We start from the raw sequence: 461373 nt of genomic DNA, 5'->3' as shown, positions 1-461373 counted from the left end.
GCCCAGGAGGCCGCCCACGGTGCTGCCGAACAGGCCACCGGACGGCCCCACGAGCGCCTGCAAGCCGGCCACCTTGCCCCGCCCCGCCCGCGCGCCGATCCGGGCGATGCGGGTGAGGTTCGCGATCTGGAGGATGCCGAGCCCGAGGCCGAGCAGCAGGCCGCCGGCCCGCAGCGGCATGAGATCGCGCGAGAGGCCGAGCAAGAGGAGCGCGCTCGGGACGAGGACCAGGCTCGCGAGGTAGACGCGCTCGTGCCCCACCCGGCCCACGAGGCCCCCCAGCGCGAACAGCGCGAAGATGAACGTCACGCCCTGCCAGGCCAGGAGCCCCGACGCCTCGGCCGCCGTCAGGTGGGCGACGGTGACGCCGATGGGGATGATGAAGAACATGAAGAACGAGTTGATCGACTGGGCCGCAAACTCGATCAGGCACACGCTGCGCAGCTCGACGTCCTGCGCGAGCAGGGCGAGGTCGGAGCGGACGCCGGAGAGGCGGAGCGCTCGAGGGTGCGCGGACCGCGCCGTGTAAGGGCCGAAGACGATCGGCGACATGAGCACGGTGATCAGGAACGAGAGCCCGATGAGCCGGTACGTGCCCGAGAAGCCGAGCGCCTTCGTGAGGCTGGCCGCGAGCATGGGGCCGAGCAGGAACATGCCGACCATATGCGTGCCGCGGTACCAGCCGGCCTTGCCCTCGCCCACCGTCTCGAGCTGCTGCATGAACACGGTGCTCAGCGAGACGAAGCGCATCGGCATGAAGAAGCTGATCGCCGTCGTGAAGGCCAGCAGGAACACCGGAGACGGGACCGCCGGCAAGGCCATGTAGAGGGACCCGGCCACGAGGCTCCCCAGCACGAACAGCCGTGAGGGCCCGAGGTGATCCACGAGGAGCCCGATGGGGATGCTCATCAGGAGCACCCCGACGCTCTGCGATCCGGAGATCAGCCCGAGCAGCGCCTCGTTCGCCCCGAGCTCCAGCGCATACAGCGTCGTGCTCACCTTGGCCACGCCGACGCTGAGGCCCATGACCGAGGACAGCGCCGCGAAGACCAGCAGGAAGCGGTTCTTGTCGATGAAGGAGCGCAGTTGGACCTCGGTGCACGGCGCGGATCAAGCCTGTTGATCCGCGCCGGCGAACACCCGCGGTCAGCAACCCCCATGCCGCGCCGGAGCGGGCCGGAACGCGGGGCCGAGAGCTTCCTCGCTGCTGCCGTGGCAGCAGCGGGTGGTGATCCGGTGCCCCGGCGCGAGCAGGCGCGCGCTCGAGCGACCACGCAACGTTGGACCGCTACGACGGCGCGACACGATCAACCGACCAACCGACCAACCGACCAACCGACCAACCGGCCAACCGACCAACCGACCAACCGACCAGACACGCGCGCGCCGCCGGTAGCAGGTTTTGCACGGAACCGCCCGCGCTTTGTTGTTGCCCTCGTCATTTCGAGGGTGGTACTGGTGCAAGGCATGAAATTCTCTGCGATTCATGCATTGATCGCCGCGTGTGCGCTCTGTTCCACGGCCGCGTGCTCGTGGCAGCCGTATGGCGAGGTCCGCGTCGTGAGGCGGACGAAGGTCGGCGGCGAGCTCGCGATCCTGGGCGATCGCGAGGTGGCCATGCAGAAGGCGAGCCAGACGATGGCCACGACCTGCGGCGGACCCGAGAGCTACGAGATCGTCGAAGAGGGCGAGACCGTGGTCGGGGAAGAGTCCGTGTCGGAGTCCAGCGAGCGCCGCGAGAAGGATTTCTTCGGGCCGAAGAAGCGGAAGCAGGAGAGCACGCACACGGTGCAGAAGACCGAGTGGCGCGTGAAGTACGAGTGCAAGACGGACGAGCCGGCGGCCGCCGCGGAGGGGTCGCCCGCGGGCGACGCCGCGCCCGCGGAGTCCACCGAAGGCAAGACCGAGGGGCGCCGCGTCCACGAGGTGATCATCCGGTTCTGACGCGCGCGGCGCGCGGCGGCGACCTGTCCGTCGTGGAGCAGCAAAGCCGGCCACCGGGTCGCTCCCGGTCGCGCCGGCTTTGCCATCGTGCTCCTGGCCTGCCCAGTGGTAGATCTGGTGCAGCATGGACGTTCTTGAATTGGTCGAGCGCGCGGCGGCCGCGCCGTCATTGCTGCTCGCGACGGACTTCGACGGGACCATCTCCGAGATCACCGCGGTCTCGGGCGGGGCGGTGGCGGCGCCGGGCGCCCTCGGGGCGCTGGAAGCGCTCTCGCGGGCGCCGGGCACGACCGTGGCGATCGTCACGGGAAGGACGATCCAGGACGTCGCGGCGCGCACCGCGGCGGTCGGCGCGGCGTGGCGCGTGGGCGAGCACGGGGCGGAGATCGCGACGCCGGGCGGGGAGCTCGTGTACCGGGCGGAGTCGCCGACCGAGGCGCTCGACGCGCTGGAGCGCGAGGCGGACGAGGCGGTGCGGCGGGTCCCTGCGCTGTGGGTCGAGCGCAAGCGCTGCTCGATCGCGCTCCACTGGCGGCTCGTCCCGGCGGAGGCCCGGCCGGCGGCGTTCGACGCGCTCGGGGCGTGGGCGGACGCGGCGGCGCGGCGGGGGTTCGTGGTCATGAGGGGGCGCAGCATCCACGAGGCCCGGGACGCCGCGCACGACAAGGGCCGCGCCCTCGCGTTCCTGCTGGCGCGGCTGCCGCCGGGGACGCTGGTGGTCTATGCGGGCGACGACACGACCGACGAGCCGGCGATCGCCCATGCCCGGGCGATCGGCGGCGTGGGCGTCTACATCGCCTCGTCCGAGCGGCCGGACACCGCGGTCGAGCCAGACCTGACGCTCGATGGGCCCGGGGCGTGGATCGCGCTCCTCGAGGCGGTCGCGGCGCGGCGTGGCGGCGTGATCGGCGAGGCGCCGCGCCTGGCCTGAGGGCCGTACTCAAGTTCTCCGTTCTTGTACGTCAGAGAGAAGATCAGGAGAAGCGGTGTTGCGTGCGCGGCGCGCGCGACACGGGTGTACGGCGGGCAGATGCGGTGGGGTGGTGAGCCGGACGGCGGTGACGCGCCTCGAACGGAGCGGAAGCCCAGCTGCGAGCTCCGCCGCCAGCAAACCGAGCGCGCCGTTCGTCCATGGCCGCTCGAAGGAAGAAGTCTGATTAGCGGGTGAGCTGGACCGACAGTAGAGTTCGGCGCATGTGGACATTTCACATCTCAGCACTTCCGCTCCGCCGCACGAGCCGCGTGCAGGCGACATCGGTGCCGCTGTGCCTCGTCGTCGCGCTGGCGGGCTGTTCGCCCAAGGCCCGCAGCTTCCAGGGCTCCGGCGGCGCGGGCGCCGGCAGCGGCGGGGATCACGGGGTCGGGGCGGGTGACCCCGGCGCTGGCTGGGACGGAGAGGCCCCTGCGTGCGCGGCCGAGACGCAGGCGACCGACTGCGACGATGACAATCCATGCACCGCGGACGCGTGCACCGCAGGCGCGTGCGTCAACGTCCCGCTCGACGGCGTGCCGGCCCTGCCGTCCGGGCAGATCGCGGGCGACTGCCAGATCCTCACCTGCGCTGCGGGACAGCCGTATCCTGCGCCGGACGGCGCCGACGCGGAAGACGACGGCGACCCATGCACGAGCGATGGGTGTCAACGCGGGGTCGCCACGCACGTCGTGGCTGCAGGCTCGCCGTGCGGCCAGGGCCGCGCCTGCGACGCAGCGGGCGCGTGCAGGGGCGCGAACGGCCGGGCGTGCGGCGGGCCGAGGGATTGCGCGAGCTGGAAATGCGTCGACGGCGTCTGCTGCGACACCGCTTGCGACGAGACCTGCATGGCCTGCAACGTCGAGCGGTCGATCGGCACGTGCTCGCCCCTCGGCCCCGGAGTCGAGGACGAGCCGGACTGCGAGCTGGAGGACAAGGTCTGCGATGGCGCGGGCGCTTGCAAGCTGGCGCCCGGCCGGCGGTGTCATCGACACGAGAGCTGCGCGAGCGGCGTCTGCCGCGGGAGCGGCCGCTGCGGCGAGTTCACGAACGAATGAACCGCGGGCGACCAGCCCCAGTGCCCCATGGCGTCGCTCATCTGGCCAGGGCCAGCGCCACCGCGTCGGGACCGGCCGGGAAACGGAGCTGCCCTGACGCGTCGTTCGCGGCGCGCCACACCCCTTCGGCCACGTCGGACTCGCTCGTCACCAGGGCCGGCTGCCCGAAGGAGGCGAAGATGCGCTGCGCGAGAGGCGCGTAGGCGTCGGGAATCAGGCCTTCCATGCGGGATCCCCCGTTGCTCGTGAAGCGCGTCGTCGGGCCGTAGCCCGGCTCGACGAGCTTCACGCGCACGCCGAAGGCCTCGAGCTCGAACGCGAGCGACGCGGTGAACCCTTCGATGGCCATCTTGCTCGCGGTGTAGACGGCGACCAGCGGCATCGGCGCGAGCGTCGCGCTCGACGTCACGTTCACCACCACGCCCGATCGCCGCGCGCGGAGCTGGGGCAGCACGGCCTGCGTCATGGCCATCACGCCGAACGTGTTGGTCTCGAACACCTCGCGCACCGTGGTCATCGGCGTGGCCTCGAAGGCGCCCATGAGCCCGATGCCGGCGTTGTTGACGAGAACGTCGATGGGCCCGCTCGCCTCGAGCGCAGCCGCGATGCTCTCGGGCTTCGTCACGTCGAGCGCGACCACGCGCAGCCGGTCCGACCGAGGCAACACGTCCTCGCGCGGCGTTCTCATGGTGGCGACGACGTTCCAGCCCTGCGCGTGGAAGTGGCGCGCGGTTTCGAGTCCATATCCCGAGGAGCAACCCGTGATGAGCACAGTGTTCATGAAGGGAAGATAGCGGCGGCGCGCTGGACTATCTACCATTGGTAGTCCACGTTTCGTTTGCTAGAGTCCGGACATGAACGACCCTCTCTCGGAGGTCATCGCGCTGCTCCAGCCGCGCGCCGTGTTCTCGAAGCGCATCAGCGGCGCCGGTCGCTGGGGGGTCCGCTACGCGGACTTCGGCCAGCCGAGCTTCTGCGCCGTGCTGGAGGGCAGCTGTCGTCTCGCCGTCGACGGCGAGCGCGCCCTGACGCTCGAGGCGGGCGACTTCGTGCTCCTGCCGGCGACGCCGGGGTTCACCATGTCGGGCTTCGAGCCGGTGAGGCCAGAGCGCATCGACCCGAAGGTGACGCCCGCGCCGACGGGTGAAGTCCGCCACGGCACGCGCGGTGGACGCCCGGACGTGCGGCTGCTCGGCGGCTACTTCCTCTTCGACTCGCCTGACGCGGCGCTGTTCGTGTCGCTGCTGCCAGCGCTGCTGCACGTGCGCGGCGTCGAGCGCCTCTCCGTGCTGGTGCGGCTCGTGGGCGACGAATCCAACGAGCAGCGATCGGGGCGCGATCTCGTGCTCACGCGGCTCGTGGAGGTGCTGCTCATCGAAGCGCTGCGGTCGACCTCGGCTGAGGACGCGCCTCCGGGGCTCCTGCGCGGGCTGGCCGATCCGCGGCTCGCGCCGGCGATACGGCAGATGCACGCCCAGCTCGCGCGCTCGTGGACGGTCGCCCAGCTCGCCAAGACCGCGGCCCTTTCGCGCTCGGCGTTCTTCGAGCGCTTCACCCGCACCGTGGGCATGCCGCCCATGGAATACCTGCTCGCCTGGCGCATGGCCGTCGCGAGGGATCTGCTCCGCCGGCACGATCTCGGGATCGCCGAGGTCGCCGAGCGCGTCGGCTACGGTTCGGCGAGCACCTTCAGCACCGCGTTCAGCCGCCACGTGGGCCAGCCTCCGGGTCGCTACGCGCGCGCGGGGTAGTCGGTGAGGGCAGTGAGCTTCGCCGAAGGAATCTGCTGTCACCTCACGGGCCAGAGCGTCCGGGCGATTTCACTTCACGACGAGCTTCCCAGCGGACGTGACACGGGCTCAGGCGGCCGGCGCTGGACCTACCGGGAGTCGCCAGCGAGCTTTATAGGGATAGCGCGGCGGCACGCGCGCGAGCCCATCAAGCGACGCTTGACCTCCCGGAGCCGCTGAGACCACATGGCAAGCCATGATCAACGCCCCGGTCCGGGCCGGCGACGTCGTGGCGGGCAAGTACCGCGTGGAGCGTCTGCTCGGCGCGGGGGCCGTGGGGGTCGTCGTTGCGGCGGTCCACGTCGAGCTCGACCAGCGCGTCGCCGTCAAGTTCATGCGCTCGGCCCACCACGTCTCCGCCGACGCGCGCGCGCGCTTCTTGCGCGAGGCGCGCGCGGCGGTACGGCTGCGCAGCCAGCACGTCGCCCGCGTGTTCGACGTCGGCACGCTCGAAAGCGGCGCGCCGTACATCGTCATGGAATTCCTCGAAGGGCGTGATCTCGCCGCGTTGCTCAAGGAGAGTGGGTGTCTCTCGCTCGACGACGCCGTGGAGTACGTTCTCCAGACGTGTGAAGCCGTCGGCGAGGCGCACGCCGCCGGGATTGTGCACCGCGACCTGAAGCCGGCGAACCTCTTCGTCACGGAGGACGTCAGCGGCGCGCCGTGCATCAAGGTCCTCGACTTCGGGATCTCGAAGATCAGCGGCGCGGAGCTCGCCCTCACAGAAGACGACGAGCAGCTCGGCACCCCCTACTACATGTCGCCCGAGCAGATGAGCTCGCCGAAGGATGTCGACGCGCGCAGCGACCTCTGGGCGCTCGGCGTCCTCTTGTATGAGCTCATCGCCGGGCAGACGCCGTTTCACGCGGAGACCTTGGCGGAGTTCTATGGGCGCATGCTCGCGGCGAAGCCTACGCCGCTCCACGAGCGCCGGAGCGACGTGCCCCCGGAGATCGACGCGGTGATCCAGCGGTGCATGATGCACGAGCGCGAGCAGCGCTGGAACGACGTGGCAGCGTTCGCCGGCGCCCTCGCGCCTCACGCGCCCGCGCGAGCGCGGGGCTATCCGGAGCGGGTTTGGCGGGTGCTCAACATGTCGCGGTCGTCTTCGCCGGGAGCCAAAGACGCGCCGGAGCCGCGCCGCGTGGCGGCCTCCTCGCCGCCGGCCAGCGCCGGGGCAGCAGGGCCGATCGCGCCGCGCCCGCCGGATGCCATGGCGGACACAGCGCCCGCCGCGTCCTGGCGCTATGGCGCCCTATCGGCCTTCGAGGTGCTGCTGTCGAAGCCGCGCTATTGGGCTCCCCTTCTCCTCGGCGGTGCGTTCGTCGCGGGCGCTGCGCTGGCGGTGATCGCCTGGGGGGGGCAGGAGGGGGCGCGATCCCCGGCACCGACTGGCCCGCCGGCGGCCTCCTTCGGGGCGTTGAACGCGGCCACGTCTGCGCCCGTTGAACCTCAAGCTCCCCCCTCCGCGCCCGCCTCTCCCGACGGGAGCGCGAAAGCGCAGGCGGAGCCCACCTCGCCTTCGCCGGCGGCGACGGCCACGCTGAAGGCGACGAAGCCCTCCCTGCGGGCGAAGCCCCCGGCCAAGGACCTTCTCACCCCGAAGCCTGAGCCGGCGTTCTCGTACGACGAGCGTCGCTAACCCTGGGACAACGGCGAGGGGTGCCAATATACTGGGATCGGTGCGTGGCCCAGGACCGATGCGTGTGAAGCGCAGTGTCACCGCTGCGGGTGCGCTGATCCTGTCGTTATCGCTCGCGCCGCGCGTCCTCGCGGACCCGACCGCCGAGGACCGGGCGGCCGCCGATGTGCTCTTCCGCGAGGGGCGTGCGCTCGTCAAGCAGGGCAGCTACGCCCTGGGGTGCTCGAAGCTCGCCGCCAGCCAGAAGCTGGACCCGATGGCCGGGACGCTGCTCGCCCTGGCGGATTGCTACGAGCTCAGTGGCGCGACGGCGAGCGCCTGGGCGACCTTCAACGACGCCGAAGCGATGGCGCGCAAAGCGGGCGACGGGCGGCGCTCGAAGGAAGCGGGGCGGCGGGCCGGCCTCCTCGAGCCGCAGCTCTCGAGGCTCGTCATCGAGGTGGCGCCGGAGGCCCGGGTCGAGGGGCTCGAGGTGCGGCGCAACGCGAAGCCGCTCGATGCGGCGATGTTCGGCTCGGCGATCCCGGTCGATCCGGGCGAGCATGCAATCGCGGCGGTGGCGCCTGGCAAGAAGGCATGGAGCGCGAAGGTGGTCGTCGAGCCGAAGCCAGGGCAGAGGACGGTGCGCGTCCCTCTGCTCGAGGACGCGCCCGCGCCAGGGCGGGGAGCGCCCGCGCCCGCGGCCACGAGCGCCGCGCCCGCGGCGAGCTCGTGGAGCGCGCAGCGGACCGTTGGGCTCGTGCTGGGCGGGGTGAGCTTGGCGGGGATCGCGGTAGGCGCTGTGTTCGGTGTCGAGACGCTCTCGAAGGTGAGCGAGGCGCGCAACCAGCACGGGTGTACCAACCACGACCCTCCCCGTTGTGACGCCGAGGGGGTCAAGCTCCATCAGGACGCCAACACGACCGCCAACATCTCCAACGTGGCGTTCGCGGCGGGAGGCGCGGCGCTCATCACGGGCCTGGTCGTGTTCCTGACCGCGCCGTCGAGCGAGGCCGTGCCGTCGACGGTGCTGGAGGTGCGCCTGGAGCCTCCGGTCCGGGCGGGAGCAGCGGGGCTGTTGTTGCGAGGTAGCTTCTGAGATGCGCCCGATGCGACCATGGAGGCTCGTCATCGTCGGGGGCGCATTGCTCGTCGCCGGCTGCCAGATCATCGCGGGCGTGCGCGCCGACGCGGAGCTGAACCAAGGAGGCGACGGCGGCGAAGCGTGCAGCGTTTCTTCCGAGTGCCCGAGCGGCGTCTGTCAGGACGGCGTCTGCAAGCCGGCCGAGGCGAAGTGCGCGCTCGATCTCGAGCCGTTCGACATCCTCACGCCGGAAGACCTCGGCGGCCATGAGGTCGACACCTCCTCGCTCGTGCTGGCAAGCGGACCCGATCGCGTATTTGTCTCGGTCATCGACAAGGCTGCCAGCCGGCTCGTGATCGGGACGGTGCACGAGATCGGAGAGCCAGCCGGGTCGAAGACGGAGTTCCCCTTCACCGACGGCGCGGCCTTCGTCACCGGCCGCGAATCGGGAGGGCAAGTCATCCTTCAGGGCAGGGTGGGGTACGAGATCGGGCAGCTCGTCTTCCCCACGACCGCCGACGGCGTCTCGTCCGAGGGGACGTTCCAGCGGTTTCCCGCGCTCGCACCGGAGTGCGCGAGCCCCAACGTGGCAACGTCGATGGCGTTCGTCCAGGCGGGCGACAACACCCTTTACGCCGCGACCTGCGCGGCGCCGGGCGGCTCGACGCGAGCGCTCGTCGTCGGTGGATCGGCCGAGCCTGCGCCGACCCTGGTGGCCCAGGGCCCACGTACCGATGCCTCGCTCAACGTTCACTACTACACCGTCACGAACGGCCAGCACCTCCTCTTGTTGGATGACAACGCGACCGGAGAGGCGTTCTTCAGAACGGGCGCCTCGCGCGCCGATCTCGGCGTGGCGCACCAGATCCAGTTCAGCCCGTCTCCTGACGAGGTGGAGTCTTTCTTTGGGGCGTTCCCGCTGCCCGAGGGCGATGGCGTCACGCTCTTGATCGTGCACCTCGTTCCTCCGCCGAGGCTCGCCCTCTCGGCGGAGGTAGGCGTCGTGAAGGACTTCCTGTCGCTCGGACAGGTTCCCCCGCCCGGCTTTACCCCTGTCTTCAAGCTCCAGAATGTAAACCAGTACAACCCCCCGGGCCCCGTCGCGAGCGACGGCGAAAACGTGTATTTGACGTTGGTGCCGCCGCCTGGAAAGAGCGTGAACCTGGGCTGGTTCACGCGAACAGGTGAGAGCGTGCTCCCCCACCAGCTCATCTTCTCCCTTCCGGACGGCAGCAGCGCGCAGATCCTCGGCTCGACCGTCGCGCAGCTCGGCGTCAAGCTGCTCGTCGCCTGGATCGAGCAACGCGACGGTGCCTACTCCGTGCGCGGTCAGCGGCTCATCTGCACGCTGCAATGACGCGCCAACCGGCGCGGCCATCTTGAGCGACCCGTTGGTCGGCGGGAGCTCCTCGGGAGCGCACGTCCTTTCGCGACCCGTCCACGATTCTCACCTGGCTCGCCATCGTCACAGCACGTGGAGGTGCCCAGCCGAGGCTCAGAGCGTCGTTCCGAGCCTCTCCAGGTTGGTGGATACCGCACTGCGTGGCACCGTTTACAGCATCTTGCTTGATCGAGCAAGCCACCATGGTGGCGAGCGCCGCGCGCGGCGCTCGCCTATGCGCCCGGCGCAGGCAATCGCGCGGAGACGGCGGCCCGCAGCCGCAGGCGCGCCGGGCACGGAGACTGCTAATGCCACGAAGAGGCCCACACAGAGGTCTGAGGAGTCAGGTGCCGGCGAGTGAGCGATGGCCCGAGAGACCAGCCCTACCCCGGCGTGCAGACGAATGCAGGAGAGCACCATGTCAAACACGCAAGACATCGAGCTCGAGCCATCGCAGGCAGCGACTGGCCGAGATCACGCCATCGGCGGGGCACCAGGCCCCGAGGACACCGCGCGTGCGACGAAGATCGTGGCAAAGTCGCTCGTTCGCGAGCTGCTCGCTCAAGGACATCAGGCGTCGCGCCTCGTCTTGCTCGCGGCGGCGCTGGTCGAGGCCGTCACGTTGGAGCTGCAGCGCGCCGCGTCCGGCCCGATGGCACCGGACGGCCCGGATGGCACGGCGTCCATGACCGCGCGCCCGTGACCAGGCTGGGCGCCCGGGCGGAGCTCCGGGTGCCCGCGTTCGCCAGCCGGACCGCCCCCGCCTTGCACCCGGGCGTGAACGCCCTCCTCGTTCTCCGTCCCATCCCTGCCTCCTGGTGCCATCAGGGGTGTCCACCGACGCGAAGGAGGACTAGGTAGCGAGCTGGGTGCGTTGTTCTCAGGCGACGTCCGGCGCTCCGACACCGCGGGTGTGACGCCGCGGCCGGCTGCGCGCCAGAGCGACCGGGGAGATCTTCATGGCCGATGTCGTCCTGCCGTTCGAGAAGCCGGTCGCGGAGCTCATCGCCAGGGTCCGGGAGCTGCGCGCGCTCGTCGCGTCCGATCGGAGCCTCGTGGCGGAGCTCGCCGAGCTCGAGGAGAGGATGAACCGGCTCGCGCGCGAGGTCTTCGCTGCGCTGACGCCGATGCAGAAGGTGCAGCTCTCGCGGCACGCGAACCGTCCTCACACGCTCGATTACGTGCAACGGATGTTCACCGATTGGTGCGAGCTGAAGGGGGATCGCCGCTTCGCCGACGACTGCGCGGTCGTCGCCGGGCTCGCGGGGTATCACGGCCGCAGCGTCGTGGTGGTGGGGCACCAGAAAGGGCGCGGCGCGAAGGAGAACGTGAAGCGCAACTTCGGCATGCCGCACCCGGAGGGGTACCGGAAAGCCGTGCGGCTCTACGAGCTGGCGGAGAGGTTCCGGCTGCCGATCCTCACGTTCATCGACACCCCCGGCGCGTACCCGGGCCTCGGCGCCGAGGAGCGCGGGCAGAGCGAGGCGATCGGCGCGGCGCTCGCCGTGATGGCGCGGGTGCAGGTGCCGATCGTGGCGACCATCATCGGCGAAGGAGGCTCCGGCGGCGCGCTGGCGCTCGGGCTCGCCAACCGCGTGCTGGTGCTCGAGTTCGGCTGCTACTCGGTCATCTCGCCCGAGGGCTGCGCGGCGATCCTCTGGCACGACCCCGCGCGCGTCGACGACGCGGCTGCGCAGCTCAAGATCACCGCGCCGGACCTGCTGCGGCTCGGGGTCGTGGACGCGATCGTCGAGGAGCCCACCGGGGGAGCGCATCAGGATTACGACGGCGCCGCGGCGTTGCTCGATCAGGCCCTCTGGACGACGCTCGTTTCGCTCGACGAGTTCGGGACGGAGGCGATCGTCGACGATCGGTACCGGAGGTTCCGCGGGCTCGGGTCGTTCAGCTGACGCGCCAAGCTGGAGTTGTCGACCGCGAGCCCGGCAGGGCGACGAGGGGCCGTGGCGCGACCTCCCTCCCCGCGCGCCCCCGGTCGAGCCACGACCGACCTCCAGCGTCACGAAAGCGAACGTCCTGAAGCGCTCCACGAGTCACGCCTCCGTGCGCGCGCTGCCCGCGACAGGCTTGCTCCCGATCACCAGGACATCGACGAGCGCCGCATTGGATAGCGACAGAACGAACTCGATCGCCCGGCTGACGTCCGTCGTGGCGAGCATCTGCTCCGCCAGGAGGCCCGACCCGGCCGCCATGTCGGTGTCGACCACATCCGGGCACAACGTCGTCACCTTGATCCCCTTGGGCAACAGCTCCCGTGCCAGAGACCGGCCGTAGCCGACCAGCGCGTGTTTGCTGGCCGCATAACCGCCGACGACGGCGAACGGCTCGACGCCCGTGATGGACGCGATGTTGAAGATGTGGGCCGACCCAGCCTCGGCCAGCGAGCCCAGGCAGGCGACGCACAGGTTGTGTACCGCCTTCACGTTGGTCGTCAGCATCGCGTCGAGATCTTCCATCGCCATGCTGCTGGTACCGAAGCGGAATATACCGGCCGAATTCACGAGGACGTCGAGGCGCCCCCAGCGGCTGAGCTCCGCCTGAACGGCGCCGCGCGCGGCGTCGAAATCGCACAGGTCCACCGCGACGGCGCTCACCGTCCTTCCATATTCCCGGCGCAGAGCCTCCGCGCGTTCTGCCAGCGATGCACGTCCACGGGCCACGAGGATGAGATCGAAGCCACGGCTGGCGAACCAGCGCCCGATCTCTCGTCCGATCCCGCGGCTCGCGCCCGTCACGAGCGCCACTTGAGACATGGTCCTCTCCTTGTCGATCACGAGCAACGCAGCCGCCGCGCTGCGGCCTCTGCCACACAGATGGGGGCGGCTGGTCGCATCGAGCCTGACGAGCCGCCAGCCAACACACCGCCAACACACCATTAACCGCGCGGATCACCCATCGAAGCCGATACTTTGGACCTGCGCGCACAGCGAGGGATGGAGCCGATATGTCATCGACCTCTCTCGATGGCGGTCATACGCTCTATCACGCAGAGACTCCTTGAAGTCCTCGGCGCTACGCCATTGCGAGACGTTGAACAGGCGGTACCTGGCCGACGGGGCGGCGGAGCGGAACAGCCGGGCGTTCAGGAAGCCCGGGTGCGCTGCCATGTGGTCCTTGGCCCTGTCCCACATCGCGAGGACGTCCGGGATGTCGGCCTCGCTGATCTCAAAAGGATTGATCAGCCACGCGTGGCCAGGGAGCCCCCGGGACAGCTCCGACAACATGACACCCAGTCGGCACTTCGTGCCTTGGACGAGGCCAGCCGATGCACCGCGGGGCGACACACCACCCAGCGCCGCCTCGCCGACATCGGTGTCATCGAACGCGTAGACGGAGAGCAGCGTGTAATCCACGTCGCGGATCGGCTCGAACACATGGAACAACTCTGCAGTTCGCAGGCCGCACCGCTTCCGCAGGGCCAGCGCGTGGTCCTGCCAGCGCTCGGCGTAGCTCGGCGCGGCCACGGCGTCGACGACGTCTATCCAGTAGATCATGTCCAGACCTCAGCGCGGCGCCGTGTAGAGCGCGACGCGGCGGCTCAGATGGAGAGCAAAATCGCTCTTGAATGGCTCGACGATCGACACGAAGCGGTCGCCGTGGATCCCAGCGAAGAAGCGCTCGGCGCTGTCCCATTCCGCCACGTTGATGAACTTGACCTCGTCAGCCAGGTTCTTGGTCCGGTACAGGCTGGAGTTGACGTACCCGGCGAGCTGGCTCATCGTCTGCGCCGCCTCGGCCCACATGGCGGCATAAGCTGCCATGCGCTCCTCGGACAGGAAAATGAGGTCGACCAGCACCATAGTGCCGGAGGGCGGGCGGAAGCGGTATTCGGAGCCGTCGACGAGATCCATCTTGAAACCGGTGAATTTGGTGCCGGCCGCGCCCAGCACCGAGACGAGCTCTGCGTTCTGTCTCACCGCGGCGCGGGCCCGCTCCCAGTCCTCCGCCGAGCTCCACCGGCAGACGCTCACCATCTCCCAGCCGGTGCGTGGCCTGAGCGTCTGGAAGATCTCGAGCAGCTGCCCCCCCTCAAAGCCTGGTTGCTCGGAGAGGAAGGAGCATACGGCGCGCCATGCATCCGCCGCGACGGGGCGGTTTCTTGTCTCAAGAAGATCGATGACCATAACCATGGATCAAATTCTTTCACTGTGGATGGGTGCCAGCGGCGAGGGCTTCATCCGCCCTTCGCGATTTCATCGACGACGTGTGACAGGCATATCTGAAATGTACCTTCGAACGGGGCAACGAGGTTCTTGTAGTCCTTGCCGGCGAGCTGCTTCATGAACGCGTCTTCGCTCTCCCACTCGGCGCGACTGATGAAGTAGTAGGTGTCGTGCTCCGGGTGGTAGCTCTGAAAGAGCTCTGCGGAGATGAACCCATCCCGTCCGGCCATGAGGGCCTTCGTCGCGCCCCACATCATCGCGTTCTCCGCCGCCTGTGGCTGCCGGATGCGGTAAGGATTGGTGATGACGAGACGCGATTCTCGCGCCGGCTGCTCCACGAATTCGCTCCGATCGACGAGCCCGTAGAGGTTGATGCCGCGATCGGCCTCGAGCGGCCGCTCCAGGCCGGCCGCCCGGGCAGCATAGTGAGCGTTGATGTCGGTCCATCGAACAACGCTGATCAGGTCGTATCCGCGCGCGTTGAAGCGCTTGAAGACGACGTGAAGCTGGGCATTGAGGAACCCGGGGCACCCGGCCAGCTCACGGGCTGCTCCAATCCACGACCGCCGAAGCGCGTCGGTTCTGTCGGTCTCTACGATGTCTATTTGTGCGATCATGTGAATGTCAATCCGGTCAATGATGCGGGCAGGTGGGCTAGCATGATCTGGCTCTTCGGCTGGAAGCCGCCGCTGATGATCGCCTTGAACGCGGGGCTCGCGAACGCAGCCTGGAACGCGGAGACGCTGGTCCAGCGCGCGACGTTCACGAAGCAGCCCGCGCGCTCGCCGGGCACAGCCTCGAACAGGCGGCTCATGACAAACCCTGCCTGGGTTACCATATAGGCAGTCGCGCGGTCGAACTGCCGCAGGAAGCGCGCGCGATCCTGCAGCGTCAGCGCGCACAGCGTGATCAGCAGGACGCCAGCCGACGAGCTCGCTCGGGTGATCGCGATCCCGTCACGACGACCGCGAGCGCGGACAACCGTGCGAGCGTCGAGCCTGAGCGACGGCTGCGGCGACGAGGCGTCCATGGGGTCATCTCGAGAGAGACGATCCGGTGTCGTCGAGACCGTCATGAGAACGTACGGTGCCGTGCCATAGCCATCGCGATCCAGGTCATCTTGCTCGATGGCAACGGAGAAGCCGGCGCGTCCACACCCCCGGCGCAGGAGCTGCTCGCCTGCCCTCGCGGGGTGAGCGCTCGCCGTGGACAGGGTAAAAAAATCGAAACGGGTGACCATGATCCTCACTCCCAGCACTGGCCGGCTGACGGCGGCCTCAGCGCAAACTCGTTTCAGGATGGAACCTCGACGCCCCCAGGAAGCCGGGCGTGGTCGCCCTCCTCTTTATCCATGCCATCCCTGCCTTCCCGCCCCCTCGGGGTTGCCCGCGGAATCGGGGGATCATCCTGCCCACCGCTTCTCGTTCGTCCCGGTGCTCAAAGCCAGGCATCGCTCGATGCCGCCCGGGCGCACCGCTGCTACAATGACGACGCGTGGCAGAGCCGGCCGCGGAGCTCCCACGCCGGCGTGCCGGTTCCAGGCATGCGCCACGAGCACGGAAGCATGTGCGATGGGCGCGGGGAGGGTCATAGGATGGCACGAGCACTCGAGGTCGCTTCCGTTGTGTTCACCAGCGCGTTCGCCGGCGGCAGCCTGCTGGTGTCGACCGCCGTGGCTTCCAGTTTTTCATCCATGCGTCCGAGCGAGTTCCTGGACTGGTTCGCGGTCCATGGACCGCGCATGGGCATGACGCTCTTCCCCTTGAACGTCGGGGGAACGGTGGCGTGTGGATACAATCTGTTCAGCGCCATCAAGCGGAAGCAGCACCCGTTGCCGTGGGGGCTGGCCACCGCGTGCATGGCCGGCACGCTCGTCCTGTTGCCTCTCTACTTCGCACGCGCGAACGAGGCTCTCATCGGGAAGACGATCGACGTCCGGGAGGTGCCCGAGGTCATCGCGTCGTGGTCCAAGTGGCAGTGGGGACGAACGGGCCTCAGCATCATGGCAGCGCTCTTCGCTGGAGTTGGAGCGCGCAGGGCGACCTCCGGGTGACTCCCCGCCAGGTGCGCTCACCTCATCAACACGCCGCCGTTCACGTGGAGGACCTGGCCCGTGATCCATCGGCTGTCGTCGGACGCGATGAAGGCCACGACGTCGGCAACATCCTCGGGCGTCCCGACCCTGCCGAGCGGCGTCATCGAGGCAACCCCCTGGATCCTCTCGTCGGTCATCTGCGTGCGCAGCGCGTCGGTGTCGATGATACCCGGCGCGATCGCGTTCACCGTGATCCCACGCGGCCCGAGCTCCGCGGCGTGGACGCGCGTGAACGCCTCGATCGCCGCCTTGGCACCGGCGTACAGCGACGTCCCCGGCATGGCCATGCACGAGAGATCCGAGGAGATGTTGATGATCCTCCCGGAGTTGCCCATGAGGCGCGCTGCCTCCCCGGAGGCGAAGAGCACCGAGCGCGCGTTCAGATCGAAGATGTTGCTGAACGCAGCCCGGCTCACGTCCTGCAGGGCGCACGCCTCGAACACGGCGGCGTTGTTCACGAGGACGTCCACCCGCTCGAACGCCGCGGCGGCGCGCTCGAAGAGCAGCTTGATCTCCTCGACGCTGGAGACGTCGGCGCGCACCGCGGTCGCGCGCCGTCCCATGCCCCTGATGTCCTCGACCACGCGCGCTGCAGCCACCTCGTTCGCGGTGTAATTGACAATCACGTCCGCGCCGTCGCGCGCGAGCCGTCTCGCAACGGCAGCCCCGATCCCGCGTGACGCCCCCGTCACCACCGCAACCTTGCTCTGTCTCATCGCTCTACACCCGTTCTCTTCACGCCCTCGCGGGCGCGTTACGTTATTCGTCCTGTTGGCTGGTCGGCCATGGTTCCGCTCCGACCGGCGCTACGCGATCGGCTCCACGAAGCCGACGCCCTGCGCGTGACCCGCGTCCTGAGTCCTCTGCTCGACGACCGCTCGGAGCGTGTCCTCGAAATCCTCGCGACGGACGAACGGGACCAGGAGGCCCCGCTCCCTGAGGCTCGCGAGCGAGACGCCCATCGCCGCAAACTTGGACCGGACGAGGACGTTGATGCAATGGACGCGTGGCCTGTTCCGCTTGATCCACATCACCATCCCGGTGCGGTACTCGCGGTCGAAGTCCGTGAGGCGCTCGGCGTCCACGAAGAGGTCCGCCGGGTGGCCGGACGCGGCGAGCGCCTCGAACAGGCTGACCAGCGGGGGGACGAAGGCGGCCTCCCCGTGGCCGCTGCAGCGCACCACGAGCACGCCTGGAGCAGGGTGCTCCAGCCGGACCTCGCCCCGGTCCGTGCTGATCCTGTCGCCGCCGATCTGCGATACAAAAAACGCTGGCATCAACGTCTCCTCTCGCCGGGCATCCCAGGCGTGCTCGCCCTCACCGTCACCGTTCTGCCACGACAGTGGCGACCGCGAAGTTCGCCTGATGGGAAATGGTCAGATGTATCTTCTCGACGCCGAGCTCCCTCGCGATCTTCAGCGACGCGCCGGAGAGCTCGAGCGTCGGCCGTCCGCCCTCGGCGCGGATGACCTCGAGCTCGTGCCATGCCAGCCCCGCCGGCGCGCCGAGGGCCTTGACGCAGGCTTCCTTGGCGGCGAACCGGCCAGCGAAATGCTGAGCAGGGGAGCCCCGCATGCGGCAATAGGCGCGCTCCGTCGCGGTGAACAGCCGCTCCTCGAAGCGGCCCTCGTGCCTCTCGATCGCCGCCGCGATGCGATCGATCACGCAAAAATCAACGCCGACACCGATGATCATCCCGTGAGCCCTCTCCCCCGCTGGGTTCACGAACGCTTCGCGCGGTCGACGGCGCTGTGGATGTCCGCCACCGTCTTGAGCGCCTTCTCCGCGCCGTCCCCGAGCCTGACCTGGAAGGCCCGCTCCACCGCGCACACGATCTCGATCATCTCTGTCGAGTCCACGTCCAGGTCGTCCTGGAGCAAGGCGTCGTCCGAGAGGTCCTTCATGGGTCTACCGAGGAACTCGGCGAGGATCTTCTTCACCTGCATATCGACGGTCTGAGCACTCTGCATCGCTTGCCTCTGCATTGTTAAATCACGTTGTTTGACGTTCTTGTGCGGTTCGAGTTTCGTTATCTCCGGTCCTGGCCGATGATCATCGACGCGTTCATGCCGCCGGAGCCGCGGCTGTTGATCTGGGCGAAGCGAAGCTCGCCGTCCTTGATCGCATCCGTGGTCACCGCGAGGTCGCAGCTCGCGTCGAGCGCGTCGACGTTGGTCGTCGGCGGGACGGTTTGAGAGAAGAGACCCATGGCCGCGAGGGCGGCGTCCATCGCGCCGCCGGCGCCGTACAGGTGTCCAAACATCGATTTAGGCGCCGTCACCTTGACCTTGCTGCCGAGCGCGCCGAACACCTTGTGGATGGCGGCGGCCTCCTGCGCATCTCCGTCGATCGTGGCCATGCCGTCCGCCATGATGAAGGAGACGTCGCTCGGCTCGATCCCGGCTTCGTCGATCGCCTTGCGCATCGCGATGCTCAGGCCGCGCTCCTCCCTCGGCAGCGGCGCGGGGTGGCATGCGTCGCTGGACAGGCCGAAGCCCCTGATTTCACCGTAGATCCTGGCGCGCCGACGGATGGCGTGAGCCCGGTCCTCCAGCACGAGGAACGCCGCCCCCTCGCCCGGGACGAGCCCGTGGCGACCGGCGTCGAACGGGCGATACGCCGCCTCGGGTGGCGTGTCCCAGTCCTGGTTCAGGATGCCTTCCGTGAGGCACGCAGAGTAGGGAAGCGGCGACATGACCGCCTCCGTACCGCCGGCGAGGATGATGTCGCAGTGGCCCTGCGCGATGCTCCGAGCAGCGTATCCGACGCTGGCCAGGCCGCTGGCGCGATCGCACACGATGGTCTTGCTGTGCCCGCGGAGCCCGAACAGGATCGAGACCTGCCCCTGCGGCGCGGCAGGGAACCAGGCGGTGGCCTGGTGGGGGCTCACGTCCCGCACCCCTTTCGTGTACAGGTGCCGCAGCTCGCGATCGGTCACCGTCCAGCCGCCGAAGCAGTTGCCCACGTAAACGCCGAACTGCTGCCTATCGACCTTCTCGAGGTCCACCTCGGCGTCCTTGAGCGCCATCGCGCAGGCGGCGATCGCGTACTGCGTGTACGGGTCCAGCTTGCGGGCCAGGCGGGACGGCATGAAATCGATGGGTTCGAAGCCGGTCACCTCGCCGCCGAAGACGGCCGGGAAGCGGCTGGTGTCGAACTTCGTCACCCTGCGCACGGCGCCGTTCCGGTTCAGCGTGTTGGACCAGACCGTTCGACTACCGACTCCGTTCGGGGCGAGGAGCCCAATTCCGGTGATTACTACCTGACGATTCACTGTTGTGCTCCTGCTCAGCTCGGGGCGCGAAACACCAGCGCGCTGTGGATTCCTGAGAAGCCGCTCGCCGCCTTCAGGACGACGTCCACTCTCCGCTGGATACCTTCGTTGGGGACGTAGTTCAGATCACAGGACATGTCCTTGTTCTCGTAGTTGATGGTGGGGAAGATCTCGGATTTGAGGATGGAGAGGACCGAGGCGACGCTCTCGAGCGCGTTGGCCGCGGCCAGGGGGTGCCCCACCATCGACTTCAGCGAGCTCACCGGCACCTTGTAGGCGTGATCTCCGAGCGTCAGCTTGAGCGCCGCCGTCTCGTTCGTGTCGTTCTGCTTCGTCGAGCTGCCGTGCGCGCACGCATAATCGACCTTGTTCGGCGCGATGTCCGCGTCGAGGAGCGCAAGCCTCATCGCGCGGGACAGATCGATCCCGTCCGAGGACAGGTCGGTCATGTGGTACGCGTTGTTGCACGAAGCGAAGCCGCCCAGCTCGGCGTAGATCGTGGCCCCGCGCCGCAGTGCGTGCTCCCGCTCTTCGAGGATCAGGACCCCGGCGCCCTCGCCCAGCACGAAGCCGTCGCGCTGATCGTCGAACGGCCGCGAGGCGCGCTGCGGGGAGTCGTTGCGCCTGCTCGAGAGGGCACCCAGGATGTCGAACGCGGCCAGCGCGATCGGCGTGATGGGCGCCTCCGACGCGCCGCAGATCATCACGTCTGCATCGCCCGTGCGGATGGTGTCGAGCGCCAGCCCGATGGCGTCCAGGCCGCCCGTGCAACCGGTGCTGAGCGTGCAGCAGGGCCCGCGGGCTCCATAGAGGCCGGCGACCTCCGCCGAGGCCACGTTGAACGTGGACGCCTGATAGAGCGAGCGCTGTACCCACGTCGGATCGTACGGCGCGGTGCCGCGCTCCGTCAGGGCCAGGAACTCCTCTTCCATGAACTTCGTACCGGCGATCGCGTTGCCGATGCAGACGCCGAACCGGTCGGGGTCAGGGACGCCGCCGGCGAAGGCCGCGTCATCCATCGCCATCTTGCTCGCCGCGACGGCGAACTGCGCATATCGGTCCAGCCGCCGAAGCTGATCTTCCCTGAGGCCGTGCGCCCTCGGGTCGAATCCCTGGACCTGACCGGCGATCTTCGATTTGAACCCGTCCACCGGGTAGCTCTCGATCGCGCGGACCCCGGACCGGCCGGCCATCGCGCCAGCCCAGAACTGCTCGACGCCAATGCCGTTGGGAGCGATGATCCCGAGTCCGGTGATGACTGCCCTACGACGATTACCCTTCTGAACGAACTTCACGATATCTAACCCTCTCGCCAGCCATGTGTCTGCCCGACACCGGCCATCATCAATAATTTCCAAGCCCACCGCAGATATTCATCGCCTGTCCGGTGATCCCGCGGGCGCTGTCCGACGCCAGGTAAGCCACCATCTCCGCGACCTCGTCGGGGTCGATGTAGCGACCGATCGGGACGCGCTGCTCGATGCGCCTCTTCGCGTCGTCGACGCTCACGCCCCAGATCTTTGCGTAATTCTCGCGCGCCTTCTCCGCGAGCTCGGTCTCCACGAACCCCGGGCAAACGGCGTTCACCGTGATGCCTTTAGGCGCGAGCTCGAGGGCGAGCGACTTGGTGAAGCCGATGATCCCGTGCTTCGACGCGCTGTACGCCGCGGCGTGGATCACGCCCTGCTTACCGCCGGTCGACGCGACGCTGAGGATCGTCTTCAACGTGCCCTCGGGGGTGTGGTTGAGGATCGATCTGGTGACGTAGAATACGCTGTTCAGGTTCGTGTCGATGATCTCCCGCCACAGCTCGACGTTCATGTCGGCAGTGATCCCTCCGCCGCCCCGTCCCGCGTTGTTGAGCAGGACGCTGATGTGCCCGAGCTCCCGGACGGCAGCCTGGACGGCCGCATCGACCTCCTGCGGCGAGGTGACGTCGCAGATCCCGATCGTCGCAACGCTCCCCGCGGCGCGGACCTCGGCGCTGGTCGCCTCCAGCTGCTGCCTCGAACGCGCGAGGAGAGCGACGCTGAATCCGTCCCTCGCGAGCCTCACGGCCGCCGCCTTGCCGATCCCGCGGCTCGCACCCGTGATGAGAGCGACCTTCCGACCCTGATTCGTCATGACAATCTCCCCTGTGCTTGCTCCGCGGTGCGTTCCTTGATCGCGAGCATCGTCCCGCGGCTGTTGTCGTTGATCGCCTTGGTCACTCGCGCCAAGGCGTCGCCGGGGCTGATATCGCCCCAGACCTGCTTCATCCCGTCCGGCTTCAGCTCGACGGCGTGCCATGACACGACGCGGACCCCGCCTGGCACGCGCTCGATGAGCCATTTCCCGCTGTGTCGGCGCAGCGCCGGCGGCGGCTCCGGCTGGAAGTAACTGATGCTCGCGTGCGGCGTGCAGCATCGGATCGACCGGATGTGCTCCATCTGCCCCTTCACGTCCACGGTCATGATGAACTCCTGGTGCTGACCGTCGTCGTATCGCATCTCGACGTCGTGGCAGTGCGAGAGCACCTGCGGCCAGTCCTGTGCGCGCGCAAGGAGCGAGTACACAGCCTCGGGCGAGGCCGCGATCACCATCTCTTCCTGGAACTCGCCGTAGAGCTCGCTCTGCAGGCCCTGGAACGTCCTCGACTCGAGCGCTTGCTTGATCGCCTGAAGCTCGCGCTTGCTGTTCGTGTCCGTCGATTTCGACATGAAGCTCAGCGCCTCCTCGGGCGTCGACACGCCGTCGACGAGCCCACGAACGTCCGGTTTGATCTCGAACCGGTGCTCCAGGACGATGAGCGTCCCGGTCTGCACCGGGAAGAATCGCCAGCACCCTTCCATGGACCTGAGGAGCGGCGACGGCTGCACCTGGCGGAACGAGATCGCGCGCTGCTCGGGGAGGAGCTCCCTGGTCGAGCGCCAGGTCATGAGCTTGCCATTTGCGAGCGCCGTGATCTCGACGAGCTGCGAGCTATCGGTCCGCTCGATGACCCTCACCCCCTTGCAGGGCGGGAAGATCTGAGGCCACGCCTCCACCTCGGCCGACAGCGCGTAGGCGTCGTTGACATCAGCGGCGACCTCGATCGTGTGCTGGTAGAAGTTCATCTGCAGGTTCCTGTCCCCTGTGTTCATTGACATCAATCCTCGTGTCGCGACTCAGCTCTCTCTGCTGCTCGCCCTGGCAGGGGCCAGGCGGCCGCTCAGCCTGAAGCCGTCGCGCATCATCTTGCTGAGCAAGTAGATGTTCGTCGCCCCAGCCATCAGCTCGGCGGCCTGGAGTCCCACGAACAGCGGCCCGAAATTCCCCCGGCTCGCGAGCCGGTAGAGGACGAAGGCGCACGGCACCAGGACGAGGAGGCCGTTCATGGCGATGAACTTCATGCGCCTCTGCTTGCCGTCCACGATCCTGCCCCTGCGAGAGCGGGCCAGGAAGTTGCCGCTGCCCCCCGCCGCCGCGATGCTCGGGATCAGCAGCGCGAGCCCGTAGAGGATGCCGCGCTTGACCGTGACGATGGTCTCGACGTTCCCCGAGAGCTCCGCGAGCATCGTGGACAGGAAGAAGGCCGAGACGAGGCAGAGCGCGAGTGTCCCAGCGATGCCGTGCACAGTTCTTTTCATATCGCTCTCCGGTGGATAGCCCGCTCGCCGGGAGGTGCGCTCGCGGCGCGGGCGACCGGGTGGAAGCCCAATCACATCCCATGCCACTCCGTCCTCACCCGAACGCGCGCTCCGCGATGCACGGCGCGGAGCGTTCTGCGAGGCCCGTTGTGCCAGGCTCCGCCGGGCCGGCCGGTCATCTCCGTTGCTCGATCGCGCAACAGGATGCTTCCCGGGAGCGACGGCTTGCCCTGCCTGCGCTCGGCGGCTTCGGTCCGCAGCAGGCGCGCTCTACGGCCGGCGCACGGCGACTGCCGGGGTTCGCTGGCAGCGGCGCTGGATGCGGCGCGCTTCATGTCCGCACGCCGGGAAGCGTGCTCGAGGATCAGCGCCGCGCAGCTCGCCGGTCCGGCTGCGCATCCGTTCGAGCGTCAGTGCATGGGCAGAGAGCTTCGGCGATCAGCGCTTTGCGAGCTTCGAGACGCTCGACGGGGACCCATCGTCGAGGGTCCGGTGTCCGGCTTCGCTCGGCGGTCGCTCAGAGCGTCGCTCCGAGCCTCTCCAGCACCTTGGGCCACCCGGGCTTCATGCCTTCGAACGCGCTCCTGCCGCTCGCCGAGTCGAGGTTGAAGCCCTCGTGCGTGAGCGTGAGGAGCGTGCCCGTCCCTTCCGGCGTGAGGCGCCACGTGATGAGGGTGTCGAGCTTGCCGATGGCGAAGCGGTACGAGAGGAGCCGCTCCGCTTCGACGGCGAGCACCTCACAGGCCTGCTTGCCCCAGGACCCCATGTCGAGCTCGAAGCGGTGTCCAACGACGGCTTTGACGTCGCCCGGAGCCCACCAGCGCGCGTGCAGCTCCGGATCCGTGAGCGCCCGCCAGACGGCGGACGGAGGCGCTGAGTAACGATGTTCGAGGTGGATGACTGCAGGGGCGTTCATTTTTTTCCTTCTTCGTTGAGGAGCTCTTCGAGGGCGGCGAGGCGCGTCTTCCAGTACTGAGTGAACGTGTCGAGCCACTCGTCGACCTCGCTCAGCGGGCGCGGATCGAGGTGGTAGTAGCGCTCGCGTCCGCGCGGCTCCTCGCGCACGAGGCGCGCTTTGCGGAGCACCTGGAGGTGCTCGGACACCGCGGGGCGGCCCAGGTCGAAGCTACGCGCGAGGTCGTTCACGGCGCGAGGTCCCATGCGGAGCTGCATCAGGATCTCGCGCCGCACCGGGTTGGCGAGCGCCGAGAACACGTCGACTTCAGCCATGTCCTCAATATGTCGGAAATCTCCGACGCGTCAACAAAATCCGACGCGTCGGCCGGCTGTCACGCTCGCTTCAGCGCGTACGCGATGCCGCCCCGCAGCGTCCCCGCCGTGACCAGGCCCCGCAGGTCGACGTCGAGCTCGATGAGCGTCCGCGCGATCGCCGGCTGGATGCCGGTGAGCACCACCTGGGCGCCGAGCAGCCCGACGGCGCGCGCGGCGTGCACGAGCATCTCGGCGACCTGGACGTCCACCGCCTTGACGCCGGTGATATCGATGATCGCGATGCGGGCCGCGTGCCTCTCCACCCCCTGCAGCAGCGTCTCGATGATCCGGCTCGCCCGCGCGCCGTCGAAGAACCCGATGAGCGGCATCACCAGCACCCCCTCGGCGATCGGCAACAGCGGCGTCACGAGCTCACGTATCGTGTCCTGCTGCGCCGCGATCAGCTCGTCCCGCGCCGCCTCCCGCTCGCGCTCCGCCGCCTTGACCCGCGTGATGTCGACCGAGATACCGGCGATCGCGCCCTCCGGGATGCCCTCGCCGCGGAAGGGGAACTTGATCGAGTAGAACGTCTTCTCGCCTCGGGCGTGAGGGACGGGATCCTCGGCCTCGAACGGGGCGCCGTTCCTGCGCACCAGGTCATCGACGTCATTGTAAATAGACGCAACTTCCGATGGAAAGAAGTCACTGTCGGTCTTTCCAAGCATGCTGCCCGGGGTCGCCCCGACGAGCTCTTCCACCGAGCGGCTCACCAGGAGAAAGGCTCCTTCCCCGTCCTTTGCATACATGAGGACCGGCGCGTGATCACAGAACGTCGCCAGCAGCGCCTCGCTCCTGTGGAGATGCTGCTCGCGGCGCTTTCGCTCTGTCACGTCCTCGGCCGACAGGAAGATCTCGCGCGCGGATCCATCCTCGCTTCGCGCGAAGACCTCCGCGCGCACGGCGAAGATGCGGTCGTCTCCCTCGCGGCCTCGCGCCCGGAGCTCGCCCTCGATCACCTCGCCGTCCTGCGCCCGCTTCAGCCGCTCCGCGCTCGCGGCGAGGCCGGCCATGTCGCCCGGGTGGATCCTCTCCGAGAGCGCCTCGACGCCGCGTGTCGAGAGCTCTTCGCCCGTACAGCCGAGCGAGCGGGCGAGAACGGCGTTATGTGCGATGAGCCGCCGCTCGTCGAGGCCCACGACACACAGGATCGTCGGCGCCGCGTCGAGCATCCTCTGGGTTCGCGCGCTGAGCGCGTCCTGCTGCTCCTTGGCCCTGGTCTCGTTCATCGCGGCAGGCCTCTCCTCATGGCGGCTCCTTCCAGGCCCGGCGGCGGACGCGCGGACCAGAGCTCGACCCATGATAGCCACGGCGCGCGCGCGGCGAAACCGAAGACGCGGCGCCGCCTCGCTGTCGCGGCCGGCCGGCCGGCAGGCCGGCGCGGCGCCGTAGCCTGGCCCACCCGCGCAAGCGACGATCGCGGCGCGCGTCACGCAATGCGGCCTGCCGTGCTGAGCAACGCGAGGCTCAGGGGAGCAAGCTGCACTTCGACAGGGGCGTCCGGTAGTCCATCGCCTGGGTGTTGCGCTCGAACTCCTCCAGGTTATTCGGACAGACGACGTACCAGCCAGCGTCGGTGAAGGCGCTCACTTGACGGTCGGTGGTGGCCAGATCGTACGCGAGCATGACGGTATCGTAGCCCCAGCCGAACAGCTTCTGACCGAGGAGCACATCCACGTACCCCGCGCGCATGCGATCCATGTACTCCGGCAGCGTGTCGAAGGCCACCGAGTGAATGGTCTTCTCCTTCGCTCTCGCGGTGAGAAGCGGCGCGTTCTTCGCGAGGTCGGGCTCGCCGAGGAGCTTGCTGTAGGAGAAGAAGAAGCCCGTGATCTCCGGGTCGTTCTCCAGGGCCTCCTCCGCGGTCCCCGCGCAGAAAGGGATCGCGTAGTCGCAGCACACGCAAGGGAGGCTCACGGCGTTCGTCATGTCCGGGTACTTCTTCAGCGTCTCGGAGAAGCCGGCGAGCCGGTCGATGAACGTCCCCGCGGGCGTGGGGGTGTAGACTCCGTTACCGTCGTCATCCATCATCGTCTGCAAGGCGATCTTGCCGGTCTTCCCGTTGATGGTCGCGAGCGCATCCATGAGGAAGGCGGCGGCGGCCTTGTTGTCCATGCCGTAGTAGGTGTGGCGCTTGCTGGCCGGAGCGTCGCCGCCGTACGTGACGACCTTGATGCCGGCGTCGACCGCCTTGTTGATGAGGTCGTTCTCGCAGACACCGTCGAAGACATCGACGGATATCGCATCCACCTTCAGGTCGATGACCTCTTGCAGCACCTTCATCTGCGGCCGGGAAAGATAGCAGGCGTCGTCGGGGTCCAGCGGCTTGCCGTCTTCCGTGAGCTCCGGACATTCAGGGTCCAGGATCATCACGTTGACCGGCCGTGTGCTCGTCGTCGACAGCTCGCTCTGCGCCTGCGCGGCGCCCGCGCGGCCCAGATCGTGGAACCGATTGCACTTGTTGTGGGTGATGTAAGCGATGGTCAGCGGCGCTTCCGCCGTGCTTTCGCCCGAGCTGCAGGCAAGCGCGCTGGTCGCCAGAAAGATGCCCCCAGAGATGGCGCGATGAACCATGAATCCCCTCCTTTTCTCGATATCGTTCGACCCGTTTCACCGTCCCCTGACGGTTCAGCGCGGCTGTGCGCGCGCCGACATCCGGGACCCCCCTGCGATGGCGCGGGCTACGCGCGCCTCGCTCTCATTCGCGGCGCAAGTGGCGCGGCTCCTGTCCACCGCGAGCTTGCCCGACCGGAACCGCATACGCGATGCCGCTCCGCAGCGTCCCCGCCGTGACCAGGCCCCGCAGATCGACGTCGAGCTCGATGAGCGTCTGCGCGATCGCCGGTTGGATGCCCGTGAGCACCACCTGGGCCCCGAGCAGCCCGGCGGCGCGCGCGGACTGCACGAGCATCTCGGCGACCTGGACGTCCACCGCCTTGACCCCGGTGATATCGATGATCGCGATGCGAGCCGAGTGCCTCTCCACGCCCTCGAGCAGCGTCTCGATGATCCGGCTCGCCCGCGCGCTGTCGAAGAAGCCGATGAGCGGCATCACGAGCACCCCCTCGGCGATCGGCAAGAGCGGCGTCACCAGCTCCCGTATCGTGTCCTGCTGCGCCGCGATCAGCTCGTCCCGCGCCACCTCTCGCTCGCGCTCCGCCGCCTTGACCCGCGTGATGTCGACGGAGATCCCGGCGACCGCGCCCTCCGGGATGCCCTCGCCGCGGAGGGGGAACTTGATCGTGTACAGGGTCCGATCGCCCTCGGCCTGCGGGACGATCTCCTCGGCCTCGAACGGGGCGCCGGTCCTCCGCACCAGGTCATCGACGTCCTTGTAAATAGACGCAACTTCCGCCGGACAGAAGTCGCTGTCGGTCTTTCCGAGCATGTTGCCCGGGGTCGCCCCGACGAGCTCCTCGGTCGAGCGGCTCGCCAGGAGGAAGGCGCCGTCACGGTCTTTCGCGTACATGAAGACAGGGGCGCGGTCGCAGAGCGCCGCGAACACCGCGTCTCTCCTGCGGCCGCCCTGCTCGCGGCGCTTTCGCGCAGTCACGTCCTCTGCGAAGAGGACGACCTCGCGCACGGCGCCGTCGTCCCCTCGCGTGAAGACCTCCGCGCGCACGGCGAAGACGCGCTCGCGCTGCCCTCCCTCGATGCTGCGCGCCCGCAGCTCGCCTTCGACGACCCCGCCGTCGCGCGCCGCGGCGAGCTCGGCCGCGCGCGCGGCGAGGCCGGCGAGATCGTCGGGGTGAATTCGCGCCGAGAGCGCCTCGACGCCCCGCGAAAGGAGCTCTTCTTCCGTGCAGCCGAGCGCCCGGACGAGCGCGGCGTTGTGCCCCGTGAGCCGCGGTCCCGCGAGGTCCAGAACACACACGATCACCGGCAAGGCGTCGAGTATCCGCTGAGCTCGCGAGATCGTCGCGCCCTGCATCCGGCTGGCCTCGGTCTCGTTCATCGCGGGCATCGGGGGGACTTCTCTCGAGAGCTCCCTGCCCGGTCAGGGCAGGAGATCACACTTCGTTTCTCGTGGTACATCGATGAGGACGGCGCTCGCCTTCATGTCGATGGCTCCCTGACGCGCGTCGGCAGGAGAAGACCGCCAGAGAAATTTCGGTCGTGCACGCTCCCCCTTCACGACAGGGACACGGCGGTCCAGCCGAGTTGCATCATTACGACTATGGGAAACATGATCGACTGTCAACGCCTTTTACGTCCTCGTTCCAACGATGCCGACCATGCGAGTTCCAGCCGGAGAGCATGCCAATCGACAGTAGGGTGTCGTCGGAGATGACTCCACGGTGGACGATTCGGCCCCTCATGGGGCGATAGGTTGACGCAATCCACCGTGATGAGGCGATAGCCAGCGCGATCACAGCCCGGCGCCGCCTGCGCCGCCCGAGCCGCCTGAGCCCGCAGAGCCGCCGTCACCGCCTGCGCCGCCCCCGCCATCAGCGCTTCCGCCTGCGCCGCCTCCGCCATCGGCGCTCGCGCCGCCTCCGCCAGCCCCGCCGGCCCCGGTGGTCCCGCTCGCCTGAGAAGAGCTCGCGGAGACGCCCGTGTCGAAGCAGTTCGGGTTGTCGTCCTCGACGAAGCAGCCCACCTCGATGGGGTGGCCGACCTCGACGCAGCCCCCCGCCAGGAGGCCTGTCGTGGCCGACAAGCGGATGAGGAGCGCGGGAAAACGTGTGCTCTTCACGGTGAAGCTCCGTGGCTCGCGCGCCCGACGGTCGCGATGGAGGAGGGCCTGGCCGCCGCGGCCGGGCTGCCTGCGGCGTCGTCGTCGTCGAGGTGAAGCTCGATTCCGGCGAAGAGCGTGAGGCGGTTCCTCAACGCGAAATCCGCGGTGGGGCCGCTCTCGACGAGGTAGCGCGGCTGCCCCTGGTTGGGCCCGACGACGTAGGGCTCATGGGCGGAGAACGCGTACTGCCCGCCGAGCGTGTACCCGGCGCCCTTCACCCCGGGTATCGCGCCCGTCACCGCCGCGCGGAGCTCGAGCTGCGGCGGCACCTCGGGTCGAGGGGCGATGTTCGACGGATCGCCGCCATAGTACGCCTGGTCGGCGATCCGCCGGCCCATGTAGGCGGCCGCCAGGGACACGGCGCCAGAGCCGACCTCGTACGATACGCGGGCGTTGCCGTACACCTGCGGCGCGACCGTGATGGGGACGTCGTCGCCGGTGCCGAACCGCGCGTTCCGGGTGATCTGCTCGGCGGACATGCGGCGTCGCGTCGCGGCGAACGTGGAGTTCACGCCGACGCGCAGCTTCCGCTCGAGGAAGCTCGTCTCGAAGCCGAGGTTCGCGCCGTAGTTCTCGATGCCTGGCACGTTGTTGTACCTCGAGACGCTGGGCGCCTTCGCCCTCAGGAGCTGGAGCTCGATGACGTCCCGCCAGTCCGAGTAGAAGCCGCCGGCCGTGAAGGAGTACGCGCCGCTCCGGAACGACGAGACCGCCTCCAGGGAGGAGACCTTCTCCGGCTTGAGGCCGTCCGGGTTCGGCAGGAGCCTGCCGCTCACGGTGTAGAGCTCGACGAAGCTGGGGGCGCGGAACGCGCTCGAATAGATGAGCTTGAGCGACACGCGCTCGTCCGGCGTGAGGATCAGCGCGGCGCGCGGCGAGATCGCGTTCGCCACGTACTCGAGCGGGATACGCGAGTCGAGGTCGACCCGGATCCCGGCGTTGAGCGAGAGGGGCCGGAACAGGCGGAGCGTCTGCTGCACATAGGCCCCGAGCGCGGCCTCGTCCTCGAGACGGTGTCCGCCGCCGTGCCAGCGCGTGCGCGCCGGGTCGGAGCCATAACTCTTCCCCGTGAGCTCGTCGAACGCGACGAACTCGTAGGCCGACGTGCGGAGGCGCCCATCGAGGCCCGCCATGGTCGTGAAGGCGCCGTCGCCTGCCCAGTCGTACCGCGCCTGGAGCTCCAGCCCGACCCAGCGGGAGAGGAACAGCGCGTCCTTCCGGCAGGGACCGGACGGGCCGCGCGGGCACTGCTCCGGATCGAGCACGTCGATCGGGACGTGCGGCACCAGCGGGTCGTGGCCCACCACGTAGCGCGAGCGCTCGATCCGGCTGAACCCGAAGTAGCCGCGCGCCACGCCCTCGAGCCGCTCGCTCAGACGGGCGCGATAACGCACGCTGGTCAGGACGAGCGTCTGCGTGTTGTCGTTGCGCGCGTCGTCATAAGCCCCGACGCGGTTCTCGTGGAGATCCATGAAGGGCGCGGCCCACGACGAGCGCGTCGCCTGCGCGACGGCGCTCAGGTCGCCGACGTCGAGGCGCACGAAGGCGCCTGCCTTGCGGCGAAACCACTGCTCTTCCACCGGGCCGCCCCAGGAGCCGGGCTCGGCGTGCGAGCCGAGATCCATGACGGACACGCCGTCCGCCAGGACCGGGAGCGGTTGCTTCGGGAAGCTCACCTCGGGCCCCTCGAAGCGGTGCATGTCGACCGCCGCCACCACCCCTGCCGGCTGCCCGAGCAGCGTGAAGCGGCGCCCGAAGCCGAGCGCCGCCGTGCCCTCGCCCCCGACGCCCTCGACCTCCGGCGCCCTGATGTCGCCCGATTCGTCGAGCGGCGGCGACGCCCCGAGCGTCAGGGAGGCGCGGATGCCCTGGTGATCGGCGGCCTTCTTCGTGACGACGTTGATGACCCCCAGCATGGCCTGCGCGCCGTAGAGCACGGAGCCAGGGCCCAGGACCACCTCGATGTGGTCGACGATCTCGATCGGGATATCGTGCAGGAAGACGGCGCCGCCGCCCTGCTCGTTCACGACCATGCCGTCGAGCACGATCAGCACGTGGCTGTTCGAGTCCCGGGTCAGGGCGACCCCGCGCGCGCCGACCTCCGGGACCGACATGCGGTCGTGCGCGAAGACGCCGCTCGCGAGGAAGGTGAGCGCGTCGGCGAGGCGCCGTATGCCGAAGAGCTTGAGCTGCGCGCCCGTGATCACCGACGACATGGCGGGCGCGTCGCTCTCGCGCTCCGCGGAGCGCGAGGCGCCGGACACGACGTTCTCTTCGAGGATCTCGAGGAGCGAGCTGACGTCCTCGGCCCGCGCCTCGCGCGGGGCAGCGGTCGACCACGCGAGCGACGCGGCGCAGAGCAGTGCGAGACGGGTCGAGCTCACTCAGTAAATCCTTGCCAGTTTGAGGATGGGAGCGGGGAAGTCGATGTGCTGGGCCCGGGCCTGCGCGAGGTTGATGCTCATGCGCGGCTTGCCGTCCGCGACGTCGACGCCGAGCACGGCCCCCTGCGAGACATAGGGCTCCACGGCCGCGAAGCTCAGGATGCCCGTGTCCGTGAGCGCGCCGCGTATCGAGGCGACCTCCCTGCCGAGCCCCGAGGAGATGTACACGACGTTGATGTCGCGCGCGCGGCACGTCGCGGCGAGCTCGGACGCGCTCGAGTACTCGGCGCTCTCCACGCGGATCGGCTTGTCACGCACCTTGCCGATGTCGTTCAGCGCCCTCCTCATCTGGAGCGCGGCGCTCAGCGAGTCCGCGTCGCCCGCCCGAGAGAGCAGCAGGAAAGAGACCTGTCCCTTCACCCGCTCTGGAAAGCCCCTGTCGTACGGCAGGATGCGCGTGACGATCTCCGCTTGCACGGCGAAGGGCGCCGTCGCCGGCTCCGCCATGACATGGAATGGGACGAGGGCGGCCGCGACGAAGAGGCCGAGCACGAGGGCGCGCCGGCGAGGCGTCATGTCTTGCGTTCCTTGCCGCGCGACAGGCCGGCGAGCTTGCGGATGCGGAGCGCCGCTTGCACCTGCGGGGTGAGGGCGAGGAGATCGCCTTTCCTGCTGAAGACGCCGTCGAAGCCGAGCTCCGCGTACCGCGATCCGGCCTCGGCGTCCGTGGTGTAGAGGTAGAAGAGCGGCGGCCTCTCGCCCTCGGGCACCGCGGCCTTGAGCGAGCGGAGGACGGCGGCGCCGTCGAGGCCCGGCATGAAGAAGTCGACGATGACGAGATCGCAGCCGCGCAGGTGACGGGCCGTGCCCACGAGCTGCGTCGTCGTGACCACCTCGTAGCCCGCGCTCGACAGCTCGACGCGGATCCGCATCAGCACGATCTCGCTGTCATCGATCACCAGGATGCGTCCGCCGTGTGACATCGAGTCATTCTCCGTTGCTGAGAGGGACAACCTGGGGGCGGATCACGAACGCCGTGCCGGTCTGGCGCGACGCGTCCACCTCGATGAGCCAGCCGACCGAGAGGAGATCGGCGCGGACCGCGGAGAGGCCGATGCCGCGGCCCGCGAGGTCGCTCACGTCGCCCTTCGTGCTCACGCCGGGGGTGAACAGGAGCTCGCGCGTCCGGCGCAGATCCTTCGGATCGACGCCGGCGCTCGTCGCGAGGGCGTCGAAGTCGATGCCCTGACCGTCGTCCTCGACGAGGAGGGTGGGCCGCGACCGGTCCTCGATGCAGCTGGCGCGGATCACGCCGACCTCGGGCTTGCCCATCCGGGTGCGCGCGTCGGGGGGCTCGATTCCATGGGCGATCGCGTTCCGCACGAGGTGGAGGAACACGCCCGGCAGCAAGCGGGCGAGATCCGAAGGAATGGAGGCCTCGCGGCCGTCGATCTCGAGACGGGCGCGCTTGCCCTCCCGCTCGGCCCAGCGGGGGACGCGCTCGAGGAGCGGCGCGAGCACCTCGCCGAACGGCCGGGCCGCGAGGCGGCGGACGATCTCGGCGGCCTCGCCGCCCTGCGGGCCGACGAGCTCGCCGAGCCGGGTGACGTCCGTGCGGCGGACCGTGATCTGGTCGAGGATCGCGCTGCCCACGGGCGAGGCGTCGACGAACGTCTCCTGCGCGCGCGTGAGCTCGTCCGCGACGCGGGTGAGCCGCGAGCGCCACGACGCCGAGTGCCCCTCGACCGAGGGCCTGTCCTCCGAGCGCGCGCGCGCCTGGACCCTGGAGAGCTCGTCCTCGAGCGTCATGATCTCGTCCGCGAGGCGCTCCAGGTCGAACGACCGGGCCTCGCCCTTCATGGTGTGCAGCTGCTGCAAGAGCTCGTCGATGTCGGCGGGGCAGAGCTCCCCGCCGGGCCTCAGGATCTCGCTGCACCGGGCAACTCGCTCGCGCGAGATCTCGATGAAGCGGACGAAGACCTGGCCGCCGCCGGCGATGAGGCGGCGCATGGCGGCGATCTGACGCGCGTGCTCCTCGTCCTTCGTCTTGACGCTCTCCGTGAGGCGCCTGAGCTCGGTCTGGTCGGTCGCGAGCAGCATGATGCGCGCGATCTTCTGGCCGGAGACGATGGGGCAGAACTCGATCCGCAAAAACCTCCGGTCGCCCGGCGCGCGCTCGAACCACACCTCGCGCGGCGCGAGCTCGGCGACCTCCGGGAACGCGTCGACCTCGGCGTCGAACGCCGCGTCGACCCATTGCCGGAGCGCCTGGCTCTCGACGCAGAGCGGCCCGCCGCGGTAGAGGAGCTCCGCGACGTGGTTGCCCTCCGCGGCGCGGTCGCCGAAGATCTGCCTGGCTTCTTTCGAGGCCTCGCTGCCCAGCCGGCCGTCGGGGCCGAAGGCGACGATGGCCTCGCGCATGTTGTCGAAGAGCTCGCGGAGGCTCTCCGTGGCCATCTCGAGCCTGCCCTCGCGCTCGAGGATGGCAGAGCTCATCGCGTTGAAGACGTCGGCGAGCCGGCCGAGCTCGTCGTTCGTGCGGACGTTCACGCGGACGGCGCGGTCCCCTTCCCCGACGCGCCGAGCGGCGTCGACGAGCCTCGAGAGCGGACGCACGATCTGCCACCTTGCGAACGCGAGGAGCAGGAAGGCCGTCATCGCGCCGACGATGCCCGCGAACTCGAGGATGTTGCGGCGGGCCGCGGCGAACGCGGCGTTCTCGGGCTCGAGGGAGAAGACGAGGACGAGCGTCCCGAGGCGCCGCCCGTCGTCGCGCACGATCGGGCGGGCGACGCGTATCTCGCGCTCCAGGACCTGGTTCTCGGCGCCGCGCGCGGTGAACGCCGACAGACCGCCTTCCGGCTGACCGACCTTGGCGACGGGCTCGGCGTCGCTGCCCCACGCGACCGCGGCGATGAGCGCGCGGTTCGACCGGAGCTGGTCGAGATCGCCCTGCGCCGTGTCCCGATCGCCGAAATCGAGCGGCGCGGTCAGGGAGCCCGAGAGCAGGTCCGCCATCATCGACGCGGCGTTCGCCTTCGCCGACACGAGGTCATCTCGTGTCTTCTGGATCACCTGATTGGCGACCAGCACGGTGACGCTGGTGAGGACCACCACGGTCGCTGCGGCGAGCTTGACGCCGATGCCGAGCTGAACGCCGGTGCGCCGCCGGTGAGCCGCTGGGGGCCGGGAGACAGGGGCAGAGACCAACATCACGCGTTCGGCGCGGCAGGCCGTATCCGAGCCAAGAAATGGTCGAATCCAAGAGCGTGCGTCATCCGCGCCCCCCTCCACGGCAGAAGCTTCGCCAGGCGCACCATCGGAAGCACCCGAGGGACGAGGACAGGCGCATGGCGATGCCCTTCCGACCTCGACGGTACGTAGTTCATTTCATTTCTGCAACAGGATTTTCCTCGCGCGCCGCCGACGTGGCTGTCCGCTCGTCGCGTCAACGGCAACGGGTCCATGCGTCAACAGGTCCACGCGTCAACGGGTCCACGCGTCCGCACGCTTACGGGTTCACCGGGTTACCGGTCACCCGACCCCGTCATCGGCCCCGGCGGCCTGGGGTCTCTGGTCTGGATCGCGGCAGAGCGGCCCTAGTAGCCCGCCAGCGCCTCCGCGACCCCAGGCGGCTTCAGCGGCGCGCGGTCGGCGAGCGCCGATATGCGCAGGCGCAGGCCATCACGCGGGCGCAGCGTGAAGAGCGGGTGTGGATCGGCGGCGGCGCCGGGCGCCCGGTCGAAGCGATAGCGCTGGAGCAGCATCGGCAACAGGATCTGCATCTCGACGAGCGCGAGGCGCTCTCCGACGCAGCGCCGGGGGCCGAGCCCGAAGGGCAGGAAAGCATGCCTGGGAATGGCGTCGGCGCGCGAGGGCGCGAAGCGATCCGGGTCGAACCGCTCGGGGTCCGGCCACAGGTCCGCGCGGCGATGGAGCAGGTAGGGCGAGACCACGATCACCGCGCCCCGCGGCAGCCGATGGCCGAGGACCTCGCGCTCCTCTGTGCACTCCCGCTCGAACGCCCAGGCCCCCGGGTAGAGCCGCATCGTCTCTTGCAACACCTGTGTGCAGTACTCGAGCTTGCGAAGATCCGCCGAGGTCGGCGCGCGCCCGCCGAGCACCCGGTCGACCTCGGCCCGCAGGCGCGCCTCGACGTCCGGATGCGCGGCGAGGAGGTGCAGGCACCAGGTGAGCGTGTTCGACGGATTCTCGGGCGCCGCGACGAGGACGCCCATGACCTGGTCGACGACCTGCGCGCGCGAGGCGTCCGGCGCGCTGCCGCGCAGCCGATGGTAAGGGCAGCCCTGAAGCCGCTGCTCGTGGCCGGCAGCCGACGCTCGGACGCGCGCCATGTAGCCGTTGCCCGCCGTGTCGACCGCGTCGCGCGCGAGCCGCGCGGCGATCCCGCGCAGCGCCGCGCTGGCGGAGCGGGCCCTCTGGTTGCCGCGGGTCGGCAGATGACGGAGCGACAGGACGCCGTTCGCGAGGATCTGGAAGACGTCGACCTGCGCGATCCCGAACTGCTCGACGAACTCGCTGGCCTCGCGCTCGTCGGTCTCGACGCCGAAGAACACCCGCGTGGTCACGCGGTAGGTCAGCTTCATCATCTCGACCGAGATCGGCAGGACGGACGAGGCGTCCGCGCGCTCCTGCCACCGCGGCAGCTCGCGCGCCGCGATCTCTGCCGCCGCCTGCGCGTGCCTGTCCTGCATGGCGCCGACGAGCGGCAGCTGCAGCTCCCGTCGGTGCTGCTTCCAGGCCGCGCCGCTCTCGGTCAGCACGCCGCTGCCGATGAACGGCCGCAGCACGTCGGGGCTGCCCGCGCCCCGAACGAAGCTGTCCGATCCGTCGAGCAATACCTGACGCACCCCTTCGGGATCGTTCACCAGGTGCAGGAATCGATGTCCGAGCCGGATCCGCCCTATCGGTCCGAGCGCCGCCAGGCGCGAGAGGACCGTCAGCGGATTGCGGCGAAACTCAGCGTAGTGACCGAGCAGGTTCCCCGACGGCAGCGTTGGAATCGTCCTGCCGGCAGATCGCATCCGGTGGGCCTCGTCAGGCGGTGGACGGCGGTTCGTCGCGCGGAATCCCATTCTTCAGGATACGTTCGCTCCGCGCCCTCGCTCAACGAAAACATCGAGGCGGCGCCAGCGCGCTGAACACGCGTTCCTGCCATCATTCTCGCCAAGCATGAAGGTGATTGTCGCATTCGCCTCCCCTCTGGCGCCCCGCTCGTCCGTATCGGGCGGCTCGCCGCCGCCGCGGCGCCGTGACGTCGTGCGTCACTCCGGCGATGGCGACGCTGCGGGATCGTGTAGGCTCGCGGGCATGCCCATCACGCGACTCACGAAGCCTGATTCGAAGTTTCGCCTCGATGACGTCTCGACCGATCCGCCTCGGGACGCGACGAAGCAGGAGGCAGCGGAGCGGCTCAAGGAGCTCGGCGAAGAGCTGCTCGAGCTGCAGGAGCTCATGTGGGGAGCGAGGACGCACAGCATCCTCATCGTACTTCAGGGCCGCGACGCGGCCGGCAAGGACGGGGCGATCAAGAACGTCGTCGGCGCGCTGAACCCGCGCGGCGTCACGGTGAGCTCGTTCGGCGTGCCCACGAAGGAGGAGCGAGAGCACGACTTCTTGTGGCGTATCCACCGGCAGGCGCCGCGCGCGGGGGAGTTCGCCATCTTCAACCGCTCTCACTACGAGGATGTGCTCGTCGTGCGCGTGCACGACCTCGCGCCCAAGTCGCTGTGGGGGGAGCGCTACGGTCACATCAACGACTTCGAGGAGCTGCTCTCCGAGCACGGGACCATCGTGATCAAGTTCTTCCTGCACATCAGCAAGAAGGAGCAGGAGAAACGGCTGCTGGAGCGCGAGGAGAACCCGTCGACCGCGTGGAAGCTCAACGTGAACGACTGGAAAGAGCGGGAGCACTGGGACGAGTACACCGAGGCTTACGACGAGGTCTTCCGGCGCTGCTCGTCCAAGCACGCGCCCTGGTGCATCGTGCCGGCCGACGCGAAGTGGTACCGCAACCTCGTCGTCGCCGAGACCGTGGCGGAGACGATGCGGGAATACCGCGACGGCTGGCTGAAGACGCTCGAGCGGAACGGGAAGGCAGGCCGCGAGGAGCTCGACGAGTACCGGAGGTCGCGGGGTGGGCGGAACAAGGGGTGAGCGGACAGGAGAGGCGGCGCTGAGCGGCGCGCGCAGGCGGGCGGCAAGCCAGGTCGGGGCGGCCGGCCTCGTGGCATCGCAGCTCCTTGCCTGTCCGTCGTCGCCCGAGCGGGACCGCACGACCGCAGAACCGGCGTCGTCCGCTCCGGCGGCCGCGCCGCCCGCCTCGCCCGCGCGCGCCCCCGCGCCGTCCCAGCCCCTCGCCTCGGCGCTGCCGAAGGTCGAAGCGCCTTCTGCCCCGAGCGCCGAGCCGGGCGCCGCTCCGCAAAGGCGCGGATCGCGCATCGGCGGCGACGGCCGCATCGAGATCGAGCAGGGCGGGAGCGTGCGTCGACTCGAGGGTCCGTGCCAGTTCACCCACGAGGTGGCGGATCCCATGCCCGGGCCCTACGCGGAGGTCCTCGATCCCGACGCGAAGGCGCCGCGGCTCATCCTCGATTCGTGCGGCGCAGGAGGCACGTACTTCGATATCGTCGCCACCGGCCTCAAGCTGCCGGGAGAGCTCGAGGTGATCCGGGTGCGCTTCCTGGATCCGAAGACAGGGTCGGAGTGGACCTCGGACACCGCGAAGCTCAGGGTCACCGAGTTCACGAGCGTCGGAGCGCCGGTGAAGGGCACCTTCGAGGCGACCATGAGCGCGCGCCTGAACCGCCCGGCCGAGCGGATCCGCGGTACCTTCTCGCTCCCCCGGGCGCCCGACCGATATCCGCCCTAGCAGGCGCAGAGCGCAAATCGCACGCTGCGACCTGCGTGAGCCCCTGATGCCATGGCACGGAGTCCACGCGAAGGATTCCGTGGTTGCATGAACAGTCGATTTCCCCCCAGCCGGCGGGGCCGAGCGACGACCTTTGTACTCGTCGACGACTCGACACGTGACTTCACGCGGTGCAGTCAGGAGGTCGTCCACGGTGGCCGCCGGGGGACGGCCCTTGGCTCGCCGACGTGCTCGTCTTTCAGGGAGCCCGTGGCCGGGCGCCGCCGCGCGTGCGCCGTGTGGGGCCGAGCGGCTCGGCCGATTGACGCGCTGCCGCTCGGGTGATGCAATTCCGACGAGGAGGAGGGGGCATGCAGTTCGACGATCCCAGGCACGAGTACAACCCGTACGCCGCACCGACGACCGACGACGCGCGCTCCTATGGCGAGGACGAGCCGGACGAGCACATCCTCGCCGAGCGCGGCACGCGGCTCGGCGCGCGGATCCTCGACAACCTGCTGCTCGTCGGCTCCGTGATCCCCGCCGTGATCCTCCTCGTCGCCACCGGCGCGATGGATGGCGTCGCGACCGACGAGGAGACGCTTTACCCCGAAGGGAAGCTCTACCTGATGATCGGCGTCGGCGCGCTCCTCGGCCCGCTCCCGCTCGTCATCTACCAGTGGTACCTCATCGCCACGCGCGGGCAGACGCTCGGGAAGAAGTGGACGAAGATCAAGATCATCAAGGCGGACGGCTCGCGCGTCGACTTCGTGTCCGGCGTCATCGTCCGCAACTGGCTCATCGCGCTCCCCGGCCTCATCCCAGCCGTCGGCCAGGCGCTCAGCTCGATCGTCAACCTGGTCGACGGCCTCATGATCTTCAGCGATGACCGCCGCTGCCTGCACGATCGCATCGCCGGCACCAAGGTCGTCCTCGCCCCGCCCAGGGCGGGATCCTGATCGCCCTCCTCGCCGCATGATCCACCGCGAGACGCTCCGCGAGCCGCTCGACACGAGCGCCGAGATCGAGACGCCGGAGCACGTGCGGTTCCGCCACCAGATCGCGGGCCCGGCGCGGCGCGCGCTCGCGTACCTCATCGATCTGGTGGTGCGCGGCATCATCGTCTTCGCGGTCGGGATGCTCGCCGCGATCGGCGGCCTCGCCGTGGGGCCAGCGCTGCGCGGCGCGTCGACGGGCTTCGTGCTGCTGGTCCTCTTCGCGATCGAGTGGGGGTATTATGTCTTCTTCGAGACCCTCTGGAGCGGCTGCACGCCCGGCAAGCGCGCCCTCTCGCTGCGCGTCGTCACCGACGGCGGCCAGCCGCTCCGCTTCGGGGACAGCCTGCTGCGCAACCTGCTGCGCGCCGCGGATCTCCTCCCCCCGTTCATCGATCCGCTCTCGTTCCTCGGCACGTACGCGGTCGGCCTCGCCGTCATGGGCCGTGATCCGCGCTTCCGCCGCCTCGGCGATCTCGTGGGCGGCACCCTCGTGATCGTCGAGGCGCGCCACACGGTCGCCGGCCCGCTCGTCCTCCGACCGCCGCCGAGCCCCGCGGAGCTCTCGAGCCTGCCCGCGCGCCTCCCGCTCTCCGGCGAGGAGCTCGACGCCATCGAGCTCTTCCTCCGCCGCCTCGATCGCCTCTCGCCCGCGCGCGCGAGCGAGCTCGCGGAGATGACCGCGCCCGTGTTCGCGCAGCGCATGGGCGTCCGCTACAAGGACGCCACGCGCTTCCTCGGCGTCCTCCACCACCGCGCTCACGCGCACCGCGGCGGCCAGGAGGGGGCCGCGAGCGGCCCCAAGCCCCGCCGCAAGCGCAAGAAGGAGGTGAGCGCGTGATCGGCGCCCGCTCCCAGGACGAGTTCGTCGCGGCCCGCAGGCCGGACTGGCAGGAGCTCGATGGCCTCCTCCTCCACGACAGCGGCTCGCTCGCGAAGAAGGACGGCGCCGCCATCTCGCGCCTAGCCGCGCTCTACCGCTCGCTCTGCACCGATCTGATGCGCGCGCGCGCGGCGCGCTACACGCCCGATCTCACCGCGTACCTCGACGCGCTCGCCGCGCGCGCGCACGCGACGCTCTACGGCGCGGAGCCCTTCCGCCTCCCCGACATCGTCACCTTCTTCACCCGCGATTTCCCGCGCGCATTGCGCGCGAACCGCCGCTTCTTCGCGATCGCCTGCGCGCTCTTCTTCCTCCCCTCGCTCGTCGGCATCGCGGGCGCGCTCGCCTCCGACGAGTTCGCCACCCACGTGCTCCCGAGCCCGGTGCTCCAGGGCATGGCCCAGATGTACAGCGAGGGCCCGAGCGGGCGCGACGCGGGCACCGACACGGGCATGGCGGGGTTCTACGTCTTCAACAACGTCGGCATCGCCTTCCGTTGCTTCGCCACCGGCGCGCTCTTCGGAGCGGGCAGCATCTTCTTCCTCATCTACAACGGCCTCTTCACCGGCACCGTCGTCGGCCATGTGATGAGCGTGGGCTACGGCGGCAACATCTGGACGTTCATGTGCAGCCACGCGCCCTTCGAGCTCACCGCGATCGTGATCGCCGGCGGCGCGGGGCTCGAGATGGGCTACGCGCTCGTCGAGACGCGCGGCCGCACGCGCGTCGGCTCGCTGCGCCGCGCGGCGCCGTCGATCGTGCGCCAGATCCTCGGCGCGGCGGCGATGCTGCTGATCGCCGCGGGGATCGAGGGCTTCTGGTCCCCCTCGGGGCTCCCCCCGCCGGTGAAGTGGGCGGCCTCGGGCGTCTTCTCGCTGCTCATCGTCCTCTACCTGGCGCTCGCGGGTCGCCCCGCGAAGGAGGCCTCGCGATGAACCTCGGCGCCTCCGCGATCGTGCTGCGCCCGCGCCCGCTCTCCGAGATCCTCGATCTCGCCTGCCGCCTCTGCGTGTCGCTCGCGCTCGGCCTCTACGCGCGGCTCTCGGCGATCCTCTTCCTTCCGATGCTCGCCGGCTGCCTCGCGCTGCGGCATGCGGCGGGCTGGTCGTGGCCCGAGGTGTGGGGCGTCGCGATCGCGCTCGGCGGCGTCGCGCAAGGCGTGTTCACCGTCGCGGTGGGGCGCCTGCTCTTCTCGGAGGAGCTCAGCGCGGGCCAGGTGCTCCGCCTGTTCAGGGCGCGCCTCTCGTCGTACCTGTGGATGCTCTTCTTGAGCCGCCTCCTGCTCGCCGCGGCGGCGCTCCCGATGTTCCTCGGCCTCCCCCTCGCCTGGCCGCGCCTCGTCTTCGTGCACGAGGCCAGCTTGCTCGAGGCCGCGCACGCCGGCGACGCCATCCAGCGCAGCAGCCGCTTCGTCACCGGCCGCGTCGCCGCGGTCCTGGGCGCGCTGATTGCGCTGCTCCTCGCGCAGGCCGGCATCGCGCTCACGGTGGAGCTGCTCGGCCAGTCGCTCGTCGACGCGATCCTCCAGCTCGGCAAGCCGTTCGGCGCGCTCCTCGACGACGGCGGCTCGCCCTTCGCGCTCGCGGGCTTCTTCGCCGGCATCCCGTACGTCGCGACAGCGCGCTTCCTCCACTACATCGACGCGCGCACGCGCGCCGACGGCTGGGACATCCAGCTCCGCTTCCTCGCGATCGCCGCGCGCGAAGGCGAGAAGAGGGCCGCCGCGTGAGCCGCCGCGCGCGCCTCTTCGCCGCCCTCTTCGCGCTCTCCGCGGGCGCGCCGCTCGCGCGAGACGCCCGGGCGGAGGACGCGGAAAAGAATGTTCACTGGAGCGTGCGCGACGTCCTCGAGGACGATCGCTACCGCTTCTGCCACGAGGACGACTACCCGCTCACCCCCGAGGAGCACGCGTGGTGCCCGATCATCGCCGGATCGAGCGACGTGTGCCCGGAGCTGCCCGCCGCGTGCAAGCTGCCCCCGGTCGAGCTCTCGCGATCGGCCGTGTCCGGCCGCGGCGGCCGCGGCGGCCGCGACGCGTCCGGCAAACATCGCGCGGGCGGCGCGCCGACCGATCGCGGCCCGAACGAGGACGAGCGCCGCCGCCCCTGGCCCGAGATGCGCGTCGATCTCTCGGGGATGAGCTTCTTCGCGTCGGTGCTCTTCATCGGCCTGCTCGTGGTCTTCTTCGGGGGGGTGATCCACGCGCTGCTGAAGAACCTGCTCCGCGATCGCGCGCCCGCCGACGAGGCCAAGGAGGAGAAGGCGCCCGCGCGCGGCCCCACGCCCGAGGAGACGGCGAGGCGCGAGGTCGAGACCGACGTGCAGCGCCTGCTCGCGCGCGCCCGCAGCCACGCGTCCCGCGGCGACCACGCGCGCGCGATCGACGACGCGTACGCCGCGCTCCTGCGCCGCCTCGACGGGGATGGTCTCATCGAGATCCACCCCTCTCGCACCAACGGCGACTACGTGCGCAGCCTGCGCGAGCGGCCCGATCTCAACGGCGCGATGAGATCGATCGTGCGCGACGTGGAGGGCGTGCAGTTCGGCGTCACGCCGCCCTCCGAGCCGATCTTCCGCGCGGTGATGGACCGCGTCGTCCCGCTCGTCAGCCGGGCTCTCGCGCTCGCATTCGTCGCCTTCGGCCTCTCCGCCGCGCTCTCCTGCATCTCCTGCACGCCGCACGCCGGCGGCGACGAGGGCGGCGGCGATCGGTCGCCCTCGGGCACCCAGGCGGTGCTCGAGGTGCTCGACGAGCAGGGCTTCAAGGCGCGGCGCCGCGGCGAGGCGCTCGCGGCGCCCGATCGCGCGCTCGCGCTGGTGGTGCTGCCGGGCGCGACGATCGACGACGCGACGTGGAAGGACCTGTTCGCGTGGGTGAGCGACAAGGGCGGCACGCTCTTCCTCGCCGGGCTCCCGCGCCTGCCCGACGAGGTCGAGCTCGGCCTGCGCGTGGCCCAGGACGCCGAGACGTCGACGGCGCTCGCCGCGGACTGGTCGCGCGGGCTCCGCGCCTCGCTCCCGCCCGGCAAGCGCCTCGTCGAGGCGAACGGCGACGAGCCCGAAGACCTCTACATGATCCTCCGGGGCGAATCGTCCTCGACCGCGGGCGTCGTCCGCCGCCTCGGCGAGGGCAAGGTCGTCGTCGTCGCGGACGATCGCCTCGTGTCGAACGTCTCGCTCGCGGCCCCCGACAACGCGCAGCTCTTCCTCGATCTGCTCCGGTTCGCGCCGTACGCGACCGAGGTCGAGATCGTCGACGAGTGGACCGGCGTCGGCGCCGAGACGCCCTTCGAGGCCGTGCGCGAGGCGAACCTCTGGCCCGTGATCGCGCAGCTCTTCCTGCTCCTCGCGCTGCTGTACCTCTGGAAGGGCAGCGCCTTCGCGCGCCTCCGCGATCCGCCCGCCGCGGGCCGGCGCGCCTTCGCCGATCACGCCCGCGCGCTCGGCCTCGCCTACCGGCGCGCGCGCGCCTCGCGCCACGCCGCGGGCCTCTACGCGAGCTGGGCGCTCGATCGCCTGCGCGAGCGCGTGCACCGGTCCGGCCGGCGGGGCCTCATCCCGCTCGCCGAGGCGATCGCCGCGCGCACCGGCCGCCCCGAGGCCGAGGTGATGCGCGTGCTGGTCGAGGCCTCCGGCGCCCGCGAGGACGCCGCGCCCGCCTCGTCGCTCCGCGCGCCCGAGAGCGCGCGCGGCGCGCGGCCCTCGCCTCGCTCGCGCGACGGCGCCGCCGCCGATCTCGAGCTCGTGCGCGAGCTCCAGGGCTTCCTCGACGCGACCGGTCAGCGAACCTCCGATCGAAAGACGACATGAACCCGATTGAATTCCGCGATCGCTTCGATCTCCTCCGCCGCGAGGCCGGCAAGGTGCTCCTCGGCCAGGACGATCTCATCCTGCACACGCTCGTCGCCGTCCTCGCCGGCGGTCACGTGCTCATCGAGGGCGTGCCCGGCCTCGGCAAGACGCTGCTCGTGCGCACCCTCGCGCACGTGCTCGGCGCCACCTTCAAGCGCATCCAGTTCACGCCCGATCTGATGCCGAGCGACGTCACCGGCGGCAACGTCTTCAACCAGAAGGAAGACCGCTTCGTCTTCCACGAGGGGCCGATCTTCACGCAGCTCCTCCTCGCCGACGAGATCAACCGCGCGCCCGCCAAGACGCAGAGCGCGCTGCTCGAGGCGATGCAAGATCTCGCGGTCACCTCCGACGGCATCACGCGCGCGCTGCCGGATCCGTTCTTCGTCATCGCCACGCAGAACCCCATCGAGTCGCAGGGCACCTACCCGCTGCCCGAGGCGCAGCTCGACCGCTTCTTGATCCAGGTCAACGTCAAGCACCCCTCGCAGGCGGTCGAGCGGCTGATCCTCAAGAACCACGTCAACGGCTTCCACGCGGCGCGCCTCGATCGCTTCGAGATCCAGCGCGTCGCCACCGCCGCCGAGCTCGTGGAGATGCGCGAGGGGCTCGCGCGGATCCGCGTGGACGACGGCATCATCGAGTACATCGCCGACATCGTCGGCCGGAGCCGCGTGCACCGCTCGGTTTACCTCGGCGCCTCGCCGCGCGCGTCGATCGGCCTGCTCGCGGTCGCGCGCGCCATGGCCGCGAGCGAGGGCCGCGAGTACGTCATCCCCGACGACGTGAAGGCGCTCGCGCCCGCGATCCTGCGCCACCGGCTCATCCTGCACCCCGACGCCGAGATCGAGGGCGTGAGCGCCGACGACTGCGTCGACGACATCCTCCGCGAGGCCAAGGTGCCGAAGACGGCGGCCTGAGCGCGATGATCCCCTCGCGCGCCCTCGTCCTGCTCGCGATCGTGCCCCTCGGGCTCGCGGTGGCGACGCTCGTCGATCGCACGCTGCTCCTGCCCATGCTCGCCGCGGACGCGGGCATCGCGCTCTGGGCCGCGATCGACGCGCTCCTCGCGCGGAAGCCGCTGGTGACGGTGAAGCGCCACGCCCCCGCGGTGCTCTCCATCGGGCGCCCCAACCTGATCACGCTCGAGCTCCGCTCGCTCTCCCGCCGCAAGCTCTCGATCGAGGTCGCCGACGATCTCTTCGATCACGCCGAGAGCGACGACCTGCCGGTGAAGATCGAGCTCCCGCCCAGGGAGCGCGCGACGGCCCGCTACCACGTGCGCCCCACCCGCCGCGGCGCGCACACGATCGGCGATCACCATGTGCGCTACCTCTCCCCGTTCGGCCTCTGGATCCGGCAGGTCACGGTGCCGGCCGAGACGCCGGTCAAGGTGTACCCCGACGTGCAGGCCGTGCGCGCCTTCGAGCTCATGGCGCGCCAGGATCGCGATCCGTCGGCGCTGCGCGCCTCGCGCAAGCGCGGCGGCGAGAGCGAGTTCGAGCGCCTGCGCGAGTACCGCCGCGGCGACGAGTTCCGCTCCATCGACTGGAAGGCGACCGCGCGGCAGAAGAAGATCATCAGCCGCGAGTACCAGCTCGAGAGCAACCAGAACCTCCTCTTCCTCCTCGACGCGGGCCGCCTGATGACCGCGCAGACGCAGGGGCTCTCGCTCTTCGATCACGCGCTCAACGCGAGCTTGATGCTCTCGCACGTCGCCGCGCGCGGCGGCGACCGCGTGGGCCTGCTCGCCTTCGCCGACGGCATCAAGAGCTACGCGCCCCCGGTGAGCGGCGCGGGCGCGGCCAAGCACGTGCTCTCCGCGGGTTATGACCTCTACCCCGAGCTCGTCGAGACCAACTACGGCTCGGCGTTCCAGCACGTGGGCCTGCGCGTGCGCAAGCGGAGCCTGATCGTGCTCTTCACGCAGGTCGTGGACGACGTCGCCGCGAGCGAGCTGCTCCGCCTGATGCGCGGGGTGATGCCGCGCCACCTGCCGCTCATGGTGCTGCTGCGGGACGTGGAGATCGACGCGCTGGTCGAGGGCGGCGACGCCGACCCGTACACGCGCGGCGCCGCCGCCGAGCTCTCGAGCTTCCGCGACCGGCTCGTGCGCGACCTCAAGAACCACGGCGCGCTGGTGCTCGACGTCGCGCCCGGCCAGCTCACCGGGCAGCTCATCAACCGGTATCTCGAGATCAAAGCGCGCCATTTGCTCTGATCTGCGCGGCGGCGCTGGCGCCCATTGCTGCTCCAGCAGCAATCGGTGCTGATCCATTGCTCCTGCACAAGCACACCGGCGCCGGCCCGAGCAACCGATCAGGGCTCAGCGCGTCACGCTCCGCGGGGTGATCGCTTTAAGATGAGCGCATGTCCAGCGAGCAACCCGAGCAGTCCCTTCCCCTGCCCCGCGCCGAGCTCCGCGGGGCGAGCCGCGTCCTCGACGCGCTGGAGCGCGCCGGCAACAGGCTGCCTGATCCGGCGGTGCTCTTCGTCCTGCTGGCCGCGGTGGTCGTGGTCCTCTCCGCGGCGCTCGCGACGCTCACGTTCAGCGAGATCGACCCGCGCACGAAGCAGCCGCTCGTGATCCACAGCCAGCTCTCGGGCAAGGCGATCACGGAGTTCCTCTCGACCATGGTGCAGACCTTCACGAGCTTCCCGCCCCTCGGCGTCGTGCTCGTGGCCCTGCTCGGGGTCGGCATCGCCGAGCGCTCGGGGTTCATCAACGCCGGCCTGAAGAAGGTCCTCGCGGTCACGCCGAGGGTGCTGCTCACGCCGATGCTGATCCTCGTGGCCATCGCGAGCCACACCGCGGCGGACGCGGGGTACGTGCTCGTCATCCCGCTCGGCGGCGTCATCTTCCAGGCCGCCGGCCGGCACCCGCTCGCGGGCATCGCCGCGGCGTTCGCGGGCGTGTCGGGCGGCTTCAGCGCGAACTTCATCCCGTCGAGCCTCGACCCGCTGCTGCAGGGCCTCACGCAGGCCGGCGCGAGCATCCTCGACCCGAAGCGCACCGTGAACCCGCTCTGCAACTGGTTCTTCTGCAGCGCCTCCTGCCTCGTGATCGTCGCGGCCGGCTGGTACATCACCGACCGCGTGATCGAGCCGCGCGTCGCCCGGACCCCCGTGGACGCCGCGCCCGAGGCGGAGCAGCGCATGACGGCGGCGCTCACGCCCCGCGAGGCGCGCGCGCTCTGGCTGGCCCTCGCGTCGATGGCGGCCAGCGTCGCGCTGCTGATCGCGGCGAGCGTCCCGGCCTCGTCGCCGCTGCGCGCCCCGAGCGGGCAGCTCACGGTCAGCGGCGCGCCGCTCATGGGCGCGATCGTGCCGCTCATCTTCCTCTTCTTCCTCGTCCCGGGGCTCGTCTACGGCTACGCGGCCGGCACGTTCACGAGCCACCGCGATGTGATCGACGGCATGAGCAAGACGATGAGCACGATGGCCTATTACCTGGTCATGGCCTTCTTCGCCGCGCAGTTCATCTACCTCTTCAACCGCTCGAACCTCGGCGCGCTCCTCGCGCTGAAGGGCGCCGCGGGGCTGCAGGCATTGGCGCTCCCGAGCTCGGTGACCATCGTGGGCGTCATCCTGCTCACGGCGATCACCGACGTCCTCATCGGGTCCGCATCGGCGAAATGGGCGCTGCTCGCCCCGATCCTCGTGCCCATGCTCATGTCGATCGGCATCTCGCCGGAGCTCACGCAGGCGGCGTACCGGATCGGGGACTCGACGACGAACATCATCTCACCGCTGATGGTGTATTTCCCGCTCGTGGTGGTCTTCTGCCAGAAGTACGTGAAGGGTACGGGGATCGGCACGCTCGTCGCGCTGATGGTCCCTTACTCGGTGACCTTCCTCGTCGCCTGGACGCTGTTCCTTCTCGCGTACTGGCAACTCGGCTTCCCGCTCGGGCTGGACGCGCCCTATGTCTACCCCTGATAATCGACCTCTCCGGGGCGGCCGCGCACGAGCCCGCCCTGGAGCGACGTCCTGTCGTACGGCGCCCGGCGCGACGAGGTGCTGGCCCGGGCGCGGCTCCTGAATGCGGCCAGTCGAAGCGGCGAGGGAGCGCGCTCACGGGCAGCCGCCGCCCGGACAGGTGTTGCAGGTGACGGTGATATCGCCCGAGAAATCGTCGACGCGGCACGCGGGACAGCCCGGGTCCGCACATTCGCAGGTGACAGGGCCAGGCCGCCGATGTGGACATCCGTTCCTATCGAGTGTACACTCGTCCATATGTCGACCCCTCCCGATCTCCGGTCCATGCGCGAGCGGATGCTCGCTGGCGACCTCTACATCGCCGACGATCCCGAGATCGCCGAGCAGAGCGCGGCAGCGCTCGATCTCATGGCGGCCTACAACGCGACGTCGCCACGGCAGCGCCCGCTGCGCCGCCGCTTGCTGGAGCAGCTGCTCGGCGCGATCGGCGAGGGCACCGAGATCCGCCCGCCGTTCTACGTGGACTACGGCTCGCGCATCACCATCGGGGCGCGCTGCTTCGCGAACTTCGGCCTGGTCGCGCTCGACGTCGCGCCGATCACGATCGGCGACGACGTGCAGATCGGCCCGAACGTGCAGCTGCTGACGCCGACCCACCCGGTGGAGCCCGAGCCCCGGCGGCAGAAATGGGAGGCCGCGAAGCCCATCACGATCGGGAACAACGTGTGGCTCGGCGGCGGCGCCATCGTGCTTCCGGGGGTGACCATCGGCGACAACACCGTGGTTGGCGCGGGCTCCGTCGTGACGCGCGACCTGCCGGCCAACGTGGTCGCGGTCGGGAACCCCGCCCGCGTGATCCGCGCCCTCGACGCCGCGGGGGCCGCGCAGGCGCCGGGCGAGGCGCGAGGGTGACGGAGGCGCGATGAGCGCCGCCAGGGCGAGGCGCGCCGCCCCCGCGCGGCGGGCCCGCCGCCACGACCCCGGGCGCCGGGAGCGGCTCCTGGCGACCGCGCTCGACGTGATCGCCGAGCAGGGCGTCGCCGGCGCGTCCCACCGCTCGATCGCCCGGGCCGCCGACGTGCCGCTCGGCTCGACCACGTACCACTTCGCCTCGATCGACGAGCTGCTCGCCGCGGCGTTCACCCGGCACGCGGACGACATGGCCACCCGCTTCGAGGAGCAGATGCGCGCCGCGTGCGACCGCGGGGCCGCGGTCGAGCTCCTCGTCGAGCACCTCACCACGGCCCTGCTCGGCTCGGAGCGCGACCTGGTGCTCAGCGTCGAGCTCTACGTCGCCGCCGCCCGGAGGCCCGCGCTGCGCGCCGTCACCCAGGCCTGGATGCTGCGGAGCCGGCGCGCGCTGGAGCTCCACTTCGACCCGGTGACCGCGCGGGAGCTCGACGCGCTGATCGAGGGCCTCGTGCTGCACAGCGCCCTATCGACGGATCCCATGGCGCCCGAGCAGATCCGGCACGCCATCCGCCGCTTCACCCGCTGAGCTCCCGCAGGAGATTGCCCCTCAGCAGTCCGTGCTGCATACCAGCCGTCCGTCTGGACACGTCACGCCGGGCGTGCTGTCAGCGCCGCAGCTCACCTTGCACTCCGCCGTCTCGGCGCACGTCGCAACGCAATCGACATCGCACTTGAGATCGCAGTGACTCTCGTCCTCACACCGGATCGTGGCGCCAGGGCCCAGGTTGAACTTGCACGTGGCCTGATCTCGACAGACCGCCGTGGATCCGCCGTCCGCCTTCAGGTCGCAGTTCGACTGCTCCGTGCACGTGATCACGCTGCCGTCGCCGCCGTTGCCCTTGCACTCGCTCGTATCGATGCACTGGAGCGTGAGCGCGCCTTCGCTGCTGCCGTTGCACTTGGCGTCCGTCGTGCAGTCGAGCGAGCACGACGTCGAGCCGCACTCGGTCTTGCAATCGGCGCCCGCCACGCACTCACAGTCGAACCCGCTGCACGCACATCCTGCACCCGTGCACGTCGCGCTCCCTGTCTCTCCCCCGTCGCTCCCGCACCCGGCAACCGTGAACATCGCGAGCGCCACCAGCCAAGCTCTTGCCGTCATGGTCATCCCCTCCGAGAGTAGGTCGATCGCTAACCGAACGTAGACGGCGTCGCCAACCTCGTCATGCAGAGCAGAACGCGCGTCGCGCCGCATCCGTTCGGCCGCCTGCGACAGGGGGTGACGAGGGGCGGCGAGCGCTCGCCCGTCACTTCAGCACGACGCGGACGAGCGCGAACTCCGACCCGAACCAGCCGCTCGTCGGCCGCGAGTACGTGATGTACTGCACCCGGCCGCCGTCCTCCTCGTACTCTGCGTGATGAACCGAGTCGTACGGCGCGCGCTCCTCGAGGGCCGTATAGAGGGTGGCCTCGTCCGACCAAGGGCCGGTGAGGTCCGGGGCGGTGCGCGCCACGATCCGGTGGTCGAACGGAAGCGAGTAGACCGCGAGCCACGCCCCGAGGTGCTCACAGTACGAGACGGACATGATGGGCGCGCCGTCGAACAGCTCTGCGGCGTCCCCGGCGTCGTCGCTCCAGCCATCGCCGTCGAAGTAGCGGAAGGCACCCCGGTCGAGGGGCGTCTCGAGCGGCACGCGCGCGAGGCTGCACGGCTTGGACAGACTGCCGTCGCACGCGAAGGTGTACAGGTCGTCGCCGTGGGCGACCAGCGCGGCGCCCCAGCCTGGGTCCCCTTCCCCGAAGAGCAGGTCGGGGTGCTCCGCGCTCGCGTCGACGATCGGCCGCTCCGGCGCCTCGTCGAGGCCCTCCCAGATCGCGAACGACTGGCCCACGCCGCGGAAGTTGAAGTCGCCCGGCTCCGCATAGATGAGGCCATACGGGATCAAAGCGCGGTCGCGCGCCGGATCGAACACCGGCGCCCCGGGCCACACGGCCCAGCGAGCGCCGCACGGCGCCTCGGCGCAGTCATCGCCGGCGTGAGCGTCGTTGAACGCCTGCTCGTCCGCGGTGGGCGCGATGAAGTACCCCGGCGCCCCCACGCCGTCGGCCGGCGAGGAGAAGCCACCGATGCCGTCGGACGCGTCGAGATCGTCCGAGATGTCGAACGAGTTATGGTGCCAGTTCGTCCCGGCCTCGTCAGCCTGCGTGAGAACGGTATCGCCATAGACCCAGACCGACTTGCCCCACGCGACAGCGCTGTCCCCACCGTCGCGCCCTTCGATCCACGCCCCCTTCTCGATGACGCCGATCTCCTCGGCAGACGCGACGCCTGGGCCCGGCTCCCCGCCACACGCCGCGAGGACCAGATGCACGATGACGATGGGGACAGAACGGGTGAGCGCGACGGATCGGCGTACAGAGCTCATGACGCCATCATCCCACGACAGCGGACGGCGCCGCTCGTCGGAGCAGAATTCTGCCTTCGAGGGCTCGACTTTTCTCATACACCGGAGAGCCTCTCGTGAGGCCGAGCGGCGGAGAGGGAGGGGCGGGCTCCGAGCGGGACCGGTCGACGATGCGGAGCAACCTGTCGATCTGGATAGGCTTCTTCAAGGAATCGACGGCTTGTCGAGCAGGTCGACCAGCCTGGCACTCAGCTCGACATCGTCTTCGACGACGGACTTCGTCCTCTCCGGCGCGCGTCGTTTTGCCTGCGAGCGCTTCCGCTGCGGCCGGGTTCGCGTTGCCTCCAGCGGCTCCACCGCGTGCTCGATGGGCAGCTCGACGACGAATGTCGAACCCATGCCGAGCGCGCTCTCGACCCGGATCGAGCCGCCGTGAGCCTCGACGATCTGCCTGGCGATGAAGAGGCCGATGCCCACCCCGGCGTAGTCGCGCGACGAGACAGCGCGCTCGAACCGCTCGAAGATCCGCGCCGTGTTCTCGGGGGCGATGCCGATTCCATGATCGCGCACCGCGATCACGGCCGTGTCCCCGCGCCGCTGTGCGCTGAGCTCGACGGGGGCGTTCGCGCCATACTTCAGCGCATTGGACACGAGGTTCGTCACCACCTGCTCGATCCGCAGCGCGTCCCAGCAACCGAGGATCTCGCGCTCGACGTGCAGACGCAGCGAGCAGCCCGCCTGCATCAGCACCCCCCGGAGGGGCTCGACGGCCTGACGCACCACCTCGACGAGATTGACCCTCTCCGGCTCGAGCTCGAGACGACCCGCCTTGATGCGCGACAGATCGAGCAGCTGATCGACGAGCCGCGTCAGCCGCGCGACCTGTCGAAGGCTCCCCTCCACCGCTCGGGCGGTGGGGTCGTGCCGGAGGGTCGCTGGCTCGTCGCCGCCGAGCCTGCGCTCCAGCGCCTGCAGCGTGAGCTGGAGCGCGGCGATGGGCGTTCTGAGCTCGTGGGACGCGATGGAGAGGAACTCGTCTCTCTCTCGGACGGCAGCCTGGGCGGCCTCCTCACGGAGAGCGAGTCGGCCGCGATCTTCTACGGCCCTCCCCCGATCCCGGTCGATGCATTCCAACGCGGCAGCGCTCTTCCAGATGTGGCGCACGATGAGGACGATGCAGCCGACGACGAGGAGCGACGACTCGAACGCCGAATCGTAGAGGCCGAGCTTCCGCCCCGTCACGATCACCCAGCCGAGGACGAACGGCGCGCCGAACGCGGCGAGAATCAGGCGGCGTGCCATCACGCCGCCTGCCCCCGCGCTCATCAGCAGCTCGACGCCGCTCAGCTCGGGCCGCGCGCACAGGACGCCGGCAGACAGCACCAGAAAGAGCAGCGCCGTATGCAACGCCATCTCGGTCGTCGCTCCGACGCCATAGAGATACCCGACCCCGAGCACGTATCCGAGCACCGCCAGCTGCCCGACCAACGCGATCGGCACGACCATCGCGAAGAAGAGCCGGCGCACGCCCCGCGCCTTCACGTCGAGGAGCCACAGCGCCGAGCCGAGGAGGAGAAGGCAGATGGCCGTCGTGATAGCCATCCTTCCGAGGTGAGGGGTGCCGACGGCGTCCGGCCCCTCCCGGAAGAGGATTTGATCGATATGGAACGGCTGGTTCAGCGCGTATTCCAGGAACGTGAGCAACCCGACGACAGCGACTCCGCCAGCGCACGCCCGCGAAAGCCGGCGCGTCCATGAGCTCGATCCCGCTCGGCAGTGGAGCCACAGCGACGCGGCGGCGGCAAGGAAGGCCAGCGCCGTGTTCGCCTTCATGGTCACGAAGGTCGGATGAACACTCTTGAGAGTCTGAACATCGAGCCACCAGCCCACCAGGACGGCCCCGGCGGTCACGACGGTGATGGCGCACGCGGCTCGTGGGATGATCCCAATCCAGCCGAGCAGAGGTGAACCAAGGCGTTCGCGCGGGCGGCCAGGCCCGTCCAATCCGCTGCTTCGCCCGCCCGCTTTCGACATCATTGATCAGGTAGATTGTCTTCGAACACCGCGATGCGCAACGTGCGCGAAGTCGCGCGCTGCCCTCTCGTCACGCCTCCCAGCGCCGCGCTCCACGAGTTTTTTGGCATCTTCGGGTCTGCGATCGGTACAGGGGCAGCCCAGGCGAAACCGCGGGGTCCATCCGGCCGCGGATGGAACGGCAGAGGTCGCGACCTGCTGTGGCGCGCCGAGCACGCAGAGGGCCGTCGCCACCCGGCCGGACTCCTATCCCCAGCGCCCGCGGGCTCAGGCCATCCGCCGGACCATCTTCGTGTGCGGGATCCCCGCCTCGTCGAAGATCGGCCCCTCCTCGACGAAGCCGAGCTTGCGATAGAACGCCGCTGCAGCGACCTGGGCGTTCAGGACCAGCGCGCGCGCGCCCTCGGCCCCGGCGACGCGGATCGCCTCCTCCATCAGCCGCCGCCCGAGGCCCGCGCCGCGAAGGTCTTTCCTGACGGCGACGCGGCCGACCTTGAGCGCGCCCTCGTACGGCACGATCCGCATCGTCGCGACGACCTCGCCGCCGTCGAGGACCACGAAGTGTTGCGCGACGGCATCGAGCTCGTCGATCTCGATGTCCTCGGGCACGGACTGCTCGACGACGAAGACCTCGCGCCGGAGGCGGAGCGCGGCGGCGTAGAGCGGCGAGTCGCTGCGGATCGGGAGGACGTCGCCGGCCATGCCCGCTTCGTGCGCCGTCTCGGGCGCTGCGTCCACCCGATTCAGCGCGCCTTTTGACTGCTCCGCGCAGACGCCCCGGCCTCGGAGGAGCTAGCCTGATCGGACCGTGAAGATCATGACCTTCAACATCCTCTTCGGCGGCGAGGATCGGTTCGAGGCGATCCTCGCGATCGTCGCCGCCGCGCACCCCGATCTGCTCGTCCTCCAGGAGTGCGTGGGCTGGGAGGACGGCGCCCGGCTCCGGGCCGTCGCCGAGGCGATCGGCGCGCCCGCCGGCGAGCGGCACGCCGTCCTGGGCAACGCCAACCCGCGCCCGAACGGGAGGCGCAACCACGTCGCCGTCGTCAGCCGGGCGCCGCTCGCCGGCGCGCGCGTGCACGCGCCCGAGGCGCTGGCGCACTGCCTCGTCGAGGTCGAGCTCTCGCTGGGCGGCGAGCCGCTCGTGGTGCTCGGCACCCACCTCAACGCCGGAAGCGAGGATCGCCGGCTCACCGAGGCCCGCTGGCTGCTCTCCCTCGTGCCGCCCGCCCGGTTCGCCGCGGGCCTCTGGGCGCTCGCCGGCGACCTCAACGCGCTGTCGCGCCGCGACCCCTACCCCGCGGACCTCGGCACGCGCCTCGCGGCGGCCGGCATCGAGAAGTACGGCAGCCCGCCGCGGTTCGACACGATGGATTCGATCGAGGCGTTCGGCTGGGCCGACGCCCTGCTCCTGAGGCCGCGCTCGTCGCGCTGGTTCACCGCGCTGCGCGGGCGCGACGGCGCGCAGGTGGAGACGCGGACCGACTACGTGCTGCTGTCGCCGCGGCTCGCCGGCCGGCTCGCGCTGGCCGACGTCATCGACGTCGGCGCCGCGTCCGACCACCACGCGGTCATCGCCGAGCTCTCCTGACACCGCGCGCCGCGCGGCGGATCCGTCCACGCCTCTGCAACTGCAACAGCGAAGCACCGTTCGCTCAGCAATCCTCACGGCGAGCGCGGTGGCGGCAGCGCCCGAGCAACGGACGGAGCGCCGGTGTGACCGGGTCGGACCGGGACGACGCCACTGGAACAGCACACGATGCGATGTCTTCGGCTCGCCAGCGGCCGACAACATGATTGAATCGGCGGCATCGCGCGCGACCCGCGCGGGGGGCTCCGGTACGCAAACGCTTCGGTCCGCGCCATGGATTCACCCTACGGCCTGCAAGCTGGCAGCATCATCGGCGGCGACTTCGAGGTCGTGCGCCCGCTCGGCTCGGGCGGCATGGGCAGCGTCTATCTCTGCCGCCAGCACAGCACCGCGCGCCAGCGCGCCGTGAAGGTCATGCACCCGGTGCGCGCCGTCGACCCCGAGGAGCGCCGCCGCTTCGAGCGAGAGGCGCGAGCTCCTGGGCTCATCGGGTCGCCGCACATCGTCGAGGTGCTGATCGCCGGCGTCGACGGCGTGACGGGCCTGCCCTACCTCGCGATGGAGCTCCTCCAGGGCGAGACCCTCTCGGCCTGCGTCGCGCGGGCAGGCCCGCTCCCGCTCGCGGAGGCGCGCCGCGTCCTCGGGCAGCTGGGGCGCGCGCTCGAGGACGCGCACGGCGCGGGCATCGTTCACCGCGATCTCAAGCCCGAGAACGTCTTTCTCGAGGAAGCCGGCGGCGGCGCCGCGCCGCGGGTCAAGCTCCTCGATTTCGGCATCGCCAAGATCATCGCCGACGCGCGCGCCTCGCTGACGGCCGCCGTCGGCACGCCCCTCTGGATGGCCCCCGAGCAAGCGCGCGAGAGCCAGGGGGCGCTCCCCCAGAGCGACGTCTGGGCCTACGGGCTCCTCGCGTTCTTCGTCCTCACGGGCAAGCCCTTCTGGCAGTGCCGAGACGTCCCGTCGCTCCTCCGGGAAATCCTGTTCGAGCCCATCCCCACCGCGAGCCGGCGCGCGGGCGAGCTCGGACTGCCGCCCTTCTTCGCCGGATTCGACGCCTGGTTCTCTCGCTGCGTCGAGCGCGACCCCCTCGCCCGCTTCACCAGCGCGTCCGCGATGTGCCCTGTCCTCGAGCGCCTCCTCGACGGCGCCGCGCGCGTAGCGCCGACCGCGCCGGCATCGACCGCGCCGGCGTCGCGTCGCCGCACCTCGCTCCCGCCGCCGGAGGCGTCGCTCGGCGCCGCGGCGGCGCGTCGCCGCAGCTCGCTCCCTCCGCCCGAGGCCTCCCCGGCCGGCATGGTCACGGCGAGGCCGCCCGCCCCGGTCGCCGCCTGCTTCAACACCACGCTCGCGGCCCCGCCGCTCAGGGATCACGACGATCCCGCGCCGCCCGCGAGCTCGCCGCCGCCGCGCAGCGAGGGGGGAAGCTGGGCGACGAGGCCTTTCCTCCACGCGCTGGATGAAGATCACTGCGTCGCCACCTGGAAGGGCCTCCTCTTCCAGATCTGGCGCCGGCACACCACGGCAGCTGCGGTGAGCGAGGTCCGGAGCATCCTGCGCGAGCGCGGCAGCGAGCTGCAGGCGACGCTGGTCATCCTCGAGGAGAACACCGTCCCGGCGGGGCGGGAGGTCCGGAGCTCGCTCGCGGAGCTCTCCAGGGAGCTCGCGGCCCACGGGATGTGCGCCGCGCTGGTGTTCGAGGGCCACGGCTTCAAGGCGTCGCTCGTGCGCAACGTGGCCATCGAGTTCATCCTGCTGAGCCGCTCGCGGCTTCGTTACGAGGTGTTCAGCACCATGGACGACGCCGTCGCCTGGCTGATGCGCAATCGCCCGACGCGGGACTGGCTCAGGGAGCTGCCGGGGGTCACGGAGGCCCTCCGCCGCGAGGTGGCGGCGCACGCGGCGCGGGCGTCGCACATGCCCTAGCGAGGAGGCCGGGCGCGCCGACCCGGGACGAGCGCGGCAGCTCGCCGGGCGCGCTCCGCGATCCTGCGCGCGCCGCCTTTCGGCTACGCTCGCCGCGCGACCTCTCGCAGGAGGAGGAAGCAGGAGGAGAAGCGAGCGTGGTGGATCTACCGATCATGGACCGTGCGCCCGGGGACGACGCGGCGGCTCGACGCGACCGCCTGCTCGCCGCGCTGCTCCGCGGGCCGGACGCCCTCGTGCTGCTCCGCTGCGACCCGGGCCTGGCGTTCCTCGCGGGCAGGTCGGCGCCCCTCCAGATCGCGCTCGTCACGGCGCCGGGGGACCCGTCGGCCGACGAGCTCCACGCCCTGCTCGAGCCGCTCGTGAAGGCGGTGCAGCCGGGCGGGCCGCCGACGCACGTCGTGCTGGTGGGCGGCGGCGCTGCCCCAGGCCAGGCCGCGCTCGCGAAGGTCGCGCCGTTCGTGCAGCCCGTGCCGATGGGCTTCCACCACCTCGACGCGGCGGGCGGGCTCGCGCGCGTGAAGGGGCAGGCCCTGCCGGCCCTCGAGCGGGCCCACGAGCGCCTCGCCGAGGCGGGCCCTCTCGAGCCTGAGGCGCTCGCCGAGGCGCTCGCCGAGGGGCAGGCGCTGGCGCAGCAGGAGCGCGCGATCGCCGACCGGCTGAGGGGCAGCCGCCGCGTCACGGCGACGCTCATGATCGCGTGCGCCGTGCTCCTCGCCGTGAGCTACGCCTTCGGCTCGGGCACCCACGAGGCGGCGCTGTGGCGCATGGGCGCCAACAGCGGCGAGGCGGTGCGCCATGGGGAGCTCTACCGGCTCCTCGCCTCGGCGTTCCTGCACGCCGACCCGATCCACCTCTTCGTCAACATGCTGGCGCTGTGGTCCTTCGGCCCGATGCTCGAGGCGCTCCTCGGCCCGCGGCGCTTCCTCCTGCTCTACGGGGCCTCGGCGCTCGGCGGGTCGCTCGCGAGCGCGATGCTGGAGGACCGGTGGAGCGTCGGCGCGTCGGGCGCGATCTGGGGCCTCATGACGGCCGGCATCGGCGTCGCGCTCCGTCCGCACGGGCTCCTGCCCCCCGCGATGATCGCGCAGATGCGCAGCCGCGCGTGGCTGCCGCTCGGGCTCAACCTCGTCTACAGCTTTCAGCCCGGCGTCGACCTGCTCGCGCACCTGGGCGGCGGCGTCGTCGGCTTCGCGCTCGTCGTCACGGTCCTCCCCCGGGGCCTCACGCCCGTGGACCGGCGCGAGCGCGCGGCGGACGCCGAGCCGAGGCCGCGCCCCCTCCTCACGGCGGCGGCCGCCCTGACGGCCGCGGCGATGGCGCTGTCCGTGGCGATGGCGTTCGCCGCCGGCCGCCCGTGGGAGCTCCGCGCGCCGCCGGCGCTGACGCGCACCGCGGTCGCGGACACGGGCGTCGCCCTGGACCTGCCGGAGGCGCTCGCGGGCGCCGCATCCGTGGAGGAGCTGTCCGGCGTCCGCTTCCACACGTACGGCCAGCTGCCCCGGACGCCCGTCGTGTTCCAGGTCGCCGTCTTCCCGCTCGAGGGCCCGGTGCCGCCCGATCAGCTGGACGCCCTCCTCGAGCAGGAGCGCAAGGTGCTCGACGAGCAACGGCCGGCGAACACCGTCACGAAGGGCCCGGCAGCGCGCGTCACGCTGGGCGGGCGGCCGGCGGTGAGCGTCAAGAACGGGCTCAAGAACGGCGTGCAGATGGTGAGCTACGTCGTCGTGCTCGGGGACCGCGAGGTGATGCTCCAGGCCTACTCGACGGCGGATCGGCCGGCGACGTGGGAAGGGATCGAGGACAGGGTGGCGGCGACGATCGGGGCGCAGTAACACGCGGCGGGCGGCTCCCGCGGCCGGCGCCGTGAGCAAACCACCTTGTGGAGATAGCGATCCCGTGGAGCACATGAATTCTCTGATGCAGCCGATCGGCCACCCTCTCCCCGGCTGGACGCCGCGGCCGCTGCCGCCGCGCGAGATCCTGCTCGGGCGCACGTGCCGGCTCGAGCCGCTCGACCCCGAGAGGCATGCGGCGGACCTCCATGCGGCCAACCTCGCGGACGCGGAGGGGCGAGGGTGGACCTACCTGCCCTATGGGCCCTTCGCGACCCTGGCGGACTACCGCGCCTGGATGGACGTCACGTGCCTGGGCGACGATCCGCTGTTCCATGCGATCATCGACGCGGCGACCGGACGGGCGGTCGGCGTCGCGGCGTACCTGCGGATCGACCCGAAGAGCGGCGTCATCGAGGTTGGGCACCTCAGGTACTCGCCGCTCCTTCAGAGGACGCCTGCGGCGACGGAGGCGATGTACCTGATGATGCGGCGGGCGTTCGACGAGCTCGGCTACCGGCGCTACGAGTGGAAGTGCGACGCGCTCAACGCGGGCTCGCGGGCGGCGGCGGCGAGGCTCGGGTTCCGCTTCGAAGGCGTGTTCCGGCAAGCCATGGTGATCAAGGGGCGCAACCGCGACACCGCGTGGCACGCGATCATCGACAAGGAGTGGCCGGCGGCGAAGGCGGCGTTCGAGCGCTGGCTCGATCCATCGAACTTCGACGGCGCGGGACGCCAGCGGCAGAGCCTCTCCGCGCTGATGGGCGCGGGGGAGCCGCGGTAAGCGGGGGTGACCGGGCGACGGCGAGGCGGCGCCGCGTCACCCGGGGGGAAGGGCATTCCAGCGTGACGCGCTCATCCCCGCACCCCTTTATCGAGATCGCGTGCGCGCATATCTGCATTTCATCCCCACACCACGCGGTCGAAGTCCGGATCGATCCCCGGTCGGGTCGCGTCGGCCCAGGCGCGACGTTCGTCGATCTCGTACGCGAGAGAATCATCGGCACAGGCCTCCTGGATCTCCTCCCATCGATAGCCCGGGCCCTCCGTCGTCCGCAGGACGTGGGTCTGCGTCCAGTGCGCGACCGCCGCGCGCGCCTCGTCCGATCCGATCCACGAGAGCGCGGCCCGCACGGAGGCCGATTCCTCGAACGTGGCGGCGTCGTCCAGCGCGAGCACGAGCTCTCGAAGGCACCACGCCTGACCGAGCGCCGCGAGCGCCGCGGCGACGTCCGTCCGGACCGCGGGCGTGCTCGATCGCAGCCCCCGGCGGAGCGCGGCGAGCGCGTGCGGAGGTGCGTGTTCGAGGAGCAGCAGGGCAAGCTCGCCGAGGAACGGGTTGCCCAGGTAGCCCGCGACGACCTCGACGCGCGCGAACGCCAGCACCACCTCGACCGCGCGATCGCGCTCGATCCCGCGGCGCAGCAGGTACCGGGCCGCGGCGTGCACGGCGTAGGGATGATGCAGCGCCGGATCCGCGCGGGCGAGCAGCCTGGCTACCGCTGGGCAGACGGGGTAGTCCGGGTGTACGTCGAGCCGTTCGATCGCGTGCCCAGAGGTCGCGTTCACCGACGCGTCGATCAGCCCCGCGCACACATCGACGAACTCCGCCGGCTCGAGCACTGTCTCGAGGGGCTCGATGAACGCGCTTGCCGTCGCCTCGTGCGCGATCCCCGCGCGCAAGTACCGCTTGTAGGCGTCGCGCTGCGCGGCGGCTCGCGCCTGGGTGGCCGCCGAGGGCCGCTCGACGGCGAGCAGCTCGTGATCGCCGAGGTGCTCCGCCCAGCGAGCGCGGAGGGACGCGTCGGAGAAGTCGATCGCGGCGAACGCCCCGGCGTTCTCCTCGATCTCAGGGACGACGCGGAAGACGTGCCGATGCTCGTTGCGGACGAGCAGTCCCTCCCGGGTGAGCTCGCCGATCGCGGCGGCCATGGCGTCAGCGGTCGGAAGGAATGCGAGCAGGCGCCGCTCGGGGAGCGCGGGGTAAGGGAGGCTCAGGATGCGCTGCGTGAAGAACCAAGGATCGATCGTGAGGCCGTTATCGCCGTGATCATCGACGTCGATCGTCTCGCCGTCGGGTGCGGTCAGGCAGAGGCCGATGCCGTGAAAGTAAAACTTCCAGCCCGGCATGCCCGGTACGTCGCCACGGCGGGAGGCATGAGAGAGGCGCTCACGCTGGACCCGTACCAGCCAGCGCTGCCGATCGACCTGCCGCGCGAGCGCCACGAGGAGCCATGCGTGCCACGGGTCAGGAGGCGGACCGGCGGCGACCGGGCCCGCAGCGAGGACGGAGCTAACGGCAATAAGGACGTGATGCACCGGCGTCTTCGTGACGCGGCTGAGCTTGCGGGGCAAGGCGGGGGCGCGGGCGCCGGGGGTGAGCGCCCCCAGGCCGATGATGCGGCGAGCGTTCGGATGGCCACGATGATCCCGCCATACGGATCATGTTAGCTCTCATCACCGAGCGAGCCGTCCATCTTCGAGCAAGATCCAGGGGGATGAAGGTGCATACGCTTCGGTCCCAGCGATGGGCAGGCTTGGCGCATCCACGAGATGATCGAGCCCCGTGTCTCGGATCCGGATCCCACGTTCGGTGAGGCGGTAGACCTTCGAGAGCAGCGGGTATTCAGGCGGCTTCGGGCCAGGAGCGCGCTCCACCGCGGCGCTCACGTCGTGCTTTGCCCACTGGGCGAGACGGTCTCCCAGGAACAGGTCCCCTGTGCAGGAGACGAGATCCCGCAAGTCCACCCCAAGCTGCGATTTATTGCAGATCACCCTCACTGGAGTCTGCCAGTCCTCGACGGACAGGATGGCAAAAATAAGCTCGTCATATCGGCTGAGAGCCAGAGCACCCCCCGTGTTCCTCCGTGGAAAGAAGCAAGAGAGGAGCGCCCACAGCGAAGCGAGCTCTGGAAACCCTTCGACCCCAGCGATGCAGCTTTCGACGAAGGACAATGGGCTCTCGTCCGCGTAGCTTTCCCAGAGACCAATGGCACGTTCGTAACGCTCCACCGGCCAGGGGCGCGCCTTGTCGAGGCGGTCCAGAAGAACCTCGTCGGGGTGGTCGGCAACCGAGCCGGTGCAGTCGAACGGCGGGATCCTTGGCAGTTCGGGAAACCTTTTCATCGTGCCGTAGACACGCTCGAATTCCGCGATGAGGACGTCGCTGCGCTGGATCCCCAGGCTTCGCAAATAGCTACAGATCCTCCAGAGGTTCACCCGTTCGTCGAGGCTCGTCGTTGCCCACAGGACAACGGGCGGGATCCATCGGATATTGGACGAGTAGAGCTGATCCCATTTCTCGCCCGCCTCGTCACTGTCCGAGCATTGTTCACCTGAAGAAAACCACACCTCACGCGTCCGGACATGCTCTGCGGGAATCAGGCGGCTCGGTCCGATGATCAGGTGCTCGTGCGCACGCACGATGTTGGTCACGCCGAGCCGCGCCAGACGCTCTGCGGCTGGCGCGTCGAAGGTGACGTGCGTTGCGCTCAGAAGGACCGGGGGAATCGTCATACTCACTTAAATCCGCACTGAAAACAAATCTCATACGTGTAGGGCTTATCCTGCTGACATTCGTCACGACAAATCTCGCAGTAGGTATATCCATGACTGTTCCTGCGTGTACATCGCCCACCAATATCATGGCATTTTTCGTACATCTCGGTACAGTCGTGAACTGGCGTGCACCCTGCCATCAGCGCGAGCGAGTCGCTCCCTACTTCTTCGCGTTCGTCGTCTTCGCCGTTGCTTGGGAAATCTCCCGCCCCTGCGGATTCTGTCGGGTATCCAGCACCTGCGCTTCCCGGCTCCACCGTGTCGCAGGTGTAGGACAGGTCGCATGCCGACGCGAGCACGATCGTGAGCCCGCCGCACAGCACGAGCGCCCCTGCTTTCTTCAAGCTGTTTCCCATGGCTTCCTCCCTATTCCAGATGCGCGTACCGTTCTCCCACCGGAAAGACGGCGTCAACCGGTAACCGAGGCTGCAATTATGTTCCCATTGTCACCACGCCTACGGCTCGGACCGCGGCACGTGCGTCGACCCGGTGACGATCCGGCTCGCGCCGGCCACCGGCAACGTCGGCGCCGAGGTCGTCGTCAAGGAGCGACGGGGAGGAGGAGGCGTTCGAGATCGTCGCGAACACGGGCCGACAGGTCGAGCAGGCCGGGTCCCCCTACGTCACCTTCCGCCTGGTCAGCGACCGCGCGACGTGGGCCGCGCTCTGACGGGTTTGGAAGCCGGGGACTACGGGCTTGGAAGCCGGAGACCTGGACGAGGAGGCGCCCGAACCCAACGAGGACGAGGAGCGCCCGTCAGAGCTTCCCTCGGCACCGCCTGGAGAACCGGCGGCTCCCGCGCGACCCGTGAGGAGACGCTGGCCGGAGCCACGGCTGGGCTATTTGGTCATCATCGGCTGCGAAAACGCTGGCGAGCCCCGAGGCGGCTCGCTCCGGTGGGCGGCAGTGGGGATCGGAAAATCGGACATGACAAGGACTGGAATCATCCGTCGCTACCACGCCGTCGGCTGACCGACAGATCGCAAGCAATTCATGAGATGACCACGACACGATTCATCGAATCATGAGAACCGTGGACAATGGAACAGATATTATATTCGGATCCTCTGCCGCATCATCATCATTCTGTGTCACCAGAACCCCAAAAGGAGCCCTGTAGGCTAATTTACCCATAAAATGACGCAATCCTTCAGTATGTTCACCCCCACCGGCACGGCGACGGTACTTCACCTCGACAGGAATTCTAACGTCGCCGATCGTGAGAACGAAGTCGACCTCAGGCTCCTTATTCCGAGCGGGAAAGTGATTCACAGTAAGCCCCGGAATTGTGAGCAAATAGGCACCTAACACACTCTCCGCAAGATGACCCGCGAGATCTGCCAGTTCCGGCTTCGCACGTAGTTTCGCGGGAGAGAGAGGAATCTTCTCGCCCAGCCACGCAGCTCTCAGCCCATGGTCTGCCAGACAGAGCTTGTTTGCTCCCTTTGCCTTCTTCAACCGAATCTCAAGAGGTCGGATTGCACGAAGCAACAGTGCGCGCTCTAGGAATTCCAAGTAGTGGCGGATCCTCGCAGGCCCCACGTTTCCCGCTAACGCGTGTTGAACCTCCTCAACGAACGCTCTGATTTGAGGCGCCTGCCCGGCATAGCGACAGCTCATTCTAAAGACTTCCTCCAGAAGGCCTTCGTCGCGCTTCCTACCTTTTGTCTCGCCGACGCGGAGATCGTGCCGGATCACTCTACGTATTACCGTCTCAACCAACTGCGGCGCCATCTCTTCCCACGGAACGTCCATGTGCTCGTGAACAAGCGGATAACCACCTCGCTCTGAAAACGCATCAAATGCCTCATCGCGAAGCTCTCGTTGCTCCAGTCCAACGTTGCGAACTTCGTACCAGAACGACTTGTCCGCAAGTTTGTGGATATCTGCATCAGGCAGCGCTGCCCGCAGCGTGCTACCGAATCGAATCTTTGATATCTCTCGCAGCGTAAGGGTTCCCACCTCGATCGTTTGAATGCGCCCGGCCAAGCTATCCCGCCCGAGCTCAATCCGAAGAGCCGAACTTCCTGTTACAACTGCGTAGACCGTTGAACTATCAACGAGATGCTTTAGCTGCGCCGCCCAGTTGTCAAGGTTTTGCACCTCGTCAAAGAACATAAATGCCGGCTCATGGGCACGAGCAGAAGCATTTAGCTTCTTTCGCAGAATTCTTGCCTCAAACCACTCAACTATAGATTTAATCGGAGACTGCATTTTAAGCAGACCCGCCACATCATCAAACTGAACGCGGAGGATACGGTTTGGGGAAACTCCGTCACTGAGGAGACTCTCAATAACCTGCAGCTGCGCAACGGTCTTCCCGACGCGACGCGGGCCCCTTACAACGACGATCGGCGCCATGTGCGCCTTTAGGCTGCGACGAAGTTGGCCAACGAAGTATCGCTCCTGTGGAGGAAGCTCCTTGCCTGGCTCTGAAGTCCACCAGGGATTATTGTCAAGAAGAATAGACTCAACGCTAGTTGACAGCGTAGATGTAGCCACTACGACAAGTGGCCGGGTTTCGTCGCTCTTTGCCGGCGGTGCCGGGCGCTGAGCGATTAACGACAACTGCGACGATAGAATTTGGGCGCGCCAGGACAAAAGCGTTTGGGCGCGTCGCAGAGCCGTTGCCTGACTCAGTTTTGATTTGCGGCTGATGCTTGCGGCTATATCCAACGCATCCGGCCGAACCCTTGACATTAGGTTGGGAGCAATAGCTTGAATAACGGAGCTTCGAGAGATGGCTTCGCCAAAAATCTCGCGCTCGTCGATACTTTCCTGTGGCGTGGCCATGAGTCTGAGGCCCAACGATGTGGGTTTCCACTCTGGGCCACCTCGGAGGAGTCCAAGGGTGGCAGCAGCATTCAGGGCATAGCTTGTGTGCCTTTGACTTAAACCGGCCAGTTCTGCGCCTGACTGGAGGCCGACCGATGCAAGCGCGGACACTTGCTCGACCACGCGCCGAATTTTATCAAGCCGGTCTGATTGCGGGACATCTGCAGAACTGATGGTGTCGGACACAGCGCTCGTCTTGGTGGTCTTCGGCACTCGCGGATTATAACGAAAACGGCGCGTGTTCGTATACAAATTGACGGCACGAGCGCCGATGTGTGCCGTTAGCGCAACTGTGACCCCTCAGCAGTCGTGGCGAGGAACTTTCTGGCGTCGCTGACGACCACGGTTCAGCAGAGCCAGCTCTCTCTAGCTCCGTGAGATCGGTGTTCGCGAGGACGCGCTCCCACGCCGCCGCGGGCCGTTCGGATCTCCAACCCGAGCCCAGCAGGCGGCGCTGACAGGACCCGGAGGCTTGACGCAACCGGCGGCGCACCAGCGACGACCGCGGGACCATGACCGACCACACCCAGTTCAGCTCCAGGTTCGATTCCCGGCACCTCCACCAAGAAGACACGTCTCGCGCCGTGTTTTCTCTCTGTGTGTGTGTGTTCTGCGTCTGACCTGACAAATATCGACAACGCTGGATCACCGCGCAGCTGAACATCGACCAGACCACAGAACGCCACCGCGAAGGCGACGGCCTCCCACAGGCAGGCGTACCCGCGAGGTCTCGGCTCTCCCCGGCGAGCTCGACCCCTCACCGACCGCCGCGCCGGCACCCCTCCCGCCCGCGACGCACGCCGCCTGGCCGGAGGCGCCGCGGCGCCCTACCTTGACCCCCATGAAGAAGCTCCGTGTCGATGTCTGGTCCGACATCGCGTGCCCGTGGTGCTACGTCGGCAAGCGCCGGCTGGAGGCCGCGCTCGCCAGGTTCCCGCGCCGGGATGCCGTCGAGGTCGTCTGGCGCGCGTTCGAGCTCGACCCCTCGGCGAAGCGCGTGCTCGACACCGAGGTCTCCTACGCCGGGCGCCTCGCGAAGAAGTACGGCGTGCCGGTCGCCAAGGCCGAGGCGATGATCCGGCAGATGACCGAGGTGGGCGCGGCGGACGGCCTCGATCTCCGCTTCGACAAGGTCCGGCCCGGCAACACCTTCGACGCGCACCGCGTGCTCCACCTCGCGGCCGAGCGCGGCGTGCAGGACGCGGTGAAGGAGCGGCTGCTCCGCGGCTACATGACCGAGGGTGAGGCCATCGGCGAGCCGGAGGTGCTCGCGCGCCTCGCCGGCGAGGCGGGGCTCGACCCGGACGAGGTCCGCGCGGCGCTCGCGAGCGACGCCCACGCGCGCGAGGTGCGGGCCGACGAGGCCGAGGCGCGCGCGATCGGCATCACGGGCGTCCCCTTCTTCGCGTTCGGCGGGCGGTACGGCGTCTCCGGCGCGCAGCCGGCCGAGGCCCTCCTCGGCGTGCTCCAGAAGGCGTGGGACGAGGCGGCGGACGCGCCCGAGCAGGCGCTCGCCGAGGGGGCGGCCTGCGGCCCGGACGGGTGCGCGTGAGCCGCCGGGCGTGATAGAGCTCCGCGACGGATGTCGATCCAATGGTATCCAGGCCACATGACCAAGGCTCGGCGCACGATCGCCGAGTCGATGCCGTCGCAGGACGTCGTCATCGAGGTGCTCGACGCCCGCATGCCGCTGGCCAGCGAGAACCCCGTCCTGGCCGAGCTGCGCGGCCAGAAGCCGTGCATCAAGGTCCTGAACAAGAGCGATCTGGCGGACCCGGCCGTCACCACGGCGTGGCTCCGCTACTTCGAGGCGGAGGGCGCCGCGCCGCCTGACGAGGCGGAGCGCGGCGCCTCGCCGGGGGGCCAGGTGCTCGCGATCGCGATCTCCGCGAGCCAGTCGTCCGAGGCGCGGCGCCGGATCCCGGAGCTCTGCAAGCGCCTCGCGCCCCCCAAGAACGGCCCCGGCAAGGTGGTGCGGGCCATGATCGTGGGGATCCCCAACGTCGGCAAATCGACGCTCATCAACCTGCTCATGGAGCGCAAGGTCGCCAAGGTCGGCGACGAGCCCGCGGTCACGAAGAGCCAGCAGCTCGTCACCTTGAAGACCGGCATGGCCATCTCCGACAACCCGGGGATCCTCTGGCCCAAGATCGACGATGAGGCGGCCTCGTTCCGCCTGGCCGTGGGCGGGGCGATCCCCGACACGGCCATCGATTACCAGAGCGTCGCCCTGTTCGCGGCGGGGTACTTCCTGCGGCGCTACCCCGAGCTCCTCGTCGCCCGCTACAAGCTGAAGGAGCTGCCGGAGACGGCCGCCGCGCTGATCGAGGAGATCGGCCGCCGCCGCGGCTGCCTGCGCAGCGGCGGGGCGGTGGACCTGCACAAGGCGTCGGACATCCTGGTCCACGACTTCCGCGCCGGCCGGCTCGGGCGCATCAGCCTGGAAGAGCCGCCGGGGCTGGAGTCGCCGTCGGGGATCGAAGAGAGCGCGTGAGCCGCGGCGCGGCGCCGACGGCCGGGCTGGCCGATCGACGTGGGCGCCCAGGATCTTCGACCCGAAGGCCGCCGACGCCCGCTACCATGCCCACCGCGACGGCTGCGCTGCGGCGCCGCCCGTGACGTTCGCCACGCTCCTACGCTCCTACGCTCCTACGCTCCTACCCCATTCACCCGACGAGGACCTCACTCCATGGCCGGAAGCAGCCTGCTCGCCCTGATCGACGACATCGCCACCGTGCTGGACGACGTTGCCGTGCTGACGAAGGTGGCCGCCAAGAAGACCGCCGGCGTGCTGGGCGACGATCTGGCGCTGAACGCGCAGCAGGTGACGGGCGTCAACGCCGACCGCGAGCTGCCGGTCGTGCTGGCCGTGGCGAAGGGCTCGATGCTCAACAAGGCCATCCTGGTGCCGGCGGCGCTGGCGATCAGCGCCCTCGCGCCCTGGGCCGTCACGCCCCTGCTGATGATCGGCGGCGCCTTCCTCTGTTACGAGGGCTTCGAGAAGGTCGCCCACAAGGTGCTGCACAGCAAGTACGAGGACGAGGCGCACCACGCCGAGCTCGTGCAGGCGCTCTCCGATCCGAAGATCGACCTCGTCGAGTTCGAGAGGGCGAAGATCAAGGGCGCTGTGCGCACCGACTTCATCCTGTCGGCCGAGATCATCGCGATCACGCTGGGCACCGTGGCGGCGTCGCCGTTCGGCACGCAGGTCGCCGTGCTGACCGGCATCGCCCTGCTCATGACCGTGGGCGTCTACGGCCTGGTCGCAGGCATCGTGAAGCTCGACGACGCCGGCCTCTACCTGAGCCGCCAGAGCGGCGGTCTCCAGCAGTCGCTCGGCAGCGGCATCCTGAAGGCGGCGCCGTGGCTGATGAAGGGTCTGTCGGTCGCCGGCACGGCGGCGATGTTCCTCGTCGGCGGCGGCATCCTGACGCACGGCGTGCCGTGGCTTCACCACCACATCGAGGACATGACCCAGGGCGCCGGCGCCGTGCTCGGCGCGGTGGTGCCGTCGCTCGCCAACATGATCGTCGGCGTCGCGGCCGGCGCGGTCGTGCTGGGCGTCGTGACCGCGGTGAAGCAGGCGATGAACCGCGAAAAGGACGGCCACTGACCCTGGAGCGCGGGCTCGCGCCGCGCCGATCAGCCCTGTCCGGACCGCCCTGGCCGCACCAGCGTCGCGAGCAGCCGCTCGAGCGCCGCGGCCGGGTCGGCGCCGAGGCCCGCGTGGACACGCGAGGGCTGGACGACGGTGCTCGCCGGGGACACCACCCAGCCGAAGCGCTCGGCCTGGGGGAGCTCGGCGACGTACCCGCACGCCCGATCGCCGGCGCAGACGCGGCGGATGAAGTCGAGGTGGCCGCGGACCGCCTCCAGGTCGAGGTCGGGCCAGAGGGCGAGCAGGCGCCGCTCGTCGGGCTCGAAGCGCGCGTCGAGGAAGCCCCGGGCGCGGCAGAAGAGGACCACCCCGACGTTGACGCGCTCGCCGCGCTCCACGCGCGGGACCACGCGCAGCACGGCGTAATCGAACGGGTCGGCGGCGGCGGGCGCGCCCGGAGGGCTACCGCCGGTCACGGGCTGCATCGAGCGCCTCCTCGACGAAGCCCCGCGGCGACGCGAGGCGGTGGGTCAGGTAGGCGGCGTACGCCGCGCGCCGCGCCGCGACCGGCGCCGCATCGGGCTGCGGCGCCTCGGCCGCGCCGGGCGAGAACGCGGACCGCCGCTCGCCCGAGGGCCGGGCGCGGGGGTCCTGGTCGGCCAGCCACGCGTCCGGGATCGCGGCGACGATCCCCGCGATGCGCTCGGGCGTGAGCCGGGCGCTCAGCGCGGCGTCGGCCGCGGCGAGATCGCCCGCGAACGGGAGCAGGACATGGCTCTTGACGAGCGGGAAGCGGTCGTCCGCGTCGGCGCGCGGGTCGGTCGCGTCGGTCCAGGCGTGGTGGACATAGAGCGCCGCGCCGTGGTCGATCAGCCAGAGGCGGCGGTGCCACAGGAGCAGGTTGGGGTTCTTGGGCGTCCGGTCCACGTTGCTCATGAAGGCGTCGAACCAGACGACGGCGGCCGCAAGCCCCGGGTCGATCGCCGGGCCGGCGAGCGGCTGGAAGGCGAGCGATCCGGGCAGGTAGTCGAGGGCGAGGTTCAAGCCGGCGCTCGCCGAGAGCAGGTCGGACAGCTCCGGATCCGGCTCGGCGCGCCCGAAGGCGGGGTCGAGCTCCATGAAGACGATCTCCGGCACCGGGAGCCCGAGCGCGCGCCCGATCTCCCCGGCGACGAGCTCCGCGATGAGCGCCTTCGGCCCCTGGCCGGCGCCGCGGAGCTTCAGGACATAGAGCCCGTCGTCATCGGCCTCGACGAGGGCCGGCAGCGACCCGCCCTCGCGGAGCGGGGTGACGTAGCGGGTCGTGTGGACGGTTCGGATCATGCTTCAGCAGCGTGGCGTGTGGCGGGGGAATTCCCCCGCCCCGCCGGAAGGATGAGGCCGCCAAGACGCCATGAGACGCCATAAGACGCCAAGATTTTATGTTTTTCTTGGCGTCTTTGGCGTCCTTGGCGGTTCAAAAGCCCCCACCTTCGGCCAAAATACGCCGCCACACCGCAGTTATGTGAGACGGGGAAGCTGGGTCGGGCTGGAGCGCACCGGGGAGCGCGCCCTCGATGATCGATGAGGCGGCCCGGACGCTCGCTCCGCGCAGCAGCGCGAGAGCGAGCGCCGCAGGCCCTCGTGGATCACTCGCCGAGGGGATCCAGCCTCGAGCCTGGCACGGTCTGGTAATCGCCGAGCAGGAAGTTCTGCAGCCCGTCCGTGAACTCGAACGGACCGATCACATGGACCACCTCGCCGCTCGCGCCGCCGGCGCCGCCCTCGCCGCTCGTGCCGCCGGCGCCGCCCTCACCGGTGGCGCCCGCCGAGCCGCCCTCGCCGCTCGTGCCGCCAGCGCCGCCCTCACCGGTGGCGCCCGCCGAGCCGCCCTCGCCGCTCGTGCCGCCAGCGCCGCCCGAGCCGCCCTCACCGCTCGTGCCACCCGCGCCGCCGGCGCCACCCGCGCCGCCGGCACCGCCCGCGCCGCCCGCTCCGCCCGAACCGCTCGTGCTGGCAGACCTCGTGACGGTGATGGAGTCGATATAGACGATGGTCGGGTTGGCCCAGGGCCCCTCGGCACCTGCGTCGACCTTGACGCCGATGCGCTTCACCTGGTCCTTTTTGAACATCTCGGACGCTGCGGCGGAGGCATCGACGTCGATGGTGAGCTCGGTCCACTCTTTCAGGTCGCTGAAGCTCGTCCACGCCCAGGGGACGCCCGCCCAGCCCTGTGCATTGCCGTTCTGCACGAAGACCTGCAGACCACCGCCGGTGGCGGTTTGAGCCTTCACACGGAACGTGACGGTAGCGCCGGTCAGGTCGACCACCTGAGCGAAGTCGAACTGGAACAGCGTCCCCGTGGAAGCCGTGGTGAGCGGCACAGCAAGCCGGGCGCAACCCGAGCAGCTCTCCTCCGGACCGGGACCGATGTCGGGGGCGCCGCCGCCCGCGCCGCCTTCGCCGCCTTCGCCGCCGGCGCCACCGTCGCTGCCGCCCGCGCCGCCTTCGCCGCCGGCGCCACCATCGCTGCCGCCCGCGCCGCCTTCGCCGCCTTCGCCGCCGCCCGAGCTGGTCGAGCTGCTGCGGGAGGAGCTCGACGTCGTGCTGGAGGTGGTCCCACCGCCCGCACCGCCGCTGCCGGTGGTGTCGTCATCACCGCAACCCGTCATGGCGAATGCGCCGACCAGCATCCCGCACATTGCCAAAGAAAGAACTGATCTCATCCTGACCCTCTCCTGATGTGCACCACGAGGCCACGCAGCCCGGGCCGCCGTTCGCCATGGCGGTTGCCACCGCCCGCTAGCTCCTCCGAGCCAGCCGCGTGGCGCAAGCTACCCTGGGCAGAAATTTTTCTCAACAGGCCAAACGTGTGAGCCCGGCAACCAGATGAGCCCCGTCGAGGCGCGGCGCTCAGCGCCCGCCCGACAAAAGCGCCGCGGCGGGCCCGACGACGGCGTCGCGACGGAATCGTGCGGCACGCCCTCGCCGGGGCGGCCCCTCAGGCCGCGCCCCTGCGCTTCACGTCGTACCGGAGGAGCGAGACGCCGTTCGTGTACGACGTCGCGCCGAGGAGCGCCAGCTCGACCTTCCTGGAGCTGCCGCCGAAGAGCCGGACCCCGTGCCCGAAGACGATGGGATTCACCTTGAGGACGAGCTGATCGATGAGGTCGTTATCGAGGAGGAAGCCGGCGAAGGCGCCGCCCCCGCAGAGATAGATATCGGTTCCGTCGCCCTCCTTCAGCCGCTTCAGGGCCGCGATCTCGTCACGATCCACGACCTCCACCTCGGCGCCCTCGCCGAAGCGGAGGGTCTTCGAGAAGATGTAATGCGCCATGTGCGGGTAGGCTCGCTTCCCCGGGACGAGCCCGAAGGGATAGCCCCACTCGTACGTCCTTCGCCCCATCACGACGGTGTCGTAGCCCTTCAGACGCTCGACGTAATCGGCGACGTGCTCTCCTTGCATCGCGAAGCCGTCCACCGAGCCGTCCTCGTGCGAGATGAAGCCGTCGACCGTCACCGCGATGTCATAGACGACCTTTCTCATTCGAATCCTCCTTGAAACGCTGTCCTGAGCTCGCCGTGGGTCGGTCCATCGAGCGCGCCGGGGCTCGGCGCGTCGAAGCCATTCTCATCGCGCAGCTCGCGCCAGCGCAACCAGAGAAAGCTCGCCGGGGGGCTGTCGAGCCCCTCCGGCTGGCGTTGTCACGAGTTCAGGCTGTTGGATGCTCTGGCGCGCCGTGCGTGCTTCGCTGCGTCCGGCGCAGCGTGCTCCCCGGCTGGCCCGGGATCACTCGGCGATGTGGGTCAGCAACGAGCCGGCCACCGGCATGTAGTTGCCGACCACCATCGGCTCCGCGCCGGTCGTGAACTCGAACGGACCCACCACGTGGATCACCTCTCCACTGGAGCCGCCGCCTTCACCGCCCGCGCCGCCGACACCGGCCGAACCGCCTTCGCCGCCCGCGCCGCCGACACCGGCCGTGCCGCCTTCGCCGCCGACACCGGCCGTGCCGCCTTCGCCACCGGCGCCGCCCACGCCGCTCTCGCCACCGGCGCCGACGTCACCGCTCGTCCCACCGGCGCCGCCCACGCCGCTCTCGCCGCCGGCGCCACCTTCGCCGCTCCACCCGCCGGCGCCACCTTCGCCGCTCCACCCGCCGGCGCCGCCCTCACCGCCGGCGCCGCCCTCGCCGCGCTCGCCGCTCGGTGCGGCGCCTCGCGCGGCGCTCGGAGTGCCGGGTTTCGTGACGGTGATGGAGTCGACGTAGAGGACGGTCGGGTTGGTCCAAGGCCCGGTGCCGCCCGCCGTGAGCTGGAGTCCAATCAACTTCACCAGGGTGCGGTTGAAGTTGGGACGCGATGGGGCCAAGGCGTCGACATCGATCGTGATCTCTTTCCAGTCTGCCAGCCCGGCGATCGGATTCCACGAATAGCCGATGTTCGCGTAGAACAGGTCCGCCCCGTTTTGCACGAACGGCTGCACGCCGCCGCTCGTGCCGGCGTGGGTCTTCACACGGAACGTGACCGTGCTCCCCGTCAGATCGACCGGCGAGGCAAACTCGATGAAGAACTGCGTCGCGGTATTCGCGGTCGTGAACGGCACGGACAGCCGCGCGCAACCGGAGCAACGCTCCTCCGGGACCGAGCCGCCGCCGCCTTCACCCGAGCTGCCGCCGCCTTCGCCCGAGCTGCCGCCGCCGCCAACACCCGGGCTGCTGCCGCCGTCGCCGGAACCACCGCCGCCATCGCTCGAACCACCGCCGCCATCGCTCGAACCACCGCCGCCGTCGCTCGATCCGTTGCCGCCGTCGCCCGCACCCCCGCCGCCATCCGCGTTTGAACCGCCATCACCCGCGCCGCCGCCGCCGTCAGAGCCCGAGCTGGTCGAGCTCGACGACGTGCTGGAGGTGGACGAGCTCCCGCCGCCCGTCCCGCCCGCACCGCCGCTGCCGGTCGACTCGTCGTCACCGCAACCCGTCATGGCGAACGCGCCGACCAGCACCCCGTACACCGCCAAAGAAAGAACTGATCTCATCGTGACCCCTCCTGGATAGGCCCCCGCGAGGCTGCGCAGCCGAAGCCGCCGTTCGCCGGAGCGGCTCTCACCGCACTCGATCGCTCCCGAGCCAGCCCCGCAAGCAGCGACATTATCCTGGACAGACAACTTTCTCAACAGCCCGGACGTGCGAATCCGTCACCAGAACCCAACGCGCTTGGCATCGTTCGGCGCTGGCGCTGCTGCGAGCGCGGCAGCCACATGAGACCACCTGTGGAGTCGAGCCCGAGCGCGGCGCAGCGGCCACATGCGACCACCTACGGAGTCGCGCAAAGCGAGGCGCGGCAGCCACATGAGACCACCTGCGGAGTCGAGCCCGAGCACAGCGCGGCATCCCGAGAGCGCAGATCAGCGCTCTGTCGTGCCAATCGCTTCCTCAGCGACCATCGTCGCCGCGACGACGCCGCCGACAGCGCACCTCGTTCATTCAAGGCACCTCCGGACGCGGCAGCGCGCTCGGCTCGCCGAGCGTGCCGAGCCCCTCGCCGTCGCGTCCGGAATCGTCGTCAGATCGGTGCAGAAGGATGCTTCAACACGTGTCTCGTGGACCTCCCTGACGGGGTACAGGGGGCGCCACGGGATAGCCAGGGGTCACGGGGCGACGTGGGTCACCGTCGAGCCTTCCACGGGCTGGTAGTCGTTGACCACCATCGGCTCCTCGCTCGTCGTGAACTCGTACGGACCCCTCACATGAATCACATCGACGCTGGAGCCGCCGCCTTCGCCGCCTTCGCCGCCTTCGCCGCCTCCGCCGCCTTCGCCGCCTTCGCCGCCTCCGCTGCTCGCGCTGCTGCTGCTGCTCGCGCTGCTGCTGCTGCTCGCGCTGCTGCTGCTGCTGCTCGCGCTGCCGCCGCCTTCGCCGCCTTCACCGCCTTCACCGCCCGCGCCTCCGGCCCCGGCCACCCCACCCGCGCCTCCGGCGCCGCTCATACCCCCCGCGCCGCCATCGCCGCTGGTGCCGCCCGCGCCTCCGGCGCCGCTCATCCCCCCGGCGCCGCCTTCACCCCCGGCGCCGCCTTCGCCGCGCTCCCCGCTAGGGCCAAAGGAGAAGCGCTGGCTGCTCGGAGCCCCTTCGCCTGTGCCGGGTCTCGTGACCGTGACGGAGTCGACATCAACAACCGTCGGATTGGACCAGGGCCCCGTGTTGCCCGCCGTGACCTGAACCCCGATCATCTCCACCACGGTGCGGTTGAAGTTTGGATTTGCCGGAGCCAGCGAATCGACATCGATCTTGAGCTCCGTCCACTGTCCCATGTCGACAAGCGGGTTCCACGAGTAGCCGATGTTCGCATAGCCGAGATCGCCCCCGTTCTGCACGAACGGCTGCAGAGCGCCGCTCGTGCCGGCACGGGTCCTCACGCGGAACGTGACGGTCGCGCCGGTCAGGTCGACCTTCTCGTGGAAGAAGATCATGAACTGTGTGGCCTGCATCGCCCTCGTGAGCGGCACGGAGAGCCGCGCGCAGCCAGGGCAGCCATCGCCCGGATCAACGACGCCTCCACCCACACCGCCGCCGGCACCACCACCTGCGCCGCCATCACCGGTGGTTGCTGCGCCGCTCGAGCTGCTGGTCGCGCCCGTCAAGCCCGACGATGTGCTCGGGGGGAAGGGGAAGCCCCCGCCCGTACCGTCCTGGTTCGCGGGGTTGTCCGTGCAACCCATGACGGCGAACGCGAAAACCAACAACCCACACCCCGCCGTGGAACGAACTGTTCTCATCCTAGCCCCTCCTAGATCCATCCCGCGAGGCCCCGGCCAATGCCGCCGTTCGCCTTCAGCGGCTCCGACCGCGCCCGAGCTCCTCCGAGCCAAACAGCACGGGACGAGACTATCCTGGACAGAGCAACTTCTCAACAACACGGACGTGCGGATCCGTCGTTACAGTTCAGCGCATTTCGCGATCAGCGACGCCGGCGCCAATGCGCGTGAAGAGGCCACATCATGCCACCTGCGAAGTCGCGTCCGGAGCGCGGGCGCCCGCCGGCACCAACAGCTGAGCGTCCCTGGCTGCTCGGCCGTGGTGTGATGTCGAGGCGACGGCGGCGCGCGGTGCCCGTGGCGAGGCCCCATCGGTCATCGGGGCGCAGGGCTCAGCGCCCACCCGGCGACGGGGCCGCAGTGGGGTGGAGTAGCATCATGGCAATGGCGATCACATAAAACGAGAGGCCGACCAGCAGGAACGCGATGGCGACACGGTAGATCGTTGTCTTGCGATCGCGGTAGGCGAGCGAGGCGAAGAGCCAGCCACGCAGGTCGTCGCCCGGTTGCTGGGTGAGCCAGCGGATGTGCTGCACACCCCAGACGATCAGGGTCGCGGAGAGCAGGACGATCGCCACGCCGGCGATGATCAGCCCCTGCGCGTGGGGGCTGGTGCCGGCGATGAGGCGGCCGGAGAAGCCGGTCGTGGTGATGACGATGCCGCACAGACCGATGAGCACCTGAGCGCGGTTGTGGAGCACGGAGAACTGCCGCTCCAGGATCCCGTGGATGACGTCCCAGGACCCGGCGCCCACGAGCTTGATGAGCCGGTCCACCTCGTCCTCTCTCTCGATCTTCTTCATGACAGGCGCCCTAGCACCGCGGCGCCGGCGCCTCATCACGCCGCGCCGCGCGCGCGACGAACAGGCCGAACGCCGCGCTCGTCAGCGCGACGAGGAGCGCGCCCGAGGCCCACAGCACGGGGCGGTGCCCGTAGCGATCGACGCCCATCCCCACGACGGGCCCGAGCAGCACGAAGGCGAGGCGGAAGAGGAAGCTGCGGAGCGAGACGCAGCTCGCGCGATCGCCGTCGGGCGCGAGGCGCTGCTCCTCGTGGTGGAGCAGCGGCATGTGCAGCCCGCGCACGAGCGTGAGCAGGAAATAGAACGCGACCCCGAGCACGTGGCGCGAGAGCGCGAGGCCGAGGTACCCGGCCGCCACCAGGACGACGCACGCGAGCAGCGTCCCCGTCATGCCGAGGCGGCGGCCGGCGCGCTCGCTCAGCATCGAGCCGAGCGCGGTGGTGAAGCTCGCGAGGGCCCACATGGGGCCTATCCACGCGACCGGGGCGCCGGCCTCGGTCGCGTACAGCGCCATGAGCCACGTCGGCAGGTACGACGCGAGCGCGAGCGCGACGCCGAGCAGCAGCACCGCGCGGAAGTCGGCGCGCTCGAACAGCGCGTCGCGCACGATCGCGCGCATGCGGCCCAGGTGGTCCTCGACCTTCGGCTCGGCGCGCCGCGTCTCGCCGAACCGGAGGGCGATCCCCGCCGCGAGCGCCCAGGCCGCGGCCTCCATCGCGAACGGCAGGCGGGACCAGCGCGCATAAAGGAAGCCCGCGGCGAGCGCGGCGCTCCCCGAGGCGATCTGCGCGATCGAGCGCATGCGGCCGTACCAGCGGGCGAACTCGTGCTCTTTGCCCTGCTCTCGCAGCGAGTCGAAGAGGAGCGCGGAGTCTGCCCCCGAGACAAGGGAGAACCCGACGCCGAGCACCAGCTCGGCGAGCAGCACCGACCAGAGCCCGCGCGAGAGCGCGTAGAGGACCCAGCCGGCCAGGATGCAAAAGGAGGCGATCACGAGCGCGCGGCGGTGGCCCAGGCGATCGGCGATGTAGCCCGACGGGAACTCGAAGAGCGCGATGCTCAGGCTGAACGCGCCCTGCACGGTCATCATGGTGGCCACGCTCATGCCGATGTCCTGCGTCCAGAACAGCGGGAAGATGGCCGCCGGGAACATCAGCGATTGAACGCCGTGGTAGACGCAGATGCGCCAGGGGTTCTGCTGGACGGACGACATGGCGGGGAGCCCTGGAGCCCGCGCTGCCGCGGGCGCGCCGGAAGCCTAGAACTCGGTCCCGATCATGTACCTGAGTTGCCCCGTCTTCAGCGAGAACACGTAAAGCGCCGTCCAGCTGGCGAAGAAGACGTCGTTCGCCGAGATCGAGATCCCGGACGAGACCTGCGACTTCTTGTGGACCTGCACGTCCCACAGCCGCTTGCCGGTGCCGGCCTCGAAGCAGGCGAGGCGCGTGCCGTCCTTGTGATCCTTCATGTCATAAGGGACGACCAGGAACCCGCCTTCATAGGCCCCCGCGTCCACCCCCGTGGGCCTCGTGGTCAGCGGGTCGACGCCGGGCACCACCATCTTCCAGAGGACCTTCTTCTTGTCCACCGCGGCCACCATGCCGACCTGGCTGCCCTTGCTCCGGCCGCCGAGCAGGAACCGCGGCCCGGGCCCGCTCGGGATGATCGCGCCGCTCACCGACATGCCCTCGACCTCATGCGACCCGGGCAGCCCGAGCTCGTCGAACTCGTGCCAGCGGGCGAACCGATAACCGGGCGCCTCTTCCTGGATCGAGCTCGGAACCGTCTTGCAGGCCGCGCCCTTCGCGAGCTCGCGCCGGGTCCCGGTCGCCGGATCGAGCCCGTGCTTCACGTCGTCGACCGTCTCGACGACGATGACGCCGTCGCCCTGGCACAGCCGCCTCGCCTTCTCGCCGAGCAACGCCGACCACGACGGCGTCCCGGTGCGCAGATCATAGGCCTGCGCCTTGCCGAGCGCGTCGATCGAGATCAGACGGCCGGAGGCGATCGCGCGCCGCGCCTCGTGGTTGGCCGCGTCCTTGGTGAGCGCCGCCGTCTTCCAGATCGGCTTGCCGTCGCGCCCGTCGTAGGCCGCGATCCACTCCTCGCCGGCGGGGACGTTGCTCTTGCCGATCACGTCCGGCGCGCCGTCGCCGTTCACGTCGGCGAGCATCGGCCGATCGCTGAAGTACGCCTTCGGTCCCAGGCCGGGGAGCGGCGCCGACCGGCCCTTGGACGGCCCCGACGCGCTGAACACGAAGGCGCCGGCGGCCGCGCCGGCCACGACCATGGCCATGACGACCGACATCACGATGACCCCCGCCGCGTTGCTGGACGGCGGGGCGACCCGGACGACGTGCATGCCCTGCGGGATCGGCGCGGTGGTCGGCTTCCTGCCGCGATCGATGAGCGACCGCGCGCCGCAGTACTGGCAGGTGACTGCATCCATCGCCGGCTGAATCGGCAGCGGGGCGCCGCAGCGCGGACACCTGGAATCGACGATACGAGCCATCGTCCCACTCTACACGAGCTCGAGACCGTCTATTTCTTCTTCTCGCGCTCGCCCGGGGCCGCGCGCGACGTCGCGCGGCCCGAGGGCGGGGGTTCCAGCAGCGCCGCGCGGGTGAGCCCCTTCCCACCGAAGCGCTCGGCCACCTCCGCCACGACGCCCTCGAGGCGGCGGCGGCGCTCGGACGCGACCGGGAACAGGCTCAGCGTCGGGCCGCCGGTCTCGCTCGTCAGGTCGCTCGCGGCGACGCCGACGAGCCGCACGGGCCGCGAGAGATCGAAGCGCGACAGCAGCCCCTTCGCGCAGGTGTAGATCGAGTCCGTGTCGCTGACCGGCTCGGACAGCGTCGTCTGGCGCGTCCGCAGCGTGAAATCCGAGTACTTGAGCTTCACCACCACCGCGCGGCAGGACAGGCCCGCCTTGAGCAGGCGCCGCGCCACGCGGCCCGACAGATCGAGCAGCCAATGCTCGATCGGCTCCCTGCCCCGGAGGTCCTCCTCCACGGTCTCCTCCGCGCCGATCGACTCCGCCGCGCGGCCCGGGACGACCGCGCGCTCGTCGACGCCCGCGGCGAGCAGCCGCACGTGCTCGCCCCACGCGGGGCCGAGCAGCTCGTGGAGGCGCGGCGCGGGGCAGCGCGCGAGATCGCCGATGGTCGCGAGCCCCGCCGCGCGCAGCCGCTCGGCCGCGCGCGGGCCCACGCCCCACATGCGCTCGAGCGGCAGCGGCGCGAGGAAGGCGGCGACGTCGCCGGGGACCACGACGAGGCCGTCGGGCTTCCGCAGATCGCTCGCGATCTTCGCGGCGAACTTGCAGGGCGCGACGCCCGCGGAGGCCGTGAGCCCGGTCTCGTCGCGGATCGCGCGCTTGATCTGCGCCGCGATCGCCTCGCCGTCGCCGAAGAGCGCGCGGCTCGCGGTCACGTCGAGGAACGCCTCGTCGAGCGACAGCCCCTCCACGAGCGGCGTGAAGCGGCGGAAGATCGCGAAGACCTGCGCGCTCACCTCGGCGTAGCGGGCGTGCCGCACCGGCACCACGATCGCCTGCGGGCAGCGGCGGAGCGCCTCGACCATCGGCATCGCCGAGCGGGCGCCCGAGGCGCGCGCCTCGTACGACGCGGCCGCGACGACGCCCCGCCGGGAGGCGCCGCCCACCAGGACGGGGCGGCCTCGCAGCGAGGGGTCGTCGAGCTGCTCGACCGACGCGAAGAACGCGTCCATGTCGATGTGGAGGATGTGTCGCATCGGTGCTGCTCTTCTGTACCGCCTCGCCGCCCGCGCGCCGCGGTGAAGCGGGTGAAGCGCCGAAGCGCTGAGCTGAAGGCCGAACGCCCGCGGCGGCGCCGTGCTGCGCGGTGGCGTCGTCGCTCGTTTGCTGCTACGGGTCGACTCTACTTCTTCCTTCGTCAGCCGGACACGTTGGACCGCGTCGCGGATCGTGAGTCATGACGTCGAGCGCCGCACGACCGAACTGCCCCCGTTGCGCCGCGCGCCGGCGCAAGGCGCCCGCGCTGCTCGCGGCGGGGTGGCTCGCGCTGGCGTCGGGCGCGGCCGCGGCGGACGAGCCGCGCGCCCCGGAGCGCGCCGGCGCGGGTGATGCGCCCGCGGCGCAGCGCGCGCTCGTGCTGATCGTCGCCGGGCGCCCGGGCTCGCCGCTCGAGGCGCACGCCGCGGCGCTCGTCGCGGCGCACGTCCGGCCCTCGGGCGTCGGGCTCCACGTGGTCCGGCGCGCGCCGGCGCCCGCGCTCGATCTGCACGAGCGCGTCGCGGCGGCGCGCTCGCTCGTGGAGCAATGGTCCGCGCACGGCGCGCTGTGGATCGAGGCGGGTCCGGGCAACGAGCTCGCCCTGTATCTCTTCCCTCGCGGCGGAGAGCGCGTGTACTCGCGGCGGTTCCCTGCGCCTCCCGGGCGGACGTCCGTGGCCGTCGAGGCGCTCGCGAACGTCGCGGGCTCGGCGGCGGCGGAGGCGCTGGAGGGGCCCATCACCGGGGCCGGGATGGCGAGCGTCGACGTCGGCGGCTCCGAGCAGGCCGCGCCCGCCGCGCTGGCGCCCTCGCCGGCGCAGGCCGCGCCGCCGCCGGACGCGCCCGCGCCCCCCGCGGCCCCTCCTGCCCGGCCACCATCGCGGCCCGCACCAGCGCCGGACGAGCGCCCCGCGCCGCCGCCCTCGACGCTCGAGCACGCCGACGCCGCGTGGTGGCGGCGGTGGTTCCTCTCGGCCGGTTATGCGGGCGGCACGTTCGGAGAGCACGTCCCCTGGCAGAGCGCCGTCTCGCTCTCGCTGTCGTGGGCGCCCACGCCCGATTCGTACGTCGGCGCCGGCTACGACTGGATGGACACACAGCACCTCCAGGTGGAGCGCGCGGGCCTCGATCTGGATCTCGATCGGACACCGCTCTTCGCGAGCGGGGGCCACCGGTTCGACATCGGGAGCGGGCGCTGGGCCTTCCATCTCGGCGGCCGGGCCACCTTCGACGTCGTCTCGCGGAGCGGCGCGTGGCGAGCGCCGCACGCGCCCTGGAGATCGCCGGATCCGCCGGAAGCGTCCTCGCCGGAAGGACCGCATCTTTCGTCCGACAAGCGCGTGACCGACCTGCTGATCAGCGTCGCGCCCACGACGGGGCTGAGCCTCCGGATCTCCGATGAGCTCCGCATCGCCCTCTGGACCAGCCTCGACGTGCCGCTGAACCGGCTCTCGACCCCCGCGCCGCGGGTCGCCGATCTCCAGCCGGATCCCCTGCGCTTCCTCGGTGGGATCGGCCTCGAGCTCGGGCCGGCCGCGCGGAGCGCCCCGCCTCGTACGGTCGCGGGGCGGTGACGACGGGGGCGCGGCGGGCTCTCGCCGCGTCGGGCCACCGTCGCGCCGGGCCACCCTCATAAAAATGACCCGATCGTGCCCGCGGGAGGCACAGGGTCACCGTGATCGTGGATGGACAGGCTCTCCTCATGGGTGTGCGCGTCACGGAGGGGACGCGCGCTCACCAGGCCGAAGGTCCCCTCGTCTCTTCCATCGATCTCGAGCGGACCCGCCGCGCCGGGGCGGGTGATCCCGCGGCCCAGGCGTGGCTCGTGGCCAGGCTCCTCCCGGGCGTCCGGCAGGTCGCGCAGGCGTTCCTGCGGCGCTCGGCCGACGCGGACGACGCGGCGCAGCTGGCGATGCTCGCCATCCTGAGGGCCGTGCCCGCGTACCGGGGCGAGGCCGTCATCGAGGGCTGGGCGCGGCGCATCGCCGTGCGGACCGTGCTGCGGTACCTCCGCGCCCTGCGGCGGCGCGACGCCCCCATCGCAGGCGACCTGTCGGACGCCGAGGAGGTCCCGGCGTCGTCGCGCGGGAGCGCCCAGGAGGCGCTCCCGCGCCACGTGCGCGATTACCTGGGGGAGCTGCCCGAAGCCCAGCGCGAGGCGCTGATCCTGCACCACGCGCTCGAACACACCGTCGATGAGATCGCTGAGATGACCGACGTCAGCCCGGACACCGTGCGCAGCCGCCTGCGCCTCGGGATCGCCGCCCTGCGAAAGCGGGTCCGGCAGGACATCGCCGTCGGCCGGAGAAGATCGCCGTGAAGACCATGATGGCCCATGCCTCGGACGAGGAGCGCTGGATCGCGATCGTCGCGGCCGAAGGTCGCGGGACGCCGATCGGGCCCGAGGACGCCGCGTTCCGCCGCCGCTACGAGGAGGCTCACCCGGAGCTCGCCGGCGAAGCCGCGCTCTGGGCCGACCTCGGCCGGCTCGGCGCGCGGCGCGGCGGGGCTCTCGGCCCCGTGGACGACGACGCCCTCGCTGCGCGGATCCTCGCGCAGGCCGCCGGCGAGGCGGGGGCGCAGCGCGTCCCTGCGCCAGAGGAGCGCCCCAGGCGGCGCGCGATCGTGCGGCGCGGGGTCGCGGGCACCTTCGCCGGCGTCGCGCTCGCGGCGACGTTCCTGGCCGCGCTCGCGGCCGAGCTCCTGATCGACCGCGACGTGGCGCCCCCGCCCCCGCGCGCGCCAGACGCGGCGCCCGCGCAGGCCAGCGCCGGGATCGAGCCGCCGCCGCGCTCCCTCGACGTCCAGCCCGCCGCCACGGCGCCCGCGCCGAAGGAGTCGCCCGACGCGGGCGTGGTGGAGGCCGCCGGCGCGGCGGCCGCTCCGAGGGCAGCGCGCGAGGGCCACCGCGGCGAGGCGCACCCCGGTCCGAGCGCCGACGAGCTGCTGCGCGACGCCCAGCTGGCGCTCGCCGCCGGCCGCGACGCCGATGCGTCGGCCGCGTACCTCGCGCTGCTCGCGCGCCATCCGGGCAGCCCCGAGGCGCGCGTCGCGCTCGTATCGCTCGGCCGGCTCTCGCTCTCCGGCGGAGATCCCGCCACGGCCCTCGGCTATTTCGAGCGTTACCTCGCGGCCGGGCGCGGCGGGCTCGGCGTCGAGGCGCGCTATGGCCGCATCGAGGCCCTGCGTCAGCTCGGGCGCGGAAGCGACGAGCGGGCCGCGATCGACGACTTCCTCTCACGCCACGGCGACAGCGTCTACGCGGCCCGGCTGCGCGCCCGCGCCGAGGGCGCGGCCGAGCATTGATGGATCGTTGATCCTCCTCGCGACACACGGTCAAATTCATTGACCCGCTCTCGCCCCCGGCGGGCACAAGGAGGGCAGGCAGCCGCGCCTGAAGCGCCCCGCTCTACTACTCCAGCCGCACCTGGTCCGAGGCGCGGCTGGAGGCCTGAGGAATACCCTCATTTCGTGGCCCTTTTCAGCGAATTGAACAGGGAGGCTGGGAGACAGGGAGTATTTGAATCTCTCCTCCCCGTCTCCCCGCCTCCCTGTGAATTTTCTAAGAATTTCACGGTCGGCGCCCCAACACCCTTAGAACGAGGAGGCTCGCGTGAGCGCGATCCTGCGATTGAAAGAGCTTGCACTCAGCGATACCGGATTCGTGTTCGATCCCGCGTCGGGCGCGACGTTCACCGTCAATCCCACCGGCCTCTGCGCGCTCAACGCCATGAAAGAGGGGCTCTCGCGCGAGGAGGTCGCCGCCCGGCTCCGCGAGCGATTCGACATCCGCGGGGGCGACCCGGCGCGCGACGTCGGCGAGTTCCTGGAGCTCCTCCGGCAGCACGGCCTCCTCTCCGCGGAGCCGGAGGGAGCCCAGTGAAGACGAGGCCCCGCACCATCGCCGTCACCGGCCTCAACGCGACTGACAACCCCGCTCCCGGCGTGGGCGTCATCCGGGCGCTCCGCGCGGGCGGCGACGCCTCGATTCGCCTCGTCGGCCTCGCGTACGACGCGCTCGATCCCGGCGCGTACGCCGGCGACATCGTGAGCGACGTGTTCATGATCCCCTATCCATCGCAGGGCCTGGAAGCGTTCGTGTCCCGCCTCGAGTACGTCCACCGGCGGGTCGGGCTCGACGTGATCATCCCGACGCTCGACGCCGAGCTGCCCTCGTTCATCGACATCGCGCCGCGGCTCCGCGCGATGGGGATCGGCACCTGCTTGCCCACGCGCGAGCAGCTCGATCTCCGCTCGAAGGCGAGCCTCGCCGCGCTCGGCGCCCGCGCCGGCATCCGGGTCCCGCGCACGGCGGCCCTCTCGGACGCCGACGAGCTCCTGCGCATCCACGAGCGGGTGCCCTACCCCTTCCACGTGAAGGGCGTGTTCTACGGCGCGACGCTGGCGACGACCTTCGATGAGGCGGTGTCGGCCTATTACAAGGTGATAGCCCAGTGGGGCCTCCCGGTCCTCGTCCAGGAGCACGTGACCGGGGAGGAGCTCGATGTGGTGGCGGTCGGCGACGGAGAAGGCGGGCTCGTCGGCGCCGTGCCGATGAAGAAGATGCTCCTCACCGACAAGGGAAAGGGCTGGGCCGGAATCACCGTGCGCGACCCCGAGCTCGTCGGCATCGCGCAGGCCTTCGCGGAGGCGACGCGGTGGCGTGGCCCCTTCGAGGTCGAGGTGATGCGCGACGCGCACGGGCGCTATCACCTCATCGAGGTCAATCCGCGCTTCCCGGCGTGGGTGTACCTGAGCGTGGCGGCCGGGATGAACCTGCCTCGCGCCGTGGTCGATCTCGCCGCAGGCGCGCCGATCGAGCCGCTCCGCGGCTACGAGGTCGGCGCGATGTTCGTCCGCATCTCGATCGACCAGGTCGCGCGGATCAGCGACTTTCAGAGCATGGTGACGACGGGCGAGCTCGTCCGTTCAGGAGGCCTCTCGTGAATAGCCCGGTCTACGAATCGCCCAGCATCGTCCGGCACCAGATGGGGGCGATGAACAAGTTCGGCCGCCTCCAGGGCGTGCGGCCCCTCACCCACATCGACGGAGTCGCCATCGCCGATCTCGTCGCCCAGCACGGATCACCGCTCTTCGTGTTCTCGGAGCGGACGCTCGTGAGCCGCTACCGCGAGCTCCACGGCGCGTTCGCGCGCCGCTGGGCCAAGGTGCGGATCGCCTGGTCGTACAAGACGAACTACCTCGAGGCGATCTGCCGCACGTTCCACCGCGAAGGCGCCTGGGCCGAGGTGGTCTCGCCCTTCGAGTACGACAAGGCGATCCTCGCGGGCGTCCCGGCCGAGCGGATCCACTGGAACGGCCCCTACAAGCCCGACGCGGCGCTCGCGCGCGCGGTCTCCGGCGGCTCGATCATCCACATCGACAACCTCGATGAGCTGGCGCGGATCGAGCGGGTCGCCGAGCGGGTCAAGGCGCGCCCGAAGGTGGCCATCCGGGTCAACATGAACATCGAGGGCCTCGCGCCGTGGAGCCGGTTCGGCCTGAACCTCGAGTCCGGCCAGGCCAGGGAGGCGGTGAGCCGCCTCGTGAGCGGAGATCGCATGGAGCTCACCGGGCTGCACTGCCATATCGGCACGTTCATCCTCGACCCGGGCGCCTACGGCAAGGCGGCGTCCAAGCTGGCGCGCCTCGCCAACGAGATACGCGCCGCGCACGGGATCCGGCTCTCGTTCCTCGACCTCGGCGGCGGCTTCGCCTCGAAGAACACGCTCAAGGCGCAGTACCTGCTCGGCGAGCAGGCGTCTCCGTCGTTCGAGCGCTACGCCGAGGCCATCTGCGACGGCCTCGGAGAGCTCGACTGTCCCGCCCGGGAGCTCCCGACGCTCGTCCTCGAGACGGGCCGCGCGCTGGTGGACGACGCGGGGTACCTCATCGCGACGGTCGAGGCCAAGAAGCGCCTCCCCGACGGGCGCAGCGGCCTCGTGCTCGACGCGGGCGTCAACCTGCTCTTCACCTCGTTCTGGTACAAACACGATGTCGTCCCGGCGCAGGAGTTCAGCGCCATGCAGGAGCCCACCGTGATGTTCGGCCCGCTGTGCATGAACATCGACGTGGTGCGCGACACCATGCAGTTCCCGGCGTCGTCCCCGGGAGATCGGCTCGTGTTCCGCAACGTGGGCGCCTACAACGTGACGCAGTGGCACCAGTTCATCACCCTCCGTCCGGCGGTGGTGATGGTGGGCGAGGGAGGCGCCTCCTGCATCCGCCGCGCGGAGACGCTCGACGATTTCCGCGCCGTCGAGGACGTGCCGGCATGGCTCAGGTGATCCCCGCGCCGACGAGCGACGCGAGCGGCGCGGCGCGCGCGACCGGGACGGCCCGGCGCCGTCGGGTCGCGGCGGCCGTGAGCTCGCGGCTCGCGAGGAGCGGCGTCGTCGAGATGGGGGAGTCGCTCCTCCGGGTCTACGCGCACATCCTGTTCTCGCGCTCGCCGGCGGTGGGGCTGCTCGTGATGCTCGCGACCGCCACCGTGCCTCGCGCCTTCGTGTTCGGCGTCATCGCGGCGTGCGCGGCGAACGGGGCCGCGCTCCTCCTCGACCTCGAGAAGGACGCCGTGAGGGACGGGTCGTACGCGTACAACGCGCTCCTCGTCGGCCTCGGCGTGGCGCAGTCGTTCACCGCGGACGGCCCCGCCGTCGCCGTCGCGCTGCTCGGCGCCGCCGCGTGCGTGGTGGTCACGGCGGCGCTGCGCTCCCTCTCCGGTCCCGGCTCCGGCGGCGCCGCCGGCCTGCCGGTGCTGTCGCTCCCGTTCATCGTCGTCTTCCACCTGACGCTGAGCACCTCGGCGTTCTCCGGGCTCACGCTCGCGGCGCCCGCGCAAGCCCCGCTCGCGTTCGAGGGCCTCCCCGCGCCCATCGCGCTGTTCGCGCGGTGCCTCGGCGGCCTCTTCTTCCTGCCCCGCGCCGACGCGGGCGCGCTGGTGCTCGCGGCGCTCCTCGTCCACAGCCGGATCGCCGCGCTCCTCGCCGCGCTCGCGTTCGCGGCGGCGCTCGGGCTCGCCTCGCGATGGCTCTCGCTCCCAGACGGCGCGCTCGACGTGCTCGGCTACAACGCCGTCCTCACGGCGGTCGGGCTGGGCGGCGTCTGGTTCGTCCCCTCGGCGTCCTCGTTCGCGCTCGGCCTGTCCGGCGCCGTCGCCGCCGCGCTCGTCACCGCCGGCGCGATGGCGCCGCTCGCGCGGCTCGGCGCGGCGCCGCTGATCCTGCCGTTCAACGTCACCGTCGTCGCCGTCCTCCTCGCGATGCGTCGGCGCGCGCGCGACGAGCGGCCCAAGGCGGTGGATTTCCTCCCGGGCACGCCCGAGCAGAACCTCGCGTACCTCCGCACGCGGCGCGCGCGTTTCCAGCAGTCGCCGCACGCCGTGAGCTTCCGGCTCCCGTTCCGCGGCACGTGGACGTGCACGCAGGCGGTCGACGGCGCGTTCACGCACAAGGAGCAATGGCGCCATGCCTTCGATTTCCAGGTGATGGGCGAAGGTGGCCTGGCCTTCCGCGGCGCCGGGAGCGCGCCGCAGGACTTCCACTGCCACCGGCTGCCCGTGGTCGCGGCCGCCGACGGCACCGTGGTGAAGGTCGAGTCGAGCGTGCCCGACAGCGACGTCGGCGCGATGAACCTCGAGCAGAACTGGGGCAACCACGTCATCGTGGCCCACGCGCCCGGCGTGTACTCGATGGTCGCGCACCTCGCGCGCGGGACGCTCAAGGTCGTGGAGGGGCAATGGGTGAAGCGGGGCGACGTCCTCGGGCTCGCGGGCAGCTCGGGTCGATCCCCCGAGCCGCACCTGCACTTCCAGCTGCAGTCGACCCACAAGCTCGGCGCGCCGACGCTCCCGTGCCGGTTCAGCGACGTGGTCACGGTCGGCGAGGAGGCGCGGCTCTGGCCCAGCCTGGAGCCGCGGGAGGGCGACGCCGTGCGCTCCATCGAGGCCGACGAGGACGTGTCCGCGTACTTCGGCTTCACCTGCGCCGACACCTGGGCGTACCGCGTCGGCGCGGACGTCGAGCGCGTCACGTGCGACGTCGACGTCTACGGGCGGCTCCTGATCCGCTCGGAGGACCGCGCCGCGTCTCTCTTCTACGGCAGGAGCGACGACCTGTTCACGAGCTTCGACGCGGTGGGCGACGACGCGTCGGTCGTTCACCTGCTGCGCGCGGCGCTCCCGCGGGTGCCGCTCGAGGGCAGCGCCTCGCTCCGCTGGGCGGACACGCTGCCGGCGCGGCGATTCCGCGCGTTCGCGCTCCGGGTGCTCGCCGACTTCGTCGCCCCCTTCCTGCCAGGCGACGGGATCGAGATGGACCTCAGGATGCGCCGCGAGGGCGACCTCCTCGTGGTCCTCGGCGAGTCGCGGCGGCGCGATCGCCGCGGCGAGCCGCTCGTGCGGACGCGGGCGGAGCTCACGAGGGGCCGAGGGCCGCTCAGGGTCGAGGTCACGGCGCAGGGCCGCACGCGGGTGGCGGAGCGGGTCCAGGGCGCCGGCAGGAAATTCACCGTGTCATTCGGCGAGGAGACGTCATGAGAGCGAGTCGATGGTTCTTCGTGATGCTGGTCGGTTGTGCGTTGAGCGGCGTCCCTTCCGGGGCCGCTGACGCGGAGGGGAGGCCGGCGGACCTGTTCCAGCTGTCCTATGACGCCGAGGCCGCCGGGAAGGCGCAGGACGCGCTCGCCGCGCTCGATCGCCTCCCTGCGCCGCAGAAGGATGGATACGTCGCGGAGCTCCGCCGCGGCTGGCTCTATCACAAGCTCGGGCGCAACAAGGAGGCCGTCGACGCGTACGGCAGGGCGAGCGCGCTCGAGCCGAGATCGGTCGAGTCGCGCGTCGGCGCGCTGCTCCCGCAGATGGCGCTGCGCCGGTGGGCCGACGTGGAAGCGACCGCGCGGAAGGCGCTGCAGCTCGACCCCGCGAACTACCTCGCGAGCCTGCGGCTCGCGTTCGCCCTGTACAACCTGGCGCGCTACCCGGAGGCCGCGACGATCTACGGCCGGCTCGCGGAGATGTACCCGAGCGACGTCGAGGTGCGCTCGGGCCTCGGCTGGTCGCTGCTCAAGATGGGCAAGGGCGGCGACGCCGCGCGGGAGCTCCGGCGGGTCCTCGACATCGCGCCCAAGCACGCGCTCGCCCGGGACGGCCTGCGCGCGGCGGGCGTCTCGAACTGACGTGACCACGCCGCGGAATCGCCCGGGTCGGTCAGCCGCCGGGGGGGCCCAGGATCACCGGCCCTGGCGAGAGGACGTGGGTGCCGTTCATCAACCACACCGCTACCTGGCTCGTCCCCGGGCGTTGCCACACGACATCCGACATCAGATCGGCGTTGACGTCACCGGCGGCGACCGCTGTCCAGCCGTCGCCGATCGGCCCGGGGATCACCGGCCCCGCGTCGAGGAGCTCGACGCCATTCATCAGCCAGATCGCCACGAGGCCCCTCTCCTCGTTGGTCCAGAGCACGTCCGACATGCCGTCAGCATTGAAGTCGGCCGCCCAGAGGATGTCCCATCCCTCGCCGCTCGGCCCGGGGATCACCGGCCCCCGCCCGAGGACCTCCGTGTTGCTCATCAGCCACACCGTCATCAGGTTGTGCACCTGGTCGTTCCAGATCACATCCGCGATGCGATCGAAGTTGAAGTCCGGCGTGGGGCCGATATCCCAGTCGCCGCCCGGCCCCGGGATGAACGGGCCCGGCGCGAGCAGCTGGACGCCATCCAGCAGCCACACCGTCATCAGGTTCTGCTCCTCGCTGTAAAAGAGCACATCCGAGGCGAGGTTGCGGTTGAAGTCGTTCGGCCGGATCACCCAGCCTCCGCCGCGCGGCCCGGGGAGCATCGGGCCCTGCGCGAACGGCCGGCCTCCGTCCGTCAGCCAGATCGTTATCAGGTCCCGCTCATCGTGACGCCAGAGCACGTCCGCCAGGCCGTCGAGGTTGAAGTCGTGCCCTATGGCGATCCAGCCTCTTCCGGCCGGCCCACGGACGATCGGGCCCGGCGTGAGCAGCTGGACTCCGTCCATGAACCATACGGCCATGAGGCTGCGCGCTGCGTCGATCCAGAGCAAATCCTGCTTTCCGTCGAAATTGTAGTCGATCACCTCGATGACCCTCCACCCGTAGGTGCTGGCCCGCTGCTCTGCGACCCCGAGGGTGGGCGTCGCAGCCGCCGCGGATCCGCCCTCATCGGGCAGGTCGACGCCGGCCGCGCAGCCGAGCGCGGCGTGAATCGCAGCGGCGGCACACAGATACTTGGTCACGACCACAGGACTCGTCACGCTCGCCTCTCTTGCGCCGCGTGCGCGGCAAGGCCGCCGATCCTGGGGGGATGCGCGACCTCGCCCGTGGGCACGCCGCTCACGGGCCTCGTGGGACGGCAAGCGGCGGTCCATCCGAGGCCAGCGTTTGCGGGCGGCGCTCTCCGCCGCACTTCAATCCTATCGCAGCGGGCGCTCGGGCCCTCATGCGAGAGCGGTGGTCGCGGCCCTCGCTGGCTCCGTATCACATTCTTCTTCGAGCTCTCGAAGAATCGGAAAGAACGGTACAGAACCGGCTGCGCCTCAGAGCCGGAATTTGCGGCGTTCGCGACATAGCAAACCGTCCACGCAAGCCCGAGTGAGGATTCTGGGTGCCCTGGGCATCTCGTCGCTCGGTGGTGGCCGTTGCAGCCTGGCGAGCTGGGCGCCCGCGCCGGAGCGGGGGGAGTGTGCCTCCAGTGCTCGAGCTCTGCCACGGGTGCAAGCAGTACGTGCTGCCAGGCACGACGAGTTGCCCTCATTGCGGCGGTGACGTCGCCGTGCTGGACTCACGCTACGCAGCCAACCTCGCCGGCGCCCAAGCCGCAGCCGAGCGACTGCGACGGCTCCTCGAGTCGGCCCACCGCACGCCCGCTCCCAAGCGCGAGTAGATCATGCATTTCGTCCTGATTGGCGGGACTCGATTCCTTGGCCCAGCGGTGCTGCGGCGCGCCATGGAGCAACAGCATAGAGTGACCGTGGCGCATCGTGGGACACACGAGATCCCCGACCTGCCCGAGGTGGAGCATCTGCACGGCACGCGGGCGGAGCTGCTCGCGCCCGGAGCAGCGATCGAGCGCGCGCGCCCGGATGTGCTCGTCGATACGTTCGCCGGCGGTGCTACGGCCGAAAAGGCGACGTCACTCGCGGACTGCGCGCGACGCGCAGGAGTGCGGAAGGTCGTCGCGGTGAGCTCGATCGACGTCTACCGCTACCTCGTCCAGGCGGGCATCGGGGACGGTTCAGGACAATCCCTGCTCCCAGATACGCCGCTCCCGCTCACCGAAGACGCGCCCACGCGAACGTCGCCGTATCCAGGAGCGCCGCCGAACCATGATAACGCGGCGATGGAGATGGCTCTCCGTGACAGCGCCGGCGATGTTACCGTGCTGCGGCCCGGAGCCATCTACGGGCCCAACGATCCTCGATCGCGGGCGTGGCCTTTGATCCGGAAGATCCGTTCGGGCATGCGCCGCCTGGAGCTGCCTGACCGCGGCGTCCAGGTATGTCATCAGGTCGCGCTCGATCGCGTGGCCCGGTCCGTCATTGCAGCCGTCGAGCGTGCGCCGCGGGGCTTTTGGGCCTGCAATGTCGTCGACCCTTATACGTGGACATACGCTGGCCTCGCGGCCGTGATCGGACGTATGTTCGACTGGGAATGGGAGCCGGCGGTGGTTCCCTTCGCGGCGGTCGACCACCCCTACAAGGTGTCGAGCCCGGTCCTGATCAGCGATTGCCGGCTGCGCGAGGTGCTCGGCGTGAATGAGCCCGATCCGCTGCAGGCGCTCGAAGAAGCGGTGCGCTGGCTGTGGGAGCACGGCCCCCCCGCAGACGCGACCTTTGCGGGCGACTGACACGAGGCATCTCGATGAATGCAACATTCCTCGACCTCCGATCCCTCCGTGCGCAGCTGCTTGCCTGGCACACGTCCGAGGAGCCGCTGGATGACCCAGCGATTGATCAGCTGCTCGATCTTCGCATAGAGAGCGTGGAAGCTGGCATTGTTCCGCTCAAACGAATCATTCAGTTTCCCGGCGAATGCTCGACTTACGAGGGGGCGTCGTACGCCTCGATTCGACGCTTCTACCGGTGGGCCGCACCGCGACCAGGGGACGTCGTCTACGACCTTGGTGCGGGCTATGGCCGCGTCCTCCTTTATGGCGGATTCATCTGCCAGGCCACGCTCCGGGGCGTTGAACTCATCGCCGCGCGCGTGGAGGAGGCGAACCGCGCCCTGGCGCGTCTCGACCTCGACGCCGTCGAGTTGCGGCTAGCATGCCGCTTTTGCGCTACGGCCTGCGGTTCTTCGTCACGAGAGGCGGCTGAGCTCCCCTCCCACGCACGAAGAGCCCGGATTCCTGGGGAGATCAGGCTCTACGGGCACCGCGAGCTCGGGACCGTGTCAATGTCGCCGTCCGCCTGGTCGAGGGAGCTCCTGACGCGCATGCAGTGCTCAGGCTGGGGCGAGGCGACCCGATCCAGATTGCGGAAGCGTCGCCGCCTGGAGAGCGCCGCCCCTCCTTATGCAGGCGTGATGCCGGTGCGAGCCCTATGCCTGGCAGCAGAACGTCGACGGCTCGGCCGGCAGCAGCTCGCCGAACGGCTCGCCGCCGCTCGGGGCGCAGCCGCCGGGATCCACGGCCACGACCTCCGCCGACTTGCTGCCGAGGGCGACGCCGGGCGGCGTGACCCCGCAGAACGGCGCCATGGAGCTGACGAGGTTCGATGCAACCTGCTCGACGCACGCGCCGTCGCTGTAGACGGAGGCCATGACGATGCACGACGCGCCCTCCGGCTCCCCGCAGCCGCACTCGGAGCAGCCGCGCGTGTCGTCGGCGCCGCCGTAGAAGACATGCCTGTCCACGTACGGCGCCTCGCACGTCACGTCGCCCTCGTGGAAGATGCACGTCAGGAAGCCGCCGGGCGGCGGGACCCCGGGCTGGTCCGGCGAGGGCATGCAGGTGCTCCGGTCGCCCACGCACTCCGTGTAGGCGCCGGGCACGCAGGCGAGCGCCCGGGTCTGCCACGGGTCGAGGAGCGCCGGCGGCGGGGGCTCGTCGACCCTCGGCGTGCAGGCGGCGGTGACCAGCACGGCGGGCGCGTCGATCGAGATCGACTTCACACACGGCTGCCCGCCGCAGTCCTGGCCCGCGGGGATGGCGTTCTCGGCGGTGCAGGCGCCGTCCCAGCCGCCGGGCGCAGCGAAGGGGGTCGCAACGCTGCCGGGGTCGCCGGAACACGTCGTCGAGGTGTGCGCCGACCAGCCCAGCGGAAGCTGGCACAAGGCTGTAGCCGCGCCGGGCGGATCGCACAGGCAGGACGCGCAGGTGAGCGGCGCGGGCGCCAGGTCGGCGAACCCCTCGTAGCCGACGTTCGGCGCGGCGGCGGGGCATGCGGGTACCTGGTCCCGCGGGCCGAACCAGAGGAGCGCCGGTCCGAACCAGCCGAGCGGCGCCGGTGGGACGCAATCGCCGGCGCAGGCGGTCTCGTCGCCGCCGCCGGCCCCGCCGTCGCTGCCACCCGCACCGCCCTCGCCGCCGGCCCCTCCGCCACCTTGCTCGGGCCACGGGCAGCCTGGATGGCCGTATTCCTGAGGCTGACAGGGACCGTGGATGATCGCGTCGCCGGAGCAGCCCACCAAGGAGAACAGTCCCACGAACAACCAGGAGAAGAGGCGCATGCCGGAGAAGCTACCTGACGGGACTTCACGCTGACAACGGAGATTCATGACGACACAGGCGATTGCATGCCACATTGCGGATCTCTTCTAAAAATTGTCATGTTGGATGCGGAAGGTCCCCGGCGTCATTCGAGCTCGTTCAATACATTGCCGTGATACCGAATCCGAGCGCAGCGCCGACCGGGGGTGACGACCAGGTGAGGGGTGAAGGCGGTTCACTTCCATCTTTCTGGCGTCGAAGAACCGCGTCTGCGACGATCCAGACGGCTTCGGCGTAAGCGTGCGCGGACCACCTGTCCGACAAGGGCCACGCGCCGCCGAACCGCGGGCCGACGCCGAGCATCGGCTGGCCGGGTGAGCTGATGGTCCACGGCGCCCGAGGGACGAACCGGACCACGCCGATGGAGGCGACCCCGCAACCGAACAGGGTTTGGCCGCGACGACAGGCCAGTGCAGCCGCCGTGAATGCCCTGGTGCGGACGGGTACCGCTTCCACCTCCTGCGCCAGGGACACGAGCCCGCGTCCCTCCACCGCCATCGACCAGTCGTGCCGGCGAACACCGAAGGAGAGCGTCATCCCGACCGCGGCTCCCGGCGTGATCCCCTGGCCCAGGGTCGCCCCGAGCCCCGCTTCGAGCCGCAGCCGCTCCGGCGGAGCCGGCGCCGTCTCCGGCCGAGACGACGCCTGCGGCGGCTCGGCCGGCCGAGGTGGCTCCGGCCGGGCACGCTGCGCTTGCGGGGGCGACGCCGCGGGCGGCGAGGAGGGCTCCGGCGGCGAGGGCTCGGGCGGCGGCGAGGAGGGCTCGGGCGGCGGGGATGCCGGCTCCGGCGCGCTCACGACGCGCGCCACGATCGCCAGGGCCACGCCGGAGAGCAGCTCCTCGCAGCCGCTCCGGGCGCCGAACCCGTCAGCCCACCGGGTATCGCCCGCGCCGTCGCGCAGCGCCAGCAAGGCGGTGAGCTCCGGCCCCTCCTGCGCGATGCGGACCGTGAGCACCTGCGGCGCGTCGTCCTGGAACGGGTCGGCGCCGAGCCGGCGCGCCACCTCCGCGCGCAGGAACGCGTCGCCGGGGCAGCTCTCGGTGCCCGGGCCTCGCACGACCTCGATCCGCATCGCCGCGCGCGGCGCGTCCGGCGCGGCGCGGGCGTCCCCGGCGCCGAGCAGGACGGTGGCCGCCGCCACGGCGAAGCGCGCCGAGCGCCCCGTGCGCGCCGAGCGCCCCGCGCCCCGGAGCGGTCCGGTGGCGCAGAGGCCGCGGGCCGGTCGCGCGCCGAGCCCCGCTCTCGGTCTCGCCCTGGACCGGCTCATCGCGCCGGCTCTCTTGCTGGCGCGCCCGGCGCCGGATGGGCGAGGCGCGCCCGGGCCGCCGTGCGAAGCTGCTCTCGCACGGACTTCAGCCGGCCTGCGGGGAACCGCGCCTCGTGCGCGGCGAGCTGCCGGAGCGCCCCGGCGGGATCGCCCGTGGAGAGGCGCTCTTGCGCCGCCGCGAGCAGCCGGCGCTCCTCCACGAAGGCGTCCTCCCGCGCGCCCGCCGGCGGCGCCGCCCGCGGCGCGGCCGGGCCGGGCGCGCGGGCGCGTCGGCCGCCGGCGCCGCCGGCCGCGGTTCCGGGGTTTGCTGCGATGGCTGCGGCGGGGGTGCTGCAAGGCCGGCGCTGGTCGTGGGGAGCTCGTAGGCCAGCGCCGCGTCGAAGCGGCGCGCCCAGAGCGGCCGCGACGGGGCGAGGGCGAGCAGCACGGCCGCCGTCGCCGCGCCGCCCGCCGCAGCGGAGCCGAGGGTGCGGCCGAGCCGGGCGAGCCACGATCGCAGGCTCGGGCCGACAGGCGCGTGCGGCACCCCGGCCGGCGCGACGGCGGCGCTCGCGCCGCCGTCGCGCACAAGGAAGTCCGACGCCAGGGGAAACACGAGCCAGCAGGCGCGCAGCGCCTGTCGCCGCTCCGGGCGCAGCCGCTTGACGGCGGCACGGTAGTCCTCGCGGGCAAGGCGCAGCCGGTTGCTGGCGGTGTTGTAGTTGAGGCCGAGCTCGCGCGCGATGTCGACGAACGGCACCTCGTAGGCCTCGTGAAGGACCAGGAGGACCCGCCGCTCGGGCGCGATCGTCAGGAGCACCTCCCTCGCGACCTCCAGCCGCTCTTGCTCCGCGATGCGCTCCTCGCTGAGCGGCGCGGGATCGATGGCCTGGCAGCGCGACGCCGGACGCAGGCCGTCCGGCACCTCGCGGCGGCGGTAGGCGCGGTCCAGGTGGTGGCTGACCTTTCGCCATGCGATCCCGAACACCCAGCGGGCCTCGGGGCTGCTGTGCTGGCGCCGGCGGTCCCGGCGCGGCGGATGGCTGGCGATCCAAGCCTCGCGCTCCGGCGGGGACCAGCCGGGGTCGAACCGATCCAGGCTCTCGTACGCCGCGAGCAGGACGTCTTTGCAAGACGTCGTCGATGTCGGGCTCGGCGACCCCCAGGAGCCGAAGCGCGCGGGGGAGAATTTCCACCGCGGCAGCGTGAACGGAATTCCATGTGTGGTCGCGGGAGGAGCCTTCAACGGGGGAAAGAAGTGCGCTCATATTCTCAAATTGCGCGGAGCTTTCCGGGGCTGTTTGTAAAATGCGCCTCCCGGTGCGCGGGGTTGGAGGCTCGCCCGCGCTGCACGCCGCCCGCGGTGGCAGGCGACCCGCTCCGCCCTCGGCGCACCGGACACGGTCTTCCTGGGGCAGCTCCGCTGCCTCCGGCGCACCGGACACGGTCGTCCCAGGCTAGCTCCGCTGCCTCCGGCGCACCGGACACGGTCGTCCCAGGCTAGCTCCGCTGCCTCCGGCGCACCGGACACGGTCTTCCTGGGGCAGCTCCGCTGCCTCCGGCGCACCGGACGCGGTCTTCCTGGGGCAGCTCCGCTGCCTCCGGCGCACCGGACACGGTCTTCACTGGCTAGCTCCGCTGTCCCCGGCGCACCGGCCGCGGTCTTCCCAGGCTAGCTCCGCTGCCTCCGGCGCACCGGCCGCGGTCGCCGTCGATGCCCTTCGTCGCAGATGGCACAGCCTTCGCTCCAGGTCGATGCAGGCGCGAAAGCCATGGCGCAAGATTACGACTCTGGTGGCACCTCGTTCATGAATTCAGCCGGCACCGTTGACACCCCACGATGCCTAGTTACCCCTGGCCGGAACGTCCGGCGCGCGCCGGACGCTCACATCACGTCCAGCGCGGGGGGTCGGGGAGCATGGCAGTCCATGTTCTCTCGGCGCCCGGCGAAGGACATCAACGAGAGGTGCTCCCCTCATGGCCAAGCCTTCGACTCCGATCAAGAAAAAGCCCGCTCCCAGGAAGCCCGCAGCCCTGCCCCAGGCGGCGGCGTTCGACAGGGCTCTCCCCGAGATCGCGGCGCTGAGCCCGGATCGGCTCGTCGCCATCAACCTCGATATCCCCCGCGCGGTCTCCCAGGTGCTGGGCGTGCTGCCTGGCCTCCTCGCGCTGCGCCCCGCCGTTGCGGAGCAGCTCCAGAAGCACGATCTCGCGCTGCTCGACCGGCTCGAGACCTACGCGCTCGCCGCGTGGCACGCGCACCTCATGTGGCTGTCCAGCAGAGACCCCGAGAGCGCGGTGAAGCCTCTCCTCGCAGAGGCGGTCCCGCTCCGCGAGAACCTGCTGAGCGACGCGGAGGCGCTCGCCCGCCGCGGCCTGCTCGACGCGGAGGCGGTCGCGGAGATCCGCGCGGGACAAGGGCACATCGATACAGCCAACGACCTCGTCGCGCTGTCGGCGCTGTTCAGCGGCAGCTGGTCCGAGATCGCCGGCAGGACGGCGGCGACCGAGGAAGAGGTGAAGCGAGCCGGGGAGATCGGGCCGCAGCTGCTCGCCTCCCTCGGCGTGAGAGAACACGGCGCAGGGCCCGGGCCGACCGAGGCCGCAGACAGGCGAGCGCGCGCGTTCGCGCTGCTCGTGCACGCCTATGACCAGACCCGGCGCGCCGTCGCCTACCTGCGGTGGGACGAGGGGGATGCCGACACGATCGCGCCGTCGCTCTACAAGGGCCGTGGCCGCGCGGCGTCGTCCAGCGACACCGCTGCTGCGCCGGACGACGCCGCGCCGCCCGGCGCTGCACCGGCGGGCACGCCGGCGCCGGCGGCGCCCAGCGCGGCGCCCAACGGCGCACCGCCGCTCAACTAGCCGGCTGACTGGCTACCCTGCGAGCGCCTTCGCACGATCAGGACGAACACCCACGCCACGTCCGATGGCAATTGCCCGCAGGGTGCCTGCTGGTGACCGGTCGACACGCGCCGCGCGCTCCCGGCAATCCCACCCCTACATGCCAGGATCGACTCAAGGGCTCTTGAGCCGGTAGCCCACGCCTGGCTCCGTGATCAGGATCGACGGGCGCGCCGGATCGCGCTCCAGCTTGTGCCGGAGCTGCGCCATGTAGACGCGCAGGTAGTGCGCCTGCCCCGCGTAGGCGGGCCCCCACACCTCGCCGAGGAGCTGGCGATGGGTGAGGACCTTGCCCGCGTGCCGTATCAGCGTCGTGAGCAGCTTGTACTCGATGGGGGTCAGGTGGATCTCCTCGCCCGCCCGCAGCACGACCCGGCGCGCGAGATCGACCTCGATGTCCTGGACCGCGAAGCGGTGGCCCTCCGCCGTCGCCCCGCGCGCCGCGCTGGCGGCGTGGCGCAGCGCCACGCGCAGCCGCGCCTGGAGCTCACCGGCGCTGAAGGGCTTGGTCAGGTAGTCGTCGGCGCCGCCGTCCAGCGCGTCGATCTTGTCCTGCTCCTGACCGCGGGCCGACAGCACGATGATGGGGACGGCGCTCCACTCCCGGAGCCGCCGGGTCACCTCCAGGCCGTCCATGTCCGGGAGCCCCAGATCGAGGAGCACGAGATCCGGATTGCGCGTCGTCGCCTGGGCGATCCCGTCGCTGCCCGTCTCGGCCTCCACGAGCCGGTAGCCGCGGGCCACCAGCATCGCGCGGAGGAACCGGCGCATCTGCGGCTCGTCCTCGATCAGCAGCACGAGGGGGGACGCGTCCGACATTCGCCCAGCCACGTTATCAAGCGCCCGCCGCCGCCGGCAGCTCCGGGCTCGCGAGGTTCGGCGGGCGGCCCTCGATGGGCAGCGTCACGCGGAAGGTCGCGCCCCCGTGAGGCCGGTTCTCCGCCGCGATCCGCCCGCCGTGCGCGGTCACGATGCCACGGCAGATCGTGAGGCCGAGGCCGATGCCCCGCTGCGTGTGGCCACGCCCCCGGTAGAACTTCTCGAAGAGGGTCTCCTCCTCGCCGGGCGGGAGGCCCGGACCGCGATCCTTGATCTCCAGCGTGGCCACGTTCCCCTCGGTGAACCCCCGGATCCCGATCGGGCTGCCGGCGGGCGAGTACTTGAGCGCATTCTCGAGCAGGTTGATGAGCACCTGCTCGATCAGCACACCATCCATCGGGACGAGATCCATCGCACGGTCGAGCTCGATCGAGACCTCCCGGCCTTGAAGGTGCTCCTCGACCCGGTTCAGCGCAGCCCCGACGACCTCCTCCAGCGGCAGCCACTCCTTCTTGACCGCGAGCGCCCCGGACTCGAGCCGCGTCATGTCCAGCAGGTTGCGCACGAGGCGCTCGAGCCGCTGCGCCTCCTCCAGCACCGTCTGCGTCAGATCGCGGCGAGCGGCCGGGTCGAGCGCCGCCCCGTCGTTGCCGTCATCGAGCAGCGCCCCCGCCGCGCCGGTGATGGTGGCGAGCGGCGTGCGCAGATCGTGCGAGACGGAGCTCAGGAGGGCGTTGCGGAGCTCCTCCGCCTGCGCCTTCAGCCGGGCGCGCTGGGCCTGCCTCGCGAGCAGGGCGCGCTCCAGCGCGAGCGCCGTCTGCGTGGCGAAGGCGCCGAGCAGCTCGCGCCGGCTCAGGTCGAGGAACGGCCACGGTCGGCTCGCGCGGACGCTGAGGACGCCGATCGGCCCGGAGGAGCCCTGGAGCGGCAGGTGCATCGCGCCCGCGCTCGGGAGGGTGTCGGTGCCAGCGCCCGCGGCCTTGCCGCGCGCATACGCCCACTCCGCGACCGCCCGCTCCTGCTCCCCCGCGACCAGATCCTCGGCCGTGCCCGCCCGGACGGCGAGGCGGCCGTCGGCGCCGGGCAGGAGGACGACGGCGTCGGCCTCGAAGACCTCGCGCACATGGCGCGCGGCAGCCAGGCTGAGCTTGTCGATCCCGCGCAGGGCGGCCAGCTCCCGGCTCATCGCGTAGAGCGCCGCGGTGCGCTGCTCGCGCTCGCTGGCGCTCTCGGCCTGGCCGCGGATGCGCGCGGTGAGGCTGGCGATGACGAGGCCCACGCCCAGCATGATGGCGAACGTGAGGAGGTAGCGGAGGTCGCTGACCGCGAAGGTCAGGTACGGCCTTACGAAGAAGAAATCGAAGGCGGCGACGCCGAGCACCGACGCGAGCACCGAGGGCCCGGCGCCGAAGCGGCTCGCGACGAAGACGACCCCGAGCAGGTACACCATGATCAGGTTCGCCAGGTCGGAGAACGGGTGCATGAGCCACGAGACCAGCGTGCAGATCACCGCCGCGCACGCGCCCCAGGCGTAGGCCAGCGGCCGGAGCCCGCGCCGCTCCGGCGGCCCGGGCTCCGGCTTCGCCGCCTCCGCCACCCCCTGGATGACGTGGACGTCGATGTCGCCGCTCTGCCGCACGAGATCGTCGAGCAGCGAGCCGTAGATGAAATCCTTCCAGCGGGGGTGGGTCGGCTTGCCGACGACGATCTTGTTGACGTTGTGGCGCCTGGCGTACCGCAGCACCTCCCCGGCGACCTCCGCGCCGTGGAGCTGGACCGTGGTGGCGCCGAGGCGCTCGGCGAGCGCGAGGTTCCGGTCGACCCGCTCGCGATCGGCCTCGGACAGCCGCGCCTGGGCCGGCGTCTGCACATAGACCGCGTGCCACTCCGCCTTCAGGCCGCCGGCCATCCGCCGCGTCGCCCGGATGAGCCGCGCCGACATGGGGCTCGGGCCGACGCAGACGACGATCCGCTCGGCGACGGCCCACGTCTTCTGGATGCCGTGGGCGCGCATGTAGCCGCGCATCTGATCGTCGACGCGCTCGGCGGTGCGCCGCAGGGCGAGCTCGCGCAGGGCGATCAGGTTGCCCTTGCGGAAGAAGTTGGTCGCCGCGCGCTCGATCTGCTCCGAGAGGTACACCTTGCCCTCGCGCAGCCGCTCGAGGAGGTCGTCCGGGGGAAGGTCGATGAGCTCGATCTCGTCGGCGCGCTCGATCATCGAGTCGGGCACCGTCTCCCGGACCACGACGCCGGTCACCTGGGCCACCACGTCGTTCAGGCTCTCGATGTGCTGGACGTTGACGGTGGTGTGGACGTCGATGCCGGCGTCGAGCAGGTCCATGACGTCCTGCCAGCGCTTCGTGTGCCGCAGCCCGGGGGCGTTCGTGTGCGCGAGCTCGTCGACGACGAGGAGCTTCGGACGGCGCTTCAGCGCGGCCTCGAGGTCGAAATCGCGCAGCGTCCTGCCGCGGTGCTCGACCTCGATCGCCGGCAGGCGCGGCAGCGGCGGGGGCTCGTCGAGGAGCGCCTCCGTCTCGGCGCGCCCGTGCGTCTCGACCCACCCGACGACGACGTCGACCGCTTCCTCGCGGAGCGACCGCGCCGCCTCCAGCATCGCATACGTCTTGCCGACCCCGGGCGCGGCGCCGAAGAAGATCTTGAGCTTGCCCTTCTTCCCGCGCTCCTCCTCCTCTCGGGCCGCAGCGAGCAGCGCCTCGGGATCCGGCCGATCGTCGCTTGCGTCCGCCACCTCGCGCTCTCCTCTCAGCGGGCGCCGTCGAGGGCGAGGTTCAGGAGGAGCACGTTCACGTGGGGCTCGCCGAGGAGCCCGAGCAGGCGCCCCTCGGTGTGCCGCGCGACGAGCCGGCGCACCTCGGCTTCTTCCAGGCCGCGCGCGCGCGCCACGCGCCGCACCTGAACCTCCGCTGCCGCGGGGCTGATGTGCGGATCGAGGCCGCTGCCGGAGGCGGTCACCAGGTCGACCGGCACCGGCGCGGTGCTCTCCGGATCGCCGGCGCGGAGCGCGTCGACCCGGGCCTTGACCGCCTCGGCCAGGGCGGGGTTCGCGGGCCCGAGGTTGCTCCCGGCGGAGGCCTGCCCCGCGTAGGGCACAGGGCTCGTCGCCGAGGGGCGTCCCCAGAAATAGCGAGGATCGTCGAACGGCTGGCCGAGCAGGCTCGACCCGACCACGCGGCCGCCCTGGAGCACGAGGCTGCCGTTCGCCTGATGGGGGAACGCGGCCTGCGCGATGGCGGTCGAGAGCAGTGGGTAGGCGAACCCCGTGACGCCAGTGAGGACGAGGAGGAGGACGAGGGTGGGTCGCAGGTGCGCGAGCATGGCGTTCTTTCCTTGAGTGATCAGGCGAGGCCAAGGGCCGAGAGGAGGAGATCGATGATTTTAATCCCCACGAACGGTACGACGAGCCCGCCGAGGCCGTAGAGGAGCAGGTTCCTGCGGAGCATCCGCTCCGCGCCGACGGACCGGTAGCGGATGCCCCGGAGCGCGAGCGGGATGAGCGCGACGATGATCAGCGCGTTGAAGATCACCGCGGAGAGCACCGCGCTCCGCGGCGTGGCGAGCCCCATCACGTTGAGCCGCCCGAGCGCGGGGTAGGTCGAGACGAAGGCCGCCGGGATGATGGCGAAGTACTTCGCGACGTCGTTCGCCAGGCTGAAGGTCGTGAGCGCGCCGCGCGTCATCAGGAGCTGCTTGCCGATCTCGACGATCTCGATGAGCTTGGTGGGGTTCGAGTCGAGATCCACCATGTTCCCGGCCTCCTTCGCGGCCTGGGTGCCCGTGTTCATGGCGACCGCGACGTCCGCCTGCGCCAGGGCGGGGGCGTCGTTCGTCCCGTCGCCGGTCATGGCGACGAGCCGACCGCCCGCCTGGTAATCGCGGATCATCTTCAGCTTCGCCTCGGGCGTGGCCTGCGCCAGGAAGTCGTCGACGCCGGCCTCGGCGGCGATCGCCGCGGCGGTGAGCGGGTTGTCGCCCGTGATCATCACCGTCTTGATCCCCATGCGCCGGAGATCGCCGAAGCGCTCCTGGATGCCGCCCTTCACGATGTCCTTGAGGTGGATGACGCCGAGCACCGCGCTGCCCTCGGCGACCACGAGCGGCGTGCCGCCCTTGCGGGCGATGGCCTCCGTCACCGAGCGGACCGCGGCCGGGACCGCGCCGCCCTTCTCCTTGACGTAGGCCTCGATCGCGTCGAAGGCGCCTTTCCTGACCTCGCGCGCACCGCTGTCGACGCCGCTCATCCGGGTCTGCGCGGTGAAGGGGACGAAGCGGGCGCCGAGGGTCGAGAGATCGCGCTCGCGCAGGCCGTACTTCTCCTTCGCGAGCACGACGACGCTGCGCCCTTCGGGGGTCTCGTCGGCGAGCGACGCGAGCTGCGCGGCGTCGGCAAGCGCCCTGGCCTCGACCCCGTCCGTCGGGATGAGCTCCGTCGCCTGCCGGTTGCCGAGCGTGATCGTGCCGGTCTTGTCGAGCAGCAGCACGTCCACGTCGCCGGCGGCCTCGACCGCGCGGCCTGACATGGCGATGACGTTCGCCTGGATCATGCGGTCCATGCCGGCGATGCCGATCGCCGAGAGCAGCCCGCCGATCGTCGTCGGGATCAGGCACACGAGCAGCGCCGTGAGCACGGTGATGCTGATCGGGGCCCCCTGCCCTGCTGCCCGCACGCCGAAGACCGAGTACGGCAGCAGCGTCACGGTCGCGAGGAGGAACACGATCGTGAGCGCGGCGAGCAGGATGTCGAGCGCGATCTCGTTCGGCGTCTTCTTCCGCTTCGCCCCTTCCACCATCGAGATCATCCGGTCGAGGAACGCCTCGCCGGGGTTCGCGGAGATGCGGAGGATGAGCCAGTCGGACAGGACGCGCGTCCCGCCCGTGACGGCGCTCCGGTCGCCGCCGCTCTCCCGCACCACCGGGGCGCTCTCGCCGGTGACGGCGCTCTCGTCGACCGACGCGACGCCGACGACGATGTCGCCGTCACCGGGGATGATCGCGCCTGCCTCCACGAGCACGAGGTCTCCCTTCCGGAGGCTCGACGCGGACACGGCGACCCGCTCCGCGTCGCGCTCCGGGGCGGAGAGCTTCACGGCCTCCACGTCGCGCCGCGCCTTGCGGAGCGTGTCCGCCTGCGCCTTGCCGCGCCCCTCGGCTACGGCCTCCGCGAAGTTCGCGAAGAGCACGGTGAACCAGAGCCAGAGGGAGATGGCGAGGATGAACCCGGCCGGCTCCTCGCCCTCGCCGACGAGCGCGTGGACGAACAGGGCCGTGGTGAGCGCGCTCCCGGCGAGGACCACGAACATCACCGGGTTGCGCGCCTGGTGGCGTGGGTCGAGCTTGCGGAACGCGGCGACGATCGCCGGCTTGACGATCGCCGGGTCGAGGAGCGGCCTCGCCGCGGTCTTCTTCCCCTCCACGTCGCGGGACGGGTGGCGCGGCCTCGGCGGCGGCGACAGCTCGGGGGGCGGGGGCGCAGGGGGGCCGAGCTTGGCCTTGGCGATCGCCTGGCCGGTGGTGTGAAGGTTCATGGTCATCGCGTCATCTCCAGGTGCTCGACGATCGGGCCCAGCGCGAGCGCGGGGACGAACGTGAGCGCTCCGACGAGCAGCACGGTGCCCGTCAGCAGCCCGACGAACAGCGGCGTGTGCGTGGGCAGCGTGCCCGGACCGACCGGCACGAGCTTCTTCCTCGCGAGCGAGCCCGCGAGCGCGAGCACGGGGACGATCACCGCGTAGCGGCCGACGAGCATCGCGACGCCGATGGCCGTGTTGTAGAAGGGGCTGTTCGCGCCGAGGCCGCCGAAGGCGCTGCCGTTGTTGTTCGCGCCGGACGAGAACGCATAGAGCACCTCGCTGAACCCGTGCGGCCCCGGGTTGAAGACGCCCTTCTGCCCTCCCTCCGTCATCACGGCGATCGCGGTGCCGACGAGGACCGTGATCGCCGGGAAGAGCACGACCAGGGACGCCATCTTCATCTCGAACGCCTCGATCTTCTTGCCCAGGTACTCCGGCGTGCGCCCCACCATCAGGCCGGCCACGAAGACGGCGATGACGACGAACATCAGCATGCCGTAGAGGCCGGAGCCCACCCCGCCGAAGACGACCTCGCCGAGCTGCATGAGCCAGAGGGGCACGAGCCCGCCGAGGGGCGTGAAGGAGTCGTGCATCGCGTTGACGGAGCCGTTCGAGGCCGCCGTGGTGGCGGTCGCCCAGAGGGCGGAGCTGGTGATGCCGAAGCGCGCCTCCTTCCCTTCCATGTTGCCGCCGGCCTGGAGCGCGCTCGCCGCCTGATCGACGCCCAGGGCGGAGAGCGCAGGGTTTCCCGCCTGCTCCGAGGCGACGCAGGCGACGAGGAGGACCGCGAAGATGGCCGTCATCGCGGCGAGGACGGCCCAGCCCTGGCGCCTGTCGCCCACCATCCGGCCGAACGTGTGGCACAGCGCGGCGGGGATGAGGAGCAGCGCGAGCATCTCGAGGAAGTTCGAGAGGGCCGTCGGGTTCTCGAACGGGTGCGCCGAGTTCACGTTGAAGAACCCGCCGCCGTTGGTCCCGAGCTGCTTGATCGCGATCTGCGAGGCCGCTGGCCCGAGCGGGATCACCTGCTCGACGACCACGTTGCCGCCCTGGTCCTTGACGGCCTGGAGCAGCGACGCGCTCTGGTACCCGCCGAAGCCCTGCACGACCCCCTGGGACACGAGGAGGACAGCGAGCAGGAGCGAGAGCGGCAGGAGGACGTAAAGCGTGCTCCGGACGAGATCGACCCAGAAGCTCCCGACGGTGTCCGCCGTCTTCCGCGTGATCCCGCGGATCAGCGCGACGAGCACGGCCATTCCGGTCGCGGCGGAGACGAAGTTCTGCACGGTGAGCCCGGCCATCTGCGTCAGGTAGCTGAGCGTCGACTCGCCGCCGTACGCCTGCCAGTTCGTGTTGGAGGCGAAGCTCGCTGCGGTGTTGAACGCGAGATCGGGCGGAACGGCGGCCATGCCCTCGGGGTTCAGCGGCAGGACGCCCTGGAGCCGCTGGAGGGCATAGAGGAGGAGGAGCCCGGCCAGGTTGAACGCGAGCACCGCGAAGGCGTAGTCCTTCCAGCGCATCTCCTCATCGGGACGCACGCCCGCGGCGCGGTAGACGAGCCGCTCGAGCGGCCCGAGGACGCTGGCCATGAGGCCGCGCTCGCCCTGGTAGACCCGCGCCATGTACGTGCCGAGCGGGACGGAGAGGCCGATGAGGACGGCGAGGTAGAGCGCTAGTTGAAGCGCGCCGATGGCGGTCATGACAGGCGCTCCGGCTTGAGGAGGGCGAAGATCAGGTAAAACAGGAGCCCCAGGGCGAGTGTGCCCGAGATCCAGGTGAACGCGATCATGGCGCTCAGACCCTTTCACAGAGCTGGATGAGCCCTGCAAACAGCAAAAAACAGGTGACTGTCAGTCCCAGGTAGACCATGTCCATGGCGACCTCATCGGGGGCCATCGGACGCCGCGGCGCCCGCGCCGACCGAGCGGGACAGAACGTAGTCCCGCGCGGGTCAAGGGACCGTCAAACTGAGGGGGCGCACCGTCAAGAAAGTATCAAGACGGCGGGATCGCGCCGCTCGGCCTTCCCCCCGCGCCTGCGAGCGGGTTGACGATCTCTTGACGGTGCCCGCCCGCCTCTTGACGGCTTCTTGACGCCGGCGGGCCTAGCTTTGCGCGCGTCATGCAGAACAGACCACCACTCTTCGTCATCCCCACGTACCGGCTGCGCGACGTGGGCGAGACCATCCACCTTTACGACGAGCACTTCTGGCGCAACGGACATGCGATCGCGTTGATCGTCTTCGACGACTCGAACATCCACAACCAGCAGAAGTACTATTCGCTGCTCGAGGAGACGGCTACCTACAACGACCTCTACTACGTCGGCCCGCGCGAGAAGGAGGCGTTCATCGCATACCTGAACCAGAGGCTCCGTGACCGCAAGCTCGAGCCGCTCGTCAGGAACCTGTTCCGCCCGAGCTACGGCGGGAACCGCAACTACACCCTGATGTACACGCTGGGCAGCCGCATGCTGAGCGCCGACGACGACATGCGCCCCTACGCGCTGGTCGAGGACAGCCCGGAGTCCCTGGAGAAGGATGAGATCTGCCGGGGCAAGCTCATCAGGGCGAACGGCAGCGGCTTCACCCGGAAATCGTTCGATATCCTAGCTGCGTTCCTCGACGTACTGGGCAAGCGCGTCACGGACGTCCCGTCGAACCACGTGCGCGGAGAGCTGCTCCGCGACAGCGCCATGGATCTCGAGACCAACGCCACGCAGGGCCTCGCCCGCGAGAACTCGCTTCTCCTCGACTCGGGCGACGTGCCCGAGGACGCGGTGGTCAAGGTCGCGCAGACGTTCCGGTCCGGGACGAACGACATCGACGCGATCGACTACGTGGAGTTGTTCCTCGACGACGAGGGGCAGGTGGAGCTCGACCAGCTGAGCGACGTCTACGTCCTCGTCAACTTCCGCCCCGCCGTCACCAACAAGAACTGGCGCATCGACTGCGGCGTGGCCGGCTATGACAACAGCTTCGGACTGCCGCCGTTCTTCCCGACGCGGCTCCGGTTCGAGGACTACATCTACCGGCTCTGGATCCAGCAGCAAGGCGTGGCCGCCGCCCACGTCGACGCCGCCCAGACGCACGTCAAGAACAACTACATGCGGAGCCCGCTCGCCGCCGAGGTGTTCAACGAGGAGGTGTCGAACCTCCTCAAGCTGAAGATCAAGTCGACCCTCTCGAAGATCGAGGACCTCAGCATCGGCTTCGACTATGGCGGCGAGGTGACCGCGGAGGACTGCGACCGGATCCTCGGGCGGATCACCGCGCTCCACGCGCGGGTGCTCGGCGCGGCAGCGGCGACCGTGAGCCGCGAGCGCGCCGACGCCCTGCGCACCTTCGCCGTGACCCTCGAGAAGACCTTTTACGGGTTCGAGCCTGACTTCTTCCAGCAGAACCTCGTGCGCATCGTCGACGACGTGATCTGCCAGTTCAAGGGCTCGCTCGAGCTGTGGCCGACGCTCGTCGAGATCTGCTACCTCCAGAAGAACCGCGCCGGACTGCCGCAGTCGCGCGTCCAGAACAAGCGGCGGCATTGACCCGCTCCGCCGCCCGCGTAGACGGGCGGCGGAGCCAGGTCACCCGCCGTCGTGGGGACCCAGGATCACTGGGTTCCTACGGGGTGTCCACCGAAGCGGAGAAGGATCACGAGGGCGTGTGATGACCTCGAAGAGGGTGGCTCTTCGCGATGGCGCTTGCGTAGCGCAATGAGGTTCAGATGGCGTTGTCGACTGCGTTACACCATATTCGATGATGTCGTCGTAGCGCACCGCCCGGCACGAGTGGTCGCAGGTGAGAGATGTTTGCATGGCCACCGCGGCGCACAGCGTGCGCCAGGAGTAACGGAACAATCTTCGCGCATTGGCTATTCTGGCAAGCATCGACGGCCTGGAGCCTGTGCACGAACGCAAGAGGAAGGCAGGGGCATGCGACTCGTCATGGTGGCCAATCTCATGAGCACAATTCCTGCAATATGTGCCATGTTCGCCTGCGCGGATGGCGCCGAGCGCGAAGCCAATGGTCTGCGTTCCGAAGGCCAGAGTCCATCGCCCGGCGTGGCGGCGCAGCGGTTGGACGGCAACAGGTGGAAGACCATCTACCCGGCCGATTTCAACCGCGACGGCATGGCGGACGTGCTCTGGAACAATGCCGGACAGAACCTGATGGCCGTGTGGCTGATGAACGACAGCCAGCTCCTGGCGCCGGGTCCGAACATCCCCGGACCGCTCGGCGACGGGTGGGAGGCGATTTCGGCTGGTGATTTCGACTACGACGGCATGGCGGACGTGTTCTGGTACAACAGCCCACAGAACCTGTTGGCCATATGGCTGATGAAAGGCAGCCAGCTCCTTGCACCGGGGCCGGTCATCCCCGGACCGCTCGGCGACAGGTGGGTGGCCGTGACGAGCGCTGCCGACTTCAACTTTGACGGGATGAATGACGTGGTCTTGAACAACCCCCGACAGAATCTGGCGACCGTGTGGCTGATGAACGGCACCCAGCTGCTCGCGCCGGGTCCGAACGTCCCCGGACCGATCGGAGACGGATGGATCGCCTCGACAACGGCCGACTTCAACTCCGACGGTATGGCGGACATACTCTGGAACAATGCCGGACAGAACCTGATGGCTGTATGGCTGATGAACGGCACCGAGCTGCTCGCCCCCGGTCCGAACATCCCCGGACCGATCGGAGACGGATGGGTCACCATCACGGCGCTCGACTTCAACTTCGACGGTATGGCGGACGTGCTGTGGCATAACGCCGCACAGAACCTGATGGCCGTGTGGCTGATGAACGACAGCCAGCTCCTTGCGCCGGGTCCGAACATCCCCGGACCGATCGGTGATGGGTGGGTGCCCGCGTCGGGCGTTGCCGATTTCAACTTCGATGGCATGGCGGACGTGCTATGGGGCAATGCCAAACAGGACCTGATGGCCACGTGGCTGATGAACGGCAGCCAGTTCCTTGCGCCGGGTCGGAACATCCCCGGACCGCTCGCAGGCAACTAGCGCTACTGCGGGAAGTCGGGAGGCGAACCGCCATGACGCCAAGGAACCAGGGAAATAGGAGGGCAAATGCAGGAACAGCCCTTCCCCTCGCCTCTTGGCGGCCTTGGCGGTTTTTCTGCTGATCCGGGGCAACTTCCCGCAGTAATGCTAGGTGCTCTGCGAGGTTACACAAGCAACCGAGCATGTTCCGGTATGGTTCTCAGGGTCAGGCAGTCCGGGCGGTGAACGCATCCACCGTGCTTTGCGCCGGACCTGGGCGCGGCGCCACCTGTGCGCCCACACGGCCAATCCCCGCTTCTTGCATCCATGGTCGTTGGAGATGCATTCGATGCACATCGAGCTGGTCGCGCCCCTGGATCCAGGGTGCTTGCCGCGTTTGCGCGATGGTTTCGGGAGGCCGAGGGAGACCATCGGCTCCTCGGCGCTCTGCACGCCGGCTCGGCTTCGTCTCTTCGCTGCGTTGATTGCAACCCAGGGGAGTGCACATGTTCGTTCCTGACGTGAAGCTCGTGCTCGGTACGGCGATGATGCTCGTTCCATCCATCACTTGCGTGAGCCCGCGCGAGGCGTCCGAGGTACCCGAGCGCGCGGACAGCGGCGTACGAGCCGGAGTCGGCGAGGCCCGGCAGTCCCTGTGTTTCGGTCAGACGATCACGAACGTCCTCGTTCTACCGGAGACGTTCCACTGGGAGGACGCCGCCCACCTGCTCCGCGTGGCGGAGGGATTCGGCCCGCGGACGCTCAGCGTCTCCGTGTCGGCGAGCGTCTCGCCGTCGGTGAGCGTGGTGCACACCATCACCCCCACGAATCCCGAGCCAGCGGCGCGCACGACGGGCAGCCGCGCGCGCAACAACCTCTGGCCCTTCCCGGCACTCTCGGAAGACGACCCGTTCGGGGTCTTCCAGCCCTTCCCGGGCATGCCGGGCGGCGGTGACACCTGGGGCCCTCAGCCGGCGCCGGGAATGCCGAGCGGCACCTGGGGCCCTCAGCCCTCGACGGGAATGCCGGGCAGCGGCGGCACCTGGAGCTATCAGCCCGCGCCAGGCATGCCGGGCGGCGGCACCTGGGGTCCTCAGCCTTCCTCGGCCACGTCGGGCGGCGACACGTCCCCGGGCGCCCAGCCCACACCGGGCCCGCTGGACGATTGCGTGCCGTCGAACGAGCAGATCTCCAAGGCCGTCGGGTTCAACGTGAGCGCGACCGTCGCGCTCGACGCGACCTCGGTCCTGTTCGTGCCCACGGCCGCGCTCGCGCGGGTCTCGGCCTATCCGGTCTACCAGCAATACACCTGGGATATCGTCAGCACCGTCGGCTGGAACTGGGAGAACAATGCAGCAGAGACCGTCGTCGTGGGCTCTGGCATCGCCTACAGGCCAATCGGTGTCTATTTCGATACCGACCTCATCTACGATCTGGCCGCGATCGGCGGCGGCGTGATCGACCCTGGCCCGTACGTGGATCCCGGAAACGGCGCCGGCGGCGCGGACAACGGCTCCATCCCCGGTAACGAGGAGGGCGGCGGCGGCGCGGGAGCCGGCGGTGCCGGGGCTACCGGCGGCGCGGGCGGCGACGGGGCTACCGGCGGCGCGGGCGGCGGCGCCGGCGCCAACGACGGCGCGGGCGGCGCCGGCGGCGCGGGCGGTCCTTGGATCATCGATCCGTAGATCGCTGGCAGCGCCAACGCCTCGGGTAGGGCGGCCGGCACCGGCGGCGCGGGCTCGCAAGGAGCCGATCTCGGCGATCCGACGCGCCACCCAGCGCGCGCCGCCCCTACCGCGCCGCCCGCGCGATCTCGTCGGCCGCCCGCGCCCTCTCCTCCGCCGACTTCGACAGCGGCCCCGTCAGGAGCGCCTGCGCCTCGCGGAAGCGCGCCGCCACGTCGGACCAGTAGCTCGCTTCCGCGCCCTGCGGGGCGGCGATCTGCTTGATGACGGCCGCGTCGTACGCCGCGATGCCCGCGTACGCCGAGGCGGGCTTCGCGCGGGCCACCCAGTCGAGCGCGGCGATATCGCCCAGGCCGAGCCCCGCGAGCGGCGCCCGCCGCATCATGAGCGCCGCGTCCTCGGGGCCGTTGCGCAGGCCGAGCGCGACCGCGAGCAGCGCCGTCGCCTCGGCGGGGCGCGGGGTGTCCTTGGGCCACGCCGCGAGCAGCGCGGTCGCCTGATCGAAGTCCACGGCCCGCCAGTACAGCCGGCCGAGCTCGAGCCGCGCCCTCGCATAGAGGAGCCTCGACTCGGGCGAGAGCTGCGCGGTGCGCAGCGCCGCGCGGTGCTGGAGCGGGACGCCCCGGCCGAGCAGGACGCGCAGGAGCTCGGGCCGCGCCGCCGCCTCGGGCGCGATCAGGCGGCCCGCGTAGTACGTCGGCAGCCGGGCGGCGAGCCGCTCGACGGCCGACGAGGGGGGGCTGCCCGCCGCGAGCGGCGGCAGCTCCAGCGCGTCCAGCGCGTCGACGCGCCGGCCGCCGTAGAGGCGGGAGAGCATCTCGCGCGCGCCGTCGACGCGGGCGTCGCGGAGAACGCCGACCGACGAGAGCTCGCGCAGGCCGACGAGCGCGGCGTCACGGCCGCGGGCCTTCCAGGGATCGAGCAGCTGATCGAGCTCGCCGTAATAGACGTTCGCGAGCTCCGCGTCCTTCCGCATGGCGTCCGGCAGCGGCGCGGACCGGACCGCCTCGACGAGCCGCATGTCGGCCCGCCCGGACTCCACGGCGACGATGCCCTTCGCGTAGAACGGAAGCTCGACGCCGCGCCGCCCGAGATCCTCGATCGCCCGGGCCTGCTCCGTCACCCACGCGAAGAGCGGCCCCTTGGTGAACGCGAGGACGCGCTGGACATCGTAGGGCGGCCGCAGCGTGGGCGGCTCGGTCGCGGTGCGCGCGAGCCGGGCGGAGAGCGTCAGGCCGAGCAGCACCTGGTAGAGGTCGCCCCGGAGCGCGCCGGGCGGCGCTTCGAGGAGCGGCGCGGCGATGGCGTCGCCGCAGGTGATGGGCGCGAGCTCGGCCCGGAGCGCGCGCGCGAGGCCCGCCTCGAGGCCCGCGCACGCCTCGACGCCCGCGAGCCGCGCGTCGCGCTTCGCCGTGTCGTCCTCGGCGAGCGCGGCGTCGAGCGCCTCGATCGCGCCCTGCGCGTCGCCGCAGGGCTGGGCTGGCGCGACGGCGGCGCGCCGCACGAACGCCTCGCAGGCGCGCGGCGCGGCGGGCACGCCGGCCGGCGCCGGGGGGACCAGCGCGGTCTTCGGGTCGAAGGGCGCCGGCTTCAGGATCGGGAGCCACTCGTCCTTGAGCGTGCCGTGGACGGCGAAGGCCTCTTCCTCCGGGAGCGGCGCCGGCGGCGGGGTCGCCGGGCGGCCGTCGCCCGGCGAAACCGGCGCGTTCGGCGCGGGCGGAGGCGCCCCGGCGCAGGCCGCGAGGGAGAGCCCGATCGCGGCGGCGAGGGCGTTGAAGGCGAAGTGCGAGCGAAGGTTGGAGGGCATCACGTCTCCTTGGACACGGGCGGTCCGCAAAGGTTTCGCGGAGGAGCGGCGGGCGTCCATCACAATCCGAGCGGGGGCGCAACCTGGGCGCCGCCCACGGCACGACGCCGCGGCCGGGGCCCCACCCGGGGTCCCTCTCTCTCGGTCACGCTCTGACCACGGCCCGACAGCCGCGTTCTACGTGCATCGATCGCTAAACGCAAACAGCGAACCTTGTGGTGCGCATCGCACCCACGGCCCTTGACAGCTCCGTCCTCAATGCGATGTCATCGTCACGAAGGACAACCATGTACACTGGGATGCCTACCGTTCGGGACTGCCTCCATCGAGCCGGCGCGTGGCTGGGTGCTCGCAGGCGACGCATGCGCTGTATGGAGACCGGGCTGATTGTGGGACTCGCGTCCCTGCTCTCGGCGTCCTGCTCGTCGACGGCGCCCGATGAGCCCGATGAGCCCGAGAACGCCATCAAGATCGGGGCCCTCGTCCCCTTCTCCGGGGGCGAGTCGGCCATCGGCCGCAACCTCGAGCAAGCCATGTTGCTCGCGGTCGAAGACCTGACCGCGGCGGGGGGGCTCGAAGGGAGGCCGTTCGACATCGTGAGCCGAGACAGCCATTCGAGCCAGGTGCGCGGGCTCGACCAGCTGCTCTCGCTGATCTACACGGATGAGGTCCGCTACCTGGTAGGGCCCGAAGAGAACGAGCTCGCCCGCGACATCGCGTTCGAGGTGAAGAAGGAGGACCTCCTCCACATGCTGCCGGGTTATGCCGCGCCCTCCATCGCGCGCCGTGAGGACGTGGGCGGCAGGATGAGGCTCGCCCCTTCCCCGTTCGCCATCGGCTGCGCGCTCGCGAAAACCATCGTTCGCGAGGGCGTCCGCACCGCCAATAGCCTCTCCGCGCGGGACGACTACAACGCCGGCGTCAGCACCGAGTTCACGACCCATTTCGCGGCGCTCCAGGGCAGGATCCTCCCCTCGGTGACGTTCACGTCGGGGCAGCCTACGTACGAGCGCAAGATCGAAGCCGCCTTCAACCTGGACGACCCGGAGCGGGCGCCGGCCGGCCGCACGCTGCTGGCCGCCTATCCCGCCGCCGCCTCGACCATCGTGACCGAATGGACCGTCCACGGGCGTCCGGGCAGGTGGCTCCTCGGGCCTGCGTTGCACACCGAGGTGTTCCTCGCCAACATCCCTCAAGGCACCCTCGATGAGAACTCTTATGGGATCTCGCCCTCGCTCAGCCTGCGGAGCGAGTGCGGCCCCGCCCCCGGCGACTCGACCGGGGAGGCGCTCAGCTGCACGCACTGGAACGCCGACGCCTTCGCCTATCACTTCTCCCGCCGGTGGAACGGCGAGGTGCCGTTTCCCGCAGCGCACTTCTATTACGACGGCGTCGTCCTCATCGCGATGGGCCTCGTGTACGGCTACGCGACCACCGGGCAGATCATCACGTCCGGACATGAGCTGCGGCAGAAGATCCTCGAGCTCAACGACCCCAAGAACGACGTGGCCTTGTGGTGGGATCTGAACACCGCGATGGCCATGCTCCGCGCGGGGACCCCGCTCCGCTACATCGGCGCAGCCGCCGAATACGAGTTCGACTCCTACGGGGCGAGCCAGAATCACATCATGCAAAGGTGGACCATCAAAGGCGACCAGTTCGTCGATGGCGACCCCTTCGACGCCAAGTGTATAGTCCAGCAATGATCTAGAGCGGTTTCCGCCCCCCTCTGCACCATCCAGAGCAGAGCGGCAGCAGAGCGGCGGTCTCCCGCACAGGAGACGGGCCCAGATCGGCGTTTTCGGCGCGCAAGCGCACTCCGGTGCGCTGAGCATCGAAAACGCCGAGGTGGGCCCGTATCCGAAGCGGGTGACCGTCGCTCCAGAGCGGTGCAGCTCAGTAACGGTGTCGTAGCTCGAAGAAGATCTCGCGCGGCGCGAGCGGGTACTCGAAGCCAGAGAACCCGGGATCCGGGCCGAAGGTGCCGAGGATGTTCTTGGCGCGCACGGCCAGGGTCGTCTCGTGCCCCGGGATGATCCACAGGTTGCGCGCGACCAGGCTGGCGTTCCACCTGAGGTACGTGGGCAGCTCGAACGCGCCGCCGGCCTCGAGGGTGCTCGCCTCCGCGGACTGCCGGGGCCCGACGAGGATCCCTTGCGTCGAGAGCTCCAGCGGCACGGAGCTCGGCGACGGCAGCTTCACATAGGCGCCGGCGCGGGCGATCCAGCTCGGGTAGGCGACCATCGACGAGCCGACCAGATCCGCCTGATACCCCACCTGGCCGGAGTCCCGGGTGGAGTGCACGGTCTCGAACGACCCGTAGCCCCCGAAGGCGTCGCCGTGCCGTAGCTCGGCGCGGGTCGCCCAGATCAAGGACTTCTGGCTGGCGATGTTCAGGGCCGTCTGGTTGATGCCCCGCGGGACGAACTCAGCCTTGTCGTTCAAGAGGCTGTACGACACCCCCGTGCTCGCCGAGGCCCAGACAGCAGGCCTCCACGTCAGCTCCGCGTCCACGGTGTGGATGAGCTGAGGCGACAGGCGCTCGTTCCCGATCACGTCTCCCGGCACGAGGGGCTCGGCGAAGAGCAAATACGGGGACGGCGCCTTGAAGGCGCTGCCGTACAGCAGCTTGGCCACGACCGTCTTTCCCAGGTGCGAGGTCGCCCCGAACCGACCGGTCAGCTGATTGCCATACTTGCTGTGGTGATCGTAGCGGAGCCCGCCCGTGACCTTCAGCCACGGATCGAGCACCTTGAGGTTGGCGCTAAGGAGCGCCCCGATGTCGACCAGCTCGGCCGATTGCTGCTCCCGCTCCGGCGAGCCAAAGGACTGCTTCGTTTCCTTGGTGACCCGACGGAAGGACGGCAGGTCCTCCTTGTCGTAGACGGACTCCAGATTCAATATCAGGTTGAATCGGTCCCACGGCATCCACCGGGCCTCGACGCTCGCGTCCACGCCGCGATACGCCATGCGCCGCTCGATGTAGTACCAGCCGCCGGCGACGTCGATGCGGTCGTCCGGCAGGACGCCACCCTGGAAGTACATCCCCTGCACCGCGAACGCGAGCTCCCGGTTCAGCTGGAAGAGCCCGTCGACCGCCACGCGGCGCTGCTGGAGGCTGATCACCGTGCCGGCACGGTTCCCCTCGTCGTCCGTCCCGCCGGTGAGCTGTGCCCATTGCGCAAAATCCCCGCCGCGCCGGAGGCCTGACCAGTACGCGCTGAGCACGAGGTGGTGCCCGCGCTCGGGATGGCGATACCCGAGCCGCGCCCCGACGACCCCCGACATGCGCTCGAGGTTCTGGGCGTCCAGGCGCCCCGCGTTGTAGGGCGGGATGACGGGAGCCGGGGACTGGGTGGGCATCTCCAGGCCACTTCGATCATCGAGCTCCCCCGCGGCCGTCAGCATCATCTCGAAGCGGTCGGTGAACATGCCGCCCACGAGGTCGAAACGGCCGCGCGGGTGGTCCTTCGTCACGCCGACCTGCACCGTGCCGTCGACGAAGGGAATGTCCTCCGGATCGAGGGTGATGATGTTGACGACCCCGAGGAACGCATCGGCGCCATAGAGCGCCGACGCCGGACCACGGACGATCTCGATCTGCTTGATGGCCGACAGCGGGATCAGCTCCGTGCCCAGCCAGTTGCCGCTGGTGGTCCGGAACGCCGCCGATCGCCCGTTGATCATCACCTTGATCCCGCCGCTCTCGGCCCCCAGCCCGCCCGTCATCCCCTGCACGCCGGCGTTCGGCAGGATGTGGTCGTCGATGAGATAGAACCCGACGACGTGCTCCAGCACCTCGCCGACGCTCGTGTATCCCCAGCGCTGGATCTCTTCCGCGGTGATCGCCGTCATGATGGCGGGCGCGTCGTCGAGGGTCTCCAGCGTCTTGGTGGCAGTGGACACCTCGACGTCGAGCAGCCGGAGCAGGTCGACGTCCTCGAGCGCGTCGTTCCGGCGCTCACCCCCCACCGCCTTCGGCGCTCCCGGCGCCGTCGCGGTCGTCGGCTGGGCCCATGCGAGACCGGGGATCGAAGCGATCACCAGCGCAACCATCCACCGGGTTTCGAGTGAGGCAAGCATCATGCGGGTTCAGTGGGCTCCAGACATTCGTCCATCGTCGATTCGGCGCGATCGTCACGTCGCCTTGGCGGTCGCGGCGAGCTCCTCCTTCAGCGCAGCGCTCACGGAGTCGAACTCGTCACGTAGCCGCGCGAGGTCGCCCGCTTGCGGCAGCTCGCCTTGACCCGCGGCGAGCTGCATCTTCTCCGCCAGCTCCGCGACGCGCGCCGCGCCGATCGAGAGCATGCTGCCCTTCAGCTTGTGAGCGTTCGCCTTGATCTCTGCAGCCACGGCGCTCCGGATGACCCCCTCCAGGCCGTCGAGCTGCGCCGGCACGTTCTTGAGGACGAGCTCGATCAGCTTCCGCGAGCGCGGGACCTCCGGGTCGAGCACCGGCGCGCGCGCCGCCTCCAATTCGGGGCCGGAGGGAGACGGCGACGACCCAGGCTCGTCCCGGCTCAGGACCACGTGCCGCCACAAGGTCTTCTGCAGAGATTGAGGGCGTACCGGCTTGGCCAGATAATCGTCCATCCCCGCCGCGAGCACCCGGTCCCGCTCGCCGACGAGCGCGTGCGCCGTCAGCGCGATGATCACCGTGTGGCGATTCCTCGAGCGCTCCCAGGCGCGGATCTCCTGGGTGGCGGTGTACCCGTCCATCACGGGCATCTGGCAATCCATGAGCACGGCGACATACCGATTTCGCTTGACGCACTCGAGGGCTTCCTGGCCGTTGCACGCGGTCTCCACGCGCAGACCCAGCTGCTCGACCTGCTCCATCGCCACGTAGCGGTTGATCTCGTTGTCATCGACGACCAGCACGGGGAGCTTGCTCGCGATCTTACCCGGCTCCACGCCGGGCTTGCTAGGCGGCGGGGTCGAGGCGCCCGTGAGCGCGCTCTGCAGCGTGTTGTACAGCTCGGAGACGCGGAGCGGCTTGGGGAGCTGCGTGACCATGCTGGAGTCCATCCCGCTCAACGTCACGCTCGATCCCATGTGATAGAGCGCCACCACGGGCAACGTCTGCAGCGCCGGGACCGACTGGATGGTCCTGAGGAACTCCTCGAGGCCGAGGTCGTCCATCTGGACACCGACGACGGCGGCGCTGAACGGCCGCTTCTCCAGCACCGCGAGCTCGAGCCGGTTGATCGCGTCCCTCCCGGAGGCCGCGGACTCGGCGTCGAAGCCCCAGGCCACGAGGTGCTCCACCACGACGTCGCGCCAGCTCCTGCTGTTCTCCACCACGAGCGCGCGGCGCCCGCTCGCCCACTCGGCGGAGCGGATCTGCTCGCCTCCGGCCGTGACGCCGACCCTGATCGTGAACCAGAACCGGCTGCCCTGCCCCGGCGTGCTGTCGAGGCCGACCTCGCCGCCCATGACCTCGACGAGGCGCTTGCTGATCGCGAGCCCGAGGCCCGTGCCGCCGTGCTTGCGGACCAGCGAGCCGTCCACCTGCGAGAAGGCGGCGAAGAGCTTCTTCTGGTCGTCGGGCGCGATGCCGGGGCCGGTGTCCACCACGGCGAGCTTGATGAGCGCCGTGGCCTTGTCCTGCTGAGTCTGCTGAGAGATCGAGGCGTCGATCAGCACCTCTCCGCGATCGGTGAACTTGATCGCGTTGCCGACCAGGTTGGTGAGCACCTGGCGGAACCGGTCGGGGTCGCCCACGATGCCGGTGGGGACGCGGCGCTCGACGCGGTACACGAGCTCGAGGCCCTTCTCGTGCGCCTGGCTCGCCATCAGCTCCGCGACCTCCTGGATGACGAGGCGCAGATCGTAGGAGACGTGCTGCGCCACGTACTTGCCGGCCTCGAGCTTCGAGAAGTCGAGCACGTCGTTGATGATCGACATCAACGTGTTGGCGGAGGCGTCGACGGTCTCCACGTAACGCCGCATCTTGCCGTCGAGCGACTGGTTCTGCATGAGCCGGATGACCCCGAGGATCCCGTTCATCGGCGTCCGGATCTCGTGGCTCATGTTGGCGAGGAACTCGCTCTTCATCCGGGACGCCTCGAGCGCCTGCTCGGTCTTCACGCGCAGCTCCTCGAACGCCTGCTCGTTCGCCTCGACCATGCTGTTGAAGGCCGCTCCGAGCAGCTCGAGCTCGTCGCCGCTCGTGATCTGCACGCGCTCCCACTTCTTCCGATCCACGATGGGCGATTCGGTCGGCGGCGCGCTCGAGCGGAGCCCGGTGGCGATGGCCCCCGCCGCCGTGCGCAGCGCGAGCAGCGGCTCGGTGATGTGGACCGCGACCCGCTTGACGAGGAAATAGCTGGCCGCCCCGCTGCCGAGGATCAGCGCCACGATCAGGCCGAGCGTGGTCACGAGCCGGTTCGCGGCGAGGTCCCGGGCCTGGACCATGCGCTCGACGACGCTCCTCGTGCTGATGCCGTAGATCACGGTCCCGGCGTGGGTCCCCTCCGAGATGACCGGGGCCGCGACCTCGAGGACATCCTCCCCGCCCAGGGGGTTCTGCCGCCGCCGCAGCGCGAGCCGTGACGGGTGCACGGTGCTGATCCCGAGGGACTCCAGGTCCGCCGCGGTGAAGTTCGGCGCCGCCGGGCTGGGCGCGTCCTTCGAGGCGGGCACCCGGGCCAGGCCGCTCGCCGCCCAGACCCGGTTCTCCGCGTCGAAGAACAACCCGTAGGCGATGTCGTTGTTCTCCGAGACGGTCTGGTGAATGAGCGCCTTGACATCCCCGAAGAGGTTGTCCGCCACCAGGCTGCGCAGGGCCAGCGCCTGATTGAAGCCGAGCAGGCGCGCCTTCTCTTCCAGACCGCTCAGGAGCTCCTGCTCACGCTTGGCCTGGACCGCACGATCCGTCGAATAGATGAGCGCGCCGCTCGCGAGCAGCGTGGTGCCCCCGAGCAGCAGCAGCGCGCCCAGGATCAGGCGCAGCAGCTTGATGCGGAGCGAGCCGTGGGTGTTCGGGGTTGCCATGCACTCTACTTTGGGCGCCTCATCGAGGGCGGCGGGTTAGAAGAGGACGACGCCGCAGAAGACCCCGCAGACGAAGACGGTGGCGGGCTGGTCTTCCCGGCGCGCGAGGCCACCGCGCGCTCGACCGCCGGCGCCAGCGCGACGTGCAGCTTCGCTTTCGAGACGATGCCGTCGGCGCCGACCTTCTCGCCGATCGCGCTCAGCTTGTCGATATCACAGCTGGAGACGAGGACGATACCCAGGTTCGAGAGCTGCGCGTTGTCGCGGAGCAGCTTCGCCAGCTTGTCGCCGTTGATGGTCGGCATGTTGATGTCGAGCGCGACCACGGAGATCTTGTCTCGCTTGATGACCGCCGTCGCGCCGATGGGCGTGGCGAGCTCGACCACGTCGAAGCCGGCCCTGACCAGGACGGCGCGCATCGCCTCGCGAGCGATCTCGTCGTCATCGATCACGAGCACCCGGATCATGACGGCGCGCTCCAGGGACGGCAGCCATGCGCGCGACGCTCTCCACGCGACGAGCAGATGGCAGGCCTGCCCGGGCGCTCGATGGTTCGAGCTGGCCCGTCGCATCGTGACCATGTGCCCGGTTGGAAAGGTAATCGCACGGCGCCTCCATTCCCCCCGATACGCGCTCACCTACCGATGAGAAAGTCAACCTGGCCGAACTGACTGGAATTCAGGCCGAAGCGCCGTGCGAGCCTCACGTCGACCAGGCGTTTCACCGAGATGGGCAGGCGGACACCCGACGACCGGAGCTTCCAGTCGGCGTCCGCGAGCTCGTAGAGGAGATCCGCCGCTTGCACCGCGAGCGCCTGGGTGTCGGGGATGGCAGCGAACGTCCCGAACTCCGCGTGCTCGTTCACGAGCGAACGCACGGCCACGACCACCGGCGCGCCGAGCCGGTCCACATAGGGCAGCCAGACGTTGGTCAAGAACCTCGGGCTCAGGAGGCCATTGTCGTTCGGCAGCCAGATCGCGTCGACCTTCGCCCGCTGGAGGTTCACGAGCGCGGCGCGGAGGTCCTGCACGCGCGGCTTGTTCGAGAGCTCTTCCTTGACGAAGGCCAGCTTCTCGACGTGCATGAGCGCTTCCTGTCGCGCGATGTGATCCGCGAAGCCCTGGCGGTAGACGACGCCGACCCGATGAGCGTCGAGGCCCAGCGTCCGCAGGCCCACCATGGCCGTGACCGCCGGCACCTCGTAGGAGATGGCGACCGAGTTGGGGACGGTGCGCTGGAGCTCCTCGGCGAAGGACGCCATCAGGATCAACGCGACCGGCGGGGTCGGAACGGTGCGCGCCCACTCGCGATACAGGAGCACGGTCGAGTTGTTGACCAGCACCACCGCCCGCGGGCGATCGCGGGCGACGATCCGCGCCACGAGGTCGGGGCCCGACTCCTCGCTGCGCAGCAGCGAGATGATGACACGGTGTTCCCCGGACAGCTCGACGCGCAGCGATCTCAACATGTCGTCGAGCTGCGGATCCGAGGGGGCGATGACGGAGATGACCGGCCTCGCGTCCGGAGGCGGCGGCTGGAGCGTCGGCGCCGGGTCGCTGGCGACGGGTGTCGCCGGGCCCGACGAACAGCTCAGGGACAGCACGAGCCCCGCGAGGGCGGAGGCCCGCAGCAGCAAGCGCCGAGAGAGGGGACGCGTCGACCTTACTTCCATTCGTCAACCCCCAGATCGGCCAGCACGTGTTTTGGAAGCCTCCGGATCGCGCCCTCCACCGTCTGGCGCTCGCTCAGGAACGTGACCGCCACCAGGCCGACCTTCGCCGTCGAGAGGCTGAGGATCGTGAACGTCATCTTGCTCCTCGACTCGAAGTCAGAACGAAATCGCTCGGGGAGGAGGACCGCATCAGCCGTCTGGAACTGGAGCAGCTGCAAAAGATCTTCGATCTTCGTGACGCGCTGGACCTCAGGCGCGGTGCTCACACCCAGCAGCCCGGCTACGAACTTAGGGAGCGATTTCCGTTCGACCAGATCGACGATCCCGTATCTGAGACCGGAGAGCATCTCCTTGGTCAGCGCCCTCGTCGAGACCAGGAGGTACTGCTCCGCGTCGCTCCCCGCCTTCACGCCCTGGATGTCGGCGGTCCGATTGAGCGAAGCCAGGACCGGCTTTGGCGAGAGGGCCGCGTCGGGCGGCGCCGACTCGAGCGCGGCCTTGAAATCGCTCAACTTTCCGAACACGGTGACATCGACGCCGGGCATCGACTCCTCGATCTTCTGCTCGAGGGCGCGAGCACGGAGCGGTGTCACCGCATACACATAGAGCGTGGCCACGGGCCCAGCCGTGATAGGCGGGCTGAGCAGCAGAAGGCAGCACCCGATGAGCAGAGCCGCCGCGAGCAGTGCCACCGGCGCGCGCGTCGATCGGAGCCCCCGGCGAAGCGGAACTCCGGTCCTGTCGGGCCAAGCGCGCTCGGCGAGGGTGCTGAGGAGTGAGCGAAATCCCCCGTGCCGAACCGGAGGAGCCGCGCGGTTACTTCGTGGCACCCACGATGATGCCCAGCGGGTTGCGATTCGCGCCCGACACGCGAGGTGCCCCACGGCCCGCTCGAGCGCTGACCGCCGTGCCCCCGTGGAGCGCCTGCAGCTCGTTTCCACCAGGCTCATGTCCTCCCGGTCATCATGGGTAGGGAGCGTAGCCGATGGTCAACCCTTTTTGTCAAGCGCCCCCTGGGAGGCGCCCCCGCGGTCCCACCGAGCTTGGCGAAATGGGGACGCCGGAGAGGGTGACGACACCCGACGGCCGCTCCCCCGCCAGCAGCCGGCCAGCACGACCACGCCGGCGCTGCCGAGCACGCCAAATACCGGGGCGAGCGCTTGACACGCTCCTCACGCACCTCGGTCTCAGGGCTCGATCTCGAGTCCCAGGGGCGGCATGTCCCCCGCACCGCGTAAGCAAGAGATGGCGCCTCCGAGAAACCAGCAGATGGCGCCCCGGATTCGCGCGACACATCATGCCTCGTCGACCTACATGGTGAGCGATGGTGCATCGTGATGCTCGGTAATTTTACCTTGTCATGCACAAACAGCGGAATCCATGGGTGCGCCTTCGCTCCCTGCCACCGAGCTCGAAAGCTCGCGCGTCGCGCTCGATCTACGTACCGCTTGCGTACCGCTGGCGCTCTGCTGGTGGCGCTCTGCCGCTGGCGCTCTCCTGCTGGCGCTTGCCGCTGGCGCAGGACGATCGTGGCGTCCAGCTCTCCGGTGCGGCGTCCCGCCAACAATCGCTCCGACAACGGGATTGTAGTCCATCGGGTCGCCACACAGCAACCCTCGCGAACCACGGCCGCAGGGCCGGGGTGTCGCGGATCACAGCGGATGGCGCGCCACAGAGGCGCTGGCGCCGAGCGCCGCGCAGACGTGAGGCAGGGCCCCTGCGACCCGGGTATTTGCAAGGAACTCTCGTGACCTGGGGAACGAAGGTTCCACTCGAAGGGCGCTCAGCCAGCGGACGGGCAAACCGCTGCCCGCCGCTGCCCGGAGCGCCGAGCGAGCGGAGCGGCTCGACCGGCGAGGCGGCGCGCCGCGCTCCGGCGCGCCGTTCGTCTCAGTACCACTCGCTGCCGAGGCCCAGCGTGAAGGTGAATGTCGGCCCCTCTGGCAGGAACACCGGGTGGAGATCCGCGCTGATGGCGAAGCCGCTCCGCCGCGCGCCGCTGCCGGCCAGGCCGCCGAGGATCAGGGCGCCCCGCGCGTGAGCGCCGAAATACCAGGCCGCCGTGCTCTCACAGCCGGCGCTCGGGAGCGGGATGCCGCCCTCCGGGACCTCCGCGCCGCAGGTCGCGACGGCCACGTAATCCATGGAGGGTCCCGCGCCGAGATCGAGGAAGTGGAACAGCGTGAAGCCCGCGAGCACCGAGTTGTAGTCGATGAACCCCGCCTCGAATCCAGCGCTGTTCTCGGTGCTCTCAGGGGTGAGCGTCACCATCGGTGTGTTCTGGTAGTATATCCCGAAATAGTGGTTGACCTGGACACCGAGCCGGCCCGAGAGCGCAAAGACGGCCCCCGCGCCCGTGGGTGACTCGATGATCCCGCCACCGAGCGTCGTACCGAAACGAAAGCGCATCCCGTCCTTCTCGTCGTCCTCGGGCTCCTCCGGTTTCTCCTCGGGAGCGGGCGGAACCGGCGCGGGCGGCTCCGGAGCGGGCGTGTGCGCGGGCGGCGCGGCCCGCGGCGCGGGCGGCGGTGCAGGCGCCGGTGTCGACCGCGGCGCGGGCGGCGGTGCAGGCGCCGGTGTCGACCGCGGCGCGGGCGCGGGCGGCGGTGCAGGCGCCGGTGTCGACCGCGGCGCGGGCGCAGGCCGCGGCACAGGCGGCACCGGCGTGGGAGATGGCGGGGGGAACGGCATGGGAGCGGGCGCAGGCGCAGGCGCGGGCTGCACCGGAATCGGCGCAGGCGCGGGTGCAGGCGCAGGTGCGGGCTGCACCGGTGTCGGCGCGGGCGCAGGCTGCACCGGTGTCGGCGCGGGCGCAGGCTGCACCGGTGTCGGCGCGGGCGCAGGCTGCACCGGTGTCGGCGCGGGCGCAGGCTGCACCGGTGTCGGCGCGGGCGCGGGCGCTGGCGCTGGCGCGGGCGCAGGCTGCACCGGTGTCGGCGCAGGAGATGGCGGCGGTGCTGGCTGCGCGGAGGCAGACGGGAGCGGCTCTGGAGGAGGAGGCGGCGGGAGGGGAGCGTCGCCCTGGGTCAAGGCCGTCGCCGAGACCGCCAATGGAACGGTGAGCGCCGCGAGCGCGGCAAGCCAGCGAGGGGGTGTCATCCGGTCTTCCTCGATGCGCTCCTCGCGGCCGTCAAGCGCGCGGAGGTGCGCGCTGTCGGCCGCGGTGCGCCGCAGCGGATGATCCGCCCGCGAGCCGTGGAGCGCCAGCCCATCGACGACCGCCCGATGAACGTCGCCCCCCGTCCCTCCACTTTCCTTCACGGAACGCGGCGGCTCCGGTAACCAGCCCCTCGATCCATGCGCCGAGCTCGCCAGGCCCTCCTCTGCGGTACCAGCCCCCTGCCCGGGATCCTCTTCTCCGCGGCTTGCGTGGAGGAAACGCTCCCCCCAGAGGCGACCGCGGGCGGCGGCACTGGAAATCTCCATGAGACGAGCGGCGCGGGTGAGGGCGGCGCCGGCCCCGTGGACCCCAGCGGCACCGGCGGCGAAGCGGGGCACGCCGATGAGGAGGAGCGCAGCCCGTGACGGCCCGCGCGGCGGTCGCGCCGTCGACGCCTCCGCCCGCCGGGGCGGTGCCCGCCGTCCCCGCGGCCGGCGTGCAGGCCGCGCCGCTCGATTTCGCCGAGGTGTACGAGGAGATGTTCCCCTTCGTCTGGCGGACCGTGCGCCGGCTCGGCGTGGACGCCTCGGCGCACGAGGACGTGTGCCAGGAGGTGTTCGTCGTCGTGCACCGGCGGCTCCCGGAGTTCCTGGGCCGCTCGTCGCTGAAGACGTGGGTCTTCGGGATCGTCGTGAACGTCGTGCAGACGCACCGGAGATCGCTGCGCCGCAAGAGCCCCGCCCACCGCGGGACAGGAGAGACCGTGGATCCCGAGCTGCTCGCGGGGCCGAGCAACCTCAGCCCCTACGAGGCCATGACGAGGGCGGAGGCCGCGCGCGTCGCGCACGAGCTGCTCTCGTCGCTCGACGAGGAGAAGCGCGTGGTGCTCCTCCTCGCCGAGCTGGAAGAGATGTCGGCGGCGGAGATCGCGCGGGGCATCGGGGTGAACGTCAACACCGTGTATGCGCGGCTGAGGGCCGCTCGACAGGCGTTTTCCGACGCGGTGCACCGCCACCACGCCAGGATCCGAGGAGGCCGCAATGGATGAGCTGGGGACCGGGGAGCGAGCGCTCCTGAACGCCCTTCGTGACGAGGACGAGCCGACCGACGACGACAGACGTCGGACGCGCGCGGCCGTGTGGGCGAGGCTCGGCCTCGCAGGGACGGCGGCCACGGCCACGGCCGTGGCCGTGAGCGCCGAGAGCGCCGGAGCCGCCGGCTCCGCGAGCGCCGGCGCGGCCGCGCACGCGGTCGGCCCCGCCGCCGCGAGCATGGTCGCGAGCGCGAGCACCGCGGTCGCAAAAGGCGCGGCCATCACGCTGCTCGGCGCCCCGATGAAGATCGGGCTGGCGGCGCTGGTCGTGGGCCTCGCGACGGGGGCCGCGCTCTACTTCCCGACACCGGGCGAGGCGCCCGATGCGCAACGCGCGCAGGAGGAGGCGGCGGGCGCGGCCGAGGCGCCCCGCGCGGCGCACGCCGCCGCGCCCTCCAGCGCCCCGAGCGACGGGACGCCTGCGTCCGCCGAGGCGAGCGCCTCCAGCAAGGCCGACGCTCCCGAGGCGTCCGGCGCACCCGCCGAGCCGAGCGCCGCGCCCCTGGCGGCCGCCGCGGCGCGCGCGACGGCGTCGCGCACGCCCCGGCCGGCGGCCGCCGCGAAGCAGGGCTCCGAGGGGCTCGACGCGGAGATCGCGCTGCTCCGCGACGCGCAGCAGGCGCTGCAGGCGGGCCAGTTCGCGCAGGCGCTCTCGAAGCTCGACGAGCACGCCAGCCGGTACCCGAGGGGCGTGCTCTCGACCGAGCGCGAGGCGTCGCGCGCGATCGCGCTCTGCCGCTCCGGCCGCGCGCCGTCCGGCAGGGCGATCGCGGCGAGGCTGCTCGCGAAGAGCCCGGGCTCGCCGCTCGCGACGCGCGTGCGCGCCGCGTGCGGACAGGAGGAGTAGAGTGCGCGGGTGCACGTATCGAGGTGGGCGCACGCGCCGTCGATCCTCCCGGCGCTGATCGCCGCGGCAGGGCTCCTGCCCGCGCGCGCGCTCGCGGCGCCCGCCGAGCCGCGCACCATCGATCTCCGCTGGGAAGCGCCGGCGGGGTGCCCGCCGGTCGACGAGGTCCGGAGCGAGATCGCCCGGCTGCTGGGAACGTCGGAGCAGCGCCAGCCGATCGAGGTCGAGATCGCGATCGCTCGCGAGCGCGACGAGCGCTACCGGCTCGACCTGCGCATCCGCGCGCCGGCGCCGGGCGAGCGGGTGATCCATGGCGACGACTGCGCGTCCATGTCGCGGGCAGCGGCGCTGATCGTCGCGATGTCGATCGATCCCGACGCGGTCGCGCGGAGCGCCGCCGCGCAGCCCGCGCCGCCCCAGGCGATCGCCGCCCCCGCCGCCAGCGCGCCGCGCCCGCCGCCTCCCGCGCCGCGCCGCCCACCTCCCGCGGCAGCGCGGCCGTCCGCTACGACCGAGCGCGACGTGGAGGGAGCGCTCTGGGTGAGCGCGCAGCTCGAGCAGGCGCTCGTCCCGACGATCGGCGTCGGGCTCGCCGCGGGCGGCGGGATCCGCAGCGGCTGGTTCCGCGCGGACGGCGCTGCCGGCGTGGTGCCGTCGAGCTCGAGCCACATCGCGGGGCTGGCTGCAGGCGCCGAGTTCCGGCTCTGGTTCCTCGAGGTCGACGCGTGCGCGCTCCCGCTCGAGCGCCCCATCCGCGTCTACGTCTGCGCGCTCGGCCGCCAGCACTGGCTCCGCTCCAGGGGGCGAAACGTCGATGAGCCCTTCACCCTCACGACGCCGATCTTCGCAGCCGGGCTCGGGACGCTGCTCGAATGGCGCATCGCCGCTCCCGTGAGCGTCGAGGGCGCGCTGCACGCCGTCGTCCCGCTGAGGCGGCCCCGCTTCGTCGTCGAGAACCTCGACGGCATCGTCTACCGCCCGCCGGCCGCGGGCCTCAGCGCGCGCCTCGGTCTCGCGCTGGCCTTCTGAGCCTCAGGGCAACTCCGGGCCGGCGCGCCACGCGGCCTCGATCGCGCAGCCGGCCAGCGCCTCGCGGTAGAGGCGCAGCTCGTCGTAACGCCCTCCGAAATACGGATCCTGATCGAACTGGGATCGCCCGAGCCAGTTGTTCGTGTCCTGGATCGCCGAGAGCGGAAAGCCGACCGGCGTGCTGCCGAGGAGCGCACCGTCGAGGTAAAGCGAAAGGGTCCCCGCCCCGCCGTCGAAGACCGCGGCGAGCTGATGGATCTCGGCGTCATCGAGCGTGGGCGCGGTGGCGACCTGCACCTGGCCCGCGGCGCCGCTGTCGCTCGCGAGCGCGGCGATACCCGGCGGGTCGAAGCCCGTCGACGGGGTGATGACGAGGTAGGACCGCCCAACGCTCGAGTCGCCTTCGACGGGATTCTCACCTGTGCTGCCGATGCCGAAGTCGACGACGCGCAGGTACGCCCCTCCGCCGTTGCGGGCGACCCAGACCATGACGGTGACGTCGCTCAACCCCGTGAGGAGGCCCGCGGGCAGATCGACGTAGTCGTCCTCTCCGTCGAGGGTGAGCACCCCTCCGCCGTCGAGGCTCGCGCCGCCGAAGATCTCACCGTCGGCGCCGCCGACCGTATCGGCGACGACCGCCCCCACCCCGTCGAACGAGTACCGATGAGCGAGCGACGGCAGCGCATCGCAAGGGGCCGCGCCGCCGCCCCCTTCCCCGCCACCGCCCGCCTCGCCGCCGCCCGCCTCACCGCCGCTTCCCGCTTCACCGCCGCTCAGCGCCCCGCCACCACGCCCCCCTTCCCCGCTGCCACGACCACCTTCCCCGCCGCCGCCCACAACCGACGTCGGAGTCATACGGCCCACCGCAATATCCACATCTGCCCCACATCCGGACAAGCCGAGGAGCAGCACCATCATCGTAGTCTTCCGCGCGCACGACACAGGCTGATCCTAGCGCGGGTGTGCGGTCGATTCGATCACGAAAGGCGCGCGCTCCGGCAACGAGGGGGAGAGTGCTGATTCCACACGCGGGAGCCGACCATGATGTGCCGACTTGACCGAGTGTTCGCAAGTCCCTGGCTCGCCGCCGGGGGATGTCTCTTGAGCATCTCGTGCACTGGCATCCTCGGAGGTGATGACGCTCCGGGACCGGGACAGGAACCCGGAGACGACGCCGTCGTCGCGCCAGGCGGGATGCCTTTGCACCACATGACAGCATCGGAGTACAACAACACGGTCGCCCACCTCCTGGGCACGCGCCTGCGGCCGGCGGACGGATTCCCGGCCTCCGGCGCGAAGGGCTTCGACGCGAACGCCAGCGCGCTCTCGAGCCTCTCGCAGGTGCTCGTCCAGGGGTATTACGACGCCGCCAAGAAGCTGGCGGCCGACGCGTTCTCGAACGAGGCGCAGCGCGCCCAGATCCTCGTGTGCGACCCGGCGGAGGGCGCGGGCGACGGGTGCGCGCGCGAGATCATCGAGCGCTTCGGGCTGCGCGCCTTCCGGCGCCCGCTCGAGGCGGCGGAGGTCGACCGGTACGCGGCGCAGTACGACGACGCGCGCACCACCCTCGAGATGTCCCCCGTCGAGGCGGTGCAGCACGTCGTCCGGACGCTGCTGACGTCGCCGAATTTCTTTCTGCGGATCGAGCTCGGCCCCGACTCGAAGCGATCGCCGGGCGCCCTCGGCGGCCATGAGATCGCGTCGCGCCTCTCGTACCTCCTCTGGAGCTCGCTCCCGGACGAGGAGCTCTTCGACGCCGCAGAGAGCGACGAGCTGGCCACCGAGGACGAGCTCCGGGAGCAGGTAGACCGCATGCTGGCCGACCCGAAGAGCGCCGCGTTCTTCCAGAACTTCTTCGGGCAGTGGCTCGGGACCCGCACGCTCCCGAGCCACAGCGTCGACACAGCGCTGTTCCCGGGCTGGAACGACGAGATGAAGGGCGCGATGATCGACCAGGCCAACGCCTATTTCACCGGCTTCACGACCGGCGAGCGGCCGTGGTCCGAGTTCCTCACGGCGCCCCACCCGGAGAGCCCGCTGCTCGCGCCGCTCTACGCGAACGACCCCGAGGCCGGGCGCGGCGGGTTCCTCACGCTCCCCGCGTTCCTCACGCTGTCCTCGCGCGCCGATCGGACCTCCCCCACGTCCCGCGCGAAGACGATCCTGGCGCAGCTCTACTGCGCCGAGCTGGCCCCTCCCGCCGGCGTGGATATCCCGGAGCTCGAGGCAGCGGGAGGCGACACGGGCACCGTCGACAACGTCCGCGAGAAGCTCGAGAAGCACCGCGAGTCGCCCGACTGCGCGGGCTGTCACGATGTCCTCGATCCCATCGGGCTGAGCCTCGAGAACTTCGATGCGATAGGCGCCTACCGGACCGAGTACCCGAACGGCGACGCGGTCGACGCGACAGGCGAGTACGGGGGCGCGGCGTTCCAGGACATCTCGGGCCTCATCCCGGAGCTCCAGAAGGACGCCCAGCTGGGGATCTGCCCCTCCGAGCAGCTCTTCACGTATGCGTTGCGCCGGCGCCCGATCGGCGGCGACAGGGGCACGCTCGAGGCGATCGCCGCGCGCTGGGAGAAGGGGACGATCGCGGATCTGGTGAAGCAGGTGGTGACCAGCGAGGCGTTCCGCCTCCGTCCAGCGAAGGTCGGGGCGAAGTGAGGCCGCAGGCGTTGTTTCCGCACGGAACCAGGCACGAAGGAGCGATGCGCACATGAAACGCGGAATGACACGCAGGAACCTGTTGCGCGGCGCGGGCGTCTGCCTGGCGCTGCCGTTTCTCGAGAGCCTCGCGCCGCGCAGGGCGCGGGCGGGGGAGCCCGGCACGCCGAAGCGCTTCTTGCTCTGCACCTTCCCGAACGGGGCGCCCCACCACTGGTGGGAGACGGCGCCCGCGTTCGGCAAGACGCTGAAGGGCGCCGATTTCAAGCTGCCGAGGGTGCTCGAGCACTTCGCGCCGGTGAAGTCGAAGATGCTCATGATAAGCCGCCTCGGCAACCACACGTGGAGCAAGGAGCAGAACGCGTTCCTCGAGCCGTCCCACTCGCGCTGCATGGCCGCGCTGTCGACCTGCGTGGACGCCGATGAGCTCGGGAGGGCCGCCGGGCAGGACCTCGGCGAGTGGGTGGGCAACGGCGTCTCGGTCGACCAGCTCATCGTCCAGAAGGCAGGCCCGGAGCAGGCGACCCGCATCCCGTCGCTCCAGACCGGGCTCGGGGTGAAGCCCGGCTTCTTCGACGGGCGCAGCTACGCCTACAATCAGGCCGTCTCCTGGAAGAGCCCGCGCGAGCCGCTGAAGCGCTCGGTCAACCCGAAGGCGGTGTTCGACGCGCTCATCAACGCGGGCGCCGCGAGCGCGCCCCCCGTGCCAGGGCAGACCGACGAGCAGGCCAGGATCGAGGCGGAGCGCCGCGCGGCGACCGAGAAGAGCGTCATCGACGCGGTGCTCGGGGACGCGAACTCGCTCATGCGCCGGGTCGGCTCGGACGATCGCAAGATCGTCCAGCAGTACCTGGACGCCCTGCGAGAGACCGAGAAGAACGTGACCCGCGTCCAGTCGACGATGACCCCGTCGAGCCTGGGCTGCAGCCCGATCGGCGAGCCCGGCGTGGTCCCCGAGCCGCCGGGGCAGCAGGAGGGGCTCAACGAGAACGACAGCACGGAAGCCGGCGAGTACAAACACGACGATCACGCGAACGTCATGATCGATCTCATCGTCATGGCCATTCAATGCGACGTGACGCGCGTGATCACCCACATGCTCGACGATGCGCGCTCCGAGTTCGAGTACCGGTGCATCCCGGCCGACGTCCGCGCGAAGGTGGGACTCGAGTACAGGGAGGGCAGCAGCCTCCATTATCACTCCTGCCAGCACGGCCCCGGCAACCTGGGCGCCACGGACGAGGGCGGCCGCTACGCGGTCGTCGAGGAGAGCAACCTCGATTTCGCGGCCATCAACTGCTGGCTCGGCCAGAAGACAGCGCAGCTCGCGCAGCGGCTCGACGCGATCCCCGAGGGGGAAGGAACGGTGCTCGATCACTCGGTGATGGTCTACATGAGCGAGATGCGTACGCACGACCACGACGCGTACGATCTGCCCATCGTCCTCCTGGGCGGCGACGGCGTCTTCCTGAACGACGCGCACGTCGCGTATGGCCCCCTCGGCGAGGATCGCCAGCTCCGCGATCTGTGGTTCACCATCATGAACCAGTACTACAACCTCGGCGTCGCGTCGTTCGGCGAGGATCGCCGCGGCGTGCCGAACGCGCTCCTCGAGGAGATCCTGCGGTAGCTCGGCGGATCACGGTCTCGATGGATGGGCTCACACCGGAGGTCGAAACGCGATGTTCGAAAGCCGCTCACGTCGGTTGGTGTCCGGGGGTCTCCATGTCGTGCTCGGGCTGCTCGCGACCTGCGCAGCAGAGCTCGGGTGCTCGAGCGACCTGTCGCCCGCGTCTCCCCCGCCGGAGTCGCCCCCGCCGGGCGACGGGGGCGGTCCGCCAGGGGCGCCGCCCTGCGAGGAGACGAGCGACGGGCCAGCGCTGCCGCAGGCGTTCGCGCTGAACTGCGGCGGGTGCCATAGCGCCCACGGCAAGCCGACCGGCGGGTTTCCCGATCTGTTCGCCTTCGACGGCACCCTGGAGGCGTTCACGGCGCAGGTGCGCACGGGGAATGCGCGTATGCCGGCCTTCGGCGAGCAGCAGATCGCGACGGCCGACATCGAGGCGATCTACGCTTATTTCTCCACGGGAGCGCCGCCCGCGCCGGCGTGCGACGGCGGCGAGGTCGATCCCGGCGAGTGCTCCGGCGTGGACGGCGACATCTCCCCGCTGTTCCCCTCGGCGGCGGCGGGCAAGCCGATCACCACGACGGCTGCCGATGGGACGATCACGCTCGAGGCCGCAGGGCGCGTGCGCGGGCGCCACGAGAAAGAGGAAGAGTTCAGCCCGTACCAGCCGCGCTATTTCGAGAACCGAAGCTACAAGTTCATCGTCGAGGACACGATCCCGGCGGGCGGAAGCACCATCAAGTTCACATGGCTGCCCAACGCAAACGCATCGAACAACCAGACCATCAATTTCCGCTGCTGGTACTCGGGCGAGGGCAACGTGTTCGACTCGAACAACGGGATGGAGCGCATCACGAGCACCCACTGGGAGTTCGTCGTCGATCGCAACGCCAGGGACAGCAGGGAGATCCGCGCGGGAGATCTGCTGGAGTTCGAGTTCGGGGTGTTCCTTGACGCGGGCACCGTCGAGGGGAGGACGAGCTATTACAGCGACACGTTCCGCTACCGCGTCGGCAGCGGCGAGCTGACGCCGTTCAACGAGCCGAACGATGCGGCCCTGTCGGGCGGCGACGGGACGATACCGTACATCTACGAGGAGCCTCATCTCTATTACGAGCAGATGGCGCTCAACATCCAGGAGAGCTCTATCCAGCCCTTCCTCGAGGGGCGCCGCCTGTTCCATACGGATTTTGCCACCGGCGAGCACAGCGAGGGCGGTAACCCCGTCTTCGACGAGCACGCCGGCAAGGCGGGGCCGCTCTCGAACCAGGCGGCGTGCGTGAGCTGCCATATCAACAACGGTCGCGGCGCCCCGCCCGAGCCCGGCGAGGCGATGGAGACCGCCGTCGTGAAGCTGTTCGGCGCAGGCGCGAACGCGGACGGCGGGCCCACCGCCGACCCGAGCTACGGCCGGCAGCTGCAGGACAAGGCGCGGGGCGGGGGCGAAAGCGAGGGTACGGCCACCGTGGCCTACACCGAGGAGCCCGGGCAGTTCCCCGATGGCACGCCGTACGTCCTGCGAAAGCCCACGTTCCGCTTCGACGGGCTCTCCGCAGGGCCTATCGCGAGCTACTCGGTCCGCGTCGCGCGCCCGCTCGTGGGCATGGGCCTCCTCGAGGCGATCGCAGAGGACGCGGTGCTCGAGCGTGCAGACGGGATGGACTGCAATCAGGACGGTATCTCGGGCCGTCCGAACCTGATCCCGGACCCGGTCTCGGGGGCGCTGCGGATAGGGCGCTTCGGCTGGAAGGCGAGCAAGGTGAGCGTGCCTCACCAGGTCGCCGACGCGCTGGTGGCGGACATGGGCGTGACGACGAGCCTGTTCCCGGTCGAGGAGTGCGGCGAGGCGCAGACGGGTTGTCAGGCCGGCACGCGCGGAGATCCCGAGCTCTCCGACGAGGATCTCGACAGGCTCGCGGTCTACATGCGAATGCTGGGCGTGCCGCCGCGCCGAGACACGGCGGACCCGGCCGTCCAGCGCGGAGAGGCGCTGTTCAGCCAGGCAGGGTGCGCGAGCTGCCATGTCCCCTCGATGAAGACGGGGAGCCGCCACCCGCTCGTCGAGCTGCGGGATCAGCTCATCCAGCCCTTCAGCGATCTGCTCCTGCACGACATGGGCGAAGAGCTCGCGGACACGTCGTCGAGCGACCACCTCGCGGGGCCGCGCGAGTGGCGGACGCCGCCGCTGTGGGGCATCGGGCTGCTCGAGGCCGTGAACGGCCACACCCAGCTGCTGCACGACGGCCGCGCGCGGGACGTCGTCGAGGCGATCCTGTGGCACGGCGGCGAGGCGGACGCCGCGAAGCAGCGCTTCATGGCGCTCCCCGCGGGAGATCGCGACGCGGTGGTCACCTTCCTGCGCTCGCTCTGAGCCCCCGCCTTGCGGAGCTCGCTCCGAGCACCCATCTTGCGGCGCTCGCTCCGAGCGCCTCCTCCCCGCCCCCGCCTTCCCTTCGGCTGCTCGGGTGCTCGACCCGCTCGGTGTTCCCGGCGCGGGGTGGGCGCGCTTCGCTCAGAGCCCGGAGCGGCGCGCCATCCGCTTCGAGATCCAGCGCATGGGGCCGGGCGCCACACGGGCGGCGAGGCTCGCCGTCTTCACGAACAGGCTCGTCTCCAGGACGTCGCGGCCCGCCTCGACGGCGCGCACGATCATCTCGGCGACCTCGTCCGGGCTCTGCTTCTTGTGGCCCGGCGGGCGGTAGCCGACGTTGTCGTCGGTCACCACGGAGTGCTCATGGAATGGGGTCGCGACCGGCCCCGGCCGCACCACGAGCACGCGCACGCCGCGCGACGAGAGCTCCGCGCGGAGCGACATCGCGAGCGCCTCCAGCGCGAACTTCGACGAGGCGTACGGGCCCATCCGCGGCGCGGAGACGAGCCCCGCGATGGAGGAGACCATGACGATGGTGCCCTTCGCGGCCGCGAGGGGCTCGATCGCGAGCTGCGCGAGGCGCACGGGGGCGACGACGTTCAGCCGGTAGATCGCCTCGAGCTCGGCGGGGTCGATCTCGATCGAAGGCGTGTAGTAGCCGCGCCCGGCGTTGTTCACCAGCACGTCCAGCCGGCCGTACGCGCCGAGCGCCCGCTCGCAGAGCGCCTTGCGATCCTCCTCGACGGTCACGTCGCCGGCCACCGCGAGGGCTTCGCCGCCCGCCGCGCGCACCTCCGAGGCGACCCCCTCGAGCGCGTCTCGCCCGCGCGCGCTCAGCACCACGCGCGCGCCGCGCTTCGCCCAGGAGAACGCGAGCGATCGACCGATTCCGCTGGATGCACCGGTGATGACGACGACGGGAGCCATGTCGGCGAGAGTACACGACCTCGACGGCGAGGAGAAACTTGCGGCCGCCGGCCGCGCGGCGATGCGCGGGCAGCCGGCGGCGCGCTCCCTGCCTCCCCGATCTCGGGCGCAGCCGGCCGAAGGCGCGACGCCTGCTCTCGCAGGAGCAGCGATATCCGGCGCTGGCGTTCTACCGTTCCGGCACAGGACCGTCGCAGAGCTGACAGCCGAATCGTTCTCGAATGCACCAGCTCGCCGATCGAGGACAACAGGATCACGCCATCACAGGACACACGTCGGTAATACGTAACACAAACTTCGCGCATTTCGTCTTCGCGCCTACTATAGTCCGCCCCACACGAAGCCGCCGGGGGGCTGGCTGGCCGTCCCCCCCCGCATAGCGAGCTATGACGTGCGGGTCTCGATTGCATCGACGCGCCCGGATCGCGCAAATGCGTGAGCCTTCGAGCGCGTCACCATTGCATTCTGACGCGGGGTGACCAGCAGAGGCAGGAGCGCGGCTCGTCCTCCTTCCGCTGGCTGGCAGCGCCGCGGCGGCCGTTCGCGATCGTGGGGGTGACCCGAATGGGTCCGGCCATCAGCTCCACGAAGCGATGGCCGCTCAACCAACCTGTTTGGCGGGTCCAGCAGGCGCGCGATCTCTGCGTCGCGTTCTCATCGCGCGCGCCTGGCGCCGACACCCCACCGACGCGCTGGAGGCGATTCGCTCCGCGGACACATGGCTCGTCTTACGAGCGAACAGGTACGAATCGACATAGGACGGAATCTGGTTACGGGGAGGGAATGGGGGACGCACCGTGTGTGCACGCAGTTTGCCAGCGCAGTTCCGAACGGGGCGCCGAGCGGGATCGTGACCGACCGCTCACGAGCGTGAGCGCGAAGAGGCAGCGGTCGAGCGCGCGTAGCGCCGCTCTCGACGAGCAACGCCAGCGCGCGGCGCAGCCGCGGCATTCACAGATTCGTGACAGGAGATCTCGCGAGACGCCCTCAACCTCAAACCCTGATAGAGATTGAAATGAAGAAAAAGTCGATTGTTGCCTTGTCGATGATGGTCGGCGCCGCATTGATTGGGCAGGCGGAGCACGCGAGCGCCGGTCATTGCCCGGCGGCGTCCGTGGGTGACATCACGGAGTACGCCATTCCTTCGAACGCCACGCCGGGGAACATCACCTTTGGCCCTGACGGCCGCGTCTGGTTCACCGAAGGCTCCGCCAACAAGATCGCGGCCGCGGATTCCAGCGGCAACGTGACCGAGTACCCGCTCGCGGCCGGATCGAACCCGAGCGGCATCACCCTCGGTCCGGATGGCCGGATCTGGTTCACCGAGCCGGGGACCAACCGGATCGGGGCGATCACGAAGAGCGGCGTCGTGACCGAGTACGACATCCCGACGAGCAACTCGAACCCGCTCGGGATCACGCTGGGATTCGACGGGAATGTGTGGTTCACCGAGCTGCTCGGCAACAAGGTCGGGCGCATCACGCCGGGCGGGGTGATCACCGAGTTCCCGCTGCCGACCGCCAATAGCCAGCCGCGCGGGATCGCGGCCGGAGTCGATGGAAACCTCTGGGTCGCGGAGTCGTTCACGAACAAGCTCGCGCGGATCAGCACGTCTGGAACCGTGACCGAGTACGCGCTGCCGGCCTCGGCCTCGAACCCCAACGCGGTGACGCTCGGGCCCGACCTCAAAATCTGGTTCACCACCGCGAACGAGATCGCGAACATCGACACCAGCGGGACCGTGACGGAGTTCGCGCTCCCCGCGCTGGGCCGCGGCCCCACGTCCATCACCCTCGGGGTGGACGGCAATCTCTGGTTCACGGAGCAGTTCGGGAACAAGATCGGACGCATCACCACGAGCGGCGTCGTCACCGAGTTCGATCTCCCGATCGCCAACTCTCGTCCGCTCGGGATCACGCTGCGCCCGTCGCTCCTGGGGTGCGGCATCCTCGACGTCTGGTTCACCGAGCGGCTGGGGCGGCGCCTCGGCAAGATCCGCACGGTGACCACCCACTGAGCGGCCGCGTCGCGAGAGATAGAGACTTGACCGCCTGACGGCGAGCGCTTCGGCGGCCAGGCGGTTTTCCTTGGATTGTTGGCTCGATCGATGGGCGCCGGTGCACCGAGACGATCGAGGTGCACAGGCGCACCGTCACTCTGAACGATGGAGATGAACATGAAGAAGATGGGCAAATTGGTCCTTTCGGCGCTCTCGGTCCTCGGCCTCGCGGCGTGCGCCGTGGGCAGCACGGACGAGGCATTCATCGGCGAGTCGCAGGAGAAGCTGATCAACGGCACGAGCTTCTACGGGTCGGACACGCTGTACAACGCGACCACGGCCGCGATCGCCGCGTCGGGCGTCACGGGCCTCACCTACCTCGGTACCGGGACGGGCAGAGGCGAGCAGTGCCTGGAAGGCACCGGCTCCGCCCCCTGCAACACGAAGGCGCAGACGATCGCTCCGATGTCCAGGGACCTGAACGGCACCTGTGACAGCGGTCAGAAGAGCAATCGCATCGCGCTCGACGCCGTCTATGTCTGGTCGGATAAGGTTGCGGACCAGAGCGCGACCGGCGCGAACTCGGCGAACGTCAAGGGCGCGTTCTGCGGCGACGGCGACGGGGACGCCACCAGCTGCGCCGCCTTCGACACGTGGGGCGAGTTCACCTCGGGGTCGACGAACTCCTCGGCCCCCCTCGTGATGTATCGCCGCGACGACCTTTCGGGCACGACCGACACCTTCAAGAGCCTCACCGGCTGCACGGCCTTCTGCTCGAACGTGCAGATCGTGGTGGACGACGAAACCGCCGGGCCGCGGCTCTCGACCGACACGCCGGGGACGTCTTCGCTCGTGCCCACGCCCTGCGCGGCGACCGACTCGGCCACCGATTGCATCGGCAAGCTCGTGGGCGCGAACGCCAGCGCGATCGGCTACGCGGGCGGCGACGCGAAGGTCGCCTCGGGCACCTACGAAAACAAGTACCTCTGGGTCAACAGCAAAGAGCCGAGCGTGACCAACATCCGCAAGCTCATCACGGACCCGAGCAACGCGTACCCGTACGCTCGCTTCCTGTACCTCAACGAGGGCAACGGAACTCGCGACATCAAGGAGCAGGACTTCCTGGACTGGGCCTTCGGCGTGAACGATATCAACGACGCTATTGCGTACGAGAACATCCTGATCGCCAACGGCTTCATCGCGTGCACCGATCCGGCCAACTCGCCCCGCACGCCGCTCAATTGCGGTAGCACCGGCACCACGTGCCCCTCCTCCCTGTGAGCTGATAGGCGGATGACGAAGGACGGAGCGCGCCGCGCGATCCATCGCGGTAGGCGCGCTCCGTTCGACGCACATGGCCAGCGCGGCGCGCTCAGGCACGCCCCCTTCTCATCACCCGCTGCGCACCACGAGGGCCGAGCGCCGGCCGATGTCTATGGGGTCGCGGGCGCGGGGGTCCCAGGCGCGGGCGCCGCCGCCGGCGGCGGCCTTGACCCAGCGGTCGTAATCCTTCCCCTTCGTTCGTCGTGGCACGTGACTGGCGAGACGAACGCATCGATGAACTGAGGTCGAGCCGACGAACCATACTGCCGAACTCCGAGCTCGACACCGCGTCCTATGGCGCAATACAACTTTGGCACCGACAGCCCGAGCGGCAGCCCACCCCGCAACACCGCCCGGCGTAGGAGGTCTGGCCGGTGAACGCTTACTCCCCATCGATGGCCGGCGGGAGAGGCGAGCTTGCGGCGCCTCAATCAATGAAAGCGCAATCATCTACGTCGATGGGACCGCAATGGCGTCACGGGTCCGTGACAGCCGGAATTCACGGTTGTTCCAGGAGCTCACCAGTGTCATTTCGGCCGCCGCGACGGTAGGGGGTTCGCCGCTGCGAGCCCGGGGAGCTGACAATGATGGGTCAAGGTCGGCGTTGGGTGACGATGAGGTCGATGGTGCTGTTGCTCGGGGTCGTGTCCGTGGCCGGGTACGGCTGCGGAGGTGACGACACCTCTGAAATCTCGCCCCCGGAGGGCACGAGCGGCGGCGGCGCTACCAGCGGTGGTGACGGCGGCGGCAGCGGCGGTACCGGTGGCAGCGGCGGGGTCGGGGGCCGCGACAACGGCGGAGGCGGCGGCAGCGGCGGTGCCGGCGGCAGCGACAACGGCGGAGGCGGCGGCAGCGGCGGTGCCGGCGGCAGCGACAACGGCGGAGGCGGCGGCAGCGGCGGTGCCGGCGGGGGCACGCAGCCGCGTCTATGCGCCCCGGCCCGATCGCACGAACCGATCCCTCAGCGCCACTCGGCGACAGTCGAAGAGGCCCTCGATACCTTCAGCAACCTTTCGGGGGAGATCGAGATTCAATGCGGCAACTGCCACAAGGCGCCAGCAGAACAAGGAGATTTCTCCTACACGGGCACCCCGGAGAACCTGTGCAACGCGCGCGGCAAGAGCGGCAAGACGCCCGTCGACGTCATGCTCAGCGGGGAGATGCCCTACAAGATCGGCGGGCAAGAGGCGCTCGGCCGGCGGCTCCAGGCGTGGATCGCGCAGGGGTGCCCCTCCGGCACGTACGTCCTCCCGAAGGGTGACATGGAGGTCGGTCCGGACGGAGATTTCGTGACCCCGCGCGAGATCGGCGATGCGCTGACCGAGCTCGGGAGCTGCATCCCCGACGCCGAGATCGTCGGCCGAGACGAGGAGGCGGACGAGCGATTCGCTGCGATGCGATCGTTCGAGGACCTCCCGGTCAAGCTGTCGGAGACCGATTTCGTCTCGCTGGACGCCGAGGTGCTCGCGCGCAGGGGGACGCTCGCCTACGCGCCGACGTACCCTCTCTGGTCGGACGACGCGGCGAAGCTGCGCTTCGTGCACGTCCCGGCGGGGCAGGCCATCACGTACGACCCGGAGGCGAAGAGCCTCCGCATCCCCCCGAACACCCGCTTCTACAAGACGTTCTTCAGGGCCGTGGTCGAGCCCGACGGCGTCACGCGATACCGCAAGATGGAGACGCGCATCATCGTGACGCGCGAGCAGGCCGAGGACGCGATCTTCGGCACGTACGTGTGGAACGCGGAGGAGACGAGCGCGAAGCTCCTCGGGACCGGGCTCGATCCGGCGTCACCGGACAGCAGGGAGCTCTACCTGAACGGAGAGCCGTTTCCCGACTACGTCCGCCCTTACACGGCCGACGAGACCACCGGCACACTGCAGAGCTACGCCGTGCCCGGCGCGACGCGATGCGTGGCGTGCCACTCGGGCTCGGAGAGCGAGAGCTTCATCCTCGGTATCACGCCCTTTCAGCTCCACAAGCGACCCAAAGGGGAAGGCGGCGTCTACACGCCGGACGTGCTCGCCGACGAGCTCAATCAGCTCGAGCGACTCCTCGCGTACGGCGTCGTGCGCGGCACGTCGGCGACGCTCACGCCCGACGACTTCCCCAAGCTGGAGGAGTCTGCGCTGCCCCGCCAGCCGCGCAACGACGACGAGCTGAACATGCAGGCCTACATGGCGGGCAACTGCGCCCATTGCCATAACCCGCGCGGCTATGCGGTGGCGAGCAAGGCGACGCTGCGAGGCCTGGATATGTCGCCTGGCGGGAGCATCTTCGGGTTTCGCATGGATACCGTGGGCTCGGACGGGCTGCCCTACTTTCCTGGTGTGCCCGCGTCCTTCGATGAGCTCGTCATCCAGAACTCCATCCCGGTCGGAGGGATCTACCGTCGCGTCGTCCTGCCCACGGGAGCGTGGACTCCCCGCGCGTTCGGCCTGCCCGTGGACAACGAGGAAGCAAGCGCATTCTTCAGCCTCCACATGCCGATGCACACGGCGTCGGTGGACTGCCGCCTGCCGGTCCTCGTGGCGCGCTGGTGGGCGTCGGTGCCGCGCGATTACGAGCGCGGGGGACGGGAGGCGCCGGAGGATCCGGAGGCGATCGAGCTCGCCATGCGCGCGGCGGACGCCGCGGAGGCGCGCGCCCTTCGCGACTGCGAGGAGCATCGCGAACTCGGGTGGGTGCTCGAGGACACGACCGAGCGCTATCCGTACGTCCCGCGCAACATCGACTGGAAGACGAAGCTCGACGACTGGATCCGCGCGGAGGAGATGACGAGCGAGCACGAGGCGCTGGCGAAGAAGGTTTATGCTCAGGGGTTCTTCGCCCCAGGCTGCGCGTTCCCGGGGGACGCGCCAGAGCCCGAACCGGTGGAGCAGTGGATGATCAATCCGGGGACCGGGAGGCCGCGCCAGCCGTGGAGCGCGATCTACTGGTCCAACCCGGGGGAGCATATCTACGCCGGTATCTGCTCGAATTGCCATGGGATTTACGGAGACGCCCAGACCGGCGCGGCCAGAGCGCTCCGCGCGACCTCCGGGGCGAGGGTGGCGAGCTTCGTGGACGGGCTCTTCGGCCCGCGCTGGGCACCCAACGAGAACCTCGCCACGTTCCATGGGCCCGACGCAGGGGAGAACGACCTCGGGCCCGACGGGGCGGCGAAGTACCTCGTCTGGATGGCGACCGGGGGCACCACCGTATCGTTCGGCCGTACCGCGGAGGAGGAGAGGACCTTCTTCAACGTCTTCGTCAACAATCGGATCGTGGCCGCGGTGCCGATCCCGCTCGATCCGGAGACCGCGAAGGCCGCCTTCAGGCGATCGAGGGCGAACATGCTCGGCGTCGCGCGCGCCGCCTGCGATGAGATCCGCACCGACGCGCATCGGTTCGGAGCCAGTTACGACGCCGCGGCCGCGAGCGGGAATTGGAGTCTCATCCTGAGCAATACGGTGGCGCCGGAGTTCGGCGTGCCCATGTGGAGGGACGTGTGCACGCTCAGAAACCCTCTCACGGACGGCCTCCGCGCCGCGGACGCGAGCTCGCCGGAGGTCGATGCATGGCTCCGGAGAGCGGTCTTCAACGCCGGCGTGATGGCCTACATCTACATGCGTGACGAGCTGACGAAGGGAGTCATCGCGGTTCCGCGTGACGCCTGCGCGCTGAAGTTCCCGAGGTAGTGAATCGTTCTGGCGCGTGCGACGCGCTACACGGAGATGTGTTACGATGAAGATGCGTCAACGATGGCTGATCATAGTGGGTGCGCTGGCCGGGCTTTCGATCTTCACGAGCGCTTGCGGGGACGACGATACCTCATCACAGTCGGGGCAAGGCGGAGGTGGGACCACGAGCGCCAGCGCGAGCACGTCGTCGGGCGGTAGCTCTGACGGCGGCGGCGGCACGGGCGGCAAGGACGGCACGGGCGGCGCCGGCGGCACGGGCGGTGCTGGCGGCACGGGCGGCGGCGACACGGGCGGCGCCGGCGGCACGGGCGGCGCCGGCGGCACGGGCGGTGCTGGCAGCACAAGCGGCGCTAGCGGCACGGGCGGCGGCGACGCCAGCGGCACGGGCGGCGCTGGCGGCACGGGCGGCGGCGGCGACGCGGCCGGCGCCAGCAGCACGGGCGCCAGCAGCACGGGCGCCAGCAGCACGGGCGCCAGCAGCACGGGCGCCAGCGGCACGGGCGGTGCTGGCGGCACGGGCGGCAGCGGCGACGCGGGTGGCGCCGGCGGCACGGGCGGCAGCGGCGATGCGGGCGGCGCTGGCGGCACGGGCGGCGCTGGCGGCGCTGGCGGCACGGGTGGCGCTGGCGGCACGGGCGGCGGCGATCCGGCGGAGTGTGGCCTGCCGCCGGACACCGACCCTGAACCCAAGGTCCGGCTCATCAACGCCCTCTTGCCGAACCGCACGAACACACCGGTGGGGGTCGGCGACCCGCCCGCGCTCCGCCTCTATGCGAACGGGGCGCCGGTACCCGACGCAGAGGCAGTGTCGCCCGGCATGGTCGCCGCGTCCGTCACGAGGTACGCCAAAGTCACGGCGGACGCGATCACCTTCTCGGCACGGAGCGATGATGGAACCGGCGGTGGCGTAGGCGACGCGCTCACGATTTCGGCCGATCCACTGACGGTTGCCCCTGGGACGCGCTACACGATCGTGGCCGTCGGAATCCTGGGCACGACTGGCACGACGACGCCGCGGCTTCTCATCGCAGAAGAGAAGTTCACGACGCCTTCATGCAGCGAGGTCGCCCTGCGCTTCGTGGGCGCCGACTCCAACTCGTGGAATCCGAAATCGTTCTACATCGACCGAAGCGCCGCGGCCGCCGCGGCGCTCGATTGGTTCACCGCCAGCGCTCCAGAAGGCGTGCTCGTGCCCCTGTCGACCCGGTCGATCACGGTCACCGCGTCGAGGAACTTCGGTCCGACGGGTCAGGCGCCGTTCTCGCTCTCTGCGGCATCGCTCGTCGGTGGGCGATCGTACTTCGTCATCGAGACCGGGGAGCCGACCCGCGTCGCCAGCGACGCGCGCGCACATGGCCTGCTCGTCGTCCCGGCAGGGGACGACTCGCCTGCCGTGTTCGTCAAGCGGGACCCGCTCGTCTATTTCTTCCACGCATCGCTGCCGCCCACGCCGTCGTCCCTCGAGGTGTACTCAGGCACGGAGAGGGTCGCCATCAACCTGAGGTATGCGCAGGCGCCGACGTACACCGATCTTCCGCCGGGTGAGTCGACGCTCTCGCTCGTCGCGCCCGGCGCCGGCGAGGGGGGCTCGGGTGACACCGTGGTGGTCGGCGCTCAGCGGACGGGCCCGCTGGAGCCCGGGGCGATCTACCTGGGAGGTTTGCTTGGCGCCACCGGAGAGACGGGCGACAAGGCGCTGCAGCTCAAGCTGTGGCAGGTTCAGCCGGAGCTGCCCGGGACGTTCACCACCCCGCGCGTCATGTTGATCAACGCCTCGGCGACAGCGCCCTCGGTGGATCTCGGCCACTGGTCGGTCAATGCAGACGGGACCCGAGGCGACACCTTTACACCCGTGCTCACGGACGTCGCGTACGCGTCGGCGAGCGCGAGCACCGGCGCCGAGTTCGCGGCGCCGCGCGTCGCCGGCCAGCAGTGGGTGGGCGTTCGACCGGTCGGCTCGGCCGATGCTATCCGGAGCGTCTCGGCAGCCGTGCAGACGTACTGGTTCACCGCCGTCCTCCTGGGAGATTGGGCCTCATCCGACCCTGCGAGCGGCGCGCGGATCATGTTCATAAGGAACTTCGGCGCCACTCCCGCGGGACTCCCGTATCCGCTGCCGAGCCCCTGATCGACGACCGCTGTGCCGGCGCCCCCGATCTCCTGACACCTCATCGCCCGAGATCCTCACGGAACGATTCCGCGACGGCGAACCGTCGCGATCCGTTGCTTACGCCGGAATTTCGGCGGGGCGTGACAACGGATCGCACCCATTCGGAAGGCATGGCCCCAACCCGGGCCCAACCGCCGAGGCTCGGGCCTGGAGAGCTCGCGCCGGCGGACCTGTCGTCTCGGGCCGCCGTGGTTGCCTCGCTCGCCAGCACCCTGAGCCACGCCGTCGCCCTCGGGGATGAGGTGGCGGCCCGGGTCGTTCACGGGGCAACCGGTCAACTGCTGGGCTTGCCGCCAGCAGCGGAGTTGTGAGCAAGCTAGCGCCGATGGTCGAGCCCGCCGTTTGCACCCCGGCTGCCAGCCGAGCCCCGCTGCTTCTCGACACCCGCAGGCCACGATCGAGCCCGAGGCGCTCATCGCCGAATGCAGCCTCCTGCACGTCACGTTGGCCAAATGCGGCGTGCCGGTCCGCGATCGCACGACGTGCTCTGGGAGTTCCTCGTCGGCGCCGCCGGCGGGCACTGATGATGCCCGAGCGTGAGGCGCTCGGGCGTTTGCGTCGAGAAGTGAACGGACCGGCGCTGCGGGGCCTCAGGCGAGGCCCGGCCGCGCGAAGCGGAGCGCGACGGGGCGCAGCCCGAGCGCGACGTGCACGAGCGCCGTGAGCACCGCGCCCGGAAGCAGGTTGAGCGCGATCGTGTGCGTGAGCTCCGGGAGCGCGGCGTCGAGGAGGACGGGCGCATCGAGCGACCAGGCGGATGCAGGGCGGGCGGCGAGCACGAGCGCGACCGAGGCGGAGTGGAGCGCGATCAGACCGACGTGGAGCGCGTATTCACGCGGCGTGAGCCCGCCCAGGTTCTCCCGCGAGCTTCGCTCCTCGAGCACGTCGAGGATGGCGACGACGAAGGAGGCGGCGAAGGCGCCCACGCCAGCCCAGAGGAGGAGACCGGCGCTCGGAGCGAGGTAGAGCGTGCCAATGACGATGGCGAAGAGCGCCGCGTGGATCGTGTGAAGGTGGTGCTCGCGGCGCGAGGCATCATTGGCGAAGAGGCGGTATTTCCAGAGATGAAAATAGATCCCGTCGATCGCGCCGACGGCGGCGTAAACGGCGAGCAGGATGGATGCGATCTCGTTCATGTCGATTACCTCCGCTGAGAAGGACGGGAATCGAGCGACGAGGACGCAGGAAATCGAAGGAGGCCGCAGAGAGTCGAAGGAGATGAAGAGGAACGAGGGGATCGATCGCGGAGGGGGGCGAGGCGACGAGCGCTCTGCCAGCCAGGCAGCAGGGCTTAGGGTGGATCGGCCAGGAGGGCGGGTCGCGCGTCAACCGCAAGAGCAACGGGGCCCGTTGCTCGGAGCGCGCGGCACGCAGTCGATGACGTGCCCGCGCGCGTCGAGGGCCACCTCGCAGCACTGCTCCACGAGCGCCCGCAGCTTCTCCCGCCCGCGCTGGACGCGGGACTTCATCGCGGTGAGCGAGATCCCGAGCATGTCGGCCGCGGCCTTCTGGGAGAGGCCTTCGAGCTCGGTGAGGGTGAGGGCCTCGCGGTAGGGCGACGGGATCATGGCGACGAGCGGACCGACCGCCAGGGCGAGGAGCTCGGCGGCCCCGTCCTCTCCGCCCGAGGGTTCTGCCTCGATCTCGGGGGCGTCGCCCTCGACGAGGACATGCCGCGCGCGGGCCCGGTGGTGCTCGGCGATGGCGCTGCGGGCGACCTGGTAGACCCAGGGGCCGAAGCGCTCGTCATCGCGCAGCCCACCCACGCCCCGCTGCATGCGCAGGAACACGTCCTGCACGACGTCATCGACGTCGGCCGCAGTGGAGACGCGGCGCACGACGAAGGGGCGGAGGCGCGCCTCGAGCTGATGCCAGGCGCCGCGCGCGTCCGCGTCGATCATGCCTGGGCCTCCGGCCGAGCGGGTTTGCTCGCCTCGATCGTCGCGGAGGCGATGTACTGCTCGGCGCCCGAGCCGGGCACCCAGTCACGGATGAATTCGCGGCTCTGGGGCTTCACCCCGATGCGTATGTCCGTGAATCCGGCGTGCTGCAAGAGCTCCTGGAGCTCGTCGGCCCTGATCGCCCCCGCGACGCACCCGGTGAGCGCGGCGACCTGCTCGCGCAGCGCGGCGGGCAGCTCCGCGGTCGCGATGACGTCGGAGATGGCAAGCCGGCCGCCGGGCCGGAGGACGCGATAGGCCTCGCGGAACACGGCGGCCTTGTCCGGGGAGAGATTGATGACGCAGTTGGAGAGGATGACGTCGGCGGTCGCGTCGGCGACCGGCAGGTGCTCGATCTCGCCGAGGCGGAACTCGACGTTGGCCGCGTCGATCTTTCGCGCGTTTTCCCGCGCCTTGGCGATCATTTCCGGGGTCATGTCCACGCCGATCACCCGCCCGTCCGGACCGACCTGGCTGGCGGCGAGGAAGCAGTCGAACCCGCCGCCGCTGCCGAGGTCGAGCACGGTCTCGCCCGGCTGGATGGCGGCGATCGCCTGGGGGTTGCCGCAGCCGAGGCCCATGTCCGCGCCCTCCGGAACAGCGGCGAGGTTTTCGCGCGTATAGCCGAGCTGGAGCGAGGCCGCCTGCGCCGGCGCGCAGCAGCCCGGGGCGCAGCAGCCCGTCCCGGCGATGGCGATTTTTCCGTAATGATCTCGGACAGCTTCGCGGGTCTGGTCGATGGTTCGTTCGGTCATCTCGGTCCTCCTGCCTGGAGGACGGGGATCCGGTCGGATGGACGCAGGAAATCGACCGAGCGCTGGTCCAGCCAGGCGTGCGGCCTGTGCGGCGCAGCGTCATCGTGGGGCATGTGGCTCCTATGTTCGTGAGCGCGCCGACCATCACCTGCCCGCGCGTCGGGTAGGTGGACGGCGCCGGCGCCGAGCCTTGCCGATGCAAGCCTCGACTTCCCGCTCGCGGCGCGGGCGGGAAGCTGCGTCAACGCTAGCGACCCCCGATCCGGTGCGACAGCATCCAGAGTCGAATCCGATGTTGCAGCTCATCGCGTGCGCGTTCGAACGCCCTTCTCACTACAGCTTCGGTTCCCGTCGCTTCTGCTGGATCTTTCACGCTCCAGTGAATCTGCTCGCGATGGGTGGGCAGCGTCGGGCAGCTCTCCTTGGCGCGGTCGCAGACCGTGATCACGAAGTCGAACTGCTGAGCCATGAACTCACCGAGGGGCTTGCTCCGCTGCGTCGAAATGTCGATCCCGATGTCGGCCATCACGCTGACAGCGAGCGGGTGCACCGGCCGCGGAAGCGAGCCAGCACTGTAGCTCTCGACGCGTCGACTGCTGCCGAAACGAGAGAAGGCTTCGGTCGCCTGGCTGTAGCTGTCAACGGGGTCCACCTCCACCAGCCCAACGTGCCAAGCCTTCGGCCATCTGGCTCCTGCACGAGTTGCCGGTGCAGAGGAACAGGACGCGAACCGGATCGAGGCTCATGGTCGGATATCCTCGTCCCTTCGAGCAGCGGCCCACCCCTCGCGAGAGACGAGGTCGGCCACGCGCGCGCGGACCTCGTTGCGGATCTCCCGCACGCGCTCCACCGGCTTGCCCTTGGGATCCTCGAGGGGCCAGTCCTCACGGCGAAGCCCTGGAACGACGGGGCACACCTCCCCGCATCCCATGGTGACGAGCAGCGTCGCTTGGCTCGCCAGCTCGTCGGTGAGCCGCTGCGGTTTCGCGGCCGAGAGGTCGATCCCCACCTCCGTCATCGTGACGAGCACTTCGGGGTGGACCCCCGGACCCGGCTGGGTGCCGGCCGAGATGGCGCGCGCCTTGGAAGGATCGGTCAAGGCATTGAACCAAGCCGCGGCCATCTGGGAGCGGCCCGCGTTGTGAACACAGGCGAAGAGCACGGTCTTCATGGAACATCCTCCGGCAGCGCGCGATCGACCACGCGACCGGCAACCTTGGGCAGGGCGGGAACGAGCCAGCGGAATGCCAGCGTTGCCGCCGCTGCCCCTGCGAGTTGTGCAACGATGAAACCCGGCGCGTCGGCCGGCCGGATGCCGGCGAATGTATCGCTCGCAGCCCTCGCGAGTGTGACGGCTGGGTTGGCAAACGACGTGGACGAGGTGAACCAGTAGGCGGCCGTGATGTACGCACCAACGGCGAACGGAACCGACTCGACCCGCCTCCGGACGCCGCCCCAGATGACGGCGAGCAACCCGAAGGTCGCAACGAACTCACTCACCATCTGGGCAAGCCCTGAGCGCTCGTGCTGCGACGCCGAGAAGAGGGCTTCGCCGAACATGACGTGAGCCACGGCGACGCCCGCGAAGGCGCCGGCGACCTGGGCCAGGATGTACGCCGGCACCTCGCGCCAGGGGAGCCCGCCCTGGCTTGCGTCGGCGAGCGTGACGGCGGGGTTGAAGTGCGCGCCGGAGATGGACCCGAAGGTCAGGATGAGCGCCACGAGGGCGGCCCCCGTCGCGATCGTGTTCGCGAGCAGCGCGATCGCCACGTTCCCGCCGGCGAGGCGCTCGGCCATGATCCCGGACCCGACCACGGTCGCGAGCAGCAGGGCTGTCCCGAGCGCCTCGGCGACGGCCCTCCGGGTGAGATCAGAGCGCGGCGGCATCGTTGAGCTTGGACGGGACACAGCAGCCAGGCGCGCAGCATGCGGCATCGTAGCCGGGGCGACGCTTCGTGGCGCGTACGCCAAAGGCCCTCTCGTAGAACGCAACCGAGGCGTCGATGTTCGAGACGTTGAGTGAGATGTGAGGCTTGAGAACATTCATCGCACACGCTCCTTCCGGAAACATCGAATCAGATGGGCAAAAGAATCAGCAGCTCGCCTGGCCGCGCTGCAGCAGTCCTCCCACAGGTACTCCGTGAGGCGACCCGGCGCTCCGCTTCAGCATCGCCCTTACCAGCCAGCGAGCGCGGGTGGCGGCGATCACGAGGAGGCGGGAACGCACGCTCATCGCCTACTCCGCAGCTGGCGACAGGAGGCCGCCCTGGCGAGCGGCCGATCCGGCCGCGATGAGGTCGAGCCTCGCCTGCGCCTGCGGGAGAGCCCACGGCACCAGCGCAACCCGCGAGGCGAGGTCGCAGACCTCGGCATGGAAGTGCGCTTCGTTGGCGCGCCGTCCAGCAAGGACGGGGTCCGTGACGCTCAGCGGGACGAGGCTCTGGTTGACGACCCAGGCGAACGGACGAATCTCCGCCCGCAAGAGGTCGCGCTGCAGGGCCGCAGCCTCGTGCACGGGCGTCGCCTCGGGCAGCGTGACGAGGAGAATCCTCGTGAACGAGGCGTCGCGCAGGCGCGGCAAGAGCCGGCGCACCTCCTCCGGTGCGGCGCCGGAAGTGCGCAGCACTTCTCGGTGGTACGATTCGGCCGCGTCGAGCAGCAAGAGCGTGTGCCCCGTCGGGGCGGTGTCGATCACGACGAAGCCGCGCTCGCCCTCGTCGACGACGCGTGCGAACGCGCGGAAGACAGCGATCTCCTCGGTGCATGGGCTCCGGAGATCCTCCTCGAGCAGCGCACGCCCCGCGGCGTCCAAGCTGGCTCCCGCCGTGCGCATGACCTCATCGGAATACGCGCGCGTCTCGAGGACGGGGTCGATGCGGCTCACCCGAATCCCGTCCACGGCTGCTCCGAGCGCCTCTGCGACGTGCGCGGCGGGGTCCGTCGTCGTCAGGTGAACCTTGTGTCCACGGCGGGCGAGCTCGACGGCGATATTCACCGCGACGGTCGTCTTGCCGACGCCACCCTTGCCCATCGTCATGATGACGCCGCGCCCACCTGCTTCGAGCGACGGCACGAGCTGGGCGAGTGGTGGAATCGACACCGCGAGCATAGGAGCGAGAGCGGAGTCGACTGCGCTCGGCGCTTGCTCACCGAACAACCTCCGCAACGCGGCCATGCCGACGAGCCCGAACGGGAGCAGCGGCAGCTCGGTGCGCGCCAGCGCGCGGAGGCCCGCAGGCATCTCGGCGAGCGCCTCCTCGCCTCGACGCTGCATGGCCACGGCGACGGCGTCCCGGGTGTCCTGCGCACGGAAAGTGCCGTTGATGACCAGCTCCTGTCGCTCGATGCCGATGGCCGCGAGCTCGCGGCGCGTGCGCTCGGCCTCGCTGAGCGAAGGCCGCTCGGCGCGTGAGACGAGCACGAGCGCGGTGCGCGTCCCATCGACGAGGGCCTTGCGCGACCCGTCGTAGAGCGCCTGCTGCGCCTTCAGACCCGCGAGCGGTCCGAGGCAGGACGTGCCGCCCACGTTCGACTCGAGGAACCCAGTCCACGCCGCCGGCAGCTCGAGGAGCCGCAACGTGTGCCCCGTGGGAGCGGTGTCGAACACGACGTGGTCGAAGTCGGCGGTCGCGCGCTCGTCGCCGAGCAGCTTCGAGAACTCGTCGAACGCAGCGATCTCGACGGTGCACGCGCCCGAGAGCTGCTCCTCGATGCTGCGAACGGCAGCGTCGGGGAGCACCTCGCGGTAGGGCCCGACCATGCGCTCGCGGTACGCGTGCGCCGCCGCCTCCGGATCGATGTTGAGCGCGAACAGCCCCGGCGCGCCGGCGATGGGACGAGGCTCGTCGCCGAGCTTCGTCTGGAGCACCTCGTCGAGGTTCGAGGCCGGATCCGTGCTGACGAGAAGCACGCGTCGCCCGCGCCCCGCGAGCTCTACCGCGGTCGCGCAGGCGACGCTCGTCTTGCCGACGCCGCCTTTGCCCGTGAAGAAGAGGTTTCGCGGAGCGCGCTCGAGGAAGTGCATCGCGGTCTCCCTCAGCAGCAGCTGGTCTTCGACTTGGCGGAGGTGGCCGGTCCGCAGCAGCCGCTCGACGCGGGCGCCATCTCCAGCTTCTTCAGGACGACGCCGGCGAGCGCGGCCAGCGTCTCCCGCGACGGGTACGCCCCCTCGACGGCGATGCGGTCACCGACCAGCACGAGCGGGAGCACCTCGGTCCCGCGCGCGAGCGCCTCCTTCACGGCGGGCGTCCCGGCGAACGCGGACGGCTGCTGAGACAGGTTATAGCGCTCGACGGTGACGCCCTGCTTCTGCAGCCAGTCGACATCGGCGGCGAAGCGGGCCAGCTCGGGATCGACACTCGGCCCGCAGACGCCGGTGGAACAGCACATGACGGGGTCGAACACGCGGATGGTCACGGACATGGGAACTTCCTTTCGTTAATCGTCGATAAACGATAGGCTAGACGTGCGACGGCCATCAGAGCCCCCCGACGAGGGCCTTCAGACGCCGGAGCGCCCGGGGCTCGATGCAGTAACAGACGCGGGGGCCGTCGACGTCGCCGCGGATGAGGCCGGCCTCCTTGAGCACCTTCAGGTGCTGCGAGACCGTCGACTGGGCCAGCGGCAGCTCGTCCACGATGTCGCCGCAGACGCAGGCGTTCTTCCGGATCAGGATACGCACGATCCTCACGCGCGCCGGGTGTCCGAGCGCCTTCGACAGGCTGGCCAGTTCCTCGTCGGCCTCGTCGCCCTCGATCGGCCGGAGGTCTATCTGCTCGCTCGCAGGCGGACAGCAGCGGTCGGTCGCCTCCGGCGTTGGTTTCATCGTTAACTGACGATAGGACATGATGCGCTCTCTGTCAATCGACGGATTTCACGCCCTGGTCCTCGCCGTGAGGCGCGCGGGCGTCGCGTCGACGAGGGGACAGCTCGGCGCTGCGGGGCCTCAGGCGAGGCCCGGCCGGGCGAAGCGGAGCGCGACGGGACGCAGCCTGAGCGCGACGTGCACGAGCGCCGTGAGCACCGCGCCCGGAAGCAGGTTGAGCGCGATGGTGTGCGTGAGCTCCGGGGGCGCGGCGTCGAGATCGCACACGTCGCCCTCTGCGCCAAGATCCTGCGCGCCAGCTCGACGGCGCTGATTTCCGCCGCGCGCCCCCCTACGATGCGCAGCTTGCCTGGCGGCTGCCGCAGCGGCGCCCTCAGGCCGGCGGGCGCCGCTCGCCCGCTACGCCTCACCAAGGTGCACATGAAGAAAGTCGTCGGAGCGCTGTTGATGGGATCATGGCTCCTGACGGCCGCCGCATGCGGCGATAACGGGCCGTCCGAGCCATCCTCGGGCGCGGCAGGAGGCGGCAGCGCGGGAGACGGCGGGAGCGGCGGTTCCGGCAACGGCGGTGTACCCGGGAGCATCCGTTGCCCCGGCTCGGACATCGTGTGTCCCGGAGGCGCGCGGTGTCAGATCGACGCCGAGGGCAAGCCGTCGGGCTGCGCCGCCGCGTGCGACGAGGCGCGCGCCTGCGGCGACGCGGCGTGCTGCAGCCCCGGCGCCGCGTGCGTGCGTGGCGGCTGCGAGGCGGCGGACCTCGTGCTCGGGCCCCCGGAGCGAGGAGAGCCCGTCACGTTCGCCACGGTCCGCGTGGACGAGGACGCGTGCGAGCTGCTGCATGGCTGCTTCGGCGCGAGCGGCCGGCGGGCGCTCATGCGCTTCCACGTCTCGCTCGCGAACGCCGGCGACGTTCCGCTCGACCTCGGCGCGCCCTCGGAGAGCGACGTCTTCGAGCCGAACTTCTGCGAGGACAGCTACGTCGTCCCGCGCTTCTTCCGCGCGCGCCTCAGCCAGGGCGGCGCGGTGGTCGCCGAGGCCGAGCTCGACGCGCGCTGCGTCGCGATGCCAGGCGGCCAGTACGGCTGCGACGCGCAGGGCCTCGGCCCGGGAGAGCACGTGGAGCAGCCCGGCACCGTGGCGTGCAACGCCCTCGACGTGACCGGCGTCCCGGCCGGGCTCTACGAGCTCGAGATCACCGTGAACCCGAACAGGACCCTCGCCGAGGCGCGCTTCGACAACAACACGATCGTCCTCCCGGTCGATTACCCCGCCTGCGACGGCGCGATCTGCGGCGGCGCGTGCTGTCCCAGCGGCCACGCGTGCGAGGCCGGCGTCTGCATCGTGCCCGACCTGCGCCCGGACAGGCAGCGCATCGTCGACACGATCCGGTTCTCGTACCAGACGTTCCCCAGAGACGCCTGCGAGCTCATGGAAAGGTGCATCGGCGGCCCCGGCCGGCGGCATCTCCTCGAGTTCGAGGGGCGCGTCGAGAACGCAGGGCCCGGCCACCTCGACCCAGGCCCCGAGTTCAACAGCCCGCTCTTCGAGTATGCGCAGTGCCACCAGCACTTTCATTTCCTGGACTTCACCGATTACCGGCTGGTGGACGCGGAGGGCGAGGTCGTCTCCCTGGGGCACAAGCAGGCGTTTTGCCTCGTCGACATGGAGCCCCTCGATCCTTCGTCCCCCGCGCCGCGCGGCTACCCGACCTCGGGAGGCATGGGGTGCAACTTCCTGAGCGCGGGGTGGGCCGACACCTACGACGTCGGCACGCCGTGCCAGTGGGTCGACGTGACGGACGTGCCCGAGGGGGACTACACCCTCCGCGTCACCGTCAACCCGATCGGCGCGATCGCCGAGCAAGCGATCGAGAACAACGTGGTCGAGGTGCCCGTCCACGTCCCGGCGTTCGCGCCCTGCGAGCCCGAGCCGGAGATCTGCGGGGACGCGGTGGACCAGGACTGCGATGGGCTCCCCGACGACGGCTGCGAAGGCGAGGGGTGCGCCTCCCCGGTGCCCGAGGTGTGCGGCAACGCGGTCGACGAGAACTGCAACGGCGTCCCGGACGACGGCTGCGCGCCGATCCCGGGCGCCGACAGCTGCGAGACGCCGGGGGAGCTGACGGGCTCGATGGATTACGCGGCGGAGATCACGGCCGGGAACACCTCCGACGTCGCGCTGCCGTGCGGCGGCAGCGGCGGCGAGGTGTTCTTCCGGTTCACGCTCCCGTCCGACGAGGTCGTGTACCTCGGCACCCTGGCGTCGGACGTCGACACGGCGCTCGCGGTGCTCGAGCGCGACGGGTGCGGCGGCCCCCCCGTCGGCTGCGCGGCCAGCAGCTGCGGCGACGCCGCGCCGGGCGCGCACTTCGCGGCCAGGCTCCGGGCCGGGACCTACACGGTGGTGGTCAAGGCCGCGCACCCCGAGGCGCTCGGCACGGTCCGCCTCAGGTTCCAGCGCGCGTCGTGCCTCGGCGAGAGGGCCGGGGTCATCTCGGGCAGCGGCCTCGTCAGCGGCGACACCACCGGGGCGCCGATCCCTCCCAGCTCCGTGTGCGGCGCGAGCAGCCCTGAGCAGACGTTCTATGTCCCGGTCTGCCCGGGGATGTCCACCGTGGTGTCCTCGTGCGGCCTGACCGACTTCCCGATGACGATCAAGACCGCGGACGACGCATGCAATCCCATCAACATCGAGTGCTTCGGCCCGCTCAGCGCATGCGCGGGCGAGAGGGAGGGCGTGAACTCCCGGATTTACGGGGCACGACCGGGAGGGAGCCTCGGCGCCATCACCGTGAAGGGGCGTACTCCGGTGGATTTCGGGCCGTACCAGCTCTTCGTCGCGCCATTCCAGTGACAGGAGCGCAGCGCCGAGCGTGAACCGCGCAGCGCCGCGCCTCCCTTTCCACGAGCGAAGTTTGCGCTCGACCTCGGGCGATCTGCGCTAAAACCGCGCTCATGCGAGCCCACCATCGGTCCGAACGGACGCGCCCCCGGGCGCTCTCGTCCCTGTCCAGCGCGCTCGTCGCCGCGCTCGGCCTGACGTTGCCCGCCTACGCCGCGCCCCCGGCCGCAGCGCCGGCGCAGCCTGCGGCGGCTCAACCTGCGGCCAAGCCCACGCCCGCGGCGGCGCCGGTCGCGACGAAGGCGCAGCCCGCGGCGGCGGCGACCAGCGTGAGCGTCGCCATCCCGGTCGAGAAGTACACGCTGGAGAACGGGCTCGAGGTGGTCCTGCACGAGGATCACCGCACGCCCGTCGTGGCCGTCAACGTCTGGTACCACGTCGGCTCCAAGGACGAGCCGCGGGGGAAGAACGGCTTCGCGCACCTGTTCGAGCACGTCATGTTCCAGGGCTCGAAGCACGTGGGCGAGGACATGTTCTTCAAGTACCTGGAGCGGGCCGGCGCGAGCGATCGCAACGGGACGACGAACACCGACCGCACCAACTACTTCGAGACCGTCCCCGCCAACGAGCTCGCGCTGGTGCTCTGGCTGGAGAGCGACCGGATGGGGTGGCTGCTCGACCACGCGAACGACGCGACCTTCACGAGCCAGCGCAATGTCGTGAAGAACGAGCGCCGCCAGAACTACGAGAACGCTCCCTACGGCCTCGTGCCGCAGTTCCTCCGCGCGGCCCAGTTCCCGGAGAGCCACCCCTACCACCTGCTGACCATCGGCACGCCCGAGGATCTCGACGCGGCGCAGATGGACGACGTGAAGGCCTTCTTCCGGACGTTCTACGTGCCCAACAACGCGACCCTCGTCGTGGCGGGCGACATCGACCGGAGCAAGGCAAAGGAGCTCATCCAGAAGTACTTCGGCCCCATCGCGAAGGGCGCCCCGCCGCCCGTGGCGACGAAGCCCGACCCCGGCGACCTCGCGACCGAGAAGCGCCTCGACATCGAGGCGGACGTCGAGCTGCCCCGCGTGACGATCAGCTGGGTGACGCCGCCGAGCTTCGCGCCCGGCGACGCCGAGCTCGACCTCGTCGCGAACGTCCTCGCCTCGGGCAAGACGAGCCGCCTCTACAAGAAGCTCGTGTACGACCTCCAGATCGCGCAGGACGTCTTCGCGTTCCAGCAATCGAGCCAGCTCGCCAGCACCTTCCAGATCACGGCCACGCTGAAGAAGGGCAAGTCGCCCGAGCAGGCCCTGAAGCTCATCGACGCCGAGCTCGATCGGCTGCGCAAGGCGCCGCCGACGCAGGACGAGCACGACCGGGCCCAGGCCAAGGTGCTCTCGGAGCTGGTCTTCAGCATGGAGCAGGTGACGGCCCGCGCGAACGCGATCAACAACTACAACCAGCTCACCGGCGATCCGGGGTACTTCCCGAAGGACGTGGCCAGGTACGAGAAGGCCACCGCCGCCGACCTGCAGAAGGCGACCGCGGATCTCCTGCCCCAGGGCAGGCGCGTGATCGCCCTCGTCACGCCGAAGCCGGGCGCTCCGAAGGCCGGGCGCCTCGTGAAGCAGACCGGGGCGGCGACGCCCGCGGCGGCGGGCGCGAAGCCCACCACCGCGGCGCCGTCGGCAGCGGCGAGCGTGAAGCCCGCGGTCGCGGCGCCCGCAGCCACGCCGGCGGGCGCGAAGCCCGCGGCCGCGCCGGCGGGCGCGAAGCCCGCGGCCGCGCCGGCGACCGACAAGCCGGCGGCCGCGCCGGCCATCATGAAGCCCGCTGGCGACAAGCCCGCGGTCGACAAGCCTGCGGCCGGCCCGGCCGCGCCGAAGGGGGGTTGAGCCCATGCGCATGAAACGAACCGTCTCCGCCTCGCTCGCAGCCGTGGCGCTCGCCGCCTGCGCTCCGGTCACGTCGACGCCGCCCCCCGCGCCCCCCGGCGCGCAGGCCCCCGCCGCGGCGCCGCCCGCCGCCGCGTCGGCGGACGACTTCCGCAAATCGCCGCCTCCCCCGGGGCCGGAGGTGGTCTTCCAGCCGCCGCGGATCGAGGAGGCGAAGCTCGCGAACGGGATCCGCGTCCTCGTCGTGGAGCGGCACGAGCTGCCGATCGTGGCCGTGGACGTGACCACCATCCGCGGCGCCGACCAGGCCGAGCCGGGCGTCGGCGCGTTCGCGGGCGCGATGCTCATGCAGGGCACCAGGACCCGCAGCGCGCTCGCGCTCAGCGACGCGCTCGGCAAGCTCGGCGCGAGCTTCTCGTCCGCGGTCGGCTTCGACGGCGGCGGCGTGCAGGGCCAGAGCGTGACGCCGCGGTTCGGGGAGATGCTCACGCTGCTCGGCGATGCGTACATGAACCCGGCCTTCGCGCCGGCGGAGATCGAGCGCGAGCGGTCGCGCCGCATCACCCAGCTCGCCGAGATGAACGATCGCCCCGCGTCGCTCCTCTCCATCGCCCAGGCCCAGGTCCTTTACCCCGAGGGCCACCCGTACAACGCGCCGCTGATCGGCACCGAGGCGGCGCTGAAGAAGATCACGGCGGGCGCCCTGGCGAAGTTCCACGCCGCGCAGTTCCGGCCGGAGCTGACGACCGTCGCCATCGCCGGGGACATCACCAAGGCCGACGCGGTGAAGGAGGTGGAGCGGGTCTTCGGCGCCTGGAAGGGCCTGGCCTCCGCGCCGCCCGCCCCCGCCAAGGCGGCGATCCCCGCCGATCCGCCGGCGATCGCCGCGGGCGCGCCGCGCGTCGTGGTCGTCGACAGGCCAGGGCTCACGCAGTCGACCGTGACGGTGGCGCTTCCGGGCGTGCCGCGCGCGACGGCGGACTACGACGCGCTGCTCGTGATGAACACCCTCCTCGGCGGGCAGTTCTCGAGCCGGCTCAACCTGAACCTGCGCGAGAAGCACGCCTACACCTACGGCGCGCGCTCCGGCTTCGACATGCGCCACGGAGCGGGCCCCTTCTCCGCGGGCGGCGCCATCGTGCGCGAGAACACGGGCCCCGCCGTGAGGGAGATCTTCGCGGAGATCGACCGGATGCGGCGGGAGCCCGTCACGAACGAGGAGCTCGCGGACGCCAAGGCGAACCTCATCCGCCAGCTGCCGGCGCGCTTCGAGACGGCGGACGCGACCGCGTCGACGATCGCGGGCCTCGCGGTCTACGATCTGCCGCTCGACGAGTACGCGACGCGACCGGCGAGGCTCCAGCGGATCACGCCCGCGGACGTGCAGCGGGTCGCGCAGAAGTACCTCGTGCCCGAGCAGCTCCGGGTCGTCCTGGTGGGCGACGCCAGCGCTGTCGGAGAGCAGCTCTCGGCGTTGCAGCTCGGTGAGGTCATCGTGCAGAAGGCCCCAGGCGTGACGGCCGGACCGGCGGCGGCGGCCAGCAAGCCGGCGGCGCCCGCAGCGCCCCAGGCTGCAAAGCCCGCGGCGGCCGCGCAGCCTGCCGCGCCCCAGACCACAAAGCCTGCAGCGCCCCCCGCAGCGAAGAAGCCGTGAGGTACGCCGCGCCGCTCGCCTGCGTGTGCGCGCTGGCGTGGAGCGCGCCCGCCGCCGCGCAGGCGGGGCCGGCGGCCCCGGACTGGGCGTTCGGCACGCCGGGCGGCGAGGCGGCCCTCGCCGCGGCCTGCACCGCGTCGCTCGCGACGTACCTGCTCCCGCAGCGGCGCTCCGGGTGGGGCGCCGCCACCAGCGAGGAGCGCAACGACGCGGTCGGCCTCGCCAGCGATATCACCGGCGCGGCGGCGGGCACGCTGCTCCTCCTCGGCAGCGGGTACGCCCTCGAGGGCAGCTACCTCGCGGGCGCCGGCGTCCCCCGCCCCTACTCGCGGGCGCTCAGGACATCGCTCATCGAGGTCGAGGCGGTGGCGCTGTCGACCGGCCTCTCGAACGTGATCAAGCGCCTGTCGGGCCGGTGCCGTCCGCGCTCGTGGCGGACCGATCGGTGCGGCGAGACCGACCTCGATTTCGACGCCTTCCCCTCGGGTCACACGACCCCGGTGGCCGCCATCGCGGGCGCGCGCCTGAACCTCGCGCTGCGCACGACCGGCGACGCCGCGCCGCGCCTCGGCGCGCTCGCCCTCGCCGAGGCGGCCACGGTGGTGACGATGGCGCTGCGGATCGGCGCCGGCGCGCACTCGTGGCAGGACGTCGGCGCCGGCATGATCCTGGGCCACGTGACGGGCTTCGCGATCGCGGCGGTCCACCCGATCCAGCCGAGCGAGACCAGGTACGCGGCCGGCGTGATGCCCGGCCCGCCCCCCGAGCCCGCCGCGGTCACCTGGTCGTGGGCGTTCTGATGCCACGTCGAGAGGCCGCCGGGGGCTCGGCGGCCGCGGTTGCGCCCCGCTCCCCCGCCGCCCCGCCTCAGAGGCCCATGCAGCTCGCGTAGTACGTCACGGTGGCTGGCCAGTCGGAGAAGACGCCGCGGACGCCCACGTCGCGCGCGAGCACGTCGAGCATCACCATCGTGTCGCCGTCGTTGTCGATGCTGTCCGCGACCGACTGGTAATAGTAGCCGCCGCCGCTCGCCAGCGGGCCCGAGCGCTCGAGCGTCCACGTGATGATGTCGAGGCCGGCCGCCTTGGCGGCCTCGGCGTAGTCCGAGGGCACGATCCCTCCTTTGCCGTCGAGCGTCACGAGCGCGAACATCGGCGGCGCGACGATCTTCACGCCCTGATCCGCGAGGCGCTGCATCCCGGAGACCGCCTCCTCGTACCCCTCGGGCGTGTCGACGCGTTCGTCGAGGTACACGGCCTGCGCGCCGAACTGCGGCTCTCTCTCGAGCCAGTAGAGCACGTCGTCGAGGCGGAACGACTGCGCGAACACCTGCTTCGGGTCGATGTCGGCCGCCTTGTACTCGTCGATCATCTGCTGCGCGAAGTCCTGTTGCTCGTACTCGCCCTCGTACGGCATCTCCACCTCCGGGACCTTGAGCTCCGGGGTGAACTTGACGCCCAGGCTCGAGAAGAGCTCGATGCTCTCGGCGTGCGTGAGCAGCGTGCCGCACGTGGCGTAGAGGTCCGTGCGGAACGTGGGCGTCGCGGCCATGTACTCCAGGGCTGTGGCGGCGTCCGGGTTCGCGGAGTCCATCTTGCCGCAGAGCCGCTTGAACTCGGCGAGGGTGATGTCGCTCGTGCAGCACTTCGCCGAGGCGGGCGTTCCGGCCTCGGCGTCGGCCGGCACGAACGGCTCCGAGCACTTCTCGGCGAGCTCCGGGATCGCGAGGATGTTCGTCGTCGTGTGGAGATCGCACTGGGCGTGACGGCACACGAGCTTTCGGTCCCTGGTGAAGGTCACGTCGCACTCCACGATGCCGGCGCCCATGCGGGCGGCCGCCTCGTACGACTCCCTCGTGTGCTCGGGGAACTGCATGCAAGCGCCGCGATGGCCGATGGAGAAATCGGTGCGCTCGAAGGGCCCCTCGGAGCACGAGAGGAGCGTCTCCTTCAGCTCGCCTTCTTCCATGTCCGCGACGAGGTAATACGGCCGCGGGCCGAGCTGCACGCCGTGCTGCGCGGCATCATCCTCGGCCGGCGGGGCCGGCAGCGGCGCGGGTTGCACCGACTCGTCGCCGCTGGAGCACGCGCTCAGCGCAGCGACAGGCAGCGCGACAAGCGCCGTGGCCGTGCTCATTCTGGCGCTCTTCCTGATCATGAGACGCTCTCCTCTGGGTGGATTGAAGTTCGGACGGTACTCGCGTGCTCCTGTGAGAATATGTCGTCGGTGAAACAACCAAGCGACATCCCCTCTCCGGCGTGCTGTCGCCAGGAGCGGCGGTGATGCGCGTGCGCTCCTCGAAGAGGGGCGTGATGCGATCCATGCTCGCGCATGCCCACCTTCGAGAAGCGCACGCGCATCGCCGCGCCCCCCGAGCGGGTCTTCGCCTTCCACGAGGAGCCTGACGCCCTCGAGCGCCTCACGCCCCCCTGGGAGCACGCGCGCGTGCTGGAGAAGACGGGCGGCATCCTCGTCGGCGCGCGCGTGGTCGTGGAGACGCGCGTCGGCCCCGTCCTCTTGCGCTGGGTCGCGGAGCACACGCAGTACGAGCGGGGCCGGATGTTCCAGGACACGCAGCGCAGCGGGCCGTTCAAGCGCTGGGTGCACACGCACCGCATGGACCCCGACGGCTCGGGCGGCTGCTACCTCACGGACCGCGTGGAGTACGAGCTCCCGCTCGGCGCGATCGGCCGGCTCGGCGGCGGCCTCTTCGTCCGGCGCAAGCTGGAGCGGATGTTCGACTACCGCCACGAGGTGACGCGACGGGCCTGCGAAGCCCAGCCGCGGTAGCCCGCTCGCCGACCGCCGCGTCCGCCGCACGGCGCGCACGCCCCCTGGTTGCCAAGGCGTACGCCGGACCCAAGTTGCTCGCAATGCCGCGGCACGCGGCGACGGCAAGGAGAAGGAGCATGGCGTTCTACCGTTGCGGCCGTTGCGGCTCGATCAACCGGGTTGCGGACCAGAGGGTCAAGGATCGGCCGGTCTGTGGCCGCTGCAAGGCTCACCTCGACACGACGGGCGCTCCGCAGCCGGTGGACGGGGCCGCGCTCGAACAGGCGATTGCGAGCTCTCCTGTCCCCGTCCTTGTCGACTACTGGGCCACCTGGTGCGGCCCGTGCCGTGTCGTCGCGCCGGCCCTCGACGAGCTCGGCCGCAGGAATGCGGGCCGGGTGCTGGTCCTCAAGCTCGACACCGACGCCGATCCGGCGGAGGCCGGGCGCCGGCGCATCCAGGGGGTGCCCACCTTCGTGCTCTTCAACGGAGGGCGAGAGCTCGATCGCCGCAGCGGCGTGACCTCGCGCGCCGATCTGGAGCGCTGGATCGAGACCAAGGCCGGGCAGCCCTCCACGGGCGCGAGCCACACTTGAGCCCGCGCTGCGGGCCCTGCCTGCAGGAAGCGGAGCTGGGGAGCTGGGAGCCGGGAAGAGCGGGTGACGCGACGCGCCTGGTCGACGTCACCAGCGCGTCTTCAATCAAGCGTTGCGCGTCCGGCGAGGCAGGCGTGGCGTTGAAGAATCACAGCCGAGCTGACGCGCTGGCTCCGCGTTCGCTCAGGTCGTCCCCGGGGCGCGCGGCGCGGGGCTCGCCTCCCCTCGCCCGAACGCGGCGGCCGCCGTCCCGCCGCGCGACGCCCGGTAGCGCGCCAGCTCCCCGAACTGCGCGAGCCGCGCGCGCACGATGTTCCTGCTGATGCCGAGCAGCCTGGCCGTCTGGAGCTGGTTGCGATCGCAGTAGCGGTACGCCGTCCGGATGATCGTCTCCTCGATCTGCTCGTGCAGGTTCGGCAGGTTCTGCTCGAACATCGCGAGCAGCGCGCCCTCCAGCGCCGTCGCCTGCGGCGTCGGCCTGACCTGGGACACGGCGTCCGTCGCCCCCTGCTCCGGCGGAGGAATGCTGGCCCCGGCCTTCGGCTGGAGCGCCGTGAGGCGCAGGTCCGCCGGGGTGACCTCCTGGCCTTTGCAGACCAGGAGCGCGTGGTGCATCGCGTTCTCGAGCTCCCGGATGTTCCCGGGCCACGGGTGCCCGAGGAGCCGCGCTGTCGCCTCCGCCGTGAGCACGGCCGGCCCCGAGCCGAGCCGGTGCGTGTAGAGCTCGAGGAAGTAGCGCGCCAGCGGGAGGATGTCGCCCGGCCGCTCGCGCAGCGGCGGGAGCGCCAGCGTCGCCACGTTGAGCCGGTAGAAGAGATCCTCGCGGAACTTCCGCGCGATCACCGCCTCCTCCAGGTTCACGTTGGTCGCCGCGATGAGCCGCACGTCGATCGGGATCGGCTGGCGCGAGCCGAGCCGCACCACCTCGCGCTCCTGCAGCACGCGGAGCAGCTTGACCTGGAGCGGCAGCGACAGATCCCCGATCTCGTCGAGGAACAGCGTCCCGCCGTCCGCCGCCTCGAACCACCCGGCCTTCGAGGTCGTCGCCCCCGTGAAGGCGCCCTTCTCGTGGCCGAACAGCTCGCTCTCGACGAGGGACTCCGACCAGGCGCCGCAATTCACCGCCACGAAGGGCCGCCCCCGCCGGTGGCTCAACGTGTGGATGTGACGGGCCACGATCTCCTTGCCCGTGCCGGTCTCCCCCGTCACGAGCAACGTCGCGTCGCTCGGCGAGAGCTGCCGGATCCGCTCGAGGATCGCCTGCGAGCGTGGATCCTCGAAGACAAGCGCCTTGGCGCGCACAGAAAGGGCCAACGAGCTCGTGTTGGGAAGCGTGAGCAAGGGCATCGTCATCGGGCTTCACTCACCATAATAGCGGATGGTTCGTCCATTATAACGGATGACCCTGCCATGCGCCAGAGATCTTTCTCTGGCGCGGCCCCACCGGTTGTCCCAGATGGCTTCGGGCCTCCCGTCACGCTGCGCCTCGAGCCGTCGCGCTAGGCCTCGAGGAGGTAGCCGCGCACCTCGTCGACGAGGGCCTTGATCTCGTGATCGGTGCGGGACCTCGGTCGCGGCGCGCTGACGGGGACGACGCGCTTGATCCTCCCGGGCCGCGGCTCGAGCACGACGACGCGATCGCCGAGGAACACCGCCTCCTCGACGTCGTGCGTGACGAGGATCATGGTGATCTGCTCCTCCTGCCAGATGCGCTGGAGCTCCTGCTGCAGCTTCGCGCGGGTCAGCGCGTCGAGCGCGCCGAACGGCTCGTCGAGCAGCAGGATGCCCGGCCGGTTGACCAGCCCTCGCGCGATCGCCGCCCGCTGGGCCATCCCGCCGGAGAGCTGGTGCGGGTACGCCCGCTTGAACCCGGACAGGCCCACGAGCTCGAGGTGCTCGTCGACCGCGCGGGTCTTCTCCGCGTGCGTCCACGCCGAGCTCTCGAGCCCGAGCGCGACGTTCTGCTCGATGGTGAGCCAGGGGAAGAGCCGGTGCTCCTGGAAGACGATGCCCCGATCGAGGCTCGTCCCCTGGACGCGCGCGCCGCCGACGAGGATATCGCCCTCGTAGTCGCCGTCCAGCCCGACGAGGAGCCGGAGGAGCGTCGACTTGCCGCAACCGCTCGTGCCCACGACGCTGATGAACTCGCCGGGGTGAATGGTCAGGCCGATCCCCCGGAGGACCTCCAGGGGCTTGTCCTTGACCACGTACTTCTTGCTGACATCGCGAATGTTGATGACTCCAGGCGAGCCCATGAGTTCCTCCTCGAAGCAGACGAAGCAGACGAAGCAGACGGAATCAGACGTTGACGACGTTGACGACGTTGACGACGTTGACGACGCTCACACGCCGTGGACGCGCCACCGCAACAGGCGGTCTTCCGCGGCCTTGGCCAGCGCGTTCAGGCCGAAGCCCACGAGGCCGGACACGATCAGCCCGACCAGCACGACATCCATGGCGAAGCGCTCGCGCCCGTCCACCATCAGGCTGCCGATCCCGGGGGCGGGCTCGAGCAGGTACTCGGCCCCGAGCGTGCCGAGCCACGCGTAGATGAGCCCCTGGTGCACGCCCGCGAAGAGCGACGGCGCGGCGGACGGCAGGATGACCTTGCGGAGGATCTGCCACCGCGAGAGGCGGAGCACCCGCGCCACCTCGATGTGCTCGACACCGACGCTGCGCACGCCTTCATAGGTGTTCACGACGACCGGGTAGAAGGCGGAGAGCGCGATGAAGGCGATCTTCGCCTGCTCGCCCACGCCGAGCCACACCGACATGAGCGGGATCCACGCGAACAGCGCGACCTGCTTCGCCGCGTGGAAGCTCGGTGAGAACAGCTTGTCGGCGGTGCGCGAGACGGCGAGCAGGCCGCCGACGGCGCCGCCCGCGAGGATCCCGAGCGCGAGCCCAAGGAGATCCCGGACAAGGCTGGCGCGCAGGTGTGCCCAGAGATCGCCGCTCTCGTGCAGCGCGCTCGCGGCCTTCCAGACCGCGAGCGGCGGGACCAGGATGCGGGTGTTGGCGAGCTCGTAGCGGCAGACCACGAGCCACGCGACGAACAGCAGGACGGGCAGGACCAGGCCGCGCCGCAGCCGCGGCTGGATCAGAGCATGGGTGATGGCGCTCATCGTGTGTGATCTTCGGTGAGGTGTACCAGGGCGTCTTCGGTGAGGTGTTACAGGGCGGCGCGCCGCCAGCGGAGGAGGCGGGCCTCGATCGCCTCGAGCCCCTTGTCGAGCGCGAGCCCGACGATCCCCACGACGAGGATCGCCGCGAGCACCACGTCGAGCTGGAACAGCTGGCGGCCCCAGACGATCAGGAACCCGACGCCCTCGGACGAGGCCAGGAGCTCGACCGTGACGAGCGACAGCCACGCCTGCGTCAGGCCGTAACGGATGCCGACGGCGATGGACGGCACCGCGGCGGGGAGCACGACCCTCCGGAGCAGCTGAGCATGGCTGAAGCGGAAGACCCGGGCCACCTCGATGTACGATCTCGGCACGTTCTTGATGCCCTCGAACGTGTTGATCGCCACGGGGATGAGGCTCGCCTGCGCGATGAGGATCAGCTTGAGCGACTCGCCGATCCCCGCCACCATCATGACCAGCGGCAGCCACGCGAGCGCGGGGACCTGCGCGAGCGCCTTGAAGAGCGGGTGGACGTGCTCCTCGATCCGCCGCGAGAGCCCCATGGCGATGCCGAGCGCGAGGCCCGCCGCGCCGCCCGCGGCGAAGCCGCCGAGGACGCGACCGAGGCTGATGGCGATGTTCGTGTGCAGATCGCCCGAGCTCGCGAGCTCGGTCAGCGTCTGCACGACGAGCCCTGGCGCGGGCAGGATCTGCGCCGGGATCAGCTCGCGCTGCGAGGCGTAGCTCCACGCGAGGAGGAGCGCCGCCGGGAAGACGAGCCCCACGGCGACGTTGCCCACCTTCCGCGACAGGAGCCGGGAGGCGCCGCCCGCGGGCAGCGCCACGTCGGGCGCCGCGAGCTTGTAGCCGGCCTGGGTCTGGCTTTCTTGAATTCCCTGCTGCGTCATCTTGGTTGCCTTTCTCTCGTGGCGTTCCGCCCTGCGCTAGGCCCCTTCGCCGCGCGCTCTCCTCTCATGACCTCCCGGGGTGCTTGACCTTCCCGTTCACGTCGAACTCGGGCCAGTAGCCCTCGAGGTTCAGCTCCTTCAGCGCCGCGTTCAGGAACCGCAGATCGATCCAGGAGTCGACGTCGAACGTGTTCCTGATCAGGCCGAACCGCTTCGCGTCGGCGGCGGCCGCCTTGTAGCGGGAGATCAGGTATTCATCGAACAGGGGGCTCGCGCGCACCTTGAGCGAGTCGCCCGTCTGGTCCGCCTTGAAGTTCGAGTACGGCACCCCCGACTTGGACCAGAGCTGGTAGATCGCCGCCGGGTTGGCCTCGTTCTGCGCGATCCAGTGGGCGGCCTGCACGACGACCTTGACGACGCGCCTCGTGATGTCGGGATATTTGTTCGCGAAGTCCTCGGTGACGATCAGGTGGGCGTGCCGCAGGTAGGCCGGCGAGTCGTTCTTCGTCGAGTAGACGATCTTGGCGACCCCCTGATCCTGGAGCGTGAGCAGGTCGTACCCGCCGAAGGCGGCGTCGATGTCCCTCGTCGCCAGCGCCGCCTTCGCGGTCGCGCTGTCCATGTTGAGGATCCGGAGATCGCGCTCCGACAGCCCGCTGCCCGCGAGGATCTTGTTGACGGCGAGCTGCAGATTCGTGCCCTTGAAGAGGGCGACCTTCTTCCCCTTGAGGTCCGCGAGCGACGCGATCGACGAGTCCGCCGGGACGGCGAGGTAGGTATGCTGCCTCGTCGACACCCCCGCGAGGAGCTTCGTCTTGAGCCCTCCCGCCCTGCCGATGCTCGACGGCAGGTCTCCCTGGAGCGCGAAGTCGAGCAGCCGGTTCGCGTACGCCTCGTTGACCGCGGGCCCGGCCCCCTTGAAGAAGGACCACTCGATCTTGATATTGTCCTTCTTGAACTCCTCCTCCAGGAGCCCCCGCGCGTGCACCACGCTCAAGCTGCTACCGCCGACGAACGGCCGGTTCCCGATCCCCACCCCCGCAAATGCCACCCGGATAACGCCAGGCGCCTCCGCCCGCGCCACATGCGCCGTCAACGTCAAAATCGCCGCGACCAGTATCTGCACCAACATCAAAGCTCGTCTCATAAACTTCCTCTCTGAACTCATTGCCACACACCGCCACCAGAGGGGGGCTCACCCGCACAGGAGACGGGCCCAGATCGGCGTTTTCGGCGCGCAGGCGTACTCACGTACGCCGAGCACCGAAAACGTCGAGGTGGGCCCGTATCCGAAGCGGGTGAGCCCCCCTCTAGAAGGAGCCTTGGAGCTGGGCTAGGACCTCGTGTTTGGCCCCCTCGGTGCTCGTGCGGTCGTCTCGACGGTTGACGTTGAGCTGGAACTTCGTCGTCTCCGCGAAGAAGACGTTGAAGCCGAGCGTGTAGACGTCGACCCGGTTCTCTTTCACCTCGGTGCTGGGGTCGAAGAGGTCGACGCGGAGGAACGGCTGGTAGGTCTTCGGCCACCAGTCGTCGTAGCGGCCCTGGTTGCGGTAGCCCCTCAGGAACTGCTCGCCCCAGTTGTAGAAGAAGGTCGCCACGTGCGACAGGCTGGTTTGCCTCGTCTTCCGGGGGTCCTCCGCCGTCGTCCCGAGCGTCACGTCGTCCTGGCCGTAGATGAACTCGTAGGTGACGCCGATCGGATAGTGGTTGTAGTAGATGTCGCCGCCGAAGCGACGCTTGACGCCCTTGCCGGACAGCGTCTTCTTCTCGTCCTTGAGAAACGTGTTCTGCCAGCCGATGTACGCGCTCCCGCCGAGCGTGATCTGGCGGAGGATGGAGTTGTAGTCGGACGGCACGGTGAACGCGAGGCGGCCGATGATGTCCTTCTCGCTGTTGTCGTCGGGCGTGTTCGGCCCGCTCCCGTTGATGATGCCGATCGCGTAGGCGAGGAGGGGCGCCCGGTAGTTGTAGCCGTAGTCCACCTGCGGCAGCACGTCGCCGCGGACGATGAGCCCGAGGTCGCGCCGGTTCAGCCCGAGCTTCGTCGTGAACTGCGCGTTGGTGATCACCGGCTTCAGCTCCTCGCTCGCGGGGACCTCCAGCCCGAAGGGCAGGAGCTGCTGGCCCAGGGTGACCTGCAGGACCCAGTCCTCGGGGGCGAGGGTGGGGAGCACGGAGTACGCCAGCTGGGCGTCCAGCAGGTTGAGGAAGCTGTTGTTGCTCGCCTGCTGGGGCGAGGCGCCGAAGCGCACCGAGTAGGTCAGGTTGCGGCCTTCCTCGTAGTCCTTGTAGAGGATGCCATTGAACGTGAGGGTCGCGGCGCCCGTGTCGAACGTCACCTTGCGATCGTTCGAGGTCGCCGTGTTCACCGGCTGCTCCGTCCATCCGATGCGCGCCTGGATGACGCCGCCGACGAGGAGGGAGCGGGTCGAGAGGGCGGTGTGGAGATCGCGCTCTCGCTGCCACTGGAACTTGAAGTTCTCGAGGTCGGTGACGAGCCCTTGCAGGTCGTCCCGCGTGACGGCGTTGGGATCCGGCTCGACGAAGGCCTCCGCGGCTGCGTCGCCCGCGGGCGGGGCGCCGGGGTCCGGCGCGCCGGGGGTGGCGCCGGGAGCAGCCGGGGCGGCGGTCGCGGCGCCCGGCGCGGCGGGGGCTGCGCCAGCAGGCGCCGCAGCCGCACCGGCAGGCGCAGGGGCCGCGCCGGCAGGCGCCTGAGCCGCACCGGCAGGCGCAGGGGCCGCGCCGGCAGGCGCAGGCGCAGGCGCGGGACGCTCGCCCTGGGCTCTGCCGGGCGGGTTCTGCGCGCTCGCCTGCGTCACGCAAAGGACGAGGGTCGTCGCGAGGATCGATGAAATGGCGGTTCTTGAGCGGTCGAGCAAACGCATGAATGGATCCAGAGGGGTTCGTTGATTCACAGCTACGGTCGGGCGGGGCTGCTTCCGTCGCCCCGCCCGACGCTCCACGTCAGGCCGCCTTGCTCTTCCGCAGCTTCTGCTCGACCGCGGTCCCGGCGAAGAAGCCGGGGTTCTTGCCGGCAAAGAAGTTGTAGGGGTGGGTGAACACGAGATCGCGGAAGTTCGCCTCCGTGAGCGCCCCGCGCTCGACGAGGCTCCAGGTGTCCGCGAGGACCTCGGTCAGATCCGGCACGTCCCAGTGGCCGCTGTCCGACGCCCAGAACGCGTTGAGCTGGACGCCGAGCGGGTTGACCTTCGTGTTGAACGCGTACGCGATCGTGGGGTCGTCCGCCTCGGAGCCAAAGTAGAAGTTCGGCACGTACCGGTCGCGGATGTCCTCGATCCGCTCGATGCCCGCCGCCGCGAAGTCGTCGAGCGCGCCCGGGTCCTGCGGCTGCCTCCGCGAGTTGTTCGAGACGCCGAGCGCCCCGCCGAGGACAGCGTGGATATCGCCGAGCCGCGCCCCGACCTCCTCGCCGCCGTACTGCTGGTACAGCGCGTACAGCAGCTTCGCGTCGATCAGATCAGGGTTGTAGTTCTGGACGGCCCTGCCGTTGCGCTTCTCCCAGTGCCCCACCAGATCCGCGAACAGCGTCGCGCCCCACGCCGCCCCTCCCTCGAGGAAGCCGACGCGGAGATCGGGGAACCGGCGGGTCACGCCGCTGAAGAAGAGCGACTTCGCGAGCGCCTCGGAGGCGGAGGCGAAGTGGCCGATGTGGTTGTACATGTAGCTCGAGACCGAGCTGCGGCTGGTCCACCCCATCCCGGCGGAGTGGGTGGTCAGCACCGTCCTGAGCTCGACCGCCTTGGCCCAGAACGGGTCGTAGTTGTGCTCGCTGTCCACGCCGAACGTGTCGAGCCAGTTCGCGTGCCGCGCGACGTCCGGGTGGTGCCGCGACGGGTACTTCTCGGCCACCGACCGGATCGGCCGCCGGAGGTTGCCCGGGATGAGGGCGACCTTGAGGCCGAGCTCGCGCACGGCGAACTCGAGCTCTTCGACGCCCTCCTCCGGCGTGTGCAGCGGGATGGCCGCGACAGGCGTGAGGCGGTCGGCGTACGGCCGGTACACGTCGGCGTGATAGGCATTGACCGCGCGGATGAGCACCCGGCGCAGGTCCTCCTTGCCGACGTGGGTGGCGAACGTGGAGACGTTCGGGAAAAGAACCGCGTAGTCCGTCCCCGACTCGCCGAGCCGCTCGTGCAGCAGCCTGGGCAGCGACACCGTGGCGAGATCGAGGGTGTTCTTGGTCGGCAGCGCCCACCACGGCGGGCGGACCGAGCGCTGCGCCGCGCGCTGCTCGGGCGTGAGCTCGTACCACTCGTTGCTCAGGTAACCGAAACCCCGGTTGATCGCGTCGCGGAACTCGTCGACGGACTTCGCGCCGCCGTACTTCGCGATGTAATCCTCGAGGATCGGCGCGAACTCGATCGTGTGCAGATCGGTGTCGATCACCGGATAATCGAGCTTGTCGCGCACCACCCGCGAGCGAGAGGTCTTCTTGCCGTCTTTCAGCGAGAGGTGAGAGGATGAGACGCTCATGACGATGACTCCATGGCGCGATCGCGCGGTCGCGCGGCGGCCATCGGCGCCGGGCAGCCACGCCCAGGGCGCACGAGGCCGCGCGCCGACCAGGCGCCCGCTCCTGTGCTGATAATGTGAGAGGCCTTCGAGCTAGAGCGCCGCGAGCGCGGCGCCCCTACAGCGCGTGGCGGTCCATCGCTCGACGTCAGCGCCGATCCGGCGGGGCGCGAGCCGCTGCGAGCGCCGGGGGAGCGCGGGAGAGCGCCTCTCTGCCGGCGCGCCACAGGCGGCGCGGCTTCGCCCGACAGTCGGCACGCCCGCGCGGGCGTTCGGCATGGTCGAGCTGGCGAGGACAGGTGAGATCGCGCCGCGCACGATCGCTGGGTTCTTCATAGCTGCCTTCAGGTGAGCTTTCGCCCTGACGCGTTGCATTGCGCGGACCAAACCTTCGCCGTTGCCAGCAAGGCAGGCCGGGCGGAAGCTCTGCTGGTGCGCTCCGCGAGCAGCGGCGCCCGCTCTTTCCAGAGCGCCGTCCCGGGGGAGAGACGGAGAGGCCTCGAAGGACCCGGCACCTCCCGGCGGCGAAGGAAGATCAACGGATCGCAGCACGCGCCGCGCACCATGTCAGGAGAGCCAATCGGCGAACGTTGCTCCGCCTCCTTTGTGCCTTTATGCATATACATGAGACGTGCCAGACTTATGTCCGCCGTAGAAGACGAAAGTCCGCTATATCGGACACCGCCCTGCTGCTCCAGAAGCAGGGCGTGCTTCGCGGGTGTTGCTGGAGCAACAGTGGGGACCGGCTGGGACCACGTCGATGCTGCGCAGACGTTGCTGCTTCGAAGGGAGCGGGAGCGAGGCGGTGAGCATGACGCCCCGCCCGGCGCGGACCTCGAACGCGAGTTCCGGGGCGGCTCGGTCGGAACGCTCGTTCCTCCACCCCTCGCAGCGCTCGAACACGCAGCGTGGGTGTGGCGCAGCGGTTGTCCGCAGCTTCACCGGATCCCATCACGCCGCGATGAGGACGGAGAATCCCGGCCTGCTCGATGGCGCTCTGCCACGCAGGAGCGCCGCTTCGGAGCGATGTCCCGAGTCCTGACCAGGGTTCGAGGGCGCAAAGAACGGAAGCGCTCGATCTTCGCTCGGAGCAATGTTCGCAGAATTTACCTACGGCCTGGACGCCGGCCATGAGTCCCGGCCGCAACGAACGTGTCTTGGCGAAAACGCTCTGCTCTGGTTGCTCATTTTCTGCGAGGCAGCAACTACACAGGCTCCCAAAGGCACACGGCCTGCTCCACAGTAACCTCAGAGGTCCGCGGCATGGCCGTCATCGGACGTTGAGGGGGGACATATGCTGTCAGTGCACAAACAGGTAGTTTGGCTCGGGATAATTTTCGCGGCGCTCACGACAGGCTGCGTGATCGAGCCGGAGTCGATGAGCGACCTCGATCAGGACGAGGTCGATCTCGAGGAAGCGGACGCCGAGACGATCGGCACCACCTCGGACGAGCTCGAGCAGGTGCAGGGCGGCTCCTCAGATTCGGGCCAGCTCGCGCAGACGGCCAGCAAGGGCTTGCCGTCAAGCTACGCATTCTCGGGTCAGGTCGCGCAGGGCGCCAGCGGGCAGCAAACGCCCGCTGTCCAGCTGTTTCCGAGCGGCGAACAAGGGACGGTAGTGCTACCGACATCAGGAGGTCAGATCAATCTGCCGATCATCGCGTCCGGTTCTAACTATGCGATCATCGTGTACATCATCGACAACAGCGGAGACTACTCCAGCAATGGCGGGAATCGGGCGCCGCACATCAACCCCTAGCGCGGGCGCCCCGCTCCCCGAGGCCGATGCAGCCCCATTTGCCCCGGCTCGACCCAGACGGTCGCATTCACCGACGCTTTCGGAGCGCGCGTGCACCGGCGCTGTCATCGGCTGGCGCCAGGACGCGCCCCCCTCACCCCGGTCGTCCTCGGCGTGTCGCTGGGCGCGTCATGCACGATGCACGTTCGAAGAACGCACAACGCCGAGCGGGGACGCAACGTCTTCCCGTCATGGCTGGGACGCCGACGCGGGCGCCAAGCTCATCCCGGTCGCGAACGAGATCGCGCTCTGCAGGTCGCGGCGGGTCACGATGCCGGCAAGATCGATGTCGAGGCTGACGATGGCCTGGGACACCTCCGGCCGGATGCCTGTCAGGACGACCTGCGCCCCGAGCAGCCGGACCGCCCGCGCCACCTGCAGGAGGGCGCTCGCCGAGGCCGTGTCGATGAGCGGCACGCCGGTGACGTCGATGATCGCCACCCGCGCCTGCCGCTCGACCACCTTGCTCAGCAGGTTCTCCATCATCTGCTGCGCCCGCGCCGCGTCTAGCACGCCCACCAGCGGCAGCACGAGGACACCCTGGCTGATGGGCACGATGGGCGTCGACAGCTCCAGGAGCGTCTTCGCCTGCAGCCGGAGCTTATCCTCGAGCCGCTTCCGATCGGTGATCACCTCCGTGAACAGCATGATCCCGCCGATCTCGCCGCTCGACTTGTACCAAGGAAAGATCTTCCAGCGCACCCAGTCGACGCTCCCGTCGGCCCGCGGGAAGGGCTCCTCATCGTTCGATTCCGTGGCGCCTGCGATGCAGCGCCGGTGGATCTCCCTCCAGTGCTCGGGGATCTCGGGGAAGAGATCGTAATGGCATCGGCCGATGATGTCCTGCTCCTTCATGCCGAAATCTTCCCGCCAGCGGTGACTGACCAGGATGTAGCGCATGTCCTTATCGAACATGGCCACGGCAGCCGGGCTGTAGGTGACAAAGACGCGCGCATGCTCCTCGCTCTGGCGCAGCGCCGCTTGGAGGCGATCCCGCGCCTCCTCGGCCTCCTCCAGCTCCCGGATGCGCTGCCTCAGCTGCTGGTTCTCCGCAACGACAGCCATGTAATCCGCGTCACAGTTCATCCGTACCCTCGGTTCCGTCCTGGTCTGTATACCAAGAAAGCGCGGAGCATGGCGCTCGACCGGCACACGCGTGCGCTACCGAGGGGCGGAACAAGGCTGCAGCCGCCGAGACCGGCGGCTCGCGTTCACGCGGGAGGATCGGCAGGCGCCCACAGCGGGGCGCCCTGCGCCGGCGTTCAGCGCGCTTCATGCGCGGCCTTGAGGCCGGCGATGTCCAGCTCCCCCATCTCGAGCATCACCTCGGGGAGCCGGGCCGCCACCTCCGCCTCTTTCGCGTACCAGAGGTGCGGCGTGATCTTGTTGACCTTGGTGCTCGCCTAGCGCTCCTCTCCGCTCGAGTCGAAGAGGACAGCGAACCCGCCCGAGATCAAGCGCTTGGGGTCGAACGGCGGGTTCTCTGTCATCTGCATGCGCGGGTCGTCCCTCATCTTCGCGCCCGCCTGGTCGCGCACCTCCTTCGATGGCCACACGATCCAGGAGAACACGATGGTCTCGCCTGCCTCGGCCTTCACCGCGCCCTTGAAGTCGGTGATCTTGCCGTCGGGGACGTCGTCGCCCCAGCACTCGACGACCCGCGTCGCACCATACTCCAGGAAGACCTCCGCGGCCTTCACGCAGACCTCGCGATAAGCTGCCTTTTTGCCCGTGGGCACCGGAGTGACAAATCCGTCGATGTAGCTCATGGGCGCGATTATGCGGATCTGCCGCTCACGGCGTCAAGCGCGGCTCTCCACGCGAATGGCGGACTCTGCCATTCACGCGAAGCCCGTCGGCCCCGGGCAGGCCCAGCAAATCGCGGCAAACAGGCCCTGGCGCGGGCAATGATTCGGAGAGAGAGAAATCGAGATACGTACTCGCAATGCGCCCTGCGCGTCGTCGAGGACGGCGACCGCCGCGCCTGCCATGCGGGCTTTCGGGCGCACCGGATCACGGCGTGCGCCCCGATCCATACATCGCTAGCGGTAGGGCCCGCCCCCGGGGCCACGCAGGAGGTTGCGCTCGATCCTTGCGCGCACCTCGTCGAGCGTGTCGATGGCCCACACCATCGTGTCCGGCGCGATCGACGGGGCGATCGGTCCCACGGTCACGCCGCGATCGTCGATGGTAACGGGGCCAGCGCGCTCGTCGAGGGCGAGGAGGGCCACACGGGCGCCAGGGTCGAGCAGCGCCGGGGTTCGGTCGGTCTGCCGCGGATCCACGCGCACGTGGAAGCGGCGATCGAACGCCTCGTCCTCGACGACGATGTCCTGCCCGCCCAGCATCGTGACGAGGCCGTCGAGGAGTCGTTCGCGCCGGACGGCGAGGCCAAGGCCGAGCTCGGTCTCGAAGCTCGCGCGCGCGGTGATCCGGTGGCGGCCGCGCGCCGCGCGCGCCGAGCCGACCTCGATGGGGCCCCCCTCGATCCGGCCCGTGACCGAGAGCGGCACGCTCGCGAAGGCGAGGCCGCGCGCCGAGGCGAGCGCGCGGAGCGCCTCGGCGTGTGCAGCGAGCGACGCGGCGGCGCGGAGGCCAACGCGCGCATCGTCGAGGAGCTCGATGGTCTGCGCGGCGCTGTGGGCGGCGCGCACGATCCACGCCTCATCGGTGGAGCCGTACGGCTCGGAGAGCGTGCAGCCGCCGTCGTGGACGCGGAGCTCGTAGGGCGTGCGGTGCAGCGCGACGAGGTGCTCGCGGAGCGCCACGGTGAAGAGATCCCCTGTCCGGGAGGGGTCATCCGCTGCGATCGAGAACTCGCTGTCGAGGTCGTCGCTGCCGGTCACGACCGCGTTCACGAAGCCCAGGGTCGTCTGCCGGCGGTCCATCTCGAGGCCCAGATCGAGGGGTGGCCGGAGCCAGCCATGGACGAAGACGTACGTATGGTCTTGTATCTCGCTGAGCTCCACGGAGACGCGGCGCCCCGCGACGAGGCCCTCCGCCTCGCCGCCCCGCGCGGCGAGGCCGAGCGTCGCGGCCGCGGCCTGGACTTGCTGCTCCCAGCTCCTCATGCACCCACGCTATCCGCGCGATGCACCGGGCGCAATCATCGCAATCCCACGCGCCGCCGCCCAATGGACCTTGCCTCGCTGAAGCCCTGGTCTTCGTGAACGGAGAAGCGTCATTGTTCCTTCGGCGCCAGAGCGCCTTCCTGTGGCGCGCACCTCGAGCTCAGGCCGTTCGAGCGCGCTTCACCCGAGGAGAGGGCAAGGAGTCCCCACGAGGGGACTCCGCGTCTCCCTGAATGTACTGCTGTCGCGCTGCGTGCGCGTGCGGCGCGCTCACACGCTCGAGCTCGACGACCGTGCGCACGACCTCGGCTAGCAGGCCCGCTCCTGCGAGCGCGGCGCACTGCGCGTCGAGGGAGCGGGCGCCCCTGGAACGCAGCCTCGAGCGCGGCGGTGAGGTCCGGGTGCAGCTCCGGGGCGCTCATGCCCACCCTCGCATCGAGGCGAGCCGCTTTGCGTAGAGGCGGCTCCGCGCGGCGAGATCGGCAGGCCGTGCCCAGTCCCACCCGATCGCCTGCCAGTCCGGGTCGTCGGGATCGAGCCCGAGCGACGCGACGAACGCGCGATCGGCGACGAAGAAGTGGTGTTTGTACCCGAGGAGATAGCCGCGCGACGCCTCTGGCAGCGCCTCGACGTGGGCGCGCGCCTCCTCGTAGGTCGCGAACCAGTGGTGCAGCACGCCGCCATCCCGGCCGTAGAGCAGCGCCCCGAGCTCGGGCGCGCCGGGCTCTCCCGCGAGGGCAATGCGCGCGCTCTCCCAGCTCGAGAAGCCGCACTCGCGCGCGACCACCGCGAGGCAGTGCTTCCGGCGGATGCCGGCGACGGCCGCGGCGAGCGCGGCCTCGTCGGCGCGCCCGAGCTCGGGCAGCGCGCGCAGGCGCAAGAGCGCCTTGGTGTCGTTCGACGCGAGCTGCTTGTGCAGCAGCTCAGCGCGGGTCTTCAGCTCGCGAACGGGATCCATCATGGACGTCTCCTCTCGAATCGGCCGCTACCCGCTCCCTCGGCCCGAGGATGTCGACGTGGTCATGACGGTGCGAGGTGACTCGCGGTCGTCGCGTCGCAGGGTGAAAGGCTTCTTTCCGGCGGGGAGGGCGCCCCTGCGCACCCTGGCCAGACGCTAGCGCTTCGCGTCGGGGCGCGCCAGACCGAACCCAGGAGCGTGCGGGCGCTGAACGCGCGAACGGGCGAACGGGCGAACGGGCGTCGGTGCTCCACCTTCTCCACCTCTTCCGAGCCGAAGGTGTGAGTGCACCCTCGCGGCCTCACGCGGGCCCGCACCAGGACGCGAGCGCGCTCCTCAGATCGGCGAGGCGGGTCGCCCGTCGGGCAGCGTCGCTCGCCCACGCGACGTGCCCGTCCGGCCTCACCAGGACCGCGTCGAGGGCGGCGAGATCGCTCTCCGGCGCGGCCGTCGCGCGGACGACGTCGACGCGATCACCCCACGCCGCGCCTGCCTCCCGGAGATCGACCGCGCCGGCGAGGTCGAGCAGGACGAACCGGGCCGTGTGGAGCAGCTCGTACAGCCGCGAAGCGCCGGAGTCCGTCACGAGCGCGCGATCGGGCGCCCGCCTACCGACCCAGGGGTGCGCCTCCGCTGCCCCGCCGGTCGGATATGCGACGTCGAGCGCGCTGATCATCTCGGAGATCCGCCGATTGACGGGATCCATGGCGAGCAGCTCGCTCATCATCTGGCGGAGTGCCAGCCCCGCTTCCGAGAAATCGCCGAGCTTGGTCTGGATCTCCGTGTTGCGCCCCAGGGCCACGCCCACGGGGTGGCGCTCGGCATGATAGCTGTCCAGGAGGTGGGGCGGCGCCCAACCGTTCACCTCGGCCGCGAGCTTCCAGCCGAGATTCATCGCGTCTTGCAGCCCGACGTTGAGCCCTTGGCCGCCGGCGGGAAAGTGGATGTGCGCCGCGTCGCCCGCGAGGAGGACCCGCCCGCGCCGGTACCGCTCGGCGACCCGCGTCGCATTGCCAAAGCGCGACAGCCACCGTGGATTGCGCATCCGGAAGTCCCTTCCGACGATCCGCGCGACGCCGCTCTGCAGCTCCTCGAGCGTGACCGGCTCGGACGTGCTCACGTGCGCCCGTTGCGGATCGAACACGACGAAGCGATAGACGCCCTCGTGATCGCCGGGCGGAAGCGGGGCCGCCAGCACGGAGCCGCGCGCGCACGTATGCCTGAACGGCCTGGGCGGGGGCTCGTCGAGCTCCACGTCGCCCAGGATGGCCGTCACCGTCGTCTCCGTGCCCGGAAACCCGACGCCGATCGAGCGTCGTACGACGCTCCTCGCCCCGTCGCACCCCACCACGTAACGCGCGCGCTCCTCGGCCTGCCCCGCGGGGCCTTCGACCCGCAGCGCGACCTCGCCTCCCCTCTCCGCTACCTCGACGACCGAGCGACCACGCTGGATCTCGACGCCCAGCTCGCGAGCCCGCTCCTCCAGGAGCCCCTCTGTCTGCGCCTGGGCCAGCCACAGCGTGTACGGGTGCCGCGTATCGAGGCGCGAGAAATCGAGCGGCGTGTCGAGCCACGCGAAATGCCCTGCCGGCATCGACACGCCCCGGCGATGGAAGCGGTCCACGATCCCGCGCTGATCGAGGATTTCCAGGGTCCTCGGGTGCACCGTGAGCGCGCGCGATTGCTCGGTGCGCGTCCGCCGCTGCTCCAGCACACGGACCCGGACCTTCGCGAGCGCGAGCTCCGAGGCCAGCAACATCCCTACGGGGCCACCGCCAACCACCACAACATCATTTTGCACCGACATTGAAACCTCCACACCCCAAACTCTAACAACGTTAGAGTAAATTGAACGGTGTTAGAGTCAAGGCCGTGCTTCGACTTCCGGGCGCGAACGAGGGAAGGGCCGGCGATGCGACTACGACGTGAGCAGGTCGTCGCGACGGCGCTGCGCCTCCTGAACGACGTCGGGCTCGACGCGCTGACGATGCGCCGGCTCGGGCAGGAGCTGGATGTCCAGGCGGCGACGCTCTACTGGCACATCAAGAACAAGGAGGAGCTGCTCGACGCGATGGCGGAGGCCATGCTGGCGGGCTGCGCGGAGAGCGTGCCGGCAGCGCTCTCGGGGATGGAGCTCGCGGCGGACATGGCCGAGCGGCTCCGCAGGGCGCTCCTCGCGCACCGCGATGGGGCGCGGGTGTTCGCGGGGACCTACGTTGCGCAGGACAACACGCTGCGGGTCTCGGAGGTGCTGCTCGGCGCCTTGAGCGGCGCCGGTCTCTCCCCGCGCGCCGCGGCGTGGGGGTGCTGGTCGATCGTGTACTACGTGATCGGCTTCACCCTCGAGGAGCAGGCCCTCGTGGTCCGCCCGGGAGCGGACCCTGGCAAGGCGGATCCAGCGCTCTTCCGCGAGGCGGTGGAGCGAGGAGCTTACCCGCACCTCGCGGCGGCGCTCCCGCACCTCCTGAGCACCGACACGGACGCGCGGTTCCGGTACGGACTGGAGCTAGTCCTCAAGGGACTTGAGGCGGAGCTCGAGGGGGCGCCGCGACCGAGGGAGGCCAGGAGCTCGCACGCCGGAGCCAAGAAGCGGGCGCCCCGCCGGAGCGGCTGACCGCCGCCCGCGCGGATGGCCGAGCCGCTCGGGTCGACGGTCGCTCCCGACCTGGGCCGCGCCGCTGCGGCTGCTGTGCGGCGGCTGCGCCTACCTGGATCGAATCGCTGCGATCACGCGCGCGGAGAACCATCGTCCCGCGGAGCTCACGACGTGCGGAGCGGCTCCGCGAGCCAGCGCACCAGCGCGTCGGCCTCCAGATCGAGCAAGGCATCCTCGACCTCTCCCGGACCGATCGCGCGGGCTCGCTCGATGATCGAGCGCTCTTCTTCGGCCGTCGGACGCCGCCCGAGCCGCCGGGCGAAGAGCCGGCCGAGCAGCTCCGCGATCGCCTGCCGCTCGCCGCGCTCCCGTCCTCGTCGTTCCCTCCGCTCCTGCCCGCGTTGCTCTCCCGCGCGCGACGTCAGGATCGATGCCCCGGGCGCGAGGCCGGTGACAGAATCATCTCCGGCGGCCGGTCGCATGGCCGGCCAGGAGGGGCTCGATGCGAACGTTGATCACGACGATACTCGTGCTCGCCGCGGTCTCGGCGGGCTGCGCGGCGGAGCAGGCGGGAGCGCGGGGCAACACCCCAAGAGGCGCTGGCGCGAGCGAGATCCGCCTGCCCGAGGGCGCGCGGCTCGTCGACCTGACCTATCCCTTCGACGACAAGACCATCTACTGGCCCACGGCAACGACGGGATTCACCCACGGTACGGTGCACCACGGCAAGACCGAGGGCGGCTATTTCTACTCGGCGTACACGCTCTGCGCGCCTGAGCATGGCGGCACGCACCTCGACGCGCCCATCCACTTCGCCGAGGGCAAATCGACCGCGGACGCCGTGCCCCTGTCCCGCCTCGTGGGCGCCGCGGTGGTGGTGGACGTGTCGGCCGCCGCGGCCAGGGACAGCGACTACCTCGTGACCCCGGCGGACATCGAGGCGTTCGAGCGGGCGCACGGCGCCATCGAGCCGCTCACCATCGTGATGATCCGGACGGGCTGGGGCGCGCGCTGGCCTGACAAGAAGCGTTACCTCGGCGACGATCGACCTGGCCACGCCGATGCGCTGCATTTTCCGGGTATCGGCGAGGACGCCGCGCGGGCGCTCATCGAGCGGAACGTGGGGGCGGTGGGCATCGACACGGCGAGCATCGATCACGGCCCATCGAGGAGCTTCATGGCGCATCGGGCGCTGCTCGGGGCGGATATCCCGGCGTTCGAGAACGTCGCCTCGATGGAGTCGCTGCCCCCGCGAGGCGCGCTCGTCATCGCGCTTCCGATGAAGATTCGCGCCGGCTCCGGCGGGCCGCTGCGCATCGTGGCCGTGCTGCCGCGCTGATCGCCAGAGCCGCGCCGGCGCCCGGCCCGCGAGCGCCCGGACGCTAGAGGTTGATCTTGTAGTTCAGCTTGACCTCGTCGCCGTGCATCCCGCGAAACCCCCAGTCGTGGGCGGGCGACTCCGAGATACAGATCTCGACGTCCTGGTGGTCGATCCCGACCTCGTCCCGGATCTTGTCGAACAGGAGCCGCACGAGCTTCTTCTTCGTCTCCACGCTGCGCCCGGTGATCATCGAGATCTCGATGATCGTATAGGCGTCGGTGCGCCCGCCCGGCGCCAGCATGTCCTCGCGCTCCATCGGGAAGAAGCGATGCGCCCGCTTGTCCTGCGGCATCTGCAGCGCCTCCATGACGCAGGCGTGGATCACCCTCGACAGGGCCTCCTTCACCGGATTGAGCTTCTCCTTGATTCCGTAAATCTTCACCTGAGCCATGGGGAGTTCTCCTGGAACCACGTCAATTCGTTTCAGTCGTCCGCGTCCTCGCCCTTCGGCCCGGACTGCCCCGCGGCGGCCTCCTCGCCCTCGTCCTCGGGGAGCCCCGCGTCCGCCGCGCCCGGCGCCTCCGCCGCGAGCGCCATCCGCTCGGCGAGGGGCCGCTCGGGCAGCGTGAGCAGCGGGCCGTCGCCGAGCTCGCCGATCATGTTGAGGTACGCGTTCATCGCGTGGCACACCGAGTCGGTGCGCACATAACGATCCCTGACGCTCCAGAACACCCCGCCGGCGGCCGCCTGCGGGTTCTTCACCACGAAAGAGCTCTCCGGACCGTAAGTGTACTGCAAGAGCAACCGGATCGCGGCGACCACCGCGTCCTTGTACCGATCGCAGCCCTCCATGCCCTTCTTCCGGCAGTGGTGGTACACCTCCGACATCACCTCGGCGAGCCAGCCGCTCCCGCTGCTCGACAGCGACCGCTGCCAGCGGCCGTAGCGGTAGGCGTCCTCGGGCCTGCGCCACTGCCGCTTCACGAGGTCGTCGGCGCAGCGGAAGACGGTCTGCTCGACGCGCTGGTCGCCGCCGGCCTTCGCGAAGTCGAGCAGCGATTGGACCGCCCACGAGCTCGAGATCGGGTTGGGCTTCCTGTAATCGTCGCCGAGGAAACACCCCTTCTCCGCGATCCTGGCGAGCAGGTAGTCCGCGGTCCGGGCCGCGGCGTCGAGGTACTTCTTGTTGTTCGTGGCCCGGTAGGTGCGCGACAGGGCGGAGAGGACCTGCCCCGTGTAGAGCGTCGAGTCCTTGCCCTGGACCTTCCACGCCCCGCCCTCCTGCCCGGTCAGGGCCGAGCGCACGCTGCCATCCGGCCGCTGCATCGAGATCAGCCACTCGGCCGCGAGCACGGCGGACTCGAGGTACCTCTTGTCCTTCGTGACGCCGTGGAGCTCGAGGAGCGTGAAGATCGACTTCGACGCCGTGCCGACGACCAGCCGGCGCTCGGGCCGCTCGCGCTCCAGGTCGAACGCATAGAAGAAGCCGCCGGCCGTGCGATCGCGCGCCTCGCGGCTCTGCATGCCCATCATGAAGCCGGCGGCCTCCGTCGCCAGCCGCAGCAGGCGCTCGTCGGGCTTGTAGGCGTGCAGCTTCAGCAGCGTCAGCGCCGTGGACGCGGTGTAGATCGTGTGCAGCTCGCGCTCGAACCGGTCCGCGGGGGCGTGGTAGTACTTGTGAACCCCCTTGTGCCGCGGATCGATGACGCGCAGGAGATAGCCTTTGCCATCCTCGATGCGCCGCGCGAGGAGGGGCTTGTCGAGGACGCGCACCGGCACGAGCCCCTCGACGAGCTCGACGCCCTTCCCCGGGCGCTCGACGCTCTCCACCATCGACTCGTGATGATCCGGAAGCTCCACGACCAGCCGCGCGCCCGCGAGCGCCTCGCGCGCGCCGCCCGCCGCGGCCACGGCCCTGCGCGCGGCCTCCTTCAGCGCGACGCAGAGCCCCGCGTCCGACGCCTCCCCGCGGGCGATCTGCTTCCCCTCCTGAAAGCCCATCACGACAGCGCGGAAGGGGCGTTTGGACGAGAGGGCGAGATCGCACGTCACCTTGTCACCGCCCGCTGCCACCTGGCGGACGAAGGCGATGGCGCGATCGCGGAAGGTGCCATTGTCGAGCTCGGCGCCCGCGCTCCCGCCCTTCGGGGCCTGGATCGCCGGATCGGGCACCCGGGGTAGGTTCGCCGCGATCTGGGCCGCGAAGCGGTCGTCGCCGGCGGGCAGGGCGCGCGGTCTACCTTCCGCATCTTCCGCACCTTCCGCACCTTCCGCACCTTCCGCACGTTCCGCGGCGCTGGCCGTCGCGGAAGCCGCGGCGGCGGGCTTCCCGGCCGCAGGGTCCTCGCTCGGCTTGCAGCCGTCACAACCGCTCGTGACCCCACACGACAGAGCGGCAAAGATCGCCAGGGTTGCGATGGAGAGCGCGCGAGCAGACGGCATGAACAAGGACCCCGGAAGCAGCGGTTTCGACGCGTATCAAGAACCCAGAGGTCCCGCAAGGCCGAACGGGGTAGCCGCGCCCATCGCGATTCGCCCGCACCCGCGCCTCGCGATTCGCCCGCATGCGCCCATCGCTGTTCGCCTGCGTGCGCCCCGCGCTATTCTGCCCGGATGGGACCCGCGCAGATCAAGGGCAAGAACGTGGACATCAAGCTGTGGACCCGGCCGGACGAGGTCGAGGGGATCGCGCTGGAGCAGCTGCGGAACATCAGCGCCCTGCCCTGGGTGTTCCACCACGTCGCCGCCATGCCCGACGTCCACTTCGGCAAGGGCGCGACCGTCGGCTCGGTCATCGCGATGCGGGACGCGGTCGCGCCGGCCGCCGTCGGCGTCGACATCGGCTGCGGGATGGGCGCGCTCCGCACGAACCTGACCGCGGCCGATCTGCCCGACGACCTCCGGCGGATCCGCAGCGACCTCGAGCGGGCGATCCCCGTCGGGTTCGCCGCCCACGACGCCCCGCCGGATGGGTTCGAGCGCCTCGCGCTCTGGGACGAGTTCGCGAGCCTGAGCCCGAAGGTCCAGGGGCTGTTCACGCGGGCGCGCTGTCAGCTCGGCACGCTGGGAGGCGGCAACCACTTCATCGAGCTCTGCCTCGACACGGACGGCGGCGTGTGGCTGATGCTCCACTCCGGCTCTCGCAACATCGGCAAGGAGCTCGCCGAGATCCACATCGCCACGGCGAAGAAGCTCGCCCACAACCGCGACCTGCCCGATCGCGATCTCGCGGTGTTCCTCGCCGGCACCCCGGAGATGAAGGCCTACCGGCACGACCTCTTCTGGGCGCAGCGGTACGCGCGGACGAACCGGGAGGCCATGTTCCACCTCGCCGAGGGCGTGCTCCGCCGGCACTTCCCCGAGCTCGCGATCCAGGAAGCCATCACTTGCCATCACAACTACGTGGCAGAAGAGTGTCATTTCGGTGAAGACGTGCTGGTGACGCGCAAGGGCGCGATCCGGGCGGGCAAGGGCGAGCTTGGCATCATCCCCGGCTCGATGGGCACGCGCTCGTACATCGTCCGCGGCCTCGGCAACCCCGAGGCGTTCGAGAGCGCCTCGCATGGCGCGGGGCGCAAGATGAGCCGCGGCGAGGCGAAGCGGCGCTTCACGGTCGACGACCTGGCCGCGCAGACGGCCGGGGTCGAGTGCCGCAAGGATGGCGGTGTCCTCGACGAGATCCCCTCCGCCTACAAGCCGATCGAGCGCGTCATGGAAGACCAGCGGGATCTCGTGGAGGTCGTCGCCGAGCTGCGGCAGGTCCTCTGCGTGAAGGGGTGAACGAGCGGCGCGGGTCCGGACAGGGAACTTTTCGCGGCGGCCCCGTTCGTGGCCCCTCCCCGCCCCGCTCTCGGCTACGATGCGCGTCGCTCTCATGACGCGCGCCGCGTACCCGCGGCGGCGCGCGCCGCCGCGCGGAGAAGCCATGAAGTCGGACTGGATCGATCTGGGCCCCCTCTCCGAATTTCCGGCGGAGGTGCCCGTGCTGCGCAAGGACGACACGGGGCGGCGCTTCGCCTGCGTCCTCCGTGGCGGCGAGGTCCACGCGCTCGACGATCGCTGCCCGCACCAGGGTTACCCGCTCTCGCAGGGCGCGCTGCGCGGCGGCGTGCTGACCTGCGCGTGGCACAACTGGAAGTTCGAGCTCGCCTCGGGCGCCTGCACGTTCGGCGGCGAGCCCGTGCGGCGCTACGCCACCCGCATCGACGGCGGGCGCGTGCAGCTCAACCGGGCCGTCGACACAGCGGCCGAGGTGCGGCGCCTCGTCGCCGGCCTGCGCGAGGCGATCCTGCGCGACGAGCCGGCGCGCGCGCTGCGCGAGGGCCTCCGGCTGGGCGCGCTCGGGCTCCACCGGGGGGAGACCGGCCTGGGCAGCCTGCACCTCGCGTTCGAGGTGCTCACCAGGGACGGGGCGGAGCGCGCCGAGTACGGCTTCGACCACGGCCTCGCCCTGCTCGCGGACCTCTGCGCCTGGGTCGAGCGCGGCAGGATCCCGGCCGAGGAGGCGTTCGTGGTCGCCGCCCACGCGATCGGCGAGGCGTCGGCCCGGCTGGGCCCCCGCGGCAAGGGCCCCGGCAAGGTGGGGGCGCGCTCGCCCCTCGCGCGCATCGCCGACTTCGAGCTCGACGAGCCGGCGAAGGTGAGCGAGGCGCTCGCGGCGGAGCGCCGCGACGAGGCCGAGGCGCGGATGCGCGAGCTCGTCGAGATCCGCGGCACGGCCGGCGCGCGCCGCGCGCTCATGCCCTTCGTCGCGCAGCACCTGTACGACTACGGGCACGGCGCCATCTTCCTCTCGAAGGCGCTCGAGCTGGCCGAGCGGTTCTCGTCCGCCGCCGACGAGGTCCTCGCCGCCTCCACGGTGCAGCTCGCCTGGGCGACCGCCGACACCAGCCTGCCCCCCTTCACCGCCACGCGCGCCGCGCTCGCGCGCCTCGCCGATCTGCCCCTGCCCGGCCCCGACAGCGCCGCGGCGGCCACGCGCCCGGACGCCGCGCCGCTCGAGGGCGCGGAGCGCGCCGCCTTCGAGGCCGAGGTGCTCGCAGGAGAGCAGCCGGCCGTCGAGGCGACCGTGCGCTGGCTCGCGCGCGGCGCCGGGCCGCTCGCGCTGCTCGGCGCGATCGGCCACGCCGCCGCCGTCCGCCTCGCGCGCTTCGACTCGGCCTGGGAAGCGCGCCTCGACGCCGAGGTCGGGGTGCTCGACGTCACCCACGCCGTCACCTTCGCGGAGGCGGCGGCGGCGCTCGGGCGCGAGGCCCTCCCGCGCGAGGCCGCGCAGCTCGCGGTGCTCGCGGCCGGCTTCGTCGGCAAGCTCCGCAAGGCGGACGCCGCCGCGCCGCACGCGTCCGCTACGACGGCGGCTACCCGCGCGCGAGGCGGCGGGCTGCTCCAGGCGGTGGAGGCGCGCGACGTCGGCGCGGCGCTCGCGATCGCGCGGGAGCTCGACGCCGCGGGTCGCCGGCGCGCGTTCGCCGAGCTCGCCCCCTTCGCCGCGTTCGACGCCGCGGTGAGGCCCATCTTCACGGCGCACGCCGTGAAGACGCTCGAGGCGCTGGAGCGGCTCGAGTCGTCCGATCCTCAGCCCGACGGCGCGTACCTCGCGGCGCTGCTCACCCACGTCGTCCCCGTCCGGCCGGAGCTCTCCGCGCGCCGGATCGCGGCTGTGGCCAAGAAGTTCATGTCCGATGGGCGACCACCCGATGGGCTGTATTGAGCCGGCCGCCCGCCCGGTGGACAGAGACCAGAGAGACGTGCACTGGTGCGAGCATCATTCATACTGACTGTCTATGCGGCTTGAGCCTGGATCCCACGTAGCGCCGCACCTGACGCTCGACACCCTCCTCCGGATGGGAGGCGTCGGCAGCATCTGGACGGCGCATCACCTCGGGCTCGGCAAGGAGGTCGCCGTCAAGTTCATCTCTGCGTCGCTCGCGACCGATGCGACCGCGGTCGCCCGGTTCCACCGCGAAGGCGCGCTCATGGCGAGGATTAAGAGCCCTCACGTGGCCGAGGTGTACGAGCACGGCGTCGCCGCCAACGGCCTCTCGTACATCGTGATGGAGCTGCTGCGGGGCGAGGAGCTGTCCGACCGGCTAGCGCGCGCCGGGCGACTCCCCCTGGAGGAGACGCTCGCGCTCGTCTCGCAGCTCTGCACGGGGCTCACCGCGGCGCACAAGCTCGGCGTCATTCACCGGGACATCACGCCAGAGCACGTCTTCCTCGCCGACACCGGCGGAGGCACCTGCGTCAAGCTGCTCGATTTCGGGGTGGCCAGGGGGGATGTCGACCCGGATGGGACCACGCTGACGAACACGGGCGCGGTGGTCGGCAGCCTCGTTTATATGAGCCCGGAGCAGTTCTTCAACCCGAAGCTGGTCGACGGCCGCTCGGATCTCTGGTCCGTGGGCATCATGGCGTACCACGCGCTCACCGGCGCGCCGCCGTTCGAGCAGAAGGGGATCGAGGCCCTCCTCGGCGCCATCCGGCTCGGCACCTTCTCGCCTCCGAGCCAGCGTTGCGCCGAGATCACGCCCGCCCTCGACGCGTGGTTCGTCAAGGCGCTTGCCCGTGAGCCGTCCGGCCGCTTCGGATCGGCCGAGGAGATGTCCGAAGCGCTTCACCGGGCCGCCGCAGGGCCGCCGGGCCCAGGGAGCGCGCCTCCCAGGGTAGATTGACCGGCATGGCGCGCACCCGCACCCCGAGCCGTTCCAACCATGAGCTCGTGTTTCGCAGCGCCCGCAAGGGCGAGGAGGGCACCCTCGCGACGGTCGCCTACCGCGCGTTCCAGGCGGGTGATCCAGAGGCGTGGCTGCGGTATTTCACCGAGCACGCGCACCTCGCCCTCGACAACGTGATCGTCGCGGAGACCGACGGCCAGCTCGTCGGGTACGTCGCCTCGCTCGACCTGACGATGAGCTTCGCGGGCGCGGACGTGCCGTTCCAGGGCCTCTCGTCCGTCGCGGTGCTGCCGGAGTTCCGCCGCCGGGGCATCGCGGATCGGCTCGTCCGCGAGAGCCTCCGCCGCATGCGCCGCCGGGGCGAGGCGCTCACGCTGCTTCACCCTTTCCGTCTCTCGTTCTACCGGCGGTTCGGCTTCGGCGTCTGCGAGCTCCGGGACGTCGTGCGCACCTCCCCCGATCGGCTCCCGGACTCGGTGCTGCGCCGCCACGTGCGGGCCTTCTCCCGCCCGCGGGACGAGCCGCTCATCAAGCAGGCCTACGACGTCGCGCGGGCCGAGACGACCGGGCAGCTGAAGCGGAGCGACTACTGGTGGGACGTGCGCGTCTTCAAGCGCTCTCCGAGCGGCGCCGTCTACGTGGATCCGGGCTCCAAGGCGATCGCCGGCTACCTGTTCTTCGACGTCCCGGAGGGCGGCGCCTACGGCGCGCAGCAGCTGCTCGTCCGCGAGCTCCACGCGCCGACGCCGGGCGCTTACCGCGGGCTCATCGGCTTCCTCGGCGCGCTCGGCGATCAGTACGAGGTCGTGGAGCTGGCGCTCCCGCGCGGCCAGGGCGCGCCGCTGCTCGACGAGCCCGGCATCCGCGACGAGCCGATCGTGTACGAGACGGCGGCCCGGCACCCCGGCCTGTGCCCGCCCGCGCACACGGCGCAGCGCCGCAGCGTCCTCGGCCTGACGGCGGCGGGCGCGATGGGGCGCATCGTCGACGTCGCCGCCGCGCTCGCGCTCCACCCGTCGCCGCGGAAGCACGGCGTCCGGGGCGCCATCGGCGTCGACGTCGAGGACCCGGTGTTCACGGACGCGCCGCGCGCCTTCGACGTCACCTTCGCGGCGCGCGGCGTCCAGACGGCGCCCGGCAGCACCGCGGGCGATCGCCTCTCGCTCTCCATCGAGCGCCTCACGCAGATCTATTTCGGCGCCTCCTCGGCGCGCGATCTCCTGAGCCAGGGCTTCGTGGTGGGCAGCGCCAAGGCGGCCGCCCTCCTCGACGCCGCGTTCGCCGGCCCCCCGCTCTTCCTCGGCGCCTTCAACGCGTTCTGAGCGCCCCGCACTAGGAGCTGCGACGGCTCCGGAGGAAGAGCTTGAGCGAGCGCGACGCCAGCGCCGTCTCTTCCCCGCCTTTCCGCGTCTCGACGGCGGCGTCGTCCTGGGTGTCCACGAGGAGCTGCCACGGCCTGGGCTCATCGGCGAAGGGCAGGAGGAAGCCCAGGTCGCACGGCGACGCGTTGAGCAGCAGGACGAAGTCGTCGTCGATCAGCCGATCGCCCTCCTCGTCCACGTCGTCGAGCCCCTCCCCTGACAGGAACACGCCGAGGCACTGCGTGCACGGGTTCGACCAGTCCTCGTCGGACATGAGCTCTCCGTCCGGGCGATACCACTGGATATCGTAGGTCTTGCCGCCGCGGATCGGGCGCCCCTTGAAGAAGATCGAGCGCCTGAGCGCCGGGTGCTCGTGCCGGATGCGGAGGCATTTGCGCGTGAACTCCAGGAGCGCCCGCGACGGCTCGTCCCAGTCCCACGGCTGCCACGTGAGCGGGCTGTCCTGGCAGTACCCGTTGTTGTTCCCCTGCTGCGTGCGCCCCCGCTCGTCCCCGTGGAGGAGCATCGGAGTCCCCTGCGAGAACAGGAGCGACGCCATGATGTTCCGCGCCTGCCGCGCCCGCAGCTTCAGGATCTCGGGGTCGTCGGTCGGCCCCTCGACGCCGCAGTTCCACGAGCGGTTGTCGTCGGCGCCGTCGCAGCCCCCCTCCCCGTTCGCCTCGTTGTGCTTTTCGTTGTACGAGACGAGATCCGCCAGGGTGAAGCCGTCGTGGGCCGTGACGAAGTTGATGCTCGTGTACGGCTTTCGCCCGCTGTTCTCGTAGAGGTCGCTGCTCCCCGTGAGCCGGAACCCGAGATCGGAGGCGATGCCGCCCGAGCCGCGCCAGAAATCGCGCAGCGTGTCCCGATAACGACCGTTCCACTCGGCCCAGCGCACCGGGAAATTGCCCACCTGGTAGCCGCCGGGGCCCACGTCCCAGGGCTCGGCGATGAGCTTCACCTGGCTGAGCACCGGGTCCTGGTGGATGATCGTGAAGAAGCTCGAGAGCTGGTCTACGTCGTGGAGGCCGCGCGCCAGCGCCGCCGCGAGGTCGAAGCGGAACCCGTCCACGTGCATCTCGAGGACCCAGTACCGCAAGGAGTCCATGATCAGCTGGAGCGTCTGCGGGTGACGCACGTTGAGGGTGTTCCCCGTGCCCGTGTAGTCGAAATAGTAGCGCTCGTTGCCAGGGACGAGGCGGTAGTAGGTCGGGTTGTCGATGCCGCGCAGGCTCAGCGTCGGGCCCAGGTGGTTGCCCTCCGCCGTGTGGTTGTAGACGACATCGAGGATGACCTCGATGCCGGCGGCGTGGAGCGCCTTCACCATCTCCTTGAACTGCCGCACCTCCGACGCCACCTCGGCGCCGGCGCGGTACCCGACGTCCGGCGCGAAGAAGCCTATCGAGTGGTATCCCCAGTAGTTCCGTAGCCCCTTGTCGAGCAGGAATTTCTCGTGAACGAACGCGTGCACGGGCAGGAGCTCGATGGCCGTGATGCCGAGATACCGCAGGTATCCGATGATGGCCGGGTGGGCGATGCCAAGGTAGGTCCCGCGGAGATCCTCCGGGATCTCCGGGTGCTGCATCGTCATGCCGCGGACGTGCGCCTCGTAGATGACGCTGCGGTGGAACGGCACGTACGGGCGCCGGTCTCCGCCCCAGTCGAAGGACGGGTCGATGACGACGCCGAGCGGGGCGCCGAGCGCCTCCCCCTCGGCCATGGCGAGGTCGCCGTCGGGCTCACCGCTCCGGTGGGCGAACGCGCCCGCGTCCCACTGGACCTGCGAGGCGAGCGCCTTCGCGTACGGATCGAGCAGGCGCACCCGCGGGTTGAAGCGCAACCCCCGCTCCGGCGCCCACGGGCCGTGCACGCGATACGCGTATTTCTGCCCCGGCCCGACCTCCGGCACGTAGACGTGCCAGACGAGGGAGGTGCGGTGACGGACCGGCAGGCGTTGCTCGTTCCCCTCGTCGTCGACGAGGCACAGGTCCACCGCCTCGGCGTTCTCCGAGAAGAGGGCGAACTGCGTTCCAGCGCCGTCCCATGTCGCGCCGAGCGGGTATGGATCCCCGGGGCGCATTCCTTTGCGCTTGTAGCTCATGCTGGTCTCGGTTTCGGGATCCACGATCGAGGCGCGGCGCCCCCTCGGGCCTCGTCGCCCCGGCCGGCGTATTTGCGGGCTAGGCGGCGTGAGCGCGCCGGCTGCCCATGACGTCGGTCACGACATCCGCAACGCTCCGTGCCATCCCCTCCGCGATGCGGAGCGCCTGGGCCTGATCGCCCTCCGGGGTGCACATCCTGAGGCGCTCGATCATGTCCGCGAGCCGCCGGGCTAGCTCGCACGCCTCGGTCATCGAAGCTGGTGACTCCAGGGAGGCCCTCCGCGGGAGGGAAACCATCTCTTCGCTCGGCGTCATCGCGGTTGACATCATGCCTGGCTCCTTATCGGTGATGGCTGCGGTCCGCACCCCCCAGAGCAGGCATCGTGCCAGCGCGGCTCCCGTTGGGATGCTCACCGCAGACACAACGGTAGGTGGTCAGCCGACAGGCTGGGCGGCACAAATCGCCACAGGTGGGGCGATTTGTCCCCCTCACAGCCATCCTCGCTCGGCAAAGCGGCGCGGCTCACTGAACAGCCAGGCGCCAAAATTGAAGACACGATGCATGCCGCAAGGGTTCGCTGTACGGTGGCTGTTCGGGACGGCCGTTCGGGCTCTGCTGGGGTGTGCTTGAGCTTCCATGGCCTCTGCGCACCCCTTGCCGTGGCGGGCGGGCCGCGTGCGCTCGCTGCTTGCGGGGCCGAGGACGGCGTCGCGCGCGCCTCGCGGGGGGCGAACGCGGCGAGCACGATCACGACGCACGCCCCGTCGCGCGCGCCGTCCGGGGGGCAGGTGGGCCGCGCTCCGCGCTACGTCGCCTGAGACCGCGAGGTGATCTTGATCGCTGCGCGGCCCCGAGGCGGCTATGGCTACGCCCGGGGGGGCCAGGTTAGTATCCGTTCCGCCGCGGCGGCCGCCGGTCCAACGCGTCGCGGTCGAGAGAGCTCATGATCGGAACACTCCAGGCGAAGATCCAGTATCTCAAGAACAAGAACCTTCACAACTGGCTCGGCGGCTACGCCCGGCAGAGGATCGAGAACGCCCGTGCTCCGCGTCCGCTCGGCCCGCGGCACCTGCTCTTCGCGGTCTGCGATCACTGGGAGCCAGGGTGGGAGAACCCCACACCGGAGGTCGGCGACGCGCGGGTGAGGGCGTGGTCGAAGGGGTATCCCGAGATGGCCGGCGCGTACCGCGACGCGGACGGCCGGAACCCGCGTCACAGCTTCTTCTTTCCGGGGGAGCAGTACACGCCCGGGTGGCTCGACGCGCTGGCGGACCTCACGCGCCGCGGCTTCGGCGAGGTGGAGCTGCACCTGCACCACCACAACGACACGGAGGAGAACCTGCGCGCGGACATCCTCAGGTACCTGGACATCCTGGGGAAGCACGGGCATTTCTCGCGCGACCCGGACGGGCGCATGCGTTACGGGTTCATCCACGGCAACTGGTGTCTGGCGAACTCCGGGCGGGACTCGCGGAACTGCGGAGTCGACGCGGAGCTCCCGCTCCTCTTCGAGACGGGCTGCTATGCCGACTACACGTTCCCGTCGGCCCCTGACGAGTCGCAGCACTCCATCGTGAACCAGATCTACTGGCCGACGGGCAACCTGGCGCGCCGGAGTGCCCACGCCGTGGGCGCGCGAGCCAAGGTCGGCGAGGTGCTGGAGGACCGGATCCTGATGATCGAGGGCCCGCTCGCGCTCGCGCTGACGCGCCGGGGAAGCCGGGTGCGGATGCGGATGGAGTACGGCGCGCTCCAGGCGATCGACCCGCCGACGCCGGATCGGGTGAAGACGTGGGTCGATCAGAACATCCATATCGAGGGGAGGCCCGAGTGGGTGTTCGTCAAGGTCTACACGCACGGCGCGCCCGAGGAGCAGGCGGCGTCGCTGCTCGGCGCCGGGGGCCACGAGCTGCACCGGGAGCTCACCACCCGTTACAACGATGGCAAGGAGTGGGTGCTCCACTACGTGACCGCGCGGGAGATGTACAATATCGCGATCGCCGCGCTCGAGGGGAAGACGGGCAATCCCGGTGACTACAGGGATCACCGCCTGAAGCCGCCGCCCTGCGCGAGCTGACGCAACCACTCCCCCCCTCCGACAACACCGCAGGCCCGGCGCATAGGCGTTAACCAAGCTTCGCGCCGCGTTCTCCTACCTCCGAACGTTTACGTGGTCGTGGTCGTGGTCGTGGTCGTGGTCGTCAACGGTAGGCCGTGAACGACCACGACCACGACCACGTAAACGTTCACGTTTACGTTCACGTTGGCGTGTCCGTCGCGCGAGCCGGACAGCTCGCCTCAGCCCGGCCCGCGACCGCGCTGCTCGCCGAGGACCTCCTTCAGGAGCGCGTGATAGCGCTCCCCCACGACGTCCCATGACAGCGCCCCCACGCTGCCCCGCAGCGCCTCCGGCTCCCATGCCGTATCCAGCGCTCGCGCCAACGCGGCCCCGAGCGCCCCGGGATCGCCGGGGGGGACGAGGAGGCCATTGCCCCCATGCCCTTCGCGGACGAGCTCCGGCACGCCGCCGACCCGGGTTCCGACGACGGGGCGGCCCGAGGCGAGCGCCTCCAGGACGACGTTCGGACAGCCCTCGCGGCGGCTCGGCAGGCAGAACACGTCGCACGCGGCCATGTAGTCCGGGATCTCCACGGGCAGCGCCCAGCCGAACAGCCGCACGCGATCGCCCAGGCCGAGCGCGCTCACCTTCGCGCGCAGCGGCTCGAGCAGCTCGCCACCGCCCACCATCATCAGGTGAATGTCGCGGCGGCCCGCCCGGTCGAGGTGCGCCATCGCCTCCACGAGGACGTCCACGCCCTTCTCGGGCACGTGATAACCGGCGTACAGCACCACCTTCGCGTCCGCCGGGACGCCGAAGCGCCGCCGCGGCTCGGCCCGATCCCGGATCGCGAACCGCGCGCCGTCGACCGCGTTGAGCTGCACCACGACGCGCTCCCGCGGCACCCCGAGCTCCACCAGGCGCTCCCCGAGCGCCCCGCTCACCGCGACCACACGGGCGCAGCGCTGGAGCGCCGGCGCGATCTGCGCCCGCAGCGCGGGGTTCCTCGGCTGCTCGTTGATGTCGCTGCCGAGCACCGTCGTGACGACCGGCACCCCCGCCTCCCGCGCGAACGCCTCCGCGGCGACGGTATCGGGATAGGCCCACGCGGCCAGGATCGCGTCGTACGGAAACTCGCGCCGCAGCCCCGCCATCGTGCGCCCGAGCGATGCACGGAGCGCCCGCGCGTGCAGGCTCGGCAGCCCCGGGACCGACCAGTACGTGGGGAACAGCGCGTCGATGCCGGTGTGCGCCTCGCGCGTGCCGCCGAAGAGCTCCCGTGACGCCCCGCGCGCGCGCGTCCACCAGGGGATCGGGGCCACGAGCCGGAGCTCGCAGCGGCGCGCGAGCGCCCTGTACGTGTGATAGCTGTACGGCGCCATCGTCGGCAGCCGCGTGGAAGGGTAATGATGGGTGAAGACGAGTACCTTCATCGCGCGCTCGCCTGTCACGTGAGGCGGAAATAGAGTTGCTCGTATTTGCGCGTCATCTTCTCGAACGAGAAGTCGTCGCGCACCCGCGCGTGCCCCGCCTCGCCAAGCCGCCGCCTCAGCGCCGGATCGCTCGCGAGCCGCTCGATCGCGTCCGCGAGCGCGTCGTGCCCGTCCACCGGGACGATCAGGCCGTGCTCCTCGTGCCGCACCACCTCCGGGACCCCGCCGACCGGCGTCACCACGACAGGCAGGCTGCGCGCCATGGCCTCGAGGACGGCGAGCGGCAGCCCCTCGTCGCGCGAGGGCAGCGTGAAGAAATCGGCGGCGACGAGCAGATCGGGCACGTCCTTGCGGAAGCCGAGGAAGCGCGCCTCGGCGCCGTGGACCCCGAGCTCCCTCGCGAGCCCATGGATGCGATCGCGCTCGTCGCCGTCGCCGACGACGAGCACCGCGACCGCGACGCCCCGCTCCCGGAGCCGCGCAAGCGCCCGCAGCAGCACGTCGTGCGCCTTCACCGGGTGGAACGCGGCGGGCATGATGCCAAGAAACACGTCCGGGCCGAGCCCGAGCTCGGCGCGCACCTCGTCGCGCGTCCGCTTGGCCGGGGTGATGTCGATCCCGTTGTGGATGACAGAGATGTTGCTGGCCACGCCGACCGCGCCGCTCTTGTCGGCCGTGTCCTGCGAGCAGCCGACGACAGCGTCCGTTTCACGCCACTCGAAGCGCGACGGAACGCGGATGATCCCGCGCGTCTGGGCGTGATCGGTGAAGACGAGCCGCGCGTGCGTAAGGAGCTTACCGATCGTGGCGTAATGGAGCGCAGTGGGGTTGTGCGCGTGGACGACGTGCGGGCGGGAGCGCGCGAAGGAGAGGGCCGCGTGCGCGAGCCGCGTGGGGAGGCGCCCGCCCAGCACCGTGGTCGGCAGCGTCCGCTGCCGCGCCAGCTCCGCCAGCGGCCCGCCGCGCAGCGCGAGGATCGAGGCGTCGTGGCCGTGGCGCCGCTGCGCCTCGGCGAGGCGCAGTACGAAATGCTCCATACCTCCGCCATTGAGGCTGCTCACGACATGGACGATCCGCAGCGTCGAATTCCCCATGAAGGCTTGCTACCCGAATCGGGTCCCCTGTTGAAGCGCAAACCGCACCCAGCATCACCACACGCGCTGCCAAACGCCCACCCGGCACGCCGGCGGTCGTGGCCTCTGGCGCGCGTCGGCGTTCGTCGGCGTTCGTCGGCGTTCGTCGACGTTCGTCCACGCTCGTTGGCGCGCGTCGCCGCCCGCCGACGCGCGCGCCCAAGATCGATGGATCAGCGTACCACCTCGCCTCGCCGTCACCTCACCTTTTGATTTGCCGAACGGAAGCGGCTACTAGACGGGCATGAACCCTGAGCTTCGGCGCGCCCTTGACGAAGGCATGCGCCGCGTGCCCGGCATGGACGCCGCGACGAGGCTGCTCGCCGTGCGGCTCGAGACGGTCAGAGCGCTCCTTGCGCGCCGGCTCGCAGAGAACCCGCTCCCCGTGCCCGACGCCGTGACCCCGAGCGAGATCCCATCGGTCGCCGAGCTCGGCCCGGGGGACAGGGTGCTCGCGGAGCTCGATCAGGACGGCTTCGCCTTCGCGGTCCACCCGGCCGACGTCGCCTTCTTCAACCGGCGGAGCCAGAAGATGCCGCGCCTGCGCTACCGGCTGCACGTCGTGCTGCGCAACGGCTACGTCTGCGTCCGCAAGCGCTTCGTCGGACAGCCGCAGAACGCGCCGCTCCAGGCGCACCTCTTCGCCCTGCTCGGTCTCTTCTTCTACAACGAAGCAGCCGCGCTCTTCCGCCTGCGCGACCTCCCCAGCGTCCCGAGGATTCGCGATCTCAGCCTCGCCACGCGCACCCTTTACCTCGACTACGTGCGCGGACGGACGCTGCAACATCAGGTCGCCGAGCGCGGGGAGAAGGTGCTCGACATCGACCTCGCGCCGCTCGGGCAGCTGTTCGATCCAGACCGCGACCGGCGAGAGATCGAGGCGTTCGCGAGCGGCGGCGGCGCGACCTACCGCGGCCGGATCGAGGAGATCGTCCGGGCGATGAACGCGCGCGGCGTCGCGCCGCTCGACGTCAAGCTCGGCAACGTGCTCATCGGCGAGAAGACGGGCGCCCTGTACTGGATCGATTTCGAGCGAGCCGCGCTCGAGGGCACCCCCCGCTACCGCGATCGCCTCGACGAGCACCATGACCTCGTGAACCGGTGGTTCGGGCTCACGCTCTCCGGCGACGGCGGGGCGTGAGGCGCGCGGCGCGACGCGGCGCGCTGCAATGCGCTGCGGTGGGCTCGATGAACGGCTCCCGCGATCGAGGGTGCGATCGATGACGAGAGATGAAGACGCGGCGCCGCGGAGCGCCATCGAGCGGATCGGCGAGAAGGCGGGGCGATCGTGGTCGAGCATCGAGGCGGCCGCGCGGCTCTCGACGGAGACCCGGGCGCGGCTCGCGGCGCTGCTCCGCGAGCAGATCCCCTGCGACACGAGCGTCGTGGTCTTCGGCTCTCTGGCGCGGGGCGAGTACACGACCGGCAGCGATCTCGACTGGACGCTGCTCATCGACGGTCAGGCCGACGAGGGGCATTTCAGCCAGGTCCAGGCCATCACGAGGATCCTGAGGGAAGCGAAGTTCCATGAGCCGGGCCCGACGGGCGTGTTCGGCAACGTGGCCTTCAGCCACCCGATCCTCCACCAGATCGGCGGGCAGGAGGACACGAACAAGAACACGACCCAGCGCATCCTGCTGCTCCTGGAGTCGCTCGCGATCGGCCAGCCGGACGCCCACGAGCGGGTGCTCAGGCTCGTGCTCTCGCGGTACGTCGAGGACGACCGCGGGCTGCGCTACGGCAGCAAGCGCGAGATCCTCCCGATGTTCCTCCTGAACGACATCGTCCGGTACTGGCGCACGGTCGCCGTCGATTTCGTCTACAAGCAGCGGGAGCGCAGCTCGGGCTGGGCGCTCCGCAACGCGAAGCTCAGGATGTCGCGGAAGCTCATCTTCGTGAGCGGGCTCCTCACCTGCTTCGGCTTCGAGCTGTTCTGCAAGGATCGGGCGACGTTGACCGACGACGGCGAGCGGCTCTCGACGCCCGCGCTCGTGCGCTTCCTGCGAGAGCGCATCCGGGTGACGCCCCTGGAGAGCCTGGCCGAGGTGCTGCTCCGGCCCTCGATCTCCGCGGAGACGGCGCGCACGCTGTTCGACAGCTACGACGCGTTCCTCGCGCTCCTCTCGAACGAAGAGGAGCGCGGCCGGCTGAAGCAGCTGCCGCTGGACGATCAGCTGGGCAGCGACCCGACCTTCAAGCGGGTGCGGGACATCGCGCGTGAGTTCCAGGGCGGGCTCGACCGGCTCTTCTTCAAGGAAGACGACGAGCTCCGCAAGCTCCTCCAGACCTATGGGGTGTTCTGATGCTCCTCCAGACCTATGGGGTGTTCTGATGCGACCCGTGGGCTACTCGACAGGGGCGCTCGCCCTCAGCGACGTCGAGCGAGCGCTCTCGATGCTCGAAGGGAGCTCGGCGACCGCCGTGGAGCTCTCCGCGCTGCGGATCTCGGAGCTCAAGCCGCTGCTCCGGCTCCTCGGCTCGCTCGACCTGTCGCGGTACGGCTACGTCTCGTTCCACGCTCCGAGTCGCTTCGACGCGGCGGAGGAGCGCGCCGTCGCCGACGCCATGGCGGAGGTGGCCGCGCTCGGATGGCTCATCGTCCTCCACCCCGACACGCTCCGTGATCTCGGCGCCTTCCGGCAGCTCGGCGGCCTCCTCGCCATCGAGAACATGGATAAGAGAAAGCGGACAGGCCGCACCGTGGAGGAGCTCGGGCCCTTCTTCGACGCGCTGCCGGACGCGTCGTTCTGCTTCGATATCGGCCATGCGCACCAGGTCGATCGCACGATGACCGAGGCCCATTTCCTCGTACGGGAGCACAGGACGCGGCTGAAGCAGCTCCACGTGAGCGAGGTGAACGCGGGGAGCCGCCACGGCGCCCTGAGCCAGAGCGCGGCGCACGCGTTCCAGCGGATCGCCGCCCACCTCCCTGACGACGCGGCGCTGATCCTGGAGACCCCGGCGTCGCCCGCGGAGCTCGAGCGGCAGATGGCCATTGCGCGGGCGGCGCTGTCGAACCCGAAGGGCCTGGAAAACACGCACGCCTGAGGCCGCGCGCAGCGCAGCCTCGACGGGAGCCGCGCCGCTCCCGCAGCGCCCGGGCTCGGCCGCCTCCCCGGCGGCTCCGGGAGCTCCGGATTGCCCGGCGGACGGGCCGCGCGCGCTCGAGGCGCTACGCTTCCGCTCGTTCCCGGCGCGACCTGGGCCGGAACCGGGGGACGACGATGAAGCTGAAGACGCTCGCGGCGGCGAGCACCGCATGGCTCGCCGCCCTCGCGCTGCTGACGGCGAGCGGGTTCACGCTCAGCGCCACGTACATGACCCGCGAGGTCACGTGCCTCTTCAACATCGTCCGGGAGGTGCGGTCCATCACGCAGCTGGAGGTCCACCTCCTCTCCCACGAGCGCGAGAGCGCCCGCGTGGCGCTGACCCAGCTCCCCGAGCACGTCGGCGCGCGCGATACCGCCAGGCGCGAGCTCTCCCGGTGGCTCGAGGACGCCCGCGCGCAGCCGGTCACCGCGGAGAGCGCCAGCGTCTTCGAGGAGGCCGAGCGGGAGATCGAGCGCTACCTCGCCACGCACACGCACACGCAGGAGCACCGGGAGGCCGGGGCGTCCCACGATGAGGTCGACCGTACGTTCGCCGCGCTCGAGCGGCTGCTCGCCACCAGGCTCGCCGAGGCGCGGATCGCCCGGCAGCGCGTCGACGAGGTGCACAGGCTCTCGGAGATCGTGAGCCTCGGGGCCGCCGGGATGCTGCTGGCCGGCGTCCTGCTCGCGCTCTGGCAGCTGCGCAGGTGCGTCTATCGCCCGCTCCTCTCGATCCGCGCCGCGATCGACCGCTACGGGGCCGGCTCGCACGACGCCCGCGCGCCGCAGGGCGGGCTCGACGAGCTGCGCGAGATCGCCGTCGCGTTCAACGAGATGGCCGCCGCGCTGGCCGAGCAGCGCAAGAGGCAGCTCGGGATCCTCGCGAGCGTCGCGCACGACCTGCGCAACCCGCTCGCCGCGCTGAAGCTCACGGTCGACAGCCTCCGGCCGGATCGGCCTCTCCCCCACGAGGAGCGGCTCCGGTCGATGCTCACCCGCATCGGGAAGGAGGCCGCGCGCTGCGACCGGATGCTCACGGACCTCATGGACATCGCGCGGCTCGAGGGCGGTGAGCTCGAGCTGCGCCGCGAGACCCGGGACGCGCGCGAGCTCGCCCGCGACGTCGTGGAGCTCTACCGCCCGACCGCGACCGCGCACGAGCTCAGGCTGTCGCTCCCCGAGGAGCCCGTCCCGCTGTGCTGCGACCCGATCCGGGTCGAGCAGGTGCTCAACAACCTGGTCGCGAACGCCATCAAGTACTCGCCTGCGGGCGGCGCCGTGCAGGTGACCGTCGCGCGGGTAGGCGCCGAGGTCTCCATCGCGGTCTCGGACCGCGGCGTGGGGATCGCGGCCGACGATCAGCGACGGCTGTTCGAGCGCTACTTCCGCGCCCCGTCGTCGAGCGGCGTGGCCCCGGGCGTCGGCCTCGGCCTGTGGGCCGCGCTCCGCATCGCCGAGGCGCACGGCGGGCGCATCGAGGTGACGAGCACCGCAGGCAGGGGCTCGACCTTCACCCTCCGCCTGCCGTCATGAGCGCATCGTCCCGCAAGGAGCGGCTCGTCCGCTCGTCCGGCTACGGGAACAGGCTCCCGGGCTCGTCGGGATCGAGCTCCCAGCCGAAGAGCCCCGGGGTGCGGGCGCGGTGCCCGCCGAGCGCGTCGCCGGGCAGCCGGGGGCCGTCGGCGGCCCAGCGGGTGGCGAAGGCGTCGCGCAGCACGAGCTCCGCGAGCTTGCCCCTCGGCGAGAAGCCCCACTCGGCCTCCTGCGAGACGTCGTCTGGATCGGCGTAGAGCCGCCAGACGAAGAAGCCGGCGCACGTGCGCGCGTCGAGGAACGGCGCGATCACCGCGGCGTAGGCCTCGGCCTGCGAGCGCTGGTCGACCACCACGCCCTTCATGCGATCGGGCCACTCCCACGGGCGCACGGCGGGATCGCGCCGCGTGGTGTAGCCGATCTCCGTCAGCAGGATCGGCTTGCCCCACGCGCGCGCCACGGCGTCCACCCCGGCCGCCACCTTGCGCCCGCCGCGCAGGAGCTCCTCGAACGACGCGCCCTCGCGCTCCGCCAGCGGGTAGAACGCGTTGATGCCGATGAGGTCGAGCGCGTCGAAGATCAGCGTGTGCTCGACGTCGTCCCAGTTCGCCGAGTAGGTGAGCAGCCCCGGGTACACGCGGCGCACCGCCTCGATGATCGGCAGGAAGCTCGCCGCCCGCGGCGTCGTCACCCAGCTCCGCAGCTCGACGCCCACGCTGAGCATCTCCGCGCCTCCCTCGCGCGCGACCGCGGCCCACGTGAGCAGGAACCGGCGGTACGACTCGGCCCAGCGCGCCCAGCCGGCGTCGTCCCCGGGATCGATCTGGGCCCGCCACTCGCCGCTCTCGACCCAGAGGTGCGGGACGAGCAGCACCTTGAGCCCGCGCGCGTGCGCCTGCGCGATCGCCGCGAGCACGTTGCGCCGGTTCTCCTCGAACGGCGCCTCGAAGACGAGATCGACGCCCGTGCCCTTGCCGTCCCACACGCGGCCGAACGGCGTCAGGCTGACCCACGTCGCGCCCATGGCGACCGCCTCATCCATCGCCCGCCCGCTCGCCGCGGTGCCGTAGCCGCGGCCCGGGTGACGCAGGTTCTCGATCGGCCCGATCGTCACGCCGCGCACGCCGCCCCAGCCCGACACGGCCCACCCCGCCGCGCCGTACGGCAGGTGCTCCGGCGCGACCCGCGGCGCCTGCTGCGCGGCCTGCGGCGCGGCGCTCGCAGGGCGCACAGGAGCGCCGACCGCCGCCGCCGACACGGCGAGCGCGGCGCCCGCCGCGCGGGCGAGCGCGTAACCTCCTCGACTCATCCCTGGCACGGGCCGCCTTATACCAGGCAGGCGGACCGCCGGGCCGCGGACGTCACCCGCCGTCGCTCGCCTGAGGTCGCTGCGCGCCGTCGCTCTCCGCGGGTTGCTGCGGCGCGCGCGCGCCCTCGGCGGGCTGCGCCGGCCCAACCGCGCCCTCCTCGGGCCGCGGCGGCTCGCGCCGGGACGCGTCGCGCTCTTGCCGCGCACGGGTGGTCGCCTCACGCCACGCCCGCTCGCGCTCGAGCTTCTCGCGCCGCCGCCGCCGCTCGCGCTCGACCTCGTCGTAGATGACCTCGGGGCGCCGCGCGTCGAGACGGGCCCCTCGCGCTTGCGCCACACGCGGCGCCTCGCTCTCGGGACCCGCGGCGCTCGCGGGAACCAGCTCGGCCGCCGGGGGCTCGACCGCCGTGGGCTCGGGCGAGGGCTCCGGCGCGGCAGGGACGGCCGCGCTCGATCGCCTCGCCACCACCGACGAGCGCGCCTCCTGAGCCGCGCGCTTCGCCAGCCCCTTCGCCGCAGGCAGCGCGCTCCCGCCTCCGTCGAGCGTGCGCATCTGCACGAGCCACACGCCGCCGATCCCCGCGAGCATCCCGAACAGCGCGAAGGCGATCGCGAACCGCCGGGGCCACGGCGACGGCCCCCGGCGCACCACCGTGAGGCGCTCCGCATCGGCCTCGGCCAGGACACGCGCCGTGAGCGCCGGCGTGACGCGAGGCGCCGCGCCGTCGCTGACGCGGTGCACGACCTTGCGGCCGAGCGGAACGGGCGTGTCCTCGGCGGTCGGCGGCTGCCCTGGCCCGCCCGCCTGGGGATCGGAGCGGCGCTCCGGCGGGCTCACCGTCAGGACCGGCGGGGGCGGAGTCCGGCTCGCCCGGAGGTGATCGCCGCCGTCCCACGCCGCTCCCGCGTGCGACACCAGCGTGGCGTCGGACAGACGGCCTGCGGGAGATTCCCACTTGGCCGTCGTCTCGAGGTCGCTCATGAGATCGTCGGGCGACATCCTCGGCAGGTCCGCCAGCGTGTCGGCCTCCCACTCGTCCGCGGCGACCGGAGCAGGCGTCGCCATGCGGACGGTCTCGTCCGCCCGGAGCGCCTCCCACACGCGCTCGGCCGCGTCCTCCGCGCCCTCGCCCCCGAAGCGCGCGAGCGCGAACGCGAGCTTCGCGACGTCCGAGGGGCGCGCCTCCGGGTCCTTGGCGAGGCAGCGCAGCAGGAGGGCCCGCAGCTCCGGGGGCTCGACGCCCGCCGGAAAGGGCGCGGGCGGCTCGGTCAGGACCTTGGTGCAGATCTCGAGCTCGGTCGGCGCATCGAACGGGCTCGCCCCGCAGAGCAGCGCATAGGCGACCGCGCCGATCGACCAGATGTCGGCGCGCTCGTCGATGCCGCCCGCCGACCGCATCTGCTCCGGCGCCATGAAGAGCAGCGACGTCCGCATGGCGCCCGAGGCGGCGTTCGGCCCCTCGCTCTCGACACCGCAGGCGACGGCCGACACCCCGAAGTCGAGGACCTTCACGCTCGGGGCGCCGTCGCCGAAGCTGAGAAAGAGGTTCTCGGGCTTGATATCCCGGTGAAGGATCCCGATGCCATGCGCCTCGGCGACCGCCTCGCAGATCTGCAGGAGGTACTTCACCGCCTCCCTGACCCGGATCGGCCCGCGGCGCCGCAGGTAGCTCGTGACGTCGGAGCCCTCCAGGTACTCGCTGACCACGAACGGCGCGCCACCTTCGACCCCGACGTCGAGGATCCGCGCGACGTACCTGCCCTTGAGCGCGCGCGCGGCGCGGGCGCCCCGGAGCAGCCGATCGACGGCGTGCCTGTTCTCGACGAGCCTCGGATCGACGCGCTTGAGCGCGACGCGCTGGCCCGACAGGCGATCGGTGGCGAGCTGGACGACGCCCACGCCGCCGGCGCCGATCCGGGTCTCCACCGCGTACCTGCCGGCGACGATCTCTTGCCACCTCGGGCCGCCCTCGGCCGCCCGCGGCGCACGTTCAGCGTCGGTCCGCTCCCGTGCGGCCGCGCGATCCTCTGCTCTGGGCTTCAGCGACGTCAACGCACTGCCTCGGTGTGTGTCCGCGAGCTCCGCGGACAGAGTCAAAGCCTGTCCCCTGAATAACAGATTCAGAGTGCTGCTATCGCGTCCATGACGTGTCGTCTAGTGACACTCGGACACGAAAATGTCCGTTCTTCACGCATTTTGGCGCAGCTGGCTGGCCGGCCAGCTGGCCGGCCGGCCGGCCTGCAGCCATCTCCATCAGCGGCATCCGCGGCTACTGTCATGGGCCATCGAGCCATCGACACCGCTTCCATGCGTTCCGCGTGCCATCCACGCGACTCACGGCGGGAGCCCCAATGCGAGCGCGACCAGATAATCGACGCCGCTCAGGATCAGGACGAGCGCTGCGGCGGACGCCGCGCCGAGCCCGAGCGCCTTCAGCGCGCGGAAGCGCGCTGTTCCCCGTGTTCCACGCGCCCCCGGCCGCCCGTGCTGGACGCCGCGCGTGACCCAGCACCACCCGAGCATGGACAGCGGGCCGAACGCATAGAGGGCCGCGCCCCAGGTCGCTCCGTTCCAGCAAGCGCCGCGCTGCTCGGGCGTGAGCCGCCGTCGGTCCCAGCGCTGCAGCGCGAACGGTAGCGCGATACCGAGGACCATCTGGAGCGCGAGGCGGAGAGTGCTCATTTCGTGCGCCGAGCTCCCGGGCGAGCGCTCCACTCAGGCAGCGCCGGACAAGCGCAAATCGCCAGAGCACGCCGCAGCGCGTCGCGGCAGAGCTCGGGTGAGCGACTCGCTGCCCGGCTTCGCTGACCTCCTGCCTCGAGGAAAGCTCCGCAAAAATCGCGTGCCGGCCTTCTCGATCTCGACGGGGATTGGTACGAACGAGGGATGACAACGACTGAGGCAGGGGACATCAGGAACGTTGCAATCATCGGACACAAGGGGGCTGGGAAGACATCGCTCGCCGAGGCCATGCTGTACGTCGCCAAGGCGACGGCCAAGCTCGGCAAGGTGGACGACAAGTCGAGTGTCCTCGACGAAACCGCCGAGGAAAAAGAGCACGTTTGCTCGTTCGAGGCGAGCGTCGCGCACCTCGCCTGGGCGGGGAAGAAGGTCAACCTCGTCGACACGCCGGGCGAGGGGAGCTTCCTCGCCGAGACGCGGCTCGCCCTCGCGGCGGTCGACGCGGCCATCCTCGTCGTGAGCGGCAAGGACGGCGTGCAGCCGATCACGGAGCGCGTATTCGGCTGGGTGAGGGACGCAAAGCTACCGTGCATGATCGTCGTCACGAAGGTCGACGCCGAGAACGCCCGCCCCGACGAGGTGCTCGCCGAGATCCGCGCGCGCCTCAAGGCGCCGCTCGCGGTGATGGAGGAGCGCGTCGGCGAGGGGCTCCAGCACCGGGGGGTCGTCGCCATCCGGACGAAGAAGGCCTGGCTCGACAAACCCGAGGCGCCCGCCACGGCCGCGGGCTCTCCCGTGCCGGCCGACGCCGCGGGCGCCGTCGAGAAGGCCCGGGGGAAGCTCGTCGACGACGTCGCCGGCAGCGACGACGAGCTCACCGAGCGGTACCTGACCGAGGGCGATCTCACGCAGGAGGAGCTCGAGCAGGGGCTCCGCGCCGCGGTCCGCCAGGGGGCGCTGATCCCGGTCTACTTCGCCTCCGGGGTCCGCCCGAGCGGCGTCGCCGCGCTGCTCGACGGCATCGTCGAGCTCGTGCCGCCGCCGACCGAGCACCCGGCCTGGAGCGGCGTCGTCCCGAGCGGCAAGCCCGGCGCCGCGCCGCAGGCCGCGGAGCGGCCGTCGGCGGCGGAGGCCCCGGCCGCGGCGTTCGTCTTCAAGACCTCGATCGATCCGCACGCCGGCCGCACCTCGTTCGTGCGCGTGCTCTCCGGCGTGCTCCGGCCCGACGCCACGATGCTCAACGCGAGCACGGGCGGCACGGAGCGGCTCGGGAAGATCCACGGCGTGGTCGGCAAGGACCACAAGCAGGTGGACGAGGCGCGCGCCGGGGACATCGTCGCGCTGCACAAGCTGAAGGCCACGCTGAGCGGGCACACGCTCTCGGACGAGAAGCACGCGTTCTTGCTCTCCGCGCCGGAGCTGCCGCCGGCCCTCTTCTCGCGCGGCGTGCGGTTCGACGCCAAGGGCGGCGAGGACAAGGTCGGCAACGCGCTCTACCGGCTGACCGAGGAGGACCCGGGGCTCAGCGTGCACCAGGACGCGTCGACCCGCGAGCTCGTCGTCTCGGGGCTCGGCGCCCTGCACCTCGAGATCACGGTGGAGCGCATCCGCCGGCGCGTCGGGGTCGACTGTCGGCTCGGCCCGCCGCACATCGCCTACAAGGAGACGATCTCGAAGAAGGCCACGAACATCGAGGGCAAGCACAAGAAGCAGACGGGCGGACATGGCCAGTTCGGCGTCTGCTACATCGACATGGAGCCTTTGCCGCGCGGCGGCGGCTTCGTCTTCGAGGACGCGGTCGTGGGCGGCGCCGTGCCGCGGCAGTTCATCCCCTCGGTCGAGAAGGGCATCGTCAAGTCGATGTCGAAGGGCGTCCTGGCGGGCTACCCGATGATCGACGTCAAGGTCCGGCTCTTCGACGGCAAGTACCACGACGTCGACTCCTCGGACGCGGCGTTCCAGATGGCGGGCAGCAAGGCGTTCAAGGCCGCCGCCGCGCAGTGCGCGCCGGTGCTGCTCGAGCCCATCGTGCGGCTCTCGGTGACGGTGCCGAGCGTCGCGATGGGCGACATCATCGGCGACATCAACAGCCGCCGCGGGAGGATCATCGGCACGGACTCGGTCGAGAGCCAGACGATCGTGAACGCGTTCGTCCCGCTCGCCGAGGTGCTCGAGTACGAGTCGAAGCTGAAGAGCATGACCCAGGGCAAAGGCACGTTCACGATGAACGTCGAGCACCTGGAGGTCTGCCCGCCGATGGTGCAGGACAAGGTGATCAAGGAGAGCGGCTTCAAGGCCGAGGCCGACGAGGACTGACCCCCGCCGCTCCGCTCTAGGGATGGATGTGGACGATGGTCCCTTCCCCCGTGGCCTTCCCCGCGCTGACCCCGTGCCATCCGTCGGGCACGGGGGGATCGGTCCAGAGGAACACCCGGCGCGCGTCGATCGGCGACAGGTTGATGCACCCGTGGCTGCGCGGCTTGCCGTAGTCGTCGTGCCACGGCGCCGCGTGGATCGCGTAGCCGGCCTCGAAGTACTGCACCCACGGCACGTCGCGGAGCTCGAACTTGTTGTCGACCTCGTGCGCGTCCATGGTCGTCGTGACGTGTTTGTCGCGGATCCGGAACGTCCCGCGCACGGTCGAGAAGGTCTTCTTGGGGTCGCCGAGCCCGTCGCGGCCCGTCGCCGCCGCGGTGGCGTAGACGGGCTTCCTGCCCTCGTAGAGGATGAGCGTCTGGCTCAGGATCGAGATGTCGATCCACTTCACGGTCCCCTGCGCGAACGACGGCAGCTCCGAGGGCTTCACCGCGATGGCGACGTCGGAGTCGCGCACCCACGTCCCGTCCTTCGCCTCGACGAGGCGGACGCCGCCGACCTTCTTCGAGCGCCCCGTGAGCTGCACGGCGGTGTGCCAGGGCAGCTCGCCCGCCTTCTCCATCTCGCCGCCGGAGATGTCGTAGCGCTTCGCGTCCTGCCGGTGTACGAACGCGAGCGGCAGCTCCCACCCCTTGGTCATGTCGACGCCGTGGAACGTGGAGCCGCGGGCGGGCTTGAGCTTCGAGGTGGGCACGAGCCGCGCGTCGGTGGTCAGGGCGAAGCGCCGCCCGCCGTCGCCCATGAAGGTGTCGATGAGGGCGAGCCCTGCCTTGCGCGCGATCCGGTTGGTGATGATCGCGTAGCCCGGGACCTTGAACGACGAGATGTTCGGGAGCTGCCGGCCGCCCTTGAAGAACCAGGGGATCTCGTCGCTGCCGTTGCCGCCGAAGAGCTCGCTGTCGCCGAGGTCGGGCGGCTCCGCGGGCGGGTCGGCGACGGCGTTGCCCGCGGGGTCGAGCGGCACGTCGTTGGCGCCGACCTTGACCTCGTCCCACTTCTTCTTGAGCTTCTTGTAGCTGCGGAGGTGCCGCTCCAGGCTCATCTCGTACTGGAGCTGCTCCTTCGTGGACGGCATCCGGTAGTAGTTCGGCGCGATGGCCCGGACGAAGGCGTACGGGTACGGCATCGGCTTGGACAGGTCGGGCCGCCGCGTGAGCGCCCGGACGATCGGGTGCTGCGTGTCGATCGTGGCGTCGCCGTCCGCGCACATGAACCCGGCCGGCAGCACGCGGTAGTAGCCGCCCTGGCAGTCGTCGAACGCGGCGGGCTTCTCCCCGCGGGGCGCCGTCCCGCCCGCGCGGAGGTAGCCGAGCTTGGCCGAGCGCCGGTCCGCCTTCTCGTAGATGGGCGCGACCATCTGCACGGCGCCGATGCGGGGCCCGTCCGGGCGCGGCAGGGTGGCGGGGTCGTTCTCGGCGGCGTTCTGGGCCGCGCCCGCGGAGAGGCTGATGATGCCCTCGGGCGTGGCGTTCTCCCCGCCGGTGCAGGCCGACAGGGCCGGCAGGGAGAGGGCGGCGACGGCCAGGGCGAGCGGGAGGGGTCCGCGCGCCGGGGCCGGGAGCGCGGAGCTTCGCTGTCGGGCATCCATGCCCCGGGAATGCCGGACAGACGGGCCGGTGGCCAAATTTTGGCGGATGGCGCGCGGCCGGCCAGGAGCCCCCCACGGACGCCGCTGCGAGGTCCGCCTTCCGGAGGGTTGCTGCCGGCGGTGCGCGAAGATGCTGGAATGGGGTTGCGCTTGAGCCCAGCCTTGGGTAGGTTCGGGGCCCTCGCGAAACCCCGCGAGAATGCGCCACTAGCTCAGCTGGATAGAGCGTCGGCCTCCGGAGCCGAAGGCCAGTGGTTCGAATCCACTGTGGCGCGCAGGGTTTTCAGATTTCATACGCCGCTGCTGTTCGCCTGGTTCGCGGCGTCGGTGAAGTGTGCATCGCTGGCGCTGTCGCGAGCCGGCTCGACCGTTGCACTGGCTGGTTCGAGGGCAGACGACGCGCTCGTGAGCATGCACTGCGTTCCGAGGTGATGCAGTGGCAGAGGCGTACTCCATCCGCGAGGTCTCTCCTGTCTGGCGGACTGGAGAGGAGCCCATGGGCACCAAGCGCAAGTTCTGGTGTCACGCCGATGACCACCGTCGCTACCTCTTCAAGTACGCCCGCGCCAGTACTGGGGAAGACTGGGCGGAAAAAATCGCCGCCGAGGTCGCGGGCGCCCTCGGCGTTCCACATGCGGAGGTGGATCTCGCCGTCTACGAGGGGCAACCCGGGACGCTTACGCTTGCCATCACCGACGACGAGCATGCTCTAGCGCATGGGAACGAACTGTTGCAGGAGCGCCGTCCGGAGTACCCCGTGCACGCTGCCTACAGCGCGTCCGAGCACACCGTTACCTTTGTGCTCGACGCGCTCAGCCAGAGCTTCATTCGTGCACCCGAAGGTACAGCTTCGGCCGATCTCGCGACGGCAGTGGATTGGTTCCTCGGCTACCTCATGCTCGACGCGTTGATCGGCAACACCGATCGGCACCACGAGAACTGGGCCGTGCTCGTGCGCGTCGGACAGGCAGAGCGCTATGCGGCACTCGCGCCCAGCTATGACCACGCATCGAGCTTGGGCCGGGAGCTCAAGGACGAAGAGCGGCGCGCACGCCTCGAAGGCCGGGACCGGCGGCGCTCCGTCGATGCGTATTGCAAGAAGGCGCGCTCGGCCCTTTACCGGAACGCCCAGGATCCAGCGCCAATGAGCCCGCTCGATGCCTTCGCGGAGGCGATGCGGCACGCGCAGCTGGCCGGCAGGCACTGGCTCGAGCGACTCGGCGCAACCGATCATGCTACGGTATCCTCCATCGTGGACCGCATCCCTGCCCATCGAATCAGTGAGCCGGCTCGCCAGTTCGCCCTTGCGGTGATGTCGACCAACCGCCGCGCGTTGCTCTCACTGCTGGAAACGCATCCATGACGGCCGGCCGAACCCTCTTCGTCACATGGTACGACTCGAACCATAGCGCGATCATTCCGGTCGCCCGGCTCGTTCATCACGGCGGAACGGACGGCGATCTCTACGAATTCCAGTACATTCAGGGTGCGCTGGAGGCGATGGAGCGGGGCTTCCAGCCGTTCATTGCGTTCCCCGAACTTTACAAGGTCTATCGCAGCCCGTCGCTGTTCCCCTTCTTCTCAAATCGGGTGATGCCTACGACCCGCCCGGATTACCTGGCGTATCTGCAAGTGCTGGGTCTTAACCCCGCGGAGGCGGACTCGGTCGAGATCCTGGCGCGGAGCGGGGGCAGGCGGGAGACGGATCGCATCGAAGTGGTACCTGCGCCGGAGCAGGACGAGACAGGCGGCTACACAACTCGCTTCCTCCTCCGCGGCGTCCGGTACATCCCAGGCGCAGAAGAACGCATCGCACGCCTCGTGTCCGGAGAACGGCTGTTCTGGATGCTCGATGCGCAGAACGAGGCGAACCCCAACGCCGTCGCGCTCCGCAGCGCAGACAAGTGCTTGCTAGGCTACATTCCAGACTACCTCGTGCCGGACATCGCGAAGCTCATCGACTACCGCGTGTCGATGGATGTGTTCGTCGATAGGGTGAACCTGCCGCCCGCGCCGCTGCACCATCGTGTGCTGGGTCGGCTCGAAGCGCGCTGGCCAGACGGGTTCGTCCCGTTTCAAGGCGAGCAGTTCCAACCGCTGAGCTCGCTCACCGTGCCGCCCACCCAGGCAGACCACGCGATCCAGTAATGCCCCCAGCGTCGTGCGGGTGTGCGCCCCCCGCGCGACGAGCCACGCTCCCCTCACCCCCTGGCGAAGACCATCTCCGTCGACGTGAACGGCCGCGGCGGCAGCGCCGCGCGGTCACGGAAACCGAACCGCGCGTAGAACGAGTGCGCGTCCTGGGTGCCCAGGTGGACGTGGCTCGCGCCGCGGACCGCGGGGTGCCCGAGCAGCAGCCGCACCACCGCCTCGCCCACGCCGCGGCCCCGCAGCGAGGGCGCGACCATCACGTCGTACATCCACGCGCGCCTGCTCCCGTCGCTGATCGCCCGCGCCGTCGCCACGAGCCGGCCCGCCGCGTCGCGCGCGCCCACCCACGCCGACGAGCCGAGCAGCGCCCGCGCGATCGCCTCGCGCGACACGCCCTGGTTCCAGTAGCCGCCCTCCAGCAGATCGACGGCCGCCGCCACGTCGCGCGGGCCCAGCGCGCACGCGAGCACGCAGCCCGCCGGCGCCTGCAGGAACTCGGGCACCGGCGTGTCCAGGCAAGCGCCGCGGAGCAGCTCGATCGCCGCGGCATCGCCCGGCGCACCCCGCTCCCAGAGCTTCGTGAGGATCCGCGCCCGCTCCTCGGGCGTCCGGTTCTGCGCGAGCTTCGCCTTGCCGTCGAGCCGCGACAGCGGGACCGCGAGCACGAGGATCCCAGCGATCGCCTTGCGGTAGAGCGGGCTCGACGCGTCGAGCGGCGTGTACCCGCCCTCGGGCTGGTACTTCTGCATCAGCGCCTCCAGCACCTCGGCCTTGTGATCCGGATCGTCCACGCGCTCGATCACCCCGTGGACCTGCGCGCTCCGGTAGAGCGTCGTCGCCGGGCACGCCCGCTCCGGATCGGTGAAGTAGCTCGGGATCGACGCGACGACCTGCTCGCACGACACCACCGCGGGCCGGCCGACGGCCTCGGTCTTCTCGCCCACGGGCGCGCCGTGGAACGCGATCGCGCCCCGGACCACGACGCCGTGCACCGTCCTCAGCACCGGCTCGCCCTCGGCCGTCGTCGACGCCAGGTGGATCACCTCCGCGAGCCCGAGGAGCGCCTCGGCCTCCGCCCTCTCCATGCGAAAAATCTCCCTGCGCATGGACCGAGGTTGGCGCGCACCTGGTACTCTCGAAAGATCCGGTTCGCCGATTTCTGCTAGACCAGCTGGCATGCCCTGGGAGCTCGCCCTCGCGGTCGATCCCGCCGCACAGCAGCCGATCTTCCTTCAGATCGCGCGCGCCCTCGCCGACGACATCCGCCGCGGCCGGCTCCGCGCCGGCGCCGAGCTGCCGGGCAGCCGCGCGCTCGCGCGGTCCCTGTCGGTCCATCGCAACACCGTCCTCGCCGCGTACCGCGAGCTCGCCGCCGAGGGCTGGATCGAGGCCAGCGCCGCGCGCGGCACCTTCGTCTCGGCGGAGCTGCCGGCGCCGGCGCCCCGCGGCTTCGCCCGGCGCGCGGCCGCGCGGGCGGAGGTGCCGGCGCGGCTCGGCTTCGATCTCGGCGCGACCTCGCTCCGGCACGTGCCCATCATCCCGCCCGGCACGCTCCGCATGAGCGGCGGCCTCCCCGACATGCGCCTCGTCCCGACCGCGGCGCTCGCGCGCGCCTACCGCCGCGCGCTGCACGCCGGGTCGAAGCAGCTGCTCGACTACGCCGATCCGCGCGGCGACGAGCGCCTCCGCGCCGCCCTCGCCGCGATGCTCTCGGCGGTGCGCGGCCTCGCCGCCGGGCCGGAGTCGGTCCTCGTCACGCGCGGCAGCCAGATGGCGCTCGACCTCGTCGCCCGCGCCCTGATCGCGCCGGGCGACGCGGTCGCCGTCGAGTCCTACGGTTACCGCCCCGCGTGGGAGGCGCTCCGCCTCGCCGGCGCGCGGCTCCTCCCGCTGCCGGTCGACGCCGCGGGCCTCTCCGTCGACGCGCTCTCGGAGCTCGCCGAGCGGGAGCGCCTGCGCGCCGTCTACGTCACCCCGCACCACCAGTACCCCACGACCGCGGTGCTCGCGCCCGGCAGGCGCATCGCGCTCCTCGAGCTCTGCCGGGCCCGCCGGATCGCGGTCCTCGAGGACGACTACGATCACGAGTTCCACTACGACGGCCGCCCGGTGCTGCCGCTCGCCAGCGCGGACACGGCCGGCGTCGTCGTCTACATCGGCACCCTGTCCAAGATCCTCGCCCCCGGGCTCCGGATCGGCTTCGTGGTCGCTCCCGGACCGCTGATCGAGCGCCTCTCCCTCCATCGCACCTTCGTCGACCGGCAGGGCGACCACGCCGTGGAGCGCGCTGTCGCCGAGCTCCTCGAGGACGGCGAGGTGCAGCGCCACGCGCAGCGCGCGCGCCGCGCCTACCGGGCGCGGCGCGATCTGCTCGTCGCGTCGCTGCGCGCGCGGCTCCCCGACGCGCTCGACTTCGCCGTGCCAGCCGGCGGTATGGCCCTGTGGGCCAAGGTGGACGCCGCGATCGACGCGGACGCCTGGGCCGAGCGCGCGCTCGCGCGAAAGGTGGCGTTCTCCGCGGGGCGGCGGTTCGCGTTCGACGGCAAGAAGCGCCCCTTCCTGCGGCTCGGGTTCGCGGCGCTGGACGAGCGGGAGATCAGCGATGCGGTGGAGAGGATGGTCGAGGCGGTGTGAGCGCCCAGGCGGGCGGACCAGCTGAGCGCCGCGGCCCTCCCGAAGGTGGACGCCGCACGTGGAAGCGTGGAGGCGTCGACAAAACATCCCTATCTCCCTGTCTCTCCGGATACGCCTCCCCTATGCACCTCGGGCGAACCGAAGGGATACGACAGAACAGATGACGCCAGCAGCAGTGACCACGCTCGGGCTCGTCGCGGCGACCCTCACCACGATCTCCTTTCTTCCACAGGTGCTGCGCACCCTGCGCACGCGCGACACACGCTCGATCTCCGTCGGCATGTACGCGGCGTTCGTCACCGGCGTGGGCCTGTGGCTCGTTTACGGCCTGCTCACGCAGGACGTGCCCATCGTCGTCGCGAACGCGGTCACCCTCGTGCTCTCGGGCGCCGTGTTCCTCCTCAAGCTCCGATACGGCTGAACTCTCCTTCTCCCCCGCGGGCGCTGTCTCCGACAGACCTCGATCGTCCCGCGGCCCCGCCGCCGTCGAAGCGCGCTGCGCCCGCGGTGGATGGATGATGGATCCGACGCGGCGAAAGCCCCGCTGGCTTGACCTCGCTCGCGCCCCCTCTCACGATGCGAAGTAAGGGGTGATACAATGAATGGCGCGGTGCTCTACGACCTCGCGATGCGGCTGCCGCTCGCCGTCCTCATGCTCTATAACGCCCTGTTCGTCGGGCGCGAACTCTATGCTCACCTGTTTCTCTGGAGCGGGCCCAGGGGGCTCACGTACGGGACGACGGTGGCCTCGCTCGTGGCCACCGAGGCCTACCTGCTGCTCGTCGCGGCGTTCACGCTCGTTCGCCTCCGCCCTGTACGCAAGCTGAGCGGCATCGTACCTCGCATCACCGCGCTCGCCGCCGGCCTGCTGCCGGCGAGCATCGCGTGGCTGCCCAAGGCCCCGCCGATGCCCGGCCGTCAGGTGGTTGGCACGCTGTTCATCATCGGTGGAATGGCGCTCGCCGTGGTCAGCATCGGGTGGCTGGGCAAGTCGTTCAGCGTCATGCCCGAGGCGCGACGCCTCATCACCAATGGCCCCTACCGGCTCGTGCGCCACCCGGTCTATCTCGCCACCCTGATCCAGGGGACGGGGATCATCTTGATCTATCCGTCCATCGCCGCGGTCCTGATCTACACGGTCGAGATGATCCTGCAGGTCATCCGCATGGGATACGAGGAGCGCGTGCTGCGCGACACCTTTCCGGAATACGACGACTACGCGCGCCGGACGTCCGCGCGGCTCGTCCCCCGCCTCTATTGAGGAGGGCGCGCGCCCTCCTCAATAGAGGCGGGCACGCGGCGCCATGGGACAGGATGCAACGCCTGTCGCAGGATGCCTCGCTCGTCCGGACCCGGCGCTCTTACCTGGACGGGTCGGCCACGCGGCCGACGAACAGGATCGCGCTCGTCGCGCGATCGCGGATGACGAAGAGGAACGGGCGATCGAAGCGGATGGTGGCGGGCTCGGGCGCCGACGTCTCGCTGATCACCACCGCCGTCGCCGCCGCCGCCTCGGTGCCCGCCTCGTTCACGGAGACGAACGCTTCGTGGAGCACATCGGTGATGAACAGGCCGCCCTGGCCGTCGATCCCCGAGAAATCCGCGCGATCGGAGAAGGCGGCGGGCATCCCCAGATCCTCGAGCGGCGGGGCGAGATCCAGGGTCGAGGCGATCTTGAACCGCGGCAGCGCCATCGTGACGCTCCGCGACCCGAGGGAGGCGAGGACGCCCTCCAGCCGCTCCCGATCGAGCCCCGCCTCGAAGCCCCCGAGCTCCGACGGGAGCACGAGCACCATCGACAGCTCGCCGCCGTCGTAGGGCAGCTCCAGCGCCTCGTAGCCGTCGCCCTCGCCATAGCGGACCTGCGCGTGGTTGGTCATCATCGGAACGGACACCGTGGAGCCGTCCGCCAGCGTGAAGCTCCCCGGAGTCGTCTCCTCCTCCTCGAACGGAAACTGCCAGGCAGCGTTGAAGTAGATGGCGTTCGTCAGCACGAGCCGGGTCGAGGGCCCGAGGGCGCCTTCAGGCAGGATGTCCTTGATGCGGTCCTCGGTGCGCTCGGCCACCCAGCCATTGATGATCTTCCGCGCCTCGTCGGGCGCCTGGACGAAGTCGACGACGTGCAGCCCGGCCCCGTAGCTCTCCGCCAGCACGTCGAGGAACGACGGCACGAACGCGGAGCCGACCTGCCCCCAGATCGCGTTGGCCACGTGGAGCCGGAACCCCTTGCCGTCCTGCCCCTCGGCGCCCTCGCCGCGGCGCGCGAGCGCCAGATCGAGCGCGTTGAACGCCGGGTGGAGCCGCGCTTGCGGCAGCGTGAAGCGCAGCGCGCGCGCCATCTGCTCCGCCGTTTCCCCGCGCGCGCCGGCGGTTGTCATCGCCAGCGCGCTCGACACGCTGTACGGCGAACAGAAGAGGTTGCCCGGCGCGGCGCCGATCCGGCGGTAGAGCTCGAGCGCGAACGCCGTGTTGCCGAGGGCGAGCTCCCTGGCGTCGGCCTCCGGCACCCGAGGCGCGCGGGCCCGTTGCCTGTCCGAGGCGACGACGCAGCCCGCGGTGCCCGGATCGGCGCACCCGGACGGCGAGGGCCGCGGCTCCGGCTCGGCGCCGGCAGCGGAGCAACCGGCGCAGAGCAGGGAAAATGGCAACAGGACCACAGGGATCAGAGGCCTACGCATGCGCCCGGCGCAGCAGGGGGCGTGCCGAACCGCCCATGATAGGATGGCTCCCACCATGCGAAGAGCGCGAGAGACAGCCCTCGGAGAGGCGCGGCGCCCGTGATCGTGCTCGTGATGGGCGTGAGCGGCGCCGGGAAGACGACGGTCGGAGCGCGCCTTGCGCGCGAGCTCGGATGGGAGCTCGTCGACGCCGACGATTTCCACCCCGCCGCCAACATCGAGAAGATGCGCGCCGGCAAGCCGCTCGACGATCGGGATCGCGCGCCGTGGATCGCGGCGCTCACCGCGCGCATCCGCCAGCTCCTCGGCGAGGGGCGCGGCGCCGTGATCGCCTGCTCGGCGCTCAAGGCGGCGCACCGCGCGCAGCTGCTCGTCGACCCCGCGCGGATGCGCCTCGTGCACCTGACCGGCGATCCAGCGCTGATCGCCGCGCGCCTCTCGGCGCGCAAGGATCACTTCATGCCCCCCGGCCTCCTGTCGACGCAGCTCGCCGCGCTGGAGCCGCCCGAGGACGCGATCCGCGTCGACGTCGGCGGCACCCCCGAGGAGATCGTCGCCGCCGTCCGCCGCGCGCTCGGCGTGTGAGCCGGGCCCGCGCCGCGCCGTCTGCCGACGCCGGGCGCTTTCCAGGCGATCTCTCCGGGAGAACCCGAGCGCCCCCGCGCGGTCAGCCCGGGTCCGGCAAGCGGGTCAGGAAGAGCGCGCCCTGGTCGCTGGAGAGGCGTTCGCCCCCGAGCGCCATCGTGCCGTGGAAGGACCCGGCCAGCATCGGGCTCTCCCACGGGTCCATCTCCAGCCCGGAGACGTGGACGTCCGCGCCGATGCGCCGGGTCCACTGCTCCTCTCCGCTGGAGCTGAGCCCGGCCGCCCACGCGCTGCACGACGCCGGCTCATCCGCCGACTCGCACAGCGCATCGCCGGCAAGCACCACGCGCTCGCCGCTCGCCGTGATGCGGCGGGGGCTCCGCGCGTCGAAGCGCTTCACCCAGATCACACGGCCATCCGGGCCGATCTTGGCGACGAACGGCCGCGGGCCGCCCGGCAGATCGGGCTCGCCGAAGACGCCGCTGCCGGAGAGCAGCGCGGCGCCTTCTGGATCCACGGCGAGGTCGTACGCCTCCTCGAGCTGATCCGACGAGCCACGGAACCGCTTGTGCCACACGAGCTCTCCGTTCCGGTCCAGCTTGGTCACGAACGTCGCCGTGCCCCGCCCGTCCTGGCTCGCGAGGATCGCGTTCCCGTCGCGATCGACCTCGATGCCGATCTCGTCGCTGTCGGAGCCGCTCGGCGGCAGGCTGACCCACGCGAAGCGACCCGAGGCGTCGAGCCGGACGACGAAGGCGCCGATGGCCCGCCGCTCGATCCGCGCGCCGGCGACCTTCGCGGCCCCCTCCAGCCTGCCGAGCACGAGCGCGCCGCCGCGGCCATCGGCGGCGAGCGCCGTACCGCTCAGGATCGCGTCCTCCTCCGCGGAGATCTGCGCCGCCCAGCTCGCCGCGCCGCGCGGGCCGAGCTTCGCGAGGAACAGGTCCGCGCCCGAGGGCGACGCCGCCGTGAGCCGGTGGGCGCCGAAGCGGACCGTGCCGGAGAAATCGCCGAGCACGAGCGACTGACCCCCGCCGCTCGCGGCCACGTCGATGGCGCTCTGCGCCGTGCCGTCGCCGAACTGCTTGCTCCAGAGCGGAGCGCCGCACGCGTCGAGCTCGGCCACGAAGGCGTCCGTCGCGCCCGCGCTCCGCAGCCGGGTGCTGCCGAAGGTCAGCTCCCCTTCGAAGGAGCCGGCGAGCAGCGCGCGGCCGGCGCCGTCGATCGTGAAGCCGCGCAGCGTCGCGCCCTTGCCAGGATACTGCCGGCTGAACGATCTCTGCCGGCACGCCCGCTCGGCCCGCTCGCCGTCGCCGAGCCCGGCCGCGCCGGCCAACCGCCCGCCGGGTGCGACCGCGGCACCCAGACACACGCCTCCGGGATCGACTGCCCCCATCTCGCACATCCCGGGAGGCGAGGCGTGCTCCGCGTTCGCCCGCGCCGCACCGCCGCTGTCGCCTCCCGGTTCGCCCTCCGCCACAATGTCCGCAGCCTCCGAGGACATACACCCGGCGCCACAGCAGATGACGCCGCAGAGGGCGCTCCGTGCTCTCAAGACAGACCACATACTGCATCTCCTCTCCCGCCTCGACGCGGGCACACTGGAAACACTGCAGGATGCGGACCATGGCCCGCGCCTTTCAAGCTTCTCGCGAAGTTGAAAAATCCAAACTTTTCTCGCTGGATGCGGGCTCATCCGGGGCAGGAGGATGCGTTCGTTCAGCGCCGCTTCATGTCCTCTTCACACCGTCGCTCCCGGGCGCACCGGCCATTCGACCCCGGTCGCGCGCTCGATCGACTCACGCACTGGGAGGCGCGCGTCGACAGAGATGGATAGGGCATCTCTCGCGCTGGACACCGCCTGTTCCGGATCCAGATCATCGATGGTCGAGATCTGGCCGAGTCGCTCGCCGCTGCCGTCGAGGCGCGGGCGACTGGCATCTTGAACGCCGCCTGGCCCGGCGAGGCGCAGGCGATGGGGCGGGTTGCTCGCGCGCAAGGCCCTGACGCCGGGGCGGCCCTGACGCCGGGGCGGGCGTCGGGAGCCGGGAGCCGCGAGCCGCGGGCGGGGCGCTCGCGCGGACCCCGAGGCCGCCCTCCCCCGGCTCCCCGGGTGGCCGGCCGCGCGGGCAGGCCGAGAAGACGGGCGCCTACCACCGTAGCGCACCCACGCCCACTTAAGGTAGGATGCTGTCACACGACTCCGGCGGACGTATTCCCGCTGGAGGAGCCCGCGACCGCGGGCGCCGGCCGCTCCATGACCCCCTACCCATCTACGATCACGACGGAGCTCCCTGCGAGCGAAGGCGCGACTGCGCGGCCCCCCGCGCCAGCCCCGCCCTCGCCGCCGGCGCCCCCCGCGATCGCCTCGGAGATGGCGATGAAGTTGCTCTGCAAGCCCGCTGACGAGCGCACCGCGCGTGCGCAGGTGCTGAAGGTCGACATCGACGCCTACGCCGCCCTCCCTGACGCGGAGCGGCGCGCGGTCCACCTGCGCCTTGGGCGCATGGCCGAGGCGCGATCGCAGCGCGAGCGCTCGGACGAGGCGCTCTTCGAGGCCGCGCACCACCTGAACCTCGGCGCGCCCTTGATCGTCGAGCCGCGCGAGCGGGCGGCGCTCGCCGCGATGAACCTCGCCGCGGGCCGCAAGGCGAGGGAGCGGGGCGCGACCCCGGCGGCCGCCGATCTCTTCGAGGCCGGGATCGCGGCGCTGCCAGACGGGAGCTTCAAGCGAGACCACGAGATCGCCTTCTCGCTGCACGCGGAGGCGGCCGAGTGCGCGCACCTCGGCGGCCGGCTCGATCGCGCGGAGGCGCTGCTCGACGTGCTCGCGGCGGAGGCGCGCTCGGATCTCGAGCGGGCCAGGGCGCACGAGCTGCGCATCGCCGTGTACACAACCCAGGGCCGGCTCGACGAGGCGGTGGCGCTCGGAAAGACGGCCCTCGCGATGCTCGGCGTCCCCCTCCCCGAGGACGGGCCGGGGCGGAAGGCGGCGGCAGACGCCGAGCTCGCGGCCGCGCGCGCCGCGCTCGGCACGCGCCGGCTCAAGGATCTGCTCGACGAGCCCGAGGCGTCGGACGCCCGGACCCGCGCGGCGCTCCGGCTCCTCATGGCCCTCATGCTCCCCGCCGCGACGGTGAACCCGCCGCTCTGCACGTTCATCGCGGCCAGGCAGGTCAACCTGTCGCTGGAGCGCGGCCACGGCGGAGTTTCCCCGTACGGCTTCATGGCCTACGCCTGGGTCGCCGCGCGGGTGCTCCGCCGCTACGACGAGGCCTACGAGCTCGGCCAGCTCGCGCTCGAGATGAACGAGCGGTCCGGACAGCCCGAGCTCTCCTGCCGGCTGCGCGTCGTGCTCGGAGCCCACGTCAGCGTCTTCACCGATCACCTCCTTTCCAGCCTCGATCTCTTCCAGGCCGCGCTCGAGGCGGGGCACAGGACGGGCGATCTCACCTACCTGTCCCAGGCGTGCGTCCACACCGCGCTCGTTCGATTCGGGCTCGGCGACGAGTGCGAGGCGGTGCGGGCCGAGGTCGACGGGTTCCTCTCGCTGGTGCGGCGCGCGCGGGAGGAGCTCGCCGCCCTCGCGCTGACCGGGGTGCGCCGCGCGCTCGACGACCTGATGGACGCGACGCGCGCCGGCGCGTCACGCCCGCCCAGCCACGGCGATCTCGACGACGCAGGGGATGAAGCGAAGCTCTCGGCGCCGGCGCACGGCGCCGCCGCGCGCGTCCACTACGCGCTGCGGCAGCAGATCTGCTTCCTCAACGAGGACTACGAGGGGGCGCTGCGGATGGGCTCGCTGGCCGAGGCGAGGATGCAGGGCGGCGTCGACGATCACCTCGCGACCGAGGTGTTCTTCTACACCTGCCTGACGCTGCTCTCGCCCGCGCTGGCGCGCGGCCGGCAGCTGACCACCGTCTCGGTGGCGAGCTACCGGGATCGGTTCTCGGAGTGGGCCGAGCGGTGCCCGGACAACTACCGTCACAAGCACCTCCTCCTCCGCGCGGAGTCCGCGCGCGCCGCCGGCGAGGAGCTCGCGGCGATGAAGCTCTACGATCAGGCGATCGAGTCGGCGAAGGTGAACGGTTTCGTCCGGGACGAGGCGCTCGCCAGCGAGCTCTGCGCGAAGTTCCACCTGGCGAGCGGCAGGGAGAGGATCGCCCACGTCTACATGGCCGACGCCCACGAGGGCTATCTGAGGTGGGGCGCGCAGGCCAAAGCGCGACAGCTGTCGCGAAAGTACCCGCACCTCGTGGCGCGCGCCGCGCTCGTCGGGCAGCAGAGCCGTCCGCCGGAGTCTGCGCTCCCGGCGAGCACGGAGCGCCCCACGTCGCTCGACGCGTTCGCCCTCCTCCGCGTCTCGCGCGCGATCTGCGGGGAGCTCGTCCTGGAGCGCCTCTTCGAGCGGCTCCTCCGGGCCCTGAGCGAGAGCGCGGGGGCGCAGCGCGCGGTGCTGCTCCTCGCGCGCGACGGCGCGCTGACCATCGAGGCCGAGCTCGACGGCGACCGCGGAGGGGTCCGCCTCGGACCTGCGACGCCGCTCGAGTCCACCGCCGATCTCGCCGCGAGCGTCGTCCAGCACGTCGCCCAGACACAGCAGCCGATCGCCCTCACCAGCGCGGCCATGGACGAGCGGTTCGCGGACGACCCTTACCTGCTCGAGGGCGGCCTTCGATCGATCCTGTGCCTCGCCATGACGCATCAGGGCCGCCTCACCGGCGTGCTCTACGCGGAGAACGGCGCGACCGCTGGCGCGTTCCGCGCCGGCCAGGTCGAGCTCTGCGGCCTCCTCGCATCGCAGGCGGCGGTGGCCGTGCACAACGCGTTGCGCCACCGCGACGCGCAGAGCACCTCGCGCGAGCTCCGTCGCTGCAACGAGGCCCTCGTCGACGAGGTCGCTCGCCTCACCGAGGAGCTCCGCGCGTGCAACCGCGACGCTAGCCCCACGAGCGAGCTTCGGCGCTGCAACGAGGCGCGCTAGCCCCGCTACAGCGGGGTGCGTCCGGGGGTCCATCCCGCCCGACAGGATTCCCCGCCAGGAAGGAGAGAGCTTCAGCGAGGCTTCGCGGGGCGCCGTGGGCAAAGCTCACATCGCGGAGGGGACATCCCCTCTGGAAAATCCATGACGCCGGCACCAGAGGGGCCGCAAAACATGCATAGCGTGGGCGCGTCCGCGCGCCATGGCTCCGTCCGAGATGCGTGCAAGCGCGAAGGGGAACGCAGTCGTGCGAACAAGATACGCCACAGCGCGAAAGACACGTGGCAGCGCGGTAGAGCGCGCGGCAGCAGCGCAGACGCTGTCCTGCACACAGCCCTCGAGGCCGGCGCTGACAGGCACATGTTCTGAAATCAAAATGCTCGGGACACCACGGGACGGAAGGGAAGACACAAAGCACCTGCCGTCTCCCAGCCTGCCCGTGATTCCCGAGCCTACAGCGCGGCGCAACTTCGTGCGCTACGGGCTCATCCGCGTCGTTCGGCTCGCTTCAGCGCACGTTCGCACGCCTAACGCGCTGTCCTGGCGGTCGAGCTAGCATCCCACGAACCTGCACATCGCGATAGAGCGCCGAACAAAGCCAACCGACCCATGCAGCCGCGAAGGCGCATGGGGACGGGAGGTGATGAGTGGCGCTCCACAGCCTATCCCCCGCCCGCCGTACCGCGGGCTCGGCGGGGGATGGCCGCTATCGACGCGCTCGTCTCAGGCGCCGCCCGCGCCGCCCGCGCCGCCGGCGCCGCCCGCGCCGCCCGCGCCACCGGTGCCGCCGCCCTCGCCCGCGCCACCCTCGCCACCCGCGCCGCCGGTGCCGCCGCCCTCGCCCGCGCCACCCTCGCCGCCGGTGCCGCCGCCCTCGCCCGCGCCACCCTCGCCACCGGCGCCGCCTTCGCCGCCCGTGCCCGTCGTCGCCGAGCTCGTCGTCGTGGAGGAGGAGGTGGTGGTCCCCTCGTCATCGCCGCATCCGGCGCCGATCATCATCATGGTCGCGCCTAGCAGCAGCGCGCTTGCAAAGATGCTCTTCGAAGCGTTCATGGTTCGTTCTCTCCGTTGGGTTGTCCCCCCCAAAGAATGACTCGGCAGAACCCCGCGCCGATCACCGCTCCACACCGCCAAGCGACTCAATCCACGCAAATTCGCGCAAAATGTGCGCCCTAAAAAGCGCTATGAGCACGCTGCGTTCGATGGGCCGGTGTCAACTCCGTGGTGATTCCGTTATGGTGGACGATAGGCCACCATACTGGATTACGCAAGCTTTTTGTCTCACTGCATCATCGTTGCATGTGGGTGCCCCCCCCGTGAGCGCCCACCGGTCAAGCACATTCGCCTACATCGGCGCAGGCGAACATGACGCGTGAAGAGCGACTGTGCCTGACAGCTCATCCGCCATAACGGATTGACCTCCAGAGGTGAGGGCCCCATGAGCCAAAGCCTCCTCGCGTGAGCGACCTGGAGGAGCGGCGCCGGCGCCGCGCAACACGCGAACAGAGCCCGACTGCAGCGCGGACGCGCCTCGTCTGGCCCCCGATGGGTCGGCTCCCGGTCTGGTCATGAGGACACGTTCGCGTCATGAATTGCAAGTCTCAGGCCCAATGCTCATCGGCCATGGTCCTCGTCCCTGCTCATGAGCGCAGGCACGCTGGGGAGAGACCCGATATCGCCGGCGGGTCGGGCAAGGTAGCGGGCGAGCTCAGGTTGGATGTGCGAGCGACAGAGAACGCGGAGGCGCGCCGCTATGGAGCGCCCGCGGTCCCTCGTCTCCGCGCGATCTTCACGGGTTGATCTCCTCGCTCGACCCTCGCTCCCGGGCGCAGGGGAGGTCGCCTGCGCGGGCCCGGGCCGCGAGGCTGGCCACGGCGGCCACGAGGGCGGCGGGCTCGATCGGCTTCGTGGCGTGCATGTGGAAGCCGGCTTCGAGCGCGCGCTTCTGGTCTTCCTTGCGAGCATAGGCCGTCAGGGCCAGCGCGGGCAGATCACCGCCGGCCTGCGGCGGGCGCTGGCGGATGGCGCGGATGAGCTCGTAGCCGTCCTCGCCCGGCATGGCAATATCGCTCACGAGCACGTGCGGGAGATCCGCGCAGAACGCCGCGAGCGCCTCGTGGGCCGAAGCCACGGCCGTCACCTCGGCGTGGTGCTGCGACAGCACCTCCTGAAGGAGCTCCCTGGCGTCCGCGTCGTCCTCGACGAGCAGGACGCGGAGCCCGCCGAGGTTGGACGCGGACTCCGAGCAAGCGAGCGAGCGCGACCTCCCCTCCCTCATGAGCGCCGGGAGCGAGCTGCGCTCGACCCCGAGGAGCGGGAGCCGGACCACGAACGTGGACCCCTTGTGCAACCCAGGGCTGTCGGCAACGACCGAGCCGCCGTGGATCTCGACGAGTTGGCGCACAAGGGACAGCCCGATGCCGAGGCCCGCGTGCGTCCTGCGGCTCGTGCTGTCGGCCTGGCGAAAGCGCTCGAAGACGAGCGGGAGGAAATCCGGCGCGATCCCCTCCCCCGTGTCGCGCACCGTGAGCTCCGCCGTCGCGCCGGCCCGCCGGAGGGAGACGAGGATATGGTCCCCGGGACGCGTGAACTTGAGCGCGTTGGACGTGAGGTTCGAGACGACCTGCTGCAGCCGATCCGCGTCGCCGTTCACCTCGATGTCCGGGTCGAGCGAGACGTCGATCGTGAGGCCCTTTGCCTCGGCGGCGGGGCGGATCGCGTCGATGGCGGTCTCCACGACGGGCGCGAGCGCCATCGGCGCGGCGCTGATGCTCAGCTTGCCCGTCGTGACCCGCGAGACGTCGAGGAGATCCTCGATGAGCTTCGTCTGCGCGGCCACGTTGCGCTCGATCACCTCGAGCCCGTGGGACACCCGCTGCTCATCGAACGGCTCGGACCGCAGGAGGTGCGTCCAGCCGAGAATCGCGTTCAGCGGGCTGCGCAGCTCGTGGGAGAGCGTGGCGAGGAACTCGTCCTTCATGCGGTTCGCCTCGCGCGCCTCCGCGTGCACGCAGTTCTGGATGGCGATGGAAGCGAGCTGCGCGAGCTGCACGAGGACGGTCTCGTCGTCGTCGGAGAACTCGCCGTCGTTCCGATCCGAGAGCTGGATGGTCCCGATGTTCTGGCCGTCGGCGGCGGTGAGGGGCGCCGCGAGGTACCCCCGCGGCGGCGGCCTCTGCCCGCCGTTGTCCAGCCACTCCGGGTGCAGCGAGAGCTCTCGCTGGGTCAGCCGGAGAGGCCTGTTCCTGGCGCAGACGAGCGCGCACAGCTTGCCGGCGATGGGGGGAGGCGCCTCCTTCTGGAACGTCGTGTACCGCTCCGAGAGCGACACCGCGGTCCGCGCCCGCTCACCGGGCCGCTCCAGCTTCACGAGGGTCATCGCCTGATGGGCGCCGCCGACGTCGCGGGCCGCCTCCGTGATCGCCGCGACCATGGCGTCGAGCGACAGGGCCGAGTTGATCGTGAGCGCGGCGCGGTTGAGCCGCTGGAGCTGCTCCGCGTGCGCGCGCAGCGACTCCGCCTGGAGCTTGATCTTCTGTGTCTTCTTGAAGAGATCGACGAAGACTGACACCTTGGTGCGGAGGACCTCGGGGGCGAACGGGGTCATGATGTAATCGACCGCCCCGAGCGAATAGCTGCGCTCGACATAGACGCGCTCGGTGTGCGCCGTCAGGAAGATGATCGGCGTGTGCAGCGTGCTCCGCCGCTTGCGGATGAGCGTCGCCGTCTCGAACCCATCTATCTCAGGCATCTTGATGTCGAGGAGGATGACCGCGAACTCCTCCTGAAGGAGATGGCGAAGCGCTTCCCTCCCGGACGCCGCCTTGACGATGTTCTCGCCGAGCGGCGCGAGGACTGCCTCCAGGGAGAGGAGCTGCTCAGGCCTGTCGTCAACGATCAGGATGTTGACTCTGCCTACTTCTGCCCTCATCCCGCGTCTCCTTGCCCCCCTTGCTCCGTTGTCAGCGCCGCGGCCAGCCTCGCAGCATCCTCAGGAATGGGGCGGTGTCCACCGCTTTCGGGCGGCGTCTGCCGCGTCCGCTCCAGCCCGCTCCAGCGCTCCGTGCGAGGAGGCTCGGGGAAACCACGTCGCCGCAGCGACGCAGCGCGCGCCCGCGGCGGAGGGTGAGCGCGCCCGCCCGCCTGCCGGAGCGCCCCCCCGGGCGCCGGAGGGCCTTCCCGGAGGCGGCCCTGCGCGGGTGCGCCGGCGCGCGGAGCGCACGCCGGCCACGCTCAGCCCCGGAACGCTCGACCCGCCCGGCATGGCCGCTCCGCAGATCCATCCAGCCCCTCCCGTGCGCTGCGCTGCGCCGACGAGCTCGTATCGTAATCGAGGCGCTGTCTTACCTGCGACCCAGGTCTCGCCTGCAGTATCCACAAGGGGGCGCCTGACGCCGGTGCATGATCCCCGCACGCAGACCCTACACCGGAGCACGCCAGGGTGGAAAGAGGAATTCGTGCGCCACCGAGGCTCCCCCTCGAAGAGGCCATGAGAGCAGCGCGAGAATCGGAGAGAACACGAAAAAAACCGACGCAAGTGGCGTGGACAGCGATGCATCGACGCTCTCCTGACCCTCTGTCGATACCCGCTCGACGCGCTCGGTGTGCCTCGTGTTTCGGTGGTGAGGAGCCCGTCGCCTGCGCCGCGCGCTAGACGGCGGAGCGCCGCTCCTGGAGCGAGCGCGAGTGCCGGAGGATCACCTCGAAGACCTCGGCGACGCCGTCGGGGTCGAGGCCGAGCTCGACGGCGCAGCGGCGGCGCGACTCCATCAGCCGCGCCTCGCGCACCGGATCCCGGACCGCCGCCCCGATCGTGGCCTTGGCGCGCCCGGCGCGCTGGACGAGCTCGGCCCTCCGCGCGAGCAGGCCGACGAGCTCCAGATCCAGGTCGTCGATGAGCTCCCGCGTCTCGCGGAGCTCGGGAGAGAGCGCGCCGAGATCGGGGATCGCGAGCGCGGCGAGGACCTCGGGCGCGGCGTCCTTGGTCGGGACGTCGAGGCTTCGATCGACGGCGACGAGCGCGTCGATGAGGCGGCGGCGCGCCTCGCCCGCGAAGGGGTTCTCGCGGTGCAGCGCGGCGAACAGGTGCCCCGCGTCCACGCGCACCGTCTCGATCGTGTGCGCGATGCCCTGAAACGAGGGCGGCGCGTAGGGCGCGCCGGCGGGTACGCCCGCGTCCATCATGCCCTTCGCGATGAAGAACGCGAGCGCGTGCGTGAAGGCCATGACGCGGTCGTGCTCCTCCGGCGCCTGCTCCAGCACCTGACAGCCGATCCGCTCGAACAGCGCGATGACGCGGCGCACCGCGTCCGGGTGCGCAGGGTTCGGACAGACGACGACGCGCAGCGGGCGCTCGCCGCGAGCGAGGCTCGCCGGACCGAACAGCGGGTGCGTCGCCACCCAGGGCCGGCCTTCGCCGAGCACCTCGGCCATGGCGCTCGCCGGCACGCTCTTCACGCTGCCCACGTCGGCCACCAGCTGCCCCGGCGCAAGGTGCGGCCGCAGCGACAGGAGGGCCTCGCGCACCGCCGGCACCGGGACGGCGACGATGACGAGATCCGCGCCGTCCACGAGCTCCGGGAGCGAGGCGGCCCGCGCGGCGCCGCGGATCTCCGCGGAAGGGTCGAACGCGCGCACCGAGATCCCCGCATCGTGGAGCAACGACCCGAGCGCCGCACCGAAGCGGCCATACCCGAGGAATGCGACCTTGCCGATGCGCACGGGCGGAGCGAGACCGCCCCCGGAATGCGGGAGAGAATGCGGCATGCGGCGGATACTACGACAGCCGGTCTACGCGGATGTCACGTTTTCTCGGCATAGCCGCGAGGATCTGCGACCGCGTCCGTGGGAGACAGGACGGCTCTCCGGCTTCTCCACGCCTGCCGCGCTCGCGGCGACGATGCCCCTCCGGCGAGGGCCGGAGGCGGCGCTCCTGCGCCCGCGGCGGCTCGGCCGGCGCCGGCTCACCTGAGCTGCGTCGCGGCCACGCCGAGGATCGCGAGCAGCGACGCGACGGCGGCGATCAGCGCGATGCGCGCCCTGTTGCGCCCCGTGTCCTGCGCGCCGTACCGCTGGGTCACCGGGCCCGCCTCCGAGCTCGGTCCGGCGCTCTCGGGCGGACGGGGCCTCGCGCTGAGCCCGAGCCCGATCGTCGGGAGCGAGGCGCGGGGGCGCGGCGGGAGCGTCGCGCCGAGGAGCCGCGCGGCCCGCTCCACGTGATCCTGGCCCTCCGCCGACGCGTGAGGGGCGAGCGCGATCGCCAGCTCGGCCACGCTCGTGGGCCGCCGCGCCGGGTCCTTCTCGAGGCAGCAGAGGAGCACGCGGTCGATGGCAGGGGGGATGTCGGACCGCAGCGCGCTCGGGAGCGCCGGCGCCGCGCTCGCGATGCGCGGCGCGAGATCGGCGAGCGAGCTCGCCTCGAACGGCGGCCGTCCGGTCAGGAGCCGGTACAGGATCGCGCCGAGCGACCAGACATCGGCGCGGGCGTCGACGGCGACCGAGGATCGCATCCGCTCCGGCGACATGTAGAGCGGCGCGCCGAGCTCCTCCCGCGTCTGCGCCGGCGCGCCGCCGTCGCTCGCGCCGGGCAGCTCCCTGGACGCGCCGAAGCCGAGCACCTTGAGGAGCGTCGCGCCGCCGGGGGTCGTCGCGAGGAACAGGCGCGCCGGCTCGAGGTCGCGGTGCACGATCCCCGCGGCGTGCGCCTCGGCCACCGCCACGCAGGCCTGCAGCACCCAGTCGATGGCCTCCGAGAGCTCGATCCGGCCGCGGCCGCGGAGCAGCTCGGCGAGGTCCTGCCCGTCGAGGTGCTCCGTGACGATGTACGCGACCCCCGAGGCGAGCTGGCCGACGTCGAGCACCCGCGCGACGTGCTCCCCCTTGAGCGCCACCGCCGCGCGCGCCTCCCGGAGCGAGCGCTCCACGCGCTCCGGGCTGCCGTCGGCGAGCAGGAGCTCGATCGCGACCCGCTGCGGAAGCACGAGGTGGCTCGCGAAGGCCACCGTCCCGAGCTCGCCGCTGCCCGAGATCCTGTCGACCCGGTACTTCTCGGCGATCACGTCCCCTGCGACGACAGGTGCGTTCATCAAAGCTCCCCGCAGCGCGCATCGGCGCGGGGGCAGCCGCCCGCCCCCCGTACATGCGCAGCTTCATCCTAGCACCTTCGCTCGCCGGATTGGCGGTCGCCGGTCGTCGCCGGAGCTCGAGGCCAGCGCCGCGCTGCCCCTTTCACGCCTGCCCATCTCACCCCCGCCCGTTTCACCCCTTGCCCGCGCGGCCCGACGGCCTGGCAAATGACCGCTGGAGGGGCGCCCTCGCGACGCGGGTGAGGCCGCGCAGCGCGCGTCGTCGTGCCGAGAGGAGTGAAGTGGGCGGAGCCGCCGCGCGATGGCGCGAAGCGCACAACCCGACGTCTCTCCCAAATCACGAGACCCGGGACTTCCCGGCTCGCACCAGCACACATCCTGCTTTATATTCTCGCGGCAACGCGCGAGGGGGAACGCGTATGACTCGGGCGGAAGCGACTGAGGTCCACCGCTGCAGCCGATTTCTGCTCCGCAGACAGAGGCTTGCCGGGAGGAAGGTCGTGCAGAAAACCGTTCGGGGGCGTCATCCAGCCCCGGGCGCGGCGGCCCTCCTGCTGCGCGAGCACGCCTTCCTGCGCCGGCTCGACGTGCCGGGGGTCGTGCGGCCGCTCGCGCTGGAGGGCCCGGAGAGCATGCCGGCGCTGCTCCTCGAGGACGCAGGCCCCGAGGACCTCGAGCGGCGGCTCGCCCGAGGGCCGCTCGCGCTGGACGCGTTCTTCGACGTCGCCATCGCGCTCGCGGAGACGTGCGCGCGCATCCACGGGAGCGGCGTCGTCCACCGCGCGATCGCCCCAGGCCGCGTGGTCCTCGGCGAGGACGGGCAGGTCACCCTGGTCCATTTCTCGGACGCGGCCGAGCTGACGAGCGTGCCCCGCGCCGTGGAGCTCGAGAAGCTCGACGCGCTCCCCTTCCTGTCCCCCGAGCAGCTGGGGCGCACCTGCTGGTTCATCGACGCGCGCTCGGATCTGTACGCGCTGGGAGCGACCTTCTACGCCATGCTCACCGGCGCGCCGCCCTTCAAGGACCCCGATCCGCTCGCGCTCGTGCACGCCCACATGGCGAGGAGCCCCGTGCCCGCACACGTCGTGATCCCGAGTGTCCCGGCGGCCCTCTCCGAGCTGGTGCAGCGGCTCCTCGCGAAGATGCCGGATCTGCGATACCAGAGCGCCGAGTGCCTCGCCCAGGACCTCGACGATGCGCAGAGGCGATGGCGCGCCGCAGGCACCATCGCGCCGTTCGAGCTCGGCCGCATGGATCTCGCGCGGCGCCTCCCGCTGCCCGAGCGCCTGATCGACCGCGAGCGCGAGCTCGCCGCGCTGCGCGGCGCGCTCGCCCGCGTGTCGAACGGCGGGACGGAGCTCGTGCTGGTGACCGGGGAGGCTGGCGTCGGGAAGACCGCCCTCGTCGAGGCGCTTCAGGCCGCCGTCGCCGAGCGGGGCGGGCGGTTCATCGAGGGCAAGTTCGACCTGCGCGCGGCGAACGTCCCCTATGCGTCCCTGGCAGAGGCGCTCCGCGCCCTCGCTGCCGCGCTGCGCGCCGAGCCGGAGGAGAGCCGCGCGCAGCTCAGGGAGGCGGTCAGCGAGCGGAGCCGCGCCCTCGGCGAGCTCTGCCCGGAGCTCACCGAGCTCCTCGGGGACGCGCCAGCGCTGTCAGCCGCGGATCCGATGCGCGCGGAGAACCGCTTCCTGCTCGCGATCCAGGACTTCGTGCGCGCGGTGGCCAGCCAGCGGCCGCCGCTCGCGATCTTCCTCGACGACCTCCAGTGGACGGACTCCGCGTCGCTCCGCGTCCTCCGCGCCCTCGCCGCGGATCCGGGCAGCAAGCACGTGCTCCTGCTCGGCGCGTACCGATCGAGGGAAGTCGGCGCCGCGCACCCGCTCCACCAGACCATCGAGGAGATCCGGGGCGCGCAGGTCCCCCCGATGACGCACCTCTCGCTCGGCCCGCTCGGCGTCGAGGCGGTCGTCGCGATGCTCGCCGAGGCGCTCCGCTGCGAACCGGAGAGGGCGCGCCCTCTCGCAGAGCTCTTCCTCGCCAAGACGGCGGGCAACCCCTTCTTCATCCGCCAGCTCCTCCGGTCGCTCCAGGAGAAAGGCCTGCTCCTCTTCGACGCGCTCCGCTCGACATGGACGTGGGATCTCGGCCGGATCGAGCGGGTCGGGGTCACCGACAACGTGGTCCAGCTGATGTCGGAGTCCGTCCGCAGGCTGCCCGAAGCGGCGCAGGAGCTCCTGCAGGTCGCCGCGTGCATCGGCAGGCGCGCGGAGCTCAGGCTCATCGCGGCGGTGCTCGGCCGATCCGTCGACGAGACGACCGCATCGCTCGTCCAGCCGCTCCGCGAGGGGCTCGTCGTGCCCGACGGCACGTGCGAGCGCGAGGCGGGGCTCGCGATCCGGTTCGTCCACGACCGGGTCCAGCAGACGGCCTACGAGCTCGGGCCGGAGCAGCTGCGGATGCAGCTGCACCTGGAGATCGGCCGCTTCCTCGAGGCCACCTGCACCAACGGGACGGACGCGGCGCTGTTCGACGCCGCGGACCAGCTGAACCTCGGCGCCGCGCTGCTCGACGCGGCGCAGCGGGACCGCCTCGCCGAGCTCAACCACCGCGCCGGCGTGAAGGCGCGCCGCGCCGCGGCCTTCGGCCCGGCGCTCGCCTACTTCCGCAGCGGCCTCCGCCTGCTGCCGGACGGCGCGTTCCGCTCGCGTTACGAGCTCTGGTTCTCGCTCCACCGCGACGCGGCGGAGTGCGCCGCGCTGACCGATCAACACGCGACGGCCCGCGCGCTCGTGGAGGAGGGGCTCCGCCACGCGGCGTCGATCCCGGAGAAGGTCGACCTGGAGGCGCTCCGGATCATGAGCGCGACGATCACCGGCGAGCACGATCTGGCGCTCGGCTGGGGGCGCGACGCGCTGCGCGCGCACTTCGGGGTCGAGCTGTCGGCGGCGGATCTCGACGCGGAGATCACGGCCCAGCGGCGGGCCATCGCCAGCCACCTCGCGGAGCGCTCGCCCGAGTCGCTCGTCGATCTCCCCCGCGTGACCAGCCCGGAAGAGCGGGCCCGCATGAGGCTCCTCGCCGAGATGGTGGCCCCCGCCTGGTTCGCGGACCGGAAGCAGCTCGTGCTCCTCACCTCCCTCGGCGTCCGCTTCGCGCTGGAGCACGGCAACGCGCGCGAGTCGATCCTCTCCTACGCAGGGCACGCGATGCTCCTGGCGGCCGAGGGCGACCTCTCGAGCGCCCAGGGCTTCGGCCAGCTCGCCGTGGAGCTCGCGCGGAGGTTCGAGGATCGCGCCCAGGAGACGATCGCCCGGTACATGTACAACGAGTTCGTTCACCCGTGGATCGCGCCGCTCGCCTCGGGCGGGGAGCCGTTCCGCGAGATCATCGCCCTGGGCCTGTCGTCCGGCGAGCTCCGCTTCTCGTCTTACGCGCGCACCGGGCTCATGGGGCACTCGTTCGCCGGAGGGGTGGAGCTCGATCTCGTGCTCGTCGACCTGAACGACGGGTTCGCGTTCAGCCAGCAGACCGGCAACAAGTCGACGCTCTTCTACCAGCTCTCCTACCGGCAGATGATCCGATGCCTCAAGGGGCTGACGAAGGGCCGGAACGCGCCCGAAGACGCCGAGTTCGACGAGCGGGCCTTCCTCGAAGCGGTGCAGCGGGAACCGCCAGCGAAGTGCGTGTATCACATCCTGCGCCTCCAGGCCTCGTACCTGTTCCGGGACCTGGCCCAGGCCACCGCGCACGCCGACGCGGCGGCCCCGTCCATTCACTTCCTCGGCGGCTACATCCCAGGGTGCCAGTACACGCTGTACGCCGCGCTCACGCTGCTGTGGCGGTGCGATGAGGCCGACGAGCGGGAGAGGGCCACGCTGCTCGCGCGCGCGGCGGACCTGCAGCGCCTCCTGCGAGGGTGGGAGTCGGGCTGCGCGGAGAACTTCCGCCCGCGGCGCCTCCTCGTCGACGCGGAGATCGCCCGCGTCGAGCGCAGGTTCGAGCTCGCCGGAGCGCTGTACGACGAGGCGGTCGAGGCGGCGGCGCGCGGGGGGTTCGTCCACATCGCGGCGCTCGGCAACGAGCTGGCTGGGCGCTTCTACCACGGGCTCGGGCGGGCGCGGATCGCGGCCATGTACCTGCGCGCCGCGCGCCAGGGGTTCGCCCGCTGGGGGGCCTCGGAGAAGGCCCGCGCGCTCGCGGAGGAGTTCGGGCTCGGCGGGTCCGGCGACGAGCCCGAGCTCGCCGAGGAGCGCCTGCCGGCGGTCGCCCTCGACGCGCTCAGCCTGCTCAAGGCCGCCGAGACCCTCTCGAGCGAGATCGTGCTCGATCGGCTGCTCGAGAAGCTCCTGGGCGTCTGCCTGGAGGCGGCCGGCGCGCAGTGCGGGGCGCTCGTGCTCGAGGAAGAGGGGGAGCTCTTCGTGCGGGCCCAGGGGTCCGTGGCCACCCCGGTCTCCATCGAGCGCACGCCGCTCTCCCGGTCGTGCGAGGTACCCCGGCGGATCGTCGAGCGCGCGCACGGCGCGGGCGAGATCGTCGTGCTCGACGACGCGGACAGCGCGCCGGAGCGCGACCGCGATCGTCACTTCGCCGAGGGCGGCTCGCGGTCGGTCCTGGTCCTGCCCATCCAGCGGAACGAGGCGCGGCTCGGGGTGGTGTACCTCGAGAACAACCTCACCACGTACGCCTTCACGCGCGCTCGCGTCCACGTGCTGGAGCTCCTCTCCGACCAGATCGCGATCGCCCTCGAGAACGCCCGCCTCTACCGCGAGGCGCAGCACGCGGTGCGCATCCGCGACGAGTTCCTCAGCGTCGCGTCGCACGAGCTCAGGACGCCCGTCACCTCCCTGCGCCTCGGCCTCCAGGCGCTGCTCCGCCGGGGAGACCACGCGTCCGACGAGCGCCTCGCGCGCGCCCTGCAAAGGATGGATCGGCAGGTGCACCGGCTCGTCCGGCTGATCGACGACGTGCTGGACGTGTCGCAGCTCCACACCGGCCGGCTGGAGCTGCACGTCGAGCCGGTCGATCTCGCGGAGGTCGTGGACGACGTCCTGGAGCGGCTCACCGAGCGCATCGCGCAGTCCGGCTCGTCCGTGAGCGTGCGCGCCGAGCCGTCCGTCGTGGGATCGTGGGACAGGAGCAGGCTGGAGCAGGTGGTCTCGAACCTGCTCGACAACGCCCTCAAGTTCGGCGGGGGCAAGCCGATCGACGTCTCGGTCGCGCGGAAGGACGGCACGGCAGAGCTCGTGGTGCAGGATCAGGGCATCGGGATCCCGGCGGGGCGGCTCCCGCACGTGTTCGACCGGTTCGAGCGCGCGGTGTCGAGCCGCCATTTCGGCGGGCTCGGGCTCGGGCTCCACGTCGTGAAGAGCATCGTCGAGGCGCTCGGCGGCGCGGTGCGCGTCGTCAGCCGGCCGGACGAGGGGGCGCGGTTCACGGTGGAGCTGCCCTGCGAGCGGCCGGCGGCGAGCCACGCCGCGTCGGCGACGCTCGGCGGCCTGCACGCCTGACGCGAGCCGACGCGAGCCGGCGACTACGGCCTGCTCTTCGGCTGCTGCGGGACCATGAGGATGTACGGCGTCGCAGGCTCCTCCTCCGGCGATACCGCGCGGGGCGCGGGGACGCCCTTCTCACCGAGGCTCCGGATGAAGCGGTACATCGCGACGAGGTCGCGCTCGTGCAGGGTCACGTAGTTGAGCCATGGCATCGGCGGCCGGCCGGCGGCCTCGCGGAACATTCGCACCCAGGCCTCCTCGCTGAGGTTCTGGGCGGAGATCCGGAGGTTCGCCGCGTAGCTCGTCCCCCACGGACCTCGGTAGCCGACGTCGCTGCCCGTCAGCCACTCCGAGGTCGGGAGCCTGCCGCCCGATCTGTCCCAGCCGGGCGTATGGCAGTCGTTGCACCCGCCCACGAGGATCAGGTACCGGCCGGCCTCCTCCGGGCTCCCCGCCGCTACGTGCGGCGAGGCAGGCGCCCGTGCCACGGCTGCACAGCCGATCAACACCAGGAGCGCCGCGCCGGGCAGCCACTGCACAGCCCGGCGCGCCGGGCGCGCCCGGTCCGCGGCGGACGATCTCGATCCGGCGCGCGTCTCGCTCTGCATTCCAACCATTCCATCCCTCGTGCAGCGCGCGTGCCGGGCTGCGGCGCGGCGCGCGGACGAGCGCGCTAGGGGCCGCCGGCGCGGGCCTTCCTGCGCGGCGCCGCCATGAGCGGACGGAGTCCGTTCACGCAGGCGAGGACCGCGGAGCCGTTGTTCATGAGCGTCGCCGCGACCGGGTTGAGGAGCCCGGGGATCGACAGCGCGTACGCGACCGCGTTCACGGCGAGGATCATCGAGAAGTTCTGGTGGATGAGGCGCATCGCGGCGCGCGAGATGTCGATCGCCTCGACGAGCTTCGACAGGTCGTCCTCCACGAGGACGACGCCCGCCGTCTCCCGGGCGATCTCGGCGCCCGCGGACACGCTGATGCCGATGTCGGCGTACGACAGCGCCGGGGAGTCGTTGATGCCGTCCCCGACGACCGCGACCGTGCGGCCCTCCTGCGTCAGCCGGCGCGTGATCTCCGCCTTGTCCTCGGGCAGCATCTCCGCGAAGTACCGGGTGATGCCGAGCTCGAGCGCGACCTGCCTGGCCACCTCGCGGCTGTCGCCCGTCAGCATGACGATATCCTCGATCCCGCGCGCGCGCAGGCTGCGGATCGTCGCGCGGCTCTCGGCCCGGATGGCGTCGCGGCAGGCGAGCGTGGCGACGTGCCGGCCGTCGACGGCGAGGAAGAGGAGCGATTTCGCCGCCGCCTCGAGCGCCTTCCTGGCGCCGGGCTCGGCGCGGCAGGCGACGCCGAGCTCGTCGAGGAAGCGGGGGCTGCCGAGCTGCACGACCTTGCCGAAGACCCTGGCCTGCACGCCCCGGCCGACGAGGTAGCGGGACTCCTCCCGGTCCGGGATCGTCAGGCACCACGCCTCGGCGAGCCGGAGCACGGCCTGCGATACGGGGTGGGTCTGCCGCGCGGACACCGCGGCGGCGAGGGTCGCCGCCTCGCGGTCGGACAGGGCGTCGTGGACGAGGAGGTCCGTCACCTCGGGGATGCCGGAGGTCAGCGTACCCGTCTTGTCGAACACCACGGTCGACACCTTCGCGAGCTTCTCGATGTAGGCGCCGCCCTTGATGAGGATCCCACGCCGCGCCGCGGCGTTCATCGACGCGAGCACCGTCGTCGGGGCCGAGACCCGCGGGCCGGTGCCGAAGTCGATCGTCAGGATCGCGGACACGCGGCCGAGGTCCCTGGTCGCGGCGAGCACGACCGCCGAGCAGACGAGGGCCGGCGGGACGAGCCGGTTCGCCACGAGCTCGGCGTAGTTCTGCGCGCGCGTCTCCAGCGCGGGCGCGTTCTCGATGAGCCGCGCCGTGCTCGCGGCGGTCGTGTCGCCGCCGACCCGCTCGGCGCGGATGTACAGCTTGCCGTCCTTGATGACGGTCGCCGCGAAGCAGCGATCGCCGGGGCCCTTGAGCACGGGCATCGACTCGCCGGTCAGCGTCTGCTGATCGACGAGCCCCTCGCCGTCCGTGACCGTCCCGTCGACCGGGATGACCGAGCCGGTGTAGACGACGAGGACGTCTCCGGCGGCGAGCTCGGCCACCGGGATCTGCACCTTCGCGTCGCCGCGGACCACCCACGCGAGGTCCTGCTGGTACTCGAGCAGGCCGCTGATCGCGCGCCGGGCGCGCGCCTGGGTGAGATCGCGGATGTGGTCGCCGAGCGTGACCAGCCAGATGATGCCGGCCGCGTTGATGGCGTTCCCGGTCGCCACGGCCGACGCGATCGCCAGGCTGTCGAGCAGGTCGACGTTGAGCTTGCGGTCCCGCACCACCGAGTCCCAGGCCCTCTTGAGGATGGGCGCGGACGTCGCGGCGATGAACGGGTACGCGAGCAGCGGCGAGACGAAGCTGCCGAGCGAGAGGACCATGCCGACGCTCGACAGGTAGAGCGGGCGCTTCGCGAGGGCGGCCGCGCGGCGCGCCTCCCGGACGGCGCGCGCGGCGCGCAGCGCCCCCCGCGGGGCCGGCGCGGCGGAGGCCGAGGCGGCGGCGCGCACGATGGCGTCGAGGTCGACGTGCCGCGGGTCGTGCTCGACGACGGCGCTCGACGCGCCCTCGGCGATGCGCACGGACAGGACCCCGGGCACGGCGGTGAGCCCCGCCTCGAGCAGCGGGCCGAAGGCCGCGTCCTTCCCGAGGCGCGGGAGCAGCAGGCGGACCCTGCCCGGGATCGCATGGACCACCGAGACCGGCTCGGTCGCGGTCGACAGGAGCGCGGCCATCGTCACCCCGCCTCGCCGCCGGTGGGTGCGCCCGCGCCCGCGCCCGCGCTCGCGCCCGCGAAGAAGCTCTGGATACGGCCGTGGTTCAGCACCACGAAGAAGTCGACCCCGTACTTCACCAGGGTGATCCAGTGGGGCATGGCCGGGGAGCGCCGCATCAGCACCTGGAGCATCCCGGACCCGACGAGGAGCGCCGGGACCAGGAGCTTGAGGTCGACCTGCGGCGGCGGGACGACCTGCGACGCCGCGTTCAGCCTGTCCGCGGCCTGGACGACGAGGCGCGCCGTCCGGCCCGGGCTCGGCGGCTCGGCGGGCGCCGCGCAGGGCGAGGGCGTGAGCCCATCGATCGGGCGACAGCTACAACCCGAGAGCTCGGGGATGTGCGCGAGCTCGGAGAAGACGTCCTCCAGCGGGACATCGGGCTCGTGCTCGACCGTGAGGCTCCCCGCCCACGCGCTCGCCCGCGCGTCGACGACGCTGGGGCAGGCGCGCGCCAGCTCCGCGATCTCCTCCGCCCTCGCCGGGTCCCTGCGCAGCGCGGGGACGGCGAGGCGCACGCGCCCTGGAACCCAGTGGATGATGACGACCCCTCGATCGCTCGGCATGGCTCACCTCCCGGCCCGCGAGGCCGGGTCACCGGAACACTCCACTCGTCAGCTCCCGGGCGGATCCATCTCCGCGCGCGACCACCCCTGCGCGCCGCCCGAACCGGCGCGCTGCTCCTGGCGCGCCATCTCCTCCCTCACCTCGGCGACGAGGTCGGCGAGCCTTTCCCTGCCCTCGCCGAGCGCGCCCCTGATCGCGTCCACGGCGACGAAGCCTAGCTTCATGGCCCTCTTGACGGTCGGACGGGTGATCCTCGTCAAGCTGGTGAGCCCTATCCCGATGATGATGCCGAGCCCGAGGCGTTCCATCCCCACTCCTCTCCTCGAAATCCACGACCCATGGCGCGCCTTGGCGCGCCGAACGCTGATGGCGCGCCTTGGCGCGCCGAACGCTGATGGCGCGCCTTGGCGCGCCGAATGCCGACGACGCGCGGACGCGCGCGATGCTGACGACGCGCGGACGCGCGCCGAAAGACAGAGAATCTGGATCACACAGGCACGGGGCACACGGAGAGATAGAGACAGGCGATGTCCGCTGTCCCGCCGTGCTCCCACTGCCCATTTCACTCGGTCCTGAGCCGTTCGGGGCGCTGGCGCCGCGCGGCGCCGCGCGGCCACGACCAGGACGGGCGTCGACGCGGGGGCGTCGGCGCCTGTTCCGGGAGTGCGAGAGGGAAGACTCGAACGAAAGCCCTTATGTCTTCGGCTTCCGTGGGAGCACCCACATGTGATTTGTAACACTGCAGTCGCGCGATCGCCATGGGCTTTTCATGTCCGGTCGACACCTGACTCGCGTGCTGAGGGAGCGTTCCGCGCGGGCGTCCGAGGCGCGCCGAGCGCGCGTTTCTCCTCTTGCGGCGCCGCGCCATGCCGCCCCGGGGCGGGGCGGGGCGGGGCGCGCGGGCGCCGGCGTGTCCGTCGCTTCCAGCCGGCGAGCGACCGTGGTAAATTTCCGGACATGCAAGCGGGGCAGCACGAAGAGCCGGTGATGGGGAGCAATGGCTCTCTCCTTGCGGAGCTCCTGGCGGAGACGGGGGTCGCCCCCACGAGCGGCGCCTACCACGATGTGAAGCGGGGCGTGGAGGCGGTGGTCGGCAAGGTCGCGGGCCGCCCGGAGGCCGGCGCGGCGCTGGACAGCGCCCTCATCGACCTGTGGATCGCGGAGATCGACCAGCGGCTGTCGCGGCAGATCGACGAGATCCTGCATCACCCGGTGTTCCAGCGCCTCGAGGCCGCGTGGCGCGGCCTGAAGTTCGCCATCGATCACATCGACTTCCGGGAGAACATCCGCGTCGAGATCCTCAACTGCTCGAAGGACGATCTGCTCGCGGATTTCGAGGACTCGTCCGAGGTCGTGAGGAGCGGCCTCTACAAGATCGTCTATTCGTCGGAGTTCGGCAATTTCGGCGGCAAGCCGTTCGGCGCCGTCATCTCGAACTACGAGTTCGGCCCCGTGCCCCAGGACATCGCGCTCCTCCAGAAATGCGCGGCGGTGGCGACGATGGCGCACGCGCCCTTCCTGGCCGTCGCGGGCCCGCAGTTCTTCGGGCTCAAGGATTACCGGAAGGTGCCGCACCTCGGCGACATCAAGGCGCTCTTCGAGGGGCCGCAGTACGTGAAGTACACAGCGTTCCGCGAGTCCGAGGACGCGCGCTACGTCGGCCTGCTCCTCCCCCGCTTCCTCCTGCGCCTGCCCTACGGGGCGAGCACCGCCCCCATCCGGGCGTTCTCCTACGAGGAGGACGTCGTCGGCAACCACGCGGCGTACTGCTGGGGGGCGCCCACCTACGCGATGGCGACCCGGCTCGCCGAGAGCTTCGCGCGCCACCGCTGGTGCCTGCACATCATCGGGCCGCAATCCGGCGGCACCGTCGAGGGGCTCACGCTCCACGAGTACGAGGCGCTCGGCGCCATCCAGACGAAGATCCCGACCGAGATCATGCTGACCGAGCGCCGCGAGTTCGAGCTCAGCGAGGAGGGCTTCATCGGGCTCACGTTCCGCAAGGACACGGACAACGCCTGCTTCTTCTCCGCGAACTCGGCGCAAAAGCCCAAGTACTTCGGCCAGAGCGAGGAAGGGCGCGCCGCCGAGGTCAACTACCGGCTCGGCACACAGCTGCCTTACGTCTTCCTCGTCAGCCGGCTCGCCCACTACCTCAAGGTCATGCAGCGCGAGCAGATCGGCACCTGGAAGGAGCGCGGCGACCTCGAGCGCGAGCTGAACAGCTGGCTCAGCCAGTATGTCGCGGACATGGATGTCGTGTCGCCCGCCGTGCGCTCGCGCAGGCCGCTCCGCAAGGGGCGGACCTCGGTGACCGAGGTCGAGGGGAGCGCGGGCTGGTACCGGGTCCACCTCGAGGTGCGCCCGCACCTCAAGTACATGGGGGCCTATTTCACGCTGAGCCTGATGGGCAAGCTCGACCGGGAGTGAGGCCGGCCCGCTCCGGGCGGATGCGGGCGCGAGCGCGCGATCCCGCGGCGGGCGGCCATCGCGAGCCCGCGCAACGGCCGGCCTGTGGTAGAGCGCTGTATGCGCACGCTCCGACAGCCTGCCGCTCCCCTCGCGCTCACCGTGGCCCTCTCCGCGCTGGCGGCCTGCGGCCCCGCCGCGAGCCCGCCACCGGCGCTCCCGCCCCCCGCCGTGAAGGCGCTGATGCCGCCGGCGCCGCAGGGCCTCCCTGTCGTCGAGACGAAGCTCGAGAGCGTCGGGCTCGACGAGGCCGCGCTCGACCGATCGGCGAACCCCTGCGAGGACTTCTATCAGTTCGCGTGCGGCGGATGGCTGGCGAAGACCGAGATCCCGGGGGACGAGTCCGCCTGGATGCGGAGCTTCAACGAGATCGAGAAGCGCAACGAGGCGGAGCTCCGGCGCATCCTCGAGGACGCCGCGAGCGCCGGCGACCGGGATCCGGTGACCAAGAAGATCGGCGCCTACTACGGCGCGTGCATGGACGAGCCCGCGGTCGAGGCCGCCGGCGCGAAGCCCATCGCGGACCTCCTCGCGAAGGCGCGGCGGGTGCGCGACCCGAAGGGCCTCGGGGCGCTCGTCACCGAGCTCCACCGCCGCCGCATCTGGGCGCTGTTCGACATCGAATCCGCGCAGGACATGAAGGACGCGACGCGCGTCATCGCGCAGCTCGACCAGAGCGGGCTCGGCCTGCCAGACCGCGACTACTACCTCAACGAGGACGACAAATCGAAGGCGCTCCGCAAGACCTACGAGGAGCACGTCGCGCGGATGATGCGGCTCGCCGGGGCGCAGGAGGCGGCGGCGAAGGCGGCGGCGCTCGACGTCGTGCAGATCGAGACCGAGCTCGCGAAGATCTCGAAGACGCGGGTCGAGCGGCGGGATCCGGCGGGCCTCTACAACAAGCTCGACCGGGCGGCGCTCGCGAAGGCAGCGCCGGCGTTCTCGTGGGACGCGTATTTCCAGGGGCTCGGCCTCCAGGACGCCAAGGAGGTCAACGTGACCTCCGTCCGGTTCTTCGAGGGGCTCTCCCGGCTGCTCACGTCGGTGAAGCCCGCCGCGTGGCAGAGCTACCTTTCGTGGCACGTGGTGCGCTCCATGACGCCCGCGCTGCCCAAGGCGTTCGTCGACGAGAGCTTCACGCTGCAGGCCGCGCTCACCGGGCAGAAGGAGGTGCGGCCGCGCTGGAAGCGCTGCGTGGACGCGACCGATGACGCGCTCGGCGAGCTGCTCGCGCAGCCGTTCGTCAAGACGAGCTTCCCCGGCGCGAGCAAGCCTGCGGCCGAGGCGATGGTGCACCAGATCAGCGACGCGTTCGCGCGCAACGCCCGGGCGCTCGACTGGATGGATGAGGGCACGCGGCAGCGCGCGCTCGCCAAGCTCGCCGCGATGGCGTACCTCATCGGATATCCCGACAAGTGGAGGACGTACGATTTCGAGGTCGATCCGCGATCGTACGCCAAGAACGCGCTCGCCGCGCGCGCCTTCCACACGCAGTGGGACCTCGGGAAGATCGACAAGCCGCTCGATCGCGACGAGTGGCAGATGAGCCCGCCCACCGTGAACGCCTATTACGACCCGCAGCGCAACCACATGGTCTTCCCGGCCGGCATCCTGCAGCCGCCGTTCTACAGCGTGAGCTCGGCCGCGGCGGTGAACCTCGGCGGCATCGGCATGGTGGTCGGGCACGAGCTCACGCACGGGTTCGACGACGAGGGCTCCCAGTTCGACCAGAAGGGCAACCTGGAGGACTGGTGGTCGAAGGAGGTCGGGGTGGCGTTCAGGGAGAAGACCGCCTGCGTCGAGGCGCAGTACTCGGCCTTCGAGGCGCTGCCGGGGCTGAAGCTGAACGGCAAGCTGACGCTGGGCGAGAACATCGCGGATCTCGGGGGCGTGAAGCTCGCCTTCATGGCGTACCGCGCGATGCGCAAGGGCGCGGCGGAGCAGACGGTCGCGAGCGGTTTCACGGAAGATCAGCAGTTCTTCCTCGCGCACGGGCAGTCCTGGTGCGGCAAGCTGCGCGACGAGGCGCTCCGGCTGATGGTCCAGGTGAACCCGCACTCCCCGCCGCGGTTCCGCGTCAACGGCCCGCTCGCGAACCTCCCGGAGTTCGGCGAGGCCTTCAAGTGCGCGCCGGGCACGCCGATGCGGCCGACCAGGACGTGCGCTGTCTGGTAGCCGCGCGCGGCAGGCTCGGTTAAACGAGCCGCCATGATCCTGATTGGCCAGTACGACTCTCCCTTCGTGCGCCGCGTCGCCGTGGCGCTCCAGCATTACGGGCTCGCGTACGAGCACCGCCCGTGGTCGGTGTGGGCCGACGCGGAGTCCATCGCGAAGTACAACCCGCTCCGGCGGGTCCCCGTGCTCGTGACGGACGGCGGGGAGCCGCTCGTGGAGAGCGCGGCGATCCTCGACGCCCTCGACGACCTGGTGGGGCCCGATCGCGCGCTCCTGCCGCGCTCGGGCGAGGCGCGCCGCGCCGGGCTGCGGGTCGCCGCGCTCGCCACGGGGCTCGCGGACAAGGCGGTGAGCCTGCTCTACGAGCACGTGCTGCGCACGGGCGAGCGCCGGAGCCCTGTCTGGGTGGAGCGCTGCGCCGCGCAGATCGGCGAGACGCTCGACCTGCTGGAGCGGGAGCGCGCCGCCCGGCGCGGCGACACCTGGTGGCTGGGCGCCTTCAGCCACGCCGACATCGCGGTCGCCTGCGCGCTGCGCTTCGCCTCCGAGGCGCACCCGGCCCTCACCGACGCCGCGAGGCGGCCGGCGCTGGCCGCGCACGCGGCGCGCTGCGAGGCGCTCCCGGTGTTCGCGGCGGTGGTGCAGCCCCTCCACGTGGCCGTGTAGCGCCGCGTGCCAGGAATTACCTGGCCATCGACCGCCTGTGAACTGCATTGGATCGGGCTGCTTCCGACTGACCAACGTCAAGAGCGGCAAGGTGCTGGACGTCCCCGACGAGTCGACCACCGACGGGATCGCGCTGAAGCGATGGACCAACCACGGCGGCGACAACCAGGCGTGGCTGCCATCGTCGATGGCCGAGCTGGTCCTGTGCACGAGCACCGCCCAGGTCCCCCGGAAAACACGAGCTCGCGCGAGCCGGGCTCGCGGGACAGCTCACGCGGGCGCCTCGGCCGGCCGCCGCTGCGCACGGCTCCGGATCGAGGACATCCGCGCGCCGGTTCATTTCGATTGACGCCAGCCATGTGAACGTTCACATTTTGCGCCAGGTATTCTTTGGCGTTGCCCTGGATAGGTGCGTCATGCGCACCGGGCCTTTCTCATTGTGCGCGTTCACCGTGCCGGTCGGGCTGCTGGCTCCAGGTGAGGCGCATGCAGGGGGAGGAGCGTGCCGGCGCCCGTGCTCGGTCGGCATCTCTGCTTCGCGACGTACCGCTGCTTCGCGAGGCTCTGGCAGGGCTCGCGGCAGCATCGCTGCGGGTCGGTTCCTCACTGAGTTGACGTGATCTGGAAGCGGCGCGGTGCTCCGCGTGGGCGGCTGGCTCACCTTCCCTTCGAGGCAAGAATCATGCGTGAGAGTCACGATTCCACCGTTCGTCACGTCAAGCTGCTGGTCGCCGCATCCCTCACGGCGTTCGCTGGGTTGGCTGCCTGTTCATCGGACGGGACGAGCCCCAACCTGGCCGGCGGCGACAGCTCGGCTGGCGGCAGCGCAACCGGCGGAGCCGACGCCACTGCAGGAGCCGGAGGAGCGGCAGCGGGCGGGGGCGGCGGCAGCGCCGGCGCGATGGCCGGTGGCGGGACGGGCGGCGGCGGCGGCGGCGGCGGCGGCGGCGGCGGCGGCGAGGTTCCAGACGAGACCGGGACGCGGCAAGCGGCGTACTACGTGTCGCCTTCCGGTAGCGACGACAATCCAGGCACGGCCAGCGCGCCGTTCGAGACGGTCACCAAGGCGCGCGACGCCGTCCGCACCGTCAACGCCAACATGACCGGCGACATCTACGTTTACCTCCGAGGTGGCACGTACAGCCTCACCGACGCCATCGCCTTCGCGCCGTCGGACTCGGGCACGAATGGCCATCGCATCTACTATCAGGCTTACCCGGGGGAAAAGCCCGTTTTGAACGGCGCGACGAAGGTGACCGGATGGACGCCGGACGCAGGCAATATCTACAAGGCCAAGCTGGACCGAACGACGAAGCTGCGCAACCTGTACGTGAACGATGCTCGTGCCCTGATGACGAGCAAGCGGGTCACGTCGCGCGGAGGGGTCGGAACGTACAGCGTGACGGCCGGGCAGCACAGCTGGGCTTGGGCGACCGGCAGCGGCAGTGACGGCGCCAAGTACGACCTCAACGCGGTACCTGCCATCGCCAGCAACAAAGACGACCTCGAGATCGTGAACGGCACCACCTGGAACGAGAATATCGTTTGCGTTCGTGATGTCACCACCACGCCAGACAACTTCCGCGCGCTGCTCTTTCAACAGCCCTACGGCGCCATCGCGCAAACCCCCGGCTGGAATTCGGGCTTCAGCGTTTCTGGTTCCCACACGATTTACAACGCGCGCGAGTTCTTGGACTCACCCGGTCAGTTCTATTTCGACAAGACGACCGGGACCCTCTACTACTACCCGCGGCAGGGCGAAGACATGGCTCAGGCCGACGTGCAGGCGCCGATCGCAGAGAAGCTGATCGACATCGTCGGCGCCTCCAGCGCTAGCCGCGTCAAAAACCTCACCTTCCAGGGCATCACCTTCGCCAACACCGACTACAACCTATACAGCGTGGACGGGTCGCGCGGCAAAGCGACGGTACAGGGCGCCACCATCTACGTTGCTTACGGCGACGGCAACTGGCACAACAGCAAATACGAAATCATCGACACGCTGCCCGGGATGATCACGGTCAACAACGCCGACTCGATCAACTTCATCGGCAACGTGGTGAAGCACAGCGGCAACGAGGGCATTTCCTTCATCAACGACGTCGTGAATTCCAGCATCGTCGGCAACCACATCGCCGACATCGCCGGCAGCGGCATCACGGTCGGCCACCCGCAGCACCTGTACGCGGGCGACTCCGGCCCGCACCACAAGTTCGGCCCGGGTGTCGAAGGCATCTGTAAGAACGACACCATCAGCAACAACCTGCTGTACGACGTGAGCTCACTGCCGGGTTTCGGTGGCCATTCGGGCATCACCGCGTTCTTCGTGGATGGCCTGAAGATAACCTACAACCACATCCAGAAGACGGCCTATAACGGCATCAACCTGGGCTGGGGCTGGCGGAACTTCCCCGACTCGACCACCTGCAAAGACAATGCGATCAACAACAATCGCTTCATCGACACCTTGAGCAGGCTACACGACAGCGGCGCGGTCTACACGCTAGGTCAGATGCCGGGCACGACCATCAACGAGAACTACGTCAAGGGCATTCCGCCCGCGACGAGCGGCCCCACGTACGGCCTGCACAACGACGAGGGCAGCGCGCACATCACGCAGAACGACAACGTGCTCGACATCGACCCCGGCGTAAAATACACGATCAACTGCGAGGATTTCGGGGCCAAGCACCACCTCACCATCCTGAGGACGTACGCCACCGTGAACAAGATGGGCATCAACCCGCCCGATAGCAGAATCGACCCGCCGGTCGCGGTTCCGGACAACATGTGGCCTGCAGCGCAATACGAAATTTGCCTGAGCTCCGGCATCCAGGAAGAGCACCGGGGCATCATCCCGAGCAGCCTGCTCGCGGTTCAAGACTACGTGTTCCCGGCGAGCGCCTCGGTGGCATCCGGCACCAAGACAATCAAGATCAGGAGCACCGGCGCGGCGGCCAACGCCGTCTGGCTCGCGCCGGCCGGCACCGGCACGTTCACGGAGGGCGCGACGATGACGAAGGCGGCGGGGGACGCGACGTCCATCGCCGTGCCGGCCAGCGCCGGAGCGTACAAGCTGCATGTGGTCGACGCGCAGGGCGAGAAGCTCGGTGAGTCGGCGGCGCAACTGCGGGTGCGCTGACGTGCCGCGGTGGGCGCTGCAGCAGTGGCCTTGCCCGGCCGAGCCTTCGTTGCTGCCCGGCGGGGAGCGCGAGGAGCAGGAGACGAGCAGGCCCGAGGCAAGGAAGCCCAGCGTCAATTCCAATCCACGGGCGCATCGATCGGCGCGGGCCGTTCGCGGATCTCCCCTCGGTGGTCCCGGTTCAGGTTCACCCCACCGCCGTCCTCCGACGACGACGGATCAAGGTCGAAAGTGCAACTGCCAGAGCAACCAGGGAAGTCCCGACGGACTCCCTCGAATCGGCCCTGCCGACCGCGCACGATCCAGAATCAGCGCTACCGGCCGGGCCACCAGCCGTGACGGCGCCACCCGTTCCACTGCTCGCGCCGCTTCCGCCTGCGGTGCCGCTTCCGCCTGCGGTGCCGCTTCCGCCTGCGGTGCCGCTCGACCCCGTGCTCCCGGCGGTCCCGCCGCTCATGCCGCCCTGCCCCTGTCCGCCACCCCCACCCTCTCCACCGGTTCCGCCTGCGCCGCCGCTTCCGCCCGCCCCACCGCTGCACTGCTCTATCTCGGGATCGACCGGCCCGGTCTTGTCGAGACCCAGAAAGGGGATGACGTACTCAGCGGGGAATAACGCGTCGGAGGGGCCGTGATCGCCGCCAATCGAGGTGAACGCGTCGAGGACCACGTAGCCGCACTCATTCTCCCAGCGCTGCCGCGTCGCATCGTGATTGCCGAGCCGGACTCCCGTATCGGTCGACGTCGGGCTCGCGCCCACGCCCAGAACATTGGTCCATTGCTTGATGGCCTCCGTGTGGTTCGGGTACCTGATGATGGTGTCCGCGTCGCCGTGGAAAAGCTGCAGCCGCGGGCGATGTCCCGCATACCCCGGGGCCAGCGTACGGGCGATGTCCCCCCACTCTTGCGCTGTGTGGGTCACCGAGCCGCCCGCGCACGCTCCGCTATATCCGCCGTTGTTGCCTGATTCGTTGGCTGCGCGGCACCCGGCCGGCATGCCCGCGAACGCGGCGCCTGCTTTGAAGACGTCCGGGTAGAGGGCAAGCAGGAGCTCGGTCATCATGCCGCCGGACGAATCTCCCGTCGCATAGACGCGATCCGCGTTGCCTCCGTACGTGTCGAGCGCGTACTTCACCATCTGCCTGATGGCGTGACTGTCGCCACCGCCTTCACGCGTGCGGGTCTTGTCCGAGACGACGTCCCAGCATCTCCCGCTGCTGGGGACGACCATGATGAAGCCATGGTCGTCCGCCGCGTCGACGATGCCCCCGCCCCGCGCCTGACCAAACACTGCACTGGCGGTCCCGCCGCAGTAGTGCACCAGCGTCAGAATCGGAGGATTCTGCGCCACGCGGTCCGGGACATAGACGTACATGCTCACGTCACCAGGCAGACCGCTCACCTTCCAGTCGTTGTTCTTCTGCAACGTCGCCGCTCCCGCGGAGGGTACCGGCCCCAGCATGGCTGCCAGCAAGGCGCCCCAGGCAGTCCAATTTCGGCTCATGATGGAGTTCTCTCCTGTGTATAAATTTGCTCTCTCGAACCAAGCAAGGCTGCGACGACATGACGCCGGCGATGTCGCTGGCGAATCGCCACCCTCACCTCAGGTGACAGAAGGTTCCGTACGCGATCCGCCTTCCTCTTGCCGACGATGGCGAAGCAGACCATCCGGACGGAGTCGGCGCCGAGATCCATCGGATGACGAAGGTCTCCGTGTTCACGACGACCCATCCATGGCGAAGCAAAAGGATACCGATCGGGTCGATTGTGAACGCTCACATATACAACGTCAATTCCAATCGACCGCCCGCGGTGTCCTCCAGCCCGAGGGGAAAGAGGCTGGCGGGGCGCCTCTGGAGCGCGGCGTCACGAGAAGCGATCCTCGCTCGTTCGCCCTCTCTCCCGCTCCGCCCCGCTCCAGGGCTGGCGTCCTGCCCGCCTTCTCCGCGATGGCCGCTCCCGTATCCAGGCCGCCGGTTCACCCAGTCCGCTCTGGCCTGGGCACCACGGCGCTCCGGCGCGTCGCGCGGGGCGCGAGCACTCCATGATACCGGACAAGCGGGCACCTCGATGCAGGACAAGCGGGTACCTCGGCGGGGGAACACGTGTGGATGGCCGCGCGAGCAGCTCTACAGGCGTCACGATGCGATGCGTCGCCCCCCCGGGTCGGGAACTTCATCCGGTAGGCCACCTCGCCGCTCCTCGGCACGCTGACGAGGGCGATGCCCACGGCCGCGCCGGCGAGCGCGGGCGCGTCGTTGATGCCGTCGCCGACCATCCCCCCCATGCAGCTCTACCGAGCGCCAGATACGGCCGCCCGGCGCGTCGTGCCTGGCCACTTCGCGAGCAGGCTCGAGACCACCTGGGCGAGCCGCGTCGGACCTGCGTCGAGGTGGATGGGCTCCAGGGGAACGGCGGCCGTAAGCCCGTCGCCGGGCCATTTCGGTTGACGCCGCTGATGTGAGCGCTCACAATTGCTCACGAACTACCCTTTCGCTTTGTCCAGGACAGGCCGTCGTGCGCGCGGGGCGCTCGTCCTCGGATCGATCCCGGCACGGCTCCGCTCGCTCGGTCATCGCGGACAAGCAACTACGCGCGAAACCGAGGAGCGAGATGGCACGTCTGGGAAGCAGATCGAGAGCACGATTCCTGGTGGCGCTCTTATGGACCTCCGGGTGCAGCGACCCCGTGACGACGACCGGCAGAGACGCAGGACCCGATGCCGAGCCCCCCGCGTGCTCCGAGGGCACCTGGGATCACGATGGCGATAGCGCGACGAGCTGCGTCGCATGGACAGGCTGCACCGCAGGCACCTTCGCGAGCGCCGAGGGCTCGCCTACGGCGGACCGGCGGTGCGCGGCGTGCCCGGAGGACACCTTCAGCGACACGACGAACGCGCCGAGCTGCAGGATGCACACGCCCTGCGCGCCGGGGACGAGGCAGACCGCGCCGGGGACGAGCACCACGCCCGCGCAGTGTGACGGCTGCTCGCCGGGCACGTACTGCGCGGGCGGGACCGCCGCGCCTGTCGATTGCGCGGACGGCACCTGGGACGACGACGCCGATCCCGCAACGACATGCGTCGCGTGGACCGACTGCGTGCCAGGGGAGCTCGTCGGCACGGAGGGGAGCAGCACCACGGACCGCAGCTGCCTCACGTGCACGAACGGCGAGCATACGGCCACGATGAACGCAACCAGCTGCTCCCCGGGTGCCTGGGTGCTGAGCTACTTCGGGCCGCATCAGGACGTGGCGAGCGATTCGCTGCATCTCGCCTACAGCACCGACGGGCTTCAGTGGTCGACCCTCGCCAATGGACAGCCTGCGTACCAGCTCACCGGGATGGGCACGAATCACATCCGAGATCCGTTCCTGTTCCGCAAGAACGATGGAACGTACATCTATATCGCCACGGACTGGACGCTCTCGGAGAACGACTCGAACTACTGGAACCATCCGAGCTCCAAGATCTTCGTGGCGGACTCGACCGATCTCATCACCTTCACGAATCCCCGGTTGATCACGCTCACGAACCTTCCGGGCCCCAAGGCCACCCCGATGCACGCCTGGGCCCCGGAGGCTTACTACGACCCCGATCGCAAGCTCTATGCGATCATCTGGTCCGGGAACGACACCACGGGCGCGAACCGCATCTACGTCAGCTACACCGAGGACTTCGTCACCATCGTCAACCCGACACCCGACGTGCTCTTCGACCCGGGCTACAGCGTCATCGACGCGACGATCACGCAATGGAATGACCGCAACTACCTCTTCTTCAAGGACGAGACGGACAGCAGCGGGAGCGCGCTCACCGGATCGGGCAAGGACATCCAGATCGCGCGCTCCTCGACGCTCGCGCTCGATCCGGCGACGTTCACGCGATGGAGTCCGGACTACATCACGCGCGGGTCGACCCAGAGCAGGAGACGAGCGACGGAGGGACCGTTTGTCATCAAGGATCCGCGGCAGAATCGATGGTACCTGTTCGCCGACTACTACCTGAACGGCGGTGTGTTCGGGTGCTGGAGCACGACGGATCTCGACGCGGATCCGGGCTCTTGGACGGAGCTCCCGAGCGCGCAGTACCGCTTTCCGTCCGGCGTGCGCCACGCGAACGCGGTCCGGGTCACGCAGGCGGAGCTCGACGCGATCATCGCCCACTACTGAACATCCTACCGGACCCACGGATGGGTGGAGTTTCCCCTTATCATGCGCGCACCGAGATCGTGCCATCCAGAGTGCACTTCCCTCTCTGCGCCACGCGTTGCGCTCACGGCGGCAGCTTGCGCCTTCGCCGCACTGCTCGTGGTGGTCGGGTGCTCGGATGGGCCCTCGACCGATGCGCCGGTCGCGTCGCCCAATTCATTGCGGATCGTGACGGCGGGCACAGCGCTCAGCACCTCGGAGTCCGGCGGGCGGGTGACCGTGAGCGTGGCGCTCGACGGCGCGCCGAGCAGGCCTATCATGGTGCCGGTCTCGAGCTCGGATGCGACCGAAGGCTCCGTCTCACCGGCGACCATCTCCTTCACGGTGGAGGATTGGAGCGTCCCTCGAGAGATCACGGTCACGGGGGTGGACGATGCGGAGAGCGACGGGGATCAGATCTTCCGCGTCCGCTTCGGGCCCTCGGTCTCTGCAGACCCAGCGTGCGACGGCCTCGTCGCGGAGTCCGCTGACATCACGAACACGGACGACGACGGTCCCAGGACGGCGGCGATCGTCGTCAGCGACCCGTCCGGGATCCTCGCCGAGCGCGGCGCGCCCGTGACGTTCACCGTGCTCCTCGCATCGCAGCCGAGCGCGCCCGTGACGCTCGCCCTCCGCGTCAGCGACACGACCGAGTCGACGCTGAGCCATGCGGGCCTGACGTTCACGGAGGCGAACTGGAACGCGGCGCAGACAGTGACCTTGAGCAGCGTCGATGACTGGGTGGCCGACGGAGCTCAGCCCGTACGCGTCGTCTTCGACGCACCTGTCAGCGAGGACCCCGCGTATGCGGCCCTCGCCGCCCCCGCTGCTCTCGAGCTCTCCAATCTCGACGACGACGTCGGAGGGGGTTACCAGCTTCGCACGACGCACACGGAGAGCGACGCCCCGCTCTACGTCGCGCACTCCTATTATCATGCGATGATCACCCACCTCGACGACAGGGCGAACAACCAGGTTCCTGCCGACTTCCAGTGGAGAGTGGTGCCCGGCCTCGCGAACCCGGATGATCCGACGCTGGTGTCGTTCGAGTCCGTGGGTTTCGGCGGTCGCTACCTGCACGTCGACAGCGCGAATTCGACCCGGTACCCGCTGCAGAATGAGGCGTCCAACCGGGCTGGCGGGCTCTGGCAGACCCCACCCGAAGACCCGAAGAGAGGAGTCACCTTCTGTGGATCGACGCGTTCACGGATACCACCACGTTCCGGAGGGACGCCACGTTCCGGATCGTGCCCGCGCTGAACGGGGATCCGACGATGGTCTCGCTGCAGTGGTACTCGGATGCGACGCGTCATCTCCGGCGCCTGAACTACCAGATCTATGCGCACGCGCTCGACGGCACGGCGGTCAAGAACGCGGAGGCGTCGTTCGCGCTCGAACCGCTCGGCTATTTGATCTCGCAGCGCGCTGATCCCCACATCAAGCGGCACACGGACGGTTACTACTACTTCACCGCGAGCGTGCCGACGTACGATCGCATCGAGATCAGGCGCGCGACCACGATACGAGGCCTGGCCAGCGCGACCCCGAAGGTCGTCTGGACGAAGCACGCGACCGGCCCGATGGCGGCGCACATCTGGGCGCCCGAGCTACATTTCATCGACGGCAAGTGGTACATCTACTTCGCCGCTGGAAGCTCGACCAACATCTGGGCCATTCGCATGGTTGCGCTCGAGAACTCATCGGCCAACCCGATGGATGGCACGTGGATCGAGCGAGGGCAGATCGTGACGGACTCGGACACCTTCGCGCTCGACGCGACGACGTTCGAGCACGACGGCAAGCGCTATCTCGTGTGGGCGCAGGAGGACCCCAGCGTCGTGGGCGACAACAGCAGCTTGTTCATCGCGGCCATGGTGAACCCGTGGACGCTGGCCAGGCCCAACGTGCGGATCGCCAGGCCCGAGCACGCCTGGGAGACGGCGGGGTTCGCGGTCAACGAAGGTGCTGCCGTGCTCGAGCGGAATGGGCGGGTCTTCATCAGCTACTCAGCGAGCGCGACGGACGACCGCTACTGCCTCGGCCTGCTCACGGCGAGCGCGACGGACGACCTGCTGAGCGCCAGCTCGTGGACGAAGAACGAGAATCCAGTGTTCGTCAGCGCAAACGGGCTGTATGGCCCGGGCCACAACTCGTTCACGACCTCGGCGGACGGATCGATCGACGTGCTCGTGTACCACGCGCGGAACTACGAGAAGATCACGGGGGACCCGCTCTACGACCCGAACCGTCACACGCGCGTCCAGCGGCTGGAATGGAATGCAGACGGAACGCCGAACTTCGGCGTACCGCTCCTGAACGGCGCGAATACGATTGGCGAATGACTGTTTCGCGGAGGAATCGAGCACGAGCAGCGAGGTGGGGAGCTCAGAGCCGCCGCGCGACGCCCCGCGCCGGAAGCTCGGGCGGGGACAGGCGGTCTTTGTGCAGTATCAGCGGCCTGGCCATGGTGGTTCCTCGCGACACGCGTCCTTGCGGCGTCGCGCAGGCTTGCCGCGCCGAACGACACCGGTTACCGTCGATGACATGAGCTTGGCAGCCTCCCTGTTGCAGATCGATCCCCGAGATGATGTGGCCGTCGCCGTGCGCGGCCTGGCCGCCGGCGATTCGGTGGCCCACGCGATCACCGCCCGCGTCGACATCCCGGCCGGACACAAGGTGGCGCTGCGCGCGATGGCCGCTGGCGAGCTGGTGCGGAAGTACGGCTGGCCAATCGGGCGGGCGACAGTGGACATTCAGCCGGGCGACCACGTGCACACGCACAACCTGGCCACCGCGCTCTCCGGCCTCGACACCTACGCCTACGAGCCCACGAACCCTGAGCCCCTTCCCGCCACCGGAAACCGCACCTTCATGGGTTACCGGCGGAAGAACGGGCGGGTGGGCACCCGCAACGAGATCTGGATCCTGTCGACGGTGGGCTGCGTCTCGCGCACCGCCCAGAAGGTGGCCGCCGAGGCGGACAAACGCTTCAAGGGCCGGGTCGACGGGGTCTACGCCCTTACCCACCCCTTCGGCTGCTCCCAGCTGGGGGGCGACCTCGAGGCCACCCGCCGGATGACCGTGGCCCTGGCCGGCCACCCGAACGCGGGCGGAGTTTTGATCATCGGCCTGGGCTGCGAGAACAACCAGCTCGGCCCGCTCCTCGAGGGCGCCGCGCACATCGATCCCGATCGCCTGCGGTCCTTCACCGCCCAGACGGCCGAGGACGAGCTCGAGGCGGGCCTCGAGGCCGTCGAGGAACTTGTGAGGATCGTCGAGCAGGACCGCCGCGAGCCCTGCCCCGTCTCCGACCTGGTGATCGGTCTCAAGTGCGGCGGCTCGGACGGCTTCTCGGGGCTGACCGCCAACCCGCTGGTCGGCCGCATCGCTGACAAGGTGTGCGCCGCCGGCGGCTCGGCCATCCTGACCGAGATCCCGGAGATCTTCGGCGCCGAGCGCCTGCTCATGACCCGCGCCGAGAGCGAGGCGGTCTACGAGGACATCGTCGGCGTGGTGAACGACTTCAAGAGTTACTTCATCGCTCACGGCGAGCCGGTGTCGGAGAACCCCTCGCCCGGCAACATCGCCGGCGGCATCACGACGCTGGAGGAGAAGTCCCTTGGCGCGGTGCAGAAGGCCGGCCGCGCCCCGGTGACCGAGGTGGTCCATTACGGCGGGCAGATCCGTGGCACGCCGGGCGTGGCTCTGCTGGAGGCCCCCGGCAACGATGCGGTCTCGTCCACAGCGCTCACAGCCGCCGGCGCGACGGTCATCCTCTTCACCACCGGCCGGGGCACGCCCCTCGGTTTCCCCGCGCCGACCCTCAAGCTCGCCACCAACTCCAGCCTAGCCCAGCGCAAGCAGCGCTGGATCGACTTCGACGCCGGCCGCATCGCTTCGGGCGAATCCATGGACGCGGCCGCCGACGCCCTGATGGACCTGGTGTTGGCCACCGCCTCGGGCCGTCCAACCCGCGCCGAGGAGAACGGCGAGCGCGAGATCGCACTCTGGAAGCGGGGCGTCACCCTCTGAGCCGAAAGCGCCTGTCGGAGGCCAGGCTGGGCCTCCTCGGTCAAACGCCGGGCTGGGGTACCTCGCGGCGATCGGCGCCGACCTGGAGCGGCTCGATCTTGCCGACGATGACGAGGTAGCTGAACGCGCCGAGCAGGCAGAAGCCGCCCGCCACGACGAGCGGGATCGTGAACGATCCTTTGGTCAGCGAGAGCATCACGCCGGTGAACGTCGTGATGACGATGCCGGCCAGATTCGACGCAAAGTTCTGGATGCCGCTGATCGAAGCCACATGGCGCGGCGTGGGCGCGACGTCGCCGGGGAGGGACCAGATGCTGGCGCCGGCGAACGCAAGACTCGCGTAGGAGATGCCGAAGAAGGCGAGCATCAGATGGATGTTGGAGGTCAATGCCGACAACGTGATCGCCGACGACACCAGCATGCCGCCGACCATGCAGGTCTTGCGTGCCGCGGTGAGGCTCCAGCCACGGCGATAGAGCGCGTCGGAGACGAAGCCGCCGATCCAGCCGCCCGGAATCGCCATCAGCGCGGGGATCATGCCGAGCGTGCCGAGCGACTTGAGCGAGAAGCCGCGCGTTTGCACGAGGTAGCTCGGGAACCACGTGATGAAGAAGTAGTTGGTGAAGTTGAGGCAGAAGAAGCCGAGCATCATGCCCCAGAGCGTGCGATGGCGGAAAAGCGACGCCCACGTCACGCTGTTTTGCGCGTCCTCGGCGGGCGCTGCGTGGACGACGTCCTGCTCGCCCGTCATGTCGCCATGCGCGGGGCTGCGGTAGATGACGACCCAGCCGAGGATCCACACCGCGCCGAACAGGCCCGTGATGATGAAGGCCGCCTTCCATCCGAGCGTGTCGATGATGAGCGCGACGAGGGGAATCGACAGCGCCGAGCCGACGCGCGCACCGCTATCGAAGATGCCCGTCGCGAGCGCGCGCTCGCGCGGCTTGAACCACTGGCTCACGAGCTTGGCGCAGGCCGGGTAGGCGCCGGCCTCGCCCACGCCGAGCAGCAATCGGCAGCCGAACATGGCCGCGACGCTCGACGCGCCGGCGGTCGCCGCGGTAAAGAGCGACCACCAGCCGACGGCGATCGGCAGCGCGATGCGTGCACCCACACGGTCGACGAACCAGCCGAACGGCATCTGCATGAGCGCGTAGGTCCAGAAGAAGCCGCTCATGATAAACCCCATCTGGGCGGGGCCGATCCCGAGCTCCTTCTCGATCTGGGGCGCCGCGACCGCCAGATTGGCGCGATCGATGTAGTTGACGGCGACGGCGAGAAAGCACAGGAAAAGCACGACCCAACGCATCTTCCTCATCTGCATGTCTCCTTGGATACGGTGTCTGTTCGTGCAATCGGCAGCTCTCGCGCGCTGCCCATCGAGCGGCGCTGCCTTGCGGTACGTTGCGCGGGCGGTGCAACGGCGACTGCATCGGGTTGTCGTGGTTATCGGCGCGGCGATCGCGGCGCCTCGCGCGGCCCGTCGATTGCGCGAAGCCGCCCGTGGCAGCCTCACCTGCTCATGCGGGCACGGCCGTGCAAAGAGCCGCGTGCAGCCGGGGCTGATCGAGGTTCAGGCCGTGCTCGCGCGCGAGCTCGATCACGGGCCCGAAGCGGCGTCGCTTCTTCTCGCCATGGTTGCGCGCGATATCGGAGAGCCGGTGATCGAGGAATGGGTTCTGGAAGCGCTGGCGCACCTCGTCGAGGTAGGCGCGCGCGGCAGCACCCTTGCCGAGCGCATCGAAGACGGGCACCACCTCGTCACGCCAGAGCGCTTCGAGATCGGCGCGCAAGGCCGGATCGCGCATCGCGTGCAGCGTGTTCTCGTCCGCGGGGCGCCCGTCCAACTGCCAGCGCTCGGCAAGGTAGGTGTGCCCGAGGTTCAGCAACAGCAGCTTCAAGCGTTCGTAATGGAGCAGGTCGTCCGTCACGATCATCGCTTCATGCTGGCACGGCAGCACCATCCCCTCGCGCCGCTCGATCGCCCAGAGCGCGTAGGGCTCGGCAACCGCGCCGACGGGGCGGATCGGCTCCGAGACGATCCGGTCGACGAGCGAGTTCACCCAGATGCACGTGTGCTCGATGTAGCGCAGGAAGGCGGCATCGGCGCCCCATTGGCGCGCGACGCCGGCGACGAGCGCACGCAGCGTGTCACCGTTGTTCGAGACGAGCTCGCAAGGCAGCAGCGTGAGCGGCGCGGCGCCCGCCTCGAAGCGCGCGCGCAGCAGTACGACGAGCTTCGCGGCGAACCCGCGCGGCACGCCCGCGCCGGGCGCAAGCAATGTCGCCGTGTCCTCGGGCAAGCAGACGTATCCGCTGTCGCTCGTGTTCGAGATCACGACGCGCGCATCCTTCGCGAAGCGCTCGCGCACGAGCGGCCAATCGGTGTTCGCATCGAGCGCTTCCGTGATCGAGCTGCATTCGATCGTCGTATCGACGACCTCTTCGCGGCGCAGCCCCCGGATCCGCACGGGGTGACGCCCCTGAGCGCGCAGCGCGTCGACGCGCGCGCGGCTTTCGGGGTTCGACGTGGTCTGCACCACGGTGATGGTCCCGAGCGCGCAGCCGGCGCCAAGCGCCTCCGAGATGAAAAGGTCCGCGTGAGCCTGCAGGAATCGGCTCGTGCCGAACTGAAGAATCGGATTGCCCATGTCAGTGCTCCGGCGGCTCAGCGGGCGCGTACCCACGCGAGGCTCGTGTCCGCGAGGCTCCCGGTCGCGCTCGACGACACGGTCGACTCGGGATCGTGCTTCGAGAGCAGGTTCTTCATCCGCAGAAACTGGTGGATCGTCTTCATCCGAAATCCCTTCAGTGAAGGCGCCGAATCGCGCACGCTCACGACATACCCACCATGATCTTGGAGGTTCGACCGGGGTGGGCAGCCCAGTCAGCGAGCGCCTCGGGCACGCCTTCGATGGGGATCGATTTCGAAATCAAAATGTTCGGGTCGAACGTGCGTCGCTCGAAGAAGGCGATCACGTCCGAGAACTCGTTCAGGCAGTTGCGCGAGCCGAGGATGTCGAGCTCCTTCATCACGAACAGCCTGGTCTCGTAGCTCACCGGCTCTTTGCCGTACCCGATGTACACGACTCGGCCGCAAAATTTCACCCAATCCACCGCGTTGCGGTACGTCGCGGTCGCGCCCACGGCTTCGATCACGACATCCGGCCCGTCGCCGTTCGTCAGGTCCATCACGCGCTGGCGTGCGTCGGCGTTCCCGAGCACCGCCTCCCGCGCGCCGAGCGCCTTGGCGAGCGCGAACTTTTCGTCCTGCGTGTCGAGCGCGATCACGCGCGCGCCGCGGCTCACCGCGCCGGCGACGGCCCCGAGCCCCACGCCGCCGCAGCCCATCACCAGCACGGTCTCCTCGGCCTCGACGCGCCCTCGCGCCGCCGCGTGAAAGCCTACCGAGAACGGCTCGACGAGCGCGAGCTCCGTGAGACTCAACTCCCGTGACGTGAAGAGCTTCTGGTACGGCACGGCCACGAGCTCGGTCAGCGCGCCGTCGCGCTGTACACCCATGGTCTTGTTGTCGCGGCAGGCGTTGCGCCGTCCCGCGCGGCACGAGGGACACCCGCCGCACGCCGTGTACGGCGTGAACGTGACGTCGGTACCGACGCGCCAGTCCGCCTCGACGCCCGAGCCGAGCTCCACGATCGTGCCGGCCACCTCGTGCCCCAGCACCCGAGGGTACGTCACCATCGGGTTCTTGCCCAAGAACGTGTTCAAGTCGGAACCGCACAAACCGACCCGTTGCACGCGGATCAACACCTCATCGTGCGCCGGTTTGGGCTCGCGGATCTGGCTCACCTGTGCAACCGACGGACCGGTGATCGTCAGGGCTTTCATGCTGTCATTGCCTCACTGAGCGACTTCGTTCACTCGCGGCTTTCACGGCGCGCTCCGCAGCCGGGGCCGCTTCGTTCTGCCAGAGAACAGAGCGCCATGTCGAATGGCCGAAGCCGAAGCGACGTGGCGTTGCTCTACGATCCGTGAGCGGGGCGGCAGGCGCCGCCTTCGCCGTGGCGCTCGGGACGCCGCTGTTCAGGGGTGACGCGCGTAGAACTTCTGCGCATTCTTGTACATGACCTTGTCACGTGCTTCCTGACCAAACTCCTTGAGGTAGAGCTCGGCGATCTCGATCTCCGAAGCGAGACTGCCACCCATATCGACCACGGGCCAGTTGCTGCCCCAGATCAGCCGGTCTTCGCCGAAGGCCTTCATCAGCACGTCGAAGTGCGCCTTGTACGCCGCGAGGTCGGTCGGCGCCTTCCAGGGATCGTCCTCGGTGGCGGCCGGGTTGTACATGTCGAAGAACGACGAGAACTTGATGTAGATGTTCGGGTGCCTGGCCAGCCGCTGCATCGCGTCGACCCAAGCCGGATCCGGCGTCGGCCCCTTCGCGCCCGCCAGGTGATCGATGATGATACGGAGCTTGGGCACCGCGGTTGCGAGCGCCTCGACCTTGTCCTTCGGGTTCAGGGTGCCGCGGCTGATGATGTCGAGGGTCATGCCCTTGGCCGCGAGCTCCTCCAGCGAGGCGAGTTGCTTGGCGTCGAGCGCCAGCTTCGGGCTCCAGAGGAAGCCGCGAATGCCGACCACGCGCGGGTCCGCGGCGAGGCGCGCCAGATCGGCGCTGAAGCTCGGCGAGCCGATCTCGAGCTGCGCGACGAGGAACTTGAAGAAGTCGTTGCCCTTCGTCGTCTCGAGGACCTTGAAGTTGTCGTCGACGACGGGGCTGGCTTCGACGATGCCGGTGCCGATGATGCCATTCTGCTTCGCGATGGCTTCATACTCCGGGGGCAACACGTCGCGGTAAATCGGCTTCTGCTTGGCTTCCGGCCAAACGACGCCGCCCGGACGCGTGACCTGGTAGAGATGGATGTGCGTGTCGAGGATCGGACCACGCTGCTCCGCCGGCACGGCCAGCGGGGCCGCCGCTTTGCTCGTGTCGCCCGCCGTCTCGGGCGGCGTCGCGGTGGTCGCGGAAGACGACGCACACGCCGCGAGCGGCGAGAGCGTCATCATCAGGCACAACTTGGCGAAAGTCGCCGGAATACTCGTGAGTATTTTCATGGTGGAGTCTTTTTGGAGTCGGTGCCGAACGCGATCCCGATAGCGGAGGTGTCGCTGCGCATGACGACCCCCTCATGGCAAAGCAGAATAAGGAGGCTTCAATGTGAACGTTCACATCAGCGATGTCAACACCAATCCGCCCCTGAGGCCAAGCTCGGACTCGGGTGACGGGCAAGTCTCCTCCGGAGCGCCGCGGCAAGAGAGGCGGGCACCGAGCCGCGGTTATGTTCGATGTAGATTCCAATTTCCAATCCGCTTGCCCCGGTCAAGGGCCCATCCCAGTAGGGAGCATCTGGGATCACCGCTGTCGCGGGCGGGCTGGACGATTCGGTCCCGGTGGTCGCCGTCGACCAACACGACGGCGCGGCGGCGGCGACCCGCCATCTCCTCGACCTTGGGTCATGGGCGCCGTGGCCGGCCGCAGCTGCGCACCCATCGGGATCGAGGATGGCCTCGCGCCGATCCTTTTTCGTTGACACCCGCAATGTGAACGCTCACAATTTGTCTTGGGGTTTCTTTTCGCTCTCCCCTGAGCAGGCCATCATGCGCGGCGGCCCTTCCTCCCTGGGATCGGGATCGATCACCAACCCTGGAAAAGCGACGCTGGAGAACTGTTCGATAAGTTTTCCAGCATAGTCGCAGCGCAGCGCAGCGCCGCACGCTGCCGGCTCGCTTGCCACGCGCACCGCGTGGGGCATCAGTCGTCGACGGCGGCTGGATGAGCCGTTGAGGAGAAGAAGATGCAGATTCGCAGTGCAAAAGGTTGCCAGTGGGACCAGGTGAGCCTCGGCGAGGTGATGCTGCGCCTCGACCCGGGTGAGCGCCGCGTCCACACGGCGCGGACGTTCGACGTCGGGGAGGGCGGGGGAGAGTACAACGTGGCGCGGGGGCTCCGGCGCTGCTTCGGGCTCCGCACCGCCATCGTCACGGCGCTCGCGGACAACGCCGTCGGGCGCCTCATCGAGGACCTGATGCTCCAGGGCGGCGTCGACACGTCCTTCCTGCGCTGGGTCGACTACGACGGCGTGGGCCGGGACGTGCGCAACGGCCTCAACTTCACCGAGCGCGGCTTCGGGCCCCGCGCCGCCGCCGGCTGCTCGGACCGCGGCCACAGCGCGGCGTCCAAGCTCAGGCCCGGCGACGTGCCGTGGAAGACCCTCTTCGGCGAGGGCGGCGCGCGCTGGTTCCACACCGGCGGCATCTTCTGCGCTCTATCGGAGACCACGGCCGGCGTGGCGCACGAGGCCATGGAGGTCGCGCGCGCGCATGACGTGCGGATCTCCTACGACCTCAACTACCGGCCCTCGCTGTGGAAGAACTTCGGCGGCCAGCGGCGGGCGCGCGAGGTCAATCGCGCCCTCATGCCGTACGTCGACTGCGTGTTCGGCAACGAGGAGGACTTCGTCGCGGGCCTCGGCTTCGAGGTGTCCGGCGTGGACAGCAGCTACAGCCAGCTCGACACGAGCGGCTTCCGCCGGATGATTTCCGAGGTCGTCGCGGCGTATCCCAACATCGCGGTCGTCGCCACGAGCCTCCGGACGGCCAAGACCGCCAGCGTGAACGGCTGGGGTGGCATCCTGTACTACAAGGGCGAGTTCCACGAGGTCCCGCAGCGAGACATCGAGATCCTGGACCGCGTGGGCGGCGGCGACTCGTTCGCTTCGGGGATCATCTATGGCCTCTTGACCGAGCAGAGCCCGCAGTGGGCAATCGAGTGCGGCGTCGCGCACGGCGCGCTGGCGATGTCGACCCCGGGGGACACCTCGATGGCGTCGCTCGCCGAGGTGCGGAGGGCCATGAGCGGAGCCGGCGCGAGGATCGAGCGATGAACAGGGAGCAAGTCGTCCGCCGCATCGAGGAGATCGGCATCGTCCCCGTCGTGCGCGCGCCGAGCGGAGAGCTCGCCGTGCGGGCCGCTCGCGCGCTGTGCGCGGGCGGCATCGAGGTCATCGAGATCACGATGACCGTCCCCGACGCCCTGTCCGTCATGCGCGAGATCGCCTCGCGGATGGGGGACCACGTCCTCGTCGGCGCGGGCACCGTGCTCACAGCGGACGCGGCCCGCAGGTGCATCGAGGCCGGCGCCGAGTTCATCGTGAGCCCGGGGCTCAACCTGGAGGTCATCCGCGCGGCGCACGATCTCGGGAAGGCGGTCTTCCCGGGGGCGCTCACGCCGACCGAGGTGATCACCGCGTGGAACGCCGGCGCCGACACGGTGAAGCTGTTCCCGTGCTCCGCGATGGGGGGCGCGAAGTACCTGCGCGCCCTGCGCGCGCCGCTCCCGGAGGTGAAGATGATGCCGACCGGCGGGGTCAACCTGACGACAGCCAGGGATTTCATCGAGGCCGGCGCCGTGGCGCTCGGGGTCGGCGGCGAGCTCGTGGACGCCGCGGCGCTCGCGGCGGGCAAGGACGAGGTCCTCACGGAGCGCGCGCGTGAGTTCATGTCCGTGGTCAGCGCCGCGCGTACAGAGCTCAAGAACAGCGCGCGGGCGTAGAGGGCAGCTCCGGCGGGCAGCGCTCGGGAGCTATCCTCGATGGAGCTGCCCGCCGCGACCCCGCCGGCGTCTTCTGCGGCGCTGGGCGCGCCCACCGCCGCCCCGGAGGAGCCGCCGCGCGCAGCAGCGCACGTCGCCGCGCAGCTCACCGTCGACAAGGCGATCCTGATCGGCAAGTGGCCTGAAGGGGTCGCGGTGGTCGGCGACACGGCGTGGGTCGCGGAGAGCGGGAACCGGCGCGTCGCGCGCGTCGACCTGAAGCGTGGAGTGGTGACGGCGCACGTGGCGGTTGGCCGGCTCCCGGTGCAGGTGGTCGCGTCACCCGCGGGGGTGGTCTACACGCTGACGCACACCGATCAGACGGTCTGGGCCATCGACGGGCAGACGGCGCGTGCTCGCGCGCTGGCGCGCTTGCCCGACTCCCCCGCGGACATGGTGGTTGCGGACGGCGCGCTCTGGGTGCTGCTCTGGAGCAAGGGGAGCTCGACGGACTCCTCGGTCGTGCGGATCGATCCGGCCACGGGAGGTCAACGCCGCTCGCCCGCGCTCGGCCGGGACGCGTTCGCGCTCGCCGTCGGGCACGGCCGGATCTGGGTGGCGCACGGCAATGGAGACGTGAGCGTCGTCGACCAGACCTCGCTGGAGCCCCGCGACGATCTGCACATCGGCGACCTCCACCGACGCATCGCCGCCGGCCCGGGCGCGGTGTTCACGGATGTGCGCTCCGGGGTCGTCCGTCTGGATCCTGTGAGCGGCAGAGCCACGCACGAGGTCGCGCTCGGCGAGCTCGTCTCTGTGCTCCGGCAGATGGGCGACGAGGTCGTCGCCGTGGGCCAATCTGGTCGCACGTGGCTGCTCGACCCGGAGAACCTGACCCTCCGCGCGATCCTCGCCGCCCCCGAGGGCGTGAGGTCGCCGCACGCTGCAATGCGATACGGGGAGACGCTGCTCCTCACCGAGTTCGACGACGCTGGCGCAGCTGGGGAGGCGGACGGCCGCCTGCTCATCCTGCGATCTTCGCCTCGCTGACGCCGGGCCAACCATGCCCCAGCTCGGCCGGCGGGCCAGCGTCCCGGGAGCGAGCGCGCGGCGGCGCGCGCAGGGCCAGCACGGTCCAGCGCGAAGGCGCGATCATTCTTCCGGCGGCTTCACGCCGGGGGTCGGCTGCCCGACGACGTAGCCGTCCGCGGCCCATTGGAAGGCCAGGCTCACGCCGGGTACCTGAGCTTCGAGCACGAGGCCGCCATCGCTCACGCCGCCGGGCGCCGTCAGCACGAGCTCGCCGCCGCTCGGATCGAGCGCAAAGCTCGTGTGGAGCTCGCCCTGGTCCGTGTCGCCGTCGGCAAACAGGACGAGCACCTCGTGACGCGGAAGGGTGACGGCGGGCAGCGGCCACTTGCCGCGCTCGGCGAAGTCGTCGGACAGCGTCCAGCCCGTCAGATCGACGTCCTCCGCCGACGGATTGAACAGCTCGATCCACGGCTCGTACTCGCCGGATTCATCCGCCAGCGTTGTCGTGTTGTTGAGCATGACCTCCGAGATCGACACGGCCAGCGGCACAGGACACCCCCAACAGAACGCCGGGCTGCCGGTCGAGATCATCGGGACGGCGTCGACAAGCACGGAGCCGTCGGCGGCGAAGGCGCTGAACGTGAACGGAGCGTCGAAACCGAACTTGAGCTCGTAGCGAGCCGTGCCCGCATCGGCTCGCGCGACGTCCGTCCAGTTATGATGGCTGTTGACGTACTCGAGGCGGCTCGGTTCGGCGACGCACGCCGTCGTTCCGTCGAGCGATACGCTGAAACCGTCCAATCGATACAAGGAGGATTCGCCGACACCGAAGTCTTCCCAGATCCGCCTGAGCTGGACCACCGCGCGCCCGTCAGAGGTCTCGAAGCGGAGCACGTGGGTCGCGCGGAGGCGGCCGCCGGGACGTTCGCCGCACAGCGCGTCGCTCGAGTCTGGCTGTGCTCCGCCGGCGCCGCCCGCGCTCGCTCCGTTCCCCGGCTCGGAGCTGGAACAGCCGGCGCACGCCAGCGAGAACCCGAGGCCGTACAGGATCGTTTTCAAGGTCATGTCTGGCTCCATCATGGCGTGTAGGGTCTGGCTTGCTTGATCACGGTGCGCCCGTCCATCGTGACGTCCACTTCCACGTCGAGCGACAGCGGGGCGAGGCTTGGGTACACGCTGGCCGCGAAATGGTCCTGCACCACGAACAACAGCCCCGCGAGCTCGTTCAACGCTGCATCGGACCAGAGCCGCGCGCCGCCCGCCGCCAGCGAGGACGGTGACACCAGCGTGACCTCGCTCGGCGATCCGCCGGAAGAGCGCCGGAACGTCAGGATCTCAGGGCTGGCGATGGGATCCAGCGGCTCGGCGACGCCCACCTCTCCCACCTGGCTGACCACACGATACAAAGGCTCCGGCGCGTCGGGTTCGAGCCCCGTGAGCGCGACGGCTTCCAGGCGTTCACCGACGAACGTGGGGTGGACCGCGACGCCCATGAACACCTTGGTGTGATCGATGCCATAGTACTCGCGATCGTCGAACGCGCGTTCGTTCCACAAGCTGGCCCAGACCCGGCGCACCGCGAGCAGGGCGCTCTTTTCTTCGGTCAAGTCCTGCTCGAGGTCCTCGATGATCGGCAGCAGATGGCTCCGGTCGGGGTGCTCGGCGAGCTCGAGCTCTCGCCGCTCGAGCTCGGCGCGCAGGTAGGCCTCGTGCTCCGGGCTCAAGCAGGCCGACGGCCCGAGCGTGTCCGGATCGAGGTCGTCGGCCAGGCAGCCGCTCCGGGAGTCGTACAGACCTGCTCCCGACAGACCCGGCAGGTCCTCGGCGTTGGTGCTGCTGCGAAAACGCAGCCGGGTGACCAGCCCCGCGGCGCCGTAGGCCTGGCGAACGGCCGCTTCGAGCGCCGCGCCGAATTCGGGCAAGTGCTCGGCGGCACGCATGCGGCCCCGGAGCTCCGACAGGCGGCGCTGTTTGTAATCGGCGTCCGTGAACACCCGGGGATCGGCCAGCAGCGCCGCGACTTCGGCGTTGAGCCCGCGCCGATCCATGAAGTCTGCATAGGCGCGGAACGGAATCGCAAAGCCGTCCACGCGGTTCTGTTCGGGCAGGATCCGGGACAGCTCTCCGAGGTTCGCGGCCTTGGTGCCGAACGCCGCGACATCCGCCGAGCCGAGCGAGGCCAGGGCTGCCGGCGTGGCGACCTCCAGGTCCGCGGCTGGATCTCCGAGCGGCGGCCGGCGGGTGCTCCAGAACGCCTCGGCGTCTTCCAGGCGCGCGGGCTCGATCTCCACGTGGGTGCCCCGGGCCGTGAGGTGGACCAGCCCATGGGCAAGCGCGCGGAGGACGCTGTTGTCGAACACGCCCGGCACCGCGGCGCTCGGGATCCCCTTCTCGCGCAAGCGCAGGTTCAGGTGGCTGGCCAGGCTCTGCGGCTGCCGTGTGACGAGGCCGGCGACCAGCCCCAGATCGCTCGGCGCCGCGTCGATCACCAGCACGTCGCGCGGTCCGGCACGGCCTGCGGCGGCGCCGTCCACGATCTTCAGGTAACCGTACGCCTCGCCCTCGCTGTACGTCTCGGCGGACAGCCCGCTCAACAGCGTATCCGGATCGACCAGCGCGACGCCTGCTGCCACGAGCTCGTCGGCGATGCCTTGAACCGCCGCGGTCTGGGCAGAGCCGTCCGGTGAGAACACCAGGAAGCGCTCAGCGAACGGACTACACCCCTTGAGCCGCCGGTCGGCTTGCACGATGTCGTCGACCGTCAGGAGCTCATCGGGCGCGGCTTCGCTGTAGACCGTGTACGCCAGCACGCCCGCCGCTCCGGTCAGCGGATGAGGCGTGGCCGGGTAGAGCTTCAGGCCGCCGCCCCACATCACGCGGCTGGCGCGGCGCAGCACCATGTCCGCATAACGTTCCGGCGCGAGCGCCGCGTACTCCGGGAAGGTACGGAGGAACTGCAAATGGTACGGGTGGTCGTCGGTATTCTGAAACAGGCACGCTGCGCCGGCGAACATCGCCGGAGGCTCGCGGCCGTCGACGATCGTCAGGTACTTCACCTCCGCGCCCTCGCCTGCCAGGGAAATATAGTCGTCGCGCGTGACGAGCTCCGTGAGATACTCCGCGTCAGTCCCCGGCGCTCCCCCTGCGCCGGCGGCGTTCACGGCCGAGGAATCGCCACATGCTGTCAATGCGACTGCCGAAAGCATGGCCGCTACCGGCGCCAAGGTCCAAGGTTGCATCGATTGGGTTTCCCTCCCCGACGTGGCCGGAGTCGAGCAAGCGTGATGCCAGGCCGGCGGCCGTGCTGGTCGCCACCGGAAGCGGCGCTCGAAGGGCCGCAGCCGTGACATCCGCGTCGCGGAGTGTGCCGCGGCCGTGATGGCACAGAGCCCCTTCGCGCCACCGGCAAGATCACTGGGTGGGAGCTGCTCTTGAGTGAAGAAAACCAGCACGTTTACCTGATTTCATGGCTGCAGCATTGGGGATTGCAGCGCGCTGCCTAGCGCCCTCTTCCACAGATCGCTCGCCCAGAGGGTTTGCCACGGCGAGCCAGGCGGAAGGCGCAGCCGAGCGGCGTGAACGCCGTGAAGCGCGGTCCCGCCACCGGCGCCGCGGGCGTCGTGTCCCCGTCGCCTTTGCCCGCCGCCTCGTCGGGGGCTGGTCATCGAGGTATCGCTGCTCGAAGATGGCTTCTCTGAGGGAGCGAGATGCAAGGCAACGCGGAGAAAGCGAGGTGAGCAGCAGGCGAGCCCCCTCCCGCGCGGCCACCGCCGACCTGGACGCTCCCGGGAAGCGGCCCTTCGACATCGACCAGGTGCTGGCGCGGGTGCGCGAGGCGGTCCGGCCGTTCCCCAAGGCCGCGATGTTCGCGCTCGCCGACGACGGCTACGCATCGGTGTTCGAGCAGCTCGTCGCGTGTGTCATCTCCATCCGCACCCTCGACGAGGTCACCATCCCGGCCGCGAAGCGGCTCTTCGCGGTCGCCCGCGCGCCCGAGGCGATGGCCGAGCTGACGCCCGCCGAGATCGAGCGGCTCATCGCACCCTCGACCTTCGCTGACGTCAAGGCGCGCCAGATTCACGCCATTGCGCGCCGCACGCGGGACGACCTGGGCGGCGTGCTCCCGTGCTCGTACGACGTCCTCACCGGCTTCCACGGCGTCGGTCCGAAGTGCGCGAGCCTGGCGCTCGGCATCGCCTGCGGCGAGAGCCGAATCAGCGTGGACGTGCACGTCCACCGCATCACGAACCGCTGGGGCTACGTCGCGACGCGGACGCCCGATGCAACGACCGCCGCGCTGGAAGACCGCCTGCCCCGCGCCTACTGGGTCGAGATCAACCAGCTGCTCGTGCCGTTCGGCAAGCACGTGTGCACCGGCGCGCGGCCCAGGTGCTCGGCGTGCGCCGTGCTCGAATTCTGCCGTCAGGTCGGGGTCGGTGACCACCGTTGACCGCGGCTCCGGTGCCGCCGCCCCCTGGCAGCGCAGCGGGCTGACGACGCGCTGCGTTCGGTCACCGACCTGACGAGGTCCGAGAAGCCCTGCGACCGGGCAGAGGTCGCCCGGCGGTCCGGCGGCGGCGGCGACAGCACCGTCTTCCGAGGTGCGCGGCGACGACGACGACCACGCTGCCCTGAGATGGCCTTAATGAGAGATATTGACGAAGACGTTCACGCTCCCGTCCTGCTGGACCGGGGTGGAGACGACGAGCACGTCCGGCCTCTGGTCGGCGTTCACGTCTCCGATCGCGAGCGCCCTGGTGAAGACGCTTTGGTACACGAGCGCTGCGTCGAACGTGCCATCGCCCTTGCCGCGAAGCACACCCACCGTCCCACCGCCGCCGAGCGCAAGGAAAATATCGGGCCGCGTATCGGAGTCGAAATCCGCCGTGCTGAGCGCTGTCTCGATGGGGAAGTAGACCGGCATGGTGATCGGCGCGCCGAACATCCCCCGTGGCTGGCCGGGCAGCACGCCGACGACGCTCGCGCTACCCACCGTCGCGAAAGCCATATCGAGCACGCCGTCGCCCGTGAAATCGGCGGGCGCGACGGTCCACGCGGAGCTGCCCACCGGGAGGCTCGTGGCCGCCTCGAGCGTGCCGTCTCCGTTGCCGATGAGGAGCCGAATATCATCGCTGTCGTAGTTCGCCGTCGCCAGATCCGCCTTCCCATCGCCATTGAAATCGCGAGCCGTCACATCCAGGATGTTCATCCCCGCGGGATACGCGATCGGCGGCAGGAACCCGCCAGCCTTGTCATTGAGGAGCACTCGCACGTTGTCGAAGGTGGTCGCCGCGATATCGGCGGCGCCGTCTCCATTCATGTCGGCGAGCGCGATCCTCCTCCCGCCCTCGTGGAGCGTCACGGGGCCGAACGAGCCTGCGCCGTCACCGAGGAGCACACCGACCTTTCCCGCCGCGATGGTGCCGAACACGACATCGAGGTGCCCGTCGCCGTTCACGTCCCACGCGACGACCTGCTCCGGATCCACGCCGCCGGCAGGGATGGTCACGGGCATATCGAATGCGCCGCTCTCTTTCCCGACATATAACGAGAGCGTCTGGCCACCGGCATACGCGACGACCACGTCGGCCTTGCCGTCTTCATTCCAATCGCCGAGCGCCACGCCTCTCGCGCCCTTGCCCCCGAGGAGCGCCGGAGCTGCGTGGAACGTCCCATCTCCGCGACCTCGCGCGACCACGAGGCCGCTCATCGACATGACGAGATCCGCTTTGCCGTCCCCGTCGATGTCTCCCGACCGGACGCGCGAGCCACGGTCTCCAGTAAAATACGTCACCCGCGGCTCGAGCCCCCCGAGCCCGTCACCCCGAAAAACGCTGAGGATCGAGTCGTCCATGCTCTCCACCGCGATGTCTTGTTTTCCGTCGCTGTCCCAGTCACCGATGACGACGCCGCTCGGCGCGAGGCCGGCCGGGACGCGCTTGGTCGCCGAGAGCGCGCCCGACGGGCTACCCATCAAGAGGGTCATTCCCTTCGTATCCACGGCAGCGATATCGGGGTTGCCGTCGGCGTCGAGGTCGCCGACCGCCAGATCAGCCGCGCTGCCGACCGGCACGCCGTCTTGCGCGGAGATCGTGGTCTTCGTCACAGGGCCGAACGCGCCGCCGGCCTGACCGAAGCGCACGCTGACGACCGGCGTGGAGATCTCTGTGTCATAACCGACGATGTCGCGCACGCCGTCGCTATCGAGGTCGGCCAGCGTGATGAAGCGACAATTCGTGGTCCCGGTGAGCGTGCTCGACGTCGTGAACGCGCCCGCGCCATCCCCCGCCAGGATCGTGATGCTATTGCCATTGCGGCTCGCCACGATGTCGAGCTTCCCATCACCGCTCACGTCGGCGAGGACGGGCGAGACGTAGTCCGCTCCCGGGCTCGAAATCGGGGCCTGGAACGTGCCGTCGCCGTTGCCGAGCAGGACGCGGACGCCAGCGTCGGCGCTCAGGAGCGTGACGACCAGATCCTGGTTCATGTCGCCGTTCACGTCGCCCACGGCGACGTCATGCGCTCCATTCACGACGTGCTCTGTCCGAGGAAGAAACCCACCTTTGCCATCGGCGAGGAGCACGGAGACTCTATTCGCGCTGCGTAGCGCCAGCGCGCCGTCGACAAGTCCATCGCCATTGAGGTCCGCGAGCGCGAATGGGGTGCCGACATAGCTCGATCCGGTCGCATGGAACCTGACGACATCAAAGTCGATGGTCTCCGCAGCCGGAGGCGCGCCCCCACCCGCTCCGCCTGCGCCATCTTGGCCGCCGCTCCCGCCCGTGCCGCCGGCGCCGCCGCTCCCGCCCGTGCCGCCGCTGCCGCTGCCGCCTGCGCCGCCGCTCCCGCCCGTGCTCCCGGCGCCGCCTGCACCGCCGCTCCCGCCCGTGCTGCCGGCGCCGCCTGCACCGCCGCTCCCGCCTGTGCCGCCAACGCCGCCCGCGCCACCTTGACCGCCGAGCCCCCCGGCGCCGCCCTGACCAACGGGCTGATCGGATGGAACGTCCCCGCACGCATAGCTGCAGAAGATGACGAACGCCGATGCCAGAACTCCGCCATGTGTACGCATTTGGATATCACCTTGCAATGAGCCGCGATTGGGAAGATAGTCCGCGCAAATCCATTTCTATTTGTCAAGAACTTTGCGCCAGCGCGTGCAGCGTGGCTGTACGGTGGGACGGCCGCCACGAGGAGATTGACTTCCGGATCGCGTTTGGATTTCCTGGCCCCTGTGCCGCCGCGATCAGAGAGGAATTCATCATGAATGCGCGTTATGCGATTGGACTCATCGTCGTTGGTTGTGGTTGCGCGGGATCGACGCCGAGCGCCTCGAGCCCGCCGCCGAGCGAACCGCTTGCGAGCGCGGAAGCTCCCGCGCCCGTCGCGCCCGCGCCGTCGGCACCGGCGCCTTTGCAAACGGCGCCCGCGGCCGAACCCGCGGCGACTGCGAGCGTCCCCAAGCTAGCGCCCCCCGAAACACCCGATGCCATCAAGGCGCCGAGCACGGCCAATCTCGTATTGAAGGCGAACGCCAAGGGCGCGCAGATCTACGTGTGCGGCAAGAAGAAGGAGCCCAAGGCGAAATTCGAATGGACGCTCAAAGCCCCGGACGCGACGCTCTCGGACGAGGCAGGAAAGACGCTGGGCAAGCATTACGGCGGCCCGACCTGGGAAGCGGCAGATGGCAGCAAAATCGTTGGTGCCATGAAGGCCAAGGTCGATGCTCCCGACACCACCGCGATCCCCTGGCTGCTCCTGGAGATCAAGTCGACCGAGGGGCAAGGCGTGCTCAGCCACGTCGCGTGGATTCAGCGCGTTCAGACCGTGGGCGGCAAAGCTCCGGCGGACGGCTGCGACAAAGCGCACGATGGCGCCGAAGCGCGCATCGACTACAGCGCGACCTACTACTTCTACGCGAACCCGTGAGCTCGCTCGCTCTCTGAGCCCGCTCGGACAGCCGCGTTGGCCCTGGCCGCCGCCCTGCGCGCCGAGCGGGGCGCTCTTACCAAGGATCCGCCGACTCAGCGCGCAGCGGTCAGCTGCTTGGCAGACGGGGTTGTCGCCCTCGCATAGAGGCTATCGAGGAACAGGGACATCGAGAGGTACAGCTGCGCACCAGGGCTGTAGAACAGGGAACGGTGCTGTCCGTCCTCCCCCAGGCTGGGCGCGGTGTTGTCGTAGCCGAGCTCGAACCACGCGATGTCCTCGGCCGGGTAGCTCAGCGACACCTCGAACGTTGTGCTGGTCGTTGCCGACGAGCCGCGCGACTCCACGGGCACGCACGTCAGCACGGTCTGCACACAGCCTTCATCGAACGGCACGTCACGGAATCGGGCCACGAGCCCCCACGTGTTGCCGAGCGATAGATCGCCCCAGAGGTTGACCCAGAAGCTCATCCGCACGGACAGCTGATCGCGCAGCAGGAAGTCCCCCGAGAGCCGATCGTCGAGCTGCACCTCGCCCGACGGGGACGAACGAGGTCTGACGGGGTCGCCGTTCGAGGGCGTGGTGGCCTGCGAGAACAGGTGCTCCCATACGCCGCCGGCCGAGAAGAAGACGCCGTTCAACCACTCTTCATCGAGCAGGGGGAGGTTCGCGAGCACACCGAGCCCGAGCCGCGTGCGCGCGTAGACTCCGGTGTACCGGCTCGCCGGCGACGTCGGGAGCGCGACGCCGAGCCGAGGCCCGGCGAGCAGGGCGAGGCCCTTGTCGTCCTGAAAGATCGTGTAGGTGTACGCGGCCTGGAGGGGAAGGTCCGCCAGAGTGACGGAGTCCTCTCCGGGGACATCGCCGTCTGACAGGGGCACGTTCAGGGCGATGTCGGTGCCCACCCAGGCCCAGTGTTCCTTCGTGCTCACGAACGAGTAGCGGGGAACGAGCGAGAAGGTCATGCCGGCGTACTCGCCGTCGTCGCTGTAAGGCCCGCCGTCGAGACCGAAGACGTTGGTGGTGGCGCTGGTGGTCCAGCCGAATTGGCTCGTGCGAAGCGCGTTGTCGCGCGCGCCGAGGTGGAACAGCGGCGCCCCGCCCCGGAGCCCCGGCGCCCGGCCCGGCCCCTGCGCCACAGGCGCCGGCTCTGCCGGGAGAGGAGCGGCCGCCGGTTGCGCGAGCGCCTCGCCCCGGCAACAGACGAGCGCAGCGGCGAGCGAGCTCGCGCTGAGCGCTGCCCTTGCGGCGCGACTGGACAAATCCCCCGGCATCCCGGCAAAAGCATACCCCGACGTTTGCGAGATTTGAACGGCTCGCTCGGCCGTTCGCTGCTCGTCCACCGCCGTGAACGGCGCCACGTCGAAACGGCCGCCGAACGACGTCATTTGCCCGCGGGCTGTGGAGTGAACGCGGCCCCGCGATCCGTGCTCAGGGCGCGCCTCCCGCCGGCTCGTAGACATACGGTCGGGTGCTGGTCAGAACCGTGAAGCCGAGCCGCCGCAGGATCGGCTCGGAGGTGGGCAGCGCGTCGACCAGCGCATACGTGCGGCCGCGCGCCAAGGCTTCGGCCAGCCGGTGCCGGACCAGGGCGCTGAAGTAGCCACGCCCGCGGTGGGCGGATTGGGTCCGGCCGCCCGCCAGCTCAGCGAACTCGCTGCCCTCGGCGTAGTGCGTGCGCCCGCAGGCGACCGGCTCGCCGTTGAAGCGCAGCACGTGGACGGTCATCCCGTCCGGCGTATCCCGCAGGATGCCCGCCAGGCGCCGCGTCTCCGCGTCGACGTCCCGGCGGCCGATATCGCGGGAGATCTCGGCGACGTCCGCCAGGCCACGCTCGTCCTCGACGCGCACGATGTCCGTTCCCGGGGGCCAGGCGCCGCCGCCCACCGGGGCTCCGCCCGCGGTCGCGAGAGGGAGCACCCGCGGGCGTCGCCGGCGCCAGGAGGAGCCGGCACGCCGACCGGTCGGGGGAGAACTCCCGCGCCACGCTCCCAGGCTCCGCGAGACACAGGCGGTGGTGATCGAGACGCTCGAGGAGATGCGTGCGCTCGCCGTCCTTCATGCGACCTTTCCTCGCGCGAGGTCCTCCGGCGACGAGCGCGTCTCCAGCATGTCCCCGATAGGTCCGATCGATTATCTCTGCTTGCCCGCTGGCGCCGGCCTCTCGTCGAGCTTCTTCTCGAGCGGCCCCCCTTCCGCGCTCTTTTTCTTTTCGATCCACGCGATCACCGGATCTCGCCACGAGAGCCCCGTCCCCACGGCCTTCGGATCTTGCGCCGCGAAGACGGCGCCGTCACCGCCCCCGTACATGAAATCGGTGATGATGACCGTGTAGCGCGTCTTCGGATCCATCGGCTTGCCGCCCACCGACCAATCTCCGTTCGGCGCTCTCTTCGCGCCGGAGATGATGAACGACTTCGCCTCGAGGTCCTTCGCGAGCGACGCGCCGTCGATAGATACCTTCACCAGGCGGTTGTCGAACGGGAGCACGCTCCAGATCGTCGCGTGGGTGATCGGCCCCCGCGGGATGGTTTGTCGCACGCCGCCTCGGTTCATGATCGCCACGTCGCCGCCCACCTCGTGGAGCCAGGCGTCGCTCACGATCTTGCCGACGGCCTCCTCCGGGCCGATCCCGTCCTCCGAATGGCCGATGACCTTCCCGAGCGCGCCGTCGACCTTCGTTCTCGACGCCGTGACGAGCCGCGCGAGCGGAGGATCCGCTGGGACTTGCGGATCGGTCGCCACGTCGACGATGGAATGGCTGATCGTGACGACGCGGGCCCGCGGGGGATTGTCGGGGTTGATGGTGATGGCGACGCGGGCGTACTGGTGCAGGCGCCAGCCGGGGGTGATGACGGGCGTGTCGCCTGCGCGCGCGTCGATCTTCCTGTGGCAATGGCCCCCTCCGACGAACGCGAGCTGCCACTCCGGGTGCTTCTTCACGATGGGCAAGAGATCGTCGGGGCATTCGTGCGCGGTCACGACGACGACGTCGGCGGCTCCCGTCTCCCGCGCTTCATGGATCGCTCTGTCGAGCGAGGCCTCGGTGGGCTCGAACGTGATCCCTCGAAAGCGCTCGGCCATCGCGGCCTTCAGCGTATCTGCTGCGGCGAGCCCCACGACGCCGATCTTCACGCCCTTGCGCTCGAAGACCTCGTAACGCCGGATGGCGAGCTCGTCCGCGAGCTTCGCGTCGTCGATCTTCACGTTCGCCGCGAGGTAACGCAATCGCGCGAGGTCACGGAGCTTCGAAAATTGAGGCACGCCGAAATCGAACTCGTGATTGCCGAACGCCGATGCGGCATAACCCATGCGACCCATCGCGCTCGCCATGGACACGCCGTTGAAATACGTCGAGATGGCGGGGCCGGTGAAATTGTCGCCGCCCGAGAGGAGGAGCGTGCGCGGCGGCGCGACGACGGGCGCGTCGCTCCGATTCAGAACCAGCGCGCGAGCGCGTCGTCGAGCGACGTCGACGACGCGTCTGTCCACGCGATGCAGCCGTCGGGTCGGACGAGCATCGACGGGCCGTCTTTGGTGCGTGCATGGTGCACGTCTTGCGGGAGTGACCGTTCCGAAGGCGAGATGAAGAGGCCGCCGCCCTTCTCCATCAGCACATAGAGCCGCTCTTCGCTGCCGCCTTCGAGCGTGAGGAGCTCGTCCTTCGCGAGGGTGCCGACGAGCGGGTCGTCGTCACCGAGGTCGTAACGAACGCCGACGCCCGTGAGCATCTCGCCGAAGTAGCGATTGCCTTCGGGCAGCTTCATCAGGTCGCTCACGATGGCGCGGAGCGCGCTCGTGAGCGGGTCAGGACGCATGAGCGCGACTTGCGCGCGGGTATTCTCGAGGACGCGCGCAGCGACGGGGTGGCGCTCGGCGGTGTACGAGTCGAGGAGATGTTCGCGCCCCTTCACCGCCGCGGCGAGCTTGAAGCCGAGGTTCGCGGCGTCGACGAGGCCGAGGTTCAAGCCCTGACCGCCGAAGGGCGAGTGGACGTGCGCGGCGTCACCGGCGAGAAGGACGCGGCCCATCCTGTAGGTCGTTGCTTGCCGGGCGTTGTCGGTCCAGCGCGTCGCCATCGTCATCGACAGGATCTTGACGTCGGTGCCGCTCACGCGCTGGATCGCCGCTTCGACCTCGGCTTGCGTGATCGGCGCATCCCGATTGGGCGGCGGCCCGTTGAACTCCGCCGTGAAGACGCGCCCCGGCATCGGTCCGGACGCGACGAGGCCGCGCGGCGTTCGGTGCCAGCCCGTCGCGAGCTTCTCGGGCATATCGAGCTCGACGACGGCTTGATAGCCGGTGATGGTCGGATCCGTGCCGGGGAACTCGAAGCCGGCGAGCTTGCGGACGCGGCTCCGGCCGCCGTCGCAGCCGACGAGGTACTTCGCGCTCAGCGGGCCCGCGCTCGTCTGCACGGTCACGCCGTCGTTGTCCCGCTCGAAACCTTCCACCGTGACGCCGCGACGGATTTCGATCCCGAGCTCCGTCGCGCGCGCGATCAGGATCCTCTCGAGCGCCTCTTGCGGCACGGGGCGCATGTGGCGCTCCGGGTCGCGCTGGAGGCTCGGGTCGATCAAGAACAGTCCAGAAAAATGGCCTCCCGGCCTCTTCATCGGTCCAGGTCCGAAGCGCGCCTTCAGCGCCGGCATCATCAGCGCCATGGTGGCACGGCGCTCGTCGTCGAGCGCCCCCGCGAGCCCGCGTCGTTCCAGCGCCTCGGCTGCCACCGCGCCGACCCCGGCGGCCTTGATCGTGCGGTCGGGCTCCGCGAGCCGCTCGAGCACGAGCGGCTCCACGCCCGCGGTCGCGAGCTCGATCGAGAGGAAGAGCCCGACCGGGCCAGCGCCTGCGACGACCACGTCGTGAGTCATGACGTTAATTTTATACTCGGTAAATTTTTTTGCCATACAAAATTTTTGTCTTGGTCTAAGATCTGATCCATGGGCGAGCTCCGCGAAAGCAAGAAGCGCGAGACCAGGCAGCGGATCTCCGACGTCGCGACGGCGATGTTCTTCGCGCGCGGCTTCGACGCCGTGACGGTCGAAGAGATCGCCGCCGCCGCAAATGTCTCCAAGATGACGGTGTTCAACTACTTCGCGCGCAAGGAGGACCTCCTCCTGGATCGCGAGGACGAGGTGAAGCTGCTCTTGCGCGAGGCAATCCGCGGGAGGTCGCAGGGGCAGCCGTCGATCGACGCGCTCCGCCGCCTCGTCGACAGGCTGTGCGAGCAGAAGCATCCGTTCGCTCGCATCGACGGCCAGACGGTCGGCTGGTGGCGCGTCGTTGCGGCGAGCCCGTCGCTCAAGGCGCGCCTCCGCGAGATCGGGGACGAGGTGGTCGAGGGGCTCGCGGTCGAGCTCGCTGGTCCGAAGCCCGATGGCCTCGCGCGGCTCGTCGCCGGCATGGTCGTGCTGACGTGGCGCACGGCGTACGGCGAAGCGATCCGCGTGTTCGAGCGCGGAGGCTCGGCGAAGAAGGCGAACGCTGCGTTCATCGCGTTGATCGATCGCGGCTTTGCGGCCCTCCACGGAATGGCGGCGGGCTCGAGCTGGCAGACGACCGGATGACCCATCCCGACCCAGGGAGCCCGCTGCCCCACCACTCCGGTCCTCGCGGCGCTCGCCTCCCCCGCTTCAGCGAGCGCGAGATCCTGTAAACCTTCCGCCAAGCATCAGCGTCATGCCCTTGGCCGGGCGCTCGAGCCCTCCGGGGCTCGTCATCGCCGCAGCCCACCGCAGCGCCGGCGCCGACGAGACTGCATAAGTGCCAGAGGAGCAGAAGTCGACGCATCGCCGCACGCTCCTGCTGCAAGGAGTTGCCATCTCCGGTCTCGGAGCTCGGAGCGAAATGCATTAGAGTCGATCGTCAGGTCGAGGCGTGGAAGGGCGCCGCGCTCCGGCGCCGAGTGGGAGCAGCGCGATGAACGAGATCAATTTCTACAAGCTTCCGCGTACCATCCAGGACGGCGTGATCGAGGCGTTCCGCGGGCGGTTCGCGCCGGCGCCGATCGTCAGCCGGTTCGGGACTCGGCGCACCATCGTGGCTTGGCTCACAGTCAGCGCCGCCTCGGGCCTCCTGCTGGCGGCGCTCTGTGCGGCCGGCCTGGGCGACGTCAACAGCGTTCTCGCGCTCCACCCGACGTCGGCGGCCGCCGCGTACGTGCTGCTCGCCGCGATCACCGTCATCGGCGTGCTCCGGGCGCTCGCCTACAACGCCGACCTCATCACGCTGCCGTTCGCGCCCGGCCTGTTCGTCTTCCCCGCGAACCTGGTCGACGCGCGCGACCACAGGCTCCGGGTCTTCTCGCTCGCGGAGCTCTCGCGCGTCTCGGCGGGCCCTCGGGGCGCCGTGGTCCTCACGTTCGGCGGCACGCAGCACGCCTTTCCCCTCGAGGACCCGTCGCGCTCGGACGACGTGATCCGGGAGGTCGAAGCGGCGTGCAGCCGCATGAAGGCGAAGCCCGACGCCGCGGAGCTGCGCCGGCTCGATCCCTTCGAGCCGCCTGCCATCGAGAGCCCGTTCGCGTCGCCGATCCCGCTCTCGCGCGAGGTCCCGGGGTGGCAGAGCTATGCATGGCTCCTCGCGGCCGCGGTCGGCGTGGCCCTCGGCCTGGGGCTCTTCTTCCTCCGCAACCGGATGAGCGACGCTCGGATGTACGCCGCGGCGCGGGAGCGCGACGACGTGGCCGCGTACCAGAGCTACGTCGCGCGCGGCCGCGGCCACGCGGAGGTCGTCTCGCAGGTGCTGCTGCCGCGGGCCGAGCTGCGCCTCGCGGTGGCGAAAGGCTCGGTCGAGGCCATCGACGACTTCCTCCGCGCCCACCCCAGGACGGGCATCCAGGCCGAGGTCGCCGCGGCCCGCCGCGCCGCGCTCGCCGCGGAGCTCGAGCGGGCGCGGGAGGTGGGTACGCTCGCGGCGCTGCTGGCGTTCGCGGAGCGCTACCCGAAGCACGGCCTGGACAAGACGTTCAACGACGCCAGGCACGCGCTCTATGCGCGCGCGCTCGATCGGTACAAGAGCGAGATGCCCGAAGGGAGCGAGCAGAACGCGGACTTCGTGCGGCGGCTCCTCGCCTACGCGGAGCGCGTGGGGCCCAGGAGCACGCCGCAGGGCCTCCGCGGCCCGGCCGTCCAGGTCCGCTTCCGGCGGCTTCCGTCGCAGGACCTGGAGCGCGCCGACGAGATCGTCAGGAAGATCCCGATGTTCAGCGGCGCCGCGTCCCTGCCGAGCCGCTACGTGGATGCGACCCGCCTCGATCCCCAGGAGAAGCGGACCGCGTCGGCCCTGGTGGAGGGGCTTGCGCGGGGGTTCGAGCCGGAGTTCGTCACCTTCGAGCCGGGCCCGCCCCTCGAGGGCGCCGCCGAGGAGCAGCTCACCGTGACCTCCCCCTCCCTCGTGGTGAGCTATCGCGTCGAGTCGTCCGGGATCGCCCACGCCAGCAAGAAGCCGCAGCTCATCATCATGGGGCTCAAGTTCTTCTTCAAGACGGAGTTCATCTTGCCCGGAGACGCGGAGCCGCTGCTCACGAGCTACAAGATCGCGCGGCGGGTCCCGGCCGGGCTCATTCAACAGCAGACCCCCGCCCCGCGCCCTGGGATCCTCGAGGCCATCGTCTACGAGGCCATGATGCGCGAAGCCTTCATCGACCTCGAAGAGCGCTACCTCTCCAAGTGGTTCAGGAAGCGCGACGCGCCCCGGTGAGGGTGGACGCGGCGGGCGCGCGCGACGCCGGGATCTCGCGAACGGGCGCCGCGGAGGGGGCTTTACGCACGCCGCGGCTTCCCGCCCGGCAACGAGTTCCGGATCGTCTGCGGCATCGACGAGGGGGCCCGGTGGATGTGGTACAGCGCTTCGACGGCAGGCGCACATCTTAGCCGCTCGACCGCGCCTCCCCGCCCGACAGCAATGCGATGAGGCCGTGCGGGGCGGTTTCGCCGAAGCAAAGCTCGAAGGTCGCCGCGGCTTCGGGGGCGGCCTTCGCTCCACGAACGAACATCGCTTCTTCGTATTCGGCGAGCGCGGCTTCGAGGTCATTCGGGTGCGCGGCGATGGCCTTGCCGAGCTCCGCGCCGTCGACCATCGCGAGGTTTGCGCCTTCCCCGTCGGGCGGGCTCAGGTGCGCGGCGTCGCCGAGGAGCGTCACGCCGGGCACGCGATCCCAGCGATGCCCGGCGGGGAGCTTGTGGATCATGCGCGGGACCGGATCGGTCTCGCCGTCGGTGATGAGCGCGATCAGGGCGGGGGCCCAGCCGTCGAACTCCGCGGCGACGCGCGCCCGCGCCGTCTCCGGGTCGGTGAAGTCGATGTCCTCGATCCACGCCTTTGGCCTCGTGAGCGCGACGTAGGTGTGGAGGACGCCGTTCGTTTCGCGGTGCGTGATGATGCCTTTGCCGGGCGTGAGCGCGTAGAACGCGCCCCCGCCGACGAGCTTGGCGCTGGCGGAATGCCGCGCGTCGGCGTCGAGCAGGTACGTCTCGATGTAGGTGGTGCCGACGTATTCGGGCTTCGCGTCGGAGAGGAGCGGCCGGATCCTCGACCACGCGCCGTCGGCGCCGACGACGAGGCCGGTGGTCACGGTCGACCCGTCCGCGAAGGTGAGCTCGTGCTTTCCGTCGCCGAGCGCGCGCACGCCCGTGAGCTTGCGGCCCCATCGCACGGTGTCAGGCGGGAGTGAGTCGAGGAGGATGCGCCGGAGGTCGCCGCGGAGCACCTCGGGGCGAACGCCGGAGCCGTCGTCCGGCTGGTCGAGGAGGACCGTGCCCCGCGGATCGACCAGGCGCATCGCCTCACCGCCTTCGTGGACGATGCGGCGGAACTCGTCGAAGAGGCCGGCGGCCTCGAGCGCGAGCTGGCCGTTGTAGTCGTGGATGTCGAGCATCCCGCCCTGGGTACGCGCCTCGGCGGAGGCGTCCGCCTCGTACACGGTCGCCCGGATCCCGTGGACGTGGAGGACGCGCGCGAGGGTGAGCCCGCCCGGTCCGGCGCCGATGATGGTGATGGAAGTCATCTTGATTCCTCTCGGTCTTCAGCCTGGAACATCGTTCCACTCATTTACCTGGAACGCCGCTCCAGAACTGTCAAGATGGAGCCGTGGCGAAGAAGGCGGCGCGAGGGCCGGAGCGCGAGAAACGCCGCGAGGATGCGCTCTCGCGCGAGCGGATCGTCGAAGCGGCGATCGCGCTGCTGGACGCGGACGGTGAGGATGGGCTGACGTTCCGCGCGCTCGCGACGAGCCTGGCGACGGGCCCGGGCGCAATCTACTGGCACGTCACGAACAGGAGCGAGCTCCTCGCCGCCGCGACCGACGCCGTGGTCGCGCGCACGATGGGCGAAGTGCGCGGCTCGACCCGGCCGCACGAGGCGATCCATCGCGTCGCGCTCGGCGTGTTCGACGCGATCGAGGCGCACCCGTGGGTGGGAGCGCAGCTCTCACGCGCTCCGTGGGAGACGGCGATGCTGCGGATCTACGAGCGCCTCGGCCGCCAGGTCGAGGCGCTGGGCGTCCGCGGGAGCGCCCAGTTCACCGCGGCGTCGACGCTGCTCAGCTACGTCATCGGGGTGAGCGTCCAGAACGCCACGGCGAGCCAGTTCGCGCGCCGCGAGCTCGCGCCGTCGACGAACCGCGTCGACTTCCTCGAGGCGGCGGCGGCGCGCTGGCGCGAGCTCGACGCCCGTGAGTACCCGTTCACCCGAAACGTCGCCGCCCACCTCGCCGGCCACGACGACCGCAAAGAGTTCCTCGCCGGGATCGACCTCATCCTCGCCGGAATCGCGGCCTCGAAGTAAGCCGCGGACGTCGCGATGCAAGCGCCGGTCGGTGAAACCTCCGAGGGCGCGAGGACGCGCATCGTCGCCGACGACGATGCGGACATGCGCGGCTACCTGGAGCGCTTACTCCGCCCGCTCCGCGTCATCGAGCTCGCTTTCAGGAGGGATGCGGTTCTCTACGTCAACCAGCGCGTACAGCGTGGCTGTATGGTGGGATGGCCACTACGAGGAGATTGACATTCGGATCGCGTTTGGATTTCCTGGCTCCTGTGGCGCTCAATGGTAAACCGACCGACGCTGCACCTGCGGCGCATCGCGCATTGGAGCAGCGACGCGGAGGAAGCGTCGCAGGACGGCGAATCCACGATTCGTCGGATTCGTCGTCCATACTTGAGTGGCAACCCCTGGAGGAAATAAAACGACCATGAATTTGAGAGAGCTGAGCATTGCGACCTTCAATCTCTTCAACCTCAACGAACCCGGATTACCGATGTACTCGGACCCGGAGGGCTGGACCCAGGATCAATACAATCTCAAGCTCAAATGGGTCGCCCGGCAGCTAAAAATACTGAAACCCGACGTTTGCGGGTTCCAGGAATTATGGCACCGAGATTCCTTGAACAAATGCTTGCAGACCGCGGGCATGACGGAAAATTACGATGTGCTGACGCCGGCAGAGGCTACGGGAACGAAGATCGTCTGTGCCGCCATCGTACGCAAGGGACTCCTGGAAGGCCAGCCGAACTGGATAGAGCGTTTCCACAGAAAATTCGTTCTGCAATCCAGCGGCGACGATCCGCAAACGCCGGACATCAACGTGGGCATCAGCGGCTTCTCCAGACCGGTTCTCCACTTCACGATAAAACCGCGCGAAAACGACCCTGCGATTCATGTCTACGTATGCCACTTCAAATCCAAGGCGCCGACGAAAGTATTCAACGAAGCCTGGTTCAAGGCAGACAGGACTGCATATTCAAAGCACTCGGCGGGGCTCGGGTCGGCGCTTTCGACGATCCGTCGAACGGCGGAAGCGGCAGCGCTTCGCTTCCTTTTGACAGAACAGATGAAGGGCAACAATACACCCGTCATCGTGATCGGCGATATCAACGATGGGCAGCAGAGCAACACTGCCAATGTATTGACCGGCCAACCGAAGTACCTGGTAGGCGATTCGGCTGGAGGTGGGGACACCGCACTCTATACCGCGCAGACCTTGCAGGAGTATCGCGACACAAGGGACGTCTACTACACGCATGTCCATCAGGACATACGCGAATCGCTCGATCACATCCTGGTGAGCCAGGAGTTTTACGACAACAGCCGCAAACGTCTATGGATGTTCGACGGCATGACGGTGAATAATGATCATTTGAACTTCGAGGATCACAAGGCCGACGGCACCAACGATCACGGCATCATTCGCGCGATCTTCAAGTACAAGCCGATGAAGAAGGAAGCGCAGGACGTGATCGAAGAGGAGACTTGAGCCCGCTCGCGGGTTCTGCGGCTTTGCGCGCTGTAGCGCCCGCAGGCTGCGGAGTGAACGCGGCCTCCTCGATGCATCGATAAGCTCCTGATACAGCGTCACTTCTTCGAGGAGCAGAGCAGAGCGGCGGTCGCCCGCACAGGAGACGGGCCCAGATCGGCGTTTTCGGCGCGCAAGCGCACTCCGGTGCGCTGAGCACCGAGAACGTCGAGGTGGGCCCGTATCCGAAGCGGGCGACCGCCGCTCTAGAACGGGACGAAGTCCTGATCGCCTGCGGCGCGCGGCGCGCGCCCGTTGCTCGATGCGCCGCCGCTCGGGGGGCCCTTCTGCGGCGGCCTCCACAGCGCCTTGCCGCCGCGGCGGTCCGGTAAACGCCCCGGCGCCGCTGGCCTCTGGCCCGGGTCGCCGTCGCTCTCCTGCGCGAGGCGGAACGACGCCATCACGCTCTGGAGCTGCTCTGCCTGCGCCGAGAGCTCGGCCGCCGTGCTGGCGAGCTCCTCGGAGATCGCCGCGTTGCGCTGCGTGGACTGCTCTATCAGCTCCACCGCCCCGCTGATCTGGGCCACGCCGTTCGACTGCTCCTTGGATGCCACGGCGACGCCCTGCACCAGCTCCGCGGTCTCCCGGATCGACGGGACGAGCTCCGCGATGAGCTGTCCCGAGCGCTCCGCGACGACGATGCTCGACGTGGCGAACGAGCCGATCTCCTTCGCCGAATCCCGGCTTCGCTCGGCCAGCCGCCGCACCTCCGTGGCGACCACGGCGAAGCCCTTGCCGTGCTCGCCCGCGCGAGCCGCCTCGATCGCGGCGTTCAAGGCGAGCAGGTTCGTCTGGTACGCGATCTCCTCGATGATCACGATCCGCTGGGTGATCGCCTTCATCGCCTCGACCGTCTCCCGGACCGCCTGACCGCTCTGCTCCGCGTCCCTCGTCCTCCGGTGCGCCGTCTCCTCGACCTGCTTGCAGTTGGCGGCGTTCTTCGCGATCGTGCCGCTCAGCTGCTGCAGGCTGGTCATCGTCTCCTCCACGGACGCCGCCTGCTCGCTGGTGCCCTGCGACAGGCTCTGCGCCGTCGCCGAGAGCTGCACCGAGACCGAGGAGACCGAGACCGCGCCGCTCCGGACCTCGCCGATGAGGCCCGCCAGGCGCTCCGACATGGCCTTCACGGCGCCGAGCATCTGGCCGAACTCGTCGGAGCTCTTCACCGTGACGTGGCCCGTGAAGTCGCCCCCGGCGATGCGCTGGTGGATCGACACCGCCTGGGTGAGCGGCAAGAGGATCATCCTGCTGAAGACGAGGGCGAGCACGGCGGCGACGACGATCGCGAGCAGACCTCCTATCTGCAGCGTCACGTACATCGTCTTGACGAGCGCGTTCGTCGCCGCCTGCCGCTGGGCGAGGAGGGCGATCTCCTCGTCGTCGATCTCCTTGAGCGCCGCGCGCATCTGGTCCATGAGGCTCTTCCCGCGCCCCTGCCTGACCTCCTCGACGGCGCGATCCGCCGGCGCCCTCGCCTCGTCCGCGCTGCGGCGGTACCGGATGATCGGCTCCAGCACGGAGGAGAGCCACTCGTCGTGGAGCTTGTCGATCTTCTCGAGGCGCGTCTGCTGGCGCGGGTTGTCCCTGGTGAGCTCCCGGGCACGGCTCAGGCTTTGCTCGAACCGGTCGCGCCCGCTGCGGTACGGCTCCAGGAACGCTTCCGCCCCGGTGATGACGAAGCCGCGCTCTCCTGTCTCGGTGTCGAGCAGCGACGCCATGATCTCTCTCGTCGTGAGCATCACCTCGTACGTGTGCTGGTCCCATGAGCGGGCCTCGTCGAGCTCCGCGAACCTCTGGTAGGCCGTGCCCGCCAGTCCGAGGACGATGACGACCATGGCGGCGAAGCCGAGGTAGAGCTTCCGGCCTACTCCGATATGCGCAAGCATGATGCATGCTCCGGGCTAGATGTGGTGCGGCTTCCTTCGAGCCCCGCCGGGGGCGGGAGCCGATACACGGATGGCGCGACGCACCGCACGCGGTGGTCCGTCCCGTGGAGGCCCTCGGCGTGTCCGAGGAACAGGTACCCTGAAGGCGCGAGGCTGGCGATGAGCCTCGCCACGATCGACGCCTTCGTCGCGGCGTCGAAGTAGATGAGGACGTTCCGGCAGAAGATCAGATCGAAGAGGCCGAATCGCTTGGGTGCCGCGTCGAGCAGGTTGAAGCGCCGGAAGGTGATGAGCCTGCGCAGCTCCGGCCGGGCCTTCATGAGGCCCGCGCTCGCGCCCGTCCCGCGGAGCATGTAGGTGCGCAGGCGCTCCTCCGGGATCTCCGAGGCCCGCTCGATCGGCCACACCGCGCGTTGCGCCTGGTCGAGCGCGCGGACGGAGAGGTCCGTCGCGAGGATGCAGATCCCCGGAGCGCCGGTCGACGCGGCGGCGGCCCGTGGCGGCGCCTGTCCCGCCGCGTCGCTGCGATCCCGGGAGGGCAGGCTGTCGAGCAACGACATCGCTATCGAGCAGGGCTCTTCCCCGGTCGAGCAGGCCGCGCTCCAGGCGCGCAGCGGGCGGCGGCCGCGCGCGAAGGACGCTCCGTGGCCCGCGCTCTCGTGCCACGCCGGGAGGATCTCGCGCTCGAGGAGATCGAACTGATCGCGCTCCCGGAAGAAATGGGTCTCGTTCGTGCAGATGCAGTCGAGCATGTGCACGAGCTCGCCCTCGCCGCCCGGCGCGGTCACGCGGCGGTAGTACTCGCCGAAGCTGCGGAGCCCGAGCGCGCGGAGCCGGGGCCCTAGGCGGCAGATCAGGAGCGGCTTCTTCTGCGGGCCGAGCGCGATGCCCGAGGCGCTCTTGACGAGCCTCTGGAACAGCGCGAACTCCTCGTCGCTGAGGGCGCGCGGGCCCAGCTCGGCGAGCGAGATCATGGCCTGTCCCCTTCGCCGGCCGGCGCACCGTGGCCGCCTGGGAGCGCCGGCGGGGCCCCGGGGGCCGAGGGGCCGGGCGTCGTCGAGGCCAAGAGCTCCGCCGGCGAGAGGATGCGGTCGATGTTGAGCAGCAGCACGAGCTTCTGGCCCACCTTCGCCATCCCGAGCAGCTGATCCACGCGCACCTGCGCGCCAAAGGCCGGCGCGTGCTCGATCTCGTCCTCGGAGAGCGTGAGCACATCGCCCACAGCGTCGATGAGCAGGCCGAGGCGGGTGTTCTCGCCGTCGAGCTCGGTCTCGACGATGAGGACGCACGTCCACCGGCTCACCCTCGTCGGCGGCAGCCCGAGCTTGACCGCGAGATCGATGACCGGCACGACGCGGCCCCGGAGGTTCATGGCGCCGACGATGCACGCTGGCATCATCGGGACCCGCGATGTGACGCTGTGCTCGACGATCTCCCGCGCCCGGAGGATGTTCACCGCGTACTCGTCCCCCGCGATGATGAAGGAGATATATTGCGACACGGGGCTCGACGCGTCGGAGATCATGACGCCTCCATGGAGAGAGATGGCAAAGGGGCGCCCTGCGCGCCGGGGCGCCGGCTCATCCTGGGCTGCCTCCGGCGGCCGCTGGCGCTGCCCTGCGCTCGTCGGGGGCCTCGACCGGGCCGAGGTCCCCGAGGACGCCGCCGAGCAACGCGTCGACGTCGAGGATCATCGCCACGCTGCCGTCGCCGAGGATGGTCGAGCCGGAGATGCCCCGGACGCGGCGAAACAGCTGGCCGAGCGGCTTGACCACCGTGCGCCCCTCGCCGTCGAGGAGGTCGACCACGAGGCCGGCCTCGGAGCCGTCGTGCGCGACGATGACGACGCGCTCATCCGGCGGGGGAGATCCGCCGAGCCCGAAGAGCGCCCGGAGGCGGACGCACGGCAGCGCGCGTCCGCGCCGGATCATGAGCCCCTGGGCGCCGCCGTGCGCGAGCGCGCCGCGGGGCAGATCGCAGCAGGCGAGCACCGCGCGGAGCGGGATCACGTACCGCTCGCCGCCGATCCCGACGGAGAGCCCCTCGATGGTGGCCAGGGTGAGCGGGAGCTGGATCGACAGCGACGTGCCGTGCCCTTCGCGGCTCTCGATCCGGATCGTGCCATGGATCGACTCCACGCTGCGCCGCACGACATCCATGCCCATGCCGCGCCCCGCCAGGTGGGACGACTCCGCCGCCGTGGAGAACCCGGGCTCGAACACGAGGCTGAAGAGCTCATGATCGGGGAGCGCCTCGGGCTCCGGGTGCCTCCCCAGCGCGCAGACGCGGGCGGCGATGCGCTCGCGGCTCATCCCGGCGCCGTCGTCGGAGATCCGGAGCGCGATGCCGCCCCGCTCGTGCGCAGCGTGAAGGGTGATCGTGCCGCAGGGGTCCTTGCCCGCGGCGCGCCGCGCCTCGGGCGGCTCGATGCCGTGACAGATCGCGTTGCGCAGGATGTGCGTCAGGGCGTCCCGGAACCGCTCGACCACGGCCGTGTCCACCTCGACGTCGCCGTGCACGACGAGAAGGCGCGCCTGCCTGCCGTGCGCGTGGGCGAGATCGCGCACCGTGCGCTCGTAGTGCCGGAACCAGGGGCCGACCGGCACCATGCGCGCGGCGCGCACCGCCTCCTCCAGCTCCTTGCAGAGCCGATCTTGCTCCTCCATCTCGTCGCGCAGCGCAGCGCCGGCGTCGCCGCGCACCGCGCGGAGCGTCCGAGCGATCCTGTTCCGGCCGAGGGTGAGCTCTCCGATGAGATCCGCCATGCAATCCAGCTTCTCGACGGCGACACGGATGCTCTTGATGCCGGTCGCTCCCTCCGCGTCGTCCTCGGTCGCGCGGCGCGCGCTCGTCGCCCCCGCGTCCTCCTCCGCCTTCAGCCCTCCGCGCCGCGCTTCCTCCAGGCGCGCGACGACCCCTCTGTACGAGGTGCTGCGCTCGGCCTGCCCCCGCTCGACCTCGGCAACGAGCCGGCGGGCTGCGTCCACCGTCTCGAGCAGCAGCGAGACCACGGGCGTCGAGAGCGGGAGCTCGCCGCGGCAGAGCGCCTCGATGATGTCCTCGGCGGCGTGCCCGAGATCGCTCAAGCCGCCGAGGCCTATCGAGCCGGCGCTCCCCTTGAGCGTATGGGTGGCGCGGAAGACGCGCTGGAGGACCTCGTGAGCGTCGCGGCCGGTCTCGAGTTGCAGCAGCGCGCGCTCGATCTCGTCGAGGAGCTCGTGCGCCTCTGGCGTGAACGTCTGGAGCAGCTCGTCGCGATCGCTGTCCATGCGGCTCACAGAGGCTGGATCGAGATGGCGCCGTCGCTCGTCCGGAAGACGATCTCTAGTGCTTGCTCAGCGCCATATGCTCGATACGCAGGAGGGTCTGAGAATCGTCGACCAGCAGGATTTTCTTCCGCGGCATCGTTGCCCCCCTCGATCCGATTCAGCGGACATGGCGCGGCTGTGCCATCGCGCATGAGCACGACTCCCCCTCTTCCACCTGCCAGCCACCTGCCAGCCACCTGCCAGCAGGGCGTCTCCCCCGAGCAGGATCACCCTACCACGAGAGCAGGCGGAACCTCCAATAGAAATTTGCAACAGGCACGCATCTGGTCCCTGTCGGTCGCGATGATTTACCGGCTCGCCCGGATCCTCTCCATGAGGTTCGCGGCCACGGCGCTGGTGGCATGCGGGCGGGCAGGCGCTGGTAGGCCTGCAGCCGGAGCGCGCGGCCTCGAGTGGAGGCGCCATCCCCGCAGCGACAGCGATCGCGCGCGGACCAGGCGCGCGAGCTCCGCGACCGGGAGCTCATGGAGGTCGAAGGCAGCTGGAAGGGAGGCGGTAGGGAGACAGGTAGCAGGGAAGCAAAGGATGTGCGCCGCAACAACGCACAGCAAGCCTGAAGGAGCGACGCGCGGGTGCGTTCGGATGTCGAGCCACAAGGACGCCTGGAGGGCGTGAGCGCCGCCCGCGACCCATGGACGGTGCGGTCCGGCGAGATCCGTTGTCGGACCGCACCCTCGAATCCATCGCTCGGCGCTCCGCGAGGGTTCCTGAGGGTCGAGGGCGGCGCCCTCGAGAAGGCAGAACAGGCCGAGCTCGACCGCGGGAGCGTGGTAGCTCGACTGGCACAGCTGCCAGAGCAGCCGATCATCGATTGCGCGTGGACGGCATCAACGCTGGCGCTCGCTCGCGGGTCACGATGCCGTTGCTGCTGAAGCATCACGGTTACTTACCGACTGCTGCCCCATCAACACCAGGATCGCGCGACGGGCCTCGCCCGACCGGATCGCGCGGAGGTGGCACCTCGAGGACTGGTTCACCGCGCTGGCGCAGCGCCTGGCTTCCGGCGCCCTGAGCGCCCCGCCTCCGGGATGCTCGGGGCAGCCGTCGGGTCCGAGCCCCGAGGGGCGCGCGCCGCGCTCACCGCTCCTGCTCGACCATCGCGCTCCCGCCGTGGCGCCGGACCGGCTCGGCGACCGCGGTCACGGTCCCATCGCCGTCGAAGCGCAGGGCCGTGGCCGCGCCGATCTCGCCTCCCATCGTGCCCGCGTCGGAGAGGACGTGGCCCAGGGACGCGAGCCCCTCGGCCTCCGGGGCGCTCAAGAACGCCGTCTCCGCGTCGGTGGCGCCGTCGCCCGAGTTGCGCTGCGACAGGCGCGGCGCCGCGAGCGCCCTGTCGATGGGGAGGCCCAGATCGAACTGGCCGACGAGGATCTGCAGCACCGTGGTGATGATGGTGGACCCGCCTGGCGAGCCGAGCGCGAGCACGGGCTTGCCGTCCTTGAGGACGATCGTGGGGCTCATGCTGCTGCGCGGGCGCTTGCCCGGCTCGACCGCGTTGGGGTGCGGCGAGCTCGGGTCGGGCGGGATGTTGAAGTCCGTGAGCTCGTTGTTCAGCAGGAAGCCGTACCCCGGGACGACGATGCCATTGCCGCCCTCGAACTCGATGGTGCAGGTATAGGACACGATGTTCCCGGCGGCGTCGCTGACCGTGATGTGCGTCGTCTCGTTGTCGGACGCGTCCCTCGGGCCGGCGCCCCCGCCCCTCGCCGCCGGGGCGCGGCCGGGCGCGGGGCTCGGATCGCTCTGGAATGGGTAGGGATCGCCCGGCGCCGCCGCGGCCGAAGGGGCCTCGACGAGGTCGATGAGGGCGCGCCGCGCGTCGGCGTAGTCCTTCGAGAGCAGCCCCTGGACGGGGGCGTCCACGAACTCGGGATCGCCGAGGAAGGCGCCTCGATCCGCGAACGCGAGCCGGGAGGCGCCGAGGGTGCGGTGCAGCACCTCGACCGGCGTGAGGGTCGCCGTGTCGTACGCCTCGAGCAGGTTCAGCGCCTCCGCGACGGCGATCCCGCCGCTGCTCGGGAGGCCCAGGCCGTAGAGGGTGTAGTCGCGGTACGTCGTCGAGAGCGCGGGGCGGACGCGGGCCTCGTAGCCCTGGAGGTCCGAGAGCTCGATGACCCCGGCGCGGACGTTGAGCGCGCTCCCGGGCTCGACCGGAGGCGACTTCACCGCGGCGACGATCGCCTCGGCGACCCGCCCTTCGTAGAACGCCTTCTCTCCCCCCTCGGCGATGAGCCGGTAGGTGCCGGCCAGATCCGGGTTCTTGAAGATCGTGCCCACCGGCCACGGCTCGCCGTCGGGCCCCAGGAAGAGCGCTTTGCTGCTCGTGATCGCCTGGAATCGCGCGAGGTTGCGGCGGGTCTGGTCGAGGAAGGTCGCGTCGACGTCGAACCCCGCCTCGGCGACCTGGATGGCCCGCTTCAGCACGTCTCCGAGCCCGAGCGTTCCATGGCGGCGGAGCGCCTCGCTCCAGCCCCGCACCGTGCCGGGCACGCCGACCGACAGGCCGCTCGTCACGAGCTCATTGAACGCGATCGGCGCGCCGTTCTCATAAAAGGACCTCGCCTCGAGCCGGGACGGCGCCGTCTCGCGGTGATCCAGGGCGGCCACCTGTTGCTCGCCGGCCAGGTAGACGAGCATGAAGCCGCCGCCGCCGATACCGCAGGAGAACGGGTCGGTCACGCCGAGCACGCCCGCCGCGGCGACCGCGGCGTCGACGGCGTTCCCCCCTCGCTTCAGGATCTCGATGGCGGCCAGCGTCCCGCGGAGATCGACCGTCGCCGCCGCCCCCCGCCGCCCGGTGGCCGTCGGCGCGATCTCCGGGAGCCGGGCGAACAGGTCGTCCCCGGCGCCGCCCTCGGTGGCGTCCGGCTCGGCGCCTGCGTGGCCCGGCGCGGAGCCGCCGTGGCCCACCGGAGCGAGCCTCTCGTCCGGTCTGCAGGCGCTGCAGGAGGCGCAAAGGAGGAAGAGAGCGAGAAGGAGTCCGGGTGTCTTCATGGGTCCTCTCGGGGTGCGCTGGAGGGCGGACGGCTCACGGTCGCACCCCGCCTCGTGCGGCAGAGTCGGCCGTGAGGGCCCTGTCCAGGAGCCGCCATGTGCGGCATCGCATTGCCCCGGAGATTCACAATGCAACCGCCGTACCGGCGTTCGCAGCCGAGCGGGCGGCTGTGAGGTCGAGCCGGTCCTTGCCACAAGGCAACCATCGCGGTAATGGTTCGGCAGGTCATGAGCGCCAGCGCGTAGCCCCGGCTCGCTGGCCGACAACCCTCCGATCCGCGGTGGGGTGTCCCGGGTGACGACCTGGCCGGCCGCATCTGCGGCGGGCAAGCGCGGACTCTGGTCGCCCGGAGTCCCCTGGACTCGTGAGGTGGTATGTCGATCGCTTCCCTCGTGGATTCGCGCCCTGCCGCGGGCGCGCCGGCGCCGCCTGCCCTCGGCGCGCTCCCTTTGCCCGTCGTCGGGGCGGACCTCTCCGTGCCGCTCGTCACCGGCGAGCGGGTGGGCTACGTGAACCTCGATTACGCGGCGAGCGCCCCGTGCCTGCGCTCGGTGCTCGACGCGGTCGCGGCGCTGTTGCCCTGGTACAGCAGCGTGCACCGCGGGGCGGGGTTCGCGTCCACCGTGACGACGGAGCTCTATGCCGCCGCTCGCCAGGAGGTGGCGGACTTCGTGGGAGCGCGCGACGAGGACACGGTGGTGTTCACGAGGAACACCACCGACGCGCTCAACCTGCTCGCCGCGGCGCTGCCCGAGGACACGACGGTGGTGATGTTCGCCTCGGAGCACCACGCGAACCAGCTGCCGTGGCGGCGCGGTCGGTCCGTCGTCCTCCCGGTGCCCGCGAGCGCGGACGAGGCGATCGCGCGGGCCGACGGCGCGCTGCGCGGCGTGCTCTCACGCCATCGGCTGCTCGCCGTGACGGGGGCGAGCAACGTCACGGGCGAGCTGTGGCCGCTCCCGGAGCTCGCCGCGGTCGCCCATCGCCACGGCGCGCGGCTCGCCGTGGACGCGGCCCAGCTCGCGCCGCACCGCGCGATCGCGCTCGCCGGGATCGGGGCCGATTATGTCGCGCTGTCCGGTCACAAGCTCTACGCCCCCTTCGGCGGCGGGGTGCTCGTCGGCCGCGGCGACTGGCTCGACGCCGCGCGCCCCTACCTCGCCGGCGGCGGCGCCGTCCGGCGCGTCACGCACGACGGCGTCGAATGGGCGAGCGGCGCGCCCCGCCACGAGGCCGGCACGCCCAACGTGGTCGGCGCGGTGTCGCTGGCGGCGGCGTGCCGCGCGCTCTCCGAGGTGGGCATGTCCGCGGTGGCGGCGCACGAGGCGAGCCTGCTCGACCGCGTCACGCGCGGCCTGTGCGCCGTGCCCGGGGTCGAGCGCCTCGCGATGTGGGGCCCGGAGAGCCCGCGGATCGGCGTCGTGACGTTCAATGTGCGGGGCCTCCATCCCGGCGCGGTCGCCGCGGCCCTGAGCGCTGAACACGGCATCGGCGTGCGGGACGGGTCGTTCTGCGCGCACCCGCTCATGACGGCGCTCGCCGGGGATCGCGCGCCGGAGGCGAGCGGAAGCGCGGCGGTGCCCCTCGCGGTGCGGGCGAGCTTCGGCGTCGGCACCAGCGGGGCGGACATCGACCGGTTCCTCCTCGCGATCGCCGAGCTCGTCGCCCGGGGTCCCCGCTGGCGTTATCGCCTCGACGGAGGGCGGCATGTCCCCGACCCGGATCCTCGCCCGCGCCCTGCGCTGGCGGGCCTGCTCGCCGGGGGCGCGGCCAGCGCGGCGCTCGGGCCCCTGGCGAGCCAGCTCGCGCCCTGCCAGGCGCCCCCCTGAGGCGGATCAGCCCCCGGGCGCGCGGCCGAGGGCGAGCGCGCGCCGCGCGAGCGCGCGCAGGTCGGCGAGGGTCGCCCCCTCCAGCGGCGAGGCCTCGGGGTCGACGTCCTCGCCGCGCGCCGGCGCATCCCCCCGGCCGAGCGCGTCGAGGAGCCAGCGCGCCGTGAGCACGTCGCCGCCGAGCCACGCGCGCGCCGGCGAAACGAGCGGGATGTGCGGGACGTGCGGATCGTCAGAGAGCGCCGCGGCCTCGATCCAGCCGATGGGCACGCGCGCCAGCGCCGCGGCGGAGGCGCCCGGCGGCACCGGATCGTCGGGCGCGGTCACGGGCTGGAAGCGCTCGGCCGCGAGCTCGGGCGCCTCGCCGCCGTCGATCAGCGGGAGCGCGGCGCGGAGGGCGACCCCCTCGACGACGGCGCGCGCGAGCGCCTCGAGCGAGAGGCGCGCCGGGAGGACCTCGGAGAGCGCGGCCGGGGCCTTGCCCAGCCAGCGGTCGATGACGCGCTCGTCCGGCGCCGCGAGCTCCGGGGGGATCGCGGGCGCCGCGTCGAGGCCCGCGAAGACCTCGATGAGGACCGCGCCGTCCGGCGTGGCGTCGAGGCCGAGCAGCGCGGCGGGGCGGTGCTGCAGCGAGATCCACTCGCGCCCGAAGTAATGCGCGGGCGCGCCGGCGCGGGAGAAGCCCTTGAGAAAGCCGCGCACGTTGCGGTTGAGGAGCGTCCGGGCCGTGGCGTCGGGCGCGAGCGCGGCGGCGTGCGGCAGCGCGAGGGTCCACACGACGCCGCGCCCGCCGAGGAACGCGGCGGTGCCCGTCGTGGCGCGCCGCAGGACCTTCGCGCCGCGCGCGGCGCAGGCCGAGAGGTCGACCACGCGCGCTGCGCGCTGGGCCGCGCCCAGCACCACGGCAGGCCCCTCGACGAGGCTGGCGGCGAGCCAGGGCGCCGCCTCTGCCGTGCGGGCGCGCGCGAGCAGCGCGGGGCCGAGCGCGAGCGCGTCCTCGAGAGGGCGATGAACCGGCGGGAGCGAGTGCATGGCGGGCATCGAGGGAGTCTCCTTGGCGTGAAGCTCGGCGCGCGGCGATGCGGCGGTCGCCAGCACCGCCTGCCAGGGCTCCGGAGAGAGAGTTCAACGCAAAGGCGCAAAGGCGCCAAAAGAACAAATCTCGTGCATTTTTGCGTCTTTGCGTTGAACCCTCTCCCGGCTCGCGAGGCAGATCCCTGGCAGGACTGTTCCGTGGGGCCGAACCGTTGCGATCTGCCGGCCTGCGAGAGCCATCGACCCGTTGACGGCAGCCCGGGGCGGGGTGTGCCATGGTGCCATGTTCAACGCCCGCCCCGATCGACCATGGCTCCCCGCCGAGCCCTCGGAGCGACTGCTCCGGGTGGAGATCACGGTACCCCGGCCCGAGGGGAGCCAGGCCCGCAAGCCTGTCCACCTCTCGCTGGTGATCGACCGCTCCGGCTCCATGTCCGGCGAGAAGCTCCGGCTCGCGCTGGAAGCTGCTCGCCAGGCCATCCGCACCCTCCAGCCCGGCGACCGCTTCAGCGTGGTCACCTTCGACCACCACGTCGAGGTGCCCATCCCCTCCACCGAGGCCACGCCCGGGGCGCGGCTCCGCGCCGAGGCCGCGCTCGACACGGTGACCGCGCGAGGCAACACCGACCTGGGCGGCGGCTGGCTCCGCGGCTGCGCCGAGGTGGGCGCGCACCTGCCCGAGGATGCCATCGGCCGCGTCCTCCTGCTCACCGACGGCCAGGCCAACCACGGGATCACCTCGCCCGACGAGCTGACCTCCCATGCCCGCTCCCAGCGGCTGCGCCGGGTGACCACCAGCACCATTGGCCTGGGCGAGGGCTTCAATGAATTCCTCCTGGGCCGCCTCTCCGAGGAGGGCGGCGGCAACTTCTATTTCGCTGCGCGCGCCGACGAGCTCCCTGGATTCGTCGGCCGGGAGATCGGCGAGGTGCTCTCCGTGGTCGCCCGCGACGCCGCGCTCCTGATCCGCGCGCCCGAGGGCGTCGAGGTGGAGTCGCTCAATGACTACCCCTGCACCCGCGACGGCGGGACTTGCTCCTTCTCGCTCGGCTCGCTCCCGGGCGGGATGGTGCTGGCCCCGATGTTCCGGCTGCGCTTCCCCGCCGGCGCGATCGGCGAGACGCACCTGGTCGACGTCGCGCTCACGGACCGGGACGGCGCGCTGTCGAAGGAGCCCTGGACGCTGGCATGGCCTCGGGTCGCGGAGGAGCAGGTCCGCGCCCAGCCGGCGGATCCGGAGGTGCTCCGGGCCGCGGCTGCGCTCGACGCCGCCCGCGCTCGCCGGGTGGCCCTGGGGCTCAACGACGATCGCCGGTGGCAGGAAGCCGCGTCCACGCTGGCCGACGCGGCCAACCGGCTCCGAGGCTACGCCGACGGGGATCCCGAGATCCGGGCCGAGGCGGACCGGCTCGACGCCGAGCGAGATGCCTATTCCAGGCCGATGTCCTCCCTGAGCAAGAAGAGCCATTATTACGACGCGATGATGGCCATGAAGATGGGCGGCCGCGGCCGCGCCCGGCCGGGCCCTCGGGTCCTCGGGGTCCCCACGGCTGCGCGGCTGGCCCCGCTGCTCCGGACGGCATCCCAGGCGCTCGGCGGTGTGAAGGGGGCGCCGGCCTTCGACGTGGACCTGTCGTTCCAGGGGTCCCCGATCCGTGCCGATCCGCTCTCGCAGCGCGGCGAGGATGAGCTGGTCGCCGACGCGGACGCGCTGGACCCCGGCGCCCTCAAGGTGGTCTTCGTGGAGCAGCCCCTGCCGGACCGCTGGTTCTCGCACTGGCATCCGGGACACCGGACGGCGGTAATCTCGCTGGCCGGCCTGGATCAGCTCATCTCCTTGCCAGCCGCGTCCTTCGTGGCCTACGAGCTGCTCCTCTACGGGCTACACGCCCTCTCCGCCGATTATGAGCCCGCGAAGCTGTTGCACACCGAGACCCTCGCCTGCCTCTTCGACCTCTGCCAGCAGAAGGCCGAGGTGGGTATCAAGCTCCAGGCCGGTCATGTCTGCGCCGGGTGCCTCGGGAAGCTCTCTACCGTCGGCCTGGATCGCGACGTGGTGACCCAGCTATGGCGAGCGGTCCAGGCGCTCGCTCAGTCGGGGACGCCCACGGGGCGCTGACCTCCAGCATCGCTCTCTCGACCCCATTTACAGGTGGCCTGGTAACTTCTTGCGCTGACGTCATGCACGCCGTCGTGGCGAGGGCGCATCGCGCAGCGCGCATCGCATGGCCGTGCCGGCGGGTACGCTCGCCGGAATTCGATTGACGGGCACCGACATGGCTACGTAAGTTGCTCATGCTGCCATGACCCTTACCACCATGGCGAGCAATGAAGTCTTTCACCACAAAGGAACATTCCCATGCAAGAGATCAAGCAGGACGACAAGGTGACCGAGCAAGGTGCCAGCGAGATGGACCTGTTCGGCTGTGACATCACGCCCGAGGCCCTCGAGCGGTACGTGCTCGCCAACTACACAACAGCCGCGCAGTCGTCGTTGCTATCGGCCCTGGCGCTCGCGCAGGTCCTGAAGTAGCCGCGGAGCCCGCGCGCTCGACCCCTCCGTTCGCAGGCTGCCATGTCGTGACCGGGACGAGCGTCTCGTCCTTCACATCCTGAACCCCTCGTCGACTTCGATATCCTCTCATGACCAAGATTCGGTCAGATTCACCGCAGGGCCCCAACGGTGGGATGACATGGGGCGGCAGCCTCCCGTCTCCTCTCCACCGCGACGCGCGGCTGGCTTCCTTGGGGAACATCCAGCATCTCGAGGCTGCGAGCGTCGAGGGGTGGCTCGCGCGTCACGGCCTGCTCCACCCGCGCGGCGACGTCCGGGTGACGCTCCTGTCGGGGCGAGCGTTCGCCGCGCTCGTCGAGACCGAAGGAGACCGTCCGCTCTTCTTGAAGCAGCCCTTCGCCGCCATCCCCCCCGTGGGTGCTCGCCGAGAAGGGATGCTCTTGCGCTTCGTCTCTCAGCGCGAAGATCTCGAAGGGCTCAGGCACGTCCTTGCGAATTTCGTCGTCTACGACGAGCCCGACAACGTGACGGTGACGGCGGGCCTGCCGCTTCACCGGACGATCCACTCCCTCGGGGTCCCGCCGGCCGATCCCCTGCTGCGCGCGACCGCCGGACGGCTCGCGACGATGCACACCGTATCGGCGGCGGCGGAGCTCACGGACGAAGAGCGCGCGACCTACCAGGCGATCAACCCCGTTCCGAGCTACGATCGAATCACGCCGGACGACCTCGCCAACGCGCCGGGAAACGGGTTCGTCCTCCTGCTCGCCGTCATGCAGGCCCTCAGCGAGCCCCTCGGCGCGGCGCGCGCGGAGTGGCGCCCCGCTTGCCTCATCCACGGAGATTTCCGGGACGACAACATCCTGATCGACCCCGCCGCCGAAGGCGACCCGAGCCCCGTGTTCATCGACTGGGAGATGGGCGGCTGGGGTGACCCGCTGTGGGATCTCGGCGCCCTGATCGGGCAGCTCCTCTACTACTGGGTCGAATCCATCCGCGCCGAACAGGGCAGCGACTTCGCCTCCTGGGTTCGAGGCGCGTCGATCCCGTTCCATCGTGTCCAGCACGCCATCCAGGTGGTTCTGGAGAGCTACGCCGAGGCCTCCGGGCGCACGCTGTCCGGGCCCGACGGCTTCATCGATCGCTGTGTGCAGCTCGCCGGGGTCTTCCTGCTGCATCGCGTCCTGGGCTCTCTCGAGAGCATCGGGGGGATCCACCCGGCGGCCTTCTACTCTCTGCACCTGGGGCGAACCCTGGTCGGCCAGCCCAGGCACGCTGGACGGATCATCGCGAAGGGGCTCCTGTGACGCGCACCGCAGCGAACAACCCGTACCTTCGTGTGTTCGGGAGGATGGCCGCCGAGCTCCGCGTGTCGGGTGATGGAGACTTCGTCCATGTTCCGGTCGCGCAGCCCGACGTCGAAGACCATCCGGACCACGGCTTGCCGGCGCTCTCGCCGGACGCGCGGGCGCCCGCTGTTCCGGCGGGCTTCGCGCACTTCATCTACGGCCATTTCTATCTGAGGGATCCCAGGGAGGCGGCCAACGCGCGGAGCAACGAGATCTCCAAGGTCCCCATTCGAGCGCGCGAAGACGAGGCGCTCGGCCTCTCGCTCCGCTCGGCCAACCGAGGCAAAGGATACGCCGACGGCGGCTGGGAGATCGTCGGTCGCCACGAGGAGGAGTGGCTCGCGCGCAAGGCCGGCATCACGCTCCTCGTGCGGGAGAGCGACCTTGCCGGCGATGTGCCGCCGGGCGCGCCCCCGGTCGTGTCCATTCGCTTCCCCCACCATCGGCCCTACATGTACCCCGGCTTTTACACGGCCGTCGGGGATCGGGGCCCGGCGGCCCCTGAAGCGGGCAAGCCGCTCCTGCGCATCTACATCAACGTCGATCCGGAGGCCGCTCCGCCGCTCGTCGAGCTGCTCACGGCGGCATTGAGCCCCTCGCTGTCGCAGTTCTCGCTCAAGGTTCTGAACAATCCGCGGTTCTATCCCCGCCCGGACGCCGCGGTGGCCTACGTCCTGCGCGAGGACTACGGGCGGGTCAAGCCGGTCCTCGAGGGCATGGTCCGCGCCTTCAGGGCTCACCTCAACGCGGAGACCCCGTCCCTCACGCGCCCGCTCGCGCCGGGCATCGCCGTCGCCGAGGAGCCGGCCACGGACGGTGTGTTCCGGCCGAGCTTCGGCCAGCATCGTTGCACCCTGGTGGCTCGCGGCCTCACGCGCGCGTTCGCCGATGCTGTCGAGAGCGCGGAGGGCCGGAGACGGTACATCCTGCGCGAGCTCGAGCACGGGGGGGTGAACCCGATGTCCCCGTACCTGAACCCAGGCTCGTCGGACGATTTCGCCCCGCTGGACATCGTATGACCTTCACCGGTTTCGAGGAGCGACATGCGACTCAAGAGCTCGCCCAAGCTGCCCAATTTTCACCGCTGTAGAACGCCGGAGGAGACGCTCGAGCACGTGAGGCCGCTGATGAAGCGCGCGGGGATCACCCGCGTGGCTGACATCACCGGTCTCGACCGCATCGGCCTTCCGGTGTGGAGCTCGGTGGTGCCTCGATCGCGCGACATCCTGTCGGTCTACAACGGCAAGGGGGCGACCCACGAGGGATCCAGGGCCGGCGCCATCATGGAAGCCTTCGAGCGTCAGTCCGGCCTCGGCGGTCGCGGGCCCATGATCCGGGGGTCCTATGCGCGGCTGTCCAGGGAGCGCCGTGCGCTCGACCCGAAGACGATCCTGCTGCCGCTGGTCGAGGGCTACACGCACGAAAAGGAGGCGGCGTGGACCGTGGGGCACGACCTCGCCACGGGCGAGGAGGTCCTGGTGCCGTACGACCTCGCGTGGCTGTTCGCGGAGCTCGACACCGGGCTGCGCAGCTTCGCCGTCAGCTCGAGCAACGGCCTCTCGGCGGGCAACACCTACGAAGAGGCGGTGTCGCAGGCGCTCTGCGAGATCATCGAGCGGGACTCGTGGACCATCGCGGAGGTGCTCTCTCACTGGCTCCCCCGCGCGCACTGGGAGGCCGCGCGCGCCAAGGCCGGCCTGCCGAAGATCGAGTGGGTGGGCAGCACGGAGCAGCCCTTCGACGACGACGGCGACCTCTATCCGGAGCTGGACCCGGCGACGTTCGAGGGGGACCTGAAGAGGGTCTTCGAGATGTTCGCGGCCGCGGGCTTGCCCGCGCGGATCCGCCATGTCTCGTCCGACACGGGGATCCCGGTGATGATCGCGACGGTCGTGGAGGACGTCGCGCCCGCGCTGCCGCGCGCGCACCTGGGCGCGGGGGCGCACCCCGACAGGATCATCGCCGCGACACGCGCCTTGACGGAGGTCGCGCAGAGCCGCGCGGTGGACATCCAGGGCGTGCGCGAGGACATGAGCGAGCCCACCGACGACGTCCCCCCGTTCATGGCGCACACGAGGCGGGTTGCCCGGATCAACCAGAAAAACTGGCTCATCCGGGCCAGCGAGGAGAAGAAGTCGCTGCAGGAGGTCGAGCGCACCAGGAATGAGGACACGCTGGACGACATCAAGCTCATGCTGGACAGGCTCCGCTCCGTCGGTCTCGATACGGCGATCGAGGTCGACCTGACGCATCCGGACCTCGGCGTCCCGGTGACGCGCGTCATCGTGCCGGGCGCCGAGTCATGGGCCGCCGATCACTGTCGCATCGGCAAGCGCGCGACGAAGTACTGGAACGCGAACCGCCTGCGCCGGCCGCGAGGTTTGGACAATGCCCCTCTCTCCTGAGCAGATCGTCATTTTCATCGGCCCGAGCCTGGCGGTGGACGACGCCCGGCGGGTCCTGGAGGCGGACTACCGCCCGCCGATCCGCCGCGGCGACATCGACGCGCTGATGAAGGCGCCGCCCAGGTTGATCGGCGTCATCGACGGGAAGTTCTTTCAGAGCTTCGCCATCTCGCCCAAGGAGCTCCTGACGGCGCTCGACGCCGGCGTCAAGGTCTTCGGCTCCTCGAGCATGGGCGCGCTCCGCGCCGTCGAGCTCCATCCTTACGGCATGATCGGCGTGGGGCGCATCTTCGAGATGTACCACACCGAGGTCCTCACGGCGGAGGACGAGGTGGCCCTCGTCTACGACGCGGACAGCGGGCGGGCGACGTCGGTGCCTCTCGTCAACATACGGATCGCGCTCGAGGGTGCCGTCCGGGAGCAGGTGATCCGTGCCGACACGGAGCGCACGCTGCTGCGGTTGATTCAAGCCGTCTACTTCCCGGATCGGACCTATCCGATGATGCTGAGCCTCGCCGAGGGGAAGGTCCCTGAAGGGGAGCGGCTCGCCCTTGCCGATTACATCAAGACCAGGGCTCCCGACGCGAAGCGGGACGATGCGCTGCTCCTCCTCCGGGAGATCAAGCGCTTTGCCGATGCTGGGTGAACCGCGTGAAGGGGAGAGCAGGACGGAGAGCAGCGAGCCAGTCATGAGCGGCGCCCCTTCCTCCATCCCTTCCGCGCCGTCGGCGCGCGCCGCGCAGCCGTCGGCGCGCGCGTATTTGACGGCGGCGCTGGTCCTCCCGGCAGCCGCGATGGCGACGCTCGTGCCGCACCGGCTCTTGTGGGGCAGACCTCTCCACGAGGGGCTCATCGATCGCGGCGCCTTCGCTTTCCCGGTGGATCTGTCGCGGTGGGCGATCGTCCTCGTGTTCGCGGTCAGCCTGGGCATGCATGAGCTGCTGCACGCCGTGGGGTATGTCGTCTTCGGGCGGGTGCCGTGGCGGCGGATCGAGCTCGTCGTCCGCCTCTCGCAGCTCCTGGTCTTCGTCCGATGTCACGCGCCGCTGAGCCGCCGCGCTTATGTTCGGTCGCTGCTCTTGCCGGCCGTCGTTCTGGGGGTCCTTCCTGCAGTCGTCGGGATCGCCACGGGGCTGGGCTGGCTGACGTTCTACGGGTTCATCCTCCTGGTGATGGCCAGCGGCGACATTCGTGCGCTCTGGCTGACCCGCGGAGGGGTCGGCGGCCCCCCCGGCGCGCCCCCTCGATCACGGTCCCATGCGCTGCCAGGACCCTCCCGGGAGAAGTGAAATTCAAACCGGCGCGGGACGAGGCCCGGCGGGCAGCCGCCGGTGGTAGCATCGCCCCATGGTGACCGAAGAGGAGCTGGCAGAGCAGCGCGTCGGCACGCGGATCGGCCCCTGGACGGTGGAGAGCGTCCTCGGGGTCGGCGGCATGGCGAGCGTCTTCTTTTGCCGCCGGGCGGACGGGTGCGTGGCGGCGCTCAAGGTCCTGCACGCCGAGCTCGCCGAGATCGAGGCGGTGCGGAAGCGGTTCTTGCGCGAGGGGCCGATCGGGAGCGCGCTGGCCGCCGTGGCGCCGCTCTGCGACGGGCTCCCCCAGGTGCTGGAGTCCGGGGCCACCGACGACGGCCTTGTCTACATGGCCATGGAGGTGCTCGAGGGAGAGACCGTGTTCGACCGCATGGCGCGGCACGGGACGCTCCCTGTCGGCCAGGTGCTCGCGCTCGGCGAGCGGGTCCTCGACGTGCTGATCGTGGCGCACGAGCACGGCGTCGTTCACCGCGATCTCAAGCCCGAGAACCTCCACATCGGCAACGACGGGCGCGTGCGGGTGCTGGATTTCGGCCTCGCGCGCGTCCTCGACCCGCTGCTCGAGGACGTCGCCGGGGTGCCGGAGATGACGAAGACCAAGACGGGCGTGTCGATCGGCACCGACGACTACATGGCGCCCGAGCAGGCCCTGGGCCTCATCCACGAGATCGACGGCCGGACGGACCTCTTCGGCCTTGGAGCGACGATGTTCCGGCTGCTCGCGGGCCGCACGATCCACGGCAACCTCGACGACGCGCGCCTGCTCATCGCGGTCGCCACCGAGAAGGCGCCGCCCCTCGCGATGCACGCCCCCACGGCGCCGCCCGGCCTGTGCGCCGTGGTCGACCGCGCCCTCGCCTTCCTCAAGCAGGAGCGATATCCCGACGCGAGGACGATGCGCGCCGATCTCGCCGCCGTGCGCGCCGGCCGCGAGCCGCCTTATGCGACGGCCGCGGCGCGGCAGCCGCGCGGGGCGACGGGGGCGTAGGGACCGGGGGCAGACCGCGCTCCAGGTGGATCCAGAAGGCGGGAAGGCCGGAAGAAAGATCGATGATCTTCGTGCCTTCATGGAACTCTCTCCGGGTCGATGGGCGCTGACGGGCCGGCAGGCAGGTCATCTCTTGCTCAGCGGCCGCGCGATCTGGACGATCTTCTCCCGCGCGAACTTGCACGCCTCGTCGTCGTCCGTGGCGGCGGGCCACAGCAGCTCCATGTACCCGGGCTGGACCTCGAACGGCAGGGGCTTGGTCCGGAGGTGCGGCCTGACGGCGCGGATGTCGTCGGCGACGATCTCGGGCACGGTCGCCAGCATCGCCGTGCCGTCGATCAGCGCGCCCAGGTTGGAGAAGCTCGCGACGGAGCACCGGATCCTCCGCGTCTTGCCGAGCAGGTCCTCCACGAAGCCGCGCAGGTCCCCGTTGTACGAGACGATGACGTGATCGTGCGCGAAGTACTGGGCCTCCGTCAGCTTGCGCAGGCGCGCGTGGCGCGGGTCGTACAGGCAGGTGAAGCCGGTCTTCAAGAGCCGCCGCCGGCGGACGTTCGAAGGCAGATCGTCGGCGACCGTGATCGCCGCGTCGACGCCGCCGGCGAGCGCCGCGCCCACGGTGCGGAACTGCACGGGCACGGCGACGACGCGCATGCGCGGCGCCTCGCGCTCGAGCGCGCGCAAGAGCGGCGGGAGCAGCCACACCTCGGCCGTGTCGGAGAGCCCGAGGCGGAGGGTGCGCTCGCACGTCTTCGCGTCGAAGGTCGGCGGCGCCAGCGCGGCGTCGATCAGGGCGCCGAGGTGCGGCTTCAGCGACGCGCGCAGCCGTTCGCCGCGGCTCGTCAGCGCGACCCCGCGCCCGCTCCGCACGAAGAGCGGCGCGCCGATCGTCGCGGTCAGGCGCCGGAGCGCGGCGCTCACGGCCGGCTGCGTCAGGTACAGCCGGCTCGCCGCCTCCGTGACGCTGCCCGCCTCGGCGACGACGGCGAAGACGCGGAGCAGGTTCAGGTCGAGGTTTCTCCCATAAACGTCAGGCATGTCGAGAATACATACTATTCATTGGAGCAATGAAACGCGAGCGCCTAGGGTGACGGCATGACGACGACGAACACCACCAAGCTCGGCAAAACTGGCCCCTCCGTCTTCCCCCTCGCCCTCGGCTGCATGAGCATGGGCGGGGGCAGCTGGTACGGCGAGAGCGACGAGGCGGAGAGCATCGCGACCATCCACGCGGCGCTCGATCGGGGCGTGAGCCTCCTCGACACCGGCGACTTCTACGGCATGGGCAAGAACGAGATGCTCGTCGGCCGGGCCATCAAGGACCGGCGCGACAAGGCCGTGCTCAGCGTGAAGTACGGCGGCCTGCGCGCGCCCGACGGCACCTTCCTCGGATTCGACGCCCGTCCGATGGCGACGAAGAGCTTCCTCGCCCATAGCCTGTCGCGCCTCGGCGTCGACTACATCGACATCTACCGGCCCGCGCGCCTGGACCCGGCGGTCCCGATCGAGGACACGATCGGCGCCATCGCCGACATGGTGAAGGCGGGCTATGTCCGCCACATCGCCCTCTCCGAGGTGGGCGTGGAGACGATCCGCCGCGCCGCGAAGGTGCACCCGATCGTGGACCTCCAGATCGAGTATGCGCTCGTGAGCCGCGGCCCCGAGGCGACTATCTTTCCCGCGCTCGCCGAGCTCGGCGTCGCGGTCACCGCGTACGGCGTGCTCTCGCGCGGCCTGCTGGCCGGGAGCAAGCCGGCCGGCGCGGGCGACATGCGGGCCCACCTGCCGCGCTTCTCGGGCGACAACGCCCGGAAGAACCAGGCCCTCGTCGACGCCTTCGTTCGCCTCGCAGAGAGGCGCGGCGTCACCCCCGTGCAGCTCGCGATCGCCTGGGTCCGCGCCAAGGGCGCCGCGCAGGGCGTCACGGTGATCCCGACGATGGGCGCGCGCACGCGGAAGCAGCTCGAGGATGCCCTCGCCGGCCTCGAGATCGCGCTTTCGCCCTCCGACCTCGCCGAGCTCGAGGCCGCCGTCCCCGCGGAGGAGATCGCCGGCACCCGCTACCCCGCGCCCATGATGGCGATGCTCGACAGCGAGAAGTGACCTCAGGGCGGCCTCATCGTCGATGCATGGAGGAATTGATCGGGCAACAGCCATCTGCGGCCTGTGATCTCAGGGCCTTGGAGAGGAAGATCCATGAAACTGTACTTCAGCCGAAACTTGAATCCACGGGTCGCCGTCGCCGTGGCGCGCCACCTCGATGCACCTGTGGAATACGTCCACGCGGCTCCTCTCGACCCGTCGCAGCGGGAGAAGTTTCGAGCGCTGAATCCGAACCTGCGCGTGCCCATCCTGGTCGAGGGGGACCAGTCGCTCTGGGAGACAGACGCGATCGCGTGCCGCCTCTCGCAGCTCACGGGCTCGGACTTCTGGCGCACGGGCACCGCGCAACCGGAGATGATCCGCTGGTTGAGCTGGGGCACGCACAACTTCGTCGCCGCGTGCGACAAGGTCCATTTCGAGCGGGTGACGAAGCAGCGCTACGGGCTCGGTCCCATCCGCGACGACCTCGTGGCGGAGGGGCTTTCGGGGTTTGCCGAAGCGGCGACGCTGCTCGAACAGGTCCTGAGCGGCAGGGACTGGCTCGTCGGGAGCGCGGCTTCGTATGCAGACTTTCGCGTGGCGTCGGTGCTTCCGTTCGCGGATCTCGCCGGCCTGCCGCTCTCGGACTACCCGCGCGTCGCGGCCTGGCACGCGCGCCTGTGGCAGCTCGACGCCTGGCGCGATCCGTTCGCGGGGCTCGATGCCCCGGAGCTCCCGGAGGTTCCGCGCTTCGATGCCGCCGGTCGGCGCGGGTGAGCAGGTCAGCCGTAGGCGACCAGCCATCGCCATGGGCGCGACCCCTCGCCGCTCTCGCCGGGGTCGACGCCGTCGCTGGATGATGTCTCGAGCGCCGAACGAGCTCCCCGACACGAGCTCATCGTGTCTTCGCGACCACGGCGAGAAGGGTGTCGAGATCGATCGGCTTCTTGAGCAGCGCACACACGTCCAGGGTGGCTGCTCTGGCTTCCAGTGAGTCGACGCCCGACAGGATCGCCACCGGGATGTCCGCCAGCGCGGGCTCCCGTCGCTTGAGCGCGAGAAACTCCCAGCCGTTGATCTCCGGCATCATGAGATCGAGCAGGATGATGCTCGGGCGGAGGCCGCGGCGGAGCAGATCCAGCGCCACCGCGCCGTTCTCCGCGCAGACGACCTCGTAGCCGCATGCCTGCAAGAGCTCTTCCACGACGGAGCGAAACCCGCCGTCGTCATCGACGATCATGACACCGTCGTCATGATCATCCTGCGGGCTCATCGGGACCTCCAGCCGGCAGAGACACCTCGGTCGGCAGAGCGTGGCAGCGCCGGCGCAGGGGGAGCTCCACGATGAAGGCAGCCCCCGCGCCGAGCTCGCTCTCGACCCGGATCGAGCCATCATGGGCGTTCACGATCCGGCGGCTGATGTACAGCCCCAGGCCGAGGCCGCCGTAGTGCTGCGCCGAGACGCCTCGCTCGAAGCGTTCGAAGATGTACGGCGCGCAGCTCGCATCGATCCCGATGCCGCGATCGGCGACGACCAGCCTGGCCACCTCGCCCTCGGCCGCGACGCTGATCTCGATCGGCTTGCCCCTCCCATACTTGATGGCGTTCAGCACCAGGTTCGTCACCACCTGCTCCAGACGGGCCCTGTCCCACATGCCCACCACGGGAGCGTCCGCCCGCCAACTCACTGTACTTCCTGCCTGCTTCAGCTCCACGTCGAAGTGCTCCACGACCTCCTGCGAAAGCGCCCGGAGATCGACGTCTCCCAGCTTCAGATCGAGCTTGCCTGCCTGGATCCGAGCCACGTTGAGCAGATCCTCGATGAGCCTGACGAGCCGCTGGCACTGCCGCTCGGCCATCCTGGCCAGCTTCGTCGCGCCGGCGGGGAGCGTCGTCGCCTCGCGCATCAAGCCTTGCACGGCGAGCTTCAGGCCCGCGATGGGGGTATAGAGCTCATGTGAGGCGATCGACAGGAAGTCGTCGCGCATCCGCACCGCTGCTTCGGCGGCGGTCCGAGCCCTCTGCTCGTGCTCCAGGACCAGGGCGCGCTCCGCCTCGATCTTCTTCCGCTCCGTGATGTCCGTGGAGATGCCGCCCACCGCGTACGGGACGCCGGCGACGTCGCGCAGAGGGAACTTGATGGTGAGATAGGTGTGCACGCCGTCGTCCTCGGGCATCACCTCTTCGTCTTTCAGCGCCGTCCCAGCGAGGAGCGCCCGCCGGTCGAAAGCGCGAAGCGCCTCGGCGTGCTCCCGAGGGAACACGTCATCGTCGCTCTTGCCCACGATGGCCTCGCGAGCGACGCCGAACAGCTCCTCGAAGCGGCGGTTGACGAGGAGGTAGCGCCCGTCGATGTCCTTGACGGCGACGATGGCCGTCGAGCTGTCGACGATGGCGCGCAGGAGCTCCTGGCTCGTGCGCAACGCCTCCTCCGCGCACCTGCACTCCTCCGCGACCTTCCGCAGCGCCGCCTCCGTCCGCTCGTGCTCGGCGATCTTCTGCCTGAGCTGGGCGTTGGCATGGCGCAGGTCGGCGGTGCGCTCGGCGACCTGCTGCTCCAGCCGCTCTTTTGCCCGGGCCTCTTCTGTCAGGCGAGCATCGAGGGCGAAGATGGATTTCAAGTCCATCTCGATCACGTCGCGACACTGCTGCATGAGCGCCTGGTAGGCCTTGCTGTAATGGTTCGCGCGGTCATCCAGCACGCAGATGGTTCCGAAGATATCCCCCGTGGGCCAGGTGATCGGGAAGCCGAGATAGGATATCAACCCGAGCTCGATGTCCGGATTCGACTTCCACTGCTCGTCTTTCAGGGCGTCAGGGATCAGCAGCGGCGTTCGGGTCTTCATCACGCTCTCGCAGTAGAGCCCGGAGCCGAGGCGCGCTCGTTCGTTGGGCGCGAAAGGGTTCCCCTTCGACTCGCTGGAGACGCAGACGACCATCTCCGGCGGCTCGATTCTCATGATCAGAGCGGCCGGGACGCGCAGGATCTCCGCGAGGAGATCGGTCATCTCCTGCCACTTGCGAGCGATGTCCGTCGGGATGTCGGTCGCGACCGTGCTCGACTGGGTTGTTCGGCCGCTCCCCGGGGGAGGGCTCTTCGTCCCGAGATCGTCCGCACGTTGCTCCGGCGGGCAGCCCGGGGCGGCCTTATGCGGCCCGAGGCCCGCGCGCTCAGCGCGCTCCGCGGGCTCGCCCGGCCCCGGGTGGCGGGCGTGCTCGACAGCGAGCGCGCCTGGCTCCGTGTGATCGTCGGGTCCGGTACGCATGCTCCCCCACGATGAGGAATCGTGCGAAGGGCCATCAGGTTGTCAAGCAATCCACAATGACGCTGACCGACCCCCCAGCGATCCGGCAACGTACGCGCCCCGGACCTGGTGACGTCACGCTGGCCGGCCCGTCGCCGCTCGGGCGAGCGCGGCGGCTCCCGGGTGTCCGGACGGTGAAAATGGGGCGAAGCCGGCGGATCGCCTCCTGGGGCTCGGCGAACAGCCGGGCGCTGTCGAGCGCGACAAGGAGCATCGTCGGGTGCCGGGCGCACCACGACTTTACGTGTAGCACAACAGCTCATGCCGGCGCCCAGGTTGTCCCGCTTGACGCCTGTAAGAGGCCACGCAGATCCGTGGAGCGCAGCGCGAACTCGGGTCGCCCTGCGCTGAGCCGCCCTCCCAGGTGCGCAGATTGCGTCTTCCACCGGCCGCAGATCCCTGTAGAATTATCCATGTGCGGGCAGTTCGGGGGCATGGCCGCAGTCGACGGGCACGCTGGGATCTGGGCAGACCAGCTACGACGGCAGTAGCCGGGCTACCCTTCGGTCGGCTCGACAACAGAGAGGTTCACTCCTCTTGCAAACTCTGCGTTCGAAGGTTGTGTAACGAACCCAACAACAAGGAATGAGCGTGATGTCTGCGAGACTGCTGCATGGACCTCCCCCCTCGGCGTCACGCCGATGGGGTCGAGTCCTTCTGATGGCCAATACCGTTGCTTTTTCGTTCCTTGGTTGCGTCTACGACAGCGAACAGCCCTGTGGACCTGGCCAGACCATCAGGGCCGAGTCGGAGTACTTGGAGGTCTGCGTCTGCGCCGAGGGTCATGCTGCAACGACGGCGGGCTGCGTGCGCTGTGGCGAGAACGAAGAGGTCGGGCCAAGCGGCTGTGTCTGCGAAGCCGGATACGGCCGCGCCGACGCCACGGCGTCCTGCACGGCATGTGGCGAGAATGAGGTGACCGGAGCGACAGGGGCGTGCGAATGCGCCGCCGGGTTCAGCAGGGCGTCCGCCGAGGCGCCATGCACCGCGACCCCGGCCGGCCTGGCTGCGGCATGCGACACCGCGACGATGCCTTGCCCCGAAGCCACGTACAACACCTGTCACGCCGTCTCGGGGACCAGCGGCTACTGCACCAGCCAGGGATGCGAGGGCTCTGCCGACTGCGCGGATGGATACATGTGCGACCTCACGGTCACCCCATCCTACTGTCGCCGACCGCCGATCGGCGCGGGGAAGCCCTGCACCAGCGACGCGGATTGCGCAGGAACCGAGGCCACGTACTGCAATATCCATCTGACGCAAAAGTGTCAGGTCCAAGGCTGCACGCTCTCGCCGAACAATTGCTTCACCGGCACCGTGTGCTGCGACTTGACCGCCTACGGAGTCGAGCAATATCAGTGCGTCGCGGAAGGGAGCTGCGCCAATTGAGAACGCGATCCGTTGCACTCCGCGGCGTGCCCATTCACCTTGCCTTCGCCGTATCCTCCGCGCTGTTGCTCGGGTCGTCGTTCGCGGCGGCACAAGCAGCTCCGGCGCCTGCGGAGGCCACGGGGCCAGCGGCCCCCTCCGGACCAGCGCCGTCACCGGACGCCTCGGGCGCCGTTGGATCTCCGGAGCCAGCGTCTCCGGCGCAACCTGCCGCGAGCGCGCAGCCGGGCGCGGCAAACACACCTTCGCCGGCGGCCAGCCCGGCTTCGAGCGCCGCGGCGCCTCGACCAGAGGCAGGGGCTACCGGCCCGGTCGACGCGGGCGCCGCGCTGGGAGCCGGCGGAGAATCGGTCGCTCAAGCGTTGGCCGGCGAGGTAGTCGCGGAGGAGCTCACCTCCGAAGAGACCAAGATCAGCGTCTACGGCTTCGCTGATTTCACCTTCGCCACGCTGCTCAGCGACGAGAAGACATCCGGGGCCTCGAGCGGAGTGGGCCCGAACCCGACGTTCTACATCGGCAATCTCAACGTCTACCTCGACTCGAACCTGGGCAAGAAGTTCCGCTCCTTGATCGAGCTCCGATTCACTTACCTGCCCGACGGGGCAATCGTGACCGACCCGGCGACGTTCCAGAGCACCCGTATCAGCGCTGCCTTCCCAGACTACACCGACTTCTCTCGGGCGAAGAAGGTGGGAGGGGTGATCATCGAGCGCGCATGGCTTGAATACGCTGCCCATCCTCTCTTCAACGTCCGGCTCGGACAGTGGCTTACCCCGTATGGGATCTGGAACGTGGACCACGGGACACCTGTCATCCTGAGCGTCACGCGACCCTATGTCGTTGGCTCCGAGTGGCTGCCCCAGCGACAAACCGGCATCGAAGCGTATGGAAGTCATGGCATCAATGACACGCAGGCAGGGTACCACCTTACGTTGTCGAATGGCCGCGGCCCGGTCGATAGCTACATGGATCTGGACAAGAACAAGGCAGTTGGCTGGCGTCTCTGGCTACGGCAAGACACTCCGTTCGGCAACTTCGCCGTCGGCACATCGGGCTACAAGGGCCGCTACACCGACGCCGAGCAGGTCACGACGCTGGAGAACGGCACGCCCGCTACCAGCTTCCCGATCACCTCGAGCTACGACGAGCTCGGCCTGGCCGCAGATCTCAAGTACACCTGGGGCGGATTCTTGTTCCAGACCGAGTACATCATGCATGATGTACGCTACGACGACGACCACCGGCCTGCTGGCTTTGCCCCAGGGACATGGACCCCTGACAACCGTGCCTGGGGCGTTTACTTTCAAACCGGTTATCGATTGCCCTGGTACGGCATCATGCCCTGGTTCGGCTTCGAATACGACCGCCTGGGCAAATCCAGCTTCGTGTACGAGGCGTGCGATATCGTCGGCGGCTTGAACATACGCCCCACCGAGAATGTCGTGCTGAAGCTCGTCGGTGTGCATGTATGGATGCCCTACCTGAAAGAGAAGAGCTTCGACTTTGATCAGTTCGTCACGCAGGCCGCGTGGAGTTTCTAGCATGATCGCTCGAAGAACCCTCTTGACATCGTGCGCATGGGTGTTCGCGGCGGTGGTCACGGCAGCGCCGGAGGAGACGTACGGCGCGGGAGACGTGGGACCTCTGGCGATCGTCGTTTCGAAGAGCTTCCCCGCGGAAGGGATCTCGTTTGGAGATCTGAAGCGCGCGTACATGGGCAGCCAGGTCATGGTGAACGGGAAGCTGCTGGTGCCCGTCACCTATCCCAGGGTCGCTCCAGAGCGCATCGCTTTCGACCAGGCGGTCCTCGGCATGTCACCCGAGGAGGTTGGTCTCTACTGGATCGATCGCAAGATTCGTGGCCAACCCGGTCCGCCGAAAGGCGTGTCGAACGCGGCTACGGTCGTCTGGATCGTGGGCAGGGTGGACGGAGCCATCGGGTTCGTTCGCGCATCTGCAGCGGGGAATGACGTCAAGGTGCTTCGCGTCGACGGCAAGCTGCCCCGCGATCCGGGGTATCGTCTCTAGTTCATCGATTTCATCGATCCAGCGCGATGAAGCCGCCAACGAGCAAGCGCGGCGTGCTCGGCTCGTCCAGCCACGCCCATGCGAGCGCCAGGCCGGCCAACGGCTGGGCCTGAACCCGCCTCCCGCGTCAGCCCGCGCGAGCGCCCCGCCCCGGAAGCCCGACCTCGACAATCTGGCTCTCGGGCTCCTCCGCGTCGCCGCCCAGCTCCGCGGCCGCCGCCTCGCCGGCCTCGCCCATGCGCCCCGCCTCCTCGGGCGGCTCTTCCCACGGCCGCGTGACCTGCGCTGGCCGCACCAGCGGCACCCACGGCCTCGGCCCCGCCGCCGCCATGCGCCCCTCCTCGGCCGCGATCTCCATCAGGCTGTCGCGGCTGATGCTCACCAGCTCGAGGCGCACCGCCTCCGGCATCGATCCAGCCCGCGCCGGCTCCGGCATCTCCACCCCGATCGCCGCCGCGGCCCCCTCCCCCGCCGACGCCGCGCCGACCCGGATCTCGGGCGCCGACGGCCACGCCCCGCCGAGCTCTCGCCCGATGGCGTCGAGGCTCTCGCGCCCGAGCGTCGCCTCGCCGATGCGGATGTCCGGCAGCGACCCGGCCGGGCGCGCCGGCGCCCCGGGCGACGCCGGCGCCTCGCGCAGCGCCACCGGGCGCGCCAGCGACCGCGGCGGCCCCCCGTTGGCGAGGAGGGCCAGCCCCGCGACCGCGCTCCGCTTGCGGGCCGGCGGCGGCGGCGGCGGCGGGCGCCTCGAGGCCGGGGCCGGCGCCTCGCACACGACCGCGGCCCCGCAGATGGCCGGCGGCACCTCGCGCACCTCGGCGACCGGCCGGCGCGTTGAGGCAGGCACCGCCTCCCCCCGCGGCCGCGACCGGGTGCGCCGCGGCGCGCTCCGGATCGGCTGCGGCGCCGCCAGGGTCCCCTCGTCGATGGCACGCAGGCCGCGCTCGATCGCGGGCACCACGTCCCGCCGGTCCGCCCACGTGGGCATCACCACGCAGAGGATCGCCTCGGCGGCCACACCGAAGTACACGTCGACGGGCGCCGCGCCCCCGTACGGCACCAGATCCTCGCGCCGCAGCTCGACGCACCCGAGCCGCCCTCGCTCCCCGAGGCTCAGCGCCGCGTCGACGATCTGGCTGCGGCCCTCCCTGGGCATGTCGCGCGGCACGCGTTTGGTGATGACCCGCCCCCGCCGGGTGATCACGAACGCGAAGTCCGCCCCCGCAGCCACGTAGGTTCGGTCCGAGATCACATCGAGATCCACCACGCTCCCATCCTACCCGATCCAGGGCGTCCCCGTCTCGAGATCATGCCTTTCCGCGCCTCGCAGCCCCCTCCCGCCGCGGCGGAGGTGATGTGTTGTGCGAGATACCGACAGAGCCCCTGTTTTTCTACAGCGCTGTTATCAACCCAGCCCGTGCACCGCTCGCCCCCCGCGTCCCGCTCCGCGCGCTTCGCCGCCTTCCCCCGCCGCCGCCTCTCACCGCGCTCACCGCGCTCACCGCGCTCACCGCGCTCACCGCGCTCACCGCGCTCACCGCACGACTTGCAGCATCCCCATCATGCCCGCGTCGGCGTGATCGAGGATGTGGCAGTGGAACATCCACATGCCAGGCCGGTTGTCGTAACGCACCGCGAAGCGCGCCGCGCCGTCCACAGGCACGTTCACCGTGTCCTTCCACGCGAGCGGCCTCACCGGCTGGCCATCGGCGCCGAGCACCTGGAAGAAGAAGCCGTGCAGGTGGAACGGGTGATCGAACTCCATCGTGTTCTCGATGGTCCACACCGCGGTCTCGCCCACCGCCGCCACGAGCGGCTCCGCCTCCCAGGAGGGCACGCCGTTGATGCCCATCACGAGGTCGCCCGGGCCTTCCCACCCGGGCGCGCAGCAGCGGGCCGGGGAGCCCGCCGTTGTAGGTCCACGTCGGCGTCCTCTTGCCGGCCACGATCTCCACGTCCTCGACGCGCGCCGTCAGATCGACCTCGAGCACCCCCGGGCTCGCGTCGAGATCGCGCGCCGGTCGCAGCGCCACCGCGCTGTCCCACCCCTCGGGCTGCGACGGACGCTCGCCCGAACACCCGATCGCGGCGACGACGAGCCAGAGGCTCGCGAAAGGACCAGCAGAACGCCCGCACAGCATATCGCGGGGACGGATCGTACCATCAACCGGCGGAGAATCCGCGTGGTTTCGCGGGCTTCGCGGGCCCGCCGCACGTCAGCTCCAGGTCAGCTCACCCGAGGCGCGGCCTCGGGCGGGTCGTCGATGGCGGGCGCCGGCGCCTCTTCGCGGCGCAGGTGGCTCTCGCCGCGGCGCGCGGCGAACGCCGCGGCGAACACCTCGTCGACCTCCGGGCGCTCGGGCGCATCGTACAGGAACCACGCGCCCTGCACGCGCTCCGGCGTCACGTCGAGGATCGCGTACCCGCGGCGCCACAGGTCGGCGTACTTGACGTGCGGGTTCGCGAGGACCAGCGGCTCGGCCGCCCGGGCCTGCTCCTCGGTGAGCCACGGGGAGGTGATCCCCGGCACCGCGATCTCGACCGCCAGCGCGCCCCGGCCCGTCGCGGCGTCGTAGCGCGCCGGATCGAGCGGCGCCGGCGCGAGATCGATCGCCCACGACGCGTGGGTGTCGCCGCTGAGCACGACGACGTCGCGCACGCGCTCCTCGTCGAGGAGCTCGAAGAAGCGCTGGCGCGCCGCCGGATACCCGTCCCACGCGTCCGTGTTCAGGTCCTGCGGGATCTGGCCCATCAGCACCTGTTGGCCGATGACCTTCCACGCCGCCGTCGAGCCCGCGAGCTCCGCGCGCAGCCACGCCTCCTGATCGCGCCCGAGGATCGTCCGCGCCGGCGCCTCGATCGCCCCGCGGTCGCCCGGGTCGCCCTGCCGGTCGCGCCCCCAGGAGCGCGTGTCGAGCAGGAAGAGGTCGACGAGATCGCCGTAGCGCAGCGCGCGCCAGATCCGGCCGGCGCCGCGCCGCTCCTCGCCGCGCTCGCGGATCGGCATCCACTCCGCGTAGACGCGCTGCGCGACCGCCCTGCGCTCCCCCCACGAGCCCTCGGCAGGCCACGCGTGGTTCCCCGCGCCGCCCTTCCAGGTGTTGTTCGCCAGCTCATGGTCGTCCCAGACCGTGATGAACGGGTGCTGCTGGTGCGCCGCCTGGAGGTCCCTGTCGCGCCGGTACTGGGCATAACGCGCGCGGTAGTCGGCGAGCGTCACGATCTCGTGCGCGGGCTCGTAATGCCGCGCGCTCCCGTACTGGCCGGCGCCGAATTCGTAGATGTAATCGCCGAGGTGGATCACCGCGTCGAGGTCGAGGCGCGCGGCGATGTGCCGGTACCCGTGGAACAGCCCGTGCGCATAGCTCGAGCACGACGCGACGGCGAAGCGCAGCCGCCCGGCGCGGCCGCACGGCGCCGTCCTCGTGCGCCCGACGGGCGACGATCCGCCGAGGGCGATGAACCGGTAATAATAGGTCTTCCCTGGGTCGAGCCCGCCGGCGTCGACCTTGACCGTGTGATCGCGCTCCTCGTCCGTCAGGAGCGCCCCCGAGCCCACGATCCGCGTGAAGCCAGCGTCGAGCGCGATCTGCCATGTCACCGCCACCGCGCCCGCCTTCCCCGGCGTCACGCGCGTCCAGAGGATGACGGCATCGGGCAGCGGATCGCCGCTCGCCACGCCGTGCTGGAATACCGTCTTCGACAGCTCGCTGGCCGGCGACGGAGCGTCCCCCGACGCCGGCAAAGGCGCGTCGCCGTCCGGCGCGGCGCCCCTGCCGCCCGACAATCCGGGGAGCGCAGCGAGGCTGAACATGGATACGCTGCAAAGGATGCTTCGCCGGGCCATCGACATGATCTCTCCCCTTGTCGACCGCGTGCGGTGAGCTGCGTATGACGCACGCACCGCCGCCCCGGCAAGCGGAAACGAGCGCTGTAACGCGCCCGTCGCGCCGCGCTCTCAGCGATGTTTGTTTCGGGCGTCCCGGCGCCGACTCAGGTGTTGCGACCGACCACGTCGAGCAACGCGACGAGATCGACAGGCTTCTTCAGGATGTCGACCGATCCGAGCTCCGTGGCCCGCGGCGCCGCCCCCGCCGTCAGCACGACCACGGGGACGTCGGAGATCGCGGGCGTGCGCAGCTGCTCTGCGCGGAACGCGTATCCGTCCATCCCCGGCATCATCAGATCGAGCACGATGAGCGCCGGCGTCGGCCCCTCGCGGAGCCTGGCCAGCGCATCCGCGCCGTCCCCGGCCGTCATCACATCGTATCCCTCATCGCACAGGACGGTCACGAGCGCATCGCAGACGCCTGGGTCGTCCTCGATGATGAAGATCGTCTTCCGTCGAGAGGGGCCCTGCTCGGCGAGCCTCCGCCCCATCGCGCCCGGAGGGCACGGCGGCGCGGCCGGCGGATCGCCCCGCTCCGCGCCGCACCCCCTTCCGGGGGCGCACGGGACATCGACGCCGCCGCCCCTGCGCATTCCGCTCCGGACCATCAAGGGACCCATAAGGCGTGGAGCCGCGACGCGCAATTTGAATCGCGCCGCGCGCCCTGCGCCATGCGTCATCCACGGCTGCAGGGCCTGCCAGCGGGCCGCTCATGCCGTTCTCGACGATGCCATGACGGGGCGCGCGGCGAGCTCATCGGACACGGCGTGGAGCGCTCCGGCCATGTGAGCACGGCGGTATGAGGGCTGCATGCGCGCTCGGCATGAACGTGGCCGTGATCTTCTATTCCCGCTATGGCGGCACGGCCGCGCTCGCGGCCGCCGTCGCGCAGGGCGCCAGGCAGGCCGGAGCGACCGTGCGGATCCGGCGCGTCGCCGATCTGACGGCGATCGAGGACCGGTGGAGCACGGCGAATGAGCGGATCCGTGCCGCGCGGGAACACCTCGCCTCCGTCCCGCTGGCGCGGCAAGACGACCTCTTCTGGGCAGACGGCATCGCCATCGGCTCGCCTGCGCGCTATGGCGCGATGTGCGCGGAGATCCGGCGCTTCCTCGACGGATCGAGGCAGCCCTCGGGAGATCTCGCCGGCAAGGTAGCCTCGGTGTTCTGCTCGCCGTCCGCGGTCGAGGGAGCGCAGCGCGCGACGCTCCAGGCGACGCTCGCCTCCCTCGCCGGCCATGGAGTCCTGCTCCAGGCCCCCGCCCGCGCGGAGATGGATCCGACGAGCAGGACCGCGCAGCGCGACGGCCCGCCTCAGGCGAGCGCGGATCACGCGCCGGCGGAGCTCGACCTCGCGCCGGCGCGCGCCCTCGGCCAGAGGCTCGCGCTGCTCGAGAGCCGGACTCGCGGGTAGGCGCGGAGAGCCGGCCGCGCCGTCGGCCTGTGCCGTTGGCCGCGCCGGCGTCGCTGGCCCTGGAGTCCCGGACAACCGCGCAGCAAATCAGCAAGCGCCGACCTCTTCTCCGGCACTCACGTAGAGCGCGTCCGCGTCGGGCTGTTACACCAGCGGCGATACCTCGCTACCGGTCGTAACCGATGGATCGTCAGGCCGGGCCCGAGATGGGCCGCCGACGACCACCTCAGCCGTAGACAGGAGAGAGCTCAGCGAACCATGAGCGCACCGGCTCACCGCAAGCACTATCATCCTTCGCCTCGGCGCGAAGGCAGGGTCAGGTTTTCGAGGCATTCTCCGCGGACGACCGCGCAGCTGACGGCCGCGCGCGCCGCGCCCAGCCAGCCGGCCGGCGCGGAGCGGGTCCGCTTCTTCGTCCGGGTGGGCGCCTATTTCAAGGGCGAGTGGGCGCGCCTCGGGGCGCTCGCCGTGCTGGTCTGCGTCTCGATCGCGATCAGCCTGCTCCAGGTGTGGCCCGTCGCCGTGATCGTGGATCTCATCTCGACCGGCCCGCGCGCGGGGGACTTCGTCCATCGCCTCCTGCTCGCGCCGCTCCCGGACAGCCTGCTCGGCCGCGTCCTCGGGCTCGCGGCGTTCACGCTCGTCCTCCGCGTGGCGCAGGAGTTCGTGGGCATGGGCCGCGCCTTGCTCACGTTCCGCATCGGCTATGGCGGGCTCACGCGCGTGCGGCGCGACGTGTACCGGAAGCTCCAGGCGCTCCATATGGGCTATCACCGGGCGCAGCCGCAGGGGGACGCCCTCTACCGGCTCAACCAGGACGCCTCCGGGTTCCACGGCATCCTCAACGTGGCGGTCGCGGTGATGGGGAGCGCGCTGACGCTCGCCGTGATGATCTGCATCATGGCCTCGCGCAGCCTGGAGCTCACGCTGCTCGCGCTCGCGGTCGTCCCGCCGCTCCTCCTCACGAACGCCAAGTTCGGGCGCGTGCTGCACAAGAAGTGCACCGAGGCGAAGGAGGTCGAGAGCGAGTTCGCGACGTCCGTCCAGCGCTCGATGGCGTCGATCGGCCTCGTCCAGGCGTTCGGCCGCGAGGCGGACGAGGAGGCGCGCTTCCACACGACGCTGCGCAACAGCGTGAAGGCGTGGCTCCGGCTCCACCACGACGAGCTCCGCCACACGCTCGCCATGGGCTCGATCCTCGGGCTCGGCGGCGCGCTGGTGCTCGGCTACGGCGGCTACCTCATCGTCCAGGCCCGGGCGGGCGGGGGCGAGGCCGGCATGACGCTCGGCGCGCTGACGGCGTTCCTCGGGTACCTGGGCATGCTCTACGACCCGCTCTGCAAGCTGACCGGCGCCGGCGCCGCGGTGCAGGGCGGCGTCGCGGGCGCGCAGCGCGTCTTCGAGGTGCTGGACCGCGACCAGGCGGTCGTCGACAGGCACGACGCGGCCACCCTCCCGCCCCAGCCGCGCGCGCTCTCGCTCGATGGCGTCGGGTTCGAGTACCGCCCGGGCCACCCGGTGCTGCGCGGGCTCGACGCGACGATCCGGCCGGGCGAGATGGTCGCGTTCGTGGGCTCGGTCGGCGCCGGCAAGACGACGCTGCTCGGCCTGCTGCCGCGCTTCCACAACCCGACCTGCGGCGCGCTGCGGCTCGACGGCATCGACACGCGCGCGGTCCGCGTGGCGGACCTGCGCCGGCACATCGCGCTCGTCCTCCAGGACAGCATCCTCCTGCCGGCGACGATCGCGGAGAACATCGCCTACGGCCGCCCCTCCGCGACCGACCCGGAGATCCGGAGGGCGGCCGAGATGGCGGGGGCGGCCGGCTTCATCGAGGCGCTGCCGGACGGCTACCGGACGGCGATCGCCGACGGCGGGCTCAACCTGTCGACCGGCCAGCGGCAGCGCATCGCGATCGCGCGTGCGCTGCTGACGGACGCGCCCATCCTGGTGATCGACGAGCCGACCGACGGGCTCGACGCCGAGCACGAGCGGACCATCGCCGAGGCGCTGCGGGCCCTGAAGGGAAAGCGGACGATCGTCCTGATGAGCCACCGCCTGAGCACGGTCGTCGACTGCGACCAGATCTTCGTGATGGAGCGCGGCCGCATCGTCGAGAACGGCGGGCACGGAGAGCTCCTGCGGCGGGGCGGCGTCTACACCAAGATGGCGCGCTGGCAGCACCTCCACACCGGCCACGCCGCCGCGGCGAAGAGCAGCCCGCGCCGCGTCCAGCCGGCGCCATCGTCCGAAGCGTACCGCGGCGAGGACGGCAGCTGGGCCGATGGGCTGATGGGCTGAGCGAGACGTCGGGCGCCGTCCGCCGCCCCGAGGCGGCGAGGACGTGATAGAGCAGATGGGGCGCGCGCCGGCCGCGCCTTCGCCGGATCGCCATCGATGCTGCGGGCCACGAACATCGACAGCTTGAGCCGCGACACGTTCGACGTCCTCGTCCTCGGCGCCGGGATCAACGGCGCCGTCGCGGCCGCGGCCCTCGCCGCGCGGGGGGCGAAGGTCGCGCTGATCGATCGGGGCGACTTCGCCGGATTCACCAGCCAGGAGTCGTCGAACCTCGCCTGGGGCGGCATCAAGTACATGGAGAGCTTCGAGTTTCCGCTCGTGCGGAAGCTCTGCACGTCGAGGAACCTCCTCCTCAGGAGCTACCCGTCGTCGGTGCAGGAGATCCGGTTCTACGCCGCGCACGAGCGGGGCTTCCGCCACGGGCTCTTCAAGCTCTTCCTCGGCACCTGGCTCTACTGGATCATCGGCAGCTTCTTCACGCGCATCCCCCGCCTGCTCTCCCGCCGGGCGATCGCGCGGGAGGAGCCGATCGTCAACCTGGACGGCTGCGACGGAGGATTCGAGTACTCCGACGCGTACCTGGTCGACAACGACGCGCGGTTCGTCTGGGGCTTCGTGCGCGCGGCGCTCGATCACGGCGCGCGGGCGGCCAACTACGTCGAGTCGCTCGGCGCGCGGCGCGAGGGGGGCGCGTGGGTCACGCGCGCCCGCGACGTCCTGTCGGGCAGGGAGCTCGCCGTCCGGTCGCGCGTGCTCGTCAACGCCTGCGGGCCGTTCGTGGACGCGCACAACGAGCTGACGGGCCAGCGGACGAGGCACCGCCACATCTTCTCGAAGGGCATCCACCTCATCGTGGATCGGCTCACCTCGAGCCGGCGGGTGCTCACGTTCTTCGCGGACGACGGCCGGCTGTTCTTCGTGATCCCGATGGGATCGAGGACGTGCATCGGCACGACCGACACCCGCGTCGAGGGCCCGCGCGCGGCGGTGACGCCCGAAGATCGGCGCTTCGTGCTCTCCAACATCAACAAGCGCCTCAACCTGCCCCGCCCGCTGACCGAGGCCGACGTCATCGCGGAGCGCTGCGGGGTGCGCCCCCTGGCCGTCGAGGGCGGCGGGGAGGGCGAGGACTGGCTGCAGCTCTCGCGCAAGCACGCCCTCGAGGTGGACGGGGCGCAGGCCCACGTGAGCATCTTCGGCGGCAAGCTCACCGATTGCATCAACGTGGGCGACGAGGTCTGCGCGGCCGTGCAGGGGCTCGGCGTCGCGCTGCCCCGCCCTGCGCAGCGCTGGTATGGCGAGCCGGGCGAGGCGCTTCGTAAAGAGTTCTTTCACAAGGCGCGCGCCCTCGATCTCGACGCGCTGACGCCGCCGCGCGCCTCGGAGACGCTCAGCACGCGGCTATGGCGCCGCTATGGCGCGCAGGCGCTCGGGCTGCTCGAGGACATCCAGCGCGATCCGCGGATGGCCGATCCGCTGTTCGAAGGGGCGGACGACCTGCGCTGCGAGATCGCCCACGCCGCGAAGCACGAGATGATCGCGAAGCTCGATGATTTCCTGCGGCGGCGCACGAAGATCTCGCTCTTGCTCCGCCGCGAGGCGCTCGCGAGGTCGCCCGGCCTCCGCGAGGCGTGCAAGCTCCTCTTCGGGGACGAGGCCGACAGGCGGCTGGAGGAGTACTTCCACGAGCACGGCGCCGGCCGCCTCGCGGAGGGGAAGGCGCCCGCCGCGGGCGCTGCCGGTCAGGTAGCGCCGCGCCCCGGAGCCTGATCAGGGCCCCCGAGCCGCCCCAGCGCCGCCCTGGCGCGCGATCTCGATGGGCGGGCGCGCGCGCCCCGCCCGGCTCATCACGCCGGCGCGCCGCAGATGCGGTGGACGAGCTCGAGCAGCGGCTCGATCTGGAGCGGCTTCTTCAGCAGGCCCGCGACGCGCAGCCGCGACGCCTCCTGCTCGACCCGCACGTCGGCGGACACGATCACCACCGGGATCGACGCCAGCGCCGGGTCGCGCTGGAGCTCGGCGCGGAGCTGCCACCCATCCATGACCGGCATCATCAGATCGAGCAGGATCAGCGCGGGCGGCGCGTCCCGCCGCAGCAGCGCGAGCGCCTCGGCGCCGTCCGCAGCCTCCTCGACGTCGTACCCCTCGAACACGAGGAGCTGCGTCAGAATGCTCCTGATATCCAGATCGTCCTCGACGACCAGGATGCGGCCAGTTTTCTCGATCATGACCGAACCTCACGACCGGACTGCGCCGCGCGGCGCGCTTCCTCTGCCGCCCCGCCGAGCAGCCCAGCTGCGGCCCTGACCGATCGAGTGTTCATGGGGCCGGTGACGCAACTTGAGCGAACGCCGCGGCCCTGGCAAGCGGTCGGTCCCGCGGAGCGGCCCCGTGGCGCGCCGGAGCACGGACGGCGCGCCGACTGTCGGAGCCCGTCCGCCAAGGACGGCGGAGCGCCTACTGAGCGGCCTCCTCGGGAAGCTCATCGGAGGCCCCGCCCGAGGCGGCGTTGCGCTCCTCTCCTGCCCCCGCGCGATGGTCATGGACAGGCAAGAGCACGCGGAAACACGCGCCCTTGCCGACCTCGCTCTCCACGTCGATCTCGCCCCGGAAGCTCGTCACGATGCCGTGGCAGATCGCGAGCCCGAGCCCCGTCCCTTCCCCGATGGGCTTCGTCGTGAAGAACGGGTCGAAGATGCGGCTCCGCAGCTCCGGCGCGATCCCTGGCCCGGTGTCGCACACCTCGATGCACACGCGGCCGGGCGGCGCGGGGGCGGTGGAGATCCGGATCTCGTTCTCCGACACCTTCCCCTCCGGCAGCGCCTGGGCGGCGTTCACGAGCAGGTTCAGGAGCACCTGGCCGAGCTGCGCCTCGTTCGCGTGGACGGCCGGCACCGGGCGGAGCTCCAGGACGAGCCGCGCCTTGCTCCGTATCTGCTGCTGCGCCATCCGCAGGACCAGCTGGATCACCGGGTCGACGTCGACCGGGCCGAGCTCGCCGTCGTCGGCCCGCGAGAACGTCTTCAGGCCGCCCACGATGTGCCGTACCCGCGAGCCGCCCTCCGCGGCCTCGTCGAGCGCCGAGAGGAGCGCGTCGAGGCGCGCGCCGACCCCCTTCGCGCGGAGCTCCTTGCGCGCGAAATCGACGTTCGCGACCATGTACGCGAGGGGGTTGTTGATCTCGTGGGCCACCCCGGCCGCGAGCGTGCCGAGCGAGGCCATGCGATCGGCGAGCTGGAGCCGCGTCTCCATCTGCCGGCGCTCCGTGACGTCGGACACGGCCCCGAGCATCCGGTACGCCCTGCCGGTCGCGTCGCGCAGCACGATGCCCCGATCGTGGACGTCGGCGTAGCTGCCGTCCGCGAGCAGGCACCGGTACCAGAGCTCGAACGTCCCCCCATCCCCCTCCATCGCGCGCCGCAGCCCGTTCATCACGCGATCGCGATCCTCGGGGTGGACCCGCTCGAACCACCACACCGCGTCCTCCTCGATGTCGGCGCCGCCCGTGCCATAGAAGCTCCGCATGCGCTCGCTGCCGGTGACGCGCCCGGACGAGAGATCCCAGTCCCAGAAGGCGTCGCTCGTGGCGCGCACGACGAGCCGCATGCGCTCCTCGCTCGTCCGGAGCGCGTCCTCTGCGGCCTTGCGCGCCTTCATGTCGAAGGCGAAGCAGACGCCGCGATCGCGCGCCCCCTCGACCAGGGCAGGCGCGATGAGGACGGGCACGCGCCGCCCGTCGCGGGCCAGGAACTCCTTCTCGAACGGCGGACAGACGCCGTTCTTCAGGACCTCCGAGAGGGCGCGCTGGTCCGCGGCGCGGTGCTCGGGCGGCGTGATCGCCATCCAGTTGAGGCGCCCCGCCTCGACGTCCTCGCGCGTGTAGCCCACCATGCCGAGGAACGCGTCGTTCGCGTCGAGCACGCCCCCCGCCGCGTCCCAGACGAGGAGGCCCATCACCTCCGCGGACGCGTCGCGGAAGGAGCGCGCAGCGCGCTCGAGCAGCGCGCGCTCCGCGGGCGCCCGGTCGGCCACGTGCGCGGACGGCCGCCGCACCCACCACACCGCCGCGTCGAGCTGGATGGCGATCGACGGCTCGAGCGCCGCCGCCACGACCGTCGCGCCCGCCTCGAGCAGCGCCGCGGTCGCGCCCGCGCTCCCGGTGACGGCGACCACGGCCACGCGATCGCCCCCGGGCGCCGCGCGCAGCCGCCGGCAGAGCGCGAGCGTGTCCTCGAGCGGCCCCTCGTCCGCCAGCACGGCCACGTCGAACGGCTGAGTCGCCAGGAGATCCAGCCCGGCCTCGACGTCCCGCGCCGGGACCGCGACATAGCCGCGCGCCGCGGCGAGCGCCTGCGCAGCGCCCGAGGGGCCGCCTGGGAAGATCAGGATCCTGGGTGCCTGTGGTCCCGCCACGCGCGCAACATCCCGCGCGCGGCGCGCAGACGCAATACCGGCGCAGCGGTCATCCACGTTCTCGCACGTTCCCGCGCGTTCCCGCGCTTTCCCGCGCGCTCCGCGCCTACCCCCGCCTCACCCGACCCCGGCCCTCCGGTCGTCGAACCATTGCCACGCGTTCGCGAACCCCACGCGCTGGGATGATTTCTTGTAGCAGAGGAAGTAGAGCCTTCCGCCCTGAACACCGCACTCCGTGCGGTCTTTCCAGCAGGTGAGGAGATCCGGGTCCACGGCCGGATTGCTCGAAAACACCGTCCCTTCGTCGAGCTCCTGTGTCCCGGCGGCGTCCAGGCAGGCCGCCGGGCCGGGGGTCACCGGAAGGCCCACCGCGCTCGATTCCACGCCCGTGTTGAAGAGCGCCTCGGCCACCCGGCGCACGGCGGCTGCGCGGTCTGGACCGCAGAGAGAGAGGATATCGAGGCTCGCGCGATCGACCTGGACGAGAATGAAGTTGCGCCCCTCGATGACGGTGAGCCCGAGCCCGCCCGCGGCGTACTCGTGGCGGAGCAGGTCGGGCGTATCGTCCGTGGCGGCATGGAACGCGTGGCGCGCGTTCACGGCCTCGCCGTGCGGGTTGAGCTCGTCCCGGAAGATGGAGTCGCACCAGTAGAACGACTCCGCGCGCGCCTGGGCCGGCACGTCGTCGAACCGCTCGACGGGCGTGAAGCCCTCCGGCGAGACGCGCGCCACGGCCGCGAGCCACCCCGCGATCTTCGTGTCGACGTCCTGCTTCTGAAATGCGTGCGCGCTCATCCCCAGCCTCCGTTTCTGTAGGTCGCCACGATCTGCTCGACGCGGAACCCTTCGTCCGGCGCCGAGCTGAACCAGATGAGCCCCCAGAAGACGCCCAGGATCGGCTCCACGGAATCGAACACGCCGGCGCCGCCCGCGTAATACCTGGTCACGCCGCCGTGGGAGAACTCGAGGCACGCCTCGTACCGGTTGAGCCCCGGGCTGACCGTCCCGTCGGGGAGGCGCGTATGGGACGCCGGATAGGTCCTCCCCACCTCCACCGGCCCGTCGACGAGCGCGGCGCGCCACACGCGGCCGCCCTCGACCTTCGTGACGTCGAGCCCCGCCCACGGATTCTGCTCGACATCGGCCGACAGCGTCTTGCGCCCGCCGCCCACGTTGGGGTCGCCCCAGACCACGATCATGCGCGTCCGCCCCGGGATCCCGAGCTGGCGCAGCATGCCGCGGAGGAGGCGGACGATCGCCTGGCACTCCCCGCTCTCCTCCACGTGATCGGTCATCGGCCAGGCGCCGCCCTCGCCGTTCATGTATGTCGGGTGATGGTACCGCCGGGGCACCCTGGGGCTCGGCAGGAGCGTGTACGTCGGGAACCTGGCCATGACCCCCTCCACGATCTCGTGGGGATCGAGGGTATCCATCGGCGCGATCCAGGAAACCGCCCTGTCCATCCGCTTCAAGGTCACCCCATCTTCCTGCCAGACATCCTGTCTGTCGGTCTGGGGCCTGCCCATCGTGACATAGACGACGTTCGAGGTCCGGGCGGGAGACACCGCAGCTCCCGCGCCTGCAGACCAGCTCAGGGCGAGGTTGAACTTCTGGATCTTCCTCCCGAGCTGCCGCGAGGAGAAGAGATCGAGCGGCGCGCCGACGGCCCCGCTACCGCGGCTCTCGAGGACGATGCCCCCCGGCCCCACGGCGCGGATCTCGGCCGCCGCCGCGCTGTAGGCGTCGCGCTGCGAGAGCTCGAGCCGGACGACGATGTGCCGGCCCATCGAGATCGAGAGGGGAACGGCGCCCCCCCGCGTCCACTCCGGCCGTGGGCACAGGGCCCCTTCGTTCCTCCAGCCGCTCTCCTCCTTGCAGTCCTTCAGGAGACCGTGATCGGACCTGAACTCGATGGAATGCAGCGCGATGGACCGCGCCGCATCGGGCTCCGGGCTCTCCATGGTCGGATCCGCCATATCGACCTTCCTCGCTCGCGGCGCTCATGCACTCGACGCTTGCCGAGCCGCACGCCGGGTCACGACGATCGTAGTGCGCGAGCCGGCCGGGCCAAGTCGGGAGTCCACGCAGGGGGCGACGGCGCTCTGCCGGACGCGCCGCCACCCGCGCGCCCGCCCTGCCACCCGCCGCCGCGCCCCGCCCGGAGGCAGCGCGCTCGGCCGAGCCGGCGCGGCCCGCGCGCTCTCCCGGAAGGCCGGCCGCGGCGCGAGCCGGGTTCCTGCGGCAGCGCGCCCGAGCTAGATTGCGCGCATGTCCAACAGCCTGTTCGTCGTGCATGTGCATGTACGTGTCAGACCCGAGCTCGTCGACGCCTTCCGGAGCGCGACGATCGAGAACGCACGCGAGAGCGTCAAGGAGCCGGGGATCGCCCGGTTCGACGTCGTCCAGGACACCGAGGATCCCGCGCGGTTCGTGCTCGTCGAGGTCTACAGGACCAAGGAAGCGCCGGCCGCACACAAGGAAACGGCGCATTACCAGCGGTGGCGGGACACCGTCGCGGAGATGATGGCCGAGCCGCGGACCAGCCGGAAATACGTCAATGTCTTCCCTGACGACGCGGGGTATTGACATGGCGCCTCCCATCCATGAACCCGCCTTCGAGTTCGCCACCGCGACGCGCATCGCCTTCGGCGCAGGCAAGGTCGCCGAGGTGCCCGCGGCCGTGCGGGGCCTCGGCGGGACGCGGGCGCTCGTCGTCACCGGGCAGGATCCCGGCCGCGCCGCGCCGCTCCTCGCCGCGCTCGCGGCCGCGGGCGTCGCCGCGGTGCGCTTCGCCGTCGCGGGCGAGCCCACGGTGGACATCGCCCGCGAGGGGACGTCGCGGGCCGCGGCCGAGCGGTGCGACGTCGTGGTGGCGCTCGGCGGCGGCAGCGCGATCGACGCCGGCAAGGCGATCGCCGCGCTCGTCGCGAACGGCGGCGACCCGCTCGATTACCTGGAGGTCATCGGCAAGGGGGGAGCGCTCTCCAGGCCGTCCGTGCCGTTCGTGGCGATCCCCACGACCGCGGGCACCGGCGCGGAGGTGACGCGCAACGCGGTGCTCGCGTCGCGGGAAGCCGGCGTGAAGGCAAGCCTGCGCAGCCCGCACATGCTGCCGCGCCTCGCGGTGGTCGACCCCGACCTGCTCGCGGGCGCCCCGCCCGGGGTGCTCGCGTCGAGCGGGCTCGACGCGCTCTCGCAGCTCATCGAGCCGTTCCTGTCGAGCCGCAGCAACCCGCTCACGGACGGCCTCGCGCGCGAGGGCATCCGCCGCTCGGTGCGCTCGCTGCGCCGCGCGGTCCTGGAGGGCGCCGACGCGCCGGCCCGGGACGACCTCGCGATCGCCAGCCTGCTCGGCGGCCTCTGCCTCGCGAACGCCGGCCTCGGGGCGGTCCACGGCTTCGCGGGGCCCGCGGGGGGCATGTTCGACGCGCCGCACGGCGCGGTGTGCGCGGCGCTCTTACCCGCCGTCCTGGAGGTCAACCTGCGGGCGCTGCGCGCGCGCGACCCGGCTCACCGCGCGCTGCCGCGCTTCGACGAGCTGGCCGCGCTCGTCACGGGGCGCGCCGGAGCCAGCGCCGAGGAAGGGATCGCCTGGGTCCGCGAGCTCTGCCGTGACCTCGCGATCCCGGGGCTCCGGCGCTACGGCATGGATGAGGCGGACCTCCCGGCGCTGGTCGCGAAGGCCAGGGCGGCGAGCAGCATGAAGGCGAACCCGCTGCCGCTCACCGACGAGGAGCTGTTCGACATCGCGGCGGCGTCCTTGTGATCGCGGCGCTGGTGGTATCATCACGGGGTGGCAAGCCCGTACCGCACGAGACCGCCCACTCCGCCGCGTGTCCGGTCGATCGACCAGCGGCGGCGGATCAGCGTGGCGAGCCTCGTGTTCGGCATGCTCTGCGGCGTGACGGGGATCTCGCTCGCCGACGAGGGTCGGGCAGAGTGCACGCTGCTGTTCACGGGCGTCTGCGGCTTCGTCTTGCTCCTCCAGCGCTAGGGTGCACGCTAGCCTTGACCCCACCCCCGACGACCGGAGCTCGATGAAGAACGATCCCGCCCCGAATCCCACCCTCGACGCCATGCTCGCCGCCCAGCGCATCGCGTTTGCGCCCGTCATGTTCCAGGTGGCGCGGGTGATGCGAAACCGCGGCGTCCTCAAAGCGCTCCAGCGCGCTGGCAAGGGCGGCAGGACACCGGCGGAGGTGGCCCAGGACACCGGCCTCTCCGCCTATGCCGCCAAGACCTTGCTGGAGGCGAGCCTGAGCTTCGGCCTGGTGGAGCGCACAGGCGGCGCAGGCGGCGCAAACGCCCACGCAGAGCCGCGAGAGCGTGGCGAGCGCTACACGATCACGCGGGTTGGGCTCATCGTCGAGAATGACAGGATGACCCGCATCAACATGGATTTCATCCATGACGTCTGTTACGAGGGCATGCGCTTTCTCGACGAGGCCATCGAGGGCGGCAAGCCGGCTGGCCTGAAGGTCTTTGGCGAGTGGCCGACGGTCTATGAGGCGCTCCCGGCGCTCCCGCCGAAGGTGAGGGAGAGCTGGTTTGCGTTCGATCACCTCTACTCCGACTCCGCGTTCCCCGAGGCGCTGCCCGTCGTGTTCGAGCGGAGGCCGAGGGCGCTCCTCGACATCGGCGGCAACACGGGGCGGTGGGCGATCCAGTGCTGCACGCACGACCCCGACGTGCGCGTCACGCTGCTCGACCTGCCAGGCCAGCTGGAGGACGCGCGCGTCAACGTCGAGCGGCACGGCTTGCTCGGCCGGATCGTGGGCACCCCCATCGACTTCCTGGATCACGGCCAGGCGTTCCCGACGGGCTTCGACGCCATCTGGATGAGCCAGTTCCTCGTGTGCTTCTCCGAGGCGGACATCCTCCAGATCCTCCGGCGGGCCGCGTCGGCCATGGGGGACGAGACGGTGCTCTGGATCCTCGACACGTTCTGGGATCGGCAGACGAACGAGGTGGCGGTCCACTGTCTTCACGGCTCTTCCCTGTATTTCACGTGCCTCGCGAACGGGAACAGCCGCATGTACAGCGCCGCCGATATCCGGCGTTGCGTCGACGAGGCGGGCCTCGTCGTCGAGGCGGAGATCGACCACCTCGGCCTCGCCCACACGCTGCTCCGGTGCCGCCGGCGCGACGCGCCCGCGGGCAAGCGCGCGTGAGCGTCCAGGTGAAGCAACGCGCGTGGCAGCCTGGACGATCCCGGCCCCGGAGCGAGCGGCGACACCACGGATGAGGCGGCTCGGGGCGGCGCGCCCCGTCCGCCGCCGACGCGGCGTGGCCTGCGTTGCGCCGCGGCGATGACCGGGCGGGGCGCGCTCGAACGGCTTTCGCTCGTGGCCCTCGCGTAGCATAGTGGGGCGACGCCGCCACGGCGCCGCGCTGCGCCATGGGCCCACAAGGAGAAACCGTCGTGTCCCACCCCCCGCTCACCCAGCTCTCCGACGAGGAGCGCCTCTTCCGCGACTCGGTGCTTGATTTCGCCCGGAAGCGCGTCGCGCCGCGCGCGGCGGCGATGGACGAAGAGGGCGCGCTCGACCACGATCTGCTCCCTCCGCTGTTCGAGCTCGGCCTCATGGGGATCGAGATCCCGGAGGCGTACGGGGGCTCTGGAGCGGGCTTCTTCAGCGCGATCCTCGCGATCGAGGCGCTCGCCGTGGTCGACCCGAGCGTGAGCGTGCTCGTCGACGTGCAGAACACCCTGGTGGCCAATGCGTTCCTCCGCTGGGGCACCGAGGCGCAGAAGGAGAGGTACCTCCCGCGGCTCTCCCGCGACTGGATCGGCTCGTATGCGCTGAGCGAGGCGGGCTCCGGCTCGGACGCGTTCGCGCTCGCGGCCCGCGCCGAGCGCCGGGGCGACCGCTGGATCCTGAACGGCCGCAAGCTCTGGATCACGAACGCGAACGAGAGCTCGGTGTTCCTGGTGTTCGCCAACGTCGATCCGACGAAGGGCTACAAGGGAATCACGGCCTTCGTGGTCGAGCGTTCCTTCCCCGGCTTCTCGGTGGGCAAGAAGGAGAACAAGCTCGGGATCCGCGCCTCCAGCACGTGTGAGCTCGTCCTCGAGGACTGCGAGGTGCCGGAGGGCAACGTGATCGGCGAGGTCGGCAAGGGCTACAAGATCGCCATCGAGACGCTGAACGAGGGCCGTATCGGCATCGGCGCGCAGATGCTCGGCCTGGCCGCGGGGGCGTTCGACCACGCGATGCGCTACATGGGCGAGCGGAAGCAGTTCGGGCAGTCGATCGCGAGCTTCCAGGGCGTGCAGTTCCAGTATGCGCGCGTCGCCATGGAGATCGAGGCCGCGCGCCTCCTCGTCTACAACGCCGCGCGGCTCAAGGACGCGGGTCAGCCGTTCGTGAAGGAGGCGGCGATGGCCAAGCTGTTCGCGTCCGAGGTGGCCGAGCGGACGGCGTCGCTCTGCATCGAGTTCATGGGCGGCGTCGGCTTCACCAGGGACTACCCTGTCGAGAAGCTCTACCGCGACGCGAAGATCGGGAAGATCTACGAGGGGACGTCGAACATGCAGCTCTCCACGATCGCGAAGCTGCTCCAGGCGGGATACGACGCGAAGGGCTGAGCGGGGGAGTTCGCCCCCATCCCACTACGGAGTTGCCCTCAGCGTCGCGCCTGGGCGGGCTCCCGCGTCACGGCAGCTGCCGCTTGAGATCCGCGAGCGAGCGGCGCGTCGACACCTGCTGCGGCAAGATCACGTCCCGCACCAGGGCGTGCGACTCGGTGTCGAGCTCCTCGATGTCGTTCCGGTAGTCCTTCAGGCCGTGCTCCTCCCCCTCGGCCAGCGCCGAGAGCGCCGTCTTGTGGCCAAGCGCCAGCGCGGTCCCCTCGACGGCCTTGGCGAACGCGCCCCATGGCCCGGAGCTCGCCGGGGGGTCGCCTCCGAGCTCCTCGATCCGCCGGCGCAGCACCTTCACCCGCGCCTCGTGCGACGCGAGGTTCAGCCGGAGGTGGTGAGCAACCCAGCCCTGGCGTGCCGCGGCGATGGCCTGACGGTAGGTCTCGACCGCGGACATCTCGCCACGGCAGAACGATTTGAGCTGCTCGATCGAGTCATCGTCGATGAGTCCGTCCAGGCCCACGCTCTCGTCTGCGAATGCGACCGGTTCCATGGGGTACTCTCCTGAGATGTCTGGTGAACGCCCGATTCCTCTCCTCCTTACCTCCCAAGGTGGGCCACCACGCCATACGTCCACGCAGGAGCCGCGATCGCCAGGGATCGTCGCCGCTGCGGGAAGGCGCGCGCCCCCTGTTGCCTCAGGGGTACATGTTCGCCTTGTACCGAATCAGTCTCGGCTGAACCCTTTCATTCTCTTCAAGTCCCGTTCCAACGTCCGGGACTTCGCGGTCATGAAGCGAGCTCATCGATCCGGCGGCGGCGCCCTCCAGCGGCGACGCGGAGCGGTGAGCGCCGCCGAGCTCACAGCGCGGCGAACACGCGGGCTCCCTTGCCCGTGCCGCAGAAATCGCCGTTGCCTGCGTCTCGCAGGATCGCGCGCAGCGCCGCGGCGTCCTTCTCGTCGCGCGCGAGGGCGCCGAGGAGCATCGCGCCTTCCTTGAGGCGCCTCTCGATCTCCGGCGCGCTCTGCTCGGGGATCCCGGCGTCGACGAGCACGCTGCTCAGGCTGGCCGTCTCGCTCGCCGAGCTCGCGTCCGCGAGCCTCACCGCGATGGGGCCGGCCACCGCGAGCCGCAGCCCCGGGACCACGAGCCCCGCGCTCGCCGCGGCGAGGACGGAGGTCAGCGCGCTCCCGTGCGAGGCCGCGCCGTATGCGCGCGAGCGCAAGATGTGCTGGCGGCGCGTCGCTTCGCTCACGATGGCGCAGACGTCCCGTCGCGTGTGCCCGCTGTCCAGGATGCGCCGGACGACGTCTTCGGCCTCCCCACGTGCTCGCACCATCCCGGTGATCAACCTCTGGCTCGCCATGCAGACCTCCTTGGCTGAGGGTTCGCGCCGCGCGCGCTGGTTTCCAAGGAGCTACGCACAACACGAACCGTACCGCGCGCGTATCCGGCGCGAGATCGCGGGCCGCTCGCGACCCCAGCAACAGCCCCCGTCGCGTCCGCGGCACGATGCCACAGCGGGGCGATCACGCTGTGACGCAACGACACGGCAGACTCGTCGGGAACAGCGGGGCGAGGCGCATCCCCGCCCGGCCGCTGCGGCGCTCGCCGCGGCGCGGCTCAGGCCGCGGCGCGTCGTTCCCTGGGGGGATGCTTCGCGCTCTTGCCGGCTCGCCGCGCGTTCACCGCGCGCGCCGAGCGCACGCTCTCGCGGAGGCGGGTCACGAGCGGCACCGCCTCTCGCTCGCCGAAGCCGCGGACGATCCGGAGCATCTTCGCCTCTTCGGGCCGGAGCGCCGCAACCGCCCCGTCCGCGACGGCCTCCTCCGCGTCGATCAGGGACTGCAGGGCGCCCTCCGTGTAAGCGCGGATCACGGCGGGGTGGACATAACAACGCTGACAGACCGCCCGTGTGTTGCCCAGACGGGCAGACACCCTGTCGATCACCTGGGCCACGCGCTTCTTCACCTGGCGGACCGAGCTCGCGATCTCCATCTCGCAGAAGAACGACGCGCACAGCACGGTGCCGGTCCAGGTGCGGAAGTCCTTCGCGGTGAAGTCGTGGCCCGCGACCGAGCGCAGGTACTCGTTCACGTCGTCCGAATGGATCCTTTGCCGCCGGCCCTCGCCGTCGATGTACTGGAACAGCTCGTGGCCGGGCACGTCCTGACAGCGCTTCACGATGCGGGCGAGCCGCCGATCCCGCACCGTCATCGCGTGCTCCTTGCCGCCCTTGCCCCTGAAGTGGAACCTGATGAGACTCCCCTCTATCTCGACGTGCTCGTCGTGAAGCGTGGTGAGTCCATACGAGTCGTTGTCGCGCGCGTACTCGTCGTTCCCTATGCGGATCGACGTCTCGTCGAGCAGGCGCACCACGGCCGCCAGCACCTTCTCGCGCGGCAGGCCAGGCAGCGCGAGATCCCGCTCGGTCGCCGCGCGGATCGCCGGGAGCGCCGCGCCGAACGCGAGCATGCGGTCGTACTTCGTCTCGTCGCGGACCTCGCGCCAGCGCGGGTGATACCGGTACTGCTTCCGGCCGCGCGCGTCCCGCCCTGTCGCCTGGATGTGCCCGCGCTCGCTCCGGCAGATCCACACCTCGGTCCACGCGGGCGGGATCGCGAGGCGGCGGATGCGCGCGAGCGTCGCCTCGTCCTTGACGGGGCGCCCGTCGGCGTCGACGTAACGGAAGCCCTTGCCCGCCCCTCGCCTGGAGATCCCCGGCTCCCCGTCGTTCACGTACCGGAGCCCGGCCGACTCGGCGGACTCGACCGGTGACGGGGTGAGCTGCCCTGTCCCCGCGAGCTCGCCGTTCGCGCGGGCGAGCTCGACCGTCTCGACGGACTCGACCGACACGCTGACGCGGCGCCGGCGGAGGACGACGCCACTCGCGGCGGAGCGGCGCGGAGCGCTCCGCGGGCGGCGCCTTTCATGGGTGGTCGTGGCGCTTCCGCTCTTCATGGCGCGGACCGCTCAGAGCGCCTCCTGCGCGACCGCGCTCGGAGCGCGCCGCCGCGCGCGATCGCGGTGCGCGTCATCGATGCACCGCCTCACCTCGGCGTCGATCGCCGCGATCGCCATCCGGTTGAACATGCGCAGCGGCAGCGGCATGTCGATCGCGAAGTCGACGGCCCTGGGCCGGAGCTCGAGCCGCCCGGAGAGCGTGAAGCCCTTGAAGGAGAGGCCGACATCCGCGCGCCGCTCGTCGCTCCAGAAAATGGAGGGAGCGTACTCCGCGTATCGATCACAATACTTCGCCATCGCCCGCAGGACGGCGCTCTTCGCTTCTTCGTCGTTCAGGTCGTGATGGACAGTGTGGTTCATGATGACCTCGGGTGATGGCTGGAAAATCGGCGCCAGCGGCGTCGACGCGCGACAGGCTCGTCAGCGCCGGCGTTCGCGGGGTTAGCAAGCCGGGTGCCCGTCGGGCCCGACGTGGGCCGAGCGCTGGCGGCAGGGCCATTTCCGGGCGCGTCCGCGCGAGAGCGGGCCCTCCCCCGCGGTCCGCGCATGTCGGCCTTCGCCACGAGCGGGGCAGATCGCCACGGCCAGCCTTGAGCCTGCCCCCTCGCGCCGCGGCTCAGCTCGCGGCATGGCGCGTGCGATCGGATGGGCTCATGCACGCGCTCCTGCACGAAGCTGCCGCGCTGAAGTCCCCACCTGCGCTCAGCGGGCGGCTAGGGCCACGGGCCAGGAGGGCGCTGAAAACGCTGTTGATCCTGCCTCTCGCGCTCTGGCTCGGCTACGTCGTCGTCGTGAACGTCATGCTGAGCACGGGGCTCATCGCGAGGCTCGTCAGCTACAACCCGATCGACGCCTCGCTCTATTACGGGTCGGCGTGGAGCCTCTGGCCGGGCGTCGTTCACGTGAAAGAGCTCCGGCTCAGCGGCTCCGACAGCGTGCTTCAGTGGGCGGTGGAGCTCGACGAAGCGAACGTCGATATCCACCTGACCGATCTCCTCCGGAAGAAGTTCTATGCGGAGGACATCCGCGCCACGGGCTTCGTGTTCCGGATGCGGATGCTCGTGGATCCGACGAGCGAGCGCGATCTGGAGGCGCCGCACATCGAGGCGCTGCCGCCCATCCCGGAGTTCGCGAACCCTCCGCTCAAGCCGGAGCTGCCGCCGAAGCGCGATCTCGAGAACTCGGACGAGGGCTACAACCTGTGGACGGTGCACCTGGAAGGCATCGACACGACGCTCAAGGAGGTCTGGATCCAGCAAGTCCGGTATGCCGGCGGCGGTCGCGTGCGGGGAGGGTTCTATTACAAGCCGCTCCGCGCCGCTCGCGTCGGGCCCGTCGCCCTGGAGCTCCGGTCGGGCGAGGTCCACGTCGCCGATCGCGTCGTCGCGCGGCTCGATGCCGACGCCGACGTGACGATGAGCACGTTCGATCCGCGGGACGTCGACGGGCTCGACGTCCTCGATACCGCCTGGGCGCGCGTCCGCCTCGACGCGCAGCTGCCGGGGCTCGATTTCATCCCCCTTCCCGCGGGCGAGGGCGCCGGACCCCGGCTCGAGGACGGGAGCGGAGAGCTCCGGACGAACCTCGTCGTGAACCGGGGGAGCGTCGAGCCGGGCAGCACCGCGTCCTACGAGACGAGCCACCTCGTGGCCTCCACGGCGTCGCTCCGCGCGACCGCCGAGGCGCGCGCGGCGCTCCGCGTCGACGAGCGCGGAGCGGCGCGCCTCGCCGTGACGCTGCCCCGCGCGACGCTCGATCGCCCGGGAAGCGGGCTGCCGCCCATCGTCGTGGAGAGAGCGAGCGCCACCTTCGACGCACCGGAGCTCCACCTCCTGCGGCTGCAGCCGGGGTTCGCGTCGAAGGTGGATGTCGTCGCCGCGGCGATCCCGGACCTGCGCTGGCTGAACGTCGAGGGCGCCGCGCCGGACGCGCCGCGGTTCACCGGCGGCGCAGCCTTCATGCGGAGCAGCCTGGAGGTCGACCCGCTGGGCCGGGGGACGGGCTCGCTGAACCTGCTGTTGAAACACGGCGCCCTGCAGTGGAAACAGACGAAGGTGAAGGGCGACGTGGCGGCGCGCATGACGCTCGACGCGGCGAACGTCTTGAATCCGACAGCCAAGCTGCGGAAGGGCCGCATCGACATCGAGGACCTCGCGGTCGAGCACGAGGGCGAGGCGCTCCCTGGCTGGTGGGCGCACATCGACATCGAGGACGCCGAGGTGAGGCGGGGGCTCATGGAGGCGGCGATCCGGGTGGAATGCAAGGACGCGCGGCCGGCCGTGATGCTGCTCGACGCCGAGGATGCCATTCCCGGCTGGGCCGCGGGGCTCCTCACGATGGAGGGGCTCAAGGCATCCGCGAAGGTGAGGCGCGCGGACGACGGCGTCGATTTCAGGCTGCTGGAGGCGAAGGGGGGCGATCTCGCGATCCGCGGGCGGCTCACGAAGTCCGACGGGCAGACCCCCAGGGGAGCGTTCCTCGTGACGAGTGGGCTGCTCTCCGTGGGCCTCGCGCTCGATCGGGACGGGGCCGGCGTGCACCCCCTCGCCGGCGACGACTGGGTAAACGAGAGGATCATTGCGCTGGGCAGGTGATCTCGCAAGACGACGGCGGCGGGCCGTGGGACGACCACCGCGCGGCTCGGCCCCGCGCGCGTATCGGGGCGGCGTGCGCCGCGACCGCATCATCACACTCGAGACCCCTCTGTAGTCATTACCGGGAGATTCGCTGTCTACTACGGCATCTCGGGTGAAATTCTCCATCCGGCCTTCCAGCTCGATGCCGTGCGACCGTGCAAACGTACAACCGTGCAACCGTACAAGGCGCACGACCTCGGCGCCGCATCGCATCCCACGAGGCTCGACGCTGGCTTCCGCACCGGGTTAATCTTTGCTTTGCTCAGCCCACCAGAACGCAGTGGTCGGTGTCTCGAGAGGCGGGGGCACGACAGAAGGACGCGTGAACTGAGCAGGAGGAACTTGGTATGTGCCAGAAGCTCTGTGGAAACGACTCGAACCACGACCGAGAGCCAGGCGAGGCGGGCTCGTCTCGTCGTCGGTTTCTCGCGGTGGGAGCTTCAGCGCTCGGTGCTGCGGCGGCCTTCTCGACTCCCGCGGCGGCGACGGGGAGGGCGGAGCACGATGATGACATGCCGCACGGGACAGGCGCCCCGCACCGGCGTTACATCCTGAGAGGCGGCGCCGTGCTCAGCATGGATCCGAACGTGGGGGACTTCGCCCGGGGCGACGTGCTCGTGCAGGGCAAGAAGATCATCGCGGTCGGGCCGCACCTGCACGCGCCAGGCGCGGAGATCATCGACGCGACGGGCACGATCGTGATGCCGGGGTTCGTCGACACCCATCACCACCAGTACCAGACCGCGCTGCGGAGCTTCCTCTCGGACGGCCTCCTGGCCAACGACGGCCTGCCGCACGGCGAGAAGAACTACCTCGACTACATCCACTTCACCATCACGCCGGTCTTCCGACCGCGGGACGCCTTCCTCGCCATACTCGCCTCCTCGCTCAGCCAGCTGGATGCCGGGGTGACGACGGTCGTCGACACGTCCCAGGTGGGCCACACGCCGGAGCACACCGATGCCGTCATCCATGGGCTGCAGGAATCGGGCCGCCGAGCGCTCTTCGTGTACTCGCCGGGCGCGGGCCCCGGCAACATCTTCCCGAACGATCTCGATCGGATCCAGAGCCAGTACTTCTCCTCGACCGACCAGCTCCTGACCCTGGCCATGGGCGGGGAGGTGTTCGACCCCGCGTGGCGCGATACCTGGGCGCTCGGGCGCCAGCACGGCCTGCCCATCGTGACGCACCTCGTCGGCAGCATCGGCCAGGGGACGCTCATCGAGCAGATCGAGAGCGAGGGTCTGATGGGGCCTGATCTCGAGTTCATCCACGCCAGCGCCATCTCGGAGGCCTCCTGGCAGGCGATCGCCGATTCGGGCGCGAACGTCTCGATCGCGGCCCCGATCGAGATGACCATGCGGCACGGCATGCCGCCTATCCAGGCCGCGCTCGATCATGGCGTCCAGCCCGCGCTCAGCACCGACGTCGAGTGCACCATGACCGCGGACTTCTTCACCCAGATGCGGACCGTCTTCACGCTTCAGCGGGCGCTCATCAACGAACGCGCGCTGGCCGGAGAGACGGATCTGCCCGAGCTCCTCACGTGCCGCGATGTCATCCGCCTGGCCACGGTCGAGGGGGCCCGGGTGGCCGGGCTCTCCCACAAGGTCGGCACGCTGACTCCGGGCAAGGAGGCCGACATCATCCTGCTGCGAGCGGATGCCATCAATGTGGCGCCGCTCAACAACGTACCGGGGGCCGTGGTGACGTTGATGGACCGCAGCAACGTGGACACGGTCATCGTCGCGGGGAGCATCCGGAAATGGCGCGGCAAGCTCGTCGGCGTGAACTTTGGCCGGCTCCGCGCCGGCCTCGAGGCGTCCAGGGACTACCTCCTCGACGCGGCGGGCGTCGAGCGCGTGCTCTTCTGAGGCGGTAGCCGCCTCGCGAGAGGAGAGGGAGAGTTCAACGCAAAGGCGCAAAGACGCAAAGGCGCAAGAGAGAGAGAGAGAAAATAAAGTTCATGCATTTTTGCGTCTTTGCGCCTTTGCGTTGAACTCTCCCTCCGGACTCCTGGCGGGCGGAACTAGCCGCGAGCCTTCTCACGAACGGCGATCTGGCGGATCGCCTCCTCGATCGCCCCCGCGACGCCGCGGATCCGCGGAACGCGCCGCAGATCGCGGTGGACCACGAGGTACACGCTCACCGTCGGGAGCGGCGTCGCGCAGGCGAGCCGCCGCAGCCCGGGCACGTCACGCGCGAGCGCGTCCGCGAAGATGCAGATGCCCTGGGACTCGCTCGCGGCCGTGAGCATCGCGTCGTCCGAGCTCGAACGGAACGGGAACCGACGCGCGCCACGGGCGACGAGCCACCGCTCCTGCTCGGACTCCCGCCCCGGCCCGTCGTAGCCGACGAAGTCGTGCCGCGGGAAGTCCGCCTCGCGCAGGTGGCCGTCGCGCAGGTGTCGCTCGACATACTCGTTCGAGGCCCAGAGGCCGTACGAGAACGTGCCGAGGCGCTTCTCGACGAGCGCCTTCGACGACGAGCGCACCGTCCGGACGCCGAGGTCGGCCTCACGCTTCGCCACGTCCGCGAGGCGCGCCTCCGAGGCGAGCTCGATCAGCGTCTCGGGGTGGATACGCCGCCACGCGGAGAGGACCTTCGCCATCGGGCGCGCGAAGCTCTCCTTGATCGAGACGCGCACCACGCCCTCGAGCGACTCGGCGCCGCGCGCGTCCCTCCCTTCGACGCGGAGCTCCCTCTCCATGCCCTCGGCGAGCGCGACGAGCGCGCGCGCCGCCGGATCGATCGAGGTCCCGGCGGTCGTCCGGTGCACGAGCTTCCGGCCGAGCGCGAGCTCGAGCGCGTCGATGCGCCGCCCGACCGTCGAGGTGGAGAGCCCGAGCGCCTTGCCCGCGCCGAGGAAGCTGCGACGTCGATCGACCTCGAGGAGCACGCGCAGGTCGTCCCAGGAGAAGGCGTCGTTTTTCATCCGTGGAACTCCGATGCCCGAAGATGTCCGTTCTCGCGAATCCACCCAGAGCTTACACATGGAGGCATGACGCGACACCCCTTCGAGAACCGGAACGCCCTGGTCACTGGAGCCTCCACCGGCATCGGCGCCGAATTCGCCCGCCAGCTCGCCGCGCAGCGATGCCACCTGATCCTCGTCGCCCGCTCGCGCGACAAGCTCGAGGCGCTCGCCGCCGAGCTGCGCGCCGCGCACGGCGTCCGCGTCGAGGTGATCGCCGACGACCTCACGAGCGCGGGGGCGATCGGGCGCGTGCACGCCGAGGTCGCGCGCCGCGGCGTGTCCGTCAATCTGCTCATCAACAACGCCGGATTCGCGACCCACGGCCGCTTCGAGGAGACGCCGATCGAAAGGCAGCTCGAGGAGATCGCGCTCAACGTGAGCGCGCTCGTCGCAATGACCCACGCGTTCCTGCCCGATCTCGTGAGGACGCGCGGCGCGGTCCTCAACGTCGCGTCCACGGCGGCGTTCTACCCGATCGCCTCGATGGCGGTGTACGGGGCGACCAAGGCCTTCGTGCTCTCGTTCAGCGAGGCGCTCTGGGCCGAGCTCGGCGAGCGGGGCGTGAAGGTGGTCGCACTCTGCCCCGGCGCGACCGAGACGCCGTTCTTCGAGATCGCCGGGGAAGCCGCGGCCGTGGGCGCGAAGGCGAAGGCGAGCGACGTCGTGCGGCTCGGCCTGAGCGCCCTCTCGACGGGGCGAACCCACGCCATCCACGGCCTCGGCAATTACATCCTCTCGAACCTCGCGCGCTTCGTGCCGCGCGCCATGGCGGCTCGCCTGACGGCGGAGGTCATGCGGAAGAACCAGGTGCGCGCCCTGCCTGCCAGGACGGCGGGCGCACGTCCCTGAGCTGCGCTCGGCCGGGCGCTGCGCCCCCCCGGCAGCGCGTCACGGCGATACGGGCGCCTTGAGCGCGAGCTCGCGCCGCAGCAGGATCTGCTGGAGCCCGAGCTGGCCGAGCGTGGTGCCGACCGATACGAGCCAGATGGTGTGCATGCGGAAGCCGGGGCGCGCGCTCAGGACGAGCACGGGGAGGATGAACGCGAGCGCGCGCGCCCCCGAGGCGGCGAGCGAAGGCCAGGTGTTGCCGAGGCCTTGAAAGACGCCGGCGCAGACGAACACGATGCCGCTCGCGAAGTAACCCCAGGAGGTCACCTGGAGGTAGTCGACGCCGGCCGCGATGACGTCCGGCGCGGGCGAGAAGAGCGCGACGAGCTGCGCGGGGAAGACCTGGCAGACCAGGGTGAAGAAGAGCATGAACCCGAGCACGAGCTTCACGCTCTCGAGCGCGGTCTCGCGGACGCGAGCGTAGGCGCGGGAGCCGTAGTTCTGGCCGACGACCGCCGCAGCGGAGAAGCTGATCGCCACGGCAGGCATGAAGCCGGCCTGCATCAGCCGCAGCCCGATGCCGAACCCGGCCTGCGCCTCCGAGCCGAAGGGCCGCGTGACCACGTAGATCACGCCCATGGTGACGGCCAGCAACAAGAACTCCGCGCCCGAGGGCAAGCCGATGGCCACCAGCCTTCGCCATGTGGGGAGGTCAGGCTGCCAGTCGGCGAGGCGGAGGCGAAGGAAGGTCTTGCCGCGCAGGAGATAGACGGCGAGCCCCACGACGGCGGCCGCGGTCGCGAGGAGCGTGGCGAGGCCCGCGCCGAATACGCCGAGCGGGCGCCCCGATACCCAGCCGAAGACGAGGAAGGGCGCGAGGACCATGTTGAGCAGCACGCTCGCGGTCTGGGCCACGAGCCCCGGCTTCATGTCGCCGATGCCGCGCAGGGCCGAGCCGAGCCCCACCATCGTGAACTGCAGTGCGAGCGCCGGAATGAACGCGAGCAGAAAGCTGCTCGCGAGCTCGGCGGTCATGGCGTCTCCCGAGAGCCTCTCGGCGTACGTGCGGTGAAGCGCGAGGCCGAGCACGAGAAAGAGGGCGCCCGCCCACGTGGCGAGGCTCTGCACCTGGTTGAACAGGCGCTGCACCTCGCCGTGCTCCTTTCTTCCGGCCGCCTGCGAGACGAGCGCCACGCAGCCGACCGAGAGCATCTGCGTCGCGGCCAGGGAGACGAACATCAGGTTGCTGGAGACCGCCACGGCGGCGACGGCCTCCTTCCCGAGGCGACCCACCCAGTAGATGTCGATCAGGCCATAGAGGGTCTGGATCGCCATGCCGGCCAGGATGAACAGCATGACGCGCACGACGTGCGCGCGCGGCTTGCCCTGCGTCATGTCGTGCACGCCGCGCGGCGCGGACGGCGCTTCGACTTCGATGTTGGTGTCCATATATTTTTACCGGGCAGTATCTGACCGTCTCGGTATTACCCGGGTATATTTTCCTCGCAAGGGCCAGGTGCACGAGCGTGGATCGGCGGCACCGCTCTTGAAGTTTTCCGGAGAAAAGCACAGAGTGGCGGGATGATGAAGCCCTCGTGCCTTGTGGCGATCGCCGCCTTGCTCGCAGCGCCGCTGCTCACCTCTTCTTCAGCGCGGGCGGACGTCCCGCCGCCCGAGAGCTGCGACACGCCGGGGTCGAGCTGTAACAACGCAGGGCCCGCTTACAACGAGCCTGGCACGTGCACGCAGCAGAAGTGCCAGCGAACGCTGCCGGGCGAGGACGGCGGCTTCACCACGATGGAATACGACTGCAATCTGTGCATTGCGTCGGGCGGGAGCTCGACGTCGGCCTCGGGCGGGAGCGCGACGTCGGCCTCGGGCGGGGACTCGACGTCGGCCGGCAGCGCGGGCGCGGACAAGGCGTCATCGGACGACGGCGGCTGCGCCATGAGCGGCGCCGCCTCGGACGGCGCGATGGCGGGGCTGATGCTGCTCTGCGGCGCCGCGGCGCTCGTGACCGCCCGCCGGCGCCGCTGAACCGAGCGTCGACCGTGGGTGCGCCCGGTCCTCCGCCTGCGAGCGTGGCCCGCCTGCTCGAGCGCGGCGTCGCGCCGCTCGACGGCGCGCGGCGGCGCCTCTTCGGCTTGCTCCGCCGGAGCGAGCTCGCGATCGCGGTCGTGGCGCGCCCCGATCGCAGGATAGCCACCCTCGCCGCGGCCAACGCGCTCGGCGCCTTCACCATGGCGGTCTTTGCGCCGAGCGCGCTGCTCGTGCTCGGGCCAATCCTGCTCGGCGTCCTGCACGTCGCGGCCGACGTGCGCTACCTCGTGCTGCGGCGCGGGCTGCCGTCGTGGTGGCGCGGCGTCGTCTGGACGGCCTGCGCCGCGCTTTTGGGGCTGCGGGGGGCCCAGGAGCTCTTTGGCTCGGCCGCGGCGCTGCTCCGCGCCGAGCACGCATTGCTCGCCGCCTGGCTCGGCGCCGCGGTCGTCGCCGGCGCGCTCGCGTCGCGCGCGTGGCGGCGCGTCGCGCTGGCCGCCGCCGCCGCCGTGGCGCTGTCGGCGGCGGCGCTCGCCGCGCCGCGCGGCTTCCGGCTCGTCCTCGCGCACGCGCACAACCTGGTCGCGCTCGCGCTGTGGCTCGCGCTCTTCCGCCGCCGGGTGCGCGCGGTCGCCTGGCCGCTCGGGCTCGTGCTGGCCGGGACGGCGCTCCTCGCGAGCGGGGCGATGACCTCGCTCACCCTGCGCGCCGGGTGGCTGGACGCCTTCGGGCTGCACCTCTTCCTGGCGAGCGACTGGCTCGCTCCCGGGCTGCCGACCCGCTCCGCGGTCGCGCTCACCGCATGTTATGCGTTCCTGCAGTCCGTCCATTACGCGGTCTGGCTGCTGCTCATTCCCCAGGAAGATCACCCGGGCCAGCGGACAACCACCTTCCGCATGTCCGCGCGCTCGCTCCGGCGCGACTTCGGGGACGCAGGGCTCGCCGCCGTGGCGCTCGTCGCCGCCCTGGTGCTGCTTGGCGCCCTGCGCGGCGCGCTCGGCACGCGCAACCTGGTGCTCTCGCTCGCCTCCTTCCACGGGTACCTGGAGCTCGCGCTGCTCGCGTACTTCTATGTCCGCGGCGACGTCGGCCGGCGCGCCGAGGAGGCGCGCCAGGAGCGGTCCGGGCGCGCGCGCGGGGTGGACCGCGGCGGGCCCGAGATCGCCGCGCAGCCGGCCGCGCCATGAGCCGCGTCTTCACCGATCCGCTGGTGGCCGCCTGGGCGCGCGCGTTCGCGTTCACGCTGCTCATCGAGCTCGCCGTCGCCTCACCGCTGCTCGGCGCGGCGGAGCGGTCACGAGGCCGCCGCGCCGCGCTCGTGGCCGTCGCCAACCTCGCGAGTCACCCGGCGGTGTGGTTCATCTTCCCCGCGCTCGCGATCGGCGCCACGGCGCGACTGGCCTTCTCGGAGCTCTGGGCGGTGCTGCTCGAGCTCGGCGTCTACCGGCTCGCGCTGCGCGAGCTGCCTGCCACGCACGCCATCGCGGCCTCGGCGCTCGCGAACGGCGCGTCGCTCGGGCTCGGGCTGCTCCTGCGCGCCACGACCGGCTGGGTGTGAGCGGGCCGCGGAGCGCCGCTCTGCCGGCTCCGGAGCAACACCACCGCGGACAGCGCCCCTGCGGGCGGGCTCGTCCGACGCGACATCGCTCGTTCGCCGACAGCGTGGGTGTTCGTCACACGCAGCGCGGACGGCTCCGCTGCGCTATGACTGCGAGATGTTTGGTCCAGGGCGCCCTCAGTACCCTCCGCAGCAGCCGCCTCAGTACCCTCCGCAACCGCCGCATCACTACCCTCCGCAGCCGCCGCCTTACTACCCTCCACCGCCGCCGCAGCGCCCGAAGTCAGGCCTGTCGCCGCTCGTGATCGTGCTCATCGTCCTCGGCGGGTTGTTCGCGCTGGGCGTGGGCGCCATCTTCGTGATCGGCGGCGCGGTGTACCTGGTGGCGAGCGCATCGCCGGAGCAAACCGTCGTCGAGACCACGCCTCCCGGCGTGTCGACCGCCGGCGGCCTCTCGCCGGTGGTGCCCACGTCGACGAGCACCCCGCTTCGCCCCGACCAGGAGGCCGACGAGGCGGCGGGCGAAGACCCGTCCACCGGCGACCGCGCCGCGGGTGATGCCCCGTCGCCTGCTGCCGACGACGAGACGGGTGAGGCGCCGGCGCCTCTGTCGACAGCGGCGCGGACGCCCACCTCACCGAGCGAGGGCTCCTCGAATGGAAGCCCGAGCAACGGAGGCGCGGCGGGCGGGACGTCCTGGTGGTGTACGGCGAGCGCGTCCGTGCGCGTCTGCGGCTTCGCGGGCGCGTGCAACTATCAGATGGTGTTCGGCAATGGCTCGGCGAAGGACCGCTTCCTGGCGTCGCAGCAAGCGAAGCGGTCGTGCGAGGCGAGCGCCCGCGCCAAGGGAGCCACGGCCTTCTGCGTCGTGCAGTGCAGCCCTCGCTGACGGGCGAGAACGTCGCTCGCTCCGCTCCGCTCAGCTCCTCTCGCCCGCGCTAATAACCGCCGCTGCCGCCGACCCCCGCCGCGCTGTATCCAGAGCTGTAGTCGCCGCCGCCCGCACCCCCGGGGCCGCCCGAAGTTACGTTTCCGCCGTAGTAGTAGTCGTCCGGATCTTCGTAGACGTTGATGTCGAGGTTCACCTTGCCGTTGAGCCACAGCTCGCTGCTCCCGATACCGAACGCATACTGAACCCAGCTCGTCGAATGCGGCGAGACGTTAACGTAGACATTCTGCGACGACAGCAGCGTGGCCTCCACGTTTGGATCCGTCACCGTGCCGTCCTCGACCTTCTCGAAGTGCCAGCCCGGAAGGAGCCTGACGCCGTAGTTGCCCTGCTCCAGATCGACGAGGATGGAGCTCGCGTCCGGATCCTCGTCCTCGCTGCTGACCGTCACCACAGTTCCGTAGCCACCACCGACAGCCATGGCCGAGGTATTCTCATCTTCGTAGTAGTAATAACCGTTCGAGATCTCGAACGTGGCGTCGCGGAGCCGGTATCGCGCTCCAGACGCTGCATCGGCCGCGAGCGGCAAGCTGATCGAGCCGACGTCCGGCCCGCGATCGGCAGCCTGCGAGCCGCAACCGCTGAGCAAGGCCGCGAACACCACGCCAGCCGCCGCCACCAACCCAAACCCCTTGATCGACTTGGTCATTCTATCCTCCCAATAAGCTGCCCCTCCCGGACCGACGGCGGCGTGTGCCGTGACCTGCCATCGGTCCAGAGTGGGCCACCACCTGAGAGCAACCCGCGGGCCAACCTGAATTTCCCGTAAATCAGCGTATGCCCATGGGCACACGCTCAGCATCTGGCCCATATTGAGCCAGATAGTTGGGCCATAGTTGGCCTGTGCCAATGCCTGATCTGTGCCACTGCGAGCGCACGCAAGCCGAGGCCGGGAGCGTCATGGCGCCGGCGACCGTCGATCGGCTGAGCCGGACCGGCTCGTCATCAGGCCGACGGCCCGGCGGCGGCTACCCCTCGCCCGAGAGCACCGCGGCGATCGCGACGCGCTGCCCTCGCGGCTGCCCCGCCGCGTCGGCGTGGGCCATGTCGAGGGCGGCCAGCACCGTCGACAGCGTCGTCTGGTCCAGGACCGACGACGCCTCGACGGCGTGGAGGTCTTCTCCCACGAAGTTCTTCGGGCAGGCGTCGATGACCGGCAGCGCGCGCTCGCTGGCCGGCGCGAACCGGATGGGCAGGCCGTGCGTGCGGCAGATGAGCGGCCGCGCCGCGTAGATCGCGCACCTCCCCTCCCCGTCGAGCGCCGGGCACACGCCCGGATCGCCCGCCCGCGCGCGCTCGGCCAGCGCCTCGCGGTCGGCCTCCGGGAGCGTCGCGAGCGCCTCGCGGATCGCGTCGGCCTCGATCGACGTCACCGAGAACCGCCGCCGGCAGCAGTCGCTGCACCCGGTGCGGCAGGCCATCCGCCCGCCGTGGCGGGCGCTCGCGCTCGCGAAGAACGCGTCGACCTTGGTGAAGAGCTCGTGGAGGCGCTCGCGCGGCGTGCGGTGCATTCGCCGGCGTCTATAGCGGGGCGGATCCTCGCGCGCCAAGGGCGCCTCCGCGCCGCTCGGCTCGCCCCGGCGTGCTTTCCACGTTATCCGGCGGCCACGGCGCGGCCGCTTTCGTACTCCGGCGAGGGCGCGTGCCGGGCCACGAGCTGGGCGACCTCGCCGCGGCAGGAGCCGCACCCCGTGCCGGCCTTGGTCGCGGCGCACGCCGCCTCGAGCGAGCAGGCGCCGCCCTCGATGGCCTCCCGGAGGGTCGCCTCGCTGACCTTGTGACAGTTGCAGACGATGCGCTCGGCCTGCGCCGCCGGCCCCGCGCCGCCGCCGGCGCAGAGCGCCTCCAGAGGATCGGCGGGCAGCGGATCGTTGCGATCGAAGAGCTGCACGAGCGTGGCCGCGGCCGCGGTGTTGCCGACGAACTGGGCGCCTAACAGTCGCCCGTCGCGGAGGATCAGCTTCCGGTACGTGCTCTTCCGCGTCTCCACGACCTGGAGCACGTCGTCGCTCTCGAGCTCCGGCTCGGTGCTGCCCATGGAGGTGACGTCGACGCCCGCCACCTTCAGCCGGGTATACAGCTTCGTGCCTCGGTAGCGCGCCTGCGGGTTCGCGCCCGTCAGGACGTCGGCGAGGACGGCGGCCTGCTCCCAGATGGGCGTCACGATGCCATAGAGCCTGCCCCGGTGCTCCGCGCACTCGCCGATCGCGTAGATGCCGGGCACCTGGGTGGCCATCGTGTCGTTGACGACGATGCCCTTGTTGATGGGCAGGTTGGAGGCGCGCGCGACGTCGACGCGAGGCCGGACGCCGCACGCGAGGACGACCATGTCCGCCGGCAGGACGCTGCCGTCGTCGAGGCGACACCCCTCGACCGCCTCCTCCCCGCAGATGGCCTCGACGGTGCGCCCGGTGCGGACGAAGATGCCGCAGCGCTCGATGTGCTGCTCGAGCATGTCGCCGCCCATCTGATCCAGCTGCGCGTTCATGAGGCTCTTCGCGACGTGGATGACGGTCACGTGGAGGCCCATGTCGCTCAGCACCTTGGCCGCCTCCAGGCCGAGGAGCCCGCCGCCGACCACGATGGCGTTGTCGCCCGCCCGCGCGCAGCCGCGCATCCGGACGCAATCGTCCATCGTCCTGTACACGAACACGCCCTGGCGCAGATCGCCCTCCGAGGTCGTCATGCCCTCGAGCGGCGGGACGAGCGGCTGGCTGCCGGTCGCGAGCACGGCGACGTCGTAACGATGGCGCGCGCCGTCCGCCGACACGACCGCCCTCGACCCGGTGTCGATCCGCGCCACGGAGGTCCCGCTGACGAGCCGCACCCCGTTCCGCTCGTACCAGGCGGGGGGCTTCGTGACGATGGAGTCGGGCGCCTCCCCTGCGAGCACCTTGCTGAGCAGGACGCGGTTGTAGGCGCCGCCCCGCTCCTCGCCGAAGACGGTGATGTCGTAGCGGTCCCTGGCGCCGCGCGACATCAGCTCGTCCAGCAGGCGGCACGCCGCCATGCCGTTGCCAACGATGACAAGGTCCTTCCTTCGCATCAGTTCGACTCCGAGACCCGGCGCGCCCTGACGGCGCACACCTTGAACTCCGGCATCCGGCTGGTCGGGTCCAGCGCCGGCACGGTGAGGACATTGGCGGCCTTCCTGCCGCCCCAGTGAAACGGAGCAAAGAGCGTGTCCGGCCGGATCGAAGGCACGACCGCTACCCGGAAGGTGACCGCCCCTCGCCGGCTCTCGACGAGCAGGGAGTCGCCGTCGACGACGCCGAGGCGCGCCGCCAGCCTGGGGTGGACCTCGACCTTCGGCTCGGGCTTGGCCTCCTCGAGCTTGGAGACCCGGCGCGTCTGGGCGCCGGAGTTGTAGTGTTCCTTGTAGCGGCCCGTCGTGAAGTAGAGCGGATAGGCGTCGTCCGGGAGCTCGGCGGCGGGGCGGTGGTGGACGGCGTGGAACCGCGCACGGCCGTTCGGGTGATGGAACCGCTCGGCGAAGAGGCGCGGAGTCCCCGGGTGCTCGACCGACGGGCACGGCCAGAAGACGCCTCGGTGCCGGCGTATCTTGTCGTAGGTGATGCCGCTGTAGTCCGCCTTGGCGCCCGCGGTCGCCCGGCGCAGCTCGTCGAACACCTGCTCCGCGGACGTGTACTGGAAGTGCCTGCCCGCGCCGAGGCGGCGCGCGAGCTCGCAGAAGATCTCGATATCGGTCTTCACCTCGGGGGGCGCGGGGCGGACTTTTTGCCGCAGGATCACCCGCCCTTCGAGGTTCGTCATCGTCCCCTCCTCCTCGGCGAACTGGGCGACCGGAAGGAGGACGTGGGCGTCCCGGGCCGTCTCGTTGACGAAGGCGTCACAGACCACGAGCAGATCGAGCGAGGCGAGCCGCCGCTCGATGTTGAGCGCGTTCGGCGACGCGACAGCCACGTTGGATCCGAACACGAGCAGCGCGCGGATCCCCCCCTCGGGGCCGAGCGCGTCGAGCAGCTCGTAGGCGCTCTTCCCCTTGGCCGGCAGCTCGGCAGGGTCGATGCCCCAGACGCGGGCGATGGCCGCCCGGTGCTCCGCGTCCTCGATATGCCGGTAGCCGGGGAGCTGATCGGCCTTCTGGCCGTGCTCGCGGCCCCCCTGGCCGTTGCCCTGTCCGGTGAGGCAGCCATAGCCGCTGTACGGCTTGCCGACCTTGCCGAGCGCGAGCATCAGGTTGATGAAGGAGAGCACGGTGTCTGCCCCCTTCGACTGCTGCTCCGGCCCGCGGCCGGAGAGCAGCATGCTGCTCGGCGCCTCGGCGAGCAGCCGCACGGCCTTGAGCTGATCCTGCGTGGAGACCCCGGTCAGCCGCTCGACTTGCGCCGGGTGGTACGAGAGGACGACGCGCCGGAGATCGTCGAACCCGTCCGTGCGCGCGGCGATGTACGCCGTGTCGATGAGCTTCTCCTCGAGGGCGAGGTAGAGCAGGCCGTTGGCGAGCGCCAGGTCGGACCCGGGCGTGGGCTGGAGGTGGAGCGCCGCGGCGCGCGCCGTGTCGGTGCGCCGCGGGTCGACGACGATGAGCGCGCCGCCGTTGTCGCGCTGCGCGAAGATCCATTGCATGATCGGCGGCAGGGTCTCCGCGCAGTTCGCGCCCCAGAGGAGGAGCGCCTTGGTCTGGGCGATGTCGGACACGGGGAACGGCAGGCCGCGGTCGATGCCAAACGCCTTGTTGTGCCCCGCGGCCGCCGAGGACATGCAATAACGGCCGTTGTAATCGACGTTCGGCGACTGGAGGGCGAGGCGGGCGAATTTGCCGAGGAGGTAGGTCTTCTCGTTCGTCAGGGCGCCGCTGCCGAACGCGGCCAGCGCCGCGGGGCCGTGGAGCTCGCGCAGCCGGAGGAGCCGCTCGGCGACGAAATCGAGCGCCGTGTCCCAGCGCGCCGGCAGGAGGCGGCCGGCGCGCCCGCGGATCTTCGGCACGGTCAGCCGCTCGGGGTGATCGAGCAGCGCCGCGGAGGTGAACCCCTTGATGCACATCTGCCCGCGGTTGACGGGGAAATCGTCGTCCGGTCGGACGTCGATCGCCCCCGCGTGGTCCGCGCGATCCGTCATGACCACGCCGCACTGGAAGGCGCAGTAAGGACAGTGGGTGTGCGTGGTCGTCTCGGAGGTGACGATCTTGAGCCGGAGGGAAGAGCGCGGTGCCATGGAGTCGCGTCGGCCACCCTCACCGAGCGCGTCGAGGAGGCTCTCCCTGGTGTAGCAATCGCTCTGTTTCGAACGTATTTCTGAGGAATGTGCGGGCAGTTAATCTGTCGACGCCCGATGTCGCCGGCGCAGCAGGACGTTCTCCCCCAGCGCCCACACCTCGGCCCCGTCCCCGCGCACCTCGAACAGGGTGCCCCAGGTGCCGGACGCCTCGCCTCGCCAGGTGTGGCCGCCATCGATGGATCGCAGGAGCACGCCGCGCGCGCCGCACGCCCACAGCGTGCCGGCGTCGTCTCCCCAGAGGCTCCTGAGGCTGCCGGAGACCTGGGCCACCACCTCCCAGGTCGCGCCGCCGTCTCGAGAGCGCAGCACGTCGCTGACGCCCAGTCCACCGGTCACGAAGAGCTCGTCGCCCCTGCCCCAGATCGCGGACAGATCGCGGGAGCTGCCGCTCTCCGCGGCTTCCCACGTGGCGCCGTCGTCGATCGTGCGGACGATGGTCCCGCCTGAGCCGACCGCCACGGCGCGCTGCTCCGGCCCTGCCCAGACGGCGCGGAGGCGCGGCTCGCGCGGGACCTCCAGCTCCAGCCATCGTGAACCGCCCGCGACGAGGCGGCAGACCCGGCCATCGAGGACGGCGAACGCCCTTGTCTCGCCCTGCCCGTGAACCGAGGCGCCGCCGGGTTTGCCTGTCACGTCCATCCAGGAGCGCCCGCCGTCCTCGGTCCGGATCTGCGAGATGCCCTCGCCGACAGCCAGGATCGTCTCGCCGCTGCCCCACACGGAGATCAGCGCGCCGGCGTCCTCCACGGCGCTCCTCTCCCAGGTCTGGCCGCCGTCGTGGGTTCGCGCGACGGTGCCTCCGTCGCCCACCAGCACGACCCTCCCCTGGCCTTGCACCCAGAGACCCCGGAACTTCCCTCGGACAGGCACCTTTTCCCAGGGCCCGTAGAGCGGCGCGTCCCCTGCCTGGACTGGCACCTTGGTGAAGCTCTTCCCGCCATCGAGGGATCGGGCGGCGGGGCCGTCTCCCACGCACCAGATCGCGCCCTCGTCATCGCCCCACGCCGCGCAGCGGTGCTGATCGGACCGGAGCGCGGTGCGCCTCCAGGTGCGGCCCTCGTCCTCGCTGATCGCCAGGATGCCGCTTTCGCCGGACGCGATCACGACGCCCGCGGCGCCGAGCCACAGCGCCTTGATCGAGCGCCCGGTCCCGGTGGAATGCGACTCCCAGGAGGCGCCCCCGTCCCGGCTCGCGTGGGCATGGCCGTCGCCGTCGCCCACGATCACGAGCCCGCCTCGCGCGCAGAGCGCCCTCGGACTCCGGCCCGGGACGTTGTGGCGCGTCCATGTCGCCCCTTGCAGGGTGGCGAGCTGTCCTTCGAGCGCCAGCGCGAGGAAGCGGCCCTCGGCGTCGACCGCTGCGGCCTCCAGGCAGAGGTCTCCGGGGCTCGGCCCGGCTCCCCAGGTCTGGCCGTGATCGCCGGAGCGGAGGACCGTCCCGCCGAGCCCCACCGCGATGGCCTCGCCGTCGTCCCGCAGGGCGACCCCGCGCAGGTCCGCCGTCGCGCCGCAGCCCACGTCGGACCAGCGCTGCCCGTCATCGCGCGAGGACAGCAGGATCCCGCAGTGTCCGGCGGCGATCAGCGCCGCGCCGGTGCCTGCGAGCGCGCTGAGGTCCTGGCGGGTGGACGTCTGCGCCCTCTTCCAGCGCTGGCCGCCGTCCTCCGAGCGGAGCACGTGCCCCTCGGATCCCGCGATGACAATCAGGTGACCTCGCCCCCAGACGGCGCTGTGCCGGATGCTCATTCCGGGCACGATACCAGGCCGGTGCACCGGGGGCGCTCGCGATCGTGTCAGGCCCCCGTGCGCTGCCGGCGAAGGCTCGCGATGGTCGACATCGTCGGTTGGCAACGTCGGTGGCCGTCCGACGTCTCATGCCCTCACCACAAGGAAGATCGGCGTGAGGACGGCGGCGTGTACCAGCTGCCCGACATCCGACAGGAGCGGGGTCAGACATCACCGGGCTCCTTCCGGAAGAAGTGACCGTGGAGGAACTGCCCGTCCGCCGGATCTCGGTGAACGTTGTACTTGAAGCAGCGGCTCGGGCAGCTCACATCAAACAGGTTTGGCGAATCGTGGACGCTCAGCACCGCCGAACACAAGGGGCAAACGGCCTCCACGCCCTCGTGCCTCGCGATGCAACCGCAGAGGTGCTGGAGCTGTCGACCTTCCGCCTGGTATCGATCGCGGCGGGCGGGAGTCCAGAGGTAGAGCGGCTTGTTCCTTCTTGCGGAGAACGCCCTGGCCTGCGCACGGAACACCAGCTCGACCTTGATCGTGTCATCGCCCGACGAACGATGAAACGCGAACTCAAATTTATAGATGTCGCGGACGGCGCTGTTCGGACCGCAGTACCGTTCTGCGTCGTAGGCCGCCACCAGGGCTCCGCTCGTCGACTCGAAAGGCTGTTCGACCTGCGGCAGCAATTCCTTCTCCAGAAATGCGCCGAGCGCCTCCTTGAACTCCGGGGTCATCGCTGCCGAGTGGTAGGCGCTCGCAAAGGGACCGAATTGAATGACGGCGAAGGCGGGATGCATCTTCGATCCCCAATACCGTCGTTCAGCAGCGGGCGCCAGAGCGACAGCGAGGCCCGCAGGCCGTGGCGCGAGAGCGGCCCTTCGACAGATGGATAAGTTGTCGATACAGCGTCACTTTTCAAGGAGGGAGGCGGATCGCGTGAGGTGCTCGATGTCAACCAGCGCGTACAGCGTGGCTGTACGGTGGAACCGGTGATGCCGCGGGCCCTTCATCGCGGGCGACGCGGCGGCGGGGGCGCCCCGGCCCCCTGGACAGGCGTCGACTGCCGCCGGTGCTCGACGGACCTACCCCATGGCGCTGGACAGCATCGGGGCCTTGCGGCGCAGAGCCGATTCAACACACAGTCATTGCATCGACTCCGCGATGGGCAGTTTGTTCAAGCATTGCGCGACATCGCCAGTCGGTCCACCTTCGTGAAAGTCACACTCGAGTAGCCTTCTGCCCCGCCATCCCGGCCGACGGCCTCCCGCTGCGGCTGAATGTCACAGGACTTGGTGTTGCAGGATCGCGGGGACGTCGTGTCGGTCCTCACACGAATCGACCTTCCCGGGAGCTCGGAGCCCTTCGCGCGCTCGTGGGACGTGCCCAAGAGAGCGCTCCTCAACGTGATCCAGGCGGTCCACTCCATCATCAGCATGCTGGAGGCCAGCCACACGGAACGGGCGCTTGCCCTGATCTCACAACATCAGCGCGCAAGGAGCTCGAAGCCGTAATCGGACTGGAGGGCGAAGCCTCCAGCTGCGCTGCTGCAGGGCTTCACCGGTTACCTGCGGGGCGATGGCCACGCAGGGCACGGCGCGATGCTGCGCGGAGGCGGCGCCCTGCGCTCGATAGCACCGTTTCATTTCTCGAACGCCGCCGTTCCAGCCCGCCGTCTGGCGTCGCCCGCCGTGTCGCCGCATACTCTGGACGTGATCCCGGCGCGGATGCGGGGCGGGTCGGATGCGCCTGCCTCCGCACCTCGGGCTGCAGCGGGCTCATCATGTGGCTCCGCCGGTGCAGAGGACATCACGGCGGATGGAACCTGGCCTCGATGATCCGCCGCGGTGCTCCGGGCGCGTCCTTCGAGCGCGAGGGTCGCGCGCGGCCGCTGCGGCTCTTCGAGACTGGCGATTGCCGTGAAGGGAGACGACGTCGCGAGCGGCACGCGCCTCGCCGAGCTCCGGGACCCACGAGCGAATTGCAGCGCCCGACTGAAGGCAAGGCCCGTTCTACTGACCGGGTGACTAGGATCAGATTGCCATTTCCATTCCAATCATAGATATCCACGAAAATGACACACCCGTTTAGACATTGACAGCGTTTCCGCTTCTGAGAATGATGCCTCCGCGCTGGCCGATGAAGCACGGAGCGGGCTCTCCACTGCGGAGCCCACGGGGCGTCTTGCGACGTGACCAGGATGCACCAAGGAACGCCTGCGCACGACCACGCGCTTGGCTTGGAAACATAACCCATCATAACAACACATTGGCGAACAAATGAAACACTTCTGTCACACGATGCCCATGGGCGCCCTGATCTGCGGCCTTGTCGCCGGAGGCATCTCGCTGAGCGCACCGGCTCAAGCTCAGGCGCTGGAGTTCGGAGTATACGAAGGAGAATCTTGCCCCGTAGGGTACACACCGTTGACCCCACTCGACGCCTTCTGGACGTTCTTCGCCCGCTGCGATGAGCTCCCCTATTCAGGGGTCTTTCGTATCGCAGACGGGTCCTCGATAGATGGCCCGTGGAACAACTGCCAGCAGCACGCCGACGATACCCGCGAGCTGGACTACATCCTCTGCAAGCCCAACTACCAGCTCTTTGAGATTGACGGGACCACCTTCGCGGTAGTGAGAGGCGGAGATCAGTGCCTGGAAGGCTTCGAGCACGTGGATTTCGCTACCGCCTCCGCCTACTCGGATGAGATATGCACTCACGTCGGGTACTGGGGGATTGCGAGGATCGGTGGAGGGGGCTCCATCGACGGTCCAGGTTACGGCTGCGGCGTCCGCGCGACCGACTCTCGCGAGCTCGGTGATGCCATCTGCGTAGAAATCGAGTGAACATCCCGAACCAGAGGCAGCTTGCGCGATCCCCACCAGCTTGGCAGCCAGGGTGCGCAGCAACCGAACTAGCTGCTTCGGATCGTACCCCTCGCACCGCGCGAACTTCTCGGCGCTCAATCCGCTCCGCTCGCATTTCCAGGAGGGGTGCGGATCGCGTAGGTTGTCTATGTCAACCAGCGCGTGCAGCGTAGCTGTACGGCGGGACGGCCGCTACGAGGAGCTTGACTTTCGAGTCGCGTCTCGATTTCCTTGCCCCAAGTTCGGCAAAGGAGTGGGCACTTGGAAGGCGCGACAGCGACCGGCTTGCACAATGCGCACATTGAATGCCCGTTTACCGCGGGAAGCGTCCAGCTGGCAGGCATTACCCTGTGTGACAATTGTTTCTCGCGGCTTCCGTTCGGTGCGCGCAAGGGTGTTCCCGGTTGGCGACCTCCCACGGCGTGCGACGCCTGTGGCCTGCCGCTCGCATCGCTCATCGGTAAGCCGGTGCGGTTGGACGACGGGTGGTGGACGATTCGTTGCGACTGTGGGAACCTCCTGCGAGGCTCACACCGTCGCAGCGCATTGTTCGGCACCTGGGCTTTCGTGGGAGTGCTGCCATCGGTGGAGCTCAACGTTGGTGACGGGCTCGTACCCGAGGCCGTCAGGAGCTCGAGTGACCTGGGAGCAACCTGGCGATCGACGGTGATGAACGGGCTCGACGTGGCTGACCTGGTCACGTGGCGCTCAGGCACCATCAACAGTCTGGAGTTCTCTGACGGATCGGCTCACAGGTTTCTGCTCCAGTTCCGGCGGGAGAATCCCGCCAGCTGGGTCGCATACGGTGGCGCAGGTGTCGGCGGCGCAGGCATGCTTCTCTGGGCGCCGCTCATGAGGGATCCCGAGCTTGAGCGGAGGATTGCAGCCATGCTCGACAGAGCAATTCGCTGGAGGCAATCGGCTCTGGCGGGCGGCAAGCAGGGAGTGATCGAGCCGCTTCGCGCCCTCGGGAACTTCTACGCGTATCTCTGCTGACAGGTCCTGGAGCGACGGTCACCCGCTTCGGATACGGGCCCACCTCGACGTTTTCGGTGCTCAGCGCACCGGAGTGCGCTTGCGCGCCGAAAACGCCGATCTGGGCCCGTCTCCTGTGCGGGTGACCGCCGCTCTGCTCTGCATGGTGCAGAGGTGGGCGGAAACCGCTGTAGTCTCGACGTGGGCACAGCTGCCCGGTGTCAGGCAGCTGTGTCCACCTCGAGACTAGCAGCCAAAGACCCCGGCGCCCCGCTCGATCTCGCCGAACGGATCCATGAGCGCGCGCAGGATCAGGCGCGCCGGCGCGCTCTCGATGCCCCCTGCCGCGCGCCAGGTCGCGTACCGGAGCTCGCCCAGGAGGACCCCGGCGAGCGGCGTGTAGACAAGATCGAGCGCCGAGGGTCGGACGCCGTTGGCCTCGTAGCCGTACTCCCAGAGGTGGGTGCCGGCGATGGCGAACGCGAGCGCGGCCGGGGCGCCGAAGCGGCATATCCGCGCCCTGAGGTACATCTCGCTCCCGAGCAGGCCGTGGCCGACCACGTTGATCGGCCACGGGTCGTGATCCCACCGGAAGGCGGGCTGAGCGGCGTCGAAGAGCGGCGGCTTCGTGAGCGCCTCGCCATAGTGGTATCCCCATCGCTCCGCGCGAAAGTCGGCGAAGGGCTCGGGCCACAGCACCGCCTCCACGCTGCGGGTCACCGTGAGCACGGCCAGCGTGTGCACGATCGGCGGCGCCCAGGCGGGCTCCACGGCCTCGGCCGCGGCAGCACGTGGTGACGCCTGGGGCTCCCCCGCGGCAGGCGCGCGCTCCGGCAAGGGGGCCGGGAGGCCAGGCGGAAAGGCCGACTCGGCCGGAGGAACCGCCGTGGTCCGGCCGGCGCACGCGGCGACGAGGACGGCGAGCAAAGCGGCAGCGCACAGGCGGATCGGGGCCATCGGGGAGCGGCCGCGGCGCGCGGTGGGTGCGGCGACCAGACTCGAGTCTAGAGCGACCAGCGGGTCGAAGCCGCATGCAAACAGCAAGAAGTTGAGCCGCCAGGTCGCCAGGGACGCCAAGATTTTGGTGTCTTCCTGGCGACCTGGCGGCTCATCTTCTTGTCTTCCTGACGACTCGGCGGCTCATCTTCATGTCTTCTTGGCGTGCTTGGCGTCCTTGGCGTGCTTGGCGTTTTGGCGGCTCATTTCTCTGGTTTCCAAGCTGCTCAGCGCTCCAGCGCGACCGCGAGCCTCACAGCACCCCGCCTCGCCGCGGGCTCGCGTAGGCTCCCGCGCCATGGCCGACATCATGCTCGTCACGGGCGGCAGCCGCGGGATCGGCGCCGCCACCGCGCTGCTCGCCGCGAGCCGAGGCTACGCGGTCGCCGTGAGCTACCTGCGCGACGAGGGCGCCGCGGCGAGGGTGGTCGACGAGATCCGCGCGCACGGCGGCGTCGCCCTCGCGATCGCGGCCGACGTGAGCCGCGAAGAGGACGTCGTGCGCCTGTTCCAGAGCGTCGACCGCGACCTCGGCCCGATCGCGGCGCTCGTCAACAACGCGGGCGTGCTCGACCGGCAGGCGCGCCTCGAGGACATGACCGCGGCGCGGGTGGAGCGCATCCTCTCGACCAACGTCGTCGGCAGCTTCCTGTGCGCGCGCGAGGCGGTCCGGCGCATGTCGACGCTCCGCGGCGGCAAGGGCGGCGCCATCGTGAACGTCTCCTCGCGGGCGTCGCAGCTCGGCTCCCCGGGCGAGTACATCGACTACGCCGCCTCGAAGGCCGCCGTCGACACGCTCACGATCGGCCTCGCGAAGGAGGTCGCCGCCGAGGGGATCCGGGTCAACGCCGTGAGGCCCGGCATCATCGACACCGACATCCACGCGAGCGGCGGCGATCCAGGGCGGGTCGAGCGGCTCCAGGCCAGCCTGCCGCTGGGCCGCGCCGGCAGCCCCGAGGAGGTCGCGCACGCCATCCTGTGGCTCGCCTCCAGCGAGTCCTCCTACTGCACCGGCTCCCTCCTGGACGTCGCCGGCGGCCGCTAGCTCCGCCCGCCAGCCGTTCGGCCAGGGACTGGCGACGTCGCTGCATCGCCCTGCCAGGGGCGAAGCCGGGCCGCTCGCGCGCTCGGCCTCAGAGGTCCATGAGGCAGTCGCAGCCGCACTGGACGGTGGCCTCCTGCTGGTTGTATTGCCGCGAGCCGATGGCACAGCCGGATTCTTCCCACGTGTCCGTGTCCGTCACCTCGTACGAGCACATCCCCGTGCCGGTCGTCTCGTCGTACCCGTTGAACTCGCAGATCTCCCGACAGAGGATGTCCCAGACCTCCGGGTTATCGTCCCGGATCGCCTCACACTCGTTCTCCGCGTGGGCCTCGAGCGCGTCGATCGCGCGGCTCTCGGCGTTCTTCTTCCGCCCGATGAGGGCACAGGACGAGCCGACGCCGTACGCCTCCATCTCGAACATCGACATGGCCACGGGAACGCACCCGAACCCTTGATATTCGTTTTCGATCGGGCTGGCGAACGCCTCGACCTCCTCCACGTCGGTCCCCTTCGAACCTTCGAGCCCGCCACAGGCTCCAGCCGAGCCGACCGACAGCATGAGCACGGACATCCCCACGATCTTCTTGAGCAGCATGAGCGTCTCCTCCGTCTACGAGGTCACGGGTCTCGCGGATTGCGACTTCGATGCCAGCCCGTCCTCGCGGCGAGGACCCGCGCGATCTCCGCGTGCGCGCGGTCCGCTCCTGCTTTTGGCGCTCGCGCGCCCGTCCTGCGACGCCGGGGAGCCTGCCACACCGACCGGGTGTGACAGGTGTCAGGTGTGGCAGGCGGTGACACGGCGATGGCCTGCATCGGCGTGCTCTCCGGAACGCGCCCGGACCAGCGGGCCGGATCGCGGACGAGCCCTGCTCGTACGGCGCGGCGGTGGGCGCGGCGCTCGCTCACGACGGGCGGTACCGCGTCCCTGGGGGACAAGTCCTATCGCGGCGGCGACCCCGGCCATGCGCCGGCCTCGCCCGCGCCGATCGCCTCGCTCACCACGGCCGCCAGCGTCCGCGCCGCATCCCGGAGCGCGCCCTCCGAGTGCGCGCCGAACCCCAGGATGAGCCCGGGCGCGCGCGGCGCGCGGGCCGAAGCGCGCGCCGCCGTGCTGCGCGAGAGCGGCTGCGCATCCACGCCCCGCGCCGCGAGCGCCTGGACGATGGCGACGTCGTCCACGCCCGCGGGCAGGTCGAGCGTCAGCACCGAGCCCCCCGCGGGCGCCCGCGCCCGGACGGCGCTCGGCAAGAGCAGCCCGAGCTCCGCGAGCAAGAGGTCGCGCCGGCGCCGCGTCGCCTGCTTCAGCTTCCGGAGGTGGCGCGCGAAGTGGCCCTCGTCGATGAAGTCGGCGAGCGCGGCCTGCAGCAGGTAGGGCGGCGAGCGCGTCGACGCCGCGCGCACCATGGCCACGGCGCGCACCAGCGCGGGCGGCACGATCATGAAGCCGAGCCGCAGGCCCGGGAACAGCGAGCGGCTGAAGGTCCCCACGTGGATCACGCGATCCTTCACGCCCTCGAGGTCGAGGCTGAGGAGCGAGGGCAGCGGGGTGCCGTCGAACCGCAGCTCGCCCTCGTAGTCGATCTCGACGACGGCGGCGCCCGCCCTGGCGGCCCAGGACAGGAGCTCGATGCGCCGCGGCAGCGTGAGCCGCGCCCCCGAGGGGAACGCGTAGGCCGGCGACACGAAGGCGACCCGCGCGCGCGGAGCGCCCCGACGTCGATGCGCGCCGGCGTGCACCCGGAGCCCGTCCTCGTCGACCGGGATCGGGATCGGCCGCGCGCCCGCCATGCGCACCGCCGCGCGGAGGGCCAGCGGCCCCGGGTCCTCCACCCAGGCGGCGTCGCCCGGATCGAGCAGCGCGCGGCAGCACAGGTCCACCGCGGCCTGGGATCCCTCCGTGATGAACACCTGGTCGACCGTCGCGCGCACGCCGCGGGCCACCGCGATGTGGTGGAGCACCGCGCGCCGGAGCAGCGGCGCGCCCCGCGGATCGTGGTCGAGCGCGTCGGCCGCCGACATCGAGCGGACGCGGCGCGCGAGGCACCGCTCGAAGATGCGCCACGGGAGCAGCTCGAGGTCCGGCAGGCCGACGCCGAACGGGCGTGACCGCGCGCGGCTGCCGAGGAGCGCGTCGAGCTTGTCGGGGGGCACCACCGCCGAGAGCCGCCGCGCGCTCTTCGACGTGCGCGGCGCGGCCGCCGCCGGCTGGACGCGGGCGGCGCTCTGCCACCCCGCGCGCGCCGGCACGTGCGCGACGACCGGCGCCCGCCGAGGGCGCACCACGATGGTGCCATCCGCGGCCAGCGCCTCGTACGCCGCCACAGTGGTGTTGCGCGACACGCCGAGCTCCCGCGCGAGCTCGCGGGACGACGGGAGCAGGTGATCGGGCTGGAGGACGCCGTCCAGCACGGCGCGGCGCAGCTGCTCGACCAGCTGGGCGGCCAGCGTCGCCGGCGCGCCGCGCTGCAGGTGGAGGAAGGCGTGGGCGGCGTGAGAGGCGGAGCGCGCTGGCACCATCGAAACCGGCGGATCTGGACCTTTCCAGGGTGCCAGATCCCGGGCACCGTGTCGACGAGGAGCCAGCCATGCCCACCGCCGATGACCTCACGACGCTGTTGACCGCCCGCGAGCGGCCCACCGCCCGCGAGCGGCCCACCGCTCCCCCGCGGCGGCCGCTCGAAGACGGCAAGACGGGCGAGCTCTCGTCGCGCATCGCCCGCCGCGCGGCCGAGGCGCACGCCGGTCAGCCGCTCGATCGGCTCCTCGCCGAGGACCTCCCGGGCAACGAGCTGACCACGCTCCTGCTCCATTGCCTGCGCCGCCGCGCGCTGCGGCGGAGCTTCGCCGACGTCCTCGATCACGCGGAGCGCGCGCCCATGACGCACGCCTCGACGGCGGACGCCCGGCGGCTGCACGCCCTCGACGCGGCGGCGTACGCGGCGGCGGCGGGCTTCGAGGCGGTGGATCTCGCCCCGATCGGGCCGCTCGGCGCCACGGCGTGCGCGGGCGTCGAGCCGAACAACGTGCTCGCGACGGTCCGCTTCGCCGAGGTCGCCGCGGATCCCACGACGGGGCTCGCGCTGCACGCCGCGCGGCGCCGGCGCGGGACCCGGGGCGGAGAGCCGCTGCGGTTCTGCGCGAGCCAGCGCGTCCTGCGCATGCAGCCCACGACCCAGCCGGGCTTCACGCCGCACTTCCGCCTGTTCGCCCTCGTGACGGCGGCCCGCTCGCCGGCCCGCGGCGAGGACGACGCGTGCGAGCGGCGCGCCCTGCTCGAGCACCTCGTCGTCTGGGCGGACCTCGTCCGCGCGCTGCCTCACGCGGGCTTTTGCGCCGCGGGGCTGCGCGTCGTGCTCTCCGACACGTCGCTGGTCCGCGCGAGCCTCGGCGCGCGCGGCGTCGACGCGGACGCGATGGCGCGGCGGGCGAAGGCGCACGAGCCCGGGTCGTCCGAGGCGGCCCTGCGCGAGGCCGGCGTCGATCTGCCGCGGCGCGCGGCGGATCTCGTGGGGGCCGCGCGGTCCCTCGGCCTCGGCCCCGAGCTCCTCGCGCGCGCCGAGCGCTGGGTCGCCGAGGTCAGCGAGCCGCTCACCCGCGCGCGCCCGGAGGTCGAGGTCGTGCACGATCTCGGGCGGCTGCAGGGGCTCGGCTACTACGCCGGGCCGTTCATCCAGCTCGTCGTCCGCCGGGACGACGGCCTCGAGCTCCCGCTCGGGGACGGCGGCGCCTTGCCGTGGCTCGGCGCGCTGCTCTCGAACCGCCGGGAGCGGATGGTCGCGACCGGCATCGGGAGCGAGATCCTCGTGAAGCTCTTCGATCGATCGGAGGCTCGGGCCGGCGAGGCTCGACCGGAGGGAAAGACGCCATGATCCTCGAGATGCCCGCGTTCACCCTGCGTCCCTGGGCGGCAGTCGACGTCGACGCGCTCGTGAAGAACGCGAACGACCGCCGCGTCTGGGCGAACCTCCGCGATCGCTTTCCGCACCCGTACACGCGCGACGACGCCGAGGGCTGGATCGCGCACTGCGCGGCGCGCGCGCGGCCCGGCGAGGCCCTGGCAATCGTGGTCGCCGGCGAGGCGGCCGGCGGCATCGGCCTCGAGCGCCTCGACGACGTGCACCGGCACACCGCGGAGCTCGGCTACTGGCTCGGCGCGGCCTACTGGGGCCGCGGGCTGGCGACCGAGGCGGTGATCGCGCTGACGCGGTACGGCTTCGAGCAGCTGGGCCTCGAGCGCATCCAGGCCGGCGTCTTCGACTGGAACGGGGCGTCCGCCCGCGTGCTCGAGAAGGCGGGTTACGCGCTCGAGGCGCGGATGCGCCGCCACGTCGTGAAGGACGGGCGGCTCGGCGACGTGCTGCTCTACGCGCGCGTCCGGGAGGACGCGCTGGCCGGCGGGCAGCCGTGAAGCGCCGGGCGGCACGGGCGCCGCCGCGCGCCGCGCGCCGCGTGCCACGTGGATGGACGCCTCACCCGCGCGGGCGGCCCTCGCCTCCCGCCGAGGGCGCGGGCGCCTCTGCCGCCGCGGGCGCCTCGTGCCCCGCCGCCTCGGCGATCGGGAGCGTGAAGTAGAACCGGGCGCCCTGCCCGACCTCGCTCTCCACCCAGATGCGGCCGCCGTGCGCGTCGACGATCCCCTTGGCGATGTAGAGCCCGAGGCCGGTGCCCTTCTTCCCGGGCGTCTCGTCCTTCCAGAACCGCTCGAAGATGCTCGTGAGGTTCTGGGGGGGGATCCCCGGCCCCGAGTCGAGGACGGCGAAGCGGGCCATCGCCCCGTCCCGGTCCACCGAGAGGGTCACCTGGCCGCTCTTGGGCGTGAATTTCAGCGCGTTCCCGAGGAGGTTCGACAGCACCTGGAGCACGCGCTCCCACTCCGCGCGGATCACGAGCCCGGGCTCCTTCAGGGATTGCTCGAACCGGACCTGCTTCGACTCGGAGAGCGGCCCGAACATCTCCATGGTCTCGTGCAGGAGATCCTCCACCGCGCACGGCTTCGGCGTCACCGAGAACCTGGAGGCTTGCATCGTCGTCACGTCGAGCATCGTCCTGATGAGGTGCTCCATCCGCAGCGAGACGTGCTCGATCGACTCCGCTTGCTGCCGTGTTCGCTCGGAGTCGGCGCCCCGCCGCAGCCACGCGGCCTTCAGCGCGATGGCGCCGAGCGGGTTGCGCAGATCGTGGGCCACGATGCCCATGAGCTCGTCGCGGGCCGCCAGCGCCAGGCGCGCGGCGTCGCGCGCCTCCCGCGCCTTGTGGTACGGGCCGCCGAGGAGCTTCGTGAAGTACCAGGCGATCCCCAGGCCGGCCAGCACCAGCAAGCCCAGCAGGCCCTCGAGCCACAGCTCCAGCCGGGCTCGCTCCGCCTTCGCGTCATCGTAGAGCTGCTTCAGGACGTCTTGCTTGTGCTCGACGAGGCGGGCGAGGGAGCCCTCGAGATCGCGGTGACGCGGCCTCAGCTCCTCGTCGAACCGGCGCACGAGCTCGCTCGCGTCGTCGGTCCGCTGCCGGGCGGCGAGCAGCTCTTCCTGCATCCGGACGAGGTGCCTGGCCGCCCGCTCGACCTCGGCCACCCGCTCGAGACCGATCGGGCTGAGCGCCTGGTCGCGAAGCGCGCCGACGTGCTCGTCGAAGCGCGCCCTGGCGCTCTTCGCCTGATCGAGGAGCTCGCGATCGCCGGAGATGAGGTAGCCCCTGCCGTGAGACACGATGAGCTCGCTGCTCCACCGGAGCCGCTCCGCGAGCGTGATCTCGTGCTCTTTGGCGCGTAGACGAGCGATCTGAGCCTCGGCCACGGACGAGAAACGCCGCACCGAGAACGCCATGCCGAGCGCCAGGAGCAGGGTGAGGATGGCGTAACCCATCCTCGCCGTGGCCTCGAAGCGCGTCCGCGTCGGAATGACCGAAGTTCCGTCCTCTCGACGGGCGTCGGCGGATCCGTGGGGCTGAGCCACTCCGCGAAGGCTAGGCCGCGTTGCGCGAAGAGCAAGGCGCCCCGGCGCCGCACAGCATGGCGAGACGCGCTCCGGCGGCGAGCGGGAGCGTGGCGGGACAATGCGCGACGAGCGGGGCGACTCGACCTGTCGAGGGGGGCGAGGGGCATCTCGAGGTCGCCAACGGATGACAAGCAAGCGTTCCTCGGTGTAAAGAGTGTGCGTCATGACGGACCGAGCGGCGAACCGGGTTCGCGCGCGGCGCGAGGCGCGCGGGCTGTCCCAGGTGGCGCTCGCCGAGCGCGCCCGCCTCACGAGGCAGAGCGTGGGCGCCATCGAGGCGGGCCGCGCGACCCCGGCGGTCGACGTCGCGCTGCGCCTCGCGAGCGCCCTCGACTGCTCGGTCGAGGTCCTCTTCGGGGGGCCGAGCGCGGTGGCGGACCTCGCGACCGAGAGCGACGCTCCGGCGGCGCTGGGCCGCGCCGCGGTCGCGCGCATCGCGGACCGCTGGGTCTCCTACCCCCTCGAGCAGGACGCGGTGCGGGTGGCCGCGGACGGCATCGTGACCGGCGAGCGGCGCGGGAGGGCTGTCGTCGAGCCCCTCCGGGCGCTCGCCGAGGTCGAGGAGAACGTCGTCGTGATGGGCTGCGCGGCTGGCCTCGGGTTACTCGCCGACCGGCTCAACACGAGGCCGGGGCCGGGGCGGTTCCTCTGGTTCCCCCGCTCGAGCACCGCGGCCCTCCAGGCGCTGGCCCGGCAGCGGACCCACGTCGCGGGCGTCCACCTCGTCGACGCGCGCACCGGCGAGGCGAACGTCGCCGACGTCCGCCGGCTCGGGCACGCCGAGCCGATCGTCCTCATCACGCTGGCGCGCTGGGAGGCGGGCCTCCTCGTTCGCCGCGAGGACGCCGGCCGCATCCGCGGCGTGGCCGACCTCGATCTCCCCGGCCTGCGCCTCGCCGGCCGCGAGGCGGGCGCCGGCGCCCAGCGGCTCCTCGAGCGCGAGGTCCGCGGCCACGGGCTGCCGCTCGAGCTCGCGCGCAAGCCGCACCTGCGGGTCGCCGGCCACCTCGACGTCGCGCGCGCCGTGGCGATGGGCGCGGCGGACACCGGCGTCGCGACGCGCGACGCGGCGATGGCGTTCGGGCTCGGCTTCGTGCCCCTGGCCGAGGAGCGCTACGACCTCGCTGTCCCGCGCGAGGGGCTCGATGACGGCAGGGTGCAGCGCCTGCTCGACGTCCTCGTCTCAGGGGAGTTCCGCCGTGAGCTCTCGGCGCTCGCCTACGACGCTCGGCAGGCGGGCGAGCGGGTCGCCGAGGTGCGGGCGGCATGACGGCGCGGACCGAGCCAGGGAACGACGGAACAGAGGAGTCTCCCGGATGAATTGCCCCCGACGACAGCTGGCGCGCGCCCTCCCCCTCCTGATCCTCGCGGCGTGCCTCGCCGTCCTCGGCGGCTGCGAGCGCCCTTCGCCGGCGTCCGCACAGCGGGAGGACAGGCTCGTCGTCTTCGCCGCCGCCTCCCTCCGGGACGTGTTCACCGCGCTGGGAGAGGATTTCAAGCGCTCTTATCCGGGCGTCGAGGTCACGTTCAACTTCGCCGGCACGCAGGAGCTCCGCACGCAGCTCGAGCACGGCGCCGCGGTCGACGTGTTCGCCTCGGCGGATCAGCGCCACATGGACGAGCTCGTGAAATCCCAGCGCGCCACGGGCCCCGTCGTCTTCGCGCGCAACGAGCCCGTTCTCGTCGTCGCGAGCGAGAGCGCCGCGACCGTCCGGGGGCTCGCCGACCTCCCCGCCGCGACCCGCATCGTCATCGGCACCCCCGAGGTCCCGATCGGCCGCTACACGCTGCAGATCCTCGATCGCGCGTCGGCCTCCCTGGGCGCGGATTTCCGCGCGCGCGTGGAGTCCAAGGTCGTCTCGCGCGAGCCCAACGTGCGGCAGGTGCTCGCCAAGGTGCGCCTCGGGGAAGCGCAGGCGGGCGTGGTCTACAGGACGGACGCGCAGGTGGCGCAGGACGGCGTGGTCGTCGTGGCGATCCCGCCCGAGGTCAACGTCCTCGCCGAGTACCCGATCGCCGTCGTGTCCGGCGCCGCGCACCCCGGGCTCGCGCGCGCGTGGGTCAACCTCGTGACGTCGGAGGCCGGACGGACGGCGCTGTGGCGCGCCGGGTTCCTGGTGCCTTCCGGCGGGGGCGCGCCTCGGTGAGCGGGCGCCTCCGCGCGGAGCGGGTCGCCCTGGCCGCGGTCGGCGCGGTCCTCGTGGCCTTCCTGGCCGTCCCGATCCTGGCCTTGTTCGCGACGGCCACGGCGGGGGACGTCGAGCAGGGGCTCCGCCACCCCCTCGTGTGGCCCGCGCTGCGCCTGAGCCTCCTGACGACCTCCACGAGCCTCGCCGTCGTGGTCGTCCTGGGGACGCCGCTCGCCTGGACGCTGGCGCGCTCGCGCGGGCGGCTCTCGCGCGCGGTCGAGACGGTGGTGCAGCTGCCCATCGTCGTCCCGCCCGCGGTCGCCGGCGTCGCGATGCTGCTCGCGTTCGGCCGCCGCGGGCTCCTCGCCGGGTGGCTCTACCCCGCGGGGTGGTCCGTCTCGTTCACGACGACGGCGGTCGTCGTCGCCGAGGTGTTCGTCTCGGCGCCGTTCTTCGTGCAGGCCGCGACCAGCGCGTTCCGGAGGGTCGACGCGAGGCTCCTCGTGGTGGCGCGGACCTTCGGCGCGTCGCCGCTCCGGGTGTTCTTCCGCGTGGCGCTGCCGCTCTCGGCCCCTGGGCTCGCCGCAGGGGCCGCGATGAGCTGGGCCCGCTCCCTCGGCGAGTTCGGCGCGACGCTCATGTTCGCCGGCAACCTGGAGGGGCGGACGCAGACGCTGCCGCTCGCCATCTACACGGCGCTCGAGTCGGAGCTGCGCGCCGCGCAGGCGCTGTCGATGGTCCTTGTCGTCGTGGCGTTCACGCTGCTCCTGTTCGTGCGGGCCGTGCTGGGGCGCTCCACCGAGACCGAGCGCCCCGAGGCGGCGCCGTGATGGCGGCGGAGCGCCTCCGCGCCCGCGTGACCGCGCGCATCGGGCGCCTGCGCATCGAGGCCGATCTCGACACCGGCGGCGGGTCGCTCGTCCTGGTGGGGCCGAACGGCGCCGGGAAGACGACCTTGCTCTCGCTCCTCCTGGGCATCTTGCCCGTGGAGCGAGGGCGCGTGGAGGTCGGCGAGGCGGTGCTCCTCGACACGGCGGCCGGGATCGACGTGCCCGTCGAGCAGCGCGGGATCGGCTATGTGCCCCAGGACTACGCGCTGTTCCCGCACCTCAGCGTCCGTGAGAACGTCGCGTTCGCGGTGCGGAGCGATCCCGCGCGGCGGAGGCGCGCGGCCGACGCCGAGGTCGTCGACGCCATGCTCGACGACCTCGGCATCGCCGCGCACGCGCACCGGCGGACGCAGGCGCTCTCCGGGGGCGAGAAGCAGCGCGTGGCGCTCGCGCGCGCGCTCTCCGTGAGCCCGCGGGCGCTGCTCCTCGACGAGCCGCTCGCCGCGCTCGACGTCCACTCGCGCCGCGAGGTCCGGGCGTTCCTCTCGGACTACCTGCGGACGCTCGCCCTCCCCACCGTCGTCGTCACGCACGACGCCACGGACGCGCGGCTCCTGGGAGATCGCATCGCCGTCCTCGAGGCAGGGCGCGTGACGCAGGCCGGCACCTGGGAGGAGCTCTCCGCCCGACCGGCGTCGCCCTTCGTGGAGGAGTTCGTCGCCTCGGCGCGCAGCGCCGGCGACGCGCCGCCCTCCCCGAGCGCGGATTCAGCCTGAAAATTCAGCAAGGAGCAGCGAAGACCATCTGTCACGGCCGGATCTCCGGTCGCGAGGCCATCCGCCAGTCAGTCGCCACCCAGTCACAGTCGCCCCCCAGCGCGATCATGTTGAAAATGATAATCATTCGCGTTACCGTCTCGCTCGGGAGGTCGACTTGTCAAACTCGAAGGACTGTCGTCACGAAACCCTCGCGTACAACGGCGTCGCGCACGTCCAGCGGTGCTTGGACTGCGGGGGTATCTCGATTCACCTCGGCCCCGTCTCCGTCCGGCTCGACGATTCCAGCCTGGAGGCGTTGTGGGCCGTGCTCGGAGAGGCCGCCGCGGAGCTCCACGCGCGGAGGACGACCGAGGTGATGAACGTCGTGAGGCGAGGTGTCGCGTGAGGGCCCGGGCGCTCGCGCGCGCGGCCTCGACGGCTCTTCCGCTGGACGGGCCCTGGGGGACGTTCGGCGTGCGGGTCCGGGGGCTCGCGTGCGCGGCCATGGGGCGCCTTGGCCGGTGGGTCGCCGTGGCCGGCTGCGCGGCGATGTTCGGCTTCGTCGGCGCGTTCGTCGCCCTGAGCGCCGGCTGGATCGAGTGGCCTGGCTACCTGACGGCGGTGTCCGGGTCGCTGCTCATGTACGCCGCCTGCCTCGCGGTCGGGCACGCCGGTGATCCGGTCGCGCTGCGGCGCCGGCAGGGCGCCTCTCGCGCGTCAGCCCTCGACGCCGGCAGCGCTGCAGTCCTTGCAGACCCCGAGCAGCTCGTGGACGTGGCCCATCAAGCGGAAGCCGAATCTCTCCGCGACGTCGCGCTGAAGAACCTCGATCGCCTCGAACTCGAACTCCACGACCTTGCCGCAGCGTGTGCAGATCAGATGGTCGTGATGTTCACGCTCGAACGCTCGCTCGTACCGCGCGCCGTCGCCCTTCGACACGAGCGTCATCTGGAGGAGCCCCGCTTCAACCAGGAGGGGTAAGACCCGGTAGACCGTGGCGGGGTGGGCATCGACGACGCCGCTCTCGCGGAGCTCCTTCAGCAGGTCGTCGACCGAGAAGTGGCCTCGCCTGAGGAGCGCCGCGCGCGCGATGGAGTCGCGGACCGACGACCCCTTCAGGCCGCGCTGCCGCACCGTGCGCCGCAGCCGCTCCAGCGCCCGCTCGAGGCCGGCCTCGTCGAGCGCGGGCGGCTGGGTCACATGGCGCACGCGGGGAACTATACGAACCGTTCGCAAGATGGTCAACGCCAAGCCCGTCGATCCCCCGGAGCGCATGAGCAGGAGGCGATCGCAGCTCGATCCAGTCCAGGGTGGTCACGTCGGGCAGATCTCTGCCCAGGCGAAGCCCTACGTTGAGCTCTGCGACGACGGCAGGTGGGACGAGCAAGCGGCGATAGAGCTGTTGCAGAAGCTCGAGGCGCCCGAGTCGGTGAAGGTAGCTCAGCGGCCCCGTATCGCTGATCACCGCGACCGGAAGCGTCATCTCGCCGCCGTCTTGGCAACATCCACATCGGCCGGGTCGAACGCCGCGGTCGGGATGCCGATCTCCGCGAGCCGGGCTGCGAAGCGAAAACGCTCCACGCATGCAATTTCGGCGGCCTTGGCCAGCGACACCCGGCCTTCCTCGTAGAGGCGGATCGCGGCGGCGAAGGCGATCTCGGACGCCAGCCGTTCGGCCGGCACCTGCAGCGCTGCGCAGAGGTCGTCGGGTACCGTCAGGGCGACGATGGTCATGCCTCTCAGTATCGCGCGAAGCGTCCCGGTGTCGAGGTCGGCTCGGGGGACACAGCCGGCGTCCGCGTTGCGATTCTGGGCGGCGCTCGGCTGCCTCGCCCGAATGCTTGCGCTGCAAGCCGCTCTCCTATCGTGCTTCCCGTTCACGCGTCGACGACGGAGGCTCCTCGACCATCCGACGCAGCCGATCGAGCGCGCGATCCCAGCCTGCGGAGATGCCGTCGAGGAACACGCGGGCTTCCTCGATCCGCCGCGGCTCGAGCGAATAGAGGACCTCGCGCCCGCGCCGCTCGTGCGTCACGAGGCCCGCGCCCTCGAGCACCCGGAGGTGCTTCACGATCGCCTGTCGCGTCACCTTCGCTCCGTCGGAGAGCGCGGTCGCCGACAGCGCCCCTCCGGCCCCGAGCCGGGTCACCACCGACAGCCGCGTCCCGTCGCCGAGGGCGAAGAAGACGTCAGCGACCGCCGGTTCACACGCTTTCGACATACTTCGCGATGTTCTCGGCCTGAGCGGCCCATCCCCCCTCGTTCATGCGGAACGCGCGCTCGCGCCGATGCGCTGGCACACGGTCGAAGCCGGACTCCACGATGGTGAGCAGGGTGCCGTCAGCGACCCCCTCGAGGCGGAACTCGACGAGCGTCGTCGGCTCGTTGTCCGGGTCGGCCTCGGCGTCGATGCCATACGGGATCCAGCGAAAGCTGAAGTACCGCTCCGGCTCGATGCGCTCCACCGTGCAGAACACCGCGCTCTTCTCGGGGAGCTTCACCTTCGAGGGCCGGAGACCGCGGCTCTTCTGGTAGTCGATGATGGCGGCTTCGTTGAGCTCCTCGCCGAACGTGCCGGTGAGCGTCTTGCCCGCGGCGAACTCGCCCTCGAGCTCGATCCCGAACCAGCGCCCGAACTCCCGGGCGTCGGCGATCGCCCGCCACACGCGTGACACGGGCGCGCGCAGCGTGACCCGCTTCTCGATCCTGTCCGTCGATGCCATGTGCAACCTCCTGGATGCACAATACCGAGCAGCGCAACGAAGTGCAACCATTTGATTGCACTTTGTCCGCACAGCGCGACCGCGGCGTTCGGCGCCAGCAAGGCAGGCGAGCTCCAGCCTTGCGTCCGACGACGCCTTCAGGGGGTCTTCCACCTCGAGGATCTCGAGGTGGAAGACCTTCGCTTGACTTCCGGGAGCCGATCCACAACCATATGGTTGTGGATTCGCTGAGCACGACCCTGGCCGCCCTGAGCGACGCCACCCGGCGCGCGATCCTCGTGCGGCTCAAGATGGGGCCTGCGTCGGTGCACGAGCTGGCGCAGCCGTTTCAGATCTCGCAACAGGCCATCTCCAAGCACCTGGCAACCCTGGAACGAGCGGGTCTGATCGAGAAGCGGCGCGACGGGCGGCAGCACGTTTGCCAGCTCAATCCCGCGCCGATGCGGGAGGTGGCGAGCTGGGTCGAGCAGTACCGGCAGCACTGGGACGAGGCGTTCGGCCGACTGGACGACCTCCTGCACGAGCTGCATCCGCCGAAGAAAGGGTGATCACGTCACGATGCAATTCTCTCAAACCCCTCATGAGCCCACGGTCCTCATCGAGCGCACGTTCGATTTTCCGCGCGACGTGGTGTTCGATGCGTGGACGAACCCCGACCTGCTGGCGCGCTGGTTCGCGCCGCGGGGGTGCACCATCCGCTTCGCGCGGATCGACGTCCGAGCGGGAGGGGGCTTCCACTCATGCATCCACAACCCGCAGTTCGGCGATTGCTGGACCATCGGTGTCTACCGCGAGGTCGTGCGGCCGGAGCGGCTCGCGTTCACCATGCGGATCGCTGACGCGAACGGGAATCCCGTCTCCTCCGAGAGCCAGGGGCACGACCGGGACTGGCCCGAGGAGACGCTCGTGTCGATCACCTTCGTCGAGCGAAACGGGCGGACGCTCGTGAGGCTCGAGCAGAACGTGAGCGAGGCGCTCGCTCGCCGGACCGGCGCGCACCCGAGCTGGCTCCAGATGCTGGACGCGCTCGGCGAGGAGCTGGCGAGGGGCGCGCGGAGGCCTGGCTAGGACATCGATCAGGCTAATTTTGTGAGAACTTCGGGCGCTCCGATGGAACGCGCGACGGTCTCGCCGACCATGACCGCTTGCAGACACGAACCGCTCGCAGACACGCGAAGCAGCAAGGCCACCATGACGACACCGATCCTCTACGCCCACCCCTTCTCGTCCTACTCCCAGAAGGCATTCATCGCCTTCTATGAAAAGGACGTCCCCTTCGAGCTGCGCCTGCTGGAGCCTTCCAACCCGCAGGCCGGCGCCGAGCTGGCGGCGCTCTGGCCGCTCGGCAAGTTCCCCGTGCTCCGGGTCGGCGACCTCGCCCTGTGGGAGGCGACCATCGTTGTCGAGTGGCTCGACCAGACGCATCCGGATCCTGCCCGCCTGATCCCGCGCGATCCGGCCGCCGCGCTCCAGGCGCGGATGTTCGACCGCATCTTCGACAACTACGTCATGAATACGATGCAGGTGATCGTGAACAACCGCATCCGCGAGATGCAGTCCAACCCGCGCGATGAGTACGGGGAGGTTCAGGCCCGCGCCGCCCTGGACAAGGTCTACGCCTGGCTCGACGGCGAGCTCGCCGGCCGCACCTGGGCGACAGGCGACGCCTTTACCCTCGCCGACTGCGCCGCCGCCCCGTCGCTTTTCTACGCCGACTGGGTCCACCCCTTCGACGACCGCCCCAACCTGCGCGCCTACTACCGCCGCCTGCGCGAGCGCCCGTCCGTCGATCGCGCGGTGGAGGGCGGCCGACCCTACCGCCACTATTTCCCGGGCGGCGCGCCGGCCGATCGCGACTAGCTCCAGTCTACGGGCGGATCGCCAGCAGCTCGGCGGCCTCATTCGGCACCGCGGTCGCCATCATGTCGATGAGCATCCGGGGCTCCGCGGCGCCGAGCGCGCCGAGGTTCCGGAGCTCCTGGGTGCGGCTCATGAGCCACAACAAGCCGGTGGTGAGCATGCGCGGCAGACGGCTGAGCAGCGCCACCACGGTGGGCTCGATGGCGTGGCCCAGGCCGCGCACGATGTGAAACCCCTGGGCGAGCGCGGCGGCGTAGCGGCGCGCCTCACGCCAGGTGATGCCGGCGTTCCGGTGCGCCACGACGACGCCGATCGACATGAGGGGGATCACCATGGCGGCGTGCGAGCGCAACCATCCGTGCATATCGGCGCTGGTCACGGTCGGGATCCCTGCAGCGCCGAACACCTTCGCCCAGGCCGCATCGCCCACGGTGGTGCCGGGCAGGATGCGCCTCCGCAGCTTGCCGTCGATGAGATGCGCGAGCACACCGCCGGGGAAGCCGAACGAGAAGCGCTCGGCGCCCACCGCGTCCCGCAGTCGATCCAGCGGCTCGAAGGTGTTGAACATGAACATGATGTGTCTCGCGGCGCTCTGTCGCAGCGCGGGTAAGACGCTGTCGACCTGAGGCGCCAGCACCGTCACGAGCACGAGATCGTACGGGACGCTCGGGTCGAGCGTGCCGGCGACGGCCACAGCGGCGCGCGCGCCATCGCTCAGAACAATGGCGCGGTCTTCCCGCAGGCGCTCCAGCCGCGCGCCGCGCGCGACGGCCGTGACCTCGTGGCCGGCTTTAACCAGCTGGTAAGCGAATGTACTGCCGATGGCTCCTGTACCGAGCACTGCCATTTTCATGGAGACAGCATAACCTGCGCCGCATCACGGGGGTTTTGCGCTGGTACAAACCCGTTTTGCATGGACGAAGATCCGTCGAGGTGGCAGGGTCGTCCCATGGACTGGGACGATTGTCGTGTGCTGCTCGAGGTCCACCGCCGCGGGAGCTTCCTCGCGGCCGGACAGCGCCTCGGCATGTCGGCCTCCACGGTCATGCGGCGCGTCTCGACGCTCGAGCGCGCGCTCGGGCGCTCCGTCGTCCACCGGACGAGCCACGGGGTGCGGCTGGAACGCGAGGCCCTCGCGCTCGTGAACATCGCCGCCGGGTTCGAGCAAGCGCTCGGGGCGCACGATCGTGAACGAGCCGGCACCGTGCGCCTCTCCGTGCCGGAGGGGTTTGGCGCCGTGGCAGCCCAGGCGGCGCGGCGATGCTGGGAGCAGGACCAGACGACCATCGTCGAGGTGTCGGTCGAGTCGCGGCTCGTCGATCTGGCGGAGCGCGAGGCCGACATCGGGCTCCGCGGGGGTCGTTCGGCCTCGAACGTGCTCATCGAGAAGCGCGTCGGCGACGTCAAGCCGGCTTTGTACGCGAGCGCCGCTTACCTGGCAGCGCATCTGCCCGGACGCCGGGTCACGCGAGATGACTACACAGGCCAGCGCTTCATCGTCGATGAGCGGGTCACCCAGGGACTCGGCCCCTTCCACTGGCTCGTGGAGCGCGGCGCGCAGAACTTCCCGCTTCGTTCGAACGCCGTGGAGACGCGGATCGAGGCAGCGCGGGCAGGCATGGGCATCGTCGTGCACGCGGCCGGCGTCGATCTTCCGGGTCTGGAGCCCGTGGCGCTCGACGCGGCGGGTCCGTCGGTCCCGTTCTACGTCGTGATGCATCGAGAGCTGCGCCAGGTGCCGCGCATGCGCGCGATGGCGAAAGCGTTGAGCGAGCTGTTCGCGGAGTACACGACCGGGGCCGCCGCTCGTGGATGACAGCGGGCCCTCGCGCCGCTCCAGCGTGTCGACCGGCGCGACGGCGGGGTGGTGCTGCAGGCGCCGCCGGTCCGCGGCCGTGCCCGCTGGCGCCCCGAGTCGTGGCAGCGCGGACGCAGCGACGCTTGACATCCTAGGACAATCGTCCTACTAGATCGACTCTCCGCGGCTGCGACAGCGGCCGTCCGGCGAGGCGACGCTGTGAGCAACCCGACGACGCGCGCTCAGATCGTTCAAGCGGCTGATGGTCTCTTCTATCGACGGGGCTACGAGCATACATCCTTCGCTGATATCGCGGAGGCCGTCGGTATTTCACGCGGCAACTTCTATTACCACTTCAAGACGAAGGACGAGATCCTGGATGCGGTGATCGACGAGCGCCTCGCGAGCACGCGGCAGATGCTCGATCGGTGGGAGATCGAGGGGAACAGCCCCGCGGACCGCATACGTAGCTTCATCGGTATCCTGATCGCGAACCGCGCCAGCATCAAACGATACGGTTGCCCCGTTGGCACCCTGTGCGCTGAGCTCGCAAAGCTCGACCACCCTTCTCGACCGGGAGCCAACCGGCTGTTCACGCTCTTCCGGACGTGGCTGAGTCGGCAGTTCGTCCTGCTCGGCCGGGCGGACGACGCCGATCAGCTCGCGATGCACCTCCTGGCCCGGAGCCAGGGGGTGGCCACGCTGGCGAGCGCCTTCCACGACGAGACCTTCATCGCGCAGGAAGTGGAGCAGATGCACGCGTGGTTGCTGTCGCTGACGACCAGCGCCGGCCCGCCCGGCCCCGACGCTCGGTCAGGGCGGGGGCTCCAGGCGAAGCAACGCAAGACGACACGTGGCCGTCCCCGCGGCAGACGTGAGCCGTAACCCCAGGAGCATGCGCCGTGTTTCTTGTCCTTCTCAAGTTCTCCGACAACAAGGGTCAAGCCAGCCTGCACATGGAGCAACACAACGCCTGGATCCGGCGTGGCTTCGACGAAGGAGTGTTCGTGCTGGTCGGGAGCCTGAAGCCCCACGGCGGCGGCGGGATCCTCGCGCATCGGACCACGATGGAGGAGCTCCGCGACAGGGTGAACGGCGATCCGTTCGTCACCGCGGGCGTCGTCAGCGCCGAGATCGTCGAGATTGCGCCGTCTCGAGTCGACGAGCGGCTCGGGTTCCTGCGAGGCGACGCGTCATGAGCGCCGCGACGATCGTGGGGCCCGACGGTCGAGCGCGTTGCCGCTGGTCCGGCGCGGCGCCCGAGTTCATCGACTACCACGATCGCGAGTGGGGGTTTCCTGTCAGCGACGACCGCCGGCTGTTCGAGAAGCTGAGCCTCGAGGGCTTCCAGTCCGGGTTGAGCTGGCGCACCGTCCTCGCCAAGCGTGAGAGCTTCCGCGAGGTGTTCCACGGCTTCGACGTCGACGAGATCGCCCGCTTCACCGGGCGAGACGTCGAGCGGCTCCTCGGAGATGAGCGGATCATCCGCCACCGCGGCAAGATCGAGGCGGTCATCCACAACGCGCGATGCGCCAGAGAGCTCGTCGAGCGCGAGGGCTCGCTGGCGGCGTTCGTCTGGCGCTACGAGCCCGCCGCGGAGCGGCTCGCGCGCCCGCAGACCGTATCGACATCGCCGGAGTCGGTCGCCCTCTCGAAGGACCTGAAGAAGCTCGGCTGGAAGTTCGTCGGCCCCACGACGGTGTACGCGTTCATGCAGGCGATGGGGCTGGTGAACGATCACGTCGAGGGCTGCGTCATCCGAGGAGACGTCGAGCGCTCGCGAGAGCGATTCAAGCGCCCCCGACGCTGACACCTGCCTGCGTGGTTCCGACGCTTCGTGGCACCGGCGGCGAGGCCAGCGCCGCCTCACGTGAGGCTGGCGCCGAAAGTGCCGAGCGCGTTCGCGAAGGTCGTGCCTGTCGGGGCGACGGGCAGCGCGGAAGGCGGCGGGCCCTCGAGCTCGAAAAAGGCGGGCATCGGCAGCGGCTGCTTCGTCGCGCCGCGGCCCAGGCACCACCGCTCGTAATGCGTGAACGTGATGAAGAAGCGGTGCAGGTCGACCACCCAGATGATGCGCCAGAAGGAGCTCACCTCTTCGGCGAGCGCGGCGTTCTCGGCGCAAAGGTTCACGATCTCGGGGACCGACCTGAGCGAGACCTCGAGGCAGATGTGCCGCCCGCCGCCGAGCGGGAGCTCGCGGGTGTGGTCGGAGAAGAAGTCGTACCAGACGAGCTGCCCCGACAGCAGACGATCGAGCGTGGCGTTCACCCAGGGGTTCGATTTGGTGATCTTCGCGAGCGTGACGGCGTTTCCCTGGAGCTTGCCGCTCTTCAGCCAGTCGTCGACGACGAAGGCCCCGAAGGTGCATGAAGGATCGTGCAGGGAGCCGACCGGGCTGGGAGAGAGGACCTGCGCGCCGCGGGCCTCGCAGATCATGTCGACCGAGATCTCGAGGAGCGCGGGCCGGCGCTCGCCCTCGACCATCCGGTAGAGCCGCAGCTTGCCGCGCGCGACGTCGCGGAAGATCTCGGCCCAGGCTCGCTGGTAACGCCGCTGGTTGGCATACGTCGCGTCGAGCAGGAGGGCGCACGGCACGTTGCTGGTGCTCGCGAACCCCTTCTTCTGCGTGTCGCCCCATTCCGTCTGATTGCCGCCGAGCCGCTTGGCGTCCCATGCCAGCCCGTCAAGACCGTAGTACTCGACGTCGGGCGGCACCGTGTTCGCGCCGCACACGGTACGGTCGTACTTGTTCTTGATGTCGGCGGGGGCGCCGAACACCTTGGGGTGCGTGCGGGCCGCGTGCGCGGCCGCCAGCGCCTCCTCCATGGTCTGTTGCAGGCTCTGGCCAAGGCCGAGGACGTTCGTGATGATCAGCTCGACCTTGGGGTTCGCAGGAAGCTTGCTCCGGAGCTCGAGGAGGGTGGCGAGGTCGATGGCGCCTTTCTTCCGCAGGCAACTCGACACGATCTTCTTCGCGAGCTCCTGGGTCTCCACCAGCGACGGATCCTTGGGAGGCTCCAGCGCCTCGAGCTTCCCGATGTGGCCGGAGAGGTCCTGCGGCGTGAAGATGACGGACCAGATCGTCTCGGATCCCCTGAGGTGCGGCGCGAGCTGCGGCAGGTAGACCCAGAGGTTGCGCTTCGCGGCTCCCCAGAGATCCTCCCGACGCCCCGGCCGGATCGGCGGCGGCAGCCCGAGCTCCTCTCTCAACCCCGCATCCAGCGCGCGGGCCAGATCGGCCGCGTCCGCCTGCAGGCGGAAGATCTCGTCCACGAACGCTGGCGACAGCGCCGTCGGCGCCTTCAGCGGCGCCTGCCCCAGGGTGCCCAGCACCTGCTCCCCGTAGACCACACGGACGCAGAGCTCGCAGACAAAATCGATGGCCAGCAGGCGCTCGAGCAGGTCCTCGACGCCGCAGCTCCGGTGAAGGTGCGCTTCGTTGAGCTCGAGGCAGAGCCCCGCCAGCAAGCCGGTCAGCAGCAACACGAAGTCCCGGACATTGGACGAGGGGCATCTCATCGGGTCTCGCCCGATGTGGGTCCAGCATGGGCCATCGAGCAGGCACCCGGCGTGCGCGAGGTCGAATTTCAGGGGGTGCTCGAGGAGCGGCTTCGGAAATGCGTCGGTCCTGTCGTGCGCGAGCAGGAGATCGAGGATCTCCTTGCGCGCATCCGTGATCTTCGCGCCGGCGAGCTCGGCGCAGACCGTCTGGCCGTCGGCCCGCGCGAGCAGGGCGCAGGCGTACTCGACGAAGGCGGCCTGCCGTGGCGACATGTAGACGTCGATGGCGGACGCGAAATTCCAGATGCCCTCGTTCCCCATCATCCAGGGGGTATAAGCGCAGGGGAGATAGAGATCGGCGCCATCGATCGCCTCCTCGACAGCTTGGATGTCGCCTGTCTGGATGGCCGCCAGGAGGAGGAGCGTGTCGCCGGCGGCGGGCGGTCCGAGATCGTTGAACGCCGGCTGCGCCTCGTTCGCGGCGTCGTCGCTCTCGATCTCCTTCTCCTTCTCGATGACGGAACAAGTCGTCTCCGGCCCCCTCTTGCTCGGGACCAGGCGCAGCACCTCGTCGGTCGAGGTCTCGAGCGCGGACTGCTCGTCGGTCACGAACCGCCACCGGTAGTAGCGCGTGCGCAGACGGAGCAAGTCGAGCAGCTTCAGCTCGGCCGCGGCGTCGGGCCAGCTCGAAGGCGCCGACTGCAGGAAGAGCTCGAGGTCCAGGAGGCCGAGCTCGATGACGGTCGGCGGCCGGAAGCGGCCCTGCTTCCTTGCCCGCTTCTTTGACCTGTACCGAGTGGCGGGGAGGGACGGTTCTCTCTCTTCCATCTTCGTGCCCCCGCGCTCAGAGCGCCCGGCCGTAGGCGAGCAGCGGTGGCGCGCCGCCGGGCGCCTCCTCCGCGTCGCTCCGTGACATGCGCTCGAAGCCCAGCGCCTCGGCCAGGCGGCGCGAGCGCAGGTTGCCGGGCGCGATGAACGTCGTCACCGAGCCGAGCCCGCGGGCCCGCGCCTCGTCGAGCAGCGCCGAGACCGCGGCGCGTCCGATCCCGCCGCCCCAGAACGGCTCGCCCAGCCAGTAGCGGATCTCCGCGGTGCGCCCGTGGCGATCGATGGCGCAAAGATCGCAGCCTCCCGCGACCACGGGCGCGCCCCCGGGCGCCGCGGCCTGCCCAGCCGCCTGCGCGACCTCCTGCGCGACGACGATGGCGAAGCTCGCCCGCGTCCCCTCGCGCTCGTGGTGGCGCAGCGCCACCACCTCGCGCTCGACGTGCCGGGGCGGCAGCGGGTGCGGCAGCCGCAGCGGGCCCGCCACGGCCGGGCCGGCGAGCAGCTCCTGCATGGCGGCGGCGTGCTCGAACCCGAGCGGCTCGAGGCCGACGTCGGACCGCAGCGCGGCCGCGGCGCGGAGGGCCGCGCTCACCCGAGCTCCCCGTGCGCCCGCGCCTTCAGCCGCGCAACGCGATCCCCCATCGGCAGCCGCTCGTCCGCGAGGATCGCCCGCGCCCAGGCCCGCTCGACCTCGAACCCCGCGCCGAGCGCGAGGTCGATCATGACGAAGCGGCCCACGTCGCGATCGTCGTCGATCCCGAGGGCGCGCGCGCGATCGACGGCGGCGCGCACGCGCTCGAGGCGCGCCGGCGCCGGGAGCGCCGCCGCCTCCGCCCAGTGGCGCGCCGCGATCGCCGCCAGCTGCTCCGCGAGCCGATCGTCCGCCAGTCTCGCCAGAGCAACCCATTGCGCCCGACGGATCGTCAGCATTGCGCAGAATTGGATACGCCCGTGCCCGAGGTGGGTCAAGGCGCCGACCGGCGCCCCTCCTTCTCGCCCGCGGCGCTCTCTGCTCGAAGAGCTCGGACACCGCGGCTCTCAGCTGCCCATCCGCCCACCGTCATGGCTGCGGTGCGAGCCAGCGCGCAGCGCGCTGACGATCCCGGCGCTCAGCGTCAGCACGGCGCCGATACCGAGGCCGATGCGCGGCGCGGCATCTACTGGCATGAGCGTGAAGAGCAAGGTCATGACGACAGCGCCCGCCGTCTGGCCGGCCAGCCGCGCGGTGCCCTGCATGCCGCCCGCGGCGGCGCTCCGCGCGCGCGGCGCCGCGAGGAGCATGTTGCGGTTGTTCGGCACCTGGAACAGGCCAAAGCCCGCGCCGCACAGCGCCACGAACGGCACCAGCGCCAGCGCGCTGCCGTGCGCCGGCGACAGCGCGAGCGCAGCGAGCCCCAGCGCGAGACACCCCGCGCCCGTCGCGCACAGCCAGGCCGTCGAGATGCGGTCGGCGAGGCGGCCCGCGACGGGCGCCAGGAGGGCCACGCTCAGCGGCCAGGGCGTGATCAGCAGCCCGGTGCTCAGAGCCTCTTGGCCAAAGCTGTGCCGCAGATAGAAGGGCAGCGCGACCAGCGCCGAGGCCTGTCCCGCGAAGCACGCGACCGACGCGATCACGGAGACGCGAAACGAACGGCTGCGCAGCAGGTCGAGCGGCACCAGGGGCGCCTCCTTCGGCAGCTCGCGGCGGAGCAACAGCGTCGCGCTCAGGACGGCCGCGGCGAGCAGGCCGGCCCCGAGCGCCGGCGCCGCCGGCAGCAGCTCCGCGCCTGCGATCAACGCGCCGAAGGCCCCCGCGTTCAGCGCCATGCTTGTCGCGTCCAGCGCCCGCGCCGTGCCGGGGACCTCGGGGAGGCCGCGCGAGGCGAGCAGCACCGCCACGCCGAGCGGAAGATTGACGGCGAACAGCCAGGGCCAGCTTGCGCTCGAGAGCAGCACGGCGCCGACCGTGGGCGCCGCGGCCGAGGACAGCGCCACGGCGAGCGCGTTCCAGCCGATGGCGGCTGCCAGCTGCGCCTGCGGAACCACGAAGCGCAGCAGCGCCACCCCGAGCGCCATCACGGCGGCGCCTCCGAGCCCCTGCAAAAAGCGCGCGGCGACCAGCCAGTGGAGCGATGGCGCCAGCGCACACAGCACCGACGCGCCCGTGAACAGCCCGACGCCTGCCGTGAACACGGCGCGATAGCCCAGGCTCTCGCCCAGGGCGGCGCACGGCAACAGAGCCATCACCAGCCCGAGCTGGTAGGCGCTGACGACGCGCACCGACGCGGCGGGCGTCACCTGGAGCGCGTGCGCCAGCGCAGGCAGCGCCACGTTGGCGATGCCCGCGGAGAGCACCACCAGCACCATGGCCGCCAGCACGCACGCAATCGCCTCCGCGCGCGCCGGGCCCTGCACACCGGAAGCCGCCTGATCGGGCGCCTCGCTCGGCAGGGGCGCGCCCGCGATCGAGGTGCGCAGCGCCATCATGGTCCCACCGTCCAGACGCCGTTGCGCTCGACATAGCGGGTCACGCGCCGCGCGACCTGATCTTCCTGCCGGAGATCGCGCTCGGTGAAACGGAACAGCAGCGCCGGGCCGGCGACGCAGCGCGTGTCGTGGATGTCTCCCGGCAAGAACAGCTGCGCCTGCCCGGCGCGCAGCAGCGTCTCGTCACGCTTGACCAGCTGGACGCCGGCTCCGGTCTCGACCCGAGCGTAGGTCGACATCGCGATCTCTCCGCGCTGCAGGGCGTAGATCACCCAGCCGCGGCCGTGGTCATGCGGCGCGCGATAGAGCCCGGCCTGCTCGGTGTGGGCCTGCAGCACGAAGCCGTGCTTCGCATCCCGGTAGAGCTCCCTGGACGCGGGCGCCTCCTCGTGCAGCGCCGCGAGCCAGGGCTCGGCGGCGTGCGCCTTCGCCAGCTGTTCCAGGTGACTGCGACAGCTGGCGACAAGGTCGCTGCTGAGCGGTCCCCAGCTGGCGCGGGTGCGACGGACGAACAGTTCAAGGGCGTTCTCGGTCATGGGTGGCCTCCGGCTCGGCTCGAATCGAGGTGATCCGACCTTCGACGTCGAAACTAGAGCGCCGGCACGGATTGCGGAACGCGCAACGATCGCAACATATCTGTGCGTCTGACGCCATGGTTCGCCCCGACCTCTGCTAGCCTGGTGGCATGTCGCTGCCCGACCTGAACCTGCTCGTGACGCTCGACGTGCTGCTCACGGAAGGCAGCGTCACCGGCGCGGCCCGACGCCTGCGCCTGAGCCCGTCGGCGATGAGTCGGGCGCTCGCGCGCCTGCGGGAGACCCTGGGCGACCCCCTGCTGGTGCGCGCTGGACGCGGCCTGGTGCCGACTCCACGCGCGCTCGAGCTGCGCGAGCGCGTGAGCCACCTGGTGCAGGGCGCCGAGGCCGTCCTGCGCCCGGCCGAGAAGCTCGACCTGAAGCGCCTGGTGCGCACCTTCACGCTGCGCACCAGCGAGGGATTCGTCGAGAGCTTCGGTCCAGCCCTGATCGAGCGCACCGGCGCCGAGGCGCCAGGCGTCCGGCTGCGCTTCGTGGCCAAGCCCGACAAGGACAGCGCGCCGCTGCGCACAGGCGCTGTCGACCTCGAGACGGGCGTCGTCGACGAAGACACCAGCCCCGAGCTGCGCACCCAGGCGCTGTTCCGCGACCGCTTCATCGGCGTCGTGCGCAGCGATCACCCCCTCGGCCGCGCGAAGATCACGCCCGCGCGCTACGCCGCCGGACGCCACGTCGTGTTCTCGCGGAGCGGCCAGGCAAAAGGGCGCATCGACGAGAGCCTGGCCGCGCTCGGTCTGGCGCGCGAGGTGGTGACCATCGTCGGCGGGTTCGCTACCGCGATCGCCCTGGCGCGCGCGACCGACCTGATCGCCACCGTTCCGGAGCACCACACCCGGAGCCTGCGCGACGGCCTGTTCAGCTTCGCGCTGCCCTTCGCCGCGCCGGAGATCACCGTCTCGTTGCTGTGGCACCCGAGGCTGGACGCGGACCCAGCTCACCGCTGGTTGCGCGACAGCGTGCGGGAGGTCGTGGCAGGCGGGGAAGAGACGGTGGCGCGGAACGGGCGTGCTGGGCAGCGCCGCGAGCCACGGAAGAGGCGAAGGGGCTAGTGCCGCCCCTCAGCTTTGACGATGACCTAGGACTTTACCCCTGTGGCCCGGCGGCCAGGCTGGCGGTGTCGATGACGAAGCGATACTTGACGTCGCTTTTGAGCATCCGCTCGTACGCCTGTTCGATCCGCTGGATCGGAATCACCTCGATGTCGGCGACGATCCCCTTCTCCGCGCAGAAATCGAGCATCTCCTGCGTCTCGGCGATGCCGCCGATCGTCGACCCGGCGATCGTCCTGCGCTTGAGCACGAGGTTGAAGACGGCGGGCGACGGGTGGGGGTCCTTCGGCACGCCCACGAGCACCAGGGCGCCGTCCCGCCTGAGCAGCCTCGTGAAGGCGTCAAGGTCATGGCTCACCGCGACCGTGTTCAAGATCATGTCGAAGCTCTCGGCGTGAGCGTCCATCTCGTTCGCGTTGCGCGACACCACGACCTCGTCCGCGCCGAGGGCCTTGGCGTCTTGCCGCTTCGACTCTGACGTCGTGAACGCGACGGTGTGCGCGCCCATCGCGTGGGCGAGCTTGACGCCCATGTGGCCGAGCCCGCCGATGCCCACCACGCCGATCTTCTTGCCGGGCCCGGCGTTCCAGTGCCGAAGCGGCGAATAGGTCGTGATGCCGGCGCAGAGCAGCGGGGCCACGGCCGCCAGCTGTTCCTCGCGATGACTGATCTTCACAACGTGCTTGTCGTTGACGACGATCCGCTGGGAATAGCCGCCCAGCGTGTGCCCGGGGGCGTCCGGGGTCGGAGAGTTGTAGGTGAGCGTCATGCCCCTCTCGCAGTACTGCTCGAGGTGCTCGGTGCAGGACGCGCAGCGGCCGCAGCTGTCGACGATGCAGCCGACGCCGACCAGCTCGCCCTTCTTGAAGCGAGATACCTGGGCCCCCACAGCGGACACCCGCCCCACGATCTCGTGCCCAGGAACGCACGGATAGAGCGTGCCCGCCCATTCACCTCGGACGGTGTGCAAGTCCGAGTGGCAGACGCCGCAGTAGGCGATGTCGATCTGCACATCGTGGTCGCCTGGGGCGCGACGAAAGATGTCGAGCGCTTCCAGCGGCTTGTCGGCGGCATGGGCACCAAAGGCTTTCACGGTCATCTTTTACTCCTGGAAGAGCTTGAGCTCCTGGAAGAGGGAGGCCAGGCCCGCCGCGCTCGTCGGCTGCCGGGCCACGTGCAGCACTATCATGCGCTCGGCGTCGGCGGTGAACCAGAGCGCCGAACGGGCATAAATCATAACAAATACGCAAGCTTAGCAGGCAGTGCACCGAGCGACCCCCTCCTCGCCCGCGCAGCACACGGTCTGGAGCGGTCCCTTTCTTGCGAGGGCCCCTCCAGCGCGAACGAAGCAGTACTCCCGTGCCCCTGAAGGAGACGGCCATGCCCACGGACATCACCACGGTGCGCTCTGCCTGCCTCGAGGCGGACGGGGAGATCAGCGTGGTCAAGAAGCAGGGTGCGCAGGGCGGCGAGCGGTGAGTCGGGTCATCGACCCATGTCCTCGAAGCGTTCGGCCCGTTGTTTCTAGCCGCGTCGCCGTCGCCGCTGGCGCTCGCTCTCCTGTCTGCGCGGTCCCATCTCCCGATCGCGAAGCGCGGCGCCGAATTCACGTACCAGGTCGACGAGCGGTCGGAGCAGGACAGACTGCGCGTCGGGCCGCCACATCGCGATGTTGCGCATCTCCAGACCGAGATCGCTGACCGGCTTCCAGATCGCGGTGCCGACCGCGAGGAAGGGCGCCGCGGGTTCCGCGCCGAAGGTCAATCCGAAGCCGCTCGCCACGAGCGTCAACAGGGCTTCTCCGTCGAGGATCTCCGAAGCCACGTTCAGGGTCACGCCGCGCGCGCGAACGGCGGCGATGATGTCGTCATACAAACGAGGGTTGCTCTTCCGCGGATCCATGAGCATGGGCTCGTTCGCCAGGTCCTTGACTTTGATCATGGATTCGGTCGCCAGAGGGTGCTGCTCCGGCACGATGATCCCCAGGCGATGCCGGGCAAGCACGACGCTCTGGAGCGAGGAGTCATCCGGGACGTAGTTCCCATAGCCGAGCGAGATCTGCCCGGCGCGCAAGGCGTCCCACTGCTGCGCGCTGCTCATGGGCACGAGCTCCACGTTCACTCGTGGCGCCTGCTCCCGAAACCGCGTGAGGATCGTCGACAACGGGCCTACATACGCAGAGCCGCTCTCGAAGCCGATCGTGACCGTCCCGATCTGGCCTTCGGCCGTCTCCCGCGCCTCTTTCGCCGCAGCGTTCACGTCGGAGAGGATCGTCTTCGCTCTGTCCAGGAGAAGCCGCCCGGCGGGCGTGAGCTTCACGCCGCGTCCCGATGGCTCGAAGAGCTCCGCGCCGATCTCCTCCTCGAGCTGCTGCATCTGACGACTCAACGGCGACTGTGATACGTGCAGCTTCTCTGCCGCGCGCCTGAAGTTCTCCTCCTCGGCGATGGCGATGAAGTAGCGCAGGTGACGGAGTTCCATCGGTTTGGTCCTCGATCCCAGGGCTGGCCTCGGCCCCCCATCGATGCTCAGCAGGTCTCAAATCGAGCCCAATATCGTCCTGGACGACTCGGTTGTCAAACGGTAGCAATCACGCAGGGTCATGAAGGTCGCAAGGAATCGCCTGGTCACCCAGTCAGCGACCAAGCGTCGCACGCATGGCCGTTCATTCAGAAGGAAAGGGATTATAGATATGAATTCAATCAGCGACGGCCAGGTCGCAGAGGTCCTCGAGCGTCTTCATCGGGAAGCGGAGGCGGCCGACGCGCCGCTGGCCGCCAGCGCAGCGAGCGAGGCGGCCACCAGGGAAGAGATGATCACCCAGCTCCTCAAGGACGAAGCCAACGATCTGAAAGGCACGTATCGCGGGTTCGCGGAGAATTTCCTCAATGTCTCCCCGGATCTTGGGCGTTTCCTCTACATGTGTGCCCGCGCATGCAAGGCCAAGTGCATCGTGGAGTTCGGCTCCTCGATGGGGATCTCCACGATCTATCTGGCGACGGCGCTGCGCGATATGGGCGGCGGCCGCTTGATCGGGACCGACCTTGTGCCCAGCAAGGTCGAGCGGGCGCGGGCGAACGTCGCCGCCGCCGGGCTGTCCGGTCTCGTCGAGCTCCGGGTCGGTGATGCTCGAGAGACCCTCGAGTCGGGTGTCGGCGGCGATATCGATATGGTGTTGCTCGACGGCGCCTTCATCCTTTATCTGGACGTTCTCAAGCTGCTCGAGCCGCATCTGAAGCCTGGCGCGATCATCATCGGCGAGAACGCGTTCGAGCAGGCCTCGGGCTATATCGACTACGTGCGCAACCCGCAGAACGGCTACCTCTCCCAGCCGCTCCCGTTCGACGCGGGACGCGGCAACGAGCTCACGATCAAGACGAGCTGAGCACCCTGGCTCGAGGCACGCTGACCCCGGTTGAGCATCTTCGCTTCCACTGGCGCCGTGGGGTGACACGACATTCGTGTGGCGTGGTGCCGCTCATGAACGTCTCCGCAGATGCGATGCGCGGGCACGGCCCGGTTCTCTCGACGTGAGCTCCGCGTACAGCTCATGGAGCTTCGCGCGGAGCAGTTCCTTCGGTGGGAGGAGCGTCTGGTACTCCGCTACGAGCGTGGGCGACGTCGTGCGAGCAAGCGCGTACTCGGCCACCTCGTCGTCCTTCGTCGCGCAGAGCAACACGCCGATGGAAGGGCGCTCGTGCGGCTTCTTCACGTCGCGGTCGAGCGCCTCGACGTAGAACGAGAGCTGACCCAGGTCGGCAGGCTTGAACTTCTCGGTCTTCAGCTCTAAAGCCACGAGGCACTGCAGGCCACGGTGAAAGAAGAGGAGGTCTATCGTGAAGTCTTGGTTGCCCACTTGCACCGGGCGCTCTGAGCCGACGAAGCAGAAGTCGCGCCCCAGCTCAGCGAGGAAGCGGCCAAGATGCCGGAGCAGGGCGCCGTGGAGATCGGCCTCCGAGTGTCCGTCGGGAAGCGCGAGGAACTCGAGATTGTAAGCGTTCTTCAACTCGTCGAGCGCGCCTCGGTGAGTTTGTCTCAGCACTGGTGAGACTTTCTTCGCGGCGTCCGCGTCACGCAGCACGGCGCCGGAGCGAATCTGGCGTTCCAGCTCTCGGGATGACCAGCGCTCCTTGATGGCCGCGAGGATGTAGAACTCGCGAGCAGCCGCAGGCTTGGCCTGCCCGAGGATGATGAGGTGGTGCGTCCACGGCAATTGTCTCAGCAGCGCTGAGACTTTTCGGTTCGCCAGATACGCCTCGTGGAACTGGCGCATCCGAAACAGGTTCGGCCGCGTGAAGCCACGGAGGCCAGGGAAGCGCCGAGCGAGGGACGCCGCGAGCTCTTCGACCACGCCGTCGCCCCACTCGGCGCTCGCGATCTTCCGGCTGATGTACTCGCCAAGCTGCCAGTAGAGCGAAACCTGCTCGGCGTTCACCGAGCCTTGCGATTTCGCAAGCGAATCTGGCGGGGCGATCTCGTGTCCCGTTTCGGCGGGGACGACGCCCGGGAGCAGTGGGTGCATGAGCAGGCCGCGCGGATCGACCTCCGCGTGTTCCAGCCTGACCTGCCAGCATGCTCTCCGCGGCTCGTGCGGGAGGCGCTCTACGCGTTCTGCTCGAAGTCGAACCGCGTCGCGCGAGGGGACGCGTGTTCCGGCCGCGCCGTTCCTGCGCGGGCTGCGTCCCCGCGCTCTGCCCCTTCGCGGGATCGACGGAGAGCGCCGATGCGCTGGCCAGTTAAACGTCAGCGGCGCCGTCTCGCCTGAAGTCCCTCCGCTGTTCAACGCTCTCGGCTTCTCTCATCCGGAGGACAGAAGAGAGAGCGCGAGCGTCGTGCAGAGCGCCCTCGTCGCGCGCGCCTTCACGCTCGCGGCGCTCTCTGCTCGAACGCTACCCACGCGCGCGTCGTGCGCGCCGAGCGCCGATGATCGCGGAAGCGTGGGCCAGAAACGAACCGGCCCCGGAGATCGCTCTCCGAGGCCGGTTCTAAAAGAGCGAGATCGCGTTTCAGCGATCCCGTAGGAGTGGCTCCAGCTGCTGGACTCGAACCAGCGACCCGGCGGTTAACAGCCGCCTGCTCTACCAACTGAGCTAAGCTGGAATGCGTTGGAGACGGGCGCGAGGATAGTCAGCGAGGCCTCCCCGTCAAGCGAATCCGCACCGCCGCTGAAGTTTACGTGACGCCCCGGTGTGCTCGCCCGCTCCGCGCGAGATTGCCCGCCCGGCGTGCTTCTGCGACAACGCCGCCGTGCAGCGCGCCGCCGTGCCCTTCCCGCCGCAGCCGCCGGACGCCCCGGCCCCCGCAGCCACCGCCCGCTCCGCCGGCCGCGGCGGCCTCGCCATCGCCGGCGCCAAGGTCTCCTTCATCCTCTTCGGCTTCGTCCAGCAGCTCATCCTCCCGCGGCTGCTCGGCACGGACGGCTACGGCGCGGTCTCCGTCGTCCTCGCGGGCGTGGGCGTCGTCAACAACGTCATCGTCGCGACCGGCATCCAGGGCGTCTCGCGCGCCGTCTCCAGCGTCGCGGAGCAGGACGTCGCCGCCGCCTTCCGCCGCACGCTCGCCCTCCACGCCCTCCTCGCCGTCGTCGTCTCCGCCGGCTTCGCGCTCCTCGCCGGCGCCATCGCCGACTTCTCCGAGGCCCCGCACGTCGCCGGCCCGCTGCGGCTCGCCGCCGCCGTCGTGCTCCTCTACGGCCTCTACGCCCCGCTCGTCGGCGCGCTCAACGGCCAGCGGCGCTTCGTCACGCAGGCCGCCTTCGACGTCGGCTATGGCGCGCTCCGCACCGCGAGCATCGCCGCCTTCGCCCTGCTCTTCCTCCGCGCCGGCCAGAGCGGCGTCCTCGGCGCGATCGCCGGCTTCGTCGCCGCGGCCGCCGTCATCGTCCCCCTCGCGCTCACCAGGACCGGCCTCGGCCGCCCCGGCAGCGCCGGCCCCTCGATCCGCCAGCACGCCGCCTTCCTCCTGCCGCTCGCCGTCTCGCAGACGTTCCTGAACCTCCTGCTCCAGACCGACTTCTTCCTCCTCCGCCGCTTCCTCGGGCAGGCCACGAGCGGCCTCGCGCTCGGCGCCAGGGCCGCCGACGACCTCATCGGCGTCTACCGCGGCGCGCAGCTCTTCGCGTTCCTGCCGTACCAGCTGCTCCTCTCGGTCACGTTCATCCTCTTCCCGATGCTCGCCCGCGCGCACGCCGAGCACGATCGCGCGGCGGTCCGCCGCTACGCCATGACGGGCGTCCGCCTCTCGTTCCTGCTCACCGGGCTCCTCTGCGCCCCGATCTCGGGCCTCGCCCCGCACGTCCTGCGCTTCGCCTTCCCGGTCGAGATCTGGAGCCGCGGCGGCGACACGCTCCGCGTGCTCTCCCTCGGCATGGGCGCGTTCGCCGTCCTCGGCGTCGCCTCGGCCGCGCTCACCAGCCTGCACCGGGAGCGCGTGGCCGCCGCCCTCACCGCCGCCACCGTCCTCCTCGTCGCCACTGGCTGCTCGATCGCCGTCCCGCGCGCCGCGTTCGGCCCCGACATGCTTGTGCGCTCCGCCGTCGCCACCTCGCTGGCGCTGGCCACCGCCGCGGTCGCCGGCGGCGTCCTGCTCCACCGCGCCGCCGGCGGCTTCGTCCCCGCCCGGACGGCGCTCCGCGTCGGCGCCGCGCTGCTCGCCGGGATCGCCGTGGGCGCACAGCTCCCGTGGCTCGGCAAGATCGCCGTGCTCGGCGAGGCGATCCTGGTCGCCCTCGTGTACCTCGCCGTCCTCGTCGCCACGCGCGAGGTCGGCCGCGAGGACCTCGCCGCCCTCAAGCAGGCGTTCGGGCGCGGCGCGCGGCGCGCCTAGCTCCGCCCGTCCGTCCTGACGCGCGCCCTGCGCGCCCGCCTACAGCCGCCTCGACGCCCTCTTGACCGTCAGCCGGCGATCTCGCATACGGCCTCTCCCCCCAGCCCGGCCAGCGCCGCGCCCGCTCGAAGGCCGAGCGGGGCCCCACGGCGCGCCGGGCACGCACAGGCAGGCGAAGACGTGGCCCCTCAATTCATCTTCACGATGCAGGATGTCCGGAAGGTGCACCCCCCGAACAAGGAGGTGCTGAAGGGCCTGTGGCTCTCCTTCTACCCGGGCGCGAAGATCGGCGTCCTCGGCTCGAACGGCGCCGGCAAGAGCACCCTGCTGCGCATCATGGCGGGCGTCGACAAGGAGTACCTCGGCGAAGCGAAGCCCGCCGACGGCATCCGCATCGGCTACCTCGCCCAGGAGCCGCAGCTCGAGGCCGGCAAGACCGTGCAAGAGCACGTCGAGATGGCGGTCCACGACGTCCGCTCCCTCGTCCAGCGCTTCGAGGAGATCGGCGCGAAGCTCGGCGAGTCGCCCCCCGACATGGAGGCGCTCCTCGAGGAGTACGCCGCGCTCCAGGACAAGATCGAGGCCGCGAACGGCTGGGAGATCGACCGCGTCGTCGAGCGCGCCATGGACGCCCTCCGGCTGCCGCCGCCCGACGCCGACGTCACCAAGCTCTCCGGCGGCGAGCGCCGCCGCGTCGCCCTCTGCCGGCTCCTCCTCGAGAAGCCGGACATCCTGCTGCTCGACGAGCCGACCAACCACCTCGACGCCGAGAGCGTCGCCTGGCTCGAGCGCTTCCTCCACGACTACCCCGGCACCGTCGTCGCGGTCACCCACGACCGGTACTTCCTCGACAACGTCGCCGGCTGGATCCTCGAGCTCGACCGCGGCGCCGGCATCCCGTACGAGGGCAACTACACCGGCTGGCTCGAGCAGAAGAAGAAGCGCCTCGAGCTGGAGCAGAAGCAGGAGAGCGCGCGCAAGCGCACCCTGGAGCGCGAGCTCGAGTGGGTCCGCCTGGCCCCGCGCGCCCGCCAGGCCAAGAGCAAGGCCCGCCTCGCCGCCTACGAGACGCTGCTCGCCGAGGACAGGTCGAAGAAGGTCGAGGAGAACGAGATCCACATCCCCGCCGGCCAGCGGCTCGGGAACGTGGTCGTCGAGGCCGAGCACCTCCGCAAGGGCTTCGGCGACCGCGTCCTCATCGACGACCTCAGCTTCTCGCTCCCGCGCGGCGGCATCGTCGGCATCATCGGGCCGAACGGCGCCGGCAAGACCACGCTCTTCCGCATGATCATGGGCCTCGAGCAGCCCGACGGCGGCGCGCTCCGGCTCGGCGAGACCGTGGAGCTCGCGTACGTCGACCAGTCGCGCGACGCGCTCAACCCGACCAACAACGTCTGGCAGGAGATCTCCGGCGGCGAGGACCGCCTCCTCGTCGGCAAGCGCGAGGTCAACTCGCGCGCGTACGTCGCCAGCTTCAACTTCGCCGGCAGCGACCAGCAGAAGAAGGTCCGCGATCTCTCGGGCGGCGAGCGCAACCGCCTCCACCTCGCCAAGCTGCTCCGCCGCGGCGGCAACGTCCTCCTGCTCGACGAGCCCACCAACGACCTCGACGTCGACACGCTCCGCTCGCTCGAGGACGCGCTGCTCAACTTCGCCGGCTGCGCCGTGGTCATCAGCCACGACCGCTGGTTCCTCGACCGCATCGCGACCCACATCCTCGCCTTCGAGGGCGACAGCAAGGTCGTCTGGTTCGAGGGCAACTACGCCGACTACGAGGCCGACCTGAAGCGCCGCCTCGGCGCCGACGCGGCCGAACCCCGCAAGCTCCGCTACCGCAAGCTCACCGCGGGCTGACCCGGCCCGGCGCGCCTCGCACGGCGCCCCCGCGGCATTCCACCCTGGAGCACGTTTCCGGTCGGGTGCGACGCGCACGCACCGGTATTTTCCCGTCACAAGATCACCCCGCCCACGTAAGCGTCCGACCGCGCATCAGCTAAGCTGCGCCCCGATGCACGGCACGAGGAGAAAGGGCTCCCCGCCGAGCGCCCGCAGGGACTGGGGGCGCCTCGCCGTGCGCGTTTTGTGCGCCGTGTTCGCGGTGATCGGCGCGATCCCGCTCGCGCTCGGCTTCCTCGTGCGCACCGAGACGGTGCGGGCCTGGGCGGCGCGCGAGACGGCGGCGCTGCTCCAGCGCGAGCTCGGCATCACGGCCCGCTACGACGTGCGCGTCCAGGCCTGGCCCCTCATGGTCGGCCTGAACCGGCTCGTCGTCGACTCCTCGGACGGCGGCGCGCCGTTCCTCGAGCTCGAGCGCGTGGCCATCCGCCCGCGCCTGTTCTCGCTGCTCGCGGGGCACATCGACGCCGGGGACGTCGAGATCATCGGCCCCCGCGTCCGCGCGGTGCTGAAGGACGGGGAGCTCCGCAACCTCACCCTCCCGAGCACCGGCAAGGGCGGCGGGGGTGGCCTCGACCGCGCGCCGCTCTCCTCGGTGGCCATCACCGACGCGCGGCTCGACCTGACGATCGACAACGTCCGCGTCCAGGCCACCGAGGTCGACGTCGACGTCTCCGCCGAGCCGTCGGACGCGTTCGAGATCGCGATGCGCTCCGGCCTCGTCTCGGTCGTCCGCACGCACCCCGCGCCCGGCCACGAGGCCGAGGAGGACAGCGTCGACGAGGACGTCGTCTGCCGCTTCGACACGCGCGTCCGCGTCGAGCCGGGCCGCGCGCTCGTCCGCCGGCTGATCCTCGAGGGCGCCGCCGACTTCGACCCGGATCCCGGCACCGCGCCGCCCTGCGCGCTCCAGGACGGCGACTGGCGCCGGGTGGAGCTCGAGCTCGGCGCCCTCCGCGCCGTCGGCCTCGGCGACGGCATGCCCCACCGGATCGAGGGCCGCGTGCGGGCGCGCCTCCCCGTGCCGATCGTGCACCGCTTCCTGGCCCTGCCGCCCGCGTCCGGCTCGGTCTCGCTCGACGTCGACGCGGAGTACGACGCGGCGTCCGCGCCGCTCGGCCTGGCGCTCCCCCGCCTCAAGGGCACGCTCCTGCTCGACCGGCCGGGCCTCGACGGCAGGGTCTTCGCCACGCGCCTCGCGGGCAAGGTCTCGACGACCCCTGACGCCGTGCAGCTCTCCGACACCGACGTCGCCTGGGCCGACGGCACGCTGAAGATCTCGAGCGTGGAGATCAAGCCGTTCGAGAAGGGCGTGCCGCTCCAGGCCGGGCCGATCGACCTCGCCAACGTCGAGCTGCCCGGCCTGCTCCGCGACCTCGCGGTCCACCCGCAGGCGCACGTCGCGTGGACGCTGCGCGAGGGGAGGTTCGATCGCTTCGGCGGCACGCTGTCCCCGCTCTCCCTCGAGGGCCCCCTCGCCGTGCAGACGCACGGCTTCGACATCTTCGATCACCCGACGAAGGACCCTGCCCGCAAGCGCCTGATGGGCGTCAAGGAGGCCACGGTCCGCGGCTCGTTCCAGGTGCGGCCGAACGCCGTCGTGCTCTCGGGCTTCTCGGTCGACACGCCGAGCTCGCACCTCAGGACCACCGTCTCGCTCGGCTTCAACGACCAGCTCGGGGTCGAGGTCCACCCGGGCTCGCGCGTGGACCTCGCCGAGATCTCCCCGCTCGCCGCGCTCGAGCTCGCCGGCGTCGCCACGATGAAGGCCGCGATGCACGGCTCCTACGAGCACCCGAAGCTCACCGGCGAGATCGGCGTCGAGAAGTTCGTGTTCGGGGGCTTCCCCATCGGCGACCTCGAGCCCTCGCCGGTCGCGTTCGAGCCGCTCGCCCTGACGCTCGAGAACGCGCGGGTCCGGCACGGGGCGAGCCGCGTCCGGGTCCCGTCGATCAAGATCGATTTCGACCCGGGCGGCAACCTGCCCAAGGGCCGCCCGCTCGACAGCTCGGCGGGGATCGTCGTCGTGGACGCGACCGTCGACACGCGCGAGGCGCCGCACCTCGCCGCGCGCGACCTGCTCGAGGTGCTCCGCCTCGACAAGGATCCGCGGTTCGCCGACTACAAGGCGACCGCGAGCGGGACGGCCCGCGCCCACTTCGCGCTCGGCGGCCCCGAGGACCGCTGCGGCGGCGGCTACCTCGCCGTGAACGCGGGCATGCGGCTCACCGGCGTCGAGCTGCTCGACGAGCGCTTCGACGAGGGCGAGGTCGACCTCGACATGATCTGGGACGACCAGGCCGCCGGCGCCGACGGCATGCGGCTCGACGTCCGCTCGGCGTCGCTGCGCAAGGGCACGGGCTCCGTGCTGGCGAGCGCCTCCGTCGCGCACGGCGGCGCGCTGAAGGGGAGCGTCATCGCGAGCGGCCTCCCGCTCTCGCGGATCGACGGGCTCGGGGCGGCGGCCTCGCAGTTCGACGGCTCGGTGTCGGTCGTCGCCAGCCTGGGCGGCACCGTGAGCAGGCTCGCCGGCTTCGCGGACGTGCACGTCTCGCGCGTCGGCATCCGCCGCACGCACGCGAGCCTGCCGCCCTCGCGGGTCGAGCTCACGATCCTGCCGAACGACAAGCCGCCGAAGATCATCGGCAGGACGCCGATCTGCGGCAACCCCCAGGGCGCGCCGTTCGATCCGGCGGAGTACGAGCGCGACCTCCCCGACGGCTCCCTCGTCGCGAACGGCTCGCTGTTCGGCGGGCAGGTCGCGCTGAAGGGGCTCCGCGTCACGCGCCAGCGGCGCAAGATCGTGGACGGGGACGTGCGCATGGACGCGCTCGACCTGGGCACGCTCGCGAACCTGATCCCGGGCGCCGCGCTCGCGGGGGCGCCGAAGGGCACGATGACCGGGTCGCTCGACATCGAGCGGCTCCCCCTCACGGATTTCCGGCAGGCGGCGCTCACGCTCACGGTCGACGCGCTCAAGCTCGATCGGGAGGGCCAGGGGGTCCACCTCACGAGCCCCAGCGGCCCGATCCGCCTCGCGGGCAACACGCTGAAGGTGCCGGAGCTCCACCTCGAGGCGCACACCGCCTCGCGCCTGTCCGCCGCGTTCACGGCGTCCGGCGACGTCAAGCGGGTGTTCACGGCGCCGGACCTCGACGTGGCGATCCGGGTAAGCCCGACGAGCCTCTCGCGGCTCAGCGCCGACATCCCGCAGATCCGGCACGCGCGGGGCACGGTGCAGGCCGAGGTCCAGGTGGCCGGGCCGCTCCAGGGGCTGCGCTACACGGGCTCGGCGACGCTCAAGGAGGGAGAGCTCGACGTGGTCGGCCTGCCGGTGTCGCTCGACGACATCGACGTGGAGTTCGCGATCGGCGGCGACCAGGTGCGCCTCACGAAGGCGAGCGCGCGGGTCGGCACGGGCACGGTGACCGCGGTGGGGCACATGCCGGTGCGCGGCCTGACCCTCGGCACGGCGCAGGCATCCATCGTGGCGACCGGCGTGAAGCTGCCGGTCGCCGACGGGGTGAACCTCACCGCGAACGCCAACCTGACGGCGAGCTTCCGGCCCGGCGTCGAGGACGAGGCGTCGGGGGAGAAGAACCTGCCGCGGGTCGAGGGCAAGATCACGCTCACGTCGTTCAGCTACACGCGCCCCATCCTGATGAGCATGGACCTCGGCGATCTCACGGGGCGCCAGCGGACGACGGTGCAGACCTACGACCCCGCCGCCGACGTGGTCCGGTTCGACGTCACCGTCGCCTCGCCGAACCCGCTCCGCTTCTCGAACGATCTGGCCGACATGCGGCTCGAGGTCTCGCAGCCCGGGCTCGCGCTCTCGGGCACGAACCAGCGCTTCGGCGCGCGCGGCACGCTGCGCATCCTGCCCGACTCGAAGCTCATGCTGCGCAGCACCGAGTTCGAGGTCCGGGACGGCTACGTCCGCTTCGACGATCCGTTCCGCATCGCGCCCAAGGTCGACGTGCGCGCCGAGAGCGAGTACCGCCGCTACACGTCGACGAGCACCGCCGCCGCGGCGGACGCGACGTCGGGCGCGGAGCCCACGGCGCCGACGGCCGCGGCCGCGGGCAGCAGCGCGAACTCCAGCGGGCTCTGGCGCATCAAGCTGCACGCCCAGGGCGACGCCGACAACCTCCAGCTCAACCTGACGAGCGATCCGCCGCTCAGCCAGGAGGACATCGTCCTGCTGCTGACGCTCGGCATGACGCGCGCCGAGCTCAACCAGGGCGTCGTGTCGTCGCTCGGCGAGACCATGGGCCTCGAGGCGCTCTCGTCGCTGACGGGCGCCGACAAGGCGGTGAAGACGATGGTCCCCCTCATCGACGAGTTCCGCTTCGGCACCGGCTACTCGTCCAAGAACGGCGCCCCGGAGCCGACGGTGACGATCGGCAAGCGCATCACGGACGCGGTGCGCGCCAACGTGACGACGGGGCTCTCGCAGGGCAGCCAGGTGCGCGCGGGCGTCGAGGTGAAGCTCAGTGACCGGATGAGCCTCCAGGGGTCGTACGACAACTCGAGCGACGCCTCGAGCTCGCCGGTCGGCAACGTGGGCGCCGACCTGAGGTGGCGGCTCGAGTTCGAGTGACGGTCGAGCCGCGGATGGCGCTCGAAGGACGCTCGCGCGGCGCTCGATCCGCGGCCGTCAGGTGGCCGCGGCGAGCGCCGCGTCGAGGGCGCCGTACCGGTCGTCGCGGCCGGAGACCCACTGCTTGTGGCCCATGAGCTCGAAGATGCGCCGGTGCTTCGGGTTCTTCCAGGTCATGCTGAGCAGCGCGCGCTGGAACGCCTCGGCCTTCGCCTCGGGCAGCGCCGGCAGCGCGTCGAACATCGCGAAATCGTAGGCCGGCGTGGTCCAGAGGACGTCGACCCGGCGGAGGTCGATGTGGCCGTTCGCCTGCTCGGCGAGCCACACCGCGTCCCCGACCGCCGCCGCCTGCGCCTTGCCCTCGTGCAGCGCCGCGAGCGCCTGGACCTCGCTCGTCGCGGTGTCCCCGTGCTTGCCGACGTCCACCTCGAACGGCATGAGCTGGATCTTCTCCACGGCCACGCCCGCCTGCCGGAGGAAGTGGAGCGGCAGGATGCGCGCGTGCGCCGAGTCGACGCTCCCGACAGCGAGCGCCTTGCCCTCCAGATCGCTGAGCGCCCCGACGGCGGCGTCGCGGCGGACGAGGAGCTTGCTGTGGAAGTCGCGATCGATCTCGCGCATCGCGAGCGAGCGGGACCGGCCCTCGGTCTGCCGCTTCACCCGCACGTGCGCGACGGCGCTGTTCCAGGCGACGTCGATGTGCCCGCGGATCAGCGACTCGACCTGGCGCTCGTAGGTAGAGAACAGCGCGAAATCAATCAGGATTCCATGTTCGCGGAAGTGCTCGCGCAGGCTCTCCCACAGCGTCACCACCTTGGCGTCATGCGCCACGGCGCCGACGAGCATCGCCAGGTCCTTCATCCGGTGCCTCGCACGGGCGGCGACGCTAGCACGAGCTCTGCCCGCCGAGAGCCCCACGTCTCGCACATCGGCGCCCCGCGGGCGGCCTCTTGCCCATCCAGCGCCCAACCGGGCTACGCTGCGTCCGTCGTGCACGCCGGCGCCGGTTCATTTCCGTTTCGTCCCCCGGCGCTCCGCGCCTGATGGCTCGCTTCCGTTCCACCCTCATTCCCCTTCTGCTCGGCTTTTTGCCGCTCGGCGCGATCGCCATCCCGGCGCACGCCGACCCGAACCCGGCACGTCCGGGTCAGGCCAGCCTCAACCCCGGTCAGGCCAACCTCAACCTCGGTCAGGCCAGCCCCAACCCCGGTCAGGCCAGCCCCAACCCCGGTCAGGCCAACCTCAACCCCGGTCAGGCCAGCCTCGCCGGTCAGGCCAGCCTCGACCCTGTCGACCCTTCGGCACGGGCCGTGCCTTCGGGCGAGGCCGGCACCCAGGCCACCGACGTGCCGTCGCTCGGCCAGCCGCTGGCCCTGGGAGAGCTCGTCGGCAAGCCGATCGTCCGCATCGATGTCACCGCGCAGGGCGACCGATGGCAGATCGTGTCGCCGGTCACCAGCGTCGACCTCGGCGAGCCGCTCAGCCCCGACGCCGCGCGCCGCGCCATGCGCGAGCTGCTCGCCTCCGGCAACTTCGCCCGCGCGTCGGCCGAGGCGTACCTCGTGCCGGACGGCGCCGCGCTCCGGATCTTCGTCGTCCCCCGCCGGAGCATCGCCACCGTCCAGATCACCGGCGGCGCGCTCGACCGGCAGGACACCCTCGAGGCCGCCGGCATCGCCGAGGGCGGCGAGATCACCGCGACCACGCTGGCCGAGATCAGCCCCCGCATCCGCGCGTTCTACGCGCTTCACGGCTACCCCGCGGCCGCCGTCACGGTCCGCGCCGTCGACACCGACGAGCCCTCCCAGGTCGTCCTCGCCCTCGACATCGAGGCCGGCGCCCCGCGCGTCGTCTCGGAGCGCGTCTTCGTCGTGGCGCCGCGCGCGGACCGGGAGCTCGGCTCGCTCAAGCAGAGCTACGGCCTCGGCGTCGGCGCCCGCGTCGACGAGCCTGCCCTCGCCGAGGCCGACCGCGAGATGGCCGAGCTGCTCCGCCGGAGCGGCTTTCACGACGCCGAGGTCTCCCACCGCGTGCTCGCGGTCGGCCCGCACAACTACCTCTACGTCTACCTCGAGCCCGGCGCGCGCATCGTCCCCGCCTTCGACGGCAACCGCGCCTTCGACGACGACGCCCTCGAGGCCGCGCTCGATCTCGGCGAGACGACCGAGACGAAGACGAACGATCTCACCGATCGGCTCCGCGCGTTCTACGTCGAGCGCGGCTTCCTCGACGCCGAGGTCACCCCCTCGCTGGGCGGCAAGCCTGACGATGCGGTCCGTTACCTGACCTTCACCGTCCGCGAGCACGACCAGGTGCGCGTCACGAAGCGCGTCTTCCCCTGCCTCACGGGCGACCTCAGCCCGGACGACCTCGGCCGCGAGATCGAGAGCTTCCTCGAGGAGGACCTGCCCGGCGCCGACGCCTTCTCGATGCCCGACCCGCGAGGCATCTCGGACCTCTTCGGCCCGACCCGCGGCGCCGGCGGCCGGGCCAGGCCGGTCGAGCTCATCCCCTCGATGACGTACGCGCAGGAGACCTACGAGCGCGCCCTCAAGCACCTTCGCGATCTCTACTTCAGCAAGGGCTACCTGAACGCCGTCGTCGGCCCGGTCTCCGTGCTCCGCACCACCTGCTCGCGCCGCTCCCCGCCGGGCGCCTGCATCCCCGAGCCGGTCGCCGAGCGCGTCACGGCCCAGTGCCTCACCGACGCGCAAGGGCTGCCCCTCCCCGAGCCGCCCGTCCCCGCCGCCCTCACGTGCCGCCCCGACGCCGCCCGGCACATCGCGTGCTCCCCCGAGGTGACGCTCCGCATTCCGGTCCATCCCGGCCCGCAGACCCAGCTCTACGATCTCGCCTTCGAGGGGAACAAGGGCTTCTGCGGCCAGGCCGGCCTGAGCGAGCGCGACCGCGCCCTCTGCGCCGAGGAGCGGCCGTTCAGCGAGCGCTGGCTCAGCGACCTCGTCGATCTGAAGGTCGGACAGCCCCTCTCGACGCTCGCGCTCGACGCCGCGCGGCTGCGCATCATGGATGCTTACCGCGACCTGGGCTACGCGTTCGCCGAGGTCCGCACGGCCATCGAGCCCTCGCCCGACCGCACGCGCGCCCGCGCGCGGTTCATCGTCTCGGAGCGAGATCGGGTGTTCGTCACCGGCATCGTCGTCAAGGGCGCCGTCCGGACCGACGAGCAGCTGATCCTCCGCCGCGTGCTGCTCCGCGAGGGCGCGCCGTTCCGCCAGTCGCAGGCCCGCCTGAGCGAGGAGCGCATCGCCGCGCTCGGCCCGTTCTCCAGCGTGTCGATATCGCTCGAGGATCCCGACGTCCCTCAGAAGAACAAGCGGGTCGTCATCCACGTGGTCGAGCAGCTGCCGCAGTACCTCAACCCGCAGATCGGGTTCTCGACCGGCGAGGGCGCGCGCCTCGCCTTCGAGTACGGACACCGCAACATCGGCGGCCTCGCCATCGGCCTCACGATGGGCGTCCAGCTCAGCTACCTGTTCGAGTTCATGATCGTCGACAAGGCGGCGAGCCGCCACTACGAGGAGCTCCAGATCGACGACCAGCTGGAGCGCCGCATCGCGGTCTCGGTCACGCTCCCGGACATCGGCCTCGGGCCGCTCGTCAGCATGTCGCTCGCGGGCATCAACGTGCGCGACAACCAGCTGGATTTCGGCGTCACGAAGACGGCGATCATCCCCGCGATCACCTACCGCCCGCGGCGCGCCGTCACGACGCAGCTCGCCCTGTCGACCGAGCTGAACAAAGTCGGCTTCTTCCCCGGCGCCGTCGGCGCCGACAAGCGGGATATCCTCGACCAGCTGCGCATGCCCGAGGGCGAGACGATCGCCCTGGCGCAGCGGATCGACGCGTCCTGGGACACGCGGGACACCCCCTTCGCCGCGACCCGGGGCTTCCTCCTCTCCGGCGGCGTCGAGCACGTCGACGCCTTCGACGCCTTCGCCTCGGTCCGGGCCCAATCGAGCTTCCCTGAGAGCCACTTCCTGCGATTCACGGGCCGTGTGTCGGGCTATATCCCCCTCGCGCCGCGGTCGCGGCTCACCCTCGCCCTGAGCCTGTCCGGAGGGTATATTCAGCCGCTCGTGGCCGAGAGCGGGACGTACCCGGATCGCCTGTTCTTCCTCGGCGGCGTCGACTCGCTCCGTTCCCATCTGGCCGAGTCGCTGTATCCTGAGGACGGGCTCGAGGAGGCGAGAAAGGCGCTGGGCGGGGACGCCGAGGTATCGACCGACGATATCCCGCGCGGCGGGACGGTGATGGTGAACCCCCGCGCCGAGCTGCGCATTCCGCTGACGGATCTGCTCCAGCTCGGGCTCTTCCTCGACGCGGGCAACCTCTGGATCAGGGCGAGGAACGTCAACCTCGATCCGCGGCTCTTGCGTTACGGGCTCGGCGCCGGCCTGCGGGTGAACACGCCCATCGGCCCCCTCGCCTTCGACTACGGCTTCAACCTGGATCCGCGCGACGAGCTGGATGAGATCGACGGTGCACTCCACTTCTCCGTGGGGCTCTTTTGACAGGCGGCCTCGCGCGCGACGCGCGCGAGGCGGCTCCCAACGCATGATGATAACGAGGCTCCCCTGATGAACCGTTCACTCCGCATGTGTGCTTTGCTCGCCCTGACATCGACCCTCACGATCGCCGGCTGCGGCGACGACGAGAGCGCCGCGCCGAGCAGCGCGGCGAGCACGTCCGGCGCCGGCGGGTCCGGCGGGCAAGGTGGGGCCGGCGGATCGGCGGGCAGCGGCGGAGAGGGCGGGCAAGGCGGCTCGACGAGCAGCGCCTCGGCTGGCGGCGATGCCACGGGCGCCGGCGGAGAGGGCGGGCAAGGTGGCTCGACGAGCAGCGCCTCGGCTGGCGGCGATGCCACGGGCGGCGGCGGAGCGGACGGGCAAGGCGGCTCGACGAGCAGCGCCTCGGCTGGCGGCGATGCCACGGGCGGCGGTGGAGCGGGCGGGCAAGGCGGCTCGACGAGCAGCGCCTCGACGAGCAGCGCCTCGACGAGCAGCGCCTCGACGAGCAGCGCCTCGGCGGGCGGCGGCGACGCGGCCGGCGGCGGCTCGGTGAGCAGCGCCTCGGCGAGCGGCGCTTCGACGGGCGGCGGCGGAGAGGGTGGGGCGTCGGCGTGCGGCGATCTGCGGTGTGACACCGGCGAGACGTGCGATTCGTGCGCCGACGACTGCGGCGTGTGCCCGCCGGTCTGCGGTGACGGCGTGTGCGAGCCCGACAGGGAGAACTGCCAGGCGTGCGCCACCGACTGCGGCGTGTGCCCGCCGGCCGAGTGCAGCCACGACCTCTGCGAGGAAGGAGCGCCCCTCCTCATGGCCTGCGACCCGTGCGTGACCGAGCTGTGCGCGGAGGACCCGGCGTGCTGCATGAGCAACTGGGACACCCACTGCGTCGCCGGCCTCACCGCCGCCTGCGGGCGGGCCTGCGGGTGCGCCCACGACCTCTGCGAGGAAGGCGCGCCCCTCGACGCGACCTGCAACAGCTGCGTCGAGACCGTGTGCGGAGAGGACGGAGACAGCTTCTGCTGCACGATCGGGTGGGACGAGGGCTGCATCGCGCTCTCGGAGAGGCTGTGCGACGTCACGTGCCTGTGAGCTCGGCTCGCCGCCCGAAAGGCGAACCACGCAGGGCGCGGTAGCGACGGCGCTCCGCCGTGAACCTGGCCGGCTCGGCGGGTGGAACCCGGCGCGCTCAGCGCGCCGTCGCCGCCTTCATCTCGCGGACGAAGCTCGCGACGGCGCGCGCGGCCGCCTCGGGATCACCGAGGTTCGCCGAGACCCGCTGCACGACCGCGGACCCGCTGACCACGCCGAACGCCCCGGCGGCGAGGGCGTCGCGCACGTGCTCGGGCTTCGAGATGCCGAACCCCAGGATCGCGGGCGGCGCGCCGAACCGGCGCAGCGTCTCGAAGAGCGCCCCGTGGCCCAGGCGCAGCTGCTCGTCCGCCCCCGTCACGCCCTTGCGCGTCACGCAGTACGTGTACGCGCTGCACCGCTCCGCGAGCCGCTGCAGCGTGGCCTCCGAGGCGTTCAGCGGCGCGATCAGCACCGGCGCCACCCCCACGGCGCGCGCCGCCGCCACGTACGGATCCGACTCTCTCACCGGCACGTCGGCGACGAGCACGCTGTCGACCCCGGCCGCGGCCACCGACGCGTAGAAGCCCGCCAGATCGCGGTGCTTCACGAGGTTCGCGTACGTGAGGATGCCGATCGGCACCTCCGGCGCCTCCGCCCGGAACCGCGCCAGGAGCTCGATGCAGTCGCCCGGCCTCACGCCGGCCTCGAGCGCCCGCACGGCCGCGGCCTGGATCGTCGGGCCGTCCGCGATCGGATCCGAGAACGGGATCCCGACCTCGATCGCGTCCGCGCCGCCCTCCACGGCCGCGCGCAGCAGCCGCGCGCTCGTGGCGAGGTCCGGATCCCCCAGCATCAGGAAGGGGATGAACGCCCCCTCGCCGCGCTGCCGCAGCCGCTCGAATGCGCGATCGTAGCGCGTCGTCACCGTCTCCCGACTCATGTCGACCTCCCGGGATCGAGCAGCTTTTGCGCCTGCTCCATGTCCTTGTCTCCGCGGCCCGACAGGTTCACGACGAGCACCGTCTCGCGCCCTGCCTGCGCCGCCTCCGCCACCATCTTCAGCGCGTGCGCGATCGCGTGCGCCGACTCGAACGCCGGGATGATGCCCTCGCTGCGCGCGAGCCGCTGGAACGCGTCGAGCGCCTCGTCGTCGGTCGCCGCGACGTACGTCGCCCGGCCCGACGTCATGAGGTGCGCGTGCTCCGGCCCGACGCCGGGGTAGTCGAGCCCCGCCGAGACCGAGTGTGTCTCGGCGACCTGTCCGTGCTCGTCCTGGAGGATGTAGGTCTCCGACCCGTGCAGCACCCCCGGGCGGCCCTTGAGGAGCGTCGCCCCGTGCATGGCGGTCGACAGGCCGTGGCCGGCGGGCTCGACGCCGACGAGCGCCACGTCCTTGTCCGGGATGAACTCGGAGAAGATCCCCATGGCGTTGCTGCCGCCGCCCACGCACGCGACCACCGCGTCGGGCAGGCGCCCCTCGGCCTCCAGGATCTGGGCGCGCGCCTCGCGGCCGATCACCCACTGGAAATCGCGCACGATGGTGGGGAACGGGTGAGGCCCGGCGACCGTCCCGATCAGGTAGTGCGTGTCCTCGTAGCTCTCGGTCCAGTAGCGCAGCGCCTCGTTGAGGGCGTCCTTCAGCGTCTGCGAGCCCGAGGTCACGGGCACCACCTCGGCCCCCATGAGGCGCATCCGGAAGACGTTGAGCCGCTGCCGCTCGACGTCCTTCGCGCCCATGTAGATGCGCGTGGGCATGCCGAGCAGGGCCCCGATCATGGCGGTCGCGACGCCGTGCTGGCCGGCCCCGGTCTCGGCGATGAGCCGCCGCTTGCCCATGCGCCGCGCGAGCAGCCCCTGGCCGAGCGCCTGGTTCGTCTTGTGCGCGCCGCCGTGGAGCAGGTCCTCGCGCTTGAGGTACAGCTTCACGCGCGGATCGCCGGTCAGGTTGCGGCACAGGGTGAGCGGCGTCGGTCGCCCCGCGTAGGTCGTCAGCAAGGCGTCGAACTCCGCCGCGAACGACGGATCGCCGCGCGCCTCCAGGTACGCGCGCTCGAGCTGCTCGAGCGCGGGCACGAGGATCTCCGGGACATAGGCGCCGCCAAAGGCGCCGAAGCGGCCGCTTTGCTGCATGGTGATTGCCTCGATCGTCGGTGGTGCGTTGTGCGTTGTGGGTCGTGAGAGCTGCCGTCAGGGGGAGGCGCGGTCCGCCGGGGCCGCAGGGTCACGGTCATGGCGCGACGGGCCGCGCGCGCTGTCGAACAGGCGCACGAGCAGGTCGGCGCACTTCTCGCCGGGCGCGCGCTCGACGCCCGACGCGACGTCGAGCCCCCACGTCCCGACCCGGCGCGCCGCGGCGATGTTGTCCGGGTTCAGCCCGCCCGCGAGCAAGCTCCGCGCGCGCGCCGGGTGGCCGTCGATCGCGCTCCAGGCGAACGTCCGCCCCGTGCCTCCGCGCGCCTCCGCCGTGCGCGTGTCGAAGACCAGCCGATCGGCGCTGCGCTCGACCTCCGCGCCCGCGCCCTGCTCCCCGGCCGCGCCCGCGGCGGCCGCCGCGCCGGCGGCCTCCCCGGACGGCGCCATCGGGACCGCCTTCCAGACCTCGCACCCCTCGGGGAGCGCGCGCCGCAGCGCCTCGATGAACGCGGCGTCCTCGTCGCCATGGAGCTGCACGGCGCGCAGCCCGATCGCCCGCGCCGTATCGGCGACGAAATCCACGGATTGATTGAGGAAAACGCCGACGAAGGGCAGCCCCGCGGCCGTGGCGACCACGATCTCGGCCTGCTCGCGCGTCACCCGCCGCGGCGAGCTCTCGGCGAAGACGAGGCCGCCGAAGCGGGCCCCGAGCCGCTCCGCTTCGCGCGCGTCCCCGGGCCGGGTCAGGCCACAGATCTTCACCCTGCCGGTCACCAGCGCGCGCGCGGCGTCCGCGATGTCGGGGCTGCGCATGAGCGACGTGCCGACGAGGAACCCGTCCACCGAGGGCGCGAGCCGCTCCACGTGGGCGCGCGACTCGACGCCCGACTCCGCGATGACGATGCGATCGCGCGGCACGCGCGGGGCGAGCCGCTCCGAGACGGCGAGATCGACCTTGAGCGTCTTGAGATCGCGGTTGTTGATGCCGATCACGGGCGCGGGCAGCGCGAGCGCGCGCTCGAGCTCCGCCTCGTCGTGGACCTCGACGAGGCAGTCCATGCCGAGCGCCTCGGCGGCGCCCAGGCACAGGAGCGCGGTCGCGTCGTCCAGCACCGACAGCATGAGCAGGATCGCGTCCGCGCCGTTCGCCCGCGCCTCGATCACCTGGTAGGGCGTCACGACGAAGTCCTTGCAGAGGATCGGGACGTCCACGACCGCGCGCACGGCCTGGAGGATCTCGAAGCTGCCCTGGAAGAAGGGCTCGTCGGTCAGCACGCTCACCGCGTCGGCGACGCCGTAGTACGCGGCGGCGACGGCGTGCGGGTCGAAATCCGGCCGGATGAGGCCCTCGGACGGAGAGGCCTTCTTGCACTCCAGGACGAACCGCGCGCCCGGCGCGGAGAGCGCGCGCCGGAGGCTCCGCGAGGTGGGCGGCGCGCTCCCCCGAAGGCTGGCGAGCGGGGTCCGCCGCTCGCGCTCCGCCACGTCCGCCCGCTTCCGCTCCACGATGCGCGCGAGCACATTGCCCTGCTCAGCCATGTTTCGCCTCCTTCCGCGCTTCCTGGGCCCCGTCCCGGCTCAGCGCCACGAAGCGCGTGAGCCGCTCCGCCGCGCGCCCGGAGCCCAGCGCCTCGAGCGCCAGGGCCGTCCCCTCCCGCAGCCCCTCGGCGCGCCCGGCGATCCAGAGCAGCGCGCCGGCGTTGATCGCGACGGCGTCGCGGTGCGCGGGCGCGCCGCGCCCGGCGAGCAGGTCGCGGAGCCACGCCGCGTTCGCCGCCGGGCCGGCGCCCCGGAGCGCCTCGATCGGCGCCGGCGCGACCCCCGCGTCGGCCGGGTCGATCAAGAGCTCCTCGACGACCCCATCGCGGAGCCGCGCCGCGCGCGTCGGGGCGTGCAGGGCGACCTCGTCGAGCCCCCCGCCGTGGACGACGAGCGCGGCCTGGCACCCGAGCATGCCGAGCGTGCGCGCGGCGTGGGTGACGAGCTCCGGATCGTAGATGCCCATCACCTGGATCGGCGGCGCGCTCGGGTTCACGAGGGGGCCGAGCAGGTTCATGATCGTGCGCACCTTGAGGGCGCGGCGCACGGGCATCGCGTGGCGGAGCCCGGCGTGGTACTGCGGCGCGAAGAGGAAGCAGAAGCCGACCTCATCGAGGGCGCGGCGAGAGACCTCGGCCGGCGGGTCGAGCCGGGCGCCGAGCGCCTCGAGCGCGTCGGCGGAGCCGCACTGGGAGGAGACCGAGCGGTTGCCGTGCTTGGCGACCGGCAGGCCTGCTTCGGCCGCGACGAAGGCGACGGCCGTCGACACGTTCACGGTGGACTGCCCGTCTCCGCCGGTGCCGCAGCAGTCGGCATAGACATAAGCCGGCCGCGCGAACGGCACCGACGTCCCCCGGAGCGCGCGCGCCGCGCCCGCGATCTCGGCGGGGGTCTCGCCCTTCGCCTTGAGCGCCACGAACAGCGCGGAGAGCTCGATCTCCGTCAGCGCCCCGGCGATCAGGTCGCGGAACAGCGCCTCGGTCTGCTCCGCGGAGAGGTCGACGCCGGCGCAGAGCGCATCGATGACTGCATGCATCATGGTTCTCTCCTCATCTTCACGGCTGTTCTGGCAGACACGGATCCTCGGGACTCGGGCGTCGCGCTGCGGCGCCCTGCATAGCGGACAAAAGCGAAAAGGCCCACCGTTGTTCGGCGGGCCCTCTTTCTTCTTTCCTTCAGGTCGTCCTCCCTGCAGGGAGGCGCGTTACCCGTGGTAAGGGCCCGCCTTGGTAGAGCACCAGCGCCACCAGCGCAGCCCTGCCACGCACGAACCCACCTCGGCGGCCGAGCGCGACGCGCCGCCGAGGACGAAGGCCTCGGAGCAGCGGCGAGCGCAGGACGCGGAGAGCGCGCGGGGCATGCGGGGAACATAGCTTGCGGGCGCGACGAGCGTCAAGCGGGTTCCGCGCGCGCCTCGAGCCGCCGCTGAGCCGCCGCTTCAGCCGCCGTGGCCCGAGCTTCCTCGGATCAGCGAACCTCCGAGGCCTCCGCGCTCTCCACCGCCATCCGCTGGCGACGCCTCCGCAGGACGGTCCTCGTGCCCTCGCGGGCGGCCAGCGCCGGCGTCGCGACGGTGGACAGCGGGCTGAAGGCCGGCGCGGGATACGGGTCCTCGTCGGCGCCTCGGTAGACCGTGAAGACAGAGACACACTGCCGAAGATGTCTGCGCGCTCGGGCCGGCGCCGCATCCCATCCGTCATGTGGCAGACGCGATAACCGATGTGGAATATCGCATGGCAGGCATCGTTTAGAACACCGATCACGCTGAAACCCGGAGAGTTTTCACAGGGAGGCGGGGAGGCGGGGAGGAAGAAAAAAAATTCTTTCTCTTGCCGTCTCTCGCTCCCCGCCTCCTCGCCTCCCTGTGAAATTCCTGCTTTTTCTCGTGGTTTCAACCCGTTTGTCGCTCTAGCGAAAGCTTGCGTCGCGCAAGGAGCCTCGGTCATCCGTCATCAGGCAACTAGGGCCAACTAGGGCCAACTGAGGGCCAACTGAGCGCGCGTGACGATTCGCCGTTGACACCCGTGCATCGTCTGGCGTTCCCTTCCCCTCCATGAGCACGATGGCGCTCGAGGCGGCGTTGGATGGCGCTCGGATGCGCCCGGTCGGCGTGATCCGGTCCTTGCTCAAGGAGCGCAGCGAGGCGCCCAGGCAAGGCTCGGAGGGAGCGCCGGATGCCTGGATCGAGGTGTACCCGTGGGCGGCGGAAGGGCTGCACGGCCTCGCCGTCGGGGACGAGATCATCGTCATCACGTGGTTTCACCAGGCGCGTCGCGACGTCCTCCGAGTCCACCCGCGGTCCGACGCGCGCAATCCGCTCACGGGCGTCTTCGCGACGCGATCTCCGGACAGACCGAACCCTCTCGGTCTCCATCCCGCCTTTGTCCGTGCCATCGACGGCGACCGCCTGCGCATCGGGCCCATCGAGGCCATCGACGGCACACCGGTCGTCGACATCAAGCCGGTCCTGACGTGAGGAACAGCGGTGCGATGATCGCTACCTGGAGATCACGATCCAGGTGAGCTCGTCGATCCCGGAGAGCGGCGCCGTCTTGACGGCCGCGCCGTCGGCCTCCCCTGCGGCCGGCGCCGAGAGCTTGCCGTCGTACTCGCTCATGGTCCGGAACCTCACGGGCGTTCCTGGCGCCAGGTCCGAGGGGGCCTGGACCCCGACGGGCGAGTCGCTGGTCGTCGCGAACGGGTAGAGCGCGTAGACCGCCACGATCTCCTCCCCGCCGAGATCGGGGAGCGGTGGCACGCGCTCCGGCGGGATCCTCCGGGCCGCGATGTCGTGGAGGGCCTCGCCGAGCGGCGTCGCGAGCGCGGCGCGGTTCACGGTGAGCTGGAGGCCATCGCCGACCTCCAGGACCTGCGGATCGTCGCTGTTCGGTCCAAGGACGGCGCCCGCGGGCAGGTGCGGCACGAAGAGCGATCCCGCGTCGACGGTGACGGCGTCCGTGAAGCGCAGCGGGAACATGGTCGTTCCCCGGCGCGGCGTCGTCCCCGCGTCCTCCATCGACTTCACCACGAAGTCGACCGGCGGCTCCGCGTCGCAGCGAAAGGTGAAGCGACCATCCGCCCTCGATCGGTCCGAGTAGCAGACCGCTGTATTGCAAAACAGCACGGTGGCTCCGCCGATGGGCTGTCCCGCCTCGTCCGCGAGCACGCCGGTCACGCCTGGACCCGCCGGCGCGCCGCCGGCGCCGGAGCCTCCCGCCGCGCCGCCGCCTCCCGCTGCGCCGCCGCTGGTCGCTGCGCCGCCGCCTCCGGCGCCGCCGCCCGTCGCAGCGCCGCCGCCGGCGTCCCCCGCCCCGCTGGTCGAGCCGCCGCCTCCGTCGCAAGCGGACGCAATCAGCGCGACCACCAGGAGCAGGGCGCGCTTCATCATTCGGCCAGCGCCTGCTCGATGACCGCCGTCATGGCATCGGGGTCGTACTCGTGGCTGGCGTACCGGACGATGCCGTCCTTGCCGACGATCACGTCGACCGGGAACGGGTTGGGGCCGGGGAAATTGGACGTCACGGCGGCGTAGGTGCTCGCGGTCTCCTCGAGTCCGACCGGGAAGCTGACCTTGATGTTGTCGCAATACGCCTGCACCTGGCCGATCTGATCGACCGGCTCCCTGGGGTTGAGGGCGACGATCTGCAGGCCTTGGTCCTTGTACTTCAGCCAGAACCGCTCCTCGGTGTCCGGCAGGTGGTTGGCGCAGACCGGACAGAAGGTGGCAAAGTAGGTGAGTAGAAGCACGCCCCCTGCCGACTCCTCCGAGGTCCATGTCGTGCCGTCCAGCATCGTGCCCGTGGTCGCGGGCAGGGGCGCTCCGACGCTCACGCCGGGCGCGTTGCCGACGAGGTAGGTCTTCCGCACCGGGGCCGCGGGGTCGTCCGAGGCGATGTGGAGATAGCCGATCTCCTGGTCCGTCGCCGAGGCGAGGTAGGTCACGTTGAGCTCGATCTTCTCGCCGGGCGCGATCCGGGCCTGGCGCGGCTCGACGCTGAACGCGGAGCCGGTGACCCAGTTGTCCACCAGCGTGAGCGGCGCCGTGCCCTGGTTCGTGACCTCGAGCGGGAGCGTCTTCGTGTCCCCGGCCGCGACCGGGCCGAAATCGATCCGCGCGGCGGATTCCGGGAGACGGATGTTGGGGGCGAGGCGGTCCGGCTCGAGACGGTAGGAATACGGGTTCTCCCAGGTGCCGATGAACACGTCCTGACCCCGGGCGGCGACGCCGAAGGTGCGCATCGTGGGGAGCTCGCGATCCGGATCCTCGTACTCGAACGCCCTCGGGATGCGCACGGCCGCGATGAAGGTCGGGGCGGCGGGCGTGGACACGTCGTACACGCGCACGTCGTTCCACGCGGCGACGAAGAGGCGGCGCTCGGAGTAGGCCAGGCGGAGCGGGGTCCCGGGCATCTCGGCGCGACCGACAACGACCGGGCGCGCGAGGTCGGAGATGTCGACAACGGCGACGCCCGCAGAGCCCGCCGCCACATAAGCGAAGTCGCCGTCCACGACGACGCCCTTCGCCTGGCCGCCAGTCGCCACGCGCCCGAGCTCCACCGGCGCCGTCGGGTCCGTCGCGTCGACCGTGACGAGCCCGTCCACGCCGTCGGCGACGAAGACATGGTTGTCGCGCGCCGCGACCCCCCACGCATTGGTGAATCCACCCAGGCTGCCGACCCGCGTGAACCCGACCGCGCCGTCGTAGCGGTAGACGCCGAGGCCATCTCCGTGCAGCCCCACGAAGATGTTGTGGTTCGCGACGTCGACTCCCTCGTAGCTGATCCCCTCCTCCTGCAGGACGGGGAGCTGCACCGGGGCCTCGGGATCGCTGATGTCCCAGCCGCTCAGGAAGGCCGGGTTCCGGATGTTGCCGAGGTGCGTGGTGAAGACGAGATCGCCGTCCCAGGCGAGGTGCTTGCAGCCGGGCGTGCGGGTGTCGCCGGGGATGGTGTGCTTGAGCCCCCCCGCGAGCACCTCCATGTCGGCGGGGTCCTCCGCATCGATGACGTTGAATGTGTAGCTGCAATTGAGGAGCAAGTCATCGTCGCGGACGCGGACCTCATCCGTGTGGCTCCCGACTTCGTGCAAGCTCTGGAGCTGCACGAGCGGGCTCAGGAAATGCCCGGGCTGGAGCGCTGTCGGGACGCACTCCCCGCCTACGTCCGCGGTGCCCTCGCCGCAGACGACACCGGGGCTCGTCGCCGAAGGTACGCACGCGCCCTCGACAGCCTCGGTGCCCTCGCCGCAGACGACACCGGGGCTCGTCGCCGAAGGCACGCACACGCCGTCAGCCGCCTTCGTGCCTGGACCGCACGACAGCCCGGTCTCGCGCACCGCGTCGTCGTCTCCGCAGGCGGACAAGGCGAGCAAGATCAGCGCGGAGACGGAAGCGCGGCCTCGCAGCGGCGTCATGAAGAGCTCCTTGGAGGGGATGAAGGACAGGGCGGCTGATGAAGCAAGGGCAGCGTCTTTGCGACGATACAAGTCGCCGGGGGGGCATGGGCAAGGAGAACCGGGGTCGCGGCGGCGCCGGCGCACATCTCCGACGGTGTCCGCCGTTGCGCCGTCCGGACCAGGTGGGGTCGAGGTCGGGGGCGGCGACTCGGATGGGGGCGGCCTCCGCGGATCGAGGGCCTGGGCGACCGAACATGACGCGTCACCGAGGACGCAGGCCTCGGAACGGCCCCGCGTGCGGCGCGCGGGGCATGTGGTAGGGAACGCCCGGCAGGGTCGTTGGAACGGTCGTGGTCGCAGGGAGGCCACGAGAGAGCACGGGAAGGTTCATGTTGAGGAGTGCAGTTCTTGGAGGCGGGATCGCCGGGTTGAGCGCGGCCATCGCCCTCGCCGGACGGGGGTTCGAGGTCGAGGTCTTCGAGCGACACGCTGCGCCGACGGACATCGGCGCGGGGATCGTCTGCTGGCCAAACGCCTCGTTCGTGCTCCAGGAGCTCGGGCTCCTGGAATCGGTCGCCGGGCTGGCGGGGCGCCCGACCCGGATGCGGAGGGTCTCGTGGACCGGCGAGGAGCTCGGCGCGCTGGACATCCGGAAGCTGGACCAGCTCATGGGGTCCCCGAGCCTCTCGGTGCTGAGGAGAGAGCTCCAGGCGGCGCTGCTGTCGCGCGTCACCGAACTGGGTATCCACGTGCGGTACGGGCACGCCGCCGATCGCATCGAGCCCTCGGCCACCGGCTCGGCGAGCGTTCACTTCGCGAACGGAGCGACCGTCGCGGCGGACGTGATCCTCGGAGCGGACGGGCGGATGAGATCGGTCGCGAGGGCGTTCGTGCACGGCGACAATCGCCCGAGATATCAGGGCTTCGTCAACTGGCTTGGCACATTCGAGAGCGATCGCGCGGTGTTCTCGGAATCGCAGATCGAGGTGATGGACTGCTGGGGTGTCGGCGTGCGCTTCGGCGTCGTGCCCGTATCTCGGTCGAAGGCGTACTGGGCCGGCGCCGCGGCCTGCCCTGAAGCTCGGGGCAGGGAGCCAGCAGATTACCGGGCCGAGCTCCGCGCCCTCTTCCGCGGGTGGCCGAGCCCGATACCGGAATTGATCGAGGAGACGCCCCCCGAGCGCATGAACAAGATCTACGTCCACGATCACGATCCCATCGATACGTGGCATCGAGACAACGTCTTGCTGATCGGCGACGCCGCGCACGCGGCGCTGCCCACGTCGGGCCAAGGCGCCAGTCAGGCCCTCGAGGACGCCTGGCACCTGGCCGACTGCCTGGGCAGCGCGGCCTCCCTCGAGGAGGCGTTCACCGCCTTCACGAAGCGCCGCCACGCCAAGAACGCCGCGATCAACGCGGGCGCCCGCGATCTGGCGCGCTCGCTGTTCGCGACCGATCCTGCGCTCTGCGAGGCGAGGGATCGCAGGAGCAAGGCGACCGACTACGAGGCCATGGTTCAGGGCATGGCGAGGGGCTGGTCCAGCGGACTGCCGATGAGCGCGCTCACGAACGCCCCGCCGGCTCGGCCTCAGGCCTGACCAGCCCGGGAGGGGCGCGCCGTCGAGGGCGCTCTGCGCGACCGCGCGCTGCCCCCTCTCGGCGAGACGCCGCTCTACTCCTCGTCCGGATCGTCTCCGAAGAGCGCCCCGACGGACCACGTGATCGCGTCGAACGGCTCTGCGCTGACGCGCTCGCCCCGCTCTGCCGTGAGCACGTTCAGGTATCCGTCATCCATCCAGCGATGCACGGCGAGCACCTCGTTCATTGGATCCACGATCCAGTAATGGGGCACCTTGCACCGGTGGTATGTGCGCATCTTCTTCACGAGGTCATTGCGCGTGTTCGAGACGCTCAGCACCTCGCAAACCCAGTCGGGCCGCACGAGGATCGGCGTCTTCTCGGGCAGCTCGGGGAGGTGCTCACGCCGCCAGCCCGCCACGTCGGGACGGTAGACCTCGTGCTCCTCGAGCTGCACCTCGACCTCGGTGGCGAACCACCACCCTCCTGGCCAGCGACCGCCAGGCCGCCGGTTGTAGGGGCGGAACACGATCCCGGCGAGCGATGCCTGGGCGCCGCCGTGCTTCGGCGAAGGCATCGCCTTCGGGACGAGCTCGCCGTCGATGATCTCGTGGAAGCGCTGCGCCTCGGGGACGGCCAGCAGATCCGCGATCGTGGCGAGCTTGCGCGCGGGGAGCGACACGGCTCCACCATCGTGCCGTACCCGCGCGGAGCCCGCCAGCGGGCACATGCCAGGCGCCGCGCGGGCCCCTGGCGCATCCGTGCAGCCGTCTTGCCGGCCTCGCGTGGCGCAGCCTCGACTCCGAGCGCGTCGCTTCCGGGTTGCCGGCCGCCCGCGCCCCCGGCCCGTCCGCTCCCGCAGGATACTTTGCGGCCCGGTACACCGATGGTAGGCCCCGTTCTCCAGGGCGCACGACCTCGCGGCCAGGCGCGACAGGCCCTCGCGAGGCGCCCCCGCGGCCCTCCCCCCCTGCGTGCCCATGATCACCGCCGAACCAGGTCCCCCGCCGCCGCCGAGCGCCGCCGGCTCTCATGACAGCGTCCCGCCGCGATCGCCGAGCGGTCCGCCCGCCCGGCAGAGCGCGCCGCCGGGGCGGTCCGTCCCCCCGCCGGGGCGGTCGGCCCCTCCCCCGCCGCGCCGCAGCGCCTGGACGACCCGCCTCGGCGAGGCCTGCGTGCTCGGCCTCGGCGTCGCGTCGCTCTCCGCCGTGCCGACCGCGCTCCGCACCGCCCGCGCCGGCGCGTCCTTCCTCGACGGGCTCCTCGTCGGCACCGCCGTCCTGCTCCCGCTCGTCACGCTCGCGCTCATCCTCTCGCGCGCGGCCGGCCGCGGCTTCCGCGGCATCGTCGGCACGGGCGGCGAGCGGCTCGCCGTCCTCCGCGTCGCGCTCTGGATCGGCGTCGCCTTCCCGGTGCTCGCCGCGCTCGCCGCCCTCCTCAAGGCGACGACCCACCACCGAGGCCTCGCCGGCGCGACCTTCGGCGTCCTCGGCCTCGCCGGCGTCGCGGCCGCGGCGCTCGTCACCCAGCGCCTCGTCGCGCTCGGCGATCGCCTCGCCGCCCGCGGCGTGAAGCCGTGGCTCCTCGCCGTCGCCGGCACGGCCATCGGCGTCGTGCCCCTCGTCGCCGCCTTCGCTCCGCTCGCCGCCCACGCGGCCAACACGACCGGCGACGCCGGGGCCGCCGTGCGCGCCGCCATCGTCGACGGCGCCATCGCGCTCGTGGCGACCGCGCTCGTCTCGAGCGTCGACCTCAGCGCGGCCGTCGGCCGCATCGCCGGCGTCGCGGGCGTCCCGCTCGCCGCCCTGGTCCTCATGACCGCGACCGCCCGGATCGAGTCGTTCCCCCCGCTCGGCCAGGCCGTGCGCGCCGGCGGCGGGCTCGCGGCCACCCTCTTCAGCGCGCTCGAGCAGTGGACCGACCGCGACGGCGACGGGATGGGCTCGCACTTCGGCGGCCTCGACTGCGACGAGGGTGATCCCACCCGGTATCACGGCGCGCCGGAAACGCCGGGCGACGGCATCGATCAGGACTGCAGCGACGGGGCCCACGCGGGCGCCGCCCCCCTGCCCGCCAGGGCCGTCGCGGGCTCGCCTGCCGGCGCGCTGACGACCGCGGCCGCCGGCGCCCCGCCTGCCACCGCTGCCGGCGCCCCGCCTGCCGCCGCTTCCGGAGCCGCGCCGACCGCTCCTGGCGGCGCCCCGCCGGCCGCTCCTGCCGGCGCCACGACGGCCTCGCACGTGCGCGCCGCCTCCACGCCCGCCGGGCGCGACGAGGGCGGCGCGGTCATCCCGGCCGTCCTGACGAAGACCATCGCCCCCGCCGGGACCACGCCTGCGTCCCCCGCGCCCGCCCCCGCGCCGACGCGCCCCGACGTCCTCCTCGTCACGCTCGACACGGTCCGCGCCGATCACACGTCGGCCTACGGCTACGGCCGCGACACCAGCCCGCGGCTCGCCGAGCTCGCGGCCCGCGGCGTGCTGTTCGAGCGCGCCTACGCCGCCTCGAGCGAGACGCAGCGGGCCATCTCGCCGCTCGTCACCGGCCGCCGCCTCAACCGAGCGGCGCGCGACCGCCGCGAGTGGCCCACGCTGCTGCCCGAGAACGACACCCTCGCGGAGCGCATGAAGCGCGCCGGCTACCTCACCGCCGCGGTCAGCTCGTTCACGTGGATCAGCCAGGAGCGCGGCTTCGATCAAGGGTTCGACCGCTTCGAGACCGTCTACGGCGACGCCCACCCGGAGCGCGAGGCGACAGGCCACCTCGCGGTCGAGAAGGCCATCGAGCTCCTCGAGGGGGTTGCCCAGCGCACCCAGCCGATCTTCCTCTGGCTCCACCTCTTCGACGCCCACGAGCGCTACCTCGCCCACCCCGGCATCCGCTTCGGCGCCGGCAGGACCGCCGCCTACGACGGCGAGATCGCCTACGTCGACCGGCAGCTCGGCGCCCTGCTCGACGCCGTGGCGAGGGGCCCCCGCGCCGGCCGCACGGCGGTCATCGTCCACGGCTCGCAGGGCGAGGGGCTCGGCGAGCACGGCCCCGTGGGGCACGGCGTCGAGCTCTACGAGGAGGCGATCCGCGTCCCCCTCGTCATCGCCCTCCCCGGCGCCGCGCCTGGCCGCTACCCCCATCCGGTGAGCACGGTCGACATCGCGCCCACCGTCCTCGACGTCGGCGGCGCGGAGGCCACGGCCGTCGAAGGCGCCTCTCTGGCCGCGATCGCCGCCGGCACCGAGCGCGCGCCCCGGGGACCGGTGTTCGCGCGCACGGCGCGCCGCGCCGCGGTCGTCGACGGGCAGCTCAAGCTCCTCGTGATCCAGCGGAAGAAGCGGGACCGGCTGCTCCTGTTCGATCTCGGGAGCGATCCCCGGGAGACCCGCGACCTGTCCGGCGAGCGGCGCTTCGAGGCCGACCTCGAGCGGCTCCGCCAAAAGTTGTCTGCCTTCGAGTCTCCCTCGCAGTAGAGTTTACTGCGAGGGATCATGCACCGATTCGCCCCTTCGACGCGGAAGCCCGCGTCCCCCCGCGCGAGGGCGCTGCGCGCCGCCGTCGCCGTCGGCTTCGCGCTGGGCCTCGCCTCGCTCGCGCTGCTCGTCGTGCGGCTCGCGGAGGCGCCGTCGGTGCCGCTGACGCTCGGCGCGGGCGCCATCACGGGCTCGCTGCCGCGGCGCCTCCGGTTCGAGTGGCGCCTCGTGCGCGATCGCCACTGGCAGATCGCCTCGTCGCCTGCCGAGTCGCGCGAGGCCACCGACCAGATCGAGGGCACCCGCGGCACCTGCCCGACGGGCATGGTCGAGGTCTCCGGCCTCATGAAGCTCGACCCTGCCCCGAAGGCCCAGGGCGACCTGCGCTCCATCGACGAGATGCAGCGGACCACCTGCAAGCACTGGATCAGCAGGGATTACCCCGAGCGGTGCGCGGAGTTCGATCGCGAGAAGTGGCTCTCGATGTCGAAGGACCTCGACACGAAGCCGATGCACTTCTGCATGGATCGCTACGAGTACCCCAACCAGAAGGGCGTCTATCCATTCATCCTCGTCTCGTTCTACGAGGCGAACGAGCTCTGCGCCGAGGAGGGCAAGCGCCTCTGCGACGAGGCCGAGTGGACCTTCGCCTGCGAGGGCGAGGAGGCGCGCCCCTACCCCTACGGTTACGTCCGCGAGCCTGAAGCGTGCGTCGTCGATCAGGCATGGCGCCCGTACATCGAGACCGCGCTGCGCCCGCGGGGCGGCCCCGCGGCCATGGCCGAGATGGACCGGCTCTGGCAAGGCATGGCGGCGGGCGTCCAGCCCCGCTGCCGGAGCCCCTTCGGCGTCTACGACATGACCGGCAACATCGATGAGTGGACCCGTTCCGTCCGCGAGGGCGAGCGCCCCTCCATCCTGAAGGGCGGCTACTGGGGTCCTGTCCGCACGCGCTGCCGCCCCTCGACCCGCTCGCACGACGAGAACCACATGTTTTACCAGCAGGGCTTCCGCTGCTGCGCGGACCGCGGCGCCACGATCGGCGTCCCCGCGGAGCGCGCCGTCTCCGGCGATCCTGCCGCCGCCCCGCTGCCGCGCGAGGTCCGCTGACGCGCTCGCCGGCGCGGCGGGTCGAGCGTCATCGGAGCTCGCGCCGCCGCGCAGCCGACCGCGCGCCGCCGCGCAGTCGACCGCGCTCGCCGCAGCGCGTATCCTCTGCGCTGATGGACCACCCCCCCGCCGGACAGGGCGCCTCGCCTGGCCCCCGCGACGTGCGCGCCGAGCACGCCGGCACGCGCCTCGCTGCCCGGGCGGAGCCGCCGGGCGCCGCGCCGGCCCCGCCGCGCGCGCGCCAGCTCGATCGGCTGACCGGGCTCGCGCTCCTCGCCGCCGCCGCCGTCGTGCTGCTCCCGGCGGCGCCAGTCGTGTTCCGGGCGGTCGCCGGCGATCGCTCGCCGGCGCAGAGCGCTGGCCGGTTCGCGCACCTCCTCGATGGGCGTTCCCCGGCGGACCGGCGCGCGCAGGTCCACCCTCGTTTCCCGTTCGACGACGATCCTGGCTCCGACGAGCGGCCATCCCCTCACGACGACGGCCCTGCCTTCGACGACGAGGAGGACCCGGGCGCGCCTGCGCGCCTCCAGGCGGGCATCGCCTCGCGCGGCATCACGCTGCTCGACGAGCCGCGGGCGGACGGCACCCGGGTCGGCGCCATCGCCGCGGGCGAGATCGTGATGATCGTGCGCGAGTCGGGCGCGTGGGCCCTCGTCATGAAGAACGGCGGGGGCGAGCTGCTCATGGGCTGGGCCCGCCGGAGCGAGATCGCCATCCGATGAGCGCGCGGCCGCTGGAGTCGCCGCGCGCCTACCGCGGTCGCCTGCTCACCCCGATCCCCGCGTCGCCGGACGGCGCTCAGGTCCGAACCATCGACGACGCGCTGCTCGTGGTCGGCAGCGACGGTCGGATCGCCCAGGCAGCGCCGTTCGCCCCGGGCGCCTTCCGCGGGCCGGTGCTGGACCTGCGGCCTGCGGTGTTGATGCCGGGCTTCATCGACGCGCACGTCCACTTCCCGCAGACGCGCATCATCGGCAGCGCCAGCGGCCCGCTGCTCGACTGGCTCGAGCGGTCGGTCTTCCCCGAGGAGGCCCGCTTCCGCGACGAGGCCTATGCCACGCTCGTCGCGGGCGAGTTCACAAGCCGGCTGCTCGCGTCGGGCACGACCACCTGCGTCGTCTTCTCCAGCTCGTGCGCCGGCGCGACCGACCGGCTGTTCCGCGCCCTGCTGGCCGCCGGCTTGCGCGGCATCGCCGGCCTCACGCTCATGGACCAGAGCTGCCCGGAGGCGCTCCGCGTCCCTCGCGACGAGGCCATCGCCGCCGCCCGCGATCTCGCGCAGCGCTGGCACGGAGAGGGCGGCGGCCTCCTCGAGTTCGCGATCACCCCCCGCTTTGCCCCGAGCTGCTCCCGTCCCTTGATGGAGGCGGCCGCGCGGCTCGCCCGCGATCACGGCCTCCTCGTGCAGACGCACGTCGCCGAGAACCCGGCCGAGGGCGAGGCCACCTTGCGCGCGCACCCCTGGGCGCGCGACTACGTCGACGTCTACGACCGCGTCGGCCTGCTCACCGGGCGCGCCCTGCTCGCGCATGCCATTCACCTCTCGCCGCGCGAGTGGGACCGCCTCGCGGAGACGGGCTCCTCGGTCGTCCACTGCCCCGACTCGAACTTCTTCCTGGGCAGCGGCCGCATGCGCCTCTCCGACCCGCGCGCGCGCGGGGTCTCGGTCGGGCTGGGCAGCGACGTCGGCGCTGGCCGCAGCTTCGACATGCGCCGCAGCATGTCGAGCGCCTTCGACAACGCCCTCTGCCTCGGCGACCGCCTGACCCCGGCGGATCTCTTCGTCATGGCCACGCAGGGCACCGCCGACGCCGTTGGCCTCGGCCGCGTCGTCGGCAGCCTCGACGTCGGCAAGGAGGCGGACTTCATCGCCGTGCGTTTCCCCGAGCACGTGCTCGGCGAGGCCGAGACGCTGAACCACCTCGTCTTCGCGTCCGACGCGACCGTCCAGCGCGCGTTCGTGCGCGGCCGGCCAGTCTACCCCTGACCGGTCCCCCTCTCGTCCTCGGCGGCCTCATAGACCTCGAGCTCCCAGACGAGGATCTCGAAATCTCGCCGCAGGATGTACCGTGCGCCGTCGTCCCCGCGCACCTTGAAGTAGAGGTGATCGCCTCCGGGCCACCGGTCGAGGATCTCCGTCACCCGCACCCGGCGCTCCCCCAGGGTGACCGTCTCGGGCTCTTCGCTCCCGCCGTGGCCGGCACGGCACGCCACATCGACCCGCATCTGCCTTTCGCGCAGGGTAGCAGGTGCGGGCGAAAGGCTCCCGCGATCCCTCCACGGAGAGGGCTCGCTCGGCCGGACGCCCCGAAATGGCGGCGCTCCCGGGGTATCGCGCCCGGGAGCGCCTCCTCGCTCAGTTCGGGTTGACCGAACAGCCGTAGAGCAGCTCCATGCCCGCGGTGTTGTCTTGCGCCGCCATGGCGCACGTGTCCTCGCACAGCTTGATGAGCCCCCCCTCGATGTAGAAGGACGAGGACGCCCCGGCGCACTCCTCGAGGCTCTTCACCTGGGAGAACGTCTTCTTCTGCCCGCCGTTGCTCGGCGTGAACTCGATCTGCACCGTCTTCAGGTCGATCGAGTGCCCATCCGGCGCCTTGGGCACCTCGATCTCGCACGACAGCTTGGCGCCCGAGATCACGCTGTCTGCGATGGCCTGGAACACCGCATCGTAGGTGGCGTGCTGCTGGATCGGGTATCTCAGCCCGCCGGTCATGACGCTGAGGACCTGATACGTCGTCCCGGGATCGACCGAGTCTGGCCGGCACTGCTCCCAGGTGGCTGGCGCCTCCGGCGGCCAGGGGGCGGTCAGTGGGTCGTTCTCCTTGATGCCCACGAAGCTGAAGAACTTGTAGTTGCGCGCGTCCTTCGAGCCGAAGAACTCCGGCGCGACCGCCGTCAGGGCCGTGTCGAAGAGCTCTGCCGCCTGGGTGCCACCGGCGACGTTCTTGTTTTCATCATCTGCGGTGTCGAGGAGCTCGATGTCAGCCCCCTTCTCGAAGACCGTCTTGTCCGCGCCGAGCGACGTCGTCGTGCAGTCGACGCCGTCATCGGTGATCTCCACGAACACCTTCAGCGAGTCCATCCGCAGCCACTGCGACCACCCGGGCGACGTGGTCTCGCCCCGGGGCTGGATCGCCCCCTTCAGCGTGTCGATCGCCATGCAGAGCGAGTCGAGGCTGCCGATATCATGGTTGTACTGGTAGAAGTGCGGCGGGTTGGTGTTCGGGTTCTGTGGAACCGGCGAGCAGCTCCCGCTGCCGAGCGGCGCCTCGATGCAGACCGATTGCTCCAGCGTCGAGCTGCCGTGTCTCGAGAGCATGATGACGCGGTAATCGATCTTGCTCGCCGCGATGATCGAGGCGAAGTTCTGGTTGATGTTCCGCTGGACGCTGTTGATCTCGTCCGTCATGCTCCCCGAGTTGTCGATGATGAAGATGATGTCGGCCGGGCGCTGCTGGTAATCGGCCTGCAATCGGGTCGCGATGCACGCCGTATCGCCATTGAGCGACGCGTCCTTGTCCCCGGTCCCTGCGTCGACATCGAACTCACCGCCGTCCCCGATCCCGCTCCCGGACGTCTCGCCGCTGCTGCCGCTGCCGCCGCTGCCGCTGCCGCTGCCGCTTCCAGAGCCGCTATTGCCGGGGTTCGCCTCACCACCCCCGCCGGAGCACCCACCGATGGCTGCCGCCGCCGCAAGCAAACCCAGACCAACCAGCCCAACAAGCGTCTTCGTCGAGAGCTTCAAAATGACCTCCAAATTGGGGAACGCGACAATGCGCAGCGACCGATGTTACCAGACTCACGTCCCAGTGGACGCCATCGGCATGAAATAATCTAGACCGACATGAGGTAGACAACCGACCACCGTTGTCGGTCCAGGTACCTTGTCGACGACCGTTCGACTCGCCCTCTGGGACAGGCTCACCAAAGGAGCGAGGACATGGCCGAGGGCGGGTGAACCGGAGCGCCGCACGACGCGGCGGCCCCAGGGCAGCCCGGCGAGACCACCCTCGGGTACACGCAGCGAGCGCGGCGCACAGCCATCCTGACGGCTCCCCTCGGCCGCTCGGCGACGGGAATCGCGACGTTGCGGCGGGGAGAAGCGCTAGACTGCGCTCTTCGAGGCGACGAGTTCGCGCGCCGCCGCGAGCAGGCGCTCGGGCGTGTTCGCCTCGGGCTCTTCGGTGACGAGCTCGACGAGGCGCTCCAGGAGCTCGCCGACGAGCCGGCTCGGCGGAATGCCGAGCTCCTTCATCAATCGATTGCCGTTCACGGCGAGATCCTTGGCGGAGAGCGCCGCGCCCGCGGCGAGCAGCGCGTCCACGCGCTCCCGGAGCCGCCCGATCGTGGCGATGTCCTCGCTCGCCTCGCGCCCCTTGCCGAGCGCGTCGGCGAAGCCGATCTCGTAGAGATCCGGCGCCAGCGCCGGGGTCACACGGCGGAGCCAGCGGCGCACCGCTGCGTCCGTCCAGGTGTCGTCGTAGCAGATCAGGTGGTGTCGGATGAGCGCCACGATCCGCGCGCGCTCGTCGTTCGAGAAGCGGAGCCGCGTGAGGATCGGGTCGGCCATCTCGGCCCCGACCCGCTCGTGCTCGTAGAACGTGTAGTCCTTCGTCTTGTCGGAGAACTCGCGCGTCCTCGGCTTCCCGATGTCGTGCATCAGCGCCGCGACGCGGAGGATCGGCTCGGGCTTGCACGCGTCGAGGCAGGCCATCGCGTGCCCCCACACATCGTAGGCGTGCCATCGGTTCTGCTCGCACCCGACCGACTCGATCATCTCCGGGCAGGTGATCGCCAGCAGCTCCGTCCGGCGCATGATCTCGAACGCCACGCTCGGGCGGCGCGCGCGCATCGCCTTCAGCCACTCGTCGCGCACCCGCTCCGCGCTCACGCAGCGGAACGTCTGGTGCGACCGCGCGGTGCCCATCGCGCGCTCGGTCTCCGGGTCCAGCGTGCCCTCCAGCGTCGCGGCGAAGCGCGCCGCGCGCAGCACCCGCAGCCCGTCCTCGGCGAACCGCTCGCCCGGATCCCCGACCGCGCGGATGATCTTCGCCTCGAGATCGCTCCTCCCGCCGAACGGATCGATGAGGTGCCCGTCCACCGGATCGATCGCGATGGCGTTCATGGTGAAGTCCCGCCGCGCGAGATCGGCGGTGATGTCGTCCACGAACTCGACCCGGTCCGGCCGCCTGCCGTCGCTGTAGGTCCCGTCGCCGCGCAGGGTCGTGACCTCGTACGGCACGCCGCGCACGAGGACGGTCACCGTCCCGTGCTGGATCCCGGTCGGGATCACCTTCCGGAACGCGGCCACGACCTCCTCCGGCCGCGCGTCGGTCGCGACGTCCCAGTCCTTGGCGTCCTGCCCGCGGAGCAGGTCGCGCACGCAACCGCCCACGATCCAGCCGCGCTTGCCGCGCTCGCGGAGGCGGCGACAGATGCCGAGCACGTCCTCGGGGACGGCCTCGATGAGGTGATCGATCCGGGTCACGCCTGCGGCTTATCACGGGGCACGGCGAGCAGGGCCCCCGCCGAGCGCACGCTCACTTCTTCGGGTGAGCCCAGGGGTCCCGGACATCCGGGTTCTTGGGGGTCCGGGTCGTCGGCACCGCCGGCGGCCGTCCCGCCCCGGGCCTCGCCTTCGGACCGCTCTTCTCGTCGGCCTCGAGCTTCACGAGCTTGCTCGGCTCGGTGCCGTCGAGCACCACCGTGCTGGTCTGGTACCCCTCGGCCCGGATGTCGATCGTGACCGTCTGCCCCTGCTCCACGTCGATGCTCGCCGGCAGCTTCAGCTCCACGCCGTTGCGGTAGCCGACCGCCGTCTCCGGCACCGCGGCCAGCGCCACCACCGTCTTCTGGACCGGCGGCGGCTCGGGGGGCGCCGGCTTGGCGGGCGCCTCGACCGGCGGCTTCTGCGCCTTCTGGGCGTTGTCCCTGGCCGACCCGCTCGCGCCGATGACGAAGATCGCCGTCACGATCCCCACCGCGGCCGCCGCCCCGGCGACCCACACGTAGCGGGGCCAAGGCGAGCGCGGGGGCGACGGCGGCGTCGCGGGGACGATCACCTTCGAGGTCTTGAAGTAATCGTGCGGCACGTTGAAGCCGCCCGAGCGCGCCATCATCTCCGCGACCGCGCCCGGCACGCCCCCGCACTTCACCTGCTCGAGGTCGGCGTGGAGATCGCTCATGGTCTGGTAGCGCGACTCCGGCTTCTTGGAGAGGCACTTCAGGATCACCGCCTCGAGCCCAGGCGGGCAGTCGGGGCCGCCGACGAGCGCGCGGATGGGGACCGGCGCCTTGTACATGTGCTGCGTCAGGATCCCCATGAAGTTGTCGGCGTTGAACGGGAGCTGGCGGCTCACGAGCTCGTAGAGCATCACGCCGAGCGAGTAGATGTCGGTCCGGTGATCGATGGGCGCCCCCGCGGCCTGCTCCGGGGACATGTAGTGCGGCGTCCCGAACACCGCGCCGGCGCGCGTCAGCTTGGTCGTCGTGCTCGTCGACACCTTCGCGATCCCGAAGTCGAGGATCTTCACGAAGTTCGGATCGCTGCCGCGGGCGACCACGAAGACGTTGTCCGGCTTGAGATCGCGGTGGATGATGCCGGCGTCGTGCGCGGCGGCGAGCCCCGCGGACAGCTGCAGCGCGATGTGACAGATGCGCTCCATCGGCAGCTCGTTCGGCGAGTCGATGAGCTGCGCCAGGCTCACGCCTTCCAGGTACTCCATGACGAAGTACGTGGAGCCGTCCGGCAGGTCGCCGAAATCGGAGATGTCCACGATGTGCGGGTTGCCGATGCTCGACGCGGAGCGGGCCTCCTGCACGAAGCGCTCGAAGATCTCGCGGTCCCTGGCGAGCTCCGCGCGGAGCACCTTCACCGCGACGCGCTTGTCGATCACCTTGTGGCGGGCGAGGTAGACGAACCCCATCCCGCCCTCGCCGAGCAGCCGCTCGATCTTGTACCGGTGATCGAAGGTGGTCCCGATGTAAGGGTCCTTGGCGCCCGGCGGCCGCCGCTCGCGCGGCTCGACCTCGTCCGGCGGCGGGATCTCCAGGGAAGGCTCCCCCTCGCTGATCGGCACCGGGCTCGTTCGCCCGCCGATCTCGCCGGCGTCGGGCTCGCTCTGCCGCCCGAACCGCGGGGCCATCTGGCGCAGCGGCGGCGGCGCCCGGAAGCTCGGCGGCACCTCGCTCGCGGGCCCCTCGACCCACCCTGCCCTGGAGGGCCTCGACGAAGGGCGGAGCTCGACCTCCACCGGCACCTCGTCGTCTGCGCCGCTCGGCTCCATGGAGGAGGGAGCGAACGCGGCCGCGACACCGGACGAGCGAGGCCCGCCCGCCGCGCTCTTGGGGCGCGACGGGGGCGGCTCCTCGAGCGCGCCTTCCTCGGCGTTGAAGACCCTGCTGCGCGCGGTGTGGTGCTCGTTTTTGGTGGCGCTCATGAAAGGCTCGCGGGCAGAAGTGCACGCCACATGCCGGCAGCTGCGACAGGGTTGGATTCTAGCAGGCGTTCGGTCCGGGAAGCGAGATCATGCGGACCCCGCACGCGAAAGGGCGCGGCGAGCGCGCGTCGACGGCATGTCGGCCCGCCGCCGGCGATGGCGGCCCAGCGTGCCGCGCGCGCCGCGTTCTGCTAGGAGGGCACCGCGATGAGCTACCCTATCGAGGTCGCGCTGCGATATCTCGGCTCCAAGAAGCGGGCGTTCATCTCGGTCGGCACCACGTTCGCGATCCTCGGGGTCGCGCTCGGGGTCGCGGCGCTCGCGACCGTGATGAGCGTGACCGGGGGCTTTCAGGCGGAGTTCCGCGAGAAGGTCCTGGGCGTCAACGCGCACGTCCTGGTGATCAAGTACTCGACGGACTTCCGTGAGTACCGCTCGATCATGGAGCAGGTCTCCAAGGTTCCCGGCGTCGTCGGCGTCGCGCCGTTCAGCATCAACCCCATGATGCTGACGCACGGCGACGCGACGGCGACCGGCGTCCTGGTCAAGGGGGTCGACCCGGCCAGGAGCCTCGGCGTGGGGGCCGAGGGCGCCTCCACGGCCGTGCTCGACCTGCCCCGTCACATCCTCCCGGGCGGCGATCTCGCCGGGCTGCGGCGCCCTGGCTCGAAGCCCGCCGAGCGCGCCGTGCCGTCGTTGCCCGAGGTCCCCCTCCTGGAGCCGGATGCTGGCGCGCGGGGCGCGCTCGCGCCGGACGCGGGCGCCGAGATCGATCTGCTGAAGGCCTACGAGGCGCGGATCCTCGAGGACGAGCGCGCCGCGGCCGCGCGCGACGCCGCGCTCACGCCCGCGACGACGCGCGCGGCCGAGGCGGAAGGCGCGCCGGGCGCCGGGGCCGAGGAGGCGGAGGCCGCGCTCGACGAGGGCGCCCCGCGGGGCGCGATCGAGCCGCAGGGCGGCTATGGCAGCGTTCTCCCGGACGACGACGAGCTGCCGCCCGAGGTCGATCCGGACCCCTGCGCCGACAAGGAGCAGATCGCCAGGATGCCGGGCATCGTGATCGGCGCCGCGCTGGCGAAGAACCTGTCGCTCGACCTCGGCCAGTGCGTCACTGTCACCTCGCCCACGATCGGCTTCTCGTTCGCGAACGGCGCCATCAAGCCGCCGGTCGCCAAGCGATTCCGGGTCATCGCGATCTTCGAGGCCGGCTTCGAGCAGTACGACACCAAGCTGGCGTACGCCGATCTCTACGAGACGCAGGCGTTCTACGACCAGGGCGACACGGTGACCGGCGTCGAGATGAAGGTCGACGACATCGACAACGCGAGCGGCATCGCGCGCGAGATCAGCAAGCTCCTCGGCAGCGGGCTCTATTACACGATGGACTGGGAGGAGCTGAACCACGGGCTCTTCACGGCGCTGCGCATCCAGCAGATCGGCATGAGCGCGGTGCTGGCGCTCATCATCGTGGTCGCCGCGTTCACGGTGATCGCGACGCTGATCATGGTGGTGCTCGACAAGAAGAAGGAGATCGCGGTCCTCAAGGCGATGGGCGCGACGGACGGCGCCGTCCTGCGCATCTTCCTCTACCAGGGCGGGATCATCGGCGTCGCGGGCACCACGCTGGGCCTCTTGCTCGGCGTGGCGGTGTGCAAGGGGCTCCTGGTGTACGGCTTCCCGCTCGACCCGAAGGTCTATTTCATCTCCCGCCTCCCCGTCCAGGCGCGCCCGCAGGAGTTCCTCATCACGGGCTGCATCGCCATCCTCATCTGCCTCGCCGCCACGATCGTCCCCAGCCTCTACGCCGCGCGCCTCCGCCCCGCCGAGGGCTTCCGCGCGCAGTGAGCCCCCGTCTCTCCCCGCGCCCCCGGTAGGCGCGAGGCGGCCCTGCTCGCCGCGCCGACTACCGCCGAGAGGCGGCGTAGAGCTTCTGCTGCCCGCTTTTGTCGGACGCCAGGTAGAGCGTGCACTCGTCCGGGGACAGCGACGGCGTCATGACGGCGACGCTCGGGTCCAGGTTCGGCAGCAGCATCCTCGCCGGCTGATCGTCCACGGGCAGCCCGTCGTCCCCGAGCGCCACGTAGAAGCTCCGCAGCACCGACGCCTCCTCGCACTCGCCGCGCGCGCTGTAGGGCGCCTGGAAGAAGAGCAGGCGGCCGTCGGGCGTCACCCACGGGGCGAGGTCGTCTCCCTGCGCCGGGCAGTCGCCTGGCAGGTGGATGTCGAGCACCTGCACCTCCGCGTCCTCTGCGCGCCTCGTGACGAGCCGGCTCGTGGTCCCGCCGGCGTCCTGGTGCCTGTTCATGAACCAGTACCGGTAGGAGGGCCGCTGCCCGTGGGCGACCGCCACCGAGCGGCTCCCCCCGTCCGGGTTGAGCGCGGGGAGCGCGTCCGCCTGGGTCGCGTCCAGCCCATCCGCGACGAGCAGCAGCGGGAGGCTGCCCGGCGCGGTGGGGAGGCGATCGAAGAGCAGCGAGCCCGCGGGGAAGCCGCCCTGCGGCGAGGGCGCGTCCACGGGCAGGAGGAGCGGGCCCGACTCCTGGCCTTCGGCGTCGACGATGAAGCTGGAGACGACCTCGCCAGCCGTCCAGGGCCGCCCGGTGGCCGTGGCGATCTTCGTGTCGTCCGATCCGAACTTCGCCGTGTAAACGAGCCGGAGCGTCGCCTCGCCCTCTCCGGTCTCCGCGCGCACGCGCGGGAACGCGGGCATCGCCCCCGCGACCTCGACCTCCGAGAGCGCGCCGAACGACAGCACGCCGCCGCGGGCCGCGCAGGAGACGCACGTCTCGCTGGCCGTGCAGAACTCCCCCTCCTTGCACGCGCCGCACCCGCCCTCGCCGCCCCCGCCCGACGCGGCGGACGACGAGGCCGAGCCCCCGCCTCCCCCGCTGCCCCCGCCCCCCCCGCTGCCCCCGCCCCCGTCGCCTCCGGCGCCGCCCTCGCCGCCGCTCGACGACGTGGACGTGGCGCTCGCGCCGGCCGCCGTGAACCGCTCGCCGCAGCCGGCGAGCGCCAGCTGCGCGGCGAGCGAGAAGGTTCCGTAGAAGCGAAGCGTGCGCACCCGAGCTGCCTCCTGTCGTGGTCCCGCCGCGCGGAGCCGGCGTGCGCGGTCAAGACGCCTTGTTGTAGTCCGTGTCCTCGAGAAGGATGACGTTCGTCTTCGAGCGGGTCTCGCCGACGCTGGTCACGTAGACCGCGGGCTTGTCCTGCACCGGACACACCTTCTCGCACGCGCCGCAGCCGATGCACAGCGACGGATCGACGTGCGGACGCTGCACGTGCACCATCTTCATCGGCGGCTCCTTGCCGTGCTCGGCCGCCACCGGCTCGCGCTTCGGGATGTCGACCTCCTCGACCCAGATCGCCTTGGGCGACGTCGGGCAGAACTCCTCGCAGACGATGCACGGCACGCTCATCGACCACGGCAGGCAGCGCCCCTGATCGTAGAACGCGGTGCCGATCGAGATCGGCTTCTGGCCGATGCCCATCTTCTGCTCCTCGGTGATCTTCTGGATCGCTCCGGTCGGGCAGACGTCGCCGCAGAGGACGCAGGAGTGCTCGCAGTACCCGATGCGCGGGATGACGATCGGCGTCCAGAGCCCCTCGATGCCCGCCTCGAAGAACGCGGGGTGGATCGCGTTGTTGGGGCAGACCTTCATGCACTCCGCGCACCGGATGCAGCGCTCCAGGAACTCGCGCTCCTCGACCGAGCCCGGCGGCCGGATCACGCGGTGGTCATAGTTCGCGTCGAGCACGTCGGCGATGCGCGCCGTCGGGATGATCACCGCGCCGGCCGCGGCGGTCGCGAGGGCGGTGCGGCGGCCCGTGTCGGGGGTCACGAGGGCGCTCTTCCGGTTCGGCAGGAAGCGGAACTTGATGACGTCCTCGGGGCAGGCGCTCTCGCAGTTGAGGCACATGTGGCACTCGTCCTGCCGCCACTTCACCCCGCCCTGGGGCGAGTCGGCGCCCTGGCAGTGCACGAGGCACAGGTTGCAGTCGGTGCACTTCGCGTGATCCTTCTGCATCCCGAAGAGCGCGAAGCGCGCGAACACGCCGAGGAACGCGCCGAGCGGGCAGAGCACGCGGCACCAGAACCGCGGGATGAACCGGTTCATGAAGAGGATCGCGACGAACAGGATCCCGACGAACCACGTGTGGTGGAAGTAGAACTGCTTCGTCTGCCACACGCTCGCGGCCAGGAAATCCTGCGCGTGATCCGCGGCGAGCTGCACCGGCCGGCTCCCGGTCGTGGCCGCGGAGCCGGTCACCACGGCGGCGACGTACTGCGCGGCCGGGATGACGGCGAGGCCGATGGCCCGGACCGCCACGCAGATCGGATCGAACAGCCCGCCGATCACGCTGCCGGTCGCGCTCGCCGCGAGGAAGGCGTACATCAGGTAGTACTTCACCCGCTGCCGCGTGTACGTCTTGTTCGCCTCGACGCGCTTGCCGCCCTTGCCGTAGCGCGACGGGAAGATCCACCCGAAGAAGTGGTGGAGGGTGCCGAAGGGGCAGATCCAGCCGCAGAACACGCGCCCGAAGACGAGCGTCAGCGCGAGGATCCCGAGCGACCAGAGCAGGCCGCGGTAGACGGTGTGCGTCGAGAGCAGGGTCATCGCGCCGACGAACGGGTCGGCGAGGAGGAAGCCCTCGACGGGGAGCGGCAGGCGCACGCGCGCCTCGGCGGAGGCGAACGAGCCGCGGAAGCCCGTCTGGAACAGGAAGTAGAGGAACAGCCCGAGGCAGCCGGCCTGCACGGCGCGGCGCGCCCAGACGAGCACCTGGATCACCTTGCGCGCCGGCAGCCCCGAGCCGGCCCGGCGCTTCGGGGCGGGCCGGACGATGGCGCCGGCCTTGCGCAGCAGCGCCCCCCAGCGGGCCTCCTTCGCGGGCGCGGCGGGCGGCGCCGCGCTCGGCGCGGCGGGCGGCCGCGCGCTCGCCTTCGCGGGCGCCACGGCCACTCCTGCCGCCGGTTCACGGTGCGCCGGCGCGGCCGGTGTCGGATCGAGGTTTGCCATGACTACTACACCTCGGCGAGCCGCAGGTTCTGCCAGTGCATTGTGCCCAGGCCCCGGTCGTGGCCCATCTTCAGGTACGGGATCTCCTCCGGCTTGCGGCCGATGAGCTGGCAGCCGTACGCGTCGGCGGCGACCTGATCGGTCGTCGCGATCACGGTGTGCATGTCCTTCGCGTCGGCGACGTTCCCGCCCTGCGGCCCGTTGCGCATGAGGACGCGGACGGCGTCCACGATGGTGAGCGTGGGCTGGATGAACGTCGCGAGATCGGCGATCGACACGTCGATGTTCTGGTGGAGGCGGTTGCGCCGGCCGCCGAGCGCCCCGTACCAGTTCTTCATCGCGCCGGTGTACCTGGACAGGTTGTGGTGCTTCGCGATGGGGACGTTGATGACCTTGTCCGCGTTGACCAGCGGCGTGTAGACGGGCCAGTCGTCGAGCACCTCGCCCTTCAGGCGCATGCCGCGGAAGCGGTGCGCCGCGGGGATGACGACCTCCCCGCCGACGTCGTAGGCGGCCTTCCAGATGCCGGAGCGCTGGAAGCAGCGGTTCGGCTCGTTGCACGAGGCGTCCGTCACGATGACGGTCTTGGCGCCGGCGTCGTAGGCGAGGCGCACCACCTCGGCCACGACCTTGGGGTTCGTGTTGGCCGCGTGGATCGGCGTGCGATCCCAGCCGATGTTCGGCTTCACGACCACGACGTCGCCGCGCGAGATGAAGCGGCGCATCCCGCCGAGCGCGTCGACCGCCTTCCGGACCAGGGCGGCCGGGTCCGGGGCGCCCGCGGCGAGCGCCTCGGCGCCGGCGCGGGCGACGACGAGCTCCGGCACCCCTGCGGGCGCGTCGCGGAGCCGGTAGTCCCGCGTCTGCTGGCGCTCGGCGGCGACGGCGGCGCTGCCGCCGCGGTCCCACCGGACCGCCGCGAGCCCCCCCGCGCCCCCGAGGACGAGGCCCGCCGCACTCAGCCGACGCAGCATTTCACGTCGAGAAATGTCACCCATGGCCCTCGCCTTCCCTGGACCTACGGATAGCCTCCCCGGGCGGTCGCCACAAGCAGAGGTGGCCTGGCGGCAGCGATGTGCGCCGCCTCCCGGCGCTTCCAGCAACGGCGATCAAGGAGGAGCCGCGGCGGACGTCGCCGGGGCCGCCGGCGTCGCCGGAGCGCCTGCGGCGGGGGAAGCGCCCGTGCTCGCCGGCTGCGGCGCCTGCGGCGCTTGCGGCGGCGCGCCGCTCGCGGCGGGCGGCGCGTGCGCAGGCGGCGAGGGCGGCGGGGCGGCGGGCTCGTCCGGCTCGTACGGGTCGGCCTTCAGGCGATCGCGCTCTGCAAAACAGCTGGCGCGCTCCGCGTCGCACGCGGCCCGCAGCTGCGCCGCGTTGGCGAGCTCCGCCGAGCGCTGGTCGGCGAGCGCCCTGGCCTCGTCGCGCTCGGCGGTGACGGCGGCGCGCGCCTTCTCGACCTCGGCGAGCCGCTCGCGCTCGTCCATGGCCGCCTTCTGCGCGGCCGCTGCGCTGTCCTCGCAGGTCTTGAGGCGCGCCGCCTGGGTCGCGTGCAGCACCTGGATCTCGCGGGCGTGCTCCGCCTCCGACGTGGAGCCGCTCTTCTGGAGGGTGGCCAGCGTCGCGTTGAACTCCGCGCGATCCTGATCGCGGGCGCCGCGGCACGCGATCGCCTCGGACTGGGCGATCTGGTGGCTGGCGACGCAGGTGTCGAGCTTGTCGAACGACTCGGCGCCCCGCTGGCGGGCCTGCTCGAGCTCGTTCGCGAGCCGCAGGGTCTCGCGCTTCGAGAAGCCGAGCAGCACGACCGCGCAGCCCACGAGGGTCATCGCGCCGGCCGCGATCCGCGCGCGCAGGTAGGACGTCTTCTGCCTGATCCGCAGCCGCTCCGCCTCGCGCTCCGCCTCGCGCTCCGGCTCGAGCAGCACGTCGAGCTCCTCGGCGAGCTGGGTCATCGACGGGCGCTCGTTCGGATCGATCGCGAGCCATCGCCTGAGCGCGGCCTGGAACATCTCGCGCGGGCGCCCGGTGAGGTCTGGCAACGCGTTGTCGGCGAGCGGCTTGTCGGCGCGGACGTCGTGCGCCTCGGCGAGCTCGGTGCGGCTCTGCGCGGACTCGCCCGGGAAGTCCCTGGGGTTCACGAGCGAGTAGAGCAGGGTCGTGGCGAGCCCGTACGTGTCCATCTTCTCGGAGAGCGGCACGGCGCCGGGGAACCCGTTCAGCGCCCGGAGCTGCTCGGGCGAGGCGTAGAGCGCGGTGCCGGCGCAGAAGGAGGCCTCTCGCTCCGCGGCCACGCCCAGGTCGAGCAGGATGGGGTGGACGCGGCCGGCGAACCTGGCGAGGAAGATGTTGTCGGGCTTGACGTCCTGGTGCCGGAGCCCGGCGGCGTGGAGCGCCTCGAGCCCGCGCGCGACGGCGAGGAAGATGTCGTGCGCCTCGCGCAGGGCGAGGGGGCTGCGCTCGAGGCGCTGGGCGAGGGTCTCGCCCTCGTAGACCGGCATGGTGAGCCACACGTAGTCGGCGTTCATGCCGTGGTCCTTCAGCTGGACGACGTGCGGGTGCCCGACGGTCGCGAGCATGACGAGCTCTCGCTCGACGTTCCGCATCGCGTACAGCGAGCGGGGCATGAGCTTCAGGGCGACCTGGTGCTCGGGGACGTCGATCCGCTGGGCGACGTACACCTTGCCGAACATGCCCTGCCCAAGGAGGCGCCCCAGGCGGTAGAGCCCGCCGACGATCTGGCCGACCTCGGGGAGGATCGAGGGGCCGCGGCTGCTGCTCCTCGCGGGGTCGTCGCTCCCGCCGCGCGACGTGGTGCGCACCAGGCTGGACGGATCCGCCACCGTGACGGCGAACGCGTGGACGATCGTGGTGCGGAGGTTGGGGTCGACGGGCGGCACAGCGATTGCCAGAGTAGCGGAAGCAGCGAGCGCTGAGAAAGAAGCCGGCGGACGGAAGACGGCCGGCGCGGGGCGTTTATTCGAGAGGGCTGGCGGAGGCGCCGGGGGGCTCACCCGTTCGCGCCGTTGCGCCGCCGGTGTGTGGACTGTGCCCCGGCCTCGCGCTCTGGATCGCTTGCCGCGGCGAGGCGAGCCCCTCGCCTGCCGCTCAGCCCTCCAGCGGCATCTCCGGCGCCGCTGGCGAAGGCGCCGCCGGCGCTGGTGTTGCCGGCGAGGGGGCCGCCGTCGCCTTGGCCCGCCGGGCCGCCGCGCGCTTGCGGCGCTCGTACGCGCTCGTCACCTCGCGCACGATCTCGGGCTGGCCACGGAACACGAAGCGCGCCGCGTTCCGGACGAGGCCCATGCGCTCGACGAGCAGCGCCGCCAGCTTGTTGCGGAGCAGCAGCGCGTCCTGCGCCTGCCTGGAGATCGCCTCCGCCTGCGCCGGCCGGCTCCGCAGCTCGGCCGCCACGGCGCGCGCCTCGTCGAGGTGGGCCGCGTCGAAGCCGCCGAGCCCGTCGAGCGCGTCGCGGTGCTTCTCCCCGAGCAGCGCGTAGTCGTCGAGCGCGCTCGCCAGGGCGTCGGCCGTGTCGGGATCCTCCGCGTGCGCCGCGTCGATGCGGGCGAGCATCTCGTCCTTCGCGTCGTCCACGCCGTCGTCGAAGTAGAAGCGCAGCGTCGCCGAGATCTCCCCCAGCAAGAACTTCCCGCGCTCGCGGGGGCTCTCGTTCTTCTCGACGGTCAGGAGATACCGCGTCTGTGCCTCCTGCGTGGCGCGCTGCAGCGAGAGGATCTCTTCTGCCGTCCTCGGCCCGAGGCGCGCGGCGTCCCCCTTCTTGCCGTCCTTCGGGACCGCCGACTCGAGGCCCAGGCGGGTCACCCGCTTCTGGGCATCGACCTGTGTCTTCCAGTACTTGTCGCAGAACCGCGCCACGTCGACCGCCTCCCCGAAGAGCACGTGCAAGGGCACCGTGATCGCCGGGAGATTGCCGGCGCTCATCTGCTGGACGACGTCCGACCACCGCTCGATATCGCTCATCTTCTTCGCCATCTCGACCTCCCCTGGGTTGCGGCGCCGGACACCCCGTCCGGAGCGGCAATCCCGGGCATCCATTCCGGAGAGCCCTGGCTCGGACTCCCCTCCACAAGGACCTGAGCCCGAGACTCCCGCCCTCTCGCACCACGAGCCGCCGAGAGCGGGTCATGAAGCGCGCGAGATGCGGGAGCTTCGCGGCAGGGCGACAGGGATCCACGTCCCGTGCCTGGACGACACGGCGCCAGGGACACGCGAAGACGCTCCGGGGTGTCCCTGGCGCTTCACGACGTGTCCCTGGCGCTTCACGACGTGTCTCTGGCGACGATCTCCGTGTCCCTGGCGACGATCTCCGTGTCCCTGGCGAGAACACCGCCGGTCGAGGTCGACGCTGTCGCTTGTCCCTGTCGGCCTGATCCCTGTCCCTGCCCCTCATTTCCATGTCCCTGGCGCCGCTCGACGAACAGCGGCATGACCATCGCTGCCGATTCGCTCGGATGGTCCTTGTGGATCATTGCAACGAGGGCTGTCGATTCCGGGGCGTCGCCCGCGACAAGAGGTCACACGCGGGGGGCTCAGGCGCCGTCATCGGATGCGCAACAGCGCAATCCATTGCGCAATGGGCAGAGGCGACAGGAGAGGTCGTCGCAGCGGTCGCGTGCCCCGGAAGAGCAAGAAGCCGGTGATGCTCCGGCGGCGCCGCCGCCGGCGACTCCGGGCTCCTCCTCGAGGGACGGCACCAGCGACCACGTGTCGCTCCCCGGCTCGTGGAGCTGACGGCAGAGGCATCGCGCCGAGGATCGGACCAGCAGCGGACGACCAGGACCCTGCCATCGGCGAGGAGCACGGCGCCCGGGGCCATGGGCCAGATCAGCCCGGCTCGTCCGCGGGCAGCGAGCAGCTCGCGCGCACGGATCGCGCCGGCCAGGCTGGCCTGCCCGATGCACAGCGCGATCCCAGGCGCGCCGCCGGGAGCGACGGTGCCACCGGCGCCGCGAGATCGGGAATCCACGCAAATGCTCGCCAGAACCGCGCTCGTGATCGCCTGTCTGGAGCTCGCCGGGTGCGCCGCGTTCAGGCCGCCGGCGTCGCCGCCCGAGCTCGCCCGCTCCCGGGCGGCGATCCGCGCGGCCGAGCGGGAGGGCGCGAGCGCCGACCGGCGCGCGGCCATGCACCTCGCGCTGGCGAGGAGCGAGCTCGCGCGGGCGCGGCGGCGGATCTCGGTGGGCGACGTGGAGGGCGCGCGCTGGCTGCTGCGGCGGGCCGAGGTCGACGCGGAGCTCGCGGCGCTCCTCGTGAGGGAAGCGGGGCTGCGCGACGCCGCGGGCCGCACGCTGGACCAGGCGAGCACGCTCGCCGAGGGGAAGGAGTAGGGCCCGCGTGCGCGCCGGAGCCCCGCTCGCCATGGCGCTCGCGCTCGCGGGCTGCGCGACGCGCGCGGCCGCGCCGCCGCCCGAGCTGCTGACGGCGCGCGCCGCCGTCGTGCAGGCGCAGGACAACCCGCTCTCGCCGCTCGCGATCGCCGAGCTGAGGCAGGCGGAGGAGGCGCTCGCGATCGCCGAGCGCGTGGAGCGCGAGCGCCCGCGCTCGACGGTCGCGCGCGACGCGGCCTACGTCGCGCGGCGGAGGGCGCAGTGCTCGCTGCTGTCCTCGCTCGTGCGCGCGAACCAGAGCGCGCTCGTGCGCGCGCGGCAGAGCCAGCGCGCCGCGGAGCCGCGCGCACGCCCCGGCGGCGAGCCTGAGCCCGCGGCGCCCGACCCTGCCGACGATGTCGGTCGCGGCGTCGCGCTCGACGGCGCGCGCACGCGGCCCCAGCAGTCCACCAGGTGATCGCGGCCGCGCTCCTGCGCTGCCACGCCGTCGCGCTCATCGCTGCGCGCCCGCGCGAAGCCTGATTTGCCGCCGGGATCCGGGCGGATCGGCCCGAGCGCCCCCGCGCGCCGCGTACCGCCCAGGGCGTCGGCGCGGCTTCCATCGAACAGTTTCTCCTGGGAGTGGCCGATTTTTGGATCCAAGATGCGCGCGACGCGCCTCCGCCGGCATCGAAAGCGTCCCGGAGGTCAGCGTCGGTCGAAGTTCGAAGTTCGACGGGACACCCGGTCCCGCGTGCGAGGAGAGCGCGATGAAGGAAGGCGCGAACGTGATACTGGTGCCCGTCGACTTCGAGGCGGCCTCGATGAAGGCGATCGAGCTCGCGAAGGATCTCGGCGCGAGGCTCGGGCACCGGGTCGTGCTGCTGCACGTCTACCAGCTCCCGGTCTACACGTACCCCGGGCTCGAGCCGGCGCTGATGCCCGGGTTCCACGCCGAGGTGAGCGCCGCCGCGTCGCGCGCGGTCCAGCAGCTCTCGGCGCAGACAGGGGGACTCTCGACGGCGCTGCGCGAGGGCGACCCTGCGACCGAGATCCTCGCCGCCGCCGACGAGCAGGCGGCGGCGATGATCGTCATGGGCACGCACGGCCGCCGGGGGATCTCGCACCTCTTCCTCGGGAGCGTCGCCGAGCAGGTGATCCGGAAGAGCAACGTCCCCGTGCTCACGGTGCGCGTGGCCAGCTGATCGTCCGCGGCGCCTCGCGGTGGGCGGGCCGGCGCGGCTGCCGGCCGGGGCGCGGCGGGCAGGGCCGCGCTCGACTGGGTTAGGGCGGGCTCGGCCGCGCTCGACGTGGGTCAGGGCCCCGGCTTCTGCGTCGCATGCGGCGCGTGGAGTTCCTCGCATGTCGCCCCTGTGTCCGCGCGATCTCGCGCTTCCGCCGAACCTCGTGAGCCTGGCCCGGCTGCCGCTGGCGGCCCTGTTCCCGATCGTGGCCACGCGGCCTGCGCTCGCCCTCGCCGTCCTCTGCTGCGCAGGCCTGACGGACGTGCTCGACGGCTGGCTGGCCCGCCGCTCCGGTCAGGTGACGCCCACCGGGGCGATCGTCGACCCGATCGCGGACAAGGTGTTCGCGCTCGCGGTGGTGGGCACGCTCCTCGAGAGCGGCGCGCTCCCCCTCTGGGGCATCCCGGCGCTGCTGGCCCGCGAGCTCCTCGAGCTGCCGCTCGCGCTCTGGATCGCGGTGAGCCGCCGCTTCCAGGGCGCGCGCCTGTCGGCGGCGAGCGCCAACATCCCTGGCAAGCTCGCGACGGTGGTGCAGTTCGCGGCGGTCTTCACCGCGATCGCGCTCCCCTCGGCGCTGCCCGCGATGCTCGCCGCGTCGGCGATCGCGGGCGCGGCCGCGGGCGTCTCGTACTGGGCGCGCCAGCTCCGCCGCGCGCCCGGCGCGGCGTAGGTGCCGCCTGGAGGCGCTCCTGGTGTAAGGTCGGCCCAGGCGGCGCGTTGAGCGTCTGCCACCGGCTCCATGCTCCGAGGAACCATGCGAAGAACGCTGCCCGTCTGGGCTCTCCTTGCCTCGCTCGCCGGCCCTGCCGCCTGCAGCTCCGCCCCGTCGGCCGCGCGCGACGCCTCCAGCTCGCCGGCGTACGGAGCGGCGCCGGCCCCGATGGCAGGGATGCCTCCTGGAGTCATGCAGACGGCCGGCGAGTCGACGCGCTCGGGGTCGGTGCGCGAGGAGTCGTACGATGCCGAGGTGTCGGCGGCGGCGGATTTCGCCAAGGCTGCGCCGCCGCCGGCCCCCGGCGGCGGCGCTCAGCCCCCGATGGCGAGGCCGGCGCCGACCGCCGCCACGCCGCAGCCGACGCCGACCTCGTCCGGCGCCGCACCGCAGGCCGCGCCCCAGGCCGCCGGCGAGGTGAGCGCGGCGCGCGCGCCCCTCCTCGTCTACACGGCGGAGATCGGGATGGCGGTGTTCGAGGTGGGCGCGTCGCTCGGCAAGGTCGAGGCGCTCGCGCGGGATCTCGGCGGCTTCCTCGCCCGCCGCGACGACCGGACGATCACGATCCGCGTCCCCGCCGCCCGGTTCGACGAGGCGCTGAAGCGCCTGGAGGGGTTCGGCGACATCCTCCAGCGCAACGTGGTCGCCGAGGACGTGACCGAGGAGTTCTTCGATCTCGCCATTCGCATCCGGAACGCGCGGGCCGTGCGCGATCGCCTGGAGAAGCTCCTCGAGAAGGCCGCCAAGGTCGAGGAGTCGATCCAGCTGGAGCGCGAGCTCGCGCGCGTCTCCAGCGAGCTCGAGCGCCTCGAGGGGCGGCTCAAGTTCCTGCGCGATCGGGTCGCGTTCTCGACCCTCACCGTGACCTTCCAGCCGCGCTCGACGGAGACCCTCGCCCCGTCGGGACCGCGGCTCCCCATCGACTGGCTCAACGAGCTCGGCCTCTCGCGGCTCCTCAACCTGTGAACCGGGCGCCTCCGATGAACCACTCCCTTCGCCACGCCTTCGCCCTCGTCGCCACGCTCACCGGCGCGGCGGCGCTGCTCGCCTGCGGCCGGCCCTTCGTCCCCGCGACCCCGCCGGGGTTCGTCGATCTCGACGATCGCTACGGCGACGACGAGTACCGCGCGACCACCGCCGAGGGGCTGGTGATCGGGATCCGTGCGTTCGAGAACGATCCGAAGGGCGACCTCGCCTTCTGGTCCCGCGTGATCGAGAAGCGGTTGCGCGAGGGCGGCGGCTACGCGCTGCTCGGCAAGACCGACGTGAAGGCCCGGAACGGCCTGCCGGGCGTCCAGCTGCGCTTCGGGCACGACGAGGGGAAGGAAGCGCACCTTTATTACCTCACCGTCTTCGTCGACGACGATCGCGTCTTCCTCCACGAGGCAGGCGGAGCGAAGGCGCTGGTCGAGCGGCATCAGCAGCAGATCGACTGGGCCATCCGCAACTTCCTGCCGGAGTGACGCGCGCTGCCCGCGTCGGCCGGCGCGCCCCTGCGGCCGCTGCGCTTGCTCGCGGAAGCCCTGTTTGCTACCTGGCGGACGTGCGTTCCCGCCCCATTCCCTGTGACGCGCGGCAGCGCCGGTCGAGCCAGGCGCTGCTCCTCGCCCTCGCGGCCACGCTCGGCAGCGCCGACGCCCTGGCGCACGGCGGAGGAGAGAAGCCGCTCGCCACGGTGCCCGCGCCGCCCCCCGGCGACGGCGCCAAGGCGGCGCAGATCCTCCGCGAGATCGAGGGCCGCGTCGCGCCCCCGCCCGCAGCCGTCGCCGGCGAGAAGGCAGCCGACGGCGAGAAGGCCGCCGACGGCGAGGAGACCGCTGTCGGGGCGCCGCGCGTCGCGCCGAGCGCGGCGAGCGGGCCTTCGCCGAGCGCCGCGAAGGTCGTGGCCGAGCCGATGGCGCACGCGAAGCGCGCGCTCCAGCGCGCTCACGGCGCGCGCGCCACGGGCGACGCGACGCACGCGCGGCAGCTCGACGCCGTGGCCCTCGAGTGGGCGGAGGCGGCGAGGACGCTGCTGCGCGCCGCCGCGGCGGAGGCGGCGACCGTGGAGGCCGCGAAGCGCGCGCGCGAGGTCGAGACGAAGCTCGAGCGGGCGCGCGCGCTGCTCGAAGAGACGCAGGCGCGGCGAGGCCGCGCCGCGGCGGAGCTCGAGCGGATCGAGGCCGAGGCGCGCGAGGCGACCAGGGCTGCGGCGAACGTCGAAGCGCAGCGGATCGAGGCCGGCAAGAGAGGGGCGGCGCCCAAGGAGGCGACGCCCGCGACGCGGGGGGCCGAGCGGGCGCCCACCGCGGCCCCAGGCGCCGGGCCCAAGGGCGGCGCCGGCAAGGCGACGGCTCCGGTGGGCCAGGAGGGCACGCCTTGAGCGCGCGTCGCCTCGCAGGGATCGCCGTCGCGGGGGTGCTCCTCGGCGCGTGCGCGCCGATCCCGCGGCCAGCGGTGCTCGATGAGCTCGATCACGTCCGCGCGGGGGCGGCCGCCGCCGAGTCGAAGCGGCACGCGCCGGGCGCGTTCGCGCGGGCGGAGAAGCTGCGCGGCGACGCGCTCGCCGCGCTCGAGAGCGAGGATCGATCCGGGGCGCAGATCCTGGGCGAGCAGGCCATCGCGGCGCACGCGCACGCGCACGCGCTCTCGCGGGTGGCTCGGGCCGAGGCGGCCGAGACCGAGGCGAAGGCGCAGCGCTCCGCGGGCGAGGCGTCGCTCGCGGGCCTCGAGGCCGAGCAGTCGCGCGTCGCGGCCGAGGTCGACGCGCTCGACATGCGGACCAAGGTCGCCCGGGACGCGCAGCCCGTGGTCCCGTCGGGCAAGGCCGATGCGGATCGCGAGAAGGCGCGCCTCGCCGCCGCGCGCTCGCTCGCGCTCCAGGCCCGCTTGCTGTGCGGCGCGGCGCGCCTCCTGATCGCACCGGCGCCGCAGGACAGCTCGCAGCCCGCAAGCGCAAGCCCCGCCGGACCCCAGCCCGCAGGCGCTACCCCCGCCGGCGCGCAGCCCTCGGCCGCAAGCCCCGCCGGACCCCAGCCCGGCAGCGCCCAGCCTGGCAGCGCCGAGCTCGCGACGCAGCTCGAGGGGGCGACCGCCGCGATCAAGAAGCTCGACGCGGAGCTCGCCGAGGCGAGCGGCTCCACCCGCGCCATCCCGGCGCCCATCGACCAGGCTTCCCGCGCCAGGGCGGGCTGCCTCGCCGCGCTGACGGCCGCGCGCCGCGCCGCCACGCCGGTGACCCGCGCGCCTGGCGCTGGTGACGCGCTCCTCGCAGAGCTCTCGGCCGCAGGCACCTGGTCGCCCGTCCGCGACGATCGCGGCATCGTTGTCACGCTTCGCGGGCTGTTCGCCGGCAATGCCCTCACGAAGGCCGGCGAGGCGCGCCTGCGCGACCTCGCGCTGGTCGCCACGGCGCACCCCTCCTTTCCCGTGGCCGTGGTCGTGCACACGGACCGGGAGATCAGCGCCAGGGAAGAGCCCGCGTGGGCGGCGCGGGCCGATGCCGTCGTCCGCGCCCTCGGTCCGGCGCAAGGTGCGGCCGCCGCGGGGGCGCCCGCGGGCCCGTCCATCGCGCCGTTCCTCGCGGGATCCGCGTCCCCGGTCGTCGATCCGGGGGGCAGCGAGCGCGCCCGCAACGCCCGGGTCGAGATCATCTTTGTAACCCCGGAAACCCTGTGAGGCGTGATGGTCCCGGCCGCCGGAACTCCGCTCGCCTCGGAGAGTCGTTCTCGATGATGCGCTCTTCCACCTTCACCCGAAGCGAAAGCAAGCCTGCCGTGCTCGCCTGTGCGCTGGCCGCCGCCCTCGGGAGCGCGTGTCAGGAAGACGGCAAGACCTCCCAGAAGCACGCCGCGGAGCTCTGCGCCAAGCTCGCGCCGGTCGTCGCGGAGGACGTCGGCCAGGTGCGGGCGGGCCTCCCCGCGGGCTCGCAGAAGCTCGCTGCGCTGGTGGACACCGACCCGGGCGCGAACCTGCTCGGGCTCCAGAAGGCGATCGCGGGAGCGCGCGCCTCGGTGAAGAACCTCGAGTTCGCGAAGAGCACCTTCTTCTCTTTCGCCGATCCGAGCGGCACGGTGCTGCGCAGCGAGGCCGATCCGGACATGCTCGCCAACAGGTCCGTCCTGGCCTCGTTCCCCGAGCTCAGGAAGGTGCTGGCCCCGGGCAGCGGCGTCGTCGAGGCGTTCGGGGAGATGCAGGAGATGCGCGGGGTCAGGAACGGCCCCGATCTCCAGTGGGTCGCCGTGCACCCGGTCACACGGAGCGGCGGCGAGCTCCAAGGCCTCTTCGTCACGGGCTGGTCGTTCCGCGCCTACGCGTACCGGCTGCAGGAGGCGGCCAAGCGCGACATCGCCGAGATCGCCAAGCGGGACGGGCTGAAGTCGACGCCGCTGCTCTACGTCTTCGCGTGGAAGGGCGCGAAGGCGTACGGCGGACCGGTGACGCCCGACGTCAACACCGAGGCGCTCGAGAAGCTGGACCTGCCGGTGAAGACGGCCTCGGGCCCCTGGAGCGGCACGGTGGAGATCGCCGGCCGCACCTTCGGCGCTGCGGCGCAGCGCGTTCCGGAGCTCGCCGCGGACGCCGGCGTCGCCGCGCTCGTCTCGACGCTCTGAGCGCACCCTCCGGGGCGGTCCCCCTGGCTACGGCCCGGGTGCTGTGACGGCCGGCGGCGGGCCTGGGGGAGATCTCCTTATCGAGCGCTACCGTGCTAGGCTGTGGCGACGGGCTCGCGCTGCCGAGCTCACCCCCATGCCGGCTTCCATCGATCAGCTTCTCAAGGTTTGCCGCGAGGTGATCGCGCCGCTCGTCCGAGCCGACGGCGGTGAGCTCTACATCGTGGCCGTCGAGCCCGATCACCTGACGCTCCACCTGGCCGGCGCGTGCTCGGGCTGCCCCGGGGCCATGCTCACCGCGCGCGCGGTGATCGAGCCAGCGGTGCTCGCCGTCGCGCCGTCCGCGCGGGTCATCGTGACGAACGGCATGCGTGTCCCCGACGGCGCCTCCCTGGCCTGAGGCGGTCACCCGCTGCGGAGACGGGCCCATCTCGACGTTTTCGGTGCTCAGCGCACTGGAGTGCGCTTGCGCGCCGAAAACGCCGATCTGGACCCGTCTCCTGTGCGGGTGACCGCCTCAGGCGGGCTACTGGGACGGAGGGGGAGAGAAGAAAAAAGGGTGCGATGAGCTAACACGAGGGCCGGACGGGGGCGCGGCGGGTCGTGGGGCTACTTCTTCTTGCCGGGCTTGTCGGCGGAGGGGGGCGGGGCGGGAGGGGGCTCTTCCTTGCGGACGGCGGAGGCGACGGCGGGGTCGATGGCGTTCGCGTCGACCGGCTTGTTGGGGCGGAGCGAATCGAGGCTGCCCAGCGTGACCAGGTCCTCGTAGGCGAACGCGATCTCGGAGTCGTTCCGCTCGATCGCACGGAAGTGCGTGGCCGCGTCCTTCCAGTCGACCTCGTTGACGTAGCGGCCCTTGTCCGGAGCAGGCGGCGTCACGCGGCCAGGCACCCCGAACGCCGTCGCGAGCTTGACCACGGCGGACGCATAGTCCTTCCCGCGGGCGGCCTTCTCGCCCAGCGGGTGCTCGTCGATGATCTTCCAGAGCTTGTCCTGGATGAAGAAGAAGTACCGCTTCCCGCTCTCGCGGGTCAGCGTCATCATCGATTCCTTGTTGAGGTAGGTGTACTCACCCTTGAGCGGCGTCGCGTCGATGCCGGTCGGCAACCCGCCGAAGTCGATGCGGCTGCGGCGGAACGCGCTCTTCTCCTCGGCGAGCTCCGCGTCGAGCGCCCTCATCTTCACGCCGGGCGAGATCACCTTGTAACGCGGCACGTACGCCTCATCGAGCATCTTGTCGATGACCGCCGCCACCTGCTTGGTGGTCATCCCCCAGGCGATGCCCGGAGGCGTCAGCGCGATCGTCTTCTTCGTCACCGGCGTATCGGCAGGCTTGGCAGGGGCCGCGGCAGGCGCCCCGCTCGTCCCCCGCTTCTGCTGGGCAGCCGCCACGGTCGCACTCGTGATCGCCGCAAGGCCCAGCCCCAGAGCCAGCGCCGCTCCCAGGAGCCTCTTCGCTTTCATGTTCCTCCTCCAGCCGGCGCAGGCCCTGTCCCTGCGCTCTGTGCAATCGCAAAAGCCAGGAAACCCAGCCCGGCAAGCCGGAGAACGCTAGCACCTGCGGTAGGACAGGAGAATAGGTTCTCCGCACCGAGCGGGGTCGACCGCCGTTGGACGATCGCTCGGCCGGATCGATGGAGAGCGAGCGCGAGGCGGATCGCGACGAGGGCAAAACAGCCTCGACAGCGCTTGTCGCCGGTGTGTGCCAGGTCCTGACAGGGACCGGCTGACGTGCTACGAGCTCTGGCCCCAAGGATGATCCCTGCCGCCGGTGCTGCACCTTTGCGCCTTGCGCTCGCCGCGCTGGCGACCGTTGGCCCCGCCGGCGGCTGCGTCGCCGATCACGAGCGCCCCGCGGCGTCCGTCGATCCACAGGCCGGCCTGCCCCCATGGGAGGGGCGCGCGCGCGAGGTCTTCGACGACAACATCGAGCCTGCCGCCGTGGGCTTCTCGCTGGACGGCCCCTCGCCCAGATCCGACCCGTTCCTCCGCGAGAGGGCGCAGACGGGAGACGTGGTCGCGCGGGTCCGCGTCAACACGGTGACCGTCGACTCGATCGGCGAACAGAGCACCTACCACCTCGGGATCCAGGTCGGCTACCCTCCGCTGGCCACACCCCGGGCGCCGGACCGGGCGTTCGAGCTCCACATCCGGCCGCAGAACCGCGCGTTCGGCGTCGCGAAGGCGATCGACGCGCGGCTCCGCGGGCTCACCTTCATCGCCTTCATCCGGCGCTTCGCCGGCGAGGCCGGCGAGCCGGAGATCCACTGGCACCTTTCACCTGATACAGCGGAGGTCGCCGCGGCCGTCAAAGAGGCCGTCGTCCTCGGGGAGCTGTCTGCGCCGTGAGCAACGTGAGCATCAAGACGGTCAAAGAAGTCGACGCCCTCCGCACGGCCTCACAGATGGCTGCGGAGACGCTCCTCGGCGTCGGCGAGATGATCCGCGCCGGCATCACCACCGAGGACATCAACACCTTCGTCCACGAGGACACGATCCGCCGCGGCGGCTACCCCGCGCCGCTCAACTACCACGGGTTCCCGAAGAGCGTCTGCACCTCGATCAACGAGGTGGTCTGCCACGGCATCCCGTGCGATCGCGTCCTCGTTCCGGGTGACATCATCAACGTGGACGTCACCACGATCTACAACGGCTTCTACGGCGACACGTCCGCGACCTTCTACATCGGCAAGCCCTCGGCCGAGGCGAAGCACGTGACCGAGGTGTCCCGGCGCAGCCTGCAGCTCGGCATCGCCCAGGTCCGGGACGGGGCGCGCCTTGGCGACATCGGGGCCGCCATCCAAGAATTCGCCGAGGGCGAGGGCTGCTCGGTGGTGCGGGCCTTCGTCGGGCACGGCATCGGGCGGCGCTTCCACGAGGCGCCGCAGGTCTCGCACGTCGGCAAGTACGGCAGCGGCGCCCGCCTCCGCGCCGGCATGTGCTTCACGATCGAGCCGATGATCAACCTCGGCACCTACGAGGTCGAGATCCAGGAAGACAAGTGGACCGCGCTGACGGCCGATCGCTCGCTGTCGGCGCAGTTCGAGCACACCATCGTCGTGACGAGGAACGGCTGCGAGGTGCTGACCCGTCGCAGCCGGCCGCTCGCGAACAGCGAGATCTTCCCCGATCCGTTCGCCGTCTCCGCGGCGCGAGCGCTCTGACGCAGAGCGCGCTCGACGACGCGCACAACGCCGAACGCGCGCCGCGCCCGGACCGCGCGCGCCGGCCAGCCCCGGCCACGAGGGCCTGCGCGGCGGTGCGTCGACGTGGCCCGGATCTGTCGATCGGAAACCGAGTTTTGTCGACCGTCCGGCCTGCGATTGGGAGTAGAAGCAGGTGCATGGCCTTGGACGAAGCGTCGCGTGCCCGAATCGCGCCGTATGTGTCGAGCCCGACGGCCGACGTCTTCTCGCTGTCGGGTCTGCCGGAAGAAGTCATCGCCGTCCTGTTCGCGTACTACTCGCGCAGCCGGGACGATCTGCGCACCAACCTGGCGCGCCTGCTCGGCGACGAGGAGCTCGACGTCGCCCCGGAGGCCGACGGCCGTCCGCGCCGGGGCCTCGCGTTCGCGTCGGACAAGGCGCGGAGCTTCCACGAGAAATGGGTCGTGGGCTACGGCCACGCGTCGGTCGCCGAGCACGCCGTGGTGCACCTCGCGATCGAGAACGTCAGCATCGTCGCCTCCAAGGTGATCGAGGACCTGCGGCTCGGCTCGTACACGGAGAAGAGCACGCGCTACGTGGTCTTCGATCAGCACTCGTTCATCGACCTGCCTGAGCTCGACGCCGAGCACGCCGCGAAATACAAGGCCTCGAGCGAGCGGCTCTTCGCGACCTACCTCGACCTCGTCCCCAGGGTGACCGAGCGGCTCGGCGCGCGCTCGCCGAAGCCCGAGAAGATGTCGGACGCCGCCTACAAGGGGGCGCTGCGCGCGCAGGCGTGCGATCTCCTGCGCGGCCTCCTGCCGGCGGGGACGCGGACGAACATCGGCCTCACCGCGAACGCGAGGGCGCTCGAGGTCCTGCTCACGAAGATGCTGTCGCACCCGCTCGAGGAGGTGCGCAGGGTCGCCCGCGACATGCACACGGCGGCGCTCGCCGTGACCCCGACGCTCGTGAAGTACGCCGCGCCGAACGAGCTCCGGCAGACGCTGCAGGCCAGCGTCGCCGCGGCGATGAAGCGGGTCTACACGCCGCCGGACGAGGGCGTGAGCGCGACGATGGTGATCAACCAGCCTGTCCGGCTGGTGCGCTACGACAAGGACGCGCTGGAGCGCGTCGCGCTCGCGCTCGCGTACGACGGGAGCGATCCGGGCGTGCACGCCTACAACCTGGGCGACGCGCTCCACCGCGCGACGCTGCCGGAGCTCATCGGGATCGCGAAGGCCGCGTGCGAGAAGCGCGGCCCGTACGACGCGCCGCCGCGCGCGTTCGAGGCGTCGACGATGACCTTCGAGCTGATGCTCGACTACGGCGCGTACCGCGACCTGCAGCGCCACAGGATGCTGACGCCGGCGACGCAGCGGCTCACCTGCCGGCTCGGCTTCGAGACGCCGCAGGCCCTCTCGGATCTCGGCCACGCCGAGGCCTACCAGGACGCGATGCTCGCCGCGCGCGACGCGTGGAACGCGATGGAGGAGCGCTACCCCCTCGAGTCGCAGTACGCGGTGCCGCTCGGCTTCCGCGTGAGGACCCTCTGGACGCTGAACCTGCGCGAGCTCTTCCACGTCATCGAGCTCCGCTCGGCGAAGCAGGGGCACACGAGCTACCGGCGCATGGCCCAGGGGCTCTACCGCACCGCGATCACGGTGCACCCCTGGCTCAAGGACCTGATCCGCGTCGATCTGAACGACTACGCGCTCGCGCGGAGCTGATCCGCCCCACGCACCCCGCCTCGGGTACACCGTCGCCTCGGGTACGCCGTCGATCTATAGGCGCGCTGCTTCGATGAGCTCCGTCGCGGCCCTGAGCGACGCGCCGGTGACCTTCGCCCCCGACAGCATCCGCGCTACCTCGGCGATGCGGTCCTTCTTGTCGACGCGCGTGACCGAGCTCTTGGCGATGCCGCCCGCGTTCTCCTTGGCGACGACGAAGTGAGCGCCGGCGAACGCCGCGATGGGCGCGAGGTGGGTGATGCAAAGCACCTGGTGGTGGCGCGCCACGTCGCCGATCGCGCGCCCGATCTTGTCGGCGACGGCGCCGCCGACGCCGCTGTCGACCTCGTCGAAGACGTAGAGCCCGGCGGGCCCGCACTCCGCGAGCACCCGCTTCAGGGCGAGCAGGGCGCGCGAGAGCTCGCCGCCCGAGGCGATGCGGCGCAGGGGGCGAGGCTCGATCCCCTTGTTGGGCGAGATGAGGAACTCGACGCGGTCGATCCCGTCCTGGCCGAGGCGGGCGCCGTCGACGACCAGCTCGGCGCGGTCGCCGCCGTGCGGCTCGATGTCCACGACGACCCGCGCCCCGCCCATGCCGAGATCGGCGAGCTCCGAGGAGATCGCGGCGCCGAGCTTCTCGCCGGCCTTCCGCCGCTTCGCCGAGAGCTTGCGGGCGCGCTCGGCGGCGACGGCGAGCAAGACGTCGCGCCGCCGCTCGAGCTCCGCGACGTGGCTCTCGACCCCCGAGAGGCGCTCCAGCTCGGCCGCGAGGCGCGCCCGCGCGGCGAGCACGTCGTCGAGCGTGGGGCCGTGCTGCCGCAGCAGGCCCTCGAGGCGGTACATGCGATCCTCGATCTCGGAGAGGCGATCCGGGTCGGCCTCCGCGCGCTCGGCGTAACGGGCGATCTGGCGGGCCGCCTCGCTGAGCTCCGTCCAGCAGCCGTCGACCGCGCGGGCGACATCGTCGAGCGCTGGATCGATCTCCGCCGCCGCCCGGAGCTCCGAGGCGAGGCGCGCGAGCTCGTCGCACATCGCGTCGTCCCCTTGATCGAGGCGGGACGCGGCGCGCCGCGTGATGTCGTGCAGGCGGCCCGCGTGGCGGAGCCGGTTGCGCTCGGCCGCGAGATCGGCGAGCTCGCCGGGGCGCGGCGACAGCGCGTCGATGGCCTGGAGCTGGAAGGAGAGGAACGCCTCGCGCTCGCCGCGGCCGCGCTCGAGCTCGCGGGCGGCCCTGAGCTCGGCGGTGAGCGCCTCGAGCGCGCTGACGTCCGCCGCGAGCTCGCTGCGCGCAGGCACGAGGCGGCCGAAGCGATCGAGGTAGCCGAGGTGCGTCGACGGATCGGTCAGCGCGACGCTCTCGTGCTGCGAGGCGACGTCGGCGAGCTCCGGGGCGAGCGCCTGGAGCTCGCCCGCGGTGCAGAGACGGCCGTTCAGGTAGGCGCGCGAGCGGCCGGTCGCCTGGACCACGCGGCGGACCACGAGCTCGCCCTCGCTCGCGATGCCGGCGGCGTCGAGCATCGCCATCGCGCGATCGGAGCCGCGCACGTCGAAGAGCGCCTCGATCTCGGCCTCGTCCGCGCCGGGGCGGACCTGCTCGGCGCTCGCGCGGCCGCCGAGGACCAGCGAGAGCGCGCCCACGACGATGGACTTGCCCGCGCCCGTCTCGCCGGTGAGCACGTTGAACCCGGGCTCGAGCCGGAGCTCGAGGGCGTCCATCAGGATGAAGTTCTTGACCCGAAGCGCGACCAGCACAGCGGCGGGAGGATAGAAAGCTTTCGACCCGTCGTCAGCGGATCTTCACCTGCTTCATGACGGTGACCGGAATTCCTTCGAAAGGCGGCACCGCGACGTCGCGGAATGCAGCGGCGATGCACCCGGCGGTGGCGGTCCCGACCAGGTCGCCCCCCTCCACGCGCGCCGACATGGCCTTCCCCGTGGGCGCGAAGGTGACGGCCACGCGGGCCGTGCCGGTGAGGCCCTCGCCGGTGCACCCGGCGGCGGCCGCCGCCGCGGACGCGAGGACGCTGGACGCCGCGCTCTGATCGAAGCGCGCTGGCTCGTCCTTCGCCGGAAGGAGCGGCGCCGGCGGCGGCTGCTTGCCCGCCGGCTTGACGCGCTCGGGCTCGCTCGGCGCCGCGGCCCGGGCAGGGCGCTCGGGTACATCAGGCTTCTCGCTGGCCTGCGGCGCGGCGGTCGCCGCCGGCGCAGCGGTCGCCGCTGGCGCGGGGTTCACCGCCGGCGCGGCGGTCGCTGCTGGCGCGGCGCTCGCCGCCGGCGCGGCGGTCGGCTCGGGTACCGCCCCGGGAGCAGCCCCTGCCTGCACGGGCTGCGGCGGTGCAGCTGGCTCGCCGGCAGGGCCGGCGGAGGCGGCCAGCGCCTGCTCCGCAGGGCCGGGAGCGGCGGCCGGCGACTCCGCGACCGGCTCGTCGTCCAGGGACGGCTCCCGGTCGGCGGTCTGGCCAGCGGGAGCCGCCGCGGCGGACGACGGAGGCGGCACCTCGGGAGGCGCCGCAACGAGCGCGCCGCTGCCCGCGGGCGCGCCCTGGGTCGCCACGGCGCTGGACGAGCGGCCGTGAGCCTGCGCGAGGTAGAGCGCAGCGCCGAACACGATGAAGACGACGGTCACCCAGCCGGCGAGCGCCATGTTCTGGCGCGATGCCGGCGTCGAGAAGGAGCGCAGCTTCTCGGACACGAGGGAGCCGGCCGTGATCGAGGTGCGCACCGGCGTCTCTTCCCCGGAGGACGTGTGTCCCTCGACGGCCAGGAGCTCGGGCTCGACGGGCTGCGAGGGGAACGAGGAGTCCGAGCTCCGCCCAGCGGCGGCGTCATCGAACAGCCCGCTGTTGATGCTCAGGATCTCGTGATCGGCCCGGTCCTCGTTGCGGCGCGCCTCGCCCTCCTCGCCGGGCGGCGGCGCCATGCTGCGCAGGTCGATCAGGCCCGAGGTCTCCTTGCGCTCGGCGCGCCCGCGAGGCTCGCTCTGGCTGGGCCAGTCGCCCGCCGCGTGGGCGGTCGACCGCGGGGAGAGGTTCGTGAGCGCGATCGGCTCGTGCGACGGCCGCTCGTCGCTCCCCTGATCCCGCGGCCCTCCTGCGGCGCCCTGCGCCTCGGCCGCCTTGGACCTGGCGCGATCTCGCCGCTGCTCCTCGGCGGCGCGCGGCGGGCCTGCGGCCGGCGACGGGGCGAGCGAACCCAGCAAGGCGAGGTCCGCCGGAGAGGCGTCGGCGGGCTGCGCGGCGCTCGGACCGGACCGGGCGCGCCGCGCGGACGGCATGGGCTGAGGGGCGAGCGCCGCCATCGCCTGCACGTCCTGGAGCCGGAGCTCGGGCGACGAGCGGTGCGACGACGGCCGGCCCTCGTCGATGGACAGCGGCGCCGACGGTATCTCGGAGAGCGGCGCCGGCGGCATCTCCGACGGCGGCGCGATAGGCCGCGCGGAGCCGCCGGCGCGCGGGACAGCAGCGGTCCGCGGCCGCGCCACCGGCGACGTTGTGCGCTGCTCGCGCCGCGCCGGCGGTCGCGCCGGGACCGGCGTGCGCGGGGTCGCGCGGGGCACGGCAGCGGGTTCGGGGGCGGGCGCGGGCTGGCTCGCGCGCTCCTCCTCGAGGGCGTGCGAGCCGAACGAGAGCGAGGGCGGCTCGACGCCCGGGGAGAGCATCTGCGCGAGGTCCTGGATCGAGACGGGATCCGAGTCGGCGGGAGGGAGCGCGGACGGGCTCCTGCCGGTCGGCGCCGCGCCGCCGCGGGGCGTGTCGTCCCAGGAGAGGCCGGCGAACGTGCGATGCCGCGCCGGGACCTCACGCGGCCCCAGCCCGCCGTCCGGCGTCACGACGGCGTGCTCGAGCGAGGCCTCGGCCGCCGCGTAGAACGCATCCAGCGCCCTCGGGCTGGACTCAGGCGCGACGTCCAGCTCCTGCTGCGCGATCCGCTCCGCGAGCGTGAGCCCTCGCCTGCGCCCGGCCGCCTCCGGCGCCGCGCGCCGCTCCGTCTCGCCCGCGGGCTCCAGCCGGTGCTGGATGCCAGCGCCCGGGAGCGTCGTCTCGGCGTCCAGCACATCGCTCGAGAGCCCGGCCCCCCTCTCCGAGCGGCGCCCGGAGGACGGCTTCGCGCGCTCCGGCTCGCTCGACGGCTCTCGCCGGTCGCGTCCGCTCGCGGAGCTCGGAACGCCCGAGGGGGAAGACCGTGGCTCACCCCTCTCGGACGCGGACTGCTTGCTCTTCATGCGACACGTCTTGCAGACAAACGGCAAGGACGGACGCATCTCGCGTCCTACACCGATCTCCACGTAGGTCCTGCAGAGAGAGCAGGCGAGTTGCACCTTGAGAAGAGAATCGCGCAGCTCGCCAGCACGCGCAATCTTCTTCACAGGTGACCAGGGCGGTCGTCCTCGGGCTCGCCCGCTCCGCCCGGCTCCGCGCCGCGGGATTCCGCCGGATCCCGCTGGATTCGTCTAGGCGGAGGGCTCACCGGCGAGCGCCGGCAGGGGCGCGGGCGGGCGCACCCAGCGTTGCTCCAACCAGTCCAGCGACACCGGCGCGCTCCGCAGCGCCGTGTCGACGGCGCGCGCGACCGGATCGGGGGCGGGGGCTGACCCGGAAGCGCGGGTCGACAGGATCCAGTTCGACAGCTCGTAGTGGTGGAGGAGCGGCGCGAACCGGTGGGCGTCGAAGCCGGCGAGGATCTCCGCGGCGCGGCTCAGGCGATCGCAGCGCACGAGCGCCGTCGTGACGTCGAAGAGCAGGGCGCGGAGGTCCTCGAAGGCGCGCTCCGGGTTCCCGGCCACGCTCTCCAGGAGCGCCTCGAACCCGGCGTCGGAGAGGCCGGCCGCCTCGGCCGCCTCGGCCATCGCGGGCACCTGCGTGGCCAGGAAGTCGGAGCTGGGGGCGTGCCCAAGGAGGCGCCCGACGAGGTACAGATCGAACGCGCTGGCGATGGCCTCGGCGAGCAGGAGCGCCTCCGCGCTGGGCGGAGCGCCGGCGCCCGCCGCCGTGAGCGCGCGGTGGGCGAGGTGGTGCCACGCGACGTGCGCGACGACGTCGGCGGCGAGGTGGTCGCCGGCGATCAGGTCGCCTTGCTCGCTCTGGCTCCAGAACGTCAGGTTCAAGAAGACGACGCGATCCCAGCTCGCCTCGCCCTCGGGCACGCGAAAGCGGTACCCGTCGCGCCGGAGTGCCTGCTTCAGATCGTCGTAGAGCGCGACGTGCCGGAAGGAGCGCTCGTCGTCGATGGTCAGCTCGTCCAGGGTCAAGGTTCGCAGCTTCACGCGGCGGACATTAGACCCGGAACGTTTCGTCAGCCACAGCGGAGGCCGGGGGAGGATAGCCCCGGCGGAGGCCTGGAAGAACCGAGCGGCGTCGCGTGTTTTGGGCCGAGGGCGGGGTTTTCCCGACCAGGGCCGCAAGTTCTCGCCCCTGGCCGGGTGTTGCAAGCGCCGCCGGCTTAGGCATGATGCGCCCGTTCCTGCGCCAGCCGAGGAGGCACACCGAATGATTTCCGTCAGGTCTCTCTGTTCTATCGCGCTCGTGCTCGTCGCCAGCGGTGCCGCCGGCTGCAAGGAGGACCCGCCCCCTCCCCAGCCGGAGCCGGCAAGCTCCGCGGCGGCGAACACGAACAAGGGAAAGGCGAGCCTGCGGACGCCCGTGTCGCCGATGGCGAAGGTCGACCCGCAGTCGATGAAGGAGTACCGCGTCGACGTCTGCTACTTCGGGACGCTCTCGCTGAAGCAGGCCCGCGACGCGTACCTCGCGAGCCTCGGCAAGGATGAGCCCAGCGAGAAGAAGATCCCGAGCTTCGGCAACGACGATCAGGCGAAGGCCGGAGACGCCGCGAAGGGCGCGCTCCCCGCGAAGCCGCCCGCGCCCGGCGCCGCCGCCGCGCCGAAGACGACCGGCCTGCCCGGCACCGCCGCCGCGCCGGGCGGCACCAGCGCCCCCGCCGCCAAGGGCGCGCCGACCCCGCCTGGCAAGCCGGACGAGCGCCGGCCGATCAACTTCAGCGCGCGCGCGCCGCACGAGCGCAACGCGCGCGCCTGCACCGTCGCCCTCAGCCTCAAGGAGCCGGCCATGGCGGACGTCGACGCCGCGCTCGCCGAGTACGCGCCGTTCGCGACCGAGCTGGCGAAGAACATCGCCGCGGCGGCCAACTACTACCAGCGCGAGGAGTACAAGAAGGACAGCTTCGCGAAGGGCAAGGAGCTCCACGCGAAGCTCCTCGCCGACTTCCAGAAGCTCGACGCGCACTCCGACAAGCTCGGCCTCGCGGTGTCCGCGTGGCACGCGTCGCACCTGCCCGACCTCGCGAAGGCGGACGAGGGTCAGAAGGAGGCGATCACGGCCCTCGAGGACGCGCGGGCGCTCATGCTGATCCTCGCCAGCAAGAACGTCGATCCGGCGGCGGAGAAGACCGCGCTCCAGAAGCTGGAGACGTCCGCGGCCGCGCTCAAGGTGTACGGCTCGACCCACCAGACCGACCCGTGGGCCAAGATCATGGAGCCCGCGCTCGCCGGCTTCATCCGCGACGTGAAGGCGGCCGAGCCCAAGCTGACGGACAAGGGGATCACCTCCCCTGCCCTGTTCCTGCCGGTCGTCACGAGCTTCGTGTCGGTGATCGAGGGGAAGCACCGCGCGCTCTCCCGCTCGCTCATGGCGAAGAGCCAGGCGGCGACGCGCGAGGCCGCCGGGACCGCGCAGCCGGCCGCGCCGGCCGCGCCGGCCGCCCCCGAGCCCGAGAAGGAGTGACGCGCCCGGGCGCGCTCCCCGCGAGGGAGGCGCGCCCGCCCACGCGAGGGAGGCACGCGCCGATCGCGCCGCGCCTCCGCCGGGGGCGCGGTCAGAACGGGCGGCCGGTGCGGCGGGCGATCGCGAGGCGGTAGAGGGCCTCGTACTGCCGCGCGGCTTGCGCCCAGCCGAAGTTCTTCTTCATCGCCCGCAGCTGCATCGACCGGAAGTAGGCCGGGTCGGCGCGGTAGAGGTGCACCGCCCACGCGACGGTGTTCCCGAGCGCGCTCGACGACATCTCCTCGAACTTGAAGCCCGTGACGTTGTTCTCGACCGTGTCGTCGAGGCCGCCGACGGCGCGCACGACCGGCAGCGTCCCGTAGCGCTGGCTGTACATCTGGTTCAGCCCGCAGGGCTCGTAGCGCGACGGCATCAGGAAGAGATCGGCGCCCGCCTCGATGCGGTGGGCGAGCCCCTCGTTCATGCCGACGTAGACGCGGAAGCGGTCGCTCGCGCCGGAGATCCGCGAGAAGAGGTCCTCGGCCCAGCGCTCGCCGGAGCCCAGGACGATGAGCTGGACGTCGAGCGAGAGGATGTGGTCGAGCGCGCCCGCGAGGATGTCGATCCCCTTCTGGGTCGCCAGGCGGCTGATGAGCCCGAGGAGCGGGACGTCGGGGCGCTCCTCGAGCCCCATCTCTCGCTGGAGCGCCGCCTTGCAGAGGCGCTTGCCGCCAAGATCCTCGGCGGAGAACGGCGCCGCGATGTGGGGATCGGTCGCGGGGTTCCAGATGGAATCGTCGATGCCGTTGAGGATCCCGATCACGTCGGTGCCGCGATCCCGCAGCACGCCGTCGAGCCCCTCGCCGCCCTCCCACGTCTGGATCTCCTGCGCGTACCTGGGGGAGACCGTGGAGACGAGCGTGGCGTTGTAGATGCCGCCCTTGAGCAGGTTGATGCTGTCGTACGCCTCCAGGCAGAACCTGTGGAACTGATCCCACCCGAGCCCGGTCGTGGGGAGCTGCCCCTTGTTGAACCAGCCCTGGTAGCCGAGGTTGTGGATCGTCAGCACGGACGCGGCGCGGGCGAGCGGCGACCGGTGCTCGAGGACGTTGAGGTAGAGCGGGACGAGCGCCGACTGCCAGTCGTGGACGTGGACGATGTCCGGCCAGAACTCGAGCGCGTGGCAGAGCTGCAGCGCGCCGCGAGACAGGAGCGCGTAGCGGGCGAGGTTGTCGCCGAACTCGCCGTGCGCGTCGCCGTAGATGCCGTCGCGATCGTAGAGCACGTCGTGCTCGAGCAGGTACACGCGGGGCGCAGGTGTGCCGGGCGCCCCGGGATCGAGGCGCGTCTCCCAGACGGCGGTCCACGCCTCGCCGCCGCCAAGGGGCACGCCGAGCGAGATCGGCAGCCGGTGCGGCACGAAGCGCTCCGCCGGAGGCTCGCCGTCTCCGCCTTGGGTCGCGTCTGCCGCCGGGGCCGCGTCGGCCGCCGGGGCCGCGTCGGCCGCCGGGGCCGCGCCAGCCGCCGGCGCTGCGCTAGCCGCCGGCGCTGCGCTAGCCGCCGGGGCCGCGTCGGCCGCTGAGGCGGCGAGCCCGTTGCCCGCGGCCGCGGCGGCGACGGCCGGCGCGGCGACGGCCTCGCTCCCCGCGGGCCGCTGCTCGGCGAGCGCGATCTGGCGGGCAAGGTAACGCTTGGCGGCACGGTACGCCGGCATCACGACGCGCACGTCGTGACCGGCCGCGGCGAGCGCGATCGGCAGCGCGCCCGCCACGTCGGCTAGACCACCCGTCTTGCTGAAGGGGACGCACTCGGACACCACGAAGAGAATTTTGAGGCGCGGCATGGACATGGGGAGGAGGGGGAGCGCGCCCACGACTCAAGGCGAGCGCGTCGCGTTCCTTCTACCAGCTTCACGCGCGATCTTGACCACGCGATCGACAGAGCGCGCGAGACCGAGCGCCGACGTGTCCACCGCGAAGTCGGCCTGCTCATAGAGCGCGCGCCGCGCCTGGAAGAGCGCCCTGAGCTCCTTCATGGCGTCGGCCCGGTTGGCCATGGGGCGCGCGTCCCCCTGCTCGACCACGCGGCGCCAGTGGTCCTCGGGCGTCGCCCGCAGCCACACCGTCACCGCGCAGCGCCTCAGTCGCTCGAAGGTCGCCGGATCGGTCACCAGGCCGCCCCCCGTGGCCACGATCCCGTGGGCGCGCGCGCCCTCGAGCCGCGCGAGCTCCTCGCGCTCCAGCCGCCGGTAGTAGGCGTTCCCATGGATCTCGAACAGGGCGGCGAGGCTCATCCCCGCGCGCGCGGCCACGAGGGCGTCGAGCTCGAGGAAGGGCACGCCGAGCCGCGCCGCGGCGCGGCCGCCGATCGTGGTCTTGCCGGCCCCGCGCAGGCCGAGCAGCGCGACGAGGGGCTCGCCCGCCCCTTCCCCGTCCTCGCCGGCCGACCGGCCGCGCGGCGGCGCCTCCTCGCCGAGCTCGCCCGCCGAGAGCAGCGCGGCGGCCGAGGTGCCCAGCGCGCGGCCGATGTCCTCGAGCCGCACCACGGAGACGTTCGCCCGCCCGCTCTCGATCAGCACCAGGAAGCGCTCGCTCACGCCGGCGAGCTCGGCGAGCTCGCGCAAGGTGAGCGCGAGCTCCGTCCGCCGCTGCCGGAGCCGACCGCCGAGGTACGCGAGGATCGGCGGCGCGCCGTCCGCGACGCCCCCCGCGCCGGCCTCCGGCCCCTGGCCTGCGCGCGCCCTGCGCGATGTCTGACGGGACGCCATCTCGTCGATGCACTATATTTCATGAAAGCCTGTCCAACAAGAACTATACTGCTTGACTGAACCCCGGCGCGGTGGTGGGCTCGTCGGGTATGGAAGCGACCACCTCTCCTCCTTCCGCGGCGCCGGCGCCGCAGACCAGGGCCCGGGAAGACGGCGCGTCCGGCGAGGACGCGCCCCTCCGCTTCGAGACGGAGCCAGGCCGCTACAGGCACTGGAAGCTCTCGTTCGAGGGGGCGATCGCGCGCGTGGCGATGGACGTCGACGAGGACGCGGCGGCGCGGCCCGGCTACCAGCTGAAGCTCAACAGCTACGACATCGCGGTCGACATCGAGCTCGCCGACATCGTGCAGCGGCTGCGCTTCGAGCACCCCGAGGTGAAGGCGGTCGTCGTGACGAGCGCGCAGCCGCGGATCTTCTGCGCCGGCGCGAACATCTACATGCTCGGGTCGTCGACGCACGCGTTCAAGGTCAACTTCTGCAAGTTCACGAACGAGACGCGCCTCGCGCTCGAGGAGGCGTGCTCCGAGAGCGGGCAGCGCTACCTCGCGGCGCTGAACGGCGTCGCCTCGGGCGGCGGCTACGAGCTCGCGCTCGCGTGCGAGGAGATCCTCCTCGCCGACGACGGGAGCAGCGCCGTCTCGTTCCCGGAGACGCCGCTGCTCGCCGTGCTCCCGGGGACCGGGGGGCTCACGCGGCTCGTGGACAAGCGCAAGGTGCGGCGCGATCTCGCGGACGTGTTCTCGACGCTGGCCGAGGGGGTGCGCGGCAAGCGCGCGGAGCAGTGGGGCCTCGTCGATCGATCGATCCCGAAGAGCCGCTTCGAGCAGGTGGTGGCCCAGCGCGCCGCCGAGCTCGCGGCGGCGACGCCGGACAGGGCGGGGCCCGGGGTGAGGCTCTCGCCGCTCGAGGCGCGGCGCGCCACGGCGGGCGACGTGTCCACCTGCGACTACCGCCACGTGTCGATGAAGGTGGACCGCGCCGCGAGGACCGCGGAGATCCGCGTGCTCGGGCCGGACGGCGAAGGGCGCGAGACGCGCGAGACGCGCGAGACGCGCGAGACGCCGACCGACGCCGCCGGGATGCGCCGGGCGGGCGCGGACCTGTGGGCGCTCCGCGCGTTCCGCGAGCTCGACGACGCGCTGCTCGACCTCCGCTTCAACCACCCGACGGTGGGCCTCGTGCTCCTGCGGACGTCCGGCTCTCCCGCCGCGGTGCGGGCCGCGGACGAGGCGCTGTGGGCGAGCCGCGACGACTGGTTCGTGAAGGAGGTGCTGCTCCACATGCGGCGCGTGCTCAAGCGGCTCGACCTCACGGCGCGCAGCGTGTTCGCGCTGATCGAGCCGGGCTCCTGCTTCGCGGGGAGCCTGTTCGAGCTCGCCCTCGCGGCGGACCGCTCCTACATGCTGGACGGCGGAGGGGGCGAGGGGCAGGCAGGGGCGCCCGCGTCGCCCGCGTCGCCCGCGTCGCCCGCGTCCATTGCGCTGAGCTCGCTGAACTTCGGTCCGCTCGTCATGTCGAACGGCCTGACGCGGCTCGCGTCGCGCTTCCTCGGCGCGCCGGAGCGCGTGGCCGCGCTGAAGGAGAAGACGGGCCTCCTGTCCGCCGAGGAGGCGCTGGAGGAGGGCCTCTGCACCTTCGCGCCGGACGCGATGGACTGGGACGACGAGGTGCGGCTCGCGATCGAGGAGAGGGTGAGCCTGTCGCCCGACGCGCTCACCGGGATGGAGGCGAGCCTGCGCTTCTGCGGGCCCGAGACGATGGAGACGAAGATCTTTTCGCGGCTATCAGCCTGGCAGAACTGGATCTTCCAGCGCCCCAATGCGGTGGGCCAGCGGGGCGCGCTGACGGTGTACGGGCGGCCGGAGCGCCCCGAATTCGACTGGAGGCGGACATGAGCGCGGTCGTCAACTCGGAGAGGATCCCGAACAACGTCGACCTCGCGTCGGACAGGAAGCTGCAGCGCGCCCTCGAGGCGTGGCAGCCGAAGTTCCTGGACTGGTGGCGGGAGACGGGGCCCGAGGGCTTCCAGGCGGACGACATCTACCTGCGCACGGCGATCAGCGTCGATCACGAGGGGTGGGCGCATTTCGACTACGTGAAGATGCCGGAGTACCGCTGGGGCATCTTCCTCGCGGATCGGGTGGCGGACCGGACGATCGGCTTCGGCGACCACCTGGGCGAGCCGGCGTGGCAAGAGGTGCCGGGGGAGCTCCGGAACATGCTGCGGCGGCTGGTGGTGACGCAGGGAGACACGGAGCCCGCGAGCGTGGAGCAGCAGCGGCTGCTCGGCCAGAGCTGCCCGAGCGTCTACGACCTGCGGAACCTGTTCCAGGTGAACGTCGAGGAGGGGCGGCACCTCTGGGCGATGGTGTACCTCCTGCACAGCCACTTCGGCCGCGACGGCCGGGAGGAGGCGGAGGCGCTCCTGGAGCGGCGCAGCGGCGACCCGGACAAGCCGCGGATCCTGGGCGCCTTCAACGAGCCGTGCACGAACTGGCTCTCGTTCTTCATGTTCACCTACTTCACGGATCGCGACGGCAAGTACCAGCTGCTCGCGCTCGCGGAGAGCGGCTTCGATCCGCTGTCGCGCACGACGCGGTTCATGCTGACCGAGGAGGCGCACCACATGTTCGTCGGCGAGACGGGCCTGCTCCGCATCGTCGAGCGCACGTGCGAGCTGATGAAGCGCAACGCGAACGAGGACGCGCGCGCCGAGGGCGGCATCGATCTGCCGACGATGCAGAAGTACCTGAACCTCTGGTACTCCCTGTCGCTGGACCTCTTCGGCGGGGAGATCTCGTCGAACGCGGCGTCATTCTTCGCCTCGAGCGTGAAGGGCCGCGCGAAGGAGGCGTCGTACGACGACCACCGGGCGCTCGACGGCGTGTACGTGATCGACGTGCCGCACGTGCCCGCCGCCGGGGGCGGCGCGGTGACCGGCTGGCGGCGCGAGGAGGTGCCGCTCAGGAACGCGATGAACGAGGTGCTGCGCGACGAGTACGTGGCCGACTCGCAGCGCGGGATCGACAAGATGAACCGGGTGATCGAGGCGTCCGGCGTGTCGTTCAAGCTGAGCCTGCCGAGCCGGCGCTTCCACCGGAGCTCGGGGATCCACGCGGGGCTCCACTTCGACGTCGACGGCAACCCGCTCTCGAAGGAGGCGTGGGAGCGCCGGCGCGACGCGTGGCTGCCGACCGCGAGCGACGAGGCCTACGTGCGGAGCCTGATGGAGAAGCCGGTGTTCGATCCGAAGCAGATGGCGAACTGGATCGCTGCGCCGACCAAGGGGCTCAAGGGCAAGCCCGTCGACTTCGAGTACGTGCGGCGCGGCTAGGGCGCGCCCGCGTCGGGCGAAGGCGCGCCCGCGTCAGGGGGAGGTGCGCCCCCGCCCGCGCCTGCGGGCGCCTTCTTCGGCGGGTCGCCGTGCTCGTCGGCGAGCTTCTTCACGAGCCCGTCGAGGAGCACCTGCTCGTGGTACTGCGGCATCGCCGGGAGCTGCACGGCGACGTGCACCCCGGCGCGGCCGTCCACGACCTCGATCGCCCCCTGCGTCACCCTGCCGCCGCTCTCCGGGCTCCGGTACTCGAAGAGCAGGTAGCCATTGGAGACGTCCTTCTCGACGATCTTGAAGCCGAGATCGACGCGCACGAGGCGCAGCGCCGTGCCGAAGGTCTGCTCGAAGGTGTAAGGCGACTCATAGGCGACGCTGGCGCTGGCGTGCCGCTCGCCGAGGCCGCTCGCCACGGGGACGGCGAGCGCGATGAGGGCGACGAGCGCGATCGACGGGAGGCGGCGCATGACCGCGGCGTAGAGGGGCTGGCGAGGACGGGCCAAGTTCCTTGCTGCCGAGCGAGCGGCTATGCTGGGGTCGATCTCGATGGACCGACCCTACGTCGAGCAGCTCCGCATCCAGGGCTACGGCTGCGTTCAGGACGCGACCCTGGAGCTGACGCCGCTGCATGCGCTCATCGGGCCCAACGACAGCGGCAAGAGCACGGTGCTGCGGGCGCTCCGCACGCTCTCCTCCGTCCTCGAGCGGGCGCTCGGGGCGCCGTCGCCGGACACGCTCGGGCGCGCCGGCCCCACGAGCAAGGCCCCGGACGGCGCCGTGTTCGAGGTGTCGGCGGCGAGCACGACGTGGCGCGTGGAGCTCGACGCCGGGGGCCGGGTCCGGTCCATGTCGTTCCCCAGGGATCTCGAGCCCCCTTCCCTGCTCGACGACGCAGACGGGGACGACGCGGGCGGCGCGCCCAGCCCGGAGCGCCCTGCCCTGGACATCGTCCAGGCGCTGCGCGGGGCGCAGATGCTCCGCCTCGATCCCGACGCGCTGAGGGCCCCGCACCCGCTCATCCCCGACGGGCACCCGCTCTGCTTCGCCGACGAGCGCGGCACGGGCCTGCCGGCCGTCTACGACGCCGTCATCAGCCGCGACCTGTCGGCGTACGTCGATCTGAACGAGGAGCTCACCCGCCTGTTCCCCAGCGTGAAGAGCCTCCACCTCGCCAACCCGAGCTCCACGACGAAGGCCATCGGCGTGAAGCTCGAGGGCGGCGCCGTCGTGCCGGCGTCGCTGATGAGCGAGGGCATGCTCTACTACCTCGCCTTCGCGGCGCTGCCGCACCTCGATCCGACGCCCCTGCTCCTCGTCGAGGAGCCCGAGCACGGGCTGCACCCCGCGCGCATCGCCGACGTGATGCGCGCGCTGCGCCTCGTCTCCGAGAAGACCCAGGTCCTCCTCGCGACGCACAGCCCGCTCGTGGTCAACGAGCTGCAGCCGGAGGAGGTCACGGTCGTCACCCGCGCTGGCGAGCGGGGGATGAGGGCCACGCGCATCCTGGACACGCCGGGCTTCGAGGATCGGGCGAGGGTGTACGCGCTGGGGGAGCTCTGGCTGAGCTACGCCAACGGCGGTGACGAGGCGCCGCTCCTCGGGGGAGGGCCGCGGCCGTGATGAAGGCGCCCGATAGGATCCGGGTCTTCCTTGTCGGCGAGGGCGAGAGCGAGCTGGGCAGCCGCGCCGGGGCGCCCGCCTACCAGTCGGACAAGCACCCCGGCGTGCTCTTCACGCTGCTCTCCCGCGTCCAGCCGAGCGGGTGGGTCGTCGGAGGCGCCCGCGAGTGGAAGAGCATCCGGAAGTACCAGGCGCGCGGCGCGGCCCACGAGGACACGCACCACGTGCTCGGCGCGGCGCTCGACGCGCAGGAGGCGGGGTGCGAGATCCTCGCGTTCGCCCGCGACATCGACCGCGATCCGGCGCGCCGCGAGGCGATCGCCGAGGGCATCCGGCGCGTCTCGTCGGCCCTGTCCTCGCCGCCCGACGTGATCGGCGGCGTGGCCGCGCCGGCGCTCGGAGCCTGGATCCTCGCGCTGCTCGGCGAGAAGGCGACCGAGGAGATGTCGCCCCTCAGGGCGCAGGCGATGCTCGCTGCAAAGGGCATGATGCCCGGCGACGGCGCCGCCATGGTGCGCGTGGCGGAGGACGCCGACCTCGACGCGGTCCCCCCGGACGCCACGTCGCTCGGCGAGTGGCTCGCGCGCGCGCGCGCGGTGCTGCCGCGGCGGGCAGGACGCGTCGTGAGGTGAGCGCTGACGCCCTCACTATGGAACAGCCATGGTCGGAAGGGGCTATCCCAGAAGTCGAAGCGTGCGAGCTGCTTCGGCGGCGACCCTCGCGCGTTTGTCCTTCACGAACGTCTCGATGAGAGGTCGATCCTGTTCGCGGCCGAACTCTGACAGTACCGCGAGGGCGCCGATGAGTTGCGCGGGTTGGCCGGCGGAGCTCGTGAGAATCGAGAGGCGTAGGCTTCACGACTGCGCAGGATCCGGTCGAAGTAGCGAAAGGCGCGCGCCCCGTCCCGCTCGAGGCGAGCTCGCAGGGTCGGGGAGTGCGTGGCGTCGTCCAGAAGCGCGTCCCGAACCAGCTTGTGAAGGTTGAGCACGCGTTTCGTTGGCCGATGAAGGAGAGTGGAGAGCGAGGGGCATCGCTGGCGGCCTGCCGCCCCCCTGCCGGCCTTCAATTCTCAGTCAGCGGCGGCCGCACTGCGGCGCCGCGGAGAGCGCGGCCCTCGCCGCCTCGCGCAGGCCGTGCGGCGTGTCCTTGTCGAGGAGCGGCTTGAGGCGCGCGGGCAGATCCGCCGGGTGCACCGACCCGAGCGCCGCGAGCGCCGCCGAGCCGAGCCGCTGATCGTGCTCGCCGATCGGCGCCTTCGCCCGGTGCGCGAGCCGCGTCCACAGGTCGACCGAGCTCGCGTCGCACATCGCCCCGAGCGCGAGGATCGCCCGCGCGCGCACCTCGACGTCCTCCTCCTTGTCCTCCGCCCGGTCGCGCACGGCCTCGATGTGCGCGGCCGCGCGGTGCGCGCCGAGGCCGTCGAGCGCGTGCCGGCGCACCTCGGGCGAGCTGTCGGCGAGCGCCCCGACGAGCGCCCGATCGCCCGCCGGCGTCGCCGGCATCGCGCCGATCGCGAGCGCAGCGCCGCCCCGGATGAACGTCCACGGGTCCGAGGTGAGCCGCGCCGCGAGCGCCTCGGCCGCGCCGGCGGGCAGCTTCGCGCCGGTAGAGGCCGCGCGCGCGAGCGCCACGATCGCCGCCTCGCGCACGCGCGCGTCCGGATCGGAGGCCGCCGCGAGCAGGTCCTGCGCGAGCGACGGCACGTCCGCCGCGACCTCGGCCGCGCGGAGGCGCACGTGCGCGTCCGCGTCCTTCCGGAGCGACGCCCGGAGGTACGCCTCCGCCGGCGCCTCGCCCGCGCGCGCGAGCGCCGCGGCCGGCGCTTGCAGCAGGTAACGCCGCTCGAAGGGCGCGCTACCCGCCGAAGCGAGCGCCTGGAACGCCGCCCCGCCGCCCTTCACCCGCCCGAGCGCCGGCCCGAGCGCGCGCAGCAGATCGAGCTGCGCGTCCTCCGGCCGGGCGCGGAGCCGCTCGATCTGCACCTCTTCCTCGACCACGGAAGCGGCCCGCTCGCTCCGCGCCGCCAGCGCGAGCGCGGCCCGGAGCTCCCTCCGCGCCGCGCCGCGCGCCCCGGCGAGGGCGTCGAGCAGCGCCGGGATCGCCTCGGCCGGCGCGACGAGCGCGAGCTCCCGGGCCGCCGCCACCCTGGCCGCGGCCGCGCCCGCCTTCACGATCTCCGCGAGCGCCGGCGCGGCCGCGCGCCCGCAGCGGCGGATGCGATCGCGCGCGTGGTGGAGCTCCGGATCGGGCTCGGGCGGCGCGGCGCGAGCGGCGCGCCCCGGCGCGGCCGATGCCAACCCGGACGCGCGCCCCGCGGATGCCGCGCCGGGCGCGAGCTGCGCCGCCGACGCCGCGCCGGACGCCAGCCGCGCGGTGAGGAACGGGATCTGCACCGCGCATGGCGCCGTGTCGATCACGCCCCGGGCGAGCTGCCTGCCCGCGGGATCGAGCCTGTCATAGCCGGCGATCGCCGCCTCGACCGCCTCCGGTCCGCCGCGCGCGAGCAGCGCCGCCGCCGCCCTGGATCGCTCGCCGCCGCCCGCGAGCGCGCCCACGAGCGCCGCCGGGCCCTGCCCGTCGAACGCCGTGCGCGCCGTGACCTCGGCGATCGTGACCCGCGCCTCCGGCACCGCGGGCGCGCCGCGCCCCCCGGCCCCCGCCGGCGCGTACGCGTCGTCGAGCACGACGGCGATGCACGAGGCCTTGATCTCCTCGGGGAGCTTCACCTCGTAGCCGGCGGACTCCTTGAGCCACGCGTCCTCGGGCAGGCTCACCTGGAAGAGCCGGTCGGGCGTCGCCACGAAGAGCGTGCGCGGCGCGGCGCCGCCCTCGACGCCGTCGGGCGGCTTGATGCGCAGACCCAGGCCCGTGATCCCGACCTCGTCCGCCGACGAGAACGACACGAACTCGCCCCGGCCCGCGCCCGCCTTGCCCTCGGACCACGCGGTCTTCGGATCGCCGTCGGCGATCTCCGCGAAGCGCTTGCCGACCGCGCTCGACGCGGCGGTCGGGCGCAGCAGCCGGAAGGCAGCCGCCGCCGCGTCGGCGTCACGGCGCTCGGCGACCACCTTGCCTGCACCGCGCCGCTCCTCCGCCGAGAGGTTCTGGAAGCTGGCCCCCTTCAGGAGCGTCATGGTCCGGGGATCGACCTCGCTCGCGCCGACCAGCGCCGGCCGCCCGCAGAGGGTCACGTCGTCTCGCAGCTGCCCGACGAGCACACGGCTTCCGCTGCCGCCGAGCGGCTCCACGACCACGGCGTCGCTCCGCCCCTCACCGTGCTCCCCGATCGCGACGCCGGTCCAGCCGCTCCAGAGCACGAGCGGCTCCGTCCCCTTCCCCGCGAGCGGCGCCGCGAGCAGCATCACCCAGCTGCCGCTCGCGCCTTCCGGCGCGCCGGCGCCGGCCGGCTTTCCCCCGGCCGGCGCCTCGATCTTGGCGAGGCGCTTGCCGTCCGCCAGGGTGACCGGCACGACGCGCGCGCCGCCGAGCAGCGGCGCCACCTCGGACGGCACGGCGACGACCTTGCCGCCGTCGGGCGTGCACGCCGCCGCGGCGGGACAGGCGCGGGCAGTGACCCCGCCCGGATCGATGCGGACAGCGAGCGCCTGCTGGCCCGCCGCGTGAGGGAGCACCACGGGCGCGGCCTGCGCGGCGGCGCTGCCACCCACGGCCGCGGAGGCTGCGATCACCCCGGCCGCGGCGCCAAGGCGAGGCCGCCGGAAACGAAACGGCGATCTGGACATGCGCGCCATCCTAGTCGCCCGGCGCGGCGAGACCCCTCGAGAGTTGACGCCTCGAGCACAGCACTGCTCCCCCCGGACCGGCGCTGCGGCGCGTCGTCCGGGCGGGCCCGCCGCGCACGGCGGGCCCGCGCGCCCTCGCTACTTCGGCGTCTCCTTGGCGGGGATCCAGAAGCCGCCCTCGTCCGGCGGCGTCATCCCGAGCGCCTTCGGGAGCACGTTGGTCCAGCCCGCCACCGTCTCGAGCAGGTAGATCTCCGCGCCGGCCTCGATCTCGCCGATCGGCTTCTCCTTCTCGTCGCGCCGCGCGCGGACCGGGATCGCCCTCGTCGCCTTCACGATCGGCGGCGCCTTGTCGAGCGCCAGCTGCGCGCCGGCCACCGCGGTCGTCGGCGGGATGTACTGGTCCATCATCTCGCCCTTCTTCAGCGGCTCGAGATCCTTGAGGCGACCCCAGGCGTCGATCGTGAGGTCGCCCCGCGACATCAGGTGAACGAAGCCGGACTTCGCCTCGGTGCTCCAGAAGAGCTGGGCCGTCCCCTCCAGCATCCTCAGCGTGAAGATCACGTCGCCGTCCGGGCGATCGAAGAGCTCGATCGTCGACGTCTTCATCAGGTACCCGCGGGCGCTGCCGGGGATCTCCATCTTCGTGGGGACGCCGCGCTGCAGAGCGAAGGCGTCGCAGGGGGCCGAGGCCTTCGCTGTCTGCCTTTCAGACCCGGAGATCGAGAGCTCCGCGCGCAGCGAGTCGCCCGTGGCCGC

The 461373-nt window shown here is 70.8% G+C and carries 379 protein-coding genes, 2 tRNA genes and 1 riboswitch (2 of these 382 only partly in view); of the genes, 179 read left to right on the top strand and 202 right to left on the bottom strand.

Going from position 1 to position 461373, the window contains the following annotated elements:
* Positions 1–1038 carry the 5' portion of an MFS transporter gene (locus WMF12_RS07345; protein WP_437873841.1) on the bottom strand. The gene continues 135 nt to the left of window position 1, outside the view, so 1038 of the gene's 1173 nt are visible here — the first part of the coding sequence; it begins with the start codon at positions 1036–1038; the stop codon falls past the left edge of the window.
* Between the two features lie 429 nt (positions 1039–1467).
* Between WMF12_RS07345 and WMF12_RS07340 the strand changes: the two genes are divergently transcribed.
* From WMF12_RS07340 to WMF12_RS07330, 3 genes are all read left to right on the top strand, one after another.
* Positions 1468–1944 carry a hypothetical protein gene (locus WMF12_RS07340; RefSeq protein ID WP_437869706.1) on the top strand — a complete coding sequence of 159 codons (477 nt, stop codon included), beginning with the start codon at positions 1468–1470 and terminating at the stop codon, positions 1942–1944.
* Positions 1945–2068: 124 nt separating this feature from the next.
* On the top strand, positions 2069–2875 hold the full coding sequence (gene otsB, locus WMF12_RS07335) for a trehalose-phosphatase (protein ID WP_437869705.1): 807 nt from the start codon (positions 2069–2071) through the stop codon (positions 2873–2875).
* A 263-nt stretch (positions 2876–3138) separates the two neighbouring features.
* Entirely contained in the window at positions 3139–3972 is an 834-nt protein-coding gene (locus WMF12_RS07330) for a hypothetical protein (RefSeq protein ID WP_437869704.1), read from the top strand.
* 37 nt (positions 3973–4009) lie between these two features.
* On the opposite strand, the gene WMF12_RS07325 is transcribed toward WMF12_RS07330, so the two are convergent.
* Entirely contained in the window at positions 4010–4753 is a 744-nt protein-coding gene (locus tag WMF12_RS07325; protein WP_437869703.1) for an SDR family oxidoreductase, read from the bottom strand.
* 73 nt (positions 4754–4826) lie between these two features.
* Here WMF12_RS07325 and WMF12_RS07320 point away from each other — a divergent pair, with 73 nt between their 5' ends.
* The 6 genes from WMF12_RS07320 (at position 4827) to WMF12_RS07295 (ending at position 11758) form a co-directional block, all read left to right on the top strand.
* Positions 4827–5723 (top strand): cupin domain-containing protein, encoded by an 897-nt coding sequence (locus WMF12_RS07320; RefSeq protein WP_437869702.1) that lies wholly within the window; start codon positions 4827–4829, stop codon positions 5721–5723.
* Positions 5724–5958: 235 nt separating this feature from the next.
* Complete coding sequence (locus WMF12_RS07315; RefSeq protein ID WP_437869701.1) at positions 5959–7404, top strand: serine/threonine protein kinase; 1446 nt, start codon at positions 5959–5961, stop codon at positions 7402–7404.
* Positions 7405–7462: 58 nt separating this feature from the next.
* A complete protein-coding gene (locus WMF12_RS07310) occupies positions 7463–8482 on the top strand; it encodes a hypothetical protein (protein ID WP_437869700.1) in 1020 nt (339 codons plus the stop codon).
* Positions 8483–8492: 10 nt separating this feature from the next.
* The gene (locus WMF12_RS07305; protein WP_437869699.1) at positions 8493–9824 is read left to right on the top strand and encodes a hypothetical protein; all 1332 of its coding nucleotides are present in this window, start codon (positions 8493–8495) and stop codon (positions 9822–9824) included.
* Between the two features lie 442 nt (positions 9825–10266).
* A complete protein-coding gene (locus WMF12_RS07300) occupies positions 10267–10551 on the top strand; it encodes a hypothetical protein (RefSeq protein ID WP_437869698.1) in 285 nt (94 codons plus the stop codon).
* 256 nt (positions 10552–10807) lie between these two features.
* On the top strand, positions 10808–11758 hold the full coding sequence (locus tag WMF12_RS07295) for an acetyl-CoA carboxylase carboxyltransferase subunit alpha (RefSeq protein ID WP_437869697.1): 951 nt from the start codon (positions 10808–10810) through the stop codon (positions 11756–11758).
* A gap of 141 nt (positions 11759–11899) precedes the next feature.
* Here the strand turns inward: WMF12_RS07295 and WMF12_RS07290 are convergent, their stop codons facing one another.
* The 5 genes from WMF12_RS07290 to WMF12_RS07270 form a co-directional block, all read right to left on the bottom strand.
* Positions 11900–12619: an SDR family NAD(P)-dependent oxidoreductase gene (locus WMF12_RS07290; RefSeq protein ID WP_437869696.1), complete on the bottom strand. Its 720-nt coding sequence runs from the start codon at positions 12617–12619 to the stop codon at positions 11900–11902.
* Positions 12620–12754: 135 nt separating this feature from the next.
* Positions 12755–13360: an antibiotic biosynthesis monooxygenase family protein gene (locus tag WMF12_RS07285; protein ID WP_437869695.1), complete on the bottom strand. Its 606-nt coding sequence runs from the start codon at positions 13358–13360 to the stop codon at positions 12755–12757.
* A 9-nt stretch (positions 13361–13369) separates the two neighbouring features.
* The gene (locus tag WMF12_RS07280; protein ID WP_437869694.1) at positions 13370–13990 is read right to left on the bottom strand and encodes a hypothetical protein; all 621 of its coding nucleotides are present in this window, start codon (positions 13988–13990) and stop codon (positions 13370–13372) included.
* Positions 13991–14040: 50 nt separating this feature from the next.
* Positions 14041–14646, bottom strand: coding sequence for an antibiotic biosynthesis monooxygenase family protein (locus WMF12_RS07275; RefSeq protein ID WP_437869693.1), 606 nt, complete (start codon positions 14644–14646; stop codon positions 14041–14043).
* A complete protein-coding gene (locus tag WMF12_RS07270) occupies positions 14643–15269 on the bottom strand; it encodes an antibiotic biosynthesis monooxygenase family protein (protein ID WP_437869692.1) in 627 nt (208 codons plus the stop codon). Before WMF12_RS07270 ends, WMF12_RS07275 begins: the two co-directional genes overlap by 4 nt.
* 354 nt (positions 15270–15623) lie before the next feature.
* Here WMF12_RS07270 and WMF12_RS07265 point away from each other — a divergent pair, with 354 nt between their 5' ends.
* Positions 15624–16082: a hypothetical protein gene (locus tag WMF12_RS07265; protein ID WP_437869691.1), complete on the top strand. Its 459-nt coding sequence runs from the start codon at positions 15624–15626 to the stop codon at positions 16080–16082.
* Positions 16083–16099: 17 nt separating this feature from the next.
* Here WMF12_RS07265 and WMF12_RS07260 read toward each other — a convergent pair whose 3' ends face one another.
* The 20 genes from WMF12_RS07260 to WMF12_RS07165 all read right to left on the bottom strand — a co-directional run bounded on the left by WMF12_RS07260 (position 16100) and on the right by WMF12_RS07165 (position 36442).
* A complete protein-coding gene (locus WMF12_RS07260; protein ID WP_437869690.1) occupies positions 16100–16840 on the bottom strand; it encodes a glucose 1-dehydrogenase in 741 nt (246 codons plus the stop codon).
* Between the two features lie 90 nt (positions 16841–16930).
* Complete coding sequence (locus tag WMF12_RS07255; protein WP_437869689.1) at positions 16931–17401, bottom strand: hypothetical protein; 471 nt, start codon at positions 17399–17401, stop codon at positions 16931–16933.
* 46 nt (positions 17402–17447) lie between these two features.
* On the bottom strand, positions 17448–17819 hold the full coding sequence (locus WMF12_RS07250) for a holo-ACP synthase (protein WP_437744880.1): 372 nt from the start codon (positions 17817–17819) through the stop codon (positions 17448–17450).
* Between the two features lie 26 nt (positions 17820–17845).
* Positions 17846–18094: a phosphopantetheine-binding protein gene (locus WMF12_RS07245; RefSeq protein ID WP_437869688.1), complete on the bottom strand. Its 249-nt coding sequence runs from the start codon at positions 18092–18094 to the stop codon at positions 17846–17848.
* Positions 18095–18153: 59 nt separating this feature from the next.
* Positions 18154–19398: a beta-ketoacyl-[acyl-carrier-protein] synthase family protein gene (locus WMF12_RS07240; protein WP_437869687.1), complete on the bottom strand. Its 1245-nt coding sequence runs from the start codon at positions 19396–19398 to the stop codon at positions 18154–18156.
* A 14-nt stretch (positions 19399–19412) separates the two neighbouring features.
* Positions 19413–20693: a beta-ketoacyl-[acyl-carrier-protein] synthase family protein gene (locus WMF12_RS07235; protein ID WP_437869686.1), complete on the bottom strand. Its 1281-nt coding sequence runs from the start codon at positions 20691–20693 to the stop codon at positions 19413–19415.
* Positions 20694–20742: 49 nt separating this feature from the next.
* Positions 20743–21522 carry an SDR family NAD(P)-dependent oxidoreductase gene (locus WMF12_RS07230; RefSeq protein ID WP_437869685.1) on the bottom strand — a complete coding sequence of 260 codons (780 nt, stop codon included), beginning with the start codon at positions 21520–21522 and terminating at the stop codon, positions 20743–20745.
* Positions 21519–22520, bottom strand: a complete 1002-nt coding sequence (locus WMF12_RS07225; RefSeq protein ID WP_437869684.1) for an aromatase/cyclase — start codon at positions 22518–22520, stop codon at positions 21519–21521. The genes WMF12_RS07230 and WMF12_RS07225 overlap by 4 nt, the downstream gene beginning before the upstream one ends.
* Before the next feature lie 24 nt (positions 22521–22544).
* Complete coding sequence (locus WMF12_RS07220; protein WP_437869683.1) at positions 22545–23006, bottom strand: hypothetical protein; 462 nt, start codon at positions 23004–23006, stop codon at positions 22545–22547.
* A gap of 517 nt (positions 23007–23523) precedes the next feature.
* Positions 23524–23922: an SRPBCC family protein gene (locus tag WMF12_RS07215; RefSeq protein ID WP_437744873.1), complete on the bottom strand. Its 399-nt coding sequence runs from the start codon at positions 23920–23922 to the stop codon at positions 23524–23526.
* Positions 23919–24236 (bottom strand): ArsR/SmtB family transcription factor, encoded by a 318-nt coding sequence (locus WMF12_RS07210; RefSeq protein ID WP_437744872.1) that lies wholly within the window; start codon positions 24234–24236, stop codon positions 23919–23921. Before WMF12_RS07210 ends, WMF12_RS07215 begins: the two co-directional genes overlap by 4 nt.
* Before the next feature lie 59 nt (positions 24237–24295).
* Positions 24296–25504, bottom strand: a complete 1209-nt coding sequence (locus WMF12_RS07205; RefSeq protein WP_437869682.1) for a PAS domain-containing protein — start codon at positions 25502–25504, stop codon at positions 24296–24298.
* A gap of 238 nt (positions 25505–25742) precedes the next feature.
* The gene (locus tag WMF12_RS07200; RefSeq protein ID WP_437869681.1) at positions 25743–26849 is read right to left on the bottom strand and encodes a substrate-binding domain-containing protein; all 1107 of its coding nucleotides are present in this window, start codon (positions 26847–26849) and stop codon (positions 25743–25745) included.
* Positions 26850–26973: 124 nt separating this feature from the next.
* A complete protein-coding gene (locus tag WMF12_RS07195; protein WP_437869680.1) occupies positions 26974–28239 on the bottom strand; it encodes a PAS domain-containing protein in 1266 nt (421 codons plus the stop codon).
* A gap of 405 nt (positions 28240–28644) precedes the next feature.
* Positions 28645–28971: a hypothetical protein gene (locus tag WMF12_RS07190; RefSeq protein ID WP_437869679.1), complete on the bottom strand. Its 327-nt coding sequence runs from the start codon at positions 28969–28971 to the stop codon at positions 28645–28647.
* Entirely contained in the window at positions 28968–31397 is a 2430-nt protein-coding gene (locus tag WMF12_RS07185; protein ID WP_437869678.1) for a TonB-dependent receptor plug domain-containing protein, read from the bottom strand. The genes WMF12_RS07190 and WMF12_RS07185 overlap by 4 nt, the downstream gene beginning before the upstream one ends.
* Complete coding sequence (locus tag WMF12_RS07180; protein WP_437869676.1) at positions 31398–31973, bottom strand: YfiR family protein; 576 nt, start codon at positions 31971–31973, stop codon at positions 31398–31400.
* Positions 31970–32380, bottom strand: a complete 411-nt coding sequence (locus WMF12_RS07175) for a response regulator (RefSeq protein WP_012234032.1) — start codon at positions 32378–32380, stop codon at positions 31970–31972. Before WMF12_RS07175 ends, WMF12_RS07180 begins: the two co-directional genes overlap by 4 nt.
* A 4-nt stretch (positions 32381–32384) precedes the next feature.
* Positions 32385–34610 carry a HAMP domain-containing protein gene (locus WMF12_RS07170; RefSeq protein ID WP_437869671.1) on the bottom strand — a complete coding sequence of 742 codons (2226 nt, stop codon included), beginning with the start codon at positions 34608–34610 and terminating at the stop codon, positions 32385–32387.
* Positions 34611–34996: 386 nt separating this feature from the next.
* Entirely contained in the window at positions 34997–36442 is a 1446-nt protein-coding gene (locus WMF12_RS07165) for a cytochrome P450 (protein WP_437869667.1), read from the bottom strand.
* Between the two features lie 286 nt (positions 36443–36728).
* Here WMF12_RS07165 and WMF12_RS07160 point away from each other — a divergent pair, with 286 nt between their 5' ends.
* From WMF12_RS07160 to WMF12_RS07105, 12 genes are all read left to right on the top strand, one after another.
* On the top strand, positions 36729–37574 hold the full coding sequence (locus WMF12_RS07160; protein WP_437869655.1) for a PPK2 family polyphosphate kinase: 846 nt from the start codon (positions 36729–36731) through the stop codon (positions 37572–37574).
* Positions 37555–38289, top strand: coding sequence for a hypothetical protein (locus tag WMF12_RS07155; protein ID WP_437869652.1), 735 nt, complete (start codon positions 37555–37557; stop codon positions 38287–38289). The genes WMF12_RS07160 and WMF12_RS07155 overlap by 20 nt, the downstream gene beginning before the upstream one ends.
* Before the next feature lie 350 nt (positions 38290–38639).
* Entirely contained in the window at positions 38640–39227 is a 588-nt protein-coding gene (locus tag WMF12_RS07150; protein ID WP_437869651.1) for an RDD family protein, read from the top strand.
* A 16-nt stretch (positions 39228–39243) separates the two neighbouring features.
* Complete coding sequence (locus WMF12_RS07145; protein WP_437869650.1) at positions 39244–40104, top strand: RDD family protein; 861 nt, start codon at positions 39244–39246, stop codon at positions 40102–40104.
* Positions 40101–41081 (top strand): stage II sporulation protein M, encoded by a 981-nt coding sequence (locus WMF12_RS07140; RefSeq protein WP_437869645.1) that lies wholly within the window; start codon positions 40101–40103, stop codon positions 41079–41081. The genes WMF12_RS07145 and WMF12_RS07140 overlap by 4 nt, the downstream gene beginning before the upstream one ends.
* Entirely contained in the window at positions 41078–41875 is a 798-nt protein-coding gene (locus WMF12_RS07135; protein WP_437869644.1) for a hypothetical protein, read from the top strand. Before WMF12_RS07140 ends, WMF12_RS07135 begins: the two co-directional genes overlap by 4 nt.
* A complete protein-coding gene (locus WMF12_RS07130) occupies positions 41872–43956 on the top strand; it encodes a DUF4350 domain-containing protein (RefSeq protein ID WP_437869642.1) in 2085 nt (694 codons plus the stop codon). Before WMF12_RS07135 ends, WMF12_RS07130 begins: the two co-directional genes overlap by 4 nt.
* The gene (locus tag WMF12_RS07125; RefSeq protein ID WP_437298446.1) at positions 43953–44918 is read left to right on the top strand and encodes an AAA family ATPase; all 966 of its coding nucleotides are present in this window, start codon (positions 43953–43955) and stop codon (positions 44916–44918) included. The genes WMF12_RS07130 and WMF12_RS07125 overlap by 4 nt, the downstream gene beginning before the upstream one ends.
* A gap of 5 nt (positions 44919–44923) precedes the next feature.
* The gene (locus WMF12_RS07120; protein WP_437869637.1) at positions 44924–46219 is read left to right on the top strand and encodes a DUF58 domain-containing protein; all 1296 of its coding nucleotides are present in this window, start codon (positions 44924–44926) and stop codon (positions 46217–46219) included.
* Positions 46220–46368: 149 nt separating this feature from the next.
* A complete protein-coding gene (locus WMF12_RS07115) occupies positions 46369–47937 on the top strand; it encodes an AbgT family transporter (RefSeq protein WP_437869636.1) in 1569 nt (522 codons plus the stop codon).
* 297 nt (positions 47938–48234) lie between these two features.
* Complete coding sequence (locus WMF12_RS07110) at positions 48235–48849, top strand: sugar O-acetyltransferase (protein ID WP_437869633.1); 615 nt, start codon at positions 48235–48237, stop codon at positions 48847–48849.
* Between the two features lie 10 nt (positions 48850–48859).
* Positions 48860–49435: a TetR/AcrR family transcriptional regulator gene (locus WMF12_RS07105; RefSeq protein WP_437744853.1), complete on the top strand. Its 576-nt coding sequence runs from the start codon at positions 48860–48862 to the stop codon at positions 49433–49435.
* A gap of 21 nt (positions 49436–49456) precedes the next feature.
* Here WMF12_RS07105 and WMF12_RS07100 read toward each other — a convergent pair whose 3' ends face one another.
* The 4 genes from WMF12_RS07100 to WMF12_RS07085 form a co-directional block, all read right to left on the bottom strand.
* On the bottom strand, positions 49457–50011 hold the full coding sequence (locus WMF12_RS07100; RefSeq protein ID WP_437869631.1) for a hypothetical protein: 555 nt from the start codon (positions 50009–50011) through the stop codon (positions 49457–49459).
* A 145-nt stretch (positions 50012–50156) separates the two neighbouring features.
* Positions 50157–51275, bottom strand: coding sequence for a DUF4185 domain-containing protein (locus WMF12_RS07095; RefSeq protein WP_437869628.1), 1119 nt, complete (start codon positions 51273–51275; stop codon positions 50157–50159).
* 183 nt (positions 51276–51458) lie between these two features.
* Complete coding sequence (locus tag WMF12_RS07090) at positions 51459–53087, bottom strand: sensor histidine kinase (RefSeq protein ID WP_437869626.1); 1629 nt, start codon at positions 53085–53087, stop codon at positions 51459–51461.
* 468 nt (positions 53088–53555) lie between these two features.
* The gene (locus WMF12_RS07085) at positions 53556–54026 is read right to left on the bottom strand and encodes a GNAT family N-acetyltransferase (protein ID WP_437744849.1); all 471 of its coding nucleotides are present in this window, start codon (positions 54024–54026) and stop codon (positions 53556–53558) included.
* A 79-nt stretch (positions 54027–54105) separates the two neighbouring features.
* Between WMF12_RS07085 and WMF12_RS07080 the strand changes: the two genes are divergently transcribed.
* From WMF12_RS07080 to WMF12_RS07065, 4 genes are all read left to right on the top strand, one after another.
* Complete coding sequence (locus WMF12_RS07080) at positions 54106–54879, top strand: endonuclease/exonuclease/phosphatase family protein (protein ID WP_437873840.1); 774 nt, start codon at positions 54106–54108, stop codon at positions 54877–54879.
* A 273-nt stretch (positions 54880–55152) separates the two neighbouring features.
* On the top strand, positions 55153–56802 hold the full coding sequence (locus WMF12_RS07075; protein ID WP_437869622.1) for a serine/threonine protein kinase: 1650 nt from the start codon (positions 55153–55155) through the stop codon (positions 56800–56802).
* Positions 56803–56957: 155 nt separating this feature from the next.
* A complete protein-coding gene (locus WMF12_RS07070; RefSeq protein ID WP_437869620.1) occupies positions 56958–58637 on the top strand; it encodes a rhomboid family intramembrane serine protease in 1680 nt (559 codons plus the stop codon).
* Positions 58638–58710: 73 nt separating this feature from the next.
* Entirely contained in the window at positions 58711–59421 is a 711-nt protein-coding gene (locus WMF12_RS07065) for a GNAT family N-acetyltransferase (protein WP_437869615.1), read from the top strand.
* Between the two features lie 119 nt (positions 59422–59540).
* On the opposite strand, the gene WMF12_RS07060 is transcribed toward WMF12_RS07065, so the two are convergent.
* From WMF12_RS07060 to WMF12_RS07045, 4 genes are all read right to left on the bottom strand, one after another.
* Complete coding sequence (locus WMF12_RS07060; protein ID WP_437869610.1) at positions 59541–60992, bottom strand: DUF6896 domain-containing protein; 1452 nt, start codon at positions 60990–60992, stop codon at positions 59541–59543.
* A 102-nt stretch (positions 60993–61094) separates the two neighbouring features.
* Entirely contained in the window at positions 61095–62153 is a 1059-nt protein-coding gene (locus WMF12_RS07055; RefSeq protein ID WP_437869606.1) for a hypothetical protein, read from the bottom strand.
* Between the two features lie 2 nt (positions 62154–62155).
* A complete protein-coding gene (locus tag WMF12_RS07050; protein WP_437869605.1) occupies positions 62156–62551 on the bottom strand; it encodes a hypothetical protein in 396 nt (131 codons plus the stop codon).
* A gap of 659 nt (positions 62552–63210) precedes the next feature.
* Entirely contained in the window at positions 63211–64557 is a 1347-nt protein-coding gene (locus WMF12_RS07045) for an ATP-binding protein (RefSeq protein ID WP_437869604.1), read from the bottom strand.
* A gap of 1315 nt (positions 64558–65872) precedes the next feature.
* On the opposite strand from WMF12_RS07045, the gene WMF12_RS07040 reads away from it, so the two are divergent.
* The 3 genes from WMF12_RS07040 to WMF12_RS07030 all read left to right on the top strand — a co-directional run bounded on the left by WMF12_RS07040 (position 65873) and on the right by WMF12_RS07030 (position 68644).
* Entirely contained in the window at positions 65873–66583 is a 711-nt protein-coding gene (locus WMF12_RS07040) for a DsbA family oxidoreductase (RefSeq protein WP_437869601.1), read from the top strand.
* Between the two features lie 30 nt (positions 66584–66613).
* Positions 66614–67525, top strand: coding sequence for a ribosome biogenesis GTPase YlqF (ylqF, locus tag WMF12_RS07035; RefSeq protein ID WP_437744842.1), 912 nt, complete (start codon positions 66614–66616; stop codon positions 67523–67525).
* Positions 67526–67720: 195 nt separating this feature from the next.
* On the top strand, positions 67721–68644 hold the full coding sequence (locus WMF12_RS07030; RefSeq protein ID WP_437869598.1) for a DUF808 domain-containing protein: 924 nt from the start codon (positions 67721–67723) through the stop codon (positions 68642–68644).
* Between the two features lie 29 nt (positions 68645–68673).
* Here the strand turns inward: WMF12_RS07030 and WMF12_RS07025 are convergent, their stop codons facing one another.
* The 10 genes from WMF12_RS07025 to WMF12_RS06980 form a co-directional block, all read right to left on the bottom strand.
* Positions 68674–69114, bottom strand: a complete 441-nt coding sequence (locus WMF12_RS07025) for a DUF3037 domain-containing protein (protein ID WP_437869595.1) — start codon at positions 69112–69114, stop codon at positions 68674–68676.
* Positions 69092–69952: a HipA family kinase gene (locus WMF12_RS07020; RefSeq protein WP_437869593.1), complete on the bottom strand. Its 861-nt coding sequence runs from the start codon at positions 69950–69952 to the stop codon at positions 69092–69094. The genes WMF12_RS07025 and WMF12_RS07020 overlap by 23 nt, the downstream gene beginning before the upstream one ends.
* A 305-nt stretch (positions 69953–70257) precedes the next feature.
* A complete protein-coding gene (locus tag WMF12_RS07015) occupies positions 70258–71301 on the bottom strand; it encodes a hypothetical protein (protein WP_437869591.1) in 1044 nt (347 codons plus the stop codon).
* Between the two features lie 308 nt (positions 71302–71609).
* The gene (locus WMF12_RS07010) at positions 71610–72155 is read right to left on the bottom strand and encodes a dihydrofolate reductase family protein (protein ID WP_437869590.1); all 546 of its coding nucleotides are present in this window, start codon (positions 72153–72155) and stop codon (positions 71610–71612) included.
* 243 nt (positions 72156–72398) lie between these two features.
* Positions 72399–73646 (bottom strand): hypothetical protein, encoded by a 1248-nt coding sequence (locus tag WMF12_RS07005; protein ID WP_437869587.1) that lies wholly within the window; start codon positions 73644–73646, stop codon positions 72399–72401.
* 612 nt (positions 73647–74258) lie between these two features.
* The gene (locus WMF12_RS07000) at positions 74259–75386 is read right to left on the bottom strand and encodes a hypothetical protein (RefSeq protein ID WP_437869586.1); all 1128 of its coding nucleotides are present in this window, start codon (positions 75384–75386) and stop codon (positions 74259–74261) included.
* A gap of 371 nt (positions 75387–75757) precedes the next feature.
* The gene (locus WMF12_RS06995) at positions 75758–76228 is read right to left on the bottom strand and encodes a hypothetical protein (protein ID WP_437869582.1); all 471 of its coding nucleotides are present in this window, start codon (positions 76226–76228) and stop codon (positions 75758–75760) included.
* Between the two features lie 10 nt (positions 76229–76238).
* Positions 76239–77441: an MFS transporter gene (locus WMF12_RS06990; protein WP_437744833.1), complete on the bottom strand. Its 1203-nt coding sequence runs from the start codon at positions 77439–77441 to the stop codon at positions 76239–76241.
* Between the two features lie 45 nt (positions 77442–77486).
* Entirely contained in the window at positions 77487–78740 is a 1254-nt protein-coding gene (locus WMF12_RS06985; protein ID WP_437869578.1) for an outer membrane protein assembly factor BamB family protein, read from the bottom strand.
* 29 nt (positions 78741–78769) lie between these two features.
* Positions 78770–79981 carry a DNA polymerase IV gene (locus tag WMF12_RS06980; protein ID WP_437869577.1) on the bottom strand — a complete coding sequence of 404 codons (1212 nt, stop codon included), beginning with the start codon at positions 79979–79981 and terminating at the stop codon, positions 78770–78772.
* Between the two features lie 200 nt (positions 79982–80181).
* On the opposite strand from WMF12_RS06980, the gene WMF12_RS06975 reads away from it, so the two are divergent.
* The 8 genes from WMF12_RS06975 (at position 80182) to WMF12_RS06940 (ending at position 89155) form a co-directional block, all read left to right on the top strand.
* Complete coding sequence (locus tag WMF12_RS06975) at positions 80182–81555, top strand: hypothetical protein (protein WP_437869576.1); 1374 nt, start codon at positions 80182–80184, stop codon at positions 81553–81555.
* Positions 81556–81683: 128 nt separating this feature from the next.
* A complete protein-coding gene (locus WMF12_RS06970) occupies positions 81684–82301 on the top strand; it encodes an RNA polymerase sigma factor (RefSeq protein ID WP_437744829.1) in 618 nt (205 codons plus the stop codon).
* Between the two features lie 5 nt (positions 82302–82306).
* Complete coding sequence (locus WMF12_RS06965) at positions 82307–83287, top strand: tetratricopeptide repeat protein (RefSeq protein WP_437873839.1); 981 nt, start codon at positions 82307–82309, stop codon at positions 83285–83287.
* 307 nt (positions 83288–83594) lie between these two features.
* A complete protein-coding gene (locus tag WMF12_RS06960) occupies positions 83595–83864 on the top strand; it encodes an HPr-rel-A system PqqD family peptide chaperone (RefSeq protein WP_437744828.1) in 270 nt (89 codons plus the stop codon).
* A complete protein-coding gene (locus WMF12_RS06955; RefSeq protein WP_437869572.1) occupies positions 83861–84928 on the top strand; it encodes an ATP-grasp domain-containing protein in 1068 nt (355 codons plus the stop codon). The genes WMF12_RS06960 and WMF12_RS06955 overlap by 4 nt, the downstream gene beginning before the upstream one ends.
* A complete protein-coding gene (locus tag WMF12_RS06950; RefSeq protein ID WP_437869571.1) occupies positions 84925–86268 on the top strand; it encodes a diaminopimelate decarboxylase in 1344 nt (447 codons plus the stop codon). The genes WMF12_RS06955 and WMF12_RS06950 overlap by 4 nt, the downstream gene beginning before the upstream one ends.
* The gene (locus WMF12_RS06945) at positions 86256–88517 is read left to right on the top strand and encodes an urea transporter (RefSeq protein WP_437869570.1); all 2262 of its coding nucleotides are present in this window, start codon (positions 86256–86258) and stop codon (positions 88515–88517) included. The genes WMF12_RS06950 and WMF12_RS06945 overlap by 13 nt, the downstream gene beginning before the upstream one ends.
* Positions 88514–89155 carry a tetratricopeptide repeat protein gene (locus tag WMF12_RS06940; protein ID WP_437716293.1) on the top strand — a complete coding sequence of 214 codons (642 nt, stop codon included), beginning with the start codon at positions 88514–88516 and terminating at the stop codon, positions 89153–89155. The genes WMF12_RS06945 and WMF12_RS06940 overlap by 4 nt, the downstream gene beginning before the upstream one ends.
* A gap of 31 nt (positions 89156–89186) precedes the next feature.
* Here WMF12_RS06940 and WMF12_RS06935 read toward each other — a convergent pair whose 3' ends face one another.
* Positions 89187–90257, bottom strand: a complete 1071-nt coding sequence (locus WMF12_RS06935) for an FG-GAP repeat domain-containing protein (protein ID WP_437869568.1) — start codon at positions 90255–90257, stop codon at positions 89187–89189.
* Positions 90258–90889: 632 nt separating this feature from the next.
* Between WMF12_RS06935 and WMF12_RS06930 the strand changes: the two genes are divergently transcribed.
* The gene (locus WMF12_RS06930) at positions 90890–91849 is read left to right on the top strand and encodes an NAD-dependent epimerase/dehydratase family protein (protein WP_437744822.1); all 960 of its coding nucleotides are present in this window, start codon (positions 90890–90892) and stop codon (positions 91847–91849) included.
* Positions 91850–92544: 695 nt separating this feature from the next.
* Here the strand turns inward: WMF12_RS06930 and WMF12_RS06925 are convergent.
* From WMF12_RS06925 to WMF12_RS06915, 3 genes are all read right to left on the bottom strand, one after another.
* Positions 92545–93675 carry a hypothetical protein gene (locus WMF12_RS06925; RefSeq protein ID WP_437869561.1) on the bottom strand — a complete coding sequence of 377 codons (1131 nt, stop codon included), beginning with the start codon at positions 93673–93675 and terminating at the stop codon, positions 92545–92547.
* Between the two features lie 139 nt (positions 93676–93814).
* Positions 93815–94984: a hypothetical protein gene (locus WMF12_RS06920; protein ID WP_437869560.1), complete on the bottom strand. Its 1170-nt coding sequence runs from the start codon at positions 94982–94984 to the stop codon at positions 93815–93817.
* A gap of 85 nt (positions 94985–95069) precedes the next feature.
* Positions 95070–96209 carry an RNA polymerase sigma factor gene (locus WMF12_RS06915; protein WP_437869559.1) on the bottom strand — a complete coding sequence of 380 codons (1140 nt, stop codon included), beginning with the start codon at positions 96207–96209 and terminating at the stop codon, positions 95070–95072.
* 731 nt (positions 96210–96940) lie between these two features.
* On the opposite strand from WMF12_RS06915, the gene WMF12_RS06910 reads away from it, so the two are divergent.
* Complete coding sequence (locus WMF12_RS06910) at positions 96941–97828, top strand: hypothetical protein (protein ID WP_437869558.1); 888 nt, start codon at positions 96941–96943, stop codon at positions 97826–97828.
* Positions 97829–97981: 153 nt separating this feature from the next.
* Here the strand turns inward: WMF12_RS06910 and WMF12_RS06905 are convergent, their stop codons facing one another.
* Genes WMF12_RS06905 through kdpF form a run of 6 tightly spaced genes read right to left on the bottom strand, consistent with a single transcriptional unit; the run spans position 97982 to position 106063 of the window.
* Complete coding sequence (locus WMF12_RS06905) at positions 97982–98686, bottom strand: response regulator (protein WP_437869557.1); 705 nt, start codon at positions 98684–98686, stop codon at positions 97982–97984.
* Positions 98687–98702: 16 nt separating this feature from the next.
* Positions 98703–101435: a DUF4118 domain-containing protein gene (locus WMF12_RS06900; protein ID WP_437869554.1), complete on the bottom strand. Its 2733-nt coding sequence runs from the start codon at positions 101433–101435 to the stop codon at positions 98703–98705.
* A gap of 14 nt (positions 101436–101449) precedes the next feature.
* A complete protein-coding gene (gene kdpC, locus WMF12_RS06895) occupies positions 101450–102022 on the bottom strand; it encodes a potassium-transporting ATPase subunit KdpC (RefSeq protein WP_437869552.1) in 573 nt (190 codons plus the stop codon).
* A gap of 20 nt (positions 102023–102042) precedes the next feature.
* Positions 102043–104235 carry a potassium-transporting ATPase subunit KdpB gene (gene kdpB / locus WMF12_RS06890; protein ID WP_437869550.1) on the bottom strand — a complete coding sequence of 731 codons (2193 nt, stop codon included), beginning with the start codon at positions 104233–104235 and terminating at the stop codon, positions 102043–102045.
* The gene (gene kdpA / locus WMF12_RS06885; RefSeq protein WP_437869548.1) at positions 104232–105974 is read right to left on the bottom strand and encodes a potassium-transporting ATPase subunit KdpA; all 1743 of its coding nucleotides are present in this window, start codon (positions 105972–105974) and stop codon (positions 104232–104234) included. The genes kdpB and kdpA overlap by 4 nt, the downstream gene beginning before the upstream one ends.
* The gene (kdpF, locus tag WMF12_RS06880) at positions 105971–106063 is read right to left on the bottom strand and encodes a K(+)-transporting ATPase subunit F (protein WP_437869545.1); all 93 of its coding nucleotides are present in this window, start codon (positions 106061–106063) and stop codon (positions 105971–105973) included. The genes kdpA and kdpF overlap by 4 nt, the downstream gene beginning before the upstream one ends.
* A gap of 332 nt (positions 106064–106395) precedes the next feature.
* Here kdpF and WMF12_RS06875 point away from each other — a divergent pair, with 332 nt between their 5' ends.
* The 3 genes from WMF12_RS06875 to WMF12_RS06865 all read left to right on the top strand — a co-directional run bounded on the left by WMF12_RS06875 (position 106396) and on the right by WMF12_RS06865 (position 110954).
* A complete protein-coding gene (locus tag WMF12_RS06875; RefSeq protein WP_437869543.1) occupies positions 106396–107817 on the top strand; it encodes a hypothetical protein in 1422 nt (473 codons plus the stop codon).
* Positions 107818–108204: 387 nt separating this feature from the next.
* Entirely contained in the window at positions 108205–109290 is a 1086-nt protein-coding gene (locus WMF12_RS06870; RefSeq protein ID WP_437869541.1) for an FG-GAP repeat domain-containing protein, read from the top strand.
* Positions 109291–109775: 485 nt separating this feature from the next.
* Positions 109776–110954 carry a hypothetical protein gene (locus WMF12_RS06865; RefSeq protein WP_437869539.1) on the top strand — a complete coding sequence of 393 codons (1179 nt, stop codon included), beginning with the start codon at positions 109776–109778 and terminating at the stop codon, positions 110952–110954.
* Positions 110955–111060: 106 nt separating this feature from the next.
* On the opposite strand, the gene WMF12_RS06860 is transcribed toward WMF12_RS06865, so the two are convergent.
* A complete protein-coding gene (locus WMF12_RS06860) occupies positions 111061–112761 on the bottom strand; it encodes a hypothetical protein (RefSeq protein WP_437869536.1) in 1701 nt (566 codons plus the stop codon).
* Positions 112762–113132: 371 nt separating this feature from the next.
* On the opposite strand from WMF12_RS06860, the gene WMF12_RS06855 reads away from it, so the two are divergent.
* Entirely contained in the window at positions 113133–114467 is a 1335-nt protein-coding gene (locus tag WMF12_RS06855; RefSeq protein ID WP_437869533.1) for an ABC transporter substrate-binding protein, read from the top strand.
* A gap of 190 nt (positions 114468–114657) precedes the next feature.
* Here the strand turns inward: WMF12_RS06855 and WMF12_RS06850 are convergent, their stop codons facing one another.
* From WMF12_RS06850 to WMF12_RS06825, 6 genes are all read right to left on the bottom strand, one after another.
* The gene (locus WMF12_RS06850; protein ID WP_437869532.1) at positions 114658–116805 is read right to left on the bottom strand and encodes a TonB-dependent receptor plug domain-containing protein; all 2148 of its coding nucleotides are present in this window, start codon (positions 116803–116805) and stop codon (positions 114658–114660) included.
* 93 nt (positions 116806–116898) lie between these two features.
* Positions 116899–119757 (bottom strand): response regulator, encoded by a 2859-nt coding sequence (locus WMF12_RS06845; protein ID WP_437869530.1) that lies wholly within the window; start codon positions 119755–119757, stop codon positions 116899–116901.
* A gap of 5 nt (positions 119758–119762) precedes the next feature.
* Positions 119763–120338, bottom strand: coding sequence for a response regulator (locus WMF12_RS06840; protein WP_437869529.1), 576 nt, complete (start codon positions 120336–120338; stop codon positions 119763–119765).
* Between the two features lie 53 nt (positions 120339–120391).
* Positions 120392–121429 (bottom strand): hypothetical protein, encoded by a 1038-nt coding sequence (locus WMF12_RS06835; RefSeq protein ID WP_437869526.1) that lies wholly within the window; start codon positions 121427–121429, stop codon positions 120392–120394.
* Positions 121420–122046: a hypothetical protein gene (locus tag WMF12_RS06830; RefSeq protein ID WP_437869525.1), complete on the bottom strand. Its 627-nt coding sequence runs from the start codon at positions 122044–122046 to the stop codon at positions 121420–121422. The genes WMF12_RS06835 and WMF12_RS06830 overlap by 10 nt, the downstream gene beginning before the upstream one ends.
* A gap of 1273 nt (positions 122047–123319) precedes the next feature.
* A complete protein-coding gene (locus tag WMF12_RS06825) occupies positions 123320–123838 on the bottom strand; it encodes a hypothetical protein (RefSeq protein WP_437744800.1) in 519 nt (172 codons plus the stop codon).
* A gap of 131 nt (positions 123839–123969) precedes the next feature.
* Here WMF12_RS06825 and WMF12_RS06820 point away from each other — a divergent pair, with 131 nt between their 5' ends.
* The 5 genes from WMF12_RS06820 (at position 123970) to WMF12_RS06800 (ending at position 127498) form a co-directional block, all read left to right on the top strand.
* Positions 123970–124491 carry a hypothetical protein gene (locus WMF12_RS06820; RefSeq protein ID WP_437869518.1) on the top strand — a complete coding sequence of 174 codons (522 nt, stop codon included), beginning with the start codon at positions 123970–123972 and terminating at the stop codon, positions 124489–124491.
* 235 nt (positions 124492–124726) lie between these two features.
* A complete protein-coding gene (locus tag WMF12_RS06815; RefSeq protein ID WP_437869514.1) occupies positions 124727–124954 on the top strand; it encodes a hypothetical protein in 228 nt (75 codons plus the stop codon).
* On the top strand, positions 124951–125577 hold the full coding sequence (locus WMF12_RS06810) for an RNA polymerase sigma factor (RefSeq protein WP_437744797.1): 627 nt from the start codon (positions 124951–124953) through the stop codon (positions 125575–125577). The genes WMF12_RS06815 and WMF12_RS06810 overlap by 4 nt, the downstream gene beginning before the upstream one ends.
* A complete protein-coding gene (locus WMF12_RS06805) occupies positions 125570–126469 on the top strand; it encodes a hypothetical protein (RefSeq protein WP_437869502.1) in 900 nt (299 codons plus the stop codon). The genes WMF12_RS06810 and WMF12_RS06805 overlap by 8 nt, the downstream gene beginning before the upstream one ends.
* Before the next feature lie 9 nt (positions 126470–126478).
* A complete protein-coding gene (locus WMF12_RS06800) occupies positions 126479–127498 on the top strand; it encodes a hypothetical protein (RefSeq protein ID WP_437869497.1) in 1020 nt (339 codons plus the stop codon).
* A 3-nt stretch (positions 127499–127501) separates the two neighbouring features.
* Here WMF12_RS06800 and WMF12_RS06795 read toward each other — a convergent pair whose 3' ends face one another.
* Positions 127502–128353 carry a LamG domain-containing protein gene (locus WMF12_RS06795; RefSeq protein ID WP_437873838.1) on the bottom strand — a complete coding sequence of 284 codons (852 nt, stop codon included), beginning with the start codon at positions 128351–128353 and terminating at the stop codon, positions 127502–127504.
* Between the two features lie 354 nt (positions 128354–128707).
* Here WMF12_RS06795 and WMF12_RS06790 point away from each other — a divergent pair, with 354 nt between their 5' ends.
* From WMF12_RS06790 to WMF12_RS06780, 3 genes are all read left to right on the top strand, one after another.
* Positions 128708–130162 (top strand): DUF1592 domain-containing protein, encoded by a 1455-nt coding sequence (locus tag WMF12_RS06790; RefSeq protein WP_437869492.1) that lies wholly within the window; start codon positions 128708–128710, stop codon positions 130160–130162.
* A 52-nt stretch (positions 130163–130214) separates the two neighbouring features.
* Entirely contained in the window at positions 130215–131792 is a 1578-nt protein-coding gene (locus WMF12_RS06785) for a DUF1552 domain-containing protein (RefSeq protein ID WP_437869486.1), read from the top strand.
* 79 nt (positions 131793–131871) lie between these two features.
* On the top strand, positions 131872–134160 hold the full coding sequence (locus WMF12_RS06780; protein ID WP_437869478.1) for a di-heme oxidoredictase family protein: 2289 nt from the start codon (positions 131872–131874) through the stop codon (positions 134158–134160).
* 141 nt (positions 134161–134301) lie between these two features.
* Here WMF12_RS06780 and WMF12_RS06775 read toward each other — a convergent pair whose 3' ends face one another.
* On the bottom strand, positions 134302–135087 hold the full coding sequence (locus tag WMF12_RS06775) for an SDR family NAD(P)-dependent oxidoreductase (RefSeq protein WP_437869471.1): 786 nt from the start codon (positions 135085–135087) through the stop codon (positions 134302–134304).
* Positions 135088–136102: 1015 nt separating this feature from the next.
* On the opposite strand from WMF12_RS06775, the gene WMF12_RS06770 reads away from it, so the two are divergent.
* Together WMF12_RS06770 and WMF12_RS06765 are read left to right on the top strand one after the other, a co-directional pair.
* Complete coding sequence (locus WMF12_RS06770; protein WP_437869450.1) at positions 136103–137104, top strand: Vgb family protein; 1002 nt, start codon at positions 136103–136105, stop codon at positions 137102–137104.
* Positions 137105–137257: 153 nt separating this feature from the next.
* A complete protein-coding gene (locus WMF12_RS06765; RefSeq protein ID WP_437869446.1) occupies positions 137258–138367 on the top strand; it encodes a substrate-binding domain-containing protein in 1110 nt (369 codons plus the stop codon).
* Between the two features lie 111 nt (positions 138368–138478).
* Here the strand turns inward: WMF12_RS06765 and WMF12_RS06760 are convergent, their stop codons facing one another.
* On the bottom strand, positions 138479–138619 hold the full coding sequence (locus WMF12_RS06760; protein ID WP_437869442.1) for a hypothetical protein: 141 nt from the start codon (positions 138617–138619) through the stop codon (positions 138479–138481).
* Between the two features lie 413 nt (positions 138620–139032).
* On the opposite strand from WMF12_RS06760, the gene WMF12_RS06755 reads away from it, so the two are divergent.
* Both WMF12_RS06755 and WMF12_RS06750 read left to right on the top strand, forming a co-directional pair.
* Complete coding sequence (locus WMF12_RS06755; protein WP_437869437.1) at positions 139033–142089, top strand: hypothetical protein; 3057 nt, start codon at positions 139033–139035, stop codon at positions 142087–142089.
* Between the two features lie 46 nt (positions 142090–142135).
* Entirely contained in the window at positions 142136–144220 is a 2085-nt protein-coding gene (locus WMF12_RS06750; RefSeq protein WP_437869432.1) for a DUF4397 domain-containing protein, read from the top strand.
* A 632-nt stretch (positions 144221–144852) separates the two neighbouring features.
* Here the strand turns inward: WMF12_RS06750 and WMF12_RS06745 are convergent.
* The 12 genes from WMF12_RS06745 to WMF12_RS06690 form a co-directional block, all read right to left on the bottom strand.
* A complete protein-coding gene (locus tag WMF12_RS06745) occupies positions 144853–145398 on the bottom strand; it encodes a hypothetical protein (protein ID WP_437869427.1) in 546 nt (181 codons plus the stop codon).
* Positions 145399–145587: 189 nt separating this feature from the next.
* Positions 145588–146163: a sigma-70 family RNA polymerase sigma factor gene (locus tag WMF12_RS06740; protein ID WP_437869422.1), complete on the bottom strand. Its 576-nt coding sequence runs from the start codon at positions 146161–146163 to the stop codon at positions 145588–145590.
* Positions 146160–146957, bottom strand: coding sequence for an arsenite methyltransferase (locus WMF12_RS06735; RefSeq protein WP_437869415.1), 798 nt, complete (start codon positions 146955–146957; stop codon positions 146160–146162). Before WMF12_RS06735 ends, WMF12_RS06740 begins: the two co-directional genes overlap by 4 nt.
* Positions 146958–147204: 247 nt before the next feature.
* Positions 147205–147615 (bottom strand): arsenate reductase ArsC, encoded by a 411-nt coding sequence (locus WMF12_RS06730; protein WP_437869409.1) that lies wholly within the window; start codon positions 147613–147615, stop codon positions 147205–147207.
* Positions 147596–147703, bottom strand: a complete 108-nt coding sequence (locus WMF12_RS06725) for a hypothetical protein (RefSeq protein ID WP_437869395.1) — start codon at positions 147701–147703, stop codon at positions 147596–147598. The genes WMF12_RS06730 and WMF12_RS06725 overlap by 20 nt, the downstream gene beginning before the upstream one ends.
* A complete protein-coding gene (locus WMF12_RS06720) occupies positions 147700–148128 on the bottom strand; it encodes an arsenate reductase ArsC (protein WP_437869390.1) in 429 nt (142 codons plus the stop codon). Before WMF12_RS06720 ends, WMF12_RS06725 begins: the two co-directional genes overlap by 4 nt.
* On the bottom strand, positions 148125–148844 hold the full coding sequence (locus WMF12_RS06715) for an aquaporin (RefSeq protein WP_437869378.1): 720 nt from the start codon (positions 148842–148844) through the stop codon (positions 148125–148127). Before WMF12_RS06715 ends, WMF12_RS06720 begins: the two co-directional genes overlap by 4 nt.
* Entirely contained in the window at positions 148828–149004 is a 177-nt protein-coding gene (locus tag WMF12_RS06710) for a VOC family protein (RefSeq protein ID WP_437869371.1), read from the bottom strand. The genes WMF12_RS06715 and WMF12_RS06710 overlap by 17 nt, the downstream gene beginning before the upstream one ends.
* A 189-nt stretch (positions 149005–149193) precedes the next feature.
* Positions 149194–150981, bottom strand: a complete 1788-nt coding sequence (gene arsA / locus WMF12_RS06705; RefSeq protein ID WP_437869362.1) for an arsenical pump-driving ATPase — start codon at positions 150979–150981, stop codon at positions 149194–149196.
* Positions 150982–150992: 11 nt separating this feature from the next.
* The gene (arsD, locus tag WMF12_RS06700; RefSeq protein ID WP_437869355.1) at positions 150993–151379 is read right to left on the bottom strand and encodes an arsenite efflux transporter metallochaperone ArsD; all 387 of its coding nucleotides are present in this window, start codon (positions 151377–151379) and stop codon (positions 150993–150995) included.
* A 55-nt stretch (positions 151380–151434) separates the two neighbouring features.
* Positions 151435–151782, bottom strand: a complete 348-nt coding sequence (locus WMF12_RS06695; RefSeq protein WP_437869343.1) for an ArsR/SmtB family transcription factor — start codon at positions 151780–151782, stop codon at positions 151435–151437.
* Between the two features lie 120 nt (positions 151783–151902).
* A complete protein-coding gene (locus WMF12_RS06690; protein WP_437869325.1) occupies positions 151903–152049 on the bottom strand; it encodes a hypothetical protein in 147 nt (48 codons plus the stop codon).
* A gap of 153 nt (positions 152050–152202) precedes the next feature.
* Here WMF12_RS06690 and WMF12_RS06685 point away from each other — a divergent pair, with 153 nt between their 5' ends.
* From WMF12_RS06685 to WMF12_RS06670, 4 genes are all read left to right on the top strand, one after another.
* Positions 152203–154635 (top strand): lysyl oxidase family protein, encoded by a 2433-nt coding sequence (locus WMF12_RS06685; RefSeq protein WP_437869321.1) that lies wholly within the window; start codon positions 152203–152205, stop codon positions 154633–154635.
* Positions 154636–154736: 101 nt separating this feature from the next.
* Complete coding sequence (locus WMF12_RS06680; protein WP_437869316.1) at positions 154737–156515, top strand: M16 family metallopeptidase; 1779 nt, start codon at positions 154737–154739, stop codon at positions 156513–156515.
* Positions 156516–156519: 4 nt separating this feature from the next.
* Positions 156520–158169, top strand: a complete 1650-nt coding sequence (locus WMF12_RS06675; RefSeq protein WP_437869308.1) for a M16 family metallopeptidase — start codon at positions 156520–156522, stop codon at positions 158167–158169.
* Positions 158166–158969, top strand: a complete 804-nt coding sequence (locus WMF12_RS06670; protein WP_437869303.1) for a phosphatase PAP2 family protein — start codon at positions 158166–158168, stop codon at positions 158967–158969. Before WMF12_RS06675 ends, WMF12_RS06670 begins: the two co-directional genes overlap by 4 nt.
* Before the next feature lie 67 nt (positions 158970–159036).
* Here WMF12_RS06670 and WMF12_RS06665 read toward each other — a convergent pair whose 3' ends face one another.
* Complete coding sequence (locus tag WMF12_RS06665; RefSeq protein WP_437869289.1) at positions 159037–160326, bottom strand: glycerophosphodiester phosphodiesterase family protein; 1290 nt, start codon at positions 160324–160326, stop codon at positions 159037–159039.
* 174 nt (positions 160327–160500) lie between these two features.
* Between WMF12_RS06665 and WMF12_RS06660 the strand changes: the two genes are divergently transcribed.
* Both WMF12_RS06660 and WMF12_RS06655 read left to right on the top strand, forming a co-directional pair.
* Positions 160501–160959, top strand: coding sequence for an SRPBCC family protein (locus tag WMF12_RS06660; RefSeq protein WP_437869277.1), 459 nt, complete (start codon positions 160501–160503; stop codon positions 160957–160959).
* A 119-nt stretch (positions 160960–161078) separates the two neighbouring features.
* Positions 161079–161537 carry a thioredoxin family protein gene (locus WMF12_RS06655; RefSeq protein WP_437869267.1) on the top strand — a complete coding sequence of 153 codons (459 nt, stop codon included), beginning with the start codon at positions 161079–161081 and terminating at the stop codon, positions 161535–161537.
* A 183-nt stretch (positions 161538–161720) separates the two neighbouring features.
* Here the strand turns inward: WMF12_RS06655 and WMF12_RS06650 are convergent, their stop codons facing one another.
* From WMF12_RS06650 to WMF12_RS06620, 7 genes are all read right to left on the bottom strand, one after another.
* Positions 161721–162884: a sigma-54 interaction domain-containing protein gene (locus WMF12_RS06650; protein ID WP_437873837.1), complete on the bottom strand. Its 1164-nt coding sequence runs from the start codon at positions 162882–162884 to the stop codon at positions 161721–161723.
* A gap of 152 nt (positions 162885–163036) precedes the next feature.
* Positions 163037–163792 carry an ABC transporter ATP-binding protein gene (locus WMF12_RS06645; RefSeq protein WP_437744778.1) on the bottom strand — a complete coding sequence of 252 codons (756 nt, stop codon included), beginning with the start codon at positions 163790–163792 and terminating at the stop codon, positions 163037–163039.
* A gap of 87 nt (positions 163793–163879) precedes the next feature.
* Positions 163880–164662 (bottom strand): ABC transporter permease, encoded by a 783-nt coding sequence (locus WMF12_RS06640; protein WP_437869245.1) that lies wholly within the window; start codon positions 164660–164662, stop codon positions 163880–163882.
* Positions 164663–164709: 47 nt separating this feature from the next.
* Positions 164710–165570 (bottom strand): ABC transporter permease, encoded by an 861-nt coding sequence (locus WMF12_RS06635; RefSeq protein ID WP_437869239.1) that lies wholly within the window; start codon positions 165568–165570, stop codon positions 164710–164712.
* Between the two features lie 64 nt (positions 165571–165634).
* Positions 165635–166702 (bottom strand): ABC transporter substrate-binding protein, encoded by a 1068-nt coding sequence (locus WMF12_RS06630; RefSeq protein WP_437869230.1) that lies wholly within the window; start codon positions 166700–166702, stop codon positions 165635–165637.
* A 178-nt stretch (positions 166703–166880) separates the two neighbouring features.
* Positions 166881–168455 carry a hypothetical protein gene (locus WMF12_RS06625; RefSeq protein WP_437869207.1) on the bottom strand — a complete coding sequence of 525 codons (1575 nt, stop codon included), beginning with the start codon at positions 168453–168455 and terminating at the stop codon, positions 166881–166883.
* Positions 168456–168534: 79 nt separating this feature from the next.
* The gene (locus WMF12_RS06620) at positions 168535–170064 is read right to left on the bottom strand and encodes an amidohydrolase family protein (protein ID WP_437869202.1); all 1530 of its coding nucleotides are present in this window, start codon (positions 170062–170064) and stop codon (positions 168535–168537) included.
* 1417 nt (positions 170065–171481) lie between these two features.
* Here WMF12_RS06620 and WMF12_RS06615 point away from each other — a divergent pair.
* Positions 171482–171862: a hypothetical protein gene (locus WMF12_RS06615; RefSeq protein ID WP_437869193.1), complete on the top strand. Its 381-nt coding sequence runs from the start codon at positions 171482–171484 to the stop codon at positions 171860–171862.
* Positions 171863–172090: 228 nt separating this feature from the next.
* On the opposite strand, the gene WMF12_RS06610 is transcribed toward WMF12_RS06615, so the two are convergent.
* The 5 genes from WMF12_RS06610 to WMF12_RS06590 form a co-directional block, all read right to left on the bottom strand.
* Positions 172091–173053: a PAS domain-containing protein gene (locus WMF12_RS06610; RefSeq protein ID WP_437744771.1), complete on the bottom strand. Its 963-nt coding sequence runs from the start codon at positions 173051–173053 to the stop codon at positions 172091–172093.
* A 251-nt stretch (positions 173054–173304) separates the two neighbouring features.
* Complete coding sequence (locus WMF12_RS06605; protein WP_437869178.1) at positions 173305–173670, bottom strand: DUF1428 domain-containing protein; 366 nt, start codon at positions 173668–173670, stop codon at positions 173305–173307.
* Positions 173671–173943: 273 nt separating this feature from the next.
* A complete protein-coding gene (locus tag WMF12_RS06600) occupies positions 173944–174972 on the bottom strand; it encodes a hypothetical protein (protein WP_437869173.1) in 1029 nt (342 codons plus the stop codon).
* A gap of 418 nt (positions 174973–175390) precedes the next feature.
* The gene (locus WMF12_RS06595; RefSeq protein WP_437869168.1) at positions 175391–175933 is read right to left on the bottom strand and encodes a hypothetical protein; all 543 of its coding nucleotides are present in this window, start codon (positions 175931–175933) and stop codon (positions 175391–175393) included.
* 298 nt (positions 175934–176231) lie between these two features.
* Positions 176232–177737, bottom strand: a complete 1506-nt coding sequence (locus WMF12_RS06590; protein ID WP_437869164.1) for an FAD-dependent monooxygenase — start codon at positions 177735–177737, stop codon at positions 176232–176234.
* Between the two features lie 105 nt (positions 177738–177842).
* On the opposite strand from WMF12_RS06590, the gene WMF12_RS06585 reads away from it, so the two are divergent.
* Entirely contained in the window at positions 177843–178544 is a 702-nt protein-coding gene (locus WMF12_RS06585) for a TetR/AcrR family transcriptional regulator C-terminal domain-containing protein (protein WP_437869156.1), read from the top strand.
* A 146-nt stretch (positions 178545–178690) separates the two neighbouring features.
* On the opposite strand, the gene WMF12_RS06580 is transcribed toward WMF12_RS06585, so the two are convergent.
* Positions 178691–179008 carry a hypothetical protein gene (locus tag WMF12_RS06580; RefSeq protein ID WP_437869150.1) on the bottom strand — a complete coding sequence of 106 codons (318 nt, stop codon included), beginning with the start codon at positions 179006–179008 and terminating at the stop codon, positions 178691–178693.
* Between the two features lie 20 nt (positions 179009–179028).
* Between WMF12_RS06580 and WMF12_RS06575 the strand changes: the two genes are divergently transcribed.
* Complete coding sequence (locus tag WMF12_RS06575) at positions 179029–179865, top strand: cyclase family protein (RefSeq protein WP_437869147.1); 837 nt, start codon at positions 179029–179031, stop codon at positions 179863–179865.
* Positions 179866–179908: 43 nt separating this feature from the next.
* On the opposite strand, the gene WMF12_RS06570 is transcribed toward WMF12_RS06575, so the two are convergent.
* Together WMF12_RS06570 and WMF12_RS06565 are read right to left on the bottom strand one after the other, a co-directional pair.
* On the bottom strand, positions 179909–180298 hold the full coding sequence (locus WMF12_RS06570; protein WP_437869141.1) for a tautomerase family protein: 390 nt from the start codon (positions 180296–180298) through the stop codon (positions 179909–179911).
* Positions 180299–180330: 32 nt separating this feature from the next.
* Positions 180331–182289 carry a D-glucuronyl C5-epimerase family protein gene (locus WMF12_RS06565; RefSeq protein WP_437869130.1) on the bottom strand — a complete coding sequence of 653 codons (1959 nt, stop codon included), beginning with the start codon at positions 182287–182289 and terminating at the stop codon, positions 180331–180333.
* 171 nt (positions 182290–182460) lie between these two features.
* Here WMF12_RS06565 and WMF12_RS06560 point away from each other — a divergent pair, with 171 nt between their 5' ends.
* The 4 genes from WMF12_RS06560 (at position 182461) to WMF12_RS06545 (ending at position 187843) form a co-directional block, all read left to right on the top strand.
* The gene (locus WMF12_RS06560) at positions 182461–183627 is read left to right on the top strand and encodes an RtcB family protein (protein WP_437869123.1); all 1167 of its coding nucleotides are present in this window, start codon (positions 182461–182463) and stop codon (positions 183625–183627) included.
* A 145-nt stretch (positions 183628–183772) separates the two neighbouring features.
* Positions 183773–185557 carry a Rieske 2Fe-2S domain-containing protein gene (locus WMF12_RS06555; protein WP_437869117.1) on the top strand — a complete coding sequence of 595 codons (1785 nt, stop codon included), beginning with the start codon at positions 183773–183775 and terminating at the stop codon, positions 185555–185557.
* Between the two features lie 73 nt (positions 185558–185630).
* Positions 185631–186518, top strand: coding sequence for a serine/threonine-protein kinase (locus WMF12_RS06550; protein WP_437869105.1), 888 nt, complete (start codon positions 185631–185633; stop codon positions 186516–186518).
* A gap of 5 nt (positions 186519–186523) precedes the next feature.
* Entirely contained in the window at positions 186524–187843 is a 1320-nt protein-coding gene (locus WMF12_RS06545) for a GNAT family N-acetyltransferase (RefSeq protein WP_437744758.1), read from the top strand.
* 10 nt (positions 187844–187853) lie between these two features.
* Here the strand turns inward: WMF12_RS06545 and glgX are convergent, their stop codons facing one another.
* Entirely contained in the window at positions 187854–189983 is a 2130-nt protein-coding gene (gene glgX / locus WMF12_RS06540; protein ID WP_437869086.1) for a glycogen debranching protein GlgX, read from the bottom strand.
* Between the two features lie 79 nt (positions 189984–190062).
* Positions 190063–190314, bottom strand: coding sequence for a hypothetical protein (locus WMF12_RS06535; RefSeq protein WP_437869078.1), 252 nt, complete (start codon positions 190312–190314; stop codon positions 190063–190065).
* A gap of 614 nt (positions 190315–190928) precedes the next feature.
* Here WMF12_RS06535 and WMF12_RS06530 point away from each other — a divergent pair.
* A complete protein-coding gene (locus tag WMF12_RS06530) occupies positions 190929–192062 on the top strand; it encodes a hypothetical protein (RefSeq protein WP_437744755.1) in 1134 nt (377 codons plus the stop codon).
* Between the two features lie 221 nt (positions 192063–192283).
* On the opposite strand, the gene WMF12_RS06525 is transcribed toward WMF12_RS06530, so the two are convergent.
* Together WMF12_RS06525 and WMF12_RS06520 are read right to left on the bottom strand one after the other, a co-directional pair.
* Positions 192284–193477, bottom strand: a complete 1194-nt coding sequence (locus WMF12_RS06525; RefSeq protein ID WP_437869071.1) for a glycosyltransferase family 4 protein — start codon at positions 193475–193477, stop codon at positions 192284–192286.
* 14 nt (positions 193478–193491) lie between these two features.
* Positions 193492–194514: a glycosyltransferase family 4 protein gene (locus WMF12_RS06520; protein WP_437869065.1), complete on the bottom strand. Its 1023-nt coding sequence runs from the start codon at positions 194512–194514 to the stop codon at positions 193492–193494.
* A gap of 340 nt (positions 194515–194854) precedes the next feature.
* Here WMF12_RS06520 and WMF12_RS06515 point away from each other — a divergent pair, with 340 nt between their 5' ends.
* From WMF12_RS06515 to WMF12_RS06500, 4 genes are all read left to right on the top strand, one after another.
* Positions 194855–195751 carry a hypothetical protein gene (locus WMF12_RS06515; protein WP_437869055.1) on the top strand — a complete coding sequence of 299 codons (897 nt, stop codon included), beginning with the start codon at positions 194855–194857 and terminating at the stop codon, positions 195749–195751.
* 79 nt (positions 195752–195830) lie between these two features.
* Positions 195831–196913: a nucleotidyltransferase domain-containing protein gene (locus WMF12_RS06510; RefSeq protein WP_437869051.1), complete on the top strand. Its 1083-nt coding sequence runs from the start codon at positions 195831–195833 to the stop codon at positions 196911–196913.
* Between the two features lie 28 nt (positions 196914–196941).
* Positions 196942–197658: a TIM barrel protein gene (locus tag WMF12_RS06505; protein ID WP_437744750.1), complete on the top strand. Its 717-nt coding sequence runs from the start codon at positions 196942–196944 to the stop codon at positions 197656–197658.
* A gap of 176 nt (positions 197659–197834) precedes the next feature.
* On the top strand, positions 197835–199232 hold the full coding sequence (locus tag WMF12_RS06500; protein WP_437869035.1) for an ATP-binding protein: 1398 nt from the start codon (positions 197835–197837) through the stop codon (positions 199230–199232).
* Positions 199233–199272: 40 nt separating this feature from the next.
* Here WMF12_RS06500 and WMF12_RS06495 read toward each other — a convergent pair whose 3' ends face one another.
* The 3 genes from WMF12_RS06495 to WMF12_RS06485 all read right to left on the bottom strand — a co-directional run bounded on the left by WMF12_RS06495 (position 199273) and on the right by WMF12_RS06485 (position 203224).
* Complete coding sequence (locus tag WMF12_RS06495) at positions 199273–200541, bottom strand: glycoside hydrolase family 113 (RefSeq protein WP_437744748.1); 1269 nt, start codon at positions 200539–200541, stop codon at positions 199273–199275.
* Between the two features lie 52 nt (positions 200542–200593).
* Positions 200594–202594, bottom strand: coding sequence for a protein kinase domain-containing protein (locus tag WMF12_RS06490; protein ID WP_437869011.1), 2001 nt, complete (start codon positions 202592–202594; stop codon positions 200594–200596).
* Positions 202595–202876: 282 nt separating this feature from the next.
* Entirely contained in the window at positions 202877–203224 is a 348-nt protein-coding gene (locus WMF12_RS06485; protein ID WP_437868998.1) for a transcriptional regulator, read from the bottom strand.
* Positions 203225–203428: 204 nt separating this feature from the next.
* Here WMF12_RS06485 and fusA point away from each other — a divergent pair, with 204 nt between their 5' ends.
* Positions 203429–205540, top strand: a complete 2112-nt coding sequence (gene fusA, locus WMF12_RS06480) for an elongation factor G (protein WP_437868993.1) — start codon at positions 203429–203431, stop codon at positions 205538–205540.
* A gap of 16 nt (positions 205541–205556) precedes the next feature.
* Here fusA and WMF12_RS06475 read toward each other — a convergent pair whose 3' ends face one another.
* A complete protein-coding gene (locus WMF12_RS06475) occupies positions 205557–207188 on the bottom strand; it encodes a L,D-transpeptidase (protein ID WP_437868986.1) in 1632 nt (543 codons plus the stop codon).
* 201 nt (positions 207189–207389) lie between these two features.
* Between WMF12_RS06475 and WMF12_RS06470 the strand changes: the two genes are divergently transcribed.
* From WMF12_RS06470 to WMF12_RS06460, 3 genes are all read left to right on the top strand, one after another.
* Positions 207390–207463 (top strand) — tRNA-Arg (locus WMF12_RS06470).
* A 221-nt stretch (positions 207464–207684) separates the two neighbouring features.
* Complete coding sequence (locus WMF12_RS06465) at positions 207685–208551, top strand: HipA domain-containing protein (RefSeq protein WP_437868977.1); 867 nt, start codon at positions 207685–207687, stop codon at positions 208549–208551.
* Positions 208548–209336, top strand: coding sequence for an HIRAN domain-containing protein (locus tag WMF12_RS06460; protein WP_437868969.1), 789 nt, complete (start codon positions 208548–208550; stop codon positions 209334–209336). The genes WMF12_RS06465 and WMF12_RS06460 overlap by 4 nt, the downstream gene beginning before the upstream one ends.
* A gap of 53 nt (positions 209337–209389) precedes the next feature.
* Here the strand turns inward: WMF12_RS06460 and WMF12_RS06455 are convergent, their stop codons facing one another.
* Complete coding sequence (locus tag WMF12_RS06455) at positions 209390–210424, bottom strand: GNAT family N-acetyltransferase (protein ID WP_437868958.1); 1035 nt, start codon at positions 210422–210424, stop codon at positions 209390–209392.
* A 91-nt stretch (positions 210425–210515) separates the two neighbouring features.
* Here WMF12_RS06455 and WMF12_RS06450 point away from each other — a divergent pair, with 91 nt between their 5' ends.
* The 3 genes from WMF12_RS06450 (at position 210516) to WMF12_RS06440 (ending at position 213234) form a co-directional block, all read left to right on the top strand.
* Positions 210516–211973, top strand: a complete 1458-nt coding sequence (locus WMF12_RS06450; protein ID WP_437868948.1) for a PLP-dependent aminotransferase family protein — start codon at positions 210516–210518, stop codon at positions 211971–211973.
* A gap of 160 nt (positions 211974–212133) precedes the next feature.
* Positions 212134–212394: a SemiSWEET transporter gene (locus WMF12_RS06445; RefSeq protein WP_437744740.1), complete on the top strand. Its 261-nt coding sequence runs from the start codon at positions 212134–212136 to the stop codon at positions 212392–212394.
* Between the two features lie 177 nt (positions 212395–212571).
* Entirely contained in the window at positions 212572–213234 is a 663-nt protein-coding gene (locus tag WMF12_RS06440) for a methyltransferase family protein (protein WP_437868937.1), read from the top strand.
* A gap of 100 nt (positions 213235–213334) precedes the next feature.
* On the opposite strand, the gene WMF12_RS06435 is transcribed toward WMF12_RS06440, so the two are convergent.
* A complete protein-coding gene (locus tag WMF12_RS06435; protein WP_437868933.1) occupies positions 213335–214651 on the bottom strand; it encodes a serpin family protein in 1317 nt (438 codons plus the stop codon).
* Between the two features lie 99 nt (positions 214652–214750).
* On the opposite strand from WMF12_RS06435, the gene WMF12_RS06430 reads away from it, so the two are divergent.
* Positions 214751–215236 carry a gluconokinase gene (locus WMF12_RS06430; protein ID WP_437744737.1) on the top strand — a complete coding sequence of 162 codons (486 nt, stop codon included), beginning with the start codon at positions 214751–214753 and terminating at the stop codon, positions 215234–215236.
* A gap of 82 nt (positions 215237–215318) precedes the next feature.
* Here WMF12_RS06430 and WMF12_RS06425 read toward each other — a convergent pair whose 3' ends face one another.
* Positions 215319–216632 (bottom strand): hypothetical protein, encoded by a 1314-nt coding sequence (locus tag WMF12_RS06425; protein ID WP_437868913.1) that lies wholly within the window; start codon positions 216630–216632, stop codon positions 215319–215321.
* 984 nt (positions 216633–217616) lie between these two features.
* Between WMF12_RS06425 and WMF12_RS06420 the strand changes: the two genes are divergently transcribed.
* Positions 217617–220220, top strand: coding sequence for a GAF domain-containing protein (locus WMF12_RS06420; RefSeq protein WP_437868907.1), 2604 nt, complete (start codon positions 217617–217619; stop codon positions 220218–220220).
* Between the two features lie 720 nt (positions 220221–220940).
* Here the strand turns inward: WMF12_RS06420 and WMF12_RS06415 are convergent.
* The 4 genes from WMF12_RS06415 to WMF12_RS06400 form a co-directional block, all read right to left on the bottom strand.
* Complete coding sequence (locus WMF12_RS06415; protein WP_437868896.1) at positions 220941–221270, bottom strand: hypothetical protein; 330 nt, start codon at positions 221268–221270, stop codon at positions 220941–220943.
* Between the two features lie 736 nt (positions 221271–222006).
* Positions 222007–224148 (bottom strand): response regulator, encoded by a 2142-nt coding sequence (locus WMF12_RS06410; RefSeq protein WP_437868891.1) that lies wholly within the window; start codon positions 224146–224148, stop codon positions 222007–222009.
* A 719-nt stretch (positions 224149–224867) separates the two neighbouring features.
* Positions 224868–225983 (bottom strand): prephenate dehydrogenase/arogenate dehydrogenase family protein, encoded by a 1116-nt coding sequence (locus tag WMF12_RS06405; RefSeq protein ID WP_437744731.1) that lies wholly within the window; start codon positions 225981–225983, stop codon positions 224868–224870.
* 197 nt (positions 225984–226180) lie between these two features.
* Positions 226181–227302 carry a serine/threonine-protein kinase gene (locus WMF12_RS06400; RefSeq protein WP_437868877.1) on the bottom strand — a complete coding sequence of 374 codons (1122 nt, stop codon included), beginning with the start codon at positions 227300–227302 and terminating at the stop codon, positions 226181–226183.
* 419 nt (positions 227303–227721) lie between these two features.
* Here WMF12_RS06400 and WMF12_RS06395 point away from each other — a divergent pair, with 419 nt between their 5' ends.
* Positions 227722–232806, top strand: a complete 5085-nt coding sequence (locus tag WMF12_RS06395; protein ID WP_437868872.1) for a sensor histidine kinase — start codon at positions 227722–227724, stop codon at positions 232804–232806.
* Between the two features lie 23 nt (positions 232807–232829).
* Here WMF12_RS06395 and WMF12_RS06390 read toward each other — a convergent pair whose 3' ends face one another.
* The 4 genes from WMF12_RS06390 to WMF12_RS06375 all read right to left on the bottom strand — a co-directional run bounded on the left by WMF12_RS06390 (position 232830) and on the right by WMF12_RS06375 (position 236532).
* The gene (locus tag WMF12_RS06390; protein ID WP_437868855.1) at positions 232830–233399 is read right to left on the bottom strand and encodes a cytochrome C; all 570 of its coding nucleotides are present in this window, start codon (positions 233397–233399) and stop codon (positions 232830–232832) included.
* Positions 233400–233464: 65 nt separating this feature from the next.
* On the bottom strand, positions 233465–235618 hold the full coding sequence (locus WMF12_RS06385; protein ID WP_437868850.1) for a heavy metal translocating P-type ATPase: 2154 nt from the start codon (positions 235616–235618) through the stop codon (positions 233465–233467).
* Between the two features lie 2 nt (positions 235619–235620).
* Positions 235621–236223: a hypothetical protein gene (locus WMF12_RS06380; protein ID WP_437868844.1), complete on the bottom strand. Its 603-nt coding sequence runs from the start codon at positions 236221–236223 to the stop codon at positions 235621–235623.
* 48 nt (positions 236224–236271) lie between these two features.
* The gene (locus tag WMF12_RS06375) at positions 236272–236532 is read right to left on the bottom strand and encodes a hypothetical protein (RefSeq protein WP_437868840.1); all 261 of its coding nucleotides are present in this window, start codon (positions 236530–236532) and stop codon (positions 236272–236274) included.
* Between the two features lie 649 nt (positions 236533–237181).
* Here WMF12_RS06375 and tssC point away from each other — a divergent pair.
* The 5 genes from tssC to WMF12_RS06350 all read left to right on the top strand — a co-directional run bounded on the left by tssC (position 237182) and on the right by WMF12_RS06350 (position 244676).
* Positions 237182–238654, top strand: coding sequence for a type VI secretion system contractile sheath large subunit (gene tssC / locus WMF12_RS06370; protein WP_437868837.1), 1473 nt, complete (start codon positions 237182–237184; stop codon positions 238652–238654).
* 99 nt (positions 238655–238753) lie between these two features.
* Positions 238754–240868, top strand: coding sequence for a M13 family metallopeptidase (locus WMF12_RS06365; protein ID WP_437868824.1), 2115 nt, complete (start codon positions 238754–238756; stop codon positions 240866–240868).
* 33 nt (positions 240869–240901) lie between these two features.
* Complete coding sequence (locus WMF12_RS06360) at positions 240902–241534, top strand: glutathione S-transferase family protein (RefSeq protein ID WP_437868816.1); 633 nt, start codon at positions 240902–240904, stop codon at positions 241532–241534.
* A gap of 37 nt (positions 241535–241571) precedes the next feature.
* The gene (locus tag WMF12_RS06355) at positions 241572–241883 is read left to right on the top strand and encodes an RICIN domain-containing protein (RefSeq protein WP_437868807.1); all 312 of its coding nucleotides are present in this window, start codon (positions 241572–241574) and stop codon (positions 241881–241883) included.
* Between the two features lie 333 nt (positions 241884–242216).
* The gene (locus WMF12_RS06350) at positions 242217–244676 is read left to right on the top strand and encodes a right-handed parallel beta-helix repeat-containing protein (protein ID WP_437868803.1); all 2460 of its coding nucleotides are present in this window, start codon (positions 242217–242219) and stop codon (positions 244674–244676) included.
* A 187-nt stretch (positions 244677–244863) separates the two neighbouring features.
* Here the strand turns inward: WMF12_RS06350 and WMF12_RS06345 are convergent, their stop codons facing one another.
* Together WMF12_RS06345 and WMF12_RS06340 are read right to left on the bottom strand one after the other, a co-directional pair.
* Entirely contained in the window at positions 244864–246177 is a 1314-nt protein-coding gene (locus tag WMF12_RS06345) for an extracellular catalytic domain type 1 short-chain-length polyhydroxyalkanoate depolymerase (RefSeq protein WP_437868795.1), read from the bottom strand.
* A 1252-nt stretch (positions 246178–247429) separates the two neighbouring features.
* The gene (locus WMF12_RS06340; protein WP_437868786.1) at positions 247430–247858 is read right to left on the bottom strand and encodes a hypothetical protein; all 429 of its coding nucleotides are present in this window, start codon (positions 247856–247858) and stop codon (positions 247430–247432) included.
* 1 nt (position 247859) lies between these two features.
* Here WMF12_RS06340 and WMF12_RS06335 point away from each other — a divergent pair, with 1 nt between their 5' ends.
* The 4 genes from WMF12_RS06335 (at position 247860) to WMF12_RS06320 (ending at position 252896) form a co-directional block, all read left to right on the top strand.
* Complete coding sequence (locus tag WMF12_RS06335) at positions 247860–248843, top strand: glycoside hydrolase family 43 protein (protein WP_437868782.1); 984 nt, start codon at positions 247860–247862, stop codon at positions 248841–248843.
* Positions 248844–249050: 207 nt separating this feature from the next.
* Entirely contained in the window at positions 249051–250124 is a 1074-nt protein-coding gene (locus tag WMF12_RS06330; protein WP_437868765.1) for an AbfB domain-containing protein, read from the top strand.
* Positions 250112–251206, top strand: a complete 1095-nt coding sequence (locus tag WMF12_RS06325; RefSeq protein WP_437868758.1) for a family 43 glycosylhydrolase — start codon at positions 250112–250114, stop codon at positions 251204–251206. Before WMF12_RS06330 ends, WMF12_RS06325 begins: the two co-directional genes overlap by 13 nt.
* Before the next feature lie 202 nt (positions 251207–251408).
* Complete coding sequence (locus WMF12_RS06320) at positions 251409–252896, top strand: UxaA family hydrolase (protein ID WP_437868751.1); 1488 nt, start codon at positions 251409–251411, stop codon at positions 252894–252896.
* Positions 252897–252936: 40 nt separating this feature from the next.
* Here the strand turns inward: WMF12_RS06320 and WMF12_RS06315 are convergent, their stop codons facing one another.
* The 6 genes from WMF12_RS06315 to WMF12_RS06290 all read right to left on the bottom strand — a co-directional run bounded on the left by WMF12_RS06315 (position 252937) and on the right by WMF12_RS06290 (position 258652).
* Positions 252937–254214, bottom strand: a complete 1278-nt coding sequence (locus tag WMF12_RS06315; protein WP_437873836.1) for an MFS transporter — start codon at positions 254212–254214, stop codon at positions 252937–252939.
* 202 nt (positions 254215–254416) lie between these two features.
* Complete coding sequence (locus WMF12_RS06310; protein WP_437873835.1) at positions 254417–255547, bottom strand: mannitol dehydrogenase family protein; 1131 nt, start codon at positions 255545–255547, stop codon at positions 254417–254419.
* A gap of 17 nt (positions 255548–255564) precedes the next feature.
* Complete coding sequence (locus WMF12_RS06305) at positions 255565–255693, bottom strand: hypothetical protein (protein WP_437868742.1); 129 nt, start codon at positions 255691–255693, stop codon at positions 255565–255567.
* 38 nt (positions 255694–255731) lie between these two features.
* Positions 255732–256745, bottom strand: a complete 1014-nt coding sequence (locus WMF12_RS06300) for a zinc-binding alcohol dehydrogenase family protein (RefSeq protein WP_437868738.1) — start codon at positions 256743–256745, stop codon at positions 255732–255734.
* 195 nt (positions 256746–256940) lie between these two features.
* Positions 256941–257972 (bottom strand): amidohydrolase family protein, encoded by a 1032-nt coding sequence (locus WMF12_RS06295; RefSeq protein ID WP_437868732.1) that lies wholly within the window; start codon positions 257970–257972, stop codon positions 256941–256943.
* 494 nt (positions 257973–258466) lie between these two features.
* Entirely contained in the window at positions 258467–258652 is a 186-nt protein-coding gene (locus tag WMF12_RS06290; protein ID WP_437868726.1) for a hypothetical protein, read from the bottom strand.
* 60 nt (positions 258653–258712) lie between these two features.
* Between WMF12_RS06290 and WMF12_RS06285 the strand changes: the two genes are divergently transcribed.
* From WMF12_RS06285 to WMF12_RS06275, 3 genes are read left to right on the top strand one after another with little or no spacing between them, the layout of a single operon-like run.
* Positions 258713–259801 (top strand): PfkB family carbohydrate kinase, encoded by a 1089-nt coding sequence (locus WMF12_RS06285; RefSeq protein ID WP_437868719.1) that lies wholly within the window; start codon positions 258713–258715, stop codon positions 259799–259801.
* Positions 259798–260469, top strand: coding sequence for a bifunctional 4-hydroxy-2-oxoglutarate aldolase/2-dehydro-3-deoxy-phosphogluconate aldolase (locus WMF12_RS06280; RefSeq protein ID WP_437868713.1), 672 nt, complete (start codon positions 259798–259800; stop codon positions 260467–260469). The genes WMF12_RS06285 and WMF12_RS06280 overlap by 4 nt, the downstream gene beginning before the upstream one ends.
* Positions 260470–260508: 39 nt before the next feature.
* Positions 260509–261498, top strand: a complete 990-nt coding sequence (locus tag WMF12_RS06275; RefSeq protein WP_437868700.1) for a hypothetical protein — start codon at positions 260509–260511, stop codon at positions 261496–261498.
* 102 nt (positions 261499–261600) lie between these two features.
* Here WMF12_RS06275 and WMF12_RS06270 read toward each other — a convergent pair whose 3' ends face one another.
* Together WMF12_RS06270 and WMF12_RS06265 are read right to left on the bottom strand one after the other, a co-directional pair.
* On the bottom strand, positions 261601–262545 hold the full coding sequence (locus WMF12_RS06270; protein ID WP_437868694.1) for a lamin tail domain-containing protein: 945 nt from the start codon (positions 262543–262545) through the stop codon (positions 261601–261603).
* Positions 262546–262556: 11 nt separating this feature from the next.
* Entirely contained in the window at positions 262557–264536 is a 1980-nt protein-coding gene (locus tag WMF12_RS06265) for a PEP/pyruvate-binding domain-containing protein (RefSeq protein ID WP_437868683.1), read from the bottom strand.
* Between the two features lie 677 nt (positions 264537–265213).
* On the opposite strand from WMF12_RS06265, the gene WMF12_RS06260 reads away from it, so the two are divergent.
* Entirely contained in the window at positions 265214–265930 is a 717-nt protein-coding gene (locus tag WMF12_RS06260) for an endonuclease III domain-containing protein (RefSeq protein WP_437868672.1), read from the top strand.
* Positions 265931–266122: 192 nt separating this feature from the next.
* Here the strand turns inward: WMF12_RS06260 and WMF12_RS06255 are convergent, their stop codons facing one another.
* Positions 266123–268549: an FG-GAP repeat domain-containing protein gene (locus tag WMF12_RS06255; RefSeq protein ID WP_437868662.1), complete on the bottom strand. Its 2427-nt coding sequence runs from the start codon at positions 268547–268549 to the stop codon at positions 266123–266125.
* A gap of 191 nt (positions 268550–268740) precedes the next feature.
* On the opposite strand from WMF12_RS06255, the gene WMF12_RS06250 reads away from it, so the two are divergent.
* Complete coding sequence (locus tag WMF12_RS06250) at positions 268741–269406, top strand: DUF3455 domain-containing protein (protein ID WP_437744705.1); 666 nt, start codon at positions 268741–268743, stop codon at positions 269404–269406.
* Positions 269407–269501: 95 nt separating this feature from the next.
* On the opposite strand, the gene WMF12_RS06245 is transcribed toward WMF12_RS06250, so the two are convergent.
* The 4 genes from WMF12_RS06245 to WMF12_RS06230 form a co-directional block, all read right to left on the bottom strand.
* Positions 269502–270545, bottom strand: coding sequence for a hypothetical protein (locus tag WMF12_RS06245; RefSeq protein WP_437868651.1), 1044 nt, complete (start codon positions 270543–270545; stop codon positions 269502–269504).
* Positions 270546–270837: 292 nt separating this feature from the next.
* Positions 270838–271257, bottom strand: a complete 420-nt coding sequence (locus WMF12_RS06240) for a GNAT family N-acetyltransferase (protein WP_437868640.1) — start codon at positions 271255–271257, stop codon at positions 270838–270840.
* 282 nt (positions 271258–271539) lie between these two features.
* Positions 271540–272898: a bifunctional metallophosphatase/5'-nucleotidase gene (locus WMF12_RS06235; RefSeq protein WP_437868625.1), complete on the bottom strand. Its 1359-nt coding sequence runs from the start codon at positions 272896–272898 to the stop codon at positions 271540–271542.
* On the bottom strand, positions 272844–274316 hold the full coding sequence (locus WMF12_RS06230; protein ID WP_437868615.1) for an FAD-dependent monooxygenase: 1473 nt from the start codon (positions 274314–274316) through the stop codon (positions 272844–272846). The genes WMF12_RS06235 and WMF12_RS06230 overlap by 55 nt, the downstream gene beginning before the upstream one ends.
* A 33-nt stretch (positions 274317–274349) precedes the next feature.
* Between WMF12_RS06230 and WMF12_RS06225 the strand changes: the two genes are divergently transcribed.
* Positions 274350–274976 carry a TetR/AcrR family transcriptional regulator gene (locus tag WMF12_RS06225; RefSeq protein WP_437868604.1) on the top strand — a complete coding sequence of 209 codons (627 nt, stop codon included), beginning with the start codon at positions 274350–274352 and terminating at the stop codon, positions 274974–274976.
* Between the two features lie 352 nt (positions 274977–275328).
* A complete protein-coding gene (locus WMF12_RS06220; RefSeq protein ID WP_437868595.1) occupies positions 275329–277110 on the top strand; it encodes a hypothetical protein in 1782 nt (593 codons plus the stop codon).
* Between the two features lie 169 nt (positions 277111–277279).
* Here the strand turns inward: WMF12_RS06220 and WMF12_RS06215 are convergent, their stop codons facing one another.
* Entirely contained in the window at positions 277280–278416 is a 1137-nt protein-coding gene (locus tag WMF12_RS06215) for an FAD-dependent oxidoreductase (RefSeq protein WP_437868590.1), read from the bottom strand.
* Between the two features lie 83 nt (positions 278417–278499).
* Here WMF12_RS06215 and WMF12_RS06210 point away from each other — a divergent pair, with 83 nt between their 5' ends.
* The 3 genes from WMF12_RS06210 (at position 278500) to WMF12_RS06200 (ending at position 280663) form a co-directional block, all read left to right on the top strand.
* On the top strand, positions 278500–279195 hold the full coding sequence (locus WMF12_RS06210) for a TetR/AcrR family transcriptional regulator (protein ID WP_437868585.1): 696 nt from the start codon (positions 278500–278502) through the stop codon (positions 279193–279195).
* Between the two features lie 15 nt (positions 279196–279210).
* The gene (locus WMF12_RS06205) at positions 279211–279414 is read left to right on the top strand and encodes a hypothetical protein (protein WP_437868577.1); all 204 of its coding nucleotides are present in this window, start codon (positions 279211–279213) and stop codon (positions 279412–279414) included.
* Between the two features lie 187 nt (positions 279415–279601).
* On the top strand, positions 279602–280663 hold the full coding sequence (locus tag WMF12_RS06200) for an endonuclease/exonuclease/phosphatase family protein (RefSeq protein ID WP_437868572.1): 1062 nt from the start codon (positions 279602–279604) through the stop codon (positions 280661–280663).
* A 245-nt stretch (positions 280664–280908) separates the two neighbouring features.
* Here the strand turns inward: WMF12_RS06200 and WMF12_RS06195 are convergent, their stop codons facing one another.
* From WMF12_RS06195 to ggt, 5 genes are all read right to left on the bottom strand, one after another.
* Positions 280909–282588: a methyl-accepting chemotaxis protein gene (locus WMF12_RS06195; protein ID WP_437868564.1), complete on the bottom strand. Its 1680-nt coding sequence runs from the start codon at positions 282586–282588 to the stop codon at positions 280909–280911.
* On the bottom strand, positions 282567–283562 hold the full coding sequence (locus WMF12_RS06190) for a CheR family methyltransferase (RefSeq protein WP_437868546.1): 996 nt from the start codon (positions 283560–283562) through the stop codon (positions 282567–282569). Before WMF12_RS06190 ends, WMF12_RS06195 begins: the two co-directional genes overlap by 22 nt.
* Positions 283559–284113, bottom strand: coding sequence for a chemotaxis protein CheW (locus tag WMF12_RS06185; protein WP_437868530.1), 555 nt, complete (start codon positions 284111–284113; stop codon positions 283559–283561). The genes WMF12_RS06190 and WMF12_RS06185 overlap by 4 nt, the downstream gene beginning before the upstream one ends.
* A gap of 55 nt (positions 284114–284168) precedes the next feature.
* The gene (locus WMF12_RS06180) at positions 284169–285857 is read right to left on the bottom strand and encodes a chemotaxis protein CheA (protein ID WP_437868512.1); all 1689 of its coding nucleotides are present in this window, start codon (positions 285855–285857) and stop codon (positions 284169–284171) included.
* A 1137-nt stretch (positions 285858–286994) separates the two neighbouring features.
* The gene (gene ggt / locus WMF12_RS06175) at positions 286995–288911 is read right to left on the bottom strand and encodes a gamma-glutamyltransferase (RefSeq protein ID WP_437868501.1); all 1917 of its coding nucleotides are present in this window, start codon (positions 288909–288911) and stop codon (positions 286995–286997) included.
* Between the two features lie 224 nt (positions 288912–289135).
* Positions 289136–289250: riboswitch (SAM riboswitch) on the top strand.
* A gap of 36 nt (positions 289251–289286) precedes the next feature.
* Here ggt and WMF12_RS06170 point away from each other — a divergent pair.
* Positions 289287–290741, top strand: a complete 1455-nt coding sequence (locus tag WMF12_RS06170; protein ID WP_437868493.1) for an aminotransferase class V-fold PLP-dependent enzyme — start codon at positions 289287–289289, stop codon at positions 290739–290741.
* 6 nt (positions 290742–290747) lie between these two features.
* Here WMF12_RS06170 and WMF12_RS06165 read toward each other — a convergent pair whose 3' ends face one another.
* Positions 290748–291782: a lipoyl protein ligase domain-containing protein gene (locus tag WMF12_RS06165; RefSeq protein ID WP_437868476.1), complete on the bottom strand. Its 1035-nt coding sequence runs from the start codon at positions 291780–291782 to the stop codon at positions 290748–290750.
* A gap of 277 nt (positions 291783–292059) precedes the next feature.
* Between WMF12_RS06165 and WMF12_RS06160 the strand changes: the two genes are divergently transcribed.
* The 8 genes from WMF12_RS06160 (at position 292060) to WMF12_RS06125 (ending at position 300346) form a co-directional block, all read left to right on the top strand.
* Positions 292060–293895 carry a vWA domain-containing protein gene (locus WMF12_RS06160; protein ID WP_437868451.1) on the top strand — a complete coding sequence of 612 codons (1836 nt, stop codon included), beginning with the start codon at positions 292060–292062 and terminating at the stop codon, positions 293893–293895.
* A gap of 240 nt (positions 293896–294135) precedes the next feature.
* Positions 294136–294309: a hypothetical protein gene (locus tag WMF12_RS06155; RefSeq protein ID WP_437868441.1), complete on the top strand. Its 174-nt coding sequence runs from the start codon at positions 294136–294138 to the stop codon at positions 294307–294309.
* Positions 294310–294419: 110 nt separating this feature from the next.
* Positions 294420–295598, top strand: a complete 1179-nt coding sequence (locus WMF12_RS06150) for a phosphotransferase family protein (RefSeq protein WP_437868435.1) — start codon at positions 294420–294422, stop codon at positions 295596–295598.
* Positions 295595–296659 (top strand): T3SS effector HopA1 family protein, encoded by a 1065-nt coding sequence (locus WMF12_RS06145; RefSeq protein WP_437868434.1) that lies wholly within the window; start codon positions 295595–295597, stop codon positions 296657–296659. Before WMF12_RS06150 ends, WMF12_RS06145 begins: the two co-directional genes overlap by 4 nt.
* A 24-nt stretch (positions 296660–296683) precedes the next feature.
* A complete protein-coding gene (locus WMF12_RS06140; protein WP_437868433.1) occupies positions 296684–298045 on the top strand; it encodes a YcaO-like family protein in 1362 nt (453 codons plus the stop codon).
* Positions 298029–298691 carry a TfuA-related McrA-glycine thioamidation protein gene (locus tag WMF12_RS06135; protein WP_437868432.1) on the top strand — a complete coding sequence of 221 codons (663 nt, stop codon included), beginning with the start codon at positions 298029–298031 and terminating at the stop codon, positions 298689–298691. The genes WMF12_RS06140 and WMF12_RS06135 overlap by 17 nt, the downstream gene beginning before the upstream one ends.
* A gap of 43 nt (positions 298692–298734) precedes the next feature.
* Positions 298735–299334, top strand: a complete 600-nt coding sequence (locus tag WMF12_RS06130) for a DUF3267 domain-containing protein (protein WP_437868431.1) — start codon at positions 298735–298737, stop codon at positions 299332–299334.
* Between the two features lie 58 nt (positions 299335–299392).
* Positions 299393–300346 (top strand): serine/threonine-protein kinase, encoded by a 954-nt coding sequence (locus WMF12_RS06125; protein WP_437868430.1) that lies wholly within the window; start codon positions 299393–299395, stop codon positions 300344–300346.
* 126 nt (positions 300347–300472) lie between these two features.
* Here WMF12_RS06125 and WMF12_RS06120 read toward each other — a convergent pair whose 3' ends face one another.
* Positions 300473–301384 (bottom strand): LysR family transcriptional regulator, encoded by a 912-nt coding sequence (locus tag WMF12_RS06120; RefSeq protein ID WP_437868429.1) that lies wholly within the window; start codon positions 301382–301384, stop codon positions 300473–300475.
* A 57-nt stretch (positions 301385–301441) separates the two neighbouring features.
* On the opposite strand from WMF12_RS06120, the gene WMF12_RS06115 reads away from it, so the two are divergent.
* The gene (locus WMF12_RS06115; protein WP_437868428.1) at positions 301442–302449 is read left to right on the top strand and encodes an aldo/keto reductase; all 1008 of its coding nucleotides are present in this window, start codon (positions 301442–301444) and stop codon (positions 302447–302449) included.
* A gap of 93 nt (positions 302450–302542) precedes the next feature.
* The gene (locus tag WMF12_RS06110) at positions 302543–303205 is read left to right on the top strand and encodes a glutathione S-transferase family protein (protein ID WP_437744684.1); all 663 of its coding nucleotides are present in this window, start codon (positions 302543–302545) and stop codon (positions 303203–303205) included.
* Between the two features lie 118 nt (positions 303206–303323).
* Here the strand turns inward: WMF12_RS06110 and WMF12_RS06105 are convergent, their stop codons facing one another.
* Together WMF12_RS06105 and WMF12_RS06100 are read right to left on the bottom strand one after the other, a co-directional pair.
* Complete coding sequence (locus tag WMF12_RS06105; protein WP_437868427.1) at positions 303324–303701, bottom strand: response regulator; 378 nt, start codon at positions 303699–303701, stop codon at positions 303324–303326.
* Positions 303685–305694, bottom strand: a complete 2010-nt coding sequence (locus tag WMF12_RS06100) for an ATP-binding protein (protein WP_437868426.1) — start codon at positions 305692–305694, stop codon at positions 303685–303687. Before WMF12_RS06100 ends, WMF12_RS06105 begins: the two co-directional genes overlap by 17 nt.
* A 1454-nt stretch (positions 305695–307148) precedes the next feature.
* Here WMF12_RS06100 and WMF12_RS06095 point away from each other — a divergent pair.
* Positions 307149–308663 carry a hypothetical protein gene (locus WMF12_RS06095; RefSeq protein WP_437868425.1) on the top strand — a complete coding sequence of 505 codons (1515 nt, stop codon included), beginning with the start codon at positions 307149–307151 and terminating at the stop codon, positions 308661–308663.
* A 1-nt stretch (position 308664) separates the two neighbouring features.
* Positions 308665–309150, top strand: a complete 486-nt coding sequence (locus WMF12_RS06090) for a hypothetical protein (RefSeq protein ID WP_437868424.1) — start codon at positions 308665–308667, stop codon at positions 309148–309150.
* 127 nt (positions 309151–309277) lie between these two features.
* Here WMF12_RS06090 and WMF12_RS06085 read toward each other — a convergent pair whose 3' ends face one another.
* The 4 genes from WMF12_RS06085 to WMF12_RS06070 all read right to left on the bottom strand — a co-directional run bounded on the left by WMF12_RS06085 (position 309278) and on the right by WMF12_RS06070 (position 313647).
* Positions 309278–310417, bottom strand: a complete 1140-nt coding sequence (locus tag WMF12_RS06085) for a hypothetical protein (RefSeq protein ID WP_437868423.1) — start codon at positions 310415–310417, stop codon at positions 309278–309280.
* A gap of 267 nt (positions 310418–310684) precedes the next feature.
* On the bottom strand, positions 310685–311002 hold the full coding sequence (locus tag WMF12_RS06080) for a multicopper oxidase domain-containing protein (protein ID WP_437873834.1): 318 nt from the start codon (positions 311000–311002) through the stop codon (positions 310685–310687).
* Positions 311003–311377: 375 nt separating this feature from the next.
* The gene (locus tag WMF12_RS06075; protein WP_437868420.1) at positions 311378–312964 is read right to left on the bottom strand and encodes an alkaline phosphatase D family protein; all 1587 of its coding nucleotides are present in this window, start codon (positions 312962–312964) and stop codon (positions 311378–311380) included.
* A gap of 179 nt (positions 312965–313143) precedes the next feature.
* Entirely contained in the window at positions 313144–313647 is a 504-nt protein-coding gene (locus tag WMF12_RS06070; RefSeq protein WP_437868416.1) for a response regulator, read from the bottom strand.
* A gap of 191 nt (positions 313648–313838) precedes the next feature.
* Here WMF12_RS06070 and WMF12_RS06065 point away from each other — a divergent pair, with 191 nt between their 5' ends.
* The 3 genes from WMF12_RS06065 to WMF12_RS06055 all read left to right on the top strand — a co-directional run bounded on the left by WMF12_RS06065 (position 313839) and on the right by WMF12_RS06055 (position 318524).
* Positions 313839–314453: an NAD(P)H-dependent oxidoreductase gene (locus WMF12_RS06065; protein ID WP_437868415.1), complete on the top strand. Its 615-nt coding sequence runs from the start codon at positions 313839–313841 to the stop codon at positions 314451–314453.
* A gap of 258 nt (positions 314454–314711) precedes the next feature.
* On the top strand, positions 314712–316754 hold the full coding sequence (locus tag WMF12_RS06060; RefSeq protein ID WP_437868411.1) for an ABC transporter ATP-binding protein: 2043 nt from the start codon (positions 314712–314714) through the stop codon (positions 316752–316754).
* A 96-nt stretch (positions 316755–316850) separates the two neighbouring features.
* Positions 316851–318524: a glycerol-3-phosphate dehydrogenase/oxidase gene (locus WMF12_RS06055; RefSeq protein WP_437868409.1), complete on the top strand. Its 1674-nt coding sequence runs from the start codon at positions 316851–316853 to the stop codon at positions 318522–318524.
* A 77-nt stretch (positions 318525–318601) separates the two neighbouring features.
* On the opposite strand, the gene WMF12_RS06050 is transcribed toward WMF12_RS06055, so the two are convergent.
* The 4 genes from WMF12_RS06050 to WMF12_RS06035 all read right to left on the bottom strand — a co-directional run bounded on the left by WMF12_RS06050 (position 318602) and on the right by WMF12_RS06035 (position 323143).
* Complete coding sequence (locus tag WMF12_RS06050) at positions 318602–318982, bottom strand: response regulator (RefSeq protein WP_437298266.1); 381 nt, start codon at positions 318980–318982, stop codon at positions 318602–318604.
* A gap of 229 nt (positions 318983–319211) precedes the next feature.
* Positions 319212–321167 (bottom strand): ATP-binding protein, encoded by a 1956-nt coding sequence (locus WMF12_RS06045; protein WP_437868406.1) that lies wholly within the window; start codon positions 321165–321167, stop codon positions 319212–319214.
* A 117-nt stretch (positions 321168–321284) separates the two neighbouring features.
* Complete coding sequence (locus tag WMF12_RS06040; RefSeq protein ID WP_437868404.1) at positions 321285–321962, bottom strand: hypothetical protein; 678 nt, start codon at positions 321960–321962, stop codon at positions 321285–321287.
* On the bottom strand, positions 321959–323143 hold the full coding sequence (locus WMF12_RS06035) for a hypothetical protein (protein ID WP_437868403.1): 1185 nt from the start codon (positions 323141–323143) through the stop codon (positions 321959–321961). Before WMF12_RS06035 ends, WMF12_RS06040 begins: the two co-directional genes overlap by 4 nt.
* A gap of 292 nt (positions 323144–323435) precedes the next feature.
* Between WMF12_RS06035 and WMF12_RS06030 the strand changes: the two genes are divergently transcribed.
* From WMF12_RS06030 to WMF12_RS06010, 5 genes are all read left to right on the top strand, one after another.
* Positions 323436–323753 (top strand): putative quinol monooxygenase, encoded by a 318-nt coding sequence (locus WMF12_RS06030; protein WP_437298262.1) that lies wholly within the window; start codon positions 323436–323438, stop codon positions 323751–323753.
* Between the two features lies 1 nt (position 323754).
* A complete protein-coding gene (locus tag WMF12_RS06025; protein WP_437868401.1) occupies positions 323755–324933 on the top strand; it encodes an iron-containing alcohol dehydrogenase in 1179 nt (392 codons plus the stop codon).
* Positions 324934–324960: 27 nt separating this feature from the next.
* Positions 324961–325161: a hypothetical protein gene (locus WMF12_RS06020; RefSeq protein ID WP_437868400.1), complete on the top strand. Its 201-nt coding sequence runs from the start codon at positions 324961–324963 to the stop codon at positions 325159–325161.
* Positions 325162–325204: 43 nt separating this feature from the next.
* Positions 325205–326338 carry a class I SAM-dependent methyltransferase gene (locus WMF12_RS06015; RefSeq protein ID WP_437868399.1) on the top strand — a complete coding sequence of 378 codons (1134 nt, stop codon included), beginning with the start codon at positions 325205–325207 and terminating at the stop codon, positions 326336–326338.
* Between the two features lie 251 nt (positions 326339–326589).
* The gene (locus WMF12_RS06010; protein WP_437868397.1) at positions 326590–327756 is read left to right on the top strand and encodes an acyl-CoA dehydrogenase; all 1167 of its coding nucleotides are present in this window, start codon (positions 326590–326592) and stop codon (positions 327754–327756) included.
* A 67-nt stretch (positions 327757–327823) separates the two neighbouring features.
* Here WMF12_RS06010 and WMF12_RS06005 read toward each other — a convergent pair whose 3' ends face one another.
* The 4 genes from WMF12_RS06005 to WMF12_RS05990 form a co-directional block, all read right to left on the bottom strand.
* On the bottom strand, positions 327824–328303 hold the full coding sequence (locus tag WMF12_RS06005; RefSeq protein WP_012233797.1) for a DUF2383 domain-containing protein: 480 nt from the start codon (positions 328301–328303) through the stop codon (positions 327824–327826).
* A 308-nt stretch (positions 328304–328611) separates the two neighbouring features.
* Entirely contained in the window at positions 328612–329118 is a 507-nt protein-coding gene (locus tag WMF12_RS06000) for a hypothetical protein (RefSeq protein ID WP_437744664.1), read from the bottom strand.
* Between the two features lie 257 nt (positions 329119–329375).
* Positions 329376–330713, bottom strand: a complete 1338-nt coding sequence (locus WMF12_RS05995; protein ID WP_437868396.1) for a DNA topoisomerase IB — start codon at positions 330711–330713, stop codon at positions 329376–329378.
* A gap of 12 nt (positions 330714–330725) precedes the next feature.
* Positions 330726–331076 carry a polyhydroxyalkanoic acid system family protein gene (locus WMF12_RS05990; protein ID WP_437868393.1) on the bottom strand — a complete coding sequence of 117 codons (351 nt, stop codon included), beginning with the start codon at positions 331074–331076 and terminating at the stop codon, positions 330726–330728.
* A gap of 389 nt (positions 331077–331465) precedes the next feature.
* On the opposite strand from WMF12_RS05990, the gene WMF12_RS05985 reads away from it, so the two are divergent.
* The gene (locus tag WMF12_RS05985) at positions 331466–333310 is read left to right on the top strand and encodes a hypothetical protein (protein ID WP_437868392.1); all 1845 of its coding nucleotides are present in this window, start codon (positions 331466–331468) and stop codon (positions 333308–333310) included.
* Between the two features lie 389 nt (positions 333311–333699).
* Positions 333700–335226 (top strand): amidohydrolase family protein, encoded by a 1527-nt coding sequence (locus WMF12_RS05980; RefSeq protein ID WP_437868390.1) that lies wholly within the window; start codon positions 333700–333702, stop codon positions 335224–335226.
* Between the two features lie 155 nt (positions 335227–335381).
* Here the strand turns inward: WMF12_RS05980 and WMF12_RS05975 are convergent, their stop codons facing one another.
* Complete coding sequence (locus WMF12_RS05975; RefSeq protein WP_437744659.1) at positions 335382–336287, bottom strand: LysR family transcriptional regulator; 906 nt, start codon at positions 336285–336287, stop codon at positions 335382–335384.
* 66 nt (positions 336288–336353) lie between these two features.
* Between WMF12_RS05975 and WMF12_RS05970 the strand changes: the two genes are divergently transcribed.
* On the top strand, positions 336354–337178 hold the full coding sequence (locus tag WMF12_RS05970; protein ID WP_437744658.1) for an SDR family NAD(P)-dependent oxidoreductase: 825 nt from the start codon (positions 336354–336356) through the stop codon (positions 337176–337178).
* Between the two features lie 39 nt (positions 337179–337217).
* On the opposite strand, the gene WMF12_RS05965 is transcribed toward WMF12_RS05970, so the two are convergent.
* Positions 337218–338606, bottom strand: a complete 1389-nt coding sequence (locus WMF12_RS05965; protein ID WP_437868365.1) for an MATE family efflux transporter — start codon at positions 338604–338606, stop codon at positions 337218–337220.
* A gap of 132 nt (positions 338607–338738) precedes the next feature.
* Between WMF12_RS05965 and WMF12_RS05960 the strand changes: the two genes are divergently transcribed.
* From WMF12_RS05960 to WMF12_RS05945, 4 genes are all read left to right on the top strand, one after another.
* Positions 338739–339194: a hypothetical protein gene (locus tag WMF12_RS05960; RefSeq protein ID WP_437868358.1), complete on the top strand. Its 456-nt coding sequence runs from the start codon at positions 338739–338741 to the stop codon at positions 339192–339194.
* Positions 339195–339208: 14 nt separating this feature from the next.
* Entirely contained in the window at positions 339209–340381 is a 1173-nt protein-coding gene (locus tag WMF12_RS05955; protein ID WP_437868354.1) for a hypothetical protein, read from the top strand.
* Positions 340378–340752, top strand: a complete 375-nt coding sequence (locus WMF12_RS05950) for a hypothetical protein (protein WP_437868350.1) — start codon at positions 340378–340380, stop codon at positions 340750–340752. Before WMF12_RS05955 ends, WMF12_RS05950 begins: the two co-directional genes overlap by 4 nt.
* Positions 340753–340909: 157 nt before the next feature.
* On the top strand, positions 340910–341641 hold the full coding sequence (locus WMF12_RS05945; protein ID WP_437868345.1) for a hypothetical protein: 732 nt from the start codon (positions 340910–340912) through the stop codon (positions 341639–341641).
* A 49-nt stretch (positions 341642–341690) separates the two neighbouring features.
* Here WMF12_RS05945 and WMF12_RS05940 read toward each other — a convergent pair whose 3' ends face one another.
* The 6 genes from WMF12_RS05940 to WMF12_RS05915 all read right to left on the bottom strand — a co-directional run bounded on the left by WMF12_RS05940 (position 341691) and on the right by WMF12_RS05915 (position 349479).
* Entirely contained in the window at positions 341691–342350 is a 660-nt protein-coding gene (locus WMF12_RS05940; protein WP_437868339.1) for a hypothetical protein, read from the bottom strand.
* Between the two features lie 319 nt (positions 342351–342669).
* Positions 342670–343212, bottom strand: coding sequence for a YkgJ family cysteine cluster protein (locus WMF12_RS05935; protein WP_437868333.1), 543 nt, complete (start codon positions 343210–343212; stop codon positions 342670–342672).
* Positions 343213–343295: 83 nt separating this feature from the next.
* Positions 343296–344747, bottom strand: coding sequence for an FAD-dependent oxidoreductase (locus tag WMF12_RS05930; protein ID WP_437868327.1), 1452 nt, complete (start codon positions 344745–344747; stop codon positions 343296–343298).
* A complete protein-coding gene (locus WMF12_RS05925; RefSeq protein ID WP_437868319.1) occupies positions 344747–346879 on the bottom strand; it encodes a molybdopterin oxidoreductase family protein in 2133 nt (710 codons plus the stop codon). Before WMF12_RS05925 ends, WMF12_RS05930 begins: the two co-directional genes overlap by 1 nt.
* A gap of 99 nt (positions 346880–346978) precedes the next feature.
* Positions 346979–348688, bottom strand: coding sequence for a WD40/YVTN/BNR-like repeat-containing protein (locus WMF12_RS05920; RefSeq protein WP_437868305.1), 1710 nt, complete (start codon positions 348686–348688; stop codon positions 346979–346981).
* A gap of 203 nt (positions 348689–348891) precedes the next feature.
* The gene (locus WMF12_RS05915; RefSeq protein WP_437868297.1) at positions 348892–349479 is read right to left on the bottom strand and encodes a hypothetical protein; all 588 of its coding nucleotides are present in this window, start codon (positions 349477–349479) and stop codon (positions 348892–348894) included.
* Between the two features lie 1626 nt (positions 349480–351105).
* Between WMF12_RS05915 and WMF12_RS05910 the strand changes: the two genes are divergently transcribed.
* Complete coding sequence (locus tag WMF12_RS05910) at positions 351106–351525, top strand: hypothetical protein (protein WP_437744645.1); 420 nt, start codon at positions 351106–351108, stop codon at positions 351523–351525.
* A gap of 606 nt (positions 351526–352131) precedes the next feature.
* On the top strand, positions 352132–352542 hold the full coding sequence (locus WMF12_RS05905) for a hypothetical protein (RefSeq protein ID WP_437868288.1): 411 nt from the start codon (positions 352132–352134) through the stop codon (positions 352540–352542).
* 225 nt (positions 352543–352767) lie between these two features.
* On the opposite strand, the gene WMF12_RS05900 is transcribed toward WMF12_RS05905, so the two are convergent.
* Positions 352768–353478, bottom strand: a complete 711-nt coding sequence (locus WMF12_RS05900) for a DUF3943 domain-containing protein (protein WP_437868284.1) — start codon at positions 353476–353478, stop codon at positions 352768–352770.
* 337 nt (positions 353479–353815) lie between these two features.
* Between WMF12_RS05900 and WMF12_RS05895 the strand changes: the two genes are divergently transcribed.
* On the top strand, positions 353816–354562 hold the full coding sequence (locus tag WMF12_RS05895) for an SDR family oxidoreductase (protein WP_437868279.1): 747 nt from the start codon (positions 353816–353818) through the stop codon (positions 354560–354562).
* Positions 354563–354650: 88 nt separating this feature from the next.
* Here WMF12_RS05895 and WMF12_RS05890 read toward each other — a convergent pair whose 3' ends face one another.
* Both WMF12_RS05890 and WMF12_RS05885 read right to left on the bottom strand, forming a co-directional pair.
* Positions 354651–355157, bottom strand: a complete 507-nt coding sequence (locus WMF12_RS05890; protein ID WP_437868271.1) for a hypothetical protein — start codon at positions 355155–355157, stop codon at positions 354651–354653.
* A gap of 344 nt (positions 355158–355501) precedes the next feature.
* Positions 355502–357079, bottom strand: coding sequence for a PLP-dependent aminotransferase family protein (locus tag WMF12_RS05885; protein WP_437744640.1), 1578 nt, complete (start codon positions 357077–357079; stop codon positions 355502–355504).
* A gap of 68 nt (positions 357080–357147) precedes the next feature.
* Here WMF12_RS05885 and WMF12_RS05880 point away from each other — a divergent pair, with 68 nt between their 5' ends.
* Together WMF12_RS05880 and WMF12_RS05875 are read left to right on the top strand one after the other, a co-directional pair.
* Positions 357148–358431 (top strand): hypothetical protein, encoded by a 1284-nt coding sequence (locus tag WMF12_RS05880; protein WP_437868262.1) that lies wholly within the window; start codon positions 357148–357150, stop codon positions 358429–358431.
* Complete coding sequence (locus WMF12_RS05875; RefSeq protein ID WP_437744638.1) at positions 358428–358970, top strand: GNAT family N-acetyltransferase; 543 nt, start codon at positions 358428–358430, stop codon at positions 358968–358970. The genes WMF12_RS05880 and WMF12_RS05875 overlap by 4 nt, the downstream gene beginning before the upstream one ends.
* Positions 358971–359031: 61 nt before the next feature.
* Here the strand turns inward: WMF12_RS05875 and WMF12_RS05870 are convergent, their stop codons facing one another.
* Complete coding sequence (locus WMF12_RS05870) at positions 359032–360423, bottom strand: sensor histidine kinase (RefSeq protein ID WP_437868246.1); 1392 nt, start codon at positions 360421–360423, stop codon at positions 359032–359034.
* Between the two features lie 295 nt (positions 360424–360718).
* Here WMF12_RS05870 and WMF12_RS05865 point away from each other — a divergent pair, with 295 nt between their 5' ends.
* From WMF12_RS05865 to WMF12_RS05845, 5 genes are all read left to right on the top strand, one after another.
* Positions 360719–361825 carry a substrate-binding domain-containing protein gene (locus tag WMF12_RS05865; protein WP_437868235.1) on the top strand — a complete coding sequence of 369 codons (1107 nt, stop codon included), beginning with the start codon at positions 360719–360721 and terminating at the stop codon, positions 361823–361825.
* Positions 361826–361871: 46 nt separating this feature from the next.
* Positions 361872–362702, top strand: a complete 831-nt coding sequence (gene modA, locus WMF12_RS05860) for a molybdate ABC transporter substrate-binding protein (protein WP_437868230.1) — start codon at positions 361872–361874, stop codon at positions 362700–362702.
* Complete coding sequence (locus WMF12_RS05855; RefSeq protein ID WP_437868221.1) at positions 362699–363514, top strand: ABC transporter permease; 816 nt, start codon at positions 362699–362701, stop codon at positions 363512–363514. Before modA ends, WMF12_RS05855 begins: the two co-directional genes overlap by 4 nt.
* On the top strand, positions 363514–364290 hold the full coding sequence (locus WMF12_RS05850; protein WP_437868210.1) for an ABC transporter ATP-binding protein: 777 nt from the start codon (positions 363514–363516) through the stop codon (positions 364288–364290). Before WMF12_RS05855 ends, WMF12_RS05850 begins: the two co-directional genes overlap by 1 nt.
* Before the next feature lie 157 nt (positions 364291–364447).
* Complete coding sequence (locus WMF12_RS05845; RefSeq protein ID WP_437550225.1) at positions 364448–364678, top strand: hypothetical protein; 231 nt, start codon at positions 364448–364450, stop codon at positions 364676–364678.
* Between the two features lie 311 nt (positions 364679–364989).
* Here the strand turns inward: WMF12_RS05845 and WMF12_RS05840 are convergent, their stop codons facing one another.
* The 4 genes from WMF12_RS05840 to WMF12_RS05825 all read right to left on the bottom strand — a co-directional run bounded on the left by WMF12_RS05840 (position 364990) and on the right by WMF12_RS05825 (position 366995).
* The gene (locus tag WMF12_RS05840; RefSeq protein ID WP_437868197.1) at positions 364990–365481 is read right to left on the bottom strand and encodes a Fur family transcriptional regulator; all 492 of its coding nucleotides are present in this window, start codon (positions 365479–365481) and stop codon (positions 364990–364992) included.
* A 270-nt stretch (positions 365482–365751) separates the two neighbouring features.
* Entirely contained in the window at positions 365752–366006 is a 255-nt protein-coding gene (locus WMF12_RS05835) for a UPF0175 family protein (RefSeq protein WP_437298218.1), read from the bottom strand.
* A gap of 127 nt (positions 366007–366133) precedes the next feature.
* Positions 366134–366493: an ArsR/SmtB family transcription factor gene (locus WMF12_RS05830; RefSeq protein WP_437868183.1), complete on the bottom strand. Its 360-nt coding sequence runs from the start codon at positions 366491–366493 to the stop codon at positions 366134–366136.
* Positions 366477–366995 carry an SRPBCC family protein gene (locus WMF12_RS05825; protein ID WP_437868168.1) on the bottom strand — a complete coding sequence of 173 codons (519 nt, stop codon included), beginning with the start codon at positions 366993–366995 and terminating at the stop codon, positions 366477–366479. Before WMF12_RS05825 ends, WMF12_RS05830 begins: the two co-directional genes overlap by 17 nt.
* Positions 366996–367213: 218 nt before the next feature.
* Here WMF12_RS05825 and WMF12_RS05820 point away from each other — a divergent pair, with 218 nt between their 5' ends.
* The 3 genes from WMF12_RS05820 (at position 367214) to WMF12_RS05810 (ending at position 368855) form a co-directional block, all read left to right on the top strand.
* The gene (locus tag WMF12_RS05820) at positions 367214–367543 is read left to right on the top strand and encodes an ArsR/SmtB family transcription factor (protein ID WP_437868164.1); all 330 of its coding nucleotides are present in this window, start codon (positions 367214–367216) and stop codon (positions 367541–367543) included.
* 10 nt (positions 367544–367553) lie between these two features.
* Positions 367554–368063, top strand: coding sequence for an SRPBCC family protein (locus tag WMF12_RS05815; RefSeq protein WP_437868147.1), 510 nt, complete (start codon positions 367554–367556; stop codon positions 368061–368063).
* Positions 368064–368186: 123 nt separating this feature from the next.
* Positions 368187–368855, top strand: a complete 669-nt coding sequence (locus WMF12_RS05810; protein ID WP_437873833.1) for a glutathione S-transferase family protein — start codon at positions 368187–368189, stop codon at positions 368853–368855.
* A gap of 7 nt (positions 368856–368862) precedes the next feature.
* Here WMF12_RS05810 and WMF12_RS05805 read toward each other — a convergent pair whose 3' ends face one another.
* A complete protein-coding gene (locus tag WMF12_RS05805; protein ID WP_437868140.1) occupies positions 368863–369708 on the bottom strand; it encodes a ketopantoate reductase family protein in 846 nt (281 codons plus the stop codon).
* Positions 369709–369804: 96 nt separating this feature from the next.
* Between WMF12_RS05805 and WMF12_RS05800 the strand changes: the two genes are divergently transcribed.
* The 4 genes from WMF12_RS05800 to WMF12_RS05785 all read left to right on the top strand — a co-directional run bounded on the left by WMF12_RS05800 (position 369805) and on the right by WMF12_RS05785 (position 372463).
* Complete coding sequence (locus WMF12_RS05800; RefSeq protein WP_437868124.1) at positions 369805–370671, top strand: LysR family transcriptional regulator; 867 nt, start codon at positions 369805–369807, stop codon at positions 370669–370671.
* A gap of 201 nt (positions 370672–370872) precedes the next feature.
* Positions 370873–371538: a TetR/AcrR family transcriptional regulator gene (locus tag WMF12_RS05795; protein WP_437868110.1), complete on the top strand. Its 666-nt coding sequence runs from the start codon at positions 370873–370875 to the stop codon at positions 371536–371538.
* 17 nt (positions 371539–371555) lie between these two features.
* The gene (locus WMF12_RS05790) at positions 371556–371852 is read left to right on the top strand and encodes a YciI family protein (RefSeq protein WP_437868100.1); all 297 of its coding nucleotides are present in this window, start codon (positions 371556–371558) and stop codon (positions 371850–371852) included.
* Positions 371849–372463, top strand: coding sequence for a DNA-3-methyladenine glycosylase I (locus tag WMF12_RS05785; RefSeq protein ID WP_437868094.1), 615 nt, complete (start codon positions 371849–371851; stop codon positions 372461–372463). The genes WMF12_RS05790 and WMF12_RS05785 overlap by 4 nt, the downstream gene beginning before the upstream one ends.
* Before the next feature lie 56 nt (positions 372464–372519).
* Here WMF12_RS05785 and WMF12_RS05780 read toward each other — a convergent pair whose 3' ends face one another.
* The 5 genes from WMF12_RS05780 to WMF12_RS05760 form a co-directional block, all read right to left on the bottom strand.
* Complete coding sequence (locus tag WMF12_RS05780; RefSeq protein WP_437868087.1) at positions 372520–374982, bottom strand: hypothetical protein; 2463 nt, start codon at positions 374980–374982, stop codon at positions 372520–372522.
* 16 nt (positions 374983–374998) lie between these two features.
* Positions 374999–375574 carry a GNAT family N-acetyltransferase gene (locus WMF12_RS05775; protein ID WP_437868084.1) on the bottom strand — a complete coding sequence of 192 codons (576 nt, stop codon included), beginning with the start codon at positions 375572–375574 and terminating at the stop codon, positions 374999–375001.
* A complete protein-coding gene (locus WMF12_RS05770; RefSeq protein ID WP_437868073.1) occupies positions 375571–375912 on the bottom strand; it encodes a hypothetical protein in 342 nt (113 codons plus the stop codon). The genes WMF12_RS05775 and WMF12_RS05770 overlap by 4 nt, the downstream gene beginning before the upstream one ends.
* A 108-nt stretch (positions 375913–376020) precedes the next feature.
* Complete coding sequence (locus tag WMF12_RS05765; protein WP_437868068.1) at positions 376021–377448, bottom strand: MFS transporter; 1428 nt, start codon at positions 377446–377448, stop codon at positions 376021–376023.
* Positions 377445–377984 (bottom strand): hypothetical protein, encoded by a 540-nt coding sequence (locus WMF12_RS05760; RefSeq protein WP_437868053.1) that lies wholly within the window; start codon positions 377982–377984, stop codon positions 377445–377447. Before WMF12_RS05760 ends, WMF12_RS05765 begins: the two co-directional genes overlap by 4 nt.
* 149 nt (positions 377985–378133) lie before the next feature.
* Between WMF12_RS05760 and WMF12_RS05755 the strand changes: the two genes are divergently transcribed.
* On the top strand, positions 378134–379093 hold the full coding sequence (locus WMF12_RS05755; protein ID WP_437868049.1) for a LysR family transcriptional regulator: 960 nt from the start codon (positions 378134–378136) through the stop codon (positions 379091–379093).
* Between the two features lie 34 nt (positions 379094–379127).
* Here the strand turns inward: WMF12_RS05755 and WMF12_RS05750 are convergent, their stop codons facing one another.
* The 3 genes from WMF12_RS05750 to WMF12_RS05740 all read right to left on the bottom strand — a co-directional run bounded on the left by WMF12_RS05750 (position 379128) and on the right by WMF12_RS05740 (position 381574).
* Entirely contained in the window at positions 379128–380192 is a 1065-nt protein-coding gene (locus WMF12_RS05750) for an NAD(P)-dependent alcohol dehydrogenase (protein ID WP_437868039.1), read from the bottom strand.
* 3 nt (positions 380193–380195) lie between these two features.
* Complete coding sequence (locus tag WMF12_RS05745) at positions 380196–380330, bottom strand: hypothetical protein (RefSeq protein ID WP_437868031.1); 135 nt, start codon at positions 380328–380330, stop codon at positions 380196–380198.
* A 287-nt stretch (positions 380331–380617) separates the two neighbouring features.
* Positions 380618–381574: a LysR family transcriptional regulator gene (locus tag WMF12_RS05740; RefSeq protein ID WP_437868025.1), complete on the bottom strand. Its 957-nt coding sequence runs from the start codon at positions 381572–381574 to the stop codon at positions 380618–380620.
* Between the two features lie 211 nt (positions 381575–381785).
* Between WMF12_RS05740 and WMF12_RS05735 the strand changes: the two genes are divergently transcribed.
* On the top strand, positions 381786–382478 hold the full coding sequence (locus WMF12_RS05735) for an O-methyltransferase (protein ID WP_437868011.1): 693 nt from the start codon (positions 381786–381788) through the stop codon (positions 382476–382478).
* A 93-nt stretch (positions 382479–382571) separates the two neighbouring features.
* On the opposite strand, the gene WMF12_RS05730 is transcribed toward WMF12_RS05735, so the two are convergent.
* Both WMF12_RS05730 and WMF12_RS05725 read right to left on the bottom strand, forming a co-directional pair.
* Entirely contained in the window at positions 382572–383615 is a 1044-nt protein-coding gene (locus tag WMF12_RS05730; RefSeq protein ID WP_437868001.1) for a PDDEXK nuclease domain-containing protein, read from the bottom strand.
* 502 nt (positions 383616–384117) lie between these two features.
* Positions 384118–384193 (bottom strand) — tRNA-Asn (locus WMF12_RS05725).
* An 87-nt stretch (positions 384194–384280) separates the two neighbouring features.
* Between WMF12_RS05725 and WMF12_RS05720 the strand changes: the two genes are divergently transcribed.
* From WMF12_RS05720 to WMF12_RS05710, 3 genes are all read left to right on the top strand, one after another.
* A complete protein-coding gene (locus WMF12_RS05720) occupies positions 384281–385918 on the top strand; it encodes a lipopolysaccharide biosynthesis protein (protein WP_437867992.1) in 1638 nt (545 codons plus the stop codon).
* Between the two features lie 180 nt (positions 385919–386098).
* Complete coding sequence (gene ettA, locus WMF12_RS05715) at positions 386099–387772, top strand: energy-dependent translational throttle protein EttA (RefSeq protein ID WP_437867985.1); 1674 nt, start codon at positions 386099–386101, stop codon at positions 387770–387772.
* A 154-nt stretch (positions 387773–387926) separates the two neighbouring features.
* Positions 387927–392417, top strand: coding sequence for a translocation/assembly module TamB domain-containing protein (locus WMF12_RS05710; RefSeq protein ID WP_437867977.1), 4491 nt, complete (start codon positions 387927–387929; stop codon positions 392415–392417).
* Positions 392418–392474: 57 nt separating this feature from the next.
* Here WMF12_RS05710 and WMF12_RS05705 read toward each other — a convergent pair whose 3' ends face one another.
* Positions 392475–393278, bottom strand: coding sequence for a phosphate/phosphite/phosphonate ABC transporter substrate-binding protein (locus WMF12_RS05705; protein ID WP_437744596.1), 804 nt, complete (start codon positions 393276–393278; stop codon positions 392475–392477).
* 182 nt (positions 393279–393460) lie between these two features.
* On the opposite strand from WMF12_RS05705, the gene WMF12_RS05700 reads away from it, so the two are divergent.
* A complete protein-coding gene (locus tag WMF12_RS05700) occupies positions 393461–396949 on the top strand; it encodes a POTRA domain-containing protein (protein ID WP_437867964.1) in 3489 nt (1162 codons plus the stop codon).
* 66 nt (positions 396950–397015) lie between these two features.
* Positions 397016–398035: a hypothetical protein gene (locus WMF12_RS05695; RefSeq protein ID WP_437867955.1), complete on the top strand. Its 1020-nt coding sequence runs from the start codon at positions 397016–397018 to the stop codon at positions 398033–398035.
* Between the two features lie 97 nt (positions 398036–398132).
* On the opposite strand, the gene trpA is transcribed toward WMF12_RS05695, so the two are convergent.
* Genes trpA through trpD form a run of 4 tightly spaced genes read right to left on the bottom strand, consistent with a single transcriptional unit; the run spans position 398133 to position 402725 of the window.
* Positions 398133–398957 (bottom strand): tryptophan synthase subunit alpha, encoded by an 825-nt coding sequence (gene trpA, locus WMF12_RS05690; RefSeq protein WP_437867950.1) that lies wholly within the window; start codon positions 398955–398957, stop codon positions 398133–398135.
* Complete coding sequence (trpB, locus tag WMF12_RS05685; RefSeq protein ID WP_437744592.1) at positions 398954–400147, bottom strand: tryptophan synthase subunit beta; 1194 nt, start codon at positions 400145–400147, stop codon at positions 398954–398956. The genes trpA and trpB overlap by 4 nt, the downstream gene beginning before the upstream one ends.
* A gap of 57 nt (positions 400148–400204) precedes the next feature.
* Positions 400205–401689, bottom strand: a complete 1485-nt coding sequence (trpCF, locus tag WMF12_RS05680) for a bifunctional indole-3-glycerol-phosphate synthase TrpC/phosphoribosylanthranilate isomerase TrpF (protein WP_437867936.1) — start codon at positions 401687–401689, stop codon at positions 400205–400207.
* Positions 401682–402725: an anthranilate phosphoribosyltransferase gene (trpD, locus tag WMF12_RS05675; protein ID WP_044967908.1), complete on the bottom strand. Its 1044-nt coding sequence runs from the start codon at positions 402723–402725 to the stop codon at positions 401682–401684. Before trpD ends, trpCF begins: the two co-directional genes overlap by 8 nt.
* A 1017-nt stretch (positions 402726–403742) precedes the next feature.
* On the opposite strand from trpD, the gene tsaA reads away from it, so the two are divergent.
* Positions 403743–404165, top strand: coding sequence for a tRNA (N6-threonylcarbamoyladenosine(37)-N6)-methyltransferase TrmO (gene tsaA / locus WMF12_RS05670; RefSeq protein WP_437867927.1), 423 nt, complete (start codon positions 403743–403745; stop codon positions 404163–404165).
* Between the two features lie 21 nt (positions 404166–404186).
* On the opposite strand, the gene WMF12_RS05665 is transcribed toward tsaA, so the two are convergent.
* Both WMF12_RS05665 and WMF12_RS05660 read right to left on the bottom strand, forming a co-directional pair.
* A complete protein-coding gene (locus WMF12_RS05665; RefSeq protein ID WP_437867918.1) occupies positions 404187–405077 on the bottom strand; it encodes a hypothetical protein in 891 nt (296 codons plus the stop codon).
* Positions 405074–407101, bottom strand: coding sequence for a redoxin domain-containing protein (locus WMF12_RS05660; protein ID WP_437867914.1), 2028 nt, complete (start codon positions 407099–407101; stop codon positions 405074–405076). The genes WMF12_RS05665 and WMF12_RS05660 overlap by 4 nt, the downstream gene beginning before the upstream one ends.
* Positions 407102–407472: 371 nt before the next feature.
* Between WMF12_RS05660 and WMF12_RS05655 the strand changes: the two genes are divergently transcribed.
* Positions 407473–408681 carry an FAD-dependent monooxygenase gene (locus WMF12_RS05655; RefSeq protein ID WP_437867905.1) on the top strand — a complete coding sequence of 403 codons (1209 nt, stop codon included), beginning with the start codon at positions 407473–407475 and terminating at the stop codon, positions 408679–408681.
* 74 nt (positions 408682–408755) lie between these two features.
* On the opposite strand, the gene WMF12_RS05650 is transcribed toward WMF12_RS05655, so the two are convergent.
* Positions 408756–409343: a Uma2 family endonuclease gene (locus WMF12_RS05650; protein WP_437867899.1), complete on the bottom strand. Its 588-nt coding sequence runs from the start codon at positions 409341–409343 to the stop codon at positions 408756–408758.
* Positions 409344–409641: 298 nt separating this feature from the next.
* Between WMF12_RS05650 and WMF12_RS05645 the strand changes: the two genes are divergently transcribed.
* The 4 genes from WMF12_RS05645 (at position 409642) to WMF12_RS05630 (ending at position 415222) form a co-directional block, all read left to right on the top strand.
* Positions 409642–412125 carry a sulfatase-like hydrolase/transferase gene (locus WMF12_RS05645; RefSeq protein ID WP_437867890.1) on the top strand — a complete coding sequence of 828 codons (2484 nt, stop codon included), beginning with the start codon at positions 409642–409644 and terminating at the stop codon, positions 412123–412125.
* An 18-nt stretch (positions 412126–412143) separates the two neighbouring features.
* The gene (locus WMF12_RS05640; protein ID WP_437744587.1) at positions 412144–413235 is read left to right on the top strand and encodes a formylglycine-generating enzyme family protein; all 1092 of its coding nucleotides are present in this window, start codon (positions 412144–412146) and stop codon (positions 413233–413235) included.
* Positions 413236–413348: 113 nt separating this feature from the next.
* Positions 413349–413957 carry an SH3 domain-containing protein gene (locus WMF12_RS05635; RefSeq protein WP_437867873.1) on the top strand — a complete coding sequence of 203 codons (609 nt, stop codon included), beginning with the start codon at positions 413349–413351 and terminating at the stop codon, positions 413955–413957.
* Positions 413954–415222: a guanine deaminase gene (locus tag WMF12_RS05630; protein WP_437867869.1), complete on the top strand. Its 1269-nt coding sequence runs from the start codon at positions 413954–413956 to the stop codon at positions 415220–415222. The genes WMF12_RS05635 and WMF12_RS05630 overlap by 4 nt, the downstream gene beginning before the upstream one ends.
* On the opposite strand, the gene WMF12_RS05625 is transcribed toward WMF12_RS05630, so the two are convergent.
* The 4 genes from WMF12_RS05625 to WMF12_RS05610 all read right to left on the bottom strand — a co-directional run bounded on the left by WMF12_RS05625 (position 415213) and on the right by WMF12_RS05610 (position 420677).
* A complete protein-coding gene (locus WMF12_RS05625) occupies positions 415213–415461 on the bottom strand; it encodes a hypothetical protein (protein WP_044964103.1) in 249 nt (82 codons plus the stop codon). The two genes, WMF12_RS05630 and WMF12_RS05625, sit on opposite strands and share 10 nt — an antisense overlap.
* A gap of 130 nt (positions 415462–415591) precedes the next feature.
* Positions 415592–416983, bottom strand: coding sequence for a hypothetical protein (locus WMF12_RS05620; protein ID WP_437867862.1), 1392 nt, complete (start codon positions 416981–416983; stop codon positions 415592–415594).
* Positions 416984–417343: 360 nt separating this feature from the next.
* Positions 417344–418726, bottom strand: coding sequence for a CCA tRNA nucleotidyltransferase (locus WMF12_RS05615; RefSeq protein ID WP_437867857.1), 1383 nt, complete (start codon positions 418724–418726; stop codon positions 417344–417346).
* 52 nt (positions 418727–418778) lie between these two features.
* The gene (locus WMF12_RS05610; protein ID WP_437867847.1) at positions 418779–420677 is read right to left on the bottom strand and encodes a protein kinase domain-containing protein; all 1899 of its coding nucleotides are present in this window, start codon (positions 420675–420677) and stop codon (positions 418779–418781) included.
* A gap of 207 nt (positions 420678–420884) precedes the next feature.
* Between WMF12_RS05610 and WMF12_RS05605 the strand changes: the two genes are divergently transcribed.
* Positions 420885–422522, top strand: coding sequence for an ABC transporter permease (locus WMF12_RS05605; RefSeq protein WP_437867835.1), 1638 nt, complete (start codon positions 420885–420887; stop codon positions 422520–422522).
* A 58-nt stretch (positions 422523–422580) separates the two neighbouring features.
* Here the strand turns inward: WMF12_RS05605 and WMF12_RS05600 are convergent, their stop codons facing one another.
* The 5 genes from WMF12_RS05600 to WMF12_RS05580 all read right to left on the bottom strand — a co-directional run bounded on the left by WMF12_RS05600 (position 422581) and on the right by WMF12_RS05580 (position 429679).
* Positions 422581–423738: a hypothetical protein gene (locus WMF12_RS05600; RefSeq protein ID WP_437867820.1), complete on the bottom strand. Its 1158-nt coding sequence runs from the start codon at positions 423736–423738 to the stop codon at positions 422581–422583.
* A gap of 49 nt (positions 423739–423787) precedes the next feature.
* The gene (locus WMF12_RS05595) at positions 423788–425695 is read right to left on the bottom strand and encodes a 4Fe-4S binding protein (RefSeq protein ID WP_437867817.1); all 1908 of its coding nucleotides are present in this window, start codon (positions 425693–425695) and stop codon (positions 423788–423790) included.
* Between the two features lie 5 nt (positions 425696–425700).
* Positions 425701–426669: a DUF362 domain-containing protein gene (locus tag WMF12_RS05590; protein ID WP_437867812.1), complete on the bottom strand. Its 969-nt coding sequence runs from the start codon at positions 426667–426669 to the stop codon at positions 425701–425703.
* Positions 426670–426804: 135 nt separating this feature from the next.
* On the bottom strand, positions 426805–428589 hold the full coding sequence (locus WMF12_RS05585; RefSeq protein ID WP_437867806.1) for a serine/threonine protein kinase: 1785 nt from the start codon (positions 428587–428589) through the stop codon (positions 426805–426807).
* A 208-nt stretch (positions 428590–428797) separates the two neighbouring features.
* Complete coding sequence (locus WMF12_RS05580) at positions 428798–429679, bottom strand: hypothetical protein (RefSeq protein WP_437867799.1); 882 nt, start codon at positions 429677–429679, stop codon at positions 428798–428800.
* Between the two features lie 998 nt (positions 429680–430677).
* On the opposite strand from WMF12_RS05580, the gene WMF12_RS05575 reads away from it, so the two are divergent.
* The 10 genes from WMF12_RS05575 to WMF12_RS05530 all read left to right on the top strand — a co-directional run bounded on the left by WMF12_RS05575 (position 430678) and on the right by WMF12_RS05530 (position 437961).
* Positions 430678–431034, top strand: coding sequence for a DUF4398 domain-containing protein (locus tag WMF12_RS05575; RefSeq protein ID WP_437867793.1), 357 nt, complete (start codon positions 430678–430680; stop codon positions 431032–431034).
* Positions 431035–431041: 7 nt separating this feature from the next.
* The gene (locus tag WMF12_RS05570) at positions 431042–431491 is read left to right on the top strand and encodes a hypothetical protein (RefSeq protein ID WP_437867787.1); all 450 of its coding nucleotides are present in this window, start codon (positions 431042–431044) and stop codon (positions 431489–431491) included.
* Between the two features lie 292 nt (positions 431492–431783).
* Positions 431784–432218, top strand: a complete 435-nt coding sequence (locus tag WMF12_RS05565) for a universal stress protein (protein ID WP_437867782.1) — start codon at positions 431784–431786, stop codon at positions 432216–432218.
* A 157-nt stretch (positions 432219–432375) separates the two neighbouring features.
* A complete protein-coding gene (locus WMF12_RS05560) occupies positions 432376–432927 on the top strand; it encodes a CDP-alcohol phosphatidyltransferase family protein (protein ID WP_437867771.1) in 552 nt (183 codons plus the stop codon).
* 84 nt (positions 432928–433011) lie between these two features.
* Positions 433012–433935 (top strand): DUF4349 domain-containing protein, encoded by a 924-nt coding sequence (locus WMF12_RS05555; protein WP_437867762.1) that lies wholly within the window; start codon positions 433012–433014, stop codon positions 433933–433935.
* 14 nt (positions 433936–433949) lie between these two features.
* Positions 433950–434432, top strand: coding sequence for a serine/threonine protein kinase (locus WMF12_RS05550; RefSeq protein ID WP_437867758.1), 483 nt, complete (start codon positions 433950–433952; stop codon positions 434430–434432).
* An 80-nt stretch (positions 434433–434512) separates the two neighbouring features.
* Complete coding sequence (locus WMF12_RS05545; RefSeq protein WP_437867755.1) at positions 434513–435331, top strand: hypothetical protein; 819 nt, start codon at positions 434513–434515, stop codon at positions 435329–435331.
* The gene (locus WMF12_RS05540) at positions 435328–436626 is read left to right on the top strand and encodes a hypothetical protein (RefSeq protein ID WP_437867750.1); all 1299 of its coding nucleotides are present in this window, start codon (positions 435328–435330) and stop codon (positions 436624–436626) included. Before WMF12_RS05545 ends, WMF12_RS05540 begins: the two co-directional genes overlap by 4 nt.
* A 53-nt stretch (positions 436627–436679) precedes the next feature.
* On the top strand, positions 436680–437561 hold the full coding sequence (locus WMF12_RS05535; protein ID WP_437867745.1) for a hypothetical protein: 882 nt from the start codon (positions 436680–436682) through the stop codon (positions 437559–437561).
* A gap of 136 nt (positions 437562–437697) precedes the next feature.
* Positions 437698–437961, top strand: a complete 264-nt coding sequence (locus WMF12_RS05530; RefSeq protein WP_012233706.1) for a NifU family protein — start codon at positions 437698–437700, stop codon at positions 437959–437961.
* Between the two features lie 209 nt (positions 437962–438170).
* On the opposite strand, the gene WMF12_RS05525 is transcribed toward WMF12_RS05530, so the two are convergent.
* The gene (locus WMF12_RS05525; protein ID WP_437867736.1) at positions 438171–439025 is read right to left on the bottom strand and encodes a hypothetical protein; all 855 of its coding nucleotides are present in this window, start codon (positions 439023–439025) and stop codon (positions 438171–438173) included.
* 318 nt (positions 439026–439343) lie between these two features.
* Here WMF12_RS05525 and WMF12_RS05520 point away from each other — a divergent pair, with 318 nt between their 5' ends.
* From WMF12_RS05520 to WMF12_RS05510, 3 genes are all read left to right on the top strand, one after another.
* A complete protein-coding gene (locus WMF12_RS05520; RefSeq protein ID WP_437867730.1) occupies positions 439344–439910 on the top strand; it encodes a cobalamin ABC transporter substrate-binding protein in 567 nt (188 codons plus the stop codon).
* Positions 439907–440725 (top strand): type I methionyl aminopeptidase, encoded by an 819-nt coding sequence (gene map / locus WMF12_RS05515; RefSeq protein WP_437744563.1) that lies wholly within the window; start codon positions 439907–439909, stop codon positions 440723–440725. Before WMF12_RS05520 ends, map begins: the two co-directional genes overlap by 4 nt.
* A gap of 179 nt (positions 440726–440904) precedes the next feature.
* Positions 440905–442437, top strand: a complete 1533-nt coding sequence (locus tag WMF12_RS05510) for an FAD-dependent thymidylate synthase (protein WP_437744562.1) — start codon at positions 440905–440907, stop codon at positions 442435–442437.
* A 54-nt stretch (positions 442438–442491) separates the two neighbouring features.
* Here WMF12_RS05510 and recN read toward each other — a convergent pair whose 3' ends face one another.
* The 3 genes from recN to WMF12_RS05495 all read right to left on the bottom strand — a co-directional run bounded on the left by recN (position 442492) and on the right by WMF12_RS05495 (position 447700).
* On the bottom strand, positions 442492–444189 hold the full coding sequence (gene recN / locus WMF12_RS05505) for a DNA repair protein RecN (protein ID WP_437744561.1): 1698 nt from the start codon (positions 444187–444189) through the stop codon (positions 442492–442494).
* A gap of 34 nt (positions 444190–444223) precedes the next feature.
* Entirely contained in the window at positions 444224–446659 is a 2436-nt protein-coding gene (locus WMF12_RS05500; RefSeq protein WP_437867701.1) for a hypothetical protein, read from the bottom strand.
* A gap of 228 nt (positions 446660–446887) precedes the next feature.
* A complete protein-coding gene (locus tag WMF12_RS05495) occupies positions 446888–447700 on the bottom strand; it encodes a hypothetical protein (protein WP_437867697.1) in 813 nt (270 codons plus the stop codon).
* 223 nt (positions 447701–447923) lie between these two features.
* Here WMF12_RS05495 and WMF12_RS05490 point away from each other — a divergent pair, with 223 nt between their 5' ends.
* A complete protein-coding gene (locus WMF12_RS05490) occupies positions 447924–449174 on the top strand; it encodes a DUF3829 domain-containing protein (RefSeq protein ID WP_437867690.1) in 1251 nt (416 codons plus the stop codon).
* A 91-nt stretch (positions 449175–449265) separates the two neighbouring features.
* Here the strand turns inward: WMF12_RS05490 and WMF12_RS05485 are convergent, their stop codons facing one another.
* Entirely contained in the window at positions 449266–450996 is a 1731-nt protein-coding gene (locus WMF12_RS05485) for a glycogen synthase (RefSeq protein ID WP_437873832.1), read from the bottom strand.
* Between the two features lie 33 nt (positions 450997–451029).
* Positions 451030–451920, bottom strand: coding sequence for a helix-turn-helix transcriptional regulator (locus WMF12_RS05480; protein WP_437744557.1), 891 nt, complete (start codon positions 451918–451920; stop codon positions 451030–451032).
* Positions 451921–452009: 89 nt separating this feature from the next.
* Between WMF12_RS05480 and boxC the strand changes: the two genes are divergently transcribed.
* Together boxC and boxB are read left to right on the top strand one after the other, a co-directional pair.
* On the top strand, positions 452010–453815 hold the full coding sequence (boxC, locus tag WMF12_RS05475; RefSeq protein ID WP_437867682.1) for a 2,3-epoxybenzoyl-CoA dihydrolase: 1806 nt from the start codon (positions 452010–452012) through the stop codon (positions 453813–453815).
* The gene (gene boxB / locus WMF12_RS05470; RefSeq protein WP_437867675.1) at positions 453812–455254 is read left to right on the top strand and encodes a benzoyl-CoA 2,3-epoxidase subunit BoxB; all 1443 of its coding nucleotides are present in this window, start codon (positions 453812–453814) and stop codon (positions 455252–455254) included. The genes boxC and boxB overlap by 4 nt, the downstream gene beginning before the upstream one ends.
* On the opposite strand, the gene WMF12_RS05465 is transcribed toward boxB, so the two are convergent.
* A complete protein-coding gene (locus tag WMF12_RS05465; RefSeq protein WP_437867666.1) occupies positions 455251–455718 on the bottom strand; it encodes a hypothetical protein in 468 nt (155 codons plus the stop codon). The two genes, boxB and WMF12_RS05465, sit on opposite strands and share 4 nt — an antisense overlap.
* A gap of 79 nt (positions 455719–455797) precedes the next feature.
* Between WMF12_RS05465 and WMF12_RS05460 the strand changes: the two genes are divergently transcribed.
* Complete coding sequence (locus WMF12_RS05460) at positions 455798–456871, top strand: AAA family ATPase (RefSeq protein WP_437867659.1); 1074 nt, start codon at positions 455798–455800, stop codon at positions 456869–456871.
* Positions 456871–457503 carry a hypothetical protein gene (locus WMF12_RS05455; RefSeq protein WP_437867639.1) on the top strand — a complete coding sequence of 211 codons (633 nt, stop codon included), beginning with the start codon at positions 456871–456873 and terminating at the stop codon, positions 457501–457503. Before WMF12_RS05460 ends, WMF12_RS05455 begins: the two co-directional genes overlap by 1 nt.
* A 441-nt stretch (positions 457504–457944) precedes the next feature.
* Here WMF12_RS05455 and WMF12_RS05450 read toward each other — a convergent pair whose 3' ends face one another.
* Both WMF12_RS05450 and WMF12_RS05445 read right to left on the bottom strand, forming a co-directional pair.
* Positions 457945–460614, bottom strand: a complete 2670-nt coding sequence (locus WMF12_RS05450; protein WP_437867637.1) for a HEAT repeat domain-containing protein — start codon at positions 460612–460614, stop codon at positions 457945–457947.
* A gap of 138 nt (positions 460615–460752) precedes the next feature.
* On the bottom strand, positions 460753–461373 hold the 3' portion of the coding sequence (locus WMF12_RS05445; protein WP_437867627.1) for a hypothetical protein. The gene runs 480 nt beyond the window's last position; the window shows 621 of its 1101 coding nt (coding positions 481–1101); its start codon lies beyond the right edge, outside the window; the stop codon is at positions 460753–460755.

The organism is Sorangium sp. So ce363 (assembly GCF_051520435.1).
GTDB classification, from domain to species: Bacteria; Myxococcota_A; Polyangia; order Polyangiales; family Polyangiaceae; genus Sorangium; species Sorangium cellulosum_B.
The sequence above is the reverse complement of the archived record's forward strand: the minus strand, read 5'-3'. Positions and strand labels throughout refer to the sequence as shown.

Excerpts from the sequence above, each read along its gene's own strand:
- WMF12_RS05835 (WP_437298218.1), bottom strand. The coding sequence starts at position 366,006 with ATGACCATCGTCGCCCTGACGGTACCCGACGACCTCTGCGCAGCGCTG.
- WMF12_RS07145 (WP_437869650.1), top strand. The coding sequence starts at position 39,244 with ATGATCCACCGCGAGACGCTCCGCGAGCCGCTCGACACGAGCGCCGAG.
- WMF12_RS07055 (WP_437869606.1), bottom strand. The coding sequence starts at position 62,153 with ATGACGATTCCCCCGGTCCTTCTGAGCGCAACGCACGTCACCTTCGAC.
- WMF12_RS05850 (WP_437868210.1), top strand. The coding sequence starts at position 363,514 with ATGGCGGCGGAGCGCCTCCGCGCCCGCGTGACCGCGCGCATCGGGCGC.
- WMF12_RS06345 (WP_437868795.1), bottom strand. The coding sequence starts at position 246,177 with ATGAGCCGAAATTGGACTGCCTGGGGCGCCTTGCTGGCAGCCATGCTG.
- WMF12_RS07180 (WP_437869676.1), bottom strand. The coding sequence starts at position 31,973 with ATGACGCCTCGCCGGCGCGCCCTCGTGCTCGGCCTCTTCGTCGCGGCC.
- fusA (WP_437868993.1), top strand. The coding sequence starts at position 203,429 with ATGACAACGACTGAGGCAGGGGACATCAGGAACGTTGCAATCATCGGA.
- ggt (WP_437868501.1), bottom strand. The coding sequence starts at position 288,911 with ATGAAGACACCCGGACTCCTTCTCGCTCTCTTCCTCCTTTGCGCCTCC.
- WMF12_RS06195 (WP_437868564.1), bottom strand. The coding sequence starts at position 282,588 with ATGCTTGCGCATATCGGAGTAGGCCGGAAGCTCTACCTCGGCTTCGCC.
- WMF12_RS06090 (WP_437868424.1), top strand. The coding sequence starts at position 308,665 with ATGATCGCTCGAAGAACCCTCTTGACATCGTGCGCATGGGTGTTCGCG.
- WMF12_RS06295 (WP_437868732.1), bottom strand. The coding sequence starts at position 257,972 with ATGAAAATACTCACGAGTATTCCGGCGACTTTCGCCAAGTTGTGCCTG.
- WMF12_RS06795 (WP_437873838.1), bottom strand. The coding sequence starts at position 128,353 with ATGACTCCGACGTCGGTTGTGGGCGGCGGCGGGGAAGGTGGTCGTGGC.
- WMF12_RS06435 (WP_437868933.1), bottom strand. The coding sequence starts at position 214,651 with ATGCGTAGGCCTCTGATCCCTGTGGTCCTGTTGCCATTTTCCCTGCTC.
- WMF12_RS05935 (WP_437868333.1), bottom strand. The coding sequence starts at position 343,212 with ATGCACCGCACGCCGCGCGAGCGCCTCCACGAGCTCTTCACCAAGGTC.
- WMF12_RS07205 (WP_437869682.1), bottom strand. The coding sequence starts at position 25,504 with ATGAACGAGACCAGGGCCAAGGAGCAGCAGGACGCGCTCAGCGCGCGA.
- WMF12_RS06005 (WP_012233797.1), bottom strand. The coding sequence starts at position 328,303 with ATGGAACCGGTCGCATTCGCAGACGAGAGCGTGGGCCTGGACGGACTC.
- WMF12_RS06100 (WP_437868426.1), bottom strand. The coding sequence starts at position 305,694 with ATGCGTACCGGACCCGACGATCACACGGAGCCAGGCGCGCTCGCTGTC.
- kdpA (WP_437869548.1), bottom strand. The coding sequence starts at position 105,974 with ATGACCGCCATCGGCGCGCTTCAACTAGCGCTCTACCTCGCCGTCCTC.
- WMF12_RS06215 (WP_437868590.1), bottom strand. The coding sequence starts at position 278,416 with ATGACTTCCATCACCATCATCGGCGCCGGACCGGGCGGGCTCACCCTC.
- kdpB (WP_437869550.1), bottom strand. The coding sequence starts at position 104,235 with ATGACCATGAACCTTCACACCACCGGCCAGGCGATCGCCAAGGCCAAG.
- WMF12_RS06790 (WP_437869492.1), top strand. The coding sequence starts at position 128,708 with ATGACAGCATCGGAGTACAACAACACGGTCGCCCACCTCCTGGGCACG.
- WMF12_RS06665 (WP_437869289.1), bottom strand. The coding sequence starts at position 160,326 with ATGATCAGGAAGAGCGCCAGAATGAGCACGGCCACGGCGCTTGTCGCG.
- WMF12_RS05960 (WP_437868358.1), top strand. The coding sequence starts at position 338,739 with ATGATGAAGCCCTCGTGCCTTGTGGCGATCGCCGCCTTGCTCGCAGCG.
- WMF12_RS07285 (WP_437869695.1), bottom strand. The coding sequence starts at position 13,360 with ATGATCTACTGGATAGACGTCGTCGACGCCGTGGCCGCGCCGAGCTAC.
- WMF12_RS06825 (WP_437744800.1), bottom strand. The coding sequence starts at position 123,838 with ATGCGCTTTCGTTTCGGTACGACGCTCGGTGGCGGGATCATCGAGTCA.
- WMF12_RS06385 (WP_437868850.1), bottom strand. The coding sequence starts at position 235,618 with ATGGCCGCGCTCCTGTCGACCGCGACCGAGCCGGTCTCGGTGGTCCAT.
- WMF12_RS05660 (WP_437867914.1), bottom strand. The coding sequence starts at position 407,101 with ATGACGCCGCTGCGAGGCCGCGCTTCCGTCTCCGCGCTGATCTTGCTC.
- WMF12_RS05625 (WP_044964103.1), bottom strand. The coding sequence starts at position 415,461 with ATGCGGGTCGATGTGGCGTGCCGTGCCGGCCACGGCGGGAGCGAAGAG.
- WMF12_RS05640 (WP_437744587.1), top strand. The coding sequence starts at position 412,144 with ATGCACCGATTCGCCCCTTCGACGCGGAAGCCCGCGTCCCCCCGCGCG.
- WMF12_RS06675 (WP_437869308.1), top strand. The coding sequence starts at position 156,520 with ATGCGCATGAAACGAACCGTCTCCGCCTCGCTCGCAGCCGTGGCGCTC.
- WMF12_RS07040 (WP_437869601.1), top strand. The coding sequence starts at position 65,873 with ATGAAGAAGCTCCGTGTCGATGTCTGGTCCGACATCGCGTGCCCGTGG.
- WMF12_RS05710 (WP_437867977.1), top strand. The coding sequence starts at position 387,927 with ATGCACGGCACGAGGAGAAAGGGCTCCCCGCCGAGCGCCCGCAGGGAC.
- boxB (WP_437867675.1), top strand. The coding sequence starts at position 453,812 with ATGAGCGCGGTCGTCAACTCGGAGAGGATCCCGAACAACGTCGACCTC.
- WMF12_RS05485 (WP_437873832.1), bottom strand. The coding sequence starts at position 450,996 with ATGCCGCGCCTCAAAATTCTCTTCGTGGTGTCCGAGTGCGTCCCCTTC.
- WMF12_RS06920 (WP_437869560.1), bottom strand. The coding sequence starts at position 94,984 with ATGAGCCGGTCCAGGGCGAGACCGAGAGCGGGGCTCGGCGCGCGACCG.
- WMF12_RS06865 (WP_437869539.1), top strand. The coding sequence starts at position 109,776 with ATGTTCGTTCCTGACGTGAAGCTCGTGCTCGGTACGGCGATGATGCTC.
- WMF12_RS07115 (WP_437869636.1), top strand. The coding sequence starts at position 46,369 with ATGTCCAGCGAGCAACCCGAGCAGTCCCTTCCCCTGCCCCGCGCCGAG.
- tsaA (WP_437867927.1), top strand. The coding sequence starts at position 403,743 with ATGAGCACGATGGCGCTCGAGGCGGCGTTGGATGGCGCTCGGATGCGC.
- WMF12_RS06600 (WP_437869173.1), bottom strand. The coding sequence starts at position 174,972 with ATGAGGAGCTGGGAGCAGCAAGTCCAGGCCGCGGCCGCGACGCTCGGC.
- WMF12_RS07300 (WP_437869698.1), top strand. The coding sequence starts at position 10,267 with ATGTCAAACACGCAAGACATCGAGCTCGAGCCATCGCAGGCAGCGACT.
- WMF12_RS07030 (WP_437869598.1), top strand. The coding sequence starts at position 67,721 with ATGGCCGGAAGCAGCCTGCTCGCCCTGATCGACGACATCGCCACCGTG.
- WMF12_RS06745 (WP_437869427.1), bottom strand. The coding sequence starts at position 145,398 with ATGAACGAGATCGCATCCATCCTGCTCGCCGTTTACGCCGCCGTCGGC.
- WMF12_RS06250 (WP_437744705.1), top strand. The coding sequence starts at position 268,741 with ATGAATGCGCGTTATGCGATTGGACTCATCGTCGTTGGTTGTGGTTGC.
- WMF12_RS05695 (WP_437867955.1), top strand. The coding sequence starts at position 397,016 with ATGAACCGTTCACTCCGCATGTGTGCTTTGCTCGCCCTGACATCGACC.
- WMF12_RS06220 (WP_437868595.1), top strand. The coding sequence starts at position 275,329 with ATGAACGAGATCAATTTCTACAAGCTTCCGCGTACCATCCAGGACGGC.
- WMF12_RS07020 (WP_437869593.1), bottom strand. The coding sequence starts at position 69,952 with ATGATCCGAACCGTCCACACGACCCGCTACGTCACCCCGCTCCGCGAG.
- WMF12_RS07175 (WP_012234032.1), bottom strand. The coding sequence starts at position 32,380 with ATGTCACACGGCGGACGCATCCTGGTGATCGATGACAGCGAGATCGTG.
- WMF12_RS06685 (WP_437869321.1), top strand. The coding sequence starts at position 152,203 with ATGAAGAAAGTCGTCGGAGCGCTGTTGATGGGATCATGGCTCCTGACG.
- WMF12_RS06230 (WP_437868615.1), bottom strand. The coding sequence starts at position 274,316 with ATGGCAAAAAAATTTACCGAGTATAAAATTAACGTCATGACTCACGAC.
- modA (WP_437868230.1), top strand. The coding sequence starts at position 361,872 with ATGAATTGCCCCCGACGACAGCTGGCGCGCGCCCTCCCCCTCCTGATC.
- WMF12_RS06375 (WP_437868840.1), bottom strand. The coding sequence starts at position 236,532 with ATGGAACGCCTCGGGCTCGGCATCATCATCGGGATAGGGCTCACCAGC.
- WMF12_RS06770 (WP_437869450.1), top strand. The coding sequence starts at position 136,103 with ATGAAGAAAAAGTCGATTGTTGCCTTGTCGATGATGGTCGGCGCCGCA.
- WMF12_RS06315 (WP_437873836.1), bottom strand. The coding sequence starts at position 254,214 with ATGAGGAAGATGCGTTGGGTCGTGCTTTTCCTGTGCTTTCTCGCCGTC.
- WMF12_RS05885 (WP_437744640.1), bottom strand. The coding sequence starts at position 357,079 with ATGGTGCCAGCGCGCTCCGCCTCTCACGCCGCCCACGCCTTCCTCCAC.
- WMF12_RS06725 (WP_437869395.1), bottom strand. The coding sequence starts at position 147,703 with ATGAGCCTCGATCCGGTTCGCGTCCTGTTCCTCTGCACCGGCAACTCG.
- WMF12_RS06845 (WP_437869530.1), bottom strand. The coding sequence starts at position 119,757 with ATGGCAACCCCGAACACCCACGGCTCGCTCCGCATCAAGCTGCTGCGC.
- WMF12_RS05740 (WP_437868025.1), bottom strand. The coding sequence starts at position 381,574 with ATGGAACTCCGTCACCTGCGCTACTTCATCGCCATCGCCGAGGAGGAG.
- WMF12_RS05995 (WP_437868396.1), bottom strand. The coding sequence starts at position 330,713 with ATGAAGAGCGGAAGCGCCACGACCACCCATGAAAGGCGCCGCCCGCGG.
- WMF12_RS06570 (WP_437869141.1), bottom strand. The coding sequence starts at position 180,298 with ATGGCTCAGGTGAAGATTTACGGAATCAAGGAGAAGCTCAATCCGGTG.
- WMF12_RS06310 (WP_437873835.1), bottom strand. The coding sequence starts at position 255,547 with ATGGGCAATCCGATTCTTCAGTTCGGCACGAGCCGATTCCTGCAGGCT.
- WMF12_RS06055 (WP_437868409.1), top strand. The coding sequence starts at position 316,851 with ATGCTGCGGGCCACGAACATCGACAGCTTGAGCCGCGACACGTTCGAC.
- WMF12_RS05915 (WP_437868297.1), bottom strand. The coding sequence starts at position 349,479 with ATGCATCCCGCCTTCGCCGTCATTCAATTCGGTCCCTTTGCGAGCGCC.
- WMF12_RS05575 (WP_437867793.1), top strand. The coding sequence starts at position 430,678 with ATGCTCGCCAGAACCGCGCTCGTGATCGCCTGTCTGGAGCTCGCCGGG.
- WMF12_RS05500 (WP_437867701.1), bottom strand. The coding sequence starts at position 446,659 with ATGAAGAGCAAGCAGTCCGCGTCCGAGAGGGGTGAGCCACGGTCTTCC.
- WMF12_RS07215 (WP_437744873.1), bottom strand. The coding sequence starts at position 23,922 with ATGAACGCCCCTGCAGTCATCCACCTCGAACATCGTTACTCAGCGCCT.
- WMF12_RS07280 (WP_437869694.1), bottom strand. The coding sequence starts at position 13,990 with ATGGTCATCGATCTTCTTGAGACAAGAAACCGCCCCGTCGCGGCGGAT.
- WMF12_RS06515 (WP_437869055.1), top strand. The coding sequence starts at position 194,855 with ATGAACCCTGAGCTTCGGCGCGCCCTTGACGAAGGCATGCGCCGCGTG.
- WMF12_RS05930 (WP_437868327.1), bottom strand. The coding sequence starts at position 344,747 with ATGCGAAGGAAGGACCTTGTCATCGTTGGCAACGGCATGGCGGCGTGC.
- WMF12_RS06625 (WP_437869207.1), bottom strand. The coding sequence starts at position 168,455 with ATGCGTTTGCTCGACCGCTCAAGAACCGCCATTTCATCGATCCTCGCG.
- WMF12_RS05980 (WP_437868390.1), top strand. The coding sequence starts at position 333,700 with ATGTGCCAGAAGCTCTGTGGAAACGACTCGAACCACGACCGAGAGCCA.
- WMF12_RS06155 (WP_437868441.1), top strand. The coding sequence starts at position 294,136 with ATGCAAGAGATCAAGCAGGACGACAAGGTGACCGAGCAAGGTGCCAGC.
- WMF12_RS05760 (WP_437868053.1), bottom strand. The coding sequence starts at position 377,984 with ATGACCGAGAACGCCCTTGAACTGTTCGTCCGTCGCACCCGCGCCAGC.
- WMF12_RS05970 (WP_437744658.1), top strand. The coding sequence starts at position 336,354 with ATGACGCGACACCCCTTCGAGAACCGGAACGCCCTGGTCACTGGAGCC.
- WMF12_RS07320 (WP_437869702.1), top strand. The coding sequence starts at position 4,827 with ATGAACGACCCTCTCTCGGAGGTCATCGCGCTGCTCCAGCCGCGCGCC.
- WMF12_RS06550 (WP_437869105.1), top strand. The coding sequence starts at position 185,631 with ATGCGGCTTGAGCCTGGATCCCACGTAGCGCCGCACCTGACGCTCGAC.
- WMF12_RS06270 (WP_437868694.1), bottom strand. The coding sequence starts at position 262,545 with ATGACCTTGAAAACGATCCTGTACGGCCTCGGGTTCTCGCTGGCGTGC.
- WMF12_RS06680 (WP_437869316.1), top strand. The coding sequence starts at position 154,737 with ATGCGAGCCCACCATCGGTCCGAACGGACGCGCCCCCGGGCGCTCTCG.
- WMF12_RS06125 (WP_437868430.1), top strand. The coding sequence starts at position 299,393 with ATGGTGACCGAAGAGGAGCTGGCAGAGCAGCGCGTCGGCACGCGGATC.
- WMF12_RS05865 (WP_437868235.1), top strand. The coding sequence starts at position 360,719 with ATGACGGACCGAGCGGCGAACCGGGTTCGCGCGCGGCGCGAGGCGCGC.
- WMF12_RS06225 (WP_437868604.1), top strand. The coding sequence starts at position 274,350 with ATGGGCGAGCTCCGCGAAAGCAAGAAGCGCGAGACCAGGCAGCGGATC.
- WMF12_RS05510 (WP_437744562.1), top strand. The coding sequence starts at position 440,905 with ATGGCCTTGGACGAAGCGTCGCGTGCCCGAATCGCGCCGTATGTGTCG.
- WMF12_RS07110 (WP_437869633.1), top strand. The coding sequence starts at position 48,235 with ATGTCGACCCCTCCCGATCTCCGGTCCATGCGCGAGCGGATGCTCGCT.
- WMF12_RS07050 (WP_437869605.1), bottom strand. The coding sequence starts at position 62,551 with ATGGGAAACAGCTTGAAGAAAGCAGGGGCGCTCGTGCTGTGCGGCGGG.
- WMF12_RS06735 (WP_437869415.1), bottom strand. The coding sequence starts at position 146,957 with ATGACCGAACGAACCATCGACCAGACCCGCGAAGCTGTCCGAGATCAT.
- WMF12_RS07000 (WP_437869586.1), bottom strand. The coding sequence starts at position 75,386 with ATGAGAACAGTTCGTTCCACGGCGGGGTGTGGGTTGTTGGTTTTCGCG.
- WMF12_RS06495 (WP_437744748.1), bottom strand. The coding sequence starts at position 200,541 with ATGAGTCGAGGAGGTTACGCGCTCGCCCGCGCGGCGGGCGCCGCGCTC.
- WMF12_RS06115 (WP_437868428.1), top strand. The coding sequence starts at position 301,442 with ATGACGACGACGAACACCACCAAGCTCGGCAAAACTGGCCCCTCCGTC.
- WMF12_RS05765 (WP_437868068.1), bottom strand. The coding sequence starts at position 377,448 with ATGATGGCGCTGCGCACCTCGATCGCGGGCGCGCCCCTGCCGAGCGAG.
- WMF12_RS06485 (WP_437868998.1), bottom strand. The coding sequence starts at position 203,224 with ATGAGCACTCTCCGCCTCGCGCTCCAGATGGTCCTCGGTATCGCGCTA.
- WMF12_RS07275 (WP_437869693.1), bottom strand. The coding sequence starts at position 14,646 with ATGATCGCACAAATAGACATCGTAGAGACCGACAGAACCGACGCGCTT.
- WMF12_RS07195 (WP_437869680.1), bottom strand. The coding sequence starts at position 28,239 with ATGCCCGCGATGAACGAGACCGAGGCCAGCCGGATGCAGGGCGCGACG.
- WMF12_RS06560 (WP_437869123.1), top strand. The coding sequence starts at position 182,461 with ATGGGACCCGCGCAGATCAAGGGCAAGAACGTGGACATCAAGCTGTGG.
- WMF12_RS05700 (WP_437867964.1), top strand. The coding sequence starts at position 393,461 with ATGGCTCGCTTCCGTTCCACCCTCATTCCCCTTCTGCTCGGCTTTTTG.
- WMF12_RS06410 (WP_437868891.1), bottom strand. The coding sequence starts at position 224,148 with ATGAGGGCAGAAGTAGGCAGAGTCAACATCCTGATCGTTGACGACAGG.
- WMF12_RS05665 (WP_437867918.1), bottom strand. The coding sequence starts at position 405,077 with ATGATGAAGCGCGCCCTGCTCCTGGTGGTCGCGCTGATTGCGTCCGCT.
- WMF12_RS05730 (WP_437868001.1), bottom strand. The coding sequence starts at position 383,615 with ATGCACCCACTGCTCCCGGGCGTCGTCCCCGCCGAAACGGGACACGAG.
- WMF12_RS05655 (WP_437867905.1), top strand. The coding sequence starts at position 407,473 with ATGTTGAGGAGTGCAGTTCTTGGAGGCGGGATCGCCGGGTTGAGCGCG.
- WMF12_RS05785 (WP_437868094.1), top strand. The coding sequence starts at position 371,849 with ATGAGCGCCGCGACGATCGTGGGGCCCGACGGTCGAGCGCGTTGCCGC.
- WMF12_RS06875 (WP_437869543.1), top strand. The coding sequence starts at position 106,396 with ATGCAGAACAGACCACCACTCTTCGTCATCCCCACGTACCGGCTGCGC.
- WMF12_RS05805 (WP_437868140.1), bottom strand. The coding sequence starts at position 369,708 with ATGAAAATGGCAGTGCTCGGTACAGGAGCCATCGGCAGTACATTCGCT.
- WMF12_RS06640 (WP_437869245.1), bottom strand. The coding sequence starts at position 164,662 with ATGAGCGCCATCACCCATGCTCTGATCCAGCCGCGGCTGCGGCGCGGC.
- WMF12_RS05755 (WP_437868049.1), top strand. The coding sequence starts at position 378,134 with ATGTCGCTGCCCGACCTGAACCTGCTCGTGACGCTCGACGTGCTGCTC.
- WMF12_RS05530 (WP_012233706.1), top strand. The coding sequence starts at position 437,698 with ATGCCGGCTTCCATCGATCAGCTTCTCAAGGTTTGCCGCGAGGTGATC.
- kdpF (WP_437869545.1), bottom strand. The coding sequence starts at position 106,063 with ATGATCGCGTTCACCTGGATCTCGGGCACACTCGCCCTGGGGCTCCTG.
- WMF12_RS06065 (WP_437868415.1), top strand. The coding sequence starts at position 313,839 with ATGAGGGCTGCATGCGCGCTCGGCATGAACGTGGCCGTGATCTTCTAT.
- WMF12_RS06660 (WP_437869277.1), top strand. The coding sequence starts at position 160,501 with ATGCCCACCTTCGAGAAGCGCACGCGCATCGCCGCGCCCCCCGAGCGG.
- WMF12_RS06590 (WP_437869164.1), bottom strand. The coding sequence starts at position 177,737 with ATGTCGGTGCAAAATGATGTTGTGGTGGTTGGCGGTGGCCCCGTAGGG.
- WMF12_RS05535 (WP_437867745.1), top strand. The coding sequence starts at position 436,680 with ATGATGCGCTCTTCCACCTTCACCCGAAGCGAAAGCAAGCCTGCCGTG.
- WMF12_RS06855 (WP_437869533.1), top strand. The coding sequence starts at position 113,133 with ATGGAGACCGGGCTGATTGTGGGACTCGCGTCCCTGCTCTCGGCGTCC.
- WMF12_RS07075 (WP_437869622.1), top strand. The coding sequence starts at position 55,153 with ATGGATTCACCCTACGGCCTGCAAGCTGGCAGCATCATCGGCGGCGAC.
- ylqF (WP_437744842.1), top strand. The coding sequence starts at position 66,614 with ATGTCGATCCAATGGTATCCAGGCCACATGACCAAGGCTCGGCGCACG.
- WMF12_RS06080 (WP_437873834.1), bottom strand. The coding sequence starts at position 311,002 with ATGGGCATCAACGGCGTGCCCTCCTGGGAGGCGGAGCCGCTCGTGGCG.
- WMF12_RS06475 (WP_437868986.1), bottom strand. The coding sequence starts at position 207,188 with ATGGATGCCCGACAGCGAAGCTCCGCGCTCCCGGCCCCGGCGCGCGGA.
- WMF12_RS06440 (WP_437868937.1), top strand. The coding sequence starts at position 212,572 with ATGAATGGCGCGGTGCTCTACGACCTCGCGATGCGGCTGCCGCTCGCC.
- WMF12_RS06365 (WP_437868824.1), top strand. The coding sequence starts at position 238,754 with ATGCGCACGCTCCGACAGCCTGCCGCTCCCCTCGCGCTCACCGTGGCC.
- WMF12_RS07265 (WP_437869691.1), top strand. The coding sequence starts at position 15,624 with ATGGCACGAGCACTCGAGGTCGCTTCCGTTGTGTTCACCAGCGCGTTC.
- WMF12_RS05465 (WP_437867666.1), bottom strand. The coding sequence starts at position 455,718 with ATGCGCCGCCTCCCGTCGATCGCGCTCGTCGCCCTCATCGCGCTCGCC.
- WMF12_RS07220 (WP_437869683.1), bottom strand. The coding sequence starts at position 23,006 with ATGAAAAGAACTGTGCACGGCATCGCTGGGACACTCGCGCTCTGCCTC.
- WMF12_RS05525 (WP_437867736.1), bottom strand. The coding sequence starts at position 439,025 with ATGAAAGCGAAGAGGCTCCTGGGAGCGGCGCTGGCTCTGGGGCTGGGC.
- arsA (WP_437869362.1), bottom strand. The coding sequence starts at position 150,981 with ATGCACTTCCTCGAGCGCGCTCCGCGAAACCTCTTCTTCACGGGCAAA.
- WMF12_RS07325 (WP_437869703.1), bottom strand. The coding sequence starts at position 4,753 with ATGAACACTGTGCTCATCACGGGTTGCTCCTCGGGATATGGACTCGAA.
- WMF12_RS07010 (WP_437869590.1), bottom strand. The coding sequence starts at position 72,155 with ATGAGAAAGGTCGTCTATGACATCGCGGTGACGGTCGACGGCTTCATC.
- WMF12_RS06815 (WP_437869514.1), top strand. The coding sequence starts at position 124,727 with ATGCGCCGAGCTCGCCAGGCCCTCCTCTGCGGTACCAGCCCCCTGCCC.
- WMF12_RS07015 (WP_437869591.1), bottom strand. The coding sequence starts at position 71,301 with ATGCTGGTCGGCGCATTCGCCATGACGGGTTGCGGTGATGACGACACC.
- WMF12_RS06870 (WP_437869541.1), top strand. The coding sequence starts at position 108,205 with ATGCGACTCGTCATGGTGGCCAATCTCATGAGCACAATTCCTGCAATA.
- WMF12_RS06555 (WP_437869117.1), top strand. The coding sequence starts at position 183,773 with ATGAAGTCGGACTGGATCGATCTGGGCCCCCTCTCCGAATTTCCGGCG.
- WMF12_RS07120 (WP_437869637.1), top strand. The coding sequence starts at position 44,924 with ATGATCCCCTCGCGCGCCCTCGTCCTGCTCGCGATCGTGCCCCTCGGG.
- WMF12_RS06695 (WP_437869343.1), bottom strand. The coding sequence starts at position 151,782 with ATGAAACCAACGCCGGAGGCGACCGACCGCTGCTGTCCGCCTGCGAGC.
- WMF12_RS07295 (WP_437869697.1), top strand. The coding sequence starts at position 10,808 with ATGGCCGATGTCGTCCTGCCGTTCGAGAAGCCGGTCGCGGAGCTCATC.
- WMF12_RS06565 (WP_437869130.1), bottom strand. The coding sequence starts at position 182,289 with ATGCCGTCTGCTCGCGCGCTCTCCATCGCAACCCTGGCGATCTTTGCC.
- WMF12_RS07100 (WP_437869631.1), bottom strand. The coding sequence starts at position 50,011 with ATGACGGCAAGAGCTTGGCTGGTGGCGCTCGCGATGTTCACGGTTGCC.
- WMF12_RS06785 (WP_437869486.1), top strand. The coding sequence starts at position 130,215 with ATGAAACGCGGAATGACACGCAGGAACCTGTTGCGCGGCGCGGGCGTC.
- WMF12_RS06715 (WP_437869378.1), bottom strand. The coding sequence starts at position 148,844 with ATGCCGCCGCGCTCTGATCTCACCCGGAGGGCCGTCGCCGAGGCGCTC.
- WMF12_RS07290 (WP_437869696.1), bottom strand. The coding sequence starts at position 12,619 with ATGTCTCAAGTGGCGCTCGTGACGGGCGCGAGCCGCGGGATCGGACGA.
- WMF12_RS06930 (WP_437744822.1), top strand. The coding sequence starts at position 90,890 with ATGCATTTCGTCCTGATTGGCGGGACTCGATTCCTTGGCCCAGCGGTG.
- WMF12_RS06535 (WP_437869078.1), bottom strand. The coding sequence starts at position 190,314 with ATGATGTCAACCGCGATGACGCCGAGCGAAGAGATGGTTTCCCTCCCG.
- WMF12_RS06835 (WP_437869526.1), bottom strand. The coding sequence starts at position 121,429 with ATGGAAGTAAGGTCGACGCGTCCCCTCTCTCGGCGCTTGCTGCTGCGG.
- WMF12_RS05460 (WP_437867659.1), top strand. The coding sequence starts at position 455,798 with ATGGACCGACCCTACGTCGAGCAGCTCCGCATCCAGGGCTACGGCTGC.
- WMF12_RS06140 (WP_437868433.1), top strand. The coding sequence starts at position 296,684 with ATGCGACTCAAGAGCTCGCCCAAGCTGCCCAATTTTCACCGCTGTAGA.
- WMF12_RS06190 (WP_437868546.1), bottom strand. The coding sequence starts at position 283,562 with ATGATCTCGCTCGCCGAGCTGGGCCCGCGCGCCCTCAGCGACGAGGAG.
- WMF12_RS06390 (WP_437868855.1), bottom strand. The coding sequence starts at position 233,399 with ATGCAGAGCGAGACGCGCGCCGGATCGAGATCGTCCGCCGCGGACCGG.
- WMF12_RS06720 (WP_437869390.1), bottom strand. The coding sequence starts at position 148,128 with ATGAAGACCGTGCTCTTCGCCTGTGTTCACAACGCGGGCCGCTCCCAG.
- WMF12_RS05490 (WP_437867690.1), top strand. The coding sequence starts at position 447,924 with ATGATTTCCGTCAGGTCTCTCTGTTCTATCGCGCTCGTGCTCGTCGCC.
- WMF12_RS06990 (WP_437744833.1), bottom strand. The coding sequence starts at position 77,441 with ATGTCGTCCGTCCAGCAGAACCCCTGGCGCATCTGCGTCTACCACGGC.
- WMF12_RS07250 (WP_437744880.1), bottom strand. The coding sequence starts at position 17,819 with ATGATCATCGGTGTCGGCGTTGATTTTTGCGTGATCGATCGCATCGCG.
- WMF12_RS07260 (WP_437869690.1), bottom strand. The coding sequence starts at position 16,840 with ATGAGACAGAGCAAGGTTGCGGTGGTGACGGGGGCGTCACGCGGGATC.
- WMF12_RS06015 (WP_437868399.1), top strand. The coding sequence starts at position 325,205 with ATGAAGAACGATCCCGCCCCGAATCCCACCCTCGACGCCATGCTCGCC.
- WMF12_RS07225 (WP_437869684.1), bottom strand. The coding sequence starts at position 22,520 with ATGAACACAGGGGACAGGAACCTGCAGATGAACTTCTACCAGCACACG.
- WMF12_RS07310 (WP_437869700.1), top strand. The coding sequence starts at position 7,463 with ATGCGTGTGAAGCGCAGTGTCACCGCTGCGGGTGCGCTGATCCTGTCG.
- WMF12_RS06185 (WP_437868530.1), bottom strand. The coding sequence starts at position 284,113 with ATGATCTCCGACGCGTCGAGCCCCGTGTCGCAATATATCTCCTTCATC.
- WMF12_RS07150 (WP_437869651.1), top strand. The coding sequence starts at position 38,640 with ATGCAGTTCGACGATCCCAGGCACGAGTACAACCCGTACGCCGCACCG.
- WMF12_RS06040 (WP_437868404.1), bottom strand. The coding sequence starts at position 321,962 with ATGAGCGCGCACGCATTTCAGAAGCAGGACGTCGACACGAAGATCGCG.
- WMF12_RS05780 (WP_437868087.1), bottom strand. The coding sequence starts at position 374,982 with ATGGAAGAGAGAGAACCGTCCCTCCCCGCCACTCGGTACAGGTCAAAG.
- WMF12_RS07090 (WP_437869626.1), bottom strand. The coding sequence starts at position 53,087 with ATGAAGGCGAACACGGCGCTGGCCTTCCTTGCCGCCGCCGCGTCGCTG.
- WMF12_RS07105 (WP_437744853.1), top strand. The coding sequence starts at position 48,860 with ATGAGCGCCGCCAGGGCGAGGCGCGCCGCCCCCGCGCGGCGGGCCCGC.
- WMF12_RS06620 (WP_437869202.1), bottom strand. The coding sequence starts at position 170,064 with ATGAGCGTCTCATCCTCTCACCTCTCGCTGAAAGACGGCAAGAAGACC.
- WMF12_RS06775 (WP_437869471.1), bottom strand. The coding sequence starts at position 135,087 with ATGGCTCCCGTCGTCGTCATCACCGGTGCATCCAGCGGAATCGGTCGA.
- WMF12_RS05560 (WP_437867771.1), top strand. The coding sequence starts at position 432,376 with ATGTCGCCCCTGTGTCCGCGCGATCTCGCGCTTCCGCCGAACCTCGTG.
- WMF12_RS05940 (WP_437868339.1), bottom strand. The coding sequence starts at position 342,350 with ATGACCAAGTCGATCAAGGGGTTTGGGTTGGTGGCGGCGGCTGGCGTG.
- WMF12_RS05590 (WP_437867812.1), bottom strand. The coding sequence starts at position 426,669 with ATGCTGCGTCGGCTGAGTGCGGCGGGCCTCGTCCTCGGGGGCGCGGGG.
- WMF12_RS07005 (WP_437869587.1), bottom strand. The coding sequence starts at position 73,646 with ATGAGATCAGTTCTTTCTTTGGCGGTGTACGGGGTGCTGGTCGGCGCG.
- WMF12_RS06380 (WP_437868844.1), bottom strand. The coding sequence starts at position 236,223 with ATGCCGAGCGATCGAGGGGTCGTCATCATCCACTGGGTTCCAGGGCGC.
- WMF12_RS06000 (WP_437744664.1), bottom strand. The coding sequence starts at position 329,118 with ATGGCGAGCCAGAGGTTGATCACCGGGATGGTGCGAGCACGTGGGGAG.
- WMF12_RS06645 (WP_437744778.1), bottom strand. The coding sequence starts at position 163,792 with ATGGGCTCGCCTGGAGTCATCAACATTCGCGATGTCAGCAAGAAGTAC.
- WMF12_RS06450 (WP_437868948.1), top strand. The coding sequence starts at position 210,516 with ATGCCCTGGGAGCTCGCCCTCGCGGTCGATCCCGCCGCACAGCAGCCG.
- otsB (WP_437869705.1), top strand. The coding sequence starts at position 2,069 with ATGGACGTTCTTGAATTGGTCGAGCGCGCGGCGGCCGCGCCGTCATTG.
- WMF12_RS06445 (WP_437744740.1), top strand. The coding sequence starts at position 212,134 with ATGACGCCAGCAGCAGTGACCACGCTCGGGCTCGTCGCGGCGACCCTC.
- WMF12_RS07065 (WP_437869615.1), top strand. The coding sequence starts at position 58,711 with ATGAATTCTCTGATGCAGCCGATCGGCCACCCTCTCCCCGGCTGGACG.
- WMF12_RS06510 (WP_437869051.1), top strand. The coding sequence starts at position 195,831 with ATGACGAGAGATGAAGACGCGGCGCCGCGGAGCGCCATCGAGCGGATC.
- WMF12_RS06205 (WP_437868577.1), top strand. The coding sequence starts at position 279,211 with ATGCAAGCGCCGGTCGGTGAAACCTCCGAGGGCGCGAGGACGCGCATC.
- WMF12_RS06585 (WP_437869156.1), top strand. The coding sequence starts at position 177,843 with ATGCGACTACGACGTGAGCAGGTCGTCGCGACGGCGCTGCGCCTCCTG.
- WMF12_RS06030 (WP_437298262.1), top strand. The coding sequence starts at position 323,436 with ATGTCCAACAGCCTGTTCGTCGTGCATGTGCATGTACGTGTCAGACCC.
- WMF12_RS06320 (WP_437868751.1), top strand. The coding sequence starts at position 251,409 with ATGAGCTTGGCAGCCTCCCTGTTGCAGATCGATCCCCGAGATGATGTG.
- WMF12_RS07330 (WP_437869704.1), top strand. The coding sequence starts at position 3,139 with ATGTGGACATTTCACATCTCAGCACTTCCGCTCCGCCGCACGAGCCGC.
- WMF12_RS07070 (WP_437869620.1), top strand. The coding sequence starts at position 56,958 with ATGGACCGTGCGCCCGGGGACGACGCGGCGGCTCGACGCGACCGCCTG.
- WMF12_RS06300 (WP_437868738.1), bottom strand. The coding sequence starts at position 256,745 with ATGAAAGCCCTGACGATCACCGGTCCGTCGGTTGCACAGGTGAGCCAG.
- WMF12_RS06965 (WP_437873839.1), top strand. The coding sequence starts at position 82,307 with ATGATGGCCCATGCCTCGGACGAGGAGCGCTGGATCGCGATCGTCGCG.
- WMF12_RS05565 (WP_437867782.1), top strand. The coding sequence starts at position 431,784 with ATGAAGGAAGGCGCGAACGTGATACTGGTGCCCGTCGACTTCGAGGCG.
- WMF12_RS06580 (WP_437869150.1), bottom strand. The coding sequence starts at position 179,008 with ATGCGACCGGCCGCCGGAGATGATTCTGTCACCGGCCTCGCGCCCGGG.
- WMF12_RS07045 (WP_437869604.1), bottom strand. The coding sequence starts at position 64,557 with ATGGCGCCGATCGTCGTTGTAAGGGGCCCGCGTCGCGTCGGGAAGACC.
- WMF12_RS05810 (WP_437873833.1), top strand. The coding sequence starts at position 368,187 with ATGACGACACCGATCCTCTACGCCCACCCCTTCTCGTCCTACTCCCAG.
- WMF12_RS06285 (WP_437868719.1), top strand. The coding sequence starts at position 258,713 with ATGCAGATTCGCAGTGCAAAAGGTTGCCAGTGGGACCAGGTGAGCCTC.
- WMF12_RS06105 (WP_437868427.1), bottom strand. The coding sequence starts at position 303,701 with ATGAGCCCGCAGGATGATCATGACGACGGTGTCATGATCGTCGATGAC.
- WMF12_RS06075 (WP_437868420.1), bottom strand. The coding sequence starts at position 312,964 with ATGTTCAGCCTCGCTGCGCTCCCCGGATTGTCGGGCGGCAGGGGCGCC.
- WMF12_RS06995 (WP_437869582.1), bottom strand. The coding sequence starts at position 76,228 with ATGAAGAAGATCGAGAGAGAGGACGAGGTGGACCGGCTCATCAAGCTC.
- WMF12_RS05580 (WP_437867799.1), bottom strand. The coding sequence starts at position 429,679 with ATGGCGAAGAAGATGAGCGATATCGAGCGGTGGTCGGACGTCGTCCAG.
- arsD (WP_437869355.1), bottom strand. The coding sequence starts at position 151,379 with ATGTCCGTGACCATCCGCGTGTTCGACCCCGTCATGTGCTGTTCCACC.
- WMF12_RS06200 (WP_437868572.1), top strand. The coding sequence starts at position 279,602 with ATGAATTTGAGAGAGCTGAGCATTGCGACCTTCAATCTCTTCAACCTC.
- trpB (WP_437744592.1), bottom strand. The coding sequence starts at position 400,147 with ATGCAGCAAAGCGGCCGCTTCGGCGCCTTTGGCGGCGCCTATGTCCCG.
- WMF12_RS06840 (WP_437869529.1), bottom strand. The coding sequence starts at position 120,338 with ATGGTCACGATGCGACGGGCCAGCTCGAACCATCGAGCGCCCGGGCAG.
- WMF12_RS07135 (WP_437869644.1), top strand. The coding sequence starts at position 41,078 with ATGAACCTCGGCGCCTCCGCGATCGTGCTGCGCCCGCGCCCGCTCTCC.
- WMF12_RS07315 (WP_437869701.1), top strand. The coding sequence starts at position 5,959 with ATGATCAACGCCCCGGTCCGGGCCGGCGACGTCGTGGCGGGCAAGTAC.
- WMF12_RS06180 (WP_437868512.1), bottom strand. The coding sequence starts at position 285,857 with ATGGACAGCGATCGCGACGAGCTGCTCCAGACGTTCACGCCAGAGGCG.
- WMF12_RS05595 (WP_437867817.1), bottom strand. The coding sequence starts at position 425,695 with ATGGCAAACCTCGATCCGACACCGGCCGCGCCGGCGCACCGTGAACCG.
- WMF12_RS07170 (WP_437869671.1), bottom strand. The coding sequence starts at position 34,610 with ATGTTGGTCTCTGCCCCTGTCTCCCGGCCCCCAGCGGCTCACCGGCGG.
- WMF12_RS05770 (WP_437868073.1), bottom strand. The coding sequence starts at position 375,912 with ATGCTGACGATCCGTCGGGCGCAATGGGTTGCTCTGGCGAGACTGGCG.
- WMF12_RS06740 (WP_437869422.1), bottom strand. The coding sequence starts at position 146,163 with ATGATCGACGCGGACGCGCGCGGCGCCTGGCATCAGCTCGAGGCGCGC.
- WMF12_RS07080 (WP_437873840.1), top strand. The coding sequence starts at position 54,106 with ATGACCTTCAACATCCTCTTCGGCGGCGAGGATCGGTTCGAGGCGATC.
- WMF12_RS05555 (WP_437867762.1), top strand. The coding sequence starts at position 433,012 with ATGCGAAGAACGCTGCCCGTCTGGGCTCTCCTTGCCTCGCTCGCCGGC.
- WMF12_RS06615 (WP_437869193.1), top strand. The coding sequence starts at position 171,482 with ATGAGCGACCTCGATCAGGACGAGGTCGATCTCGAGGAAGCGGACGCC.
- WMF12_RS06910 (WP_437869558.1), top strand. The coding sequence starts at position 96,941 with ATGGCCAAGCCTTCGACTCCGATCAAGAAAAAGCCCGCTCCCAGGAAG.
- WMF12_RS06415 (WP_437868896.1), bottom strand. The coding sequence starts at position 221,270 with ATGAACGCTTCGAAGAGCATCTTTGCAAGCGCGCTGCTGCTAGGCGCG.
- WMF12_RS06530 (WP_437744755.1), top strand. The coding sequence starts at position 190,929 with ATGATCGGAACACTCCAGGCGAAGATCCAGTATCTCAAGAACAAGAAC.
- WMF12_RS07340 (WP_437869706.1), top strand. The coding sequence starts at position 1,468 with ATGAAATTCTCTGCGATTCATGCATTGATCGCCGCGTGTGCGCTCTGT.
- WMF12_RS05825 (WP_437868168.1), bottom strand. The coding sequence starts at position 366,995 with ATGGCATCGACGGACAGGATCGAGAAGCGGGTCACGCTGCGCGCGCCC.
- WMF12_RS05610 (WP_437867847.1), bottom strand. The coding sequence starts at position 420,677 with ATGAGCGCCACCAAAAACGAGCACCACACCGCGCGCAGCAGGGTCTTC.
- WMF12_RS05735 (WP_437868011.1), top strand. The coding sequence starts at position 381,786 with ATGAATTCAATCAGCGACGGCCAGGTCGCAGAGGTCCTCGAGCGTCTT.
- WMF12_RS06150 (WP_437868435.1), top strand. The coding sequence starts at position 294,420 with ATGACCAAGATTCGGTCAGATTCACCGCAGGGCCCCAACGGTGGGATG.
- WMF12_RS05645 (WP_437867890.1), top strand. The coding sequence starts at position 409,642 with ATGATCACCGCCGAACCAGGTCCCCCGCCGCCGCCGAGCGCCGCCGGC.
- WMF12_RS06970 (WP_437744829.1), top strand. The coding sequence starts at position 81,684 with ATGGGTGTGCGCGTCACGGAGGGGACGCGCGCTCACCAGGCCGAAGGT.
- WMF12_RS06940 (WP_437716293.1), top strand. The coding sequence starts at position 88,514 with ATGAGAGCGAGTCGATGGTTCTTCGTGATGCTGGTCGGTTGTGCGTTG.
- WMF12_RS06765 (WP_437869446.1), top strand. The coding sequence starts at position 137,258 with ATGAACATGAAGAAGATGGGCAAATTGGTCCTTTCGGCGCTCTCGGTC.
- WMF12_RS07255 (WP_437869689.1), bottom strand. The coding sequence starts at position 17,401 with ATGCCAGCGTTTTTTGTATCGCAGATCGGCGGCGACAGGATCAGCACG.
- WMF12_RS07200 (WP_437869681.1), bottom strand. The coding sequence starts at position 26,849 with ATGGTTCATCGCGCCATCTCTGGGGGCATCTTTCTGGCGACCAGCGCG.
- WMF12_RS06750 (WP_437869432.1), top strand. The coding sequence starts at position 142,136 with ATGAAGATGCGTCAACGATGGCTGATCATAGTGGGTGCGCTGGCCGGG.
- WMF12_RS05895 (WP_437868279.1), top strand. The coding sequence starts at position 353,816 with ATGGCCGACATCATGCTCGTCACGGGCGGCAGCCGCGGGATCGGCGCC.
- WMF12_RS05890 (WP_437868271.1), bottom strand. The coding sequence starts at position 355,157 with ATGCTGCTCAAGAAGATCGTGGGGATGTCCGTGCTCATGCTGTCGGTC.
- tssC (WP_437868837.1), top strand. The coding sequence starts at position 237,182 with ATGCAAGCGGGGCAGCACGAAGAGCCGGTGATGGGGAGCAATGGCTCT.
- WMF12_RS05945 (WP_437868345.1), top strand. The coding sequence starts at position 340,910 with ATGTTTGGTCCAGGGCGCCCTCAGTACCCTCCGCAGCAGCCGCCTCAG.
- WMF12_RS06595 (WP_437869168.1), bottom strand. The coding sequence starts at position 175,933 with ATGATGGATCCCGTTCGCGAGCTGAAGACCCGCGCTGAGCTGCTGCAC.
- WMF12_RS05635 (WP_437867873.1), top strand. The coding sequence starts at position 413,349 with ATGGACCACCCCCCCGCCGGACAGGGCGCCTCGCCTGGCCCCCGCGAC.
- WMF12_RS06280 (WP_437868713.1), top strand. The coding sequence starts at position 259,798 with ATGAACAGGGAGCAAGTCGTCCGCCGCATCGAGGAGATCGGCATCGTC.
- WMF12_RS07230 (WP_437869685.1), bottom strand. The coding sequence starts at position 21,522 with ATGACGAATCAGGGTCGGAAGGTCGCTCTCATCACGGGTGCGAGCCGC.
- glgX (WP_437869086.1), bottom strand. The coding sequence starts at position 189,983 with ATGAGCTACAAGCGCAAAGGAATGCGCCCCGGGGATCCATACCCGCTC.
- WMF12_RS07095 (WP_437869628.1), bottom strand. The coding sequence starts at position 51,275 with ATGAGCTCTGTACGCCGATCCGTCGCGCTCACCCGTTCTGTCCCCATC.
- WMF12_RS06035 (WP_437868403.1), bottom strand. The coding sequence starts at position 323,143 with ATGGCGGATCCGACCATGGAGAGCCCGGAGCCCGATGCGGCGCGGTCC.
- WMF12_RS06425 (WP_437868913.1), bottom strand. The coding sequence starts at position 216,632 with ATGGGGGCAGTCGATCCCGGAGGCGTGTGTCTGGGTGCCGCGGTCGCA.
- WMF12_RS06350 (WP_437868803.1), top strand. The coding sequence starts at position 242,217 with ATGCGTGAGAGTCACGATTCCACCGTTCGTCACGTCAAGCTGCTGGTC.
- WMF12_RS05900 (WP_437868284.1), bottom strand. The coding sequence starts at position 353,478 with ATGGCCCCGATCCGCCTGTGCGCTGCCGCTTTGCTCGCCGTCCTCGTC.
- WMF12_RS06050 (WP_437298266.1), bottom strand. The coding sequence starts at position 318,982 with ATGATCGAGAAAACTGGCCGCATCCTGGTCGTCGAGGACGATCTGGAT.
- WMF12_RS06120 (WP_437868429.1), bottom strand. The coding sequence starts at position 301,384 with ATGCCTGACGTTTATGGGAGAAACCTCGACCTGAACCTGCTCCGCGTC.
- WMF12_RS05965 (WP_437868365.1), bottom strand. The coding sequence starts at position 338,606 with ATGGACACCAACATCGAAGTCGAAGCGCCGTCCGCGCCGCGCGGCGTG.
- WMF12_RS07270 (WP_437869692.1), bottom strand. The coding sequence starts at position 15,269 with ATGGTCACCCGTTTCGATTTTTTTACCCTGTCCACGGCGAGCGCTCAC.
- WMF12_RS06170 (WP_437868493.1), top strand. The coding sequence starts at position 289,287 with ATGTCGATCGCTTCCCTCGTGGATTCGCGCCCTGCCGCGGGCGCGCCG.
- WMF12_RS07125 (WP_437298446.1), top strand. The coding sequence starts at position 43,953 with ATGAACCCGATTGAATTCCGCGATCGCTTCGATCTCCTCCGCCGCGAG.
- WMF12_RS06605 (WP_437869178.1), bottom strand. The coding sequence starts at position 173,670 with ATGAGCTACATCGACGGATTTGTCACTCCGGTGCCCACGGGCAAAAAG.
- WMF12_RS06650 (WP_437873837.1), bottom strand. The coding sequence starts at position 162,884 with ATGCCCTTGCTCACGCTTCCCAACACGAGCTCGTTGGCCCTTTCTGTG.
- trpA (WP_437867950.1), bottom strand. The coding sequence starts at position 398,957 with ATGAGTCGGGAGACGGTGACGACGCGCTACGATCGCGCATTCGAGCGG.
- WMF12_RS06500 (WP_437869035.1), top strand. The coding sequence starts at position 197,835 with ATGAAGCTGAAGACGCTCGCGGCGGCGAGCACCGCATGGCTCGCCGCC.
- WMF12_RS05800 (WP_437868124.1), top strand. The coding sequence starts at position 369,805 with ATGGACTGGGACGATTGTCGTGTGCTGCTCGAGGTCCACCGCCGCGGG.
- WMF12_RS06975 (WP_437869576.1), top strand. The coding sequence starts at position 80,182 with ATGACGTCGAGCGCCGCACGACCGAACTGCCCCCGTTGCGCCGCGCGC.
- WMF12_RS06395 (WP_437868872.1), top strand. The coding sequence starts at position 227,722 with ATGACTCGGGCGGAAGCGACTGAGGTCCACCGCTGCAGCCGATTTCTG.
- WMF12_RS05975 (WP_437744659.1), bottom strand. The coding sequence starts at position 336,287 with ATGAAAAACGACGCCTTCTCCTGGGACGACCTGCGCGTGCTCCTCGAG.
- WMF12_RS05990 (WP_437868393.1), bottom strand. The coding sequence starts at position 331,076 with ATGAACCACACTGTCCATCACGACCTGAACGACGAAGAAGCGAAGAGC.
- trpCF (WP_437867936.1), bottom strand. The coding sequence starts at position 401,689 with ATGGCTGAGCAGGGCAATGTGCTCGCGCGCATCGTGGAGCGGAAGCGG.
- WMF12_RS05830 (WP_437868183.1), bottom strand. The coding sequence starts at position 366,493 with ATGTCGAAAGCGTGTGAACCGGCGGTCGCTGACGTCTTCTTCGCCCTC.
- WMF12_RS06275 (WP_437868700.1), top strand. The coding sequence starts at position 260,509 with ATGGAGCTGCCCGCCGCGACCCCGCCGGCGTCTTCTGCGGCGCTGGGC.
- WMF12_RS06135 (WP_437868432.1), top strand. The coding sequence starts at position 298,029 with ATGCCCCTCTCTCCTGAGCAGATCGTCATTTTCATCGGCCCGAGCCTG.
- WMF12_RS05455 (WP_437867639.1), top strand. The coding sequence starts at position 456,871 with ATGAAGGCGCCCGATAGGATCCGGGTCTTCCTTGTCGGCGAGGGCGAG.
- WMF12_RS05450 (WP_437867637.1), bottom strand. The coding sequence starts at position 460,614 with ATGTCCAGATCGCCGTTTCGTTTCCGGCGGCCTCGCCTTGGCGCCGCG.
- WMF12_RS06545 (WP_437744758.1), top strand. The coding sequence starts at position 186,524 with ATGGCGCGCACCCGCACCCCGAGCCGTTCCAACCATGAGCTCGTGTTT.
- WMF12_RS06070 (WP_437868416.1), bottom strand. The coding sequence starts at position 313,647 with ATGGTCCGGAGCGGAATGCGCAGGGGCGGCGGCGTCGATGTCCCGTGC.
- WMF12_RS06905 (WP_437869557.1), bottom strand. The coding sequence starts at position 98,686 with ATGTCGGACGCGTCCCCCCTCGTGCTGCTGATCGAGGACGAGCCGCAG.
- WMF12_RS07305 (WP_437869699.1), top strand. The coding sequence starts at position 8,493 with ATGCGACCATGGAGGCTCGTCATCGTCGGGGGCGCATTGCTCGTCGCC.
- WMF12_RS07165 (WP_437869667.1), bottom strand. The coding sequence starts at position 36,442 with ATGCGATCTGCCGGCAGGACGATTCCAACGCTGCCGTCGGGGAACCTG.
- WMF12_RS05550 (WP_437867758.1), top strand. The coding sequence starts at position 433,950 with ATGAACCACTCCCTTCGCCACGCCTTCGCCCTCGTCGCCACGCTCACC.
- WMF12_RS06025 (WP_437868401.1), top strand. The coding sequence starts at position 323,755 with ATGGCGCCTCCCATCCATGAACCCGCCTTCGAGTTCGCCACCGCGACG.
- WMF12_RS06575 (WP_437869147.1), top strand. The coding sequence starts at position 179,029 with ATGCGAACGTTGATCACGACGATACTCGTGCTCGCCGCGGTCTCGGCG.
- WMF12_RS05880 (WP_437868262.1), top strand. The coding sequence starts at position 357,148 with ATGCCCACCGCCGATGACCTCACGACGCTGTTGACCGCCCGCGAGCGG.
- WMF12_RS06635 (WP_437869239.1), bottom strand. The coding sequence starts at position 165,570 with ATGACGCAGCAGGGAATTCAAGAAAGCCAGACCCAGGCCGGCTACAAG.
- WMF12_RS06860 (WP_437869536.1), bottom strand. The coding sequence starts at position 112,761 with ATGCCCTCCAACCTTCGCTCGCACTTCGCCTTCAACGCCCTCGCCGCC.
- WMF12_RS05920 (WP_437868305.1), bottom strand. The coding sequence starts at position 348,688 with ATGAGCATCCGGCACAGCGCCGTCTGGGGGCGAGGTCACCTGATTGTC.
- WMF12_RS05630 (WP_437867869.1), top strand. The coding sequence starts at position 413,954 with ATGAGCGCGCGGCCGCTGGAGTCGCCGCGCGCCTACCGCGGTCGCCTG.
- WMF12_RS06130 (WP_437868431.1), top strand. The coding sequence starts at position 298,735 with ATGAGCGGCGCCCCTTCCTCCATCCCTTCCGCGCCGTCGGCGCGCGCC.
- WMF12_RS05750 (WP_437868039.1), bottom strand. The coding sequence starts at position 380,192 with ATGACCGTGAAAGCCTTTGGTGCCCATGCCGCCGACAAGCCGCTGGAA.
- WMF12_RS05480 (WP_437744557.1), bottom strand. The coding sequence starts at position 451,920 with ATGGCGTCCCGTCAGACATCGCGCAGGGCGCGCGCAGGCCAGGGGCCG.
- WMF12_RS06305 (WP_437868742.1), bottom strand. The coding sequence starts at position 255,693 with ATGAAGACGATCCACCAGTTTCTGCGGATGAAGAACCTGCTCTCGAAG.
- WMF12_RS06160 (WP_437868451.1), top strand. The coding sequence starts at position 292,060 with ATGTTCAACGCCCGCCCCGATCGACCATGGCTCCCCGCCGAGCCCTCG.
- WMF12_RS06945 (WP_437869570.1), top strand. The coding sequence starts at position 86,256 with ATGGCTCAGGTGATCCCCGCGCCGACGAGCGACGCGAGCGGCGCGGCG.
- WMF12_RS05870 (WP_437868246.1), bottom strand. The coding sequence starts at position 360,423 with ATGGGTTACGCCATCCTCACCCTGCTCCTGGCGCTCGGCATGGCGTTC.
- WMF12_RS06110 (WP_437744684.1), top strand. The coding sequence starts at position 302,543 with ATGAAACTGTACTTCAGCCGAAACTTGAATCCACGGGTCGCCGTCGCC.
- WMF12_RS06360 (WP_437868816.1), top strand. The coding sequence starts at position 240,902 with ATGATCCTGATTGGCCAGTACGACTCTCCCTTCGTGCGCCGCGTCGCC.
- WMF12_RS06985 (WP_437869578.1), bottom strand. The coding sequence starts at position 78,740 with ATGGCTCGTATCGTCGATTCCAGGTGTCCGCGCTGCGGCGCCCCGCTG.
- WMF12_RS06460 (WP_437868969.1), top strand. The coding sequence starts at position 208,548 with ATGACGGCCGGCCGAACCCTCTTCGTCACATGGTACGACTCGAACCAT.
- WMF12_RS06335 (WP_437868782.1), top strand. The coding sequence starts at position 247,860 with ATGAACGCAACCAGCTGCTCCCCGGGTGCCTGGGTGCTGAGCTACTTC.
- WMF12_RS05925 (WP_437868319.1), bottom strand. The coding sequence starts at position 346,879 with ATGGCACCGCGCTCTTCCCTCCGGCTCAAGATCGTCACCTCCGAGACG.
- WMF12_RS06505 (WP_437744750.1), top strand. The coding sequence starts at position 196,942 with ATGCGACCCGTGGGCTACTCGACAGGGGCGCTCGCCCTCAGCGACGTC.
- WMF12_RS05745 (WP_437868031.1), bottom strand. The coding sequence starts at position 380,330 with ATGATTTATGCCCGTTCGGCGCTCTGGTTCACCGCCGACGCCGAGCGC.
- WMF12_RS06525 (WP_437869071.1), bottom strand. The coding sequence starts at position 193,477 with ATGAAGGTACTCGTCTTCACCCATCATTACCCTTCCACGCGGCTGCCG.
- WMF12_RS06405 (WP_437744731.1), bottom strand. The coding sequence starts at position 225,983 with ATGCCGCATTCTCTCCCGCATTCCGGGGGCGGTCTCGCTCCGCCCGTG.
- WMF12_RS06630 (WP_437869230.1), bottom strand. The coding sequence starts at position 166,702 with ATGTTGGTGCAGATACTGGTCGCGGCGATTTTGACGTTGACGGCGCAT.
- trpD (WP_044967908.1), bottom strand. The coding sequence starts at position 402,725 with ATGCATGCAGTCATCGATGCGCTCTGCGCCGGCGTCGACCTCTCCGCG.
- WMF12_RS07160 (WP_437869655.1), top strand. The coding sequence starts at position 36,729 with ATGCCCATCACGCGACTCACGAAGCCTGATTCGAAGTTTCGCCTCGAT.
- WMF12_RS05875 (WP_437744638.1), top strand. The coding sequence starts at position 358,428 with ATGATCCTCGAGATGCCCGCGTTCACCCTGCGTCCCTGGGCGGCAGTC.
- WMF12_RS07025 (WP_437869595.1), bottom strand. The coding sequence starts at position 69,114 with ATGCAGCCCGTGACCGGCGGTAGCCCTCCGGGCGCGCCCGCCGCCGCC.
- WMF12_RS05950 (WP_437868350.1), top strand. The coding sequence starts at position 340,378 with ATGAGCCGCGTCTTCACCGATCCGCTGGTGGCCGCCTGGGCGCGCGCG.
- WMF12_RS06980 (WP_437869577.1), bottom strand. The coding sequence starts at position 79,981 with ATGCGACACATCCTCCACATCGACATGGACGCGTTCTTCGCGTCGGTC.
- boxC (WP_437867682.1), top strand. The coding sequence starts at position 452,010 with ATGGAAGCGACCACCTCTCCTCCTTCCGCGGCGCCGGCGCCGCAGACC.
- WMF12_RS05605 (WP_437867835.1), top strand. The coding sequence starts at position 420,885 with ATGAGCTACCCTATCGAGGTCGCGCTGCGATATCTCGGCTCCAAGAAG.
- WMF12_RS06465 (WP_437868977.1), top strand. The coding sequence starts at position 207,685 with ATGGGCACCAAGCGCAAGTTCTGGTGTCACGCCGATGACCACCGTCGC.
- WMF12_RS06060 (WP_437868411.1), top strand. The coding sequence starts at position 314,712 with ATGAGCGCACCGGCTCACCGCAAGCACTATCATCCTTCGCCTCGGCGC.
- WMF12_RS06710 (WP_437869371.1), bottom strand. The coding sequence starts at position 149,004 with ATGAATGTTCTCAAGCCTCACATCTCACTCAACGTCTCGAACATCGAC.
- WMF12_RS06520 (WP_437869065.1), bottom strand. The coding sequence starts at position 194,514 with ATGGAGCATTTCGTACTGCGCCTCGCCGAGGCGCAGCGGCGCCACGGC.
- WMF12_RS06255 (WP_437868662.1), bottom strand. The coding sequence starts at position 268,549 with ATGCGTACACATGGCGGAGTTCTGGCATCGGCGTTCGTCATCTTCTGC.
- WMF12_RS06455 (WP_437868958.1), bottom strand. The coding sequence starts at position 210,424 with ATGGAGAGGGCGGAGGCCGAGGCGCTCCTCGGGCTCGCGGAGGTGATC.
- WMF12_RS06420 (WP_437868907.1), top strand. The coding sequence starts at position 217,617 with ATGAAGTTGCTCTGCAAGCCCGCTGACGAGCGCACCGCGCGTGCGCAG.
- WMF12_RS06755 (WP_437869437.1), top strand. The coding sequence starts at position 139,033 with ATGGTGCTGTTGCTCGGGGTCGTGTCCGTGGCCGGGTACGGCTGCGGA.
- WMF12_RS06925 (WP_437869561.1), bottom strand. The coding sequence starts at position 93,675 with ATGCGCCTCTTCTCCTGGTTGTTCGTGGGACTGTTCTCCTTGGTGGGC.
- WMF12_RS06655 (WP_437869267.1), top strand. The coding sequence starts at position 161,079 with ATGGCGTTCTACCGTTGCGGCCGTTGCGGCTCGATCAACCGGGTTGCG.
- WMF12_RS06400 (WP_437868877.1), bottom strand. The coding sequence starts at position 227,302 with ATGAACGCACCTGTCGTCGCAGGGGACGTGATCGCCGAGAAGTACCGG.
- WMF12_RS07210 (WP_437744872.1), bottom strand. The coding sequence starts at position 24,236 with ATGGCTGAAGTCGACGTGTTCTCGGCGCTCGCCAACCCGGTGCGGCGC.
- WMF12_RS06805 (WP_437869502.1), top strand. The coding sequence starts at position 125,570 with ATGGATGAGCTGGGGACCGGGGAGCGAGCGCTCCTGAACGCCCTTCGT.
- WMF12_RS06165 (WP_437868476.1), bottom strand. The coding sequence starts at position 291,782 with ATGCCCGCCATGCACTCGCTCCCGCCGGTTCATCGCCCTCTCGAGGAC.
- WMF12_RS07245 (WP_437869688.1), bottom strand. The coding sequence starts at position 18,094 with ATGCAGAGTGCTCAGACCGTCGATATGCAGGTGAAGAAGATCCTCGCC.
- WMF12_RS05815 (WP_437868147.1), top strand. The coding sequence starts at position 367,554 with ATGCAATTCTCTCAAACCCCTCATGAGCCCACGGTCCTCATCGAGCGC.
- WMF12_RS05705 (WP_437744596.1), bottom strand. The coding sequence starts at position 393,278 with ATGAAGGACCTGGCGATGCTCGTCGGCGCCGTGGCGCATGACGCCAAG.
- kdpC (WP_437869552.1), bottom strand. The coding sequence starts at position 102,022 with ATGCTCGCGCACCTGCGACCCACCCTCGTCCTCCTCCTCGTCCTCACT.